We start from the raw sequence: 461,373 nt of genomic DNA, 5'->3' as shown, positions 1-461,373 counted from the left end.
CTATTGCTATATAAAATTTTGCCTTTATTAAGAATAATGACATAATTAACTAAAAACTCTAACTCTTGTAAAATATGTGACGCAATAATAATTATCATATTAGGTTTTCTTTGATGTAATTTAGCAATTAACTCATAAACTTGTTTCCTAGTATCGGGATCTAAATTAGCAGTTGGTTCATCTAAAATTAATAAGTCTGGATCATTAATTAAACTTAGAGCTAACAAAAACTTTTTTTTCATTCCACTTGAAAATGCGGAAAAACTTTTATCTGCATGATCTGTTAAATCAAAATATTCTAATACCTTTGGAACTAATTCCTTTGCTTTTTCATATTTAATTTTTGTAATAAAAGTTTCATAAAACAAAATATCTTTTGCACTTGTATGACGATAAAAACTAGTGTTAGCAGGTGCAAAAGATATTTTTTTTGCATCAACAAAAAAGTCATCATATTTTAAGGATTGATCTTTTTTAATTAGTCCTAAAATAATTTTAATTAATGTGGTTTTCCCGGCACCGTTTGGTCCAACCAACCCTATAATTTGACCACTATTGATTTTTAAATTAATATCATTAAGAATTTTCTTATGTTTATATTCAAAAAGCAGTTTCTTGCATCTAATTATAGCCATTATGTAAATCTCCTTCTTTCTGAAATCTAATTTTCCAATAAAGTTATTTCAGTTTCTATTTTTTTAATATTAGCAAGTGTTTTACTCAATTGTTCTTTTAAATTTATTAATGTATATTCCGTATATTTCCTATCAAGATGAAACCATGTTCGAAAATTTTTAATTTCCAAATATTGAATTTGTCAAATTCCAATATTGGTTACATGTTTAATATTAAAACCTTTAACTTCATATTCTGAACCATTTCATGTCTTAAATTTAATAGAAGCATTGGAATATGTTCACCACCCATTTATTTGTGGTATTTTAGGTCCTAGATGAATTCAAATTGAACTATTAACAAAATTATCACTGAGATCATCATAGTACATTGGTAGATTATTATAATATATTTCATGTTCTCCATACTTTGTTGCTATTCATCATGCCCAGCCACGTTGACCAACATAAACATCATAAGTAAAACGTATTTTATTTAATTTTGGCTGATAATATTGTAATCAATTAAAATTAGTTTTTCTCTCTGCATGAAAATTATCTCAATAATATGCCTTTGGTTTTGTTACTCCAATTTGGGCAATAGCAATTTCTTCTTTTAAATCTTTAACTTTATTTTGTAAAATTTTAATTTGCTCTAATTTAATTTTAATAATATTATATTTTTCATCACTAGCAATACTAATTAAATTATTTATCATATTAGTTAATTGAATAATAACTGCATCTTTAAATTGAATTACCTCAAATAAAAAACTAATAATAGTATCTTTGTTATCAACATTAAAACTACTTATACGGTTAATTAAGGTATGACAACGAGAAATTAAATGTGATATTTGTGCAGGGTCTTTTTTGCGCATTTTTTCTAATATCAAAACCATATTTTGTAAATTATTTTTAACTTTGTCCCGAATATCACTACTATATTTATGTAATGAATTAATTATCATTGTTTTATCATCAGTTGCTATTAATTCATTTTTTAATTCATATAAGCGCGTAATTGCGCCAATATTTTTATAGTCACCCTCTGTTAACACTTCATCAATCTTACTAATTAATTCTACTTTAACAGGAATAGTATTAATGTTATGGTCCTGTAATGTTATAAATGTATTAATATATATTTGAAAAAAACCTAAATCAGCATTTGTTAATGTTATTTGCTCCTTGGCACTAATTATATTATTTAAATCATTATTTTGTTGAGCTTGATAATTTAAAGGTATTATATTCATTGATGTTCCCATAATAATGGCTGTTAACAACATCTTTTTCATAATATCGGTCCTTTCTTTTACTTGTTAATATTCAATATATCTTCATAGTAAATTTCTTGAAAGTTAATATTACTGTAAAATTATTTTTTCATTGTTGATTCTAAGTTACATTTAAATTCTTTAAATGACAATTTAATCTTATCATAGGACAAATAAAAAAAGCAATGTTAATATTGCTTTATCCTTAATTCTGTGCGAAAGTAAAAGTAAGATAACCATCTTGGGATAATTTAACCCCTTCTGATTCTTTTGCTACTTTAACTGCTAATGTTACTCGTGGATTATTTCTAAATCAATCGGCATCCGGGTTTTGCCCATTTGTCAATTTTTCTTTAATACCATTTAAATATAAGTCTTCTAGTTTTTCAGCTTTATTATCACTTGAAAATTCCTTAATTTGTTTATGATCATTATCTAATAAAACTAAGCTTGCAGCTTGATGTGATCATGCTAAAACTTGTGCCATTATCTCAGCAGTTGCTAATGATTCTAATTCTGTTTCAAGTTTAGTATAAAAATTTTTTTGTAAAAAATTTTGTTCATTAGAACCATCCATATTAAAAAATGTTTCATATGTTTGATCTTTTTTAACATCTTTTACATCAGTTGCTGATGTTAAAACTTTGTTAATTGCATCAATTACTTTTTGATCAATCAAATTATATTGACTTTTCGCTTTTTCGTTTTTGTTACATGCAACAACAGTTGTTGTTCCGGTTGCTGTTAATCCAAGAACTCCTAATATACTTAATAATCGCTTCATTTCTTTCTCCTTTTTTGTTTAACAAGAAAAGTAACAATTAAGTTCTTTTCTTAATACAAGTATAAAAAAAAAAAAAAAAAAGGAAAAACACCTTTTTGCTAAAATTTCTATTAACCAAAACCTATTTTCCTATTTAAAAATACTTTTTTACGATTTCTTTACATTTGTAACTTAAAACAAGAAAGTTTTTAGTACAATGTTTATACATAAGGAGGCAATTATGCAAAAAAAAGGTTACTGTCATATTTATTATGGCGATGGTAAAGGAAAAACATCCATTTTAAATGGAATGACAATTCGTGCTTTAGGTTATCAATGAAAGGTTAAATATTTACGATTTCTAAAAAATCGTATTTCTGGTGAAATGTTATTCTTCCAAAAGCTAGCTGATCCTAATTTAGAAGTAATTAACTATTATTCATCAAATACAAAGTTTTTTTGAGAAATGAATGATGACGAAAAAATAATTCTTCGTCAAGAAATGCGGGTTGGTTTTGAAGACCTCAAAAAATTGAGCCAAGATCCAACGATTGATTTAATTATTGTTGATGAATTACTAGGATGTATTTATAACGGATTAATTACCGAAGCGGAACTAATTGAAGTCATTGCCAATAAAAGCCCAAGCATAGAAATGGCCTTTTCTGGTCATCATATTACCGATAATTTAATTAATGCTGTTGATTTAGTCAGTCATGTTCAAGCAACAAAGCATTATTTTTATCAAAAAGTTCCAGCCCGAAAAGGAATTGAATTTTAATCTAGTTCCTTGTTAGGTTAATCTTATTATAATAAGATAATCATTATAAAATAAAATAATTCGTTTTAACGAATTATTTTATTTTATAGATAATTAAAAGTATTATGCTTTTCCTAATAATAATTGTTCTAAATCATCAATCATAGCGGTTAATTTAGAAATTAAACCCGTATAAACATTTGAATCAGTATAATCAATACCAATATCTTTTAAAATTAATAATGGCTCTTTTTGACCACCTTGTTTTAAAAATTTTAATAAGTGATCTGGCTCACCATTAATAACATCATTATAAAGTTTAAAAGAAGCGACAATACATGTGGCATATTTATAAACATAATACGGTGAATTAAAGAAATGTAAAATTCGTGGTCATCCGTATGATTTTTTCGTTGCATCATACTTGTCAAAAACAGTGTAACCAAATTCATTTGCCTTTTGTTCAAAAAGATCAGCTAATTTATCAGCATCTAATGGTTCATTATTTTCAACCATCTTATGGGCTGTTCATTCAAAATCAGCAAAATGAATTTGACGGAAAAAGGTAGCCATAATTTCATCAATTCGATTTTGTAACAAATAAATTTTTTCTTCCTTACTTGTGGCATGTTTATATAAGTAATCAAACAATAAGTGTTCATTAACCGTTGAAGCAACTTCAGCTAAAATAATTGGATAATTATTTAACGGATATTTATTATTTAAATCGGCTAATAATGTATGTACTGAATGTCCTGCCTCGTGTGCTAACGTATTAACTGATCCAATTGTGTCATCTCAATTCATTAAAATAATTGGATCAACTCCTGAACCACCCGATGAGTAAGCGCCGCTTCGTTTATTAGTATCTTCAAAATAATCAATGCGATGATCACTTCATGCTGCTTCTAGCTGTGCTAAATAATCCTGTCCTAATGGTTGTAATGATTCACGAATCATTGCTTTTGCTTCTTCGACAGTATATTTTTTATCTAACGAAGCAACATTACTTACTAACTTTAAGCTACGATCTGTTGCATAAAATTTTTTAAATTTAAAATGCTTTTTCAATAATTCATTATAACGAACAAATAAATGACTATTTTCTTGACCATATTTAATTAAACTTGCGTAAATTTCTTCAGAAACATCATCACTACTTAATGCTGCTTGTAAGGTATTTTGATAACCACGCAAACGAACTGCTTCAACACTATGCTGAATAATTCCTTCATAAACACGAGCAAAAGAGTGTTTTTTATCAGTTAAATGCTCTGTAAATAATTGGGCGGTTTTAATCCGAAATTCTTGGTCAGCTAACGGGTCAGATTTTTCCATAATTTCACTATAAACTGCACTTGTCAATTCAGTATTTTTGCCATGATAATCAATAAAAACTGGTTTTTTATCTGCATATGCTAATAAATCATACAAATCATAAGCAACCCCCCGAGAACGGGTAACCAACGCCAATACTTCTTCATCACGTTCTGATAAAATATATTTAGCATTTTTAAAAAACTTACGATAACTATATTCATAGGTGCTAAGATCTGCATCATTTTTAATTCACATCATTACAGTATCTTTACCAATTGCCTTTAACTCAGGAGCAATAAAAGCTAATTGACTTGAAATTTGATTTAAAGTATTCGAATAAATTCCCGCTAATTCTTGGTATGACAAATCCGTTGTATCAATATCCCCCATATGCAAGTATTGTCCCATTTTACTAGCAAGTAAATCAATTTCTTCATCCAATAAAACATATTTTTTAAAAACACCTGGATCATTTAATTTTCCTTTAAAAGTAATAATTTCTTCTAGTTTTTTTACAATTTTAGCTAAATCAGCTTTTCATGCCTTATTATCCTGATATAGGTGGCTAAAATCTCATTTATATTGTGCTGGTGCGTCATTTCGCTTCATTATTTATCCTTCTTTCTATCAAAACTATATTTCATATTATAGCGGAAAAACAAAATATTTTTGTCGTTATTCTATATAATGTTATAATATTATTTATATAATAACCTATATAGAAAGAGGGAAATTTACAATGGTATTATTAAATGACAAAAAACAAGATTTAACATTAAAAGCAGTTTTTAAAGGAGACGACATTAATCCATTAGTTGTTCAAGAAAATGGTGTTACAACATTGATTTCAGAGCAAAAAACAATTTATGTTTATTTTGAAAAAGCATTAACTTTTAAAAAAGCTGAGGATTTTATTAAAAAATTTATGGGAACAATAAAATATGATTTAAATATTGAAGTTGATACTTTCAAAAAAGGAGCAGAACCAAATAGCCATCTTTTTAAAGCCCTAGCCGAAGGAACATTATATGCTTTAAACGATAGTTATACTTTAAAAACAGAAAAAAAAGAACAAGAAACTTATACAATTAACTTAATTCATAATTGTGATAAAGCAGCAACTGTTTTTGAAGAAATTAAAATTAAAATGGAATTTGTTAATTTTGCCCGTATGTTGCAAGATACACCTCCAAATTTAATGTATCCAGAAGTTTTTGCCGAAAAAATTGCAGATGCTGCTAAAGGAATCACCAATTTAAAAGTTACTATTTTAGATAAAAAAGAAATTGAAAAAGAAAAAATGGGATTATTATTATCTGTTAACGCTGGAAGTTACTTAGAACCACGAGTTGTTGTCTTAGAGTACACCGGTGATCATAGTAACAAAGAAAAAGTTGGTTTAATTGGTAAAGGAATCACTTTTGATAGTGGTGGGTATAATTTAAAACCTTCAACTGCGATGGCAGGAATGAAATTTGATATGTCAGGAGCAGCTATTGTTTGTTCAACAGTTTTAGCTTTAGCAAAAGCACAAGTTAAAACAAATATTGCCGCTGTTGCTTGTTTAACTGAAAACCGTATTGGCGGAAAAGCAACCCTAACTGAATCAGTTATTACTTCAATGAACGGAAAAACAGTTCAAATTGACAATACTGATGCTGAAGGAAGATTAGTCTTAGCTGATGGTATTACTTATGCAATTCGTAAATTAAATGTTAACAAACTAATTGAAGCTTCAACTTTAACAGGGGCAATTCTAGTTGCCTTAGGAAAATGATTAACTGGGGTCTTTGCTAATAATGATGGTTGATATGACCAGTTTGCTAATGCCGCAACAAATGCCCACGAAGGAATTTGAAGAATGCCAATCTTAGAAGAACATACAGCAGTAATGCGTAAAACACCAATTGCTGATTTAACTAATGCTGAAAGTTCACGCTTTGCAGGAAGTTCAACTGCTGCCGCCTTCTTATGTGAATTTGTTGAAGATAAACCATATATTCATTTAGATATTGCTGGAACAGCTGATACTAACGATGGTCGTGGAACTGGAGTTATGATTAAAACTTTATTTGAAATGTTTAAAGGTTAACACCCAGCATCTTGTCAACGCAAGATGTTTTTTTATTTCATAAAAAATAGATTTACTAATCGTAAATCTATAATCATCGTTTAAATATTTTAATATACAATACCTTGACGCCTTGACTCATAAAACAATAGCCCGCTACTAATAAGGTAAATCAAGCAAAGTATATCGCTGGTAATGGTGCTAAACTTAATTGTGGTCTCACTGATGTATATGGTAACGCAATTCCGACCGTAATCACGGCAACCCCTGCCACCAATAATTGTCATGACGACATTGATTGAAAGAATGGAATTTTTCTTGTTCGATATAGTTGCACAATTAAGGTTTGTGTCACTAATCCTTCAACAAATCATCCTGTTTGGAATAAAGTTACTTGTTCTGCAGTAATGTGTTGTGGATTGGTTAGCACACCAAAGTAGTAGCCCATAACAACAAAGGTTAAAATATCAAAAATTGAGGAGACTGGTCCATTAATAAAGACAAACGGTAAAATATCTTTTGTTGTTCATGTTTGTGGTTTTGCTAAGAAATCCGCATCAACTTTATCAAAAGCAACTGCCAATTGCGACATATCATACAATAAGTTTTGAAATAAAATTTGAATTGGCATCATTGGTTGAAATGGTAACCACGCCGAAGCCACTAAAATACTTAATACATTCCCAAAGTTGGAAGCAATTGTAATTTTAATATATTTTAGAATGTTTCCAAAAATTTGTCGGCCTTGAACAATTCCCTTTTCTAATACTAATAATGATTTTTCTAACAAAATAATATCTGATGCCTCTTTTGCAATATCGGTTGCATTATCAACAGAAACAGCAACATCACTTTGCCGTAGAACTGGCGCATCATTAATTCCATCACCCATAAAACCAACAACATGTTTATTTTGTTTTAAAGCGGTAATAATCTTGGCTTTTTGCAATGGATTTAATTTTACAAAAACATTATTTTGTTCAACAACATCACGAAGTTCAAATTCACTTAACTTTTCAATATATTCACCCGTTACAACCCCTTTAATTTTTAAATGAACACGATCACAAATTGCCCGTGTTACTTGCTCATTATCCCCTGTTAAAATTTTTAACTGAACACCATTTTTACGTAACAATTGAATCATCTTTGCTGCTGATGGCTTTGGTTTGTCTAAAAACGAAGCAAAACCATAAAAGATTAAGTCTTTTTCATCAGCTGGCGAATAATAAGTATCAGCATCATGGCCATGACTATATGCTAACCCAACAACTCGCAAGCCCTGACTATTCATTCGTTCTGTTGTTGCATTAATCATTCGTAAATGCTCTTCAGTTAAATCTTCAACTTGTCCATTATATTCAATTTTTGTACAATTTTTAACAATCTCTTCAATTGCTCCTTTACAAATCAAAGTGTGGTGCTCATCTTTGCTCCCAACAACAACCGTTAACTTACGTCGATTAAAATCAAACGGAATTTCATCAATTTTATGATAGTCATTTTTAAAATTTGATAAATGATGCTCATCAATATAATGAATAATTGCTTTGTCCAATGGATTTTTTAATCCTGTTTGAAAATAACTATTTAAGTATAAATATGATAATAATCGATCATCCTTCTTCTTATCTAATAGTTGATAATCAACTAATTCAATTTTATCATTTGTTAACGTCCCTGTTTTATCAGTACATAACACATCAATTGCCCCTAAGTTTTGAATAGCCTCTAATTTCTTAACAACAACCTTAGCTTTACTCATTCGACTTGCTCCACGTGCCAAATTAGAAGTTACAATCATTGGCAACATCTCTGGGGTTAACCCAACCGCAACTGAAATGGCAAATAATAGCGCTGTTAATCAGTCATTTTTCGTAACACCATTGATAACAAAAACAATTGGGACCATCACAAACATAAAAGATAATAATAACCATGTTGTTCTCTTAATTCCACGATTAAAACTATTTTCGGGTGGTTTATCTTGCAATGTTTTTGAAATTGTTGCATAATATGTATCTTGGCCGACACCAACAACAATTGCAATGGCACTTCCTGAAACAACACTAGTTCCTGTATAACAAATATTTTCTAATTCTAATAAACTTGGTTTACGTGAATTATAACTAGCATGTTTTTCAATTGGAATTGATTCTCCTGTTAAACTTGACTGATTAATAAAAAGGTCATTACTTCATAACACTCGAACATCAGCAGGAACCATGTCGCCACTTGATAAATAAATTAAATCTCCTTGTACCAATTCATGAATTTCTAATTCTTTTGCCTCTCGAATTAAACTAGTATTATTTTTAATTGAAACATTAGCAACTTTTTCATCTTGTTCTAACCGAATCACGGTAATTGTATTACTAACTAAATCAGTCAATTTTTTTGTAACTAAAAAACTACGAATATCTTGAATATAAGCAATGGTAGTACTAATAATAATCATAATTGCAATAATAATAACCCCAATTACTTCAAAACTATCACCATCCAAAGTAAAATAACTTACTAAATTATAAGTTGCAATGGCTGCTAAAACAATATTAAAGGGATTTAATAATACTTTTAAAAAATGTTTAAACCAATGAAATTTTGCTTTTTGTTGTGAATTATCACCATATTTTTTTCCCATCTCTTTTGCTTCGTCATAATCTAGACCAAAATTTTGCAGATCAAAATGTTCTAAAATTTCAGCTTGCGAAAATTGTGAAATTTGCTTAATTTCATCCGTCTTTAAAAATCCAACTTCTTTTTTTCGCCCCTTAAAGTCTTTATTATCACCTTTAAATTTAGTTATTATTTTTGCCATTCCAAAACTCCTTCCTCTGATAAAAATTACATCCCAACCACTATAAATTTAGGACTTTTAGCACAATTAAAAATCAATAATTGGTAAATTAAAACTTTAAAGTAATAAAATTCCTAAATCCATAATATCTTTCTTTTTCATAATTTTTATACATTTGAATAGTTTAGACCACAACCTTCTTTTTTTATTTTTACATACTAATTATAACGAAAATAATACAAAAAAATCCATAATATTAATTAATAAATGTTATGTTGAAATAAATTATGTGGTTATTAAAATATATTTTTAAATGCTTATATCGCTTAAATAAGCATTTAAAACCAAAAAAGATCCTTTCTTTTTTAATTAATTTGACAAAATCAAATAAAATTACCTATAAAATAATTTACAGGTAATTTAGTTCTAGTTTATAATATTCACTTTATATTGCAGTGTTTTTAAATTTGTTATACATTAACAAATCCTGATACTCATGCAAAGATAACAGCAATTGCTCCAATGGCTGCAAAAGCAGCTGGAACGGCTCATGATGATGCTGTTACTGTTGTTTCTGCTGCAATTAAAACTGGATAGACAATTTCTTTAAAAGATGATGCAATTGTTCGAATATTTCATGCTCAACTTGCAGAAGAAAGTATTCCTGGATCTAAATTAGTTTTATGTCGATAAAATCCGATCCCAGCGGCAGCAACACCTAAACTAGCTGAAATAGCAGTAGCAGCAATTGCTCAAGGGATACTAATTCCGAATCATCATGCTGCTGCTCAAAAACCAGCGGCAGCAACACCAGCAATTACAGCAAGCGTTGATAAAGTATTTTGTGCAATCATTAAATCTTTATCGAATTTAGCTAAAGCTTTTTTAGCATCATCTAGATTTTTAATTTCCTGATTACTACTAAAAGTACTATTATAAAAATAGTTATTCTTATTTAATAAAATACTATTAAATTGTGGTGTAACATTTATATTACTTGGAGTTTTATACATATCTTTTTCACTAAAATCGTGTCCCTTTTGATCAATTTCTTTAAGGAATTCATCAAATGTTAGGTTTTTATCTTTAATACTATCAATAAACTCAATTGACTTTTCTTGTGCTTTTTTACGCATCTCTTCTAAATTATTTACCAAATTAAGAGTTGGACTAAGTTGACTATATGAACTTGAATCTTTTGAAGTAAAATAATTTTTAACGCTATTTCAATTAACGGTTGAGAGATCAAGACTTGTTTTTTGTACTTCATGACTTTTATTTTCTGTTTCAGTTTGTACAGTTGTTAATATTGCTGATGTACTAATTGTTAAAGATGATAAAATAATTAATAGTGATTTCATATTTTTCATACTCCTTGTACTCCACCCACCCTTACTATCGTTAATAATATAGAATATCCCACTAAGAAATATATTATTGAAATCATAGTTTAATTATATTAATAAAAAATATAATGTAAATATATTTTACTAAAAATTCCATTAATTTAATTTTATATGGAATATTATTTTAAATAGTTTATTAGAACTTTATATTGTTAATCGTTCAAGATTATTCTTTCACTTTTATTTTAACTTATTTTAAGATTAAAACTTTATTAAGTATTCAAATTAAGGTTACCCCAACATAATATAAAAATGATATTAATTTAATTTTAATATCATTTTTATTTGTTTTTAAAAAACTATATTAAATTGTATATTATCTTGTATCATAGCAGATTAATAAATAACATCCTAGTTTGGCATTAACTAAAAGACCAATAGAATAATACTTTGACTATTAATTTTATAAAAAACGGGTTGCAATGTTAACATTGCAACCCGTTTTTTATGATTATTATCCTCTAACAAGTCCAAACGTTGTTTGATAACCACTATAAACTGAATAAATAAATGAACTATCTTTATCAGCACCAAAACGATAATCAAATGTAAAATAAGGATTACCACCAGTTGTTACACCCGGTTCATATGAACCCTTCGGATAAAGCATATTATCATCACCATCAACATAATATAACATTGAGTTTGCTGTTAAAGCATTATATGACTCACCTAACCGGAATAAATCAAGATCTTCTAAACCAATAGCATAAGATGATGCTTTAAAACTCTCTTCCAGAATACTTCACATTTTTTTCAAATTACCACTTGATTTTAAATATTTTTTTATTTCATCAAAATCTTTTGTTGAGACATGAAAAATTGAACGTTTACCAGTTAAATATGTTTCAATCCGATAATACTTATTAAAGGCTGAAATAATATTTCCAAAATTTGTTAATTTTTTGTCTAATCCTTGAACAGAAATTTCAACACTAACATTTAAAGCTTGATTATTATCTGTAACAACCCCCGATAATGGGAATCCCGCTACTTGAATTTTTAATAAATTAACATTAAACGATCCTAATTGTAAAATCCCTTCACTAGTTTCGAAAATTGGCATTATTGAGCGATAAAAACTTAAAAATTTTTGACCCGTTAATTGATCGGGATTAAATCCTTCCCCAGTTCAGTTAGCTGTTGTATTTTTTGCAATAAGATTGAAAACTTCATTTGAACCTGCGACATTACCAGCCGCAGCGTCCGTAATTGGAGCTGATACTAAATTTAATATTTGCTCTGAATCAACAAAAGTAATCTGATCTTTTAATGGTACCAAATCTGGATCTGTTTTAATAAGTTCTTCAAGTTTTAATGTTACAATAGTATCTAATTTTTGATAGTTATTACTATAAATAATATCAAACTCATCATACAATGTTCTAAAATCTTTGTTACTATCAATTTTAATACTTTTTATCTGATTAAAATAATTCACAATTGGTTTTACTACCTTTGCTATAATTCCCGATAATAACTTTTCAACAATTTCAACATCCCCTGTTAAAACATATGAAATTACAATTGGGACTGTTGTACTTAAAGTTTTAAATTGAACATTAAAATTAAAACTGAAATCTAACCGAACAGCATCAACATTTGTAACATCAACGTTTATTATTTTTGCTAATTGCTTTAAATCAATATAATTTAATTTATACTTAACTGAATTCTCGATAACTGCTAACGGTTCACCTGTTGGATAATAATTTGGATAATCGTTAATAATTGCATTATTAATATTGTCAAATTCAGCATTAAAACCCGTTCTAACTAATTGTAAAATTTTTGCTGCATCAGGATTATTAACATCAATTACAGCAGATGGCTTTTCTGACGATACCATTTGATATAACTTTTCAAAACTAATATCATATTTTGTCTCATCAATCATCATTTTTTTTGCAGCGTATGTTTCCAAATCATTTGATGCTCGTTTTGAGATTTCATTTAAAACTTTAGCATCTTTAGCTGCTGCTGAAACATCATTTGGTGCATTGTCATCTACTATCATATTAGTACAACTAATAACCGTAGTAGTCCCTGCCCCCACTAATGTTATTGTCCCTAAAACACTTAATAGTTTTTTCATAATAGTATTTTTCTCCTCTTTGCTTTTTCGTTATAATTTTAAATTATGACAAAAAAAAAAAAAAAAAAAAGCAATAGGTACTGACTTGGAAAATAATTAATTATGTGTGATCGCTGAGATGGATGTGTACCCAAAAAAAAAAAAAAAACATATCAGAAAGATATGTTCAAATTTTTACTAACTATGTTTTGTTATCCTTAATTTCTTCAACATTATTATCTATAGCATTAGAACTAGTATTCTGACCATTACTACTATTTTGACGATCTATTTCTTGTTGAACACCAATTTTTTTTGCTTTTGTCTCATTATCTCTCATTCATCAGCCAATTCATGGTAAAACTAAAATTAAAATTAATAACACAATCGCTAAAATTGGTCCTGTTTTTTCTAACATTACAATTGCATTTAAAAAATATGAATAAACATTATAACTAATAATTGTTGTAATACAAACAACACTAATAATAGCTGCTGGAATAAAATACCAATTCTTAACTGTTTTAATCCGTTGATGATAACGATTATAAATTCCTAAAGCAATAATTGCCCCATACATAAGAAAGGCCATTACAACTCCGGCATTACTAATAAAGTCATAAAAATTATACGTTTCTTTTGCAAAAATGGTTGGAATTCCCATAATTAGTCCTCACACTAATGTTATAATCACCGCAGCAGTAAAGTTTGCTAAATTAAGACTACGTTTTGCCACAATTTTATTACATCATTTTGCTCCAATAATAAAATGATCTTCAATTGATGAGCGACTTAATTTTACCATTGAAAAACTATACCCATTTAAAGTTCCAAAAGCACTAATTAAAATAAAGAAGAAAATAATCCGTTCAAAAACCTTGTTTGTAACAGGGTTATTAAAAATATTTCCAGCGGCAGCAGCAACACTTCCACTAGCATCTAAGTTTAAAGTTCCAATTGAAACAATTAAATAAAGAATAGTCACTGATCTTAATCCTAAAACTAAGGCTAATGGAATATTGCGTTCTGGTTTTCTAACATCTTTTTGAATATATGTTGTTGATAAAAAACCATCAAATGAAAATAAGATACCAGGTAAGGCCATTAAAATCATTTCAAAGCCGCTTTTGTTTGATACTAGTTTATACTTGTCAGGAACTCCTAAGCCAGTTTTGCTAAAAGCGTTTGGATCATTATTAAAAAAGAACATTCCAATTAAACCAACTAAAACTAACGGAATTAACTTTAAGACAACAGTTGTCATTTGAATATATTTCCCCGTTTTTTCTAAATAAGTACAAATATACATTAATAAAATAGTATAAAAAATCGCAAAAAAGGTCAATACTAGTTGATAGTTACCATAACCACCAACCTTTTCACTAAAAGCAACTTCAGCTGCTAACCCACCACCAAAAGCTCAAATTGATGCTTTTGTTGTATAATAAGCCACCGTAAAAGTAGTTAATGGAATATAAATATGATTCATCGCATTTCGAACCACACGTCCAAAGCGTTTGCCACCAAATAATTTTGCATACAAAGCAACTCCTGAATTAGAATCTTGTTTTGCCGATGAAATTTCCATAAATGATAATCCAAATGAAAGCGCCATTACTCCTCCGATAATTCAAGCAATTAATCCTAGAATACCGTTCCCATTTGTTAATCCATACACACCCTCGTTTTTAAAGAAGATTCCAGTTCCAACAACTGTTCCAACAACCATACAAAAACACATAAAAAATCCATATTTTTGTGCAGTTTTCTTTTGCATAATTTCACCTCATTCTTTCTATTAATTTAATTTTCCAGTTCTCAAAATTATGAAACGCTAAATAATAATCCCAGTATATTATTTAATATCAAAATTTTAACATAAATATATTTAGAATTTTATCATTAAAATAACAATTACAATAAAAAATAGAAGAAATAACCAAATTTATGGCATATTTCTTCTAAATTCTTGTTTATTGTTATTTTATAATCAATTTTTTACCACTTTCATATAACCAACTTTTGATAATTGCGCGGTAATGCAATATGCAACAATGACCCCTAAAACAATTGGAATATATACCAATGGAGGCGCAGTCATTGGAAAGACATTGTTAAAGACATAAGGAATTAAGAATCCTAATACCACAACAATTCCTGTTGATACATTAACTGGTCAAGTTGGTCTTGATTGAATAAATGGAATTTGTTTTGTTCTGAACATTAACATTACTACTGATTGCGTAATTAGTCCTTCAATAAATCACCCTGATTGGAAAATAGCAACATGATACGCAGCATTTGCTGAATTTGGATCAGCAGCATATGCATTAAAGACACCAAAACCATATCCTAAAATTACAAAGGTAATTATGTCAAAGACACTACTAATTGGTCCATTAACAAAGGTAAATGATAACATTCCCTTTGTACGTCAACGCTGTGGTTGTAGTAAGAAATCTTCATCAACACGATCAAACACAATTGCAAATTGTGAGAAATCATAAATTAAATTTTGAAATAACATTTGCACTGGTAACATTGGCGTAAATGGGATTCATCATGCCACAATAATTAATGTAAAAACATTACCAAATTGTGACGCCATTGTTATTTTAATATATTTTAAAATATTTCCAAATGTTAAACGTCCTTGTTCAATTCCATGTTCAATTACATCTAATGATTTTTCTAATAAAATAATATCGGATGCTTCTTTAGCAACATCAGTTGCATTATTAACTGAAATTGCAATATCGCTTTGGCGTAACACAGGAACATCATTAATTCCATCACCCATAAAACCAACAACATGGTTATTAGCTTTTAGCAAAGCAATAATTCTTGATTTTTCGGTTGGATTTAGTTTAACAAACACATTATTAATTTCAACCGCACGTTTTAATTCATAATCAGTTAATTTGTCTAACTCTTCACCCGAAATAATCCCCTTAATTTGCATTCCAACACGCTCACAAATTGAACGAGTTACAGCAGCATTATCTCCTGTTAAAATTTTTAAATCAACTCCACGAGCAGCTAATACTTTTACCATTTTTGCTGCTGATGGTTTTGGAACATCTAAGAATGTTACATATCCATAAAAAACTAAATCTTTTTCATCACTAACACTGTATGTTTTTTTATCATCATTCACAACTTTATATCCGATTCCTAAAACACGATATCCTTGGTTGTTTAAACGTGTGACAGTACTAGTAATTTGTTTTTTCATTTCATCATCTAAATCAACAACTTTATTTTGATAATAGATTTTATTTGATACATTAATAATTTCCTCAATTGCCCCTTTTGAAATTAATTTTGTTTCTTCTTCATTTTTAACAATAATTGTTAGACGTCGACGTTCAAAATCAAAAGGAATTTCATCAATTTTTTGATATTTATCAGGAGTAAAATAATATGAACTTTCTTTAACATGATCAATAATTGCTGTATCTAATGGATTTTTAATTCCAGTTTGAAAGTAGCTATTTAAGTATAAAAATTTCAATAAATCTGTTTCTTTTTTATTATCTAAACTTGCATAATTAATTAGCTCAATTTTATCATTTGTTAATGTTCCTGTTTTATCAGTGCATAACACATCAATTGCTCCTAAATTTTGAATTGCTCCTAAATTTTTAAAAACAAGTTTACTACGACTCATTTTCCGAGCCCCACGTGCTAAGTTGCTTGTTACAATCATTGGTAACATTTCTGGAACAATCCCAACTGCCGCTGCCGCTGTTCATGTCAATCCCCCTAATCAATCATTTTTAGTTCCTGAATAAATTAGGTAAATAATTGGAGCCATAATTAGCACAAACATAATTAATAAAAACGTCACTCGTTGTACTCCTGTTTGAAAATTTGTTAATGGGCGTTTTTCTTGTAATGCACTTGAAATTGATGAAAAGTATGTTTTAACCCCCGTTTGCACAACCATTGCAATTGCACTTCCTGAAACAACACTTGTTCCCATTAAACAAATATTTTCTAATTCTAATAGATTAGTATTATCTGTTATTGCATGCTTTTCAACTGGCATTGATTCTCCTGTTAATGAAGCATGGTTAATAAATAAATCACGACTAACTAAAATTCGAACATCTGCAGGAACCATATCCCCACTTGATAAGTAAATCAAATCACCCGGCACTAAATCACGAACATCAATATCTTCGCCTTTTTTAATTAGCTCAAACATATTATCCTGATTAATGTTGGCATATCCTTCTATATCTCGAATTACCATTGCCTTATTGCTAACAATACTAATTAATTTTTTTGTCACAAAGTGAGCTTTAATTGTTTGAATGTAAACAACTGTCCCACTAGCAAAAATCATTATCGCCACAATAATTGCTGGTAAAACATCCGCAATTCCCCGTTCAGCAACAGGAGTAGAGAAAAATTCATAAAAGTTTCAAACACTAATTACCATTAAAACTATGTTAAATGGCCCAAAAAATGATTTAAAAAAATTTAAAACTCAATTGAATTTTGTAGGATCTACTTTATTATATCCATATTCTTTTTGTAAATTTTCTACATTAGTAGTTCTTACCCCAAACTGATTATCTTTAAATTCAGTTAATAATTCAGTTTGGTTAAGTTTTGAACATGATTTTAATTTTTTATCGTTAAAATTTAGCTTTTTTAATAAAGCTTCTTTTGTTTTATCTCTCCCAAACATGTTCTGTTTCCTTTCTTACTTTGTTTCTTGACACAACAAAATAAGAAGACAAATCAACGCAAACAAAAATATTAGCAATTATGCATAATTACGGTGATTATCTCTTTGATGGTCAAAAACAACATTAAATAATGTATTACTTTTATTAAAATTAATACCCTTTGTTAACCGGTCCCTGGTTCCGGACTGTTCCTGTTGTCCAAGCATAGAAATATCACCACTCTTTCTTTAGTCAAAAATAATACACATATATTCTAACACAAAAAATAAAGTATATACCTTTTATATAAAAAATATTTTTATTTTGTAACAAAAATAAGTAAAAAGTTTGATAAAAAATAATGGCTAATATCTCGAAAAATAAAAAAATAATGCCAGAAATCAAGGAAAACTATCTTTGCACTATTTTGTTTAATCTAATCCGATAATGTATTGACAAAATTAATAATCCCTTCTGAATCATTATTAATATACAATTCAGATGGTAAAACAACAACTTTACTATTTTTTAAAATAGCTTTTATTTTTGTTGTTAAATATTCAACTTGCGGGGCTAATAAAATAATATCATAATCATCATTTTCTAATTCTTCTGGTGTTATTGCAAAAAACTGCATATCATAATTATTTTTTGTAATAACATCATTGATCTTATCTAAAATTCGATTAGTACTAATCCCCGCTGAACAAATTAAACTAATCTTTTTCATATAAAGCCTCCATTTTTCCTATACCTATTCACATTAAATTATACTGATTATAAATTAAAAATGCAATGATTTAAAAAATGGTTGTTAACAAAGGAGATTCATCATAAAATCAAATTTTAAACTAAAAAAATGACTTTGATGTTATTATCAAAGTCATTTATATTTATTATTTATCCCTTGTTTATCGTTGAAAAATCTATAGCAACTTTGTCAGGAATTGTTAACTTAAAATGTTTGAGTCAATATCCGGAATAAAAATCATATGTAAGTCTTCATTAGTTGTTTTAAATAAAATTGTTTTATCATTAATTGATTTAACAGTAAAACCGATCCCATCAATATTAATTCGCATATCAAGTGCGGATGTTAAATCATCAACACTATTCGCTAATTTTCATTCACCATTTGGTTGATCTTGATATTCAATATGCATTTTACCACTAGTTAATCTAACATCACTATCAGCAATTGCTTCATCACTATGACCATTAACTTTTAGCATTGTTGGAATTAATTGCTGAATTGTTTTATTAAGGGGAATTGAAAAAGAAGTATCTCACTTAATAATACGAGCTGTTAATTTTAAATCCGAATTTAAATCATAATTAAATAGTTGATTAACAAAAGATTTAAGATGGTTAATCGGAAGAATATCAATAATTCCTTCTGTACCCGATGTTAATGCTAATATTTTTCAGAAAGGTACTGGAACTTTTTCATATTTAATATTAATAGTTGTTGTTATTAAAAGCACTTTAATCACAACCACAACTGAAATTGGGGTTCTAACAGCTGATCATTCATTACTTTTGTTGTTTCAACCATCAAATAAATTATGCAAAATATGTTCTAAATTAGTAGTAAATTTAATTTTACCACCCTTATTGCTATCGAGATTTTTATTAACATTTAAAAAACCATCATTATTAATGTTTCGTGGTGTATCAAATAAGTACTGAATTAATAGCAACAATAAATTTTGTGATTTTTGCTGTTGATGTTGTTCAATGATAAAATTACGAAAATGAATGATATCTGGTGCTAAACTATTTAAAATATCAAGATATTTTCCTTTAATAGTAACTGTTACTGTTCCTCCTAACGGGATTTTTTCGTTAATTGTCTGATCAATAACCCCATCTTTAAGAAACTCACCAACAAATGGTAAAGTAGTTAATGAATTAACAAAATTTTGTCATCCTTTTCAATTTGCATCACTATCATCAAATTTTGTTGGAATAACAGTTGGTACATTATTAAATAAACCAAACTGAACAATTAAGTCCAAAATAGTTTTAATTGGTAAATTACTACCCGCAATTGGAAGGTTCATTTTTGAAAAAACAATTGTTAAACTTTGATTTAATTTCTGAATTGTTTCATTTGTTAATTTTAAATTATTAGTAGTAACTGCCACAGAAAAATTATTATCCTTTGTTTTTGGATTAATTAATTCTTCTCCCTTAAAATTTGCCGTTAATTCTAATTTCCCATAATGCATTGTTGAGTTATCAACAACTTCAATTTTGTTGAAATTAGTTTGTGCTAATGTTAAATCATCACCAAAGTCAGTAAAATTACTTTTTAAAATATCAAATGCATCATCACCATTAACTGTCTGAAAATCATTACTGTCAACAATTATTGGTGTTAATTCAGAAAAACGATTTAATTTATTAATAATTCTATTTTTTTTCTGTTGAAGAGGATCTTTTTCACTCTCGTCAAATGGTTTGTCTTGTGGAGGCTCAGAATTTGGATCATTGGTTGGTTTTACAACAGAAGGTTGATTTTGACATGCTATAACACTTAAAGCCCCTGAACTAGTTAAAACAAAACTCCCTAAAATAGTTAAAAGTTTTTTCATTTCTTTGTCTCCTTTACACTCTCTACTATCAATAAAAACTTTTATTTAGTCAAAAATAACTATCTAAGAAAACATTCTAATTCAATAACTCCCGTTTATAACCATTAACAATTATTTTTAATTCTTTTTCACCACGTTTATTAACTAGCATATACATTTGTAGTCATTTAATAATATTATCTAAATCAATTAAAGAAACCAAACGAAGGTTCTGCTTAATTTTATACTTCTTAAAAATTAATAAAATCTTATAAACCATAATTGAACTATCAACTGAAAAAGCAATTGAAAACAACACAAAAACACTTTGAGAAAACAGTACAACTGACAAATTATTTTCAAATAAAACACTATGATTTGCTTTCATAGCATTAACATAAATTAAAATCTTATTGACTAAAACCATTTTTAAATATTTTGCTCACAATTGACGGAAAAAATATAATGTTACAATAACTGAAACAAAACCTAAAAAACCAAAAATAACAGTACTATCTGCCATCTTAACTTCAACTTTTTCAATTAAATATGTTGCAATTAAAAGAATTCCGAAAGTAATGGACACAGCACAAATGATTGAATCAGTATAATAATTTGGGAAATATTGCTTACCAATTAAAACTCATCAACTAATAATAAAAGTCATTAAGTGCAATAAATTATGAATAATTAGCAAACGTGAGGTACCTGTTAATAAAAAATAAAAACTAACTTGAATTGCAATTAAAAATATAATTGCCAAAGTTTTTTTCATTCTTATTCTTAAAACACAAAGATTAGTAATATATGAGGCAAAATAAAGGACCGCAAAAAAAACTAGTATTTTAGCAATAAAAAATAATAATTCTCAATCAATATATGTAAACCCAAAAAAAGTAAAAATTAGTTTGTCCATCTTTTTATACCTTGCCTTTATAGAATTACTTCCGGTACTTTAAATTATTATATATATTTATTTTTAAAAATGCAAAAATTTTTTTTAAAAAATAAATGCTATAATTAAAATGAAGTTGATAATTTAAAGAAATAAAATTATTGACATAAAAAATTCAGGAGGTATAAAACATAAATGTTACCAGAAAAAATTGATATTTTTATTGACGAACATGTTGATAAGCCTTTATCAGAATATATTAAAGAGAATCCGCGATTTATCTTAGAATTTGTTAATAGTTTAAATTGAGAAGAAAAATTTGAATTAATTTCTGATTATGTTGCAACAAACGAAGAAATCGAAAAAGCAATTAATACATTAAACAAACATATATCTTTGTTTATTGAAGATGAAATTAAGGAACGCATAATCCAAAATATTTCTGAAGAAGAATATCTGCGTCATAAAGCAATTGTTGAAATATATGAAAAATCTAAAAGTGAATTAGAATTAAGTAAAAAGAAAATCCTAATTAATAAATAAAAAATAATACATTTTGTATTATTTTTTATTTATTAATTTAAGATAGTCACATTTAATTGCTTTTAAATTTTTTTCCAAACAACTGAAATTATTAGTTAATAATAACTTATTAAAATAATCAACATTTTTTGTTTATAATTAGAGCCTAATTGTTCCTTAATAAAAATCTTATCATCTTTTGAAACATCATAATCAGGAAAATGCAATTTTAAATAATATTCAAATGTTTTATTTAAAGGCAACTCAATTAAAAATATATTTTTCTCCTCAATATCTAAAATATCTGCAATGATACTAAAAATTTTATTTCTATATTTCTTAATATTATTAATAGCTTCATTATCATTATCTAAAATAATAAAAACCCTAAAATTTGAGTTACCTGGTGTGACTGAAAGAAGTATAGTTTCTAATTTTTTCTTATAATCTCCATCACTTTTAATTCTTAAACTCTTAAATGTCAAATGAGTTATTGCAAAAATTTCATCTTTTATTTTTTCATTATTATTAATACCCTTAAAATATTTTTTCTCTGTATTAGCTTCCTTTCCTTCAAAACAAATAATGACATATTTGTGCAATGATACCATTAAATCATTTCCTCACAAAAATTCTCAAAATCATCATTAGAAGGATGTGAGCCAATAACTTCATCAAAATAATTTTTCGAAAATTTAAAATCATTTCGAATTGGTTTATTATTTCAACGTAATTCATTAAAAGATGTCACATTATTATCGCGATCAATTATATAAATAGCATCTTTTCTAACTTCTTCAAAAATATAAGGATTATGGGCAGTAAAAATTAGAATAATATTTTTAAAGAAATTTGCTTTAAATAATCTAATAAAAAAACGCGTTAAATTTGGATGTCATGAATTATCTAACTCATCTATTAAAATATAACTATAAGTTTCTAATTTTTCTGTAATTCTTAACAGCATTAATATTTTTGACATAAATTTTAATGTCCCTTCAGAAAGAAGAAAAAATGGGATTTTAGTGCCATCTTTTAATTCAACATGTTGAATTGATAACTGTTTTATCGTTTTATTAAAATTATAGGGATCTGTAATCTTTTTAACTTGAAATGATACACCCCTAACACTTGGATCAATAGTTGAAATAATAATATTAATTTTTTGCTGTAACAATTGTTGTGATTCAGAATTTCTAGTACTATGTAAAAATAACTCATTTAAACTTTCATCAATTAAATATTGTTTTTCTAAAATAAGATTAAAACTAAAGAAAGACTTAAACATTTTTAGTAACATTTCACCAAATGTATTAGCTTCATCAGTTAATAAATTTATAAATTGATTGCTCTCATTTTTTTTAATTTGTGAATTTGCTAATAAATAGAAACGTAAAAAATTTAGTTTAGGCAAATCACCATTCACTTGCTGTCAAATAATTTCTTTATTTTTAAAAATTGTTTCTTCAAAAAAATGTGGATTTCTAATTATTACTTCATGAGTATAGTTTCCATCATCAGTTGCGAAAAAAACCATAATTCTAATACAGTTACTATTAGTATTAAAATCTGATTGATTAAATATTTTTTGTTGACTACGATATTTCATTCCAATCGGATTAATAATTTCCTTATTAAAAATTAAACCCGTCTCATTAAATTGTTGATATTTTAAAAATAATTCTAAAATTGTCGATTTCCCCGAAGCATTGGCACCAATAATACCAATAACAGAATTAAAATCCTTTGTTTCGTTATTTTTAAATTTTATTTCTTTAATTGAATGCTTATAATTATATAAATTTTTATTAGTATCAAATTTTATTTCTACTTCTTTATCAAATTTTCGAAAGCCACTAAATTTTATTGTCTTAATTAAAAAATTGTTCATAATAATATGCTCCCTTGTAATTTTATATCTTCAATTATACATTAAAAATGAGAAAAATCTCATTTTATGAATAATAAGTCATTTATTTTTAACTTAAAATATCAAAAAATATTAAAAATTAACTAATAAAAAACATATTTTAAGATTTTTGAGTTAAAATAGTAGCAAGTGTAATTTTACACATATATAAATGGTCAAATATACCAGAAAGGTTCTAAACATGAAAAAAACTACTAAAAGAAAATTGAAATTATGACATAAAATTACAATCTGAGGAACACTAAATGCGTATGCTTTAGCATTATTGATTGCTGTTTTAGCATTACCGCAAACACCTTGACATTGTCGTTTATTTGCATTCATTAACATCTTTGTTGTATTGTTAATTCAAGTAATTTATTATACTCGCCTTTATGTTAAAAATAAAAATAAAACAATTAAAAGTAAAACCGTTGAACTAAAATAATTTTATATCTTAAAATACACACTTTTGCAAGTGTGTATTTTATTTTAAATAATCAATTATTCACAAGAAATTAAATAATATTTTCGTTTTCCACGACGAACAATTAAGTATTTATTAAATAAAAATTTATCTTTTGTAACAGTTCAAGTTTCATCACCAACAATGTCACCATTCACCGTAATTGCTCCTTGTTCTAAGAACTCTCGCCCTTCTCGTTTTGACATTACAATTTCAGCTTGAACTAATAAATCAAGGATTGGCAAATCAAAAGTTCTTAATGAAAAAAATGGTAAACTACTTTGTAATTGATCTAACTGGTGGACAGATAATTGATGCAAATTACCACTAAATAATGCTTCACTAACAATTTGTGCAGTTGTCAAACCTTCCGCTTGATGTACAAATAATGTTACTGCTTCTGCTAATTTTTTTTGCGCAATTCGCTTTGCTGGTTCTTTTTGATGTTCTTTTTCAATTGTAATAATTTCTGCTTCACTTAGCATTGTTAAATAACGTAACAATTTGCCAGTTTCTTGGTCATCTTGATTAAAGAAGAATTGATAAAATTCATACGGCGAAGTTTTTTCTGGATCTAACCAAACTGCTCCTGATTCTGTTTTGCCAAATTTTGTTCCATCAGCTTTGGTTAATAAATTCATTGTCAGACCACATGCTAAATTATCTTCCCCAATTTGTTTATGAATATAGTCTGTCCCTGACGTGATATTCCCTCATTGATCACTTCCTCCTGTTTGAACAGCGCAATCATAATTAATATATAATTGGTAAAAATCATATGCTTGTAATAAAGTATAAGCAAACTCGGTATATGATAAACCAACATCAATTCTTGTTGCAATATTTTCTTTTGCTAATAAATAACTAATATTAAAATCTTTTCCAACATTTCGTAAAAAATCAATTAAAGTCATTTTTTGTAACCAATCAGCATTATTAACCATTCTTATGTTTTCTCCAATTAATTGTTGCATTTGTTTACTTATTGCTTGGACATTATGCACAATTGTCTGGTCATCTAATAATACCCGTTCTGCTTTTTTGCCACTTGGATCACCAATCATTCCTGTTCCACCACCAATAATTGCAATTGGCTGAAAACCAAACATTTCAAAGCGTTTTAGTAACATAATTTGAATTAAATGACCAACATGTAATGAATCACCGGTTGGATCAAAACCACAATAAACTCCTTTTTTAAAAGTTTGGGCCTTTAATAATTTTGTCTCATTAGTTACTTGTTTTAATAAACCGCGTCATCTTAACTCTTCTATAATATTTTTTACCATCATTTATTCCCTTTACTATTTAAAAAACTCTAATTTGTTAGAGTTATTCTTTCTCGACTTTTGCGATTTTTTTAATTTGATTAGGTTTTTCCTCTTCAATAATTTTTTCTGAAATTGACGCTGATGTTTTTTTCAAATCTTCGTTTACTTTAATTCCCGCATCAATTGCCGAAACTGTTATTTTAGCTAAATCCTTCGCAACAGCACGAACGTTCGGTGATTTTGCAGCAGCTTTAATTAATTTTACTGTCCCAACATCAATTTTTTTCAATACTTTATAAGCCATTTCTTTTGTTGAAGCAGAATCTAAAATTTCTACTGCTCCCTTAACATCTTTAATTCGTAATTCAATATCAGCTGCTACTTCATCTGATTCAATTCCTTGTGATTTTTCTCACACAATTTCAATCTTATTAACCATTTTTTTCAATTGTGGATTATACTTTTTAACTAAATTAATAAAATCTTGCCGTAATTCTGATCCTTTTTTGGGAGCAATAAGCATCCCCGTTACCATAATTGCTAATGTTTTAACAAACTTAAAAGCCATAATTATTCCTTCTCATCAGAATTAGCAAAATCTTTTAATTTATCAACAATTCGATAAGCAATATCTTTATTACGGGCAATAACTTTTACTCATGCTTTAACATTCCGTTTAGCAAAAGCTTCAAAGACATCAATATAATTTGAAACTTTAACAACTGTATCAACAGTAGAGTTTAACATTTCTGATTTATAAGTTAAGTCTTCAACAAAATAATCAAATTTCTTAGCAGCAATTGCAACTTTCCGTGCCGCAATAATTCCATAACAACAAAATACAATTGCTAAACATAATAAAACAATAATTAAAATTGTTTGTGAAATTAATAAATCATCACTAGTTGCTAAGATATATATCATTTTTTTCACCCTTTTTTCTCACCGAATTAAATATTACTTTTACATTATAACTTATTTTATCTAATATCAAAATAAAAATACTTATTTATTCTCATCTTTATCAAGATTTTGACTTTCATTAATTTGGGCTTTAATTCGTTCTTTTCGCTTTTCTTCCGCCGCCCTTGCTGTTCGTTCTTCCATTTCTAACATTCGTGATAAATATGGATTACGATTAGTATAATAATCATTAACATGTTTTGTTTCTGAATTAGAATTCTCTTTTCGTAAATCATGCAAATTTTTATGATATGGGGTAAGCGATTTTGAACGACGTAGAAATTGATTGTTTAAATTACTTTCTTGTAAATTAAGTAATGCCTTAAATCTAACTGCTCCCGCTTTAGTTGAGTTATTTTGAATTAAGCGACGGCGTTCTTCTAATGGCATATTTTCTGAAAAATTATCATCAATATGGTAGGCTTCAGCCACCGCTTGCCGAATTTGTTCATTAATTAGTTTTTGTTCTTCCAGTCCTTTAAACAATGCTGTTTGTTCATATTCATCTACTTGATGACGAGGTTTCGGATTACTAATTTTTTCTTTAATTTGTTCTAATTCCAATGTTAATTCAGCTGTTCGTTCACCAAAAATATTTTCCCCATTCTTACGTGGTTTAAATAAAAATGATACAGTTTTCGCTGCTTGCTCTGATAATTTATTACGATTTTTCAAAGTTGATTTAATTGTGCCACCATCTGTTAACGGATCATATTTTTTAAAATATCGTTCAACATTCGCTTTTTCAACATTTGGAATCTTTTCTTCAACAACATGGATTTTTGCCAATTCAGCTTTCTTCTCAACAATTTTTTGTTCAATAATTTCATTAATTGAATTTGAAGCAGCATTTTCTACTTCATCATGCAAATTATGTTCATAATTACTCATCGTGTTTTTAAATTCATTAGCACCATCAAGTTTTTTCCCATACAATGGCGAAATAACTTCTCCTAATGAATTTAAAGGAGGTTTTTTCTCAACATTATGATCAACACTAGTTGTTTTTGTTGTTTCTTCTGTTTGCTGTTTTTGTTCACGCTTTTGATGAGGATATGCATCATCATGATTATAATAAGATTCTATTTTTTGGTTTTTATTTTCATTCATCATGAAAACCCCCTTTATTTACCTATATTATAAAACATTTCTTACTTTTTAACTAGTCGATTTGAAATAATGTTATGACGACCAACTTTGGCTTGATCAATGCCATTTAATTGAACCGCATCACCAGTAAAACCAATATTAATTTTTGCTAACGATTGACCAACTCCATAAATATCTACTGGTACTCCTTCCTTTTCAAATTCAATAATTTTTTGGACATTAAATCCTGAAGAAACAATAAGTTTAACATAATCATAACCTTGTTGATCTAATTGTTGACGTAAAGCACAAACTAAATGTTTATTTACCCCATTAATTTCGCCAACTGGATATTGTTTTTCTTTACCAAGAAAAAATTTATCAATCAAAGCTGGCGATGTATCAATTCGAACAGCATATAAATTTGGAAACTCAGTAGCAACTTTTAGCGTATCAGTAATAACATCATTATTATAATCAACTAAAGCTACTAATTTATCAGTTGGATAAAACCGTTGATAAGCATGTAATGCTGCAATTAAATCACCATTAAAAGCTTGAATTAAAGCATGGGGCACGGTTCCCATCGGCTCATAATTACCAGCTAATTTTGTTACTTGCGCTACCGTCACAAAATTAGTAATTCCCCCAACTTTAGCAGCATAGCCATCATTTTCTTGATTATAATAATAATCACTACGATCATTCATATAAATAACTGGTTTATTATTTGCTACCTGTAAAACTCGATGGCAATTAGTGGCAATACTAGTTTGTCGTGCTAAAATACCATCAATAATTCCTTCCAAATGACCAAATTGATAATAATGCCCGACTACTTTTAATACCGGTTCATGTGGTTGAATTAAATCACCATCAGTTAAAGCCGAAATTTCAAGTGTTTCTGGATTAAAAGTTTCTGTTTTTAATAATTCAACACATTCATTAACACCCGCTAAAATAACGTTTTCTTCACGCTGAAAAAATTGCATTGTTACGACATCATTTGGTTTCTCATTTTGTAAAATATTAGCTGTCTTTAAAAAATAAACAGCACTATAATATCCTGTTTTAATTTTGCTCATTATAATATTCCTTTCAAAAACTATTTCCAAGATGATATTGTTTTGATGATAATAACATAATTTTTTTACCAACACTAGAAACTGGCAAACCTAATTCTCGTTCTGAACAAAGCATTCCATTTGAAATAACACCCCGTAATTCACTAGGAATAATTTGTATTGTGGATGGCATAATTGCTCCAACTCGTGCAACAACAACTAATTGACCAACATCACAGTTATCTGCTCCACAAATAATCTGAACAATTTCCGGCCCAATGGTAACTTGACAAATATTTAATTTATCAGAATTAGGATGCTGTTTGCGTTCTAAAATTTGACCAACAACAAATTGTGGTTTAATATTAATATTTTGAAATAAATATCCTTCTTTTTTAAACATCGTTGCTAACTCTGTTACTAGTAGTTGATTATCACTATTAATACCTGACCTCAACTTTGTTATTAAATGCTGGCTAGCATTTAACAAATTAAAACTATAGTCTTGCTTATTTTTATTATGAAAGAAAACTAATTCTTTCTTAATAATGTACTCTCCTTGGGTAACGCTTGGCTCATAACCAATCAAAACATCAAAGTTCGGTTGATAAAATAAACCAATTAATTTTGTTTCCATTTTTACCTCTTCTCGCTTCAATTAAAATTCTTAATTTTTGTCTCATTTAAATCTTCAATAATAGTTGTTACCAACTTAATTGTTTCATTAAAATCATCTAAATCAATAATACCACTAATTGTATGTAAATTACGAGCAATTAAACAGGCTTGAATAGTTGGGATTCCACAATCAAATAAATGAACACGCCCAGCATCAGTCCCACCTGGTGAAATATAAAACTGATATTTAATTTGATATCGTTGCATTAAATCAAGTTGATATTTGATTAAATCATGGCGAGTAACATAACCATTGTCCATTCCTCGCAGCATCACACCTTGCCCTAATTGCCCAAAAGTATTTGCTGACTCATAATCTTGCCCTGGTGAAACATCGGTTACAATTGCAAAATCAGGTTTAATCAAAGCTGTCGCCGTTGCAGCTCCACGAGTGCCAACTTCTTCTTGGACACTAAAACCAACATATAAATCAAAGTCCAATATTTTATTTTTAATTTGTTCTAAAACTTCTAAACCTAAAATAACACCCATTCGGTTATCAATTGCTTTTGATAATAACCGTTTATCGCTTAAAAAAACTGTTGGTCCTTCACAAATAACAAAATTGCCCTCTCGAATCCCAGCAGCATATGCTTCTGCTTTTGATGTAAAGCCAAAATCAACTAACATATTTGCAATTGGTGTTGGTTTTGAACGTGCTTCTGGCGATAACAAATGAGGAGCAATCGCTGAAATAGCTCCTATGATAAAAGTTCCATCATCTTTTAACAATTTTACGCGCTTTGCTAATAATGTTTGCTCTCAAATTCCTCCTAATGGATTAATCCGAATCAAGCCTTTTTCATTAATTTGGCTGACCATAAAACCAACTTCATCGCCATGAGCCATTAACATAACCTTTTTAGCGTTTTTAATTCCCTTTTGGTTACGAATAACGGCAAAACAACTGCCTAAATTATCTTGAATTATTTCGGTTGTATATTTTTGATAATATTGCTTCATTAATGTAACAACTTGCTCTTCACATCCTGATGGGCCAAATGCTTGTAGAATGTTTTCATACATTATTTTCTTTTCATTAGTAATTTTCATCTTTATCTTCCTTTCGTCCTTGAAATTATTATATCAAAGTTTATAATTATTATATTGTTAAGAGTTTAACAATATAATAACTAAAATTCAATGATAGTTAAATTTATAGAAAATAAATGGAGGGCACTTATGCGCAAAGTTGCATTAATAATAGATTCATCATCAGGACTTAAGAAGGATGAAATAAAAAAATATGAAGACACTTATTTACTACCGTTATTATTAAATTTCCCAGACGGGAGTGAAGTTGAAGATGATGAAGATATTATTTCATTTAATGAATTTTATGATATCTTAGAACATCAAGTAATTAAAACAAGTCAAATCCCAATGGGAAAAATGCTAAATACTTGAAATGAACTATTAAAAAAATACGATAATATTGTTTTTGTGGGATTATCAAAGGGTTTATCAGGTCAACACGAAAATATTTCAATGTTAGCCCAAGGTGAAGACTATAAAGGAAAGGTCTTTGTGATTGATACTGATGGTGTTAGTGAACTATTAGTTTATATGATTGATCTAATTTATAGTTGAATTAAAGAAGGCGTTGAGTTAACAGAATTTCAGCCAAGAATTGATGTTATTAAAACAAAATTTAGTGCATTTATTATTCCAAAAAGTTTAGAAACTTTAAAACGCGGAGGACGCATTACTGCAGCAGCAGCAGCATTAGCATCACTATTAAAAATAACACCAATTTTAAGATATGATGGTCGAATTGATAAATTTGACAAAACAAGAACATTTAAAAAAGCGGTCGAAACAGCTTTTGGACAAATAAAAAAGGAACGTCAAAATTGAAAAAACATTATTTTACTGCATTCCAAAACAGATAAAGAAACTTTAGATGAAGTTTATCAAATAATTACGAATGCTGGTGCTATAATTACTTCAACATACATTTTAGCAAACGTTATTGCTGCTCACACTGGTCCTAACACCGTTGTCCTAGTATGTTGAGATAAATAAAGGAGGATAACTTTATGAACAAAAAAATTGCAATCCTAACTGACTCATCAGCCGGTTTTACAACAGCAGAAATTAAGAAATTAGGAATCTATGTTATTCCTTTACACATTATTTTGAATAATGAGACAGACATTTTGGATACAGAAGAAGAAACAAAAAAATATCACTTCTATGATATTGTTAAAACAGGAGTTACTAAAACAAGCCAGGCTTCAACGGGTGAATTAATGGCGAAATATGATGAAATTTTAAAAACATATGACGAAATTATTCACTACCCTATTGCAGAAAAACTTTCAAGTCAATATGCAACAGCATATACTTTAAGTCAAGACGAACAATATCGTGGAAAGGTCCATGTTGTTCGAAACCACACTGCTGCTTTTGCCTTAAAAACATTGGTGATTTATGCTAATGAATTAACAAAGCAGAATCTTACTGTTAAAGAAATTATTGCAAAAACAAATGTTTTAGAGCAAAAAACATATATGGCAATGATCCCTGGTAGTTTAGACCGTTTATCAAGAGGAGGACGCGTTGGAAAAGTGTTATTATCATTAATTAACTTATTTAAAATTAAGATTTTAATTCAATGAGGTGAATATCCTAAGAAAATTGCTTCATCGCGAACACTAAATAACTTAATTGAAGCATTAGTTGAAACATGAGATAAATTTAAAAAAACCCTTAAAGAAAAATTTCAATTATTTGTTTTAAAAACAAGTGAATGTACTGATAAAGTTTGAGATAATGTAACCCAAAAATTGGATGAATTAAAAGTAAATTATCATACCGAACAATTAGCTAATATTTTTGTTGCTCATGCTGGTTTAGATACCATTGCCTTTGTTGCAATTCCAGAAGATAAATAAATAGAAAAACCATTTCTAATTTAGAAATGGTTTTTTATTTTTTTGTAATGGCGGAAGTAAAGAGATTCGAACTCTTGCATGGATCACTCCATCTAACGGTTTTCGAGACCGCCCCCTTCAACCAGACTTGGGTATACTTCCAATTTTATTATCCTGGCAGGGGTGATAGGACTTGAACCCACAACGTACGGTTTTGGAGACCGCTGTTCTACCATTAAACTACACCCCTAAATCCTTTTAAATCATAACACAAATATTTTAAAAGCATAATGGTTTTAAAATAAAAAAAGTATCTTCATACTTTCAACTTATAAAACATCATGGCAGGGGTAGCAGGACTTGAACCCACAACACTCGGATTTGAAGTCCGATGTTCTACCATTTGAACTATACCCCTAAAATCGAAATTAAGTATCAAAATTGACACTTAATTATTTTAACAAAATAATTTGAAATAGCAAATAATTTTATTTATTTTATTGTGAAAACCATACACATTTAAGACCACCTAAATCTTTAAAATTAAATTAGGAGGTTTAAAATGATAGCAAGTATTATTACAGAAAACGAGTTATATAAATTACATCATGGTTTTAAAAAATGATATGGACAAGTTACAGCAACTAAGGCAACAAATTATTTTAATTTATGTCATAAATATTATCTTAAAACCCATTCATTAAATCAGTTAATTAAATTATTTTATAAAGGAAAACAAACATTTTACAATTGATCAAACAAAATTAAAGAGTTTTTTAAAAATTCTTATAGTTTTGAGTGATTTAAAAACATTCAATGTGTGTGGTACCTTACATTAAGTTCATTTTTGAGAATTGATTTTTCAAAAAATATAAACTTTACCATTAAACATTACTAAATTAACTAGCGCTTTTAAAATAAAAAAATTACCTCGTCTTAAAAGATTTATGGTAATTTTTATTTTATTCATTGTCATCATTAAAATTTTCGTCAAAATGAAAATGTTCATTTTTTTTATTATGACATTGGTCACAAATTCCATGTCCTTCAATTTTAAAGTGTACTGGCTTTCAATTAGTATTTGTCATTACTTCTTTTAAGTTATCTAACTTAATTTCTTGTAAAATTTTTGAATCCTTAATATGAACAACATTTTTACAAATGTCACACACCATATGAAATGATGGGTTCTCAGCTAAATCATATCAAATTTGCTTACCATCAAAAGAATTAGTAAAAACAACATGTTCACTAATTAATAAGTCAATTGTGTTATAAACTGACATTAAATTAACATTTTTAAATTCTTGTTCTAACAAGTCAACAATTTCTGATAAAGTTAAATGTTGTTTTTCTGTTAAAATTTTAATAACTGCCAATCTAATTTCGGTAATGCGGTAATTTTTACTTTTCAATAACTGCACAATGCTTTCATATGATAATGCCATTTTTACCAGCTCCTTTATTTTTTAATTTCTTCAATAATCTTAACTAAATCTGCCACAGTTTTAATATCTGTTAATTTATCATCTGGTATTTGTATTCCAAATTTCTTCTCAGCGCCAATTACTAAATCCATCAAATCTAATGAATCTAACCCTAATGATTTAAATTCTGTGTTCAAATCAACCTGTTTTGAAACTCCATGTTCTTTTAAAACTTTTTTAATTTCATTTAACACATCCACTTAAAATTCCTCACCTTCTTGTTTCGATAACATTATTATATCAAGTTTAACCATAAAATAATAGACTCCCTATTATTCCCTGTCTCTAAAGGGTTATTTTTCAAACTCGATATAATTGTTGTTTATTATGATAATGATAAATTAAAATCACTTTGGAATAAGCAATTTGTTCATTACTATAATAGAAACTAAGATAACTAGTAGATGACTGTAATAAAACCAATTGTGGAATCCACCATCTTAAAAAATAGTGGTGAAAGCGATCATTATTAAAATAATATTCCCCATAAACATAACTGACTTTTAATCGTAACCGCTTTGGATCTAATGGCGTCTTGTTAGAATTTGGCTCTAATTCTGTCTTACCATCTTTATTAAAAACTTCTAATTTAGGGTCAGGTTTATTACTGTTAATTAACACATTTTTATAAATAAAAACAAAAATAACACTTAAAAAAATAGCAACCGGGACCAAAAAACCAAGAATAATAATAGTTCTCTTAATTAAAACTTTTTTCATTGTTAACTACCTTTGTTGCTAATAAAAAATCAAAGTCAAATTGAGTAAGTAATTCCTGGTTAAATTCCTTATTATAGTAATTTGTTAATTTTTGGTGACAAATATAATATGCCATCGTTAAATTATCGAATCAATTATCCTCTGGCGTAAAACTATTATTAATTTGCGGCCTTAAAATATTTGGTTTAAAAGTAATGTCTTGTGTAAAATTAATATTAAATCCTTCTAACTGCGTAGTAAAAGTTACCTTTGTTTGTTGTAAAAACGGATGTACCAAAAAATTTTTGTTAGAAAAATTATTGCTTGTACTAATTTCAATATGATTTTTGGCTTGATTATAAATCATATTATCAGTAAAAAAATGTTCATATAGTTTTTGTTGTGAATTATATTTTAAATAACCATTTAATGATTTAAAATTATATTTTGTTTCCTTACTTTTTATTGTTGTTATTGTTGGAATTAAAAGATAATGATTATTAAAAAATGTTCATAACTTTGTTATTTTTGAGTAAAAATCAATTGGGAAATTTGATACATAGTTAGAATAAAAAGAACTAAAACTTCGTACGAAAAATAAAGATCTTATCTGTTCACCACGAGGCAAAGCTCTAATAAATTCAAAATAATGTTCAAAAACATTTTGCAAAGTTTGAAATCGTTTCTTTTTTTCATCATAATTTTTATACTGAATAACTCCTATTATTTTGCTTGTTTGATCATATGTTTGCTTTCTATTCCTAAAATTTAGATAAAGTTCTTGATAAGAATTTTTTGTTATTAAGACATTGTCCTTTATAGTGGGAACACTAATAACAAGACTAATTTTATTAATTTTGTCTTCATCAAGACATTGTCCCGGAACAACAACTTTCCCCCAGTTTGAATATTTAACTGCAAGATTTGAAATTTGAAAAACTGTTTGACTATAACCCGTCTGTAATTGGGTTGTTATTTTACAATTTTTCTTGTTGTTAAAATTCCAATATATTTCTAACATTGAGAAACTATAATTAAATGAAAGAAAATGTTTTTGAAAAATATTAGCAATATTATTGGATTGTCTCCGGTCAACTTGATGGGCTATTGTTGGCCGTCCACTTTCTGTAAATCATGGTTTAATATTACCAATATTTGGTCGAATATAAAAAGCATAAGCTTGATTGTTATCGCCATTATCAAAACTAAACAGGGGAATTGTAAAATCTAATGCTAAATTAATTTCATTGTTAGGAGCAAACTGAAACGAATTAAGTACTGCTAATGGTTGGTCAATAAAATTTCCACCAAACAAAATAAAAACCTCCTTAATTAGCATTTACCAAAAATTAAGGAGATTTCCTTGAAATTAATAAGCACGAGCAAAGTAAACTAGATTAGCCGCTGATTGACCGCAATGAAAACAAACTGCTTTTTGTGGTGTTACATCAAAGGGAATACAACGAGAAGTTGTTTGTGTCTCTGCTTTAATCACATCTTCACATTCAATTCGACCACAGAATGGTACTAAAAATAAACCATTCCCTTTTGCCAGTGCCTTTAAATAATCATCATAAGTTGTAATTTCTTGTGTCCGTTGCTGACGGTTATCTAGTGCTCTTTGAAATAAATTTGTTGCAATCTCAGATAGTATCTTTGCAACAGTTTCTTTTACTGCAGTTAATGGCACAGAAAATTTTTCAAAAGTATCACGCCGCGCAATTGTCACTTGGTTTTTTTCTAAATCACGAGGTCCCACTTCAATTCGCAAGGGAATCCCTTTAATTTCAGCATTCGCGGCACGAAAACCAAAGCTTTTATCTGACTGATCAATTTCACAACGATATTCTTGTAGCTCAATTTGTAACTTTTGAGCAACTTGCAACTGTGGATGATCATTGGCAATTGGTAAAATCATAATTTGAGTTGGTGCAATCGCTGGTGGTAAAACAAGCCCATTGTCATCACTATGGGTCATAATAATTCCACCAATTAAACGGGTTGAAACCCCCCATGATGTTGAATAAGCATTTTCCAATTCATTTTGTTGATTTGCAAATTTAATATCAAAAGCTTTTGAAAAATTTTGACCAAAATAATGACTAGTTCCACATTGTAAAGCTTGACCATCATACATTAACGATTCAATCGTATATGTTTCTTCGGCACCAGCAAATTTTTCACGCTCTGTTTTTTGCCCTTTAATAACTGGTAATAATAATGTTTTTTGGGCAAATTCAGCATAAATATCTAAAATTTTTAAAGTAAAATCACGCGCTTCTTGCTTTGTTGCATGAATTGTATGACCTTCTTGTCATAAAAATTCACTAGTTCGTAAAAAAGGTCGGGTTGTTTTTTCTCATCGCAAAACATTTACTCATTGATTATATAATAATGGCAAGTCACGATAACCTTGAATTTCTTTACTAAAAAAGGTCCCAAAAAGAACTTCTGATGTTGGTCGAATATAAAGTTCTTCATCTAAAACTTTGTCGCCAACCTTTGTGACAGTTGCAATTTCAGGTGAAAACCCTTCAATATGGTCTTTTTCTTTATTAAAAAGAGTTTTTGGAATCAACAACGGAAAATAAACATTTTTGACTCCAACTTTCTTAAATTCTACATCTAAAAATTTCTGAATGCTTTCTCAAATTGCATAACCATAAGGTTTAAAAATCATTGTTCCTTTAACAGCACCATAACTAATTAAATCAGCATTTAAAACAATGTCCGTATATCACTGGGCAAAATCAGTTTCTCGTGGTGTAATTTTATCTAACTTTTTCTTCATAATTTACTTCTTTCTATTTTCTGTTAAAAGATCAGAAATATTTCCTTTTTCACCTTGAAAAACTTTAAGACTTAAATGATTACTTTTAACATACGTTTGAATCCGATTTAAATACTGATTATTTTTCATTAAAATTCAACGAATGGCTTCAGGATGAACATCTTCAAAAATTTTTATTCGACGAGTAACATCATCATATTCTCAATCTTTTTTTGTTAAAGTAAATAACTTTTTAATATCAATCGCAATAACAGCAATTTGAGTTGGATCAACTTTTTGTTCTGCAACTCAACTTCAAAAATAATGACGGGTTGAATTGTCTAATTCAAATTCCAAATGATCAGGTTTTTCTAAATAAGTTCAAACAATATATTCACTTTCTTTTGCCAAATGAATATTCTGAACTGGTTGTAATCCAAATTCTAATTGTCGTAAAACATTACTAGTGTCAGTATAAAATAATAACGATTTAATTCGTTGACGATTTAATTCTTTAATAATTTTATATGTTTTACGACGCTTAAAACCAAAGCCAGCTTTAATCTTACCTTGATCGTCATCATCATCTTCAAATAAACTTGTTTCTAAATTATCCGTTGCTGATAATTCTTCTTGTAATAAATTTCGTTTTTTTGCTTTTTTATCATCGCTTACGGTTTTGTCATCATCTTTCTTTTTTAATTTATTAAATAACATCATTAACCCTCCTTGAATAATAACTATACAAAAAAATTATACTTGATTTTTCCTTAACTTATAAGATTGGCGCAACTAATTTTAAACATGTTAATAATAAACGATAACTTAGTGGCTTATATTTAATTGGCCACTCATGTCATAAAATGGCATGTTGGTAATCTCATTCTCAGCGCGGAATAAAACTTGCTACAACTGCTGGGTCATAAATAACAGCTGTTGTTTGATGATCAGAAAAGAAACTTCGATAATCTAAATTACATGTTCCAATCACAGCCACTTCATCATCAAAAATCGCAATTTTATTATGATTAAACATATTATTCATTTCATAAATTTTAACACCATTAGCAATCAAATCTTTACAATAACTTTTTGTTAAATCTAACACAAAGATTTTATCTGTTAAACCTGGAATCGTTAAACGCACATCAACTCCTGCACGAGCAGCTAAAATCAAAGCTTGAATAACTTCATTTGGTGGAATAAAATATGGAGTTGATAATCAAATTCTTTTTCGTGCTTTATTAATTAACGAAATATATAAGTCTTCTGTAATTGAATGATCAATACTAGGACTATGATTAACAATTTGCAAATGTGACTTTCCACTAATATTATATTTTTTTGCAGCAAGAACCTTTGGTTCTAATTCAGTAATTTTTTCATGACGTTTTGTGGCAAAATACCAATCATCTGCAAAAATAACTTCTAAGCCACGAACAGCTTCTCCTTCAATACGAACTTGGGTGTCATGAAAAATTCCAAATTTTCATGATTTATCAGCATACAAATCAGCTAAATTAACTCCCCCCGTATACCCAATTAAACCATCAATGATAACATCTTTCCGGTGATTACGATAATTTGCATTCCCACTAATAAAGGGTGTAATGATTGGCAAATATTTATGAACTTGAACCCCAGCTTTCATTAATTTTTTGATACTTTTTTTACTAATTTTAAAATAACTACCAACATGATCATAAATCATATAAACTCGAACCCCAGCTGTAATCCGTTCCTTTAAAACTGCTAAGAATGATTCAAATAGTTCACCATCAGCAACAATAAAATAAGTTAACAAAATATATTCTTGTGCTTGTTGCAAATCAGTTAGTAACGATTTAAAAACCCGTGTTCCGTTTGTTAAAATTTCAATCCTATTATTTTGATATAATGGTTTATTAGCATTATGCATTAGTAATTCAACAACATTCCCAAATTTCTGTTGAGAACTTGTATATTCTGTTAAACTCGTTTTGTTTTTTTCAGTATAAGTATTATATTCTAATTTATTTAAATGATTGTATAATAATGATTTTTCATTTGAATAATGATATTTACGCCCAAAAAAAACATACGAACATAACCCAATAAAAGGCACAAAATTAATAAAAATAATCCAAGAAAACTTAACCTCATAACGCCGTTTTGAAAAAAAGAAAAAGAATGAAAAAATTAAATCAATAATGACAATTCCTAAAAAAATATATCCAAAATTGACATTAAAAATAATGGTTACCACTATTAATCCCATAATTGCCATTCCAAATAAAAAAATCATTGATAAAATAATTTTTAATCAATTTTTCATTATGTTTCCCCTTTATTGCATCATCTTAACAAGTTTATTATACCAATAATTTAAAAAGAGTTATAGGTATATTATAACTCCTTTTTGTTTCTTTTTAGTTTAAAATCAATAAATTAATGGCGGAACAGGAGAGACTCGAACTCTCGCGCCGGTTACCCGACCTAACACCTTAGCAGGGTGCCCTCTTCACCAACTTGAGTACTGTTCCAAATTGATACCTTATATATTATACAAAAGATATCATTTTAAACAAGGGAAAATAGTTATTTTCTAAAAAACTAACCAATTAAAATATTTTCTTCAACATAACTATATTCTTTCTCTCCACTTCCACGGATTGAAACTAATAATGTTGATGAAACTCCCAACTGTCCAATAAACATTAATAAAATTAAGACTAAGGTACTTAAAACCCCTAAATTATATAACTCTGGAAAACTTAAAGTACTTAATCCTGTTGTTCCAAAGGCACTACAAATTGTAAAGAAGGCATTTAAAACATCAATATTAGGATTTTCAGCACTAATACAAATAACAGCTCCCATAATTAGCGCTCCTGAAATTGTTGTTACAGCTAGTGCTCGTTTAACAGTTTCATTTGGAATTTTTCGTTTAAAAACATTAACACTATTATTATTCCGAATAATGGATCAAACCGTGATAATAATAACTGCTAAAGTTGTTGTTCGAATTCCCCCCGCAGTTGATGATGGTGCTGATCCAATAAACATCATAACTGACATCACGATTCGTGATCCGGGCAAAAATTTACTCATATCAACTGTTGAATATCCAGCATTTCTGGTTGACATTGTATTAAAGAAAATATTCATAAATCCGTTTCAATTTGATGTTGAATTTCGTAGAATACTTTCAATGTATGGACCATTAGCACCCGCAGTAGCATTAAGATTAGTAAACTCAATTAATCAAACACTAAAAACTCCCACAATTGATAATCCGACATAAGTAATTAAATTAATTTTTGTAAATAAAGTAAATTTAGCATGTTCTTTTCGGCGTCAAGCAACAAACTTACGTTTTAAGTCATAAAAAGTTGGAAACCCTAATCCTCCAATAACAAATTGGAACATAAAAACAAATTGCATAAAATAATTACTATTATAAGGCATTAATGATGAATTTCCAATAATATCAAATCCAGCATTATTAATTGAAGATATCGAGTGAAAAACTCCACTCCATAAACTTCGTCAAAAATTATGATAGGTTACATTATCTATCATATATTTTCCTTCAATTGATGCCGATGAAAAATAAAAGTTAAAAAATAATAAAATTGCGCCAAAACATTCTAAAATAATTAAAAAAATAAAACTATTTTTAATTAAATCAACAGTATGACCAAAATTACTACTTCCACGTTCTCCTTGCACCAACATTTTATCCTTAATTGAAATTCGTCGTCCTAATCAGACGAAAATCATGATTTTAAAGGTAACAATTCCAAAACCACCAGTTTGAATTAAAATTAAAATTACTAATTGTCCTCAAAAGCTATAATCAGCAGCCGGATTACTAATGGTTATCCCTGTATCAGAAAAAGCACTTGAGGCAGTAAATAATCCTACTAAATAATTTCATGAAAAATTATAAGTTCCTAAAATATTACCATAGCCATCACGAACCACTCGGTTAACATTATTAACAAAGCCTGGAATTGATAATAATAATCCCCCTAAAAAAACAATTAAAATATAAACTAAAAATAATCTTCCCGCTATCTTTGAGAAAGGTAACCAATGACGTCGCCGTGTTAATGGTGCTCCCGGGTCATTATTACGTTGTCGCTTACTATCGTTTTTTCTTTTAAAAATATTTTTAAAATATAACTGATAAAACACCGTTTACGCCCCTCTTTCATTAATATTATATACTACAAGCACTAATTATTGCTAATAATAAAAAAAATAGTATAATTAAAATTGCAATAAGGGGGAGCATTCAATGGCACGAAGAAAAAGTTTTGCAATTATTGGACTAAATAACTTTGGTCGTTCAATCATTGAGACATTAATTGTACGAAAACAACATATTATGGTTTTTGATGTTGATCAAGCCAAAGTTAATAATATGATTGCTAGTTATGACCAAGTTGATGGTGTCGCATTAGATTCCACAGTTAAGGCAAATTTAATTGAACAAGGATTAGATCAATATGATACAATCATTGTTACTATGGCAAGTAATATTGAAGCTAGTGTTTTAACCATCATTGGTTTACAAGATATTGGAATTACCAATATTATTGCAAAATCAAAAGATATTCGTCATACACGAATTTTAAAAGCATTAGGAATTACCAATATTGTCCAACCCGATACCATGGCTGGAAGTATTACTGCGACAAAAGCAATGTTTGATATTGAAATTGAAATTCAAACTGTTGATGAAAACTATGCATCATTAACCATTCAAGTAACTGATCCAAGTATTGAAGGCCAATCACTATCTGACTTACGTTTTATTAATAATAAAGATTATAATATTGTTTATGTTAAGCGCAAAGGACGAGTTATTTTACCAGGAGATGTTGATACAATAAAATTGGATGATGAATTATTATTTATTGCTAAAATCAGTGCAATTAATGATTTGACCATTAAACTGCAAAAAATTGAGCATGAATATGAAAAAGATGGTAAATAACCATCTTTTTATTTTGCTTGTTTTATCGCAATTAACTCAAGAACGACTTCTTGCCCAATTTCAGGGGCAACTTGACCTTTTGTTAATTTCATTAATTCACCCATAAAAAACTTAATAACTCGTTCTGGACGTTGTTCATACTGTTCTAACATTGTTAAATTACTATCAAAAACTGGTTCAATAATTGCTCTGATTTCTGTTGGATTACTAACTTGTCTTAACCCTAAATCAGCAACAATTTTTTCGGGAGGATAATCTTCGACTAAAATCCGTTGTAATACTGTTTTTGCTTGTTTATTAGAAATTATATTTTTGGCAACTAACTTGATCATTGCCACTAAATTTTGTGGTGTTAATGCTGTTTCTCCTAATCCTAAATTTTTTTGATTTAAATAAGCTGCAACATCACCAATTAAATAATGGACAATTGTTTCATATTGGGATGATAACTGAATTGCTGCTTCAAAAAAAGTCATTAAATCATAATCTTGTAAAATAATATCAACATCAGTCGCTTTTAACTTTAATTCCGTTAAATAACGTCGACGTTTAACTGCTGGCAATTCAGGAATCTTCTCTAACACATCATTAATCCAAGTTGATGATAATTGAATTGGAAAAATATTTGGCTCTGAGAAATATTTATAATCAGTCGCATCTGTTTTTTTACGCATTAAAACCGTTGTTTTAGTTTTTTCATCAAAGCGACGCGTTTCTTGTTCAACTGTTTGTCCCATTAATAAAATTTCGGTTTGGCGTTTAATTTCATATTCAATTGCTTTTTCAACATTAGCGATTGAATTCAAATTTTTTAACTCAACTTTATTTCCAAAAGTTGAAATCCCGACTGGTCGTAATGAAATATTAACATCACAGCGCAGGGAACCTTCGTTCATTTTTGCATCACTAACCTGCGTATAAATTAAAATTTCTCGTAGCGCTTCTAAATATTTTCGCACTTGAAAAGCTGATCGGAGCACTGGTTGTGTCACAATTTCAATTAAAGCAATCCCCGCACGATTATAATCTAATAAAGTACCTACATTTTCATGTAATTGCTTTGCAGTATCTTCTTCAATATGTAACCGTTCAATCGCAATTTGCAACGATGTCCCATCTTCATCAGTAATTGTTAAATGCCCATTGCGACCAATTGGATAGTATTGTTGAGTAATTTGAAATCCTTTTGCCAAATCAGGATAATAATAATTTTTTCGATCAAATTGAACAATTGGATCAATCGTTAAATTAAGTGCTTGGCAAGCAAGTAATGCTAATTCAACTCCTTTTTTATTAACTGTTGGCATCACACCCGGATAACCAACATCCATCACATTAACCATACTATTTGGTTTAGCACCATAAGTAACAGGACCCGATGAAAACATTTTTGTTTTTGTTTTTAATTCAACATGATTTTCAATTCCAATTACTGCTTCAAAATTAACCATTATTTTTTCCTCCTTCTGGAGCAACGCTGTTTTTAATTCCAATTATTTCTTCTAGTAATAAACTTGCATTAAAGACCTTTTGATCAGCAAACGGAGCTGCGTTAACGTTAATTCCAATTGGCATATTATCAACAAAAGCAAGTGGCAATGTTAAGGACGGATTCCCCATTAAATTACCTAACACCAATAAATCATCAACGTAATTTTCCAATTCCGCTTCGGTTAAAATTTGATCCTTAATAGCACTAATCTTCGGCGCAATACTTGATGCTGCTGGTAATAATAAAATATCATATTCCTTAAAAACCGCTGTTAAAGCGTCAACAATTAATCGACGAACTCGTTTTGCTTTTAAAAACAATAAGGTTTGGTTTTCTTTTGATAAGGCATATGAACCAATTACATAACGGCGTTTAACAACATGTCCAAATCCTTCTGTTCGAGAATTCATCATCACTGCTTGATAACTATCGCCATCAACTCGTGTTCCAAAATTGATTCCATCTAACATTGAGTGACTACTTACTGCTTCAGCAAAAGAAATGACCATATAAACCGGTAATAATGCTTTTAACAAGTCTTCTGGAAAATCAATTGCATCAATCGTAATTCCCTGTGCTGTTAATTGGGCATATAAATTATCAAAATGTGTTTTAATTTCCTCTGGTAATAATAAGTGCGCATTTTTTAAATAAGCAAATTTTTGGTGTTTAACTGCTCCTGATAAATTTTTAAAATAGTTTTGTTCTTTACTTTTTAGCGAAGTAGCATCTTGATGATCTTCTTGGGCTAAATAATCAAAAACAATTGCACTATCTTCCACAGTTCGGGTAAAATAACCAACTGTATCTAATGACGGCGCATAAGGAAAGACACCATAACGGGAAATTAAACCATATGTTGGTTTAAATCCGACAATCCCACAATAGCCGGCTGGTTTCCGAACAGAATCACCAGTATCTGTTCCTAACGCAAAAGGTACCACCCCAGCAGCAACTAATGCTGCTGACCCTGATGATGACCCCCCCGTAATTCGTGTTAAATCTCACGGATTTAACACATCACCAGTTAACGCATATAATCCATGACCACCCATTCCGAGTTCATCTAATGCGCTTTTCCCCAAAAGGATACTATTATTTTGTTTTAAAATATTAGTTACTGTTGATTCATAAGTTGGGACAAAGTTTTCTAAAATCTTTGAACTTGCTGTTGTTAAAATCCCTTTTGTTGCAAAATTATCTTTTGCAAAATATGGTAAGGCGAACAAATAATTATCTGTTGGTACTGGCAAGTGATCTAATTCTAAAGCTAGCGCCGCTGCCTCAGTTGTTAACTCAGTTACTGTTGCATTTAAAACTTGGTGCTTAACTAAATTAGCAAGAGCTTCTTTAACAATTTGGGATGGCGTAATTTTTTTTGCAATCAAAAGTTGATGTAATTCTTTAATTGAATAATATGACATATTATGTAACCACCTTATTAATTAAAATATAATCATTCATTGTCTCTGGCGCCGCTGCTAAAATTTCTGTTTGTGAAGAAACAACAATTTCATCATCTTCTCGTAAATAATCAACAGTTAATTCAAACGGAAAATGCATTGAATGAACATTAGTTGTATCAATTTTTTGTACCAAATCCATTTGTTGTAAAATAACATCAAACTCTTTACTTAGTTTCGTTAATTCTTCATCTTTTAAATCTAGCATAATGTCATTTGCTAATAAGCGTAAGTCTTCTTTTGTAATTCTTGCCATACTATTCCTCCTTTATTAATAAATCATTAAATTCTTCCTCATTAATAATTTTAACATTTAATTTTTGTGCTTTCACTAATTTACTACCTGCGTCATTACCAGCTAACAAATAAGTTGTTTTAGCACTAACACTTTCCGAAGTTTGACCACCATAACTTTCAATCACCTCTTTAAAGTATTCTCGGGGTTTTGATAAAACACCAGTAATAACAAAACGATAATTTTCAAATTTCTGCGATAAGGTTTGGTTGGTAACAAGGTATGTCATATTAATACCTTTTTGTTGTAGCAAAGCAATCTCTTGTTGGTTTGCCGCAATAGCAAAATAATCAACAACACTTGCAGCAACAATAGGACCAATATCATTAATAATTGATAATTGGTCAATATTTGTTGCGGCTAATTCTGTTATTGTTTTAAATTGACGGGCTAATAATTTTGCTGTTTTTTGCCCAACATGGCGAATTCCTAACCCAAATAATAATCGTTCTAACGAATTTTGCTTTGAATTGTTGATTGAAGCAATCATATTTTCAAAAGATTTTTCACCAAAGTTTTCTAATTGAATAATTTCAGCACGATATTGTTCTAATTGATATAAGTCGCTAAAACTTTTTAAATATCCTAAGTTATATAACCGTTCAATAATCTTTTCGCTAACCCCTTCAATATTCATCGCATTACGAGAACAATAGTGTTCTAATCCGCGCGTGATTTTTTTTGGACAAACTGAGTTGATACAATATTGATCTACTTCTCCTGTTACTCGTTCTAATAAAGACTGACATTCAGGACAATGGGTTGCTTCTTGTCATTTTTTTGCTTTTTTCTGGCGGCGTTCGGCAACATAATTAATAACTTCTGGGATAATATCACCTGCTTTTTTAACTTGTACATCATCACTAACACGAATATCACGTTCAGTAATAAAATCAGCATTATGCAATGTCGCTGCACGAACAATTGTTCCTGCAATTCGCACTGGTTCTAAAACAGCATTATAAGTAATACGTCCTGTTCGACCAACGGATGGAAAAATATTAAGTAATTTTGTTACAACTACTTCTGCCGGAAACTTATAAGCAATTGCTCATTTTGGATTCTTTGCAGTATAACCAATTCGATTATATAAATTTAAATTATTTACTTTAATGACAATACCATCAATTTCATATCCTAATTGATGCCGTTTTGGTTCATATTCTTGAATATATGTTCAAACAGCAGCAATATTGGCACAATAACGATATTCTGGATTAGTTTTAAACTTTAATTCTTCTAAACGTTGCAATGAAGCATATTGGGTTTGAATCCCATCACCCAGAGCATTAACATAATAATATAAAAAGGCATTCAAATTTCGTTTTGCCACAATTGCTGAATCTAGTTGCCGTAATGTTCCAGCAGCGGCGTTGCGGGGATTGGCAAACTCTGGTTCGCCAAGTTTAATTCGTTCCTCATTAATTTTATTAAATTCTTCTAACGACAAATAAACTTCTCCACGAACAGTTAAATTTGGTTGGTTAATCCGTAATGGCACTGACTTAATTTTTTTAATATTAACCGTGACATCTTCGCCTGTTACACCATCCCCTCGTGTCGCACCCATTACTAACAAATGATTTTCATATACTAATGAAATTGATAATCCATCAATTTTTAATTCACACGTATATTCAACTTCTAATAACCCTGTTAGCTCTTTAATTTGTTCATCAAAGTGAATCAAATCATCATAATTAAAAGCATTGGCCAAACTTAACATTGGACTATTATGAACATATTTATTAAATTTTTCACTAACTTGACCAGAAACCCGTTGCGTTGGTGAATCAATTGTAATCAATTCACGATATTGTTGTTCAATTGTCATTAATTCCTGCATTGCCCGATCATATTCTTGATCACTAACACTTGGTGCATCATTAACATAATATTCATAATTCCATTTGTCTAACTGTTCTTTTAATGCTAAACTGCGTTTTTTTGCTTCTTCAAAAGTCATAATTTCCTCCTTATTTTATTACCTTTAACTTTTGCTGATGATGGGGAGGTATTGTTGGTTTTTTAAAATGTCACTTTTTAAATGGTTTAATTCGTAAAGCATAAACACTAATATTTAAGGTAACTAATAACGCCACAATAAAAACTGTCGCATTATTTAATAAGGCTTGCTCATTAAATATTAAAATTAGAAAACGCCCCACTAATGGATTAAAAAAGGTTAATGTTAAAATTGACAACATATTAATTGGCGTTTTTGCCACAAAATTTGGAATTTGTTCAAAAAACAGTAATCAAATTAACGCTAATCCCAAGAAAACAAATGAGATAATTAAAAAAATAATATTTGTTCACGGTTGAAAACGCATCAACTCTAACTGAACATATAATGCCGAAGCAATGTTTTCTAATGTTCAAAAGTTTAAGTTATTTTCTCCCGTTGCTAACACAATTACAACTGAAATTAAAATAAAAATCACAGGAACTACAAACAATAACTTTTTGCGTCCAACATACATCATTAGCTCAATATCGTGCACACGAGAATAATTACGATATAATAATATTGATAAAATTAACATTAACAAAAATAAACCTAAGAAAATAAAAATTAATAAAATATTTTTGATTTGAGCATTATAAAAAATAAAACATAATGTTGGAAATAAGGTAAATTTAACCATATCCTTTAAGAAATTAGTTTTATATTTTAGCATCGTAATTCATGTTGAAACATAAATAATAAATAACATAATATAGGACGCGTCTCATTCAAAGGTAATATAACTTGAAAAAATAATTCCAATAATTCACGGCATGTTACGACTACGATATTCTTCGTTAGTATAAATTGTCATTAAAATAAATGTCACAAAAAACAAGTTTGTTAACATGTTTTGAGGATGCCATGAATCATAGCCAAAGTAATAAATTAATAATTTCGATGCTGACAAAACCACTAAAGATAATAATCCGATTAAGAATCGATTGCTTTTTCTATTAGCAAAATTACTTAATAATGTTACAAAAATGGAAGCAAATAACATTGCATCTAAAATATTTAATAAATTTCAAATAATTTCACTTGGATCAATCCCAGTCATTACAAACCACATTGAAACATTAGTAAACCACGACAAAGAAGCTAAGGCTTGTGCATTACCAACAATAACATCTGGATTTAATTTAAAAACAATATTATTATCAACAGAACCATACTGATAAAAACTTAAAATATATGTGTTCGTGATGTTTAATCCCGATGGGGAAATAAAATAGTTTTTTAAATAATATAAAGCCATAAAAACCCCAAATGTAACAAAGAAAATGGCATGGTTTCAATCTCATAAATTAATATTAAATCAATAGCGAATAAACAATAATAAAAACAATGAATACAAAATATTAATTGATAATAAAGAATAAACTAAAATTATATAACGTAAATCAGTAATTAATTCTAATGGGATTAATAAAAAAGAAATTACAGCAAAATAAAAGAAAAAACCCATAATCATTCCAAAATAAATGTTTTTAGTTCGAACTTTTAAAACTTCTGCTAAAATTGCTCCTGTGGAAGAAAAAACTCAATAATAATACAAGAAAAACGCAATCGCAATTAAAATTATTTTTGTCATTTCATTGTCTCCCCTTGTTAACAATTATAACAAAAACACTGCAAAATGTTAGTTATCTTAAAAAATAAAAGTGATTCTATCATAAAAATCACTTATTTTCACTTATTTTCTATTTAATAATAGCAATAACTTCCCCTTGTTTTACTTTTCCTTCTTTAACAATGGTAATTGTTTTACCGCTCATTGTTTCTGGGGTAAAAACAATTGGTGTATCTAAACTTGGTACTTTTTCTGCTTTTAAAACAGCCAAATCAACTTCGCACAACAAGTCTCCTTGTTTTACATTATCATCTTGTTTCACTTTAATATCAAAACCTTTGCCATCTAATGAAACAGTATCCATTCCAATGTGCAATAGCATTTCAACACCATTATTACTTTTAATTCCATAGGCATGTCCTGTTGGAAAAACAGTAATTAATTTCCCGGCAACTGGTGCCACAAAATTTCCTGCACTTGGTTTAATTGCTAAGCCATCACCTAACATTTTCTGTGAAAATACTTCATCTTCAACTTTATCTAAAGCAATAATTTCACCATCCACTGGGGCAATAATTTCAAGTTCTTTTGATTTTTTACTAAATAATCCCATGATTTCTTCTCCTTATTCTTTAATCAGACAACGCTGCTATATATAATTAGTATACTATAAATTAATTAAATTTACTGTCTATTTTTAAAACAGGGGAAAATCAAGCAATTGATTAACTAAAACTAAGATTAAACCAATTAAACAAAACAAACAACATAAAAAAAGCATTAAATATTTATTTTTTTGAAAAGCCGCCCGTACTGTTAATTTTTGCTTTGTTGCAAAACCATCATCATGCCGATTGCGGCGAATTTTCCGCCACTGTCATCATCACCAACCACCACTTGCTATTGACAACAACGTAAACAACACAGTCAAAACAATTAAAACTGGGATGGGGATATTACTTACTTGCGCATTTAAATAAAACATTAAAATCACCTATTCAACAAATAAAGAGATAAACCATTAGACCACCTCTTTATCCTTTACCCCATAAATACTGACAACAGGACATAAAGTTTACCCGTTAAAAGTACTTATATAATAATTACTTAAATAACATAAATAATTATACACTAAATTATCTAGACATTCGAAGAAAACTATTAACGCTAGTGAGTGTCATTCCACTATTAAACATAATTTTAAATGTAACATTAAAACCAAACAACTATGTTTAAATTATCTTTGAATTCAATTAGTTTTAATATTCAAGATATTATTTAACCTATTGTTCAAATGCTTGAAAATAGAAAAAATCAATGCTACAACATAGAAATTACATACATAATTAAAAAAATACATAAAATTATGTATTTTTTATTAAAAATATTATCTTCTCTATGATTATAAATTAAACAACTTTAAATTCAATTGTTTGTAAAAATTCATCACCCTTATCGGTATTTGTTTCATTCGCATTTGGTTTAAAGAAAAAACTATAAGCAAAACTATTATAACTAAAGTTAACATCTAACCAATTATAATAATTATCTTTATGTTTTTTTCGAAGTAATTGAAAAATCAGCGCCTTTGAACTTTTTGCTAAATTAATATTGACCACAGCCGCAGAATTATTTACAACTCTTGTATCAGATTTAATTTTCGGATCTAATTTGTCATTAAATATTTTAAAAACAGTTCTAAAAAACGGTAATAAACTTGCAAATGAATTATTGTCTGGGCCCTGAAAATCATTTGCCTTTTCTGCTAAACTATCAAAATCATTTTGAGTCATTTTAAAAACAAATTTATCATTATATGTTTCAATTTGATAATACTGTCATAATTCCATTGTTGTTTCGGCAAATTGATTTAGTCTTTCGTCAATAAAATCTTTGGGCATTAACACTTTAATTGGTGTTTTTAACTTTTTCCAACTATTTTTATTATTAAACGGTAAGTTTTCAATCGTGAAACTACCTGGATAAAAAGAGGCAAAATTTGCTTTAACATAATAATCATCTTGAAGCGTTGCTGTAAAATATTTTCGTTTATAAAATTTTAAAAAATTTTCAACAGTTAATTTTTGTGAATCATAACCTTCACCAGCTCATGATAAAACGGAATCTGATTTGCCTACAGTTCTTACAAGCCCAAATGTGGATGACAAATAACTTCAGTCAGGAGAAGTCTTAAATAAAACTCCTCTTTTTGTTAATTCTTGAGTAATAATTGGTCAAATAGTATTATTTTTATTCACAGTGTCAAAATCACGATTTAAATTATCAATAATTTCATACTTTTGTTTTTCAAAAAGGTCATCAACAAAAATTAGAAAATAATTTTCAAGATTCTTTTGAATTCCACTTAATGCTTCTAAATCATTACAAATAACAACCAATCAGTTTATTTTATCATCTTGCTCAAAATCTTTAAATTTAACTTGATATTTAATATCAAAATTAATTGTAATTCCCATAATACTATTGTTATTAACGGTAATTAATTTTGCTAAATTGTCAAAATTAATATGGTGTAGAGTAAAAACAATATCATTTGCTTCCAATGCTAACGGAGTCGTATTAAGATAAAAGTTAGAATATTCATTGGCAATTTCACGATTTAAGTTATTAAACTCAACTCTAAATGCAGTTACTAATTGATCAAGAAAACGGTACTGACTAATTGCTGTGCCAACTAAAACTTGACCATCATTAGTTTTTAAACTAGTAACTAATTCTTCAAATTTTGCAACTTGGTCAGAATAAGCAGTAATATCAATCGTTGATTTTGCATTCCATCATGCTTGAAAGTGTTTCTTAACACGTTCCTTAATTTTATTTATCGTTTCAACATCATTTATGGTTTGGTTTGAATCATCATCAGGAATATACTTTGGTTCCTTGCTACAACTCACAATTGTATTAACCGTTGGTGTTAATAAACTAACCGTCGTTAAAATTGTCAATAATTTTTTCATTTTTTTACCCCTTTTCCAAAAAATACTTACACTTTAATTGTATTTAATAAAAAAAAAAAAAAAAAAAATGTGCTTTTATCAAATTTTTTGTATTTTAAAATAGTTATTTGCAAATAATTTGCAGAAATAGTACGTCAATTTAAAAATAACAAAAAAATAACACTATTTAGTGTTATTTTATTAAACATTTAAAGCATTTTTTGTTGTTTTTTCCACTAAAGCTAATACTTCATCAGCTGTTTGACATGTTAACGCTTTTACTACTAATTGTTCCATCGCTGGCACTTCTAACTTACTAATAATTCGTCGCGCATTTAAAATACTTGTGGCTGACATTGAAAAATAATCTAATTTCATTCCCATTAAAAGCGGAATTGCTTGTTCTTCACCCGCCATTTCCCCACACATTCCAACTCATTTGCCTTCTTTATGGGCTCCATCAATGATTGTTTTAATCAAACGTAAAACTGAAGGATTATACGGCTGATATAAATAAGCTACAAATTGACTCATTCGGTCAGCGGCCATTGTATATTGAATTAAATCATTAGTTCCAATTGAAAAGAAATCAGCATGTTTGGCAAATTGGTCAGCTAAAACAGCCGCTGATGGAATTTCCATCATCATTCCAATTTCAATATTATCTGCAACTTGATGTCCTGCTTTAATTAGATTTGCTTTTTCTTCTAATGTAATTTCCTTTGCTGTTTTAAATTCATCAACAGTAGCAATCATTGGAAACATAATACCAAGTTTTCCATGCACACTTGCCCGTAATAAAGCTCGTAATTGTGTTCGAAACACATCAGTTTTATCCAAACATAAACGAATCGCACGATAACCTAGAAATGGGTTCATTTCTTCTGGAAATTTAAAATACGACAATTTTTTATCGCCCCCAATGTCTAATGTCCGAATAATAACTGGGCGTTTTTCCATTCCTTCTAACACACCTTTATATGCTTCATATTGTTCATCTTCGGTTGGAAAATGATCATTATCCATATATAAAAATTCACTTCTAAAAAGTCCAATTCCTTGTCCGCCGTTATCCAAGACACCTTGTACATCTTTGGGTGCCCCAATATTACCTTCTAACACAAATTTTTGATAACCGTCTTTTGATATTGTCGGTTTATCTTTAAAAGCTAATAATTCTTGTTGCAATTCAAAAAACTTTGTTCTTTCTGCCGTTCAAGTTTTAACTTCATCAGCTGATGGAGTTAAAATAACTTCGCCAGTTGTACCATTAATCATTATTGCTTCATTATGTTTTGCTTGTTTTGTGACATCTTTTAGTCCTAACACAGCCGGAATTTCTAAACTACGGGCCATAATAGCAGCATGGCTAGTTCTTCCTCCCATATCACAACTAAATCCTTTTGCAAACTTAGGATCTAATTGAGCTGTTTGTGATGGTGTTAAATCTTCTGCTACAATAATGACTTCCTCATTAATTGTTGCTAAATCTAATACTGGCACATTTAAAATATATTTAATTAACCGGTCAGTTACATCTTTAATATCGGCTGCTCTTTCCTTAAAGTATGGATCATCCATTCCAGCAAACATTGCAATAAATTTCTGGGCAACCGTATGAATTGCATACGCTGCATTATTTTTGTCATTATTAATCATGTTTTTTGCTTCATCAATCATTGCTGGATCATGCAAAATCTGACTATGAGCTTCAAAAATCGCCGCTTTTTCGGCCCCTAATTTCTCTAACGCAATTTTTTGTAATTTTTCAATATCAGTATTTGCTTTCTTCATCGCTGCTTCTAAAATTTTAATTTCACTAGCTGAATCAGAAACCGTATTATTTAAAACCTCATATTTTGGTTCTTCTAATTTAAAAACTTTTGCAATTGCAATTCCATTACTAGCACCTATCCCGTGCAGTTTTTTTGACATAATAAAAATTCCTCACTTCTCTTTCTACTAAAACTATTTTTATTATATACTGAAAATTGGAAAATTGTTGCAATTTAAACACAGTTTTCACAATAAAACGATTAATTTTTTCCATTAAAATAAAAAATATCTTGTCTTTTTACAAATAACACAGCATATTATATCAACGACTTTTAATAATTCCATTCGTAAAAATTCGGTATCAATAAATTCCAATAAATAAAGTATGGTTATTAAAATTAAAATTCTGATAAGTATTTTTTGACATTTGGTGCAGTTTTGTCGCACTATAAACCACAAATCATCTTTCACCACAAAGAAAAGCATAATTTGGAATTAACTCAGTTAAGTCAAGTTTCCCACCGGTTGCTTTTAATTTTTTTTGGACACAAAAAATAAATAATTTATTATTTTGATTGCTTAATTTTCAGTTCTTATGAAATGCCTTAAAATTAAGACAACAATTATTACACATCGGCTGTAAAGTATCTTTACGCATTTAAAAATCTCCCTTTTCTTTTAAATTAAGTAACAGAATTAATTTTAAACAGAAATAATTTTATAGCTTCGTACTAACTAAAATTATAATATATTTTTAAATATAAGCATAATTATATTAAAAAAAAAAAAAAAAGACTTTAATGTCTTTTATCAAATAATTTGTAAATAATTTCTATAAAACAAACAAATTATTTGCTGTCACTAGGAAAATACCAATTAAACAAATAATTTATATTGTTATTTTTTATAATTTTCAAAGTTATCTTAAATTAAATTTTATTTTTTGTTTCACCATTTGTTAAAATTTCTTTTAAATTTTCATATGTTGTTTCAATCATGTTTTTGACCGCTTCATCAGTATATGAACCAACATGCGGTGTAATAATTACACGTGGATATAAAGTTAACAGTTTATTAGTAATGTCATCTGGTGTTTTTTCACCTTTAAAATCTTTAAAGAAAACATCACCTTCATTTTCTAAAACATCTAACCCAACCCCTTTTAAATGATTTGATTTTACTGCTTCATAAACAGCTTCACTATCCATTAATTGACCTCGTGCCGCATTAATTAAAACTGACCCTGGTTTCATTTTTGCTAAAAATTCTTTGTTAACTAAATGATGATTTTGATCTTTAATATATGGACAATGCAATGAAATTAAATCAGATTCCTTAATTAAGGTGTCTAAATCCGTATAAGTTAAAATTGTTTTTGCTGCATCATTTTCATAAATATCATGACCTAAAACTTTTGCACCCATGCCATGCCATGCTTTTGCTGCTTCAAAACCAATCCGTCCTGTCCCAATAATTCCAATTGTTGAATTACGAATTTCTTTTGTAAACATAAAATCATCAACTTTAAAATTAGTATTACTTTCATTATTTGCCATATAAAATAAATTTCGTAATAACGCATTCCCCATTGCAACCGCTAGTTCACTTACAGCATTAGGTGAATAACCTGGAACATAGGCCATTTTAAAACCTAATTCATGAGCTTTTGTTAAATCGATATGATTATATCCAACTGTTCTTGTTAATAAATATTTAACACCATATTCTTGCATTTTTAATAAGTTTTCTTCATAACAATCACAATTAGCGCGCACCATGACAGCATCATGACCTTTCGCTGTTACAATATTATCTTTTGTTAAATATTCTTCAATTAAAGTCAATTCATAGCCGTACTTTTCATTTAACTGTTCAAAAAGTGGTCGTTCAGTTTTACGAACTCCATAACAAACCATTTTAATTTTTGCACTCATTGTTATTTCCTCCTAATATGTAAATAATGAAGTCGCCCCAATTGCTGTTGTAATAATTACTCAGAATGGTAACGAAATAATTGAAAATAAAGTTGAAACTAATGTTAAGTTACTTGTTAACATTGGTCATTTATTATAACCAATTGAATATGCAACAATGACCGAAGCTGATGGTGCTGCTAACATAATAACAATAACCGCTAACCCAATTGAATCTAATTTTCATGCTCCAGTTTGTTTTCCAATTACAGCAAAGATAACTGCTAATACCAATCCAACAACTGGTGCTAAAATAACTTTCATCATCATTCCATACCACACTTTTTTGTCTTGCATTGCTTCACGGATTTTTCCTTTCGCTAATGTCATTCCAATTGCTAATCAAGCTAATGGGGTACAGACTCCTTCTAATGTTTTTGTTATTTTAAATAATGGTGGGAAAGTATTATCTAATCATAATGGTGAAAATAATTTTCCGCTACCAATTGCATTTTGATCTGGAACCACTGCAATTCCTGGAATCAACTGTGTTACTCAAAAGATAAATCCAATAATTGTTGCAATTAAAATTGGATTAACAAAAATTTGTTTTAAGTTTGCTTTAACTGTTGCCATTTTTTTAGCACGCATTTCAGCTTTTACTTGTGCATAACCAGTTGGATCCACTTTTGCATCAATAACCGTTTCTGACACGGTCTGTCCAACAGCTGCTAACTGCCCTGTTACTGGTTTACTCATTACAATAAATCCTAATGAATATAAGAATACTCGATACGGAATATTAAAGACATTAGCTGGCAAAGCTGCTTTCCCTGCTCCAAATAAAGCAGTCACAACTGGAATTCCGAAGAAAGTAGTTGAGGCAAAAACAGTACACATTGCTAATGTATCTCTAACATCTTGGTCATACTTAATGTAAAAGTATTTTGCAACAATTCCCAAAATAATATAGAATAAAAATCCAACTAATAAAATTGCTGCTTGTGTTTTAACTTGTTCAACAGTTGTATCAGCCATAAAGCCATTAAATGCTAAAGACGGTAACCCTACAACCATGACAATTTTAATTAAAACTGCTTCTCAGTCCTTTTTAAAAGTTCCCCGTTTTGTTAAAAATCAACCCAAAAAAATCACAAACATTGTCGCAATAATTGCACTTCAAAACCCTCATGCTTTTAAAGTATCAATAACCGCTTTTCCAACATCCGCTTGTAAATATAAATGCATTAATTTGTGTCTCCTCTCATTTTTTCTAAATAATGTACTTTTGTACTACTGATATTATAGCCTTAATTACTATAATATTATACAATAATAGTGGAAAATTTTGACAAATTAAAAAACTAACAATAGTTAGTTTTTTAATAATCTTATAATTCAATTAAAACTTTAATGCCTGGTCCCATTGTTGTTGTAACAGCAATATTTTTAATATATGCTCCTTTAACAGCAGCTGGTTTTGCCTTACGAATTGTTTCATAAATTACATCATAATTAGCTTTTAAATCTTCTGCTTTGAATGATGCTTTTCCAATAATTGAATGTATGTTTCCATTTTTATCAACACGATATTCAACTTTTCCTTTTTTAACATCATCAATTGCTTTTGTAACATCAGGTGTAACAGTTCCTGTTTTAGGATTCGGCATTAAACCTTTTGGTCCTAATAATTTCCCAATTTTTCCTAATTCAGCCATAATATCTGGTGTTGCAATAATTACATCATAATCAAATCAATTTTCTTTTTGAATTTTTTCAATTAAATCTTTTCCTCCAACAAAATCTGCTCCTGCTGCTTTTGCATCAGCTTCCTTGCTATTTGTTAAGACTAAAATTCGTTGTGTCTTTCCCGTTCCTTTTGGTAAAACAACAGCTCCTCTAATTTGTTGGTCAGCATGACGTGGATCAACATTTAAATTAAATGCAACTTCCACTGTTGAATCAAATTTTGTTGTTGCGGTTTTCTTTGCCAATTCAATTGCTTCAGTAATTGGATAAACTTTGTTTTTTTCTACTAATTCAACAGCTTTATTATATTTTTTCCCAAATTTTGCCATCGTTAGTTTTTCTCCTTCTTACTTGGCATACCTTCAACAACAATTCCCATATTACGGGCAGTTCCTTCAATAATATTCATTGCCGCTTCAACATCATTTGCGTTTAAGTCAACCAACTTATATTCCGCAATTTTACGAACTTCATCCACTGAAATAGTTGCAACTTTTTCGTCCTTTGCCTTTGCTGATCCTTTTTGGATTTTAGCAGCTTTCTTTAATAAGACTGCTGCGGGAGTAGTTTTTAATTCAAATTTAAATGATTTATCATCAAATGCTGTAATAACAACTGGTACAACATCACCCATACGGTCTTTTGTTGCATCGTTAAACTGGGTACAAAACTGCGGCATGTTAATTCCTAATGAAGCTAACTCTGGCCCCGGTTTTGCTTGTCCAGCTTGAAATTCTAATTTTGCAATTCTAGTAATCTTTGCCACGAGCAATTTCCTCCTTTTGAATTCTCGCTGTGGTCCAAACGTAATATTAAAATTACTACCACATTTAAGCACATTCTATCAAATAGAATAAATGCCTAATTAATTATATAACAATAAGTTAGGAAAAAGCAACTTTATTTCATCCTATCATTGTATTTTAGAGAAAGAACCACTTCTCCAATAAAGTTTTTAAAAAATAATGTTAACTTGCTTTAGGATAAACATAATCTGTTGGTTTAAAAGCAATTCCATATTTTTCTACTGGTCATGGCGTATAGTAAATATTATTTGTTGTTGCATTAACCCCAAAATTAAATCGTAGACTATACTTTCTACTTGCATATATGCTTAATGACCGGTCACGTCCAATAACAGGAACCAAATCATCAACTTCTGTTGTTACTCAGAACTTATCAATATCTGGCAAAGTTTTAATTTGTGAATCATTTTTAAATTTATTTAATAAAATTCTTCAAATTTTTCGATGTGATAATCTATCATTCTTAACTTGCTTTTCTAAATCATTTCAAAAAGGAACATCTAAAAATAAAGCTCCTTCTCTTCAAACTTTGATATCCCAAGTAATTTTATAATATTGATAAAAGGTACTAATGATTCGACCAAAATTCTTGATTTTTTCAATCATTCCATCACGAGTAATTCCCACACTTAAATAAAATGATTTACCATCATTTAATACAACACCAGATAATGGAACTCCTGCTACTAAAATTTTTGCTAAGTTAATTTTAAACTGTCCTAACTGTAATTTTGGACCAGAAGTACTTGTTAAAATATTTAGTTTCTCACCATAATATTCTAAAAAATTTTCTGGCGTTAATTTATCAGGCGCATAACCAGTATTAACCCATGTATATGTTTCATCATCAGGAATAACTGGTGTAACACCATTTGTATCTGGATTAATAATCGAATTCAATAAAATTAAAATTTTTTCATCCTTGGCATAGGTAATGCTATTCCGAATGTCACCAAGTTCATTGTCAGCATGTAATGCTGCATCTAATTCTTTTTGAACAATTGTATCTAATATGCTATGATCAAATGCATAATTTAAATCAAAGTTTTCATAAATACTTCGAAAAGCGGGATTCTGATCCACAATAATATCTTCAGCCAATGTCTTAAAAAACTTAACAATTGTTTTAGAAACAGCTCCCGTTACAGCTGTTAAGATTTCATGCATTTTTTCTTTATCATTTGTAATAGTATACTGAATTAAAAAAGGAACAACTGTCTCTAATGTTTTAAATTTAATTTTAACTTCCAATTTAAAATCTAAACGAACCCCTTTTAAGTTTTTAATATCAATTTTTACTAAAGAACCCAATTTAGCAATATCAATGTAATTTAACATAAATTGATAATCTTTTAAATCAACGTTTAAAGGCATTGTATCAATATAATAATTTGAATATTGATTAGCAATTTCACGATTAACATTATCAAAAACTGCCTTAAAACCATTGATTAATACAGTTAACCCTAAAGTAATATTTTCATCATTTAAACTCAATTGCTGTTGTGGTTGATTGCTATTAACCATTGTAAATAACTTTTCAAGGTTCCCAGTTGAATAATCATTAATATCAACTAATGATTTTTCCATTGCATACTTTTGAAATGCAGTACTAACTTTTTTAGTAATTTCATTTAAAATTTTTAAATCACCTTGATAATCAATACCATTATTTTCATCTTGACTAGGACTTTGTTTCGTAACACAACTAACTATTAAACTTGGACTAACAACACTAAAATTTAAAACTCCTAATATCATTAATATTTTTTTCATTATTTAACACCTCACATATTTTTCATCAGATATGAAGTGATTATACAAAAAAAAAAAAAAAAAACAAGTGGTACATATAATTTCAAATTATGTCATATAAAGTTAAAAACATCATTGATTATTATTTTGCTAAATAATAAATATTTATTCGTGAAAAGAACCATAATGAATCTTTTTATATTATTTAGTTTATTTTTCTGTCAATTAATAAAAATGAATAGTAAAATAATAAATGTAACAATTATCATATTATCATTTTTAGTAATCGGCAAAACTTGTCTCAAAGATTTAAGAGTCGAAGGGGACGGAAAAAAGGGATAATAAGATATAAAAATTTTGCTAAGTTTATTAGGATTAGGAACAATTGGAATAACTATTCCAACACCAATATCTGAACTAACAAAAATACTATTAATGTTGAACAACAAGATAGAGATGCAAAAACATTGTTAATTTCAACTATTGGAATAGTTTATTATGCATATGAATAAATTTCGCGTGAAATGATTGATAACATTATGCGAGAAGCGATTTGAGAAATTGATGCAGCTACTCCAAAGATGACAAATCAAACCGCTAAATAAAAAACTGAAGCAGCAGCTAACGAGACAATTAAAATGTTTAGAGTTTGATCAACTTATGATAAAAAACAAATAATAGCAAAATTTATCATACCTAATTTACAAGAAGCAATAGATATTTTAGGATAATAAAATCAGTTTTAGTATAAAGAAAAAAGATGATTTTATAAAAATCATCTTTTTATTATTTATTAAATTTTTGTCCTATTTAGAAAGTACACTTCCAAAGAAAGATTTTAAACAAACTAGATAAAATTATAGTAATCTAAATTGTTGAACATTCAAACAATATATTATTTAATTAATGTTAAAGCACCATACAAATTGGCATCATTATTTTTAGTACACGTTCTAATAATAAAATGTTGTTTCATTCCTGATTTTAGCATTACCACTGCTACTTGCTGATTTAATAGTCTAAAAAACAATTTGTTTTCTGATACGGCCCCACCAATAATAATAGTATCTGGGTCCAATGTAAAAGCATTATTAACAATTGTTTTTGCCAAATAATAAATCATTTCATCAATACTATTTTTTGCCCTATCATCAATTTCATATAAAGAAAAAATATCTTGGCCAGTTTGTGCTGCCCCCCCTTTTTGAGTAAAGCGGTTAACAATTGAATATGTTGAGCTTTGTGTTGAAGTATTATAATATTCATTATTTTGAATAAATTCTAAACCACAACCAAATTCACCCGCCTGAAAATGACTCCCCTTAAATAGTTCACGATTAATAATGATGGCTCCCCCCAAACCAGTTCCAACAATAAATAGCATTGCATTTACTAAAGTAGAATCAACACTAATTTCATATAAACCAGCACAATTAGCATCATTTTCTAAATAAACATTAACATTCTTATTTTTAAAAAATGTTTTTCAATTTACTAAATGATAATCTTTAATTGCTCCCAATCCTGATATCTCTCCTGTAACAGTATTAATAACACCTAAGGAAGATATTGCAATATTTTTAACGTGATAGTCTCCAATTATTTTATAGTAAATTTGTGTAATAATTTTTTCAATTGTTTTATGATTAATTAAACCACCATAAATAAATTTATCTTGTAAAATTATCATTTTCTTTTGATCAAACAGAATATATTTTGTACTTAAGCCACCAATATCAAACACTAAATTCATTATTAAATAATTTCAATTTCATTAACTAATGTTAAGATGGCTTCTTTTGTTGTTGCATTAAATAAATTTTTACGAAAATCATCATCTATTAATTTTCGCGCCACAGAAGAAAGCATTTTAATATGTTCTACTCCTGAACTCACATCAGGAATTGCCAAACCAATTGCGACCTTTACTTTTGAACCATCAATTGAATTCCAAGCAATTGGCTCTGCAAATTGATAAACAAAAATCCCTGGTTGAATAATTTCTTTTACTTTAGCATGTGGGATTGCAATCCCATCATTAAATCCTGTTGATCCTTCTTTTTCGCGATGAATTAATCCTTTATAACATTTTTTAAAATTTAAACTAACATCATTTTCAACAAAAGAAGCTGCAATAAAATTAAAAGCGTCTTTTTTTGTTGTACTAGCAACATTTAAATAAATATGATTAATATTAAATAGTTTTTGATTCATTTTAGTTTCCTTCTTTCTTAATGATAATTTCATAAGTTCTAATTTGATATTTAGTTAATGTATCGGCTGTAATATTTTCAACGATAACATCTTCTAATAAGTTAAGAACATTGACTTGTACATTTGCATTAGCTATCTTTGCAAAATTTAACACAATATTATTGTCACTATTATTAAACCCCCGCACAACAATTGTTTGGCGTGTCTCATGTTTTTTAATTGCTTTAATTGTAAAATTGTCATAATTAAAAAATGGCAAAACTTGTTTTTGCTTTTTAAATGTAAAAGTATTTAAATCAGCAATTAAAAAATGATCAGCATGATGAAAAATTGAATTTAACTTTTGATTTTGATAAAAAATGGTTGGTGTATTCATTATTTCAGCCCGATTTCAGATTTCTTGATTAGTTGTTGAAAACCAAACCATTTGGAAACTTAAATCTGTTAATAATCGTGCATCATTAGTAAAAACCGTTATCTCACTCACTCCCGATGCACGACCAGGGCGATTAATTAATTCATCTCGTCCCAAAACAGGAACAGAACGAAATAATGTAATTCATAAAGCAACCCCTTTTGCTTGGTTAGTGACTTCATATTCATTATTGCCACAAGTAAGATAACCTGTTTTAATTTTGTTATGTTGTAAATAAACAAATGACTCATTAGTTTCAATTGCCACTGGCTTTTCTTTTCAATGTTCGTGTTGTCAAACTTTTAAATCTGCTGTTAATTGCGTTGGTCGTTGTATCGTACTATATGCTTGATTAGCATAAGAATGTGTTGTTAAAAATGGTATTTCATTTTTAATCCGTCATCTAATTTCAGTTCCAATATTTTTTGTCTTAATCTTAACTTTGATTTCATCAGTATTATTAATTTCAAAATCTAATCTAAAAGTTTGTTCTTGTTTTTTGTTATTTTCTTTAACTGATACTAAATATTTATTTTCTAATGTTAGAAAATAATAATCCTGTTGTGTATTAATCTCAGCAGTTGAAGTAACAAATTCATTAATAGATAACGAATTATTTTTTGAAGGTGAATAATCATAGGAGTCACCACAGTCATGATCAGCAACTAATAAGAATTGATTTTGATAATGAATCTGAAATTTTTGATCATAAATATCTAACGTTCCATTTTGATTAATTTTAATTTCTCACCGTTTTGTTTTAATCTCCTTACTTGGCTGTAAGCAATTATTTTTACTATTAGTAGTAACTAGTTTAAATTTGGCAAAAGTAAATAACGAAATCTTTAAGTCTAACATAATAATTTTTGTTTCAAAAAAACTATCTAAGGCAACATTTATTTCCCCATTCTTTGTTGCAATAACATTTTGCCCACCTTGATGATGTTTTTGTTTTGTAACAATAAAATTAACGGGCTGTTGATTTTGATCAATAATTTCGAAATATTGTTTTTTGCTAAATAATGTTACCTCAAAATTATTTTTAACTTGACACGCATTTAATTGTGGATTAAAAATAATAAATTCTTCATCGCTTAGTTGAAACTGATGCGCCATTACCTTTAGCAATTTTGTTGTTAAGCTTTCAACTAAATCATTAGCTTGAGCAAGACGGTTTTTAATATCCGCATTGGTCATATCACTGTTACATCCTCCCAAAGAATCATGGGCTTGTGAAGTTGTTAACAATTTTAGAACTCGTTCAATAATTTCATGTTGATAAACATTTGTTTGCAAATAAAAAAATGTTGCCAAGGGTTCTAACTTATTATATAAATTATATTCTAATTGTTTAGTTTTAATTTTTAAATCAACTCGTTGTGAAGCAATTGTTTTATGAATTCTTGCAAAAGCTGGTGTCTTTAATTCACCATTAACTGTTACTAATCTATTAAATTTTGTTGTTGCAAAATACTGATCATAATCAGATAATATTCATTCATGTTCATTATCAACATCATTTAATTCATTTATGAATTCTTGCAATAATTTTGTTACTGGTGCTTGATCACCACCAAAAGGAATTAACAAATTATTTGTTACTCCACCAAGTTTTTGTTTTAAAGTATTAAGAATATCAGTAAAATTTTGTAAAAAATTTTTTGCTTGCTTACGTAAATTTGTCAATGTTAAATTTTGATATGGAAAAAAACTACCCATAACCCAATATCCAAAATAAAAGTTATAGGCTAATATTTTTGTCCCATCAATTCCTTCTCATCAATGTACTACAGAATTTAATAAATCATTACTGTGCGCTCCTCGTCAATAAACAAAATGTTCCAACCCAAATTGTTGAAAAATTTGCGGCATCTGACCATTATGCCCAAAAGAATCAGGAACATAACCAACTCGTAAATAATCAGCCCGATATCTTTTTGCAACATTAATTCCTAATAACAAATTTCGGACAATTGATTCTGATGTTGAATTAAATAAATCTGGTTGCGTATACCATGGACCAATAATTAATTTTTTCTTTGCTAAACTTTCTCATAGCAACGAATTAACTTCGTGACTATGATAAGTGAGATAATCATCAATAATTGATGTTTGACCATCATAGGTAAAACTAAAACAATTTTTATTGGCCTGATATAAAGTTAGATATTGTTCTATATTTGAGCAAAGAATGACATCAGAGTCTTGTTTTGTAAAATATCATTCTTTGTCCCAATGGGTGTGGGGAACAACCATAATTTTTCATTTCTTCATTTTTATAGATTACTCTGCTTTCTCATTGTCTTTTGTAATTGGTATTGCTGAATTTTTTTTCTTATGTTTTTTACTTTTAAAAAGATTAGTAAAAGAAAGTCACCCTTGTTTCAACGACTGCCCTCATCCAACAAAATAGTTTTTAATATTTGTCCCAATTCAGTTTCAATATTCTTTTGCATTTTGAGCACGAATTCGTCACAATTGTTTTCACCAACCTTTAAACTTTTGCCAAGCAAGTTTAGGTTTTGTAAAAAATAATTTAACATTATGCCAACCATTTTTAACAGCAAGTTTACGGGCTAGTTTTTCAGTTTTTAATAACTCTGCTTCTTCACCTTTAATTCTTGGTTTTAGCAAGCCAGCAATAACAGCTGTAATAACTACTCCAATCAAAATTGCGAGAATTCATGCCATCGGCCAATGTGGTGCTGAATTCTGTTGAATATAACCCAAAAATGTTCCTAATGGTGATCCTAATCCTGCCGCAAATTTTACATTCCATACTGTTACTAAAACTCCGGCAACAGCAGAACCAATAACATTAGCTGGAATAATTCGAATTGGATCAGCAGCAGCAAACGGAATAGCCCCTTCAGTAATTCCAACCATTCCTGTTCCAAAAGCAGCTTTCCCCATAATTCGTTGATTTTTTGGGTAACGATTTTTGAAAATAATTGTTGATAGTCACATTCCTAATGGTGGGACTGAAATCGCTGCTTGCGCTGCGGTTCCCGGAATAAAGTTGGCATCTCAAAATGTTTTTCCTTCTGCCATTGCCTGTGCTAATGTCTGATAAAAAATAACTGTTCCAAATACTAACGCTGTTTTATTCAATGGTCCACCAAGATCAAACGAAATCATAATCGCGACAACTAAAGCAATAATAATGCCAGTTGATTGAAATTTATTTTGAAGATTATTTAACCCATCAAACATTGCTAATACTCAACCTGCAATTGGAGCCCCAATTACAAATTTAACTAATGTTGCCATAATAAAGACTCCTAAAATTGGAATAATCATTAATGGCTCAATTGGTTGTAAAACTTTTGGCCAACGAATAATTTTTAATAATTGCACCGAATAACCACTAATTAATCCAACAATAATTGCCCCAATAAAACCAGCTCCTGGCTCAATTGGCGAATTAGTGGTTCCTACGATGACATTAATTCCTAACATTTTGTTATCATTAATAATTCAACCAGCAATCATTGCTGGAACTACTCCTGGTTTATCTGCAATTGAATAAGCAACAAATCCAGCAAATAATGGAATCATTAATTTAAATCCTAATGCGCCAACATCCATTAAAAATTGTGGTAATTTACGAGTTGATAAAACTCAATTCTGTCCATAATCACCATAATTATCAACATACTCAGTTTGAAAAGCACATAAATTTGCAATCGCCATTAAAATCCCTGCCGCAATTGTCATTGGAATCATCCAAGAAATTCCCGTCATTAAGTGCGATAAAACACCTCGTTTTTTGGTTGTCCCAAATGTAACAACCCCTGTTTTTGTTCCTTTCGCGCCATAAATAGTCGCTGCTGCTAATGCTTGAATAATTAATTCCCTCGGATTTTTAATCGCTGCGTTAACACCGGTTTTGAAAACGCGTTTTCCATTAAAACGAGATAAATCAATCTTGACATCAGCAGCAATAATAACAACCTCGGCTTCCGCAATTTGTTCTAAGGTTAAAGCATTTTCAGCACCAATTGTGCCTTGCGTTTCGACATAAATTTCATAGCCCTTTTCAACTGCTGCTTTTTTCAAACCATCAGCAGCCATATAAGTGTGCGCAACTCCAGCAGCACAAGCTGTAATTGCCACAATCTTAATTTTTTTATTATCTTTATCCATTTTTTGTTATTCCTCCTTTTTTAATCACTAAAATCTGCTGAAACATAAAAGTAAATTGGATCAAAGTTAAATTTTGCTTGTGGAGAAAAAGTAATTAAAAAACGAATGGTATAAACAAAAGTATTTGTCTTTTGATAAGTTTTTAATAAGATAATAATATTATTAGTAGTATCTAGATTAAAAATTTTTCCTTTTTCTCATAGTTTATCAATGTTTAAATAAGAGTAATTACCTCCTTGCCCCTCAGCAGGAAGTTGATTTTGATTTGAAAAAGTTATTATTGTATCATTTTTATCTTTTCACTTAAAATTAGTCATTACATCAGGGTTACTTACCCCATCATATAATCATTTGGAGGTTGTTGAAGCATCATTAATTCCATAAATATTTGCCATCCGAACTGAAAAATAGGCCGCTTTAAACAAACTAGCATTAAGATTATTGTTTTGATAAAAATTACTATCATCAGTTCCTGTTAAACTTTTTTGCTGATTAACATTATTTGTAACATAAGTACTAACAAGGTTCGTAATATTATCAGAAGCTGTTCGTGCGTTAGTGATTGCTTTTTGATCCGTTGGATTCTGTAAATCATCTATGGTTGGTTTTGGCATTGGTAACGTACCGATAATGCCTAAATCAACAATAGACCCTGGATTGTGATTGTTATATCCTGATTGAGACTGTAAATGTGCCATAATCTGACGAAGTTGTTCAACTTTTAATGGTGGTGTTGTTCATGAACAAGCAACTACTGGTGAAACAGAACTCATCGTTAAACCTACAACCGATAACTTTAAAAGCATTTTTCGCATTATTATTCCTCCTATATCGCAATTTAATTGTATGCATTTCAAAATTATATCGGTAATTTTAATAAAAAGAATGGAATACTATTCCATTCTTTTTTGTTTTTGTAATAATTTATTGTTATGTCAACTTTCCATTTCATTTGAGAAACTGTCGCACTGATCAATTTTTTCCTTGTTTTTTTCATATAATAAATTTTTTAAATAATCAGTGAAAAAAAGAAAACTTCATAATGGTGAAAAAATTAAATTACTTTCAATGTCATTAATTCTTCGCACTTGATTATCAATATAAATAGTTAAATCACTATATTTTAATAAAGTTGATTGGGGGTTACTTGTAATTAAAATAATTTTTGCCTTAATTTTTTCACGTTTTAATAAAGCCAATAATTTTTGCGTAAACGCATGCAAACCCCGCATTGAAAATACAATTAAAAGATCATCTTTCGTGATTTTTAAAATTTTACTTGTGACAATATTTTTTCCCTTTTCTAGGATTGAAGTCGAATACCCAAAATGAGTTAACATTCCACATAAATCATTTAAAGCAATTAGACTGTGTCCCATTCCAAAAGCATAAATTTTTTTTGCTCGATTAATTTCATCTAACAAACAATTAATTTTCTTTTGTTGGTCATCAAACATTAAAGCATTAATATAATTGGAAACTTGATAATTATCTTGAATTTTTTCTAAAATATTATTATCCTTATTATAATCAGAAATATTTGCTAAACTAATTCCTTTTAAAATCCCCAATTTATAAACATAATCACGAAGCCCGCTTACTTTTATTTTTTTGAAGAAAGCATAAATAAAGCTCATTCCAACCCCATAACGACAACTAACAGCTTTTAAATTGGAGTTAATTAAAAAATGGTAGTTTTGAATTGTAAAATTATAAAAATCTAATTCTTGTTCTGATAAAATACTTAAATCTAATATTACGTCTTGATATGAACTCATAAGTCATCTCCTTTTAAAATAATCCCCCATCATATTTTTGCCTTTTTTACTTTGTTTATATTCTTAATTAAATAATAACTTAAAAACAAAAAAAAAAAAAAATGACATTAATGGTAAATAATGTCATTTTTTCATAAAAATTAAAATTTTTTATTCATGGACAAAAATCCAACCTAATGCTCCAACTCCAATGAAAAGATTAGGTATGGCCCCTAAATAAGTTCAGGGTGATTGATAATCTGCTTTAACAAAGAATCCAATTAGGAAAATGACTGCTAAACTAGTAATTGCTAAAGCTCACAATAGTGATCAAAATCCCGGTTTAACTGATAGCGGAACTAAAATATATAAAATCCCTAGAATCAGTAATACTGGTCAACTTGTATCTCAACCATAAATTGAAGTTTTTGTTGGAACACCTGCTGCAAACAAGATTCCAATTATAATAATTCAAGCCGCACCAATAAACATTAAAATCTTTGGTCATGTCAAATTTTTCATATTTTTTTCTCCTTTCAATAATTAAATTAATTATACCGGAAAACTATGAAATTATTTTGGCATTTTTATAACCTTCAGTATTAAAAGAATTTACTTTTTTTGATTTTAAATATGTCAAAATGTTAGACGCACGAAAGGCATTATTAATTGCAGGAATTAGTTGTGGTGAAACATATTGGGCATTATTTTCACCTTTAATTTTAAAATAAAAACCTCAGTGGGGTAGTAGGTATTTTATTTTGTTAAAGCTATTATTTATTCAATCTTCTTGATAATTTAAATCAATCCGAAATACATTTTGGACATCTGTCTTGGACACTTTGATTGAACCTTTACTTACAAGGCTTAATGGAATGTTCATTCCCACTTGAATTTTGTTTTCAGTGCTACTTCAAACACCATAAATTGCCTTTTGAATATCTGTTTGCAATAAGCTCTCTCATCGATTTGAGTCTCATCATACAAATTTTGTTCCATTTACTCCTTGAACTGGATGCGAATCAGCAATTGTTCCATATTGTTCAAACTCTTTTTGAAAGCGATCATTTAATTGCTTCATATTTTTGCTATTTTTAATGTCTTGTCACTTATCTTGTGCCATCATTGTATATTCTCCAACAGCCGTATTTTGTGTTAAAAAGGGATCAGAAATATACATACCATTATTGGTTTTAGTAAATATTATTGGCTCATAAATCTGAGTTACAAGTCGCATATTAGCAGTATCACCAAATGATAACTTTTTCATCACTTCATCAATATTGGTAATATTCTTAAAATAGACATAAACATGACTTTCTTGGTTAAGATCTAACCAATTGTCTTTTTGAATGCTACTTCTTGCCGATGGTAAATAATAATTATCATAACCAACGGTAAATTGCTCTGATGCAGCAGTTTTCATCTGATAAATCCAATCTGGATCTTGATATGAAATAAACTCATCAATATTTTTACAAGCAATAATTGTGGCAGTTGGAGACAAAATAAATGCACTACTCAATAGCACCATTAGTATTTTTTTCATATTCTTTTTGAACTCTTTCTAGCAGATTAGCAATTGACAATTTAATTCTAGTTACAGTAAACAAAAAAGCATTCCCAAAATGCTTTTTATATAACAATCATTAAATTATTTGTTTGCAAAATAATTACATGACTCACACCCAGGAGTTATATAATAAGACTAATTAAATTTAGAAAGGTCTACTGGCTTAACTTCATCCTACTAACCGCCTTCCCAAAAAATATTTTCAGTGGCTTATGGTGTTCGTCCATATCACAGTTGCTGGGACAGCTCAAGATTTGCACTTCATTCCCTAACTCTAAATAACTATATATTAAATTGTCTAAAAATATCATATCATATTTTATTTATCTTGATAATAATTAATTACAAAAATTAAACTAAAAAAAGCAAGACCAGAAGTAAGACTAATTAAACTTGGTAATCAAATATTATGTAATTCAGCAAAATATGTTAAATTTGGATATAGATTAGAATCTAAAATTCATTCCGGAACTGATCAAAAGAACGCACTTCCCATAATTGACGATGAATAACTTGGTACTAATAAATAACCAATAATATTTAAAATTTTATCACTACGAACAACCCCAAGGGGAAAAAACAATCCTGCTAAAAAAGCAAAAACTAAAAAAACAGTAATTGCAGTTACTAAAATAACTTTTAAATCGTTCGAACAAAGAGCAACTAAAATTCCAATTAAAGAAGCAACTAAAGATCCTAAAATAATTGCTCAAAAAAAACTAAACCAGTTAATTCATTCAACATGAATTGCTTCGCCATAACTTAGAAAAGCAATTAAAAATAATCATAATGATCCGACTAAACTAGTAATCACATTAATTAAAATTAAAACAAAAACTAATTGATACATTGATGCTTTTAATAAATGTAGTTGCCGAGCAAAACTTGTTTTTCGGAATTCATAAAAAGCAATTGATAAATCAAGAATTCCATTTAAAACACCAACCAGCAAAATTGACCCTGGTAATGCTAAATAACTAGCATTACTATTAAACATATTAGTAACACGAACACTAATAAAGTATAGTAGCACGGGCAAAACTAATGTTATTAAATAAGTATGTAATGATTTAAATCAATATTTACTAACAATCCGTAATAATGGCAAATTCATGGTTACTCCTTGTCTAATTAAGCACTAATAATTGTTTCAATTCTAACATCATGTTTTTCAATTGGTAATGGTTCTGGTACTAATTGTTCAATAAAAGCTAACCCAATTACTGTTTTTTGATAATTCTTTAAAAAACGATCATAATAACCCTTCCCATAGCCTAACCGAAAATAATTTTGATCAAACGCAACGATTGGCACAACAATAATATCAATTTCGTTTTTATTAATTAAGGGCAATGTAATTAGTGGTTCATAAAGCCCATACCGTTGATTAAATTCTAAATCAGCAGTTAAATTAGTAATTTGATAAAATTGTAAATCATTTTCTACCATTCGGGGAAGAAAAACATTGATTTTTGCTGCCAATAATTTTTCAATAATTAAAGTTGTGCCAACTTCTCCTTTAATTGAATAATAAAGCGCAATATTTCTACTATTTTGAATTATATCATTATCAAAAAAGCAATTAAAAATTTGTTGCTCTTTTTGTTTTCGCAATGATGGCGTAATCTTTTGACGCAAGGTTATTTTTTCTTGTCGGATTTGTTGCTTATTATTACCTGACATTAACCAACACTACCTTCCATATCCATTTTAATTAATTGATTTAACTCAACAGCATATTCCATTGGAAGTTCTCTTGTAAAAGGTTCTAAAAACCCCATTATAATCATTTCTAAAGCTTCTTGTTCTGATAAACCACGACTTTGTAAATAAAATAATTGTTCTTCAGAAACTTTGCTAACGGTTGCTTCATGCTCAATTTGTGATTCATTATTATAAACTTTATTTTGTGGAATTGTATCTGAATGTGATTTGCCATCTAAAATTAAGGTGTCACATTCTACTCGTGCTTTTGAATACTGTGCTTTTGGTCCAATATGGACTAAACCACGATAATTGGCTGTTCCCCCATTAAAGGTCATTGATTTAGAAATAATTTTTGAAGAAGTATTTTTCCCCAAATGAATCATTTTTGAACCCGCATCTTGAATTACATTTTCTTTTGCCACAGCAATCGAAATACACTGCCCTTTACTATTGTTTCCTTTTAAAATAACACTTGGATATTTCATATTAATTTTTGACCCAATATTACCATCAATTCATTCCATTTGTCCATTTTCTTCAACAATGCTTCGTTTTGTTACTAAATTTAGAACATTATCACTTCAATTTTGCACTGTTGTATAGCGCATTTTAGCATTTTTACCGACAAAAATTTCAACAATAGCCGCGTGAAGAGAATCACGTGAATAAATTGGCGCCGTGCATCCTTCAATATAATGTAATTCTGCATCATCTTCCACAATAATTAATGTTCGTTCAAACTGCCCACTGTTTTGGTAATTAATTCGAAAATAAGCTTGCAATGGTTTTTCTAATTTAACTCCCTTGGGAACATAAATAAATGAGCCCCCTGACCATACAGCACTATTTAAAGCAGCATATTTATTATCCGTATTTGGGACTAATGTTCCAAAATATTTTTTAAATAACTCTGGATGTTCACGAAGCGCTGTATCACAGTCTAAAAAGAAAACTCCTTTTTCTTCAACTTCTTTTAACATACTTCCATAAACCGGTTCACTATCATATTGGGCTTTTATTCCTGCTAAATAATCACGTTCTGCAGCCGGTAATCCTAAACGATCAAAAGTATTTTTAATTTTCTCAGGAACTTCTTCTCACGTTGTAGCAATGTGATCAGTTGCTTTAATATAATAAACATAATCATCAAAATTCATAAATTCTAAATTTGGTCCCCAACTTGGGTTGTTAATTTTTAAGAAATTACGATATGATTGTAAACGATACTCTCGCATTCATTCTGGTTCATTTTTATGATCAGAAATTTCATTAATAATATCCTCATTAAGACCTTTCCCTGTATTATAGTAAGAAATATCTCCATCACTAAAACCATACTTATAACTTGAAATTTCTTTAATTTGTTTCTCTTGTTTTAATTTTGGCATTAAATAACACCTCCCTTATTTTTTGTTATTTGTGTTTAATAAATTTAATAATAGCGTTTGAAGACCAGTAACACCAATTGTGGCACATTTAATTCGATTGGGTTGTTTTGCAATATTAATAAAAGCAATTAGGTCATTTAACTTTGTTTCATCATAGGGTTGATCAAAAACCATCGCAAGATAATTGTCAATAATTGCTAAACCATCATGAATGCTTTTTCCCTCTAATTCCTGGGCCATAATATCTGTTGATGCGGTTGAAATAGCACACCCAACACCGTCAAAACGTGCCATCATAATTTTTTGGTCAGTAACAATTAATTCTAAATGAATATCATCAATACATGATTCAGAAGCCTGGTGAATTGAATGTGCTGTTGGTTCTTTAGTTAATCCTTTGTATTGTGGTTCTGAATAATGTTCCATAATAATTTGGCGTAAAAACATCGGATCATTTTTATCAAATTCCATTTAAACCAACCTTCCTAAAAAATCTGTTTCATTTGCTAACGCTGTTACTAATCAGTCAATATCTTCATGACTATTATAAATTGAAAAACTAACGCGAATCGTATTTTTATCTGGAATAATTTCTCCAATTAAACGAGCACAATGATCACCACTGCGAACCATAATTTTGTTACGACTGCCTAAGTGAGTAGCAACATCTTGACAAAAAGCACCTTTCACATTAAAAACTAATGTGCCCGCTTTAGCATCAGCATTATAAATAATAACCTTATCTTGTAATTTTTGCTGAAATTGTTCAAGCGCATATTGTTTTAACTGATGCGTATAATTAATAATTTCTTTTAACGTAAGCATATTGACAAAATCAATCGCAGCACCAAAACCAAAAATATCACCAATATTAGCTGACCCAGCTTCTAAGCGTTCTGGCAAGCCTTTTAAAAGATAGTCCAAGCCATTACTTTCAATGCGAGCATTCATCCCACCACCAAGAATTAATGGTTTTAGTTTTAATAATAACTCTTCTTTTCCTCATAAAATTCCGATTCCGGTTGGTCCAAAAATTTTATGAGCAGAAAAAGTAATAAAATCAGCATTTCATTTTTGAACATCAGTTGGCATATGAATAATTCCTTGAGCACAATCAACGACAACAATAATTTCTGGATTAATTTTTTTAATCACCGCAATAATTGCTATCGGATCATTTTCATAACCTAAAATATTAGGAACATTAGCAAAAGAAACAATTTTTGTTTTAGGCGTAATTACTTTTGCTAATTGCTCTAAATCAATTTTAAAATTTGTTTCTGATAAAAATTTCACATGCGCTTTTTTTTCTGATGCTAAACGATACCACGGCAAAATATTTGCTCCATGTTCTTGTTTTGTAATTAAAATTTCATCTCCCTCATAGAGAAAGTCACTTAAACCATACGCTATTTGATTCAAACTATATGTTGCACCAGGGGTAAAAATAATTTCCTTATCTTTTTTAGCATTAATAAAATGTTGAATCTTACGCCGAATCATTTCATATTGCACATTTGTTTCATAACCTAAATCACTATCAATATTATGGGGATTAGTGCCATAATGAGTATAATAATTATTAATTGCATCAATCACAACTTGAGGTTTTAAACTAGTGGCTGAACTATCAAGATAAATTTGATCAGCGTTATTTTTAAAAAAAGGAAATTCGGTTCTAATTTTTTTATAATCAATCATACTTATTCTCCAATTTCTTTATCAATTTCATCAATAATATTTTTTTGTAATGTCTCATCTTCAATTGCATCAATCACATTTTTAAAATAACCCATACAAATTAATTTTCGTGCTTGGTTAACTGTTAATCCCCTTGTTTGTAAATAAAAGATTTGTTCGGGGTCTAACATGCCCACGGCATTAGCATGACTGGCTTTAATGTCGTTTTCATCAATTAATAAAATTGGGTCAGAAATTGCTTTTGAGGTCTTATCAAAAACTAATAACCTTAACTCCTGATGAGCTTCTGATTTACTCATTGTTTTTTCAATGTGACTAGTACATTTAACTGTTTGTAAGGAATTATCCTTTGCAATTGAATAGGTTTTAATATTGCTTTCGGTTGCTGGTGCCAAGTGATGAGCATAAATAATCGCATTTTTATGATAATTATGAGTTGATAAACTTGCTAAATAATATTTAAGGGTGCTCCGCTTGCCTTGCAAATTGAAAGTAACATTTTCCGTAATATTACTGTTAACAATGTTCAAATGATAAACATTAACCTGGCTTTTTTCTAAAACATTATAAAAAAGATTAGCAACTTGCTCACATTCACGTTTTTTATAAATATTAATAATATTAATTTGATTTTGAGCAGGAATATTATAGTTAATTGTGGCTTCGGCCGTTAAATTTAAAAAAATTAAAAAAGTTTTATTAACAACATCAGTTGGAAAATTAAGATTAATAACTTCACCAGGATTAATGTTCTCAATTGTTACATTTTGGGTTGTGTCACTAATTAAAAGATTATCACTAATAATTGTTTCGCTCTGATTTAGTAAAACTCGCATTATTATTTTCCTTTTTGCGCAGCACAACCAATTCCAGTTAAAGGTTTTGCTTCTACGGTTTTAGTATCAATTGTTAAATTTAATTCTTGTAATAATCATTCATAACCCTCTTTATTAATTTTTTTAACTAAACTATAATCACCACTTTTAACAATTTTCCCTTTAACAATGACATGGGCATGTGTTGGCTGGACTAAATTAAAAAAACGATCATAATGTGAAACAATAATTGCTGAAAAATTTTCTTGTAGCATTTTATTTAATTCAGCACTAACAACATTTAAAGCATCAACATCTAACCCCGAATCAATTTCATCAATTAAAGCTAGCGTTGGTTTTAACAAATTTAATTGCAAAATTTCATTCTTCTTCTTTTCTCCCCCCGAAAAACCAGTATTTAAATAACGGCGAATCATACTATCATCAATTTTTAAATTCTTAATATTATGGTTAATATCATTATATAATTGTGGTAACTTAATTGGAGCATCACGATGAGCATTAATAATTGCTTTTAAAAAATCTAAATTTAAAACTCCCGAGATTTCAACTGGTGATTGCATTGCGAAAAAAACCCCCATTTTACTACGCTCATCAACTGTTTTATCTAAAATACTTTCCCCATCAATTAAAATATCACCACGTTCAACAGTGTAACTGGGATGCCCCATAATTGTTGACAACAAAGTTGATTTCCCATTTCCATTTGGCCCCATTAAAGCATGAATTTCATTAATATTAACAGTTAAATTTAATCCATTTAAAATCATCTCATTATCAGCAGAAACAAACAAATCTTTAATTTCAATTTTTTGCATTTTTACCCCTCCTTTTTAAGAGTCTTTTACAGCATTTCCAAGTGAAATATCTTTATTTTTTTAAAAATAAAGTCTACTTTTATTGTACAATAAAAGTAGACTTTATTATAATTTTTTAATAGAATGTACTTAGTATTTTTTACCAAAAAGTACAAAAAAATGAAAAGTCAAAAGGAAGGATGAAGCAAAATGAAAAAACTTTTATCAATACTGAGCAGTATGGTAATAGTCGGAGCAACAGTTTCGGGAGTGGTGGCTTGTAATAATAAGGAAAAAAACAACCAGCATAAAAATGGGAATGGTGATAGTATTTGAGCTTGAATTCCCGGAATTTATGGTGGGAAGGAAATTACTTCCCCAGATATTTGGAGTGTTTTAGCAAACCCCTTTGTTGATGCCGGAAATGGAAAATGAACAAATGACCCCTCACAATGAGATGGTGCAACAAGAATTAAAATGTCAGTGCAATTAATGCAAATTTTAAGTGTGGCGATTTTAGCAAACCCAGATAAATTTTTCCCAACTAAACAAACAACAGTTGGTGATATTGCAGACTATAAAGATCTAAAAGATATTTTAAAAGATCAATGAAACTTATTAGTTCAAAACACAAACAATACTGTTGAGAAAAAGAAACAAAGTTTTAAAGATAGCGACCAAAAAAATTGAGAAAAAAAATATCATGATTTTTTAGACTCAAATTATAAAGATATTTCTGGTGCTAGTGGAAATAGAAAATATGAAATTGAAGAACAAAACTATAAAGCGGCAATTATGACAACTGGTGCTGATGGTGGAATTAGTGCAACGCAAATGTTAACTAACATTTTGTTAAATAATAACATGCGTACATATCAAACTAATACAGCAGAAACATCAGTAACTAAATTAAGTTCTTTTGCTGATTTTCTTAAAGGAGGCGGACAAGCAAAAGATTGAAATACTAATGACCAAAACTCACGAACACAAGTAGCTTTGGCTTTTAGTTGAGACAGCACAAGCGGAAGTTTTGGCGCTGATTTAAGCAAATTAACAGTTACCGAAATTAACACTCGTTTAGACACAATTGCAACAAACTTAAAGACAGAAGGATATGATGTTACTAAATATATGGTTAAATACCCACCAGTATCAACACCTGTTTTTACTGATCCAAGTTCAACATCAATTGGAACGCCCCTTTTAGCACAATCATATGACCCTGGACAATATTCATTATTTCAAAAATATCTTATTGAAAAGTGATTTCAAAATGAAAAACCTTTAGCAGTATCAAAAATAACTTATGCTTTTAAATCAGGTGTAACACCAACTGATACAGGTTTTACAAAAGATAGTTTTGATGAAAATGTTCAGGATCAAATTAATACTGATTTAGCTACTTTAAAAACAGCAGCAAATTGAGATGATTTTATTAACAATATTAAGGGAACTGCAACACCATCAACAGACTTATTAACCCTAAGTACGCAAGCAGATGCTGTTAAGTCTAATATTTTAAAAGCAAGTGTTTATGATAGCATTGGTGCTACAGCCGCTGCACCAGCTGATGATTTAGATAAGGCAGTAACTGCCATTGGTAGAAAAGCTACTGCTGATGCAATTAGTGGAAACTGAAAAATTGGAAATACAAGTGATATGGTTGTTGCCTTCTTTGATACAAATGGTTTAAATTTAGTCCATCTTGATGGTCGTGAATATTTAGCTGACGCAACGCCAACATCTTATAATGCTTATAATAGTGACTGACAATTTAAAAGCTTAAATTATTCAAATATTGCCTATAAAGCAATGTCTGACAAATCACAAATTTTAACAACAGATAAAACAAAACAAAAAATGAATACCCAATTTGCTAACGCCCAATATTTATGATATTTAACAAACCGTAGTTTAGTTAATAATGATAGTATTAGTAAACTTAAATTTAAGGTTTTAGACGAAGTTAAAAAATATGCCACATTAACTTCATCTTCTGGTTCAACCGATGACAAAACATGATGGTTCTGAATTTATGACTTTTTTAATAATTTTAATAATAAAATTCTCCAAAATGGAGCAGCTCCTGACCAATGATTAAAAAACTTTATTACTTTTAAAGATGGTGAAGGGAAAAATAATGCTGATTGATTTACATTAATTATTAGTGCAATGACAACGAACTTATCAGGAGGAGCAGTTCAACGCTTATATACTAGTTTTGAAGCTGAAAATAAAACAATCCAAGATTATAAAACTGGCGGACCTGCCGCAGAAATTAAAACAAAAGATATTGTTGATAAAATTGCACAGTCAAAATATTGGGATGAACAAATTACAGCAAATTATTCAGGAACTCATACTAGTCCTGCTCAGACTGCCTTTTGAGTCCATCATTTTAAAACATGAGAAACAGATAAAACAAAATATTATAATAACGGTGATCAAAATTGATATCGTGATGACTTTAGCACAATGGGAGGTAGAAGATAATGAAAAAATTACTAAGTGTTTTAGGCGCAATTACAATTGTTACTTCTGCTAGTACTACTGTTGTTGCTTGTGGAAAAAAGAGCTTTGAACGTTTTAGTGATCCTGCAATTGCTGATGAAGTTAAACGTTGAATTATTGCCCAAATTGATTCAGAAAATCAATCAAGCTATGTAAAATATTCATTTAATGATATCTTTACAAAGGCAGACTTAAAAACAATGGCCGTGCGATTATTAGATACTAATATTTCAAAATTCTTTTATGCCTCAGAAGAAGCAACAAGAGCTCGTTATACTGGTGTCACAATCGATGTTAGTCAACCAGAAAATGTCTTAGCAAAACAAATTGTTAGTTTTGTTGAACAAGTTGCCCTTGATAATTTGTATACTAAATATTTAACAGGAATATCAAATTATACGCCATTAGAATTAACAATTGCCGGACAAGGATATGCCCCTGATTACCAATCAGCAAATTGATATGTTGGTGGAGTTCAATCATATTTCTGAAAAACAGCAGGAACATCACCAGATTATACTAAATCACGAAAAGAACAAGGTGAAAGTAACTTTGAAATTCAAATTAAGTCAGCTGGAAGTAACTATAGTGACTTTAATAAAATGACAGAGGATCAGAAAAAAATTGCCTTAAAAATTCGTTTTAATGACTACTATAAACATGTTGAAGTTCCCGCTGTTATTGATAAAATTATTACCGCAACTTATTTACACCAAAATGAGGTTAAACGTTATGGTAGTGGTGATAAAACAGAAATTTATTTGAACCGAAATAGTGCCTTATTTAATGCCATTCAATCATGAGACACAATTAGTGGTGCTCGCTGAAATTCATATGTTAAAATGGTTTGAGAATTAAAATTAGACAAAGCTAGTTTAGATAAATTATTTGCTAGTGGTGAACCATTAGAAAATGTTGAAGCATTAAATACTGATTTAACAAATAACGAAAATGTTCTAACAAAAACCCTAAAAGATATGTTTAATACCTCAAAAGGTGGCGATGTATTTGATAATATGATTAACGAAGGAATTGATCCCATCTTTGGTCTTAGTGGTTTTAAAGGTTTTGTTGGAATTGATAAAAATAAAAATCCAAATGATATCTTTACAACGTTAAACAATGCTGATGCATATAAACAAAAAGTTATTGATGCAACAACACCAGGGATTATTAAGTCAGGAGAAGGAACAAGTCCATCAAGTTACCAATTTTTAGATGCTAACCGAAAATACGGATCAGTTGTTCTAGTCTTACCAATTTATACAATTGACTTAATGAAAAACATGAATATCAATTATCAAAATAATGCTACCAATAATAAACCATTATCATTAACTTGATATGGATCAGGAGGAACACCAACTGACCTTGATCAAGCTTGAGTCGCCCAACAAGGGGGTGCTAAACGTTCATTATCATGGTTATATAACAAAAAAGGTTACTTAGGAACATATGATGAAACTGGTCAACCTCTTTATGATAAAGACGGAATCCCAACAAACATTTCAAATGTAAAAGGACAAATTTTAAAATGAATTGAGTATACTTTTGCTCAGCAATCAAACTTGCAAACAGCAGCAAAAACAAGATTATATTCATTAGTCTTTGCTTATAATCCAGAAAATGTTTATTCACAAACTTTATTTGATGCAATTGGATCATTTATTGTCAAAGAAGATTAAAATATCTTCTTTTTTTTATGATAAAAATAAAAAAGCAAACTGCTTTGCTTTCATAATATGAAACATTTAATTAGTCTTGATATTTTTCATTTCAGACTTTTTTTACAGATGCTAGTAAATCTTCAAAGTAGGCCGCTTGTTCTAAATCATTTGGTTTAGAACTTTTTTTACGTTGACTAATTTGATGTTTTAACACTTCAAGATATTCATAAATATCTTCCCCTAGCATGCGATATCGCCCAACGATTTCTTTAGCTTCATCATGAGCTGTTTTTGTGCGATTATCTTCCATCATAATCATCTCCCCTCATTCTGGTTGCTACACACATATATTATACCACAAAATTGAAGAAATTATTAAATAATTTATAGCATTTAATTATAACAGAAAAAATACTAAATTTGTTAAAAAAATAAAAAATTATTAAATATTTTTCAATTTTTATCAAAAAAACTTGCCAATTTTTTATTCTTTTCAATCTGTAATATTACCATCTTTATTAATTTCTGGTAGATTTGGATCATTAATTCTATTTCAACGATAAACTGCTTTAAAATAATGTGGATAATTTTTTCAATCTTTTCAACTTCGACCATAACCTATTTGCAAATCAGCAAAATTTTTCATTAATCAATCACTAACCATATCAATTCTTATTTGAACTACATTATTATTAAATTTATTAATTTTTCAATTATTATTAAATAAACCATGTCATATAACAATATAATATTTACAATCAATTCTCCTAAATGCATTATCATTTGCATAAACCGGTTCTCAGTTACTTCCTGTTGGTGGTTGTTGGACATTAATTTGTCGCTCTAGTTTGGACTGCACTTTATGACAAGCAATTAATGTAGTTGTACTTGCTACAGTTAGCCCAATTGTTCCTAAAATGTTAATTACTAAGTACTTTCGCATAGTATTGCCCTTCCTTATTTGAAATTTTACTATATTATATATTATACTTTTTTTAAACAACATAAATTAAGAAATTTAGGATCACTAATTAAAAGTGACTAGTAAAGAAAAATCGAAAAAAATTAAACAAAAATAATTGCAATATCTTGCAATTTGTTTTTTATAACCACAATAAAATATGCTAATTCATCACAGAAGTTTGTTATAATTGTTTTGTAAGGAGCTGATGTCAAAATGAACAAAAGTGATTGCATCTTTTGTAAAATTATTGCCCAAGAAATTCCGAGCAAGAAAATTTATGAAAATAATCTTGTTTACGCCTTTTTAGACTTATTCCCCAATAGTGATGGCCATACTCTAATAATTCCGAAAAAACACTTTGATTATTATAGTGAAACAGACGATGAATATTTAGCAGCTGTTGCAACAGTTGGCAAAAAAATTGCCCAAAAAATGTATCAAGTTTTAAACCCTGTTGGAATCAATTATGTTAGTAATGAAAAAAGTGAAGCTTTTCAACAAGTTTTCCATTATCATCTACATGTTATTCCGAAATATAAAAAGGAAGAAGGTTATGGTTTTAAACTGAATGTTGATAAAGAAAAATTACGCGACCTTGACGAAATCAAAGATCTTTTAACCTTAAAATAAAAAAAGTATTTTATAAAATACTTTTTTTATTTTTTACTACTTAAGAAATCATATACCGCCTGATAGTTTGGTTCATTACCAACGGGATTAACAACTTCAAGATATTCAACGATATTATTTTCGTTTAAAATAATTACAGCTCGTGGCAAAATTTGTGAATCAGTAAAAACTAATCCTGATTTTGCCCCAAAGTCTCGATAATTATAATCCGAAATTAAGAAATGCGCTTCATCTTTAAATGATTCACAGCATCTTTCTTGGGCAAATGGTAAATCTCTTGAAATTGTAATTAAACGAGCATTTTGATAATCCTTCATACTTTCATTAAATTTAACTGTTTGTGTATAACAAACACTAGTATCAATACTTGGTATTGACGAAATAACTTTATATTTTGCGCTAACATCATCGATATGAAAATCACTCATATCGCCATTTGTGGCTTTAAATTCTAATTTATCACCAACTTTAATAATATCTTGTTTAATATGTGAAAATACATCACCATCTAATTTAAATGCTCCCATCGTTCTGGTCCTCCTCTTTTTTTAAAATCGTTTCTTCATTGTTGACGAGGTGTGCACCATCGCCATTAATAATCATACTATTATTTTTAGTAACAGTAAATTCAGCTTCAATAATATTTTGTTCAAAATAATCATTATTTTGATAAGTATCACTTAGTTTAATTACCCGCTGGTTGGTTGAACCAATTAAGCGGCGTTTTTTGTCTAGTTTTTCAATAATAAATGGTCCATCAATTAAGATATCAATTTTAGCTAAAATTGCCGGGTGTTTTTCTTGTAATAGCTCGTATAAAAAGCCAGAAAAAACAATCACTGTTAAATTGTTTGCTTGACACAACGTCACTAATTCCAATAATGCCCGGGGTTGAATAAATGGCTCGCCGCCCAAAATTGTAATTCCTTCAATCTGAAAGCGTTCTTGGGCATCCTTAATTGCTTTAAAAAGGTCACTCACTTCCATCACATTCCGATTAATTAAAGGAATCATCTCTTGGTTACTGCATCCTTTACAATTAATAATGCATCCTTGCATTCATAGGGCAAAACGGTTTCCCGGACCTTCAATTGTTGTAAAAGAAACAAAGCGATTAAAATTAATTAAATTACTCATTTTTTTATTTTAAATTATACTCAATTTGGTGACCATTAGCTTGGGCCAAAATTGTTTGACCTGCTTTAAAACTAGTTTGATTGGCAAATATAAAGGAGCTTAACCCATCAACAACATGCTTTTCAATACTATTTAATAAATCACGCCCCCCTTTTTTATCATCAGCATCTTGAATAATAATTGGTAAAATTTGTTCCAACTGAAGGAATTCTAATTTAACCTTATATTTTTCTCAAACAGCCACTTGAATTGGACGTAATTTTTGAGTAATCAATTTTGCTTTAAAACTAATATCTTTAATAAAATTAAACGGAATAATATTATTACCAATTCGCCCTAATAACTCTGGTCGTCTTAATTCGGTACGAAAATGATCCGAAACTTTTTGAATAAACTGTTTTTCAATTTCTAAGAATGGCAAACTATCATCAACTTCGCTTGCCCCAATATTTGAAGTAAAAATAATAAAGGAATCCGAAAAACTAACAGTTTGGCCCTTATTATCTGTTAAACGCCCATCTTCTAAAATTTGTAAAAACTTATCTAAAATTCGAGGATGCGCTTTTTCAATTTCATCAAATAATAAAACACTAAAAGGTTTTTCTTTAATGGCATTAGTTAATTGTCCACCTTCTTCATAACCAACATAACCTGGTGGAGCTCCAATTAATTTTTGATCACTAGCTTCTTGGTTATATTCTGACATATCAAAACGAATACAGTTTTTTTCATCACCAAATAAAAACTTTGCTAATGCTTTTGCTAATTCAGTTTTCCCAACCCCCGTTGGACCAACAAAAAATAAGGTTCCCTTGGGTTTTGTTCGTTTGGAAGAGTATTGAACCCCAGACAACCCTGTAAAGGCTTTATAAACAACATTTTTGACTTTAACAATTGCATGGTCTTGCCCAATAACGCGTTTTTTCAATTCTGTTTCAATTGTTGCTAATTTTTCATAATTCATTTCTTCTCATGGTGAAACTTTATCCCCATATTGATAAGAGTTTAATAATTTTTCAAACGGTAAGCGTTCATTAATATTGTTTGAGAATTTAATTAATTGATAAACTTCTTTCAAAGTTCATCCCTCCATAGTATCATAAATATCTTGTAATTTTAAAAGATCTGTACTTAAATCTTCAGTAATCTTAAAAAAGCTCTTATTTGTTAAAATAAATTTTTCGCGTTCTTCGCGATTTGGTTTCGTTAATGTAATTGTTGTAACATCTGGATTATGTAAATAAAATGATGTTGGTAACTTGCCAACGCTATTAGTAATAAAAATAATTGCCGTATCAAAATCAACTATTTCTGATTGATCAAATTTTTTATCCCGAAAAGCTTTACTTAAAGAAATCAAGTTAACACGTTCTTCTTCACTTAATGCTTGCTCATTTGAAAATAAATAATCTGAAAAATCAGCAACAAAAGCAACTTTTTTTGGACTTGGTGTTAACATATTACGGCGAACAATCGCAAAAAACTCGGCTAAAGTTAAAAATTGCCCCGTTGGTTCATTATTTTTCTCATTAGCGTTATTAATTAATTCTTGACCAAAATCATAAGCTTCGCCTTCTTGACTTTTTTGCTCTGATTCAGCAGTTAAAGTTAAGTTTTTAATGTTTCCCCCCGATAAACCATCAATTCGATCTCACGTAAAAATATCATTAAAGCCTTTTTCTTTTAATAATGCACGTAACCTATCTTTTAAACCAACATAAGTGTTATTTGCTTGATAAATGTCATTAACATTTCCTTCAAGAATAACACAACGTTTAATCCCAATCTGATTTTTTAATTTATCTAAATTACTTTTAACACTCATTAATATTCTCCCTCTAATCATTACTTTGATTTTAATTTTTTTAAAATAAAAGTAGGAACTGATTCTCAAAATAATTAATCGCAATATAAACTATTATACTATTTATTTCCCGTAAATTATTTAAAATGTTCTTCTCCCTGTATATTCTAAAAAATTGCTATTACAGCGATAAATTTTCTTTAAAAAGAAAACAAGAACTAAAGCTTTATTGGTATAATTTAAGCATAAAAACTATGTTCTCTATTTAAAACTTTAAGGTTTTAATTACTTTTTTAACATTTTAAAAATAAAATAATATATTTTGAAGGGAAATCTTATATATGAAAAAGTTACTACATCTTTTTTCAACATTGCTAATGATAACCCCATTAGTTAGTGCTCATATTAACCTATGAAAAAATAATGAAAATCTTCAATCTCCTAATTGACAGAAAAGAAGTCTGCATGGAAAAAAACAATAATTTCACAGAACTGGCAATTAATATCACCAATTTATCTCAATCATTCTCGAAAAAAACAATTTTTACTAACATGAATCTTGCGATTCCGAAAGGAAGTTTTTATGGAATTTTAGGTCATAATGGGGCTGGAAAAACAACATTGATTAAAACTATTCTTGGTGCATTTCCCCATCAAAAGGGAAGCATTCATATCAACGGATTAGACAATACCAATCCTTTATCAAGACAAAAAATTGGTTATACTCCAGAAAAAACTGTTTTCTTATCTAAAATTTATCTTTTTGATTATCTTAAAATGTGATGTATATTAGAACAAGATAAAATTGAAAAAGAAGAAATTAAGGATATGATTGATTTTTTTAAGTTAAAACCATTTCAATCTTTAAATACTTTATCAACAGGAATGGCCAAAAAGGTAGTTTTAGCACAATGTTTTTTATCAAAACATGATATTTATATCTTAGATGAACCAACAGACGGTTTAGATGCTGTAACCCGTAAAATTATAATTGATTTATTAGTTAGCTTACATAAGAATGGTAAGACAATTATTATTATTATTACCCACATTCTTAACGAATTTGCCAATTATATCGATCATTTTATTATTTTAGATCATGGCCAAATTATTGCTCAAAAAGAAAAAAAGAATACTGCAATCTGAGACATTCAAGCTGAATATGAGAAATATTATGCCCTTGATAAAGCAAGTGTTTATCAAAAAATAAAGGAAATGAGTGAAGAATAATGCGAATCTTAAAAATGGACTTCTTTCTCCTTAAAAGGGCAATCAGTTTTTGAGTAACATTAATAATCCTAATTATTTTATCAATAAGTATTTTTTTAACTGGGGCAATTACTTTTAATAAAGATGCAAAAAATATTGACTTGTTTTTTATTTCATATCTATTTTTTGCGGTAAATTTTTTTGTTTTTCCATTTTTATTTCTTGGTAACCTTAATATTATCATCTTTAATCGCCCCATCTTAGAATCATCATTTCTCTTAATAACAACAAAGCCTTTTAGTCGCACTAGTATTATTCTTCAAAAACTATTAATTAATTTAATTACTTTGATTTTCTACTATACTATTATTTTTAGCATTACGACAATATTTTATTTGCTAATAACATCATGAACACATACCTTAGTTTTTTTAAAACTCTATGGCGTTGGCATCTTAATTTCTTTTATCTCATTACCATTATTTTTATTTATTATCATTATTGCTAGTCATTTTTTGAAAGAAAGTGTTATTACTTTAATAACATTATTTTTAGCAATCATTGTTTTAATAACACCTTGACTGATGGCAGCAAAAAATATCAAGCATTATTTTTCAACTGCAGATCATAATGTCATCAATATCATTAAAGAACATGAACATCCCGCAATTAATCTTTTTAAAACTAATGAGACATATACTAACATTTATCATGCAATTAATAAAAATGATGGGAACGAATTTCATCAAATTATAAACAAATATCTGGAAAAAAATAATTATCAAAAAATATTGCACAGTGGTCTTTTTTCCGAGGCAATCGACTTCAATGACTTAAAAAGAACACTACTTTTTGATGTTAACCAAGATGTAACAGTAATTCAACCACAAAGTCCCTTGGAAAATGTCCAAATTATCCTTTCCAAACAGTTTTCTACAAAAATTAAAATCTATCAAATGTTCTACCAGCAAGATATAGTCGGAATAGACCCTAGTATTACTAAAAATCCGATTCTATGAAGTTATCGCTATAGTTGGCAATTTCAAAAAAAGATGTTTATGGAAATTAAGAAAAAACATGCCCTTAATACTGAAGTAATAATCACTAGTATTTTCCAGCAACTCCACAATGCCCCAGGTCATAGTCTATTCATTAATTTTTCAGAATATATTGATAACTATAAAAAAGTGGCTGAAAATAATAAATATAAGACTGGGATTCTTGCTCTTAATTTATTTAGTCAATATACTTTAGCTGCTGCGAAATTAATTGATGACAATAACTTTTATCATATTTGAGGTTATTCTAATTTTTTTAACAATGAATTTAATTGATATAAACTAGACGGAATAATATATAATATAAACTGAAATAACACTATATATACTCGTCCAACTTGACCGTTAGTTTTCCCATTGACAATTATCTTCATCTTCCCAGCAATTGGATTATATTATTTTTTACAACGCTGTAAATACAAATAATTATTATCTTATTTCTTTTTTGTTTTACTATCAATTTGCATTTTTGCTTGATTCATTATTTTATCCGGGTTTAAATAAGTCTTCTTCATTTCTTTTGATAAAGACACATCATACATCGATAGATCATTAACAAATGGTTGTTCATCAACATCATGAGCATGACCTTCGTAACCTTCAAATTTATAAGTGAACCGCCCATCAAGATATACTTTAAAAATTGCTTCTTCACCAGTCACTTTTTTGGCATAAACAATGACCAAACTATCATCATTTTCTTTTGTAATTCGAATATCGTTATTATCAACAATAAAACCACGCTTTTGAATTGCTTGTAAAATCGCCGCAATTGCATGTTTGCGCGCTGATTCATCTAATTGCTGACTAATAATTTTAGTTTGTAAATCTAATGCTTTCTGATTTAAAGCATTCGTATCATTAACACTCGTTTGGCTAAATTCTTCTAACATTGGTGCTAATTCAGCATTAATAAATTTATCATCGCCAATTTGGGTTTTAAAACTACTAAGATACTGATTTTTCATAAAGTCGACCGAAGTACGGTAATTATTAATTTCCTCTTGAACAAGATCAGAAATTGTTGTTGGATCTAAATTAGCAAGTCGACTTTTGTTTGTTTTAAAAAAATTCATAATAAAAGCTTTTGAGACATTATCATCAAACATTGCTAATAAGTCTTGCTCTAATGTTTGATAATTCAAATTAACACGATTTTTTAAATTTACTAACCGTTGTTTTGTTTCATCCTCAATCACTTTTACTTTTAACACTTCAATTTTTTGTTGAATTTCTGCTAACCGTAATGTTTTTTGTTCCAAGAAAAAGTTAACTTGTTTTGCTAATTCTAATTCAACATGTTTAACCTTTTGAAATTCTGCCACCAACGGATTAGTTTCTAAATCAACAAGAATTTGATTTAATTCTTGCAAATACTGTTCAATTGCTTGGCAATTTAACCCACTAGCATCAATATTTTTTAGTTGCTGTAACAATAATTGTAAATTCTCTTTCACAAAATTAATATTTAAACTTAATCTTTCAATTTTTTGTTGGTAATTATACATTACCTGTTCAACACTCATACTCATTAGTTTAACACCTCTTCTATTTCTATTTGTAGTTTTTTTAATGCCTCTCGGTTTTTATTATCATTTTGTTCATCGCGGGCTTTTTCACAATATAAATATAATCGTAGTTCATAATATAATGACATAATTTGCTTATACTTATTTTTGTCAAAAAGATCTTTACAAACAAATAATTTTTCATTAATTCCTTTCAAGCGTTGGTCCTTTGACTTTAACATAGTGGTAATTCTTTCTTCCATCCTATTTATTAAATATAGCGCAGCTTTATCAAAATAGCAAAAATCAAGGTACTCTTGAAATTTTGACTCAGAGTTAAACATATCTTTAAATTTAATAGTTTTATATATCACTTCTAATTGTGATAAAGACCTTAATAATTCAATTGTTAAATCAGCACCATAATTAATATTTTTAAAACGATCACGAATAGTTGCAATTTTGACTCAAATTTCTTGTCAATGACGTTGTAAACCACTTGTTTCGCGTTTTTTCATTGCATTAAAATACTTTAAATACTCTTCGGCATACCCATACAAATTAACTAATAGAGTAATATTCTTACTTAAATTTGTGGTTGTAATTTCTTCAAATAATTCCCGATGTAAATTATCATTATTAAGGGCAAACAAAAATTTAGTTAAAATAGCAAATAAATTTTGATTTCAAATTTTTTCAACAATTGTTGAACTCGCAATATTAGTTAATTCTAATAATTGCTTTAATGTAACATTATCTGAATGATAAAGTTCTTGTAACATATTTAAAACTTCTTTATCTGATAATAAATTATTATCTGTTAAAACTTGGTATCCCTTCACAATATTTTGTTGTTCTTTTGCTTGTTGCTTCATTACAGTAATTAAAAGCAAATGCATTTTTGTAAAATAATTTGGTTTTAAAACAAAATTAGTTAAAATTTGTTCACACTTGTATAAAAGGGAAATCTTATTTTGAACATCACTAGTACTAATATTTTTAAAATATTATCAAAAGCATTTTCATTTTGATTTAGAAGATCAATTAAATAACAATAAATGAAAAGATCATTAACTTTATTACTATGAATTGTTTCATAAATATTTTCTTGGTCTTTTTTTAATAAAGTTTGCAAACTTTGTAAAATTTTCTTAAATAAAAGTCTACTATAGTCTGGTAAAAACTTTTGTGCCGTTATAATCTGACGATTTAACATTATTAATTCTGTTGGTTGTAGCATATAACATTCAGTTTCATTTTTATCATTAACAAATAATGTTAAAAAATGATCATGAATCGGACAAGTTGTTTTACTTAAATAAAAAATTGGAATTGAACCAGTTAAATCACTTAGTTCAGTACTCTGTTCTGCATTGACAAAAATAATACAACGAACATCATTATCAAAATAATATTTATGATTTAAAACTGCTTTTGGATTAACATTCGCGGCATTAATAACTAAAAACTGCGGGTTTATTAATGTAGAAGTAATATGACGAGGGTCTTGTTGATAGTCACTTTCCAATGTATTTGGCGCTATTTTTTGAATATTTAAATTAAAATCAGTTGTTAAGTCTTTCGTCATTGCTGTTAAAAAATAATCTAAGATTTTTGTTCGTAAATTAATATTATTATCAATAACTTCTTGTAGGTTTTTATCATTCATAACTTGCATTTTAATATCTTTAAAAGTTGTTAAAGTTAGGACAACTTCCTTTGTTTCATAAAAATCAGTTAATAATTTATTAATTTGGTCACTGTTATGTTTAATTTCTTCTTGTTTCTTTCGAATTGTAGTAAATGTTGTATCATTATTAAACATATTATATTTATTGGGTTTAGTCTTATATTCTTCTAACAAATTAAATAAATCATCTCCAGTAATGTTTGACTCATATTCAGGAAAAATAATTAAGTCATTATTATTAATTTTTTCTATTAACATTAAATGTTCATTATTAATATATCGTTGATTAGTGAAAATATCAAAAACAAAATCAATTGTTGCCTCACGGTTATTGTTTTTACTTAGTAAATAACCTTTTTCCAGCGCTTGTAAGGCCTCTTTTGAAATATAAAAAATGCCAATTGCTCGATCAATTCACTCTTGCTCTGCATAACTATTAGCTAAATAATTTAATGATCCTTGCGAATTAATTTCAATTGTATTTTCTTTTTCAATTAAATCCTTTAAACATTCAGCGTAAATTTTAAGGTTAAAAACTTGTAATTCCTCACGTAAAATATTAGCTAATGATTTTTCTTTATCGGGATAATTAGCAATAGCATTTAAAATCACATACTGAAAAAAAGCTGGTCGTTTTGGAGTTTGATAACCAACAATTGTTGATAATTTTTTTCAGTTTTTATAGACTTTAACTATTCCTAATTTCATTTTTTACCTCTCACTTCTATGATAACAAATCTTTTGCATATCAAATAAGACCATAATTATCAATAATTCGTAAAATTTCATAATATGCTTTAATTGTTGTTGTGACATTCGGATTAATAATTGTTGGAATCTCAACATCAATATTAGCAAAGAAATTAATTGCTCCAATAATAATTAGCATATTCTTTGCCCGTGAAAAAGCAACATTTAATCGCTCATATTTTTTAATAAATTCCTTATTAGCACTCAGTTGTTTTTGGGGATTACGAACAGTATTGACAATAACAATTTCGGTTTCACGTCCTTGATAATCATCAACAGTTGAAACATCAACTTTAATATTTTTAAATTTTAAATTACTAATAGCTTTTCGTAGTTTTTTTACATGCAATCCATAAAAACTAATCACTGCCACTTTTGGCTGTTTTTTTAATTTAGTTGTTAAATTACTATATCCTTTTTCAATTAACTGCAGTGTTTCAATTGTTAAATTAATTTCTAACCAATTAAAAAGACTAGTACTACCACTTTCACCTTGCTCATAAACAAAATTTTGGTGCTCATCTTTTGTTGAATCAATTCAATAAATCGCCTTTTTACTGTCAAAAATTTTTAGCCCTTGGTTATTTTCAACAGTAACATAATGTTGCTTCTCATTATTTTGATTGACTTGATCACCTAACTGTAACTGATTTTCATAAAAAACATTGACAATTCGCATAATGTCCTCATGACTACGATATTGATTAACTAAAATTTCTTTAACTGAATCATCACATTTTGAAATAATTTTTTTAAACATTGAATTAGTTACTAACTCTAAGAAATCATTGTAACTATAATTTTCATTATAAATATCGTTGATCAAAGCAACATCTTCTTCTCGATATGGCATAATTGGTGGTAACTGACGATAATCGCCAACTAAAACAACAGCTTTTCCATATACTAATGGCATAAAAATTTCCATTGGCGTTAATTTACTTACCTCATCAATCACAACAACGTCAAATCCAAATTTTTTAATATCAATATCCGCAATATTATAATCTTGTAAAATCTTATTTTTACTTTGAGCATATGACTGATTAGAAGTTGCGGTCATTGCGACAACATTAACACTATCTTGTAGAAACTGATTAGCATAGTTCACAGTATCACGTTCCATTGCTGGAGTAAAACGATCATTTTGAATTCCTTCTTGATTTAAAAAAACGGCAATATTATAATTTTTATCTAAGAAAGTAATCATATTGGTAACAAAACTACCCTTTGTTTCTTTCTCATTAATAATAGTTTTCATATCATGGTCAATACTATTAATAACCTTATCAATTTCATTAATTGTTGCCGTAATATCTTTTACGATTAAGTTTAAGTTAAAAATATGATTAATACTATTAACAATATTTTCAATTTCAACTTTTAAAGTATTGATGCGACTACTTAATGTTGCAAGTTCTATTTCTAAATATGATATTTCTTGTTCATTTTTATTAACATTAATCTGACTTATTAATTTTTCATTATTATTAATTTGTTCGACATACTGTCCTCTTAACTTCTCAAGGTCCTTTTTAAATTGCTGCTGTCGATTTTGATAAATAGCATTTTCTTGTTTTAATGAAAGTTGCTGTTTTAATTCCATGATTTCATTTTGTAGCGTTTGAAATTCTTCAAGTCAAACATCATCACGAAACTCTTTATTAACATTTTTTAATTCTATTAACTTTTGTTCTTTTTTTGTTAATAATGGATCATTAGTCCCCACTGTTGTTAATAATTGTTGATAGATACTTATTAAAGAATATGATTCATCAAATTGAAAACCTAACTTTTCTTGAACTAAAGCACCAAAATGCTTATTAAATAATGTAACCAAATCTCCTGTTGTAGTAATCATCCCTTCTCAATTTAAATTACCTAAAAATTCGAACACATTATCAAGATTGTTAATTTCAACTTTTAATCTTCGATTACTAGTTTCATATTCTAATTTTTGGTTCCCTAATAATTCTTGCTCTGCAACTAACTCATTCACCTTTTGGGTTCAACTATTATAATCTTTAATTTCCTTTTCAAGCATCTTTGCTCGAGCTTTAAGACCTTGCAACTCATTTTTTTGATTTTCATAATCAGAATCAATGGCATCTCATTTTGTTAAGTACTGACGCATTAAATGTGAATAAATGAAGCGATAATTATTGAAAATTAATTTGTCTGGATTAAAATCATTAAAACGATTCTTTTTACGAACTTCTTCGCCCGTTAAACGTAACGGCACTAACATTGGTGTCTTATATAATCTTGTTAAAACATTATCAATCGCAGTATGATTTTGCGAAGACACCAAAACTTTTTTTCCCAGTTTAACATACTGATAGACTAATTCGGCAATAAACTCTGTTTTCCCTGTTCCCGGTGGTCCTTGTAATAAAAAAATGTCTTGTGAATTAAGTGCTTTAACTAGTGCTTTTTTTTGATTTAAATTCAAATTAGGAGAAGCAAAATGTAATTGCTCTAACGCGATCAAATGCTGCTGTGATTTTAATTTAACATCTTCAATATTAAAAATATAATTAATTAAATAAGGGTTAGCAACATCATTTTTACTAATTTTATCTAAAATGATATTGCTTCGACGAATTAACGTTGAATCTCCTTTGCCAATATAAGTTAAATAACCATAAGCAGGAATCATGTTATCTAATTCTTTGAATGGCGTATCATCCTCATTTTTTATTTCATAGAAACAATTAATAATTTGATATTTACTTAGATGATCAGCAACTAATTTAATTGTTTCTGGATCAATTTCTTTTTCTTTTGTGATATTATTTTCAATCATATATAATTTCATTAATTCTTTAACAACAGTAAGATTCGGCTTTTGATTATTTTTTGCTACTGTAATATTAAACCCTAAATCATAAATATCCGCACCATCTTGGGCATAACTATCACTAAAATTAAAGGTAAATAATGTTAACGGTGTCTCTTTTTGATATGTTCGATTAATCTGTAATCCAGTAATACTTAAATTATTTAATCCTCTTAGTACAAGATATTTATTAGAATCATCTAAAATTAATTCTAACTCAATAATAATTACTTCTTCAAAGGAAGCGTTAATTTTAATGTTTTTATTAACAAAATGTTTTTTATTAACATATCAAAAATTATGAGCTAAAAAGCGTTCATCATGTAAGGTCTCCATTGTTGGAACTGCTTTCGGAATTTTGACGTATTCTGTTAATTTTCGTGTTAAATATAAGCACGAATTATTCCGTTTATATTCTAAATTCTGGCTTTGAAATTGAAGGTATTGTAATCAGCGTTCTTTTTCTTCAGAAAAAGATGAAATTAAAAACTTCATATTGGCAAAAACATTTGAATCAAAAATAGTTCGTAACTTTGCGTCATCAAGACGAAAATTATCCGCCGTTTCTAAGACAACACCAGTTGCTGTTGTTTCAAATTCCTGTTTTTCTTTTTCCATTGCTGTCAAAAAAATGTTTTTAACATTAACAACCCCAATTTGGGGGTCAATATCACCAAGAATTGTTAATGACAAGTTTGGATCTAAAATATCATCAAATCCCGTAATTGATTTAAAACGAATTAAAATATCATAGAGTTCTTTTGTGCCTCCTGTTTTATCTTTTTTAATCTTTGCCTGATCATTAATTAAACTAACAAAAAAATCCGCAATATGAATATCCTTTTTTAAAAAAAGATCTAATCCATTCACTGTTGTAATATTTTTTAAGCGTAGGTTCTTAACATCATCATCAGTAAATTTACTTTTCGCATTTGTTAAAAAGTATAAATTTAATAATAAATTCTTGCCATTAAATTTATCTCCTTGAATTGTAAATTCTGTTAACGCCATTAAGTCACCCCTCTTATCCATATATAATTATACTAAACTTATACTAGATAACAATCAAAGCCATCAAAAACAATAAAAATATAAAAAAGAGGACATTTTTGTAATATCCTCTTGATAAAAATACCTATCTTTTTGAGTATTGTGGTGCTCTTCTTGCTCCGTGTAACCCGTATTTTTTACGTTCTTTAATACGCGCATCACGAGTTAGCATTCCCGCATGTCTTAATAAGGTTTTATAATCTTGTGAAGCTTCAACTAGTGCTCTTGCGATTCCTAATCTTGTTGCTCCCGCTTGTCCAGTAAAACCACCACCAGATACTTTAACACGAACATCAAATTCTGATTTTACACCAGTAATTTCTAAAGGTTGTTCCAAATCCTGCACTAATGTTGCATATGGGAAAAAGTCTAACGCTGGTTTCCCATTTACAACCACATTCCCTTTACCAGGAGTTAATACAACTTGCGCAACAGAAGATTTTCTTCTTCCTGTTCCACGATAAATAACTTCTTGTTTTTTTGCCATACTCGCTCCTTTTATTTATCAGTTAATTCTAACTTAATTGGTTGTTGTGCTTCATGTGGATGTTCGTTACCAGCATAAACAAATAAATTACGGAATAATTTGCTTCCTAATTTATTTTTTGGTAACATTCCTTTAATTGCGTGTTCAACTGGATAAATTGGTTTTTTAACTAGCATATCTTTTGCTATTGTGCGTTTTAAACCACCTGGGTGTTGTGAATGATGATAATAAATTTTACCCTTTAATTTATTTCCTGAAAAATTAACTTTATCAGCATTAAGAATAATAACATTATCACCACAATCAACATGAGGTGTATACGCTGGTTTATTTTTTCCTTTTAAGATCATTGCGACTTTACTTGCTAAACGTCCTAAAACTAGACCTTGAGCATCAATAACATATCATTTTTTTTCAACTTTTGCTGAATTCAAGATAGTAGTTTGTCTCATGTCACTGCCTCCTAACATTATTCCGTACCAGGGTCCAATGTATAAAGCAGTAATATTATAACTAAAAACAAGTTGATAAGCAACAATTTAACCCATATTTCCAATTAATTATTCGGCTAAAGTTCAGTTCAAATAAATTGGAAAATCATGCAGAAGTTTTTTTACTTCCTCTTGATATTTTGTAATATTTTCTTCAGTTGGTTCTTTTAAAACATGATAAATTATTTCTCCAATTTGTTGGAATTCTTTACTTCCAAAACCACGTGTTGTCATTGCTGCTGTTCCTAAACGAATTCCACTTGTAACAACTGGTGACTCTTGGTCAAAAGGAATCATATTTTTATTACAAATAATACCAATTTTTTGCAAAATTTCTTCTGCCTGCTGTCCTGATATACCTAAACTACTTTTTACATCCACCATTAGCAAATGATTGTCAGTCCCATCAGCAACCAAACGCAGATTTTTACCTTTTAACGTTGTCGCTAACACTTTTGCATTATTGACAATTTCAGCTTGATATTGGTTAAATGCTGGCTCTAATGCTTCTAAAAAGCATTGTGCTTTTGCCGCAATCACATGTTCTAACGGTCCACCTTGATTACCAGGAAAAACAGCACTATCAATTTTTTTAGCTCATTTTTGTTTTGATAAAATTAAACCACCACGTGGTCCACGTAATGTTTTATGGGTTGTTGAAGTAACAACATCAGCATATGGAATCGGTGATTGGTGCAAACCAGCTGCAACCAACCCCGCAATATGGGCCATATCAACCATTAATAAGGCTCCAACCTTATCAGCAATAATGCGAAATTTTTTAAAATCAATTTCACGTGAATAAGCACTTGCTCCAGCAACAATTAATTTCGGTTTAACTTCTAAAGCAATTTTTTCAATTTCATCATAATCTAACATTTCTGTTTTTGGATCAACACCATAACTATAAAAATTATATAAGCGACCAGAAAAATTGACCTTATGACCATGCGTTAAATGTCCACCTGCTGCTAAGTCCATTGCTAAAATTGTATCATGCGGTTGTAATAAAGCATAATAGGCTGATGCATTTGCTTGACTACCAGAATGGGCTTGCACATTGGCGTGTTCCGCTTGAAACAATTCTTTCACCTTATCAATTGCTAATTGTTCAACTTGATCAATGTACTCACATCCACCATAATAACGATGAAACGGATATCCTTCAGCATATTTATTTGTTAAAATTGAACCTGTCACAGCCAAAACTGCTTCACTAACATAATTTTCCGAAGCAATTAATTCAATATGATCTTGTTGACGTTTTAATTCTAAATTAATTAGCTCCTTAATTTGCGGGTTTACTTTCATTATTTTCATCTCCATTCTATTTTTTCTACTACCATTATATATTCATAAACAAAAAAAATAACTTAAATAAAGTTATTTTTTCATTATCTTTTAATACTGTAAACTGGCATTAGTATCTTTATGGATCAATGGTGAAACAGCCCGGTACGTAATATAAATAATTGCTGAATTAAATAGAACTTTTAACGGTGCCATTGCCAACCGTGAAATCATTGTTACTCCATAACCATCAGTTCCACTTGTTTTGTTTTGCGAAACTGTTAAAAATGCAATATCTCCCCAGGCGGATATTAGTGTTGTGACTCAATACTCATTAATAACAGCTAACATAATAATGGCCACTAAATCTCAATAGCGTTTTTTGGTTTTATCAAAGTGGCGATAAACAAACATTATTATTCAAATAATAGCAATTGTCCCCCCAGTTCCAAAACCAATAATATAAAGTAAGACAACTTTGCTAACTTCTAACCCCGCAAATAAGGTAATTGTTTCAACTGGTGAAAATCATGTCATTACTCCCGCAAAAGTTGCAAAAATTACAATAAAAATATTTGTTAACAGAAATAAAACTCATTTATGTTTTCCCACGGCGCGGTTAATTGAGGAAACACATCCTGATAAAAAACCATATGAAGCAATAACAATAATATACGCAACATGAATATAAGAAGGAACAAATAACATAACAATTAAATCTGTTACTACTCCTGACAATAACCCAACAATTGGGCCAAAGATAAACCCACTAATTTTTACCATTAATCCTTCAAAAGCAATCCGAACGGGCGGAAAAACAGTAATTGGCACTGTTACTGAAATAATAATTGTAACTGTTGCTGACACTGCTGATAACATTGTAATATATGCAATATTTTTTGTTGTAAAACGAATTCCATGATAACGTTTCGGATTAATTAAATAATACAAACCATTATAAACAGCGTAAATAACAAAAAGTGCGCCTATTATTCCACTAGCAATATATGCCATTTTATTACTATATAAGATTTTCGATATATCGCTAAATGTTGTTAATAAACTCATAATATCCCCGCAATCTATATGCTGATAAAATAAAACTTTTGTGGAGTCAATATTTTACATAATACAATTATACATTACATTTTTCATTCAATTATGTTTTTTTTATTTTTTAAAAGCAAATTATTAATTTTAAGAAAAAACTGTTGGTCTTTAAATAAATTATAACTAAAAGGTGATGGATGCGAACCCTTAATAATATTACTTTTGTTCGTAATATACTCACTATATTGTTTCGCATAATTACCTCATAAAACATAAATAATGTCATCCCGAATTTGATTTAAATAAATAATTAAATTCTGACTAAAAGTTGTCCAACCAATATCTTTATGGCTTAGTGGGGTCTTGGCAACAACACTCCCAATGGTATTATATAAAAAAACACCTTCTTTAACTCAATGATCTAGATTACCGCTAGCATGGTGATCAACCCCTAAATCTTTTTTCAATTCATGAAAAATATTAACTAAACTTGGTGGATTTTTAACACCAGCATTAACACTAAAAGCTAACCCATTAGCTTGCCCTGGTCCGTGGTATGGATCTTGGCCAATAATCACAACTTTAATATCTTTTGGTTCAATTAAAGTAAATAACCGAAAAATATCTGTTTTTGCAGGATAACAAATATTTTTCTCATACTCACTATCAATATTTTTTAACAATTGTTGAAAATATGGTTTTTTAATTTCATTATCAAAAAACTCTCTTCAACCAACTGCATACTTTATTCACATTGGCTTATCTCCTATTACTTATTCTAAATATAGTAATTATTAGTTTTCATTTTTTGCAAGTTAATTATATCAAAAACTTTTTTAAAACAAAAAAATATTAATCATTTAATAGATATAATTACTATAGATTATTAATAAAATAAAGTAGGGAAAAAATGCAAGAGTTAAAAGAAAATAGCACTATTATTAATGAAATAAATATTAAAAAGTCACGTTTTATTTGTTTGCTCCAAAAAGTTACCTCTGAAAAAGCGGCGCTTGCCTTTATTAAAGCAAATCAGCAATTAAGCGCAACTCATAATTGTTATGCTTATATTATTGGAAAAAATCAAAATATTATCCGAAAATATGATGATGGTGAACCAACCAATACGGCCGGAAAACCAATTTTAGATATTTTATTACATTATCATCTCACCAATGTTGTTTGTTTAGTTATTCGCTATTTTGGTGGTATTAAACTAGGTGCAGGCGGGTTAATCCGTGCTTATGCAAACAGTGTTAAGATGAATTTAAAAAATAGGGAATTAGTGCCCTATTTAGAAACTATAGAAATTACTATGCAATTTCCTATTAGTAAAATTAAAATTGTTGATGAATATTTAAATTATCATTATCAGATAATTCAAATTACAAAAACTTTTAATGCACCAATTAGTTATACATTTCGTCTTGCAACAACAGAGATTCCCGCTTTGAGACTATGAGCAAACAACCATGCAATTAAGGTGACGCTTTTTGAGCACAAAGATAGTTAATATTTTCTCCAAGTTGAACAAAGCGACGCTCATATTCAGTTGGAATATTATTTTCAAGATACTTACTATGATATAAATCAGTCGTATAATCAATAATTTTTCAATTATTTGCTTGAAAAGACTCAAATGAATAAGCAAATAACTGGTCATTATCTGTTTTGAAATGAATTTCACCATTTGGCTGTAAAATTAATTGGTAAAATTCTAAAAATTTTTTACTAGTTAACCGGCGTTTTTCATGACGGGCCTTTGGCCAGGGATCAGAAAAATTTAAATAAATCTTATTAATTTCCTGCGGAGCAAAAATATCTAATAACATAACAGCATCAAAAGTAATAATTTTTAAATTTATTAAATCTGCAGCAACAATTTTTTTTAAAGCCAAAACCGAAACTGAAACATAGCGCTCAATTGCTAAAAAATTTTGTTCTGGATATTTTTTTGCTAATGCAACAATAAAGTCACCCTTCCCCGTTCCGATTTCAATATTTAATGGATGATTGTTTTTAAAAACAGTTTTCGCTCATTGTCCTTGATATTTTGTTGGATTTTGGATGGCAACAGTTGGATTGCTTTCAATATATTCTTGGGCCCAAGGTTTATTTCTTAGTCTCATTTTGTAATCCTTTCATTTTATTCTTTAATAAAGCTAATTTTATCTCACGGCTAACTTCAAGTTGCGGTTCATCATAAACCCCAAACAATGAACCAAACATATAATCGATTTGTAATTCTTTTAATTTACTATACCCTAAATAACTATTAACTTGTGGGGCAATTAAAATAACATCAATTTTTTTTGCTAAAATAATATACTCTTTAATTAAGTTTTGATAATGTAAATGAATAAACATTTCACGAATAATAGTTGGGGCAAAAATAGCATAATTAGGTTCATAAAAATACAAACTATTTAATTCCGTATCAATTCCCCCAAAATTTTTAACTGCCACTTCAATTCCAATGTTTTTGATTGCAGTTAGATTTTTTTTAAACTGTTCTGGGTCAAAACCAGTTTCCATCAAATCAAATGTCAAAATCAAATTTGAAGGCTTAATTTTTAATTCAATTAATTTTGTGGCAAATTTTTTTAAATTAAATTGTTCACTAGCGATAAAACTAGCGGGATAAGTAATAAATAACTTTTGTTCTAAATAATTATCCAACTTCCGAAAATTTTTAATATTTAAAGCTGCATTAAAACGAACTAACATTGTTTCATGAACAAGACCACCAAAATTATTAATATTTTTAGTAAAAATTGTATCACTATCAACGCCATCTACTAAATTATTACTATAATGGTAAACCAATTTAAAATCATTATTAACATTAACAATTGGTGAATATAAACTAACAATTTTTTCTAATTGAGTATGTTCATTTAAAGCCAAAATACTCCGCTTTTGATTTGATAACTCTTTAATATGTTCGGGATCAACAAAAATAACTTGATTTAAATATTCAATATTAAGACGGTTATCCGCAGTAGCAATGTTATATTCTTTCAACTTATCTAAATTATTTGATTGCAAACCATATAACGAAGCATATCCTTGTAATTTAACAATTATTTTGTAATTTTTTAAAATAAAACTAGTATTAACTTGGCTTAACAAAATCTCAAATTCTTTTAATAAGTCAGCTTCTGGTCGTAATTTACTTTTGTTATGCAATAAAATGTTGCCAATATTAAGTTTTTTGGCTTGATCAAGTGGCACAAAAATTCCAAAATGATTTAAACTTGCTTTAAAAAATAAGACATTTTGATCTTTTCATAAAGTAAAAACTTGATTTGAAATTAAATCAATAATTTTATTTTTAATACTACTGCTTAAAAAACGATCTAGTTTTTCAACATTATTAATCATAAAGGTAAAGTAAATACCATGTCGAATTTTATTTTTATGAATAACATTATAAATAGCATCATGTGCCAATGCTTCACGAACATAACTGTTGCGATCATATTCAATAATATTTTGTAATTTTAAAGCATGGATATAAATTAATTCAATAATTCCACAAATACTATAAGCAAAATAACTCATCGTAATTCACACTAAAACATGAAGTTCTTTTACTAAATTCGCAGAGACAACCATAATTCGAGATTGAATTAAAATAATAATCGATGTTGTGATAAAAGAAGCTAGTGCTAATAATGACCAACTTGTTCATTTTGTTCATTTAAAAAATCAACTAATAAAAATAATAATTAAACTTAAACCATAAAGAATTGAAATCATAATAATATTAGATGTGTCAACTAAGGGTAAAAAATAGTTATTAGGTAGATACGGTAATATTCCAAATAAAAAGGTAAAAATAATAATAGTATATAAAATTGTTGATAAATAGGAAATAAAAACACCAATCATCCAACAAACTATTATTGGCAAAAAGATATTAATAACAATCATCGTATTGGTTTCACCCGCTTTTGGGGGAACAAAAACCGGAATTAAACCTTGCGCAATAATAACTAAAATGGCAAAAACACCACCAATCACTGCTTGATAATAAATAACAAAACGAGCAAAATAATTTCGCACCAAGCCTCATGTAAAAACATAAATGAAAGCAAAAATAAATATAAAAAATAAATATACAAAAATAATATTTAAAATATTACCCACTTATTTTCACCTCATTTAACAATGTATAAATCTTTTTTTATTATATCATTCCTTGTAAATACTTTTTAAAATTTACGACCTTAAAAATAAATTTTAAAAAGTACTTAAAATAAAAAATGGTGGAGATGGCGGGAATTGAACCCGCGTCCACAAACAACTTTCTAATATCTTCTACAGTTTAGTCTAATCATCTTTGTTTCATTATTTAATAGTAGGACTAGACAACTAATTAAATAACTAGATAATAGATATTTTCAAAATTCTAACATTATCAATTAGAATTCCTATTAGATTAAGTTTTGAGATACGATAATGGTTAATAACCTACAATTAACGATTATTACGGCTAGCTATCCTCTAACAACGAGGAATTAAGCTGCTAGCATTGAACCAGCAAATTGATTGTTCATCATAAATGCTGGAATTTCAACTTTGTCTTCTTTTTGTTTTTTGTTTGCGTTTCTTCAAACCTAGAAGCATTATAGTCTGCCAAACTACTGCCGATACTAGTAGATCATTCCTGTCGAAACCAGAACATCCCCATACTTTAATTATACTATTAAATTAGTCAACAATAAATAAAAATCTTTTTATGCATCTCATTTTATCTTGCATAACTCTCGCAAATGCTCCACGCGTTTAAAACCTTTGCCAATGTTAAGCGCTAAACTATTACGAGTGAAAGCATAACAATCAAAAATTAAATCAAATCCACTAAAAATTAAAGAGAATAATAAGAAAAAGCCCATCCCCTGTAAATAATCTTTTTGTAATCAAAATAATAGTCGCTCAACAATTAAACTAGGTTTTATTGTTGGATCATCATTTTTTAAATTCAAATATTGCACATAAGCATTCAGACTACTAAAAAAATAACTAAATAAACCAAGGGTAACAATTAGAAAAACAAATTTTAATAAATTCATCATAATTTCATAGGAGTTTTTATTAATTAAATTTATTGCACATAATAAATTTTGTAATAATAACTCAATAGCAAAAAGAATAATTACAATGATGCTTAATACATAAACAATATTATTTATGTTCAAAAGATAATGTACTCCATCATAACGATAAAATAATCAAGCCATAGAATTTCATTGAAAAACACCCAACAAGAAAATATAGCAAATTAGCAGGATGCGAGTTAATTTAAAAAGAATTAACAAAAGATTAATAATTTTTTCAAAATATAACCATGTTCAGATTCGTTGCAAAATAATCTCTTTTGTTAAAAGAAAATTAATTTTTTCTGCAGAATAATGTTTTAATCGCAGGATTTTTACTGTTGAAATTTGAAACTTCTCATTAATTTCCTTAAAATTACATTTAAAGAAAGTTATAATTTGCTGATAAAATTTACTATTTGTTTTATAAATAAAATATTTTTTAGCAAATTGTAGCAAACTAACTTGCTTAAAGTTAATTACTTGAACCATATTATCCAATAAATCATATTCATTGAAAATACTTTTAATTTCTTGCTTACTAAAATAAATAACAGTTTTTCATTGATAAAAATATGTTATTGCAAAGAAAAAGACAAAAGTAAAAATACTAAAGGCGGTGATAATTGCATAAAAAATTTGCCGCGAAAGTAAATTTCATGTTGGAAAATAATTAGTTGTAAAAGTAAAATTTGATGTTAAAAACAAGCAAAATAATTGTACTACATTTAAAAGTAACCCAAGATTAATCATAGCTAATAAAAAGTAAAACATCTTACCAACAATAAACTTATCACTATTTTTTCTATTTTTAAAATGTTTGCCTAAATAAATTCCTTCTCAACTACTAGCAAAAAAGAAAAATAAAACATTTAACACAATAAAATATTTTAAAGAAACTAAATCTGTCATAAAGCTATTTTTCTCCTCCTATTTTAGTTTAAAAGATACATGGGTCCCAGCACTACCCACTTTATTATTAATTTTAATATAACTTTTCTTACTATCTTTAAATCAAGCAAAAACATATGGTAAATTACCGTGCGCACTAGATTTTCATAAGTCTTTTAACTGTGTTGTTGATGGTCAAGGATCATTGGCGGTTGCTTGCGCTCCTTTTTTTAAAATTACTTCAACATCTTGTGGTTGCATAAAATGGGAATTATGCACATGTGCTGATCATTCAACTAAATATTTAGTAACATCAGCCACAACGTCTTGAACAGTTGTTGTCCCATCATATGTTTTATTTGGAACAGGTTTTCAATCAACATTTCGTCAATCATTAGCATTAAAATCATTGCTTTCAATCGTGACATTCCAAACTGATAAAAATGTTGTTTCTTGTTTAAAGGCAAAACCTTTACCATCAAGCATTGCCTTATAACTACTATCCTTAACTGTTGGGTCAAAAACTAGCCTTGCAGTTGGAGCATCAAATTTTAGATAGGCACTTTCATCTTGTTTAGCATTAATTTCTAAATTAAAGAAACCTTTTGGTAATGGTTTATTATCGTTTCACATCTTTTTACTTCTATAGTATGTCACAATTTCTTCGTAACCTTGGTCAGTTTGTAATATTCGATTAATACTTTGAGCAAAACCCTCCATTAACTTAACACTATCCATTGGCACCGGATTATTTGAATAAAATAGTGTTTCATTTTGAAAAATACTTAATTGACTTAAATCAACATTAGTATTAACCGTAATTCATTTTTCATTAAGATAACTACCTTGATTATTTGGAGTAATATGGATTGAAAAATAAGTTATTGGTAATAAGTTACGAACAGCATTAAAATCAATTAAATAATCCTGATTGGGACTTACTTGATAACCATAATAAATATCAACATTAACTTTTAAAATATTCATTGTATAAAAATTACTTTGCATAATTTCAAGAACAGTACTGCGTAATGTTTGAAAACCGCCAAGTTCGCTACCTAACATTTGATCAACTGTTCAATCGTAATTTTGAAATACTGTTTCATCAATATTAGTTAAATCAAAATCAAGTTGCTCAGTATATGGACTTGCACAACTTACTACTGTCCCAACACTTGTTAATAAAATATTTCCTGTCAATAATGTCATTAATAGTTTCTTCATATAGCTCCCCTTTTATAATGAATTAACATACATAAATAATTCATATACTTGTTCTCCAATTGTTTTATGATAATTTAACCCAGGTTGTTCAAACACAACATCATCTAAAGTAAAATGATCTGGATATCACTTATAATTATTATCTCTTGTTGTAGATGCTGGAAATCCAATGGCATTTAAAGCACGATTTAAATCATATTTTTTATCTGGATACAACTCCATTAATTTCATCATTTTATGAACCATTTCCATTCCATCAATATAATTTTTATAACGAACACTATAACGTGGCCCGTTAATATTACCAACATACACTAAATTATCATCCCCTGATTCAAATTGGCCATTCATTTCTTTTTTGGCATAATAATCATCACGATATAAGTCAAATGATCAACGAACATAGCCATTCGCACCTAATTTATAAGCCATTAATGGTCCTCAAACTTGCTCACTATTATCTGATTGAATATAAGCGGCCGGAAAATTATTTCATGAAGTATAAATCATTGTTGAATTTCCAAAAGATTTTCGGCGAATAATATTACTTCGTAATTTATAAATATTAATATTATTAAATTTTTCAACAATTTCTCGGTATTGTAAAATCATTTGATCATACTTGTTTAAAAAAATATTTTGAATATCATCTTCATCAAAAGGATTATAACGAAACCGCCAACCAGCAAAAACACTAGATTTAATAACCCCATACGGATCATTTTGAGCAACATTTTTCATTGTTAACTCATTTGTTTTGTCAGCTAATTCATCAAACGATTCATATAAACTAATTTGTTTCCCATTTGGTGTTAGATATTCTGGTTTATTCCGAATAACATTCCAATGATTTGATAATGCTTTAATAAATTTACTATGAATAGCATTTAAATATGCTTCAAAATTTTTTCCTGGCATTCCATTACTTGAATTCACTAACTCCGCTTTAAATTCTCGTTGTGGTCCCTTTTGCGCACCATTTTTAAGATAAAAGAAACTAAAAGAACCCGGTTCCATGGCAGAAAACATAAACTCAGTATATCCCAATTGGGCTGCCACCTTTAAATATTCATCAAAAGCATTAAAATCAAATTCTCACTCTCAAGCGGGATCATTAAATACCACATTTAAATCACTACTTTTAATATAATCTTCGTACTGTTGGTCCGTTCAACCTGGTTTATTTAATTTTCCTGCTCATTGAATTAATTGATAATTTCAACCAGGACCATATAAATAAAATGTATTTGACTCTTTCAAAGCTTTTAAATGCGCTAGCAAATATGGGCGCATTGTTGCTGATAAATATCATGGTAAATTATTGTCAAAAGGACCTTCCTTGTCTGCTACTGAGGTTTTGTTTGCATCCAAATTCTTTTGCCTTAAATTATTTCCAGTATCAATATATTTCATCCCATTAGAAGGAAACGAAGTAGCACTAAATCCAAATCGTTCACTTAATGGTTTATTAGAATCATCAGTTTCTAACAAATAATTTTTAATATTAACACTAAACTTGCGCTCAATTTGCTTTTTTACTTGTTTATCAAAAGTAAAAGTAAGTTTTACGGTAAAGTTTTGAGTTCCCGTTTTAGCTTTTGATCCAACAAAAATACTAATTCAAATTGGTTGAACATCATATTGCATTTCTGCAAGAGTTTTTTCGCCTAAAGCATCTGGCATATATTGCACACCAGGGTAAATATAACGATCAGAACTTGCTGCATTTGGGAAAGCTTTAATATAAGTTAAAAAAACTGCATCACTAACAATATTTGAATCATTATTATCGTTAGTAATAGATACTTCTAAATCATGATACATCGTCAGTTCTTCTTTGTTCAATAAAATCAATTGGGCATTAAGATGTTGATTTTTTCAAGATGTTAACATTGGATTATCATTACTACATTTTAAAACATCCTGGCGGTTCCCATAAAAAATCGGATTGCCATTTTTATCTTCGTTGTAAGCACTATATGTAAATTTTGAATCACCAAAAAAAGTATGAAAATAAGAATTATCATCTGGAAACATATTTTTATTATTACCACAACCATATTGAAAATTAAACTGGTTATCGTATTGACCATTACTACCACCACCAGAATCGTTTGTTCCTAAACGACTACAACTAATTACCACCATAACAAATGGTGGAATTAAAACAATAACTAATAAAATTTGAATAATTTTTTTAAATGATAACTGTCGCATCATTTTACTCCCCCTATACCTTAAATCCTAAATGGACTCCTGGCAAAGCACTTAAGTCAAGCGAAGTATCTTTCGCATTAATTAATTCTAATCAAACTCAATGCTTTTTACCACCATCTGGCGTAGTAAAAGTATATAAATCACCTAAATTTGTGTCACCATCCAATAAAATAGGATCAGAATAACCATTTTTACGGAATTGCAATTCAAAAGCATCAATGGAAAAAGCATAGTTGTAAATATCTTGCATAGCATTAACAACAAATTGCTTCATGTCAACATATAAACTATTTAATTTAATTTCCAAAGTAACATCGTTATTTAGAATTGCATAGTCAAAATTATGATCTTTAAAATCTTTACTTTTAATTTTAATAACTGGCGCTGTTTGCATCGTAAAAGGTTGGTTTGAAATTTTAAATAATGATGTTAACAAACGTTCAGGAATATACTTAAATAACGCCGGGGTTATTGTTAGCAAATCATTTTGCTCAGGAGCAAAAGCATCGCTTAGATTCATAAAAAAACTGACGTCCTGATTAAGGACCATTTGTCCTGGTTGTAATTCCATTCCCGCAGTAATATCTAAATCCATTTTTTGAAATTGATAATTAAAATTATCAAGAACTATTTTATTATTTAATAATTTATTTCAATTAGTAACAAGTTTTGCAACACTATCAATTGTTCCACTTGAATTGTCAAATTTAACAAATTTACTATCAGCAAAATCCCAAGTTGGACGATAATCAAATTCTAAAAATTTGTGACCAGTAAAAGCACTTTTCTCTGTTGCAAAAATTCCCACAGTAAATCAAAAAATATAATTAGTATTAGTAAAATCATTAAAATCAATTGCTTTTGCATTATAAAAATTATTATCATCAACGTGACCATAATAAATTTCAACATTTAAATTTTTTACAACTGCTGTTCCTAAGTTATTTTGTAAACCTATCATAACATTACTGCGAATTGACGGCATTAAACCATCATCATACCCACGTAAACTATTTAATCCCCATTTGTTATTTGTCATAATTGAAGCTGGTTTTAACAATAAAGCTAAATTCTTTGTTTCTTGTCATCATAAATTAGCAGAAGCTAAACTAAAACCCGTAACTATAGGGAAAATAACTGCTAATAAGCAAAATATTTTCTTCAAATTAACTATCTCCGTTTTTTCCTTTTGTACTTATAACTTTTAAGTCTAAAATAAATTATAGTAAAAAAAAATCAACTAGTCCCAGCTCTTCATTACTGTCACCTTAATTTTTAGAAATAATTTTTACACACTTAAGAAAATAATTATTAATTTTACAAAAAATTCAACTTTCCTATTAATAAATAAAAACTAAAATATTAAAGTTTAATTTAAAAATAAAAATAATTGAAACAAACTTCAATTATTTTTATTATAAAAATTTTTTATCCTAATAATTTAACAAACTGATAAAACATCCACATAATCCAAGTTATGTGCTTCAGCAACCGGAGCAACAACAAGATTACCATTAAATGTTTGAACCCCTTTTCTAATTGCTGTCTGTGTTTTACATAATGTTTTAAAATCAATATTAGCAATTACTAAGGCATATTGAATTGTTGCATTTGTTAAAGCAATTGTACTTGTTCTTGGTACTGCACCTGGCATATTTGCAACTGAATAATGAATTACATCATGCATAATAAAAATTGGATCATTATGAGTCGTTGCTTTCGTAACTGTTTCAACACTTCCACCTTGGTCAATAGCAACATCAATAATAATACTGTTTTTCTTCATCTTTTTAACCATTGCCTCAGTAACTAACTTTGGTGCTGAAGCACCCGGAATTAGAACCGTTGATATAACAACTTCACTATTCAACACTGCTTTTTCAATATTTGCATGATTAGATTTTAAAATATGTACTTTATTGCCAAATAAATGGTATAATTCACGAATTCTATTTTCATTAAATTCAATTAGTGTAACATCACAATCAATGCTTGCTGCCATATCGGCAGCAGCAGTGCCAGCTACTCCCCCACCAATGACAGTAACTTTTGCTCGTTCTGTTCCCGGTGTTCCATTCATTAATAATCCAGTACCTCCATTTGTTTTAAACATAAAATGCGTTGCATTAATAACTGCTAATCTTCCAGCGACTTCACTCATTGGTCTTAACAGTGGCAACGATTTATCTTCAAGTTGAATTGTTTCATACGCAATTGCCGTAACTTTTGCATTAAGTAAAGCTTTGGTCAATGTTTTATTTGAAGCCAAATGGAAATACGTAAAAATAATTTGCCCTTCATAAAAATATTTATATTCACTTTCCAATGGTTCTTTTACTTTAATGACCATTTCCTTTGCTCAAATTTCAGCAGGATTATCTAAAATAATTGCTCCGGCTTTTTGATAATCTTCATCACTAAAACCACTGCCAAGACCAGCATTTGTTTCCACATAAACATTATGGTTATGTTTTACTAATTCAATGACACCACTTGGGGTTACCCCAACGCGATTTTCTTGCGCTTTAATTTCTTTTGGAATTCCTATTTTCATTTTTTTCTATCTTCCTTTCCTAAAGTATTGTTAATTAAATCATTATAAAATTGTTTTTTACTATAAAATGACACTAAATAATCATCAAGATGCTTAACTAAAGTTTGATTTCATTTGTCATAATTTTCAAGCAAAAATATTTTGCTTCTTGTCATTATTTTATTGACATCTGGTTTTTTTCTAATTTTTAGATAAGATAATAATAACATTACAGCTACATAAAAAACAACGATGATTGCTAACCATTTTAAATAACTAGTAAAAACATCTGGTTTAACATTTAAGCCAACTTCAATTCCAACAAAAACTGTTAAAAAAGCTAGAACTACGCCAAGAGAACCACCCAGCATCAAACCAAAACCTGTTTTTGGTTGGTATTTATTATTTTTATAATAAGAATATGCAGCAATTGGAAAGGCTGAGCCTGAGGCTAATGTCATAATTGGAAATGCAACTTTAATATCCATTCCTAATAAGGCAATTGTTGCTAAAGCGGGCGCATATAATCCTATCCCAAATGCTTGTAAACCACCATAAATTGCAAATAAAACAAAGGCAAGCGCAAACTGTCATCCTGTTAAAGCAGTTTTATTACCACTTGGTAAAAGATCCAATTGTGTTAAAATCATTAAAATTCCAACAATTGTTAAAACAAGTGCCATTGTTAAACTAATATGTTTAGCACTAATTCTTTTCACTAAGTTCATCCCAATAAAACTCCCGAAAATTGCAGCAATTACCAATAATACTAATGTTAAAACAGAAACATTAATTGCCGCAACAAAAACTGTTCCAGCAATTAAATTTGGGATTCCTAAGCCAATATTTAATGTTCCTGGTAATAACGAATCATTCTTAACAACTTTGCCCACCTTTAATCCTGCTGTTGCAACAGCAAAACTTCCAACACCAATTGTATCTAAAAAAGATCCAACAAAACCAATTGCAGTTATTTTAAAAATATTTTTTTCTCGATCCATATAAATTTTTTTAACAACTTTTAACATTAAAATAAAATAACCTATAATAATTAATAAAGTTATTAAAACAATGATAAAAGCAATCAAATATTCTTGTTTTGTTGAATCAAAACTTTGATTTCTTGTTTTTGGAAAATATATTAGGTAGTTAATTAATAATGCCCCAATAATAATTAACGGCAAACTAATGCCACTTAATCAGAACAATGTTTTAGTATTAACTGTCTTTTTTATTTTTTGTTTTTCAATTTTTAATTTTTCTAACATTGTCGTATCTTTTAAATTTACAGTTTTATTTAACACTCTGATTTCAATATTCAATTTAATAAGTTCTTGTTTAAGTACTAGCTTATATTCTTTTTTAAAAGTGCTGTTTTTATCAAAAGTGTTTGTACATAAATCACCTATTTTAATGACATCTTTTTTTAATTCAATTATCTTTGTTTTATACAAAGTTTTTAATATTTTTAAATTAGTTTGATATTCTTTTAACGTGATTTTCTTCTTTAAAATAGCTAAATCTGATAAATGATTCTTAAAATCTTTTTAAGTGTTTCCAATAAGTTACTAAAATAATATAAATCACTAACAAATTTATCTAAATCATTTTCATATTTTAAAATTTGATATCTAACATTATTTAAATCTTCATTCATTATTTTCTCACATTCTGTCTTTGGATTGTTTAGTTTAATACTCGTTATTACACTATACGATATAATCACTTCCATCTTTTTAAACTAAAATAATATTAATATTATTGTTTTATAAACCGCCAGTATTTATTTTTACTCAGTGTTAAGTTTTTCCTATTTTAATTTTATTTAAAAAAAAAAAAAAAAAAAAAAAAAGCAATAGAAATTGCTTTTTTCAGTATATATCACTGCACCCGTTTTGGGGGATATGTACCCTTAAATGAGGACAGAAAAAAAGATAAAATACTATTTAAGAGGAGTTTACACAATGGCACAAAAAGGACAAAAATTTAATAAATATGATCAAGACTTAAAAAATCAAATTATACAAAATTTCTATCTTAATCATTATTCATACAAGTTAATATCAATAAAATATTCGATTCCAATTGGTACATTAGCAACATGAATTAGTCATTCAAAACAAACAGATTACTTACAAGATGAAAATGTGTCTAATAAGACAGTAAAAACTATCTTACAATTATCACTAAATCATTTGCGTAGTCTAAAGATGAAACAAAAGCAACTGCTTGCAAAAAACACTCAATTAAAAACAAATAAGAAAATTAATTTAGATTTAAAAAAACAAATACAGAAACTTGAAGCAAAAAATCAAATCTTAAAAAAGTATCAAACCTTCATCCGGTCACAACAAAAGAAAAAATAAAATTTATTAAAGACCATACAAAATACTTTTCAATTAATTTATTATGTGAGGCTATTGAAATTACACGGTCAAATTATTATCGTTATTTACAAGCAAAAAATTCATTAATAAAAGCCGATGAAGGAATTATTACCCTTATTCAAAATGAAAAACTTAATAACAAATTTCTTAGCTCCTTTGGAATAAGAAGATGAAAAATTTACCTATTTAAGAAATTCAATCTCGCGGTTAATAAAAAACGTCTTCAACGAATCTTTAAAGAACACGGGATTATACCTTTCTACTGAAAAAATCGTTCCCGTCATATTAAAAAATTATTAAGCCAAATAAACAAAAAGAATTTACTAAAACGTAAATTTAAACAATTGAAACCAAATCAAGTATGAAGTACTGATGTAACTGTCATTAAACATAAGCATACTGAAAAATCTAATTTAATTTCATTCATTGATTTAGCAACAAGAAAAGTAATTGCTTATACAATCTCAGATTCAATGACAACTTCAGTATTAATAAACACTTTATTAAAAGCGATAGCAACAGTTTCAAATAAAAAAGATCTGAAGAAATTAATAATTCATTCAGATCAAGTCTCAATTTATACTGCTACAGAGTACATCGAATTCTGTAGAAAATATAAATTTAGAATAAGTTACTCAGCAATAACTACTCCAGTTGATAATGCTGTGCAAGAAAGTTTCCATGCTAGATTAAAGTGTGAAACCTTCTATAATAATTAGAATACCCAAAATAAAATAAAAGACATAATTATTATTAAAAAATATATTGAATTTTATAATACAACTAGGGTATCATTAAGAAAATAAAATAAATAAAATTTTGTCCTATTTAATGGGTACACTCCCTTGTCACAATTATTTTATCATTAATAACATTGAACTATTACCCCATTTTGAATCAATTCTTTCATAATAAAAATCCTTCTTATCTTTATTATTTATTTTTTAAACGGAAAGTAATTTATTTAGACAAAAAAAGATTTAGTAAGCAAAATAAAAAAGTTTAACTTTTAAATTAAACTTTTCTAAACATTCTCAAATTAACACCAGTGTTCTCTGTTCCAATTTCAGCATTTTGTTGTCTGGAAGCAAACGAATAAAATAATCCAGTGTCTAAATCTTCGCCAAAGGTAAATAAAATTGCTCAACATTCTAGTGTTTGATTATTTCAAGATAAGACGCTACTATCATTAGCAATAGATTCACCTTTAACCTTTTCAAATAAAGGGTGTGATCTCAAATTAAATGACTCAAGGTCCTCTAAATCTTTTACTTCATCAGTTGCTTTAAAACTTTCAACTAACAATTTTGCAACATCTTTTAGACCATTTTTTTGGTTTCTTGTTCACATTTTACTATATATTTCTTTTGGTATTCCAAAATTAACTGCGTTTCTATTAATTGACGCCCCATTTAGATATTTTATAAAGGCAATAATTATTTTCCCTCAATTTGTTAATTTTTTATCAATTGCTGAACATGATAAGTTTAAAGTAATTGTAACATCTTCATTATCTTTGTTTTTTACTGTCCCAGTTAAACCTAAACCATAAATGTTAAAATAATTTAATTTAACTTTAAATGTTCCTAAAACTAAATCAATATTATCATCAACATTAAAGACTGAAGCAACTCTAGTTTTATAAAAATTAGTGAAATCACTTGCTGTTATATCATCAAGGTCCTTTCATTCTGGTCCTTTCTCTTTAATTCAATTTGATAATGTTAACTCTTTTGGATCTCTAGATGTTGATAAACCATCATATCCCTTATTTTCAAAGGTTAAATCCCCTTTTTGGTCTTGTTCAAGTAAGTCAACAGCATTATAGCTTATTGTAATATCTTTAAATTCTTTTTTACTTGCAATATAGTTTTTAACAGCATTTTTTAATGTATCATTTAAAGCAACAGTATTTTTAGAAAAATCTCAATTTATCTTTTCATATAATGGTTTAAAGATTTCATTTTCACTAAAATTAGTGCTTTCTAATTCATTAAAATAGTCTTTAATATTTTTAATTAAAAAACTAACAGCTTTGTCTGAAAAAACTTGTAATGCTGAAACATTTTCTGCAACATTATAAATACTTGATACTTCAAAACTAGCATACATTTGTTTAAATTTTAATTGAATTGTCGCTTTATAATCAACACGCACTGCTGAAAACAATTCTGGTTTAACATCAGCTGGAAATTTATCACGTAAGTTTTCAACATCAATGAAAGTTACTTTTACAACATTTCTTTCTTCATCTAATGTTAATGGCATTTCATTAACAAAATAATTTGAATATTCATTTTGTAAGTCCCGATTAACACCGTCAAAAGCTCTTTTAAAATTATCGATAAAATAAGTCGCTAATTTATTGTCCTCTGGATTGCTTAGTTTTAATTGATAAGGTTCAGTATCTCCTTTGTTTACTTTGGAATAGATTTTTGATAAATTATTTTTTGAACTGTCAACATAAGCATTGTTCTTAATCTTTTGATTAATTCTTTTAGTAGCTTCTATTTGAATTTCATTAAAAACTTCAAGATCTTTTGTATTAAGTTCATTGTTATTGGTTATTTTTTTATTATGACATGAAATAACATTTGGTACAGCAGTCCCAACTAAGGTTACAGCTCCCAAAATACTTAATAGTTTCTTCATTTATTTTCTCCTTTCAAAATCATAAACTCTATTTTCAAAATTAAAGTTTACAATTATTTTGTTTAAAATTTTATTAATAGTAAAAAAACAGTAATTTAATACTGATTCTTTCTAAAACTTTTTTATTATTTAAGTCTAATTTAGAATGTGTTTTATAATTTTATAACAGTATTTTTATAGCTCTCAACATATATATTTTTATTTTTCATTAGTTTTTGTTTTAATTTATTTAAAATTTAAATCTTAAATATTATTTTTATTTGTAATTTAAAATAACTTCAAGTTAATAATTGCAATAACAACATTACACCTGATAATTTTTATTCTAAAATGTTATTTTTTATTTGTTTTTAATTCAACTCCAAAAACAATCCCATCAGCTGGACGACCAGTATATTTACCATCCGTTGATGCAATTGAATAATATAAGCCCGTATTAAAATCTTCACCAAATGTGAATAAAACGGCTCATGGTTTTTCTCCTAAACTGTCTCAAAATAAACGTCGGTTAATGGTAATCCCTTGATATTTCTGGGGTGTTTGGGGATGAACAATAAAATTAAATAAATCAAGATCTTCTAAATCTTTTGCATCATCAGACTCTCTGAAATTTTCAACTAAAAGTTTAGTAACATCTCTTAATCCATTTTTTTGGTTTTTTCGCGATATTTCTTTATAAAGTTGGTCAGTAATACCAAAAATGTTTTTTGGACCATTAATAGTTTTACCACCATAATATTTAATAAATGTAATAATTATTTTTCCTCAATTTGATAGTTTCTTATCAACTGCTGCTTGGGAAAGATTTAAAGTGACAATTAAATCTTCTCCGTCGGTACTTTTAACATTACCTGATAAACCCATTCCATAAATATTAATATAATTTCAATTGATGGTGAATGAGCCTAAACTTAAATCGGTTGAATTATCTCCCATAAAGGCAGTTCCAATATTGTTTCGATAAAATTTAACAAAATCATTAGTACTAATCGCCCCTATATCTTCTCATCCATCTGTTTTTGGCCCAATTCATTTAGATAATGTTAAGTCCTTTTGCTTATAGTTGTTTGTTATGCCATCATATCCTTTATTTTTGCTATTTAAATCTCCCTCCGCTGATTTTGTCATTAAATCAACGGCATTGTAAGTTATTTCAATGTCTTTAAATTCTTTTTTGCTGCCAAGATACTCTTTAAATGAGTTTTTTAAAGTTTCATTTAATTCATTACTGCTTTGTGAAAAATCTCATATTCCTTTATCATATAATGACTTAAAAATTTCGTTTTCACTAAAATTAACAGTTTCTAATTTTGCAAAGTACTCTTTAACATTTTTTAATAAGAAAGCGGTTGTATTATCTGAAATAGCTTTTAAAGCAGTAGCATTTTCTGTGACATTATAAATCGTTGCTAATTCAAAACTTAGAAATAAGTTTTTAAATTCTAAATGAATTGATGCTTTATAATCGACTCTAACCGCCGCAAAGGGCTCGGGATTAATATCAACTGGAAATTTCTTTTTTAAAGCAGTTACATCAATAAAAGTAACATTAATTTCATTCCGATCATCATCTAATGTTAATGGCATTTTGTCAGTAAAATAATTTGAATATTCATTTTGTAAGTCATGATTAACATTGTCAAAAACATTTTTAAAATCATTAATAAAATAAGCACCTAATTGACTATCATCACCACTAGTTAATTTTAAGCGGTAAGTTTGGTTAGTATCATTTACTTTTGTGAAAATTTTACCTAAATTATTTTTCAAACTATCAACATACATTTTTGTTTTTAATTTCTCAGTAATTTTTTTAGTTGCTTTTGCTTGAATTTCATTTAATACTTCTAAATCTTTAACAGTACCAGTATTATCATTATTAACAGCTTTTTTATTGTGACATGATATAACATTTGGCGTAACAGCTCCAACTAATGTTATTGCCCCCAAAATACTTAATAGTTTTTTCATTTTGTTTCTCCTTTTTTGAAATATTTTTACTTAATTCAAAAAATTATTGGCGGTGCAATATCAATTATTGTTTCGTAAATTTTAAATTTTATTATTTAAACTCTGGTGGTACATGTCCTTTTTTAAATTGACTAATATACTTCGAATTACGAAAATTAGTAGATAATAGTTCAATTCGAAATTTAGAAATCTTTGATAAAAAAATATTTAAAATAATTACTAACGCTAATTGTTCTCTAATTATTAGACATTGAAAGAAAAAGACTTTAATTTGTTCTGTTCTTTTTTTAAGATATGTAAAAAGTTCAATTTTAGTTTTAAGGCAATAAAGAAAAAGGAACATTACAACTGATGAATAATAAAAATGATTATTAATTGCTAAATTATCATCAAGAATAGTCGCATTATAAATAATATAAATAACAATTAAAATAAAATATAAAATTGAATACCCTTTAAATAATTTGTTTTTCATTAGTCTTTTCCCTTTTTTACTATTTGTTATTATTTATAACAATTATTTTTAAAAAAACAAGTAAAAAGAACTCTTTCTATAAAAATTAAAAACAATTGTTATAAAAACAAGCTTAAAAAATGACAAAATAAAAAATCTAAGAAAATCTTAGATTTATACTTCATTAGCATTAACTTGCTCTTGAATACTCATATGGTTAATTTTATAAGTTGAAATCCAATAAGTAACTAAATAAATTGCCCCCATTAAAACAAAGGTAATTGGCAATGCTAGTCATGGGAAACCAAACGGAATAATTACTTTGGCAATTGAAGTAAAGCCATAAACTCCCAACCATAATATTAATCACATAATTGCAACACCTAAAATTCATGCCAAGAAAGCGAAAGGAGTAAAAATTCCTAATGTCAAACTATTAATTTCCCGGTTTGAATAACCTAACGCTTTCATTACCGCAATAAATTTCAAGAAGGTATTAACAAAGGATTCTGTCATAATATAGACAATAATAACCGCGGTAATAGTTGTAATTACAACAAAGATAACCGATAAAATACTTGAAATTCAAGCAAGTTTTTGAATAACTTGAGCTTTAATAATTAAATAATCAGTGTCACCAACGCCACCAATTAACTGACCATTCATAAAGTCAATCATTGAGTAAGAACCATCAAGTGAAGAAAGATTAAAGCGTGTTGTTTGGTCAACTTGATCTGGATATTTACTAAATTTACCATTAAACCATAATAACGGATTAGTATCTTTCTTATCATACATTTGGCTACTATTTGTGTCAAAGCCAAGAATCTTATTAGCTAAAATTTGGTTAACATATGCTCGTGGTTTATCATAAGAATTTTGAACGCCAATGATTTGATATTTAACATTTTTAGTTGTTGTCCCAATTTTTAACAAGCCCTGACGCAATGCTTCGCGATATCAATTAGTTGGAAAGCCACTCGTCAAATCACCAATTCCATTAATCTCTTTATCAAATTTATTATCAAATGGATGAATCACATAATAATTTCCAACTTGTTTTACTACTTGTTGGTCCTTCTGAGCCGGATTAGGGTCTAATAATCCTGGCAAAGTTCGTCCCGTTGTTGCTGAAGTTGTTGTATTCATAAATTCACCTGGTTTAAAAGCATTTACTGGTAACTTTAGCACAAAATTTTTAATATTATAATAATCTTGCACTGTCCCATTTTTACCTGTAAAACCAAACCGGTTTTGTTTCCCAATTGTTAATTTTGTTAAATCAAGCGTAAAGGGATTAATATTATCATCAACAAAACCACTTGGAAGTTCATATGATCAAGTTGTTGTAGGAACAGCACAATCGTTTCCATTTTCACAATATTGTAATTGTTTAACATTAGTTGTTGTATTAATTATCTTATTTGTTTCTAAATTATATCTAATTTGAGCAGCTTTATTCACAACCATTGGAATTGTATCAGATTTAATATTTAAATCTTTACTATCATTTAATACATTTTTAATTTTTTGATTAGGAAAAACAATTGTCTTATTATTTGCATTAATTCCATATGTTGAAAGACCAAAACTTGAATCTAATATTTTTGCCGTATATCCTGTATAAACATCTTCATTTCTAGTATTATAAGTTGAAGTTCCAAAAGTGAAATTAAATTGTTCTTTTGCTAATTCATTTTTCAATCACATTGCTCTAATTTTCCCAGGCATAATATCACTTGTTGCATATTGTGCACAATAAGTTCAGCGATCAACAATATTTGGATCGGTTGGATTAACTGGTTGTTTCCCAAATGCCCGTGGCATTGTTGAACATAACAATGTATCTATTTGATTTCGAATATCAACATTTTGCCCATAACGATTATACATATCATAAAAGGTCCCAATTGATAAACTTGCTCCCTTTCCAACCATAAAATTAAAAATAATCATATTATTTAATTGTTGAGCATACAAATGTGCGTTATTAGCATTAATGTCAGCTGTTGTTGATAGTCACTTCCCATTATATAAATAATCACTAACTAAAGAATTTTTTTCAAGTGGATATGCTGAACTATCAGAATAGTCTGGTCCATTTCAGTCATACATTTGATAACGACTAAACGGAATGTTACCAACAACATTAGTATAATTATATTCATTATTATAATTTAAATTAGCATAATAATCTTTACTAAACTTACTGATTGCAGTAGGAATTAAGGTTGCAAATGTTAAGGAAAGACTAGCAATAAAAAATGTTAAAAAGAACCAACCAATTTTTTTCGTTGATACCGCCATCATGACAAAGCGAAACTTAGTTGTAAATTTTTTAAATGAAAAACTATTACTAATTGAATTCACTAGTTTTGAAGTCTTAACATTTTTATTTGGGTTTAATAAATCTAATGGACTAATAATCAACTGACGAACTGCTGTTATTAAAATTGATAAACTACTAACCAAACCAATTACTCCAAAACAAATTGCAAACGGAATTAAAGAAAACGAATAATTTGTTGGAATGACAAAATAATTATTGAAAACACTCATAATTGGAAACTGTAAAACAGCACCAATGATTCACCCAAGGGGAACACCAATGCCCGTGACAACAAGTGCATGTGCCAAATAAGAACTTGCAATTGTTAGACCACTATAACCATTTGCTTTTAAAATTCCATTTTCAATTTTTTGTTGATTAATAATTTTTTTAATTAAAATTACTAAAGTAAAAATTAAAATAATTAAGAAAACTGCTGATAAAACAATGGTAATTGTTCGATAAATACTAATTGTTTGTCTCAGTAAACTATAACGAAGATAAACTAATTTTGTCGCATCACGACTTTGCAAGCCTGCATTTTTATCATCTGGTTTATTTAAACTTCGAAAATCAGTTGCTAAATAATTTTTAAAAGTTGCGACATCTGCACTCTTATCATTTCCTGTATGGGTAATATATAAAGTTGAATTTTCCTCAATCTCGGCATTTGCAATAATACTTTCCCCTCGATAAACATTTTCAGAAACATAAATAATTCCATCCGTTTTTGGGTTGGGAAAAATATCAGTATCATAAATTGTTGGATAAATGTTAGCGGGATCACCACCAATTGCCCCAACAAAGAGATTGTTATTTTCACCAATCTTAATCGCATCACCAACTTTTAACTTTTGACTACGAGCAAATTGTGGCGTTATAACAACATAAACATCATTAGTTGGGTTAGTTGGATCAAATGATGAATATCGTTCCATAATTTTTAATTGATTATGTTCTAACAATGGTTGTCAATTAATTATTTTGTATTTAAGATTAGAAATTAAATCTCAATATTCGTATTGTTCACGTAATTGGTATGAAAAGTTAGAAACTTTGGCAACCAAAGCATAATAAGATTTTGTAAAACCATAGGGTCCATATGGTTGATTTTTAAAAAGACTATTCTTATTATTTTGATTATAAAAATCATTAACACTAAAAGCGGCATTCCCAATATTGTTATTATATCCAACATCAAGATTATTACTAATACTTGGTGAATAATAAAGATTAATTTTAATTAAAGGTTGTGAAGTATCTTTTGCTAAAAAACTTAAATCACCATTTAATCCGTTAGTAAATAGTTCTTGTTCAATGTTCTCTTTTTTAGGTATCTCCGCTGGGTCACCTTGTCCTAAATCAACATCCTTAGTCCATTTTTTAATTCCCGTATTAACAAAAGCAGTAACTGCTTGTTTTAGTGTTGTGTCACCCTCACTTTTTGGATCCGCAAATTCTTGATTTAAATAAGCAATAACTAAATTTATTGTATTTTGTGAAATATCACTACGCGTAAAATTATTCATAAATCCTTCAATTAAACTTAGATTATTATGGTCAAAAAGATTACCATTTTGATCATATAGTTGTCCAATTAATGATTTTTGAAAGGCTTCACTTTGATAATTAAAACGATACAACCCATTATTTCAAAAAACAGGAGCATTAGAATCTAAATCTTTAAAGACAATACTATTAACTTTATTTGTAGCGTTATAAGTAAATGTAATATCAATATTCTTATCATCTAATGCTTTTAATGCTCCATTTGGTCCAAGATGCACATAAGGTAATGTTGTTTTATTACCATTAACATCAGTAATCAAATGATAATCATTACTAAAAGCAAACCATGGTGTAATTGTTTCAACATTTGACCCCGTTTTCTTTTTACCATTAAATTTTAATAAATAATCATAAGTAAAAGTTCCTTGCCCCATAAATGAATATGCATTAGTTAAACGCGTGTTAACAATTCATGATGAAGTGGCTAACAATGTCAAAAGAGCAGCTAATACTATAAAAATAGTTAACTGTGCTTTTTGCTTAAACATACTCTTTAATGTTTGCCAAAATAGCAGCATTTTTTAACCTCTCCCTCTTTATATGTAACTATTAATTAATAGTAGCGTGTGTTGTTATAATATCAGGCAAAATCACTCAGTAAATATGAATTTTTTGTTAAATCATCTTTAATGCCGGGATTATATAAAAAGCGGGCTTTATTATCAAATTCAACAACATAACTATATTTAATATTTTCGCTATTTTCTAAATAACTATCTCCTAACCCGTCGTAATCAACTCAGTCTTGATCAGTTCATGTTTGTCCTTCTGGCGCAATATTATGACGTTTTGTTGCATCCTTTTCTTGTTCCACATATGAAGGTGAATTCCCTGAAGCCGGATCAGTATATCCCAATGGTTTAGTGTGACGCGCTAATTTTGTTGAAGCATCTTTTGGACCATAATAGTCTAATTGATATCTAACTCCCGTTACACGACCATTAGTTATTACTGCCCCTAATGTCTTACCATCCACACCTTTACCAGATGCTGTAATATATCATTTTCGATCTAAGAAGATATTATCAAATCAGTCATTAGCCATCGCTTGATTAATTTGATTTGTTAATACCCCAATATAACCATTTTGTGAATCCAAAATTTGAGTAATAAATTTATGCATTGCTTCATGTTCAGGATAAGTGTTATTCCCTCCATGTGCTCAAATATTAATCATGTCAAATAATGACCCTGATTCATACTGATTTGTTTGTTCATTAAAACCATAATTATCTAAAATAAATTTAGCATACTCACTTTTTGGATCAACAGCCATTAAGTCATCACTAAAACCAGCTTTTTGCGGACCTTTATTATAGACATCATCAATTTTTTGCACATTCTTAAGATTCAAATTATAATGTCCTTGATCATTGCTAGTATAAAACCAGTTTGCAAATCCAGCAACTCCTTTTAATAAGTTAAACATATCAAAACTACCTGAATTTAACATTTGCAATAATGTTCGCATTAAAGCAACAACAGTATCTTCTGCAAATAACCCCACTAGTGTTTGGAATTTTAAAACACCCTTATAGATTGTTTTTGACATTACTGTATTAAATTTTTCTACATCAAATTTTGAACCTTCTTTTGCTAAAGCAGCTGTAAATCAATTGCCTAACACTGAATATCATTTTAAAAATGCATTTTTATGGTCTTTATTAGTACTTGTTAAATCCAAATATTGTGGCTGCTGTTGTGTAATAACACTCATTGCTTTTGCCATTACAGGACTTGATAAAATATTATATAAATTCATATTTTCAATTGTTTTATCAGGACTATCAACTTCACCATCACTTTCTTTTTCAACTTTAAGAACAGTATTGTCAATTGTTGCACGATCAAATACTTCCAACAATGGACTATCATCTTTAACCTTGCCATTAGAATCAAATAATTTGTCTTTAATAGTACCTAAAATAACAAAAGGTGCCGCTAAGAAAATCCCTGCTGTTTTTTCACCATAACGGTTATTTTGAACAATTGGTAATAATTGTGCTAAAGAAGCTGTAACTGGTAATTCTAGGCCCGGCCCAAATTGTCCTAACATTGTAATTGCTTCATCAAAATATTTTAAACCAAACAAGTCATATAATGAACTTGACTGGTTTGCAACCGCTTTTCCAAATTTAGTCTCAGTTCCTCCATCTTTATATGAAAGCTCAGATGTGGTTGGTGGATTACTCAAAGAATTATGATATAGAATATTTGAAGCATATGGCCCAGTTGAAGAGTCATAATAACTACTTCATGTCTTGGATCTCTGAATATACGCTTTAACTGAATCTGACTTCTGAGATAAAGTGTTTGCTAAAGCCCCAGTATCATATTGTGCTCATCCTAAATTTGGATTTACTTCAAATTCAGGATAACGACCAGTTGTCGGATCTTCATCCTTAGTAGGATGCCCCTGATTTTCTTCTGTGTTTCATTTTGCAAAATTTGTCATTGCTACAAGCGAAGACATTAAATCATAATTATTCCGTTCTGGTTGATAGCTTGTGCTTCTTGCTTTTCAAGGATTATAAAAAATATTATTTAATTTCTTATATTCTTCAACATAGTCCTTAATTTGAACTTCTTTTCCACTTTTTGTTTTAAAAGTACCTTTTAAATTTTTTCCGACATTATTTAAAAAATATTGTAAAGTTGGAAAAGCATATGTATTCATATTTTCATGACGTGATGCAATTAAAATTTTTGCAATCGTACTAGTATATTTGACTTGATTTCTAATTGTTGGATCAATCTTATCAATTTCACTATCAAAATAGCCATCAGTTGGTCCTGCTTTTCCTTTGGCACAAGCGGCCACACTAAAAACGCTTGTTGTTGTTAATGCTGTTACTCCTAAAATAGAAAGTAATTTTTTCATTTTTATTCACTCCTTTTTATTAAATTGTTATGATGATTAAAATAATAATTTGTTAAAAATTATTATAAAAAATTAAATTATTAGAACCTGCTTATAACCATTAAGAATAATTGTTGTATACTTAATTGTTTTATTCATTATTAAAGAATCATTTTTAATTGCTAATACAAAAAATTTTAAATCCTCTTCATTTTGTGTTTCATTTTGGGTCTCTGCACCAGTATTTTTCATTAGCACAACATTTCAACACCAAATTCAAAGTAAAATAAGCATAAATATGCTACTAAAGATTGTTGATAATTTAATATCTTTTGTATTTTCAATAAACTGTAAATTTAAAATTAGAATTAATAATATTAAAATAAAACCAAAAAATAAACGACGAAAAATTTGTTTTAACTCAGTTGTATTATTATTAATGATAATAGCACCAATTAAAGTTACATAAGAAAACACTCATAATATTAAACAAAGTAAATTATGTTCTGCTTTCACTATTGTTTGAAGAACTAAAGTAAAAATAATTGGAGCAAAAGCAACTAAAAAGAAAATAGCAATAATTTTATTAAAAATCACAATAATATCAAAATATTTTGCTTTTGTAATAATAAAAAATAACACCAAACTAAAAAAAATAATATTTAGTAAAACAATCGTTGATGTAGCTACTGAAACTAAGTACAGCTGAATTAGAATGTTAAAAACGCTTAAAATTAGAATATTACTAATAAAAGTAAAAACAAAAACACCAATTTCAGTTTTATTAAAACTATTACTAGGGGTTTTAAAAGATTTTGCTTTTAAAAAAGTAATACGAACAAAAATGCTAATAATGAAACAAATAAAAATTCAAAATGTTATTGATGAAAAATATTACTCATTAGGTTAGTAAATTTTATAAATTTGCTATCAAATAAAAAATCTATTAGCATTTTTATCACTCCCATTTTTGCATAATATAATTTTACAAAAAAAAAAAAAAAAAAGCAAAGGGGTACCCCTGCTTTATTTTAATAAAATTAAATTATTTAAGCTCAACTGAAGCACCAGCGACAACTAATTGTCCTTTAATTTCTTCCGCTTCTTCTGCTTTTACTTTTGACTTAATAACTGCTGGCAATTTATCAACAATTGCTTTTGCTTCCATTAATTCTTTTCCAGTAATTTCTTTTACTAATTTAATAATCGCAACTTTACTTGCTCCTGGATCAGTTAAAACAATATCAACTTCTGAAGGTCCCGCTGCTGCTCCCCCTTCTGCTGGTGCTGCTGCAACTGCTGCTGCCGCAACAACCCCGAAATGATCTTCAATTGCTTTTACTAATTCATTTAATTCTGCTAATTTCATTTCTTCTAATGCTTTAATAATATCATCTTTTGATAATGCCATAATATTTTCCTCCTCATTAAGAATTACATTTCTATAAAATATTGAATAAATTAATTACTCACTTTTCGTTTTAGCAATTTCTTTAACTGCTATTGCGAACATACGTAATGGATATAATAAGCTTGATGCAAACATTGCAAGTAATTCGTCTTTTGTTGGCAACGAAGCAATTTCAATAATTGCTTTTGTATCTAAGACTTTACCCTCATAAATTCCTGCTTTTAATTTTAAAGCTGGATGCGTTTTTGCAAATTTTGCCAAAGTTTTTGCGGCAGCCATCTGTTCTCCTACACCAAACGCAAAAGCATTAGGACCTGTTAAAAATTGATCTAATTCTGCAAATCCCGCTTCTTTAGCAGCCAAGCTCACTAAGTTATTTTTATATATTTTAATGTTTACATCTTGTTTTGTAAGCATTCTTCTTAGTTCTGTAAATTCAGCAACTGTTAATTTTTGATATTCAACAATAACTGCTGAATTAGCAGTCTTAAAGTTATTAGCAATTTCACTAACAACTGCTGTTTTAATTTTCATTGCTGGCTTCATTCTTCGCCTCCCTAAATAATTCAATAAAACAAAGGCAATTAATCAGATAGATTAATTGCCAGAAACATTATTTTGAATAATATAAAAAACATGTAGTTGTTCTATATCCCAATAATGCCTCGGCAACATAATTAAGATTTAATAAAATCCGTTGCTGTCTCTGGTATTTTGATGACTAAGGTACAATACCATTAACTATCATATTATATTTTTTTTGGAAAGTCAATAAATTAGTATTATAAATGCAAAAAACCAATGCCTTTGTAAATTATTAAGAACTCTAAATAAAAAAGTAGTTGCAAATTAACCCTTATCAAATAATCTTTTATTTTCGACGGCTCTTCTTATAATGATATTTATTTCATAAATAAGTTGCCAAACAAGAAAGTCCAACAGCACCAGAAGTACCTAAAAATACATAACCCAAAACTTTAGCAACTACCATATCCTTTTGTTTAACAACAGGGTCAGGAATAATTGGGGGATTATAAACTTGAAAAACAAAAGGACCTTCATTATTATTGACAAAAATGTTGGCATTCGCATCAACAGCAATGGTTTGAACTTCTCTTCCAAATAAATTGGTTTTAATAACTTGATCTGTTCCCTTCTTTAAAAAATAAACACCATCTAAAAAACTACAGTAATAAATATTATCATTCGCATCAACAGCAATCGAGTATATGCTTCGATCCCGCAAATTAATTTCATTTAACTCCTTCGTCTTGCTTTGATAAATGTAATTCCCTAAGTAAACATTATTATCTTGATCAACAACCATTGCATAAATTGGCTCGTCTAAAGTGCTAATTAATACTGGACTGTCTTGATTCGCTGCCAAAGAAAAAAAATCTCGTTTATTGGTTGTAAAATAGACATTATTTTGATGATCAGTTATCAATGTAAATACAACATAATCACCTCAAGCAACTTTTTTAACAACTGTCTCTCCGACTGACAAATAATAAATTCCAGCAAGTGTTGCCAAATATAAGTTATTCATACTATCTAAAGCAAGGGCAGTGACATCAGCGTCCGCATCAAGACCCTCAATTTGAACAATTGAGCTATCATTTTTATAAAGATAAATTTCGTTCTCCTCTGTTGCAAAATAAATGTTATCATCCTGATCAATCGTTAAAAACATAACTTTATCATCAATACCTTTAATTTTAGTTGCCTTAGTGTCACTTTTCCCTAAAACATAAAGTCCTCGTGAAGAACCAAAATAGACTTTTTCCTTGCCAAAGACAATTGCATTACGAAAAATATTATCAAGACCTTCAATTCGAGTTTGAACATACTGGATATTGTTAAAAGAAAAAGGACCATTTTGAAGAATATTATCTGAACTTATCAAATTATGAACAAAAATAGAACTTGCAATTATTATTCATATAAATATTTTTTTCATCTTACCTCTGCCCACTTTTCTAATTAATATTTTTATTACGGTCCACTTTATAACAATAACTATATAATTAGTTTAGCAAAAAATAAGACATTATATAAAATTTAGTGATTTTTTAAGAAAAAATGTTGTTTAATTTTAAAATTAAACAACATTTATTTTTACTCTAATGTAATATTTACTAGTTTATTTTTCTTAATTTTTCAAATTCCAACCATAATAACTAATAAGAGAATTATCCCAATTGCCGCTGTGGCAACTGAAACAACATAAGCAGAAAAGGAAGGAATTAACAGCATTCCGGTACTTTTGAAGACAACATTAGCAATTAAATTCCATAATAATTGTGCAATCACATAACTTAAAACATATCCAATAATAATTGCTAATAAGTAAAATCCTAGCACAATTGAAATAATTTTTCATGTTGGATATCCCAGTACTTTTAAGGTTAATATTGTTCGTCGGTTTTCATCAAGCACCATTGAAATTAAAACTGCCAAAATTAAAGCAACAATAACAATTGTTAATCCTTCTAATACATTAAGAACATCCCGCACGGTTTGCATTCCTTGAGAATAATTTTGCCGTAATGTATCAAATGGTCAGACCTTATTCAAACCATTTAATAATTTTAAATTAGTTCTTAAATCAAAGGCATTAGTAAAATCAATCTTTTTATTATTATCAAACATTGTAAAATCATAATTATCTGTTAATGAAAATGCTGACATAATCCGATAAGGTTGTAACGCCATTCCGCTTGGACTAGCACGCGAAGCAACAACATTATAATATGAATTAGGTTGAAACACAATTCCTTTCCCCGTTACATTAACTCATTGGTTCATTACAGTAACTAACGAATCTTGGTTCATATAAATATTCCCCGAACTAATATCAGCATCATCTGAACCAACCACTTTAAAAGCAACAGGAACATACCCAATGGCATTTGTAATACGCACATTTAATTTAAAAATATCACCAGGATTAATGTCCATTGATTGATAAACTCGTTTGGCCAAAATCACAGGAATTGGTTCATTAATTGGCATATTCGGATCATTTGCGACTGGATTAGGATTAATTTTATAACCAAAGACTTCTTTTTGTGCAACATCAGCACGAGTATTTTGAGAACGATAATTTAACAATTGATTTCGTTGTGCTTCATCACTTGATAAACCAACAACATTTAATTGAGAAACAGGATTTCTAGCATTCTTAACATCATCTGGACTTCAGCCCGCTGATAAAAATACATACGGAAAATCATAAGCTTGGTCATAAACCATATATGGTCCTAAATAAATATCTGGATATTGCCCATTCGTTGATGAACCCAAACTATTAATCATATTAATTCCCGTAATAATAGTTTGAATATCTGCTTCTGTTAAACCTTGATTAATTAAACTAGGCTTGATAATATTTATGATTTCAATTAATCGATCTCATCCATTAATTCATTCCCCAGTTTTATTATCTTTAACTTTATAATTAACAATTGCCTTAACTGTGTCAGAACTTAAATAAGGGTATTTCTTCGTATTATTATCATATTTAATTTTACTTTTAACGAGTGTCGTCCCACTTGGGTCTCCAGCAATATTTAATAAGTCACCACAACTTGTTTTTACATCAGTTGGATTCGGACTTGATAATTTTAAGAAACACATTAATGGATCTGGAAAATTAAAGGTTTTATCATCATCTAAAACTTGTGCTCGATAATAATATTGATCACGTTCATTTGTTGTAATTCATTTATAAGGTTGTCCATTGTTTGCTTCTTGGGCAATATCTTGTTGATCAGAAGATGCAATTAAATATGATTTTATATCATCTTTAAAATATCGGAAAGAATCATCAACAATTCCTTGGGCCATAACTCCTGCATCTAATTGGAAAATTAACAAGAAGGACGAAAAAGCTAAAACAACTAACACCATGACTCATTTTCCGAATGATTTTAAAGCAAAAGTAAATGATAAATGAATATTAAAAGATAATCCAAAGTGGGCATATTTTCTTCCTTTTCTTACTTTTTTAGCGCGGAAATTTAAATTTGATCCTTTTAAATCATAAATTAAATCCAACGCTGTTCGACTTAAAAGAATAAATGAAATTAAAAAGGCCATCGCAATAAAAATAAGTGGAATAATAATGGTTGCTGTAACAAAAATAATCGGATTAAAATAAAAGAGTGATAATGGTAAACCAATTGAATATAAATTTGAAGAAGTAAAATACATTTGTAATGGTAAACTTAAAACTCATCCCAATAAACAACCAATTAAAGTTGTAAAAACGATATTAAAAGTAAAAACAAAAGACAATTCATGGCGCCGATATCCTAACGATTTTAAAACTCCAATTTGTCGTTTTTGATGAGTGATATCCTTTTTAATAAAGAACGCAATAATAATTAAAATAATAATTGAACAGGCAACAGCAATTGAAGTATTAATAATAAAACCAGTATTTGTCAGCATTACTACTTGGCCGGGCAATGATGATTCAAAAGCAACAATAGCATTATCCGGAGCAACAAAATAGTTACTTAAAACCTTACGTAACAACGCTATTTTTTGGGGACTAGTTAATCCTCCGTCAACATTAATAAACCCCGTAATCTTTTCAGCACCATTCGAAAAGTTTTGTTTAATCGTATTATAATTTATATCATTCATAAATAATAATGACCCATTTCTTAAATCAATTATTTTATTACCACTAGCAATTGTCGATAAACTTGCTAGACTAGGGTAAATATTACTATACTTCGCTCCATAACCTGCAATCTTAAATTGCAAATTTGAATTATCCCCTAAATTAAAATTACCACCAAGATCTAAAAAATTATAATCTGCATATTGTTTACTTAAAATAATATTATTTTTATCTAATTCAGTAACTGCTCTACCAATTGTTGTGTCAAAAACACGATTAAAGGGAGTATAAAAAATATTATTTCCTCTTCAACTATCACCATTAAATAATAAATTTTTATCCTTATTAACAGCAATAGCATTAAAGTATTGTGTATCTTTTGCTAAATTATTCGCAACAAACTGATAACTAACATCATAACTAAGATTTAATGTTACATTGTCATCACCAATTAAGTCTTCTAGTTGACTTTGAACAGGATGATGAATAATATAACTTAAAAATGCTGAAGAAATACTACCATTAAAATTCTTAACTAAAGCAGTAAAAGATGCTGTTCCCATTTGTTTATTCAAATATGATGGTTCTTTTGATCATGTACAAATTTGATTATTTGTTAAATCACAATTTAAACCTAAAATATCAGCTTTAATATTATTGAAAGTCAAATGATCAGTATCAATTTTTGCAACATCATAAAATTGTGCTAAAAAAGCTCGTGTGTTTTCATTAACTTTTCAATTTGGGTTTCTTTTATAAACATTATTATCAATGTTCAAACTATCCATCCGAATTTCATAATGATACGGGATACTATTTTTCTTAACATCATTTAATCCGTTCTTAACTTGAAAAACAGTTGAAAAAAGTGCCGTAAAAGTTAGTACTGCCCCAATGATGAACAAAATTAACCCAATAAACTGCGTTATTTTTTTTGTAAATCCCCGCGTAGCCTCTTTTGCAAGATTTAACATATTCATCCATCCATTCTAAATATACATTAAATTTATTATATAAGAAAAATAAAATATTTTGCAAAAATATTCTAAATCTTTAATCGGCAAGATAAGCACAACTAAATCGTTTAATTTGATAAAGCACTCTAACTAATTCAAACCCAATATTTGTTAAACAATAAGAAGAATATACCACATTGTTTTTGCGATAAACCTTTTTCTCAATAATATTTTTTTCAATGAGGTTATTAAGTGTTTCTACCAGCACTTTTCTAGTACATTCTTTTAAATGATGATGTAATTCATTAAAACCACATTCTTGTTCGTTTAAAATATTAATTATTTTTAACGACCATTTTTGCGAAATAATTTTAACAAAACTGATAATTGTTGCCACATTGTGATCACAACAACTACTCTCACAACGACAATTAGAACCACAACAAATTTTATTTTCAATTACGCACTGTTTCATAATATCTCCCCACTTTTCACTATTTATATTATAAAACTTAACAGCCTAATTTGCAATTATGCTGTTTTAACGGATGAATAAATTGAATACGGGTTTTTTCTTACAAGGATTAAACTATTGTTCCCAAACGAAACAACCCCTCTTTATTTGTTAAGATTATATTAACACATTTTTTACTAACACGACAAAAAATAATAAATTTCTAACTTATTTTGTTTAAATTATCCAAAATTGTAAAATTTTTTAATACTTGATAATACATTAATTTTATTCATTTTTGCTAATTTTAAGTATAATAAGTTTTTATATGTTTTATAAGCATAGGCTTTTGCCCCATATCCCAAAGTTGACTTAATAAATCAAGATATATCACTTTCGGCCGAAACTCCAATATTATATTCTAATTTTTGATTTTGGATTCCCTGCCGATGATTTCTAATATATCTTGCTAAATCTGTTTTCTTAAAAATTTTTGCAATTTCTAATAACTGATCACATTTACCCTGTATAAATAAGTTATAACACTTATTATATAACTCTATTTTAGGTTGAGTTTTTCGTCCTTTTAAAAAGGAATTTTTTAATTCCTTGGCAAAATGGAATCTATCTAAAACATAAGTTGTTTCCAAGAAAGATGCCGTTTCCATAATTCAAGTATCTCCATCACCACCAACAATAAACTTAATTTTTTCAGGTAAAATATAATACTTTTCTAATTCTATTAATATTCGTTGAACATAATCTTGTGTATTAATTTCACCCGTTTTTTGTTCTTTCAATATAACAAAACCTCTTTTATTTGCTAAGACTTTTCTATTATATTTACATTCTTTAAAATTAAATCCAGTATTAAATGTTGTTATTCTACATCTGAATTTTTAATATTTTTACCTTCTCGTAAAGTAACAAAACCTTCGTCCATAAAAATATAAATATATAAATCATTTTTAAATTTACTTTTTCAAAGTTATTTAATAATTGACTACTAAAATATTCAATGTCATATTTTCTAATAATATTTGAAATTGTCATTCTAGTTAAGTTAATATAAGGGAAACAATGCAAAATATCCTTTTGTCTTTTCCCCTCTGATAATTCTAATATCTTTAATTCTAAGTTTAATGTTATTTTTTTCCTTTTTAAAACCCCTATTTTTTCATCTACAAAGGATTTATTTTCTCATATTTCATTTTCTTTATTTCATCTACGGTAAATTCTTCGGGTATAAATTAATTCGCCTCATTCATCCACAATTCTTCTAGTTCTCTTTTCTTTAACAAATCACCCATTTTTCTTATATTCTTTTTTTGAAAATATTTCATCATCTATATTTTTAATATTTTCTGTAAATAGAATCTTACTTTCTTCATACTTTTTAGCAAAAAATAAACTAATAAAATCAGTTCTTTTTTCTAACAAAATAATCACACCTCTAAATCAGGAGTTAATATATTAATATTAACTATTAATAATTATAACTCTATGTTTAAGGAGGAAAAAATGACATATAATAAAAAAAAGACTACCAGTTATTATCATTTAAATGAGAAATATGATTTAAATTTTAGCGACTATAATTTTGGATTTGATTGAGAAGTATTTAAGGATTTTGTACCTGATGTATATGCTAGATATTTTACATCTTCTTGCTTTTTTAAATTTGTCTCTGCAGGGCGTGGAACACATAAAACATGAGTTCATATAGGCTATAAATTCTTTTTAGGATGTAACTTTTTTGATACATCATCTAATATTTTAAGAAGATATGCAAACACTCATGACGATACAACATTCGGTGACGCTATAAATGTATGTAATTTTTTATATGATAAATATGGCATTGATTTAGGACCCGATAATGAAAACGGTATTGAGTGACCCAAAAATTTAAAAGAAGGTGGCGAAATTATATTTCCTAGTGGTGTAAGAATAGCATTTGCCGGCTATGCAAATGGTAATAAAATTATGGGAAAAGTAGGAAAAGGAACCGGGATTTTATCTGCATGAACTGATGAAATGATCCATGCCGAAGAAAAAGAAATTTTAACAGATAAAGAACTAGACAAACGTTATAATAACTTACGAATTTCAATGTTTAGATCAAAGAGTCTAAAAGTTTCGTATGAAAAATATATTGATGAAAATGGTGTAGAACAATATGATCTTGATTCCCCTATTCCAATTAAAGAATGAGAATGAACTTTTAAAGAATGAGATTTTATAAAACAAGAATATGTAACTGTTACCACATATTTTCATAAAACATATTCTAATGAATTTACTTTTAACCCATTTGACAAATACCACATATTTTATAAAAAATTTGTAACTCCCTTTCTTCCGCTAAATGATCGTATTAAAAAGATCCTAAAAGATAAAAACCAAATTTATTCTGAAAACAAACAAGCTTTTAATGGACTAGGGATTTTTAATTTGCGTTTAACTATGGGTGCCGTTTGAAATAGCATACCTCAAATTACAAAAAAATTAGTACTTGCAAATAAGGAAGAAAGACCTGATCTTTATGAACTTGAGTATTATGGTTTTGAATATAACGATAGTGATCCAAGCATTTATGTTTTAAGAAATTATAGAAAATATATTAAAGAGTTTGACTTAGAAAACTTTTATAATACAGAAACCAAACAATATGAATTTAATTTTTATTCAATCGGAATTGACTATGCAAATGGTAGCGAAGATGACACTGTATTTTTATTATCAGGATATCAATTAAATGAGGATGGAACATACAATAAATATTTAATAGAAGAAAAAGTTGAGACACCTGAAAATAGAATTAATTTATCAACAACAATTGAATATTTCGGACAATGAATCATCGACTGTTTTGATAAATTTGATGGCTTTGAAGATTCTACTTTTCACTATGATATCAATGGACATGATTTTATGCAAACACTGCAGTCTGAACTCTATAAATATATAGGATATAAAATAAAAATGTTTAAGGCAATTAAACATAAAAGTACTTTAAATAAAGATGCAGGACTTAATAATAGGGTTACCTGGTTAAGAAAAATGTTTTCTCAAAATAAAGTATATGGTAATTTAGAATCTCTGCCACATTTAGATCAGTGTTTAAGCGAATTAAAATTTGGCGATAATAATACAAATATACCTGATCCAAAAATGTATCAAGACCCTTATGATGCGTTATTTTATGGTTCTTATCCATATAGATATAAATTATTTTAATAAATTATTAATATTTATAAATAAATTTTCTATATCATCATATAATTCTTTACTAGAAAGTGTTAATTTTTTATTAACTTCATTCCCCGGATTCATAGAAACTAATGCTTTTGTTTTCTCAACACCATTAACATTGTATTTTACTTTATATTGTCTATCATTATGAATATAATTTATATCTTTTTTAGGAATGATTCTATATTTTACAACATCAGATTCAATTCCAATTAAAATTATCATTGCATAATTATATTTTGGATTAATTCCATTAAATTGAAAAGTTCCATTGCTACTTTTATTTCTACCTATTTTTGCGGTTTTTATTTCAATTTTATTTCCTTGATATAAAATATCAAACTCATTATGAATAGTTTTGTTGTTTTCTTCCACTAAAGCATCATTATCTTGAAAAATGCGTTTAACAAATTCTTCTCCTATTTGGCCAACTGCATTTCCTTCAAAATCTCATGCTTTAGCAAATCTTCCTGTTTTTTTTGGTAAAAGTTCATTATGTTTATTAGTTATTAATTCATCCATAAGACTATAAAATTTATTTCTTTCCATTATTATTTGCCCTTTACCTTTAATTAATTTTAAAAATTATTATCTTTTAATAATTCATATATATGTGATTTCCCAATATGACGACAAGAATTTGTTGCTTTACTACTATACTTATTTCAATCTACATTAACAAAAATCTTATCTAATTTTTTAATAATATTTTTATTCTTGGTAACATATTTAATTGCAATACCACTTTTATATTTAACTTCATCAAATGACTTAACTACTTCATTTTTTTTAAAATATGTTGAGCTAATATAAAAATCAGCTTTTTCATCAAAAATTCACTTTTTTCCACATTCTCTATTTTTAGCTAAACTAACTGTATATAGCTCTAAAATATCTTTAAAAGGATTTTGATTTTTTAAATTATATCAACTAAATTCATTATTTTTAACAAAATTATTTTTACTTCATATTTGAAAAACACATTTAATATCAACCTCTTTACCATTATTTAAATAAAATGCATTTCGCCCTAATTCTTTTTGATAAATTAAATTATATTTTTTTACTCTATACTTTATAGAACCTTTCCCTACACTTGAAAAAAACATTGGTAAAATAAAACATATATAATCAGCAGGAAAAGAATGATTAATAAATTCTAATGCCATAACCCCCCTATTTCCAAAAGGAGGATTTCCAATTACTATTATTTTTGAATCTTTAGGTAAATTATATTTTAAATAATCTGATTTTATAACATCCTTTCTTTTTGGATCTATATCAATACCAATTTTTCTATTTTCTGGTAATAAGTCAAAAAAACATCCTTGACCAACACTTGGTTCTAATCAAACATAATTATTAATATTTTTTTCATATTTTTTAATCTCATCAATTGTAATATTAAACAATTCTTCTGCTATAGAATGTTTTGTAAAGTACTGATCTAATTCATTATTTTGATTAATTTTTGTTTCTTTACCATTAACATATTTTAATGAACTCATTTGTTTAAACCCCTTACTTATATATTACTTATTGTTTAATTTTAAACTAAAAAATAAAAATACACAATAAAAATTTAAATTTTTGCATAAATTGTAATTTTAAAATATACATGGTAAAATGATCGATGTAATTATAAAGAAATAAAAATTCTGGGCGAGCAAAAATTCCAAACATTTAAAAAAAGATTTTGGAATTCTTTCAAACATAATTGGGAACCCTTACAAACCTCCTCACTAAACGTTTGGAGGTTTTCCCAAGAAAGTTGAAAAGGGGCGCCAAAAATTTTTTTCAAATTTTCGGAATTTTGCGAGCCCACCGCCTACTATTATGTGAAAGTGAGACAATAATAATGAAGAAGAAGACTTTATGAACCACAATAGGACTATGGATATCTACAATAGTATTTATGATAATTGGTCTTAGCCTTCTTAGTGTTAGTGCTGACATTTATACTGGAAAGACACCTACTAACGAAGTTGTATGATCTAAATGAAATGGATTTGATGTAACAAAAAGTGAAGTTGCAAGAGTTATATATAATAAAACAGGCGTAGGATGAATATTATCAAAAGACTGAGATAATGATTTGTATGGTCTTGAAAAGTTAAAAGATATATATATGCCTAACCCAACTAATGAAGATAATTTAAAATGAGATAAAATGATGAAAATGTATAAATTAGTACGTCCAGGCGTTATATTTTCTGTAATATTCACACCTATAATTGCGGGAATAAGCGCATCAATTACAGGTTATTATTTATTTAAAAAATACAAAAAAAGAAGTTAATTAACATTAACTTCTTTTATATTTCTAAACTAATTAATGATAAAGACTCATTCATCTTATCAAATAGTTTTATATCAAATACTTCTATTTCCATATCTTCTGTAAGAATAGTAATATCATATTTACCCTCTGTTCATATTCCGGTTATTTGTATTTGAGTAAGTACTTTTAGTTCATCATCAAATAAGAGTTTAAAATCAGTACTATTTAATTCTGATAATAATTTTACCATTTCTATTCTAGAAAATATATTACTGTCATTATTAGAAAATAATTCAAGACATTTATTAACATTAGTTGTTAATAACGATACTAGATATTTTCCATATTCACCATCATCTAATTTTATTTCACCAGGAATTAATGATGGTATCTTATTTGATTCTAATTCATTAGTAATTGATAACCAATTATAATAATTTGCTTCTAATTTATATAATTTATTTGCTGAAATGTCTTTATTTATACATATTACTTTATTAAGATTTGTAAAATCAAAATATAAAGAATTTAACTTTACAATACAATCTGTAAATTCTCAATATCCTTGTTCTTTTTGAACTGGTTTTGATATTAATTCAAAATAATAAGGTAACAATATTTTATAATCATCATTGTATCCCTTATTAACCGCTAATCTAGTATATGAATAATTAGAAAGCATATATATTATTTGTTTAAAATTTTGAACTGCTTGTTCCATTAAATATGTAGGATTATTAAATTTTCATTCTTCAAATAATCCATCTATTACATCTTCCGGCTTTTGTCCTTCAAATTTTTGTCTCAATTTTGCAGAATCATTTACAGGATTCCCCTTTTCATCATACTCTGCTCCAGGAAATTTTCGGTCATAATTATAGCGATATGTTAGATAATTTAACATTACATCTTTTAATTTTCCCTCAATTGGAGCATCTTCAAATTCAAGGACTATATCCCCATAGTCATTTGTTCCAGCCGTTGCTAATCACCCGGCTTGATAAACTCCCATAACTCCTCCCTCAATTATTTTTTCCACATTTTTATCATTAGGCAATTCTTGAACTTTTAATGGCCAATTTGGAGGAACATTAGTATTTGTTATAGAGAATCCAACTCGCCCTTTTATAACTCTTGCATTTTTAAAAGTTTGTTGTCTTGGAGATGGTTCATCATCCTTTATACTTAATAATTCTAAAATATCTTTTTCTTTAACATAATTTTTTGCAATATTTCATGGTAAAAAACTTTTACCAAATCAATTTTGTAAAATTCTTAAACCTGGATTAGTTTCAATAGGCATTGAAAATAAAGGGAATAAATCAATATTTTCAACAATAGTTTTTGGATAAGAATATATACCATTTATATCACCATAAGATTTTATATTCCCAAATAATGCTCCCTTAGGAGATTTAATTTTAATTCCTTTAAAAATAGTACTTTCAGGTAATGATTTTTGTAAAACTAGGTGGATACTATTCTGATTTTTTCATTTGAAATCTGTGACTTTAACTAAATGAGTAGTTTTAAAAACTGTAATTCCATCAGGTGAATATGCCCTATTGTATTCTTCAATAATAAAAGTATTATTTTTATTATCTTCAGTAATTGGCTCGTTAATAGATATTAATTTTAAGTCATATGATTCTAAAAATTCTTTATCTTTTTTAGAAATTTCATTGAATACTATATCTTTTTCATCAATCATAACGTATGTTGTTGAGTTATCTTGATTTGTAGTATTTTGCTGAACTTGTAATTTTAGGTTAAAATCACTTATCTCATAAGCATCTATTTTAATAAAATCGTCTTTATCAATAAAACCTATTTTTAAACTATTTTGGGAATAGTTTAAAGCAGGTTTCTTAGATGACTTAACAAGATTATTAATTTTATAAATATAAAGGGTTCTAAGGCGATCATACGAATATAATTCTGATAAATCAGGACTACTTTGCTGTGACTGTTCCGCAAAATCTAATGGAATATTAGGTATTGTATAATCAATTGGCTCATTATCATCAAACTCCTCTGCTTTTTCTTGATTTATCATTTTTTGAGATGGTTTCATTATTCTTCCCCGCTTTCATTATTTTCTTGTTTTGGTTCCTTAACCACGTTTTCCTTATTATTTAATTGACGTTCTAACGTTGCATTAACCGGCAAACGTACATCAACAACTAATTTATCTATATCTTTTAAGTCAAATGTTTTGGAATTTAATATAGCATTATCATATTTTATTAATTTAACTATAAATTCAGTTAATTTAACCTCTCTAATGTAAATCATTTGTTCATAGGCCGCATTTGTCTGAATATTAACCCCTACAACTTCCGTTTCTGTTTGTTGGGCTCCCTTAGCAATTGCCGGCACATGATGTCTGTTCATTTTATAGTAGTTTGTCAGTAACCAATCATATATTCTCGTTAATTGTTCACCTTTAAAGTTACCTGGAATATAGTCTACAGGTTGAAAATTACTATCAGGGTCTCCCTCAACCAATAAAACATCATTTTCAATAAAAGCGGCTAGCATTCTACTAATTTCATTATCAACAACACCAGTCACTCCATTAGTATTAATTGTAAATTTACCACTATTTAATAACGGGTCTAACATTATTTTCCCAGCAATAATATCCATAATACTTGCAAATTCAGAACCATAACGTGCAGATTTTTCATAATTGGGATTAGGAATAATAACAATCGGCATAAAATCAATTTCTAAATTTTGAGTTCTTTCTAAATTTGTGTAAACTTTTCATAAATTATTGTCTTTATACATATCTGTAATATTTCCGTCTTGATTAAGATTTAAATCTCGTGTAATTTGCACCATTTTTTATTAATAATTTTAATTGTTTCTGTAATCATAACTTTATTATCATCCTTATTATATGGATCATAATTAAATGTACTTTTAACCAAATTTCCTAATTCGTCATATTCATCATTATAAATATCTACTGTAATAAAGTTTAATTCATTATCATTAGCAAATATAAAATAAGGACCTTTTCCAAATTCATTTATTTTATTTTCATTGTGTAAATTTTTCATTAAAAAATCACGTTTCATTAAAAACTGTTTAATTTTTATAGGATCTACAAATTCTTTTGTTTCGGGATCATAAATGTAAATATCTAATTCACGAGGATTAAGAAAATTTGCATTATCTTCATAAATACGTTTTTCTAAAATTCGTCTATGTTTTTGAGAAACTACATCCCTTTTAAGCTTAATTGTATTTTCTAAATTTAAGTAATAATTCTCAATCTCGTACTTTTTTTTATCCAATTTCTTTTTTGATGGTAACATTCCCATTTATAACACCTCTATTCTTTTTCTTCGTTTTGAAAAGAATTATCTAATTTTCCATTATCTAGTCAATCAAATGCTTTATACAATCAACCTTGAATTTTAGCATCAATTTTTGGTACAAAAATTTTTGTTATAATTCCGGCTGTTAAGTTATAAGTTATGTTTAAACTATACACTCATATTTTTTTAAATATCTTTTCATTTTCTTTACCTCCTATGTTTATATCAATATTCCCTTGATTATTTAAATTGTTATTTGAAAGAGAACTTTTTATTAACATTCTGACATCTTTTTAATTTCAGTAATATTTTTATTTGTATTTTCAATTTGAATTGCTAAATCTTTTGTTACAATACTTTTAAATTCTGCAAGTTCAGATTTTGTTTTCTCAATTTCTATTTGTCTTTTATTTGATTTTTTTACTTGATAACCAAAACCCCCACCAAGAAGTGCAGTTATACAACTCATAATTACAGTAATTATTTCATTTCAGTCCATAATTATTATCCCTTTCTTAGATTTTATTATCTGAGGTATAAACGTTTACACCTATTCCTGCTATTATTCTAGTTCCCATATTTGACATTCCTTTTGGTCCATAATTTCCATTTTGAATATTAATAGGATTATTCATATCATTAGACAAATATATTTGTGCTGTATTATTAGATGCAAAAGTTAGTAAATAAAATACAATACCATCTGCTGTTGCAAAATAACTAGGTTGAAAATTTATTGTAATTGTGTAAGTAAAAATTATTGTATTTGGATCATCTAAGGATACAATGTTATATTTACTATTACCTGCATTAATGACCATAAATATTTTATTATTTGAACTAAAAATATAGGCGACATTTCAATTTCCTATTGGAGTATTTCAGTTATCAGAAGAATATATATTTGACCCATTACTTACATAAACTTTATTATTTGCTACTGCTATTCTAGCGTTATATTGTCCTCCACTTGGTAATGTTGCAATAGGAGTATTTGGATTATCAGAAGAGTATATTTTATCATTTTGTATTGTATATATTTTGTCTGTATCGTCAACTGCTATTTCTTTATACATTGAACTAGGAAATTTTACTATTGATGTATTTGGATCAATAATTTTATAAATATCATCATTTATTTGCATATATGCATTATTACTATTAGATGCTACTGATTCAACTTGAGTATTTGGAGTTCCACTATACAATGGTGTTGTAAAAGGTGGTTGAATTGGTATATCAAATAATATATTAATTTTATTTTTTCCTCTAATAAATGTACTTGCTTCTATTGCTAATATTTGTAATTCAATTATATTTTTTCCTACTAATTCCTTTAATTTTGAAGTAGTAATATCTGATGTATCCATAGTTCAATCAACATTAATTGTTGCTTGTGGATTGTATTTTTTAATTTCATTATCAACATAACTAATAATTTCATTAACTACTATTTGCACATTGCTATCAGTTATATCACTAAATTTAGGGAATTTATCTTCTTTATCTTGATCTATAAATGTAATAGTTGATAAATCAATTCTGAAATCATTTGTACCTGAAATTTTTATTTTATCTTCATCTGTAATATATTCAATGCTAATATTTGGACCCGCAACCAATTTTATAAATATGTCTCTAATTAAATCTTTTTTAGGTTGCAAATTGTCTTCACCAATATACTTTTGATTATTATAATCTCCACCCACTTTTACTACACTAGCTAAATCAGTCACATTTTTATTAAGTTCATTTATTGAGGGAACTATTATTTTATTAACAGTTTCCAATTTTTTTACATCACCAATATTTTTATTAATAGTCTTAATTTCAGTAGAATTATCTTTAATATTTTCTTCATTATCTTTTATTCTAAGTTCATGATCTGTTGTAATTTTATCTAATTCTTTTAAACCTTTAAGTATTATTTTATTTGTATTAGTATCTATATACGTTCCACCATTTACTAAAATTTCAACAATAGCATCCACCTCAAAAATAGTATAGTATGCTTCTAAATCAATTTCAGACAAATCTATTCCCTCTTGATCACAAAATCTAAACATCTTTTTAAACTAGTTAAATTTGCTAAGGATTTACCATAAGTTGGTAATAGCCCTTGCCAAGTAACCATAGGGTCATTTTGTGATGAATAATTAATATCCCCTGAGTTTAAAGTTGCAGAAGTAAAAAACTCAATAGGAGATCTATTGAATGTTCAATGCTCAACAGTAATAAAAACCATATCTCTACATGTCTTTTTCAAAAATCTATCTTTAAATGTTTCAAATTTTAATTTTGAAAATGGATAATTCAAATAAGAATTAATCATATTTTGTGCACAAAAAGCAAACGTTTTAAATCATAAATCTAAATCACCTTTAAAAAATTTATTATACCTTGCAGGAACAGCAGTTATCTTTCCTGTTAATGGAAAAAAATCTGTATATGCCGTTAATGATACACCCTCTCATAATTCAGTTAACATTCTAATACCTCCTATCACTTATTCTTTTTAGAATTTATTTTTTAGTAATATATTTTTACTACTTGATATACCTTTTCTTTTAATGAAATTCTTTAAACTACCTTTTTCTCTAAATAATTTATATCCCTCAAAAAGTAAACCACCACCTAATAAACTTTGAAAAATACTTTCTTCTGCAGTTTTTAAGTTTATTTTTATTAAAGTTATTTTTAAACTCTTCTCTTATTTTTAAAATTTTGCTATTGCTCTATAAATTTTAAAAGAGTCAAATACAACTTTTCTAACCGGGTCAGGTGCTAATGAAACTAAACTAAATAAGCCCCCACTTTCTGTTCCTCAACCAATAAATCATTCACTATTCATGTAATAAATAAATGGCTCTTTTGCTAAAACAAATTTTTCGGCTTTTATAGCAGTAGTCATTATTATAATTGGTTCATAATTTGGATTCTTATAATAAATAGTTAATGCAACTTCTCCAACAATAGATAATGGTTCAATACGAACTGCCAAAAATACATCTGATCCAAATGCGAAAGGTAATAATTTTCCTTTCTTAATTGCTTTTAATTCAAATTTGGAATATAACTTTTGTAATTTATTATGAACTTGTGAAATAATTTTCTGTTTAATAGATAAAATTCTTTTTCAATTGGTGCTAATAATTTTTTAGTTATTTTTTAATATAAAAATTTGGATTAATATATGTTAGTATCTTATTAATTTTTTGAGTTGTGTTTCCTAAAAAATTAATTACTTTACTATTAAATATTTTTGCAGTTCTAACTGAATTTGCATATAAAATTAAATTTTTCCTATACCTGCTTTATGTAACTTATTCATAACATAATATCATTCATCAGTTGAAATTTTTGTTATTTGATCTGAGTTAAGTCCAAATTGACTAAGTATTTTATTTGCATATTTTTCTTTTAATCTAGGAATTTTTGTAATAAATTAGGACTTATTTTTTGAATATTTTTTCAATTTTTAATAAATCGTTTATGTGATTAAAACCATAATTTTTAAAACCATTGTAAAAATCTTTTCTTGCTAATTGTCCTAAACTATAAAGTACTGTTTCATTAGTTGTTTTTAGTAAAATTAAATAAGAACTTTTCTGATGTTAATATCTTTTTACCACTAACTTGTCTTACTATATCTTCTAAATTTTTGCAGTTCTAATACCTAATTTGGTTAATAATTTTGTATTCTGTGCTAATTTCAATATTTTTGTAGTTCTATACCCACGAGTTAATTTTCCAATACCCACAACTGCAGGTAACAAATTCAATGCTGTACTTTTTGTTGTAATACCATAAGTTAATTTGTCATAAATTTGATTAACAGCAAAATCTGTTAAAACTTCTACACCAAAAGATATAAATGCGGCGGCGAAATTTGACAACCCTGCTCCTAAACCTATTGCGGATGCTAATCCTCCAGTAATTGTAGATAGTGCTAATGCTAAAACTTGAATTCCTAGAAACTTAAATAATTCTTTAAGAAAATCATCTTCTTGTTGTTTAATTGGAATTCTTACAGGTTTCGTTACCGGATATGCAGTAGCTGTGTTGCTTGTTCCAAGTGGCATATTTTAAAAGGAAAAAGACTACTTACCAGTAGCCTTGTTTTTATCTACATTCTTATTACTTTTATTAGTATCCGATTTAGATACAGGTTCACTATCTTGCATATCAGTTTTTACATCTTCATTGCTATTTTCATTTGATCCTGTATCATTTTCACTTTTTCCTTTTTTATCTGTTTTTTCCTTTTGTTGGTGCAGGTGGCGGAGTTACTTTTGCAAAATCTATTGCAAACATTTCATCAGGAAAAATTGTTCCTGCACCTAATTTACCACTTCATCCAACTAAATGAGCCTCAGTTCTATCAATTTTTTTATCTCACATAAAGTCAAAAACATTACCTTTAATTAAATTTCCAACTTTAATAAACATAAATTCTACTGATTGAGTTCCCTCAATAATTTCAATTTTATTAGTATTACCATAACTACTTTTTGCTGTCATTCCTTTTGTTGTAATTCCAACGTATGGTAAAAATATATCTTCATATAAATCAAAACCGTTTAAATTTCCATATGAATCTTGTTGTAAATTTGTAACTGTTTGATTATAAACTGAAACTCAAATTTGATATCTTCTACGAAAATCAGGTGAAGTTGCAACTTTGTAATTAGTTTTATCTACAGTGACACCTGTTCTATACGGGTCTTGCACATTTTTTCCAGTTGCATCATTAATACCAATTCTTTTGATCTCTTCAATTTTTAAATCCATAAATCTTTGGAATTTATCAAAATCTTCAGCAATTTCTTGACGGGTATTACTTGCTAAATTTGTTTTTCATTCAAATGAATGTGTAGTAACTGGACCATCTCCACAATCTAAACCATCTTCAGTTTTTCCTGTCATTCATAATCCCATTGTTACACGACCTATTAGTTTTCTAACTTTATCTGCTTTTACTGATAATGATTGATCATTTAGTGCTTGAGGATTACCGTCTAAATTAAATTGCTGATATTCATTTTTATCTAATAAAACTGCTTTCGTTGAATACTCAGTATTGAAAGGTATTTTTAATTCCCCCTCTATATTACTTCATGCATTAACATCAACTGCTGATCTAGCCGCTTCTAATTCCTCATCTGCTCCTGCTTTAAAATAAATTAAACTCCCATTTTCAATTTTAATCCCTGTTTTTGCAGTTCATTGCATGATTGGACTTTCATTTAATTTTTTTGCTACAATCCCAGCAAATTTATCTAAATATTTAATTTTTACTTTATCTAAACCGGGTGTTAATCTTATATCGTTTGGTGTTGGCATTTTCTATTCCTCCTTAAAAATATATTTTGTTTTTTTGCTCATCTTCAATATATGAAGCATCGTTATTTTTATCATCATCCGTTTTTACATTTGAGTTATCAATAACTCCCCCTGTATTAACAGGCTTTACTTTTAATAAGTCTTGATAATTGTTTTCAATTTGTGCTTTAATTACAGCAATATCTTCTTTTGAATCATACTTAGCCTTAAATAAAACAGTTTTAATATCTTCATCGTTTGTTAAAGAATTAATATAGTTATTAATATCAATTTGCTTTAATTCTTCTGCTTGTTTTTCAGAAATGGATACTAATTCACTAATTCTTTTTTCTTGTTCTGCTTTAACTTTTAATAATTCTGCATTATGTGCATCTAATTCATCTTGTGTTGCAAAAACAAATTCTGCTGTTTGGATTGCTAAACTACCATCCTCATTCACAACTGCTTCATTATTATCGTTAACTAAAACATATCTAATTGCCATATTTTGAATTCCTCCTTTTTCAATGATGATTGTATAATGCAAAAAGAAAAAATGCAGAACACAATCTGCATTTTCTATAAAAACTCCTGATTTAGAGAAGTCGTTTCGTTTAGGGTGTAACATTACTGCTACTGTTAAAATTATATATTATGATTTTATTTTTGATTATTTTTGGTGCGAGTTCTTGGAACTTTTTTAATAATTTCAAAACTTTCAACTCTAATACAATGAAAGTACTTTTTTGTCATTCTATTTAATGTATTTCAAATACTACCAGTTACTCTAATTTCATCATCTTTTTTAAGTTTTAAGAATTCAGTTAATAATATAGATTCATATACTGATAAAGTACTATAATTCATTCCAAATCAACTACATCCTGCAGAACCTGCATCTATTTCCACACCACCGGCTGTCTTGGCTACAATCTTAGTTTTTACTGGATCAGAATGAATTTTAACATCAATTATTAGTTTATTAATTCATTCTCGCTTTTTTTCTATTTCTTCTTTTTTTACTACATTTTTTTTAACACTAGGATTAGTAGCTTTTTTAATAACTGGTTTCTTTTTTATTGATGACTTGATATTTTTATTTACTAAGTTACTTTGAACTCTTGGCATCCCTATCCAACTCCTTTTTAAGAAATATTGTAAATGTTTTCAAGCATCTAATTCATGCTCTGACATTTTAATATTTCCTTTATACCTTGTTGTAATTGTACCTCTAACATTTGGTTCTTGCAGAACAATGGGCCAATTAAACTTGTATTTAAATAGAGTTTTTAATCCACCAATACATAATGGAGTTGATAAAACATTTTTAATTTTAAAATTTGGCCGAATTTGAAAATTTTCAATTATAACTAACACATCTTTTATATCCAATAATTTATCAATCCAATTATTAATATTTTCTACAGCATTTTCATCTGACTTTGATTCAATAGTAGTATGCTGACAAATACATTTTTGATTAACATCATAAATTATTATTCCTGTTTTACCAATTCCTGCAGGATCGATAGAAATTATGAAATTTATTTGTTTCATGACTCAACTAATTTTTGAGTAATATTTGTATTTTTCTCATCTTCCATTTTTTTAATATACTCACACTGCAAAACAATTAATTTTCTGCACAATACTAATTGTTCTAATAGTTCTTTATTTTCCATTTAATCATTCTCCTTTGTTTCAAATATTTTTAGTGTCTTACCTTTATCTTGAATTTCATAATCTAATTTACCATAAAATATAATTTCCCCTGCAACGTTAGTCTGCCAAACAAGTCTATTAATATTTTCTAAGACATTTGCATTTTCAATTTCTTGTTGATGTCTGTTTAATACTTCATCTGCAAAATCATCAAATTTATCTTTCCAAAATGTTATAGTTTTTCATCATTTTAAAGCGAATAGATTTTTTTGATATTCTAATATATCCTGAACAGTTTTACCTTTATGAATAATTTTATAACTATTTTTGACATAATATTCTACCTTCTTCCCATGCAATTTGCAGACTTGCTCTTTATCTCATTTACAATTACAATAACAAAGAACTTTTTCACAACATTTGCAATAAGTTTTCCTGATATTTCCCTTACTGATTTAATATTTAACATAAATTATTTTCCTTTCAATAATTCTCAACATTTATCTGAACAAGCGTATGATACTGAACTCCAATGTATTTGAAATTTTTATTACATACTTTGCATTTAACTTTTTCATTTTCCCCTTCTCTAAATGTTTTTCACATACTTTTCTATTTTCAGAATTAATAATAATTGCAAATTCCTTACAAAATAATATTTCACAACCATAGTATTGATAATTAGTAATATATTTATCATTATTTTTATTTTTACATAAAATATTAGCCAATATATATTTTGACCCGTCAAAATCTTTTGTTACATAAATATATTTATTATTTAGTGCATATTTTCTTACCTTCATTTTTATTTGTTCCTCCTTTGAGTACTCTTCTATTACTGGTCTAATTTTTCGTATGGAACAGCAATTTTTATTTCTTGTTCTCCAAATTCAGTTTGAACTTTAACTTTTACTTTAAATGTTAATTCACATTCTTTACAATTTGAATACTCATCTAATCTTTCAATTAAAGGCCATTCATGGCCTAATAATGCTTTATATGTCAATGCGGATTTGTAATGATATCTCCACCTAATTTTTCGGTGTTTCAATTACAATATCTTCTTTTTAATATCTAAATTAATTTTCATACGATACCTTTAAAATTCTTGGTTCAATTCAGTAGTTAAAACGACCAAATTTGTTTTGTTCTTGACATTCTTTTTCCGCTTCTAATTTTTGATCTAAATTATAAATACCATGTTCTTTAATCCCATTACTATAAGTTCTCATAATTACATAATGAGTTGGTTTAAATGTTCCATTTATTTTAGATTCTAACTCTTCTATTGTTTCTAAAACACTTATTGGATTATTTCCAAAAGGTTTAAGCATTATTAATGTTTCATCAAATCCATATGGATTTGGAAAATAGGCTGTTATTAAATTAGTTTCTATTTCAAAATTATGTACAGGTCGTTCAGTACCTCGCATTATTCTCGTTACTTTAATTTTCATTTTTATTTTCCTTTCTAATTTTTAATAATTTCTTATAACATAAATAATGTAATTTCTTATTATTTTTATTTACAATATTTCCGTGATTAATATTTTTATTGCAATAACAACATTTAATTTTTATTTTCACTATTCAAATAATCTTTGTTGTATGTTTGTGGTTCTATTTTTGCAATTTCAAAATATTTAGGAATAATTTCAATTCCTAATCACTTACGGCCTAAATTTTCACAAGCAACTGCAGTAGTACCGCTCCCCATAAATGGATCAAATACAATATCACCTTTCTCTGAAAATTTACGAATTAAAAATTCTATATCCTTAATAGGCTTTGGCGTAGGATGTCCATTGATTCTTGGCCGATTGGACTATGAAAAAATGTTTTCTTGTTTTCATATTCAGTTAAATAATTAGGAACACGCATATTTCAATCATATTTATAAATAACAATACAAAATTCTTTATCCTGATAAATAAAATTATTAGATGGTAACGGATTTAATTTTTCTCAAATATAAAAATCAAAATAATATCCATTTTCTTTTACTCATTTTATATAATAAAATATTTGTTCTTTATTCATTCAAATTAAAAATAGTTGTTTTTTTGAAATTCTTTTAAATTCATTTAAGTAAAAATCAATATCAATATTTTTATTTGCTTGTATTAAATTTAAATCATCATTTAATTTATTAAATACGGCATTTACTTTTGATTTTGATTCATATTTTTCTTATTATTAATACTTTCATAAAAATATGGAGGATCGGTTAAAATTAAATCTACTGAATTATCAGGTATATTTTTAATTAAGTCTTTTGAATCACCTAAATATAATTCGCCTAACAAAGTTTTATGATTAACATCCGTCATCTTCTAATTCTTTTCTAATAGTTTCTAATTTAGAAATAATTTCATCATCCTTATATTTTTTTGCTAATGCCTTTAACCAAAAATAATGTTTTGATTCCATTCTTATTCCTCCTTATAACAATAAATTTTAATGCTTTGTGTATGTGATTGTTTTTTTGTGCGATAAACAACTTGATGAACATATTTTTTTTTAATTTCAAAAAGTGGGTTATCCGGATCAACTTTATAGTAATTAATTACTACTTCCTCAACTGATTCATATATACCTACTAAATCATCATTTACGTCATATATTGCATACAATAAATTTTTAACTAATCCCATTTTGTTCCATCCTCATCACTAAAACTTATATTAAAATCAGTATTTATTGCACTTTTGTTATTATCTTCTGAATAACTTAATTGACTTTCTTTTTCCAAATCATTTGTCTGACGCAAATAAACTGATTGATTACCCCTTGCTTGTTTTTCTATTAGTTTTATTAATTCAGAACCTAAAATATGTGAGGTAATAATTTTCTTATTATTCTTAAAAGTAAATTCTTCGTAAAGTTGATTTGGATAGATTCCTAATCTTACCTGGTTAGGAAATTTTCCCGGCCAAATTAATTTTTTTGGTTGTAATCAACTGGAACCATAAGTTTTTGGCGATATGCAATTTTTACAATTAAACGTATCATATTTTCAGTCTCTGACGTAGTTATGGTTCATATAAACATATACTAGTTTTTGTTTATAATCTGCAATTTTTAAAACCTCCAGTCTAAGTTAAAAAATAGAGTGTTTTTTAACATGTTAGATAACATGTTATTAGACATATTATTTAACTAATTTTTTAACTTGTTTATTAACATGTTTATTAACATGTTGGGGTAGAAAAAAACACACTGAAAACGATTTGTCACAGTGGAATAACCTACTATTCCAACAAATTAATTAAATGTATAATAAACAAGCTTGTTTTTAACAAATAAAAACGGATTCTTCCTTTTCGGAAAAACCCGTATCTTTTTTACTCACCCGTTTTAACTAAATAAAAATAGTTGCATTTAAATAACTATTTTTATCGTCCAATTAATTTACGAACAGCATCATAGGCTAATAATAGTAATAATGGTACAACCATCATTCCCAATGAGATAATTGACATTTGTCAGGATAATAACGGCGAAGTCCCAAAATTATTTTCATTAGCTGTTGATAAAAAAATCAGATTTAGCCCTGGGGTATATATTATTAAAAAGTTTAATGTTAAAGCAATCAATGATGCTCCTAATAAATAATAATTAGTTGGTTCCATTTTATGATGAGCTTTAATCTTATAGTTTGGTAATTGAATAGCAAAAGCAAAGATAACTGGTGAACACGCCATCACTAAAATTGTTGCAATTTTAGCATCTTCAACATTATTAAAGAGCTCTTTTCCAATAAAAAATGTTGCAATAACAACCCCAGCTGTAACAAATGCTAAATATAAAATCGTTATTAAACTATTAGTGAAAAAAGATTCTTTTTTATTTCGTGGCTTATCTAACATAAGACGATTATCATTGTCTCCTAAACCAATTGGAATTGCCATTAATGTTTCAACAACCAAGTTAAATCATAAAATATTAACCGAATCAAACGGTTTAATTTGTGTTGAAACGGAAATAATAATAAATGCTAAAACATTCGCCAATTGTGCGGCACATACGAAAGCAATTGCCCGTTTGATTTTATGATAAACATTTCGACCTTCTTCAACACCACGAATAATTGTTGAAAAATTATCATCTTGTAAAATAATATTTGCGGCCTCTTTTGAAACATCAGTTCCCGTAATTCCCATTGCTACACCAATATCTGCTTTGCTTAAACTTGGTGCATCATTAACCCCATCACCAGTCATTGATACAACATAATTCATTGATTGCAAACACTCAACAATTCTTGTTTTATGATCAGGATTGACTCTAGCAAAAACCGAAACATCTTTAAATTTCTCTTGTAATTCTTTATTATCCATACTATCAATTTGATGGCCAGAAATAACATTTGCTTCTGAAATTGCTAAGCTTAAATCCTTTGCAATTGCCAAAGCTGTTGCTTTATGATCTCCTGTTATCATAATTACTCTAATACCAGCTTCATGTGCTCTTTTAACCGCTTCAACTGCTTCGGGACGTGGTGGATCAATCATTCCAACGGCTCCTAAAAAAATTAAATCACTTTCCACTTCTTTTTTATCGTATTCTTTAAACGCAAAAGCCAACACACGTAACGCTTGATTTGATAACTCTAAAACTTTTTGTTGTAGTTCTTCTTTCATGACAGCAGTTAAAGGAATAATTTTATTATTTAAATAAATTTTATGACAATGTTTTAATAATTGATCAAGCGCTCCTTTTGTATAGACAAATTCTTGTTTATTAACTCGATTAACAGTTGACATTAATTTTCGATCAGAATCAAACGGAATTTCTAAAATCCGCCTATATTGTTCACGATATTTAATTTCATTAATCGTAAACCTTCTTGTAAAATCAATTAAAGCAATTTCAGTTGGATCACCAATTCGTTCTTGCTTTTGATTAATAGCATCATTACATAATGTTAAACAATTAATAAAATGAAGCGCTGCTCGATTATCCGTTTCAAAACGAAAGGCGCTTTCCTTCATTGTTTCATTATTAAAAATTACTTCCTTAACTGTCATTTTGTTTTGCGTTAAGGTTCCTGTTTTATCTGAACAAATAACATTGACTGACCCCAATGTTTCAACAGCATCTAATTTTTTGACAATAACTTTAACGCGAGCCATTCGCTTCACTGATAAGGATAAAATAACTGATACAATAACAACTAATGATTCTGGAATAACAGCAATGGCAATTGTAACTGACGTCATTAAATTGACTGGCCAACTATTTTCATCAGTTAGTAAGAAAAAAACAAACACAAAAATTGCTAATAAAACAGCAAAAATACTAACTACTTTCGTTAATTTTGTTAATCGGATTTGTAAAGGGGTTTTTTCTTGTTTTGCTTTTACTACTCCCGCTGCAATTTTACCAATTTCACTATTAACAGCATTAGCAACAACAATCCCTATTGCTCTCCCATTTGTAATAAACGTTGACATAAAAGCCATATTAGTTTGGTCAGCTAAAACCAATTTTTGTTTTGTTAAAATATTACTATTTTTTTCAACCGGGACTGATTCCCCCGTTAAAGCAGCTTCATCAATAAACAAATTACTTGCTTCTAAAATACGAATATCTGCGGGAATATACTTTCCAGCTTCTAAAATAACAATATCACCAACAACCAATTCATTAGCTGGAATCTCAATAATATTACCATCCCGTTTTACCACAGCAACTGGAATCGTCATTTTTTTCAATGATTCCAATGATTTTTTTGCTTTAACCTGCTCAATTGTTTGAATAAAAGCATTTAACAAAACAATACATAAAATCACAATAAAATCAATTACATGAATTCTATTATTAACAACTTTTTCAATCACAACCGAAGCAACACCAGCAATAATTAAAAGGATTGACAAAGGATCTAATAAGGAATATAAAAAAATTAAACTTCAATGCTTATTTTTTGGTTTTGGCAATTCATTTTTACCATTTTTAACTAATTTTGCTTGTGCTTGTTCTAAAGATAACCCTGAACTTAAACTTGTTTCAAATTCTTGTTCTAATTCTTTACTTGTTTTGTTAAATCATGTCACCTATTACTGTCCTCCCTTTCAATTATTGTCTAAAATTTAATTTTTATTTTACTTTATAATTTAATTTTATAATATAAATAACTAAATTGTAAAATTAATTGAAAAAATTGTAACATCATTTTAATAATTATTACAATATTAGACCATGAAATATAAATCATAATCTTATTTAAATCAATATCAATTTTAAAAATACTACGACCAAACAAGTCTTATTTGTAATAAAAAGCTTTAAATTAAAAAATACCTTCATTTTAATATGCAATGAAGGCACTTTTTAATTAAAATTAAGTTATTTGAAATTGTTTAAAATCTATATCTTAGTAACAACATAACGATGGTTACTTCATAAATAATAAAACGGCATATAATAAAATTCCGAACTTCCGAAAACAAAACTCGCATCACGTCCACCACCATTAAACCAAAAAAGATTTTTATTTTTATCATAAGCCACTTCTCAAATACTTCAACCAGTTACTTGTTTAAAAGTAACCAAATCTAAGTCTGTGAAATTTTGATTAATGATATCTTGATCACTAGTAAATTCTTTAAATAAAGCTACTGGTAATGAATAATTTGTTAATTTATTATCCAAATATTTTGCAACTAAATTGTTCCATATGTTATTAGAGACATTAAAATGATACTCTCCTGTAAAATTTACTTTATAATATTTTAAAAAGGCAACAACAATATTAGCAAAATTAGTTATTTTTGCTTCTAATTTCTCTTTTGTTAAAATAACTGTTGATATAAAATCAGTATTATTATTACTAAAATAACCAGATAATGTCATACCAAAAATATTAATATAATCTAATGAGAATTTAAATTTTCCTAACTCAAGTTTTGACTCAGTAGCAAGTTTTGGAACTACTGACTTTATATATCAACTTACAAAATCAGTTGCTTTTGCTTCCGCAACATTATTATCTTTAATTCATTTATCTAATCGTGAAGCACCAGATACAGTTGGGTTACCACCATTATAATAAAACCCACGTTCATTATTACTATCAAACAAAATAGTTTGTCTTTCTAAAAATGCTTTATCTTTATTATAACTAATCATATCCTTTAAGTTTGTATTGCTTTGAATAAAATTAGTTAATATTTTTTTATAAATATTATCTATTGTAGTTAAATCTTTTTTATAATCAAGATTAAAAGTATCATATAAAGTTTTAAAGTCACCAATAGTTATATCAATTTGATTCTTGTCCTTATAAAAGTCAATAATATTTTGATTAAAATAACTTAAAGCTCCTCCTTTAACTAAATTAAATTTTTTTAAATCTGTTGTCATATTAAACGATGCATGATATTCATTATCACTTACTAATTCTTTAAATTTAACTGCATATTTAATATTAATATTAATTGCCACAGCTTGCAATCCATCCATATTAGGTAACCCTGATAACGTAATTAATTTTTGAATATCAATAAAGTTTAAGTTTATCATAACATCACTTTCCTTAAACGAAACAGGGTTACTATTTGGATAATAATTTGAATACTCATTTTTAATTTCACGATTAACATTATCAAAAACTGCCCGAAAGGTTGTTAAAAACTCATTTTTAATTGTTAAATCATCTTGATTGTTATCATTTAATTGATAGGTTTTTATACTATCAGAAACTCGGGTATATGCTACTAACATATACGGATTATTTCGTTCTATATCTTCTTTAAATGATAAATTCTCAAAACTTTCTCTAACTTTTTCACTAATTTTATTTAAAATTTCAACATCCTTATGACTATCATCGATTTCTTCTGATCCATCACCATTATTGTTGTCTGCTTTTGAACTGCAACTTACGACAGTAATTGCCCCAGTTGTGCTTAGGGCAAAGACCCCTAATAAACTTAATAATTTTTTCATTTTTAATCCTCCAAAAGTAATATACTTCTTCTTTTTCATTATAAAAAAAAAAAAAAAAAAAAGCAAGAAATTGCAAAAAAAAAAAAAAAAAAAAACTTAAAAATCCCTGTAAAGATTTTTAAGCATAACTTAATTAAAAATATTACTTTGCTTTTTCAGCTAATTCAATTTCTTTTTGTAATTCCTTACCCATTAACGCTTTAGTTAAATAATCATCAGTTGTTGGCAATTCTAAATCAATTTTTGAAAAATAACATATTTCAATGACCCCTGTTTTTAATATAAAATCAAAAACATGACCACCAGTATCTTTTGTTGTACTAATAAAGTGGGAATGAAAACCATCTACCCCCAAAGTATTTGCAAAAGCAGGAGTTCAAAATCCAACAATATCGCCTGTGACATTTTTAACTTCAACCACCGCTTGTTGCGCGGTTGCTTTTAACAATGTTGGGTATGGTTTTTCTTGCCAAGAAACAGTTCGGGTTTTCATGTCTAAAAACAAACCATTAATCTTAATGCCATAAAATAAATTAAAACTTGGTAAATTTTCAAGAATAATTTTTTGTACTGCTTCATAATTACATTGTTGTGAAATAACAATTTTCTTATGCACTTCAAAAAATGCCACTGAAGCAAACGGTGTTGTCATTTCTAAATTAACTAAATTAACCTTCCCATCTGCTTTCAATTGATATGCATTCCCATCTAAAACCACTAATTCACCATGCAAATGATCAAAAGTTCCTAATCCAAAATTACCTTGCTTTAATAAAGTATCGAAATCAAGCACACCATCAAAGTTACCCGCTGCTAAACTGGTAATTGTTGAAAATTGATAAATTTTCCCATATTTTTGCATCATAACTAATAGATTTCTTTCTCTAATAATGTTTTTCCTAATAAAATATTTTCACTATAATCAACTGGAATATCAATAACAACTGGTTTATTAGCAGCAAGCGCTTTTTTAAAGACATCTTCTAATTCACTTGAATGGTTAACTCGCATTCCAATTGCACCGAAACTTTCAGCATACTTAACAAAATCCACTGGCCCTAATTCAACTCCCGATGTCCGGTTGTATTTCATATTTTGTTGAAATGCAACCATATCAAAAGTCCCATCAGTTCAAATTAAATGAATAATTGGTAAATTTAAACGAACGGCAGTTTCTAATTCCATTGCTGAAAATAAAAAACCACCATCACCTGACATTGAAATTACTTTTTTGCCTGGGCGAACTAAGGCCGTTCCAATTGCTCATGGCAAAGCAACTCCTAATGTTTGCATCCCATTACTAAATAATAATGTTCGCGGTTCATATGAACGGAAATGACGAGCCATTCATATATATAATGAACCAACATCAACAGTAACCGTCATATCATCACTAATTAATTTTCGAACAGTATGAATAATATGTAACGGGTGTGTTAAATCAGATTTTTCACTATGTTTTAAATTTTGACCATCTTCTAACTTTGTTTTCAAATTATCTAAAACCTTATTTTCATTTGATGCTAACGTTAACTTATCAAACCCAACTGCAAATTTTTGCAAAGTTTTAGCAATATCACCAACAAGTTCTAATGTTGGTTGATAATAATTATCAATATCAGCAATTACTTCATCAATGTGAATAATTTTACTATCTTTATTTTTATTTCATACTTTGGGATCATATTCAACCGGGTCATAACCAATGGCAATAACTAAATCAGCATGATCTAATAAAATATCTCCTGGTTGGTTTTTAAACAACCCAACACGACCATAAAAATGTTGTTCTAAATCGCGGGAAATAACTCCTGCTGCTTGAAAAGTCTCAACAACAGGTAATTTTGTTTTTTCAACAATTTTACGAATTGCCGCTGTAGTAACTGCATCAGAAGAACGCATTCCCAACAATAGAACTGGTAATTTTGCTTGTTTAATTTCAGCAATTAAATTAATAATTTTCTCATCACATGCTGAACCTAAATCATAATTAGATGAAAGAACTAACGCCTCATGATTAATATCTTCAGCATTAACAATATCTTGTGGCAATGAAACAAAAGCAGCCCCTTTTCGTCCCGTTGTTGCTTCACGAAAAGCATTCGCCAATGCTTCGGAAATATTATTTGGATGAACTACTTCTTTACTATATTTTGTAATTGGTTGAAACAAAGCAGCATTATCCATTGCCTGGTGTGTTCTTTTTAAGCTATCTTCGCGACTAACATTTCCTGCAATTGCTACAACAGGATCACCCTCAGAATTAGCTGTTACCAAACCTGTGGCAAGATTTGAAGCACCTGGTCCACTTGTAACCAAAACAACTCCTGGTTCCCCAGTAATTCTACCAACTGCTGCAGCCATAAAAGCAGCATTTTGCTCATGTCTTGTTAAAATTAGTTCTGGTCCACGATCAACTAAAACATCAAAAACCTTATCAATTTTAGCCCCGGGAATTCCAAAAATATACTTAACATTTTGGTTGATTAAAGTATCAACAACAATATCAGCACCCGTTTTTTTATTTCTACTCATTTTTTCTCCCTCCTGAGTCCTATAATAAATATAACATTAACATCGTTAGAAAATAAACTCTCAGAAAAAGAACATTTCAAAATTGAAATGTCCTCTAAGCTTTACCCTTGCAACCAAATCATGTAGTTAATTCATCAAAGGTTGCTTTGATTGCTTCATAACCTGGTTTCAATAATTTACGTGGGTCAAACCCTTTCCCATTTTCTGGTTTGTCTTTCCCCGCTTCAATATATTGTCTTGTTGCCGCAGCAAAGGCAATTTGTAATTCAGTATTAACATTAATTTTGCTAATTCCTAATGAAATTGCTTTTTTAACTTGTTCTTGTGGAATTCCACTTCCACCATGTAACACCATCCCAATTTTAGCAGCAGCTTGAATGTCTTCTAGTGCTTGAAAATTTAATCCTGGTCATCCCGCTGGATATGGACCATGAATATTTCCAATTCCGGTTGCTAAAAAATCAATTCCGGTTGCAACCATTTCAGCAGCTTCTTTTGGATCACCAATTTCACCAGCCCCAACAACACCATCTTCTTCGCCACCAATTGTTCCAATTTCAGCTTCAATTGAAACTTCATTCGCTTTTGCATAACTTACTACTTCTTTTGTATTTGTCATATTTTCTGCAAATGGATGATGACTACCATCATACATTACTGAAGAAAACCCAGCATCGATTGCTTTTTTACAACTTTCTACTGACTGACCATGATCTAAATGTAAAGCCACTGGAACTGTAATTTCCAATGAATCTAATAAGGCATTAACCATCGCAACAACTAAGTTATAACCTCCCATATATTTAATTGCTCCTTCTGAAGCACCTAAAATAATTGGTGTATTTGTTGCTTGTGCCACTTCCAATAATGCTTTGGTTCACTCTAAATTATTAATGTTGAAATGTCCAACCGCATATTTATTTTGATGTGCTTTTTTAATCATTTCACTAGCATTAACTAATTTTGTATGATATTTTTGTCCCATAATTTTGTCCCTTCTAAATATAAAATCTCACATTATTATTATAAACTTTTTATTTAAAAAATCGCTTAAAACAAAGTATTTTCTTAAGTTTATTTAATTTACCAAAATTTACCAAAAAAAAAACTAAAAAATAATAATCTGCCAAAATTTTGTTCCGCTTTTAAAATCCTATGTTATTATGAAGTTACTATATGGCAACATATAGTAAACAAACATAACTTATCATTACCTGATGGATGGGCCTCCTAAAAGGTAATACCCAAAGATAGGTATCCGTTAGTAAATAGTTTTTTCATAGTTTTTTCTAAAGGGCACTCCTTATTAAAGGAATGCCTTTTTTTATTTTAATTTTTGACAATAATTACAATAATAAGTCCCACGACCATTAACAAAAATTTTATCAACTTTATTTTGACAATTAAAACACTCCATTTTATTCCGCCCATGAACTTTTAATTGTTGAAGAAATTTGCCATCCATTCCTGGTTCAGGATGGTAAGTCGCAATGGTTGTTCCTCCTTCATTAATTGCTTGTTGAAGAACAACTTTTGTATTATCAATAATATTTTGATAATCTTGATCTGTTAAATTTTTAGTTTTTTCACCGGGATGGATTTTTGAAGCAAATAAAATTTCATTTGCATAAATATTACCAATCCCAACAACGACATTTTGTTCTAATAATGTTGTTTTAATTGGCTGTGATTTATTTTGCCAAGCATTTTTTAAGTATGAAACAGTAATACGTGCATCAAATGGTTCATATCCTAATTTATTTAATGGTGCTTGTTGTAAATATTCACTTTTATGATATAAATGCATTGTTCCAAATTTTCTTGTATCATGATAACGTAATTGAAATTGATGATCAAGTTCAAATAGAACCATAATATGTTGTCATTCTCCTGGTTCATCTTTTTTAGTAAAAAAGTATTTTCCTTCCATTCGTAAATGGCTAATTAGAACATAATCATCAAGAATAAAAAGCAAATGTTTTCCCATCCGATCAATTCGATTAATCTTCTGACCAACGATTTCTTTAATAAAAAGCTTTGAATCAGCTGGCGCTTTTATTATTTTATTTCAAAAAATTTGACAATCAGTAATTGTTTTCCCCACGACATATTTTGTTAAAATTCGACGAACTGTTTCTACTTCTGGTAATTCTGGCATATTGTTCCCTCTTTCTTATGAATAATTTAATTTTATTTTTATATCTTATAAAAATCAAGATGTTAATTTAAGAACATTATTAAGAAAGCAAATAATTGACGATTATTTATAATCAATGTGCAAATAATTTGATATAAAAAATTATTAATAGTAATTTAAAAAAAATTTTCATAAAATAAACATATCTTTTATAAATAACATATAGATTAAAAATATAGGAAGGATATGATAAGTATGAAAAAAAATAATTATGTTTTTTTAAAAGGAATTTTAACCGACTGTTATCCTAAGGAAAATAGTACCCACTTCAATTTGAGGGTTATTGATAAAAATGAGCAATCATATACCGTTAATGTAAATGTTCGTTCACGAATTAAACCACATGATGTTTTATATTTTGTTAGTAAAAACTTTCAGAACGATATAGTTGATCGTTGTTTTACTTTAGATGATACAGTTCATACCAATTTAACACGAGGAAAAAATGGATACTGTTTAGATTATTTAAAAGGAAAGTTATTTGATTATAATTACATCAATATTTTGCCCTATGTTGAAAAAGAACAACCAAGTGAACTAGAAACATTATTTAATCAAATTGTTACCCCAACATTAAATAATTCAAAATATCGAATTGGTGTATGAGGAATGAGCTATGGTGATCCTATTGATGGGGTTCACGATGTTCATATGAATCAAGGAAACGATGAACGATTCGCAAGCGAAAACGGAACTTGACAAGATGGTGCATTTGCAACATATAATACTGAAACAAAAAGCGTTGAAAATATTGTCTTTATTATGTTCCAAACACAATGTACAACAACAGATGATACAGGAAATTGTCTAAATAATTAAAAACATAAAACATTACATTTTTTACCTATTAATATATAGCAAAAATCGTAATTATCTCAAAAAAAATAAAACCTAACTTGTTTAAAATATTGTATTGTAATTATACGTCAATTTAGAAACATTAAGATATAATAGAATTAAGAGTTAGGAGGGAAAATGTGCCAGAATGAGGAATTACTATTTTAGTTATTAGTGTTATTATCATCTTTGGAATTGCTATTTATGTCCCAATTATGTATCGAATTAGAAGTGCAAAATTCAAAAAAGAACGAACAGTTGACCGTAAAATAACTGTTGACAAACCCAATGACCGCCACCGCCATTTACTATTAGAGAAATCAGTTAATCGTCCTTTTTACAACAAATATTTTACTAATTTAACAAACGAATACGAAGTTAAAACATTGCAAACAACAATTGTTTTTAATTTAGATCTTTTTGAAAGTGATTATGCCAACATTATTGAAATGTTAGTGAAAGCAAGCGATAAAAAATATCACCCATTAATTGCTTATTTAATTGACACCAACTTAAATTTATTAATAACAAATATTTTTTCAGAAATTACAAACCACTTTATTATTCCTAATTTGGAAGCTTTAAATGAGCAATGAGAAATTATCAATGATGTTTCTGATGAATATTATACTCAATGAATTTTAGATTTTCGTCAACGAACAATTAATTTTATTTGTAATACTTATTTGCCTATTGTTTATCAAAATATTCTTGAATTAATTAAAACTAAAGATGTCATAAAATATACAGATGAAATTCAAACAATTATTTCAACAAAATATCAGACAATTATTTTTAATAGTTTAGAAAAAAATTTATCAGTTTAGCAAATGAAATGATTACAAATTTTGAAAAAATTGATAATAGCGTTGATAACGAACAAGCAAAAGCAGATTTGTTAACTGTTACTCAAAAATTTAGAGTTGATTTTGAAAAAATATATAATCAAAATTTTAATATTAGTAAAATTGAGAAAATGCTTGAGAAATAAAATATATAATAAAAATACTAATGAATAATTAGTATTTTTTTAATTTCTATTTAAAAATCATATGTTAAAATTATTTTTAGATACAATAATTAAAAGGAGGACTCGTTATGCAAAAATACTATTTAATTTTAGAACAAAACAAGATTATTGAAACTGAACGTTTGATATTACGTCCAATTACTTTAACAGATGCTGATAATATTTTTGAATATAGTAAAGATATTGAAAACATAAAATTTTTAGAATGGCCTCCCCACCAAGATATTGCAGAAACAAAAAACATCATTGCACAACTCTTTTTAAATCAGCCACTAGGAAAATGAGCTTTAGAACTAAAAGATACCCACCAAATGATTGGAATTATTGATTTACGCTTAGATTCAATTATGCCAAATGCAAAAATGGGATATATTGTTAATAAAAAATATTGAGGAAACGGCTATATTGTTGAAGCAGGGAAAGCGGTTATTACCTTAGCTTTTAAAAAAATGCAATTAAAATGAGTTTTTGCTGAATGTGATATTGAAAATACTAGTTCAGAACGTGCTATGCTGAAAATGGGGATGGAATACTTAGGAATCTTACCATGTCAAGTCACAACAAATTATGGCCAAAATCGAAGTCATAAAAATTATGGCATAAAAAATGTTAATATAATTTAATCTTATTTTAAATCATATCAACTAAAGCCTGTTTTCATATCAACTAATAACTTAACATCTAACGCTGTTGAATCTTCCATTAAAGTTTTAACAATTGTTTCAACTTGCATTAATTCATTTTGTGGAATTTCAAAAATTAGTTCATCATGAATTTGAGCAATGATTTTTGCCTTTAAATTTAATTTTAAAAATTCTTGATCAATATTTTTTAAAGCAATCTTAATGATATCAGCCGCGCTACCTTGAATTGGCATGTTCATTGCAATTCGCTTGCCAAATTCTCGTTGCATATAATTACGATCATTAATTTCTGGAACATAACGCTTACGATTAAAGATGGTTGTAACGTATCCATTTTGCTTGCAAAACTCAACTTGACTATCAATAAAAGCTTTAATTGTTGGAAATTGCTGATAATAATTATTGATAATTTCTTTTGCCTTATAAACAGGAATATTTAAATCAGTTGCCAAACCAAAATCACTAATTCCATAAATAATACCAAAGTTAACAGCTTTCGCACTACGCCGAATCTTAGGTGTGATTTCTGCTTTTGTTAAATTAAAAATTTTCATTGCCGTATTAGTATGAATATCTTCATTATTATTAAAAGCTGTAATTAAATCAGAATCTTTTGACATATGAGCTAAAATTCTTAATTCAATTTGAGAATAATCACAAGATAACAAAATATTATCAGTTGTTGAAACAACAAAGATTTTTCGAACTTCTTTTTGAACTTCATCACGAATACTAATATTTTGCATATTTGGTTCAACCGAAGAAAGACGCCCCGTATTGGTTAAAGTTTGTTTATAGATGGTGTGTACTTTCCCATCATTAAAAATATATTTTTCCATTCCTTTCAGATAGGTTGAATATAACTTTTGATATTTACGATAATCTAAAATTTTAGGAATAATTTGATGACTATCTTTTATTTCTTCTAAAACTTCTTGGGCTGTTGAGCCTTTTTTTCGATCAGGTAAAGAAAAATCACAATATAATAATTCAGAAACTTGTTTTGGCGAATTAGGATTAATTTCTTTTTGAGCAATTGCATTAATTTCATCATTTAATTCTTGAACAATTTTCTCAATTCGTAATGTCTGGGCTGTTAACTCTTGGTGATCAACTTTTACTCCATTAATTTCCATTCGTGCTAATGCCAAAGCTGTTGGCAACTCAATGTCATAATATAAATCATATTGTTTGTTAGTTTTTAATAATTCAATAATTTTTGGTTGCAATTTATTAATATAAAACGCTTTCTGACCAATAAACTGACTTAGTTTAACCATATCAGCTGGAATCTGTTTTTTAACCCCTTTCCCATAAAATAAATCATCAGTTAAAATTTGTTTTTTCTCAAATAAATTAATATAAGCATCTAGAGTATTCTTTGCATTAGAATTATAGACATAACCAGCTAACATCATATCATAAGTAATGTTTTGAACAACAATATTGTCCCGAGCCAAAGCAACAATTAAACTTTTAGCATGGTAAGTAATTTTTTGATATTTTTGATTATGTAAAAACTGGTGTCACAATTTATCATGTTTAGCATGAATATAGTCAAAATAAAAAATTCCTTTTGAATTAACAATGCCAAAACCAATAATTTCTGAAATATGATAATTTTCATCAAATAATTCCAAATAAACAGTAGTATTATCTTCATCATATTCTTCTTTTCATGCTTCAATAATTTCAACTGTTAACTCAGAATTTTGCAAATCATCTTGCTTATTAAATAATTTTGTTATAAAAGAATTCATATTATATTTTAAATAAAATTGCATCAAAACATCATCATTTGGTTGAAATGGAGTAAAAGCAAAGTGCTTTAAATTTATATCGCAAAAAATTGTGGCAACTTTTTTACATAATAATGCAACAGCTTTGTTATTTAATAAGTTTTGTTGTAATGCCCCTTTGATTTTATCAATATTGGCATATAAGTTTTCAATTGAATGATATTCTTTAATTAATTTTATTGCTGTTTTTTCCCCAACACCAGGAACTCCTTTTAAATTATCAGAGGGATCACCCATTAATCCTTTTAAATCAGGAACTTGCACTGGTTTAATCTCTCATTTTTCTGCTAAAGCAGTCTTATCAATAACATCAGCGGTATCACCTTGACGCGGAACTAAAATATTTGTTTTATCACTGATTAATTGATATAAATCTTTATCACTTGAAAAAATATCAACATAAAAATTTTCTTTTTCAGCTTGTTGAGCCAAACATCCTAATAAATCATCCGCTTCATAACCTTCTTGTTCTAAATATGGAATGTGATAACTATCCAAAAATTCTTTTACAATTGGAAATTGCACAATTAATTCTTCTGGTGTTTTACTACGGCCATCTTTATAATCAGCTAATAAATCATGACGAAAATTCTTTTTTCCTTTATCAAAAGCAACAACAACACTATAATAATTATTTGTCTTTAAAATTTTATTTAGCATATTAGCAAAAGCATAAACTGCATTAGTTGGAGTTCCATCCAAACTTTTTAGCATTTCACCATTATAAGCCGTAGCATAAAATGCTCTAAAAAGTAGAGCATTTCCATCAATTAACAATACTTTATTCATCTTACAATCTCCTCATTTATGTTAAATTATAGCCTAAATTAATTTTAAAATATACTTTAAAACTATATTATCATACTAAAAAGGCACCTCCACTACCCGATAACATAACATTTTGGTGTTCTTTTTTTAAGGCTAAATAAAATTTTTTTAACTTTGGATTAATTTTAAAAGCCGGTTGTTGCAGCATATTATAGTAAATATTAATATTTTTCTTTGTTTTATAATATTGATAATTATAATCAAATTCTTGATAAACATCTTTTGTTATTGATGAAATTTTTGAATCAATAACTTTAAGATTAGCAATTTCATATTTTTTAATTTGGTTCGGGGTTAAATAAGTAATTTTATTACCATAACCAGAAATAATTGCTGGCTTTTCTAAATAAAAAAATAAAGCATCTGAACTAAGACTTTTGATTAATTTTTTAATTTTTTTTGAATGATAATTGATTTTAAAAAAATTACAAATGATTTTAATAAGAGCAACAGCATTACTCGCCGAATACCCCAGCCCTGAGCCGATGGTTGTCTTTTTAATTAAATTAATATGTAAAGGAACTGCTTTAAATTTAGGAAACATCATAACAAACTTATGGTATGCATCTAAAACAGTATTATTTTTTCAATCAAGTTCTTTCCTGTTACAAGTAAAAATTGTTTGCTGTCCTTGGTAAGATAACACCTCAACCATGTCATATTCTAATTTATAGGGAAAAATAATACTTTGAATGCGGTGCATTTTCTTTAATCTACTTTTCCGAGAAACTTTTAATGTTAAATTAAATTTGCCATATGATCTAATTTGCATTACTGCCCTTCTTTCTCATTTTGCTTAACTTCATTATATAATATATAAAAATCATTTAAGGTCAAACTTTCTGATCGCAAAGTTAGAGAGTAATTTAATTTTAATAAAATGTCTTGTGCCAATGTCTTATTGTGAAGAATTGTTGCCAAATTATTTAAAATTGTTTTCCGCTTTGTAGCAAACATTGCACGAATAAACATAATAAAGTCTTCCTCATTTTTTAAATCAGGATATTTACGATTTAATTTAAATTTTAAAACAACACTATCAACTTTAGGAGCAGGAACAAAATTATTTCGGCCAACAAAACAAACTTTTTCAATATCACTATAAAATTGACAGACAATAGAGAGATTATTATACACCTTTGAATTTGACTGAGCCATAATTCGTTCACCAACTTCTTTTTGCATCATCAAAATAATTTCTTTTACTTTTGGATTTTTTATTTTTAATAACTTAAAAATGATTGGCGAAGTAATATAATAAGGAAGATTTGAAATAATACTAATTGGATTATCATCCGGAAAATCAGTTACAAATAAGGTCTCTAAATCAAGAGTTAAAATATCTGCTTCAATAATTTTTAAATTTTGATTTTGAAATTTTATTGTCAAATATTTTACTAAATCCGGGTCAACTTCAACACAAACAAATTTATTTGCTTTTTTTAAAATTTCATTAGTTAAAGCACCCATTCCGGGACCAATTTCTAAAATATTAGTTTTTGATAATTCAAAGGCACTATCAACAATTTTATTAATAAAGTAAGAATTTGTTAAAAAATTTTGACCCTTACTTTTTTTTGCAATAATCCCTTCTGCCAACATTTCCTGGTTTTGTTTTTTTATCATTCTTATTTCTCCTCTAAAATCTTAATTAAAGCATGCTTTGTCACATTCATATAATTTAAGCATTTAAATGTTGCTTTATTATTAGTGGGTGCTAAATTATAATAATTAATAATTTTTTGTCGTTTTAACTTTGAATCAACTAGATTAATATAATCAGGTCATAATAAACTATCTTTATTTTCATTACGAAAGGTAATTAAATTATTAATACTATTTTTAATTGCTACCACAGAAGCTTCAGCAACACCCACTTTTTTTCCTTTAATAGCATCACTCTTATTAATAAAAGCATGCAAACAATTATTATCTAAATAATCACTAATCATTTGCCGTAATTTTTGACCAGGATAATCAGGATCGGTAAAAATTATTACTTTATTATGTAAACTAATTTTTTTAATTAACTCTAATTTTTCTGTTGTAATTCCACTCCCCCCAGTTTCAATTATTTTAAGACCCGGAAAAATACTTTTTAATTTTGTTGCATCAGTTTTGCCTTCTACAATAATGAATGTTCCCACTGTCGCTTTTCCCCCATAAAAATCTTTTTGGTTTAATTTATCACAATTTTATAGTATAATTATACTAGACTGTTATATTAAAATAATGATAAATTTTAAATATAGGAGTAGGAGGCAAAAAGAAATATGGCTAATTATAAATTTGGAAAAGATTACTCGTTTTTAGCTCTAGACCTAGGTACAGCTAATACAGTAGCATATGTTTCAGGACAAGGAATTGTTTATAACGAACCTTCAATGATGGCATATGACACCTTAAGTAACTCATTAATTGCCTTAGGAAATGAAGCATACAAAATGGTCGGAAAGACACATGAACATATTAGAATGGTAACACCATTAGTTGATGGCGTTATTTCTGATATGGATGCTGCCCAAGATTTGTTAAAACACATTTTTAGTAGATTAAAATTATCAGGAATTTGAAAAAATTCTCTAGTAATATTAGCATGTCCAAGTGGAGTTACAGAATTAGAACGTGGTGCTTTAAAAGCAATCGCAAAAGATATGGGTGCCAGTCACGTTTTAGTGGAAGAAGAGGTTAAATTAGCAGCATTAGGAGCTGGTTTAAACATCGGGTTAGCACAAGGAAACTTGGTAATCGATATTGGTGGAGGAACAACTGATATAGCAATTATTTCAGCAGGAGATATTGTAATCTCAAAATCAGTTAAAGTTGCTGGAAAACACTTAGATCAAGAAATTCAAAAATACATTCGTGCCGAGTATAATGTTTTAATTGGAATTAGAACTGCCGAACAAATTAAAAAAGAAATTGGAGCATTAGTTAAAATAATTAATGAAAAACCAGTTCGTGCCTTTGGACGTGATATTATCACCGGTTTACCACGGGAAGTAATGATTAAACCTGAAGAAATTAAAAATGTTTTATTAGCACCATTCTCAAGAATTACCGACTTATTAGTTGAAGTATTAGAACAAACACCGCCTGAATTAGCAGGAGATGTTATTAGAAACGGAATCACAATTTGTGGTGGGGGAGCATTAATTCGTGGAATTGTTAAATATTTTGAATCAATTTTCCAATTAAAAGTAAAAGCTGCAAATGATCCATTAATGTGTGTAATTGATGGCGCTAAAACATATGAAAAAAACTTAGGGGCTGTAATTGAAAGAATCCAATTACTTGAAGCAAATGAATACAAAATTGCATAAAAATTAAAAGTATATTTAAAAATATACTTTTTTTTCTAAAAAAGAGAGTAAAATATATCAAAATGGAATAAAAAAAAAAAAAAAAAAAAAAATTAAATTGCTGTTTTTAATTGCAAATTACTCTGGATTTTATATAATAAAATTACTTGATATTGAATTTTTTATTGCAATTAAGAGGTTTGATATTTAAGAAAATTATTATGTTAATTATTATTGCTATGTTTTTAACGAAGCAATAAACGGAAGGAGACATTTTAAAGATGGCAATATCAGACGTATTGAAAAATACATTCAACATCTCACCAAAGCCACCTCGTAAATTTATCGCTATAGATTTAGGGACAACAAATTCGATTGCTTATGTTGCAGGGAGAGGTATTATTTTCAACGAAGCATCAGTAATGGCATATGAAATTGGAACCAACAAACTAATTGCATTAGGAGATGATGCTAAAAAGTTAATTGGGAAAACTCATGATAAAATTGAAATCTATACACCATTACGTAATGGAGCAGTTACAGATTTAACTATTGCTGAAGAATTCATTCAACAAATAGGAAAAAAGGCAAAGGTAACTGACTTATGAAAGAATGCTATTGTTTTAATTGCGTGTCCAAAAAATGTTACAGACTTAGAAAAACGAGCAATAATCAAAATGTGTAAAAATATTGGTGCAGATTTTGTTAAAATTGAAGAAGATTCATTAATGGCCGCTTTAGGAGCCGGGGAAAACATTTTTGCACCAAAAGGAACTTTTGTTTTAGACATTGGTGGAGGTAAAACAAGTTGCGCTATTATTTCAGCTGGTGGAATTGTTGAAAGTAAATCAATTAAAACAGCGGGAAATTATATCGATGAAGAAATTTTAAAATATATCCGTGCTAAACACACAATTTCAATTGGAGTTGTAACAGCAGAACAAATCAAAAAACAAATTGGATCATTATACAAAACAAAAGAAAACAAAAAAATGATTATTTTTGGAAGAGATGTTGTGACAGGAATGCCAAAAGAAACGGAAATTTTAGATTCAGAAATTAGAAAATTATTAGTAAGTGTTTTTTCATCAATTACACAATTAATAACTGAAGTGCTAGAACAAACACCCGCTGAATTAGCCGGGGATGCTGTAGCCAACGGTATTTTAGTTACTGGTGGTTGTGGGCAAATTGCAGGAATTAAAGAATTTTTATCAGATTATTTCCAAATTCCAGTTCGTATTGCTAAAAATGCTGAAACATCTGTTATTGATGGGTGCATTGCATATGAGAAAAAAATTAGAGATGGATTAATTGAAGAAAATAAAAAAAATAGATAAACATTTGTTTATCTTTTTTTATGACCATAATTTTTCTAAAAATGATAAAATAACAGTATATAAGGTGTGAAGCAAGAATGAAAAAACTACTATTATTTTTAACAACATTTACAATCACAGCAACAACAGCAACTACTGTTGTTAGTTGTTCCACAATTGATGTTAGAATCCGTCAATCATTCGCAAGTTGAAGTTATACTTCAAAAACTGATCAACCAATCTTTGGTGAAGTCTTTAATACTGATAAAACCATTAATGATCCTTACTTTTCATATTGATTTATTCAACAAATTTTAACTTCATCAGGGCATTTAAACATTGACAAACCATGAAATCAATTACTAAATAATAATAGTGGCATTGCTTGACCTTATCCCAATACAACAGATATTGAGGAAATTGATAGTAATTGATTTTATTACACAATTAATAGTATCCAAGCTGGTAAAATAAACATCACAGACTTAAAAACATTTTTTATCTATATGACGATTTATAACCCCGTTATTATCTTAGAAAACAGCCAAATTTTTAAATATCAATACAGTCGTGAACAATCCGCGATTAAAATTGAATATTTATATAAAACAACAAATGATATTGAAAGATATATTGAAACAATAGATAAGAAATATACTACTTTTTATAAAGAAACTGTTGAAGTTAAGTATTTAAAATTAATCCCCTATTTTTTACCAATTGAAGAAGCAAAACAACGAATTAAAAATTTAGTTAATACGTTAATTCGAGTTTTAACAATTATGTCCCCTACTTTCATTGTTCCTTTAAACATTAATACTAATCGCTATTAAAATTAATGCTGAAAATAATTTTGAAAAAAATGTTAAAAAAATATGTTATAATTAATTTGTATTGTATTCTTTATTTACAATCAAATATAGAATTGCAATTCATTTTTATTGATTAATCAAATATATTAATCTAACTAAATAAATTTAAGAAGAAACAGGAGGACAAAATTACATGGCTTTATTTAATAATAGCACAAAAAAACCAGCTTTCGTTTCTATGGACTTAGGAACTGCTAATACATTAGTATATGTTTCAGGTTCAGGGATCGTTTATAATGAGCCTTCAATTGTTGCTTACAAAATTAAAGAAAACAGAATTATTGCTGTAGGTGCAGAAGCTTACAAAATGATTGGAAAAGGAAACAAGTCAATTCGTATTGTTAGACCAATGGTTGACGGAGTTATTACAGATATTCGTGCCACAGAAGCACAATTAAGATATATTTTCACAAAACTACGTATTACAAAACAATTAAAACATTCAATTATGTTATTGGCTTGTCCATCAGTTATTACTGAATTAGAAAAAGCTGCATTGAAAAAAATTGCAATGAACTTAGGAGCATCTAAAGTTTTTGTTGAAGAAGAAGTTAAAATGGCTGCTTTAGGTGGAGGGGTTGATATTTACAAACCTGCTGGAAACTTAGTTGTTGACATGGGTGGAGGAACAACAGATATTGCTGTTATGGCCTCAGGAGATATCGTATTATCTAAATCAGTTAAAGTTGCTGGAAACTACTTCAATGATGAAGTACAAAAATTCATTCGTTCACAATATGGTCTAGAAATCGGATCAAAAACAGCTGAACAAATTAAAATTGAAATCGGATCATTATCAAAATATCCTGATGAAAGAAGAATGAAAGTTTACGGACGTGATGTAGTTTCGGGATTACCAAGAGAAATCGAAGTAACACCTGAAGAAATCAGAGAGGTATTAAAAGTACCAGTATCAAGAATTATTGACCTAACAGTACAAGTGTTAGAAGAAACACCACCTGAATTAGCAGGAGACATTTTCCGAAATGGAATTACAATCTGTGGAGGTGGAGCTTTAATTAAAGGAATTGACCGTTACTTTACAGATACATTACAATTACCATCAAAAATTGGTGAACAACCATTACTAGCCGTTATTAATGGAACTAAAAAATTCGAATCAGACATCTTTGATATCTTAAGATTAGAATCAATGCATGTAAAAGAATTAAATTACTAAAATAGGCTATTAATAAGTTATTATTAATATAACTATGAATAGTTATTAAATTTGTTAAGGAGGAAACAAACGTGAGACCAGAAACTAGACCATTTATTTCTCTTGACTTAGGAACTGCTAATGTTTTAGCATATGTTTCAGGACAAGGTGTAGTCTACAATGAACCATCATTAATGGCTTATAACAATAAAACTAACAGTTTAATTGCTTTAGGAAAAGCTGCTTATGATATGGTTGGAAAAACACACGGAGATATTAGAATGGTAACACCATTAGTAGATGGAGTTATCGCAGACATGGAAGCTGCACAAGATTTATTAAAACACATCTTTTCAAGAATGAAAATGATGAACATTTGAAAAAATGCTATTGTATTATTGGCATGTCCAAGTGGAGTTACAGAACTTGAAAGAGAAGCTTTAAAAAATGTTGCTAAAGAAATGGGTGCTGAATTAGTTATTATCGAAGAAGAAGCTAAAATGGCTGCTTTAGGGGCAGGAATTAACATTGAATTGCCTCAAGGACACTTAATCATTGATATTGGTGGAGGAACAACTGATTTAGCTATTATTTCATCAGGTGATATCGTAGTTTCAAGATCAATTAAAGTTGCCGGAAACCACTTTGATGATGATATTCGTAAATACATTCGTTCAGAATACAACATTGCTATTGGGCAAAAAACAGCTGAAGATGTTAAGAAATTTATTGGTTCATTAGTTAAATATCATAACGAAAGATCAATACAAATCTATGGACGTGATATTGTTTCAGGATTACCAAAAGAAGCAAAAATCTCTTCAGAAGAAATTAGAAATGTCTTATTAAATGCATTTTCTAAAATTACAGACTTAGTAATTGAACTATTAGAAAATACACCACCTGAATTAGCAGGAGACATTATGAGAAATGGGATTACAGTTTGTGGTGGAGGAGCTTTAATTAGAAATATTGATAAATACTTCTTTGATATCTTCCAATTACCAACAAAAACTGCTTCAGATCCATTAAATTGTGTTATTGAAGGAACAAAAATCTTCGAAAAAACAATTAAGAAAAACATCGAAAATGGGTTGTATAATTTCCAAGAAAAAGGATTATTATCATCATTAGGTAAAAAAAGAAAATAAATCAAAATAAAAAAATATTAGTTTTCACTAATATTTTTTTATTATAATTTTTAAATTAAATAATAAAGTTTATTTAATTTAAAAATTATTCAAGGTTAAATAATTTACGGGCATTTTTATTTGTAATACGAATCATTTCTTCAACAGGCATACTTTTTATTTCTGCCAACTTTTTAACTGTATACATAATAAATTTAGGATAATTTTTCTTCCCACGGTATGGCTCCGGAGTTAAATATGGCGCATCTGTTTCAACCAAAATTTTATTTAAAGGTACCATTTTAGCAACTTCACGTAATTGGTTAGCATTTTTAAAAGTAATATTTCCGGCAAAAGAAAGATAAAATCCTAAATCTAAAAACTTTTCTGCCATTTCAATTGTTCCATTATAACAATGTATCAAACCATTTTTAATTTTTTCCGTTTTTAATATTTCATAACAATCTTCATAAGCATCACGACAATGAACGGCAACAGGAAGGTTGTGTTCCTTTGCTAATTCAAGTTGTTTAATAAATCAATGTTTTTGCAAATCTGATGAAACATTTTTATGATAATAGTCTAATCCAATTTCACCAACAGCAATCACCTTATCACTATTTAATAACTGATCTAATTTTGTTAAATCTGTCACACCATATTTAGCAACATCGGTAGGATGAATTCCAATTGTTGCAAAAACATTATCATATTGCATTGCATGGCGAACTGCCGCTTTACTTGATTTTAAATCATATCCAACATTATTAAGCCAATAAACTCCACTAATCTTCGCATCAGCGATAATTGCTGAAGTTTCTTCGTTTTCATATTCATGTGACATTAAATGACAATGTGTATCAAAGATTCCTTGCATATTTTCCTCCTATTTTCCTAGGCAATATCTACTAAAAATTGTTGTCAATAAATCATCTTCATAATTTTCACCTAGAATCTCACCTAATAATTCCCAAGCCTCATGTAAGTCAACATTAATAATATCAACTGGAAATCCACTCGTATTATTATTATATGCACTTTTTATTGAATTTGCTACCTTCTCTAACAAAGAAATTTGTTTTATGTTAGATAAAACCAACTGATCATCCTTAATAAGATGGTCAGTATTATATAATATTAAAATTTTATCAATTAATGCTTTAATATCCCGGTTTAAAGCAGAAATGGTAACTAACTGTTGGTTTAACTCTGGTTTATTAACATTTGGTAAATCAATTTTGTTTAAAACTAATAAATACTCTTTGTTCTTTATTAATGCTTCAACATCAGAATCTAATTCAACTAAATCTAAATAATTATCAGCAACAATTAAAACTAAATCAGCATTTTCCACTTGTTGGCGGGCCTTTGCAATTCCAATTTGTTCAATTTTGTCAACTGTCTCACGTAACCCAGCAGTATCAATAATGTTTAATGTTAATGGTCCTAAATTAATTTTTCCTTCTACAATATCCCTAGTTGTTCCTGGTATCTCTGAAACAATCGCTTTATCTTCATTCATTAAAGCATTTAATAATGATGATTTTCCAACATTTGGCTTACCAAGAATTAAAACATTAATTCCTTCATTAATAATTTTCCCAACTTTACTAATTTTAACTAAATCATTAATTTTTTGTTCTAAAATAAACAATCGTTGATTCAATTCTTGTGTTGTTAAATCACCCACCCCATCATACTCAGGATAATCAATATTTACTTCAATATTAGCAATAATATCTAATAATTCATCACGATAAGCACTAATTAAGTGCGTATTCTTATTTTGTAAATTATTTAAAGCCATTTTAGCACTCGTATCATTTGTGGCATTAACTAAATCGTTAATCGCATCAGTTTGTACCAAATTAAGTTTCCCATTTAAAAAAGCTCGTTGCGAAAATTCTCCTTTGTTAGCTAATCGGGCACCATTTTTTAATAACAACTTAATAATTTTATTAGTAACTAATACACCACCATGACAATTAATCTCAATGATATCTTCACCAGTAAATGAATTTGGACTTGCAAAACAAACTAAAATAACTTGATCAATTGTTTCACCATTATCAGTTAAATAACCATAGCAAACCTGGTTTCCATTAGGAACCACAGTTTTTGAAAAAACTTTATTAATAATTTTATAACTATCAGACCCTGACATACGAATAATTGAAATTGCTTGTTTTACCATTGCTGTTGCTGGAGCAACTATTGTATCTTCAAACATTTTTTAAAACTCCTCTTTGTTTTGTTAAATTATATCAAACTTAGAAAATAAAATACTCTTTATTTTTTAGTGCTATATTTAATAATAATTTGACGGGCATTTTCTGGTCCAATTGATTTTGAAATTAAGTTTTGAAACTTTAAAATACCCTTATGAACTAATTTGCGTTGACTCTTATTCATAACCGGCAAAATATAATCTTTTTGTGATAACAGAACTTTATTAGCTATTTTTCGAAGACTTTCAAGGAGCATTGCTTCACTATAGTTAAAACCAATTGTAATTTTAAAATCATTTTGAAATTTTCGACTAATATATGTATGTAATAAATTTTCTAAAATTAAAATAAATTCAAAAATATTGAAATTCAAATTCAAATCTTTAACATCTAACATAATTAGAATTTGTCTATTATGACACGAAAAAGACATCTCACAATCCTTTGACAATAAGATATCTTCAATAATAATTTTTAAACGCTCCTCACAAAAAGAAATAATATCATTAATCTCAAACAGAGTTACATGCAATCGCTCAAAAAAAATGTTTTTTGTAAATAATTCTGTTTTATAAAAATAGTTTTTATCGGAATTATTTAAAAATTCTTTAAATTTTTTTTGTGACTTAAATTTTTTAACAAAAAGCATTATTTTTTATTTTTCTTTTTATTATGTAAAGAGAATTTTGATTTTTTTGGTTTTGTTTTTATTGGATTATAAGAAACTTTATTCGTTTCACTTGATGTTTTTGGCTTTGTTTTTGTGACTTCAACAACTTCCACGTTACCAATTGTTGTTAACTTTGGTTTACGTACAAATAAATTTTTAATTTTTTGTCATACTGATTCACTATTTTTATTTTTTTTGCCTCTTTTTTTAACTCGTAAAAAATGAAACCCTAATGTTTGTAAAATTTGAATTACCGCCGAGAAAATCCAATAAATAGCAACCCCAGACGCAATCGAAATCGTAACTACAAAGAAAACAATAATCATTACCCCTTGCATAATAAACTGACGTTTACGGGCTTTTTTCTGTTCTTTTGTGATAACTTTTGTTTTGCGAAGATTTAAAATTGTTGGTAAAATCATTGAAAGAACTTGGATTGGTAAATAAACGAATAATAATGCTAAATAAACATAATTCCCACTCGTAATCATATCTCAGGGCTTTTCAATTAAAGAAATTTGCCCAATTGTTGCCATTTTTAACTCGCGGGTTGCACGAACAACAGTATACATCGCAATTAAAAATGGGATTGATAAAAATGAAGAACCAATCGTTGATAAGGGAGAAACCCCTTCCTTACGATATAATTGCATCATTTCCATTTGTTGTTTTTGTTTAGCAGCAGGGTCTTTTGATCCTTTATACTTTGCTTGAATTTCTGCTTGCTTAATCTGCATTAACTGCATTTTATCTTGATTCCGCTGGGCTTTTCAACTAAACATTAAAGTAATTAACCGAACAATTAATGAAGTTAAGAAAAGAGCTCCAATGATCCCAGCACCATTATCTAACCCACCAAATCCATAAATTAAATTAACTAAAATTCAGGCAACTGGAAAAACAAAGCAGCCATAAAATGGTGACGTTGTTTTTACAAAAGCATCAGCTCATGTTCTAATAGCTAAGTAAGGGTATTCAAATAATTGTCCATTTTCAAAATGAAAAAAGTGTTCTTTTCCGACATTAGTTTTTCCTAAGATAATTTCAAAGAAAACTCCTGGCTTATATACTCGTTGGCCAGAAACATCTAAAATTTGCGCTGTTCCATACTTAGGAACCATCATTTGTCCACAGCCTCACAACATTGATATAATTAAAAAAAGATACAAAACTAATTTTGTTCATTTTCAGGCAATTGAATATCAAGGTTTTCGTGTTCTTTTCCCATCTGAGAAAATATAATCACGATAGTTCACTATTACGCCCCCTTTTTACATTTTGATTTGGTTTAATAAAATTTTTTTATTAACTAAATAGCTATTACTAAAATATGATTTTCTAACAATAATGATTTGGTCATAACCTTCTGGTGTTGAAAAATCAAATGATAGCATAGCTCTAATTTGTCTTTTTACTCTATTTCTAACAACAGCATTCCCTAATTTTTTACCCACAGATATTCCAAAACGGTGATAATTAAGGTCATTTTTTTTAAAATAGATAAAATAAGTGTTAGTTTTAATAAAAGAACGATTATTTATTATTTTTTGAAATTCATAATTCTTTTTAACAATAAATTTTTTTTTCACATTTTTCCACAAATAGAAAAATAAAGTATGTTATCAACTAAATTAAGCTGATAATACTTTTCTTCCTTTCGCTCTTCTTCTACTTAAAACTTTGCGTCCTGATGCTGATTGCATTCTTGCTCGAAAGCCATGTGTCCTTTTGTGTTTAATTTTACTTGGTTGTCATGTTCTTTTCATTACTAACACCTCCTTATGATACAAATTATTAAGACATCATATAAATAATATATGAATTAAAAAGAAATATCAATTAAAATAACATTTTTTTAAAAATATTAAGACCTGATTCTTTAAAAAATCAGGTCTTAATATTAATTCTATTTTGTATAATTTGGTGGTTCTTTTGTAATTGCAATATCATGTGGATGTGATTCTTTTAAACCATTATTTGAAATTTCCACAAATTGCGCTGTTTTTTGTAAAGTTGCAATATTTTTCGCACCACAATAACCAAGACCACTTCGTAATCCACCAATAAATTGGAAAAGAATATCACTTAGTTTTCCTTTTAATAAAACGCGTCCTTCAACCCCTTCAGGTACTAATTTACGGTTTTTATCTTGGAAATAACGATCAGCACTGCCCTTTTTCATTGCTGCTAATGAACCCATTCCCATATATGTTTTATATTTTTTACCTTCAACAATCATTTCTTCTCCTGGTGCTTCAAGAGTTGCCGCAAAAACTGATCCCATCATGACCGCAGCTCCACCTGCTGCTAAAGCTTTAACAACATCACCAGAATATTTAATGCCACCATCAGCAATAACCGGTATTCCTTTTGGGGCACATACTTCATAAACATCATTAATAGCAGTAATTTGGGGCACGCCCACCCCAGCCACAATTCTAGTGGTACAGATGCTCCCTGGGCCTACTCCTACTTTAATCGCATTAGCACCAGCAGTTATTAAATCTAATGCTCCCTGGGCTGTCACAACATTTCCAGCAATAAGTTCCAATGTTGGAAAACTCTTTTTAATTTTACTAACCATAGCAATAATCCCTTGGCTATGACCATGAGCAGAATCAACAACAATTACATCAACACCGGCAGCAACAAGCTTTTCAACTCGTGGCAAAGTACTTTCATCAATTCCAACGGCAGCACCGACACGTAACCGTCCTTGATCATCTTTACAAGCATTAGGATATTCATCACGATTATTAATATCTTTAATTGTAATTAATCCTTTTAAAATATTTTTCGCGTTAACAATCGGCAATTTTTCAATTCGATTACTTAATAGAATTGCTTTTACCTGCTCTAAATTAATTTTTTCATGCGTTGTAATTAAATTTTTTACTGTCATAAAGTCAGCAACTGGCGCTGATAAATCATGACAAGCACGAATGTCACGATTTGTAATAATTCCTAGTAATTTATTTTCTTCGTCAACAACCGGTAACCCTGAAATACGATATTGTGCCATAATGTCTTCAGCATCTTGCACAGTCATTGTTGGTTTCAAAGTTATTGGATTAATAATAAAACCTGATTCATTTCGTTTTACCTTTTCAACTTCTGCTGCTTGTTCAGTAATTGATAAATTTTTATGAATAATTCCAATTCCACCTTCACGAGCAATTGCAATAGCTAATTTTGATTCAGTAACAGTATCCATTGCTGAAGATAAAAAAGGAATATTTAATTCAATATTTTTTGTTATTTTAGTTCTTAAATCAATCTGATAAGGTAAAATATCAGATTTTTGTGGAACTAATAATAAATCATCAAAGGTATAGGATTTTTTAATTTGCATGTTTTTTCCTCCAAAAGATTTAATACAAAATTGAATAAAAGAAACATGGTCTTAATAAATTAAAAACAAATTAAGACCTATAGTAATTAATTTAAGGTTAACTGTAGAGACACCAGACCATATTTCTAGCATATATAGGAAAATATATTATTGTAGTATTAAATTATATTGATTATAACAAAAAAATAAAAAAAGCGGCAGTAAAATTTGAATTTAACTTGTTTTCCACAAAGAAAAATTTTAAATCATAAAAAATGTTAATATTGTGGAAAAAGATAAAACTATCCTTTAAAAATAAGACTTTTATGAAAAAATAGAAAAATATTATATGTGGAAAACCATTAGTATTCTTGAAATTAAATTATTTTTTGGTACTTTTCCACATCTTTTATTTATAATTAATAAGATAAAAACTAATGGAGATGAAATAATGAACACAAAAGAATTATGAAGTGAGGTTAAAGAAATTCTATCCCGTGATGAATCAGTTTCGCCTGAAATTTACAATTATTACATTAGTGATACTAACTTATATACCGTGTCTGATAATAATTGTTTAATTACAACAAAATCAGAAATTGCCATTGGGGTTTTTGAAGCAGGATTAAATGATAAAATTAAAAACATTTTAAAGAAATTAACTGGAATTGAATATAACATTTCTTTTGAATTAGAAAAAAATATTAATAAACAAGCATCTGTCATTAACAATATTGATACTTTAAAAGAAAACAATAATAATAGTTATTATGAGAATTATACTTTTGAAAACTTTGTTCGTGGGGATTCTAACCGTGAAGCAATGCAGGCAGCTTTGGCTGTGGCTTTAGATTTGGGAAAAAAATGAAATCCGTTGTTTATTTATGGAGACTCTGGATTAGGAAAAACCCATTTATTGCATGCCATTGAAAATAAAGTTACTGAAATTTATAAAACAAATACCCGTGTTAAATATCTAAAAGCTGATGAATTTGGAAAAATTGCAATGGATATCTTAAATCAAGGCCATGAAATTATTGAGGCTTTTAAAACATCATATGATATTTATGACTGCTTGTTAATTGATGATATTCAGTTATTAGCAAAACGAAATAAAACTAATGAATTATTTTTCCATATTTTTAACTCATATATTGAAAAAAACAAACAAATTGTTATTACTTCAGATAAATATCCTGATGATCTTGGTGGTTTTGAAGCTAGAATTATTTCGCGATTTTCATATGGTTTAAGTATTGGTTTAGATTCACCCGATTTTGAAACCGCACTTAAAATATTAGAACAAAAATTAAAATATCAAAATAATTTAGCATTATTTTCTGAAGAATCATTAGAGTTTATTGCCCTAAATTTTAATAGTGATGTTCGAAAATTAGAAGGAGCAGTTAAGCGACTATTATTTTTAGCAGTTATGAATAAAAAACCAGATGAAATTATTACATTAGCTGATGTTGAAAAAGCCTTTAAAAATACTCCTTTACAAAATAATGAGAAGATTACCCCTAAAAAAATTAAGCAAATTGTTGCTGATAACTATAATATTACTGTGAAAGCAATGATGAGCAAATCACGAGTCAGTAATGTAATGCAAGCTCGTCAATTAGCAATGTATTTTTGTCGAACATTATTAGACGACCCTTTTACAAGAATTGGTACTGAATTTGGGGGAAAAGACCATACAACAGTAATGAATAGCGTTAAAAAAGTTGAATCACAAATTACAACAAATAAAGAATTTAAGCATTTAGTAAATACAATTCGTAAAAAAATTGAAGGAAAATAACACAATGTTTTCCACCGTTTTTTTCTTAGGAAAAAATATATTATTCAAAACTTTACAAAGTTTTCCACATTTTCTACATTATAATAATAATAAATAAAAAACAATTTTTAACAATAGTATATAATTTAAGTATACTATATGTTTAGTAAGGAGTAACAACATGATTGTAAGCATTAAAAGAGATAAAATATTAGATGAGTTATTAAAAGTAAGTCGGATAATTTCTCAAAAAACATTAATTCCATCATTATTAGGAATTTTAATTGAAGTTAAAAAAGATAAAATTACTTTTACAACTTCTGATGGTGATACATCAATTAAATCAGAGATATTAGTAGGAAATGATTTAGTTATTAAATCAATTGGAAATGTCTTAATAAAAAATAAATTTATTATTGAAGTAATTCGTAAAATTGAAGATGATTTTATTACTTTAGAAGCAGTAGAAGGTAGTTTAATTAAAATTAAGGCAAATAATTTTGATTCAATTTTAAATACTTTAAATGCAATTGATTATCCACATTTATCATTTGATACCGAAGGAAAAGAAATAATTTTTACTAGTGCTTTATTGAAAGAAATTATTTCACAGACAAGTTTTGCAATTGGCGAAAAAGAAAAAAGAATTGTTTTTAATGGTTTGAATATTAAAACTGATCAGAGTAATAAACAATTAGTAATTACAGCAACGGATTCATTCCGTTTGTCATGTAAAAAAATTGGTTATAATAATAGTTATGATTTTGATGTTATTATTCCCGGAAAGTTTATTAATGAAATTGGGCGATTAATTTCCGAAAATGATCAAGAAATTAGAATGAAAATTACAGATAAATCAGTTAGTGTTATTATTAATAATACAATTGTCCAAACAAAAATTATTGAAGGAAAATATCCTGATACAAGCAAAGTTATTCCAGAAACCTTTAATACTTCATTAACAATTAATAATCGGGAATTAATTAAAATTATTGAACGAGCTAGTGTTTTATCAAATGAAGCAATGACAACAATTGTAACATTAAAAATTAAGGAACAAAAAGTTTTAGTTACATCATTTACTCAAGAAATTGGAAATACCGAAGAGGAAATTAAAGAATTTAAAATTGAAGGTTCAGATCAAACAATTGCTTTTAATTCAAAATATATTTTGGATGCTTTAAAAGCATTTAAAACAAAAGAAATTACTATTAAAATGATTGATGAGACAAAACCATTAATTATTATGGCAAGTGAGGATGAATCATTACAACAATTGGTTTTACCAATTCGGTCATATTAAAAATTAGCATAATAAACAATTTAAATGATAAAAATAGTATTAATAAGAGATTAAATTATATTAAAAATAAAAATTTAATCTCTTATTTTTATATTTTATAAGTTTTTACAGGGTAAAATTAGACACTAAAAATAATAAAATATTTTTTAATATATTTTGAAATATATTTGATAATTTAACCCTAAAATTAGGTAATAATGGTAAAATAAAGTTAAGCAGAAATGGAGAACATTATATGAGTGATAATTATAATTCAGGTTCGATTCAGGTTTTAGAAGGTTTAGAAGCAGTTCGTAAACGTCCTGGAATGTATATAGGAGCAACTAATGTAAGGGGTTTACATCATTTAGTTTGAGAAATTGTTGATAATTCGATAGATGAAGTGTTAGCAAATTTTGCTGATAAGATTACAATTACAATTAATAAAGATGAATCAATTACAATTACTGATAATGGACGAGGAATTCCAATTGAAATTCATCCCAAAACAAAAGTTTCAACCTTGGAAACTGTTTTTACTGTTTTACATGCCGGAGGGAAATTTGATTCAAACACTTATAAAATTTCTGGAGGTTTACATGGAGTAGGGGCTAGTGTTGTTAATGCTTTAAGTAAATATTTAAAAGTTGAAGTCAAAAAAAATAATAAGCAATACTTAATGGAATTCCATAATGGTGGTCAAATTTTAACACCAATTAAAGAAATTGGTTTAACCAATGAAACTGGAACAACAGTTACTTTTTTACCAGATGAAAAAATTTTTAAAGAAACAACTATTTTTAGTTTTTCAACAATTCAAAATCGAATTAAGCAATTAGCTTTTTTAAACAAGGGATTAGAAATATCATTAATTGATTTGCGTGAAGAGGATGAAGAAAAATCAGTTGTCTATAAATTTAACAATGGAATTAAAGATTATGTTTTGGAATTAAATAAAACAATTGGGACACCATTAAATGATGTCTTTTATGTGGAAGGTATTGAGGAAAATATTGTTGTTGAATTTGGGTTACAATATAATGATAATTATTCCGAAAATATTTTCTCTTTTTGTAATAACATTAATACCCATGAGGGGGGAACACATGAAGAGGGAACTAAATTAGCAATTGTCCGAGAATTGAATCATTATTTTAAAAATATTAATAAAAATAATAAAGGGAATGAAGATAAATTTACTTGAGATGATGTAAAAGAAGGAATGACAACAATTATTTCAATTCGTCATCCTGATCCACAATATGAAGGACAAACAAAAACAAAATTAGGGAATAGTGAAGTTAAAAAAATTGTTTCAAATATTGTGGGAAAAGGATTAAATAGCTATTTATTAGAAAATCCAGAGGATGCAAAAAATATTATCGAAAAGATAAATTTGTCGTTAAAAGCAAGAATTGCGGCACAACGAGCAAAAGAAACAACTCGTCGGAAAACAGTAATGGATAGTTTTTCTTTACCAGGAAAATTAGCTGATTGTGAAACAAAAGATTCTAATATTGCTGAACTTTATATTGTTGAAGGAGATTCTGCGGGAGGAAGCGCAAAGTCTGGTCGAAATCGAAGATTTCAAGCAATTTTACCGTTAAGAGGAAAAATATTAAATGTTGAAAAAGCAAAGCAATTAAAAGTCTTTGAAAATAATGAAATTAATTCGATTATTACCGCATTAGGGGCAGGAATTAAAGATAATTTTAATGAAAAAAAACTACGTTATCAAAAAGTAATTATTATGACTGATGCAGATGTTGATGGGGCACATATTCGAATTTTATTATTAACATTCTTTTATCGTTATATGAAAGATTTAATTGAAAACGGAAATGTTTATATTGCACAACCACCATTATATAAAGTTCAAAATGGTAATAATATCCGTTATGCTTATAGTGATAATGAGTTAGAAACTTATAAAGAAGAATTATCAGCGAAAAATATTAAAAATTATGTTATTCAACGCTACAAAGGATTAGGGGAAATGAATCCCGAACAATTATGAGAAACAACAATGGATCCAGAACGAAGATTATTATTAAAAGTTTCTGTTAATAATGCATTTGAAGCAAATTTAATTTGTAATGAATTAATGGGAGAAAATGTTGAGCCACGTAAAAAATTTATTCGTGAAAATGCAAAATATGTTAAGAATTTAGATATATAAGAGGAGATGAGAAAATTGAATCCAGATAATGATACATATGATTATGATGGCAAAATTCGTGATATTGATATTGCTGATGAAATGAAAAGTGGCTTTTTAGATTATGCAATGTCAGTTATTGTTTCGCGAGCAATTCCTGATGTTCGTGATGGCTTAAAACCAGTGCATCGGCGAATTATCTATGCAATGTGAGACTTAAATATGACATATGATAAACAACATAAAAAGTCAGCCCGAATTGTTGGGGAAGTAATTGGGAAATATCATCCCCATGGTGATACTGCGGTATATGAAGCAATGGTGCGAATGGCTCAAGATTTTTCTTATCGTTATCCCTTAATTGATGGGCATGGTAATTTTGGATCAATGGACGGTGATGCACCAGCGGCAATGCGGTATACTGAAGCAAGAATGAGTAAGATTGCTGGTGAATTAATTAAGGATATTGAAAAAGAAACAACTATTTTTATTGATAATTATGATGGTAGTGAACAAGAGCCAACTTTTTTACCAGGTTATTTCCCCAATTTACTAGTTAATGGGGCAAGTGGAATTGCTGTTGGAATGGCAACTAATATTCCACCGCATAATTTAAATGAAATAATTGATGGTGTTATTGCATTAACAAAAAATGCTGAGATTACAACTGTTGAATTAATGAAAATTATTAAAGGACCAGATTTTCCAACAGGGGCTTTAATTACGGCTGGAAATAGTTTAATCAAAGCATATGAAACAGGAAATGGGACAATTACAATTCGTTCAAAAATTGATATTGAAGAAAATAACAATAAGCGTCGTATTATTGTTTCTGAAATTCCATACCAAGTTAATAAAGCAAAATTGTTAGAACGAATTGCTGAATTAGTGCGTGATAAGATTATTAATGGAATTTCAGATCTTCGTGATGAATCAAATATGGAAGGGGTCCGTGTTGTTTTAGAATTAAAACGTGATGCTCAAGAAAATGTTATTTTAAATAAATTATATAAATTAACGCCATTACAAACTAATTTTTCGTTAAATATTTTAGCTTTGTATAAAAATCAACCAAAAGTAATGGGTTTAAAACAAATTTTAAAATATTTTATTGAACACCAAATTGATATTATTGTTAAGCGTAGTCAGTTTGAATTACGAAAAAATCAGAATCGCTTAGTTATTTTAGAAGGACTAAAAATTGCGCTTGATCACATTGATGAAGTAATTGCGATTATTAAGAAATCACAAACAACGCAAATTGCATTAGAAGCTTTAATGGAAAAATTTAAGTTAGTTACTGAGCAAGCACGGGCAATTTTAGAAATGCGTTTACAACGCTTAACGGGATTGGAAATTGAAAAAATTAATAATGAAATTAGTGAAATTAAACTTGCAATTATTGCGTTAGAAGAAATTATTAATAATAGTGAGAAACAAATTGAAATTATGATTAATGAGTTAATTGAAATTAAGAAGAAATATGGAGATGAGCGTCGTAGTCAAATTATTAAAGAAGAACTAACAGAAATTGATCCTGAAGAATTAATTCGTCGAGAGGATATTTTAATTATGTTGACTCAAGATGGATATGTTAAACGTGTTGCTGATGATACTTTTAAATTACAAAATCGTGGTGGGAAAGGGATCACTGGTTTAGCAAATATGGAAGATAGTTTGAAGAAAATCGTTAGTGCTAATAGTATTGATTCTTTATTAATTTTTTCAAATTTTGGGAAGGTTTATAAACTACGTGCTTATCAAATTGAAACTTACTCACGACATGCTCGTGGATTACCAATTATTAATTTAATTGCAATTGATAAAACGGAAAACATTCAAACAATTTTGGCATTAGATGAAACAATTTCTGATCAAGATAATTTATTCTTTGTGACAAAAAAAGGGTTAATTAAGAAGACAAAGTTAAGTGAATTTAACCAAATTCGTCAAACAGGAAAAGTTGCAATTGAATTAAAAGAAAAAGATGAATTAGTAAGTGTTATTATTACAAAAGGAACTGATGATGTTATTATCGGAAATAACATTGGGAAAGTAATTCGCTTTAATGAAGAAGAAATTAGGGCAATGAGCCGGCAATCTGTTGGAGTTAAAGGAATTTCTAATGCTGAAACAGGGGTGACAATTGGGGTAAGTTCTGGTCGATCCGCAAAATATGTGTTATCTGTGACAGAAAATGGTTATGCAAAAAAAACGCCAATTGAAAACTATCGGTTGACAGGAAGAAATACAAAAGGTGTTAAGTCTATGAACTTAACAGATAAAACAGGATACTTAAAATTTGTTCAAACAGTTGTTGGTGATGAGGATCTTTTGGTAGGAACAACGAGTGGAAATATTATTCGTGTTTCACTAGAACAAATTCCATTATTTGGTCGAACAACATCAGGTGTTAAAATTATGCGATTAGATGAAGATGATAAATTAGAAGTTATTGAAATTTTAAAAAAGAAAAATAATAGTGAGTAAGGAGAACCCAAAAATGTTAGATCAAAAAAAAGTTGTTGAAAACCTTGATGAAGTAATAAAAAAATTAAGTCGACGCCAAGATGATTTCTCATATTTACAAGATGTTAAAAAATTATCTGAGCAACGTCGAGAACTAATTGTTAAATCAGAGAAATTAAAAGAGCAGCGAAATCTTGAGTCAAAAAAAGTTGGAACATTAGTTGCGGAAAAAAAAGATCATGAGGCAGTAAAAATTAAGGAATTAATTGTTACAATGAAAAAAGAAATGGAAGTAATTGATGAACAATTAAATCAAGTTGAAGAAAAGATTAAAACAATTTTAGAAGTTACACCGAATATCCCGGATGATTCAGTTCCAACGGGCCAAGATGAAAATGATAATCTTGAGGTTCGAAAATGAGGGACAGCTACGACAAATCCAAAAGTAAAAGAACATTGAGAAGTAGCTTCAAAATTAGATATTATTGATTTTGAAAGAGGAACAAAATTATCAGGATCACGTTTTGTTGTTTACAAGGGAATGGGAGCTAAATTAGAACGAGCTTTAATGAATTTTATGTTAGATGAGCACACAAAACGTGGGTATGTTGAAATTGAACCACCAGTTTTAGTGCAACCACAAATTATGTATGGGACAGGAAATTTACCAAAGTTTAAGGAAGATACATATTATATTGAAAAAGATAATTTGTATTTAATTCCAACCGCGGAAGTACCTTTAACTAATTTATATCGTGAAGAAATTTTAACAGGAAAAGATTTGCCTATTTATCATACAGCTTATACCCCATGTTTTCGTCAAGAAGCTGGTTCAGCAGGACGTGATACTAAAGGAATTATTCGTTTGCATCAATTTAGAAAAGTTGAAATGGTTAAATTTACTAAAGCAGAAAATTCGTTTGCTGAATTAGAAAAAATGGTTTTAGATGCAGAAAACATTTTACAATTATTAGAAATTCCATACCGTGTAATTTTATTATGTTCAGGTGACATGGGATTTTCTTCGGCAAAAACATATGATATTGAAGTATGAATGCCTGGGCAAAATAAGTATCGTGAAATTTCATCATGCTCAAATTGTTTGGATTTTCAAGCACGAAGAATGAAAATGCGTTATCGTGATGAGAACAATGAAATAAATTTTGTTCATACTTTAAATGGTTCTGGATTAGCAGTTGACCGCTTAATTGCAGCAATTTTAGAAAATTATCAAAATGAAGATGGAACTATTAATATTCCTAATAAAATACAAAGTTATTTGCAGGGACAAACAGTTATTTCTTAAAATGTTTCACGTGAAACATTTTAAGGTGGTAACACTTCCAACTATATAAATGTTTCACGTGAAACATTTGACTATTTTAATAAAAACATAGTTAAGTAAAAAATATATGTTATAATTATTTATGTCATTACAATAGTTACATTTGAAACTGGTCAGGACCGGAAGGTAGCAGCCATAAGACTAAGGACTATGTGTAATGACATTTTTTATGATAAGGGTGAGTTTATGAAGAAAAGCGAACTAATTTTTAATAAATTATATAAATTATCACAACGAGCATATAAGAAGAAACATGTTCCAATTTCTGCATTAGTTGTTGATCAAACAGGTAAAATTATTGCAATCGGTTATAACAAAACAACAAAGAACTCAGTTACAACACATGCTGAGATTTATGCTTTAAATAAGGCTTGTCGCAAAAAAAGAACAAATAAAATTAGTGATTGTTCAATTTGAGTCACTGTTGAACCATGTATGATGTGTTTGGGAGCAATAATTAATTCAGGAATTAAAGTTATTAATTACTATTTATCAAATGAAAAATTTGGTTTTGTGAAATCAAATCATACTTTTGACTTATCAAAAATGAAAGTTCACCATGTTCGAAAACATGATGAGAATATAATGTTCCAAGATTTAATGAAAAAATTCTTTGAACAATTAAGATAGAATATTTTCAATTAAAGGAGTAAAATAAAATTGTTAATAATAAATTATGGGGGGTAAAGAAATGGATTATATTTCGTTATATCGTAAATATCGACCAAATACTTTTGACAAAATTGTTGGTCAAGTTGAAATTAGAAAAGCTTTGAAGAATGCAATTATTAATAATACTTTTTCACATGCTTATTTATTTTCTGGTCCACGTGGTACAGGGAAAACTTCGATTGCAAAAATATTTGCCAAAGCAATTAATTGTACTAATTTAGATAATGGTAATCCTTGCAATACTTGTCCAAGTTGTAATGAAATTAATCGTGGGGGCGCAGTCGATGTTTTTGAAATTGATGCAGCTTCAAATAATGGTGTTGATGAAATCAGAGAAATTCGAAATAATGTCCAGCTATTACCAACAATGGCAAAATATAAAGTTTACATTATCGATGAAATTCATATGTTAACTAATTCGGCTTTTAATGCTTTGTTAAAAACATTAGAAGAACCACCGCAACATGTTGTGTTTATTTTAGCAACAACAGAGAGTCACAAAATTCCAGCCACAATTATTTCACGTTGCCAACAATATAATTTTCGTAAAATCCCAAAAGTTGAATTAGAAAATAACATAATTGCAATCTTACAACAAGAAGGAATCAATTATGATTTAGTTGCAATTAAAGAGATTGCAATTTTGGCGGATGGAAGTGCTCGTGATTCGTTAAGTATTCTAGAACAAGTAATCATGTTTTCTGATCGTAATATTACTTTAGAAAGTGTTAATATTATTTTTGCAACGGTTTCAAAAAATGTTAAGTTAAAATTATTGAAAAATATTTTAGAATATAAAACAGAAGAAGTCTTATTAACTAGTAAAAAAATTTATGAGGCTGGTTCTGATTTTGAAATTTTAACATTAAATCTATTAGATCTGTTGAAAGAAGTTTTTGAATATAAACAAACAGGGAATCTTGTTTTCTTAAATTTATTATCAGAAAGTCAAGCAAAAATATTTGCTGACAAACTAACATCAAAAGAGTTATTAACACTACTTGATTTATTTACGGAAGCATCAACTAAAATGCGTAGCAATAGAACACAAGAAATGTATTTTGAATTAATCTTATTAAAAGCTTTAGCAATGTTCGAAGGTAACGTTAAAAATTTAGAAGGTTTAGAATTAAGTGATCTTACTGTTGACATCAACGATAAAAAAAGTGGGGGAAATAAGACAGATAGTTCAAAAATAATTACTAAAAATATAGAAATAATGGAAAATAATTCTGATAATACTTTAAACAATTTTGAAGAAGTTACAAAGTCTCAGCAAGTTGAAGAAAAAAATGTTGTTAATATTGAGCAACAATCAGAAAAAAAGATCCCAAGTTCACAGCCATTATTTCGGAATTTTTCATTATTTGATGATGAAGAATTAAACAATAGTCCCTTTTCACAGCCAGTAGCATCAATGCCCAAAGCAAGTACAAAAGATGTTATTCCAGAGTTTAATGATAACAAAGGTAGCGAACAAGAAAGTACTTTTCCAACTGAATTAGAACAAACACCGCCGGCAAAAGAGTTAGAAGGTATTACTGATTTACATAAGTATCGTGATGATATGAAAAATAAAATTAATATTTATGAACTTAGTAACATTAATTATTCAATTAACCAAATTTTTAATATTTTAATTAAAGCTAATAAAGAAGAACGAGAAAAGTTTGAAAATAAGTTTATGGAATTAATTAATGAAAAAGGGAAAGTTGTTCAATTAGATAAATTAATTAGTTTTTATGATGTTAAATATGCTGCCGGATCAGAACAAGGTGTAATTATTGTAACAAATACTAAACCAGAAGCGAATTGAATTAGTTTTGAAATGTGTGATTGAGAGTTTCGTAATAAAGTATTTCAAGCATTTGATTTTGATTTTGTTATCATTGCTTTAAGTGAAAGTGAATGAAATAATGTTCGTGATGATTATGTTAAAATTCGACAAGCAAATAAATTGCCAGAAGCAACTTTAACAGATGTGGAAGAATTTTATCAGAATTTATTAGTTAAACAAATTGATAATTATGATGATCATAAAGATCGACTAGAGACAGGAAAACAAATTTTTGATAATATTAAGATAATTGATTAATTTATAGGAGACTTAATTATGACTTATGAAGAATTAATTATGGAACTAAAAACTACTTTAGGTGTTGGTAAAAAAGTGGCAGAAAGAATTTTTAATAAGTTAATTATTAAGCCAGCATTATTTGATTCGTTAGAGAATGTTTTTAAGGAAATAAAAGACAATTTTCATCAATGCCCAAGATGTTCAACATTAATGCAAAATAATATTTGTTTATTTTGTCAAAATGATTTACGTGATCAAACAAAGCTTTGTGTTGTCAGTAATTTTTTTGATGCAACAAAAATTGAAGCAACAAAAGTTTTTAATGGTGTTTATCATGTTTTGAATGGCGAAATTAATGTTAAAAATGGAATTACACCAGATAAATTAACTTTTCCTGTTTTAGAATCTCGAATGAATGATAAAATTATAAAAGAGGTTATTATTGCTGTTGGTGCTACTTTTGAAGGTGAAGTAACAGCACAATACTTAAAAACAGTCTTACAGCCTTTTAATGTGAAAATATCACGTTTAGCACGAGGAATTCCAATTGGAGGTTCGTTAGATTATGTTGATGAAGTAACTTTGAAACAAGCGTTAGAAGGTAGAAAAGATATTTAAGAACAGAGAGGGTGTAATAATGTTGTTTATAACATTGGAAGGAATTGATGGTTCTGGAAAGACAACAATTTCAAAATTACTAAAAGAGAAACTACGTTCAAAAGGGTACCAGGTTGTTTTAACAAGAGAACCAGGAGGTAATGAAATTGCTGAACAAATTAGAAATGTTATTTTAAGCAAACATAATTTAGGAATGGATCCTTGAACAGAAGCTTTATTATATATTGCGGCACGAAAACAACATGTTATGGAAGATATTTTACCAGCGTTAAAAGAAGGAAAAATTGTTATTTGTGATCGTTTTATGGATTCAACATCAGCTTATCAAGGTTATGCTCGTGGTTTAGGCATTCGGACATTAGATGAAGTACAATCAATTGTTTTAGGAACAACAAAACCAGATTTAACTTTATTTTTTGATATTGAACCATCAATAGCCAATGAAAGAATGAAAATTAGAAATGAAAATGAAATGAATCGCTTAGACTTGGAGCAAAAATCATTTCATGAAAAAGTATATGAAGGGTATCAAGTTTTAATTAGTGAACATTCTGACCGAATTAAAGTAGTTGATGCTCGTAAGTTAGTTAACGAAGTTTTAGAACAGGTTTATTATTATGTTGATGAAATAATTCAAAGAATAAAGGATAAGGAAAATGAGTAATTTATTTTCATCGAGTGATGCAGAAAAAATTGCGTTATTCAAAAATTTAGTTTTAGAAAATAATTTATCAAATCAGCTTTTAATTTCTTGTAATAATAAAATTAAATTAGAAACTTTTGCAATTGAAATCATTAAATTTTTATTGTGTCAAGAAAAAAAAGACTCTGATTGTCAATGTGAGACTTGTCAACGTATTAATAATAAAACTTATTATGATTTAAAAATTGGTGGTGATTTTGAAACAACAATTAAAAAAGAAACGATTCAAGAAATTATTCAAGCTTTTAGCTATTCTGCATTAGAACAAACAGGGATTAAAGTGTATCTTATCAATGGTGCAGATTTATTAACATTAGAAGCGGCTAATTCTTTACTGAAATTTTTAGAAGAGCCAAGTAAAAATACGTATGCTTTTTTATTAACAACAAACAGAACAAAAGTAATTGATACAATTAAATCACGTTGTTTAAATGTTATTTTAGAAAATACAATTAACGAATTAGATATTGATAACTTTAAAACTAAGTTTATTCAAACCTTTTTTAGAAATTTTGCCAGTACACCAGAAAATAATTTTATTCATATTCGTCAATTAAACGGTTATAATCATTTGGAATCTTCACAACTTTTTTTAGAAATTGCGAATATTTTAAAAAGAAAAGAATGAGCGAAATATGAAATTACAGATCAATCTTTAATTAAAAAACTAAATGATAAAAATACCAGATTGATTGAAATTTCTTATACGATTGCTAATTTATTGTTAGAAAATTTAAATAAGGAGTTAGTGTTAGAAAAGGGAATGATTGATTTATATAACGAGGTGTAAAGTGAAAGTTTTAAATGATTTATTAGATTATGAAGGGATTAAAATTAACCAACGAACAGATATGTTTAATTTTTCATTAGATACTGTTTTATTGGCTCGGTTTGTAACTTTAAATACTAAAACTAAAAAAATTCTTGATATTGGAACTAATAATGCTGCGATTCCATTAATTTTATCAACATTAACTTCAGCAACAATTACTGGAATTGAATTACAACAAGAGGCAGTACAGTTAGCAGAAGAAAATGTGTTGCTAAACCAGAAAACCACTCAAATTAAAATTGTGCATGATGATATTAAAGAATATATTAAGGTAAATGCTAATTTTAAATATGATTTGATTTTATGTAATCCACCGTTTTTTAAAATTGGTGAATCAAAATTAAATGAAAAAAACAAGCTATTAATTCCGGCCCGACATGAAGTAACTTTAACACTAGAAGATATTATTTTTGCCGCAAAAAAATTAATTGCTAATCGTGGCTATTTTGCAATGATTCATCGGACAACAAGATTATTTGAAATTACTTCCTTATTAACTAAATATGGTTTTAATATTAAACGGTTGCAATTTATTCATCCGTTTCAAGAAAGCGAGGCAAATAATGTTTTAATTGAAGCACGGTTTCAAGGCGGTGAGGGTATTATTATTGAAAAACCAATTATAGTACATAATAGTGATAATCAATATAGTAATGCAGTTTTAAAATTATTTCGAAAATAGGTGATTAAAATGGATGATAAACTTTTAAATCGTAATGAAAAATATGTTATTGGGGTATCGGGAGGACCAGATAGTATGTTTTTACTTGACAATATTTATCACAATCCTGAATTAGATATTAATAATTTTATTGTTTGTTTAATAAATTATCAAAAACGAGCAGACAGTGATCATGATGAACAAATTGTTCTTGAATATTGCAAAAAGCGAAATATTAAAGTTTATGTCAAAAAAGTAACAGCAGCTGATTATCAACAGTATCAAACAATTTCGCATAATTTTCAAAATATTGCTCGTGATATTCGTTATGATTTCTTTTTGCAAATTAGTAAAAAACATCATTGTCAGGGTGTCTTAATTGCCCATAATTTAACTGATCATATTGAAACATATATTCTCCAAAAACAACGCAACGGAATTGTTGAACATTATGGTTTAAATGAAATTAGTTATTATCATTCGCAGTTATTAGGTTCTAAAGTCAAAATAATTCGAGTGATGTTAAAAATAACGAGAGAAGAAATTATTGAGTATTTATTTCATAATCAAATTAATTATGCAATTGATTCAACTAATATTTTAGGAATTTATAATCGTAATATTATTCGCAATGAAATTCAACAAATTAATTTGCAAGATATGTTGTTAGAAATTAATCGAAAAAATAATGAAAATGAACAATTAAAATTAATGGCAAAAATTATTTAATTGATAATTTTGGGCAAATTAATGTTGCTAACTTTAATATTATTAATAATAGTCAATTACAAAAGATCATTATTTTTAATTATTTCAAGATGAATAATCTTGTTCAGTTAATTAGTAATAAAAAAGAAAATTTTTAAATGAAATAATTAAAGAACTAAAAAGTTCCAAGCCTAATATTATTATTAAAGTCAATAATGATTATTCTTTAGTTAAATCATACGATAATGTTGAAATTATTAATAATAATATTCTACAACCCACAACTGTTAAAATCACCCCAGCAACATTTTTTCCTCTTAAATGAAAAGACAAGATAATTTCGCAAGGAACAAAAAATAATTATGTTTTTAAAATAACAGCTAATCAATTTCCATTAACAATTACAAATGATGTCCTTTTTTTACAAAAAGTAATTCTTGCCAAAACACCTTTAAACAGATGGTTCATTAAGAATAAGGTGCCACTTTTAGCTCGGAAAAGTTATTTTATTGTAGATGCTCAAAAACAACTTGTTTATGTCAACAATTTGGTTAATTTGAAGATTAATAAATTTATTAATAATACTTGACCGGAAAAACACAATTTATTTTTTTTTATGATAAAATAGTTTAGAATTGGGTCATTATCTAAATGACTTAAAAAGATTGGTTTCAAAGTCTTAATGGAGAGGAAATGATTATGAATAAAAAAAGAATGTGATTTGCGATTATAAGTTCATTAATTTTTATTGGTCTGATTATTTTAACAATTGTGTTATGAACACGATCAGATGTTTCAAAAATTAGTGAAGGTGATATGAGAACAATCGGTAATACGCAAAAGTATAACAATAAAGATATTGATGAAATCACTATTAAGGCTGAAGTTGGTGGTAATAGTGTTGTAATGTCAGGTGTTATTAAGTATGTTGAAAATGGTGTTACAAAAACTGTTCGTTATAGTTCAGAATGAAATCGCGAAGGATTTAACAATTATTCTTATCCACTAGGGGAACCTCAAAATACTTGAGATAAAAACTTCGGTACTAAATTAAAAGGTGGTCTTGTTTCAATTGACCGTGAATTTGTACCAGTATGACAAGCAATGTTAATTCAGTTAATTCCTTGGTTACTATTAATGGGAGTTGCTGTCTTTATGGTTGTGCGATTGTCAAAAATGTCTGGTGGAATGGGTGGTGCAAATCCGTTCTCAATGGGGAAAAATAAAGCTCGTCAAATTCAATCAACAGTTAAGTTTTCAGATGTTGCTGGAATTAATGAAGAAAAAACAGAATTAGTGGAATTAGTTGATTACTTAAAAAACCCACAAAAATATTCAAGTATGGGAGCTCGTGCTCCAAAAGGAGTCTTAATGGAAGGACCACCAGGAACAGGGAAAACCTTATTGGCAAAAGCTGTTGCTGGAGAAGCGGGAGTACCATTCTTCTCGATTTCAGGTTCTGAATTTGAGGAAATGTTTGTTGGAGTTGGTGCTTCAAGAATTCGTGAAATGTTTATTGCAGCAAAAAAAGCAGCACCATGTATTATCTTTATTGATGAAATTGATGCTGTTGGGAGAAAAAGAACCGTTTCAATTGGGAGTGGTGCTAATGAACAAACATTAAACCAATTATTAGTTGAAATGGATGGTTTTGGTACTAATACTGGAGTTATTGTGATGGCAGCAACAAACCGTGTTGATGTTTTAGATTCAGCGTTGTTAAGACCTGGTCGTTTTGACCGCCAAATTCAAATTTCATTACCAGATATTAATGAACGTGAAGCAATTTTAAAATTACATGCTCGCAATAAAGCTGTTTCAACAGAAGTCGATTTTAGACGAATTGCAGAAAGAACGCCTGGTTTTTCAGGAGCACAATTAGAAAACGTGTTAAACGAAGCAGCAATTTTATGTGTTCGTAAGAATTTAAAAATTATTACAATTAATATTATTGATGAAGCGATTGATCGTGTTGTTGGGGGACCAGCAAAAGAATCACGTAAATATTCAGTAATGGATAAAGATATTGTTTCATATCATGAAGCAGGACATGCATTAATTGGTTTAAAATTAGAAGCAGCTAGCAAAGTTCAAAAAGTTACAATTATTCCACGGGGACAAGCTGGTGGATATACAATTATGACTCCAAAAGAGGAAACAATGTTCCATAGTAAAGAAAACTTATATGCAACAATTACTGGTTACTTAGGGGGACGTGCTTCAGAAGAAATTATTTTTGGAAAAACAAAAATAACAACAGGAGCGCACGATGACTTAGAAAAAGCCACAAACATTGCTCGTCATATGGTTACTGAGTATGGAATGAGTTCACTGGGATTAGTACAGTTTGAATCGCCAAAAGATGAATATACGGGGGCAACAAAACGTTATTCAGAAGATGTTGCGGCAAAAATTGATACTGAGGTTCGTAAAATTTTAGATGATTGTTATGTTACAGCAAAGGCGTTAATTTCAGAAAATCGTGATTTATTAGATTTAATTGCTGAAAGTTTAAAAATATTAGAAACAATTACTGCTGAACAAATTGAATACATCAATAAATATAATAAAGTTCCAGATGAAGTAATTGGGGAAAAAGAACGAGCAGCTAAACATAAGGAGAAAGAAGCAAAAGGTGAAATATTAGAAGTTAAACCAAAAGAACGCAAAAAAGATCATCCTGAAGAAGAAAAAAATAAAGAATCAGATAACAAAGAGTAGGAAATTACCCCCTACTTTTTTATTTTACTTTTAAAAGTAGTTGTACTATAATTGCAGGGTGAACAGAATTATGAAGGAGTTTGATAAAATGAATAAAGATAAAGTAATTAAGGCAATTAGTAATTCCCACAATGTAAAAATGACTGTTGTGGATGCAACTGAATCGCTAAACAATATTATTAAATTACATGAAACTAATCCGTTAGCAACAATTGCTTTGTCCAGAGTTGTCTTAGCAACAATTTTAATTGGTAGTGACATGAAAAATGCAACTGATAAAATGACAGCTATTATTAATGGAAATGGACCAATCGGAACAATTATGGCGGAATATACTGGTCATAAAGTTCGTGCCTTTTGTGGAAATCCACAATTTGATGTTGAACAAATTGATCGCAGCCAGAACGTGATCTCACAAGTCGTAGGAACTGATGGTTATTTACGAGTGATGAAAGACTTGGGAATGAAAGATAGTTTTTCTGGGCAAATTGAATTGATTTCTGGAGAAATTAATTTAGATTTTACTTATTATTTAGCACAAAGTGAACAAATTAAATCGATTATTGCTTGTTCAATTAAAATGAATGATGATAATACAATTGCAAAAGCGATTGGTTTTTATGCGCAATTATTACCAGAACACAATGATGAAGATATTGACTATTTAGAAGAAAAAGTTGGCAATTTAGAAAGTATTAGTCATAAATTAATTGCCGAAAGTGATTTAACTAATATTTTTAAATTAATTGATGAAAATGCAAAAGTATTAGAAACTGATTCTGTGACATTTGAATGCAGTTGTTCATATGAAAAAGCTTTGGCATCAGCTAAATTATTAGGTGATGAACAATTAAATGAAATTTTAGAAAAAAATAGTGAAGTTGAAATTGTATGTGACTTTTGTCGTAAAAAATATACTATTAAAGCTGCTGATTTAAAAAGTTTATTAAAAGAATAGTTTTAATAAATATAAATAAGTTGATAAAATTAAAATAATTTTGTTATTATATTACTATGATAAAAATTAATTGCAAAATGTAATGTGATATTTACCAGGGGAGGAAAAAACAAAATGGCTGAAATGGGAAAAACACCTAATACAGAAGAAACAAAGACTAAAGGAAAGCAATCTAAAGTAAAAGAACCAAAAGAAAAAAAAGAGAAAATCGATTATACTGCAGTTAAAGAATTTAAACAAAAACTAAGAGAACAAAAAAAACAAACTAAATTATATTCAAAACGAATTTTAAAAGGGGAAGTAATTTCTACAACCGGAATAGAACCAGATACAAGTAAATATGTTATTGAACTAGTAAATGTTAAAAAATCATATATTACAGGAGAAGTTGAAACACCAGTTTTAAAAGGAATTGATTTAAAATTAGAAAAAGGAGACTTTATTGTTATTTTAGGACCTTCTGGGTCAGGGAAAACAACATTACTAAATATTATTTCAGGATTAGATAAAGTTTCAAGTGGTGATGTTTTTGTTATTGGTTATAATCTGTCTTTATTAAAAGATGTTGATTTAACAAAATTCCGAAGAGATAATGTTGGGTTTATTTTTCAACAATATAACTTATTAACTAATTTAACTGCCAAAGAAAATGCAGAAGTTGGTGAAAACCTAAGTAAAAATAAGAACAAAGATATGACAATTAAAGATATTTTTGAGACAATTGGGATGGAAGAACAAATGAACAAATATCCACACCAAATGTCAGGTGGTCAACAACAGCGGGTTTCAATTGCTAGAGCATTAGCAAAAAATCCAGATATTTTGTTTGGTGATGAACCAACGGGGGCTTTAGATGAAGAAATGGGTCGAAAAGTACTTGAGATTTTAGTTGATGTTAACAAAAAATATAAAACAACAGTTATTATTGTTACTCATAACCCAAATATTGCGGATATTGCAAATACAGTTATTCATGTTCGAAATGGATTAATTGATCAAATTAAAAAAAATACAAATCCCAAAAAACCAAGTGAAATTGACTGGTCTTAATCTATGAAACGTTAATAATAGCGTTTTATAGATTTTTTTATTATAATAAATATAAATAGTTTGAAAGTAGAAAAAAGAAAGGAACAGTGCTAATAATGGGAATTTATCAAGATTGTATTAATCAAAAAATAATTTCAGAAAATAATACCTTCCATTATAATGTTGGTAATTATATTTTTTACATTGCTTCTTTTTTAATTATCACAGGAGTTACTGTATTAATTAATTCCAAGCGTGCTTTTAAATTTAATAATTATAAAAACCAAAATGTTAGCCAAGTAAATTATTTTTTTCATATTATTTTTATCATTGTGTTTTGTCTTCTTAATATCAGTCTCTTTTTTGCACAAATAAAATTTGAAAGCGTGATTTTTTTATTGCACACATATTTTTGATATTTCTTTATTCCAACTTGGATTTTATGAATTATTGCTATTTTAGCTCGAAACAATTTTTTCTTTTTAATTGCAAAAACAATTTTGTTAATTATTTTATTTCTAATTCTAACGCCATGAACATTTTTAGTATCATTAAAAACTATTAATTATTTTTTACATTTCATTTTATTTAATGTTTTAACTAATATTTTGCGTAGTATCTTAGTATTATGTTTTGTGCTTATCTTTTTATTAATGATAAAGTTATGTTTATTAAATTTATTACAGAAGGTAATTGCAAAGATTAGTACTAATAAAATGGAAAAAACACTTTTTTTCCTACTGAAAATGCAACAAGCAACTGTAAAAACGTTAGCAACAACATATACAATGGACTTTTTTTTAATTTATCTTAATAATTTAACTAATGATAAAAATAGTAAAGTTAATCTGAATGATGAATATAATCTTGATGAAAAATGTGAGTCATTGTTATTAACCCAAAATGACAATAGTATTAAGGAGACAAAAATCATTATTAATGGTTGAAAACTAACTTTACGAAATTAATTTTTTCTTATTTTTTAATAAAAATTTAAGAAAAGAGGAAGAAAGATGAAAAAAGTTTTAAAAAGTTATATTAGAACCTATCTTAAACAATGAGTTGAATCATTAGGCTTAATTTTATTTGTAACAATTTTATCTTTAGCAGTAATTGGGATTTTAGCATCACCGCTACAATTATCGGGCAAAAACAAAAGCATTAATCAAGAAGCAAATACTTGAAATTATAGTTTAATTAGTTCACCAAGTAAATTTGAAAATGAGTTTACTTATAATTATTTTGTTGCTGAGTCAACAGCTTATAACTTGGCACCAATTAAAGGTCCAAATCAATTAGGAATTCTATCACAAGTTGGTTATGATGCTTTAAAAAATAAAGATAATGATCCAATTGGCAATGTTGAAAATCAATTAGCATGGGGAGAAGATTTGAAAAATATTTTAAACAATTATTTTTGATGAACAGAAACACCAACTAACCTTAGTTATGGGGGGAAAACATTATTAGCTAGTGAAGTTTTTAATGATATTTTTAAAGACACAGTAAAAAATTATTATAATGATGCTTCGTATTATGTTAATAGTAAAATTATAGAAACCTTTCAAAATCAACTTGCCTTATCAGTTGATCTAGAATTTTATTATGAATCATACGCAACGCCAACAGCAATTGCACCAGATGGTTATTATTATATTACGAGTGGAACTAAAAAAATTAATCCCACTTTAGGAAAATGAATTGATAACTTAGTTATGTTAAAAGGAGACAATAAAACCCAGGACAATAAAATTGTTGTTACTGATAAATTTGCAAAGGACAATAATTATCATTTAAATGATAAAATTAATTTTTACGTTTTAGGAACATTAGTTCCCGAATTAAACAATCCAGTTATTAGCGGTTTTGGAACAAAAGTAGATACTTTATCACAAGCGGATTATTTTTCAATGATGGGGGACCCCATTAAATATGCTGCTGTTTTTGTTAATGATAATACCTTAAATAAAATGTATCAAAATGTTTGATTAAATCAAAATAAACCAAAAAGTTTTAATTTTGGTATCAACCAAAAAATTAATTTTTTAAATAATTCATCATTTGTTACTTTGCGAAATGCTTTTGCTCAAAAAAATAATTTCGATAAATCAGTTTATTTAGCAAGTAGTGGGGTTTTAACGGCATATGATTCATTAGGACCAGTTTCAAAGATTAGTTCAATGAAAGTAACAACAACAATTTATACTATCCTAGGAATTGGAATGATTATTTTAGCATTTATTTTTATTAGTTTTGTAATGAAAAAAGAAATGAACAAAACAAGAAAACAATTGGGAATTTTTAAAGCATTGGGATATCGGACTAGTGAGTTGGTTTGAATTTTTACTATTAAAACACTATTAACAATTATGGGTGGTTTAATTTTAGGATATTTACTTTCCATTCCATTGCAAATTTACATGTATGGTCAATTTGAAACACTGGTAACAATTAGTTATGATAAGGTTTATGCTGGATGAGGTTTTATGACAATAATCTTTGTAATTGTTCCCATCTTCTTTACAATTGCTTCATATATTACAACCTTTTTATATATTAAAGAACCAATTCTATCATTAGTAAATAATGTTGCAAAAGGTCATAAAACAGTACGTGCTGGGATAATATCACGATCATTGTCAAAACGCGGTAAAGCATTTACCTGGCGTTTGCAACTTGCCTTTACTTCTCGAAATAAAGGGAAATTTGCTTTAACAATTATTTTATTTTTCTTTTCATCACTATTGTTGATTTTAATGTTAGGAGCAACAGATGTTGCCAAATCAATTACTGGTGGGATGTTTAATATGTTAAATAGCAAATTAGATCATACGTTAACATTTAATAATTTTCCACGAATTAATGGTAATGGTCAAAAAAATGGTCAGTTAGTTATTAGTGACCAAGAATATCAACAGTATGATTTTAAATTTAAAACTTATCATAATGTTAGTGATATTACAAAAACCAATCAGACCGCAGCAAACTTTCATGAGGCTTTTACTAAAATTGATCCAACTTCACCAACTGCAGGACAACAATATATTGCTTTACTGCAAAGCTATGACGTTCAAGATCAAAACGGTAATAATCAATACTTGTATCTAAAAGATTTAAAAACAATCTTTACTGTAATGAGTGTTAACAATACTTTTACTCAAAATAAATTTGACCCAAATACTTATCCAAATTTAATGAGTTTAATGTTAAACGCCATTATGCTGGATGATGGTGCTAATTCAGTTGTAACCTTTAATGATTTTTGATACAATCCCAACCAAGAAACAACTTTTTATTCATTACCAGTTATTTTAGATAGTAATCTTGATGAACCAGGGATGACAATTAAAGGACTTAATAATAATGGCAATGTTGGAGGTTATTATGATAATGCCTTAAATTGAACCGGAATTTCCCAACAACAAGTTGCTGAAATTTTTAAACCAACAAATACGCCAAATAAAATTAAAGGATTAATTTCCTACAAATTAGCACGAAATGCTAATTATAAAACTGGTGATATTTTTAAAGTAAAAACAGAGACACCAAATAAAACTAGTGTTGAAGTTGAAGTTGTTGGGGTTATTAAAAATAATACTGTTACTGACGATATTTATACTAGTTATGACAATGTAATGCATAATTTATTTATTGCAAACACAATTGATCCAAATCAGCCAGAGAAAAATGTTTACAATGGTTTGTATTCGCAGCAAAAAATGTATCGGGGTAAAATTGATTTAAAAAACATGGCAAAATCAATTCAAAATTTAAAATTTATTGGGAATAATTTAGCAATTGCTGCGAAACATAATCAATCAATTTGAGATGCATTACTTAACATTAATACTAAAACCGTAACTGCTACTTTAATTAGTACAAAAGCGGGATCAGGAAGAAATGATTTTGGTATTCTCCCATTAAATATTCTGCGAACTTCAGTTGATGATATGTTAACAAAAATGAACAGTTCAATGTTAATGTTTGAATTATTAGTGGCATTAATTATTTTAATCTTATTAGTAGTTGTAGTAATGGTTATTATTGATGAATTAATTCCAATTATTTTAACAATGAAAGCAATTGGATATAATAATCGCAAGATTAACTTTGTTGTAATGGGTAGTTATGTTATTGGGGTTGTCGTTGCCTTTATTATGGCGTGGTTTGCTTCAATCCTAATTTGGCAAGGACTTGGAATTTTAATTTACAAGCTCTTTAAAATTGTTTTAAATATTCCAATTGATATTAAAGGACCATTAATTGCTTTAGTTATTATTACTATTATTTTATTAACATCATGATTTATGGCAATGAATTCAATTAAAAAACGACGTGTAACAGAAATTACTAATTAATATTAAAAATAACTTTATTTTATTGAATTTATAATATTTTTTTATTAAGATTTACCTAATGACTATTAATTAAAGAAGGAATTAAAGAGATGAAAATAGGGAATATTGATATTAAAGGACAAGTTTTTTTAGCACCAATGGCAGGAATTACGAATGAGGCATTTCGAATTATTTGTCATGAATTAGGTGCAGGATTAGTCTATGCAGAAATGGTTAGTGATAAAGCAGTTTTACAACGTAATGAACGAACTTTACAAATGATTAAAGTAAATAAATTAGAACACCCAATCTCAATGCAAATTTTTGGAACTGATGTTGAAACATTTGTTGAAGCAGCTAAATATGTTGATCAAAATAGTGACTGTGATATTATTGATATTAATATGGGTTGTCCAGCACCCAAAATTGCAATTAAATCACAGGCAGGTTCATTTTTGCTAAAACATCCCCGTCGTGTTTATGAAGTTGTTAAAGCGGTGGTTGAAAATATTAGTAAACCAGTAACTGTTAAAATTCGCATTGGTTGAGATGAAGAAAATATTAATTGTGTTGAAATTGCAAAGTATTGTGAACAGGCCGGAGCAAAAGCAATTGCAGTACATGCTCGCACGCGTAATCAATTTTATTCAGGAAAAGCTGATTGAAGTTGAATTAAAAAGGTAAAAGAAAGTGTTAGTATTCCTGTAATTGGTAATGGTGATGTTTTTAGTTGCGAAGATGCTAAACGAATGTTAGATGAGACAGGTTGTGATGCAATTATGTTAGCACGAGGTGCGCAAGGAAATCCGTGAATTTTTAAGCAAATTCAACATTTTCTTGATACGGGGGAAAAAATTGAGCAGCCATCATTAGATGAATGACAAAGTATTATTTTCCGTCATGCTGAATTATTATTAAATTTAAAAGGAGAACGTGTTGCGGCGAGTGAAATGCGGAAAAATTTAGCATTTTATTTTAAAGGAAAACCAGAGGCAACAAGTTATAAAACACGAGCAACACAAATAAATACAATATTTGAGTTAAAAACGCTTGTTAATGAATATATTGACTATTATAATAATAATAGTTTTGGTAAATAATAAAAGGAGAGTTAAAATGGATAAACGTGATTTTACAGAACAAGAACAAATTAGACGTGATAAATTAGAAAAGTTAGTTAAAGATGGCCATAATCCTTTTATAATTGCAAAATTTGAACGCACACACACTAGTGCAGAGGTTAATGAACAATTTAATAATTTGTCAAAGGAAGAATTAAGTGCAATTACTGATAAAACAACAGTAAAAATTGCTGGACGAATTAAAACATTTCGTGAAGCAGGAAAAGCCACTTTTGCAACATTACAAGATCAAGATGGTATTTTTCAAATTTATATCCGTAATGATGAAATTGGGGATGAAAAGTACCAAGAATTCGTTGACTTTGATTTAGGTGATATTATTGGTGTTAGTGGGGTAATGATGAAAACAAACACCGGTGAATTAACAGTTCGTGTGAAAGAATTTGTTTTATTGTCAAAAGCTTTACGCCCATTACCAGACAAATACTATGGGATGACAGATATTGAAGAAAAATACCGTCGTCGTTATGTTGATTTAATTATGTCAGCTGAAACAAAAGATATTTTTATTAAACGAAGTAAAATCATTGCTTTAATGCGTGCCTTTTTTAATAGTAAAGGATATTTAGAAGTTGAAACACCCGTTCTGCAACCAATTCATGGTGGTGCTGCAGCAAAACCATTTACTACCCATCACAATGCATTAGATATGAATTTTTATTTACGAGTAGCAACTGAATTACCATTAAAACGATTAATTGTTGGTGGTTTTGAAGGGGTTTATGAAATTGGCCGTTTATTTCGAAACGAAGGAATGGATACTCGTCATAATCCCGAATTTACAACAGTTGAAATTTATGTTGCCTACCAAGATATGAGTTTTATGATGCAACTAACAGAAGATACAATTTGTTATATTGCAAAAAACATTTTAAATAAAGATGAGACAGAATATGATGGGGTCACAATTTCATTTAAACAGCCATGGAAACGTTGACATATGGTTGATGCAATTAAAGAGATTGCGGGGGTTGATTTTTGAAAACCAATGTCTTTTGAAGAAGCAAAAAAAATTGCTAAGGAAAAAAATGTTTCAATTGAAAAATTTCATACTTCAGTTGGACATATTATTAATTTATTTTTTGAAGAATTTATTGAAGACAAATTAATACAACCAACATTTATTTATGGTCATCCCGTTGAAGTTTCACCATTAGCAAAAACAAACGCAGCAGATTCGCGTTTTACTGACCGTTTTGAATTGTTTATTAAAGGACGTGAGTATGCTAATGCTTATTCAGAATTAAATAACCCTGTTGAACAATATGATCGTTTTGTTAGTCAGTTAGCAGAACGTGACAACGGTAATGATGAAGCACAAGAATTGGACATTGATTTTGTTGAAGCATTGGAATATGGAATGCCACCAACAGGTGGTCTAGGAATTGGAATTGATCGTTTAGTTATGTTATTAACAGGACAAGATTCAATCAAAGATGTTTTATTATTCCCTCATATGCGGCCAAGAGGAAAATAGGTGATTATATGGCATATGATATCCAAATTGGATATAGTTCAATTTTAACATTACGAGAAACAGTAGAAGCAATTAGTTTAGTGAAACGTGAGTTGGTTCGTCGTCTTATTATTCAATTTAATCTTTTAAAAGTTGATGCACCTTTAATTAGTAGTGCGGAAAAAGGATTAAATGATGACTTTCAAATGACAGAACGACCAATTGACTTTGATATTTCACCAAGTAATTTAGTTGGTGAAATTTTACAATCGCACAATAAATGACGAAGAAGTGCAATTGTTCGTTATGAATTAGATGAAAATGAAGGAATTTTAACCACAGCAATGGTTCTTCGCCGTGATATTAAACAATCAAATAGTCAGGCTGTAACTTTTAGTGAAATTGGATTTGATTTATTATTAGATGAGAAAAAAATTACATTATTAAAAATTCAAGAAACAATTGATAAAGTAATTAATATTATTACTGAAGTTGAAGATATTTTATTATTAAAATTTCCACGATTAAATAAAAAATTTGGTAAAAAACTAAATTGAACAAGCCATTCTGAATTGCAAAAAGCGATGCGCTTATTAAGTCATCAAGAACGTTTAAATCGTTATACCCGAGAACATGGGGCGACAATTTTATATGGTTTAAAAAAAATTATTACTAATAATACGATTGAGATTAGTGAGTCCCAAGATGTTTTTAATTGAGAATTATATGCCAAAATTTTTGTTTATGATTTTATTTTAGAAAAAGCAATTTGTCTTGGTTATTGTGCTGCTAGTGTTAACCGTGATGTTTTAAAAGAACAGCTCGCTATAACAAAAGAAACAATTAAATTAAAAACAGAATATGATGCAAAAGTAGCAACAGATGAACTCCCAGTAACCTTATCGTTCGGTCTTTATAAATCACAGTTAGATTTGTTTTTGTTAGAGAAACAACATATTGGTGAAGTGATTGCTTCAGTTTGAAGTGATGATTTTTTAGAATATGCAGCAAAAAATGGAATTGATATTTTATAGATGAAAAATTATACTGTAATTATTGTCGCGGGAGGGAATTCATCGCGGTTTAACCAAAAAGAGAATAAATTATTATATAAAATTAATGATACTAATACAGTTATTGAAAAGACATTAGCATTATTTTTAAGTGATCCTTTTTGCACGGAAATTATTGTTGGAGTTAACGGTAAAATATTAAATTTTTTAGGAAAGAAAAATTATCAAGATCATAGACTTCACTTTGTAATGGGTGGTCGTGAACGAGTTGATACAATTTATCATTGTTTAATTAATCATAAGATCAAAAATGAGATGGTGATGATTCATGATGGTGTTCGTTGTTTTGTTAGTTTAAATCTTGTTAATAAATTAAATCAAACTTTTTGCAAAAAGAATTATGAAGTTTTAATTCCAATGTTGCCAATAACAGAAGCACTTAAAAAGGTTAATAACTACCTTGTTGAAGAAACGATTAATCGGAATGAGTATTTTACAATTCAAACACCACAAGTCTTTACAACAACATTATTATATAATGTTTATGAAGAATATTTTCGTACCAAAAATAGCAAAATAATTTATGATGATAGTTATTTAGTTGAATTATTTGCTAAAAAAACAAAGATTCATACAATACTAGGAGAAAAGCAAAATATTAAAATAACTTATCCAGAGGATTTAAAATTATTAAATTTAGGTAAATAAACCTTACAATTATAGCCAATATAAGGTATAATTTAGGTCGAGTTAATAATGCTTTAATGATGATTATTAGCTCCTTGTCCGAATAGGACCTAGACCAAAAGGAGGAAAATAAAGTGCGTAAGTATGAAATTATGTATATCTTAAATCCAGAAGCAACTAATTTAGACGAATTAGAAGGTCGTCTACACAAAATTTTAGAAGCTAATGGTGGAAAAATTGAAGAACACGGGAAATGAGGGGTTAGACCTTTAGAATATCCTATTAGAAAGAAAACAAAAGGATATTATGGTGTATTAATTGTTAATACAACCTCAGAAAATATTGATGAGTTTGTTCGTATTAGTCACATTGAGCAAGATGTTTTACGAATTTTAGTAATTAATACTGAAAAAGAAAAAGGATATATTCAATCAACTGTTTATGCAAAAACAGAAGTTAAGAATGATAAGCCAGACCGTGACCGTAAACCAGGAAATTAAAAACCAGATTATTATAAACGTAATGAACAACGTGTTGGTGGTGACGAACCTAAAACAGTAAAACCAGTTGAAGCAAAAGAATAATTGAGGAGAGTGAAAGAGTTATGTTAAATCGAGTTTCATTAGTAGGAAGAATAACACGTGATTTAGAATTAAAAAATTCTGTTAATAACAAACCTTTTGTGGCTTTTACCTTGGCAGTAAATAATAATTTTAATGATCAAGCATCATTTATTTCATGTTTTGTTTGAAATAAGACAGCAGAAAATATGGCCCGTTATTTAAAAAAAGGTTCATTAATTGCTTTAGATGGCCGTTTACAAACAAGAACAGATAATGTTAATGGACAAATGACAACAATTATGCAAGTAGTTGCAGACAATGTTTCGTTTTTAGATTCAAGAGGAGCAGGGACAATTGCTAATATGGCGACTCCAGCTCCAGAATCTAATGATTTTAACAATATGACTTCTTTCAATCAAACAGAGTCACAAGAAAATAATAACAATGATAGTATTAGTTTTGATGGTGATGACGCAATTTTGTGAGATTAAAAAGAAAGGAAACAAAAAATGAATCCAAAATTTAAACGTTTTAAAAAACAATGTTATTTTACAAAAAATAAAATAACATATATTGATTACAAAGATATTGAATTATTAAAAAAATTTATTTCTGGTAATGGCCAAATCTTGCCGAAAAGAGTTACTGGAACAACAGCTAAAAACCAAAGAATGTTAGCAACCGCAATTAAAAGAGCACGTCAAATGGCTTTATTACCATTTGTTATTGATTAAAAAATACTTATAAAAATAAGTATTTTTTCTTTTTTCGTGTAGAATTAAAATGATGTAAAGAACAGTAAAAAAGTTAAGGGATGACATTATGTTAGAGAATCCAAAATTTAGTAATGTTTTTAAAACAGAAGCAAAAGAAAAAATAGGGAAGAGTCGGCTACAAATAATTAAGTTTATCTTAATTTGTTTTGTACCTTTTTTGTATGGTTTTATTTGTTCATGAGCTTTTTGAAATCCATTAACTAAAATTGGCAGTATTCCAATGGCAATTGTTGATAATGATAATCCTCCTTGTGTGGCTTATGCCGTTAAAAAAACTGGTACTGATGAAAATAATTTGTTAACATCACCATTTGTGGAATATTTGCATGTTAATAATGCTTCAACTTGTCAAGAAAAAAGTAAAGAATGATTTAATAATAATCCGAATATTGATAAAAATATTTATAAACTACAATATCGCTTTGATAGTATGGTTAATTTATCAGTAACTAATAATAAATTTTATAATGCCGATGCAAAATCATTAGAATTAGAACAAAATGGAATGACAATTAAATTAAACTATTTACAAGGAGATGAAACTAACTTTAAACCAGCTGACAAATATTGAGCTCAATTGCAAGTTAGTCGTGGATTCACGGAAAATATTTTTAAATTAATGCGAGCAGTTGGCAACCATAGTCCAACAGAAGTTGTCAAAAGTTTAGATTTTTTGATTAATAATATGCCACAGTTTTGATCAACATATAAACAAAACTTTTTAGCTGGCCAAGTTTTATATACTTTTACACAAATTAAAACAGCGTTGGTCCATTCAACTTTACCAGAGGTTTTAGGCACTTCAATGTTCTGAGCTTTTGCAAAATGAGATGAAACAACTAATGTGCATTATTTAACAGGACGTGATTTTAGTAATTATTTAGAAAATATTTTACTATTAATTGGTCCAAATACCCCAATTGGGAGAGCAGTTTTAAATTATGTTCAAGATAATTATCCACAATATTATGATATTACTAAAAAAGTTTTGGAATTAATTGAAACAACTGGGAAACAATTTCTTGATGATTTTGTCCGTGAGATTTTTCCTGATTTAGATGCGCATGTTACTTGAACCCAATATAGTGAAAAAGCACAACAAGTAATTCGTGATTGAACAAGTTTAAATTCATCAATTTTTCAAATTCCAGTTCATATTCAAGGTTATCAATATGGTGAATATGGCATTGGTTTGGGAGAATTTTTTATTGCAATTGCGATGTGAGTTGGTGTGTTAATGCAAACGTTTATTTTTGACCGTACTTGTCGGATAAAACGAGCCAAATGGTATCAACATTATTTTTCAAAATTATTATTAATGTTAATTACAACAATAATTCAAACAACAATTTTAGCGATTTCATTAGCACTATTAGGATATAGTAAACTGGGGACTAGTTTTGCTTTATTATATCTTTGACTATTGCTATGCAGTCTTATTTTTACCATTATTGAACATGCCATTTGATTTGCCCCGGCTGATGGTGATGTTGGAAAGTATTTGATTGTTATTTATTTAATTTTGAATTTAACGTCTGGTTGAGGAACCTTCCCATCATTTATGCAAGCAGGCTTTTTTAATGTTGTTTCCGTTTTGACTCCTTTCAAATATGCCATCCATGGTATGGGAAATATTATTTATGGAATTGGTACGGGAGAAGGTTCGTTAATACAATATCAAACTGAAATCTTGCAAAATATGGGGATATTATTAATTTGGATCCCAATTCTAGTAATAATTAGTTTAAGTTTAACTTATTTATGACGACAAAAAGAACAATATGGAACTTTTGACATAAAAGTATTAAAAAATGTGTTTGTAAAAAATAATATTAGTATTAATAAAAATGTTTATCGTACTTTAAATGGTTTAAGTGAGCAAGAAGTTGAAATAGTAAAAGAACAAGTTTTAATTAATCATCATGAAACATTTGAAGAACAAAAGAATAAGAAGATAAAGCGGATGGAAGCAAAATTTGATAAGACAAGAAATCCAAAATATTTATATAAAATTAAAAAAATTAAAGCAAAAGGTTATTTGATTGATTCAGAAGAAGAGGACCGTGATAGCATAATATAATTATTGTTAAGGAGGAAAGTTATGGATAACAAAGATAAATTGCCAACTTTTAAAAAAATCTTTAAAAAAGAATGGCAGGAGCAAACAGTTAAAAATAAGAAACGAATTATAAAATTTGTTGCAATTTGTATTGTGCCATTTTTATATGGTTTCTTTTGTGTTTGGGCTTTTTGAAATCCATTTCTTAAAACAGATCAAATTCCAATGGCAATTGTTAATCGTGATGCAAACTTATGTGTAGTTTATAAACCTAAAAGTGTTGATGATCAATCAATTGCAAATGGAACAGATATTCAGTATGTTAATGCAACTGATGAAGCAAGTTGTGTTGCTGCAGCTAAACAAGGTAAAATTGCTCGTTTTACAAGTGTTAGTGATAATGCTGTTACTGGTCCAAGTTATTATGATAAAGAACATAATAATGTTAAAATTAATGTTAGTACTATTACATTGAAATTAGATTATTTAAAAAATAAAGATACTAATTTTAATCCAATTGACAAATATTGAGTTCAATTGCGAATTCCTGAAAATTATTCCGTCCACTTAATTAATATTTTAAAAAACATTGCTAATCCAGTATTTGACCATGATCAATTTTTAACAGATGTTAGGTGAATGGGCAATAATCCGATTAATTTGTGAGCGACCTATAAACAAAATTTTTTAATTGGTTATTTTGCTACAACCTTCACTAATTTACGAGAAAGTTTTGTTCGAGAAGCGGTACCGCAATTAATTTTGCCAATGTTGTATACTATTTTATCTAATCCGGATGGGACAGTAAATCGTACGACTTATAATGATTATGTTCAAAGTATTAAGACAGATAATTTAATTAATGAAACAAATAATTTAGTTAATCAGGGTGAATTGACTTCAGCGCAGGGAAAAATTATTATTTCGTTATTAAAAGTGTTTGGATTAGTAAAAGGACCCATAGTGCAATTTATTTTTGGATCAGAAAATGTTGTTAGTAAAGATCAATATTTTACCAATAGTGATGAATTAGGGAAACATTTGAAAGATGTTGGAAGTATTATTGATATTCCCTATAAAGTGCAAGGCTATCAATATAATAAATATGGGATTGGTTTAGGCGAATTATTTATGTTAATTGGTGTTTGAGTTGGAGCGTTAACACAAACATTTGTTTATGATCGTAAGGGTAGAACCAAATACACATTATCTTATCAACATTATTTTAGTAAATTATTACTAATGTTATGTACATCCTGAATTCAAGTCACGGTGATGATGCTTTCATTATTAATTTTAGGTTTCGGTCAAATTGGCCCTGCTTATGCTTTATTATGGTTATGAATGCTCTTTTTAGGATCACTTTTCAATATTATTATTTGTTCGATTTGGTTAGCAATTCCAGATGAAATGCTCGGTCGTTTTATTGCTGTTATTTATCTAATCATTAATTTGTCAGCTGGTTGAGGAACCTTCCCATCCTTTATGCAAAATAAATTTTTTGATGTTTTATCATATATATCACCATTCCGTTATGGTTTACATAATATTGGAACAATAATATATGGGTTATCTTCCCCAACAAGTATTGGTATTGGTCAGTATCAAACTGAAATTGTCAAAAATATGGGTATTTTATTTATTTGGGTTATTGTTTTTGTTATAATTGGATTAGTAGGAACCTACTATCGTTTCTTAAAAATAAAATATGGAACAATTAAAATAAAAGTAATTTATCAGGCAATGAATAATATTGATCATATTAAAGATTATGGGAAAACTATTAGTACGTTAACATATTTAACACCAGAAGAACAAATTTTAATAAAAACAGAAGTATCTGTCCAATTATTAGCAAAGCAAACAGAAAAGAAACTAAAGAAACAACATAAATAATTATTTATAGAATCTTAATATTTTTTGCCTTCTTTTTCAAATGAATCACCGACTATTTTATGGTATTATTTAAATACTAATTTATTTCAAGAAAGAGAGTGCTTCAAATGTATTTCAATTTATTATATAGTTCAGATAATAGTAATCCTTTGCATGATTTTTTATCGATTTCAACTTGGCAATCACTTGTTAGCATTGTTCTTTTCTTTGGGATGATGCTTTTATTATGATTTTGAATTAAAAAAACAAAAATGCGCTTTATTTTCCGTGTTTTATTAGGACTGGCAGTTGGTTTAGTTTTTGGAATTACTGTTCAAGCAATTAATGGTTTCCCATATAATACAACTGATCCATCAGGTTCAATGATTAACCCAACAATTCCAAATCCGAATGACCCTAAAAATCCAATTCCAAATAATGTTTATGTTTTATGAGTTCATGAATTTTCAATTTGAGTTAATTTATTTAGAATGCTCTTTTTAAATGCGATTTTATTAATGACTGTTCCAGTTGTTTTCTTAGCAATTGCGCGAGCAGTGTCAAAACCAGGCAAAGATGCAGCGTCAAAAAAAGGAACAATTATTACTATTGCGATTTTATTATTAAATGTTGCGGCAATGTTTATTATTACGTTATTTATTGGAATTGCTTTTAACATTGGGAATGGCTTTACGATTTCGGGAAGTGGTAGTTATGATAAAACTGCATCAAAACCATTACCAGAAATTATTTGAGATTATGTTCCTTCAAACTTTGTGGCACCCTTCTTTTTGGGGGCAATTATTCCAGTAATGGTAGTGGCGGGATTAATTGGCCTTGCGGTTAAAAAATCATCAAAAAAACATCCAGAGGATATGCAAAAAATTCGAGATGGATTTGACCGTTGATGAACAGTGATAATGTCATGTTTAATGTTCATTATTAAGTTAATGCCTTATGCAGTAATGTCAATGATTACTTATGCCATTATTTCGCGTCCAATTGGATATTTAGCACAAATTGGAATTGTAATCGGAGTTGGTTACTTATGTCTAATAGTTGCCTTGATTTGACATTCATTATTATTAACATTATCTGGAATTAATCCATTTAAATGATGAAAATTTGCCATCAAACCAGTAATCCAAGGGTTTACAACGCAATCTTCTAATGCAACGTTACCTTTAACAATGGAAGTTTTGAAAGATGAGATAAAAGTAAAAGAAAATTTAGTTGGGATTTCAGCACCGTTAACAACAACAATGGGTTTAACTGCTTGTGCTGGTGTGCAAGCAGGGATTATTGTTTCGTTTATTGTAACAGCAGGTTTATTTGATTTAACAGTTGCTAATTTCTTTATTGCTTTAATTGTTGTTGTTGTTGCATCATTAGGAATTGCTGGTGTTCCAGGAACAGCTAGTGTTGTCACAGCCGGTGTCCTGGGAGGGCTTGGTTTAGGGTCCTTATATGTTCCTGTTTATGCGATTATTGGAGCGTTAGATGGTTTATTTGATATGGGTCGAACAGCTGTCAATGTTTGTGGAGGATTACAAGCAACAACCATTGCAGCCCGATTAACAAATTCGTTAGATAATGAAGAGTTAATTCTTTTTAAATGATCCCGCTTACGGCGAAAACAAAACAGAAAAAAAGAGTCAAAACAAGAATAAAGGTTCTACCTTTATTTTTATTTTAAAATAGAAAGGTTATAATATTAGTAACAAAGCAGAAAGTGAGGGACAAAAATGAAGGTAATTGTAATTGGTGGTTCAACGGCTGGGATGACAGCAGTTAGTAAGTTAAAACGAATTTTAAAAGATGATGTTGAAATTGTTGCTTATCAAAAATTAAAATATCCATCGTTGGGTAGTTGTGGAATCCCTTATTATGTTGGGAAACATTTTGATAAGCCAGAAAGTATGATTGCACGAACTGCTGAACAATTTCAGAATAATGGGATTCTTGTAAAAACTGGATGTGAAATAACAAAAGTTGATTTTGAAGCAAAAACAGTTTATGGCATTAATTTGGAAACAAAGGAAGAATTTATTGATACTTATGATAAATTAATCATTAGTGTTGGGGCGACACCACGCAAATTAAATTTGGCCGGAGAGGCAGCATCAAATGTTTTTACTGGAACAACTTTAGAAGCAGCAGTCGCCCTTCGTGATAGTTTAGCAACAATTAAAAATGTTGTTATTATTGGTGGTGGTTTTATTGGGTTAGAATTTTGTGAAAGTTTTGGTTTGGCAGGGAAAAATATTACATTAATTGAAGCCGATAAATGAGTTTCACGAAAATTAATTGATGAAGACATTGCACAATTATTAGTAACAGATTTAGAAAATAAGGGAATTAAAATCAAGACAAACGCTAAAGTAACAGAATTTATTGTTAAGAATAATAAAGTAACAAAAATTAAATTATCATCTGAAGAAGAGATTTCAGCAGACTTAGTTTTGGTTGGAATTGGAGTGATGCCAAATACTGCTTTTTTAAAAGAGACAACTTTAAAAATGAACAACTTTGGGGCAATTTTAGTTAATGACCAATTTGAAACTAATATTAAAGATGTTTATGCTGTTGGCGATTGTGTTATGACAAAAAATGTGATTGATGATAGTTTACATTATATTTCGTTAGCAACTGTTGCTGCAAAAAATGGTAAGGTTTTAGGTAATATTTTAGCTGGAAAAAAAGATCGTTTTCCAGGCGCGATTGGAACTGCTATTATTCAAGTTTTTGATAGTGAAATTGCTCGAACAGGGTATACGAAAGAACAAGCAATTGCAAATGGTTTTACTGCTAAAGAAGTGGTCATTACCGGAACTGATCATACTCATTATGTTGCTGATGCTAAGCCAGTTACAGTTAAGATTATTTATGATCAAAAAGCAAAAATTATTCTGGGAGCACAAATTTTTGGTTATAATAAAGCTACTTTAAGAATCAATGCTCTAATTCCATTAATTTGGACAAAAACTAAAATTAATGAGATTGAGTATTTAGATTTACCGTATTCACCACCATTTGCCAAAAGTGTTGATGTACTGAATGTTGTTCTAGCAAAGATTAATGAGGACTAAAAAATAAAAGAGGCAGAATTATTAACTAACACTAAAAAAAGTTATTAATTGCCAGAAATATGATAATAGTAAAGTGAACTGTCAACAATTATCGCAGTGGGGTTTGGCACGGTTATATTAAATTGAAAATAGAAAAATTTAAAGCCTTTATTTTAAAATAAAAATTGAGGAGGGAAAATGTTAGATACTAAAGATATTAAAATTATAAATCAAATTAGATTAAATCATGGTTGAAAAAGTGTTAATGACTTAATTAACCAATTGGGATTTACACGTGGTGATTTTTATTATCATTTAAAGCATCTAAATTTGTTTTTAAAAAACAATCATATTTCTCAAATTAATCCTCGGGTTTATAATTTTAGTAAAATTGAAACAATTATTTTTCAATATGATCAACTGGATATTGTTAATAAAATTTTTTTAAGTGCAAAGGAACGAGCAATTTTATTAGCATTATTATTGCTTTTGTTAGGACCACTAAAATTAGAGGATATTAAGAAAATTTTTAATGTCTCAATTAATACGGCTTATTTAGATGTACAAAATTGCATATATTTTTTGTCATCAAATTTTGGGATAAAAAATATTATTAATAATAAACAAAAAGGCTATTTTTATGATTGTGATGAATTTAGTTTACGCAAGTTAATTGTTAATATTAGTATTATTTTAATTAACTTAGATAATTTTAGTTTAATCCGCAACTTTTTATTTACTAACTTACCATCATTTCAAAAAATATCACCTGCTGAAGTTTATTCGCAATTAGAAAAGTTAGTTCTTACTTACTATGCCACTTTGGAATTTATTAATATGGAAGCAAAGACAATTACCTTCATTATTTTTATTTTATTGTATTGAAACCAAACAACAGTCGATGTTCCAAAAATTACTGTGGGGGAAGATACTCTTAATTTTATTAAACAACAATCTTGTTATCAAGTAGCTTCGAACTTACTAATTGCAATTAGAGAACATTTTTATTGTTCCTTTGTAAATGAAGAATATGAATTATTTTATTTGGCGCAGTTTTTTTCATCACCACGGCAGTTAATTAATTGTGAAACACAAATTCCTGAATTAATTGAAATTATGACTTATTTAAAAAAAATTTTTCAAAAATTAACGGATCTTAATTATCAGTTAAACACTTCTTCTTTAATGCTTCAAATTATGAACTATCTTCATTGACAACGTCACTTGCAAGATTCAAATTTAATTTTTGATTACTCGGGATTAATTAAATTCCAAATTATTACTAGCAATGAACAATATTACCAATTTTTTATATTATTAAAAGAATTAACAAGAGATGTAGAACAAATTGTTTTTGCCCATTAAATACTAGTAAACAATATGATTTAACATTACAGTTTTTACCTTATATTGTGAAATATCCTATTCAAACAATTAATAAAAAAAGTATTTTAATTACAAATAATAAGGGCGGAACAATTAATGTTCTAATTTTAAAAATTAATGAATTATTTCCTAACTTTGAAATTATCAAGGTTATCAATTGAAAATATTATCAAACTCATAAGGTTAAATATCAAGATTATTGGAAATTGAGTGATAATTATCAAATTGCTGATGAAAATAAGGGATTTTACTTAAACTTATCATTTTTCCCAACTGATATGTCAGTTGGGAAAAATGCAAAAGCAAAATTAACATTAATTAAAAAAATTATTGCAAGTAGTTTAACAACTGGTCAAAAAATGAGTCAAATTAGAGAAGCATTAACCGACTTTGAATAAAAGTCGTTTTATTTTTTAAACATATTTTTTGCTTAACTTTAATATAATTTTTTTCCTTTTTCGTGTGTTTAAATGTAAATGAAAGGAGAAGAATAAAATGAAAAATTTTGTACGTACCGTGTTAGGCGATATTGCGCCAACGGAAATGGGCATTACGGATTGCCATGATCATTTAATTAAAAATGGTGGTCCAGAAATGCATGAACATATTGATTTTTTAATGTTAGATGTTGCTGCAGCAAAACAAGAATTAGCAAACTTTGTAGCAGCTGGTGGAAAAACAATGGTAGTAATGGATCCCCCAAATGTTGGGCGAGATGTTACAAGAATGCTTGAAATTGCCAATGCCTTTAAGGGAAAAGCTCACATCATTATGAGTACTGGTTTTCATAAGGCAAAGTTTTATGATAAATATTCATCATGATTAAAAACTGTTGCAGAGGAAAAAATTGTGCCAATGATGATTGCTGAAATTGAAGAAGGAATGGATCAACATTCTTATAATGGGCCAGTTGTTGAACGAGTTTCCAATAAAGCAGGAATAATTAAATGTGGAACAAGTTATGGTGTTATCGATCCCTTAGAACAAAAAGCACTACGAATTGCAGCTGAAACTTATCATCAAACAGGAGTGCCAATTTTAATTCATACTCAATTAGGAACAATGGGATGGGAGGTTGTTAATTTCTTAATTGAATTAGACGTTGCTCCTCAAAAAATTATTTTGAGTCATCTGAATAAAAATCCAGACCGTTATTATTATGAAAAAATTTTACAATTAGGGGTCTTTATTGCATTTGATGGTCCTGACCGAGTAAAATATTTCCCAGATAGTGTTTTAGCAGAAAACATTAAATGACTATGTGACCAAGGATATCAAAAACAGCTCTTATTAGCAATGGATGCTGGTCGCTTTTATTATCAAGCAGCGTATTCGGCAACACGAGGTTATTTTAGTTATGGTATTGCTTACCTTTTAACACATTTTGTCCCATTATTGAAACAACTAGGAGTTAATCAAGCAGCAATTGATGATATGCTGATTAACAATCCGCAAGTTGCATTAGCGTTTGATCTTACAAAACGTTAATTAAAAAATGTCAAAAAAAGATAAAACAAAGGTAACACCACCAGATAATAAAAATGACCTTGATGATGATTTAGCGGGGATTAAACATCTTCAAAAACCAAAAAAACGCTTATGATCAGCAACTTTGATTACATGAATTATTATTGGTTTAGCGGTTATTTGTTTTATTGCTGTCGCATTGGGGACTGGTCATCCGATTTGATTAAAGTGAGTTTTTTATGATGCTTTAGTTAATAATATTTTAGCCGTTCCATCAATCTTAATTGGGATTATTACTTTTCTTGGTTACTTATTACAAAAGAAAAAATGATATGATGCTTTATCGGGTAGTTTGAAAGCAATCATTGGGTATTTAATTTTACAAATTGGAGCTTATATTTTAACGGGAATATCAAAACCGTTAATGGTTGCCTTTGGAGCTGAAATTGGTTCATCAGCAATATTATTAGATCCTTATATGGGATGAACACAAGCCAATGCAATGTTAGGAACATTAGTATCAATGGTAAGTTATATTGTTTTAATTGGCTTATTTGTCAATATTGTTTTAGTAATGTTCAAACGAATTACTAATGTTCGGTCAATTAATGTTACAGGACATATTATGTTTCAACAAGCAGCCACATTAACTGTTGTGTTATATTTAATGATGTTTAGCAAAATTATTGATTCATCTAGTCGTCAAATTGTCACAATTATTATTGGTGGCATTTTGATGGGATTATACTGAGGAGTATTTTCTAATTTAGCATATGCTCCAAGTGAGAAAGTAACAAAAAATGCTGGTTTTACTGTTGGACATCAACAAATGCTTGGGGTTTGAGTTGCATATCAGAGTGGAAAATTATTTGCTCGCAAAGGAAAAGAAATTCGTTCCGCTGAAGAAATGAAATTACCAAAAGGGTTAAAAATATTCCATGATAATATCTTTTCTTCATCTATTTTAATGTTAATCTTTTTTGGAACATTATTTATTATTTTATATGCAACTAATCAAACAGCTTTTAACACATTAGTTACTAATTCAATTGGGGGGGGGGATGAATCAATTTTTAGGGAAATTTTGATTAATTCAAATTTTAGGATTATCCTTAGAAATTGTGGCCTCATTGCAAATTTTAATGTTAGGAGCTAGAATGTTTGTTGTTGAATTACAAAAGTCATTTATTGGAATTAGTAAAAAATTAATTCCTGGTGCGGTAGTTGCAATTGATATTGCTGGTACTTTTGCTTTTGGTGAAAAATCTGTTGTCTTTGGTTTCTTAGCAGGAGCAATTGGAAATTTCTTGGGGATTGCCTTGATTATTATTTTGGGGCAAGTTGCTAATTTTAATGCATTTAATGTTGTTATTATGGTTGGATTTATTCCAATGTTCTTTGACAATGGAGCAATTGGTTTATATGCTAATGCTAGTGGGGGTTGAAAAGCTTGTTTAACCCTACCGTTTTTGTCGGGAATTATTATGGTTTTTGGGGCGCTTCTTGCTGTCAAAATGACTGGGGGGATTTTTCAAACTGGTTATATTGGAATGTGAGATTGAAATATCTTATGAGCAGCAGTTTTTATGTTAATTAATATTAGTGGTGTTGATGTTGCCCCTTATATGGTAATAGTTATTGTTTTGGTTTTCTTGTTAATTGCACAATTAACAACAACTAGTTCTGAACAAGTACCGCCATTAAAACGATGATTAACAAGACAATTTTCGTTTCGTAAACAGACAATTGAAATAAAAAAACCGTTAAAAGAAAATTAATTAACAGAAAAGGAAGTGATAATAATGATAAAAATTTTATGTGCTTGTGGAAACGGAATGGGTTCATCAATGATTATTAAAATAAAAGTTGAACAAGTTTTAACAGAGTTAGGAATTGAAGGAACTGTGGAAACAGCCTCGGTTAGTGAAGCCAAAGGAATTGGCAATAACTTTGATATTGTTTTATGCTCAACTTATTTACAAGATGACTTAGACGAATTATCATCAACAGTTATTGGGTTAGAAAATTTATTAGATGAAGTAGCAATCAAAGAATCGTTAGCAAAGAACTTAAAACCTAATGTCTCATAATAATGTTGATTTTCTAACCTCATTGCAAGAAAATAATTCAATTTGTTTACAGCAAACTGCTCAAACCTGAGAAGAGGCTGTTTATAAATGTTTTCTGCCTTTACAAAAAAGTCAGGCTGTAACAGCAGCATATGCAGATCATGTCATTGCGAATACAAAGGAAATGGGACCATATTATATTATTGCGCCCAAATTAGCAATGCCGCATGCTCGTCCTGAAGATGGAGTGTTAAAGAATTCGTTTAGTTTAATTTCGCTTCAACAACCAGTAAAATTTTCAAATAATCAAGAAGTTGAATTATTAATTGGTTTTGCGGCAGTTGATGCGGACACCCATCTAAGTATTGCCTTGCCACAAATTGTCGCAATTTTTGAAAAGCAAACTATTATTGAGCAAATCATTGCAGCTAAAAGTGTGACAGAAGTATTAAAAATTATTAAAACAATTGACTATATGAAGTATGTTCGTTAAAGGAGGAATTAATGTGCAAAAACCATTATTGCAAATTGCCTTAGATTGTTTAACCTTAGAAGAGGCAATGACCACTCTTACAATGGTCGGAGATATTGTTGATGTAATTGAAGTGGGAACTATTTTATTATGTGCTGAAGGAAAACGCGCAATAACAGCAATTAAAGAATGTTATCCCAACAAAATTGTTTTAACCGATGGAAAAATTGCTGATGCAGGAAAAATTTTAGGGGAAATGCTTTTCACGGCGAAAGCAGATATTATTACCGTAATTTGCTGTGCTGATCTTGCTACGATTAAAAATGTTGTAACACTAGCAAAAACAGCTAAAAAAGATATGCAAATTGAATTAACAGGGCAATGGGATTTTGAACAAGCGAAATCTTGACGAGCAGTTGGGGTTGAACAAGTTGTTTATCATCGTTCACGTGATGCGCAAGCAGCCGGAAGTCAGTGAGGAGCTGCTGATTTTGATAAGATTACCCAGTTAGTTGCTTTAGGTTTTAAAGTTACTCTTACTGGAGGAGTTGAAATTACAGATTTAGCATTATTTACTGCCTTTCCAATTTATATTGTTATTGCTGGTCGGGCAATTCGAGATGCAGCAGATCCTCGTGAAGCAGCTTTAAGTTTTCAACAACAGTTGCAAACGAAATGACAATAATCATGAAAAATCAATTTGGCATTTATGAAAAGGCCTTACCTCCAGTTCCGTGAGTAAAAAAATTTGCTCTTGCCCAAAAATATCAGTTTGATTTTATTGAATTATCAATTGATGAATCAGAGGTACGCTTAGCACGATTAGAATGAACAGAGAAGGAAATTACTGAAATTAATTTTTTACAAGCAAAAACTGGTGTTAAAATTCGTTCAATTTGTTTTTCTGCCCAACGAAAATACCCCTTAGGAAGTTTGGACAAACAAATCCAAGATTATTCTTTACAATTACTAGAGCAATGCATTCAGTTAGCTGTTAAGTTGGGAGTTCGAATTATTCAACTCGCTGGTTATGATGTATATTATGAACAAAAAACTGATGTGACAGCAGCAAATTTTTTAAAAAATTTACAAAAAGGGTTAGCAATCGCAAACCGTTATGGTGTTATGTTAGCATTAGAAACTATGGATGATCCTTTTTTAAATACAATTACTAAATATTTAATTTTAAAAAAAGCAGTACCTTCACCGTGATTAGCAGTTTATCCAGATCTTGGGAACTTATCTGCTTGATGTGGCAAAAATGTTATTTCTGAATTAGAACTTGGATTAACCGAAATAGTAGGTTTGCATGTTAAAGATACCATTGCTGTAACAAAAAGCAGTCCTGGTAAATTTAAAAAAGTGCCATTTGGAAGTGGTTGTGTTGATTTTATTAAAATTTTTCAATTTTTAAAGGCAAACAATTATCAAGGATCATTTATGTTAGAAGCATGATATGAAGATGATCCTGATTCAGAATCAGCATTAGCAGCAGCGGTAAGTTTTGTTCGTCAGCAATTTACAAAAGGAGGATGATAAGATGCTAGAACAATTAAAAGTTGATGTATTAGCAGCTAATTTGTTATTAGAAGAATATAAGTTAATTACCTTTACATGAGGCAATGTTAGTGGGATTGATCGAGAAAGTGGTTTAATGGTAATTAAACCATCTGGGGTTGCTTACAATGATTTAAGTGTTGATAAAATGGTTGTTGTTGATTTAAGGGGAAATATCGTTGAAGGCTCGTATTCTCCTTCAACTGATACCCCAACCCATCTTTATTTATATAATCATTTTCCTGATCTTGGTGGTATTACGCATACTCATTCTATTTATGCTACAACATGAGCACAAAGTGGATTAGATATTCCACCATTAGGAACAACCCATGCTGATACTTTTTATGGACCGATTCCTTGTACAAAACCATTAAATGTTGAACAAATTACTACTAATTATGAGCATGAAACGGGAGTTAAAATTGTTGAAACTTTTAACGATCATCAACTAACTCTCGACATGATGCCCGCGATTCTTTGCAATAACCACGGGCCATTTACATTTGGTGCTTCACCATTAGCAGCAGTTAAAAATGCAAAGATTTTAGAAATCGTTAGTCAGATGGCTTTTCAAACATATTTATTAAACCAAGACACTAATAAAGTAGCACAGAGTTTATTAGATAAACATTATTATCGTAAACATGGTAAAGATGCATACTATGGTCAAAAATAATAATTAACCGCATAAGAAATTTGAATTAGATGTTTAATGAAAAAGTAACCTCTTTTAAAACTGCTATTAATTAATTTGTAAAGATTCTTAAATAATTTTTGTTTTTATTGATAATATGTGTTATCATTATTTACGTGCAAATAATATGCATCCATATTATTAAAAGAGAGGTGAATTATATGGCAAGAGAAGGAATCCATCCAAAATATTTTGATACTAAAATCATGTGTACAACTTGTGGAACAGAGCGCATGAGTGGTTCTACTAAGGGGGAAGAATTGAAAGTTGATACTTGTTCTTCATGCCATCCCTTCTATACTGGTAACCAACAATTTGCTAATGCCGCAGGACGTGTTGAGCGCTTTAAATCTAAATTTAATAAAAAAGAAGAATTAGTAAAGCAAACAGAAGCAGCATCAAAAACACAAAAAGAACTTAATAAAAAAACAGCAAAACCAAAATCTGATAATCAAAAAGCAGAGTAAGGAAGAAAACTTTTATCTTAACAAGATAAAAGTGTTTTTTTTTTTTTTTTGTTTATAATAAAAGTAGACTACTTTAAAAGTTTATAAAGGATTAAAGGGAATTAAGTGAAAGTCTTAAGCTGTCCTAGCAACTGTAAAACTGACGAATGTTAATAAACCACTGAATAATAATTTGGGAAGGGTTAACTAGTAGGATGAAGTTAAGCCAGTAGACCGGCCTTATAAATTTAATAAGAGTCCTACTAGGTAAATAGGATTAATTTATTTTACACATAAAATAAAAATATAAGCATAAAAAACAAGAGGAGAACAAAAGCATGGTTAAAAATATATTAACTGCATTAACAAGTTTAACGATTAGTGCAACAACTATAGCAAATATAACATTACAACAAGTAACTCCATCAATTACGGAAAAAACTTCACAAAATGGTACGGATGGATATCACGTTAATAGTGTTAAAATCACAATAAAAGATGAAAGTGGGAAAGTTGTCGATAGAATTACTTTTTATAATTCGTTAGTAAGTTTAGGTGATATGTTAGCATCTGATTCAGATTTTTTTGGACTTAATGAAACAGCATTTGGACGTCTGTTAATTAGAGTTGACTATCGTACAACAGATTTTAATAAGAATTATTGAGCAATTTACTCAAGTACACATCCATTTTGTAAATTTAGTACTAATCCAACGAATTATTGTTCGGTTGGAATTGATGGTTTAGTTTTTCGCGATGTTTGAGAACAAGACCAATTATTTGATTTTATTTTAACTAATATTTAATTAAATCATAATCCTATTTATCCTTTTCAAGAAAGGAGTTTTCTATAATTATGAAAAAAATATTAACTAATTTACTAATTTTATCATTGGCTCTAACAACGACAACAAGTTTAGTTAGTTGTCAAAATTTAAATCAAAATAATAAAAGTGAGGAAAATTTACCGACACTACCGAGTAATTTTACAATTTTGCAAGGTGATATTTATCAATCATTTGGTATTCGTAAGCAAGAGGGAAGTCAAAAGTATTTTTTTAAGCCCACAAGCGATCAATTAAGTACTCTTTTTTTAAATTTACCACAACGCAAAATTGCTCCATTAGGATTTGCAGAAGATGTGTCAGCAATTAATGATTTTCGCGTTTATTTAGATTACCCGTTTGCGGCAACCTTTACCATTCTTAGTGATCAAGAATTGACTCTTGATGAAAATAAAATGGTTAATGTTACTTTAGCTGTGAAATGTTTAAAAGTAGCTGAGAAATGGTTCGAAGCTGGGGTTTGAAAAATGCGTTTTACTGACATGAATGTTGAACAAAAAGTAACTTTTAAAATTCCAATTATTCCAAATGAAAGTGATGAGTTAAATGAATATGTTCTGAAAAAATACAAGGGTTATATTGAACAAAATAATATTGAAATTGATAAGAGTAAATTAGATTTTAATGATTTAAGTAATGCAATAAATACAAAGTATTTGGAAGAAAAAGCAAAAACTTTTATTGATAATTTTATTAGTGAAAATAAGGGTCTTAATAAAAAACTTAATCTTAAAAAAATTATTCCCCCAAAGGGTAATCAAATTAAGAAGTTAGACGAACCTGCTAATAGTTTAGTTAAAATCCCGACAACATTTAATTTTGTGTTAAATATTGAAGGGTTAGATTATCAACCAAGATTGAGTTTAGGGATGGAAATTAGATATAAAATTATGTAATTTATATAAAACACTATGGAGGGTTAATAAAATCATTAACTTAAGAATAAGTGTTTTTTATTATTTTTATTTGGGTATAATAAAAATAACTAGAAGAGTGGTGTTTTAATGGGATTAAAGATTAGTAATTTAAAATATAAACGTTATAAAAAAATGGTTTTTACTGATTTAAATTTTGACGTTAATAGCCAAGAGGTTCTAGGAACTTATTTTGAAAACAAATTTTCACAGTTATATTTTTTAAAACTTTTATTAGGGAAAAGAAAACCACGCAGTGGGAAAATTTACTTAAATAATCAAAATATTACTGCCTTACTTCCAAAAGAACGAAAAATTGGTTATGTTTCACCAGGGACATTACGGTTAGGGTTTTTGCCAACTAAACTACGGTTAGCCTATCATATTTTGAAAACACCAAAATTTTTACATGATAGTTCTTTAAAATACATTAAAAATAAATACCATTATAAAAACTTAACTTTTATAGGTAATGATTTAAATAAAAAAGATTTAATATCAAAAACAGATAAAATTATTAATGAATATTTTCATAATTCAATTCGAATTAAAGAAGAATGAATTGAAACGTATTTAACACAAATTAGTGAATTTCATAAAAAAGAAATTGCTAAAATTTTAATAGATGACAAGGATTCAATTTTAATTCAAAGTTTGCATACATATACTTACAAAAAAGAAGAGATTCGTGTTTACGAAGGTTTTCTTGCGTTTTTACAAGCCTTATGAGATAAGATTTATTATATTTCAGAATTAGATTATTTATGTGATTGTTATGAAATTGCAAAGAAAAGAAAGATTAAAAATAAAAATTTTGGGTTTATTGGGGCAAAACTTGTCTGTGAGAAGTATTTAAAAATTTTGCAGACTGAAATTCTTTATGAACGATATAAGCTAATTAAAGTAAGGAAAGCTTTAAAGAAATATCGTCTTAACGTTATGAATACTGTTATGCGTGATAGTGAACGAAAAAATATTATTAAAGGGATTTTGCATAAAAGTAATTCTATCAATGTTGTTACTTGATTAAAATTAGCAGAAGACCAATGGTTTAATTATAATCAAAAACAAGAACAACTAATTTCTAATTTGTTGCCAGATGAAGCAACAATTATTAAAGGAAAAGTTTTAGAGTATTTTCATAAATACCATTTAGCATTATTAAATAATAAATTAATCGAACATGAAGAAGATAATTCACTTGCGATTGCTGCAGCAAATGAAAAAATTGTAACAGTTTATAATCAAGCATTTGAGCAAGTCAAAGAACTAATGACTAATTTAAATATTAAAATGAATTGATTTAAAATTACTAAAAATTTAAGTAGTTTTGATCATACAAAGATTAGATTAATTAATGCAATTTTAACAAATAAAGAATTAATTATTTTGCATAATACTTTTGATAATCTAACACATAATGAAGCTATTGAATTAAATGAAATTTTATTAACTTTAAAAATTATAATCCACAAATAACGTTTTTAGTTTTAACAAGAAATATTGAAAATATTAAAAATTATGTTACTAAGTTACTAATTTTTGATGATAATAATAATTACAAATTAATGACAAAAGAACAGGCAGAGTTTTTCCCTGAAACAATGCATTTATATCAAACAATGTACAATAGTTCTGAAAATATTTTTTTAGTGCAATATTTTGAGAAAGACAATATGTTAGCAAATGAAGAAATTAAAATTAAATTACCAAAAGAAATTAAATTAGTTAATCAGAAGGAGTATTGGCTAGCTATTAATCCAAATTTGATTTCATTTGAAAAAACAAAATATTTTAATAAAGATTTATATTTAATGTATAGAGGACAAGTTAAAACAATTAAGAAAATTTTTAAGTCAGTTGTTTGTTTTTTTGAAACTAATAATGAAGTAGTTTTAAAAGTTTTAGTTCCTGAGAAAGAATTAAATTTGAAAAAAATGACTACGATATATTTTGATAAACACGCCTTATTAATTTATGATAAAATTAAAAATAATTTAGTTGTTAATATTTAAAGTGAGGAAATTTTGAATGCAAGGTTTAAAAGAAGTGATTTTACAAAAAATTAAGGATTATGACACTATTATTTGTTTACGCCATATTTCACCAGATGGTGATGCTTATGGTTCAGCATTTGGGTTAGCACAATTTATTAAGGATAATTTTCCTCCTAAAAAAGTTTTGGTCGATGGTGAACCAAATAAATATTTATCTTTTTTAGCAACACCAGATCTTGTTAAACAAGAAGATTATCAAGGAGCTTTAGTAATTGTGACAGATACAGCAAATATGGAACGAATCGATAGTAAATATTGACAAGAAGCAAAAGAAATTATTAAAATTGACCATCATCCAAATGTAACACCATATGGTGATTTGCAATGAATTGATGAAAGCAAAATTGCCGCTAGTGAAATGATTGCTGATTTAGTTTTAACATCAAAATTAGAAGTTTCATCAACAACGGCAAGATTAATCTTTACTGGAATTGTAACTGATTCTAATCGTTTTATGTATAATAAAACTTGTGGTGAAACTTTCATATTAGCAGGACAATTAGTTGCAAAGGGATTTGATTTACAAAGTATTTATCAAAATTTATATGAAGAGTCATGAGCAAATGTTTGTTTTAAAAATTATTTATTATCACAAGTAATCGTTTATAATGAACAAATTAGTTATGTTAAAATAACAGATGAAATGTTAAAAGAACATCAAATGGATTATGAAACTGTTAAACCATGAGTTAATATTATGAGTAATATTAAAGAATTTAAAATTTGAATGTTATTAATTGAAAATAAGGCAGAGGGTTATATTAATATTAGTATTCGCAGTAATACTTATATTGTGAATGGTGTTGCTGAAAAATATCATGGTGGCGGTCATCAGTTAGCTAGTGGGGCGAAGATTTATCAGTGAGAAGACACTGAAAAAGTTTTGACTGATTTAAGTCTTTTAATTAAAAATAATGTTAAATATATGGGAGGTTAATAATGTATTTTTTAAATAGCAAGGCCCAAATGGGATGAATTGAGGTAATTACTGGTTGTATGTTTGCTGGTAAAACAGAAGAGTTTATTCGTCGTTTAGTACGGTTAAGCTATGCCAAATTTCGCATTCAGGTTTTTAAACCAGAAATTGATAACCGTTATAGTGAAAACAAAGTTGTTAGTCATAGTCAAAATTCAGTTGAAGCAAGACCAGTGAAAGATTCAACAGAATTATTAAATCAAATTGAACCAACAACAAATGTCATTGGAATTGATGAAATTCAGTTTTTTGATAACAATATTGTTAAGGTTGCTGATTCGTTAGCAGATAAAGGAATTATTGTTATTGTTAATGGCTTAGATAAAGATTTTCGTGGTGAAGCATTTCTAAATGTTGAACAGTTAATGACTCGAGCAGAAGAAGTAAAAAAATTACATGCAATTTGTGTTAAATGTGGAAATTTAGCAAACCGTACTCAACGCTTGATTAATGGTAAACCCGCTAATTATTATGATCCAATTGTTTTAATTGGTGAGAAAGATAAATATGAAGCTCGTTGTCGTCATTGCCATGAAGTAACATATTAACTTGGAAAGGAACAAAAATGTTAACAAAAGCAGGATTAAATGCAGAAGCATATTTTATTACAAGTGATAAACTCAAAATGGTGACCAAGATTAAAGCACACTTTGTTGAAAATTTACCAGTTAATTCTAAAATTACAATTATGGAAGACTTAATGATTAAAGAAAATGATAATGTTGTTGTGAATGGTAATGTTTTTAAAATTAGTCAGAAAATTATTACAAAACATCCCGTTAAAAAAACATTTGTGAGTTGCGAGTATCGTTTAACTTTACTTGACCAATTAAGAAAATTACCAAAATTTCAAGAAATCATTGCAAATCAGTAAATAAATCATTAACTATTATGATTTATTTTTATATATATAGATTAAATTAATCATTATGATTTAAAATATATTATAATTGTTAAGTGTTTGAATAAATAGAGGTGGTAAAATGAATCAAAAAACAGTTGACCGATTAGAAGCAATGTTAAAGCGATCAAATTTAATTAATGAAGAATTAACAAAGCCAGAAATAGTTAATGATGTCAAAAAATTAACTAGTTTGGCAAAAGAACAATCACAATTAGAAGATACTGTTGCATTGTATTTAAATTATAAAAATGTTTTAAATAATATTAATGAAGCAAAAGCAAGTTTAGAAAATGAAAAAGATGAAGAATTAATTGATTTAGCTAAAGAGGAAATAAAAACTTCAGAAATCAGAAAAGAACAAATTACCGCTGAGTTAAAAGTAATGTTATTGCCAAAAGATCCTAATGATGAAAAAAATGTTATTTTTGAAATTCGGGGTGCTGCTGGTGGTGATGAAGGAAATATTTTTGCTGGTGATTTATATCGAATGTATTTAAAATATGCTGAACAACAAAAGTGAAAAATTGAATTAATTGAAGAAAATGAGTCAGAAGCTGGCGGGTTTTCAACAATTTCATTTATGGTTAAAGGTGATCGTGTTTATTCAAAAATGAAGTTTGAATCAGGAGCACATCGCGTTCAACGAATCCCAAAAACAGAAAGCAAAGGGCGGGTTCATACTTCAACAGCAACAGTTGCCGTTTTACCAGAAATTGAGGAGGTTGATTTTGAAATTAAAGCCATTGATTTAAAAATTGATACATATCGTGCTTCTGGTGCGGGAGGACAACATGTTAATACAACTGACTCAGCAGTACGAATTACCCATTTACCAACTGGTGTTGTTGTTACATCACAAGATGGTCGTAGTCAACATGATAATAAAGCATTAGCAATGCAACATTTACGTAGTAAATTATATGAAGAACAACAGCGTAAAATTAACGAAGAACGAGGAACATTACGAAAAGATGCAGTAGGGACTGGTGATCGTAGTGAAAAGATTAGGACATATAATTATCCACAAAATCGAGTTACTGATCATCGGATTAATTTAACTTTGCAAAAATTAGATCAAATTATGGAAGGTAATCTAGATGAAATTCTTACAGCTTTAATTAATGAAGAGCAAAGATTAAAAATGGAAGGAAACTAATGACGGTTAATGAATTAATTGAAAAATCAGAAAATTATCTTAAAGAGTCTAATATTATTAATTATCTTGCTGATGTTAAAACTTTAATAGCTTTTTTTATGCAAATATCATTAGCGAAATTGTATGCTGTTCAAAATGACAAGATTAATTTTAAGGTTGATGATTACTGACAAAAGTTGGTTGAATATCGAAATGGAAAACCAATTCAGCATATTACTAATTTACAGAGTTTTTATGGTTATGATTTTTATGTAGATGACAATGTTCTTATTCCACGATATGAGACAGAAGAATTAGTCGATAATATTAATGTTTTAATTGATGATATTTTTGTTGAAAACAAGAAACCATTGACTTTAATTGATGTTGGAACTGGTAGTGGGGCTATTGCAATTAGCTTAGGATTAGAAAATCCCAATTTAACAATTTATGCCAGTGATATTTCACCTTTGGCTTTAAATGTTGCAAAAAGAAATATTAAGCAGTTAAATTGTCGGAATGTTAAATTGTTAAAAGGTGATATGTTAGAACCCTTTATTACAAACAAAATTAAAGCTGATATTCTAGTTTGTAATCCACCTTATATTCCAAAAAGCCAACAAATTAGTCATCGTGTTAGAAACTATGAGCCACATGTTGCTTTATTTGGTGATGATGATGGATTATATTTCTACCGTCAAATTTTTCAAAATTGACAGAAAATTGTCAATAAAAATGGTTTTTTATGTTTTGAACATGGCTATGATCAAAAAAAAGCACTAGAAAAATTAGTTAAAGAATATTTCCCAAACCAAAGATATTATTTTAGAAAAGATATAAATAAAAAATGACGAATGTTATTTGTTAATATTTTGTAGTAAAATGATAGGAGCTCAGGTGTGAGGTGAAAGTATGGACAATAAGATTAAAAATATTAAAAGAATTCGCATTATTAGTATTGCATTTTTATTAGTTTTATTTATTATGATGCCATATTTTGCTTTTATTGTTATTTCGCATCGGGATAGTATTTTAAAAAATTTCTTTGTCTTTATTGAAACAACACCAAAAGATGTCTTAGAAACATTTACAACATCTGATTTGCCAAACCGGTTTTTAATTTTTGGATTGCCATATTTTGCTTTAGCAACTTTAGTATGTGCAATTATTAGTACTGTTTTTTATATTTATTATCAAAAACGAACAATTAATTTTAATAATCGAATGTTATTAATTGGAACAATTACTATTACTTCTTTTATTTTTATTACCTGCTTATTATTTTCATTTGCAGAGTATTATTATGATTTATTTACCGAGTGATGCCGCTCCTTAAAAGGAGGATATAATGGTCCAGATTACATTGAAAATATTAAAAATATGATTAAACCAGGAATTCCAAATCGAGATGCAATTATTAATGCCCTAATTAATTTAGCAACAGGTTCTGGCACTAAAAATCCGTATCCGTTCACATGAATTGGAATTAATGTAATTTGATGAATTACCGGTTTACAAATGATTTTTATTATTTTTATTATGTTAAAAGTTGGTTTTAAGTTAGAATGATTATTAAATACTAATGTTAACTTAGGGAAAAAAGAAGAATTAGTTGTTTTAAAAGATACTTTTAACCAGAGTGTTGCTAAAAAAATTATTAGTTTATTCTTAATTCCAAATGAATTTAATATTTCATTATGGGTTATTTTCTTTTCAAGTATTGCTTTTATTCCGCAGTTAATCTATACAATTATTATAGGTAGTGGTTTTACAGAAGCGAATCGATTCATTTTGTACTCCTACTTATATCCAGAATTAACAATTAATGTTATTATTCCAGGAACAACTAGTATTTTAGATCAGCCAAATCTTGATTACTTTCATATGACGAGCAAAATGCCGGGGTCAACATTTTTTATTAATATTGCACCAATTATTTTTTCAGCTTTAATTATTTCAATGTTGTTTGCCTTTAGTTTTGTAATGATTAAAAAACCAAATTTAACGAAAAAAGGATTTATTAGTTTTTATGTTAGTTTTTTAATTGTAACGGGGATGTCCTTAGTAATGTTTTTAATTTCGCAGTATCAAATGACACAAGCAGTAGATTATTGAAATAATCAAGATCAACATTTTAAAGATACAGTTATGAAACCAATTTTTGGGACAACAAAACTAAATTATTTTTGATTGCAAGGAAGTGAATTAATTGCGAGTGGAATTTTATTGTCTTCTTTTATTAGTGTGTTATCAATTATTGCTATTTCACATATTTCAAAAATTAAAAGTAATAATAATCGTGAAAACCAAATTAAACTAGATTCTAAAAACTTATAAAAAGGAGGTTGGATAAACAATGAAAGTGTATACAGTAAAAGAATATAAAGAAATTATTGCGGGTTATTTGGCTGAAAATGTAATTATTATTCCTACTGATACAATTTATGGGATGACATGTATTATTAGTTCACAAACAGCAAAAGCCCGAATTTTTAAAGTTAAAGGGCGTTCAGAAAGAATGTATTTGTCAGTAATTGTTAATTCTGTTCGTATGGCAAAAAAATTTATTGCTTTGACACGTGAGGACTTAAAACTTTTTAAGAAAAACGAAACTATTACTATAATAGGTAACATAAAGAATGATATTAATAGTCGTTATAATATCACTAAAGATAATACAATTGGACTTCGAATTACAAAATCAAAATGATTACAAAAAATTATTAAAAAAGTGGGTCCAATTTATGGAACAAGTGTTAATATTAGTGGGCAAAATTATGCGAAAGAATTTAATGAACTAAAAAAATTTGATGTTGATATTATTGTTGATGATGGATATTTAGATAATCGCCCTTCAAAAATTTATAATTCTTTAACAAAAGAATTTATTAGATAAGAGGTAAACAATGACAAAAGAATTAAAACCAAAAAAATGATCATGATATAAGATTATTAATCTTGTTATTTTAATTATTTTAATTATTTTAACTATTGTCTTTACAGTGTTGTATGTACTTGATCAAAAAACATATACAGTTGCATTTTTAATTAGTGTATTATTGTTAGGAATTTGAGTCACGGGTTATTTTATGGGGCATTTTTTATTTATGAATAAAGATAATATTAAAGATGGAACAAGAAAGTTATTTGATGATTATCGCAAAAAGGATAAGAATAAAAATAAGGAATCAAAAGAAGAAAAAATTAAGCGGTTAGAAAAAGAACTAGCTGATTTAAAAGAAGAGAACAAAGAGTAATTTTATAAAAAGGATAATATCATACCAAATTGCAGTTTAAAATGCAATTTTTTTTATAAGTTTTTTAGTAAATATGATATAATTTAGATATGGAGAAATGATGCAGGAGGGCTAAACAACATGTACATCAATCCATTCGAACGAATGAAAAACTTAAAATTAAATACAGAAGAAACAAAGCCAAATGATTCAAAAAGCAATGATCGAAAAATGAATTCAACGCAGGTTGTTAATAAAGGCGAAGATATGACATTAGGGTTATTTAAAAATAGTGGTCATGAAATTAGAAAAAATAAAAATGAAGAAGATTTAAGTAAGATTGATGGCATGGTATTATCAAGTTATGAAATTATTCGTGATTTAATAAAAACATTTAAAGAAAAAAATAATGAGATGCAGTTTTTCTTAACAATAATTGATAATCAACATCAGGAATCAATGTCTGAAATTGTTAGTTCATTTTTTTCAATGCCACTTGTTAATATTGATTTGTTACGTATTGAGTTATATGCTTCACCATTCTTATTCTTGCTTAAAAGAGTTATTAAAGGGTTGCCAAAAGTTAGTTTAGAGGATAAAAAAGTCTTATGAGATCGTGTTAAATTGTTTGCAAGAACTTTAAAAAACAACGAATTATCCGAGCAAACTAATGATTCAAATTCGGTGGTAATTATTAATGAATTAGAATTTGATGATCCATTAGAATATATTAAAAAAGAATTTGAAGAAATCTTACGGGCATATGAGATTAAAGATAATATTGTAATTGTTTTCAATAACATTGATTTAGTTGGATATGCTAAGTTTAAAACGGTCTTTAGTTTAGTGCATGCGATTTTTAAAGGAATTATACAATTTAAGTTTATTGTTGCATTAAATCCGGTTTTAATTGAAACCTATGTTAAACAAATTTATGGCAACAATTTAACAGACCAGTTAATAGGACATGAAATTAGTATTTTTAACAAGTGCTACATTATTAGAAATGATGAAGATGGTAGTTCTGTTGCAAAAGTAACACCAAAAATAGAAGAAGAAACCCAACATTCAATGCAAAATTTTGTTCCAGTTGAAGAGGAAGAAGATGATGACACAATTGGGTTTGATTATTGAGCTATGCGCGGTGGAAAGTAAATTAGAGGAGAATAAGTTAATATGTTTACATTTTTAGTAACTTTAGGATGAGTCCTAATCATAATTGGAGCAATAGTTCAAATTTTTGCAGCAGTATTAAATCTTTTGGTGATTCAACAAGTTGCGCTTCCAACAATTTTAAATTCAATAAATGATATTTTTCAAACCTCAATTTTTAAACAAGAAGAAATATTAAACCGTTTAACTGGTGACACTTGGGCATACACTATTATTGCATTATCAATCTTTGTTGCTTTAGCAGCAATTACATTAGTGTCATTCCAAATTAATCGCATTAAGAAAGGGCAACGAATTGCAAAACCATATATTAAAATGATTTTTGTTACATTAATTATTGCTTCATTAATATATGGAAAAGTAGCTATCTTAATCTTTGCTGCCTTCATTTTTATCGGTTTATTATTTATTGAATCATCATTATTTGATGTCGAAGCTTTACAAAATTTTGTTGAAGAACGAAATATGATTGTTATTTACCATCAGGATAAAAAACTGGAAAGAGAGGTAAATAAAGAGGGAAAGTATCATGGAAGCGCAACTATGGGAGTTGGCGTGACTACCGTAGGGATCGAAGATACCGAAAAAAATTTCAAAGACAGTGGTTACGTAAACGTGGATGATAATAAAAAATCATTCACGGAAAAATCAAATGCAATTTTTACATCAAATGAATTAAATAATTTATTTAATTCTGGCAAAAATGATGTTGATGAAAATGAATTAGCAAATTTAATTAGTGATATGACACATACAATGTCAAGTGTCTCTAATTCAGAATTAAACAAACCTAATGATTTAATCAACCCACCATTATCAACAAATGTTGTTAAAGATGTAACTACAGAAACGGTAATCGTGGAAGAACCATTAATTTCAGCAGAGACAAATGTTGAAACTGAGTCAAGTACGGTAAAAGATGAAGATGCTAATGTTTCTTTTAAAGAAACTAATCTTAACTCTGATTATGCAGTTAATGCTGATGTTGAACTTTTCGTTGATAAAACAGAAATTTTAGAAGAAAGTGCTAATTTAAATGATGAGGTACAAAAAGAAGAATCTGTTATAGATAAAGAAATTGACTTTGATTTTTTAAATGATGAATTGTTGGATTCTTCTTCATCGGATGCAAGAGTATTAACAAAAAAAGAAAAAAGACTTTACAATAAATGAAGTGAAATGTATCAACAAGCTCTTAATATTAGAAACTTGGTAGAAGAAGAAGTTCAGAGTATTAATGCTCCAAATAAATCAATTAAAAAGAAATCGAAGATTTATAATTTAATTGTTAAAGAGGCAAATGGTTTAGCAGCAAAGTTAAAATTAGGGGCAGATCAGCATTTAAAACTTATGCATATTGCAGAAATCTTTGGTGATAATTCCCAAGCAACAACCGATTTTCTTAATGAACATATTATTGTTCCAACTGATGATGCTTTAAATGACATTTCTGATGAAGTAATTACGGTTAAAGAAGATAATGATGCTTTTGATAGTTTAACAAATACTGTTGACGATAGTTTAACTTTTAATGACAATAATGATGTTTTGATTACTACAGAAAGTAATAATAATGAAAAAATTATTCTTGGTACAAGTGTCGCAGGGGAAACTGCTCAAGATAGTCCACAAGAAGATACTACTTTTATTCCAGAAAATTATAATATTGCGGAATTAGGAGGCGAACTATTATCAGAAATCCAATCATCAGATAATCAGTCAAAAGAAGTTTTTAATTATGCCGATGACAGTCATGGTTATACATTTGCAGAATTGGAAGGATTAGATGATTTTAATAATGAAGGAGCTCCAATTACAGTTGAAGATGAAGTTGATGATGCTGAAATAGTGACATTTGAACATGCTGAACATATTGAACAAACGTTAGAACAAGCAGAAGAAACCTTAAATGATGTAATTTCTCCTGAACAATCAGAACCTATTTCAGTAACTACTGAAAAAGAACCAAGTTTTAACGCAACAGTTGATGACAACAAAGTACAAGCTTTACCAACAGAAACAAAGTCAGTAAGTAATTTAGAACACGTTAGTAATAAGCTAGTTGAGAAAGATGATAATAACGAAGGTGAGTTATTAAATGACGTTGTTATAAGTGAACCAATAAAATCAGCACCGTCAGAAATTAAGCCAGTTTTAGATGATGAAATATCATATAGTTTAGATGAATTAGATAATAAAATTATGAATGGTGATTTTTCAAATCTTGGTGATGAAATAATTGAATATGATACAACAGAACAAAAAGTTGTACCAATAGTAGGAACAACAGCAACATCAGAATCAACTTTAGAACAGTTATCAACCCCAACTCAACCAGAAAGTGATAACAATTTTGACTGCCGCTTTATAAAACTAGAAGAATTAATTAAAAATTCAATTGATTTACAATCAGCACATACAAAAACATTGGGAGAAGTTCAAGAACATTTAACTACTTTAACGTCAAAAGTAGAAACATTGGAAGTAAAATCAACTGATTTTGCAAAAAAAATTGCAGATGTTGAAACAAAAAAATATGTTAATTATCATGGGGTAGTACTAATTGATCAGTTTTATCCACAAATTGATGATCTTAACTTAGCTTCAACCCGTTATAATTTGTATAATAAAAAAGGATATTCAAATACATATGGAGCAGCCAGCACGAGTGATGTTCCGTATGGTTTAGGGAGTTATTATCGTGCAAAAAATCCTTTATCAGGACAAGATGAGGTGATGATGAATAATAACCAACGTGTTGATTATAACCATCTTAATTTACATAATATTTCAAAATATACAAAACAAGATATTCCTTTTGAAACAAATTGTCCATTTTGTAAAAAGAATAGTAAATAAAAAAATACCTTAGTTTTACCTAAGGTATTTTTTATTAAAAGGATTTAAATTATTATAATTTTTAGACATATTATTATACCATAAAAAATTAAAAAATTGACAATTTTATTTTTTTATGTTATAATTACTCTAGTAGATAATCAGGATATCTACATTAATGGGGGTGCTATGTATGAACTTCCCTTCATTAATGACTTTACCAGTTAAATTACAAAATCATGTTGTTAATGTTTGTATTAATATGAATATTAACTAAATTAACCTAATAAAAAACTCAGTCGCTTTGGAAACCAGACTGAGAAGAGTAGTTTATTTGACTGGTAAAGTCATTTTTTTTAACCACAAATTAATTATATATAATTTCTTTTAATAATGCAATATTTTTTGTTTTTTTCTTATAAATATATAAAAATTGTATTTTCGAAAATAAGTTAATAATAGCATAGGTATTGTTAATAAAAGTGTCCTAATAATTAGGACATAAGTTATCTTTTAAAGGCGTATAGTTATTTAGCATCAGTGTTTTGAAAAGTATTAGCAACAGATTGTTTTACATCAAATTCAACCCTGTACTTGTTGAGCACGTTGGTAAAAACTATATTTTAAAGAGCAAATAATTTCTTAAAAATTAATGAAAAAATTAAATTCAGTTAATGTGGATTTAATTTTTTTATTTAAAAAAACTAAAATTATTTGCTTTTCTTTCTTTTAAAAATATGTTAAAAATAAACTAGCAATGATATATTACATTGTTGGGGCGTTAAAAATAGTAAATATAATATAAGGGAATATGCAATTGCCAAAAAAATAAAAATATAATAGGAGGAAACACACAATGAGAAAATTGCTCAGTTTTTTAACCGCAGCAATGTTAATAGCTAGTTCAGGTATTTCTCTTGTTGCTTGTGCAAAAAAATACACTTTTGATAGTGATATTTGAGTCATTACGGATGCAGGAACAATTACTGATGCATCTTTTAATGAATCAGCATGAGATGGAGCAAGTAAATATGTTGTTTCACAAAAAGATCAAAAAGTTTCTGCCACCGAGTGGAAAAAAAGTAGTTGACGGGCTAGTTATTTTGAACCAGCTAGTCAAACTCCGTCTGATTTTAAAACAGCTTATGTGACAGCAAATATTGCTGGAGCTAAAACTTTAATTTTACCAGGGTTTGCCCATGGGAATACAATTGGTTGAGCAGCAGAAGTGGCCCAAAATATTATTTATATTGATGGAAGTAGTCAAAACATTCATTTAGGAATGGATGGAACAAGACCATTAGCAAAAAATATTATTGGAATAACTTACGAAGCTGAATCTTCTGGTTTTTTTGCTGGAATTGCTACAGCTTTATGATTAAATGCAAATCAAGAACGATATCCAAGTGGATTAAAAATTGCAACTTATGGGGGAATGGATAACCCGGGCGCTGTTTCAAACTATATGTGAGGTTTTATTGTTGCAGCTGATATCTTTAATATAATTATTGGTAACAGTGCTTTTCCAAAGCTATTTCAGATTAAAAATGATATTTTAAAACAAGTGCAAAAAATGAATCCAAAAGTTACTGCTTTACAACCAATTGAAAAAGTTCAAAATGTTGTTAAAAGTAATGAATCATGATTTTCACAATCATTTGAGGTTGGCCAAGGAAAAGATATTTCTGACGAATTAATTTCACGGGGAGCAAGTATCATTTTTCCAGTTGCCGGGCCACAAACACAAGATACGATTGACCGGATTAGATATAATAAATCAATGGCAAAAGTTATTGGGGTTGATACTGAACAATCAAAAATTTATGGTGAAGAAATTATTGTAACAAGTGCTTTAAAAGAAATTGCGACTTCAACTTCAGAAGCATTAAAAAATATTTATTCATCAACATGTGGTTATCAAACAAATAACCAAACTTGAGATAATAGTAAAGCAACAAGCGACTGTTGAATCAATACTGATCAATCATCAATTCAACATCCAACTTGGACAGGAATTGAAAAAACAAAGGCAATTAATGCAGAAACTGTTGCTTTCATTCATAACGAAACAGATCAACATGCAAAAGATACTGTTTTTGACAAAATTGTTGAAGTATTACAAGATGTTTATTCACATGGAATTGGGGGACAACCAGCAGTTGCTGCTAAAGCATTTTCAAATACATTAACAAATACTTACCAAAGTAGTGATAAATTAAAAGACTATATTTTAGATGCAATTGAAGCAGCTTTATAATGAAGAAAGGACATAATGATGACAAATAATAATGAATATGCAATTGAAATGAAGCAAATTACAAAGGTGTTTGGTGATTTAATTGCAAATGATGATATTACCCTAAAAGTTAAAAAAGGTGAGATTCATGCTTTAATTGGGGAAAATGGTGCCGGAAAATCAACATTAATGAGTATTTTATTTGGATTATATGAACCAACCAAAGGTGAAATTCTTGTTAATGGGAAACCAGAATATATTAGTGACCCAATTAAAGCAAATAAATTAGGAATTGGAATGGTACACCAACATTTTAAATTAATTGATATTTTTACTGTTTTAGATAATATTACGTTAGGACATGAAAAAGTAGCTGGGAAAGTGTTTCTTGATCGTCAAAAAGAAACACGTGATATTGCTCAAATTGCAATTAAATATAATTTACAAGTTGATTTTCGTTCGAAAATTGCAAACATTTCAGTTGGAATGCAACAGCGCGTAGAAATTCTGAAAATTTTATATCGTGGAGCTGATATCTTAGTCTTTGATGAACCAACAGCAGTGTTAACACCACAAGAAATTGAGGGATTATTAAAAATTATGTTAGATTTAAAAAAAGATGGGAAAACAATTATTTTTATTTCGCATAAGTTAGATGAAGTTAAGAAAATTGCTGATCGTGCCACTGTTATTCGCCGGGGAAAAGTTATTGAAACATTTAATGTTAAAGATAAAGATGAAAAATGAATTGCTGAAGCAATGGTGGGGCGGAATTTGGTTGCTATTAAAAATGCAGGAAAATCACCACAAACTGAAACATTATTAAAAATTGAAAATTTGTCGGTAAAGAAAAAAGGTTTAACCCGTTTAATGGCGTTGGATGATTTTAATTTAACTGTTCAGGCGGGTGAAATTGTGGCGATTGCTGGAGTTGAAGGAAATGGTCAAACTGAGTTAGTTAATGCTCTAGCCGGATTAGAAAAAGTAACATCAGGAAAAATCATTTTTAATGATATTAATGTTACTAAAAAAAGTATTTATGAACGATATCAAAATGGGATGTCTCATATTCCTGAAGATCGGCATAAGTATGGTTTAATTTTAGATTTTAATGCAATTGATAATGTTGTGTTACAAAATATTAATCAAAAACCATTTTCAAATTATGGTTTATTAAATAAGGCTGCGATTCAGTTGTATGCCCAACAAATTGTTACAAAATATGATGTGCGTGGTGCAAATTCTGGGTTTGCTATGAGTAGAGGATTATCGGGTGGGAACCAACAAAAATTAATTATTGGTCGTGAATTATCACGCCAACACAATATTTTAGTTGTTGTTCAACCAACACGTGGGTTAGATGTTGGGGCAATCGAATATATTCATAATAAGATTTTAGAAGAAAAAGCCCAAGGGAAAGCTGTGCTATTAGTTTCTTATGAATTAGAAGAAATTATAAGTTTAGCTGATCGAATTGTTGTTTTACATAATGGTCGAGTAACAGGCGAAGTTTTTGGGAATAAAGTTAAGCGTGAAGAAATTGGATTAATGATGGCTGGGACATATCAGCAGAAAGGAACTCAAATTGATGCAAAAACAAATTAAAAGTTATGGCTGATTGTTAAGACAAAAAACCAAAATTTTCTTTCGGTCAAATGAATTTAAAACAAAAATGAATTATTTTAAAGCATCTATCTGTGCCATTATTGCCGGGGCTATTCTTAGCTTTATTATTATTGGGGCAAATGCTTCAAATCCATTGTTGTTTTTTAGTTATGTTTTTCGTTTAGCTTTTCATCCGTTATTAAAAGACCAAACATTAACATATTGAGCAATTTATATTGTTGCGGGATTGGCCGTTGCGGTTGGATTTAAAGCGGGACTATTTAATATTGGAGTTCCCGGACAAATGCTATTAGCTGGTAGTATGACGATTGTGTTAGGATTAAAAAATCCAGCTATAAGTCAAGGCACTGGTGTTGTGGGGGCCTTATTTATTTCAATTCTAGTGGGAGCTGCTTTAGCCGCAATTGCTGGCGCATTAAAAGCGTATTTTAATATTCATGAAGTTGTTTCAACAATTATGTTAAATTGAATTGTTTGATATGTAATGAAGTGAATGTTTATGAATCCTGATTATGGAATGTGAAATTCAAATCATAACTCAACAGTTGATATTGTAACAACTGCTCCTAATTTTAATTTAGTATTAAATGGTCAAACATGAATTATTCCGTTTATTATTGCAATGTTATTGTTAATAACAGTTATTTTCATTATGAATTATACGGTGTTAGGATTTCGAATTAAAGCGGTTGGAAAATCACGTAATGCATCATTATATGCTGGAACAAATGTTCGTGCTTATATGATTGTTTCAATGGCCTTATCAGGTGGACTCGCCGGAGTTTTAGGGATGTTATATTATATGACCCAGTCAACGGTCTTACAGTTTACAACAGATGCTTTACCGGTGGTTGGATTTGATGCGATTGCTGTTGCGTTAGTAGCCTTTACTAATGGGTTTGCGATTTTGCCAATTGCTTTATTATGAGGAATTATTAAAACAGCAGCTTTGCAAACTACACAATTACCAGATTTTCAAATGTCAAAACAGATGGGACAATTAATCTTTGGTATTATTATTTATATGACAGCCATTTCGGCCTTGTTCATTTATTTTAAACCAATCTTTTGAATTCGCCGTTGGTGAAATATTCATCATCATGCTGATTGGAAACAAGAATATAATGAATATAAGCAACAAATTAAAACATATCAAAAAGAAATTAAGACACTCAATAAAACCTATCGGGTGAAAATACAAGAATTAAAACAACAAGGGGATAAGGCACTAATCAAAACTTATCGAGATGAAATTAATGATCAGTTAACATTATATGCTGGAAAAATTACAACTTTAAAAACAGAAATACGTTTCTTTACAAATTCAAAATATAAAGAAGCTGCAAAAATTGGTCAACGAGGAATTAAAACAAAATATAATTTAGCTGTTTTTATTGCTCTTGGTTCAGCAATGGATCATTTTGTACAAGTAAAAAATGATTATTTAGTAAAGAAACAAGAGGTTAGTTTTTTAAAACGAAATTATGGACAAGCAATTAAAAAATGTAAAGGGCAAACAAAACAACAACTTTCACAACTTTACAGTCTGCCTAAGAAAGATTTATATGCTAGATTGGCACAATTGCAAACGCAATATGGTGATTTAGTTTTAAAACAAGAAGATGACATTAAAAAATTACGAGAAAGTTATTATCCTGTTTTTGATGAAATTCAGCAAAAATATTTAACTGATTTTAAAACATTACAAAGTAAAGAAAAGGTTATTATTAAACAATTAAACCAAGAGATAAAAAAACTAAAACAGCAACAACGACAAGAAATTCATCAGTTTAAAATAACAAATCATCAAATACGAAGAGAAATCAGACATGAATTAAGAGTAATTGATGTTAAATTAAAAAATGATTCTGCAGTTCAAAAAGAAGTGATAATGTTAAAGCAAAACTTAGCAACCCAATTAGCAACAATGAAGGAAAAATTTGTTGCTGAAAATAAAGTTGTACAAGAAAAACATCGCACAAATTTACCGCAATGAAAAAACGAATTAAATCAAAAGTTGGAGACAATTATTAAAACTGTTGGTGAAGATAATAAAATTTTAAAAACAGAGTATCTTCGTCAAAAAACAGCATATCGTAAGTTAATGCAAGAAGGAGGAAAAAATTAATGGAAGCAGTTTCACAATTATTTGCTAATGGTTCAGTCCTTTTTGCTGTATTATTAATTGCGGCAATGGCCGGATTATATTCAGAACGCGCTGGGGTGGTTAATATTGCGATTGATGGAATGATGATTATTGGAGCCTTGGTTTATGCATTGTTAGGAAAAGCTCTTTCGCAATATGGAAATGGAATGCAAATTATTGCTTTACTAATTGCGACAATTGTTGGTGGAGCATTTGCCTTATTACATGGTTTTGCTTCAATTACTTTAAAAGCACAACAAGTAATTTCAGGAACAGCATTAAATTTATTAGCAACTGGATTAGGATTATTCTTTGTTAGTATTCCCGCTTTAGCTGCTGGAAATATGATTCAAACGGGTTTTAGTACAATTGGAATTGATCGAGCACAAATTATTAATATTTTCTTAATTATTGCAATAATTTTAGCGATTTTTACCTTTGTTTTCTTCAGATTTACTAAAACCGGAATTCGTTATGCTGGTTGTGGTGAAAATCCAAATGCAATTGATGCTGCTGGAATTAATGTGATTAAAACAAGATACAAAGCGGTTGTTATTTCAGGATGTTTAGCTGGTTTAGCAGGAGCAATGTTTACACATTATGTTTCTGGTCAATTTCGTGGTGATGTGCAAGGGCAAGGTTATATTGCTTTAGCAATTATGATTTTTGGACAATGAAGAATTCAATATATTACCTTAGGAGCGGTGTTATTTAGTTTCTTAATTGCATTAGCAGGAACATTATGACGATTTACTGGTTGAAATATTGCAGATCCATCAAACCAATTGTTAAAAATCTTACCATTTGTTCTAGCGTTAGTAACAATGGTTGCCTTTTCCAAATATTCCAAAATTCCAAAGGCATCAGGAATTCCTTTTGATAAGTCCCTTCGGTAAAGGGTGTGTGCCCATTAAATAGGACAAAATTTTATTTATTTTATTTTTTTAATGATACCCTAGTTGTATTATAAAATTCAATATATCTTTTAATAATAATTATGTCTTTTATTTTATTTTGCGTATTCTAATTATTATAGAAGGTTTCAAACTTTAATCTAGTATGGAAACTTTCTTGCACAGCATTATCAACTGGAGTAGTTATTGCTGAGTAACTTATTTTAAATTTATATTTTCTACAAAATTCAATGTACTCTGTAGTAGTATAAATTGAGTCTTGATCTGAATGAATTATTAATTTCTTCAGATCTTTTTTATTTGAAACTGTTGCTATCGCTTTTAATAAAGTGTTGATTAATACTGAAGTTGTCATTGAATCTGAGATTGTATAAGCAATTACTTTTCTTGTTGTTAAATCAATGAATGAAATTAAATTAGATTTTTCAGTATGCTTATGTTTAATGACAGTTACATCAGTACTTCATGCTTGATTTGGTTTCAATTGTTTAAATTTACGTTTTAGTAAATTCTTTTTGTTTGTTTGGCTTAATAATTTTTTAATATGACGGGAACGATTTTTTCAGTAGAAAGGTATAATTCTATGTTCTTTAAAGATTCGTTGAAGACGTTTTTTATTAACCGCGAGATTGAATTTCTTAAATAGGTAAATTTTTCATCTTCTTATTCCATAGGAGCTAAGAAATTTGTTATTAAGTTTTTCATTTTGAATAAGGGTAATAATTCCTTCATCGGCTTTTATTAATGAATTTTTTGCTTGTAAATAACGATAATAATTTGACCGTGTAATTCCAATAGCCTCACATAATAAATTAATTGAAAAGTATTTTGTATGGTCTTTAATAAATTTTATTTTTTCTTTTGTTGTGACCGGATGAAGGTTTGATACTTTTTTAAGATTTGATTTTTTGCTTCAAGTTTCTGTATTTGTTTTTTTAAATCTAAATTAATTTTCTTATTTGTTTTTAATTGAGTGTTTTCTGCAAGCAGTTGCTTTTGTTTCATCTTTAGGCTACACAAATGATTTAGCGATAATTGTAAGATAGTTTTTATTGTCTTATTAGACACATTTTCATTTTGCAAGTAATCTGTTCGTTTTGAATGACTAATTCATGTTGCTAATGTTCCAATTGGAATTGAATATTTTATTGATATTAGTTTGTATGAATAATAACTAAGATAGAAAACTTGTATAATTTGATTTTTTAAGTTTTGAGCATATTTTTTAAATTTTTGTCCTTACTTTGCCATTTTTTATCTCTTTATCATTTTAAATATACTATAAATAATTGAGTTAGTTATGTGTCCGGATTTTTAGTAAGGAAGCACAGTAATAAAGTGATATTTTTTGTTAAATACTTGCTTTTTTTTTTTTTTTTTTTTTTTAATATTATTATTATAGATACCAAAATCAATGGTATGGTTTTTGGGAGGAAACAAAATATGAAAAAAATATTAGCCATATTGGCCACTTCAGTTATGACGACGGCGGGAACAGTCAATCTGGTAGGTTGTTATAAAAAAGATGTTGTTAACGATTATGACAATTCAAATTTACAAAATGATATGATAAATTTAACTAAAATTGCTAGTAAAGTTAGTTCTGTTATTACTGATTATGATAACAATGGTAATTTGAAGGACTCAAATGTTTTTCCAGAATTAGCACCTTTTTATGAATTAGTTAGTAAAGATGAAGGAACTGTTGAACTTGATAGAACAGTTTCCAACATTAAAAAAGGAGTAGAAAATATTGAGAATGGTTTTCGTGCTATTTTTGATAATTTAAATTTCGAAATTATTCGTGAATATTCAAATTACTATTTAGATACGGTACCATTAACTTTTATTGAAGATCAAAGTAAGTTTGTGTTAAATTATATTGATTTAGATAAAATTGGTGAATTAACTGGCACATCAGTAACAGGAGTTAAAGCGGTGCAATTACAATATAAGTTTGTGTTAAATTTAGCTTTTAAAAATCTAAATCAACAAATGCCGTTCACAATTACTTATATTATTACAAATGAACCAGAAAAAATTAAAAAGTTATTACAAAATTCAATTCAAACGATGACTAAAATTTTAGTTAAGTTCTTTAATAATTATCAAAAAGTAGTTATTGATAATGATGACAAGTTTCGTTCACTTTATAATAATTTTCAAGTTAATTATAATACGGATGTTAAATCATTGGATGAGATTTTTGTTAATAATTTAAAGAAGATGATTAGAGAAGATACTGAAATTGATCAAGCAGTTCGTGATGCGATTGTCCTTGACAATGGGGGAAATAAAAGATTAATGCGTTTGATTTCTGGAACAATAACGGCAGAAAATTCAGGTCAAATTCCAGAAAAAGCGGATATTGGAAATTACCAACCTGCTCTTTGAGAGGGTGAGGGTGTCAATCCGGTTGGTTTGACAGCAGTAAATTTTGTGACAGCATATAAGAAAAGTTTACCAATTTTTAATGTGGACCATGAGAATATGATGTTAGCAAAGTTAAGTGTTAATTTAAATTATATTTCATTAGATGGTTTACCATTATCAGGAACCTTAAAAATTAATAATCAAACTTTTGAAAGTAATATTTTAATTAGTCGCCAAGGATTAGATAATAAATTAATTAATTTTGGAGAAATTATTGTAGCATTTCATAAATACTATAATATTGAATTAAAAAAACGAATTCTTGGGAGTAATGATGATACTAATTTTAAAAATACTAGTGTTTTTCATGTTGGTGATAGTCTTTTTGCAGAATTTAAGAATGATATTAGCAGTGCAAATGCAATCTTTAAAAAATTATTAACTAATTTTAAACGTAGTCAAATGGCAAAAGATTTACCTGATCTTGGGTTATTTAATATGCATAACTTAGTTAAGGACAAATCATTGTGAATCGGAGGAGCCAATGATTATGAAGCAACTCAAAATAGAATTGTCTTTAATTATAAAAACGGATCATTTTGTTTAGCATTTACTTTTGGCCAAGATCGAATGAATTCAATTTTTTATACAGCCTATGGTTCAAATGCGGGAGATATTAATGTTAAACATGGGTGATGAGCATGAATTTTAATTGATAAATAATTAAGTTGATAAACTTAATTATTTTTTAGTAAAATTAAAAAGACCTTAAAGGAGGCAAACCAAATGGCAAATTTTAATCCAAGATGTTTTAAATGTGTTGCAGAACAAGAAAAACAAAGTGGTGATGGTGGAGCAGCAGGAGTTTTATTTGGAAAAATGAAACAAGCAATGGTTGGTTCAGTTGATGATGAAATTTTTGTTTGTGATCGTCATAAGTAAAGATACTTGTGGTGAATTAAAAAAAGCACATTGTGCTTTTTTTAATTCACCACAAAATTAAGGAAAAAAAATTTAAAAAAGTCAATGAAATGACGAAAGTCATTGACTTTTTCCTTAAAGCAATATAAAATTTATAAGCGTATATTGTGAAAAGTGAGGTTAATAATTAATGGCATTAAAAGAAAAAGAATTTGGGCATTACGCTAAAAGAATTGATTATACAAAAGTAAGTGGGAATTTGGATTTACCAAACTTGATTGAAATTCAAACTGAAACATATGATTGATTTAAGAAAATCGGGATTAGCGAAGTGTTCGGTGAGGTATTTCCAATTGTGGGGCATGAAGGAAATATTGTTTTAGAGATGTTAAATTGAGAATTTAGAGAGCCACGACGAACTATTTTTCAAGCAAAAGATGAGTCAAAAATTTTTGAAGCACCAATTTATTCCAATTTAAAATTAACAATTAATTCAAAAGATTTGGAAGTGGAAAAATTAATTGTTAAAGGGGAACCAGAATTAATCAAATCATGAATTGAAGAACGTGTTGGACACATAATTACAATTTTAAAAAAATCACCAGATGTTATTTATTATGATATTCACTCTGGGGATGAAACAGCAACATGTACTGTAACAATTAAAGAAAGACTAGAAGACAAATTATTAGTGGATATTACAATTGAAAAAGAAGGAGAAGTCTTTTTTGGAGATTTTCCATTAATGACTGGGAAAGGAACTTTTATTGTTAATGGTTCAGAAAAAGTTGTTGTTTCACAATTAGTTCGCTCACCAGGAGCATATTATAAAATTGATTTGAACCGTAAAAATGGAGAAAATGTTTATTATGTTGATTTAATTCCATCACGAGGAACATGACTGGAATTTGAATCAGATCACAAGAAAATTAAAGTTGGAAAAGAAGAACGATTTGATAATGTTTTTTATGTAAAAATCGATAAGTCACGAAAAGTATCAGTTGCTAATTTTTTAACAGCATTAGGAATCATTAAAGAGGATGCACTCGATATTTTTGGCGATAATAAGTTAGTAAAAAGTACTTATGAATTAGACCCTTATACTGGTGATATTGGATATGATCAAAGTGTAGCAGTTCAAGAAATTTATAAAAAAATTCGTTCAGGAGAAACAGCAACTCCAGATGGTGCAACAAAATATTTATATGGGTTATTATTTGACAAACGTAAATATGATTTAACAAAGGCAGGACGTTTTAAATTAGTTCAAAAATTATCAGTTGAAAATCGAATTTATAATAAAGTTTTAGCTGAAGATATTAAGGATGTTAATGGTAAAGTTGCTTTTAAAGAAGGAACTTTAATGGATAAAGAAGCCATTAATAAATTAAAAGGAATTTTAAAAGCAGGAGCTTGCTTGGAAGAAGTTAAATTTAGTGATGAAATTATTTGTTCAAGTAAAATCCAAAAAATTAAAGTTTATGTTGATAATGAGGTTCGCACACGTGTAGCAAACATTATCGGGATTGATCCAAATGCAACTGATGAATATGTTACTGTGCCAGATATTTTAGCAACATTTTCATATTTATTAAATTTAACGGATAACATTGGTGAAGTTGATGATATTGATCATTTAGGAAACCGTCGTGTTCGTACAATTGGAGAATTATTACAAAATCAATTTCGAATTGGTTTATTAAGAATTGAAAAAAATGTTAAAGAAAAAATGTCGACATCAAACTTATTTAAAATGAAACCGTCAAATATTATTAACAATAAACCACTATCTGCTATTATTGGAGAATTTTTCAATTTGTCGCAGTTATCACAATTTATGGATCAAACAAATCCATTAGCAGAGTTAACAAATAAACGACGATTAACAGCGTTAGGGCCAGGAGGACTGTCAAGAGAACGTGCGGGATTAGAAGTGCGGGATGTCCATTACTCACATTATGGTCGCATTTGTCCGATTGAAACACCAGAAGGACCTAATATTGGGTTAATTAATAATTTAGCAACATATGCTAAGATTAATACCTTTGGATTTATTGAAACGCCATACCGTCGTGTGATTGATTGTAAGGTTACTGCTGAAAATGATTATTTAACAGCAGATCAAGAAAAAAATTATGTTGTTGCCCAAGCAAATATTCGTTTAAGCGATAAAGGAGAAATTTTGGATGAGCAAGTAGTTGCGCGGTTCCAAGGGGAAAATATTATTGCAACCCGCAATGATGTTGACTATGTTGATGTTTCACCAAAACAAATTGTTTCAATTGCAACAAGTTGTATTCCCTTTTTAGAAAATGACGATGCTAACCGTGCATTAATGGGAGCTAATATGCAACGACAAGCAATTCCTTTGATTTCACCAAATTCACCATATGTTGGAACAGGGGTTGAATATGCAGCGGCTCGTGATTCAGGATTAGCAATTGTATCACAATATGATGGTAGTGTTGATTATGTTGATGCAACAAGAATTGTTTTAAAAACAAAAGAAGGTCTAAAGAATTATAATTTAGATACTTTTGTGCGTAGTAATCAAGGAACTTCATTAACGCATGTCCCATTAGTAAAACAAGGCCAAAAAGTTGAAAAAGGACAAGTTTTAGCAGATGGTCCATCAATTGATAAAGGTGAGTTAGCATTAGGCCAAAATGTTGTTGTTGCCTTTACGACTTGAAATGGTTATAACTATGAGGATGCGATTATTGTTTCTGAGCGTTTAGTATCAGAAGATGTTTTTACCTCGATTCATATTGAAGAATATACAATTGAACGTTGCCAAACAAAACAAGGACCAGAAGAGATTACTCGTGAAATTCCAAATATTTCTGAAAATGCTCGTAAATTCTTAGATGATGATGGATTAGTTATTATTGGAACAGAAGTTAAACCAGGAGATATTTTAGTTGGAAAAGTAACACCAAAAGGACAAACACAATTATCACCAGAAGATAAACTATTACAAGCAATCTTTGGTGAAAAATCAAAAAATGTGAAAGATAATTCATTACGTGTACCAAATGGTGGTGAAGGAATTATTCAAGCAATTAAACGTTTTCCTCGTGAAAAATATGAATTATCGGCTGATGTTTTAGAAGTAATTAAAATTTATATTGTTCAAAAACGAAAAATCCAAGAAGGAGATAAAATGGCGGGACGCCATGGGAACAAAGGGGTTATTTCAAAAATTTTACCATTAGAAGATATGCCACATATGGAAGATGGAACTCCAATTGATATTATGTTAAATCCGTTAGGAGTACCATCACGGATGAATATTGGTCAAGTGCTAGAAATCCACTTGGGGATGGCTGCGAAAAAATTAGGGCAAAAAGTTTCTACTCCTGTTTTTGATGGAATGACAAATGAAGAATTAATTGAAATTATGGACAAAGCTAATATGAAAAACTTTGGGAAAGAAGTTTTAATTGATGGCCGTAGTGGTGAAAAATTTGATAATCCTGTTTCGGTAGGAGTAATGTATATGTTGAAATTATCACACATGGTTGATGATAAATTACATGCACGGAATGTTGGACCATACTCTTTAATTACACAGCAACCATTGGGAGGAAAAGCTCAAAATGGGGGACAACGTTTTGGAGAAATGGAAGTATGAGCGTTAGAAGCTTATGGAGCAGCACATACATTACGAGAAATTTTAACAATTAAATCAGATGATATTAAGGGAAGAACACGTGCTTATGAATCAATTGTAAAAGATAAAAAGATTCCTGAACCGGGTATCCCAGAATCATTTAATGTTTTAACTCGTGAAATTCAAGGTTTAGGTTTTAATATTCATATGATTGATGAAGAAGGAAACATTAAAAATATTAAAAGTTATGATGAATCAGATTATGTTGATGAAGACTTGTTAACAGATAATGATGACTTTGAAGATGAATTTGATATTGATAATTTTATTTTAAATACAAATCGAGAACCGCAACAAGATGATATTTTAGATGGCTTTGCTAAAATTGAGGATGAATTTGATTTACAAGATAATTTAGATGAAGACTCTTATGGCAATGGTGATATTGAGAGTGAAATTGATTATGTTAATGATCAAGAAGAAATAAATTAAGGGGGAAAGAAAAAATGATTGAAAATAATGAAAAAAATAATCGTATGATTAAAATCGGTTTAGCGAACCCCGAAGATATTCGTAGTTGATCATATGGCGAAGTAAAAAAACCAGAAACAATTAATTATAAAACTTTAAAACCAGAACGCGATGGATTATTTGATGAAAAGATTTTTGGACCAACTAAAAATTTTGAATGTGCTTGTGGAAAGTATAAAAAATCAAAAAATAAAGGAAAAATTTGTGAACGTTGTGGAGTTGAAATTACTGAAGCAATTGTTCGTCGTGAACGAATGGGACACATTGAATTAGAAGAACCCGTTAGTCATATTTGAATGTTAAAAGCAGCACCAAGTCGAATTGCTTTAATTTTAGATATGAAAACAAAAGAGTTAGAAGAAGTTGTTTATTTCGTGTCGTATATTGTGTTAGATGCTGGTGATGCTAAGTCATTAAAACAAAAAATGGTATTGGATTTAGGAAACGCAAAAACTTCAGCCGCAACTCGTCAACGGTTAACAAAAACATTACGAGAAATTTTAGATACTTTAGAACAAGGAACTATTGCTTATGAAGTTGGTGAAACAATGATTGAAGATTTGAAAAATACTTCATTACCATTTTCAATGGATGAATGTGCCCAATTTATTAATCGCCATACGAATGCTCGTTTTGGAATTGGGGCAGAAGCAGTTGAAATCTTATTAAAAAATTTAAATATTGATGATGAAATTGAAAAAATTAAGCAAGATTTAAAAGATAAAAAAACACAATTAGATCAAAATAAATTAATGAAACGTTTGGAAGTATTAGACTCATTAAAAAAATCAGGTTCACGTCCCGAATGAATGATTTTACGAGCAGTACCAGTTATTCCACCAGATATTCGCCCGATTATTCAATTAGATGGTGGTCGTTTTACTACTTCAGAAATTAATGATTTATATCGTCGAATCATTATCCGAAACGAACGATTAAAAAAAGTTAAAGCAATGGGAGCACCAAGTGTTATTGTTAATAATGAAAAAAGGATGTTACAAGAAGCGGTTGATGCCTTATTAGATAATGAACGAAAAGCACGCCCGGTAACGGGGAAAGATAAACGCCCTTTAAAATCATTAACAAGTATTTTAAAAGGAAAACAAGGGCGTTTTCGTCAGAATTTATTAGGAAAAAGAGTTGATTATTCAGGACGTTCAGTTATTGCGATTGGTCCTGATCTAAAAATGTATCAATGTGGATTACCTCGTGATATGGCAATTACATTGTTTAAACCATTTGTTATTAGTAAATTAGTAAAAGATGGTTTAGCAGCAAATATTAAAGTTGCTGAAAAATTAATCTTAAACCAAGATGACAAAGTGTGAGAAGTTTTAGAAGAGGTAATTAAGTCACGTCCAGTCTTATTAAACCGTGCGCCAACATTACACCGATTAGGAATTCAAGCTTTTGAACCAAAATTAGTAAAAGGAAAAGCAATTCGTTTACATCCGCTAGTAACAACAGCGTTTAATGCTGACTTTGACGGTGATCAAATGGCGGTTCATGTCCCAATTACAGATGAAGCGGTTGCTGAAGCACGTAGTTTAATGTTAGGAAGTCGTAATATTTTAGGACCAAAAGATGGGAAACCAATTGTAACGCCAACCCAAGATATGGTGTTAGGAAATTATTACTTAACATACGAGGAAAAAGGACAATTGGGAGAAGGAACAATTTTTAAAGATTTAAATGAAGCAGTTATTGCTTATGAAACTGGAGCAGTAGATTTACATGCTTTAGTTGCAATTCCAACAAGTGGTTTTGTTAATAAAAAATTTAAGCCTGAACAAATGGATGATTACATTATTACAACACCAGGGAAAATTATTTTTAACCAAATTTTTAAAGAAGAATTTCCATATTTAAATGAACCCAATGTTGAAAACTTAACAACATTACCGGCTCGTTCATTGATTAAAGATAGTGTCAATTTAGTTGAATATCTAGAAAAATGGGAGGTAAATCCACCATTTAAGAAAAAAGATTTATCAAACATTATTGACCGTTATTTTAAAATTTATGGAGCAAATAAAACTGCAGAAATGTTAGATAACATGAAAAACTTAGGATTTAAATACTCAGGAAAATCAGGAGTAACTGTTTCAGCGGGTGATGTTAAAGTTTATGATAAAAAACAAGAAGAGTTTAAAGAAGCAGATAAAAAGGTTAAAGAAATTAATGAATACTTTAAAATGGGAATGTTAACAGGTCGTGAAAAACAACACCGAATTATTAATGTGTGATCAAAAGTAAAAGATAGTATTCAAACAGAATTAGAACATGTTTTACGAGAAGATCCGAAAAACCCTATCTTTATGATGGCTGATTCAGGAGCACGGGGAAATGTTTCGAACTTTACACAGTTGGTTGGAATGCGGGGATTAATGAATAATCCAAAAGGAGATATTATTGAATTACCAATTAAATCTTCATTCCGTGAAGGATTAACCGTATCAGAGTTCTTTATCTCAACCCATGGGGCACGAAAAGGAATGGCTGATGTGGCTTTAAAAACAGCGGACTCAGGATATTTAACAAGACGTTTAGTTGATGTTTCACAAGAGATTATTATTACTATAAAAGATTGTAATGCACGTCGTGGATTTGTTGTTTCTGACATTATTGAACAAAAACACTCAAATATTATTGTGCCATTATTTGACCGATTAGTAGGACGTTATAATTTGAAAGATATTAAATTAAAAAATGGTGACATAATTCCGGCAAATACCCTGTTATCAGAAGAAGATAGTGCAACTATTGTTGCTAGTGATATTAAAGAAGTCGTTATTCGTTCGGTTTTAACTTGTGAAGCTGATAAGGGAATTTGCCAACGTTGTTATGGAAAAAACCTTGCGACAGGAATGGAAGTTGAAATTGGTGAAGCAGTTGGGACAATTGCCGCACAATCAATTGGAGAACCAGGAACACAGTTAACAATGCGTACTTTCCATACCGGAGGGGTTGCTGGGGGAGCTGATATTACCCAAGGGTTACCACGGATTAAAGAATTATTAGATGTTACTACACCAAAAGGATCAATTGCTGTTATTTCAGAAATTGATGGAGCTATTAGTGATATTCGTGATGAAGGTGGAATTCATATCATTTATGTTGCATCAGATAGTGATGAACGAAAATATAAAACACAGTATAATGCCGTTTTAAGAGTTAAAATTGGTGATAAAGTTGTTCGTGGCCAAAAGTTAACAGAAGGTTCAATTAATATTAAAGAACTATTAGAAGTTGCTAAGATTGAAGATGTACACAATTATATTTTAAAAGAAGTTCAACGGGTTTATCGTTTGCAAGGAATTGAAATTTCAGACAAATATATTGAAATTATTGTTAAACAAATGTTAAATAAAGTTAAAATTATTGATGCCGGAGATACTGATTTATTACCAGGTGAAATTGTGACAATTAAACGTTATCGTAATGAAACAATTAAAGCTGTTCGTTCAATGAAAAAACCACCAACGGCGAAACATGTTATTTTTGGAATTAAAAAAGCACCATTAGAATCAGAATCATTCTTATCATCAGCTTCATTCCAAGATACAACCCGAGTGTTGGTTAAAGCAATTATTAAAGGAAAAGTTGATCGTTTAGAGGGCTTAAAAGAAAATATTATGTTAGGACATTTAATTCCAGCTGGAACTGGATTAAAAAATCCGAAAGATATTATTACAGCAGGAATTGCTGCGAAAGCTGAAGAATATTAAGAGAAAAGACCAGATGGTCTTTTTTTAAGATAGGATGAAATAATTGGAACCAAGACTAATTTTATAACAATCAACAAAAAGACTGAAAAATCAGTCTTTTTTACTTATTTAGGAACACATATGCATAATTCTTGGGATTAGTCAAACTTCGTATAAAAAGTTCTCTAAACCCTACGAGAACCTCCTTTCTAAATAGTTGTTGATAATATAATTAGCGATTAGTCTCAAGAGTTATGTATATGTGTTTGGTGAAAGGAAGCGATAAAAGGGGATAAAGATTATTTCATTTACACAAATATTATACATAACTTAAATATAATTAAATAATGTGTCAAAAGTCAATCTACAGACTTATTTTAAATTTTATTAAAATATCAAAACTTATTTGTCAAAATCATATCAAGCGCGCAACTTAATTAAATAATATTTAGCTTTTAAAACTAAGAGAGAACAACAGGTTAGTTATGAAAAGCTATTTTAAGTGCGTAAAATTAATTAATTTTGCAGACACATCATTGATTAAAACAAAGATTTAGAGATTGCTTAAAAAACAATGAGGGGAGGAGGTTAAAAAAATCAATGATTATTCTCAATGAATACAACGCTGAGAATGCAATACAGTAATTTTGAAAATGGAGTTTGTACAGCAGATGATATTCAAAACTGCGTGTGTTTAAATTCAATGTTATATCGAGCACTAAAAATTTGTGAACAAGAAATAACAGAAAAAGATGAGTTAATTGCAACACAAAATAAAATAATTGGCAACTATGTTACAACAGAAAGGTATTGATTTGATATGTTTAATAAAGTTAATGTTAAATATATTAAATTATCTAATAAAGAATATCAGCAATCAAAATCTCAATTATCTAAAGCAGATTTTTTCAAAGCATGTCCATATAGTGATATTGAAAAGTTACCAGGACAATTTATTTGTGAAAACTGTCGAAGTCCGAAAGAATTTCAGGATGCAGAAACGAGACTAGATAGTAATAGTTTCCATATGTACGAGTGAATAGTGAAGAGTGATGCCTTGGCAAAAATCGATAACTTACCGGAAGGAGAACATGCTAATGAAGAAATCTTGAAAAAAATTGAGTAAAAAGCAGTTACATAAAAAGAAAAAACATCGCTCAGATAATAGATTCTTAATTGAAACAAATAAGAAAAATAAACCTTAGTTAATTATGGTAGAAAGGAAATCAAAATAAAATGGCAAAGAATATAACGGATTTATATATTTTAACATCTGAAATACATTCAAAAATATATGATAAAAACAATCAAAATAAACTATTAGGTTACTTTATTAATATTCCAAATACCGATAATAAAGTATTTTATGTGCAAAAGAGTTGAGTATATAACGATGAAGCTTTTATTAATTGCTTTAAAGTTGGAATTTCACAAAACTTATATCCAGTTTTTAACAAAGATGATTTAACTACAATGGTTGATTACATTAATGGTTCAGAAATAATTGCGGTTTTTATTAGTAAGTTAAATAAAAAAACAAATAATAGTCACCAAGAGTTAACCACAATAAATAATGATGAAGATATTGATATACAAAAGTTGTTAGAAGATTTAAAACATATTGATGAACCAGATTGTTGAAAGGATGGTGTATATCTTGGAACAAATCAAGGAACAAGTTTTTCTAAATAAGCGTTATTTAATAAAATGAACTGAAAAGAAAACAGCTTTTGCGGTACAATCCCCAGTTAATCCTCAAGCTGTGATTTGATGATCACGGGAATGATTTCGAGTTAGTAAAAAGTGACCTTGTAAATTTGATGAAACATGCTTGGGCGTTGGTGAAAATAATCCTAACCATGAGTATTGCCCAATCGGGTATTTTGCAACGGCATGTCTTTTTAATAAAGATTATGAACAAATTATTTATACAGAAAAAGGGGTGGAAGAAATAATTCCCATCAATGGCAAAAAACTTTATGAAGCCTTTGAAATTCTTAAAAAAAATAATAGTAAGCAATATTTACAACAAGCAAAAGAATTACAAGTTTTATTATCAAATAAAGATGACCAGTTTGTTAGAGGAGAAATAAACTAATATATGACTAAAAAAAGGTTTCTAAAAATAAATAGAGAAATTTGAAAATCATGTTTTGTTTGTAATAAAAGTATAGAAATTAAAAATATTGGATTAAAGTACCAATATTTGATAAATTTGATACCTATGAAGGTATTAAAATAAATAGACAAGTTTGTTCAAAAAAATGTCAGATAAAAACAGTTGCTTGTTTGTTCACCTAGATTCCTAGTCAAGAGCTTATATATTTTTCAAATTGATCTAACTTATTTAAATCTGCTACTAAAAATAATCGTTTTTCATATTTTTTAAGTTTTAATAATGCAACTGTATTGTAACCATAAAAATAATTTTAATTCTTCTATTTTCATTAAAATTATTAACTTTATTTTTAAGTAAATCTAAACTCATAAATTCCTTATTATCTTTGGTATAAAAACTCCGCGTTTATTTTTATCATTTATATTTTTATTAAAATATTAGAATTATGCTGATTTAAATCATGAAATTCATCTTTGTTATTTCTAATTAGAAAATAAAATAAAATAATTTCATTATTTGTTCTGAGATATTTATCATTATAAAAATCTCTAAATGAACCATCTATAAAATTTTGTAATATTCTACCTAGTGGTTTATTTTTAAAATAAATTAAAATTCTATTTCACATATCATTTGAATAATCTATTGGCATATACAATTTCCTTTCATATATAAATTATAGCAATCAGATAGAAAGAAGGTGCTAAATTGAAATATTTAGTCGTATTAGAATCACCTAACAAAATAACAAAAGTTAAAACTTATTTACAACAAGCAAAAGAATTACAAGTTTTATTATCAAATAAAGATGATCAATTTGTTAGAGGAAAAGTGAATTAGTGCAAATATACAAGATACTTACAATTATTTCAATCATAATATGATTTCTTTGCATATTAACAATTCTAATTACTTTGCAAGTTAGAAGAGAATTGAAAAAGAAATCACTATGATTTAAACAAGATAAAAAGCGTTTTAAGATAGTATTCTGGATATTATTTTTTATATCATCTAGTGTTACTTTAGAAATTATTATTTTTACAATTTTTAATATCAATATTTAGATCTCTTCTTCGTCATTTTCTTCATCATCATTGTATCAATGTCATCTGGCAAATTTATCATTAGGATTATTTAATCTATCATGCCTAACTTTAATCATAAGTTTTACTATAAATACACCTAAAATTCTTGTAATTGTCATGAACGAGATTGAAATTATTCAAATAGAATATTTTGTTGAAGCAATTTTATAGTAATATAAAATTCACTCATATTTTAGAGAAGAAAATAATGCAATGATTATTAAAATTATATATAAAACTCATTCTCATTTTCAAGATTGAATTATTATCTCATTTAATAAACGAAGAATTCGTGCTCGTCAATCTTTTTCATTATTTATATTACTTTTAATCTTGTGCGAAATTAATACAATTAAAAAATTTATTAAGTAATAAATAATTGTAAATCCAATATGGACAAAAATACTGAATAAAATATATAAAATTGATCATCCAAGTAATTCATATTTATCCATATAATTATTTTCTTCTCCAAAAATATTATTAATTTCATTATACCAATCAGATAGAAAGAAGGTTAATTATGGTAAATTTAATTGAAATAAAGAAAGAACATTACATTTTAAATAATTGTGCCGAAAATGAAAAAACAGAATGCGGAGTTGCATTCTGCAGAAATATTTCATCATATGTCCGAATAGATTTTACAATAAAACCACTTTTAAAAAATAATTTGGAATTATATGTTGCTTTTGTTTTATGTAATGATCATTATAATAATTTAAAATAATCTTATTTTGATAGCATACAACCAATAATCATTTTAGCTTCACTTTTCTTTATTTTTTCCATTGGAACAATAACCCCATTTGGTGCAATTATTTCTTTAAAAGATTGTATTCCATCAGTTTGTTTATTTCAAAATTTTTTTATTAGTAAGTACTGTTTTTCAGTACATATATCAGTATTATAAAAACTCATAAAATTACCTCCAATTTAAATATTTATTTAATTATATCAATATTTTATATAGAAAGAAGGTGCCAAATTGAAGTATTTAGTGATTTTAGAATCACCAAACAAAATAACAAAAGTTAAAGCTTATTTGGAACAAGCCTTTCCTAACCATAATTTTATTGTAAAAGCTTCGATGGGACATATAACTGAGCTAGCTATTAAGAATCAAAAATATGCATTAGGAATTGATTTAGAAACAATGACTCCCGTTTATAATTTATTAGAAACTAAAAAAGATACAGTTAAACAATTGCATGAGCTATCAAAAAAAGTTGATAAGGTTATTTTAGCGACTGACCCTGACCGCGAAGGCGAAGCAATTGCTTGGCATTTACAAGAACAATTAAACTGTAAAAATAAAGCAGTTCGTTTAATATTTAATGAAATTACGGAGAAAGCAGTTAAAGAAGCTTTTGCAAAACAAAGTGCGATAAATTATAGTTTGGTTAATGCCCAACAAGCTCGCCAAATGATTGACCGGATAATGGGTTTTAAATTATCCGGGTTGTTACAAAAAGCAGTTAATTTAAAATCAGCAGGGCGTGTACAATCGGTCGCTTTAAAATTAGTTGTTGAACGTGAATTAGAACGAAAAGAGCATAACAAGTTAGAATATTGGACAATTAAACAAGAATATCAAAATGGTAATGATATTGAATTATTTTTAAATAAAGCAAAACAAGAAATTGTAAAAGAAAAAGTAATTAATTCAAAAACATTAGCAGATCAAATATTAAATGAATTATCAAATAAATTGGTTGTAAAAGAAATTATGATAGAAAATTTTAGCAAAAATAGATACACTCCTTTTACAACATCAAGTATTTTACAATATGCTAGTGTAATGTTAAATTTCCCAAGTGAAAGAACAACAAGTTTACTACAGCATTTATTTGAAACGGGTTATATTACATATCCAAGAACTGATTCCGTTCGAATAAATGATGATTTTGTTTTAGATACATATGAATATATTGAAAATAATTATGGCAAAGAGTATGTTGGCAGTTATAAACCAAAGAAATTAGGAGAAAATGCTCAAGATGCCCATGAAGCAATCCGCCCAACAAATATTTCGTTAACAGTTGAGCAAGCTAAAAGAGAAATTGGCAATCATAGTGAATTTATGCTATATGAATTAATTTATAATAATACGTTATTTGCTTTAATGGCAAACGAAGTGGGAAAAAAATATCGAGTTCTTTTTGAGAATAATGGTTATATCTGTAAAATGGATTATAAAAAATATACTTTTACTAGTTATTATGATCTCCAAGAAATAGCTTTAAATAGTTTTGATTATCAATTTGAAATTGGCCAAATCCTAAATTTAACTACAGAATGATTAGCAGAACAAAATTTTACAAAACCTAACGCTAGATACACTGAACCAAATTTAATTAAGAAATTAGAAATAGAAGGAGTAGGACGCCCTTCAACCTATGCAACTGTTATGAAAACTTTGATTAATAGAGAGTACATCAAATTTGAGAAAAAAAGTATTGTTCCTACCGATAATGGGATAAAAGCCTATACTATTTTACAAAAATATTTTGCAAACATTATTAATGAAAAATATACTTCGGAAATGGAAGACATCTTAGATCACATTGCTGATAATAAAATTAATAAAACGGAATATTTAAAATTATTTTATAAGAATTTTATTTTAGATTATAGTAATGCCACAAATGTTATTTTTAAAGATTCTATAAAATGTAGTAAATGTCAGATAGGTTATATTATTCAACGGAAAAGTTATAAAGGAAATTTGTTTAAAGCTTGTAATAATTATCCAGATTGTAAAAACATAGTGAGTTAAATATGGCAAAAAAAGATTATTCAAAACCGAAAGATTGTATTAATGGTGTTATTCTCATTGACTGTATTAGATGTGATAAAGAATTTAAAATTACAAAATCTGAATGATTAACGATGAATAAATTTTATAAGTGTCAAGAATGTAAAGGAGTGATTTAATGGCAAATCATAGTTTAGTTTTGGATAAAAGAAAAATGCAATTAGTATGTAGAATATTTGAAAAATATAAAGCTGTTTTCTTATTAAAAGAAAAAGACATAAAATATGAAAATAAACATAAATATATTCTTTTTGATAATCCTAGATATGCAAAGCTAGAAGAAGAAATTACTAAAAATCTTGCTAAAAAAGATAAAGAAGACTGAAGTATTGAAAAAATTCAGTTAAGAAATAGTGATTATAGAGTTAACTTAAATAAATATCCAACCGCAGCGTTAGAATCATTAGAGGAATATAATTTTATTTGAGATAAATATAATCAAACAAAATATTTAAATTTTATATATAATTATCCAACAGATAGATTCAACGAAGAATATAAAAATAAAATTAAGGAAAAATATACAATAGCGCAACGAATCAATGATCTTATAATATTTTTTAAAAATAGCATGCATTATGACTATGACAATAAACAATATTCCGAATATGCCGATGATTTTATTTATGAATTTAAAAAAATATTTAATATTCACGAGATTAGGGCGTGGTATAGACTAGACAGCGAATACGTTTTTCATTGTTGAATGAAAGATGCTCTAGCAAATTATGATAAAAATATTCATTATGATATTTCTTGAAATGAATATAAACAGATGTGTAAAGATATTTTTGAAACTAAATATGGTGCAGAAGATGAAGAAAATAAATACTTTTTCTTTCGAAATTGTTAGGATACTTTTTATGCGATTTATTAGTCCTTTATCTTGTCCTGGTGGTAAAGCTAAACATTTTGATAAAATTAAAGCATTTTTACCGGGTAGATTCGATATGTTTATAGATTTATTTTGTGGCGGAGCATCTGTTGGATTAAATGTCTTAGAGCAACAGTTATGCACGAAAGTGATTTTCAATGATTTACACACCGACTTAATTTCTTTTTGACAAGAAGGAATTCATTTAATTGAATTAGATTATTTGCAAAAGTTAGTTTATCCTAATGCCAAAACTATCAATGAAATGAAAGCAAAAATGCTAAATGATTATTGTTTAAACCAAGGCGAAGAATTTCTAATGAAAAATGCTTTAACTTTCAATGGTAAGGAATGAGGTGTCTGAACAGATAAGAGGTTACAACAAAATTTTAATGTTAATAAATTAAAAAGAGTTGAAAATGTCAAAAACCTATTAGTTAATCCTAAATATAAGATTAAATTTTTCAATTCAGATTATAAGGAAATTATTAATCGGTATAGTAATAATAAAAATATTATTTGATATTTAGATCCTCCATATTATTACAATAAAGGGAAACCGTATAAACATTCAAAAATTGATTTTCAAGAATTAAAAATAATATTTTAAAAATTAAAGGTAAGTGAATTTTAAGTATTGATAATTCTGAATTTATTAAGGATTTATTTCAAGAATTTAACGTTCATGAATTTGAATGAGTATATAGCTCTACAAATTGTCATAATCGCAAACCAAAACTTGGCCAAGAATTAATAATAACTAATTTTAGGAATGAGGTGTAAAATGAATAATTTTATTTTAGAACTTGGAAATTGTTTGGATATGATAAAAAACTTAGATAGTAATTCAATTGATATTATATGTACTGATCCACCATATGAAATTGGTATGATGAATAAAAAATGAGATAAAACTAAAATTGTATTTAACATTGCAACATGAATTGAACTGTTAAGAGTTTTAAAACCGGGTGGAATTTTACTCGTATTTGGTCATCCAACTAAATATCATAGAGTTGCTTGTGCAATTGAAGATGCCGGCTTTATTTTAAGAGATACTATTAGTTGAGTATATGGCTCAGGTTTTCCAAAAGCACAGGATGTTTCCATGATTATTGATAAAAAAATAGCACAAGTATCTCATCGTGGTAGAGAAACATCATTTGCAAGTAAATTTAAGTATAATGGCAAAATGTTAGAAAAGGGCATTAATATTCAAGAATATGAACCAATTACTAAATTAGCTAAAAAATGAAAGGGGTGAAAGACATTAAATTTAAAACCAGCCTATGAACCAATAATTCTTGCTCAAAAACCATTGGATAAAAATTATGCAAATAATTTATTAAAATGGGGAATTGGGGCAATGAATATTGATGATAATAGAATTAGTTATGGAAATGAAACACCAGTCATTGGCGGAAGAACAGGTCGAAGAACAGAAGGATATGGGTATAAGAATCTTGATGCTATAAATCCAAATTTAAAGGGTAGATTTCCAAGTAATTTTATTCATGATGGTTCTGAAGACGTTTTAAAATTATTTCCTAATACAAAGAGTGGCTATATGAATAGTAATATCCATAATATTACTACGAGTGGTTCAAAAATAGGGATTTATGGTAAATATAATATTAAGAATAATATTGAAACTATTGGAGATAGTGGTAGTGCTTCTCGTTTTTTCTATTGTGCCAAAGCATCTTTAATTGACCGCGAAGAAGGGTTAGAGAAATCTGATGGTCTAAATAAACGTAAAAATACTCATATAACAGTAAAGCCAATGGAATTAATGACACATTTAATTAGTTTATTTGCTTCTAAGAATGCCACTATTTTAGATCCATTCTTAGGTTCTGGTTCAACAGGGAAAGCTGTTGCATTCATTAATAGGATTAAAAATATGAATTATAGTTTTATTGGTTATGAACTTTCAGAAGAATATTTTACAATTGCATCTAAAAGAATTGAGTATGTAATGAATTATCAAATAAATAAAGAATCTGAATTAAAAAATTTAGCACTAAGGAATATAGAGCAAAAATCTTATACACAATTAGCATTGGAGTCAGTATTAAATGAAGACTAAAGAATTTAAAATTACATCATTGGAATGAAAAATCAAAGATAAAAATCATATTGAAACCCCAAAATGAGTTGTCCAAGATATGTACAATCGCATCAATATTAAACAATATCGAAATATTTGGTTACCATTTAATCATTTAGAATCAGAATTTCGTCAAGAAGCTTTAAACAATAATTTATCGAATTTCAAGGCAACGCATATTTTTGATGATTTGCAAAATGATTTCTTTATTACACCACCACCGAATAATTGTGATTTAATTATTTCTAATCCACCATTTAGTATTCAAAATGAAATCTTAAAACGATTATTTAATTTAGATATTCCATTTGCGATGTTATTACCTTTGAGGACCTTAGAAACACCTGTCAGAGCTAATTTATTTGAGAAATTTAAAGATGATTTACAGATTCTAATTTTTAAAAAAACGGATTAAATTCAAAGGATGCACAGGATCTTTTAATCAAGGTTGTGTCTGAATTACATATAAATTAAGTTTAAATGGTGGCCAAGTTCAATGAATTTAACAGAAAAGAAAAAGATTAAATTAATCGAAGCCTTTGGTGGAATTGGCACTTTTCGCAAAGCATTAGAAAATGTTGGTTTTGAAGTTGAAACAAGAGACTATATTGAATGATGGAAATATGCAGTTGATGCATACAATGCTTTGCATAATAATGACCAAATTACAAAAGATATTAAAGAATATGATTGAACGGTTGATGTTTTTGCTCATGGGTCACCTTGCACGGATTTTTCTAATGCTGGTAAACAAGATATTAGTAAAGGACGTAGTATCTTATATATGGAAGTATTACGTCTGATTCAAGATTTGCCTTTTAAGATAAGGCCAAAATATATCATTTGAGAGAATGTTAAAAATTTAATATCTAAAAAAATTTAAACCATATTTTGATTATTATCTAACTAAACTGGAAGAATTAGGATATAAATCAACTTGAAAAGTTTTAAATTCAAAAGCTTTTGGGATTCCGCAGAGTCGCGAGCGAGTATTTGTTATTTCAATTAAAAACAATCAAGAAAATAATTTTGATTGAGATAATTTGAAAACAATTAATTGTAAACCATTAAAAAGTTTTTTGCATAGTATTAATGAAACCGATATTAAGTTATGATTTACTAAAGATAAATTAGCTAAAGCGATTGAAAAAGGATATTATAAAACAACAGAGTGAGAATTTAATGATAACGGGTTTTGTTATTTACCATTAAGTGGTCGGCAATCTGATAATAAAGTTGGAAAAAATGTTACAGCACCTTTACAAGCACATAATAATCAAACAAAGGTTTTAATCCCCTTAACTAATTTTAAAAGTGCTAATGATATTGCTTTAAACGAAGTTAGAACGTTATGTGCAAGAGATTATAAATCGCCAGCCCAAGTGTTAGTATCAATTTATGAAATTGACAAGACGAAAGAGTATAAAATGTCAGATGGATCACCAAGACCAATTGGCAAAATAAATAAGGAAGGGAAAGTTACGATTCCAATATCTAATGTCCACTCAAATAATAAAATAGGGGTTACAACTGCTTCAACGTTAACTACTTCCCCTAATGTAAAAGTGTTAGTACCATTGGAGTTTGAGGAATATTCTAATTATTGGCAATTCCCGCGGGAATTAGATGGGAAAGCTAAGGCAATCGATAATGCGAATGGGGCATATAATCGATATTGAAAGGATGATAAATTAATAGGAACTTTACCCGCCAGTAAAATTCAAAATATTTTAGTACCTATCAAGGTTAATAATTTTAATGATCGCGGGAAAACAGAAATCAATATTGAAAATAATTATAATCAAGAATCAAGAGTTTATGATAGTTCAAATTACAAAACTTTTATTGATACATTAACGACGAATTTAAAAAGTTCTAAAATTGCTTTTCCGATTTCTTTAAAAAATTTTAATATTCAAGGTAGAATTAAAATTCCCCATCAAAATTATTCGCAAGTAGATACTGTTGTAAATGAAGATGGCATTACACCAACTTTAACCGAAAATCATGGATGAAGTCAAAAGGTTGCAAAAGAACTTGATAATGAATTAACAATTGAATTTTGTATAAAGAATAATATTGCTATCTTTAATATCGAAAATAAATTATATGCAATTAGACATCTATCGCATATTGAATATTGACGTTTAATGGGATGACAAGATGAAGATATTAATAAAGTTAAATTACCAAAATCTAAAATGTATTTTTTAGCAGGAAATGCAATTGTAATTCAAGTTTTAGAGGCAATTTTCAATGAGTTATTTAAAAATTAATGAAATTAAAAGGAAGCGATATTTATGAAAGAAAAGAAAATGCAAAAAATTACTTGCAAATGTATTTATAAAAATAAGATTCGGTGATTTTGTCTTGAATGTAACAATAATCGTATGAAAAAACAAAAAATTTTAGATGATAAAAAAATATTAATATGCAAGGAACATTGTTTTTCTTGTCATTTAGATGGTTGAAAAAATTGTGTCTGTGGTTATGAACATTCACAGGGTTGTAAATATCATTCTACAATCTATTGAATTTATCGAATAAAAGAATGCAAACTAATGACAGTAAATAATAAGAAAAAAAATATTCAATTAACATTGTTTAAATAACCTAGGAGGAAATAAAATATGAATAATTTATTAAAACCAATTGTTTTGCATTACCAGGAAAAACAAATTATACAAGCTATTGAAGAATTTTCAGAATTAATTAAAGAGTTATGTAAAAACAGCAAAGGAAAATCAAATAAAAATCAAATTAAAGAAGAAATGGCTGATTGTTATATTATGTTAGAACAGTTAAAAATATTGTTTAAATTTAATAGTCAAGAAATAGAAGCAATAATGTTTAATAAAATTAAAAGAACATTAAATATTATTGATCAAGAATTAACCCAAAAAGTAAAGAAGGAGAGTAATTAAGTTATGGCAAATTTAAATAATAAATTAGAGCATAAACATTATTGATGATTAAAAAATACATTGTTTCGTCATTATACAAAAGACCAAATTTTAGATGCCTTTAATAAGATAAATGTTGCTGTTGAAAAGGAAAAAAAGAATCAAGAAATTCTGCCATGAGTAAATGATACCAAATTAGAACGTAAACATTATTGATGAGTTAGAAATATATTATTTAAATTTTATGATTATAAAATATTAATGGATGTATTAAGAGGTATTTAGAAGATGAAAAAAATCAATAAGTTAATTAAAAATTTAATTTAAAATATACAGATGATTTATATTTATGAATTAATTTCATCAATAATAATAACAGACAAATTATATTATATTTAAAGACATTAGGAAATAATAAAATGTATTCCGATTCTTCAATCCCACTGATATATAATTCAAACTCAGGGTGTGTTAATATGGAAATAAAAATGTTAACTTAATTCTAACCTTGATAAAAATAATTAAAGAAATTAATTTTTATTGCACTAATTTATGCTAGCGCAATTTTTTTGTTGTATAATAAAAATAATTAGATAGGATATTTTGGTTATGAATAAAAATGATTATAAAGAAAAACTATCAATTATTAATGACAAGACAATTAACACATCAGGAAGTTATGGAAATAAAGGATATACATTTCAAAAAACTTTTTTATTGTATGAACTTTTAAATTTAAAAGATTATAATGTATACGCGTTTTATGAACTTGTTGATGATATTTTATTTCTTTTTGCAAAAAATAATGAAATTTATTCAACAACAATCTGTCAAGTTAAGGGTAAGTATGTAGGCACAAATAATACAGAAAATTTAAATAATTATTATGATGTAATAAATTCTATTAAGAAAAGAATAAATTTAGTTCAGGATATCAATAATGAAATAGATGTTTTTGGAAAATTTATATTTAGTGGGAAATTGCATCTTAATAGTAAATATTTTGATAGCGGTGAAGTATATTCCAAAATATTAGGTTATGAACAATTATCATTGATAGAAAGTAATAACATTAATTCAAGAATAGTCATTCATTATTTTGATCACCCAAATTCTGAGCACTTAAATATTCTTCGACAATTTATTAAAGACAATGATACTTATAAAATTTTTTCACCTGAACAAATTGAAGATGTAATTAGCCAACTAATTGGTATAATTGATTTAAATAATGATTCACTTAAATTAGAAAGTAAATTCTTATCTGATGTTAGTTCTAGAAAATGGGTTAAATATTCAAACGTTATAGATGCAATGAAAAAATTTAGTTCTTTAAATTCTTATTCTGAAAAAATTATGTCTTATATTCAAAACAATTATTTAAAATCATTTAATTTTCCTGATTCAGTTGGTCTTCAACTAATTAGAGACTTGCGGAAATATGAAATTGATTTTAAATGAGGTAATAATACTATATACGACAAATTAGTCACAAAAATAAAAACTCAAGAATTAACTAATGATATTGAAATATATGAATTTTTATCTGAAAATAAAATTAGTTTGAATAATGAACAAATTGCATGATTATTATTGGAAGGAAAAATTATATTGGAGGCAAATTATGAACAAAATAAAAATTAACTTTTTGGGTATATATAACTTTAAAAACAAAGGTTCATACAGAATTTTTTTAAAAGATGGTATAAATTTAATTATGGCAAATAGTCGAGTTGGAAAGACAACGCTTGCCAAATTACCTTTTTATACTCTTGGCTGTAATACAATGTTAGAGGATATAAGTGAAAAATATGATGATTTTATGACTATTATTTCATTGAGTGTAAACAATCATATTTTTTATTTTTTAAGATTAAATAATAAAAATATGATTCCCATCTGTATATTTTAGATAATTTATATAATGTAATATGAAAAGGCAATTTTTATAGTCGTGATAAATTAATATCAATTAAAGGATATGCACAAGAAATTTATAATTTATTTGGTTTAAAAAACTTTTTAATTAAAAATTCTGATAAAAATAAATTATCTCTTGTGCTCCCATATCCAGGAGCGATGTTTGATTTATTTTATATTGATCAATCATATTGAGGGTCAGATTGAAAGACATTTAGAAATGATTTATTTAATATTGATCGCGATAGTTTTGCATATATTTATGCATATTTATTTGAAGTTATATCAGACAATGATATTAAAGTTTTAAATGATAATATTAATATTGACTTTCAACTTTCAGAAAATGAATTAAACAAAAATAAATTGCAATTTCTAATTGATCAATTATCGATAAAATTTTCATCTGAAGTTGATTTTAAAGAAATTGAAAATATAAATACTATTTCAAAAAAAACTATTTAAGGAATTAATAAACCTTGAAAAAAATATTAAAAGTTTATTAATTGAGGAAAGAAAAATAGAAGAATCAGCTATGGAAATGGAAATTCAATTAAACATGTTAAATGGTAATATAAATTATATCAACGAATTTATGGAAGAAAATAAGGATTTCATGTATGAAGTAACGATTGCAGATCAAAAACATAAAATTTATTTAAAGGATATAATGGATTTTAAAGCAAAAATTATTTTAAATTTATTAAAAAAGAAAATTTAGAAGAGAGTCTGGTTCAACTAAAACAAAATAAAAGAACTATATTATCTAACATCAAATCTATTAAAGAAAAATATAATGAAACAAAATTACAACTAAATAAATATAATCTTTTATTATCTGATATAGGAACTAAAGAAGAAAATGATAAAATTAGATTATTAATTCAAAATTATCAAAGTTCTTTGAATGAAATCGATTTAAAAATTAGTGAATTTAAAAATCAAAAAAAGAATTCACTGAAAAATCATCTACAATACTTTCTAAAATTCAGAGTTTAACATTTGACTTAACAAGTCAAATTAGTGAATTTATTAAATCTCTAAAATTAGAATATAATGTCGAAATAAAAGATTTTATAAAAAATAAAAAAACTTATACAGGTAGTGAAGCAATAATATATTCTTTATCCAGAATGTATATTAATTACATGAATATCTCTAAATTAAATAGTTTTTTTGTAATTGATTCTCCAAGAGAAAAAGAACTAGATTCAAATGCGCGAATTGCTAGAAATAAAATTATTAATTTAATTTGTTCAAATAACAAAACTATGAATCGACAAATTTTAATTTTTTCTGTATACGATGAGGATATTGATTTTGATAAATCGCTTGTTATTTCAAAGAAAAAAATTATGAGAGAACCAAAAAGTCTTGTTGAGATAAGCGATAATGAATTTAATAGTTGGTTATCAGAAAATATTTTTGACAAATTAAAATAATTTTTATAGTATAATATTTGTGTAGATGACCAATGACACATGCTACGATTTTTATCGTATGCATGTGTTTTTTATTTGGTAAATGACAATAATAATTTAATGATAGGAGGAATTATGAGTTTACAAACAGGAATGTCAGCATTATGTTGTTTATCAATTATTTTATTAATTTATGAAATCATTGTTTTTGTTAAATGAGATAAAACTTGTCGGCGCATTTGATCAAAATATCTTGGCAAATGACTAAAAAATAAAAATGAACAATTAGACGAAATTTCAAAATTAAATGATGATGATACTTTAAAAGCAAAAAAGGAAATTAAAATTAGATTAATATTTAATCTTGTTGTTTTATCATTAACAACGGTTGGAACTATTCTTTTTGGGGTCTTAGCTTATGTTTCTTAATGAAAAAAAGCAATTTTGAAGTAAAATTCGAAAGGAACATTTAACATATGGCTTAATTGTCTTTCCATTTTTTCTTACCTTAGTAGTTATTTTAATTCCTTGTTTTAAAGTATTTAAAATGGAGGGATTTAAACTTTTAAAATATTTTCAATTTTTGTGAATTTTTATGCAATCAAATATAGTATTTATTGTTGTATTAAGTTTAGTATCAACATTACTATTTTGAACAGGATTGATTTTATGAATTGTATGTTTGAAAGAATATCGGAAAGTGCAAGTTAAAGATAGCAATTCTACTGAATATGGAACAGCGAAATGAATCGTAGATGAATTAGAGAAAAAAGGTAATGTTACTGATTTTAACGAATTATATCCTGCCAATACGGAAATAAATATACCCGGGTGAGTAGTTCGTTTTACCAAAACAAAAAATGATTTTGTTTTTAACATTAAAGCTAATACCCATGCTTTAGTTTTAGGAGCAACAAATAGTGGAAAGTCGCAAAAAGTAGTAATGCCCAGTGCGATTTATAATTCAAAAGTAGAATATGATCAAAAGCCATGTATGGTTTTTACAGATCCAAAAGGTGAATTATATAGTAATTTATCAAAGCCATTAGCAGAAAATGGTTATCAAGTTTTAACACTTGATTTACGTGATGCAAAATCATCATCTTCGTGAAATCCATTGGCCATTGCTTATAAATATTATTATGATGCAGTTACAATTGAACAACAAATTCGATTAGTTACATTTAATTCAATTGAGGATTTAAAAATAAAGTTAGATAATTATCAATGCTATGATCATGATGAACAATCTTGTGATAACTGCTTCAATAATGTTAGTAATAAAGTAATTGTCTTTGAGAAGATGTGATTCTATGATGAAGTTAAAGCAAACAAGTTCTGCGAGGCATTACGATTAGAATATCGGGACAAAGCAATTGATGAAATTAATGATTTAATCACAACAATTTGACCCTTAAAAGGACATGAAAATGATCATTTTTCAGCAATGGCTGGTAGTGTTGCTAAATGTGTAATGCTCGGAATGTTAGAACTACTAGTTAATGATTTAGATGCTTTGCCGTTAGAAATGTTTAATTTACCGACAATTGCGGTTTTATGTAGTGATCGTAAACGCTTAAAAACATGGTTTAATAAATTGCCAATAAAATCTTTTGCTAGAATAGTTGGGGCAAACGCCTTGGGAACAGGTGACAAAGAGCAGGGGTCAATCTTTTCAACGTTAGATAAAGGCTTACAAATCTATCAAGATATTGGAATTCAATCAATCGTTTGCAAAAATGATATTGATTTATTTCGCTTTACCGAAAAACCAAAAGCCTTGTTTTTAATTGTTCCCGATGAAAAAACAAATCGACATATTTTTGCCAGTTTACTAGTAACACAATTATATAAAGCTAATGTTGCAATTGCTAACGAAAGCAAAAATAAGCGCTTACCACGCGATATTCAGTTTTATTTGGATGAGTTTGGAAATATGCCAACAATTCCAAATTTTCAAGGATTTGTTACAGTGGCGCGAAGTCGGGGAATGTATTTTTTAATTATTTTACAAGATTTTAAGCAACTATATAAAAAGTATGGCCAAGAAGATGGTAGTGTGATTAAATCCAACTGTAGTTTAAACATTTATATTTCCAGTGGCGAAATTACGACAGCAAAAGAATATAGTGAGATGCTAGGAATTCAAACCGTTGAAGTAATAACTTATTCAACTTCTCGTGATCCAAAAACGAAAAAAATAATTAAGAATCCACCCCAAACTCGTTTAGAAGGGATGGAGTTAATTAAAGCGAGTGATTTATTTAAATTGAAAAATCCATATGGTGTTGTTTTCTCAGCAAGAGAAAATCCAGCTAAAGTTTATATGGAATCTAGTTGAAAATTTGCTAAGGAATTTAATTTGGGAAAAGAACAAAAACCAAAAACAATTAATACCGTTAATTTTTTAACAGATTATTATTTTGATTTATTTGCATATATCCCAGGAAAACTTGATGATAAATACGATATTTTAATTGAACAGGAAACTAAACGAGAAATTACTGAAGCAAAAAATGAAATCAATATTCCAAATATTAATAATCTCTTAGCTAAATCACCCCTTGATCGTACGCCCGAAGAACGTGCAATTGTTGAAAAATATCGCAATATTAAAACAAAATTGAACAAGGAACAAACCAAAAACTTAATCGTGGCAAAGAATAAACAAGATTTGAAATAAATCTTGTTTTTATTTTCTTTTGTAACTGGTAGATAATTTAAATAGTGTATATAAAAAATAGGGGAAATATATTATAATTTAGAAAACTTAGAATTAATTATTTACTTAATATAATAAGCCCGTATTTTAGAAAGGAAGAGGAAATGGAAAAAGAAATTACTTTTTGATTTGGTATAGTAGGTATTATTTCAGTTATGATTACTTTTATTGATATTGTATATTTACGATGAATTAAACATTGGTTAAACAATGTAAATTATTTAAGCAATAAATTAGCCAGAATAGAGTTGAAAATAAAAAAATATGATATATTAAACCACAAACAATGAATAAAGAACAATTTAATAATTTTATGCTAACAGAAACTATAAACCATTATATAGATGAAACAAAAATAGGAATTATCATAAATAAATGTATTTCATATTTATATCAAATAATTAAAGCAAATTATCCATATAATAAATTAATAAAAAAGAAATTAAAAATAAAATAAAGCAATTATATTTTTTTACAAATTGATATAAAAAAATTATTTATCTTTATATCAAGCTAGAATAATTGATTTTAATGGAATAAAATATCAATTAGGTTGAGAAATAATAAAAAATAAAGAAAATGATGAAATAAAAGATAAAAATATAATAATTTTAAATTGATGTATTTGAAAAATAAAAGATAATAATTGTTTAGAGTTAGTTCATATATATGTGAAAGACATTCAAATGACAATATTTCAGCCAAAAGAAACATTACTAGAGCATTGACATAATATTTTAGATAATGTAAATAACTTATCAGAAGAAAAATTTAAAAAATTGCTTACTATTAGAAGAACAATATAATTTTTTTCAATATATTTTCATTTTCCTATAAAAAGGATAAATGTCAAAGATTTTAAATAATCCTCGGTTGTCCGAGGAAGAGGGGGTAAAAAAAGTGCGCGCACATTTACGCCCTCTTGTTGAGCAAAAGCGCACTCAATTTTTACGGTAGATACCGTATAAAATTGATGTGTGCGCATGCTCCTTATCCTGCTTCTGAAATTACTACGTAATTTTGGAAGAATATGGGGTATAATATCTCTGTAGATGACCAATGACACATGTCAGACATTTTTAAATGTCTGACATGTGTTTTTTATATTGGTATATGACAAAATAAAAATTATGGAGAAATGCAGATATATGCCAAATTGAGCAATGGGAGAATTTAATATAAAAGGTCTAAAACAAGATTTAGTTCAATTTTTAAAAAATTGATTAAGTAATGATATTAAAATTGAAGAAATTGAAAATGGTATTAAAATATCACCGAATGGGCGATTATTAAATATTGCGGCAGAAGAAAAATTAGGACATATTACAGATCCAACATTTAATTCAGCAAGAGCATTTTTATATAGTAATGAAATTTTTGCTGATTTTTTAGAAGATACAACAAAAATGATTACTATTGAAGTATGTGGCGAAGCTGCTTGGTCTTGAACAGGACAAATGGATAGTACCTTTATACAAAATGCGCAAAATTTAGCTGAGAAATATAATATTGATTTTAAATGTTATTCTAAAGAACCTAATATGGGTTTTACAGAGACATTTGGTTATAGTAAAGAAACAGGTGCTTTTAATTATAGTGAAGATTATGAATTGGAAGATGAAGAGTTAGAACTATAAAAATAAAAGCCCACTCGTCTAGCAAGTGGGAATAGCTCTCATCTTATGAAAAAATTCATAACACTAAGATAAGTAAATAATATCATACAAATAGTAAAAAACAATAGAAACGAGGAAGAAAATGAAAAAAATACAAACATGGAGAGTTTATGAGGTGCAAAATCCAGGTGATTTAGATCAAACAGGAAAACAAAAACCACGAGCTTTTATTGCATTAGGACAAGGTCATAATCCTTATCAAACTTATGGATTATTAGCAACAACTTCATATAAAAATAATCAAATAGATGGTGAGTTAATAATTAATGATTTGTTAAAAAATAAAAAAACTAATAAGTTATTGCCTAATAATTTAGTCAGAATTTATAATTCTCATTTAAAAAGACCATTTAAAAATCAAAATGGTTATATTAATATTACATCCAATCATAAGAAAATTATTATTGAGCATTTTAAATTACAAAAATATCGAAAAATAAAGGAATTTAAATTTCATTCGTTAGATCAATTAGAAAATATTGACTATAACTATCAAGCTAATAGTTTAGTTAAAGGGATTGATCAAAATATTAATGAAGCATATAAGGCATCAAAAAATTTGTTAGATCAATTTAATCAAAAATATGTTGCAAGTGATAATACAATTACACTTGATCACAAAAGTTTTAATATACTTAACAAAGCATTTGAAGAATTACCATATTATCAAAATGAGTTAGCAAAAACCCATAAAAAGATTCAACATTTAGAACAGCAAGTTAAAGCACAACAATCTGAAATTATTGATTTACAAAACAAATTAGCAATTGAAGTAAGCCAAGATGATGAAATGGAAATTGAATAAATGAGCCAAAGTATTATTCCACCACAGTTAAAAAAACAAAAGTTAAAATTAAAAGATAATTTTTCCCTTTTAGATTTAGCTTTTGCGGTTGGTTATGCAATCATTTCATTTATCGTTGGATATAATTTAACTGTTTTTAGTACTTTAGTACGAATCATCCTTGGTGTTACAATTTTTATGTTTTTAATGTTGTCATTAATTAATTCTGAGAAATATAATGGTCGAATTTATATGATTATTATTCGTGGTTTCATTTTTTTAGCGAAAAAGAAAAAGTTTACAATTGATAGTAAAAATAATAATACATCACTTTTAATGCCTTATCGTAAGTTACATGAAACATGTTTGGAAACTTCAATTTTAGAGGGTGGTAAAAAATGATTTGTTGGTGCAATTGAAATTAAGGGCTTTAATATTACAACATTAGATTATTCAGAACAAGAGTTACGACTAAATCAGTTAAGTGAAGTATTTCGTTTAATTAACTGTCAAATTAGTTTAGTTAAGTTAGATAAGCCTTATAATTTAAATAAAAACATAAATTATTTAAAAGATATTATGATTAAGTTAAAAAATTTAAAAGAACTTAACATATTATCTGATAAAGCCTATAACAGTCGAATTAAGCAATTAAAAGGTTATGAAAGAATATATTCTGATCAGGGAGGAATTTTGGGTTATTCTGCAACCCAAAAAATGTTTATTTTATTTATTTATGATCGTGATATTTCTAAATTAAATAAAAATATGCGCTTAATAAAAGCTAAAATAAATGAAAGTAATTTACTTGCCGTTAACGTTAATAAATATGATTTAGTGAATACCATCAAATTAATTTTTAATCCTTATGATGAACCATTTTCAAACAAAGTTATTGATGAATATGCTACTAAGTTAAATGACTTATTAGCATTGGATAACATCACTTTTACTCAAAATTATTTTAAGATTAATGATGCCTATTATTCTTTAAAGGGGATTAAGGAATATCCAATATATCCAAATCATGGCTGAGGGGCAAAATTATGTACAACTGATAGTACAGTTATTTTTAATATTTCAAGTACTAATCATGAAGCAGTAAAAGAACAATTGCACCGAGCAATGGTTAACGCTAGAACGAATTTATTTTCAGTTAAAAAAACTGTTAATAAATCAGAAAAAGAGCATCAATATCAATCTTTTGAAAATTTAGTGCAATTAATTTCTGCTGGTGAAGAAATAGTAAAAAGGGTTAATGTGTTATTTTTGAATTATGGAGTTAATAAACCAAGTTTACGTCAAGCAGAAGAAAGTTTAGAACTTTTATTAAAAACACAGAACATGAAAATGGACTATCTTTTATTTAAACAAATTGATGGTTATAGTGGAATGTTACCAAAACCAACTGACCCAACAGCTTATACAAATTCGCACGAAATGCCATGTTCTACCTTAGGGAATTCATATCCCTTTATGAACAATGCTTTAGAAGACGAAAAGGGGCTCTTTATTGGTTATAACAGCACTGGGGATGTTGTTTTTTCTGACCAGTTTCGCCGGGGTGGTGATTATCAAAATTCAAACGCCTTTTTTATTGGAACAACAGGGGGTGGGAAAACAACAACGGTATCAAAATTTTTGAATTACCATATTGCCTTAGGAAGAAGGGTTATTATAATTGATCCAAAACGTGAGTTTGGTAAACTTTGTGATTATCATAATGGTAATTGAATTGATGTTGGAACTGGTTCAAAAGGGCATTTCAATCCTTTGCAAATTAACACAAACATCGATAAAACAATAGATATCAAAACAATCATCGGTGATCATTTGCAAGTATTAGAAACATTTTTTCATTTTACTCATCCATCGTTAAAAGACGAAGAAGTGGGATATTTAATTCAACGAATCTTAGATTTTTATATGAGTTTAGAAATTAATGATATTAATAAATTTCGGAAAATGAAAAATAGCGACTGACCAACTTTTACTGAATTAACTAAGTTTCTATTAACAATAAAACCAGATGTTGGTGAAGAAGAAATTTTAAATAAAATATCAAAAATAATAAAATATGATTTTACTGAATTTGGTAAGTATGCTGCGCTATGAAATTGTCATTCAACAATTAATTTGGGGGATAATTTATTAACTGTTTTGGATATTCAAACATTATATTCAAAATCGCAAGTTTTAAAAGCACAAATGTTTTTAATGCTAAATTTCATCCGTACTGAAATTAATAATAATCGTTTTAATACTAATAATGAAATTATTTTAGCGGTTGATGAAGCTCATATTGTTATTGATAAACAAAATCCCCAAGCTTTAAAATTTTTATTTGAAACAGTTAAAATGATTCGTGGTTTTAATGGGGGTGTGATGCTCGTTACACAAAATTTATCTGATTTTAAAGCAACCCCAGAATTAGAACGAGAAGCAACCGCTATTTTAAATAATGCCCAATATGTTGGGATTTTAAAATTAAAACAAAAAGACTTACATGATGTCAGTGAACTTTATAGTGCTTCAGGCGGTTTATCTGATAATGAAATAAGTTTTTGTGCCGGGGCTAAACGAGGCGATATGTTGTTTATGGTAACTGACTATAATCGTCATTGTTTACATGTTGAATTGTCTGAAGATGAACAAGCAGCATTTGGGATTAAATTAACTGAAAATTAATTACTTAAATATAAGGGAGTGAAACAATGAAACAAAAAAACAAGCAACCTGCAAATTCTTGTAAAATCCAATTAAAAATTTCAAAGAACATGTACAACCAATTACAGCAATATACTGATAAGGATCATTCCCTTGCTAATGTTATTCGTCATTTTATTAAAGAAGGAATGCAAAAACATGAAAAAGAAGACAACTAATGATTTAATAACAACATTAGCTATTAATTGTTCTTTAACTAAGAAAAAAGCAAAGGAAATAGTAAATCAAACTTTTCTGATATTATCAGATTTAGTTAAAAATAATGATGAAGTATTAATTGCTAATTTTGGTAAGTTTAAAACTTTAATTGTTACGAGAGAAGAAGTCATTTTAAATAAAAAGCAATTTAAAGTTATAACATCAAAAACTGTTTCATTTTCACCATCGCAAAAGTTCAATAAATATTTTCGAGGTGAGAGCAATGAGTAAAAAAGTAGTTGAGGTTAGATTTAAATTACGGAATTTAGATCAAATTAATGCCCATAATTTATTTATTGAAAGTAACAAAGCAAAATATAATTCGATCAATGAGCTGTTAACAATTCATTATGTTTCATCAATCCAAAAGCAAAATTTAGAAAACAATATCGATTTAGTGCAAAATATTGTTCGTGAAGAAATTTTAAAGGCGACTAAATTATTATTAAAAGCTGATAAAAATTATACTGATGATTTAATGTCATTGTTACTTCAACAACAAATTGTAACAAATTACAGAACAAGATATATGTTTAATATTTTAGCAAAACAATTAGGTGTTGACTTAAATTTATTAAATAACCCAGGTGAAAACAGTGAATTATTAAATGAAATTGATTGTATTAAAGAATTTGAAGAACAATTAAAAACTGATTATGATGTTTGAAAAGATTTACGACGAAAAGAAAGGGAAGGTATTAAATAATGAAAAATATTAATTGAGCAAAAGTTTGACAAATATTTTTAGTTATTTTTCCGTTAATTATTGCTATAATTTTACCAGTTATAAATTTAATAAATGTTTTTAATAGAAAGGATTATAGCAATATGTCAACAGGAGAAATTATAACAATTGTTGCATCAATTGTTGTCCCAATCGTGGTCTCAATTGCGGGAGTTATTGGCTCAGTTTGATTATCAAATCGGAAAGTAAAAAACAAATTATCAAAAGAACATAATGAAATTAAAAACTTAATTGGATGTTCTGAAGGTGAAAATTTACGGGCATATTTAGGTACCGGAACTGGTGAAAATATTAAAGCAATTTTAATTGCTTCAAAAGAAAGTTTAATTACTCAAACCCATGAATTAGAAAAAATATTAGCAATTTTAAAAGAACGTAGTGATCGGAATGAACATTATCAACCAAATAATTTTAAAGAAAGTGTTGCCATAATTACTAACACGATAACTGAATATGGTCAAAAGATAGATAATTTAATGAAACAAATTGAAGATTTAAAAGATCAAAATCGTTTCTTAAAGGATGAAAATCAAAAACTACATAATAAAATTAATGATTTATCGTTGGATGAAGGTATGTCATTGTAAAAACTCGCCAAAGGCGAGTTTTTTTGTTTAAAATATTTTGAATTAATATGTATTATTTTATAGTTTTATAATAACTTCTTTATATTAAGTTATTGTTTTCTAGTATGGCGATCATTTGGTTTACAAGTTGGACAGTTAGTACATTTACTATTCCCTTCGTTATGCTGTGCTCCACTTTTTTTACAGCTACAAGTACAAGCCATACATTGTAAAATACAATCAGGGCTTCCCATTATTGTTGCTCCTTTCTAAAAAATTTAATAAATTAAATAGTAATATTTAAGATATTTATCCTTTATCTCATATTCTTATTATTTCAACTTTTTAGAGTTATGTCAATAAAAGTACTAGTATATTTAAATTTTATTTCTCATTGTAGATTATAAAAGCGAGTGTCCTAATTCTATTAATTAATTCACAATATAGAATATAATTTTTTCTAAAATAAATATATAAAAATAAAAAAGATGCTATAAATAGCATCTTTGAGTGCACCGAAGTTACGTACTTAACATACGCTTAGGATTTACCAACTTAGCCGATGTCTTACCTTAGTTAAATTATATATTATTATTATAAAATGTAAATAGTTTATATAACTTTTTAATTAATATTACTGCTTGTAGATTATCATAATAAGTGCAAGTTTATATAAAGTAAAAAAATCATATGTTATACTTTTTACCACTAAATAGAAAAAATAATAAATATGAATTATAAACATTTTTTCATAAAAGAATGAACATTACTTGAAAGTTATAAAATTCAAAGATGAAAAAATCGTGAATGTGGCCTAACGGTTAAATTGGAATTCCTTCAGTTGGAACAAATTAAAACGCTATAAAGTTAACAAATACATTGTAAAACGAACAATATTACATTATAAATATCAACTTTAAAAATCCAACAATTATGAAATATGTTAAATCATTAGTATTGGATAATGGTTCCGAATTTACCATGTGAGAAAAATTTGAATAAATTGTTGGTATTCCAGTTTACTTTACAACACCAGCTTCACCATTAGAAAAAGGTGCTATTGAACACAAAAATAAATTATTACGGTAAAGATATCCTAAAAATAGAGATTTAAATAAATACAGTAAAGAATATGACAAAGAAACAATGCTTTTATTAAATAATCCAGCAAAAAAAACTAAACTTTAAAACACCTTTAGAAGTGTTTAAAATGTTTAGTCCTTATTTTGATTTAATAAAAACTTACCCTTAAGTTGACAATCTACCAGATATAATAAAAATTATCAAAATTATAGTTTATATAATGTCATAATGGTAAAATTGTGAAATTTACCTTTTTATTATTTCCAAATTCATTAATATAAAGATATTTAGTATTTACAATAAAATCAGCATATTGAATTAATAAAGTTTGCTCTGATTTTTGTATACTACTTTGAAATAAAATTTAACTGTATCAGAGCATAATGAAAATTCAGTATTTAAATATTCTTCAAGAAATTTTAATTTATTTACTGATATATTTCTATTATCACAATATAAATTAATCTCACATTCTTCAACATTATTTTCAATACAATTATTTACTATTGATTTAGATAAAAATACATTTTCAAGTAATTTCTTTACCAAATAGTTATAAACTATAGTAATATTCCTGTTTTTTGATGTTTCTTTATATTTAAGCATATTACATGAAATAGAAACAAACTCTTGGTTATAATTTTTTAATTTTTGAAAAATAAATTGTTTTTGTTCTAGATTAGTATCCTTTGCTTTTAGTTCTTTTTAATATCTTGACCAATTTTAATTTTAATTTTTTTAATACACTCCTAAAATTTTTTTAATTTTATCTTTATTATTTTTGTTAACAAGTATTAAACCACCTATACTGAAATAATGAGTATTAATACCACCAGATTCATCAATGTAAAAATCTATTTTCATATGTATTACCTCCAACTTATATAACTATAAATTTATATCTTAATTATATTATTTTTAAACTTATATAAAAACCTAAACTATTAAACTTTTTATAAATTTATGAATTAAAAAATATTATTGTAAATTTAAATACTATATTATGTTTATTTTCTTATTTAACTTAATTCTATACTAATTTTTATAGTATAATATTTGTGTAGATGACCAATGACACATGTCAGACATTTTATGATGTCGCGCATGTGTTTTTTATATTGGTATATGACAAATAGTCTAAATAATTTAATAATCATTGATATTTAAGAACATGGAGGAATAAGATATGACAGAACAAAACACAACACCAAAAAAACAAGAATATGACAACTTTTTAATTAAGAAGGAACGAATTATCAAAGCAATAGCACCAGCTTTAGTAACATTGCCCGATGGAACAACAAAAGAAACAAAAGCTAAGTATTTAATTCGTTTATCAGAAAAAGAAACATTCTTTTATCCGCAAAATTCAGTTTTTCCTAAAGCATTAGCTAATGATGGAGAGCATTTATTAAAAGAAACTTCAACTTTGGAAGAAGCGGATTATGCTCAAATTTCATATCCAAAAAACAGTAAGGATTGGGATAAAGTAAAAATTTCTACGTTTGAAGGAAATGATGAACAAGGAAAAGCAATTTATAAAGAAAGAGATTGTGCTTTAACAGGATTAAAAACTCACTTTAAAGAGGAAACTGCTTTAATTTGAGATGAAATGCGTAAAGCAAAAGAAGAATTTTTAGCAAAACAAGATGTCAGTAACAGCAGATAATGCTCCTACTGATTCAATTTCATTCGATGGTGATGATGCCATTTTATGAGATTAAAATAACTTAATTATTTAGACTAATAAGGACCTTGTATTTTCAAGGTCTTTAATTTAAGAGGAGAAATATCTCATGAAAAAGGTCCTATCAATTATTAGTACATTAGGATTGATGGTTATTGGCACAGCAAGTTTAACGGCATGTAATGATAATTTATCAAGACCAAAATCAATTTCACCCAATCCAGATCCACCACCAATTACACATGATATAAAATATTATCAAAATTTATATGATGCTACTTTAGTTGATTATAAAATAACAAAACAAGATATTGATGATTTACAGTCAAAAGAAATGATTGAACAAATTTGTGATGGGGGTGTGTTAATTTGTGCGGAACTACAAGAAATGATTGATGTAGCTAAGGTTGAATTATATCAGTATAATGTAATTTTAAGTGATTGTCAGTATCAAATTTTATCTTTACAGTACAACGGTAATTTTAGTGATCCAACAATTAAAGTTAAAGCATTAGGATTTTTAACAGATAAATTAACAACGTTATCAACCATTAAAGCAATTATGTTGCTTTATCCAACAAATTATACCCAAAATGATATTAATAAAATTAGTGCTCAAATTTCTACTGTTCAAGATTTAATTAAAAATTTGTCAGCATAATGGTAAATACTAAATTAATTCATATTGATAAGAAATTGTTGTTATTTAATTAAATTATATCCTAATTTTCATAGTATAATATTTCTGTAGATGACCAATGACACATGTCAGACATTTTTAAATGTCGCGCATGTGTTTTTTATATTGGTATATGACAATCATAAAAAATAATTATAAAAAATATGAAGTAAATAAAAGAAGAGGAGAAAAACAAAATGAATTTTAATTTAGTCAAGGAAAAAATAGAAAGTGCTGTTAATAATACATTATCACGTTTACAAGAAGAAAATTTAGTAAATAAAGTTTTACATAATGATTCAGATGTTAGTTTACGTGATTTAGTTCACGAAGTATGTGATACAGATTTTATTCGTTATGATGAGCAAGATGTTTTATCGGCATATTATGAAGAAAATGATCGTGATCGCAGTGCAAACGAAAATTTTTCAGAAGCATATGGTAAATATATTTTAGAAGTTGAAAATAAATTAATTGAGAAAGTTAATGAAATTACCGGAAATAATGTTGAAACCACGGATGATTTTGAAAGAGAATAGGAGGATAAAATATGGCAGAACAAAACGCTGTTAAACCAAAGCCTTTAATAATATATGAGGTTCATGAGGTGGGTTTATTTGATAAGGATGGCAACTATGATGCTAATGCTAGTAAATTACTTTATACCTTTACAAATTATGATGATGCAGAATCTGAATTAAATTATCAAATAGAATATGGTGGTTATGGCCCTGGTAAATTAGAAATCATCAAAGATAATATCGATTATGATATTAATTGTAATGAAAATTATTTAAAAACACTTGCTCATCAGAAAAAAGTCAATGAACAATATCAAAGATGATGTTTTGAAGACATTATTGTAGATTTAATTCGTGATTTTACAAAAAATGAAATTGGTGTTGCAAAGATAAGTACGGAATTATTAAAAATTGGGTTTAGTTCAGAACAAGTTCTTGCATATGAAGAAAATGTAAAACCTTTTATTAACAATGATAATTGAGTTGCAATGGGGGAATTTTTTAAAAAACAAACCCCAAAATATGGTTTTCAACTAAATGAAAAAGATGCATCTTTTAAAGAATATGAAATGGAATTTAACAAGTATCTAATAGCCAAAGAATTACAAAATAAGACTTTTGAAAATGAGCAAAATACAATACCAAATTCAGATGATTTTGAAAGAGAATAGAAGGTGAAAAAATGGCAACATGTAATGACTGCAATCAAAAATATGAACTTAAAAATAATTATACTTACACTGATCTTTGCCCCAACTGTTTTTATAAAAGAGAAACTGGAAATGATTTTACGTATGAAGATATTACCGTATATCAGTGATATGAGCTAAATAATAAAAATAAAGTTGTTGATTTTGAAAGAGAATAAAAGGAGGGAAATTAAAAAATGCAATTTATGTTAAATCTATTAGCGGATACCCCGGATTTTTCGGGCACAACTAAATTAGTTGTCTTATTGTTAAATGCGATTTTAACACCAATTTCAATTATTGCCGGGGCTGTTTGTATCCTTTATATTATTAAGCATGGCTTAAAAATTAAAAAATTTGCCGATGATCCTGAACAACGAAATATTCAAATTTATGCTGTTTGTTGATGTATCTTTGGTTTGGCACTGTGTATTTTTGCCCCAATCTTTGTAAATACCATTTTACCAGAGTTAATTAATGGAGCAGGTGGGTATGAGCCCCCATCAAAGTAACAATGGAATTAACTAACTATTTATATTTAATGGGTATTACAGATTGGATTGGTGACGCAATTTTAAAAACAATGTGAAAAATATTTGTTGAAGGACCGTTGGGCATAGTTTCGGTATTTGATCAAGTGTTGCGATTTTTATCTTCGGGAATAGTTTTTGATTTATTGTTTAATAGTGAGCGCCAATTTTCGTTTGCTAACATTCCAACTGCTTTTTGACAGTTTGCAATTGTCGCCGTCGGATTGTTAGTTATTATCTTTATTTCCCAGTTTTTAACGCTCCAATTCAAGGAAGCTGGTGAAATGAAACCCAAATTAATGTCTTGTTTAAGATATACCGGATTAGCAGGGGTATTTGTCTTTTTTATTCCGTTAGGATTTTTCTTTGTTAATGCCATAATTACTTGATTTGTTTCCATTCTAAATACAGTGTTTGGGACAAGTGGCATTAATTTAGCAGATACCTTATACTGAGCCGGAAACATTAATGGGATGGGTGGGACAGTTACCAATTACAAACCACCAGCAAATATTGGTGACTGAAGTATTATTGTCCAGATATTTGCAGTATGATTTGTGTTAATAGCGATTGCTATGCTCGGATTAGCTTTAACCCAAAAAGTGTTTGAACTCCTATTTCTCTTCTTAGTATCACCGTTAGTAATGGCGGGAATGGTCCAAGATGAAGGAAAACGAGCATTAACTTGAAAAGATATGGTTTTATCGAAAATGTTAGCTGCTTCAGCAACCTTGGTGGCATATTATATTTATATGTTATATACCACTGTTATTTCTAATCCTAATTTTGGACCATCAGACTTTCCCGGTTATGCGAAAATGTTATTACGTTTAATTTGCTTACTTGGTGGGGCCTTAGGAACATGAGGAATTACTGTTATTATTGCTAACTTTATTGGCGAAGGTGTTGGGGCAATGGAAGGAATGAATTCGATTCGAACAACAATGGCTGGTGGTTTATTTGCCGCTGGTGCTTCGAAAATGGTTGGGAAAGCTTTAGGGTTTGCTAAATCAAAAAAACAATTAAAATATGAGAAGAAACATGGTTCTAGTGGGATGATGGGACCGACTGCTGATTCATTAGCAAGTAACCAGAACAATAGTGGAATTGATCCATCGGGAATTACCAAAATGCGAAGTCGAAGTGGTGCCATCGGACTATTAGGCGCAGTAGTTGGTGTTGGGGCTGCTTTAGCCGGAAAAAGTATTTGAGCGATTAAAAATGGGTGAACTAGTGCCAAAGATACAAGCGGAATTGTTTCAACCAAAAATGGTATTGATGTTAAACGAAAAGGAAAAGTTGGAACATACGCTCGTAAATTTGGTAAGGCAGTTGGTAGCGGTTTAGCAGCCCCATTTGTTGGAACTGGTCGAGCAATTAAAAAAGCAACCAAAGTTGGCTGAGATGCAGCTGGCGAAGTATTTGTTGGTGAAGCCAGAAAAGGTTATAAACGTGCTAGTGAAATTCCACAGGAGATTAAAAAAGCTAAAATTGAAAAAATCCGAGTACGTGAAACTAAAAAAATGAAAAAATCTAAAAAGAAAAACTAGAATTTATGTAAAATTCTAGTTTTTTATATTATAATACAATCAAATATCAACTGTATTAATCATTATTAATTTATAAAGGAGAATGAAATATGGGTATTAAAAGTTTACTTGGTGGTGAAGTCAATTATAAGGCAATTGATAGACACTATCAAAAAGAGTATAAAAAGTTAGCAGAAAAACAAAAATTTATTAATTATTCTGATAAAAATCATTTTAAACTAATAGAATTAGTTGGACCAGAGAATTTCGTTAATAAAGTATTTGAATTTGGAAATAAAGATATTGAAACAACAGAATTATTACTTAAAGAATTTTTTGAACGTCATCCAGATGCTATTCCACCAGAATACAATCCTTATTATGTTAATTCAGAAATTAAACAGGATAGTAGTAATGATCTAGAAGCATTAAAATTAAAAAAAGAAATCCTTGAAATGGAATTAAAACTAAAAGAATTGGAAAATAGTAAGTAATTACTATTTTTCCCATGTAAGTACTTAAATAAACTCTTATTAATTAACAGAATAGTGAAGTGATTTAATGACAACAAAAGAATTGGAAAATATCAAACCTTTGTATGCAAATACAGTTAATAATTTTTTAAGTGATTTAAAAGAATATGATACTTTAAAAGTTTTATTGACAAATAAAGCTAAAGAACTTGGAATTGAATCTAGATTTAATATAGCAGAAAAAAATTCATGAAATAGAAATATGCAATATATTAAAGAACTTTTATCAAATGTACATCCAAGTACATCTATTTTATTAGAATTACATAATAATTTGAATTTTAATGGTAGCATCGGTACAGCTAAGTTTACACCTAAAAATCTATAGAAACAGTTATAATTAAATAGTGAAGGTGTAACAAAATGAAAAAATATCAAAAATACTCAAATGAACTAAAACAGGAAGTTGTAAAGCGCTTTAAAAATGGTGAATCAGCAATTAAATTAGCAAAAGAATTTAATTTATCAGTGCCTGTTTTAGTTTATGAATGAACAAATAAAGATTTAAAAAATAATTGTTGTGAATTAAAAGAAGCTGATCAGAATGTTGTTAAAATTAAATTTCTTGAAGAACAATTAAAACTAAAAGAAAGAGAGTTAGCTCTTAAAAATAAAGAATTGCAGAAAGAACAATTACGGGCTGAGTTCCTAAAAAAGCACATTCCCTCTGACAAGAAGTTATGTCAGAGGGAAAAGACAACAGAACAAATTTTATGATGAAAATCTAGATAATATTAATAAACTATATGATTGAAGGAATAAACTTTATGCTCATATTGGGGAAGAAAAGAAATAGTTATATTAGATAAGTTAATATAACTTATAGATAAAATTACTGTTAAGGAGGGATAAATAATATGAAATATTGTAAATGTAATAAAAACAAAAGTGAGTTTAAATCAGAAAAAGAACATCAACAAATTTTAGAAAAAATAATTTTAACCTTTAACGAATATTCAAAAGATTTAAAAAAGGGTTCAGAATTTAAAGATGATTTTGTCAAAATAATTAATGAAGATGAAATTAAAATAAAAAAAAATTGAGATTGCTTAAAAATAACAATAATAATGAAGGATGTTTTAGTTTGTATGTAAATAATAATAAAATAACAGATTTAGTTTTTTTGAATTTATTTGAAGATGAAATAAGAAAGGGAAAAAACTCAAAGATTAATACATTTGTAAAAGAGATTCATATAATAGAAAAATTTATTAGTTTAAATTCAGATTATAATTGAGATAATGTTTTTATTTTTGAAGGACCTGATTTTTTATATAGTAAAAATGAAGAAATAATAGCTATAGAAGTTTTTTGATCTGCAGATAAGGGATATTTTAAATTGGAGGATGAATTCATAACTAAAAAACTTAAATGTCAAAATATAACACCAGTGTTAAATATTGATTTAATAGATCAAATTAAGAAAGTTTTTAACAAACATTTTATGAAATTAGAAACATATTTAAGTAAAATTAAAAATAAAATAACTGAATGTAATAATGGACTAAGTAGACTAAGTAATAAAAACATAATAAATTTTTGTTTATAACTCAGCAGGGATATTTATTATCTAAAAAAATTAAATGTTTAACAATAATTAATTATCTTAATTCAAAAATATCTATTTTATTAAAAACAATATTAATTTAGAGTTTGTAATTAATTTTGAAACTAGCAATGATCAATTTATATTTTTATGCAAAATGATGAATTTTATGTAAAAATAAATATTGATGAAATTGAAAATATGAATAAAGAGATAAATGGGATTTTTAATAAAAATAATTTGCCATGAATTTTTAAGAAATAATTTATATATAAGATATTTTACATCCATTTATAGAAAGCAGATAGAGTAAAATGGAAAAATATTTGTTTATAACATCATTTGTAATAATAATTCCATTTTATTCTATAACATTTACCCAATGTTTATGTACAGACTATAGTATGTAAGGTAAATATGGAACTTGATTTAATTCATTATGAAAAGGTATTTGTTCAAGCCATAGCAAAAGAAATTAATAAATAATATCAAAATATGGTGCAAGCCATATTTTTTGTTATAATATGCCTAGGTAGCAACATATATATTAATTTTGAAAAAGGAGAAATATGGGTATAAAGATTAAATATTTTTTGTTTTGCAAAAATTATTAATCTTTTTAAATAAAATTTATGGAAGGAAAAAAAGAAAATAAATTATTATTATGAAGAAAATACTAAGTTTATTGAGTGCTGTCACTTTAGGAATATCAGTAGTAACTCCAGTTGCCGCATGTAATAACAAGAATAGTAGCGGACTAGATAAAGGAATCCAATCAAAACCAGATGAACCGCCGGTTACTTATGATATAAAATACTATCAAGACCTATATGATATTACTAAAGTCAAATATGATAATAAAAAACAAAATATTGATGAATTAAAAGCACAAGCAATGATTGCTCAAATTTGTGGCGGGGGTGTATTGATTTGTGATGAATTACAAAAAATGATTGATGTAGCTAAGGTTGAATTATATCAGTATAATGTAATTTTATCTGATTGTCAGTATCAAATTTTTTCTTTACAGTACAACGGTAATTTTATTGAGCCAACGATTAAAGTCAAAGCATTAGGATTTTTAACAGATAAATTAACAACACTATCAACCATTAAAGCAATTATGTTGCTTTATCCAACAAATTATCGTCAAAATGATATTGCTAAAATAAATACTCAAATTGTAATCGTTCAAAAATTAATTATGAATTTATCAAATTAATGTCAAAATGCAATTGAAAAATTAGAAATATTAAAACTAAAAAATCATTAAAATGGAATTAAAGTTAAAAAAGTTATAAAAGGAAATTATAATTTTTAAAATTTTAAATTAAGCATATAGAAAGTTAGGAAATAATTATGGCAAAAGATAATACATTAAATAAAAACAGTTTGGAATTTAATATTGAAACAGGAAATAAAGATCAAGACAAAATAATTGGACCAAAAGCAAAAAATATTAAAAACTCAGAAATTCATACAACCATTCACCAGAAAGACTATCAAGAAATGTACTTAAATTTAAAGGAAGAAAATATTGAGTTAAGAGGTGAAATAAAAGATTTAAAAGAAAAACTTAATTGTCAAAATAATTTTATTTTAATTAAAATTTTTACATATATATAGGTAGCTCTCAATATTTAATAAATTTTATAGAAAAATTAATTGAAAGAAAGATTAAGTTTATTAAATATGATTCAAACGGTATTGACAAAATTACATATGAAACTAATATTCATGTTGAAAAGGATAAATGAAAAGAGGCTAAAGTGCTATTTGATGAAATTACTTCTAAAGATAAAATAGGTGACTATTTTTATATGGGATAATTATATCCAACGATAAATAAAGTACATATTAGACATAATTGATATGCCAGAATGATTGAATTTTTGAATAAGGCCGAATATGATAAAGTGAATAAAAGTTGGTTTGCATATCGCAACGATTTATTACAGTGATCTAATTGAGGGGATAAAAAATTAGTTTATAAACCACCAGCATTGTTAGAGTATAAAAGAACACTTGCTGGAAAAGGATATTATGAAATTAAAACGGAAGTTTTAAAAGAAGCTATCCAATTTTGACGAAATAACTATGAAATAAAATGAATGAATAGAATGTAAGGAGAAAAAATATGAGATATCTACAAGTAAAAAACTATCGCTCAATAGAAGATGGAATATTTAATTTTGGAAATATTAATTTTTTTATTGGTGATAATAATACAGGAAAAACATCAATTTTAAAATTAATAAATGCCATACATAAAAATGAGTATTTAAATTTTAATGGAACATATTTATCAGAATATTTGATGAATGATTTTAGAATTAATAATAAACCAATAGAAGTATTATATGGAACATTTCAAATAAATGATGAAGATAACAATTCAAATAAGAATTTAAAATTTCCAACTTTTGAATTTTTAACTATAGATACAGTGAAAGATTATGATAAACCACTAATTAAGAAAATAGTTACTAATACAGATGTTGAGGAAGATAGTGCAATTTGTGAATTTTCTATAAATTACGCTTTTGATTCTAACAAGGAATTAAATATAACAAAAATAATAATGAAAATTTTTTTATATAATATGGCATCATTGAATTTTGACTCAAAAGATAATAATCTAGATGCTATTAATGAATTAAAGAAAATTATTAATGATGATAAAAATTGTAAATATTATAAAGAAATTGTTCTGATAATAATAAAATTAATAAAATTATGATTGAAAATATTAATAACAATTTTATTAATGATGTAAATAAAAATGATGAAGAAATTTCTAGAAATCATTTAGATTATTTATTTTTACTTAATCCAAAAACTAAATTTGATATTGGAATATTAGAAAATTATTTTTCATTTTATTATTCAGAAATAAATGATGCTATAAATATAAAAAAACAAACATTAAAAATGATGAAGAAAATGATTCATCTGAATTTAGAGTATTTCCAAGAATGAGATTTTTTAGTCGGTTTGATACACCATATTATATTCATTCTCTGCGTCCTGAATTTAAAAAAGTATATTTATCTGATGATTTTAAAAATAAGGATGATATTTTAGCACAAGCTCTAAAGTTAATTAAAGATAATAAAAAAATCACTGAATATGTAAATGATTTTTTTAAAAAAACAGAAATGTTGCAAGAAATTGTAGTAAAACCTGAAAAAATTTGGGGTTATGACATTGTTGTTCCAAGATATATTGACTATAATGATAGAACAAAAGAACAACAGTTTAAATTATCAATAGCAGGTATGGGTATATCTCAAATATTGCCAATATTAACTAGTGTCTATAATAATAAGATGCAAAGATTCATAATAGAACAGCCCGAAATTCATTTGCATCCAAAAGCACAAGCTGAATTTGGCAATGTACTATATAACTATTATACAAAAATGAAAAAGAAAACAATTAGAGGTGGAATATTAGCTAGACAATTATTTATAGAATCACATTCGTTATATATTCTTAATAGATTAAGAACTTGTTTTTATCCAAATGAAAAAAATAGTAATGAAGTATCTTTAGAAAATATTACAGTATTTTATTTTTATAAAAATAAAAATCTTTTGTTACTCAAATAGATAATATTTATCTTTTATCTAATGGAAAATATAGAGGAAATTCTCAAAAAATGAATAGTTTTTTTATAACAGAATCAAAGAAAGTTTTAGGTTTAATTACGGATGAAGAGAATAATTAGTTTAATTAAAGGTAGAAAAATTATTTTAATAGATACTTGTATTTGATCATATTGTTTAGGATCAAAAAAATATATAAATAAAAATGTTATTTCTTCGTTTGAAAATTTATTATTAAATGGAGGTAATAAATTTGTTGGAATATTACCAGGCTCAAAATTAAAATCAGAATTTAATGATTATTTGTTAGATTATGATAGCTCATTATGTGATTTGTATGGATTTTATACAGATAATGAAGACTCTTTAGAAATTATAGAGACAAATAGAACTGAAACTCAAATATTTGATAGTCAAGTTGAAAATTTCATTAATAAAAATGAATTAAAGAAAACATTATCCACATAGATATTATGCAGATCCATATATAGTTTATGGAGTGTATTTATTTGGTTGTGATTTTATAATTACATATGATAATGATTTAATTGATCAATTGAAAAATAAATATTATAATTATTTTCCAAGGGCTAAAAATTTAATTTAATTGAAAAAAAGCAATTAATTTCTCAATCATTTGACTTTATAACACATATGATATAATATATAAGCATAAAATTAAAATGCTAAAAGCAGGAGGGCAAATTAAAATGAAAACAAAAAAATCAATTATAATAGAATTAGAGGAAAATATCATTAAGCCTCAAAAATAATTGAAAAATTTGTATATAAATTTCTAAATCTTTATTAAATTTTATATTATTTATAATGTAAAAAATAACATTATTAAAGTGGTTAATTTACCTATGGTAGAAATACAGTAGTTGACTTGCGTTAGGAAGTCTTCATAAAAGAAAATCGAAAGATTTTCTTTTTATTTTTTATAGTATAATATTTATGTAGATGACCAATGACACATCGGTTACACGTTTTTGTGTACCGATGTGTTATTATATTGGTATATGACAATCATAATAAGGATCAATAATGATGTTAGAGGTTTTTAGAGATTATTTAAAATTGTCAAAAAGAGGACGGAATTATATCGCAATTTGCCCCTTTCATAGTGATTCACATCCTAGTTTGTCGGTTTCTGTTGAAAAACAAGTTTGGCGTTGTTTTGTTTGTAATATTGGTGGTTCTGTTGAATATTTTGTTGCTAAAATGGAAAATATGCAAATTAATGCTGCAAAAGAACTACTTTCTACAAAATATAATTTAGAGCAAAATTTTATTGCAAAAGAAGTAAAGGCAATCCCGCAAACCGAAAAGGACAAGTTATATCAGTTAAATTATTTAACCATGTTATTTTTTAAAAATACTTTAAATACTTTACCCGGGAAAGAAGCAAAAGATTATTTGCATCACAGAGGCTATGTTGATCATACAATTAATGAATTTGATTTAGGATATGCAAATAATGATGATTTACTTAATTTTTTAATTCGAAAAGGGTATAGTAAAACAGAGTTAATTACAGCGAATTTAGCTAGATATAATTACCACAATGAGTTAATTAGTGTTTTTAAAAATCGGATTATGATTCCAATTAAAAATGCAAATCACCAAGTAGTTGGTTTTTCTGGTCGTGATATGACAAATGAAAGTTCAATCAAATATCTAAACACTGCTGAAACACCAGTATTTACTAAAAGTAATATTTTGTTTAATTTAAATAAAATAACAAAAGAACACAAAGAAATTACCTTAGTGGAAGGATATATGGATGTAATATCATTATTTCAAAAACAAATTCCAGCGGTCGCTTTAATGGGGACTAATTTATCAAAACATCAAATTTCATTATTATCGCAGCGTTTTGATAAAGTTAATATTTTTCTCGATAATGACAATCCCGGAAAATTAGCTAGTGAAAAAATTAGTAACTTATTAATAAATACAGGATTAACAGTAAAAACAATTGAAAATAATAGTCAATACAAAGATGCCGATGAAATTTGTCAAAGCAAAAACTTTGAATTGTTGAAAGATTTATATTATGAGGAAGTGGAATATGAACTTGGATAAACATAGTGGTTATGAACATACCGATCAAGCAGTCCCGGTTATTTGAAAAATAATTCGGTTTTCAAAAAACAGTGAGAAATTTCAATCAAAGCGAAAATATTATAAAAGTGGGGACTATTGAAAATATATTACTAGACCAGAAGCATTATGCAAGTGTTGTTTAAATAATGATAAATTAAAAGATTTAAAAACTACCGATTCACTAAAAGACTATAGTAAACAAATAAATGAAATTACAAAAAATGCTGATAAAAAAGACACTGGAATTTATGCTAACGGCAATAAATTAACATCCACAGAAGCAAACGAAATGAGTAGTAAAATTAAAAACTTAGAAGAAAATCAGTTACTCTGGGATTGTGTATTAAGTTTTTCAAACGATTTTGAAAAAGAATACAATTTGCATAATCGTGAACAAATTGCTGAAGTAATTGATTCTAATATTAAAAAGTATTTTCGTAAGGCCGGACTAGATACTAACAACTTAGATTATTGATTTGTTGTTCATGATAATACTGAAAATATTCATGCTCATATTGGTTTTATGGAAAAAGAGCCAAAATCATTAGTAAAAGGAAAAAGTGAATTTAAATATCGTGAATTGGGCAAAATTGCTGAAGAAGCTAATGAGTATTTTCGTTTTCAAACTCAGCAATATGTTGAGAATAGACGTGAGTTTTTTAAAGAGTTACGAACAAAACGAGATGAAATAACTCCAAAATTTCGGATGCAAGTTCATAATGACATTAAAAATAATTCAGATGAATTAACTACTTTAATTAAAACTTATTTAACAGATGCTCCAGTGCATAAAAATGGCAAGCATTTTAAATATGCAGAATTATATCAAACAGCACCAGAAAAACAATTACAACTTCGTAATATTGTTGACTATGCAATTCAAAACAATGATGATTTAAAATTTCAGGTTGATGACTATTTGATTCGTCTACAAACTCATCGTGATCAACTTATTAAAGACAATGAAAATAATAAAACAGCAGTTGATAAAGCAAATAAATGATATTGAAAAGAAATTTATGGAGATGGATTGTATCGAAGATTAGCTAATGCTTTTTTAAATACTTTGTACTTTAAACCAAAACATGCAAAAAAACCAAAATATCCGCCAGGTTTATATGAAGGAATAAATAAACCTTTTGATTGAAAATATAATTCATTATCAAAACTAACTTATGAATTATCACAGCAATTTGGTTTAGCAATGCAAAACGCCATGAATAATTTTAGACAATTACAAAATGAAATTCATAATGTTAATAGTTATGATATGAAAGCAAAGGGGGAATAATATTTTGAAAATTTTATTATCAATATTAACTTTAAGTATGTTAATAACAACACCATTATTACCATTAAGTACAAAACAATTAATTACAATGTATAGTAGTTTACGAGGAACTCCATTTCATCCTGACATTAAAATTACTAATACTGATGAAAACAAAAACAGTCAATCAGGAAACTTAGACCATTCCGTAAAAGAAACTTATCTTGGATATACTTCAATAATATGGACAAATTATGCTAATTCTTGAACACAATTTAAACAATACTATAAAAGAATTACCTTATACACATCAGGGTATGTAGATGGGAAAAGCGCTTCTAAGAATACTTTTGGTTATACTTATATTACAGTTGCTAATATTGAACAACGTTCAAGTTGACATAGTAATGCCACTTTAAGAGCAAGTGGTTCTTCATATTGTCTTGCTTATACAAGCCATAATTTTTATTGAGGTAGTTATGTTCAAGCAGGAGCATATTATGATGCAATAATTAATGGTAATACAATTAAACTAATGTTTTATTTATGAACAAAAGGATATCAATATGGTAGTGGTTCGGTTTGAACAGAGGCATATATTAAGTTATCTGGAGGAATTATTCATTCATCATGAAATTTAGATACAATTAAAAATAATTTGAATAATGCTTTGTCAAATACTATTAATTTAGTTTCAGATTATTCGGGAGCAATTGATGATAAAAGAAATATTACAGATCCAACAAAAAAAGGTAATGATTTAACAACAAAGATAAATACAATTATCAACAATGTTTTAGGCGATGAATATTATGCTTGAAAACAGTATATTCAACCGTATTCCTTCAATAATTCAACAAGACAAGCAGCAATAGTTATAAAATTTATTAATCCAACTTCGCAACATCAAGAAGTTTGAACATTTACGACACCAATTAAAATCACATTGTCTACAAGTTATTGGGCAAAATTACTAAATGAAAGATTGCATATTATGCCTGGGCAAATTGTTAATCCCCAAGATTCAACAAAAGGAATGGTCCTAGATGTTCCTGATGTATTAATGCCTTCTGACCCCAATAAAAATTTTGGGGGAACATTAAGATATCATACGACAGTGTCGTTGGAATTTGATGGTGCTTTAAATAATAGTGAATGATTAGAAATCAATGGGGTAAAAGTCGATGTTTTAGACAATAAGTTTATTGCAACATTACTCGATAATAGAATTGCCGGGGAAACGATTAATACATATGATGTTATTGTTTATCATGATGATGGGCAATACAAAGCACAATATCAAGTTAAGATTATTATTGAAACTTTAATTCCTGATTTAAAATTAAAATGATATGCATGAGATCCTACTAAAAATCCAGGACAAAATATTTTAATTACACCAAATTTAGCAGATGGAAAACCCAATCCAAAATATGATAAGGAAATTAATTCAGACACAGGAACTAAAACCCAAATTATTTGAGTTAAAAATAAATCATCAGTGCCGTTTACCTTAGATCCATTAAACCAATTTGGCGAAGTGATTAATCCCAATATAAATCCACAGGATTATGATTTAGGATTCATTGCCGAAGGAGCAGTCGCCGGAAAGGGTGTTAACCAAACTTTTAGCAGCCCAAATATTACAACAGTTTATCGCAAGGAAGTTGATCCTAATTTACTACCTTTTTCCAATCCAACGGCAAGACAAAAAAACCAACGAATAAAATCTGATGGCGAAAATCAATATTGAAGTGATAGTGGAATTTGACATTATGTTGAAAATTTATCCGATCAATCAACAGCGCAAAAATTTATGATTATTGGAGCAGATTATTCGGAAAAATATCCGCGGTTTTTAGATGTGTTAAATAATTCTAATATTGCTGTTGATTTTTGAACAACAATTCATGGGGTACATTTGAAAAACTATTTAGCTAAATGAAAAAATTTAAATTCGACTGATATTGGTCAATTAAGTTATGAGCAAGTAATGAGTTATTGAAAAGAATATACCTCGGATGTTATTGCCCAACGGATTCCCCCTGATCCCAATCCGGCAAATTATGTTGATATCACCGGGAATCTACCCATCATTAAAATGAACGAGACAGAAATAAACGTTATTGCAAATAATATAATCGAAGCGGTAAATAAATATATGATGTTGAAAGGACCGAAAGTAAAGTTAAATTCTGATTACAATGTTTATTCCCTTGATGGCAAAGATATTACTGTTGATAAAAGGGGATTAAAGGTTTTATTACAAAACAAAACAACACCACAATATTTAGAATTAAGGGTAAAGGCAAGCCCCACTTCAACATTGTTAATTGGAACAGCTAGTGTTCAAGTTAGAAATTCAGTTTCTTATGATCCTGTGACAGTAAGGGATTTAAGTAAAATTAAATTCAATCAATATAAATATAATTTTAATAGTTTTACTGCTGAAGAATTACGAAACTGAATTTACCAAGATGTTGATAATTATATGAAAATATATGGTTACAATGATATTATTTTAAATCAAGATTATGGTGTTTCGGGCAATAAAATTCCAAGGGCAGATCCTGTTACCCATCATAATACTCCTGGTGATTTGAATGATGTTTTACTAAATAACTTTTTAAATAATATTAGTGGGATTAAAACATTAACTTTAATTATTTATGCTGATAATGCTAGTGATAAAACAACAGGGTATTCATATCATCAATTAATTAATGACCCAGAAAGTAAACCAGTTCCACCAACACCACCATTACCACCTAATCCGGATGCTAATCCAGAAAGCCCACATAGTAAAAAATATTTATCATGATTGTTACCTGTAATTTTATGTCCATTAATAGTGGTTAGCATTGGGATGATATGGTTGATAATTCGAAAAAAAAAGAATTAAGTAAATTTACTTAATTCTTTTTGTGACGCTGCAGTTTTAATTGGGCATCAACAGTTAAAAGTAATTGGCGTCAATTTTTATATGGGTCAAAATATTGTGTATCTTCTTTGCTTTTAAAAAGAAATCATTTATTATTAACATATTCATAATTATAAATTTCAAGGATTTCTTTGTATGTGAATATTTTTAAGTTATATTTTTTAATATCTCCATAAATTCTGTCATAGTTTTATTGTCTACATTATACACTTTCAGTAAAAATATAAATTGATTGAATAATATGTCTAACTTCAGCATATTGCGAATATAAAAAAGATATTCTGGCAAACTTTTTGTGAAAAATGTTAAATACTCGTGCTGGAAGCTTTAAAACAGTAGCTTCTGAATTAAATAAATCATATAATTCATCATTAAAGTATAGGTGCTTCATTTCAAGTCTAAATCTTTCTATTAAAAAGGCGATATTTTTATGTTATAATTATAGCATAGATTTAAAATTCACTGTATCAACAATTATTAATTTAACAAAAATAAATTGAGGGGCAGTATTAAAATGGGCAACAATAAAGAAGGTATTAATTTACTTAATTTTAATATGGTTAAGTATGTAACAGATGAAAAGAAAAAGCATAATCAACTGTTATTACAAAGTATTAAACAACAATTAGAAGAATTGGATTACCAGATTAGTAATGAGAAGTGGCGTTTAAAAAATGGTTATATTCGTAATACATTAGTACCGCGCACGATTTTAACACAAGAAGGACCTGTTACATTTCGCCGGACAAAGTATAAATATATTGGTGCAGATGGCCGTTGACATTACAAATATTTGTTAGACGATTACATTCAATTAGACAAATGACAACGATTATCATTAGATTTTATTATTGCCATTTTAGACCATATTACCTCTAAACAAACATATAAAAATATTTTAGCAGTTTTCCCAAATATGGATATTTCAGAACGAACAATTTCCAATATTATTAAAAATATAATATTAAAGAATTAATTAATGAATCATTTAAGTTACAATACGAAGTACCAGATAGTAGTAAATATGAATATATTTATATTTTAACCGATGATACCTGAGAAGATTTATTAGTTAAAAATAAATCTAATGAGTGTCGTTATCGTTTAGTAACCTTTCATACTGGTAAAGATCATAATGGTCGATTATTGAATAAACGACAATTTTATTGATCAGTTCCAAAGGGAGCTAAAATAAATACGAAGAAATTTGTGCATGAAATTACTAACCAATTGTTGAAATTTTATGGGATATCGTATAAAGAAAAAGAATTATTTTTATGTGGTGATGGTGCAGGTTGAATTAAAATTACTGCGCAAGAATTAAAATCCAATTATGTTTTAGATTATTTTCATTTATCACAGTATATTCACAAAGCATTTAATAAAAACGTCATTTAAACCCGGCATATAGAAGTTTATTTGATAAAATAATAACCGAAATTAAAACAGAAATTATCAAGGGTAATGTAAATAAAATAATTACTTTTTTAAATGATTTTAAAAATATTACAAAATATACAGAAGAATTTAAAATTGATTTAGAGCATTATAATAAGTTAATTCGTTATTTAAAGAATCATCAAAAAGGGATTGAGAGCTATCAACACCAGGGTTATATTGGTTCTTGTTCAGAAGCAATGATTTCGCATTCTATTAAAGCATATATGGGTTATGGAGCAAAAATTTATAAATATGAATCTTTTAATGTTATTTTAGATTTGGCAATGGCCCAAACCAATGGGTTGGATCCATTAAAAGTATTAAAAGATAATATTATTGCTTATCATGAGCAAGAAATTAAATATTATCGGCAAAATATTTGAAAATGATATCAGCATTGGAAAAAAAGATTATCATAAATCTTATGAACGAAATATTGAACTTCCAGTTTTACGATATAAGAAAACTCAAATCCAAGATATAATTAGGAATTTACTTAATAAACAAAAATAATAAAGAAATATTTTAAAAATATTTCTCTTTTGGTGTTGCATAAAGTTATAAAATCGGTAAAATAAAAATAACTAAATAAGAAAAAGACGTTTAGTCTTTTGTTTGAGGGGATAATTGTTGTTATCCCAAATAAAATATATTGTTAAAAGTTCCAATTATTTCTTACCATCTTTTTTAATAAACCGTTAAATAATTATTGACTTAATTTTGGGTTTTATGTAATATTATATATGGATTGTATTCTTTGATACACTCGGATATGTGAAAAAAGAAAGGAGCAAGTTTAATGCCAACAATTAACCAATTAGTTCGTAAACCACGTAAAGAAAAAGTGTGAAAAACAAAAGCCCCCGCTTTAAATAGAGGGTTAAACTCTTTACAAAAAAAACCAACTGATGTAACTTCACCACAAAAAAGAGGAGTTTGTACTCGTGTTGCAACAATGACACCAAAAAAACCAAACTCAGCGTTACGAAAATATGCCCGTGTTCGTTTAACAAACGGAATGGAAGTAACAGCATATATTCCAGGAGAAGGACATAATTTGCAAGAACATAGTGTTGTCTTAATTCGTGGAGGAAGGGTTAAAGACTTACCAGGGGTACGTTACCACATTATTCGTGGAACATTGGATACTGCCGGAGTTAATAACCGTCAACAAGGAAGATCACTATATGGTACAAAAAGACCAAAAGCAACGAAAGCTTAGTTAAAAAGGAAGGAGGGATTTTATGCGTAAACGCCAAGCAGAAAAAAGAGATGTTTTACCAGATCCAATTTATAATTCAAAATTAGTGACACGTGCAATTAATAAAATTATGATTGATGGGAAAAGAGGGGTTGCTCAAACAATTTTATATGGAGCATTTGATATTGTAAAAGAAAAAACAAACAGTGAGCCATTAGATGTGTTTAATAAGGCAATTGAAAACATTACACCACATTTAGAATTAAAAGTTCGTCGAATTGGAGGAGCTAATTATCAAGTTCCAATTGAAGTAAATGATGACCGTAAGGTTACTTTAGGATTAAGATGACTAATTAATTATGCAAGATTACGTAATGAAAAAAGCATGATTGATCGTTTAGCAAATGAAATTATTGATGCCTCAAATGGAATTGGTGGGTCAGTAAAGAAAAAAGATGATACACATAAAATGGCAGAAGCAAATAAAGCTTTCGCCCATTATCGCTGATAGGAAAGATAGAAAGGAATTTAAAAATGGCAAGAGAATATTCTCTAGAAAATACGAGAAATATTGGAATTATGGCGCACATTGATGCTGGAAAAACCACAACAACAGAGCGGATTTTATTCCATACTGGTAAAATTCATAAAATCGGAGAAACACATGATGGGGCTAGTCAAATGGATTGAATGGCTCAAGAACAAGAACGTGGAATTACAATTACTTCAGCGGCAACAACAGCCTTTTGAAAAAATATGCGTTTAAATATTATTGATACTCCAGGCCACGTTGACTTTACTGTGGAAGTGGAAAGGTCATTGCGAGTATTAGACGGGGCAGTTGCAGTTCTTGATGGACAATCGGGAGTTGAACCCCAAACAGAAACTGTTTGAAGACAAGCAACAACTTATGGAGTACCACGTGTTGTCTTTGTTAATAAAATGGATAAAATTGGAGCGGACTTTTTATATTCAGTAAAAACAATTCATGACCGCTTACAAGCAAATGCACATCCTGTACAAATTCCAATTGGAGCAGAAGATCAATTTTCGGGCATCATTGATATTGTAGAACGAAAAGCTTATCATTACGATGGAGCAGCGAATGAGGATGCCCAAGAAATTCCGATTCCTGATGATTTAAAAGATTTAGTGGAAGAATATCGGATGAAATTAGTTGAAGCAATCGTTAATTTTAATGAAGAGTTAATGCTGAAATATTTAGATGGAAATGAAATTACAATTCCTGAAATTAAAAGTGCGATTCGTGCTGCAACATTAACAGGAGACTTCTTCCCAGTCTTTTGTGGAAGTGCTTTTAAAAACAAGGGAGTTAAATTAATGTTGGATGGAGTCATTGACTATTTACCATCTCCAGTTGATATTCCGGCGATTAAAGGAGTATTAGAAGATGGAACAGAAGTTGAACGTCATGCTGATGATAGTGAACCATTTTCAGCGTTAGCATTCAAAATTATGACTGATCCGTTTGTTGGAAAATTAACATTTTTCCGTGTTTATTCAGGAGTGTTAAAAAAAGGAAGTTCTGTTTTAAACTCAACAAAAGATAAGAGTGAACGAATTGGACGATTATTAAAAATGCATGCTAATAATCGTGAAGAAATTGAGGAAGTTTATGCTGGTGATATTGCTGCCGCAGTTGGTTTAAAATTAACTACAACGGGAGATACCCTTTGTGATGAAAAAAATGAAGTGATCTTAGAATCAATGGTGTTCCCAGAACCAGTTATTAGTTTAGCATTAGAGCCAAAAACAAAAGCAGATCAAGAAAAAATGAGTTTAGCATTACAAAAATTAGCAGAAGAAGATCCAACATTTAGAACATGAACAGACGAGGAAACGGGACAAACGATTATTGCTGGAATGGGTGAGTTGCACTTAGACATTTTAGTTGACCGAATGAAGCGTGAATTTAAAGTGGAAACCAATGTTGGGGCTCCACAAGTTTCATATCGTGAAACATTTAAAGATAGTGCCGAAGTAGAAGGAAAATACATTAAACAATCAGGGGGACGTGGACAATATGGACACGTATGAATTAAGTTTGAACCAAACCATGATAAAGGTTTTGAATTTGTTGATGCGATTGTTGGAGGAAAAATTCCAAAAGAATTTATTGGTTCAGTTAAAAAAGGAATTGAAGAATCAATGCAAACTGGTAAATTAGCTGGTTATCCAATGATTGATATTAAAGCAACCCTATATGATGGGTCATACCATGATGTCGATTCATCACAAATGGCCTATGAATTTGCTGCTAGTTTAGCATTAAAAGAAGCGGCAAAAAAATGTAAGCCAGTTATTTTAGAACCAATTATGGCTGTTGAAGTTACAGTTCCAGAAGAATACTATGGAGATGTAATGGGGAACTTATCATCACGCCGTGGTCAAATCGAAGGAAATGACCAGCGTGGAAATGCTCAAGTTGTTAAGGCAAAAGTTCCGTTGTCAGAAATGTTTGGTTATGCTACTGATTTACGAAGCTTTACGCAAGGGCGAGGAACATATACAATGTTATTCTCACACTACCAAGAGGCACCAAAATCAGTTACCGAAGAAATTATTAAAAAAGCTGGAAAATCAGCGGAATAAATTTATTAAAAACAATGGTTTTATCCACCATTATGAAAAAAAGATTGCAAAGCAAGATAAATTAATTTACAATAGTTATGACATTTGTCTATTAAATATAGGAGGAAAAGATTAAAATGGCAAAACAAAAATTTGATAGAAGTTTACCACACGTAAACGTTGGAACAATTGGTCACGTTGACCACGGTAAAACAACTTTAACAGCGGCTATTACAACTGTACTAGCTAAAAAAGGATTCGCAGAAGCACAAGGATATGATAATATCGATAAAGCACCTGAAGAAAAAGAACGTGGGATTACAATTAATACTTCACACGTTGAATACCGTACTGATAAAAGACACTATGCTCATGTTGACTGTCCAGGGCATGCTGATTATGTTAAAAACATGATTACAGGAGCTGCGCAAATGGATGGTGCGATTTTAGTTGTTGCGGCAACCGATGGGCCAATGCCTCAAACAAGAGAGCATATCTTATTATCAAGACAAGTTGGTGTACCAAAAATGGTTGTTTTCTTAAACAAATGTGATATGATGGGTGACGATACTGAAATGATCGACTTAGTTGAAATGGAAGTTAGAGACCTATTAAGTGAATATGGATTTGATGGAGAAAATACCCCAGTTATTAGAGGTTCAGCATTAAAAGCACTTGAAGGTGACCCTAAATGAGAAGAAAAAAATATGGAATTAATGAATGCAATTGATACATGAATTCCAGAACCAGAAAGAGATACTGAAAAACCATTTATGATGCCTGTTGAAGATGTTTTCACAATTACAGGACGTGGAACAGTTGCAACAGGACGTGTTGAACGTGGGATTGTTAAAGTTAATGAAGAAGTTGAAATTATCGGATTAAAAGAAGCAACTAAAAAAGTTGTTGCAACAGGTTTAGAAATGTTCAGAAAATTATTAGATGATGCTAAAGCTGGAGACAATGTTGGGATTTTATTACGTGGAGTAAACCGTGAAGATGTTGAACGTGGGCAAGTTATTGCAAAACCAGGTTCAGTTAAACCACACAAAGAATTTAAAGTACAAGTTTATGTTTTAAGTAAAGAAGAAGGAGGGCGTCATACGCCATTCTTCGGAAATTACCGTCCACAATTTTATTTCCGTACAACTGATGTTACAGGTTCAATTAAATTACCAGCCGGAGTAGAAATGGTTATGCCAGCTGATAATGTTGAAATGACAGTTGAATTAATTGCCCCTGTTGCGATTGAAGAAGGAACAAAATTCTCAATTCGTGAAGGTGGTCGTACAATCGGTGCCGGAACAGTTGTTTCAATTATTAAATAATTAACTTTTTAAAGATAGCTCAATTACGAGCTATTTTTTTATTATTTAAAAGTTTATCTTGTTTTTATTATTATTTTCTTATATAATAATTAGCAAATAGGTTCAGAAAGGAGGAACAAAAATGGGATATAATCCAACAGTAAATAATGCGGAAGTGGCGGCAAAAAGTAGTTTTTTGGGCAAATTCTTTGTTTACATTTGGTTTATTTTAATTTTTCCAATTTTCTTGTTTATTTTATCAAGAAATAATTTGATTCGTAATAAAGAAAAAATTGAGGAAACAGCATCAGATATTGATGTACAATTAAAACGCCGTGTTGACATGTTAACAAAGTTAATTGATAGTACAAAACAATATATGAAGTATGAAAAAGATACCTTGGCGACAATTGTTGAATTAAGAAGTCAGGCTAATAAAAACTTAAATGTGCAAGAATTAGACAAAGTTAATAATGCAATTACTAGTCAAGCGGGGAAAATTAATGTCTTATTAGAAAATTATCCAGATTTAAAAGCAAACAATAGTGTTATTGAATTGCAAACAGGAATTAAAGATTGTGAAGACAACATTGCTGCGGCTCGTCGTTTTTATAATTCGGCAGTTCGTGATTTTAATGCCAGTTTAAAAACTTGACCATCAAATGTTGCAGCGTCTTCGTTACGTTTAAGTACATTTTTATATTTTGAAGCAGATGCTGCTGATCGTCAAGATGTTAAAATAGATTTAGGACAATAATTGATTGCTCCTAATTCTATTTTTTAAGTTAGTGAGGAAATTAAGATTAACCAATGGAAAATAATATAACACCTTTAGAAGCGGTTGTTACGCAGGAATTTATGGAACTGGTTATGAAACATAAATTAAAAAATACTAATTTTAAATATTTTAAAAAACGTTATTTGTTTTTAAACTGGTGCTTAATAACAATTACTTTTTTACTATGATTTTTGTTAATAATAACTTTTATTAATATTCAATTGTTCTTTTTTGCAACTTTAAGTTCTCTTGGGATTACTGGTCAAGTTCTTATTCTTCTTGTAAGTTTAGGTACCTTAAGTTGTGTGGGATATTTAACATTTAAATATTGAAGAGCAATAAAATTACAAAAACTTATTATTCAAGAATTACCGATGGCAAAATTTTATCAAACAGAATTAGATGTTATGACAACAAAAAAATATCAAGTTGCAACGGTTAAAAAAAAGTTTGACTTTTTTCCTCGTGTTGGTGTACCACCAAAAAGTGAAATCAAACAAGATTATGTGCTTAATTTTAATGCAACTAATGTTAATTATTCATTTGGGACTTTAACACGAAAAGAAGTAATTAATAATGGGAAAAGTACGGATATTATTTATACTCGTTATCCATATTTGACAATTGATATTAATGAAGAATGAGATTTGATTGCGACAATTAAAGCAATGCGGACTTTTTTTAAAATTTTTAAATCAAAAGATAATACTAATTTAGAATCAACTGAATTTGAAAAAATATTTGCTGTTAATGCAAATGATCAAATTCTAATTCGAAAGTTATTGACACCAAAAGTAATGGTTAATTTAATTGAGTTAGCTAATAACAATAAAAAAATCCCCTTAATGCAATTTGATGGGGGACATATTACAATTGTTTTTAGTCATTATAATGTTAATAATTTTAATGACATAACGGGAAGATTACTTGGTTTTTCGTTTGTTGGAACCTATCAAGAAGCCATTACAAATATTGTTGATGTTATTCGAAAAGATTTAAACTGACTATTAAGATCTTTACAATGAATTGAAGCCTATGATTTTAAGAAGTAGCTTTTGCTGGGGGAATTGGGCGGTTTAAAATAATTAGATTAACCGTATTAAAACCACCAATAATAAAACAGCTTCATAAGGCATAACCAAAACCAGCATATCATAGTTGCTTGATGGCACTATTAAAAGTTGTTTTTAAAATAAGTTGAATTGAAACAATTGTTAAAAAGAAAAAAACAAGGGTAATAATGAAAACAAAAACATAAAAGTAAAAACTTAGGCTTAACCTATTTTTTTCATTATCATAGTGATAAATTTTTGAAAAAATAAAAGGGTTTTTAATAATTAAATAATTAATAAATAATAAAAGTAAATTAATGACAATAAAAATTGAACAGTACATTAATTTATCTTGAGCGGGCATTTTTTTTTGTAATAAAAAGATAATTAAAAAGATAATAGTGACTAAACCTAAAGCGGCTAGTAATCATAGTAGATGTCATTTTATTTTTTTAAGATAACTACGAATATTAATAATTTCCATTCTAAACTCCTTTTTTGCTAGTTGTTTATATCTTACTATAAATTTATAAGATAATATTATTTTTTCAGTTTTTATGGTTAAATATAAATGGAAAGCCTGAGGAGGACATTTATGTATAAAGTAATTAAAGTAACCCCTTTTTTCTCTGAACGATTATGGGGTGGCCACAAGCTGGCTGATTTTGGTTTTCAACTACCAACAAATGATTTATATGGTGAAGCATGAGTTATTAGTGCTTTAGATAATGGAATGAGTTATATTGCTACTGGTCCAGAGCAAGGGACTTCTTTAAAATCTTTTTATCAAAATCATCCCGAATATTTTGGAACTACAGAAAGCGAGTTTCCATTATTGTCAAAAATTATTACGGCTAATGATTATTTATCAGTGCAAGTGCACCCTGATGATGAATATAGTTTAAGGCATAATAAAATGTTAGGGAAACCAGAATGTTGATATGTGCTTGATTGCCCCCCAAATGCTAAAATGATTTATGGCCATCAAGCACAAACAAAAACTGAGTTAATGGCAATGGTTGAGCAAAAAGCATGACAGCAATTATTTACAGAAGTAAAAGTGCAAAAAGGAGATTTCTTATATGTTCCACCAGGAAAAGTCCATGCAATAACACAGGGGGTAACTGTTTTTGAGTTGCAACGTTCATCTGATGTTACATATCGCTTTTATGATTTTGATCGTGCTGATAAAGATGGGAATTTTCGTCCCTTACATTTGCAAGAATGTTTTGATGTAACAACAGTTCCGGATTCAAATGAACAAGTGCAACATATTATAGAAGGAATTTTAATTGATAATCAATATTTTACTTTGCATTTACTAACAAAAACACAAGAACTTGATTTATCATTAGTAAAATGAGGACAGGTAACAGTTGTTGAAGGAGAAATTATGATTGGGGCAGAAAACCTTACAGCGAGAGAATCAGCAATTATTGTTGATTTAAATCAGAGACTCACTGTTACTGTCAAGGGTAAAGCATTGTTAAGTTATAAGAAATAAACGGTTTAAGCGTAAACGGTGTTTTTTTTTTTTTTTTTTTTACAGAAAAAAATTCCATTTTATTTAAAAAAATCTATTTTTTTAAGGATTCCGTTGCTTTTTTTTTTTTTTTTAGTAAAATGTAAGTCGATTATGGAAGGAGAAAAAACAATATGTATAATGAAATTTTTAATGAGAAACATATCATTTTAGATTCAACCGCAAAGACTAAAGAAGAAGCATTCTTAGAACTTGCGAAGTTAGCTGAAACATTAGGATATGTTTCTGACCCAAACGAACTTGTTAAAGGTTTTGAGGCTCGTGAAAAAGAATCTTCGACAGGTTTTGAAGATGGTTTTGCAATTCCACATGCACGGATTAAAGCAGTTAAAAAAGAAGCAGTTTTGTTTATTCGTTTCAAAGATTCTGTTGATTGAAAAGCAATGGATGGAAAACCAACAAAAGTTGCGATTGCCTTAATTATTCCGGAGGCTAAATCAGGTGATATTCATTTAGGAATTTTAAGTGAAGTTGCGCGAAAATTAATGGATGAAAATTTCAAAAAAGCAATGAAAATTGAAACAAATAAAACTAAGATTCAAGCTGCTTTGTTAGCAGGTGCTGATCAAAATAGTTCTGAAAAAGTAACTAAGCCAACAGGTGAAAAACCATTGATTTTAGCAATGACAGCTTGTGCAACAGGGGTGGCTCACACCTTCTTAGCTGCTGACAAATTAAATCAAACTGGTCCGAAATTAGGATATGACATTAAAGTTGAAACGCATGGAGCAGAAGGAGTTCGTAATGATTTTACTGATGCAGAAATTAAACGTGCGGAAGTAATTATTGCGGCAACTGATATTGGTCTTGATATGACAAGATTTGGTGGCAAAAAAGTATATATTTGCCCTGTTGCTAAAGCAATTAAAGACCCTGAAGGAGTTATTAATACTGCTTTAAAAGAGGGAAAAACCGAACCAGTTGGTGAATTTACAACAAAAGGTAGCAATGGTAGCGGCCAAAAAGTTGGAGTTATGAAGCACTTGATGGCAGGGGTTTCATATATGGTGCCAATTGTTATCTTGGGGGGGATTTTTATCGCCATTTCATTAGGATTAGCAAAAGCAATTTATGGTCCTAATTATGAAAACTTCCATGGTTCTTCAAAGGGAATGGGTTGAATTCCTGACGCAACAGGAGGAACAGCACATTGAGGCGAATTGTTCTACACTGATCCTTTAACTGATCCTAAGAATTTTTTCTATTATTTAAATATTCTGGGAGGTTCAGCATTTACTTTGATGATTCCTGTTTTAGGAGCATTTATTGCTAATTCAATTGCTGGTCGTTCAGCAATTGCACCAGCAATTGTTGTGTCATTTATTGGGAATAATGCTGCTAACTTTTATCCTTTACCAGGGATTGAAGCAGTTAATACTCCAACCGGATTTGTCGGGGCAATTGCTGCTGGATTAGCTGTTGGTTATACTGTTAAATGAATTAATACGTGAAATGTCCCAAAAGGTTTAAAACCAGTAATGCCGATTTTCTTTATTCCAATTGTTGTTGGTTTTGTTTATGGAATGATTATGATGTTCGTAATTGGTTCAACAGTTGGATGAGTAATGGGAAAATTCCAAGAATGAATTTCAAAAACATGAGGAAATATTTCAAATGCTTCTAATGTCGCAATTGGGTTAGCTTTTGGTCTATTAATTGGAGCAATGGCTGGGTTTGATATGGGAGGACCAGTTAATAAAGTTGCTTTTTTAGCATCTACGGGATTAATTGGTTCAAAGATTTATACCCCAATGGGGGCAATGGCAGTTGCAATTCCGGTTGCTCCAATGGGAATGGGAATTGCAACATGAATCTTTAAACCATTCTATAACGAAGAACAACGAACAATGGGTTCAACAGCATTCTTTATGGGCTGCATTGGAATCTCAGAAGGAGCTATTCCATTTGCAGTAAATGATCCAAAACGTGTTATTCCAAGTAATATTGTTGGGTCAGCAATTGCTGGTGGATTAGCTGGAGCAGTAGGAATTGCTGACTTAGCTGGGCATGGGGGCCCAATTGTTGGATTCTTATCGGCTTTAGGCCGTGGGAATGGCGATACTGGTGTTTATGGTTGAGCTGGTGCTTGACAATGAACATTGTTAGCATTCTTATTTATGGCTATCGGAGCATTAATTACTGCTTTTATGTACGGATTTTGACAAATTGCTGATAAAAGACGTACAGGTGAAACAATTTCAATGAAGCAATTTGTTTTAAAAACACGTTCTGATAAAGTTACTGCTGATAAAAAAATTAAAGCAGCTAAAAAAGCAACTAAAAAGGATGCTAATCAAAAACAATTTTCAAAACGAAATTAAGGAAATAAAAAATTAATAACATTCGTTATTAATTTTTTATTTTTGTGTATAATGGAAGATATTACAAAGGAGGAAAACTAAATGATTCTAATGGTAAAGTCATTGTTCGATGTTCTTCCGTGATGAGCAGCATTATTAATTGTCATTGTAATTTTAGCAATTGTTATTGGCCTTGTCCTTTTCTTTAAACGAAAAACAGACCAAATTGAAAATCATAGTGAAAAGATAAAAATGGAGAGCTTATGAGAAAAAATTCATAAGAACCGTAAACAGAAAAAAGCAGAGAAACTAGCGGCGAAGCAAAAAAGAAAAAAGAAAGAGTAAAAATAATGAATGGAGGCTGCAATGAATTTAATGAGTTATAGTTTTGGCGGTTGAAATGGACCATGAGGTTTTTTTGATCCATTAGGTAGCCAATGAGCACAGCCCAAGGGACCTGTTACATTCGGAATTGAATTTGCTGTTGGTTTAAGTATGGTTGTTGTTTTGTTATTAATTGTTTTTTTGTTGCCAAAGTTTAATGCCAAGTTAGCAACTAAAAGCATTTTTCGCTATACTTTGGGTAGTTATTTAATTTTTGCCTGATTAATTTTTTGATTGCTAAAAATCATTTATTACTATAAAGTCATTCCAAGTTTAATGTTTAATAACAATAATACGATTTTGATTAATGGTCTGCAATATGGTCAAAGTAACATTGTGGAATATCAAGGGCAATGGTATGCACATTTTTTTGATACCAGAACTGTTGATTGTTTAAACTTGCCTATTTATAAAGCGTGAGTTAAAGTTAAATTAGTTAGTCCGGGTGTTTATGAAACAATTTCTAATGGTTCAACAATTCGTGCTGATAATTGAACGGACGCTGTACCGTTAGAGTTATGCAAATGATTAAACTTAATTTATGGAATTTTACTATTGTGCCCACAAAATAGCAAAGTAACAAGAAGATTATATTCCTATTATGCGCCATGGGGAGTATGATTGCCAATTTTAGCATTGGTTTTTCCGCCAGATGCTTATACTTTTGGAAATTATTATTATTGAGCTCATTATGGGAACCATGCTTTAATTATTGCTGTCTGTTGGTGAATGCATCTTTATGGAACGCCAAGTTATGATAAGAAACAAATTTTAGGCAGTTTAATAATGTTTTTAATATATGCCTTGTTTGCCTTATTATTTTCAGCGGTTTTAAATGAGAATTTTCAATATATGGGAAAAGGTGGATGAAGTTTTGGTGGAACTAATGTTCGTGATTGATTAGGAGGCTATCCATCTCAAATTGTTCCGTTATTTGCCTTGGGAGCACTGGGAACGATTAGTGGGCATTTAATGTTAAATGCGTGTGGACAATGGTATCAAATTGATTTTAATAATCATACAGCACAATTAATTCGAACAAAGAAAAACAAGTTAGGATTTTCGAAAGATGAATGAACATATCGTAATTTATTAGGATATTAATTATACCAAAAATATTGCTTGAAAAAAAATAAAAAATAATGTTTTTTTATTTTTTTATATTATAATATTTGCAGTGTAATTTAAGTAAAACGGAAAGGAGGATAAAATGACACAAATACAAAGCAAGAAACGACCAAAATTTTTTGCTTCGAAAAAGTGATATGCAACAGCCTTAGTGCTAATTTTATTAGCAACATTGCAAGAAATTATTATGGAGTCAACGGATTTAGTTGATAATTTTTTTGCAAGTTCAATTAAAAGTAATGTGCATGGTTTTCATCATCTAGCTGACGAGATTAAAGCTATTTTTGGAGCAAATAATGTTTATAATGTAAAAGAAGTTTGAGAACAGTGGGGTTTAGGAAACTATGTTGGTTTTCATTATACGGCAGGCCAATTAGCAATGAATGGTGTTGCTGCTTCAAATCAACTTTATTTTATTATGTTTGCTATCTTAAGTGGAATTTGTTATGGATTTGGTGTTTTTAATGCGCAATATTTTGGTGCGCAAAAATACAAGGAACTTCAAGAAGTTACCTTATTAAAAATTTATGTTTGTTTAATTATTTGTTTTGTTGTGTTAATTTTGTCCCAATTTTGTGGGTATCAATTAATTAGTTTTACAACATCACCTAAGTATGCCCCACGGCCAGAAGTTTTTAAACAATTACAACCAGGTGATAAAGACTTAGCAATTCAATGATTTAAATACTTTGAATATGAAGCAGCATCAATTTCAACGCATGAAGGAGCAGAGTATTTTAAAATTATTGCCTTATCATATCCACTATTAGCAATTAACATTGCTTTTATTACAACATTGCGTGAAACAGGACGAGCTGGTTTAGCAGTTTGAATTTCAATTATTGCCTTAAGTACCAATTGCTTTATGAATCCATTTTTAATTGAACCGCATTTTCTTGGTGATTTTAAAGGAATAGGAGTTCAAGGAGCAGCAATTGCTACATCTGCTTCGCGGATATTACAGCTTACTTTTATTATAATTTTATTTTGATATAAACGATATGAATTTATTCCCCGAAATTGGTATCGTTTTGATGGTTATGTAACTCGTCGTGCTTTTCAAAAAGCATGACCAATTGTATTAAATGAAATTTTTTGATCGGTTGGAATGGTTTTACAAGTTAAACTGCGAGCATATTATAGTTTAGATGCTTTAACAGCAAATGCAATTTTTTCCACAATAATTGCTGCCTTATACACGCCATTATATCATGGTTTCTCGGCTGGAACTTCGGTCTTGGTTGGGAGCCGGTTGGGAGCCAATAATTTAGAAGAAGCAGAATATAATGGGAAACATTTAGTTATTTTAGCTTTCTTTGTTGGAATTATTGCCGGTCTAATTTTAGTTGCGGGAGGTTGATTTTTACCAGAACTATTATTTAGTAATAATACGCCAGAAACATTTAGAATTGCCCATTGGATGCTCTTTGCTTATGGTCTTTGCTATCCTTGCTTAATGATTGCGGCGACAAGTTATGCAATTATTAGAACCGGTGGCGCGGTTATGAATGCCTTTGTTTTAGATGCGTTATTTACTTGGTTAGTTCCGGTACCATTATTAGCAATTTTAATTTTTACCTCAAGTTTAGATATTATTTATATTGTTTTAATTATGCAAACAGCGGATAGTTTAAAAGCAATTTGAGCAATTGTAATCTTAAGTCGTAAAAAATGGGTTAAAAACTTAACAGCAACAAAGCATATCACTGAATTTGATAATAAAGTGAAAGAATTAAAAGAAAATGCAAAAGAAATTTAAAAATTTTGCATTTTTTTATTTTTTGTGTATAATATTACTTTCAATTTTAACAAGGAAAAATAGGGAATATATGATATAATTATCTTGTAATAAAAATGGGTAGAATAGCGGCTAGGCAAAATTTAATAAAACAAATTAAGTTTTTTTGAATGGGGTAAATTGAGACAATGGAAAAAATTAAAGTATCATTTTTAGAAAAAAAGGGAATTTTAAAAGAATTCTTATACCAAGATGTTGCTGTCAAAGCGGGGGATGGGATCGCCCTAATTGAAAGTGACAATGGTGAAGTTATTATTAAAGCCCCAATGGATGGAATTATTGTTAAACCTATTAAAGCTGGTAGCAAAATTAAACGGAATAGTGTTATTGCTCATTTATTAACAACTGAGGCTGAAATTGAAAAATATTATTTTAAGCATCTTGAAAAAGATGAATTTAGTGACTTAGATAAAAACGGGGTGACATTTTCAACAACAAAAGATGGTGAATTTGGAACAAAATGAAAAGATGTTGAAGAAGATGATTATTCTGGTGCTGATTTCATCAAGCCAGATACTTTAAATCCGACTTTTACTCCACCATTATTAGAACAACAACAAATGCAAAATAATGTTGAATCAGTGCAACATAAGTATAATGAAATGAACATTGATTCTAAAGCAGAATTAATTGATGACCAGCCACTTTCAAATGAAAGTTTAGGACAAAACTTTCAACAAAATAATTTGAACCAACCATTGGCAGAACAAATGGAATTTAATAATCCAAGACAAGTTATTAATAATTCTAGTTTAGTTGCAAATAATGTTATGCAATCACAAGATAATATAGAGTTGTCACAATACAATATAGCGGAACAAGACCAAAAATTTGTGACTGATGCGTCTGTTCAATCAACATCAGTAACTGACCAAGGGGTGGCTTTTGAAAATAAACCAACTGAGGTTAAAAGATGAGATGAAACAGAATTGACATTTGGCCCTAAAAAAACGCGCCGACTTTCTTTTAAAGATTTAACAATTGATGATGATCATATTATTAATAACCGTGCCAAAATTCCTTCAATTGATACAATTAAACAATCAAATAAACAAAGTGTAGAAAATGGGGGGAGAGATAATACGATGATTAATACGCCTAATTTAAATGATAGGATAAAAGAAGACAGTTTTGATGCAGCGCTACCTAATTTTGATGTTAATACAAAATTACATGGACAGAATATTGTTACTAATGCTGTTCCAATTGCACAAAAAAAATTAGCAGAAGAAAATCAAGCAAAAGAATATGCTAAATATTTAGTTAATGAAACAAAACACCAAGATGAAGCCCCAGCTAATGCAGCAGCCCTTTTTGGTAATCAAGCGGAAAATAGTAATTTTCGCAATCTTGTTAATCAACGTCGTCAGCAATTACATAACAAAAATGATTTTCATGAATTATCATTAGAAAGTGATAATTCAAAAAGTTCTATGGATTTCCTAGATGAAAATGGGCGTCCAAAAATTTTACGTAATATTGTGCAAGGAAGAATGAATGATTTAATTAAAAGAAATGCTACACCAGAAATGTTAAGTAGTCAAGGTGGAGGTAGCAGTTATGGCTATGATCAACCTGATTATCAAGTTAAGAATGAGGATTTGTCTGATGAAGTTTATATTTCAGCTGATGGTTATACAGTCGATCCTAACGAGGCAGAAAAATTAGCGCCGAAGAAACCAGGCTATTTTTCACCGCTGAAATCTTATCGTGATCGATTATATGAAAAATTAAATGATGGGGGACAACGTGAAAAAATTTTAAAAACAAGAAATCAACGAGAATTAATTAAAAAAAGAATGGAACAAATTGCAAAAGGAAATGTTGAAGTTGATTCAGTATTAGGAGAGATTAACAACTATCGTCGTCCTTCTTTTGAAGAAATTGAATCACAATACGAAATGTTGGATGATGAATATTATGGTAATAAAAATCCACATCAAGCTGAATCAGCAGCAAATTATCAACAAGGTTTTGCTACACAAAATAAAAACCAACCATCATATGGGCAGGTAAACCAAGATGGAAAGCATGGCACAGTTAATGTTCCACCAATTACAAATAATTATCAGTGACCATCAGTTCAACAGCCAGCAAGTGATAACAATATGTTAGTTGAGTTAGCTGTTTTAAAAGAAAAATTATCAAATCAAGAGCAAAATAATCGTCAAAATGAATTGTTACGTGAAATTCAAAGTTTACGAGAAACAAATAATAATATGAATCATAATAATGCTAACAACTTGGATAAGATGATGCAGTATATGCTAATACAGCAAATGTTAAAAACAATGAATGAGCCAGATCCAATGGTAAAGGAAATGTTAAAAGAACTTAATTTGAATAACAAACAAATGATTAACCAAGGAATTGAAAATAATCCTAGTGGTAATAACTTACAAGTTAAAAAGTTTGATAGTGAAACAAATTCAATTCCTAATACTTATGGAAATTTAATTCAACCATTAAATAATAGTTTAAACATTGTTAATACAAATAGTAATATTGAACCCCAAGGGTTAGAAACAAGAGAAGAAATTAAAGCAACAAGATATCCAGCTATTCAGTCAATGATTATGTCACAAACACATGTACCACCATTGACAATTAATGCTGAAATTGATATGTCTTCAATTATTGACCAACAACGAAAATTAAAAAATGCTAATTCTGAGTCAGGTGTTCGTTTTTCAACAATGAGTTTTCTTGTCAAAGCTGTTTCATTAGCATTAAGTGAATATCCAAAATTAAATTCATATTATGATTCAAAAACAAATCAGATTGTTATTAAAAATTCACAACATATTGGTTTGGCAACAGAAACTAGTGAAGGTTTAGTTATTCCAGTGATTAAATTTACCGAACGAATGAGTTTAAAACAAATTGCAATTAACATTCAAGAAACAATTGAACGTTTACGTCAAGGTGAATTATATGATTATGAATTACAAGGAAGTACGATTACGATTGCAAACTATGGTACTGTCGGTGCTGTTAATGCAACACCAACAATTTTTTATCCAAACTCGGCGGTAATTGGGATTGGTCGTATTGTTCGTAAGCCAGTTGTTATTAAAGGAGATAAATTAGTAATTCGTTCAATGATGAATATTGCTTTAACAGTTGATCAACGAATTATTGATGCGGCTGAAGCTGGAATTTTCTTAACACGTTTAAAAGAAATCTTGGAATCACCAGAATTAATTACTTTATCATAAAAAAATCTTATTAATAAATATTAATAAGATTTTTTAATTTTTTAAAATTTTATAACTATATATTATTCCTTTAATAATTAAGTTATCAAGTTCGATTAAGACACTATTGTTACGATCGATAATTATAGTAAAAATTAAGTCACCACGATAAATTAGTCTAGATACAATATTGATTTTATTTTTGTCTAAAAGTTCTCGTAAGAATACTTCATTCAACGGGCGCAATAAAATTCCAATTTTAATTTGTTCATTTATTTTTTCTAATTGGGCAGAAGTTAAAATAATGCGGGTAATAGTTGCATACCCATTCTTAATTCAGTCTTCAAGTAAATTATAGAGTGGATTAAAATACCGACTAACTAAGACAATAATATTTGTTAAATTCTTGTCAATAATGTTTTCTAAAATGGTCTTCCCTGCGATATGTCGGGTTTCACCATTATCAGTTTTATAAATATTTTCGCGCCTATTGCCAATGACATATGCATAAGCGTTATGGTTTGCCTTTTTATTTTTATACTTTTTTAGGAAGTTAATAACATCTGTCTCTGTTTGAACGTAACTAGCGAAACAAAGGAATTTAACATTACGAATAATTAATTCTTTAGTTAAAATTTTGTTCTTTTTAATTATATACATGTAGTTACACTTCTTCCATTCGCACTCCTTTGGGTACTGTAAATATGTACCTAGTACATTATAATATAAAATTGGAAATAAGATTTATTAACAATCTAATAGTTTTAAAATATTTCTGTTGACAAAAGCAAACTTTAAGATAACTTTTGGGAACTAGAAGCTTTTCTATTTACATTTTGTTGTTTTAAGTTATAATAAATAAGGTTATTTATTTAATCATACGTGGCGGTTGTGGCGAAGAGGTTAACGCTCCGGATTGTGGCTCCGGCACTCGTGGGTTCAAGTCCCATCAGCCGCCCCATTTTTTAACTACAAAGAAGTAGTTTTTTTTTTTTTTTTTTAAATTATAAAATTATTAATCAAAGTTTTTTCCTGCTAGTTGCTGCTTTGTTATTTACTTAATAAATATAACTGTTATAATTATAATGTTGACGTATTTAAAATAAGTTTTATTTTAAATTAATTAATATCAAAGGATAAAATTTTATATTATGGCAACTTATAATTTTACAGACATTTTTTATTGTGTTATTTTTAATTGTTTTTTGTTGTAATTTTTATTAATGGATTAATAAGGGAGGCAGCATAATGGACACCTTACAAGTTGGAGATAGTGTTTTAGTACATGCTTATAAACATAATGGTTCGGTTTACCGAAGTTGAGAATCAGCTGTTGTTTTATTATTAGAAGAAGAATATATTGTTTTAGTGAATGAAGATGTGACCGTAACCGAACTAAATGGTAGAAAATGAAAAACAAATGAACCCGCAATTTGAATTTTTAATCGCAAAAATTGGAGTAATATCATTTGCATGTTTAAAGAAACAGGGATTAATTATTATTGCAATATCGCATCACCATTTATTATGGATCAAAAGACAATTAAATATATTGATTATGATTTGGACATTAAGGTTTTTGCTGATGGAAGTTATAAAATTTTAGATTTAAAAGAATTTAATCGCAATCGAATTGCATGAAAATATACTCGCGATATTATAAATGTAATTTGAACAGAAATTGATAATTTAAAATATCTGATTAAAAATAAAAAATTTGTTTTTGAACATGAACGTGCATTGGAATTATGAAAACAATATTTGAAATTAAAACCAAAAATCAAAAAATAAATCCGTCAAAGGATTTTTTTAATTGTAACAAATAATTTATTGGTGTTAAAACGAAGACAAAGGGATGGTTATTTTTAATAAAAATAATTTTTTCTGTTTGTATTGTTTCTTTAAATATAATGGATATAATAAGACTTGTATTTAGAGAGGAGATTTCTGATGGGACAGTATAATTTTGAAAAAAATTTTTTATGAGGAAGTGCCTTTTCAGGTCCACAAACAGAAAGTGCTTTTTTTGAAGATGGTAAATCAGCTTCAAATTGAGATTATTGATTTAAAATTGAAAAATATCGTTTTTTTAACCAACAGCCATGTTTAAATGATTTTTATCATCGGTATTCAGAAGATATTAAAATTGCTAAGGAATTAAATTTTAATTCATTACGAACATCAATTCAATGGACTAGGTTAATTCCAGACGGTAAAACAATAAATCAAAAGGGGGTTGAATTCTATAATAATGTTATTAATGAAATGTTAAAAAATAACATTAAACCAATTATTAATTTATTTCATTTTGATATGCCACATTGAGCGCAAGAAAAGGGGGGTTGACTATCACGAGAAGTAGTTGATGCTTTTGCTTTTTATGCTAAAACTTGTTTTGAGTTATTTGGTGATCGTGTTACGATGTTCACAACTTTTAATGAACCAATTGTTGTTATTGAAGGTGGCTATTGATATGATTGACATCGACCAAATGAAGTAGATATGCAGGCGGGAATGCAGGCACAATGAAATAGTTTAATTGCCCATTTAAAAGCAGTAAAAGAATATCGGAACTTAAAATTGCAAGGACAAATTGGAGCTATTTTAAGTATTTCACCGTCAATTCCTCGCAGTCAAAACAAAGCGGATTTGCAAGCAGCAAAATGATATGATTTATTTACAACAAATAGTTTTCTAGACCCAATGGTTAAAAACGTTTATCCTCAGGAGTTAAAAGATGTGGCAGAAAAATATCATTTTATGTGAGAAATCGCATCTGGAGATGAAGAATTAATTAAGGATCAGAGTTTAAAACTTGACTTTTTGGGAATTAATTTTTATCAGCCAATGCGAGTAAAATGTCTTGATTTTATTCCAGATTTTGCTAATGGGGCAATTACACCGCACTATTTTTATCAGCCATATGAAATGCCAGGGCGTCGGATGAATCCTTATCGTGGTTGAGAAATTTTTCCGAAAGCAATTTATTTAGCGCTAATGAATTTAAAACAAAATTATGATAACATTCCTGTCTATATTTCTGAAAATGGGATGGGTGTTGAAAACGAAGAGCGTTTTTTAGAAAATGGTGTTATTAATGACCAATATCGAATTGACTTTGTTAAAGAGCATTTAGCGTGGGTTCATAAAGCAATTAGCGAAGGGTCAAATTGTTTTGGTTATCATTCTTGAGCGTATATTGATAACTGATCATGAATGAATGCTTATAAGAATCGTTATGGTTTTGTCCAATTAGATTTAGCAAACAATGCAAAACGAGTTTTAAAAAAATCAGCAGCCTTTATTGCAAAAGTAGCAGAAACAGGTACTTTTGAATATGATAACGAATTAATTTAAGGGTTTCATAATGAAAATTACAAATCAAGAACAGTTGGATGCCTTACGAAAAGAATATGATGATAAACATACCATGTTTAACCAACAAGTGTATGTTTCTCGTTATAGTGAATCATCACGGATTTTAAAACTAATTCGTGTTGTGAGAGTTAAAAAACCATTAGGTGAAACTTTTCATATGTTATTAACAATGTTGGCTAAAGATATGAATGGAAATTTGACCTATGATGATTTAGAAGATGATGCTTTTTACCGCGCTGGAACAAAGGATAAAAAACGAGAAATGCATTTAGCTGCTTTTCAAGAAAACAAAGAAGTCACTTTAGAGTGGTTTACCCCAGAAGCTTGGATTAGTAAAAATTTTCGTTTTATTAGCAAAAATAAAGGTAAAACAATTAAAATTATTTATTTAGAAATTGTTAAAAGTTTGAAAGCAAAAACTGGATATTTAGAACAAATTATGCGAAATAATTATATTAAAGCAGAGGTTATTCGTTTTGATATGCAAATGTATGAGTTAAAGAAAAACTTAGCAGTATTATCGCCAAAACAATTAGAAAATTATCAAATTAAAATGAGTAGTTGAAAAGAACGTTTGGCAAGTATTCGTTTATTTTCAAAGTAAATATATAGAAAAACTTTATTTTGAACATCTAAAATAAATCCTAAATAAGGACTCTCTGAGTTCTTTAATGTGAAATTGTTTTTGTAGGTGTTCATTTTTTAGTTTTTAAATTAAAAGGAATAATTATTGTTTTTAACAGCAATCATTCCTAAATTTTTTTCTATTCTTCTTGATAATTTTCTTTTAAAGTTTTTTTATGATTTTAGCAGGGGTTCCACCAGCAATAACATCTTTTGGAATATTTTTAGTGACAACGCTACCAGCTGCTATAATTGAGTTTTCCCCAATTGTTACACAAGGAGTTACTGTTACATTTGCGCCTAATCAAACATTATTTTCAATAGTTATTTTTTTTGAAATTGTTGCTTTTCTAAGATCAACAGCAATTGGATGATTAGTTGTCATAATATTGCAATTTGGGCCAATTAAAACATTATCGCCAATTGTTATTCCGCCACGGTCTAAAAAAGAACATCCAAAATTAATAAAACTGTTTTTTCCAAGTTCTAAATTCTTTCCATAATCTAAATAAATTAGTGTTAAAAATCAAAATCCTTCCGGTAATGGCTTATTAATTATTTTTGCAAACAATTTTAGTTTTTTCTTAAGTTTGTTAGTTTTATAATTCAAAAGATGCAATTGCTTTTGAGCCTTATGGATTTCATTAGTTATTTTTCCAATTTCTGGGTCTGTAAATAAAATTAATTCACCATTTTTATCTCTTGTAAAAATATCAGTCATTTTTGCTTCTCCTTGTTTAATTAATTTTAAAATATTATAACACTTTTAATTTACTTAATAAAAAAGGAAACAATAACAATAATTAGTACTGCTAAACTACAAATTGCACCAGAAATAAAAAGAATATGATTTTTATAATATAAATATCGGTGAAAATTCTTTTCGATAATACGAATTGTCATTCAAATGAGAAAAAAGATTGCAGCAGGAATAAAAGCAAAATAAATATAAAAAGATGGTGTCATATCTACTTTTTACCTCTCTATTATATAATTATATCAAAAAATAGAATAATTTTCTTAATTTTGGAGAAAGTTTAAAAAATATTGCTTTATTATTATTTCCTAGTATATAATAAAAAAGAAGGTAACTTCAATAGAAAGGTAGCGATGTTATGAAAAAAATTTTACTAGTATGTTCAGCTGGGATGAGTACTTCAATTTTGGTTAAAAAAATGGAAGAAGCTGCTGAAGGTATGGGTATTGATGTTCATGTCGAAGCAAAAGCAATGGCTGAAGCCCAATCGGTTTTAGATGATTGAGATGTGATTTTACTTGGTCCACAAGTAAAATATATTGAAAATAATATTAAAAGCATGACAAAAAAACCCGTTTCAGTTATCGATCCAAAGATTTATGCCTTAGGAAAAGGAAAAGAGGCTTTAGAATTAGCTTTAAAATTAATTGGTTAATTCTGGAACATAATATTTACCATTAGGAAGGAATTCAACACATAATGGAAAAAAATAATGATAAGTTTAGTCCTGATAAGGTTAAGAAAGAACATAAAGGTGACTTTAAAACTTGGTGAAATAATAAAGCATTACCAACAATGTCAAAATTAGGGAACCAACGACACTTATCAGCGATTCGTGATTCATTTGGAACAATGATTCCATTAATTATTGCTGGGGGGATTGGTTTATTAATTGATGCAATTATATTTGGGGGCGCTGGTTCTGGGAAAGTATCTTTATTAGGACTTTTTGCTAGAGCAGCAGGATATAGTTGAGATTCAATTGGAGCATTATTTGCTGACACAACAACTAGTTGAGGAAAAGCATCACAAATTGGAGCTTTAGCTTTTGGGCAAATTCAAATTGCAACAATTGGGGCAATGTCATTATACTTTGCTTTCTTATTAGGTTATTTTTTAGCTTTATCAAGAAACTATAAATCACCAGTTATTGCTGGTTTAGCATCTTTTGCTGGATTTATTATTGCAAGTATGGGACAAGTTTCATTCTTTATGGATTCAAAAGGACTATTTACTGCTTTAATTATTGGAATTGCCACAACTGAACTATTTGTTTGGTTTGGAAATATGAAAAAATTAGAAATTCAATTACCAGCTGGTGTTCCACCAGCGGTTGGAAAATCATTTGCGGTATTTTTACCAATGGTTTTTACTTTAAGTATTATTGGGGTGTTTAATATTTTATTTTTAGCACCAGCAATCGCACTACCAAATATTGGTTTTGAGGTTGAACAATGAAACACATTAGTTTCTTCTGGAAACTTATGAAATGCGAATATGAGTGGGAATGTAACACTTAATAATTTTGCTAATTTCTTATCTTCTACTTACGGACTGGAAATTTTTCAAAAAGTTAATGGAACATGAGACTTTACAGCAAAAGGAACAGGATGAGTAACGATTTTTGGCCAAGCTGATATCTTAGCCGTTCAAACAGCTTTTGGCAACTTTGGAGTTGGAAATCAAGCAACAATGGAAGCGTGATTTGCTAATTTTGATCCCAAAAATGCTACTAGTTTAATGTCACAAACAGGATGAAATTCACTAGGACAATTTATTTTAGCACAAGGTGGTAACCATGGTGGTATTATTAGTGGTAATAAAGGAATTGAGTTTTTATCAGCAAATATGTTTTTCTCAACAAATGCTGCTGGTGAAGCATTCTTAACAATTTCAGAACGTTATGTAACCGTTCCAATTGGCACTAGTGCATTTGGATTTGGAGCAGCAATTTATCGTTTCTTTACTTCATGATTTATTGGTTTTGCAACTGGTAATGGTGGATTAGGTTTAGCTGTTATTTATGTTTTCTTTATTTCATTCTTTTGATTCTTTGGAGTTCATGGTTCAAACATCATGGCTGCCATTTTTGAACCAATTTGATGAATGATTATTGGTGTTAATACCGCATTAATTTCAGCGGGATTATCAGCACGAACAAATTTAAATGATCAAGTTGGAATATTTGGAAAACCATTCTTTGATATCTATATGAATATTGGAGGATCAGGAGCAACATTAGGTTTACTAATTATGGTTTTAATTCTATCGCGTCGTCGGGAATTAAAAGAAGTTTCCAAATATGCTTTACCGGCCGGATGTTTTAATATTAACGAACCAGTTATTTTTGGGTTTCCGTTAGTGTTAAATCCAACTTATTTGGCGCCATTTATTTTATCACCAATGACCGCAATGTTAATTGGGTGAGTAGCAACAGGACCATTACATCTTGTTAATGTTGTGTATGTAACTGTTCCTTGGACAACACCGTGGTTCTTAGGAGCAATTCTAGCTACTGTTGATCCAATGGCAATTCTTGTTGCGTTAATTTCCTTTGCTGTTTCGACCGCGATTTGGGTTCCGTTTATTTTGTTAGATAATATGACATATTATCGTAAATTGAAAAAAACTGACCCTGTTGCCTACGAAGAAGAAATGAAATACTTACACGATAAAGAATATCGGAACCAAGTTAAAGCAGAAGCAAGAGCAGAAAAAAATAAAGCAAAAGAAGAACTTAAAAAAGTTCGTCAAGCAAAAAAAGCAGAACATCGTTCTGCTAAGAAATAATATAGTGCGCCTACTGCTAATTAATTAGTGGTTGGTGCTTTTCAATTTTTCTGATAAATTATTTTAAGCAAAAACAGTTACTGCTAGAATTAATAAAATTAGAAAAATACTAAGACAAACACTATAAGATACAATTAAAGCTATTTTATGTCATGCGGAATAACGTTGTAATACTCTTGTTCGGAATCTTGTTATTGTTCAAACAATAAAAGGAATAACAAAGAAGATTACCGCGATAATTATGACAATATATTGTGTTGACATTTTTAATCACCTTATTTAATTTTAACGAAATAAAATTGAGAAAACAACAGTAATAGTTAGAAAGAGGGAAATTATGACTGAAAAAAAATTTATTTTTGCTGCATCAACATGTGCTTTTCAAATCGAGGGGGGCCGCAATTTAGGCGGAAGAACAGATTCTATTTGAGATGAGTTTACAAAGCGTAATTTTTCAATTCCACCATTAGGAAAAGCAGAGCGGGAAATTAATTCTATTGCAGTAGCAGCTGATTTTTATAGTAAATATAAGACAGATGCACGGATTATGAAACGAATGGGATTACAGGGTTTTGTTTATAATATGGATTGAACCCGGATTTTTCCCAAAAATAGTACAGATTTTAATTCAGAAGGACTGAAGTTTTATGATGATGTTTTTAAAACTTTAGTTGAAAATGGGGTTAAACCAATTCCAATTTTATATCATTGAGATACCCCGATGTGAGCAGAAATTCAAGGTGGTTTTGAAAATCGAAGTGTGATAGAATGATTTCGGAACTATGTAAAACTTGTTTTTCGTTATTTAGGTAAATATAGTGATTTATGATTTGTGAATGATGAGAACTCAACTTTTACTTTAGATGGATATTTAGGTGATTATTTACCACCAGCAAAAAAAGATAAAACAGCTTTTGCTAAAGCTATTCATCACTTAAATCTTAGTGCAGCCATTGCGAAAGAAGAATTTGAATTAGCAAAAAAAGCTGGATATATTGCAAAAAATGCTTTATTAGGGATTGACCATGATTGAGCACCACCACATCAATACCAAACTGGTGATGAAACGGCAGTGGCAAAATATAATGCATGATTTAAGAACTTTTTCTTAGATCCGAACTTAAAAGGGACTTATCCAGATGTTTTTTTCCAATGGTTAAAAGATGAAGAGATTGATTTTACTATTTCAGAACAAGATTTAGCGTTATTAGCAAAAAATCGGTTGGATTTGATTGGATGAAATTATTATCGTCCTTGTTATATTACAAGTGATCAAAACCAAGATAATTTAAAAGTACTTCATCAAAAAAGTCATTCTTTCTTTGCTCCTGGTTTTAAACAAGTGTTTCCAAAAGATATTGAGTACACAAAATGAAACTGAATTATTGACCCGTCAATGCTAGCAACGGGGGCTGAAATATTGTGAAAAGAATATCAGAAACCCATTATGATTATTGAAAACGGAATGGGTGATTTTGATGATAAAACAAGTCAATTAATTCTTGATAAAGATCGCATTCGCTATTTAAGTATCCATTTGGCAGAAGTTTTTAAAGCCATTGAACGTGGGGTTAATTTAATTGGCTACTCACTATGAACTTACTGTGACATTTTTTCACCAAGTGGTGGTTATCGAAAAGACTATGGCTTAGTTTCCGTTGATTTTAATAGCAAGATTAAAACGCGAACACCTAAATTATCGTATGTCTGATATAAACGAGTGATTGCTTCACAGGGAGAGAATTTAACTTTTGACGATGATGAAACCCTAACAGCGTTGCTAAAAGCAGAACTGTTAGCATGAGACTTTTGATATCAATAGGGAGGTTCAAATGAAAATAGTTTTTATTGGAGCAGGACGAATTACCAAATGGTTTTTAAATGATTTAAAAAATACAAAATATCACGATAAAATAAAACTATTTGGAATTTATAATTTAACGTATGAAAAAGCCGTACAATACCAATCTGAATATCAAATTCAAAAGGTTTATTGCTCTTTAGATGATGTTCTTCAAGATGCCGCAAATTTTGATTTAGCGTATATTGGAACAAGTGATGCCACTCATTATGAAATTGCAAAGCAATTATTAGCTAATAAAATTAATGTCTTTTGTGAAAAACCATTAACATTATCATATCAAACAGCAAAAGAATTATATGATTTAGCATCCATTAATAATGTTTTATTATTTGATGGTATTAAAACTGGTTTTTCGCCAGTGTATCGTCTAATGCGAAATGATATTGCAGCAGGTTTAATTGGGGCAATTGAATATTTAAGTGCTAGTCATGCTAAAGTTTCAACGAGTGGCAAGAAACCTCAACCAGTTCCGAATGATTCAAACTTTGTTGGGTTACATCTTGCTGGTGGAATGTACGCTTTGTTTATTGGCCTTGATTTATTAGGACCAGTTCAATTAGTAACCCATTTGAATAATGCTTATTCAACCCATACGGCAATTTCAACTTCGGTATTAAATCTTCGTCATAAAAACAATGGTATTTCCACCATTTTATCAAGTGATAATTTATCAAGTGATTTATCTGCACAAATTTTAGGAACAGCAGGTTATATCAAATTAGGTGGTAATTTGCAAAAATATAATGTTGATTATCATAAAGATTCTTGCCATATGGCGTATACTTATCAGGTTTATGATTTACAAGGAAATTTAATTAAAACTGTTGACAAGCAGTTAGTAACAGATGGTGAAGGGTTATGTTTTGAAATTGAACATGTTTATGAACTATGAAAAAATCAAAAAATAGAATCAGACGTTGTCACAAAAGCTATTTCACTAGAGATTATTAAAATTCTAGAATTAACTAATAATACTAACGATAAAGAAATTATTGAGTTATAGGAAGGAAATAAATTATAATGAATGTTTTGGCAATTGATTTAGGGGGAACTAGTTCCAAATGTGCGGTCTTTTCGGCAAAAAAAGCAATTCTATGTGAATTTAAAGTTGCAACAAAAAAGGAGGCAATTTTACAGCATCTAAAAACAGAAATTGATGAGCAATTAACTAAATATGGAATTGATTGATTAACAATAAGTCAAATCGGTTTTGCCATTCCTGGTTTTTTAGATGAAAAAAAAGGAATTGTTGTTTTAGCAGGAAATTTAAATTGACATTATTTTAATATTACAAAAGAAGCAGAAAATATTTTTCAAAAACCAGTTCATATTATTAATGATGCTAATGCGGCCGCATTAGCGGAATATTGAGATCGAATTTATGATAAAAAAGAATCACTACTGTTATATACGTTAGGAACGGGGATTGGTGGAGGCATTGTTTTAGATGGCAAATTATGAACTGGTGCAAATGGCTATGCTGGGGAATTTGGCCACGGGGGGCATTTTCAAGACCGCTTTCCTTGTACTTGTGGGTTACAACATTGTATTGAACCAGTATCATCAGCGACAGGATTAACAAAATTAATTAATCAAGTGGCTGATGAAAAGCAAGAAAGTTCATTAGCTATTTTAAAAAGCGAATTACAACGTGATTTAAGATTAGTTGATATTAAACCATTATTTGATAAAAATGATGAAATCACAATTGTAACAATTACCGAGGGCTTGATTCCGTTAGCAGATCATATTGTTACAATGCTATATGTTTTAAACCCCGAGGTAATTATTTTAGCAGGGGGGGTCACTAATTTGGGTGTAAAATTAAAGCAAATTATAGAGAATTTAGTTAAAGCGCGAATTGGTGAGTTTATGTTAAAAACTTTTAAAATTGAAATTTCTAATTTACAAGATAAAGCAGGAATGTATGGGACAGGTTATTATGCCCTTTCAAAGATAAAAGAGGTAGAATAAAGAAAAGGAGAAAATTATTATGGAACAAATAAATTTTGAAGAAGTATCATTTGGTATTATTACTTTTGCTGGGATGGCAAAGTCAAATGCTTTAATTGCGATTAAAACAGCAAAAGAGGGAAATATCGAAAATGCTAATACTTTAATTACAGAAGCAGAGCAAAATATTATTGAAGCAGAAAAACAACATATGAGTATTATTCAACAAGAGGCTCAAGGTGTTAAACACCAAGTTCCGGTGTTATTTATTCATGCTGAAGATCAAATGATGACAGCCCAGATGGTTATTGAACTTGCAAAAGAATTTATTGATTTATATGATAAATTACAAACTAAAAAGGTTTTAGATTAATTATTATGCGTCTTGGTATTAGTTTATATCCGCATTTGATCAAAGCAAACTATGATTTAGAAGAGTATTTAATAAAGTGTGCAAAAGCACAAATTAAAGTTATTTTCACTACTTTAATTAATGTCAAAAAAGATAATCAAGAGTTATTTCAACGGTTCTTAACTTTAACAAAAATAGCGCACAAGTTAGGAATGGAAGTTTATGGTGATGTTGATGACACGGTGTATGATGAATTTAAATTAGATAAAAATAATCGTGAGCAAATTATGTATTTTTTTACCACGGAATTAGGATTAAAAGGGATTCGATTTGATGCAGGAGTTAGTGCCGAAGGAATTGCAAAGTTAACGCATAATCATGAAGACATTAAAATTATTTTAAATAGTTCAAATCCTGCCCAAGAAATCCCATATTTACTTTCTTTACAGGCAAAGAAGAGTAATTTGGTAGCATGTTGAAATTTTTATCCGCAACGTTATACTGCTAGTTCATTACCGTATTTTGTAGAAAAAATGACTATTTTAAAAACAGAGGGAATTTTATCACAGGCCTTTGTTGCTTTACAACGTCCAGATGCACAAGGTCCTTGACAGCATAATGATAAATTACCAAGTATTGAAATGCATCGTGATTTACCATTAGATTTCCAAGTTCGACATTTTGTTGCGTTAGGTGTTGATGATATTATTGTTTCAACACAATTTCTAAATGATGAAGAATTGACGACATTAAATAATATTAATTTGCATAAAATAACATTGAATTTAAAACCATCAATTGAAATTACTTCTGCTGAAAAAACAATTTTAAGTGATCAAAATGTGCACTTTGTACGTCCTGATTTGGCTGAATATATGATTCGTAGTACTTTCTCACGTTTAAAATATCGTGACCTTGATATTCCACCTCGTTCTTTTGAGGGAAAATCTTTTGCAAAAGGGGATATTGTTATTTTAAATAATAAAGCACAAAATTATCGGGGTGAATTACAAATTATTACAAAACAAATGGCAAGTGATGGGATTCGAAATTGAGTTGGTCAATTAGATGAAAATGAGCAAAATATTATTGACTGTTTAATGCCGAATCGTGAATTTAGTTTTAACTTAATTTAGCACAAAATCTTAACAACCTGTTAAGATTTTTTGTTGTTAATTGTTTATGAAACCTTGGTATCTTTTCTGAATTATGTTAAAATCTAATAAATTAAGGAGGAAAAATAATTAATGTCATTTACGGTAATAAAACATCCTTTAATTTTAGATAAATTAACAAGGATGCGTAAGAAAGAAAGTAACTCAAAGGTATTTAAAGAAAATTTAGATGAAATTGCGCAATTAATGGCTTATGAAATATTTCGTGAGATTGAATTAAAAGAGTTTGAAATTGATACACCAGTAGCAAAAACAAAAGGATATAAAATTGCGAATGATATTGTTTTGTTTCCGATTTTAAGAGCTGGTTTAGGTATGGTTGATGGAATTATTCATTTAGTTCCAAATGCTAAAATTGGTCACATTGGAATGTATCGTGATGAAAAAACGTTAGAACCACATGAATATTTTGCGAAGAAACCAGAGAATATTACAAAAGCAAATGTTTTAGTTTTAGATCCAATGTTAGCAACGGGAGGCAGTGCTAATCTTGCGATTAATAAGGTAAAAGAATGAGGGGCAACTAATATTAAATTAGTATGTTTAGTTGCTGCACCAGAAGGTAAAGCATATATTGAACAACATCATCCAGATATTGATATTTATGTTGCTGCTTTAGATGAACGATTAGATGAACATGGTTATATTATTCCCGGTCTAGGTGATGCAGGAGACCGCATTTTTGGAACTAAATAAAAAAAATAAATTACATTGAAAAAATCATTTTAAAGGTGTAGAATATAAAATGTCAATAATAAGTTTAATTATGTTTTTGGGGATATTTGCGGTATTGACGATTATATATTTGACATTAAAACAAGAATGAACTTTATACTCAGGATTAGCCCTAGGATATTTGTTTTCTCTTATAGGTTTCTTAATCATTTGCTTTTCGGGATGATTGTTAAGTATAAGTTTAAATAAGTACTTTTTTATCTTATTGTACCTAGTTCGCTTAGTTATTTATGCTATACCAATAGTTATTTATGCTAAGAATACTAGTTTTTTTAGTATATATACGGTAATTGTGGGAATTAGTCTTTGTCCTTTATCGTCATTGTTTGTTAATATTAAATTTCCAAAACGTAAAAACAGAAAGGAAGGTATAAACGGCGATGAAAGTTAATTTTTATCAACTTTTTGCAATGAATTTAGTGCCTGATGCAAATAAAACCGGAATGGAAGCATGAAGCTATACAATTTTATTGCCGCAATTAGTAACGATAGTATTGACTACTTTTATTATTATGCTTTTATCAATTGGTTATTATAAACGATTGAAAAAAATTGGTCCAACTGATGTTCCAACAGGCTTAGTCCTTTTTGCTGAAATTGCAATTAAATGGGTTGAGAAGCAAGTTGTGGATTTAATGGGACCAAAATATAAATTTTTAACAGTTTATGTTATGTACTTATTATTGTATATTGGTATTGGTAATTTAATGAGTGTCGTTGGATTTGATTCACTCGTAACTGCTTATACAGTGCCATTATCAATGGGATTAGTTACTTTCATTGGAATCTATTATTTTGGGATTAAATATCAGAAAATGATGTATTTTAAAAAATTTATTAATCCATTAGAATTATTGACACAATTTGTGCCGTTAATTTCAATTTCATTTCGTTTATTTGGAAACATTTTAGGGGGAACAGTTATTATTGCTTTGTTTACCGCTTTAATGGGCTTTATTTGGGGGCAAATTCCTTATATTGGACCAGTTGATTTATTGGCTGGGATGTTTTTACCATTTTTAAGTATTTATTTTGATGTTTTTGATGGTTTAATTCAAGCGTATATTTTTGCTGTCTTAACAATTGCATATTGAGCAATGGAAATGCATACGGATGAAAAAACAGAGAAAGAAAAAACAATTAAATTAAAAAAACATAAAAAAGTAAAAAATGTTCAAAATGTCCACTTAAATGGATAAAAAAGTATTAAAATAAAATTATATATTTTTAAAGAAGAGGAGAATTACAATATGTTAGATTTAATGTCAAATATGATTGGCGTATGATTAATGGCAGGAATTAATGAAGGATTTACCAAAGGAATGTCATTATTAGGAGCAGGATTGGCTGCGATTGGATGTTGTGGTTCAGGAATTGGACAAGGATACACTGGAGGGAAAGCAGTTGAAGCGATTGCTCGTAATCCAGAAGTTGAGGGGAAAGTTCGTACCCAATATATTATTGCTGCTGCTATTACAGAATCAGGATCAATTTATGCATTAGTTATTGCTATTATTTTAGCATTTGTGGCTGGTTAAGAATTAATAATATTAAAGAATTTTGAAATAGAAAGGTTTGGATGTCTTATGTTATGATTAATGTCAAAACCAATTGAACCAGCAGAAATTATTAATCAATTATTTCCAAATTTATGAATTTTTATTGCGCATGTTATTGCAACAGTTATTTTATTGATTTTGTTATCGAAATGAGTATATAACCCATTTCGTAAGGCAATGCGTGCTCGTCGTAATAAAATTCGTGAATTAATTCAAGATGTTGCTGATAAACAAGCAAAAGCAACAATTGACCAAAAAGAAGCATCAAAATTATTAACAACTGCAAAAGTAGAAGCGAATGGTATTATTGCTGATGCGCGTACTGAAGCAGAAACAAAACGACATCAAGTATTAGAAACAGCAAAAGCGGAAGTAGTTCGTTTAAATGAACAAGCACATAAAGAAATACAAAAGGAAAAAGAACAATATAAAGATGATATTCGGAAATCAATTATTAATATTGCCTTTAATGCAGCTGAACAATTATTAGAAAAAGAAATCACAAAAGAAAAAAATGAGAAACTAGTGGAAGATTTCATTAAGGATTTAGATTAGAACATTATGTTAGTTAGTGAAAAATTTATTGATAATTATGCAGCTGCTTTAATGGATTTAGCCCTTGAGACAAAACGACTTGATCATTATTTAGAAGTAAGTAATATAATTGTGGAATTATTTAAACAAAATCCAGATTATATTAAATTAATGCTGAATGCTGATATCACGAAAGAAGAACGCAAAAAAATTTTAGCAAGACCATTCCAAAAAACCGTTGATCCATTAATTCTAAATGCGCTTTTTTTATTAATTGATCGGGAAGCCTTTTGTTATGTGCGTAGAATTTTTAAGCGTTTACGAAAAATCATCAATATTAGTTATGATGTTCAATATGGGAATATTTTTTCAATACAACCGTTAACAAAAAAACAAATTGAAACAATTGAAAACAAATTAAGTAAAAAATTTGGATATCATATTGAGTTAGTTAATAAAATTGATTCATCATTACTTGGCGGTGTTCGCGTTAAAATTAAACATGAAATTATTGATGGCTCGATTGCTGGACAATTAGAAACAATGCGTCAAAAAGCAATACATAATAAATAGAAGATGGGGTGGAAAAAGTGGCTTTAAATATAAATGAAATTTCTGAAATAATTAAAAAACAGATTAAAGAATATGGAAAGAAAATTGAAATTCATGAGGAAGGAACTGTTGTTACTGTTGGAGATGGAATTGCTTTAATTGATGGACTTGATAATGCAATGATGAGTGAGTTATTAATTTTTCCAAATGAAATTTATGGGATGGTGTTAAACTTAGAAGAAGGAGCTGTTGGTGCTGTTTTAATGGGGGATGACACGACTGTTCGTGAAGGTGACCAAGTTCGTCGTTCAGGAAAAATTGTGGAAACACCAGTTGGTGATGCCCTATTAGGACGTGTTGTTAATGCTTTAGGTCAGCCAATTGATGTCAAAGGACCATTGAAAGCAACAAAAACGAGACCCGTGGAAAGAATTGCTCCAGGAGTTATGACTAGAAAATCAGTTGACCAACCAATGGAAACCGGAATTATGACAATTGATGCTATGATTCCAATTGGAAAAGGACAACGGGAATTAGTTATTGGTGATCGTCAAACAGGAAAAACAGCAATTGGAATTGACGCTATTCTAAATCAAAAAGGGAAAAATGTTAAATGTATTTATGTTGCTATTGGGCAAAAAGCATCAACGGTTGCGCAAATTGTTGAAAAACTGCGTGCTGCTGGCGCAATGGAATATACAACTGTTGTTTCTGCAACAGCAAGTGAATTAGCACCATTACAATATTTAGCACCTTATACTGGTGTAACAATTGGGGAAGAATGAATGGAATCAGGAGATAATGTAATTATTATTTATGATGATCTTTCCAAACATGCTGTTGCTTATAGAACAATGGCATTGTTATTGCACCGCCCACCAGGTCGAGAAGCCTATCCGGGTGATGTTTTCTATTTGCATAGTCGTTTATTAGAACGAGCAGCGCGAGTAACAAAAGAATATGGGGGAGGAAGTATTACAGCTTTGCCAATTGTTGAAACGCAAGCTGGTGATATTTCTGCTTATATTCCAACAAATGTTATTTCAATTACGGATGGACAAATATTTTTAAATAATGATCAGTTTAATGCTGGGATTCGTCCTGCTGTTGATGCGGGGTTATCAGTGTCACGGGTAGGTTCTGCTGCACAAATTAAAGCAATGAAACAAGTGGTGGGTTCTTTGAAATTAGAATTAGCACAATATCGTGAGTTGCAAGCTTTTGCCCAATTTGGTTCTGATTTAGATGACACAACAAAAGAAGTCTTAGAACACGGAAAACGGGTAATTGAAATTTTAAAGCAAAAACAATATGCGCCCCTTTCTCAAATTGATCAAGCAATTATTTTGTTAGCAGTTAATAAAAAAAGAATTCGTTGAATTCCAGTTGATAAAATTCAGGAATTTAAAGAAGAAATTATTGAACATTTTAATACAAAAGCAAAAAAATATTATGATGAACTAACAAAAGAAAAAGCTTATAGTGAAACTTTAATGGCAAATATTGATCATGAAATTATTAATGTTGTAAAAAAAATTACTAACAAAATTGAGGATTATAATCCAGAGCGATTTGGGCGAATTGAAGAATGAAGTAAACTAGGACAATAAAAGGGGTTATTAAAAATGGCAGTCGGAACAGGTTTAAAAAAACAAATTACTTCAATTAACTCAACTTCAAAAATAACACAAGCAATGAAGTTAGTAGCTACCGCGAAATTAAAGAAAGTTGGAAAACGAATTTCAAATGCAAAGCCATATTTTGCTGAAGTTTATACGGTTTTTAACGATATTATTAGTAAAGCAGATGATTCAATTTATCAAAAGAAAGATCCAACCAAAGCTAGTAGTAGAACCTGTTGAATTGTAGTCAATTCAAATCTTGGTTTGTGTGGTGGGTATAACATTAATATTAATAAATTAGTTTTAAAAGAATTACGGCCAAATGATTGTATTATTGCCATTGGGTCAAAAGCAGAATCATTTTATCTTCATAAAGGTTTTAAAATTATGCATGCCAGAAAAGATATTGATATTAATTTTTCATATGATGATGCTCGTGAATTTGCGCAAGAAATTTTATCTGGTTTTAATAGCAATACTTATGATGAAATTAAAATTGCTTATACAAAATTTATAAATAATGTTACTTTTGAACCAACAATTTTACAATTGTTGCCAATTGTTAAGGCAAATAGTAAAGAAGAAACTAAACACTTACATGTTATTACCGAATTTGAACCAGACCCAGCAACAATTTTGGAAAATGCAGTGCCAATGTATTTAAATACAATTTTATTTTCCACAATTGTTGAGTCGCAAGTTTCTGAACAAGCATCACGCAGAGTAGCAATGGAAAATGCAACGGATAATGCTAACGCAATGTTAGAAAAGTTATCATTATTATATAATCGTAAGCGTCAAGCAGCAATTACACAAGAAATTACAGAAATTGTAGCTGGAGCAGGCGCACAAGAAAATTAAGAGGGGATTAGAAAAATGGAGAAAAATGGAAAAGTAGTACAGGTATTGGGGCCTGTTGTTGATGTACGGTTTGTGGAAGAATATTTACCTGAATTGTATAATGCGATTACGGTTGATAATAATGGAACTAAATTAGTTTTAGAAGTTGTTCAGCATATTGGAGATGATACTGTTCGAACAATTGCGTTAGGACCAACCGAAGGAATGGTCCGGGGAATGGAAGTGATTGATACTAAAGCTCCAATTACAGTTCCTGTTGGTGAAGAAGTGTTGGGAAGAATGTTTAATGTTCTTGGAGAAGCAATTGATGAAAAACCACAACCAAAAACAAAAATTATGCGCCCAATTCACCGCGAAGCACCATCTTATGAAGAGCAACAAACAACTGCTGAAATTTTAGAAACAGGAATTAAAGTGGTTGATTTATTAGTCCCTTTTGCAAAGGGAGGAAAAATTGGATTGTTTGGGGGAGCTGGTGTTGGAAAAACTGTTTTAGTGCAAGAGTTAATTAATAATGTTGCAAAAGCGCATGGAGGAATTTCTGTTTTTGCCGGTGTTGGTGAACGAACTCGGGAAGGTAATGATTTGTATTATGAAATGATTGAAGCCGGAGTTATTGACAAAACAGCATTAGTGTTTGGCCAAATGAATGAAACACCAGGGGCACGTATGCGGGTTGCTTTAACAGGTTTAACAATTGCAGAATATTTCCGTGATGATAAGAATCAAGATGTTTTATTATTTATTGATAATATTTTTCGTTTTACCCAAGCCGGTTCGGAAGTTTCAGTTTTACTAGGTCGTATGCCTTCAGCGGTTGGTTATCAGCCAACATTAGCAACCGAAATGGGAGCATTGCAAGAACGCATTATTTCAACTAAAAAAGGAAGTATTACTTCAGTACAAGCGGTTTATGTTCCAGCGGATGACTTAACTGACCCGGCGCCAGCAACAACATTTGCGCACTTGGATGCTAAAGTTGTTTTAGATCGAGAAATTGCGGCGTTAGGAATTTATCCGGCGGTTGACCCCTTAGGAAGTTCGTCACGTTTATTAGATCCATTAGTGGTTGGTGAAGAACATTATGACGTTGCGCAAGGTGTGCAAGAAATCTTACAAAAATTTAAAGAGTTACAATCAATTATTGCTATTTTAGGAATGGATGAGTTATCAGATGAAGATAAATTAGCTGTTGCTCGTGCCCGAAAAATTCGAAACTTTTTATCACAGCCATTCTTTGTTGCTGAGAAATTTTCAGGAAAACAAGGAAAGTATGTGCCTGTTGTTGAAACAATTCGTGCTTTTAAAGAAATTTTAGCGGGAAAATATGATAATTTACCAGAACAAGCGTTTTTATATGTTGGAACAATTGATGAAGTTATTAAAGCAGCAGAAGCTTTAAAACATAGTTAAGATGGCTAATCAAATTGCTTTAAAAATTATTACTCCACAAGGAGTGATTGTTGATAACCCAGTTGATATTGTGACAGTAAGAACAATAACTGGTTATATGGGAATTCTATATGGTCATATTCCGCTTGTTTCAACGCTTATTCCATCTGAAATGTCATATAAAATTAATAATCAAGAACACAAATTAAGCATTGGCGGAGGAATCTTACAAGTTGAACAAGAATTTGTTAAGATTCTGACAGATGAAGTTGACATTATTAATTAGATAAGAAAAAATAAAATCTCTTTTTGAGATTTTTTATGTTAATTATAGTAAAAACACGATAAGATAATAAGTAATAGGTAGTAGAAAGTAGGAATTCCTATGGCAGTAAAAATGATTGTTTGTGACATTGATGGGACATTAGTAACAGATAAAGAGAAAGTAATTCCATTAGTTAATATTGAAGCATTGCAAAAGATCCAAGCTGCTGGGATTTTAGTGACAATTGCATCGGGACGAGTACCAAGTAGTTTATATGACTATGCTGCGGCGTTAGGGATTATTAATAATTGCCAGTATGTTGTTGGTAGTAATGGTGGGGCTGTTTTAAATTTAAAAACAGGTGAGTATGTTTATGATGAAGTAATTTCATATAAAGATACATTATGAGCGATGACAATTGTAAAAGAATTTGGTTATGACTTTTATTTAGCACCACTTGATGAGCACAAAGCTTTTGTTTCACGAAAAAATGTTATTGAAGAGGATACTTTTTTGTTTCGAAATAGTGACATTAAACCAGAAATACTTGATTGAAATAACATTCCCCAAATGCGAAAAGTTGTCATTTCTTGCCATGATGAAACAAAGCAAAATTGATTACGCCAACAAATTGCCGTTAGCACTACTTTACGTACCGAGGTTACTGGTTATGGTTTTATTGAAATTATTCCGAAGAACGTTAATAAATGGCAAGGAATTTTACGGCTAACTGCAGCTTTGAAAGATAATGCAAATATTCATATTGATTGAGATGAAATAATGTGTTTTGGTGACCAAATGAATGATTATGAAATGATTAAAAATGCAAAATATGGGATTGCATTAGCTAACGCAACACCGGAATTAAAAGAGATTGCAACAGCTGTTACAAGGAAAGATAACAATGCCGCGGGGATTGCTGACTATCTTTATCAAACCATCTTAAAATAGAAAATGAGGTCTAAATGTTAAAAATTAATAATCATGAAATTAAGTTAATTGTAACTGATGTTGATGGAACATTGGTTACAGATCAACAAGAGCTACCCGCCATAGTTCAAAATAAATTAATTGGTTTACAAGAAGCGGGCGTTTATGTTTCAATTGCCTCGGGGCGAATGCCGTTGGGATTTGATAATTACACAACAGCTTTAAAAATTAAAGATTATTCACAATATGTAATTGGGGCAAATGGTTCATTAGTTTATGATGCAAAAAATGACAAAATTGCTTACAGTAGTTTAATGTCTATTAATGATGTTCAAACGGTTGTCACAATTTTATTAAAATATCAGTGTGAGTTTACGATTTCATATGAGCACGATGATACTTTATATTGTGCTGGTGAAATGCTTTTAAAAATAAAATCTGAACCAGGTGCTTTTTTAGATGGGATGAAAATAGCAAAACCATTTCAGGTTGATAAAATTAAAGCTGCAAATAAAATTGTTGCTAAACATAATTCAACAGCAGTTTTTCAAGAAATGTTCCAAGTGTTAAGAAAAGTTCAAAATATTAATGTTGAACAATTATCGGATTATGGTTGTGATATTGTTCATGCACAATCAAGCAAGGGTCAAGCAATTTTACATTTAGTTGATATTTTAAATCAGGCACAAAAGACAAATATTAAGATTGAAAATGTTTTGTACTTTGGTGATAACTATAATGATCGTTCTGCTTTTGAAGTTTTACCATATGCTATTGCAATGGAACATGCCCCAACAGAAGTATTGAAACTTGCTTTTGATGTTACTGGTAGTAATAATGCTGCTGGAATTTATCACTACTTAAATAAACTTGAACAAAATAATTAAAAATTACCATTAAAAATGCTATAATTTTCTTAATATTATAGTATTATTAATAAGGACATAAATTAAGTTAGAGAGGACGGTTTTAATGAGCCTATCAAGTGTAATGCTTTTAGCAATTGATTCACAAACAGCTAATACAATTATTTATGCTTTTGAAATTGTGGCATTAATTGTTTCAATTATTATGATTATTATTGGTTTGCTACAAAACAAAAAAGCTCAAACTGGTTTAAGTGCTTTAAATGGTGGTAATGATGAACTATTTGCTAATAGTAAAGAAAGAGGATTAGACCGAACATTATCAATTTTTATGTTAAGCTTTGGATCAACTTTATTAATTGTTACATTATTGATAAGTTTATTAACCAAAGTATTACTTTAAAAAAGTTGATTACTAATAATGGCATTAATTTTAAAGAGATTTAAAAATGTCTCTTTTTTCATTTAGGGGGAAGTTATATGCATGATCAGATCATTGCGATTTTAAAAAAACAGGCAAAACCACTTGATACAATTGAATTAGCACAACTATTGGCAATTAATAATATTGATGATAACAAAATGATGTTGAAAACTTTAGTTGAGTTAGAAAATAATAATATTATTGCGGTTACAAATCACAATCGGTTTTATTATTTAGATCCAAAAGTTTATTTGCAAGGAATTGTTAGTGTTAATAAAAAGGGATTTGGTTTTGTTAAGATTGCTGATGGACAAGAAGAATATTTTGTTAAGCAAGATGATTTAAACAATGCATTAGATCAAGATTGTGTTTTATTTATTTTAAAAAAACATAAGCAGAATAATGCTAAAAAAATTGAGGCACAAATTATTAAAGTTATTAAACGAAATAATGAATATGTTATTGGAATTGTTAAAAAGAATCGTAATAACCAAAAGCATTTAGAAATTTTAAATAATAAATTGACACAATATCGGGCTGAAATTATTAATGTTAAAGAGGCCATTGAAAATACAATTATTAAAGGTATTATTGTAAATATTAATAGTACGACAAATTTAATGCAAGTTAAGGTTACTGAAGTTATTGGTAATGTGAACCAAGTTGGTGTTGATGTTTTAGCAGTTTTACATGAATTTAATATTCCAACTAAATTTAACGAACAAGTTTTGCGTGAAGCTAACGAAATTGAACAAGACCTTAATGTGACAAAAGCATTAGAAAATAAATTACGTCGTGATTTACAAAATGAAATGTTTGTGACAATTGATGGTAATGATTCAAAAGATTTTGATGATGCAATTTTAGTTAAGAAAAATGCCAAGGGTAATTATTTATTATCTGTTGCAATTGCTGATGTTGCGCATTATGTTCCCTTAAATAGGGCTCTTGATAAAGAAGCGTTTAATCGGGGATGTTCTGTTTATCTAATTGATCGTGTTGTTCCTATGTTACCAGAAAAATTAAGTAACGGCATTTGTTCGTTAAATCCTTTTGAACCACGATTAACATTAACTTGTGAAATGGAAATTGATGAGCAAGGACATGTTGTTACTTCAAGTATTTATGAAGCAGTTATTGTTTCAAAAGCACGGTTAACATATGACGAAGTCAATAAATTCTTTCGTCAGGAAAAAAATCAAGTGCCAAGTGAGTTAACAAAGATGCTTTCTTTGGCCCATCAGTTGTACCAAATTTTAGTGAGAAAGAAACAACAAGATGGGGTTGTTGATTTTGATTTAGATGAACCAAAGTTTATTGTTGATAAAAATGGTAAGATTAAAGATATTGTTACTCGGGAACGTGCTGATGCTGAAAAATTAATTGAGAGTTTTATGATTCGTGCAAACGAAACTGTTGCTGAAACAATTTATTGAATGGATTTGCCATTTGTTTATCGGATTCATAATAAACCAAAACCAAAAAAATTATTTGATTTATACACTCAATTGTCTTATTTGGGATTAAATATTAAAGGTAAGATGGAAAATATTCATTCAAAAGACTTGCAACAAATTTTAAATAAACTAAAAGATAAAGAAAACTTTAAGGTTATTTCAGCATTAGTTTTGCGTAGTATGGAAAAAGCTAAGTATAGTCCAATTAATGATGGCCACTTTGGATTAGCCTCTTGGTGTTATACACATTTTACTTCTCCAATTCGTCGTTATCCTGATTTGATTGTGCATCGGTTGTTAAAAGAATATTTGTTTCAAGCAAAAGTGAAAGTTGCTGATTTAGAACAAACACGGACTTTGGTAGGACACGCTAGTCAACAGTCATCATTGGCAGAGTTACGAGCAATGGAGTGTGAGCGAGAAGTTAATAAAATGAAGGAAGCAGAATACATGGAAAGCAGAATCGGTTATCAGTATGATGGTATTGTGGCTGGTGTTACGGCATTTGGAATTTTTGTTGAGTTACCAAACACTATTGAAGGTTTAGTACACATTACTGATTTAAATGATGACTATTATCTTTTTGATGAAAAAAGTTTAAAATTAATTGGAGAACGAAAACGAAAAGAATATTTTTTAGGAAAAAAAGTTCAAATAAGAGTTAAAAAAGCAAGCAAGAAACTACGTCAAATTGATTTTGAATTAATTAAGCAAGGAGTTGATCATAATGTTAATAATTACAATTAATAAAAGAGCACGCTATAATTATGAAATTATTGAAACTTATGAGGCTGGTCTTGCTTTAACAGGAAGTGAAATTAAATCAATTCGCAATAAGGATGTTTCTATTAATGAGGCGTTTGTTATTATTCGTAAAAATGAGGCGTTTGTTATTAATATGGTAATTGCGCAGTATAAATTTTCGACAGCTTATGTTCCTGAACCTGATCGTACCAGAAAGTTACTTTTACATAAAGTAGAAATTAAAAAGATTTTGCAACGAATCAAGTTAGAGCGTTTAACAGTGATACCGTTAAAGTTATATTTAAAAAACAATTATGCTAAATTAGAAATTGCTTTGGTTCGTGGGAAAAAGAATTATGATAAGCGCGAATTAATTAAGCAACGTGATAACGAACGATTACGTCAGAAACGTTAAGACAGCAAATAATTTGACGACTGTTATTTGATTTTACTAGCATCTTTCTTTTGGTTCCATTTTGTAGTATAATTAATATGGCAAATTTTTTAACTAAGGGGTAAACAAAATGACATGAGATCCACAACAAACAATTGATATATTAAAAGAATATGTTTATAGCAAAAATCGAATGAACGAATACCGTAATCGGGTTGCTTTATCAAATTTACAATTACCACCCTTTTATGTAAAAGAAAATAATAATCAGTCGATTTCATCGATTGTTGTGCGTTTCATTAATGAAAAAGAAATTAAAAAAACATATAATAAAGAAACTTATCAGTGGATTGTTACTAGTCTAGAAGAAACAATTTTAAATTCTCTCAAAATGGCAGCAAATATTATTGGAATCCATCGTCACGAAGATATTTATTTAGCATTATATGAAGATGATGGTGGTTTAGATTATTTAATTGAAATTGCAAATTACATTAATACGACTGTTAAAATTATTAACTATACCTTATATGAAAAACATCAAGCGGTAAAAGAGGTAAGAGTTGGAATTGGGATTGCAAATGATCCTTCAGAAGAAAAGATTTATGATTTAGAAGATAATTTTTTAGTTCCGTTTGATGAAAATGTTAAAGATAGTGTTCAGTTAGCAGAAATGTATGCCGCAGAAGTTATTATGTTTAATAACTTACCAGTTTGTACTGATGCGTGAGTTTTTATAAATTTAAGTGATGAAAATCAAGAATTAATTCGTAAAAATTCTCGTCAATATTTTAATACTAAAATGCCACATCAACGATTATTTACTGATTTAGTTGATCCTAACATTTCGTTAGAAATTGAACGCGGAACATTACAAGTTTCAGAATAAGTTAAAACAATATTAATTAAAGTTGTTTTAGTTTATTCTTTTTTTATATTGTTATTATTTGGGTATAATCATAAGTAGAAGGAAAAGAGGGCAAAAATATGAAAGCATTAATTTTTAAAGAAAAAAATAAAATTGAATGAACAGAAACTATGGAACCAGTTATTATTGAACCAACAGATATTATTGTTAAAATTGAAGGGTTTACTTTTTCACATGCAGATTATCGTCCTTATCTAGGCCAAGATGATAGTGTTGCTCCCAATACCATTATGGGTCATGAGGGAGTTGGTATTATTACTGCTGTTGGGGGTAGTGTCATTAAACTTAAGGTTGGTGACCGCGTAGCGATTGGATGTATTATTCATTGTAATATTTGTGAATGGTGTCTTCGTAAAGCTTTTGCAAATTGTATTAATGGTGGTTTTGTTTTGGGAACAAAAATTAATGGAACACATGCGGAATATGTCCGTGTTCCATATGGTGACAATAGTGTTGTGAAAATTTCGTCAACAATGAATTTAGCTGATGCGTTAATGCTTAGTGATGTTTTACCAACGGGTTATGAAAATGTGGTTAAAAAAATTAATTTCCAAAATATTAATAATATTGCAATCATTGGTGATGGCCCAATTGGTTTGGGAATTCTCTTATTAATAAAGCAGTATCATAAAGAAATTGATGTATATGGTCATCATAGTCAAAAATTAAGTTATTTTGAAAAATTAGGAGCACACAGAGGATATGATAGTACTAAAACTAGTTTTAATATTAAATATGATTTGGTGATTGAATGTGTTGGTAATGATCGTGGAACCTTTGAACAGGCTCAACAAATGATTAATTTTAATGGTACAATTATTACAATCGGTGTTTTTAATAAAGCTGTTGTCTTTAATTTACAACAATTATGATATCAAAACATTACTGTTCACACGGGAATTTTAAATGCTTATACCCTTGATGAATTAGTTGCAAAGATTGATGCAAAAGAAATTTCACCAATGCAATTAGTAACAAAAGTTTTTAATAAAGATCAAGTTTTACAAGCGTATGAAGCTTTTATGGATAAAGATATGTTTAAAGTTATGGTAAAGTTATCGTAAGAAATAGAAAAGAGTGAAGTTAAAAATGGGTTTTTTTCAAAGGTTAAAAGCAAAGCGTGAAGAAAAAAAACAAGTTAAATTGGAAAAAGCATTACGTAAAACAAGGTTAACTTTTTCAAATGATATTAAAAAATTAGCAAATAAATATAAAGAATATGATGATGAATATTTAGAAGACTTAGAAGCAATTTTAATTGCCAGTGATATGGGCATGAATATGGTTATGCAAATTACTGATCAAATTCGAAAAAAAGTGCAAAAAGGATGAAGTATTGAAGATACAAATGATTATTTGGTGGAAGTAATTATGGATCTATATAATGACCCGAAAAGTAAACAAAACCAATTAAATTTAAAAGATAAGCGCTTAAATGTTATTTTAATGGTTGGTGTCAATGGAGCTGGAAAAACAACAACAATTGCGAAATTAGCTAGACAATTTCTTGATCAAGGGAAAACAGTTTTACTAGTGGCGGGAGACACCTTTCGTGCTGGGGCAGTGGAACAACTAAACCAATGAGCAACACGGTTAAAAGTTAATATTGTTAAACCAGTTAAAGAAGGACAAGATCCCGCCAGTGTGATTTATGATGGCTTAATGAAAGCAAAAAATGACCAAGTTGATGTCGTTTTAATTGATACTGCTGGTCGTTTACAAAATAAAGTTAATTTAATGAATGAGTTAAATAAAATTAACCGGATTATTAAACGTGAAATTCCGGATGCTCCGCATGAAACATTATTAGTAATTGATGGTGTTACTGGTCAGAATGGAATTTCACAAGCCAAAAATTTTTCTGAAGTAACAAATGTAACGGGGATTGTGTTAACTAAAATGGATGGAACTGCTAAAGGTGGTGTTGTTTTAGCAATAAAAGATCAGTTGAATATTCCAGTTAAACTAATTGGTCTTGGTGAACAACCAGAAGATTTGCAAGAATTTGATATTGAACAATATATTTATAATTTAACCAAAGATTTATTTAATAGTGATGAAGTGGAAGAAGCATAATGAAGGATCTAAAAAAAACAAATGAATTAATTATTTTATATGATTTATATAGTTCATTATTGACACCTAAGCAAATTGAATATTTTGAATTATATTTTTTTGATGATTATTCTTTAAGTGAAATTGCTGGGCAAAGAAATGTTTCTCGCAATGCAGTTTATGATTCATTATTAAAAATTACAAATGCTTTGCATAAATTTGAGCAAAATTTACAATTAGGATATAAGCAACAACAGCGCGAAGTTGTTTACCAACAGTTTGATAAAATTAAGGAATGTGATCTGTTAATAAAAAAGTTAAAAGAAATTGATAATGATTAAGGAGAGGCTCTAATGAACATTTTAATGATTGGTGATATTTATGGAAAAATTGGGCGCACAGCAGTTAGTAAATATTTACCTTTAATAGTAAAAAAATATAACGTACATTTAGTTATTGCAAATGGTGAAAATACAACCCATGGGAAGTCCATTTCAAAACATCACTACAATGAGTTAAAATCATATGGTATTAATATTATTACTTCTGGTAATCATATTTTTCGTAATCCAGAGGTATTAAATTATATTGAGGAAGTTAATGATTTGTTAAAACCAGCAAATATGAATTCATTTACCCCGGGAAAGGGAACTGTCATGATTAAGGTTAATAATAAAAAAATTCGAATAACTAATTTAATAGGTCGTAGTTTTATGGACCCAGTGGATAATCCATATACTATTTTTGAAGAAATTATTGCGGATGATGATAGTGACTTACATTTTGTTGATTTTCATGCCGAAGCTAGTGCTGAAAAATTGGCGTTTGCTTGGAATTATGATGGGATTATTACTGGTTTTTTTGGAACACATACCCATGTGCAAACAGCAGATAATCGCTTATTGCCACAAGGAACAGCATATATTACTGATGTTGGAATGTGTGGGAGTTATAATTCAATTATTGGTGCTAACCCAGATGAGATTATTATTAAAGAAAAAACCGGTTTACCAGTGCGGTTTGAACCAGCAGAAAATGATGATCAGTTAATTTTTTCTGCTGTCTTATTAAATGTGGATGATAAAACAAATAAAGCGGTTTCGATTGAACGAATTTTAATTCGTCCCGAAAATGAAGCAGACTTTTTAGGATAAAAAAGGAGAAGTTTGAATGACTAATTTTATTAAAACAGATTTTATCATTATTATTGTTTGTGCCATTTTAGGAATTATGTTTTGCTGTTATTTGTTGTTTCGGTTTTATCGTCTTTTCAATAAAAAAGCAAAACCAGGGCAAATTCAATTACCAGAGTATATTGAAAATAAACATTTTCTTACTGCTGATCAGTATCAATTAACAACATTGGGGACAGTTAATAAAAATGGGGAATATATTCTTTTAGCGGTGCATGATTTATATGGGGCCAAAGAAAATTTTATGGGATTAGTTAATAGTGCCAAATTATTAAAAAATAACATTAGTGTTATTACTTTTAACCAACGAAATGTTAAAGATAATGCATCAACTTGTATTAAAAATGTTGGTGTTTTAGTTAATGATATTTTTGATGTTATTACAGCATTAAAAAATAAGTATGAACAGCAGAAAATTATTCTATTATTAGAAGGGTTTTCAAGCAGTTTAATTGGTTTACTTTTAAAAAAACAACCATTAATTGAGAAAGTTATTTTAGTTAATCCCGTTACTAATCATAAGGCTATTCGTTTTTCAATTGGCAGTAAAATTGGCATTGGTTTTGGTTTTCTTTTTAATTTAAATAAATTGCTTAAAATTCATATTGATTATCAAAGTTTAAGTCAAAATGAAAGTTATAGTCAATTAATGGGGCAAAAAGAGCAGACTTATTTTTTAAATCAAATTTTGCAGTTTAATTGTTTAAATAAAAAAGTTCTTAAGCAACTTAATAAAATAAAATTAGCAACTTTAATTGTTCAAGCAGAAAATGATAAATTTTATAATGCTAAAAAAACAAGTTTAATTAATAATGAAGTGATTAATATTTTAAAAATCACAACAGCGAAGCATTATCTTTTTACTGATCAAAATATTGATGATAAAATTTTTACAGAAATTATTAATTTTAAATAAAATTGCTTAATTTTAAGTTATAATAAATATGTTGTCAAGTAACAACATAAAACTTATTTAGAAGTGGTTAGTACGCTAAACGATGATCCACTAGCAACCCTATATTGAATTAGAAGGTGCTTTTAGCAGGGCAAGATGATATGCTACCAATAAGATTTATTAGTTATTGAATAAAGTTAACTATTAATTTAAAGTGTAAACATATTGTTATTAATGCCACATTGTTATGATGTGGTTTTATTTATGAGTAAGGAGGAAAGACATGAAAAAAGAGCGAATTTTATTTACTTCAGAGTCAGTATCAGAAGGACATCCTGATAAAATTTGTGATCAAATTTCTGATGCTGTTTTAGATGCTTGTTTACAACAAGATCCGTTTTCACGAGTTGCTTGTGAATGTTTTATTACCACGAACCGTGTTATTATTGGTGGAGAAATTACAACAAAAGCAAATGTTGACTATGCGGCAGTGGCACGAAAAGTTTTGAAAGACATCGGTTATAATAATGCTGAGTGAGGAATTGATTGAAAAACTTGTGAAATTGAAATTTTAATTAAAACGCAATCACCAGATATTTCACAAGGGGTTGATAATTTTGGTGCTGGTGACCAAGGAATTATGTTTGGTTATGCAACAAATGAATCAGATAATTATATGCCCTTGGCAATTTCATTGGCACATGCATTAGTTAAAAGAGCAAGTATTTTACGCAAAGAAGGAATTTTTCAAGGAGCTCGTCCCGATATGAAATCACAAGTAACATTAGACTTAACAAATTGTAAAAATATTTTTATTGATACAATTTTAATGTCAATTCAACATGACGAGGATATTAATGAAAAGAAATTTAAGGAATTTATTATTACCGAAATTATGGAACCAGTTGTGAAAGAATTTAAAATGAATTTAGATTTTAAAGTATTAATTAATCCAACGGGACGTTTTGTGATTGGTGGACCAAAGGGCGATGCCGGATTAACTGGTCGTAAAATTATTGTTGACACCTATGGTGGTTATGCTCGTCATGGTGGCGGAGCTTTTTCTGGCAAGGATGGAACAAAAGTTGACCGCTCGGCAGCTTATATGGCACGTTATGTTGCTAAAAATATTGTTGCAGCGGGATTAACTGAACGTTGTGAAATTCAATTATCTTATGCAATTGGTGTTGCTGAACCAATTTCAATTTTTGTTGAGACATTTGGAACAAACTTAGTTTCCAATGATGTAATTTTAACAGCCATTAAAGAAAACTTTGATTTTCAACCGCAAGCAATGATTACAAAATTAGAGTTACAAAAACCAATTTATCAGCAAACAGCAACTTATGGTCATTTTGGCCGTTATCATAGTGAATTACCTTGAGAAAAGTTAGATAAAGTCCAAAGTTTAGTGAAATATCTCTTGGTTTCTTAATTTTTAGATATAATTAAAATACAGAAAATAAGGAGAAAAACTAATGAAATATAAGTTAATTGCCCTTGATTTAGATGGAACAACAGCTCGTCGAAATCGCATCTCAAAACAAAATATTGCTGCAGTTAAATGAGCATTAGCAAATAATATTAAAGTTATTATTGCAACTGGTCGTAGTATTGGTGCAATTCGAAAAGTGGCCAAAAAATTAGGAATTATTGAAAAACAGATGCCCGTGATTGGTTTCAATGGGGGTATTATTTATGACTTTGCAAAAGAGAAAATTATTCAACAAAATGTTTTTGCAAATGAAGAGTTAATAACGGTTTTTAATATTGCTAATGAATATCGAATTCAATTATGAGCTTATTCTGTTGCTAATGATCATATAGCATATGTTAATACTAATTCTGGTTTTATGGTGAAATGGATGAGTATGCATACAAAACGAAAGCGAATTTTAGTAAAAAATAATGCGACTTTACATGATCAAGCATATAAGTTTGTGGTCAGTGGTAAAAAGGAAAATGTTTTAAAATTTAAGGCAAAAATTTTAGTGAAATATGAATTTAATGTTTTTGATTGATCATATTTGTCAAATCAAAGTCTAAATCTAGAAATTAGTCCAAAAAATAGTGATAAAAAAGATGCTTTAGAATATTTGACAAAAATATATAATATTCAACCATCGGAAGTTATTGCGATAGGTGATGGGTCAAATGATTATGAAATGTTAAAATGAGCAGGAGTTGGAATTGCAATGGGAAATGCAAAAGACCATATTAAAGATATTTCAGATGATACAACAGGTCATTATCGCCGTTCAGGGGTTGCTAAGGCAATTAATAAGTATTTTAAAAAGTAAAAAATATCAAAAAAGTATTGATATTTTTTTTCGTTTTCCCTATAATTAACGTGGTTGCAATTTGAAAACAAAAAGTTTAGTATCACTAAACAAAATTGCAAAAAGGAGGGTTGCATATGTTACTGGGGGAAAGAATTAAGTTATTACGTCAGAAAAACAATTTAACAATTGAGGAATTAGCTAATCGATGTGAATTAACAAAAGGTTTTATTAGTCAACTTGAACGAGATATTTCTTCGCCCAGTATTGAAACGCTTCAAAATATTTTAGAAGTTTTAGGCACCAACTTAGCAGATTTTTTTAAACAAGAAAAGAATAGGAAGTTTGTTTATCAAGCAGATGATCATTATGAGGTTGAACAAGATAATTATCGCATTGAATGATTAGTTCCAAATGCGCAAGCAAACGAATTAGAACCAATTTTAATTCAGATTAAACCATATTGTGAATCCGAACGGATTTTACCATTTGAAGGTGAAATTTTTGGATATGTTTTAAAGGGAACAATAATGGTTTATTCGGGGTCAAAAGCACAAAAGGCAGAGGTTAAAGATAGTTTTTATTTATATGGTAATAACCAACATTATTTAAAAAATGAAACAGTTGACATCGTTGAAGTATTATGAATATCAACACCACCAACATTTTAAGCTGCTAGAAAGGAAGAACAACATTGGAAAAAAATATTTTAGAGCTACGTAACATTTCAAAACAATATGAAGGAAAAGTTGTTTTGAAAGGAATTAATTTAAACATTAAGGAAGGGGAATTTGTTACGTTACTAGGTCCATCCGGATGTGGAAAAACAACAACATTAAGAATTATTGCTGGGTTTGAACAACCAAATAGTGGTGAATTATTATTTTTAGGGAAGGACTATCTTAAAACTCCTGTTCATAAACGAGAAGTTAATACAGTTTTTCAAAATTATGCTTTATTTCCACATTTAACTGTTTTTGATAACATTGCTTATGGATTAAAGATTAAACGAACTAAATATGATATTCTGGAAAAAGAAGTTAAAAAGTTTCTTCTTTTAGTCGGATTAGAAGGATTTGAAGATAAGTCAGTTGAATTATTATCAGGTGGACAACGTCAGCGGGTGGCTTTGGCGCGAGCCTTAATTAATAAACCAAAGGTCCTATTATTAGATGAACCAATGGCAGCGTTAGATGTAAAATTACGGAAAAAAATGCAAGCTGAATTAAAAGCTTTGCAAGAAGAGATTGGTATTACTTTTATTTTAGTAACCCATGATCAAGAAGAAGCATTAACAATGTCTGATCGAATTATTGTAATGAATGATGGCGCAATTCAACAAGTTGGAACACCAACTGAAATTTATAATGAGCCAGAAAATATTTGAACAGCACAATTTATTGGTGATTCAAATATTATTTCAAATGCTATTTTTTTAAAAGATAATTTTGTACAATTTGATGAGAAAAAGTTTGAATGTGTTGACCGTGGTTTTGGTGAAAAAGAAGATCAAATTGATATTATGATTCGTCCCGAAGACATTGATATTGTTCCAGTTGGAAAAGGATTTTTTACTGGGGTGGTAACTAGTGTTAATTTTAAAGGTGTTCATTGAGAAATTATTGTTGAATGTAAAGATCGTAAGTTTTTAATTCATTCAACCGATAAAGTTGAAGAAGATGATAAAGTTGATATTTCATGAAATGTTGAAGATATTCATGTTATGTGAAAAGAGATTGATGATTAAGAGGAGGGTATTATGGCAAACAAAGAAAAACCACCAGGAAGAGTTAAAACTTGATTTAAAAAACAAACTAGTCGTATTAAATCACTTAGTCAACATTTCTCTGCTTGATGCCGAACAAAATATCTTAACATTTCTTATCATGCAAAGCAAAGCAAATGATTTAAGCGTGGTTTAAATCCAATTTTATGACCTTATATCATTATTATGATTTTATTAATTGTTGTACCATTACTAATTATTTTGCTATACTCATTTATTCAACCAACTGGAAATAGTTTAGTATTTGAAATTAATTTTAAAAATTTTGTAACTTTCTTATCCGAACGAAAGTTTGTAATTGCGTTACTGTTAGCTTTAGGATATTCGTTTATTGCCGCTTTAATTGCGATTATTATTGCATATCCGGTTGCTTATGTAATGGCTTTTTGTAAGTCGAAATTATTATCAAAAAATATTTGAATTCTAGTAACATTACCGATTTGAATTAATATGTTGTTAAAAATTATTGGATTACAAACCTTATTTAATATTGTTGCCCCCGGACTATTGGGAACCCCAATTTCAGTCATAATTGGGATGGTATATGCTTTTTTACCATTTGTGATTCTACCAATTTATAATAGCTTAGATAAAATTGATAAATCACTAATTGAAGCTTCCAAAGATTTATGAGCAAATGGCTTTAAAACATTTTGAAAAGTTATTTTCCGCCAATCAATTCCAGGAATTATTGCTGGAGGAACTTTATTGTTAGTTCAAGCAGCAACTTCGTTAATTATTGTGAAATTTATGGGGAATGGTCGGATTAACTTAATCGTTGATGTAATTGAATCGTATTTCTTTAAAGGAGAAAATTTTGGAATTGGTGCAGCAATCTCAGTTATTTTAGCAATTATTGTTTTTCTAATTATTGTTTTATCAAACTTATTATCAAGATATTTTGAAACAAGAAAGGGGCGTCGTAATGAAAAGATTTCTTAAATCATCTTATATGGCATTAATCATGTTGTTTATTTATGTCCCAATTATGATTCTTATTTTATTTTCATTTAATAGTGGTGAAAGTATGAGCATCTTTAATGGTTTTTCTGATCGTTGATATAAGCAACTTGCTAATGAACAACCATTTTTACAAAGTATTATTGTTTCTGTTTTTACTGCTGTTATTGCAACAGTGATTTCAGTTGTAATTGGAACATTAGCTGCGATTGGGTTAAGTCGTGCTCGTAAAATTACGCAAAAAATGACATTATCAATTACTAATATTCCGTTAATTAACGCCGATATTATTACGGCTGTTTCGTTAATGATGTTATTTATTGCCTTAGGAGCTAACTTTGGGATGCTTACCTTAGTAATGGCTCATATTTCGTTTGATGTGCCTTATGTAATTATTACAGTTTTACCACGGTTACGAAAAGTTGATCCAAAATTACTTGAAGCATCATTAGATTTAGGAGCAAAACCATCACAAACATTGCGAAAAATTATTTTGCCAATTTTAAAACCAGCAATTATTGCTGCTGCTGCAATTGCTTTTGCCATGAGTTTTGATGATTTTATTATTTCATATTTCACCGGGGGTGATGATGTTAACGTTGCAACATTCATTTATACAATGAAACGGATTAAACCATTTATTAATGCTTTTGGAACCATTTGCATTGCAATTATTGCGTTTGTTATTATTGGTTGAAATGGTTGAAATATTTATAAAATTAATTACAATCGTTTACGCCGTGACATATTAAAAGGAACATATAAAGATAAAGATAAAGATATTATGCGTTATGAAAAGAAATTGGCGTTATTTTATCATCAACTTAATGCTAAAAAATTTCAAAGTGAAAAGCAAAAAGAACATTTACGTTGAAAAATTATTAAATTAGAGAAAAAATATGAAAAAATTTTAGTATGAATTAAAAATAAAAAACAAACCTTTATTGAACGGCAAGAAATTAAAGAAAATATTAACAAGATATCACGAAAAAAATTTCGTTGACTTGCTCGTAGTTGAAAACCAGTTACATTAGCAATCATTTCAGTTGGGTCAATTGGATTATTAACAGGGGTTTATATTAGCAATAATATTTATGACTTGGCAGTTGCAAACTGAGGGGGTTATATTACCTCTGATCTAATTAGTAACTTTGAAAAAAAATATAATGTTAAAGTTAAATATAGTGTTTATGATAGTAATGAAACATTGTATAACAAATTATATACAACGCATTATGATGTTATGGTGCCAAGTGATTATATGGTTAATAAGTTGGCTCAAGAAGGGCGTTTAGAAGAAATTGATTATCAAAAATTAAATGATGTCGATAAAAGTTTTAATATTATTAAGCCTAACTCAACATATGATGATCGTAATTCAACTAATTGAACAATTGGTAATCAGTACTTTAATAATTTCAATATTGATGTTGCTGCAGTAAAAAAAATAAATCCAGAATTTTATCAAACTTGTGTTGTACCAAATAATATAGATCCAACCCAATCGAAATGTTTTGATAAAACATATGCAGCATCACTGAATAATGGTTTATTAAATATTTTAAATAAAAATGAAGTTAAAGTAACTGACAAGATGCTAGCACAACCTGGTGCTAATACTAAAACAATTGTAAACTATAGTTTACCATACTTTTGAGGAGAAGTTTCATTAGTTGTTAATCCAACTCAAAGTAATTTAGATTTTTTACAAAACATTTTTGCCAAAGCAAATAATAATATACCAGCACAAGCTAAAGGAAAATTTGGTTATCAACGTGAAACATGAGATCCAGAATCAAATCGTGATCAGATTACTATTAATGAAGTTACTAACAATAATGTTTATTCAAATGCAATTTCATGAGATATTCTATGACAAGCCGCTGCCGCTAAGAAACGAGTTCTATTAAATAATGATCCACGAAATTTATTTATGTTGGCTAATGAAAAAAACTATTTTAAACCAGTACCAGAAACACAAAATCAGGTTAATGTAGATTATAATGAATTATCAACGCTATTGAAACATAATAATGTTGCTTTAATGAATGATGAATTAATTAATGCTGTTGGTGATGGAAACTTTGATTTTGCTTTTATGTATAATGGTGATGCTATTTATGCTGACACATTATTTGCAGATAGTAGAAAAGAAGCTAGTGGGACAAAATTAATTATTACTCGTCCACGAGCAACAGCACAGTGGACGCCAGAAACAACGGAAGGAACTAACATTTGAAGTGATAATATGGTCTTAGCAAAAAATGCTCGACACAAGGATCTTGCTTATAAGTTTATGAATTATATTATTCAAAATGCAACAGCTTTAACAGAAGAGGCAAATTATACTTCACCTTATCAACAAGTAATGGATTATGAAAATAACTATAATTATTACAGTAATGATCATGATCCCGAATCAGGAGCAATGGTTAATTATCGTCGTGATTATGTGCCAGTGGCAAGATTTGATGAAACTCTTCAACAATATGTTGCTAAACCACAAATTTCTGATGGTCCATTTATGCTGACTGACTTAGATACCTATCTTTTAAATAAATATAATATTTTAATTGCCGGAAAGAATTAGAGATATTTTATCTCTTTTTTTCTTGCAAGGAAAATAAAAAGAGAGTGATTATATAATAAAATGAAAGTAGGTGGTTTTTGTTAAAAAGAGAGGGTATTTTGTTTTTACAATATTATTTGGTATTTTAGTGACATTGATTTATTTTTTATTTTCTTGGCGCATAAATGGTAATGTTAATAATTTTATTGAAAAAAATCATCAGGAATATGATCACAAAATAATTTTTACAAATAAATATAATTTACCATTAGTTCAGCCAAAAATCATTCCAGTCCCTTTTTGTTTTCCTGTGGAAATGGTTGGTTGAACAATTGAAGCAATTCTATTAAATTATCAGTTTAAATTTAATTCTTTTACGCCAATTAATAAAAATACGCTCCAAAAAAAATATCAACAAATAACAACAATTGGATTGATTCCAAAGGCTCAATATATCAAATGATATCCGCGGCAGTTAGTAACCCAAGCCCTTTTAAACCAAGTTTTATTGCCAAATTTTCTGCAAGGAGAAGTTATTAGAATTTTACAAGACAAAATAAATGCTTCTGAAATTATTATTGCTAAATTACAACAATATTTAAGTGGCAGTTATTTAAAGTATTTTAATATTATTAGGTTATTTTGTGTTTTCTAATTTAAAAATGATGTTTCACTTGCTAAGGAAAGAATATTTTATCTTGCTTGGCGGAATAATTATTTTCAATTATTTGTTATTAATTAATAGTTACTATATCATTTTGATTGCCTTTGTTTTAATTTTTATTTTAATTTGACAGCAACAAAAAATTTATTTATGAGCATTGATTTTAGGAATTATTATTTCAGCAATTTTATTTTATTATTTAAAACAGCCAAATTTTTATCAAAATCAAATTGTTTCGGGTCAAATTCAAAAGAAGGGCTTGGGTTACTATTATTTGCAAATTGGTTGAAAACAATATTTTTTAAAAACAACAATTAATTTTGAGTTACATGATCAGGTTCGTTTGCAAGGATATTATTCTGCTATTATTTCATCACCTAATATTTATGAATTAAATCTTAATCATTGATTAAATGCCAACAATATTTTCCATCAATTTAATGTAACAAAAATAATGGAAGTTAAAACAGGGACAAGCGTGCTTGCCAAAATAACAAAATTTTTTAACAGCTATGATGATTTAACTAAGGATACAATTTCCTTAATTTTGTTTGGTCAAAAAGCAAAAACAACTGTTGATTTATATAATGGTTTTGTTAAAATGGGTGTCGTGCATTTGCTAATTGTTTCTGGATATCATATTAATATCTTATTTTATTTTTTAGAGAAAGTGTTTAAACGAATTTTTCATCGAAAGATTTTCTTTTATTTTATTTATGGTTTTTTATTTTTTTATCTATATCTTTTGAACTTTTCTTTTACAAGTGTTAAGGCCGTCATCTTATTAACTCTTTCGTTATTTAATACGCATTTTTTGCAAAAAAGATTATCATCCTATCAAATATGAGGTTTGAGTGTCTTATTAGTACTATTATTTTTTCCATATAGCTTTTTATCAAGTGGTTTTTGATATAGTTTTACTGTAACGTTATTTATTTTTAGCTCTCAGTCAAAGATCAAGCATTATGCTTTTTATAAAAAATTATTTTATTATAATTTTATGATTTTTATTGTCTTACTTGGTTGAACAATGTATTTTAATTATCACCTAAATTTTTCTAGTATCCTGTTTAACTTGTTACTAACACCAATTTTAGTGTTAATCTATTTACTTTCAATCCTAATTGTCTGGATACCACCTTGTTATTTTATTTATCAGTACTTTTATTTTTTATTAAGTAACTATGTTGTTCTTTGCACAAAAATTAATTTAATTTGAAATGTTGGTGTCGTCAATATTGGCTATATTGTTTTATATTATGTTATGTTATTAAGTGTTATTAACAACATTGGTTTATGAAAAAAGTTATTTACTTTTGTGCTGATAGTTTTTTTACTTTATAATGGTTTTCAACATAACTTATTTAGTGTTAATTATTCTATGACAATGTTAAACGTTGGCAATGGCCAAACAATTGTTCTTCAAGATAACCGAACTTTAAAAACTGTTTTGTATGATGTTGGTGTTGCTCGTGGACGTTCAAAACAATTAGTTAGTAATTATTTAAGATGAGCGGGAGTTAATTGAGTTGATGCAGTTTTTATTTCGCATCAACATGCCGATCATTATAATAATTTAATTGAAGTGCAAAAGCATTTTTTTGTTAAGAAAATTATTCAAAATGATACTTATTTAAAAACCATTTGATTTGGAGGAATGAAATTCACGATTTTGCACCAGTCTGTTAATGATTATGATGAAAATAATAATAGTTTAGTTATCTTAGTTGAAATTAATAATATTAGAATTTTATTAACGGGAGATATTAGTCAAAAAATTGAACTAGTGTTAGCAGCACAAGATTTATGGCCAGTTCATTTATTACAAGTTGCGCATCATGGTTCAGCAACCAGTTCTAGTCTTATTTTTTTGCAAAAGATAAAACCAATGCTTTGCTTTATTTCTGGTGAAAAAACAAAACATCAGAACTATCCTGCTACAACAGTTTGGCAAAATTTGCAAGCTGTTAATTGTCAAATTTATTTTACTGGTGGTAAGCAAAATCTGCAGTTTAATATTCTTGGTAAAAAAACAATGATTAAATTATTTTAAGTTGACATTTTAATTGTTTATTTTTGTGATAAGATTACTTTAACATAGTTTTTAGAGCACTTTAAAGGAGTTTCGGGGAATGTTTTTAATATATGGAGAAGATGCTTTTTTAATTAAAATGCAGAAGAATAAGATTTTAAAAAAAATAAATCCAGATAATGAGTATGATTTACAAGAGTATAATTATTTAGAAGATTCTTTATTAACAATTTTAAATGATGCTAATACAATACCATTATTTTCTGAAAAAAGAATTATCATTATTAATGATAGTTATTTTATTACCGAAGAAAAAATTAAGGCAAAAGTTGATAACAAAGAACATTTGTTGCACTTGATGGAATATTTGATAAGTCCCAATCCAAGCACATTTATGATTTTTGTTTGTCCAGTAAATAATATTAGTAATCGTTTAAAAATAACAAAAAAAATGTTGGAATTAACGAGCGTTTTAAAAGCAACTAATTTATCGTATAATGAACTGACAAAGTTTATTGATAATTATGTTATTAAAAATAATGGAACAATCAAGCAAAATTTAATTAATAAAATAGTTGAATATTTACCAAATAATTTATATATTATTAAAAATGAGTTAAAAAAATTGCTTTTAATTGATAAAGTAATAACCAATGATTTAATTGAAAATAATATGACAAAATATTTGGATACAGATATTTTTAAATTAGTTGATGATTTATTAAAAAATGATTTAAATAATTTTTTAATTAATTATCATTATTTGCAAGAACGCGGGTTAAGTAGTATTGCCTTGTTAGCTCTAATTACTAATAGTGTTATTTTTACAAGAGATATTATTGTATTATCTGCTTTAAAGAAAACGCCATCACAAATTGCTGAAATCTTACAAATTCATCCTTTTCGAGTTAAAAAAATTGCTGAACATATGCATAACTTTAACATTGAAAAAGCAAATAATATTATTAAGGAATTATTTTGAATTGATTATAATATAAAAAAAGGTATAATAAGGAAAAAAATTAGTAGTGATTTGTATTTAATTAAATTATTTGATATAAATTAAACTATAGCAAAGAAAGACGAGGGAAACAAATGAAAGAAAATAAATTATATGCTCATATAGTTTATACATTATATAATACATTTAATGATGATAATATTAAAGCACAAGTAATCGTTAATCCGGAGTTTAAAAAATTAGTAATTCAGCAAATTTGTAATTTATTAACATTAGAAAAAGAATTTAATGCAAATTTAAATGATAATAAGTTTACCCTTTCATTTGCACAAGTCTTAGCCGATATTACCAATGAGTCAGAAACAATTGAGAAAGTTGATGGTGCTACTTTTAACACATTAGATGAAGAATATGTTGAATTTGTGCAATATATTGTTCAAAACTTTGAAGTTGAAAAAAGTTATATTACCAGAGAAAATGTTATTACAAATGAGTTAATTGATGCAACAGCTGATTTTACTGACGAAAAGGCAGTTGAAAATGCTAAAGATAAATTAAAAATTAAAGCTAATGAAAAAGAATTAGATGAATTACGTGACCAATCAGGACCAACAGTTGGAAATACAAGTGCAATGGCAGGAATGGGTGCTGGTTTTCCTGATCCAAATAATTTTGATATGTCACAAATGGTGCAACAAATGTCTAATATGCCAGTTCCACCACGATTAGATCCTCGATTTTATTTTTATACTTCAAAACCAAAATATATGCCTCTTTTGAAAAAAATTGTTGCTGGTTTTGTGATTTTAGCTTCACTTTTATTAGTAATCTTATGATTTTTAACTTCTTATTTAAATATTCACTTAAATACAAAAGTGATTGTTTATACAATTCCAGGAACAAATTCAGCAATTATTGTTGGTGGAGGAGCAGATAGTGCTTTACATAATGGGAATAATAATTTTAGTGAACCAGCATTTCCATTTGGTTCAAAATACAACTTTTCATTGATGCAATCTGCTGGTTTACAAACATTTTCTGGGATTTTATCAATTTTACCGGGAATTTTCTTGGGATATGAATTATTAGGGAAAAAACGTTTTAAACGAGATAATTATGTGGTTCGTTTTTGGCCAGTTGTGTTATCAATTGTTATTTTATTATATTCTTCATTATCATTAATCCAAGTTTTATTGCCAAATGTGGTTGAAAAATATTTCAATAAAATTTCAGTTCCTAGTAATGGATATATTATTAAAAATGATCCTGGGTTAGAAATTACTGGGGGGTTATTATTGCCAGATTCTGATTTAGCTGCAACAATTAAAAGTTTAATAAACGAAGTATACAACAATACAACTTATCAAATTTTACGAATTTTTACAATTATTTCAATGATTATTGGTTTAATTGCCGGAATTATGGTTGTTATTTTAGCTGTGTTAGCACCTAAAGTAGATCGTAATAAATTGATTCGTGCTAACACAGAATATCAAAAAGCAGTGACTGCAATGATGAGTGGTCAGAAATACAAAATGGATCCAACTCTTTTTGATGATGAATTTAAGGATGATAATGTTTTTGAAAAAGATGATTCAGATGGTAAGAAAGATAATTAAAATAAAAAGTTTTCATAATTAGTTATGAAAACTTTTTATTTTAATACCGTTGTCTCTATTTAAAAAGGATGTGCAATTAATTTTTTTTAAGCATTAATTTGCTTTTAACACGAGCAGCTTTATTAGCATGATAAATTCCTTTAGTAACTGCTTTATCTATTAAACTAATTGCTGTATTAACTAGTTCTGTTGCATTTGCTTCATTTGCGTTAATTGCAATTTCTGCTTTTTTAATTGCAGTTTTTACTGAGGATTTAAAAGATTTATTTGCTAAATTAGCTTTTGCATTTGTTTTAACTCTTTTAATTTGTGATTTAATATTAGCCATGTTAGGTCTCCTTTCATTTTCTAAGACACAAAGGAATTATAGCAAATAGATAAAAAGGTGTAAAGAAAAGTAATACTTTTTCTGGATATTTTAGCACTTTTTTCTGGATTATATGTATAATAAAAGTAATAGGAGCAATAAATATGGGTTATTATTATCAACACAAGTTAGGTTTTTCTTTTCATTGTTTACAACGAATTCGTGAACGAATTCCATTTTTTAAAAAAGAAGATGAATGGGTTATTAAAGAGAAAATTATTAAAATGATTGACAATTCGTCTGATCGGATTGAAACAAGCAATAATTTGTATATTAAATTAGATGATTTAAAGGGCAATTTATATGTTGTTGTTGAAAAACATAGGCGTTTAGTTGTAACAGTGACACCAATGAGTCCAAAAAAATTGCTTGAAGTTATTGCAAGAAATTAGATTTTAAGTGTTTTCAAATAAGGAGATGTGTTATAGTTAAAATATAGATAAAGGAGAAAAAATTATGAAAGTTATTATTGGGAATGATCATACTGGTGTGGAAATGAAAAACGCACTTGTTAATTATTTAACAGATCATAATTATCAAGTTATTAACTTGGGAACAGATAGTAGTGTGGCAGTTGATTATCCAGACTTGGGACAAGCAGTTGGTGAAAAAGTGATGCAAGAAAAAGATAGCCTTGGAATTGTTATTTGTGGAACAGGAATTGGGATTTCAATTGCAGCTAATAAAGTAAAAGGCATAAGAGCAGCTTTATGCAATGAAGTAATTTTAGCTAAATTGGCACGCGAACATAATAATGCGAATGTTTTGGCCTTGGGGGCTCGCGTTATTGCTAATCAAAATGCAATATGAATTGTTGAAACATTTTTAAATACTATTTTTGATGCGGGACGCCACGCGCTTCGTGTTGATAAACTTAATAAATTGTAAAAAATTTTTATGAATAATTGAGATAGTTTGCTTTTGTATCCTTTTTTAACGATATTAGTCATGATTGGTTATGTTATTGGTTTGGTTAAAAAAGGGGCAAAATCTTTTTGACAATGAGTTTTTATTGTTCAACATTTTTGTTTTTGATTAGCATTATCATGCACATTAACTTTAAATTATAATTTTATTATCTTTGATTTTACAAAAAATATTACTTCAATTGCAATTTTGTTTGCAGTTAGCACTTCTTTTTATGCCGCCGTCTTTTTTATTCCCGGAGCATGAATTACTGCGTTGGTTCGTAGTCGGAAATTATGGTTATGAATTTCATATGGGTTAATGTTTTTTGGAATTTTATTAGTTTTAATCTTGCCTCGTAATTGAGGGGCAATGATTACTTGTACCATTGCCTTTGGTTTTGGCGTTTCAACCAATTCAATATGATATTTAAGTTTTAATGAGGTATATTTGTATCGAACTAATCCATTTTTAACAATTGCTTTAAATTTACCGGTTGTCTTCTTGGCTAATATGGCAGGAGCAAATTTTTTAATGTTTGTAAAAAACTTTAATCAAAATCCGTTAATATTACACTATGTTATTTTTGGAACTGTTTTTGGTTTATTAATATTTGCGATGATTTTTTGTTTTTATTTGCCAGAAATTAAAAATAATATTGGTGCTTTTCAACCAAGGGTATTAAAACAACTTAGTAAGTTTTCATGGTGAAAAGTTATTATTATTTTTGTTTTGTTATTTTTTGTGGCAATTTTACGTGAATTAAGTCAAGGTGATTTTTTGAACTTACTATTAGCCCAAGAGGTTTGAGTTAAGTATCATAGTAAAAGCATTGCAGAGCAATATCTTCATTCTGTCCAAGAAATTTGATGAATTGCTCAAATTATTGGAGCAGCTTTAATCTATCATTTATTTGTTAAGAAAGTAGGAATTAAAAATTCATTAATATTAGGGTTTGCTGTTTGGGGGTTATACTTTATTTTAGCCGCTACAATTTCGGTACCAGAAATTTTGTTAGGACTACAACTTTTAAATGGTTTTGCCTTGGGAGTTTTATTTGGTATTTTGTTTTCACTAGCAATTATGTGAAATTATCGGATTCGTAATCGTCCGGTAACTGGGTGTTTTTCTGCCTTAAATTCTTTAATGACTTTTTTAGTACAGTTTTTAATTCGTGTTTTTGCTAGTAATCATCTTGGTATCTTTAATAATTTAGAGTTAAATTGAACTTTACCCATTGTTGAAAATGATATGTTTTTAAAAACACTAAAACCTGTTATTTTATTTTTATATTTAGGATGTGCATTTTGTTGTTCGTTGTTAATTGTAGTTGTTTACTTTGCTGCTAAATTTATTAGTGGAGAATATTATCAGCCAAAACAAGTGGCAGAAAAACTAACTGAATTAGTAAGGATGACAATGCCACAACAAGTGGATCAGAAAATAGTTTTACAAGAGTATTTACAAATAAAAAAAGAAGTTACATAATAACTTCTACTGCTTTAATGTCGGGCATTTCTTGTTTAACAATTTGTTCAACCCCATCTTTAATTGTTGAATCAATTAATCCGCACCCAACGCATGCTCCCGCTAATCGAACATAAACAATATTATCTTTAACTTCGACAAATTCAATGTCACCACCATCTTGGTTAATATAGGGACGAAGATTGTCAATAATATCTTTTGCTTGATTTGTTTGTGTCATTTTATCACCTTCATTATTTATTATATCATTATTATTTTCTAATAAAAGATTGTTTAATTCATTACGGATAAGTATATAATATAAATAAGGATTCAATTTGAATTTTTATCTCATACCAAAATTTTATAGGAGGACTAATGGAAGAAAAAAGTTTTAGTATATATGGCCTGTCTGCTGGAGTTAAATTAGCAGATGAGATTTGTAATATGTTAGGTGTTACAAGAGAAGAAATGGAAATTGTTCGTTTTGCTGATGGCGAAATTCTAGTACGAGCAATGAATTCAGTTCGTGGCAAAGATGTTTATATTATTCAATCAACATCATGGCCAGTGAATGAAAATTTAATGGAGTTATTAATTGCCATTGATGCTTTAAAACGTGGAAGTGCACAAAGTATTAATGTAATTATTCCTTACTTTGGTTATGCGCGACAAGACCGTAAAGCGCGTGGTCGTCAACCAATTACTTGCAAATTAGTTGCTAATATGTTAACAACAGCGGGAGCAACAAGAGTGATGACTGTTGATTTACATTCACCACAATCAATGGGATTTTTTGATGTGCCTGTTGATGACTTACGATCAACACAAGAATTAGTAAAAACAATTATTCGCAAAATTGAAGAAGATCATATTACTGAAGAAGTAACAATTGTTTCACCAGACCATGGTGGATTAGTTCGTGCTCGTGATGTTGCTAATCGTTTAGGAAGTTTGGCAGGGAATATTGCGGTAATTGATAAACGCCGCCCGAAACCAAATGTTAGTGAAGTTCAATTTGTTTTAGGAGATGTTAAAGACCGAATTTGTTTTATTGTTGATGATATGATTGATACGGCTGGAACAATTTGTAGTGCTGCTAAAGCTCTAAAACAAAATGGGGCAAAAGAAGTATATTTATTAGCTTGTCATGGTGTTTTTTCACCACCAGCAAAAGAACGACTAACTGAAGTCCTTAATGATGGAACCGTTAAAAAAGTTATTGTTACAAATACAATTGATATTAATAAAGACCGTCTATTTGATGGTTTAGAAGTTATTTCAATCGCTGATTTAATTTCACAAATGATTAAAGCAATGATTGAAAAACGTAGCTTATCAGATGTCTATTTAAAATGTAATAAAAAAATTAAAAAATTAGTAGAAAAAATTAGAGGAATAAAATAGTTGTCATTTAATATATTAAGTGAAAATAAGATACTAAAATAGTTATTAAAAAGTTTAAGTTTTATTATAAAATAGAACTTAAACTTTTTAATTTCAATAGAGTAGTTTTTAAACAATTTATGGTATATTTTTATTTTATTTTATTTCAAGTCTTATAATTTGTTTTAACTAAAAACGATATTGTTGGGCGACTATATTGTTTAGTATAACCAGGATCATAGTCAAAGAAGGGGCTATTTTTTGTAATTTGATATTTTTTATTGTTAGTTGGTTGCTTTATTTTAATTTCTTTCTTTTTTAGACTAACATTTTTTGGTTTATTATTTTGCTTTATGCTTGTTCGCTTAATTTCTTTCTTAACTAGTGGTTGTGAAATACTTTCTTGTTTAGGGATTGTTCTACCTGCATAATTAGTCTTTTTAATTTTTTGAGTAATTCGTTTATGTTTATGCTCATTAATATATTCTAATTGTGTAGGAGGCTTAACTTGTTGGGGCTTAATTGTAACTTTTTTTTCTTTATTATTAGTTTTTTTGTTTGGCATTTCCTTTTTTACTTTTGGTGATTCTGAAGTTGATTTTGGAGTCAAATTTTTTGCAATTGATAAAAGTAATTGTTTTTGGCTCTGTGTTAGCCCTTTTTTAAAATGTAATAATCGTTCAATTGTTGTAGCATTTAAACGCATTGCCATTAATTCAGTTAAAATTTTTTGGTTTTCTACGGTAATTTTTTTTTGTTGTGTTGGGTTTGAAGTTGTTGTTACTTTGTTTGTATTCATTTTGTTCCTCTTTTTTATATATATTTCTACAATACCATATTTTTTAATAATCTGGTATTTTTTACAAGAATTTTTTAAAATAGTTTTTTTGAGCATAATTACTTCTAACAATTCCAAAAAATTGAAATTTATTTATAAATTTTAAAAAATAACAGAAAAAAATCTTGCAATTTGTTTTTGTATCGTGTATCATTTTATTTATTTTTTTGATATTGATTAATATCCCTTTTTATGATATGATTAAAAAATGAGTGTAATTATTTAAAGGGGTTATTTTAACATGAACAAAGATACTGAAAAAGATTTTGGCGAAAATATTGAGCCAAACGATTCGTCTGATCAGAATAAAATTGTTAATCCTGAACTTAACAAAAAACGAACTATGGATAACATTAAAGATGGACGCGCAACATTTGGGAGAATTTTTAAAACAGAATTATATAATTCTATTGCCCGTGATAAAAAACATTTGTTACGATTTTTATTAATTTGTTTTATGTCTTTTTTGTATGGAATTATTTGTATTACTGGAGTTTGAGATCCGGTTGCTAATATTTCAAAAGTACCAATGGCAATTGTAAACCGTGATGATGCAACTTGTGTGGCTTATGTCAATACTAAAGGTGGAACTGAATTTATCGATAATGCAGTTAAAGTTGGTTATTTAGAGGCAAAAAGTTCAGAAGAATGTAATGGACAAGCAAGTAAATGGTATCAAAGTGAAGGATTTGATCCTAATAAGTATGAACTTAATTATCGTTATTCTTCATTAGTTGATAGTGTTATTACTAACAATAACAAATATGATGAAAATTCAAAAAATTTGGCAACATCAGTTGGTGATATTGCAGTAACAATTAAATATTTGAAAGAAGCAGAAACTAATTTTGCTCCAAATAGTAAATATTGAGTACAATTAAAAATTCCAACTGATTATTCTTTAAATACTTATAAATTAATGCGAGGATTAGCACAAATTGGTGAGCCAAATTTCACTGATGATGATGAAAATGATTTCTTTAAAACAATGGATTATTTTAGTTCAAATAAGATGGAATTTTGAGCAACATATGAGCATAGTTTTATGGTTGGTAATATGATGAATATGTTACAAGTTGGTTTTGGAAGTTTAGCAAGTAGTATTTTAGCGACATTAGCACCAGAAACAATGTTTTGATTAGCATCACGTCAAGACCATGGTGAAAGCTCAAACGGTGGTGGTAGTTCTCATTTTGGTGAATATTATATTATTCCAAAGAATATGTATAATTTTATAATGGCTGTTGTTCAAAACATTAGTACATATGATTGTGATGGAACAGTTTGTTCTGGAGCAAAACCAGGCCAACCATCAAACTTATATAAAGCATTACAGCATTTAAAACAAAATAATCCTAAGTTATATGAATCTGTTAACAGAATGTTTGGTCATATTAAAAATGACGTTATGATTTCTGTTGGTGGAATTGTTAAATTAAAGATGGTTGATATTTTGCCACTTGCTTTTCAAATTATGTTTCCTGATTTAGGAAGCCCAAAAGATAATGATCCAAGATGAGAACAACGTGTTTACTTTTCAGATTATAAAACAAAATTACTATCAGTAACTCAATATTTTTTAAATAATGTATCAAAATCAACTGGTGTCAATAAACATATTCAAGGTTCTGAATTTGGAACATATGGATATGGATTAGGATTATATTTTATTTCAATTTCATTATGAATTGGGGCCATTACACAGACATTTATCTATCGTAAAAAAAGTTATACCCCTAATGCAAAATGATACCAACACTACTTTTCAAAATGATTTACAATGTTAATAACGTCTTATGCGCAAACGTTATTGTTGTTCTTAGGACTATTAGCTGTTGGTTATGGAAAACTAGGTTCACCAATTGTTTATATGTTGATGTGAATGATTGTCACCGCGACCGTCTTAACAACAATAACCCAGGCACTTTGATATTCAATGCCAGATGATAATGTTGGGCGGTTCTTATGTATTATTTATACTGTCTTCAATTTAACGGCCGGGGGAGGAAGTTTCCCAGTTATTTTACAAAATGGCTTCTTCCAAGCAATTAGTTATATTGTGCCATTTAAATATACTATTTTTGGAATGAGTAATATTGTGTATGGAATTGCATCTAATGAAGGAATTGTTAGCATGTACAATACGGAAATTTTAGGATGTTTTGGCGCATTAATGCTTTTCTTAATAATATTTTTAGGAATTGGTTTAGGAACAGCATATATTTATCGTCGAATTGAAATGTTTGGAACATTTAGTTTAAAAGAAATTTATGAAACAATGGATAATATTGATGTAACAAAAGACTTTGTTAGAAGTCGTCGTGTTATTAATAATTTAAGTGCAGAATATGCTTTATTAATTAAAGGATATATTGAAGAAAAACATCGTGAACAGAAGATTAAAGATTTAGAAGATAAAATTAATTCATTATATAAAGACCCGGCGGTTGTGCGAAGTAAAAAATTAGAAGCATTGATTGAAGTGTATCGAAACCGTTTTGAAATAATTAAACAAAAATATGTTATTTTAGTTCAAAAAGCTGAAATTACAAATGATAGTCAAGATATTCGTAAATCACAAAAATTAAAACAAAAATTAGAAACTTTAAGTGAAAAAATTAAAGTAGCACGAAAAGAAATTGAAATGTTGAAAACCAACCCAAACTATAAGCGTATTTTAAAATTACGCGAACAATATGATGATTTAAAAGACCAATATACACTTGCAGCACAAACAATTAATGATAATAGTTCAAAATTAAAATTACGAAAAGTGTATACTTTACGTCAACAACTAACATATTTACAAAAGAAAATTGATGAGTTAAATAGCAATACGAAGAAAACAGTTTTTGATAATCCTCAGGATAAAAAAATTAATAAATTAATTGTTCAATATAACTTAGAAAAAGAACAATTAAATCATTTAAAACAAATAAGACCAGAATCAAGAGTAATTGCAATTTATCAAGAAAAATTATTAATATTAGCAAATAGCATTAAAGATTTAGAGGCAAATAAAACACAAGTTAATCGTCATATTGAGGATCGCATTACTAAATTAAAACGTCAATTAGAAGAATTAAACGCAGAAAAAGATAAAAATTATAAATTATCAAAAATTACAAAAGATGAAATATATAACATTAAGATTCATAAAATTAATACTAAAATTGCCAATATTAATCGTGAAATTGAAAACCTAGAAGGTGAGTTGCGTTCAATTATTGAACAGCAAAAAGACAAAATTACTAATAAATTTAAATTTGCAAAATATAACGCAGAGTTGGTTAAGTTAAGAACAAATTATGTTTATGATGATAACCGCGAAGGAATAGATTAGGAGGTCCAGCAATGAAGAATGATGAGTACAAAGTAAATAAAAAGAATAACACTGATATTAAACCAAAATTCAGTGATATTTTAAAAAACGAATTACGTGCATTTTTTGTTGAAAAACCATTTAATAAAGTAATCGCTATTGTTGGTTGTTTTATGACTTTTATTTATGGGTTTTTCTATATTTGAGCCTTCTTTAATCCGTATCAAAATTTGCAAAGAATACCAATGGCAATTGTTAATCAAGATGCTAATGTTTGTATGATTTATAAAGATGATAAAAACTTGCCACCATCAACCGATGGAACTGATTCATTATTAAATGCAGAAGAAATTTCATTCGATTATACTGTTAATAATCAAGCAGATTGTACTTCACAAGCAAAAATGGTTGGGAAAATAGGTTATTATACAAGTATTTCTGATGAAGCTGTAACGAAATTAAGTTTTTATAATAAAGAAACTAACCGTTTTACATATGATTTAAAAGTTGGAAAAGTTTCGGGAGATTATGTTCGTTATTCAGGACAAAATGTTAGTGAATTAGATAGTAAATATTGAGTTCAAATTCGAATTCCACAAGGGTTTAGCCAACATTTGGCAACTTTAATTGTTAACATGAATAAAGCAAATTATGCTTGTTTTGATGGTTTTGATGGTAATAATGTTTGTAAAGATGGTGATCCAACACATGTTCTACCAGCAACAGAATTAAATGGTATTATTATCAAAGAGTTACGTTGATTTCTGAAAAATAGAATTACTTTCTGAGGAACATTTCGACAAAATTTTGCAAGTGGGATGATTAGTAATTTCTATGGAAATTTAACAAAAGCATTAAGTGCACAAATTTTGCCACAGTTAATGGCAACAACTTTGTTTACAATGTTTAGTTATTATCCACCAAATTCAACAAATCCTAATGATCGAACAATTCAAGAAGCAGATATTAACCGTTTTCTATTTGAATTTATTGATCCAACATTGGTTCCACCAATGACAATTGCGGGAGCCTCTGTTAAATTAAGTGATTATATTCCGGTACAAAAAAGAGCGATTGCCCTAAAAAATATTTTAGATGTTGCAATTTCAGGAAACTATATTAGTTCAAAAATTGCTGATGAAATTTATCGGTTCTTAACAGGGATACAACCAATTTCGTTAATGCCAATTGTTAATGATTTATTTCAAATTAAAAACCCAAATCCTAAACCAGCATTTGATATTGATTTTATAACCCACCAGGTTAGTTTTAACCGGAAAGAAATGAATTACACTGAATTTTCAGAAGCATCAAAAAGTTTTACTGAAACAGGTTCTAATTTAATAAATATTTTTAAAATGCCATATACTTTAGTTGGAAAACAATATAGTCAATATGGAATTGGTTTAGGAGAAGCATTTATCTTGATTGCAACTTTTATTGGAATCTTTGCTTCAACGATTATTTATAATCGTCGGTCACGAACACCTAATACTAGATTTTATCAACATTATTTATGTAAAATGTTAATTTTACAAGTTAATATGATTATTCAAGTTTCAATTTTATTATTAATGTTATTACCAATTGGATTTTGACAATTAGGCTCATCATTCTGATTATTATATTTATTTTCGCTTTATGTTGGCTTTATCTTTACTTTTATTGTTGGGGGAATATGGTTATCAATTCCCGATGAAGTTTCTTCGCGAGTCTTAAATATGGTTGTGCTAATGTTTAACTTTGCTTGTGGATGAATTTTATTCCCAGCGTTTATGTCAAACCCATTCTATAATGTATTATCAAATATTATGCCATTTACTTATGCAATGCATAATATGGGAAATATTATTTATGGAATTGCATCAGGTGCTGGACAATTATGGTACTATCAATGAGATATTGTTAAAAATTGTTTAGTCTTATTAACAATGGCTATTATTATGATTGTGATAACATTAGTAACATTACATGTTCGGTTCTTACGTGCCCATTATGGCACACATCGAATGAGTGTTATTTTTAAAGCAATGACACAAGTTGAAAGTACTGCTGAGTATGCTCATAAAAGAAGTGTTCTATTGATTTTAACAAAAGAGCAGAAAAAAGAAATTAAAGCAAAAGTTAATGAAATATTGTTTACAAATATTAGCGAAAAATACTCTTATACAAAATTAAGTAAAAGACAAATTAAAAAAATGGAACGGAATTCAATTGATTAAGGGGGGTCACTAAATGAAAAAATTATTATCATTATTAACAACTTTTTCATTGTCAGCAGCTGTTGGAATTAATGTTATTGGTTGTAAAACAAATGGTTTAGGTGATTTTCCTGGGAATAATCAAGTTGCTAAAGCCGCAGCTCCAGCAGTTATCAATGCTGTTAATAACTTTTTAATGTATAATATTTTATACATAAAAGGTGCTTCTGCTGCTGAAAATAAGTTTTATTATAATTATCAAGAGATTTTGCAAAACCAATGGGAACGTTATCCTTCGTTAGAAGACTCTTCATTAAATCCATGAACAAATAATGACCAAGGGACAACGGCTGTTAATTCGTTGGCAGTGGCTTTATATACTGTTACTTTATTAGGCAATAGTAAGGATAAACCGTCAGGAATTAATGGTGCTGTTGCAAGAATTATGCCAAATGAAAGTGGCACATTGTTTCAAACTGCACAGAGTTTAGTTCCATCATCAGATTTTGTTGATGCTGCAATGTATAAGAAAGCAACAGTCAGTTCTGCTGCGAAGAAAACATTGATGGGTTACTACCATATTAGTGGAAAAGCAAAAATTCATGAATATGGTTATTCAGTCTTACCTGATTTAAGCGCGGTTGATCTTGGTTGACTTAAAAAAGATTTTTTTACAACTGATGATAGTGAAACAGATATTACAAAAATTATTATTGCTGAATTAGATAAAGAAAGTAATATTAAAATTGATCCTGCTGAGGTCAACTTAGTTGTAAAAACTAGACCAAGTGGTGGAACACCAGGAGGAAAATTGGCCGTGGGAACTTATGAACTCAGTTTAGAAGCAAAAAAAGATGCTAAAACAATTCAGGGATTAGCTAACTTTAAAATTGATGTTGTTGATAAAGCTAATTTTAAATTTAATTTAGAAACAATTCCAACAAAATATTTTTCAGTAGATTTAACTGTTGATAACAAAGTTAGTGATTTAAAAGCAGCAGTTAAAAATTATGTTGAATCATTTGTTGCTCCCGCAGTTGATAAAGCTGAAATTGAATATAGTGTTGAGAATGAAACTGATGATACAAAAGCATTGTTAGCAAAACCATATAAAGTTATTGTTGCAGCAAAGGATAAGGCTACAACGGTTGTCAAAAAATTGGAAATTATAATTGGAGTTTTAAATAAACCAGTTGTTAAATTAGATTTAGCAAAGTTTTCAAATAAAATTCCAGCGCCATCATTTTTAAATAGTAATTATAAAGAAGATGATTTGAAAGCAGCAGTTAAGGCAGCCACTTTGAAATGAATGCCAAGAGAATATAAAAATGGTGTTATTTTAAATACAACAATTGATGCTCGGCCATCTGGTGGAACTGCCGGAGGTAGCTTGGTTGAAGGGAAATATACAGTAGCAATCACGCCAGCTAGTGGTGAAGTTACTGGAACTTATAAAATGGATGTTCAAGTTATGAAATTTAAAACCAATGAAACAGTTGATATTTATTGAGCGGGAGTTGATATTCCGGTTGCTAATATTACGAATGGATAAAAAGTAAAATTAATTTTACTTTTTTTATTTTTAAAATATTTAAGGCGAAGATTGATATAATTAAAATAGAACAAAAAGAATAGTATAAGGGGAGTGGCATAATGTTTAAATTAACTGCTAATTATTTACCAGCAGGTGACCAGCCGTTAGCAATTGAACAATTAACAGCAAATTTATTTGCAGATAAAAAACATCAAGTTTTATTGGGAGCCACTGGGACTGGAAAAACATTTACAATGGCAAATGTTATTGAAAATTATCAAAAGCCAACATTAGTAATGGCTCATAACAAAACTTTGGCAATGCAGTTATATGTTGAGTTGAAAGAAATGTTTCCTGAAAATCGAGTGGAATATTTTGTTTCAAATTTTGACTTCTATCAACCAGAAGCATATTTACCTGGTAAGGATTTATATATTGATAAGGATGCACGTCAAAATATGGAATTAGATATGATGCGTTTAAGTGCTTTTAATGCTTTAACAACGCGAAAAGATGTGATTGTTGTTGCTTCGGTTGCTGCAATTTATGGAGCCCAAGACCCGAACGAATATAAAAAATCGTTTTTCCAAGTTGATCGAAACCAAAAAATTAGTAAGAAAGATTTAGCAATTTTTTTAGTATCATCTGGATATGTTCGAAATGATATTGAATTAATTCCGGGGAGTTTTAGTGCAAAAGGAGATGTTATTAAAATTGTTCCGGGATGAAATATTAAAACTTTTATTCGAATTGATTTATTTGGTGATGAGATTGAGGACTTGGCATATATTGATGGGTTAACTGGTGATGTTACACAACGATTATCAACCTTAACCATTTTTCCGGCGCAGGATTATATTACTTCTCCAGAACGATTGGTAGAGGCAATTAAACGGATTGAAGCAGAATTAAAAGTCCGTCTAGCAGAATTAGAACAAGAAGGAAAAATTGTTGAGGCACAACGGTTAAAACAACGAACAGAATATGATTTAGATTCGTTACGAGAAAGTGGTATTTGTTCAGGGATTGAAAATTATTCACGGCATTTAGATTTACGAAATGAAGGTGAAGCTCCTTATACTTTAATTGATTTTTTTGGTGATGATTTTTTAACAATTATTGATGAATCACATATGTCACTACCCCAAATTCGGGCAATGTATAATACTGATCGTAGTCGGAAAGAAACACTAGTTAATTATGGATTTCGGTTAAAAAGTGCATTAGATAATCGTCCGCTAAATTTTGATGAGTTTAATCAGAAATTAAAGAATGTTATTTATGTTTCAGCAACGCCAGGTGATTATGAGTTAGAATTAGTTGAGCAAAAAGTAGTTGAACAAATTATTCGTCCAACAGGTTTATTGGATCCAACCGTTGAAGTGAAAGGAACGGTCGGTCAAATTGATGACATTATTGCCCAAGTTAAAAGTCGTCGTGAAAAAAATGAGCGAGTATTTATTACGACCTTAACAATTCGAATGTCAGAAGATTTAACAAGTTATTTACAAGAACAAAATGTTAAAGTTGCTTATTTGCATAGTGAATTAAAAACACTAGAACGCAGTCAAATTTTATTGGATTTACGAAAGGGTGTTTATGATTGCATTGTTGGTGTTAACTTGATTCGGGAAGGGATTGATATTCCAGAAGTTTCATTAATTTGTATTTTAGATGCTGATAAACAAGGATTTTTACGTAATGAACGTAGTTTAATCCAAACGATAGGACGAGCAGCACGGAATGCTAGTGGACATGTTATTTTATATGCTGATAATGTTTCTGATGCAATGGCAAGGGCAATGGCTGAAACTGCTCGACGTCGTCGAATTCAAGAAGAGTATAACCAAAAATATCATATTACTCCAACAACAATTATTAAAAGTATTCGTGATTATACTAACATTAAACGACATGATGATAAGTTACAAAAAATTAAAAATAAGAAATCAAAAGAATACAAAACAGCAAAAGAAGCATTATTACACGATTTACGAAAAGAAATGTATGAAGCAAGTGAAAAACTTGACTTTGAACGAGCAGCAGAATTGCGTGATATTATTATTGAAATTGAAGCAGAATAACAATTTGTGATAGTATTAAACTACAAGGAGGAACTTAGGGTGGAAAAGTTTATTGTAAAAGATATTGTTGATAAATTTGAGTATGAAGTTTTAGCAGGAGCAAAAGGACTTAATCGTGAAGTGAAAGTTTATGGTCTTAATCGTCCGGGTTTAGAATTAGCGGGATTTGATTTTGAAAAAAATAATAGTAATCGTCGCGTAGTTTTATTGTCAAACAAAGAACAATTATTTGTTAATACGTTAAGTGACGTAGTAAAAAAAGAACGTTATGAATATATTTTAAATGAAAACATTCCAATGATTATTTTGACAGAAAAGTTTACTGACAAATTATTATTGGCAATTGCGGAAGAACATAATTGTCCTGTTGTTTTGGCAAAAAATATTACAACAAGCCGGTTGTATCAAGTTGTGTTAGAATTTTTTGATGAACACTTTGCCCCAATAATAGAAGAACATGCATCATTAATTAATATTTTTGGGAAAGGAATTTTATTAAAAGGGAAATCTGGAATTGGAAAGTCAGAGATGACTTTAGAATTAGTTAAAAAAAACCATTTATTTGTTGGAGATGATCGTATTATTATTCAACAACGCAACAATAAATTATATGGCCAATCACATGAAATGTTAAAGAATTTAATTGAGGTTCGTGGTTTAGGAATTTTGGATTTAAGTAAAATTTATGGTTTGCAAGTTTTATTAGATGAAACACAAATTGATTTAGTAATTGAATTAATTCATCTTGAGGATGAGCAATATAAATCAATTGATCGACTTGGCTCAGAATATAAATATACTAAAATTTTAGATATACAAGTTCCAATTGTGACAATTCCAGTTACATATGGACGAAATGTCAGTGAATTAGTTGAAACAGCTGTTTCAAAATTGAAATTAGAAGCAGCCGGAATTTCTTCAATGAAAACATTACAAGATCGTTTTAAAGAATATTCAAAATAGAAAAGAGAGTAGACCTGGTGAATTTAGCAACATGAATTGCCCATGATACTTATGGGAATTGATTTCGACCATATTGATTTTTAATTTTTTGTGGTTTTGCAATTACAATTATTTTGTCGTGAGTTAATTTTCGTAAGCGTCATATTCCAACCCAGGGATTATATTTAGGTATCTTTGTTATTTCACCAATTGCTTTATTAGGAGCTAGTTTTTTTGGAAAATATGATGTGAAAAATCCAATTTTCTTTTTTACCTTGTTTGCATTTTGAGAACCAGGAATGAGTATTCATGGTGGTTTAATTTTTGGCTTAATAACAGGTTGAATTTGATTCGGTTTTGAATCACGCAAACATAATATTTCAATTTGAGTTTATGCTGATTTAATTGTTCCAAATATTTTATTAGCGCAAGCAATTGGTCGTTGAGGTAATTTTTTTAATCATGAATTATTAGGATCGCCTGTTTCTCGAGAACAATTGATGTGATTACCAAGTTTTATTCGTGATAATTTGTTTAAGTGATATGTCCCAAATCCAATTCCAGATAATTTTCATCCAGTTGATGCTGTTGGAATTGGTGGGGGTCCTGTTAGTCCAACTGACTTTAATAATGTTCAATATTTTCAACCGATTTTCCTATATGAATCATTTGCTAATATTTTATTATGAATTTTAATTGTGATTGCATTACCATTAATATTTCGTTATAGTTATTATTGACGGTTTAAAAAAGAAGAACCTAATTTTACGAAACTATCGTGAAAAGGGGTTTGAGGGAAATGATATTATGACATTAAACCTGATCCAATGATAGTAAACAATTTAGCACAAGAAGTAAATTTAAAAAAAATTTATTTTAAAAATAAACATAAGATGACCAAAAAACAAGTAATGAAAACTTATTTCATCTATCAAAAAGCACGCTTAAAACAGATTTTAAAAGCTGATGTACGAGAGTTGGAAAAAATTGAAAATCCACATCGCTTAAAAATTTTACGTTGTGGGGTTCAAACAGGAATGTATATTGCTGGTTATAATATCATTCGAATTATTTTAGAAACACAGCGTAATGATCATGATTTATTTATTAAAAATATGCGTGTTCTTGATTATGTTATTCTTAGTTTAATGATTGGGATTGGACTAATTTTAATATTATTTGCACAGTGAGTAGCTGTTATAAAATGAAGAAAAGGCGGATGATTATATGAAAAACAATACTAATGAAATATATGATATGTTAATCATTGGTGCAGGTCCAGGTGGAATGACTGCAGCAATTTATGGGGCACGAGCAATGGCTAATATTGCTATGATTGAAAAAGGAGCTCCTGGAGGAAAAATAACAAAAACAAGTGAAATTGAAAACTATCCTGGTTTTGATAGTATTCAAGGCCCAGATTTAGCATTAAAAATGTTTGAACAAACACAAAAATTAAAGATTCCCTATTTGGCAGAACGGGTAACTAATATTACTAAAAAAGATAATTTGTTCGAACTAGATTTATTATCAGGAGAAAAACTGTTTGCTAAAGTAGTAATTGTAGCAACAGGAACTGTTGAACGAAAATTAGGAATTCCTGGGGAATTAGAATTAAATAGTCGTGGTGTTTCATACTGTGCTGTTTGTGATGGTGCTTTATATAAGGGCAAAGATGTCGTTGTTGTTGGCGGTGGTTATGCCGCAATTGAAGAAGCAATGTATTTAGCACGGTTTGTTAATAAAGTTTATTTAATTCATCGTCGTGACCAATTTCGTGCGGACATTAATGTGGTGAATAAAGCAAAAGCCAATCCGAAAATTAATTTTATTGTTGATAGTATTGTCACAGAAATTAAAGATGTTAGCGCTAATCGAGTAACAGCAATTGTAATTAAAAATGTTAAAACGGATGAAACAAGCCAATTAGATGTTAGCGCAGTCTTTCCATATATTGGGGCCATCCCTATTAGTGATTTTGCAAAAAATTTAGATGTGTTAGATGAAAATGGATATTTTATTGTTGATAATAAATGTTTAACAAAAGTACCAGGATTGTATGCTGCTGGGGATGTTACTAACACGATATTACGGCAAATTGCAACAGCTGTTAGCGATGGAGCAAAAGCAGCCCAATTTGCATTAGAATACCTTGATAATTACTGTTAAAAGGCAGAATTTACGGTAAGATATATATTAGATAGACAATAAAGAAAGCGAGAAAATAATTATTATGCATAAAAAAGAATTAAAAGATGTCCAAGTTAATGGAAAAAAAGTTTTAGTTAGAGTTGATTTTAATGTGCCAATGAAAGATGGGCAAGTAACAGATGATAATCGAATTACAGCAGCCCTACCAACAATTAAATATTTATTAGAACATGATGCAAAAGTTATTTTATTTTCACATTTAGGAAAAGTAAAAACAGCAGATGATTTAAAAAAACGTGATATGGCTCCTGTTGCTAAAGTTTTAGAACAAAAATTAGGGAGACCAGTTAAATTCGTGAATGCTTTTGAAGGAAAAGAATTAGAAACAGCAATTAATCAAATGCAAAACCAAGATGTTATTTTATTTCAAAATACAAGGTTTGCTGATATTCTTGACCAAAATAGTCAAATTAGTGTTGACGATAATGGCAATGCAACAGCAAAACGAGAAAGTAAAAATGATCCAGCTTTAGGGAAATATTGAGCAAGCCTAGGTGATGTTTTTGTTAATGATGCTTTTGGAACAGCACATCGTGCGCATGCTTCAAATGTTGGAATTGCTACAAATATTGGTGAATCATGCTTAGGATTTTTAGTTGAAAAAGAAGTAAAAATGTTATCACAAGGAGTTGATAGTCCAGTTAAACCATTTGTTGCAATTATTGGTGGTGCCAAAGTTTCAGACAAAATTGGGGTAATTGAACATTTATTAACAAAAGCTGATAAAATTTTAATTGGTGGCGGAATGGCGTATACTTTTTTTGCTGCTCAAGGTCATAACATTGGGAATTCATTATTAGAAGCGGATAAAATTGATGTTGCAAAAGAATTTTTAGCAAAAGCTAATGGGAAAATTATTTTACCAATTGATGCCTTAGAAGCTCCAGAATTTGCTGATGTTCCAGCAAAAGTCACTAATGGTGCTGAAATTGATGAAGGCTATATGGGCTTAGATATTGGGCCAAAAACAATTGAGTTGTTTAAAAACGAGTTAGCTGGTGCAAAAACAGTTGCTTGAAATGGTCCAATGGGAGTATTTGAATTTAGTAACTATAGTATTGGTACCAAGGCCATTTGTGCGGCAATTGCCGAATTAAAAGATGCTTTTACTTTAATTGGTGGTGGTGATTCAGCTGCGGCAGCAATTCAACTAGGTTATAAAGACAAATTTACTCATATTTCAACTGGTGGGGGAGCAAGTCTGGAATATATGGAAGGTAAACCATTACCAGGAATTGAAGCGGTACAAAATAAATAACACAATAAAAAGCGACAATTTTGTCGCCTTTTTCTTTTTTAAATTTGTTGTTGTGTAATACAGTGAATGTTTCCACCGCCCAATAAAATTTCATAAGCATAAATTGGTTCAATTTTATGATTGGGGAAGGCAGCACTAATGATATCAATAGCCTGCTGATCTGTTGTTAAATTAAAGATTGGTAAAATAATTGCGCCGTTTGCAATATAAAAGTTAACATAGCTACCAGCTAACCGTGTATTTTCTAAACGTGCTTTAACGTTTGCTTTGCCAATAATATCACTGGTGTCTTCGTTTGTTGTATACATTGGGGTTGGAATTTGTAATTTAATTACTTCAATTTTACGACCCATTGCATCAGTTGATGCTTCTAACAGTTTGAGAGCAGCAAGACTACGTTCATATTGAGGATCATTTTGATCATCTGTTCAAGCTAAGAGAACAGTTCCTGGTTTTACAACACATAGCATATTGTCAATATGACCACTTGTTTCATCATTAAATATGCCATAGGGTAGTCAAATTACTTTTTTAACATTCAAATATTGTTTTAAAGCTGTTTCAATTTCGGTTTTGGATAAATCAGGATTACGATTGGGATTTAATAGACATTCTTCAGTGGTGTATAAAGTTCCTTCACCATCAACATGAATGCTTCCTCCTTCTAACACAAATGTAGTGCGATAACGATCAATTTTTAAATAAGTGCATACTTCCGCTGCCATTTTGTCGTCATTATCCCAAGGATAATATAACCCACCATTTAAACCACCCCACGCATTAAAAACCCAATCAACGGCACGGACATTACCACTTTTATTTTTTAAAAATGTTGGTCCAATATCACGCATTCAAGCATCATCGTTTTCGAATACTAAAATTTTAATGGTTGGATCTAGTAGTTTTGTAGCAATTTCCTTTGTTCGTGGCGAAGTAACCATTGTGACAGGTTCATATTTATTAATTGTGTTTGCAACTTCAGCATAGACTGTTTGTGCGGGTTTCGCATTTTTTCGTCAATTATCAATTCGTTCTGGGAAAACCATTCAACAACCTTGGTGAGGTTCAAATTCGCCGGGCATATAATATTCATCATCTTGTGGTAATGTTGTTAGTAATTTACTCATCTTATTGTCCTCCTTCTTTTTTATGTTTTCGTTTGTTATAACTAATTAAAATTTCACCAACAATAATGACAATGATGCTACCGACAATACAAAAGGTAACATGTTGACCACCACTGTTAAAAGCTCAGGTATCATTTTGAACAATGATACTACCAAAAATAAATAGAATAACAGAAATAAGAATAATAATGGTTGGGAATAAAACAATAATTCATTGGACTCATAATGGTCCTTTAATTTTAAACGGTCGTTCAATATCTGGCTTGCTAAGTCGTAATTTAATATAGGCAGGAAAGATTAAAAAGTAGGGTGCTAAAAACATCAAGGATGAAAAAGCATATAAGGTTCAAAACAGATTGGCAACATTTGGTGTTGCTGACAACATTGCACCACCAATTAAAATAACAACAGTTGAAATAATACCGGTAATAATTGATGCTCATAATGGAGTATCATTTTTTAATTTAGAAGCAAAGATTGAGGGAAATTCACCATCTTCGGCAGCTTCTTTAATTGCTAAGTTTGCTCCGGATGTTCAAGTAACCATTGTTCCAAAGAAGGTAAATAAGATAAAAATCGCAACAATCATTGTTACTCAAGGGGCTTTAAAAGCAGCACCAATTGATTGAATAATTCCATTTGCTTCATCAAGATGATTAACATCTACAATAATGTTAACAGCTGCTGTTCCAACTAAATAACAAATAATGATAATAATTCCACTAATTAAAATACTTTTAGGAATTGTTTTACGGGGATTATCAATTTTATCAGTGGCATTACTTTGTAATTCAAATCCAGAAAAATTATAAATAATAACAGGAAGAAAGATAACACCCGTTGATCAGGAAGGCAAAAAACCAAAGTTAGCATCGTTGATTGGAGTTGAAACTTGATTACCATTTGCTAGTCAGTAAATTGCTCCCGCAATTAAACTAATTGTTACAACTAATTTTGCCACTGAAGTTAAGTTTGGAATTCATTTTAGTTTTTCTAACCGAATAAAATTTAATAAGATTGTAATCCAAGTTAACAATAAGGCAATTGCAATTTGAATTCAGAAGTTTAGCGTATTATTAAAAAAGGCAAAAGATAGCGTACTTGAAAAAGCTAAGTAAACAGATGGCATTCATAGTCCAACGTTAATTCAATATAACCAATTTGTTCGTGCAGCTCATTTTCGTCCAAATGCTTTTTTAACTCAAACATACATCCCACCTTCAGCACCAAAGGTAGAACTTAATTCAGCACTAATAAAACCATAGGGAAGAAAATAAAAGATTGCTAGTAGAAATCAATAAATAATTGATGATCATCCAATTTTAGCAGCAGCAGCAAATGAGTCAAGGACAAAAATAGCGCTAAATGTAAAAAGGATAATATCAGTTATTTTTAACTTTTTTGCTTTCATAAAAATTATTCTTGGTGGTTAAAAGTGTAACGTTGTTTTCATGGGCGTTTGATATCATCTAGTCAACTAGTAATATCACCAGTATGGTAGTTTTTTGTAGCTTCGGTGGCGATATCAAGACGAGGATAAATAAAGTAAACTAACAAGGCAAGTTGTGCTGTTAAACGATTTTCTGCTTGTTGAAAAACAATTGATTGAGTTCCGTCAATAACTTCATCCATAACTTCAATATTTCGTGAAGCTGGTAAACAGTGCATAAATCTTGCTTGTGGTCCCGCTTTTGTCATTAATGCATTGGTAATTTGATAAGTTGGTTTAAAGGCTTTTACGCGTTCATCTGCTTCATCTTCCTGGTCAACTCATCATCATAAATCGGTATAAATAATATTAGCATCTTTGACATAATTTAAGTCTTCAGTAACTAAAACGCTACCGCTATTGTTTGCTTTAATGTTTGCTTTGGCAATATCAATTCATGCTGGTGGTGATTGATATTTTTTGGGAGCAATATGAACAAAGTTCATTCCCATTTTTGTTGTAATGTGCATTAGCGAACTACAAACATTGGTACGATCACCGATGAACACAATTTTTAATTTGCTAAAGTCATTATTCAAATATAATGTTGGGTCAGTGTGTTCTAAGATGGTAAATAAATCGCACAAAGCTTGTGTTGGATGATTATAATCACTTAGGCCATTAAAAACAGGAACATCAGCATTTTTGGCAATTGCCTCTACTGTTTCGTGTTTTCAGGCACGGATTAAAATTCCATCAGTCATATGAGATAAAACTTTAATTGTGTCATAAAGGGATTCTTTTCGACCAAGGTGGATTTCACCAGGTTTTAAGTATTGGGCATGTCCTCCCAATAATGTCATTGCTGTTTCAAAAGAAACCCTTGTTCTTGTTGAAGGTTCTTCAAAAATCATAGCTAATGTTTTATTTTGCAATAAAGGTGGAATAGCACCATTATAACGAGCCGTTTTTAGTTTTCGCATTAGTGTTAATAAATCTAAGATTTCATTTTTACTAAAATCTTGGGTATCAATAAAGTGTCGTAATTGGTTCATTACAATTCTCCTTTCTTTATTTTCATTATACTTTTCTATCCTTTTCTGACAAATTAAAAGTTCAATTACTTGATAATTAATTAGGCGAAAAATGGATTTTTTTTTAGAAATAAGTTAAAATTAAAGCATAAATAAGGACAATTAGGGATTTTAATCAGTAGTATTAATATTTTAATTATGTAATAATGTTTAAAATAAGGACCTACTGGAATGAAATCAGGTTTTTTTATTTTTTTAATTTAGATTGAGAGGTAATAGGATGATAAGACTAGATGAAATAGATCGTGATATTATTGAACAATTACAAAAAAATAGTCGAATTTCAGTGCGTAAAATTAGTAAAATAATTAATATTTCTGAAAAAACAATTCGAATTCGTATTAATAAATTAATGACACAAAACATTATTAAGCCCATTTGTATTGTTAACCCAAATGCGTTTGGCTATGTTAATTTTGTTGATATTTTTTTTAAAATTAATGCTGATGTTGATATTAAAGTTTTGCAAGAATGATTACATAATAAAGTTTATGTTTCATATTTATCACGCCATTGGCATGATCAAGATTTTGCCATTCAATGTTGGTTTCAATCAGGGAAAGAGATGATTAATTTTATTAGTGAATTAGAGAGTTACCCTGGGATTTTAGATGTTAGATATTATTTAATTAGTGAGATCTTATGGGATTCTTACTCATGAAAACCAGAGGATCGAAATTATGTTTAACATCGCACTTGTTAAGATTGTGTAATAATTATGCGAACATTATTTTTTATGATAGAATAAATATGATTGTTTATAATTGTGTAGAATAGAGGAGATAGTTACATGGCAGTTAGCGATCGTAGTATTGTAAGAAAACATGGAAAAATAGCGGATAAAATTATCGCATTAGATGGAGCAATGCAAGCATTATCTGATGAAGCATTAAAAGCAAAAACAACGGAATTTAAAGAAAAATTGGCACAAGGTGTAACATTAGATAATATTTTAGTTGAAGCGTTTGCAGTGGCACGAGAAGCAGCCCGTCGTATTTTGGGTTTACATGCCTATCGTGTGCAATTAATTGGGGGAATTGTTTTACATGAGGGTGATGTTGCTGAAATGAAAACCGGAGAAGGAAAAACATTAACTGCTTTAATGCCAACATATTTAAATGGTTTAACTGGGAAAGGAGTGCATGTTGTTACTGTTAATGAATATTTATCAAAACGGGATTCAGAGATTAATGGACAAGTGTTTTCATTTTTAGGTTTAACAGTAGGATTAAATACGCGTAGTGGTAATAAAGATGAAAAAAGAGCAGCATATAGTTGTGATATTACTTACACAACTAACGCTGAATTGGGATTTGATTATTTACGTGATAATATGGTCAAAAGTTTTAGTGATAAAGTACAGCGCGGATTAAACTATGCTATTATTGATGAAGCTGACTCAATTTTAATTGATGAATCAAGAACGCCTTTAATTATTTCGGGGGGTCGACAAAATCGGATTCCACAGTATCAAGCAGCTGATCATTTTGCAAAATCATTGTCACGAGAAAATGATCTTGAAATTGATTTAGAAACAAAACAAGTTTATTTAACCCCAGAGGGAATTTCAAAAGCAGAAAAGATTTTTTCAATTAATTCTTTATTTGATATTAAAAATACAGAATTATATCATTTAATTTTAAATGCTTTAAAAGCTAATTTTGTTTTTAAAAACGGTGTTGAATATGTTGTTCAAAATAATGAAATTATTTTAATTGACCAGTTTACTGGGCGATTAATGCCAGGACGTGCATATAGTGATGGTTTACAACAATCATTACAAGCAAAAGAGCATGTGGAAATTGAACAAGAAACAGTAACAATGGCAACTATTACTTATCAAAACTTTTTCCGTTTATACAATAAATTAAGTGGAATGACCGGAACGGCAAAAACAGAAGAAGAAGAATTTGTTAAAATTTATAATATGCGAGTAATCCAAATCCCAACTAATCGTCCATTAATTCGTCGCGATGAAGCGGATTATATGTTTGCTAATCGTGATGCAAAAATGCAAGCAATGATGAAAGAAATTTTAACTTTACATGAAAAAGGACAACCAATTTTAATTGGAACAACTTCGGTTGAATCATCAGAAATTGTGTCGCATTATTTACGCAATGCTAATTTAAAATTTGAAATGTTAAATGCTAAAAACCATGAACGTGAAGCGGATATTATTGCTCAAGCTGGTGAAAAAGGGGCAATTACCCTAGCTACAAATATGGCCGGACGGGGAACTGACATTAAATTAGGAACAGGAGTAACTGAACTTGGTGGATTGGCTGTGTTTGGGGTTGAACGAAATGAAGCTCGTCGGATTGATAATCAGTTGCGTGGACGGTCAGGACGACAAGGAGATCCCGGGTTTTCACGTTTTTATGTCGCAATGGATGATGAGTTAATGATGCGTTTTGGTGGTGATCGTTTACGCCGAATTTTTGCAAGACTGGGATCAGACTTTATTCATTCAAGAATGTTAACAAGGGCAATTTCAAATGCGCAGAAAAAAGTTGAAGGGATGAACTTTGACCAACGAAAACATATTTTAGATTATGATAATGTTCTGGCACAACATCGTGAGGCGATGTATGCTCGTCGTGATCAAATTCTAACAGCTAATGATTTAAAACCAATTATTAAAAAGATGCAATATTCAGCAGCCTATGATTTAACAAAAATGTTTGGAAATCAATCTCATGGGGAATGATTTATTCATTATGATGAGTTAATAAAAGGGGTTAATGATAAAGTTGTTGCAAATAATGCGTTAGATAAAACAACAATGGAAAAAATGACCCGTGAAGAAGTCGCAAAATATCTGGCAGAGAAAATGAATGCCTTTTATCAAGCACGGACAGAAGATGTTCCTCCTGATGTGATGAATCAAATTGAACGAAATGCTATCATTTCTTCGTTTGATGAATATTGAACAAAACACATTGATCAAGCAAGTAAATTACGAAGCGGGATTTATTTACGTAGTTATGCTCAAACTAATCCATTGCATGCTTATGTTGAAGAAGCAGCAAAATTATTTGAACATATGCAATTATCAATTGCCCATGAAGTTGTTATTAAATTAGCAAATGTTGTAATCCGAAAAGTTGAGGACGGGGGAATTGAACCATTACAAGATTCAGAACAAGAAGTTCGTGAATTTAAACAAAAAGGTTAATTGTCGAAACCACTATGCCAAGCTAGTGGTTTTTTCTGTACTATTAAATTAGAATTAAAAGAGGGATGAAAATGAGTTTTGCGTTAGAAGTTAAAGAAGAAATTGTTAAAAAAGAATTTGACCCAATTTGTCAGAAAGCTTTTTTATGTGGTTTTGTTAAATATAATATGACATTAAATATTAGTAACCATTATTTTAATTTTGAAGTTAGTTCAATTAGTAATGCCATTATTCGCACAATTTATGCATTCTTTAAAAATTTATATCAAGTTGAGATTGACATTATTATTATGCAAACAACAAAATTAAAGAAAAATAAAACGTTTATTTTGCGAATTAAAGAACGGGCAGCTGAAATTTTAAAAGACTTAGCAATTTTTGATGCTGATACCAATCAAAAGATTATTAGCATTCCAGGTGATTGAAATGAACGTCAACAGCGTGCTTATATTGCTGGAATTTTTGTTGCGTGTGGAAGTGTCAATTCGCCCGAAACAAGTAATTATCACTTAGAAGTACAGTTTATTGATGAAGTTGCAGCACAGACGTTTCGCAAATTATTACACAAATTTCATTTTCCGTTTAAAATAATTACACGCCACGATAAATATGTTTGTTATCTTAAGAAATCAATTTTAGTTTCTGATTTTCTAAAGTTAATTGATGCGATTAATAGTGTCTTAGCATTTGAAAATACCCGAATTTCGCGTGATATGGTCAACAGTATTAACCGATTAAATAACATTGAAATTTCAAATCAGCAGAAAGCTATGAAAGCAGGCGAAGAACAAGTAATTATGATTAACTATTTGATAGAACATAATTTGTTTGACGAATTAAATGATAATACAAGGAAAGTTGCTTTATTACGAATTACTTATCCTGATGCATCATTGCAGGATCTTTCTGTTTTATTGGAAAGTGACCATAATTTAGAAATTTCAAAATCAGGAGTTAACCATCTTTTCCGTGAAATTAAGAAAAAATATTATGAAAACCAAAAGTAAAATATGCTATAATTTACTTATATTTTTTTATAAGAAATACTTATTGAGGGTTATTTATTAATAAAATGGAGGAAAAAATTATGGGAAAAACGAAGAAACATGTTAAGTTATTTGAATTCTTAACTGTTTTTTCAACGGCTGTTGGAATTACAATCGGAATTGGAATTTATTTAAAAAATGATACTTCTGAGGGCCATGTTTTATATTTTACTCAAAATCCATATCTAGCAATTGCATTATGAATTTTAGTTGGAATTTTAGGAATTGCAATGATTATGGTTTTTATTGAGATTGCTTCCATTAATACAAAGAGTGGAAATGGAACGTTAGCATCTTGGGCCAATGTTTTAATTGGTCGTAAAGTTGGCAGTTTATTTTCAATCTTTTATATTTTTTTCTACTTTCCAATCTTATTAGGAATTTTTCCAATTTTTAGTATTAACGCAATGTTTGATGCGTTAGAAATAACGAGTATTACAAAAGCAACTCAGAACGCAATTGCCATTAGTGTGGGTAGTGTTCTTTTAATAATGTTTTACTTATTAAATATTTTTTTACGAAATGTTGGTAAATGAATACAAACAATTGGGACCTTTGTTAAATTTATTCCATTATTAGTAAGTTTAGTTATTGGTTTTATTGTTCCAATGAATGGAAATGTGTTTGATAGTTTTAAAGAATTAAAATTTGGAAATTTCTTTATGGGTATTTTACCGGTATTATTTTCATTTGATGGTTTTATTTATGCAGCAGGATTACAAAAAGAAGTTTCTAACAAAAATGTCGTGCCAAAAGCATTATTTGTTGCAATGGTTTTTATTACAATTTTTTATTTAATTCAAGTTGTTTCATTATTTTTAGGAACAAACGATGGAAGTGTTTTTACTTTATTTAAGAATATTATTGGTGGTCCAATTGCGCGTGTTTTAACTTGGTTTATTGTTATTACCGCTTTGATGAGTATTAATGGTTTAACATTTGTTTCACCAGCATTGGGACAAACTGTTCAAGATGAACGTCTTATTTATATTGGTAAAAGAGAACTAAGTTATCAACAAATTGGTTTAATTCAAATGGCAATTACAGTTAGTTTTAACTTAATTATTATGGGAACTAGTTTAGGAGTTAAGAACGATCCACTTTATTTATTAGATATATCTTCAAATGCAGTTAGTTTTGTTGCATTTATTTGTTATATTAGTTTAATTGTTGCAATATGAGTAAATCGTTATACAAAACGTGTTGAAGTAACCACAGTAAAAGGAATGTATTACTATGCGGGGTTTGCGATTTTCTTTTTACTAGTTTCGATTGGATATATTATTTATAGTTTTGTTGCATTTAATAGTAATCATAATACATTGTATAGTTTAGTGGGTATTATTGGGGGAAGTTTAATTTTATGAGGAATTAATGAATTATTATTAAATAAAACAATGCCACCCGTTCCGTACCAAATAAAAACCCCAGTGATTAATAAAATTAATCAATAGGGTTATAAGTTAAGATTTTATCAAGTTCATCAGTCTGGTGAACTTTTTTTCAGCCACCTAGTAAAATATAAACTTTAAAATTATGTTTTTTTAGTAAGCGATATAAGTCAAGATGCGAATGACCAGCACTTGAGACAAAAAGAATTTTTTTATCCTTCACAATTTTTTTTGAATAAATTAAACGAAATAAATGGTGAGGAATATTAATGCTATTAGTAATATGACTTTCAATTCATTCTTCTTTTGGTCGTACATCAATAATTAACCATTTTTCCGAATTATTAATTTTGGGTAATTTTCTAATTGATTTTGTATTATATTTCGTCTGAAATGCTGAAAAAAACATCTTTTCACCTCTTTATGATATATTATAGCATTAAGAAAGTTATTATTTTATTAAGAAATCTGTAAAATTTAAGTATATAATTAAAATGTTATATAGAAACGAGGGAATAGAATGCGAAAACCAATTATTATTGGAAATTGAAAAATGCATAAAACAACTAGTGAAACAATTAAGTTTTTAAACCAAGTTGATGCTGCTTGTGCTAATTTATCATTAGAAGCGGGAGTGGCAGTACCATATGTTAACTTAGCTGTTGCAAAGCAACATGCTAATAATTTAATTATTACAGCGCAAAATTGTCATTATGAAGATTTTGGAGCCTTTACGGGTGAAATTTCAGTTGATATGTTAGAAGATCTAAAAATAACCCATGTTATTATTGGCCACTCTGAACGTCGGGAAATGTTTAATGAAACTGATGAAACTGTTAATTTAAAAGCAAAAAAATTATTAGCAAAAGGTATGGTACCAATTATTTGTTGTGGTGAAACATTACAACAATATGAAAACAATGAGACACAACAAATTGTTGAAAAGCAAATTACAAAAGCTTTTCAGGGAATTGATTTGGAAGCTGCAAAAACAGTTGTTATTGCCTATGAACCAATTTGAGCAATTGGAACTGGAAAAACAGCAACAGCTGAAATTGCTCAGAAAGTTTGTGCAATAATTCGCGCTAAAATTGCCGATCTTTATGATGATGTAGTAGCAAATGTAATTCGAATTCAATATGGTGGTAGTGTTAAACCAGATAATATTAAGGAATTATTAGCACAACCCGATATTGATGGTGCTTTAGTTGGGGGAGCTAGTTTAGAACCCCAGACTTTCTTGGGATTAGTAAAATAATTAAATCTTCTGAACTAAAATAAAAAAGTTATATTTTTAAAATATAACTTTTATTTTGAAAAAAATTAATTAGATCTTAACATATTTTTAGCTATAATTAAATTTACTAAAATTATAGAATTTTAAAAATAGGAATAAGTTTGAGAAATTAGTTAATTTCTCATCTTTATTATATTGTTTTTTTTTTTTTTTTGTATAATAGTAAAAATATTGTTTTTTTGAAAGGTAATTTGGTAAAAGATGGTAAATTATGTTAAAAAATTATGTCTAATATTTTTTAAGATTTTTATTGGCTTCTTTATTGCCTATTTATTTTTTTTAGCTATTTTATATAATACTTATCCAATTCATAAATTAACACTTGTGCTTTTAATTTTAGATTCGGTTTATTTAGTTAGTATTACTACGATTCTAATTAATTGTTGTGTTCTTTTAAATAATTTTTATATGAATAAGAAGTACCAATATTATTTGCAATTATCAGAATTAAAAGTTATTTTTGTTAAAAATATTATTTTGTAGCACTATGACTTGTTAATTTTATTTATTTTACTTATAATATTATCATTAACTATCAATCTTATTGTTCATTAAACCATTTACCATCTGTTTATCAAGAAATTTATTTTAAATTAATAATTTTATATTGTGTTGTTTATTTATTAGCTAGTCTTGCTGCAATTCTTAACTTAATTTTCTTAAAATTATGGTTTTCATATTATGGGAAAATTAATTGTATGTTAACTATTAATAATAATTTTATTTTAACTATGTTATTAGAAAAGTATAAGATATTAAAGTTTTTAATATTTATCTTCTTTTAATGTTGTTCTTATTAATTAGTGAAAGAAAACAATTTATTGAACATGATATCTCTTATAATTTTCAGAAAACAGAATTGTTAAATGAGTTTAAAAAGGGAAAATTCCCACCTCTTGGTTGTTAGTATATTTTTTATTAACAAATTTAAGGAGGAAAAAGAAATGAAAAAATTACTGACTATTTTAGGCAGTGTTACTTTAATTGGGAATACTAGTTTATTGCCAATTAGTTGTACAAATAAAACTAGTATGAAAGAAAAGATTGATGATAATGTTCCTCGGGAACTTACAACAATTAAAACAATTCCGACAATTGGTGGGATAAAAACAGCTTTAAAAGTTTATGATAAAAATATTAATATTGACAAATTTGATGTTGATATTTTACCAGGAATGCAAAATGCTATTATTCGTTATTTGCCAAATGAAAATAATTTAGATTATTTAACAAAAGAAATTCATTTAGAGTGAACAACTAATGATTTAACAAAGATTTTATCAGTGACTTCTTTGGCCTATAGTTCAATAGATATGCCAGTATATGATGAAAATTTAGTTTTAAACTGTATTAATTTATTAAATGGAACTGCTCTTACGGTTGATGATGTTGATGTCTCAGTAAACACCAGTGAACATTCTGCAATAATTCGTGCTAAACAGGGAAGAAACTTTCTTGGCGAAGTTAATATTATAAATGAAAATTTAACATTTGATCAGTTGGTTAAAGAAAATGAATTAGGGACAATTACAATTAATGAAGAAGTTTATAAGGACTATACGGGGGATAAGAAACCGCTTAAGCCTTTGACATTAGGAGCAACAGTTATGGAGTATCTTGGTGATCGTAATCGGGCTTTTACAGTTTATCAAAACGCTTTTAGTTCAATTTTATTGTCAGCAAAACTTGAATATGAATTATTTGAAAATGAAGGAACATTTTCTTTAACTTATAACAAAAATAACATTATTAGTCCTTCTTCATTTAAAGTTCATTTTAATTTTATTGTTAATACGAATAAATATTATTTAAATGCAAATAATGAAAAAATAGACCCAGTTGGTATTTTAGATCCAACCCCAACAATAAAACTAAAAATCAATTGAATGCTTTTACCAAACGATAATTTTAATCTTATTAGAAGAAAAGTAATTATTGCAACTTTAGGACAAGAATTTATTAATAAATATAATGATATTTTAGATGATGAAATTAATGTTATTAATGTGGATTACAATAAAGGAGTTATAACTTTAGCGCCCAAAGCTGGATCACGATTGTTTGAGATTAGTGATCAAAAAGCAAAAATTATGACAAAAAAAGTATATTATGAAGTATTAGCTCAATTTGATATTTCTGCTAATAACGAAAGTGGTTTCTAATTAATGAGAAAATTAATAGTATTTTTATAAAAGATCATTTTATTTGTCACAAGATATTTGTGGGAATAAAACAATTGTATGTTAAAAAACTTAGTAAAATTAATATTTGTTTTAATTAAAAAATGGGAAAGATTATTATTAATCTTTCCCATTTTAAATTATTTTTTTATTTTATTTCAACAAAATTATTATTTTTAATAATATATGTTTTGGGGCCATTTAATGGTTGATATTCATTTTTATTAAAAATTTGGACACGATTGCCTTCAGCAGGGATAATTGAAATTTGATAATTTTCATCATATTTAATCCCATCGGTCAAATTATATTTTTTAATAATTTCACTGAAATTTTGATTACCAGTAATAATCATATTTTTGATTAATTTACCAGTACTATTTTTAATTTTAATAGTATAGTACATTTCGTTTCTAAAATAGTAATGAATTTCATCAGTATTACCATAAAATCGAATTAATTTATCTTGTGCATTTAAACCCATTGCTCCTTTATAATCATCACTTATTCCTTGGAATCTAATGGTGTTATTTAATTTGCTTAAATTAAACAAATATATTTGTATATTTGGAATTTTATTTTTTTCGGCAACTTGCACTTCAACAGGAACTGAAAGATGACTTAGATTTTTAGTTAATGTACTTAATGCTAAATTGTAATTAGCAGACACGGTTATTTTTTCTTTAGAAGTTAAATTAGGTAATGTAAAAATTTTTTTAATTGCACTCATTGTTTTAAATTCATCCCCAAAATTTATTGTTATATTTTTTGCAGTAAATTCTTTAGTAGATGTTACTTTTTTAATTGGTACAATTTTTTGAACAATTGGGCGTTCTTTAGTTGATTCATCAATAATATTATTTCAAATTGGTTTTGTTAAACGTTGGTATTGATTAATAATATTTTTAGTTTCTGTAGTTGGACGCAAGCCTCATTGTTCAAAGAAAGGGATTAAATTATAGCCAGTTATTTCCGAAGTATGAATAATAAATTGCTGAATTTTAAATTGCTTATTATTAAATTCACTTTTTTCAGTATTAAGCATTGCTCGATAAGTTTGATTTAATTGCGGGAAAAAGTTTGCTCCAAATGCCATGTGTAGTTGTCAAAACATTGCTAGTCTAACTCATAAAGGTTCTTGCTTAATGATGCTGAAATCTCGTTTTTCACTTGGGGTTTGGAAAAATAATTTAATTTCTTTAACATAGTTAAAAATTCGTAGTGGAATATTAAAATGTTCTTGAACATATAGTGCACTAATGTTATTTGTAACTTCCCCCAAATCATCACCTCAATTATATTGCGAACTTTGATAGGTATGACCAGTTTCATGTCAGAATGCTCATTGATCACTAATTTTGTCTAAAAACAAATTTTCCCCAGCTGAGGTACTATTTTGAAACATTATTCGGTCATTACTAGCATTGGCATAACCATCACTGTCATCTTCGTTAGCGATATGAATATATTGAGGATATTTTTTATTAATGCCATCATTATTTTCATTTAAGCCAAGAATTTCATTAGTATATTTTCAGGTTTTGTCTCATCCAGCTAAAATAGCATTGAAATGTTGTTTTAAATGAGGAAGAACTTTTTTAATAATCATTTCTGTTTGCATTGTTCCAATAAAATGATTGGAAACAAATTCAACAAAAGGCGAATTTGTATTTAAAACATCATTAATAAAATCAGTTTGATTCGATTGATTGATTTTGAAAGTTGGCATTTTAATGACAGCATTAGGTTTTTCTGCTCTTACGCTAGTTACTTGTAAATCAGTTTGATTATTATCAGCAAGATAAAGCACCCCAGCAGTATTTAAATAAAAAGTAATAAAGTTGCTTTTTGTTGGAATTACAAAATGACTAAAAACATTATTTTTATTTTGGTTAATATTTTTATATTGTCCTCATTGACCAATTGATAGTTTGATATTTCCTAATTCATCGTCAGTTAAATTACGATTGAATATAACTGTATAAGTATTTTTTGATTGTAAATAATAACCTGTTGGTTTAAATTCCGAATGTGTAAGATTTCGATTTTCGCGGTCAGCAATGGCTATACTATTTAAAAATTGATAGTTTTCTTTTAACAATTGACTTCTATTAATATTGGGTTTTGCATAAATTTTGTATGCAAGAACTCCATTTGTACTAGTAATTGTTAATCCGGCGGCCCCTAAAATACTCAATAACTTTTTCATGTTATTTGCCTCCTTAGTATTTTAAGTTTTTTAATTTTTGATAATTATTTTAAAATTTACAATACCGGGGGGTTCATACTCTCTTTTAAATAAGGTGATACATTGTGTATGTAAAGCATTAATTAATAATGCTTTTATCATATATGAGGTTTTCAGGTTAAACATAATAGGTAGCATTATTAGTATTCTCCTTTATTATCATTGTTTTTTTCATTTTATAACTTTTTTAAACAAATGTAAAGGTATGCTGAACTTAACACCTGTAAAATTACTGAGTGTAGATTATCATAATAAGTGCAAGTTTATATAAAGTAAAAAAATTCATATGTTATACTTTTTACCTCTAAATAGAAAGTAGTAACAATATGAATTATAAACATTTTATCATAGAAGAACGAGTATTATTTGAAAGTTACAAAATTCAAGGATTAAAAAATCAGGAATGTGCCATATCCAGCCTTAGGATACCCTCTTGTTTTTTTTTTTTTTTTTAAAATACAATTAAAGTATAAATCTTTTTTTTACAAAAGGGGGATCAAAAAATGAAAAAATTGCTAACAGTTTTAACAAGTGTTAGTTTATTGGCACCAACGGTTAATACAATTATTAGTTGCAATAGCAAACCAAAGCATGTTCCTGATGATGATGCTGGACAAGGGGTAAACGATGTTGACATTATTAATAAAATTATGACCAAGGTATCAGAACGGTTTAAAGCATGATGAGATAAAAAAGCAACAATTGATATTAACATTTATCCTGATCAAATTACAAAATTTCAAGAATTAGTTACTCGTTTGAAAACAAATGATGGTGAAGTTTTAACTGGCAATGCAATTAATCAATATCGTTTTCTTGACCAATTAGTGACGGGATTTAAAGCAGAGTTTGACAATTTGAATCGTGAAATTGCCAATGAATATTCTAATTTTTATTTGGGAACTGTACCATTATCTGTAGAGCCAGATGATATTGCGTTTATGTTAAGTCATATTAATTTTGATAATTTGGCAAAATTAATGACTGTTAATGACAAGAGTATTATGGGAATTACAATTAATTTTAAGATTTCATATCAAATTAAATTTAAAGATTTTGAACAGCGTAATAGTACTGAAGGTTTCGTTGTCATTTGTAATGATGTTGAAGCTTTAAGCGGCATTCAAAAAAACCTTGAAAACTATTTTATTACTTTTATTGATGAGCTTTTTAAGAAGGAAAACTATCAAGTGATTGATAAAGTAAATCGCAGCTATAATAATATTGATTCATCAAATACTATTTGACCAGTTATTGTAAAAGAATTAACAGAAAGAGGGATTTTATTTAAGGGACGTTGCGCTTGAAGTTCTTTTTATAGTACTATGACTCTTACACACAATTTAGTTAAAGCCCATTCGGTCTTAAGATGAGCTGGTGAAGGTTACGATCCTGAAAAATTAACATCAGAAAAATTTCTGCAATTTTATAAAAATCAATATTTTAATGCAACAACTTTATCAGATTATTATGTGAAAGGAAATATTGCTTCTTTTGTTCCAAGTAGTTTGACAATTGAAAATTTACCATTTAACAATAAGAATACATATAAAAGTTTAAAAACACCAATTAAAGTATTAATTGCAAAAGAATATACTGATCAGGATTTAATTCAATTTGCTGAAATAACAATGAAGTTATGACAATATTATCAAATTGAAACATATAATGATAAGCTTGTTTTTAAAGTAAACCAAGATGATTTTGATAATTTAATTAAAACAACTGCTTCTTTTTCAGAAGATAAAAGTATTAGTGCTAATTTATCACCAGTTTTTAGAAAAGTGTTTAATATATTTGAAGGTACCTTAAGTTCAAGGACAAATTGAAATACAAACATTTATATTCTTACTTATAGTGATCTAAAACAAAAAGTTAATTTAGTAAAAGATCAAAAATCATTTGTTTTTCATTTGCTTCGAAAACAGGATCCAAGTGGCTCTTATGTACCAATGTATATTAACTTTAGTTACAATAGTTTTGCTTATAGTTTTTTCTTTAAACCAAGTGATAAGGAAACAAATACTGATAAGAGCGATGAATTTTTACAGACAATTGAATTTAAAGTTGTTTAATTTTTTAATATTAAATTATTTTTATATATGTAATACACCATATACATTTTAGACCAGTTAGTCTTTTAAATCTTTTAACACCTGCCCAAGCTGTGTTAAAAGATTTATGCTCTTATGGCGCCGAATGTTGTTATAATAATTAAGAAAGATCTTAATCAGTTTTTTGATATCATTGATATCTTTCGGATATCGGGGTAGATATTCAAAAAACTTATTTCAGTTACGATGAAATCTTTCAATCTTCCCATTACTTTGGGGAGAACGAATTGGAGTTGTCTGATGAGCAACTTCTTTTTCATTTAGGGCTTTTATAAATTCGCTTTTATGATATTTATATTCGGGTTTGTAACTGTAAACATATTCAGGACCATTATCTGTTCTAATTCGTTTAATTTCTATACTATTTTGTTTAAAATCTTGTTGAGCTTTATAAATATACTACTGGCTGTTAATTGTGACTTATTTTCAGAGACATATGCTAGACCAAAACGAGATTTTTCATCAATAAAATCATAAATATATAAATCTCTAATTTTATATAAAACTTTTATTTTATTTCTATTTTAAAATAAGGTATAATTATATATTGGAATAAGGGATTGAGGTTAAAATGAGTTTAATTAATATTGACAATTTAAGTCATGCTAACGGTGGAAAGGTTTTATATAAGAACGCAACAGTTCGAATCAATAAGGGTGAACATTTAGCATTAATTGGAGCTAATGGAACCGGGAAGACTACGCTATTAAGGATAATTTATGGGAAAATTACTCCTGAACAAGGTATGATTGAATTACATCCAAAAGTTAAAATTGGTTATTTAGATCAACATCAAGAGTTAGATGGTAGTTTAACAGTTGATCAGTTTTTAAAATTAACATATCAACATTTATTTGATATTGAACAAAAAATTCATGATATTTATGAAAAAATGAGTGTTAATTATAATGAAGATGAATTAGTGAAGGCCTTAAAACTGCAAGAACATTTAGACCAAAATGGGTTTGAAACAATTGATAAAGAAATTCGAAGTTTAGTTGATGGATTAGGGATTGACCCAACAAAGTTAAATACTAAGTTATTAGAATTATCGGGAGGACAACGGGGCAAAGTTATTTTAGCAAAGTTGTTATTATCAGAAAATGATTTTTTATTGTTAGATGAACCAACTAACTTTTTAGATTTAGAACAAGTTGAATGGTTAGCAAAGTTTTTACAAAATTATGATAAAGCATTTTTGGTAGTTTCTCATGATGTTGATTTTATTAATAAAGTTGCAAAGGTTATTTATGCAATTGAGAATTTAACAATTAATCGTTATGTTGGAAATTATCAGCAGTACTTAGCATTAAGTGAATTAAAAAACGAACAGTATGATAAAGCCCAAAAAGGCCAAGAGCGATTAATTAAAAAATTAGAAACTTATGTTGCAAAAAATAAGGCACGTGCTTCAACGGCGAAAAGTGCACAGTCACGCCAAAAACAAATTGAGAAAATGGATGTTATTGAAAAACGTCATGAATTAACGAAACCAAAGTTTAGTTTTAAATATAAGCGACCAGCAAGTACAACAATTGTTAGTGCCGAAAAATTAGAGATTGGTTATCAGTTTCCATTAATTCAACCTTTAACATTTGATATTCGTGATGGAGAAAAATGTATTGTGCGAGGATATAACGGAATTGGAAAAACAACTTTTTTAAATACTTTGGCAGGAAGTCTTCCAAAGTTAGGGGGAACTTTAAAACTTGGTAATGGTGTTGTTATTGCTTATTTTCATCAAATTGAAGCGATGATAGATATGACGCCAATTGAGTATTTAAAAAATTTATATCCTGATCTTGAAGAAGGACGAATTCGTAGTATTTTAGCAAATTTTGGAGTTAAAAGTACTTTAATGCAAAACCAAATGACAAAGTTATCTGGAGGAGAACAAACGAAAGTTCGGTTATCAGCGTTGTCATTAGAACCATGTAGTTTACTAATTTTAGATGAACCAACAAATCATATTGATGTTTTAGCTAAAGAAGCATTACTAGAAGCAATTCAAGCATTTGAAGGAACTGTTTTAATTACAACCCATGATATTAATTTTAGTGTTAATTGAGCAGACAAAGTACTTGATTTTGAGAAAATGATATAGGAGCTAATTATGCAAAAACATTATTTTTATGTCTTAGTTTGTGCCGATAAAACATTATATGCTGGGTATACGGTTGATTTAGTTCGTCGTGAGCAAGAACATAACCTTGGAAACGGTGCAAAGTATACGGCGTTATTAAAGCGCAGACCAGTTAAAATAATTTATAGTGAAGAATATGACACGCGCTCAGCAGCAATGCAACGTGAAGCAACTTTTAAGCAGTTATCACGGGTTGATAAAATTAATTTTTTGCAAAAGCAAAAGATTGATTTATCATTTGTAATGGGAACAGATGTGGTAAAATCATAATAGAAACATAAAGTGGAGGTAGGATGGATAACAATATTCAAGTTTTAGTTGATGAGTTAACACAGTTGTATCAGCGTTATCAGGCACAAGCATTACAAAGTGACATTATGCTTTGCTTAGATATTTTAAAATACTATGATTTTAGTGAGCAAAATAATCAGGTTTTTATTGGCTATGTTTTACGAGTGTTCTATATTCTGAAAGCAAAACTTGAGCAAAATATTGATTTAACAACTGACTTATCAAATTTAATTGCAAAAGGATATACAACAGGTAATAATCGGAATGTTTTTCACCGGAAAAATGGGAAAAATGGTCAGGAATTTAAAAATGAAGTTGAGTTTTATGTTAAACGAAATTATTTTGATGATGAATATGATCGATTACAACGAATGCTTTTAAAAAATGGGACAAAATTAGTTGGACCAGCAAATGCTTCTTTAGCTGGTTTCAATTATGAGAAGGTTCTAACAAATTCAATTCAATTATTGGATAATCAAGAATTGGTATTACGGTTACAAAAGATTGTAATTCGTGTCTTAAAACCATTTGAAAATGAAAAGAGTCAATTTTTGGAAAAACAAACAATGATTGATGAAGATCTGGCCAAAATTATTACTAAGCGAGAAAATTATTTGGAACAATATAACAAATTATTTAAACAAGAAAATAATTAATTTATATAGTACAATATATGTAGACACAAAAAAGGGAGGAAAATATGAAACCAGAATTAAAAGAATTATTATTAGAAATTAAAACGAAAATTAATGATGATAAAATTTTTCGAGATTTTGTTGGTGAAATTTTAAATGAAGCTAATTACAATAACTATTATGAGCAATCAGTTGCTGATGAAGAAATTGCCGAACAATTAGTTGAAATTTATTTTATTGAAAATTATAGCAGTGATGAAGAAGTTTCAGAACTAAAAGAGAAAATCATGAAAATTTTATTCTTCTTAGAAGGACAAGAAGAATTAGTTAAAGAATACGCCTATTTTATTGAAAATAAAGTAAGCCAAATTGTTACAGAACTTAACTAATTTTATTAATCTGACAGTAAATGTTAGATTTTTTTTGAATTACATTTGCATTTGTTTTAAAAAATAATATCATTTTACTATGTTATTTTTATAAAATAATAATTAAGAAGGTGAAAAAATGGGAAAAGATTGAATTGTTGTTAAAGGAGCACGTGAAAATAATTTAAAGAATATAGATGTTCAGATTCCAAAAGATAAATTAGTTGTTTTTACTGGTTTATCAGGGAGTGGAAAATCATCATTAGCTTTTAATACTATTTATGCGGAAGGTCGTCGTCGTTATATTGAAAGTTTGTCAAGTTATGCTCGTCAATTTTTAGGTGGTAATGAAAAACCAGATGTTGATGCAATTGATGGGTTGTCACCAGCAATTTCAATTGATCAAAAGACAACTAGTCATAATCCACGAAGTACAGTTGGAACAGTAACTGAAATTTATGATTATTTACGATTATTATATGCACGGGTTGGAACTCCTTATTGTATTAATGGGCATGGTGTTATTAAGTCAGTGACAATTAAAGAAATTATTAACAATTTAAAACAGCTTTTAAGTGAAGGAGAAAAATTTATGATTTTATCACCAGTTGTGCGTGATAAAAAAGGTAGTTTTAAAGATTTATTTGCACGGTTAAAACAAGAAAGTTTTATTCGGGTAAAAGTTAATAGCGAAATTAAAACATTGGATGAAGAAATTGAATTAGATAAAAACAAACGACAAAACATTGACATTATTATTGACCGGTTAGTGTACAAGAATTCAGAAGAGTTATTAAGTCGAATTCATGATGCGATTGAAGTTGCTCTAAAGTATGGGAATGCTTTAGTAAAGATTGATTTTGTTGATCAACAAAAAGAAACACTATTTTCAACAAATTATTCATGTAATATTTGTGGGTTTGTGATTCCAGAATTAGAACCACGATTATTTTCTTTTAATTCACCAGCTGGAGCTTGTAATGAATGTAAGGGATTAGGTGTAAAATTAGAAGTTGATGAGGATTTATTAATTCCAAATCGCGAACTATCAATATTGCAAGGAGCAATTGTTTATTTAAAAAATATTGTTAATACAACAAATATTGAATGACAAAAATTTAAAGTTCTTGCCGAACACTATCATATTATTTTAGAACAACCAGTTAGTGATTTAACAAAAGAGCAATTGGGATATTTAATTCACGGTAGTGATGAACCAATTGAATATAATTTTAAAACAGCAAGCGGAAATATTATGCGTGGATATGATTATATTGAAGGAGTTGGACAATTAATTGAGCGACGTTATACCGAAACTTCTAGTGAAACTGCTCGTGAATATTATAAGCAGTTTATGACAGATAAAAAATGTGGAACTTGTCAGGGGAAACGGTTAAATGAAATTCCGTTATCAGTAAAAATTAATAATATTAGTATTTCTGATTTTACTGACTTGTCAGTTGAAGATGAACTAAAAGAAATTTTAAATTTAGTTTTAACTGAGTCACAACAAGAAATTGCGCGATTAGTAATTAACGAATTAGTTAATCGCCTTGATTTTTTAAATCGAGTTGGTTTGAGTTATTTAACATTGTCACGTAATGCTTCAACTTTATCAGGGGGAGAAGCACAACGGATTAGATTAGCAACGCAAATTGGAAGTCAGTTAACCGGAGTCCTATATGTTTTAGATGAACCATCAATTGGATTACACCAACGTGATAATGACAAATTAATTGAAACATTAAAAAGTCTACGAGACTTAGGAAATACTTTAATTGTTGTTGAACATGATGAAGATACGATTCGTGCAAGTGATTATGTTGTTGACATTGGACCGCGGGCAGGAATTAATGGTGGTGAAGTTGTTGCAACTGGAAGTGTTGATGATATTAAGCAAAGTCGAAATTCAATTACCGGAAAATATTTAACTGGTGAATTAGCAATTGCGGTGCCAAGCAAACGTCGTGGTGGGAATAGTTTAACATTAGAAATTAAAGGAGCACGTGAAAATAATTTAAAAAATATCAATGTAATAATTCCCTTAAATAAATTTGTTTGTTTAACAGGAGTTTCTGGTAGTGGGAAGTCAACTTTAATGAATGAGATTTTATGAAAAGGAATTAAGAAGAATCTTGGTTTAGCAACTGATCGCCCTGGAGCGCATGACAAAATTGTTGGGATTGATAATATTGATAAAGTTATTAATATTTCACAAGACCCAATTGGAAAAACGCCGCGAAGTAATCCAGCGACATATACCTCAGTCTTTGATGACATTCGTGATTTATTTGCAAATACAAACGAAGCAAAGGCCCGTGGTTATTTAAAAGGACGATTTTCGTTTAATGTTCCGGGAGGACGCTGTGAGAATTGTCAAGGGGATGGAATTATTAAAATTTCAATGCATTTTTTACCAACGGTTTATGTGCCTTGTGAAGTTTGCGAAGGGAAAAGATATAATGATGAAACATTATTAGTTAAGTTTAAAGATAAAAATATTTATGATGTTTTAGAAATGACAGTTGACCAGGCTTGTGAATTTTTTGCAAAACAACCAAAGATTAGTCAGAAGTTAGGAACAATGCAAGAAGTTGGTTTAGGTTATATCAAACTAGGACAATCAGCAACTGAATTATCAGGGGGAGAAGCACAACGAGTTAAGCTATCAACTTTTTTACTAAAACGAACAACAGGTAAAACATTATTTTTATTAGATGAACCAACAACAGGGCTACATGTTGATGATGTTAAGCGGCTATTATTAGTTTTAAATAAAATTGTGGACAATGGTGATACAGTTGTTACAATTGAACATAACTTAGATGTGATCAAAGTAGCAGATTATATTATTGACTTAGGACCAGAAGGTGGTATTGGTGGTGGCACTGTTATTGCAACAGGAACCCCAGAACAAATTGCAGTAAAAAGTGATATTAGTTATACGGCACAATATCTAAAACCATTATTGAATCAGGAAAAATAATTAATGGTTGTTAAAAAACAACTTTTTAAAGCTGCTTTGTTTAAGAAAGAATATAATTTAGCAAAACTATTAGCAGAAAAATATCATAATGCACAAGATAAAATTCAAGTTGTTAATGTTGTTGGAACTAATGGGAAGGGTTCTGTTTCTAATTATTTGCAACGACAATTAATGTTAAATTATAAAAAAGTTGGCCTTTTTACTTCGCCAGCATTTTTAAAACACAATGAACGAATTAAAATTAATAATGACATTATTAGTGATAATGATTTAAAACGAATTATTAAGAGTATTAAAGAAGAAATTAAAACTTATCAACTAACCTTTTTTGAGATTTGAGTTTTAATTTGTATTAAATATTTTTTAGAACAGCAAATTGAAGTTGCTGTAATTGAAGCTGGGATTGGTGGACGATTAGATGCAACTAATGTTTTTAATAATCAATTAGCGGTGTTATTAACTTCAATTGATTATGATCATACTGAAGTTTTAGGGACTGGTTTAGAAAGTATTATTCAAAATAAAGTTGGGATTGTTAAAAATGATTGTAAACTTTTTATTAGTGCAAATTGTCAAAAATATTTTTCTGTTATTACAAAATATCTTAATTCGGATAGAATTATTACAAGCGAAGTTTATCCGCAAGCAATTAATTATTATCAAGAATTTAATGTTGGACTAGTAATTAAGTTTTTGACATTTTTTAAGTTTAAAATTAATTATGCACTTTTTAAAGTAAATCCGGTTTTGGGTCGTTTTACTCAATTGAGTAAAAACCCGTATTTTATTATTGATGGTGCACATAATCCCGAAGGAATTCGTGCTTGCATTCATACATTTGAAATGCTAAATAATTTAAACCATGATGAAGTATTAGTACTATATGCATCAGCACAAAAGAAAGATTATTTGCAAAATTTAATGTTGTTAAAAGAACATTTTGGGACAAATTTGTATATTACTGCTTTTAAACACCCAATGTCGTGAGATATTACGAACATTAATTTTCATAATAAAGTAAAAAATTGAAAAAAATTATTATTGCAAAACAAGACAAAAAATATTTTAGTTTGTGGGTCGTTGTATTTTATTCCGTTAGTATATCAGTTTTATTTAGAGAGGATGTAAAATATGTTGTATTTATTAACAAATATTGGCGCTTGGTTGGGAATTGGGTTCTTCCTTGGACTGGGTGTTTTATTAGATTATAAGAATTTAAAAAAAATTAATATTCTGACAATTACCGTAACAAGTTTATTAATTGCATTATCAGTTATTTTAACAAATTTAATTGGGTATACAATTCCAATTACGGGAGGAATTGCATTAGCATTAGGTAACTTTTTAATTTTTGTTGTTGGAATGTTATTTGGACCTTTTTTTGGTGTTTTAAGTGGCATTGCAACTGATACTTTAGGATCGTTAGTTAATATTCAAGGAACCTACCATGGTGGTTTTGCTTTTAATCTTGCTTTTTATGGTTTAATGGGTAGCATTGTTTTTCTTTTTAAAAGTGAGAAATTTTGAGTTGTAAAAACAATTATGTTATACATCATTGCTTTTGTGTTAATTTCGTTTGGGTTTAATGTCTTATGGTTATATTCAATTGGTTGAAATTCAGTTGTGTTAGGCGTAACATTTATTGCAAAAGCAATTAAGTTTCCAATCCAAATGGCAATTTATTTACCAATGACAATTTCTAGTTTTACCATTTTATATAAATTAATTACAACACGGCACAGTATTACTTTATGGTGTGCTCAAAACAAAACATTATCATTCGTGCCAATTAAATTTAAAAAACGTAGTTCTCCGAATCATTAAAAATTGTTTATATGTGTAAAACTTTCAAAAATCTAATAAAAATAAGTATTTTTATTCAAAATACTTGTGGATAACTAAAAAGATATTATAATTTTGGTAATTTATATTTACTTATTATTTGTTAGTTGTAATATTATTAATGATTAAGTGAAGGAATGTGAAAAAATGTTGGAAAAAGAGGCTACATATTTAATAAAGCAAGAAAACCAATTATCAGATGATGAACGTATGCTCCTTTTATGTTTATATCGTCCTCTTATTGGTGATAAAGCACATATGTTATATATTGCTTTTACCGCGCAAGATTTTATTTTAGAATTAAATATTAAATATCAATTAGACCATCTTTTATTACTATTACAAATGACATACGAAGAGTTTTTAACAGCAAAAAATAAATTAGAAATAATTGGTCTTTTAAAAGTGTTGAAACGTGAAAAAGGGAAGCACCATATTTTAAAACCGCAATTACCAGTGTCGGGTATTGCTTTTTTTGAAAATAAGGTTTTAAGCGATTACTTATTAAATGCTGTGGGGGAAAAATCTTTTACAATTATTAGAGCCAAGTTTATTGAAGAGTGTTATTCTCTTCCTGTTAATGAAACATCTCCACAATTAAAGATTACTAATGTTAATTTAGATTTTGTTTACATTGACAAGTACTTAGCAACTAAAAATGCCAATCATAAATTGTATTTACCGTATCGTGAAAAAATTATTCAATTAGCAAATTATTATCATGTTTTAACAAATAATCTTGCTATTTTTATTTATAAGAGTATTGAATTAATTGAACAAAAACGGATTTTTAATTATGAAAAATTTCAACAATTATTATCTGACTTTCATCAAAAAACAATTCTGCAAAAACAAATTACAGGAGATCAATTAAATTTAATTGTTAATGAGGAAAATGTGGCAAAGCCAACAAGCATGTTGGAAGCAAAGATTAATGAAATGACTTCAATTGATCCAATTGAATATTTAACTTTACTACGAGAAAACACAAAACCAACCCCCATGGAAGTTGATTTAATTCGTGATTTAATTATTAATTATTCGTTAAAACCAGGTGTTGTAAATTGTTTAATTGAATATGTTTGGTTTAAAAATTCTCATCGAATTGAAAGAAAGTATTGTGAAAAAATTGCCAATACTTTTAATCAATTACAAATTGATACAGTCGATAAAGCGATGAGACATTTGCGAAGCGCCTATGCGAAAACACAAAAAAATAAAATTGCAAAAGAAACAATTAAAAGCAATACTTATAAATTAAAAGAAACAACAGTGAAAAATAATATGGCAATGTTAGAATATAATAAGCTTTATGAACAAAAGCGGCAAGAACAAAAGGAAGAAAAAGTTGATCTTAACCAATTATTAGATGATTTAAAAAACTTGTAATATAATTTTAAAAGGAGGCGCAGGAATGGTAAAACTAAATTTGTTAGAACAAATTAAGAATAATGAAGAGTTAATGCTTAATTTGCAAACAATTACTTTTGATGTCAATGATTATGAAAAGTTTAGTTTGCTCTTTGAAGAATATTTGAATAGTTATCATCGTTGTGAATCAGCGCCAGATTTATCATTATGTCAGCAACAATTTAAAGGCTATAAATATTATTTTAAAAAGGAAGATAATAAGTTATTCTTAACGCGAATTGAGTGTAACCATATGGTAGCGTTGAATGAAATAAATAAAGTTAAAAATAATTATCTTTATTATGATTTTAGTGATGAGTTATTAAAGCTGCGCTTAAGTGATATTAAGAAAGATGAAAATTTTAATAATATGCATCATATTATTGGCGAAATGGTTAAGTTTGTCAAGGGGCAACGCCAAAAAGGATTGTACATTTATGGTGAGCCGGGGGTTGGGAAAACTTATTTATTAATTAGATTAGCTAATGTATTAGCAAACAATAATCGAAAAGTTGCTTTTATTTCAGTAATTAATTTAATTAACCGCGTAAAAGAATCATTTAATACTTTTAGTAACGAATCTTCTTTGGTTTATGATTTATTGCGCGCTGATGTTTTATTTTTAGATGACATTGGGGGAGAAACAGTTTCACCATGAGTTCGTGATGATTTATTATTTCGAATTCTTAATGATCGGATTAGTCGGCAGTTACCAACTTTTTTTTCTTCTAATTTTACAACAACTGCATTAACAACAATTTATGCAAATGTTAAAAATGAAATTAGTGATAAAGAGATTAATAAAGTGAAAGCGTTGCGAATTGTTGATCGGATTCGCGGATTGGCAACTGAATTGGAATTAATTGGAAATAGTAGGAGAAGTGATGATGACTATGTCGAAGTACGAACTACATAAATATTTTTTTAAAGGATATGATCAAGACAATAATGTGCAAGATATTTTATATTTAGATGTGCAAAAGTATCAGTATCAACCACAAGTTGGAATTAAAGTAATAACAAAAAACAAAAAGGAATATTTAATTAAAAATTATTGGTTTAATTATGATAAACCAGATCCTGATGATAAATTTAAATTTGAATGTTTTGAATGTGACTTACATCGAATTTTATTTTTAAATGAATGACAACAAGACAAAGAAGCTTTTATTGATAAACATTATTTACCATTAGAAAAATTTAATATTTTAAAAGAGCAAAAGCAAAAAGTTCTTGCAGAATATTTACTTGTTCATGGGGCAACAGCAAAAGATGATTCGGCCTATCGTAGTTTAGAAGCTTCTTTTAGTTTGTTAAAACATAAGCCACGAACAGAAGTAGAGCAAGAACTAACGGAAATGGCAGAATATTACGCCATGGATATGAAAGAATTTGACAAACTAAAACAAGCAAATTCTATGTTAGCTTTTGAGGCCATTGCGTTAGATTTATATGGTGATCCGTTGTTATTTGAAGAAGTAACTGATGAACAAAGTGACTTTTTGCTTCACAACGAAGATTTCTAAGTATTTTGACCTCGCTTTATTTGGATATTTTCTAAATTTCTTGCAAATTAAGGGGTAAGGTTGTAAAATATGAGTAAGTATGCAATGTTTTATTGCAGACTAAGTTATTAAAGTAAGTAGAGGAGAACAAGTAGATGACAAAAATTGCAATTAACGGATTCGGACGTATCGGCCGTTTAGCATTTAGAAAATTATTTGAGGAAAAAGGTGTTGAAATTGTCGCAATTAATGATTTAACAGATGCAAAAACATTAGCAACATTATTAGAACTTGATTCAGCCCAAGGGGGATGAATGCGAGGAAAAATTTCTTCAGAAGAAAATGCTATTATTGTTGATGGAAAGAAAGTAGTTGTTTGTGCAGAAAAAGATCCAACCGCTTTACCATGAGGAAAATTAGGGGTAGATGTTGTTGTTGAGTCAACGGGGCGCTTTGCTGATAAAGCAGGAGCTTCACAACATATTACGGCAGGAGCAAAAAAAGTTTTAATTTCAGCGCCAGCAAAAGGAACAGATGTTAAAACAATTGTTTATAATGTTAACCATAAAGATATCACTAAAGATGATACTGTTATTTCAGGGGCAAGTTGTACAACAAACTGTTTAGCACCAATGGCTAAGGTTTTAGATGAAAAATTTGGAATTGAAAAAGGATATATGACAACTGTTCATGCTGTTACAAATGACCAACGTTTATTAGATTTAGCTCATGATGATTTAAGAAGAGCACGTGCTGCCTTTTCTAATATTGTTCCAACTAAAACTGGAGCAGCCGCAGCCGTAGCGTTAGTATTACCACAATTAAAAGGTAAATTTGATGGAATGGCATTACGTGTCCCAACAATTACAGGATCAATCGTTGACTTGGCAGTTGAATTGAAAAAAATTACAACAGTTGATGAAATTAATGGTGCAATGAAATCAGCTGCATCAGAAACTTTTGGTTATAATACACAACCAATTGTTTCATCAGATATTATTGGGGAATCACATGGTTCAATCTTTGATGCAACATTAACTAAAATTATTGAAGTTGATGGAAAACAATTAGTTAAAGTATATGCATGATATGATAATGAAATGTCATATGTATCACAAATGGTACGAACATTATTATACTTTGCAACAGTTTAATTAAAAGTAAGAGACACTAAAGTTTTTTAGTGTTTTTTATTTTGTTAAAAAAAGATATTTCTGGCATTTGTCCAGATATTATAGGTAGATAAAAATATATTAAAAAGAGTAAATTATATTGTTCTTCTAGTAGTAAGTAATTCTTTAATTTTTTCTTCTTTTAAATTATTTATAATATCTAAAATATTATGTCAATGCTCTAGTAATGTTTCTTTTGGCTGAAATATTGTCATTTTAATAGGATCAATATATATGGAAAAGCTCTAAAGGGTTATTATCTTTTATTTTTCAAATACAACATCTTAAACTTATAAAATTATTCTCTTCATTCTCTTCTTTACTTTTTATTATTTCTCAACCTAATTGATATTTTTTCCCATCTAAATCAATTATTTTAGTTTGATATAGAGATAAATATTTTTTCTATATCAGACTGTAAAAAAATATAATTGTTTTATATGCATTTTAATTATTTTTTGTTCAAATTTATTAGGAGTATCATTTCCAACAATTAATTGATAAATATATTTAATACTTTTGTCAATAGATTCATTCACTTCATCGCCATTAAATAATAATTTATATTGAAAATTCTCGTATTCTTTATGTGACATATTTGATGGAGAAGCATATTTCATTTTATTCATTTTTAATATTTTTCTTTCAAGTTTATTTTTTCAAGGTTTAATTCATCGTAAATATACAATATTAACTATACCTAAGACACTTGTTATACTTGTTATTAACAATATTCATTCTTTTAAATCCATACTATTTTCCTTTCTAAAAAGAATAACTTTTTGAGTATTCTAATTTAATTTTAATATTAAATTATTTTTGTTAGATATATTAAGTAAAAAGATAATATTATTTCTTATTATCTTTTTTTCTTCAATATTTATTGCTTTTTCTAAAAGACTATTAAATCTTTCTTTTGGTATAAGTTCATCTCAATATTTACCAAAATATAAATCAATTAGAAAAACATACCATTTATTAAATTTAGCTAAAAGTGCCTACTATGATTGAGTAAATAAAGGAAAACCAAATAGTGTTCAAAAAATAGATTATTCGTTTTATCAAATGATTAGGAATGTATATTATCAAATAGGTAGACAAACATATGATGCAAAACGAATTACATTATATTTAAATTCAATAGGAATGAAGTGCTCAGTTAAAAAAGTAAGAAGATATTTAAAAATTGCTGATTTAAAACCTATTAATGAACCAATTAAAAGAAAACAAAATGGTCCAAAAGAATATTTAAAAGGAAAATATGAGCGTTTATTTAAGTATCCTTTCAGAACAAGATATCCAAATCAAGTATGAGTTGTTGATATTACTGAAAAACATTATGATAATAATATTTATTATTTGTGCACATTTAAGGATATTTTCACAAAAAAGGCTGTAGGTTGAGCTGTTAATCAAATGAGAGGCTTTCAACTAGTTGAAGCTGCATTTTTCAATGCGATTAATCATAATTTAACTGAAAATATCTTAAAAGAATTAATTATACATAGTGATAATGGAACAGAATTTAAGGGTTATCAATATAATAGGATGTTAAAATATGCAGGATGTCAAATTAGTATGTCGTGAATAGGAAGGTCTAAAGATAATCCTCATATTGAATCATTATGAAATATTTATAAAAAAGAAGTATTAGACAAATCAGAATATACGTTTGATGAATTTAAATATCAAACAAATTTATATTTTAATTGATATAATCTTGAACGATTAAGAATATAAAGTTATTATCTAATAAAGTGTCCGAAACAAGGTTCCACATCAGTCCTAAATTTTTGATGCCTCATAACCTACAATATTTGGGCAAATGCTAAAATTATGATAAAATTAAAAAAGAAAAGACGTGGAAATGATAATTATTTGCACTTTATAAGTTTTTTAGAGAGGAGACAAAAAAATGAATAAATTTGTATTTATTTTAGGAATGTCACGAATAACACCAACTAGAACAGCAAGATTATTTGCATATGACAAAGAAAAAAGTGCAGTAGGAGCTCCAGTTGATGTTTCGGGGGCAAAAGTTAGTGGACTTGAAGATCCAATAACTTTTGGTTTCTTTAATGATCCTACTAAGATGACAAAAAAAGAACTAGATCAACTTAATAAAGACGCTTATATCAATAAGTGTGTTACAGACGCAATTGAAGCAGTGCCAGGAGTAACACCATCTATTAGCGAAGGACGTGATTATTGGATCACAAATGATGCAGAACCAGGTGATTACAGTTATGCAAGACCAGTTAATTTTACAGTACATACAAAAGGTGATAAAATCTCAGGAACATTTGGTTTTGTTGCTAAAGTTAGAGCTTTGCGTTACGGAGCTTAAAAACAAAAGGATGTAAAACAGTTGTTTTTGAAGTTAATTCAGAAACTGCTTTTGTTGGGGTAAATAAACAATTTTAATATTTATCCTTTTATTTAGGTAAAGTTAGTGTAAAAAAATTGAAAAAAACTAATAATTAGTTTATTTAAATATAATGGCATTTGTCCAGATATTGTAGGTAGATATATTACATAAAAAAAGATAATATTATCTCTTATTATCTTTTTTATTTTTTTCATTAATTTTAAAAATACTATTATATTCTGTATGACCACTATTTAAATTGGATATAAGATATACATATTCTGTATTTTTATTTTCAATTTGAATATCTATTTTAACTTTAAAATTATTACTATAGAACTCATTTGGTGGATTATTTTTTCATATTCATTTTTAATCAAAATATTACCATTAAATTTTAAACAAATTTGTTTAATATTGTTAATATTAATAATATCAAAATTAATATAAAAATAAATTATTCTTCTAACTGATGTTTGTATAGTAGGATATATAGAATTTCCACAATATTGACAATCATATCGTTTTTGTTTTTCAATAAAATAGTATTTAAAATTTTTATGATATTTTAAACATTTTTTTAAGTTATCAAATTTTCTATTAAAAATATATTGATAGTATGTTTTACTGTCTGGAAATAAAGTTAAGAATTCATTAATTAATGTATTATTTTTCATTATTCAAATTTCTCCCATCTTCCTAATCATAAAAAGCAATTTCTATTGCTTTTTTAATATATTTTTATTTACCTAAAATATCTGGACAAATGCCATATTTCTTATGTTATGATAATTATATATAAGAAACAATCTTATAATTAATAAAACTGAATAATGATACCCTTTGTGGATTTATACCAGTGGTGTTAAGTGACTTAAGGATTAAAGGAGATTATTAAAATGAAGAATCCTATTTTAGAAAAGCACTTTAATAATATTCGAGACCAATTAAAATTGGTTTTAAATATTGAAAAAATTCGTGATTCAACAAATCCGATTCAATTGTTATATGATAATGTAATTTGATATCGAAATAGTGGACGTGTTGTTACTGAAGAAGATTTTACATATCGATTGGAATTAGCATTAGCTGATACTTACAAAACATTATCATTACGAATTGATTCTTTATTGTCGAATGCTAAAACATTATCTTTCAGTTATTTTAAAGAAAAATTAGATGTCAAAGTTTACCATGATAAATTATACAAACAAGCAGTAAAAACATTAAAGGCAAATTATGGTAATCGCATTGATGATATTGATTTTATTTATATTGCGTATCAAATGACAGAATTATTAGCAGAAGGTTTGCGGAGTATTTCATCTCGTAAGTTAACTGAAGTAACAAGATAAACTACTGACAATCAAAAATAGTTATCATGATAACTATTTTTTATTTGGAATATAATTGCTTAAAAGTTAAGAATCAAAGCAAAGAACCTTATTTTCCAGCAGAAAATGCGATATAATTTATATTAGCAATTATAAAAATGAGAGGGATATTATGAGCCAAAACAAGAAACTATTTTATGTTACAACCCCAATTTATTATCCAAGTGCCCAGTTACATATTGGTCATGCTTATACAACAACTTTAGCGGATATTTTGAACCGTTATAAGAAGTTAGATGGTTATGAAACCTTTTTTTTAACAGGTAGTGATGAACACGGTGAAAAGATTGAAAAAAAAGCTAAAGAAGCGGGAGTGACACCGTATCAATTTACAACAATGATTGTTAATAATTTTAAGCTATTATGAGATAAGTTAGGAATTGAGTATTCAAAATTTATTCGTACAACAGATAAGGCTCATGAGGATGGAGTACAAAAGATTTTTAGTAAATTATATAATAAAGGTGATATTTATTTAGGGACATATGAGGGATTATATTGTGTTAGTTGTGAAGAATTTTTAACAGAATCACAATTAGATAAAATAACCCAGCAATGTTTAGTTTGTGGAAACAAACCAAAGAAAGTTAAAGAAGAGACTTATTTTTTTAAGGTTTCAAAATATAGTCAGTTTTTAATTAATTATTACAATGATCATCCTGGTTTTATTGAACCAGAAGCTAGAAAAAATGAAATGTTAAATAATTTTATTTTACCAGGCTTAACTGATTTGTCAGTAACAAGAACAACTTTTTCATGGGGGATTAAAACATTAGAAAATAATAAACATATTATTTATGTTTGAATTGATGCATTATCTAATTATTTAACGGCATTGGGTTATTTATCAGAAGATGAAACATTATTTAATAAATTTTGAAATAACGCGGATGTTGAAATTCTGCAATTGTTAGGAAAAGAAATTGCGCGGTTCCACACAATTTATTGACCAAGTATGTTAGAAAGTTTGGGCTTACGTCAACCAAACAAACTTTTATCACATGGTTGAATTTTGTTCAAAGATACAAAAATGAGCAAATCAATTGGTAATGTTGTTGATCCCGTATATTTAATTGCTCAATATGGTCGTGATGTTTTAAGATTTTATTTAGGATATGAAATTCCAACTGATAATGATGGAAAGTTTTCTTATGAAATGTTTTTAGAATCATATAATACCCATTTGGTAAATAATATTGGAAACTTAGTATCACGGGTAAGCAATATGATTAGTAAATATTTTAATGGGCAACTTTTATCACAAGATCCATTAAAAAATGATTTAATTGATAGTTGCCTTTTGGCAATTAAAAATTATCAAGTGGCAATGAATGATTATCAAATTTCAAAAGCATTAAGTATTGTTTTAGAATTATGTAATAAAGCAAATAAATATATTGAAGAAACTAAACCATGAGAATTAGAAAAAAATCAAGCGACAGAACAATTACATACAACATTAGCAACATTAGCTTATGTTATTATTGTTAGTGCCTTTTTGTTACAACCAATATTAATTGATCATGCCCAGAAAATTGCAGATTACTTTAATATTGATTTACAAAATTTAACATTTTCAACAATTTTAAATCAAGAAATGATATATAATAAAAAGATAGAGAAAAAAGCCAATTTATTTGAGCGTTTAAATGTTGAACAAGAATTGGAACGAATTAAAACAGAATTAGAGCAATAAAATAATTTAAAGGAGGGATCTTAATGAAAGAATACGATGTAATCGTTATTGGGGCTGGACATGCTGGTGTTGAAGCAAGTTTAGTTGCTGCTAGAATGCACAAAAAAACATTGTTAATTACTTTACATAAAGATAAAATTGCTTTAATGCCATGTAATCCCTCAATTGGTGGTCCAGCAAAAGGAATTGTTGTCCGTGAGATTGATGCTATTGGTGGTGAAATGGCAAAGGCTGCTGATGCAACTGCTTTACAAATGAAACTATTAAATTCTTCGCGGGGACCAGCAGTATGAGCGTTACGAGCACAATCAGATAAAATTAAATATTCAAAGTATATGCAAACAGTTATTGAAAACCAAGTTAATTTAGAATTATATGAAGGAGCAGTCCAAAGTTTATTAGTTGATGATAATGGTGCTTGTTATGGTGTTGTTCTAAAAGATCAAACACAATTTTTTGCGAAAAAAGTTATTTTGACAACAGGAACATATATGCAATCACTAGTTCTACAAGGTAAAGAGAAAAAAGTACAAGGGCCTGATGGCGATATTACAACAGCGGGATTATCAACCCAATTGAAACATTTAGGATTTGAATTATTTCGGTTAAAAACGGGAACTCCAGCGCGGGTACTTAATACTTCAATTGATTATACCAAAGCCCAGTCAGAACCAGGAACTGATATGAAATTAGCATTTTCTTATGCTACAAAAGATTTTACCCCATTACAAGAGCAAGAATTATGTTGATTAATTCATTCAACGCCAACAACGCATGCTATTGTGCAAGAGCATTTATCTTTATCAGCAATGTATTCGGGGAATGTCAAAGGGACGGGACCACGTTATTGTCCTAGTTTTGAAGATAAGATTGTTCGTTTTGCCGATAAGCCTCGTCATCAAATTTTTTTAGAACCAGAATCAAAAAGTTTAAATACCATTTATGTGCAAGGATTTTCAACATCAATGCCAATTGATGTTCAAGATAAAATGCTGCGCTCATTGCCTGGTTTTGAAAAGGTTGAGGTTCTAAAATGAGCATATGCTATTGAATATGATGCAATTGTCCCAACGCAATTGATGCATACTTTAGAAACAAAGAGAGTTAAAAATTTATATACTGCTGGGCAAATTAACGGCACAAGTGGTTATGAGGAAGCTGCTTGTCAAGGCTTAATGGCTGGAATTAATGCAGTATTAAGTATTAATAACGAAGAACCATTTATTTTGCGTCGTGATCAAGCATATATTGGTGTTTTAATTGATGATTTAATTACAAAGGGAACCGAAGAACCTTATCGGTTATTAACTTCTCGCGCAGAATATCGATTATTGTTACGCAATGATAACGCGGAAGAACGCTTAAAAAATTATGCGCACCAGTTTGGGTTAATTGATAATCAAAGTTGAAGTGAGTATCAAGCAAATGTAAAAAGTTATAATGAAGTAATCCAGTTATTAAAAGATACTTATTTTACTGCAAAGTCACCAATTATTCAAAAGTTATCTTCATTGGGGATTGTTAATATTACTGAACGAATTTCGGGATATAATTTATTAAAACGACCAAATATTGAGTTAAAATATTTAGAAGAAGAGTTATTACCTTTAAAAAACTTAAAATCATTTTTAAAACAAAATTTGTTAATTAATATTCGTTTTGAAGGATATATTAAAAAGGAACAAGAAATTGCTTTAAAAACAATTAAATTAGAAAATAAATTAATTCCTGTCAATTTAAACTATGATTTAGTTGATAATTTAGCACTCGAGGCACGAGAGAAATTTAAAAAGATTCGTCCTATTTCAATTGGACAAGCAAATCGGATTTCGGGAATTAATCCCGCTGATATTCAAATGCTTTTATTTCATTTAAAAAAAATGGAATTTGAATCAAATAGATAAGAGGGTGAAGTATGAAATTATATAATACTTTGACTCGTGATTTTACAAATTATGGTCAAACAAAAAAAGTTAATATTTATGCATGTGGGCCAACAGTTTACAATTATATTCATATTGGGAATGCTCGTGCGATTATTAGTGTTGATTTATTAGTTAGTTTTTTACAATTTCAAGGCATTGAAGTTAACTATGTGCAAAATTATACGGATATTGATGATAAAATCATTAATAAAGCTGCTGCGGAAAATAAAACAGAGCAAGAAATTGCCGAATTTTATATTCAAGCCTTTGAAGAAGATGTTACTAATTTAAATGTTAAAAAACCAACAAGACGAGTGCGGGTTACTGACCATATTAATGATATTGTTAGTTTTATTCAAGCCTTAATTCAAATTGGTGCAGCATATGAAATTAACGGTAATGTTTATTTTAATATTGCAAAATATCAAGGAGTTTATGGCTGTTTAGCGAATAAGAAATTAGCAGAATTAGCAGTTAATGCTCGGATTGAACATGATGCAAATAAACATAGTCAATATGATTTTGCTTTGTGAAAAAATACTTCGGTAGGACTTTCATTTCCATTTGATAATATTAATGGTCAAAAGTATATGGGTCGCCCAGGATGACATACTGAATGTGCTGTTTTAATTGACAAATTTTTTAATCATCAAACAATTGATATTCATGCCGGTGGAATTGATTTGGTTTTTCCTCACCATGAGAATGAGCGAATTCAATTTTTTGCTAAAAATCATGGCAAAGAAATTAGCAAAATTTGAATGCATAATGGACATTTAAATGTTGCTAATGAAAAAATGAGTAAGTCATTAGATAATAGTATTTTAGTGCGTGATTTTATTAAATCATATGGTGCTAATACATTACGATACTTATTATATGCAACTAATTATACTCAACCCTTAAATGTAACTGATACTATTATTGGTGTTGTTCAAAATGAAACCGAGAAAATTTTAAAAGTTTTAAAAGCAATTAATTTATTTTTAGCAGAATATGATTTAAGTTATAATTTAGCAAATCATGGTGAATATGTCAAAAAAGTTCTTGCTGAGTTAACCAATAATTTAAATAGTCCTAATGTTTTAACAATTATTAGTCAAATGATAAAAATGATTAATACGCAATTACGTAATAAAATGTTAGATCTACAATTAGCTAGTGATTTTTATAATATTATTTTTAATATTATGAATTTCAATTTTCAATTACCAGTTATTAGTAGTGAAATTCGTCAATATTTATTAGAATGAATTAAGTCGAAGGATAGTAAAGATTTCGTGAAAGCTGATGAACTTCGCAAAGTTTTATTAGAAAAAGACATTCTTTAAAGCGATGAAAACAAAAGAAATTAATATTGTTGGGGCTGGTTTAGCTGGTTCAGAAATTGCGTATCAATTAGCAAAACGGGGATTAAAAGTTAACCTATATGAAGGAAAGGGCAAACAAAAGAATTTGGTTCAAAAACTAGATACTTTTGCGGAATTAGTTTGTTCTAATTCTTTTCGTAGTATGTCCAAAGAAAATGCGATTGGCATTTTAAAAGAGGAATTAAAAATATTGGATTCCTTAATTTTAAAAACAGCATATGAAGTACAAGTACCGGGAGATGATGCTCTGAGTGTTGATCGCGCGTTGTTTTCTGAAAAAGTTACAAGAGCATTATTGAACCACCCAAATATTACAGTTATTTATGATGAATTTGTTACAATTAATCCACAACAAATTACTATTATTGCAGCGGGACCATTAATTAGTTCAAATTTTGAAACAGAATTAAAAAAGTTGATTGGAAACAAAGCGTTGTACTATTATGATGGTTCGGCTCCAATTATTACAAAAGCAGGAATTGATTTTACTAAAGCATATTATGGTGCGCGACATTCTGATCAAAAAGATTATATTATTTGTCCTTTAACAGAACAAGAATTTGAACAATTAGTGACGGAACTGGTTAATGCAAAACGAGTTATTATTCCGGCATTTGAAAAATATTTTAAAGGTTGTCAACCAATTGAGGTTATGGCGCAGACATCTCGTAAAATTTTGTTAAATGGTCCAATGAGTAGTAACAATCTCTTAAATCAAACTGGCGAAAAACCATTTGCAGTAGTGCAATTACGGCAAGATAATGTCATTGATAGTCTATATAATTTGGTTGGTTGACAAACAAATTTAACATGGCCAGAACAAAAACGAATTATTAAACAATTTATTCCCGGTTTAACTGATGTTGACATTGTCCGTTATGGTGTTTTACATAAAAATAATTATCTTAACGCCCCAAAGGTTTTAAACCAATATTTACAATTTAAATAAAATAGTAACATCTTTTTTGCTGGTCAAATTATTGGAGTTGAAGGCTATTTAGAATCTGCAGCCTCCGGATTATTATGTGCGCTGAATGTTTATCAATATATGATGGATTTACCCTTAATTAAATTACCATCAGAAACTGTGTTAGGATCATTAATTAATTATGTAACTAATCCGCAACAAAAAGACTTAAAACCAATGAAAGCAAACATAGGGATTATACCAACATTAGCGCCAAAATTTCCAAATAAGTCAGCAAAAAATTTGGCAATTTATCAGCGGGCAATGCAAGCTTTAAAAGAAACTATTAAAAACTATCAAATTGAACTATAATATTGGTAAAGTAATTTATTAATATTGGTTATGGATAATAATATCGGAAAAGGAAAATAATATGCAAGAATATATATACATTTACGGAATTAATCCAGTTGTTGAATCTTTATTAAACCCAACGATGAAGATTAATAAATTATATTTATTAGAAAAAAGTAAAAATAATGATTATTATTTAAAGTTAGCACAAGATCGCCAGCTTAAGGTTGCTTTTTGTTCTGTTGATAAAATGACAGCATTAGTAAAAACAAATAAGCATCAAAACTTAGTGTTAGAGATTTTAAAACCACAAAATTATTTACTTGAAACAATAACAACACAAGCCTTGCAAAAGAGCCATCCATTTTTATTAGTCCTTGACCAAATTTCTGATCCTCATAATTTTGGGGCCATTCTCCGAACTTGTGATATGTTTAATGTTGATGGTGTTATTATTTTAGACAAACGACAAGTTGATATTAATGCTACTGTGGCAAAAACTTCGGCGGGAGCTTTTAATTATGTTCCTGTTTGTCGGGTTAATAATTTGACAAATGCTGTGGAATATTTAAAAAAGCAAGGTTTTTGAATTTATGCGACAAGTTTAACCGCAAAAGCACAAAAGGTTAATGAATTGCGATATGATACACCAGTTTGTTTAATCGTTGGGAACGAAGGAGCTGGGATTAGCCCTAAGTTACTAAAACATTCTGATTTTAATCTTTATATTCCAACAACGGGCCATTTGGATTCTTTAAATGTATCAGTTGCTAGTGCGATTTTAATTTATCACATTAAAATGCTTCAACAATAAAACAGACATTAGAAAGGAATTGATTCTTATTAATGAATATGAACTACTCTATTTATTTCAAGAGGGTCATAATAATAAAGCAGTAATTAGTTTGTATAAATTATATGCCCCTTTTCTAGAAGAAGTGAAGCGGCGAACTTTTTATAAGTATTTTGCCTTACCAATTGAATTATCAGATTTAGAAAGTTTAAAGTATTTTTCAGTATTAGAAAGTGCAAAGATGTATAATCCCCAATCACGAAAAAAATTAAAAGATTTTATTTTTCAACGTTATACCTGGGATATTCATAAACAAATTCGACAGTGCTTAAACATGAAAAATCGAGTTTTAAATTATTATGTTAAATTAACAAATGATAATATCACAAACAATGAGGAATATTTTTCAACAAGACTTGCTCGATTTGATGAACGAAAACAAGTCATTAAACTATTTTATCAACGGTTATCACCATTAGAAAAAGAAGTTTTTCGTTTATGATATGCTGGAGAAAATATTTATAATATTCATCAACTTTTAGCTTTAGACTATCGGCAAGTTGATAATGCAATGCAACGAATTATGCAAAAAACCAAGGATTTTTACAAAAATAATTAAATTAACTATATCAATATTTTTATTAATATACTATAATTAAATATGGTGAATATTATGCGCGAAAAGATCATATTAGTATGCTCGGAATGTTTAAATCGGAATTATTCAACATTTAAGAATAAAATGACACAAAAAGAGCGGTTAGAAATAAATAAGTTTTGTAAAACATGTAACAAGCATACGAAACATAAGGAAACAAGGTAGGTGTTCGCAATGGCTAAAAAAGCGAAAGAAAACAATACAAAAAAAGAAATTAAACCAACTTTAACAAAAGAAGAAAAAAAAGTGTTAAAAATGCAACAGAAAAATGAAAAAGCGGCGCTAATTTTTCAGAAAAAAGCAAATAAAACAGCGCCAATCCAAGTTGGAACAAAAAAAGAAATTACAGCACCAGAAATTGATGAAAATGGTGAGCCAATTAAAAAAGGCCTTTTTAAGCGTAAACATTCAGATAAAAGTAAAAAAACAAATTGAAAATTAGCATTTCGTGAGTTTCCCGTAAAAATGGCCAAGGAAGTAACAAGAATTCGTTGGACAAGTAAGGGCAGTTTAGGACGCAAGTTTTTAATAACAATTTTATTTATTATTGCTTTTGCGATCTTTTACTTAGTATTGGATTTAGTTTTAAACCATTTACTAACTGTTGCACGCATTATATAATAATATGATAGGTAAGAATTAAAGGAGCAAAATAATGACAGAACAGAACACAACAACAGAACTAGAGACAAATAATGATAAATTAGACAATAGTAAAGATTTAGAAGATGTTACGAAATATCCGGGCAAATGATATGTAATTAATTGTTATTCTGGTCACGAAGATCGTGTCCATGATGATTTAATTCAACGGGTAGAATCATTAAATATGAAAGATGTTGTTTTTGATATTAGAGTAGTAAAAGAGACGGTACCAGCCAAAAAAACAAGGGTAACAGAAAAAAATGTTTATCCAGGATATATCTTTATTAATATGATTATGAATGATGAAGCTTGATATATTGTGCGAAATACAACTGGTGTTACTGGATTTATTGGATCATCAGGACGGGGAACAAAACCGTTTCCTTTAACTGATCAAGAAGCAAAAACAATGCTTTCAAAATCACTAGCAACTAAAAAAGCAACAGCACAACAAGGAAAAAAAGTTAAAAAAGTATTTGTTGCTAACTTTGAAGTTAATGATTATGTTCGTATTCTATCAGGAACTTTTGTTGAAATGGAAGGCCAAGTAACAAAAATTGATACTTCAAAAGGAATTGCAACGGTAAACTTAGAAATGTTTGGTCGTTTAACACCTACTGAAGTTGATTTTGACCAATGTGAAAAACTTGGTTAAGAAGGCATAACAAGTTAGCAATAATTTTTGTTATGTTTTTTTCGCAAAAATGGTAAATTTAGTACCTTTAAGAGATCCTGTCTTTTTTTCACAAAATGCTGTTCTTGTTGCTCAACAATTATTGGGAAAGTATTTAGTTCGGATTATTGATGGTAAAAAAATTAATTGTAAAATTGTTGAAACTGAAGCTTATGATGGACCAACGGATGATGCTAACCATGGTTTTAATAATAAGCGCAGTTTACGGAATGAAACATTATTTTGACAAGGTGGATATGCTCATATTTTTATGATTTATGGGATGTATTTTTGTTTTAATATTGTTACTGACCAAACAGACTATCCGAGTGCTGTTTTGTTACGGGCTGGTGAAATTGTTGTTGATGAAACAACTCCTAATTTTGTTAGCAAACCCAATTTAGCAAATGGCCCGGGAAAATTATCACGTTATTTAAAAATTAATAAAACTGATGATGGCCTTAATCTTATTAAAAGTTCAACTTTATATTTAGAACAAGAAGCAATCCCCAGTGTTTTTGACATCACCACAACATCACGGGTTAATATTGATTATGCAACTAATTTTAAGTTAAAGCCATATCGTTTTTATATTACAAATCATAAGGCAGTTTCAAAAAAGTAAGAGGTTAAAAATGAGTAAAACAAACAATACAGAAATTTGAAAAATTCATCCTGATTTTCCTTATCTTGAAATTAGTAATATGGGTCGTGTTCGCAATAATATGACAAAGAAAATTAAGGAGTTAAAAAAACCTAAAAATACAAATTATTTTTTAATTCGTCGTCGCGAAGAAGGAAAAACCAAAACAAAGCCACTCCATAAATTAGTTGTGGAGTTATTTATTGGCCAAGTGCCACCTAATATGACAATTGATCATATCAATGGTAATCCCCGCGATAATCGTGCGGAAAATCTTGAAATTGTATCAAAACGTGAAAATACGATGCGTCAAATTCGAATGTGATCGCATCCGCATAGTTTTTATAATCGCAATTTAGTTGAAGCTCATAGTGAAAAACGTTGAATGTATCGTGATCAATTATACAATTGAATTGAGTTATTAAAATTGCTGCATGCCCAGGGCATTATTTATTATCAGGTTAAATGAAGAGGAAGTACAAGTGGACGGATTGGTCAATTACCGAATGGTGAAACGATTATGCGAGTAAAAAACATTGAGTTTGACAATGATGATGATTTTTAAAAAAAGCTATTATTTAAAAATAATAGCTTTTTTAGAAGGTAATGTGGGGGTTAAGACCAACAGTACATGTTAAGTCAAGATAACCATGATAATTTAATTTAATAGCATCAGTCAAAGTTGCCGAGACACAAACATCTAAGGCAACACCAACTATAACAAGGTCAGTAACATTTTGTTCTTGCAAGAATTCATGTAAACCATTGGATGTTTGATTATCACTAAAAAAAGCACTATAACTGTCAGCATCTTGTTGTGTTCCTTTGAGAATAATTTTATCAAAATGACTTTCTGGTAATTGATAAAGTTCACTGCCAGAACTATTGGCAAGACAATGGGGTGGCCAGGTTGCAAATGAACAGTGATTATCAGGATGAAAATCTTTTGTCGCAATGACTAGGTCCTTGTTATTTTGAAAAGTTTTAATTAATGTTAAAATGTGCGGATGAAGTTTTTCTGCGTCAGGAACGTATAATGATCCTTTTGGATCAACAAAATCATTTTGATAATCAACAACAATTAATGCTTTTTGACTCATATTGAAGCCTCCTTTTTAATATTTTTTGTTGTCTATTTATATATTAACAAATATCTTGTTATAATGTTAACACAATTAAAAGTTATGAGGGGTTATGATGATTAAACTAATCAATGATTATTTTGCTGACCTTGTTGTTAATCAACACCAAGAAGAACAATTAGAACAATATTATCAGTATTTAGTTGAACAAAACAAAGTAATGAATTTAACAACGCTTGTTAGTCGAGAGGATGTTTATGTCAAACATTTTCTTGATTCAGCATTATTGTTAAAACATTATGTGTTTGCCGACAAAGCAAAAGTTGCTGATGTTGGGAGTGGGGCTGGTTTTCCTGGTCTTGTTTTAAAGATATTTTGTCCGACAATTAAGTTAACAATTATTGAAGCATTAGAAAAACGGTGTTTGTTTTTACAACGATTAGTTACTAAATTACAGTTGCAAGATGTGGAAATTGTTCATGCTCGGGCTGAAAAATATAGTTGAGAACATTCCGAACAGTTTGATTTGCTGGTATCACGGGCTGTTGCTAATTTAGGGATGTTATTAGAACTCGTTGTTCGAATGGTTAAAGTGCGTGGAAGGGTTATTTGTTACAAAGGACCTAATATTGGGAATGAATTAGCAACAGCACAAGCGACAATTCAGATTTTAAATTTAAAATTAGAACAAATTCAATATGAAAATATTCCACCACTAGGAGAACGAAATATTTGTCATTTTATTAAAACAGAATCAACAAAAAAACCATATCCACGGAGTTTTAATCAAATAAAAAAATTCCCAATTAGGTAAAGTGTTATATAATAATAATAATATATAAAATTATTAGTTACAAAGCAAAGAGAGGAAAATTATGGGGAAAATTATTGCAATCACAAACCAAAAGGGTGGGGTTGGAAAAACAACAACTTCAATTAATTTAGCAGCTGGATTAGCACGAACTGGGAAAAAAGTTTTATTAGTTGATATTGATCCCCAGGGAAATGCGACAACGGGAACTGGTGCTAATAAAGATGAAATTCATGATGGAATGAGTATGTATGATGTTTTAGTTGGGCAAGTACCATTGAAAAACATTATTATTCCAGGAGTTATCAATAATGTTGATTTAGCACCTGCAACAATTTCATTAGCTGGTGCAGATGTTTATTTAATGGAAAAATTAGATGATAATCAAAATATTTTACTTGACCGGATTAAACCAATTCGTGATAAATATGATTTTATTTTAATTGATTGTCCACCTTCGTTAGGATTAATTAATCGAAATGCCTTAGCTTGTGCTGATTCAGTTTTGATTCCAATTCAAGCAGAATATTATGCATTAGAGGGTTTAGCGCAGTTGTTAACTTCAATTCGCTTTGTGCAAAAAATGTTTAATAAAAATTTAACAATTGAAGGAATTGTTCTAACAATGTTTGATTCTCGAACAAAACTATCATTTGAAGTAATGGCAGAGGTTAAAAAATATTTCAATGAAAAAGTATATCGAACGCATATTCCTCGAAATATCAAAATTAGTGAGTCACCCTCACACGGATTAAGTATTTTTGATTATGATAAAGGTGGAGCGGGTGCAGTTGCGTATGAAGAATTAACGAGAGAGGTGTTGGCAAACAATGGCAAACAATAAGAGTCGATTAAGTTCAAAAGGATTGGATAAAATTTTTGGTGAAGGAATTAATGATGTAATTAAAGAAATTGAAAGTAGTGATGAACTAAAAGCAACGGCGAATGAAGTTATGCTAACAGAAATTTTTCCAAATCCACATCAGCCACGAAAAACTTTTAATGACGAAGAGTTGGCAGAATTAGCACAGTCAATTAAAGCATATGGTTTGATTCAACCAATTATTGTTAAAAAAACAAGTAATGGTTATTATCTAGTAGCTGGAGAACGCCGTAGTCGTGCGGCTAAATTAGCAGGATTAACAAAAATTCCCGCAATCATTGTTGATTTTAATGATCAACAAATGAAAGAAGTGGCCTTGGTTGAAAATATTCAACGTGTTGATTTAAATACAATTGAAGAAGCAAATGCTTATAAAGAATTAATTACATTACTGGATTTAACCCAAGATGAATTAGCGCAACGAATTGGAAAATCACGTAGTCATATTGCAAATACCTTGCGACTATTAACTTTACCAGCAGATGTTCAAAAATTATTATTAGAAAATAAAGTTACAATGGGACAAGTTAAACCACTAATTAGTCTCCATGTGAATAAAAATGAATTTAAAAAAATTGTTGATAAAATTGTTAGTCTTAATTTAAATGCGCGTCAAGTTGAAGAATTGGTTAGAACGTATGGAACAAAGTCAACTAAAACGCCAGAAGATAATAAAAAAGTTCCGGCAAAACGAACAGTTAATGAATTTTTAGAAAATAAAATTATGCGTAAATTAGGAACAAAAGTAGTTATCGATACTGATAAAATTGTAATTAATTATTTAGGGTTAAAAGATTTAAATCGTATTTTAGAACTATTAGGTTTAACAGATGATTAATTGATAGTAAGGAAGAAAAAAGATGGCATTAAAAATGGGGATTATTGGTTTACCAAATGTTGGTAAATCAACTTTATTTAACGCAATTACAAATTCACAAGTTGAAGCAGCAAATTATCCGTTTGCAACAATTAATCCTAATGTTGGAACAGTTGAAGTTCCAGATGAACGGATGGACACTTTAATTAATCTTTGTGAACCAAATAAAGCAATTCATAGTACATTTGAATTTTATGATATTGCAGGATTAATTGCCGGTGCTAGTAAGGGTGAAGGTTTAGGGAATGCTTTTTTACAAAATATTCGAGAAACTGATGCAATTTGTATGGTTGTTCGTTGTTTTGATAATAAAGATATCACACATGTTGAAGGAACAGTTGATCCAATTCGTGACATTGAGATAATTAACTTGGAATTAATTATTTCTGATCAAGAACAAATTAAGAAACGAATTGATAAAGTCGCGAAAAAAGCACAAACTTTAAAACAAAAAGATGATGTGGTTGAGTATGAATTATTATTAAAATTAACAACAGCATTAGAACAAAATAAATTATTAAAAGACCTTTCCTTATCAGAAGATGAATTAAAACTTGTGAAAAGTTTTAATTTATTAACAATTAAACCATTTATTTATGTTGCTAATGTTGCTGAAGAAGATCTTAATCAAGAAGATAATGTCTATGTTGAAAAAGTAAAAGAGTACGGAAAACAACACAAGATTGAAGTTATTGTTATTTGTGCCAAAATTGAAGAGGAATTATCAGCGTTAGATTTAACTGATCGTGCTTTATTAATGGCTGACTATGGCATTAAAGAAGCGGGGTTAAGTCAGTTAATTAAAAAATCATATGCCTTATTAGGATTACAAACATTTTTTACTGCCGGAAAACAAGAAGTTCGGGCATGAACTTTTCAAAAGGGTTGAACAGCCCCAATGTGTGCTGGTCTTATTCATTCTGATTTTGAACGCGGATTTATTCGCGCTGAAATATATTCATATGCCGATTTAATCAAGTATGGGAGTGAAAAAGCAGTAAAAGAAAATGGCCGTTTGCGAAGTGAGGGAAAAACTTATACAATGCAAGATGGTGATATTTGCTTTTTTAAATTTAATGTTTAAGGAGAATAATTATGCGTGTTGGTAATAGTTATGATTTGCATAATTTAAAAGCAGGAACGGGATTTCCCTTGGGAGGAATTTTTATTCCGTGTCAATATCAAGTTGAAGCTGTTTCTGATGGTGATATCTTGTTGCACACAATTAGTGAAGCAATTATTGGCGCATTAGGGTTAGGAGACTTGGGTGATTGGTTTGATGAGACAAATGAAAATATTGATTCACAAATAATTTTAAAACAAGCACTAACTTTAATGACTAATCAAAATTATCAAATTGTTAATCTTGATGCAACAATTATTCTTGATGAACCAAAATTAAAAGAATATAAGTCAGCAATTAAAATGAATTTAAAACAATTGTTACAATTAGAAGATGAAAATATTAATATTAAAGCAACAACAACAGAAAAAAACTTTAACAAGATTATTCAAAGTTATACCACATTGCTGCTAGTTAAAAAAGATAATTATTAGAAGTTAGAATGAGGAATTAAAATGAGTCAAAAGATTAGATTACGTTATGCACCAAGTCCAACAGGATTTTTACATATTGGAAATACAAGAACAGCCTTATTTAATTATTTGTTTGCAAAACATTATCAAGGTGTTTTTGTTTTGCGAATTGAAGATACTGATACCGAACGTAATGTTGATGGAGCAATTGCATCGCAATTAGATAATTTACGTTGGTTAGGAATTGAGCCAGATGAAACAATTGATCGACCAGGAGCTTATGGTCCATATCGTCAATTAGAACGATTAGACATTTATCAAAAATATGCGCAAGAGTTATTAGACATGAAGAAAGCATATTACTGTTTTTGTACATCAGTTGAATTAGAACAAGATCGCGAAGCACAATTAGCAGCAGGGCATCTTTCACCACGTTATAATCGTAAATGTTGAAACTTATCAGCAGCGGAAGTTGCAACAAAATTAGCAAATCATATGCCATATAATTTGCGTTTTTTTGTTCCTGATAATACTAGTTATGATTTTAATGATTTAGTTCGTGGTCCAGTTCATTTTGAATCAAAAGATCTTGGTGATTGAGTTATTTTAAAATCAAATGGGATTCCAACATATAATTTTGCCGTGGTAATTGATGACATGCTAATGGCGATTAGTCATGTTGTTCGTGGTGAAGAACACATTTCTAATACGCCAAAACAATTAATGATTTATCAAGCTTTTAAAGCAACCCCACCAATTTTTGCACATTTAACATTAATTGTTAATGAACAACATAAAAAATTATCAAAACGAGATAGTCATTTAATGCAATTTATTAGTCAATATCGGACTCTGGGTTATTTACCAACAGCAATTTTTAATTTCATTAGCTTATTAGGATGATCACCATTAGGAACAGCTGAAATTTTTTCCCATGATGAATTAATTAAAATATTTGATGAAACACGATTTAGTAAATCGCCAAGTATGTTTGATGTCAAAAAATTAACTTGAATGAATAATTACTATCTTAAACAACTTAGTGATCAAGATTATCTTGCTTTTGTTCGTCCTTTTTTAGCTGAAAAATATGATTTAACAAAAAAAAGAGCAGAATGAGTAAATATGTTATTATTAATTTATAAGAAAGAACTTCAATATGGTGCTGAAATTGTAACATTAGCAAAACCGTTTTTTGAACCAGTTACCCAGTTAACAGCAACAACAATGGCGATATTAACAGAACTAAGTGGTTATGAAGCAATGATTGCAACTTTTAAAAACCAGTTACACGAGTTATCAGATTGAACAGAACCAAATATTAAAGACCTAATTACCAAGATGGGTGATCAATATCAAATGAAAGGAAAGAATTTATTTATGCCAATTCGAATTTTTACTTCTCATCAAGAACACGGACCAGAACTAGCAAAGGTTATTTATTTATTAGGAAGAGAACAAGTAATTAGTAATATTACAAAATTACAATAAAAACAATGAAATTACCCTTAACAATCCGTGATAGTGTTCATGGTGATATTGAAATTACTGAAGAAATTGCCGTTAAATTAATTAATACCCCAGAGTTTCAACGTTTACGTCGAATTAGTCAATTAGCAGGGGGCCAATATGTTTTTCCAAGTGCGTCGCATACGCGTTTTTCACATTGTTTGGGTGTTTATCATTTAGTTAGCAAAATGCTAGAGACATCAAGTTTTCAAGAAATGTATAGTAAGCATGAACAATTATTGGTTAAGTTAGCGGGATTATTACATGATATTGGACATGGCCCTTTTTCCCATACTTTTGAAATGATTAATAAGGTTACAAATAGTAATATTAGTCATGAAAGTTATTCAACATTATTAATTAAAAGTCCAACAACAAATATTAATAAAATTTTAACCCAAGAATTTAGTCCTGATGAAATTAATGAATTATGTATGATTATTGAAGGAAAACATCATGATAGTGTTTTATCATCGTTAGTTTCATCACAATTAGATGCCGACCGGATGGATTACTTATTACGTGATGGGCAAACAAGTGGTGTTGGTTATAGTCATGTTGATACCCAATGAATTATTCGCCACTTATTTATTAAAGATAAAAAGATTATTTTTCCGTTAAAAGTCCAATATGCAATTGAATCGTTTCTAATTGGCCGTTATCATATGTATAAACAAATTTATTTACACCCATTAAGTATTGGCTTTGATTTAACTTTTAAAATGATGTTTAAACGTTTATGTGATTTATATCTTGCGAATTATACTTTTAAAAATAAGGAAATTATAATGTTATTGAGTCCATTGTTTAATGGTCAAATGATGAAAGCAGAAGATTATTGTTTATTAGATGATTATACTTTATTTACTTATTTAAAAATATTAGAACACGAAAATGATGAAGTTTTAGTTACGTTAATTAAAATGTTAATAAATCGGGAATTTTTACGGAAAGTAAACCCTAATAAAAGAAATTTAGAAGAAATTAAAAATAATTTGATAAAAAAATATAAAAACCATTATAATTATTTTATGGTTGAATACAACCTAAAACCAGTTAAATTATATGATAGTAATACAAAACCAATTTATATTGATACTCCTGATGGCATAAAATGCATTATGGAGGTATCAGAGGTCTTGGCATTTAAAAATAATAACAAAGAAACTGCAACAACAATTTGGTTTTCAATTGGTGAAAAATATAGTAGTTAGTAAGAAAGGTTTAAATTAATGAACGATAGTGTAGAATTATTAGAGTTAGTGTATTCATGTTTAAAGAAAAAAGGTGGAAGTGATACTTTTGAAAACATTTGAAATGATATTGCTTCACAAAGTGATGTAACAGTACACGGAACAAGTAAGGAAGACGTTATTGCAGAATTATATACTGATTTAGTTCTAGATAACCGTTTTGTCTTAACAAGTGAAGGTATGTGAGGGTTACGCGAATTTTTAAAGTATGATGATATTAAAAAACAATATGATTATACTGATCAATTTGAAACAACAGAAGAATTTGAAGATATTGATTTAGATGAAGAGGAAGAAGATGAGGATGAAGAATCATTAATTGACACTCTTGATTTTGACGATACTTTAGATGAAGACGATAATGAAGAAGATGATTTTGTTGAAATTGAAATTGAAGTTGAAGATGATGACTTGGTTTCTAGTGACTATTCTGTTGATGATGACGATGAGACAGTAGCAGCTAAATTGGGTATTACAGAAGAAATTGACTGAAAAGCTCTTGAAAAGGAAATGGAAGAAAATAATTAATACCAAGATTGAAGAGTGTTAGAACTGACAACCCTGTTAATTTCTAAACTCTTTTTATTTGGGGATGAAAGGATGAAAATACGATGGCAAAATATATTTTTGTAACGGGAGGAGTTGTAAGTGGCCTAGGGAAAGGAATTACTGCTTCTTCAATTGGTGTCTTATTAAAAGCAAGTGGATTAAATGTTTTTATGCAAAAATTTGATCCATATTTAAATGTTGACCCTGGGACAATGAGTCCTTATCAGCATGGTGAAGTTTTTGTAACAGCTGATGGGGCTGAAACTGATTTAGATTTAGGGCACTATGAACGTTTTATTGATGAAAATTTAACAAAAGAATCAAATATTACTTCAGGACAAATTTATAAGAATGTGATTGAAAAAGAACGACGCGGTGAATATGATGGTGGAACCGTACAAGTTGTTCCACATGTTACGAATGAAATTGAAAAGAAAGTATATCATGCTGCAGAAACATCAAAAGCGGATATTATTATTACTGAAATTGGTGGAACAGTTGGAGACATTGAATCATTACCTTTTATTGAAGCAATTCGCCAAGTCCGAATGGAACAGGGTCGTGAAAATGTGATATATATGCATGTTTCATTAGTTCCCTATATTGCTGCTTCAAAGGAATCAAAAACGAAACCAACGCAACATTCAGTACGCGAATTATTATTATTAGGAATTCAACCCGACATTGTTGTTGCTCGTGCAGAACAAGTATTAGATGATAGTGTGCTTGAAAAAATTGCTTTATTTTGTAATATTGAGAAAAATAATGTTCTTGTTGCAACTGATGCCGCAAGTATTTATGAAGTGCCAATGAAAATGTATCAACAAAATGCTCAGCAAGTAATTAGTAAATTATTAAACTTAAATATTACAAAAACAGATATTACTGAATGAAAGCGATTTGTTGAGAAAATTAATCATTCACAAACAACAATTGAAATTAAGTTAGTGGGCAAATATATTGAGTTACCCGATGCGTATTTATCAGTTAGTGAATCGTTACGTATTGCTGGTTATGAAAATAGTGTCCAAGTTAAAATTGAGTGAATCAAAGCCGAAGATGTAACTATTAATAATTATCAACAGTTGCTTCAAAATGCAAAGGGAATTTTAGTTCCTGGTGGTTTTGGTGAACGGGGATTTGAGGGCAAAGTTTTAGCTTGTCAATTTGCACGTGAAAACAAAATCCCGTTATTAGGAATTTGTTTTGGAATGCAAGCGGCAGTGATTGAATTTGCCCGTAATGTTTGTCATATTGAAGATGCGAATTCTTCTGAATTAATGAAAACAAACAATGCCATTATTGATTTAATTCGGGGAAAAGATAAAGCAGAAAATATTGGGGGAACTTTACGACTAGGAAATTATAAAACAACTTTGGTTCCAAATACATTAGCTCATCGGTTATATGGAAAAGATGAAGTCCTAGAACGCCATCGTCACCGTTATGAGTTTAATAATGACTATCGTCAACAATTAGAACAAGCAGGATTAGTTTTTAGTGGGCTTTATGAGGCAAAAAACTTGGTTGAAGTAATTGAATTACCAAGCCATCCGTTTTATATTGCTGCTCAATATCATCCTGAGTTTACGTCACGACCAAATAAACCAAATCCATTATTTAATGGTTTTGTGCAAGCGGTAATTAAAGCCAAATAAGTGGAAAAAGTTGTCAAATCATTAAAAATTATATTAAGATTAAAAGGTAGAAAGGTTGGGAGTGAGTTATGAGTGGTACAAATTATCGAACATTAGCTGTTGTTGGGAGCCAATGAGGTGATGAAGGAAAAGGTAAAATTACTGATTATTTTGCCCAAAAAGCTGATGTTGTTGTACGCTGAGCAGGTGGTGATAATGCTGGGCACACGATTATGATTAAAGGAGCAAAATATAAGTTAAGTATTGTTCCGTCAGGTGTTTTTAATAAAAATTCAATTAATGTGATTGGGAATGGTTGTGTTGTTAATTTACGAAAATTAGTTAGTGAGATTAATTATTTACAAGAAAATGGGTTTGATTGTCGTAATTTACGGATTAGTGATCGTGCACATTTAATTTTTCCATATCATATGAAAATTGATGAATTGCAAGAAGAATATCGTCAAAAAGATTCAATTGGAACAACTAAAAAAGGAATTGGCCCTTGTTATCAGGATAAAGCAGAGCGCATTGGGATTCGTTTAGGCGATTTATTTGATGAAACAGAATTCTTACGAAAATTAGAAAATAATTTAAAATTTAAAAATGAAATTTTAACAAAAGTTTTTAATAGTGAGGGATTTGATCCAAAATTAATTTGAAAAGAATATTTGGATTTATTTCAACAAATTAAAGAATTAGTAACAGATACTTCAATTTTAGTTGATAATGCAATTCATGCGCATAAGAAAGTTTTATTTGAAGGAGCCCAAGGCGTAATGTTGGATTTAGACCACGGAACCTATCCTTTTGTAACATCTTCTAATCCAACAGCTGCATCAATTCCGGTTGGAGTTGGTATTGCTCCGCGTTATATTAATAATGTAATTGGAATTGTAAAAGCTTATAATACACGAGTTGGAACTGGCCCGTTTCCATCAGAAATTTTTGGTGAAACAGAAAAATATATTCGTGAAGTAGGGCGGGAATATGGAACTGTTTCTGGTCGTGCTCGCCGCATTGGTTGGTTTGATGGTGTTTTAATGAAACACTCATTGCGAATTAGTGGCTACACTAGTATGGCAATAATGTTGTTAGATGTTTTATCATCAATTAAGGAATTAAAAATTTGTGTTGGTTATGAGTATAATGGTCAGCAAATTGATTATATTCCAAGTACAATTAAAGAATATGAAAAATGTCAACCAATTTTAATTACAATGCCAGGGTGAGAAGAAGATATTAGCAAGGTAACATCATTTGAACAACTACCACATAATGCTCAACAATATTTAATGGAATTAGAAGAAATTGTAGGAGTTCCAATTAGTTTATTTTCTGTTGGTCCTGATCGTGAACAAACTATTTTAATGAATGAGGAAATTTTCTAATGATTAATCGTTATGCTGTTCCAGAACTAGAAGCAATTTGAAATGATGAAAATAAATATAATACTTGAGCAAAAGTAGAATTATTAGTTTGTGAAGGTTGAGCTAAAATTGGATTAATTCCACCCAGTGATATTAAAAAAATTAAAGAGCATTTAACAGTAAATTTACCACGAATGTTAGAATTAGAAGTTGAAACAAAACATGATGTTGTTGCTTTTACCCGTATGTTATCAGAAACATTAGGACCAGAAAAGAAATGAATCCATTATGGTTTAACATCAACTGATGTCGTTGATACTAGTCAAAATTATTTAATTAAAGTATCAAATGAGGTTGTTAGAAAATCTTTGCAGCAATTACAAACAGTTTTAAAATCTTCAGCACTTTTATATAAAAAGCAATTAATTATGGGTCGTACCCACGGTATGTTTGCTGAACCAACTTCGTTAGGACTAAAATTCTTGCTTTGATATGCTGAATTAGATCGTAACATAACTCGTTTTAATCAAGCCGCACAAGGGATTGAAGTTGTAAAAATTTCTGGTTCAGTTGGTAATTTTGCCCATGTTGAAGTGGCGGTTGAAGAATATGTTGCCCACCAGTTAGGAATGCAGGTTGACCCAATTACAACACAAGTAACTTCGCGTGATTATCATGTTGCATTGTTTACGAGTTTTAGTCAAATTGCTAGTTTACTAGAAAAAATGGCTTTGGAGTTTCGTCATTTTCAGCGCTCAGAAGTTAGTGAAATTGCGGAAGGTTTCAGTAAAACACAAAAAGGTTCGTCATCAATGCCTCATAAAAAAAACCCAATTAGTGCTGAAAATATTTCCGGATTAGCCCGATTAGTTCGTAGCAATATGAATGTGGCTTTTGAAAACAATTTATTATGACATGAACGTGATATTTCACATAGTAGTAATGAACGAATCATTATTCCAGACACATATCATTTAGTTGTTTATCTTTTAAAACGGATGATTACTGTTCTGGATGATTTAGTGGTTAATCCGATTAAAATTAATGAACATTTACAACAGGCAAATAATCTTTATTTTAGTCAAGTTGTTTTAACAAAAATTTTAAAAGAAACTAATTATTCACGTGAAGAAGTTTATGATTTTATTCAAAAGTGTACTTTACTTACACAGCAACAACAAATTGATTTTAAAACAGTTTTAATTAAAAATAATGTTGCAAAATATTTATCATTATCAGAACTAGATAAATTATTTGATATTAATTATTTTTTACGTAATGTTGATAAAATTTATCAGCGTGTGTTGAAATAAAGGGGAACGGAACTATGAAGTTAATTGTGGGCTTGGGTAATCCAGGGAACGAATATGCTTATACAAGACATAATATTGGGTTTTTAGCAATTGATAAATTGATTGTTAAGTTTAATTTAACAAAACCCCGTAGTGTTTTTAATGCTTTTGTTTGAGAAACAACAATTAACAATCAAAAAGTTCTTTTTTGTCAACCCCAAACTTTTATGAATTTAAGTGGCGATGCGGTTTTATTAATTAAGCAGTTTTATAAATTAGCAGTAGAAGATATTATTGTAATTTATGATGACAAAGATCTTGCCTTTAATGTTTTAAAATTAAAAAAGAATGGTTCAAGTGCTGGTCATAATGGTATTAAAGATTTAATTCACAAGTTAGGTAGTGAGAGTTTTTTGCGCATTAAATTAGGAATTGGCAAGCATGAGCAAATCTCCCTTCGTAATTGAGTGTTGGGGAAATTTACTGCTGAGCAGTTAGCAATTATTAATAATGATTTACTAGAAAGAGTTTCTCAGATTGTTACCCAGTACTTAGTTCAAGGTGATAGTTTTGATAAACTAATGAGTCTTTATAATGGCAAATAAAATTAAACAATATAGTTTTAAAAGTGACCAGCCAAAAGTTTATTTAATTGCAACCCCAATTGGTAATTTACAAGAAATGACACCACGAGCAATTGATGTTATTAAAAATAATGTTCAAAAAATTTATTGTGAAGATACGCGAAACACTTTGAAATTATTAAATTATTTTAAGTTAAAGAAAAAGTTAGTTTCATTAAATAAAGAAAATGAAATGACGCGCTTTACAGAAATGGTGAATGATTTAACAGCTAATTTATCAATTGCGATTATTAGCGATGCTGGCTATCCTTTAATTAGTGATCCAGGGTATTATGCTGTACATAAAATTTTAACAGAGTATCCTTATGATGTTGTTTCAATTAGTGGCGCGAATGCTGCGTTGAATGCAATTGTTAGTTCGGGTCTTAATCCAAAACATTTTTTATTTTTTGGGTTTTTAGAGAAAATTAAAACAAAGAAAATAAATGAATTAGAACAAATTGCTAAGTTACCATACCCAATTATTTTTTATGAAGCCCCACATCGTTTGTTAGAAACATTGAAACTAATTTTAACGATACTTGGTAATCGCAAAATTGCAGTGGGGAAGGAATTAACAAAAATTCATGAACAATGATATCGTGGTTCTTGTCAGGAAGTTTTAACATTTTTGGTGGACAAAGAAAATGTTGCTTTTGGTGAATATGTGATTGTTGTTGATGGGTTTACGGCGGAACCAAAAGCGGTAATTGCTGATGAAGTTTTATTTTATGAGATTGATCAATTAATTAAAAATGAAAATTATCGGGTTAAGCAAGCAATTGATTTTGTTGCTAGCAAATATCAAATTAGTAAAAATATTTTGTATAATAAATATCATCATTATAAGGAGTAATATGTCAAAAACACCACAGATTAAAAATTTAATTTATTGTAGTATTCTTTTTGGCTTAGAAGTTATTATTTTAACCCTAACTTACTTTTATAGTTTATTTCATTATCAATTAAATTGATTAAGTTATTCATGGTATTTTATTAGTTGATGAAGTGTTCAAACTGATTTATTAATTTTGTTATTTGCATTAGGTGGTTTAATTTATTTTACCAAGCAAAGATATGGCCATTTTGTTACAAACCATCTTTTTGTTTTATACATTGTTTTTGCAGCATTGTTAACTTTTTTATTTTTTACAATTGGTAGTGTGATTGGAGCAATTACAGGACAAAAATTTACGGCAAGTTCAAATAATGTTGTAATTTATTGGATTAGTACTGTTTTTCAACATTGACTTTGTCCAATTATTTTTATTATTTATTTTTGTTCTAGGTTTGAGAAAAAATTAATTAATCATCGTGATTTTTATGTTCGAAAATTATATAAGTTTTATCTTCATCCTATTTTTTACACCATTTTTATTGCTTTACGACAAACAGTATTATTGTTGATACCAATTGATGAAAAATTATGAAACTATAGTGCTCCCGCGAAAAATTATTATGTTCCATATTTTTTTCAAGATTTTCGTAAACCAGAATATTACATTTTGTATTTAATTGTCTTAAGTTTAATTATTGCCTTATTAGTTTCAATTATTGTTAATTTAAATAATTTATTAGTTAATCGCGCTAAAATTAGAGCATAGCAAGAGAACTAACATTTTTAGCAATTGCTTTTAATTTAATTAATGAGCAAGTAACACACAACCGAATAAAATAAGTGGTTGGTGGTAATAACCAACAAAATAGATATAAATGAATCTTTCTGGCAAGACAAAGTAAAATCAGTCTTTTATTTTTTAATTCTAAAATAATATTCAGCGGTGGTTATTAATATTTGTTGTTGCAAAATAATGGTTGAATATATGTAATTTTAAAAGGAAAAGTGTTATCATTGTTATATTAATAAAAATGATTATGGATTTAAATAATTTGGTAAAAATATCAATTATTTAAAAAAATTGAGATGAAGAGTTATGTTAATTTTTTACATACTCAGTGGTTATTCTTACTTTTAAAAGAAAATATTCCACCACTATTTTAGTTTTTTAAATTTTAAATAAATAAAACTGAAATGAAAATAGGAAAAAATAATGAAAAAGTTAATAAGTCTATTAGGAACAATCGTTATAATCGAGGGTAGTGTTCCAACCGTGATTGCTGCAAGTTCATATGATAAAAAAATAATTTAAAATTTAGTAAAAATAATGCTCAAAACATTGATTTTGTTTCAGCAAATGAAGCTAGAAATAGAGAAAATTGTTGATTTAGGCACTTTTCTTTTAAACCAACAAGATATTATTTGCAAGCAAAAAATACTTATACAGTTATATTCAATCGTAATTTAACTGACGATGAATTAGGAAATATTAAACTATCAATTGGTCAATGAGGACAATACAAAAATATTAACAAAAATAAAAATAATGTTTTTAGTGATTTTGTAATTTCAACAAAAAGTAACTTTATTACTTTTTATTTAAGTACTGCTGGAGTACTTTATCTTGTTGATAGTAATCAGACAGATTTGCAAGTAATTGGTGTGAGATCAGAAGAACCAGAAGGTGCTATTAAAATACCAACTTTTAAAGTAAATAAAACAAATCAAACGGAATTTATCAAACAAGTTAAGACAACAAGATCATCATTTGTTGAATTTGTTTCTAACTATTATCTTGCGACAATGCAAACAGATATGATTAAGAATGTCGTTATACCTTGGTTACAGCATTCTTTCAATGTGACATTAAGCCATTGAGATAATGTTTGAAATTGAAGTAATGAACTTTATGGTCTAAATGAAAAGAATAAAAATATTAACAAAAAATATTCTCAATATATTCATATTGTCAACGAAGATCAGAGTGGTGGTTATGTCAATGCTAGTCATGGCCGAATAATGTTTCAAAATAGTACTGGGGTAGGTAAAGATTTATTTTTAAACGCTTTGACAGATCAGTGAGGATTGTGGCATGAAATTGGTCATACTTATCAAACACTACAATATAAATGAAATTATTTAGTAGATGTTACTAAATAATATTAGTGCCTTATATTTTCAACAAAAGTTAGGGATTTAATTAAAAATTTATAATGAAAGCGAAAGACAACAAGCAATTAAAAAATATTTAACACAACCAAATGCGAAAAAAGATTTTAATAAGCTTAGTGGTGACTCTGGGAACTAAATTAGACTAGGAATGTTTTGACAATTACACATGGGATTTGGTAATAATTTTTATCCATTATTAAATTAAACATATCGTCAAATTAATAATGGTGGAGTTCCTGAATGAGATATTCGTTTTAATACTGATACAAAAAAATACAAGAGTTTGTTAAAATAGCTTCACAAGTAATCGGCTATAATTTAACACGATTCTTTGATGAATGGGGAATAAAACTAACTGCAGAGATTAAAAATACTATTAGCGCTTTAAAACCATTGACAAAACCAATTTGCAATAATATTACTGATGCAAGAACAGAATTTAACCCAATTATTCAAGAGAAAATATTATTTTAAACTATCAAAATTAAATAAAAATGGTGTTATTTTAAAAAGTAATACCATTTTTTATATTTTAAATTCAATAAAAGGTAAATAAAAATGGCATAAATTCTTATTTTACGGTAAAATTGATGTACATAGTGTTTTATAGAAATAGAGGGATATGATTATGACACAACAGAATAATTTTTGAGCAGATGTTGAAAAAGGAATGATGAATTATTTAACAAAATATATTAATCTTTTTGAAGCAGATTATCAAAAAGATACCGCAGAAAAAAATCCAAAAATTGAAGCATTTTTGGCAGGAGCTAAATTTAAAACCAATTTTGAAGATTTATTTAATTTTGTTAAAACAGAAATTAAGCCTTTATTTGATAATATTAGAAATGAATATTTACAAGACAAAAAACCAGAAGAAGTTGATCAAAAGAAAGTGACAACTTTAATTGAAGTAAGTAAATTATTTAATGCAATTATTCCGTTACCTCGTTTTTTAAATGATTTTATGGTTAGTGCCAAAGAATCAAGCCCCGTTGACCTAAATAAACTTTTCGTGGATATGATGAAAGTAGAAGTTGTTGAATTAACAAAAATTTATGATGAGGAAATTAAAGGATTAGATTTAGCCCTTGATAAATGTTTAGAAGATATTGATCAAGCAAGTGATGCGTTAGAAATTTGGAATTTAGTAAATCAATTAGGATTATTCTTACAACGTGATATCGTTTTAACTGAATTTTCAGTTGACCAAGAGGAAGAAAAATTAAAAGCTCAATTAGAAAATATTGATAAAATTGAAAAAGATTTTAATGAAGGGAAAATTAAGTTACCAGAATTTAATAAAGCAAAAATTGTTGAAGAAGTAGAAGCTTATCACAAGTTTGTTATTGGTTTAACGCCAGAAAAACGCTTAGAAATTGCCCAAAAAACAGCAGATTATCGAAACAAAGTTGTTCCATTAGTACAAATTATTCAGTGTTTACATGATTTATTAATGAATATTTTGACTTCAACCAATATTATTAATACTGTAAAACAATAAAAAATTTATTGTTTTTTTGATATTTTTTTGCTAAATGTTAAATAAAAGATTATAAATACTTGTTTTTTTATTTTAAAGGTATATTATAGACATATAAAGATAAAAAGTATGGGAGCATCCTTACTTTTGCAATATGTAAAAGTCATATTGTTCAATAAATATATATTGTGCTAGGAGAATAACGAATACAAAAAAATTATATTTATTTAAATGATATTAAAATATTACAACTTGATAAGCCTTCTGTATATTTAAAAACAATTTGTTTTTTACTTCTTTTACATATTTATTTTGTAAAGTTTTTTAATAAGATATTCATTCTTAGAGTATTTTATTAAATGTTAATGTAGAAAGAAAGAGGAAATGTAACATGGCAGAAAAATATGGTATTAATGTTTACTCAGAAATTGGTGAATTAAAAACCGTTTTATTACATCGACCTGGCGATGAATTAGCTAATTTATCACCAGATTTGTTAGAAAGATTATTGTTTGATGATACACCAGATTTGGCAGTTGCACAACAAGAGCATGATGCTTTTGCAAAAGTTTTAAAAGATTTAGGTGTAGAAGTTTTATACATCGAAAAATTAGTTGCTGAAGTTTTAGAAACTAATCCAAAAATGCGGCAAGATTTGTTAGAACAATTTTTAAAAGAATCTGGCGCAAAAGAAGAGTACATTAGTAAATTACGTACTTATTTAGATAAATTAGATAATCAAGCTCTTGTTAATAAAATGATTGCAGGAGTTACAAAATATGAATTAGGAGTTGAAATAACTGATGATTATCCGTTAGCGGTTGATCCTCTACCAAATATTTTATTTCAACGTGATCCATTTGCATCAATCGGAAATGGAGTAACTATTCACAAAATGTTTACGGTAACAAGAAATCGTGAAACATTATTTTCTGATGTTGTTTTAAGACATCATCCACGTTTTAAAGATAAAATTAATTATTGATATAGTCGTGATGAAAAAGAAACTTTAGAAGGTGGAGATATTTTAGTCTTAAATAAAAAAACATTAATCATTGGGGCATCACAACGAACTTCAATGGAAGCAATTAAAAAAGTGGCAAAAAATTTGATCGAAAATGATTCAGTTAGTTACGAAAAAGTAATTGCATTAGATTTAAAAACAAAAAATCGTGCCTTTATGCACTTAGACACTGTTTTTACAAACATTGATTATGATAAATTTATTGCTCATCCATTAATCTTTGAAGCAATGGGTGAATTTAAAATCTTTGAGATCACAAAAAATGGGGTCACAGAAATTAAAGAAACAATTAAAGATTATTTATCAGCAGAAATTGGTAAACCAGTACACATTTTTAAATGTGGTGGTGAAGACCCAATTGCCCAAGCAAGAGAACAATGAAATGATGGGACAAATGTCATTACAGTCCGTCCTGGTGAAGTAATTGCTTATTCACGTAATCCAATTACGGTTGAAGAATTAAAAGCAGCAGGAGTTAAAGTACATGTCATTGCTTCATCGGAATTATCACGAGGACGTGGTGGACCTCGTTGTATGTCAATGCCACTTTGAAGAGAAGACATTTAAAACATTAATATTACATTTAAAAGGAGAGAAAAAATAATATGGCTGTAAATTTAAAAGGAAGAAGTTTTTTAACTTTATTAGATTTCACACAAAGAGAAATTTATTATTTATTGGATTTAGCAAAACAATTGAAAGATGCAAAATATGCCGGAACAGAACAAAAACCATTAGCTGGTAAATCTGTTGCTTTGTTATTTGCAAAAGATTCAACAAGAACAAGATGTGCTTTTGAAGTAGGAGCATTTGATTTAGGAATGCACCCCGTTTATTTAGGACCAAGTGGTAGTCAAATGGGGAAAAAAGAATCAATTGAGGATACAGCAAAAGTATTAGGAAGAATGTTTGATGGAATTCAATTCCGTGGTTTTAAACAAACTGATGTTGAAGCTTTAGCAAAATATTCAGGAGTACCAGTTTGAAATGGTTTAACTGATGAATTTCACCCAACACAAATGTTAGCTGATATTTTAACATTGCAAGAAGAAAAAGGTCGTCGTAACATGAAAGGGATGAAATTTGTTTACTTTGGAGATTCACGTTTTAATATGGCAAATAGTTATATGGTTGTTAGTGCTAAATTAGGAATGCATTTTGTTGCTTGTGCACCAAAAGATTTATGACCAGACAAAGAATTATTAAAAAAAGTTGAAGCCATTGCAAAAGAACATGGTGGTTCAATTACTTTGACTGAAGATCATAAAACAGCAGCAAAAGATGCTGATGCTATTGCAACTGATGTATGAGTATCAATGGGAGAAGACCCATCAGTGTGAGGTCAAAGAATTAAAGATTTAACACCATACCAAGTAACAATGGAAAAAATAAAACAAGCAAAAGAAGATGTTATTTTCTTGCATTGTTTACCAAGTTTCCACGATGCTAACACTGATACTGCTCAACAAGTGATTAAACAATTTGGCGGAACGGGTGAATTAGAAGTTACTGATGAAGTATTTCAATCAAAATATTCACGTGTTTTCGAAGAAGCAGAAAATCGTTTACACACAATTAAAGCAGTAATGTTAGCAACAATTCGTGGCTAGAATTTATTAAAAAATAAAATTCAGAAAGGGTTGCAGAAATGGATTTAAAAAATAAAAAAAAGTTTAAATTTAAATTACCAACAGCATTCACAATTTTATTGGGAATTACGTTGCTAATTATTATTATTTCTTGAATTCCAGGAACAACAGGGTCTTACACCGGAGCAGATGGAAAAACACATGCCGGAGGACCCGCTGGGATTTTTGACTTATTTTTAGCTCCAATGGAAGGATTTAAGGATAAAGTTGATGTTATTGTCTTTATCTTAGTACTGGGAGGATTCTTAGGAATTGTTATTGAATCAAAAGCATTAGATGCTGGAATTGGTCGGTTAGTAGCAAAAATGAAAGGCCGCGAAATTTGAATTATTCCAATTGTAATGTTTTTATTTTCAGTTGGAGGAACAACTTATGGGATGGGAGAAGAAACAATTGCTTTATATCCTGTTATTATCCCTGTCTTATTAGCGGCTGGTTTTGATGTCTTAACAGCGGTTATGACAATTTTACTAGGAGCTGGAATTGGATGTATTGGGTCAACTTTAAACCCATTTGTAGTACAAATTGCAGTTTCTAATGCTGGTGTTCCTGATTTAACATCATCAACAGGAATTGTTTGAAGAGTAGTATCGTGATTATTATTAACAGCAGGAGGAATTTCTTTCGTTGTTTGATATGCGCTACGAGTTCGTCGTACTCCAGGGAAATCACCATTGTTTGATAAAAAAGATTTTTATGAAGCAGAATTTGCAATTGCAGCTGATTTACCTGAATATAATAAAAAACGAAAAGCAATCATGGCTATTTTTATGATTACTTTTGTTTTAATGATTTTTGCCTTAATTGGGTGGGATAAATTTGGAATACCAGTGTTTGCTGATTTTACTGAATTAGTTAGCAAACATGCGCCATATATTGCCCATTTCTTTGCTACATTAGGACAATGATATTTTATGGAAATTTCTGCCTTATTCTTTATTGCATCAATCATTATTGCATTAATTAACTGAAAAGGAGAAGAAAACTATGTTAATAGTTTTGTTCGTGGATCAGCTGATATTTTATCAGTATGTTTAATTATTGCCTTTGCAGCTGGGATTGGTTTCATTATGACAAATACTGGAATGCAAAGTAAATTAATTAGTGGATTATCTTCACCAATGTCATCATTAGGAAAAACTGGCTTTATTATGGTGGCGTTCTTCTTCTTCTTAATTATTTCGTTTGTAATTCCTTCAACTTCAGGATTTGCAACAGCGGTCTTTCCAATTTTAGGACCAGTTGCTAATGGAGTATCAACGGGATTAGCATCCGGAACAATTACTGCCTTTTCATTTGCAAATGGAATTATTAATTTAGTTTCACCAACTAGTGCAATTTTAATGGCAGCATTATCAATTTCAAAAGTACCATATGATCGCTTTATTAAAGCATCATGACCACTACTTGTTGGAATTACAGTTGGGTCAATTGTCTTGTTGGCAGTTGGTAGTTTATTACCAATTTCAAATACTGGGCCTTGATTCTAAGAAAGAAAGGATATGTAAAAACTTATGGCAAGAATAGTTGTTGCGTTAGGGGGAAACGCTTTAGGAAATTCCCCCACTGAACAACAAGAAATTGTGAAAGATACCGCAAAAGCAATGGTTGATATTATTGAAAATGGTGATGAATTAATTATTGCCCACGGGAATGGACCACAAGTTGGAATGATTAACAATGCTTTTGATGAGGCATCACATGTGAATAATAAAATTCCAATGATGCCGTTTCCCGAATGTGGTGCAATGTCGCAAGCTTATATTGGATATCATTTGCAAAATGCAATTTTAAATGAATTGAATAAACGTAAAATTAATAAAAACGTTGTGACAATTGTAACACAAGTGGAAGTTGATCAAAAAGATCATGCTTTTAATAATCCAACAAAACCAATCGGTGCTTTTTACTCCGAAGCAGAAGCTAAAGCATTAGCAGCAAAAAATGGTTTTACTGTTAAAGAAGATGCTGGACGCGGATGACGGCGAGTGATTGCTTCCCCACAACCTGTTGACATTGTTGAAAAAAATATTATTGAAGATTTAATCAACAATGGACATATTGTTATTACTGTTGGTGGTGGGGGAATTCCCGTTGTAAAAACTGATAGTGGTTATCAAGGTGTTCCTGCTGTAATTGATAAAGATTTTGCTAGTGCAAAATTAGCAGAACTGATTAAAGCTGATAAATTAATGATTTTAACAGCGGTTGCTAAAGTTGCCATTAATTATGGCAAACCGGATCAACAAACTTTAGATATTTTAACATTAGCCGATGCGGATAAATACATTGTTGAAAACCAATTTGCCCCAGGTAGTATGTTGCCAAAAGTGCAAGCAGCAATGAAATTTGCAAGTTTAGATGATAAAAAAGTTGCAATTATTGCTGAATTAGCACAAGCAAAAGCGGCTCTAGCTGGGAAAGCGGGAACAACAATTAAAAAATAATTTACAATATAAAAAAAGTATTTTTAAAAATACTTTTTTTATATTGTAAATTTATGAGAAGAAACTGTGAACTTAGGGGAATTATCTCTTATTATAGTAATAATATAAGATATAAAAGTTGTTCTAATTTAATTTTTGTCCTCATTTAGGGGTACACATCTGATAATTTTGTAAAAGCAAGTTGTAATTTTGATTATTAGGACCAATTGCTTTTTTTTTTTTTTTTAGTAAAATATGAGTTAGTTATGAAACTATTATTTATTAAAATATCATAGGCAGAATGAATTATTTAAACAACAATTAAGAAAGAGGATTAGCATTAATTTTACTAATTAAAAAGAGGTAAAAAAATGAATGATAAAGTTATTTTGAACTATAATAAGTTGTGTGAGAAATGTAAAAATATTTTTCAAAAGATTATGTTATCAATTAAAGCAAAAAATCCGGAATTGTTGAAAACCGTTGAATTTTATCAAGTTATCATTGATGAAGAAGCAACTGTTGCATCTGATGTTTTGCCTTTTGCTTTAATTAAACATGATGATGAACTATATGGTTTTTTTCTTCACCACGATTTATCGCATTTAAATCATGATGCTAAACAGTTGTTACAAACCGGAGTAATTAAATTACCATCAAGTGTTTTAACTGCTGTTCAAAATCGAACAATTAATCTTGATCAACAATTAATGTCAGTAGCCTCGCAACAAAAAAGTGAAATGATTATTAATGATGATAGTAACGATGTAACACAAGCAATTGCACAGTTGAATGCTAACCAACAACAAATTATCCAGGGGTTAACAACATCATTAATAAGATTCAAACAACGTCATCAAAAAATAACAAGAATTTTTATTTTGTTAGGTGTTATTTTAGTGTTACTTTTTACGGGGATTGGTATTGGGGGATGACAATTATATTTGTATTTGCATCGTGCAACCCAGCCTGTTACTTTTGATTTAAATCAAATTACGAAAATTGCAAGTCCGATGATGATTAATGCAATAAATCCAAAGCAAGTGCAAGGAACAGAAGTTAAAAGTAGTTTAAAATATTTAATTTTTCAAGAAGTTGCGGGTCATTCTCGAGGGGCAACTTTTGCTGATTATGATTATCAGTTGTTTGCAAATAACTCAGGGGCTGTTTATCAACCGGTTAATTTAACAACAAATGGGGTTGAAATTTGAGTGATGATTACAGCGTTCAAAAATAGTAAATTCTTAATTAATAATTCGCCTTATTTGTCAGTTATGTTACCAACTTTGGGGGAAGGAAAAGTAAGTATTGCTGATGTTAAAACATTAGATGGTCCGGAATTGTTTGCAGCGCCAACTCCAGAAAAAGTGACGGAAAGTGATATTCGGCAAGTTTATGATGCGGTTGTGCAAGCAGCTATTAAGCCAATTAATGATAAAGCACAATTAAATGTTGATTATTATTATGATTTGTATGCTGATGAAAATGAAGGGCCATATCAGTCACTTAATTTGGCTAGTGGTTCTGATGAAGTTTGAATTGTTATTACAGCAAACTCTACAAGTAAGGTCATTACTGGATATACAGTACCAATTAAAGTTATTTTACAAACACATAAAAAGTTTGCGAGTTTGAATGATAGTTGAATTTTTTCGATGGTTCGTGCTGTTGATGGTACGTTGTATGTGGGTACTGCTAATTCGAATGTGTGGACGGTTGCTGTTGATGGTGTGGTGACGAAGTTTGCGAGTTTGAATGATATCCGAATTGGTTCAATTGTTTTAGCGTCGGATGGTATGTTGTATGTGGGCACTGGTAATTCGAATGTGTGGGCGGTTGCTGTTGATGGTGTGGTGACGAAGTTTGCGAGTTTGAATGATATCCGAATTGGTTCAATTGTTTTAGCGTCGGATGGTACGTTGTATGTGGGGACTCGTAATTCGAATGTGTGGGCGGTTGCTGTTGATGGTGTGGTGACGAAGTTTGCGAGCTTAAATGATAATTGAATTATTTCAATGGTGTTTTCACTAGATGGTACGTTGTATGTGGGGACTCGTAATTCGAATGTGTGGGCAGTTGCTGCTGATGGTGTGGTGACGAAGTTTGCGAGTTTAAATGATGATTGAATTCGTTCGATGGTGTTTTCTCCGAATGGTTCGTTGTACATTGGTACTGATGCTTCGAATATGTGGGCGATTGCGGTGATTAATTAGAATAATAATTTTATAAATATTTTGTTAATATATCGTTTATAAATTAGATTAAAATGTTATGCGAATTTAATTAATTGGCTTTTTTGTCCAAATAAATTACTTTCTTTTTAAAAGAGAATAATTTTTAATCATTTGTGCTACTTTTATTTTGTAAGATTTATCATAGACATAATAAATTGTTTTTGGCCGTGTTGAATGTTTTTTAAATCATTCAAAACTATACGAATTTTTTTAAAAACTCTTTAATTTTGTTTAATTAATTATAAAATGCTTGTTTTCCTTTTTATAATAATTTATCCAATTATTATAAATATAATTTGTTTCTTTATTTGCTTCAACTTACCCATATCATTTCTTAAATCCACGGTGTAGTTTATATAATTTGTTTTTTTAATAATACTTGTTATCATTTTAAACCTCCTAGATTTATCTTAAAGAATTTAGTGGTCTTAAATGTGGGTGGTTTTTACACATTTTCATCTTTTAAATATTCTGTTCGTTTTGAATGACTAATTCATGTTGCTAATGTTCCAATTGGAATTGAATATTTTATTGATATTAGATTGTATGAATAATGACTAAGATAGAAATCTTGTATAATTTGATTTTTTAAGTCTTGATCATATTTATTAAATTTTTATCCTTGCTTTGTTATTTTTTATCTTCTTATCATTTTAAATATGCTATAAATAATTAAGTTAGTTATGTGTCTGGATTTTTAGTAAGGAAGCATGTGATTTTTTACCTCAACAAAGTTTTAGTCTTGCTTTTTTTTTTTTTTTTTTTTTGTAATAATTATTAATAGTTCAGTATGAACAGTCTATAAATTATTGATGCACTTTTTACAAAAGGAGAAAAAACTATGAAGAAATATTTTTGAACTATTTTAATAAGTTCATTTTTAATAATTCCATTTGCTAGTATTATTAATTTTTTTACAAATAATACTTTTAAAACATCAAATGATTTAAAACAAATTGTGGAACCAAGTCGTGGCTGACCAGCAAAAAACTTCAGTCAATTAAAAATTTGACAGTTTTTATATAATGACACCCAACAAAAAATTGTTGTAACAAATGATAAAATGATGGATGGTTTTTATAGTTTTTATCGTGATGAATATTATAAATATCGAGATACAGCTGAAAAAAACATTGGGAAACCGGGTTATGATGAAATTGGGATTCCGTTGGATGAAATTAATGATTATATTGAACAAAAAATTGTCTTCTCATATGATATGCAAAAATTTATGGCCTTAAGTTTGCGTTCATATTTTATTGAATTATCAATTAATCAAATTATTGATTCAAGTAATAATATTAGTCCAAATGAGTACTTGAACTTATGAGTTATGAAGTATTTTCAGGCCGGATTTTATTTTCAGTGAGCAAAAATTTGAATTCAGGATTTAGGCCGAACAATTGAAAAATCGGTTGATGTTGATTTTTATGTTTTTGGATCATTAGTTCCTCGTGACAAAGACGGTAACTCTTTATGATGAAAAGGTCCTGACCCAGTTGCCGCTGGAAAAATAAAACCACAGTTAAAACTTGATAGTGTGATGACAAATATGATTGATAAAGTTTACACAATTGTACTTGGGAGGGGAAATTAACAATGATTATTTTAGAAAATATTAGTAAGCATTATGGTAAAAACAATGTTTTAAAAGATATTAATTTAGAGATTAAGGAAAGTGAATCAGTGGCTTTTTTAGGCGCCAATGGAAGTGGAAAAACAACTTTGGTTGAAATTATTTCAGGTGTTTTAAAACCCTCAAGTGGGAAGGTAATGTTTGTTAACAATAAACATGAAAAAGTTAAAAAAACAATTGGTGTTCAATTTCAAGATGGTTATTGACCATCTGGAACAACGCCAATGGATTTAATTAAATTTTATAAAGGACGGGGTTATTTAGAAACTGATGAAGGACAAAAGTTAATTGATGTTTTTGAACTAAAGAATTTGTTGAAGAAAGAAATTTCAGCTTTGTCTGGTGGACAACGTCAACGTTTTAATTGTTTTCTATCAATTTTAAATGATCCGGAAATTTTAGTATTGGATGAATTAGTTACGGGATTAGATTTAAAAATGCAAATTAAACTAGTTAATTTTTTAAAAGGTTGAAAAGAGGAGAAAAAAATTAATTTATTAATTGTTTCACACACTCCAGAAGAAGTTGAGTTACTTTGTGATCGGGTGTTACTTTTAAAAGATGGAGAAATTTATAGTGACCAATCAATTACAGAAATTATTAAAAATAATGGTAGTTTACGAAAGATGTTAGTTAATTACTTTAAAGATGTTGTTGGATATGAAGCATAAAATGCAATTAAATCTTAAACCATTATTTTCAAAATTAAATAAGACTAACAATTTATTGTTTAAAACTATTTTTACAAATCCCCGCACATATATGTTTGTTTTTATTTTTTCAGTAATTTTATCAGCTATTTGTTCGTGATTTTGAAATACTTATAGTTATTATGTTGTTTTACCGCCAATTTTAATTAATTTTTTATCTGTTTCGGTTTTTACTAGTAGTTTTTATTTGGGAACATACTTACTAGAATGACGAAAAAAGAATTTCTTAAAACGAATTAAACTAATTAATTTAAATGAATATAATGTTATTTTTGTTATTTTCTTATTAAATTTAATATTATCAACTACTTCAATTTTATTAAATATTGCATTATATAATTTGTATGCCTTAATTCCAATTTTTGGTTTTAAAATGGCTTTATTGTCAAATATTAGACCATTCATTTGAGCATTATATTTTTTGGGTATTATTTTGTTTACTTTTTTTCTAACCGTTTTGTATGTTTTTTTGGCAACAGCATTGCCAAGTCGCAATTTATCATTTGCAATTTTAGCAATTGTTACCTTATTCTTTATCACTTTTTCGGATGTAATAATTCAACCAACAATTACTAATCATAACTGGTTTTTTATTATAATTGGATATTTATGTCCAGGCAAATACTTTATTTGATTTAATATGTTAATTACATCTTATCAATTTATTGATCCGTTAGGAATTAGTCAAATTATTCAAGATTACAATACGGTATCTTATATCACATTTACTAGTCTTTGACAGCCATTACTTGGTATGATTGTTTTTAGTGGTTTATTTGGATATTTAGCAAAACATTTTTTTAACTGAGGAATGAAAGGAAAATAATATGAAAAAACTATTTACTTATTTAGGTTTATTGACTTTAATAACAACCCCCGTTACTTTAACTGTTGCTTGTACGATTGGCAATCTTGATGGTAGTAGTTATTTAAAAAGTTTACCTAATTTTAATTGAGGAAGTTCCGAATATGGTGATGGGATTTTATTTAATAATCAGAATTCACAAAATATTTTAAATACAAAAAATGACCAAGTTGACTTAGGAACAGTTAATCCGCAACATTTAAATTCATATTTAGATTATTCAAAATTTAGCACAGGCTTTCAATGAGATCAAAATATTCGAAAACAAGCAGTGACAGGTGTTCCATTAAATAAAGGTTTTATGCCAAATGGTAATTATGCTGCTGATTTTGGGATTACTTCAGCTGCTCAAAAGTACTTACGTCTTAATTCAATTTTAAATTGAGACCCAGCAACAGATTATGATGCAAAATATAATCAAGCGCAAATTCCTTTACAACAACGCGCTTTTGTTGCAACTGTTAATTCAATACAACAAAATACTAATGTTAATTATAATCAGTTAGGATTTTCATCACGGAAACATCGAACTTTTGATAACACAATTGTTGGAACAAAGAATCCTTTTGAAAATACTAACTTAAATTGACAATATGTCAATGAATTTGTTAATTGATCAGGTTCATGGTTTGAAGGACCAATTATTCCTCCTCCTGCTGATGTAATTGATGCGGCCCATATTAATGGCACTCCAATTTATGGTAATGTTTTTTTAGATGGTTATCATGGATTAACACGAGAAATGTTAAAAGATTTTTTAGCACGTAATTCAGATGGAACATATAAAATTGTGGATATCTTAATTAAAATTGCAAAATATAATGGCTTTGATGGATGGTTTATTAATAATGAGGCTAATGGTAGTTCTCCAAATGGAACAATTTTAGATTATAATGAAATGTATCAAATTTTAAAAGAATTTAACTATAAGGTAGGGATATCTACAGATCCTGATATTAAAAAATTACAAATAATATATTATCGTAATGATGCAACTGTTTCAAAAAGTACAACTGGTTATGATGATGCAGAAACCATTAAAATGACAAAGAGTGGTTATTCACGAAATGGGGTTATTACCCCAACACAAGTGCAATTAAATTTTGGAGAAACACCTGATAAAACCAGTCTATTTTTAAAAGAAAATCCAAATTATCGCCCAGCTGATTTATATACAATGATTGATGAATGAACAAATGCAAAATATTATGGGACATATGATTTTCGCCAGTTAGCTTATGCGTTAGATGCAAGCGCGGGAAGACCAACATTTAATCCCAATGTTTATACAAGTTTCTCATCATATATGGATAATGGAACCGCTATTTTTGGAAGTTATGCTTACAATTGAATTAAGCAACAAGGTTTACATGATGAAGTAAGAGCATTTCTTTTTGCGACCCAAGTTTCAAACTTATTTAATATGATCCATTACTCAGGAACAAATACCTTTATTAGTGATAAGGATATTGGTTTGCAAGCAAATAGGTTACAAAATGATTATTCTAAGTTAGATCCGAAGGTTGACTTTACTGCGGCAGCATTTGCGGCTGACCCACGAATTAAAGTAAATAATAAGGGACCAATTAATGATTTTCTTAAACAAAATATTTATGATTATGAATCTAACAATGGTTATAATTCAACTAGTTTTGGGGTTGGTAGTTTAGTTCGCGAAAGAACAACATTATTTGATGAGAATCAAATTTTGAATAAGACAACTAATTTTTCTATGGGAAGTGGAATTAAGTTTGTTGATCGTGATGAGCAAGGCAATGCTGTTGTGGCAAATGATTATCCTTGAACAAACCGGCGATTAACAGATATTTTGCCAACTTATCAATGGAAAATTTATGATGAAACAAAAAAAGATCAACCCTTAAATATTAGTGAGATTACTGGGGTTTATGATTATGATACTGTTTATAAGAAGGGAAATTCAATTGCAATTGGTAGTGGTTTTGATGCCCGTGGACAAGTCTTACCAGCAAAGTGAGATCAAAGTAAAGTTTATGATTGAGATATTATGGGAACTAATTTAATTAGTAATCAGCATAAAGTTAATTTTATTTATCATGATGGTTCAAATAATAATAGTAATGCTAAAGTTAATTTTTGAGTTACAACAACTAATCAGACAACAGGGGTCTCTTCTGGGCAAACTTTTAGTCCAACTCAAACTGAGCAATTAAAAGATGGATGAGTAAAAATATCATTTGATTTAAGCCAAGTTGCGAATATTACTAAGGCAAATCGGATTTCAAAAATTGGATTACAAATCCGACCACAAAAAAAAGATTTTAAATTTAACATTGGTGAATTTAACATTACAACTGCTACAAGTAAGAAAACTGATAGTATTAATATTAACAAACCAGCAGTTGAATATGCTATTAAGCGCCACGATTCAACCAAAGAATGATTTAATCTTCGTTTTAGTTGAGAAAGTCAAAATGTAGATAATCTTAATTATTATGCAATATATTATTTTGCAAATAATAAATGATATCGGGTAGGTGAGACAACGCAAAATTATTATTTTTTAAAAGACTTAACAAGTACCCACCAAGTAATTCGGTTAATGATTAAACCAGTTTATGATGATAATATTGCTTCGGCAGGTTTTGTCTTTAATGTTCGGGTATCATAAGGAGGAACTGATGAAAATTAGTCAAAGTTATAAGATGTTCAATCGTTGTATTAGTTATATGTTTAAAACAATTTTAAAAACATCACGAACATATATTTATATGATAGTTGCCCCAATTATTTTAATTACTTTTGTTTATTTCTTTTGATATCAACAAATGTTAAAAACAAATCGTTATATTATGATTTCATCATTTACTTTAATTCCAGCTTTGTTTTTGTTATTTTTAGGATCATTTATTATTTGTGAATGACGAGATTCAGTTTTTTTAAAATATTTAAAAAATTTTGGGCTAAATAAAATTCAGTTTATGGCGGCTTTATTAATTGTCTTATTTACTATTACTTTTGTCATTATTTGGTTAATATTAGGTTATTTATTCTTAATTGATCTTTTCCATAAAGAACATATTGTCCAAAATTGATTTAATTTTATGGCATTATTTTCACAATGATTTGGTTGACTTTTTGGAATAATTTTAAATATTTTAATAATGTTCTTTTTAGCACTTTTAATTGCGGGGTCATTAAAAAATATTTATATAGTCCAAGCTATTAATATTTTAGTTTTTATTTTATCGTTCCTTTTTGGTGATTTTTTAATTGATTTATCTTATGCAACAACAACACCAGCAATTATTATTGGTTATTTTATTCCACAAAAATATATTACTTGAATTGTTTATATATTTTACACACAAAGTGATCAAAATCCCAATGGTTTTTTCTTAATTGTGCCTTCTGTTGACCGAAGTTTAGCATTTACATCAATTTATCAACCAATTTTTGGAACCCTAATTTTTATTAGTACAATTAGTGTTGGATCATATTTTGCTTTTATTAGTGGATTTAAAAGGTAGGGTTTTTTAATGGTGTTATTTTAAATTTGTTCATTAAATATGATAGTTATACTAATAGAAGCAGTGGAGGGAGTTTTAATTAATTTTTTCTCAATAAACTAATTATATGGGGGTATCCCTTATTTTTTATTTCTCCCAAAATTAAAACGTAATCCCATTCGGGACTAACGAATGCCATTTTGTGACTTTTATGTTATAATTAATATAAGCGATTAAATTGCGAATAGGGTGAATAATTATATGGGTGGAAATATAAAAAAGGGTCATAGTAAAACTTGTCATAATAATTGTCGGATTCATCATAATCCTGATTTTTTTAGTTATTATTCATATCAATATCCATATTCATCATTTTATCCATATCCTGTTCCCCCACCAGTAGTGCAGTATGCCCTACCACAAAATTTATATCCCCCATTGTTAGCACAGTACCATTATTCACCAATAATTCAACAACCAATTCCCCCACAGCAGCAGTCTCCACAGGGGTTAAATCAAAGTCAACCTTATCAAAACATATCAGATTATAATCTTTCACAAAACATTAATCAGAGTTCAAATCTTAATTCGTCCTCAAATTTGATGTACCGAAGTGATGCCACATATCCGCCAGTTTATGACAACCCATATGATTATCGTAACCAACAACATTTGAATGATTATTATCCACCGCGTTATAATACTCGCCCACCAGGGAACCAAAGTAATTATAATGATTTTCGTCGTCCTGTTGCTTCTCTTAGTGTTGAAGAAGAATATAATTGAGCAGTGCATATTTCTGAAATTTTAGATGAGTTTATTAGTCGTAACCGTAATTGGTCAAAAACAAATGGTGATGAGTACAGTGAATTAAAAAATACATTAGATACTTCACTTCGTCATTTGAAAGAGGCTGAGGCTTTAAATAAAAATTTAGTTGATGCTTGAGAAAAACGTAATGAAAAAGAAGATGTTATACCAACCATAACTAGTGCAGAAACAATTATTTTACCAGAAACACCATTAGACGCCGATGATGACTACAAACTAAAAAATGAAGCAACAACAGTTCTAAATGCAAAGAATGAACCAGAAGTGAAAGATGTTTCTGAACCTGAATTAGATTCAAAATTAGATTTACTATCAGAAAATAATGATCTTGACTTATTTAGTTTTGATGATGATTTTGATAATCATTTTGCTGATGGCCATGATAATGAAAATAGTTTCTTTTTTGATAATGCAGAATTTATTGAACCAACTATGCCCGATGTTAGTGAAACGGATAATAAGGATGATTCAGTTAATGTTTTTGCTGAAGATTTAAATGATTTTTTTGATACAAATGCACCGGTAATTGATTTAGACCCAACAAAAGTTGAACCAATAACTGATGCATCCGAATGAGATTTAAAAAATAATTCTGCAAAGGGAGTTTATGATACAACACCAATTTTGGGAACATATAAGAATTACACAATTAAGACATTAACGGGAAAAATTCAAGCGCAAGAAATTTATGAGAAAATATTTGATGAATTTGGACATAGTAAAATGGGGCAATTTGAAGTTATGGATAAATTTGGTCTTACACAAAAACAATATGATAAATTAATTGATAATTTTTATCAAGTAAAGAAAAGTCGTATTAAGAAAATTGATGAAAAACAAATTGGAGTTGTAATTCGCTCAAAGTTTAATGTTAAAGCTTTTTGAATTAGTATTACTATTATTGGCAGTATTTTATTATTAATTGGGGTTATTGTGATTCTTTATTTTACAGTTCCAAGTGTTACTGATGTCATTAATATGATTATTAATAAGGTTCGAAATTTATTTTAGTTTGAAAAAATAAATTTAAATAGTTTTTGAAATATTATGTATAATAATTATTGTAATATATTACCCAATTAAAGGAGAAAAAAATGGCGAATACGCTGGTAATAATGGAATCCCCGACAAAAACAAAGGCAGTTGAAAAGTATCTTGGTGATGGTTATTTAGTGTTATCTTCGGAAGGACACATTCGAAATTTGTCAACAAAGGGTGAATATGGTCTTGGTGTTGATATTGAAACTTTTGAACCAACTTACAAGATGGAACGTGGGAAAAAAGAACTGGTAAAAAAATTAAAACAAGAAGCGAAGGCTGCAGATTTAGTTGTTCTGGCAACAGACCCCGATCGTGAAGGAGAGGCAATTGCATATCATTTAAATGAAGTGTTAAATTGTAATGAGAAATCACGTCGTGTTCGTTTCAATGAAATTACAAAAGATGCTGTTTTAGAAGCTTTTAATCATCAGAGTGATATTGATATGAATTTAGTAAAATCGCAAGAAGCACGGCGAATTCTTGATCGTTTTATTGGCTTTCGTTTAAGTAAATTATTGCAAAAAAAGATTAAGTCAAAATCGGCGGGACGAGTTCAATCTGTTGCGTTAAAATTAGTTGTAGAGCGAGAAAAAGAATGGCAGAATTTTGTTCCAGAAGAATATTGAACTGTAGAAGGACTATATAAAAAAGCGGTTGTTAAATTAACTAAATTTAATGATGAAAAAATTGACTTAAAAGTGGAAGCTGATGTTTTAAAAGTTAAAAAAGCATTAAAAAAGGATTTTGTTGTTGTTCAAATTAAGGAAACAGAAAAACAACGAAAATCTCCTAATCCACATACAACATCAACAATGTTACAAGAAGCAAGTAGTAAATTGGGATTTGCTTCAAATAAGACTTCTTTAATTGCACAGCAACTATACGAAGGAATTAAGGTAAAAGATAATATTACTGGATTTATTAGTTATCCTCGAACAGACTCAATTCGATTAAGTGATAAATTTATTCAAGATGCATTTGATTATATTACTATTAAATTTGGCGAAAAATATTTAGGGGAAGTTAAAACACCAGCTAAAAATAAAAAAAATGTGCAGGATGCCCATGAAGCAATTCGACCAACTGATTTAACGATGACCCCTGATGCAGCAAAAGAATATTTAAGTCGTGATCAATTACGCTTATATAAAATTATTTATAATCGTGCTCTTGCTAGTTTAATGGCTAATGCGAAATTACTAAGCAAAGCAATTATTTTAGATAACAATAATTATGAATTTCGAATGACTGGAAGCACAATCCAATTTGATGGTTTTTTAAAATGCTCAGCATTAGATGATGATGAGGAAATTGCTAAATTGCCGGCGTTAAAACCAAACCAAGTTATTAACTTAAATGAACTATTTGGAATTCAACACTTTACAAAACCACCAAGTCGTTATTCTGAGGCAAAATTAATTAAGACATTAGAAGAAATTGGTGTTGGACGTCCATCAACTTATGCTCCAATTATGCGAACTTTAAAAGATCGTGGTTATATTATTGTAGAAAATAAAGCTATTAAAGCTACTGAAAAAGGCATTTTAACAAGTGATAAATTGCAAGAGTACTTTAATGATATTATTAATGAAACATATACTTCAACAATTGAAGAAAGTTTGGATATTATTGCGCATGGTGAAGCAGAGCCTAAACCATTATTAAAAGAATTTTGAGAACGATTTGAACCACGAATTGAAGCAGCAATGGAATTAATGGAAGAAATTCCGGTTGAAAAAGCGGGGATTGAATGTCCTGAATGTGGTCGTGATTTAGTATATCGTTATGGAAAATACGGTAAATTTATTGCCTGTTCTGGTTTTCCCAAATGTCGTTACATTCACCAAACGGGTCCTAAGTTTGGTCCATGTCCTGAATGCGGAATTGGGGAAATTATTTTAAAATTTAATAAACGTCGTCAACGTTTTAAGGCATGTACTAATTATCCAAATTGTCATTATACTGATTCTTATAAGGAAGAGAAAGCTGACCAAGATGGTAATATTGGAGATAGTAATGAAAATAATGGATTGTATCGCATTAATTTATTAAAATAATGTAATATAATCCTTTTTCTATAAAGTCAAAAAATATTTTCTGATTTAGAAAATGATTTTCATAGTTATAGCGGTATAATTGATACAGTTTTAGAAAGGGGATGCGATTAATTATTATGTATGATAAAGGAAGTAAAGTTATTGCTAAAATAACAAACATTACACCATTTGGTGCTTTTTGTGAGCTTAAAAACGCTGCAGGATTAATCCACATTAGTGAATTTTCTGATTTCTTTGTAAGAGATATTAAAGAATTTGTTAATGTTGGGGACAATGTTGAAGTAGAAGTACTTGATTTTGACCCAGTTAAAAAACAAGTTAAATTAAGTTACAAAAACTGTCGACCTGAATTGTTGAAAAAGAACAATAGTCAAATTCAAGAAACAGGAGCAGGTTTTCAACCTTTGCGCGAAAAAGTTACTTCATTAACAAGTAAATAAAACGTTTATATTTTATAAACAAAGGGATTTTTAGATAGAAAGCAGGCAATATTATTCAAATGATCAAAGTAAATTTTACTAATGCATTAAGTGAAGCTGTTTTCGAAAAGTATTTAGGACAAGTTAAAGATATTCACCATATGATTCATGATAAAACTGGCCTAGGAAGTGATTTTTTAGGTTGAGTTGATTGACCAAATACTTATGATCAGGCAGAACTTGCGACAATGAAACAAACAGCAAAACAATTAGCTAGTGAAATTGATGTTTTATTAGTAATTGGAATTGGTGGGAGTTATCTTGGTGCTCGTGCTGCCATTGAAATGATTAATGGGTTATATAGTCAACAAAAAGTTCAAGTAATTTATCTTGGAAATACAATGTCTTCAACTTATACAGCACAAGTTTTACAATATCTTCAAAATAAGAAATTTGGAATTTGTGTTGTTTCTAAATCAGGAACAACAACAGAACCAGCGATTGCATTTCGTCTGTGTAAGGAGCTTTTGGAAAAAAAAGAAGGGTTTTTAAAAGCGGCAAAATTAATTGTTGCCATTACTGATAAGCACAAAGGTGCGTTAAAAACATTAGCTGATGAAGCAGGATATCAAACCTTTGTCATTCCTGATGATATTGGAGGAAGGTATTCGGTTTTAACTCCGGTTGGAGTTTTTGCAATGCTCGTAAGTGGCATTGACATTGATAATGTTTTGAAGGGAGCACAACAAGCTTACCAAGACACTTTAATTGATGATTTAACTAATCATGCCTATAAATATGCTGTTGGGCGTTATATTTTGTATCACGAAAAAAAATATAAAGCTGAAATGCTCGTAAGTTATGAGCTACAAATGCAGATGATTACTGAATGATGGAAACAATTATTCGGAGAATCAGAAGGAAAAGATTCAAAAGGATTACTACCTTTATCATGTATTTTTTCAACAGATTTACATTCTCTTGGTCAATTTATTCAAGAAGGAACTAAAAACATCTTATTTGAAACAGTTATTGAAATTAAAAAACCACAATTAGATCTTACTTTAACCAAAGCAGAGCAAGATCTTGACGGTTTAAACTATCTAGCAGGAAAAACATTGCATGAGGTCAATACAATTGCAATCCAAGGTGTTATTGCCGCTCACACCAAAGTGGGACATGTTCCTAATATTATTTTGGAATTTGAGTCAATGGATGACAAAATGTTTGGTTATTTATCATATTGATTTATGAAAGCTTGTGCAATGTCAGCTTATTTATTAAAAATAAATCCGTTTGATCAACCTGGTGTTGAAATCTATAAAAAAAATATGTTTGATTTGCTAGGAAAAGATTCGAAATAACA

Annotated in this window: 429 protein-coding genes, 5 tRNA genes, 2 other RNA genes, 2 pseudogenes, 4 riboswitches and 1 other annotated feature (1 of these 443 only partly in view); of the genes and pseudogenes, 272 read left to right on the top strand and 166 right to left on the bottom strand. The window is 28.5% G+C overall.

From position 1 onward, the window contains the following. The 3 genes from E7Y35_RS05555 to E7Y35_RS05545 all read right to left on the bottom strand — a co-directional run. Window positions 1-635: the 5' portion of an ABC transporter ATP-binding protein gene (locus tag E7Y35_RS05555; RefSeq protein WP_283272000.1), read on the bottom strand. It extends 1,738 nt beyond the left edge of the window; only the first 635 of its 2,373 coding nucleotides appear in the window; it begins with the start codon at window positions 633-635; its stop codon lies off the left edge, out of view. A gap of 26 nt (window positions 636-661) precedes the next feature. Then, on the bottom strand, window positions 662-1,915 hold the full coding sequence (locus tag E7Y35_RS05550) for a hypothetical protein (protein ID WP_283271999.1): 1,254 nt from the start codon (window positions 1,913-1,915) through the stop codon (window positions 662-664). A gap of 184 nt (window positions 1,916-2,099) precedes the next feature. Further along, window positions 2,100-2,678 carry a lipoprotein gene (locus E7Y35_RS05545; RefSeq protein ID WP_283271998.1) on the bottom strand — a complete coding sequence of 193 codons (579 nt, stop codon included), beginning with the start codon at window positions 2,676-2,678 and terminating at the stop codon, window positions 2,100-2,102. Between the two features lie 220 nt (window positions 2,679-2,898). On the opposite strand from E7Y35_RS05545, the gene E7Y35_RS05540 reads away from it, so the two are divergent. After that, a complete protein-coding gene (locus E7Y35_RS05540) occupies window positions 2,899-3,438 on the top strand; it encodes a cob(I)yrinic acid a,c-diamide adenosyltransferase (RefSeq protein ID WP_283271997.1) in 540 nt (179 codons plus the stop codon). 102 nt (window positions 3,439-3,540) lie between these two features. Here E7Y35_RS05540 and pepF read toward each other — a convergent pair whose 3' ends face one another. Continuing rightward, window positions 3,541-5,346, bottom strand: coding sequence for an oligoendopeptidase F (gene pepF / locus E7Y35_RS05535; protein WP_283271996.1), 1,806 nt, complete (start codon window positions 5,344-5,346; stop codon window positions 3,541-3,543). A gap of 130 nt (window positions 5,347-5,476) precedes the next feature. Between pepF and E7Y35_RS05530 the strand changes: the two genes are divergently transcribed. Continuing rightward, complete coding sequence (locus tag E7Y35_RS05530) at window positions 5,477-6,829, top strand: M17 family metallopeptidase (protein WP_283271995.1); 1,353 nt, start codon at window positions 5,477-5,479, stop codon at window positions 6,827-6,829. A gap of 67 nt (window positions 6,830-6,896) precedes the next feature. Here E7Y35_RS05530 and mgtA (E7Y35_RS05525) read toward each other — a convergent pair whose 3' ends face one another. The 9 genes from mgtA (E7Y35_RS05525) to E7Y35_RS05485 all read right to left on the bottom strand — a co-directional run bounded on the left by mgtA (E7Y35_RS05525) (window position 6,897) and on the right by E7Y35_RS05485 (window position 21,118). Beyond that, the gene (mgtA, locus tag E7Y35_RS05525) at window positions 6,897-9,629 is read right to left on the bottom strand and encodes a magnesium-translocating P-type ATPase (RefSeq protein WP_283271994.1); all 2,733 of its coding nucleotides are present in this window, start codon (window positions 9,627-9,629) and stop codon (window positions 6,897-6,899) included. Between the two features lie 449 nt (window positions 9,630-10,078). Continuing rightward, window positions 10,079-10,969, bottom strand: a complete 891-nt coding sequence (locus E7Y35_RS05520) for a hypothetical protein (protein WP_283271993.1) — start codon at window positions 10,967-10,969, stop codon at window positions 10,079-10,081. Between the two features lie 499 nt (window positions 10,970-11,468). Next, entirely contained in the window at window positions 11,469-13,109 is a 1,641-nt protein-coding gene (locus E7Y35_RS05515; protein ID WP_283271992.1) for a lipoprotein, read from the bottom strand. Between the two features lie 181 nt (window positions 13,110-13,290). After that, a complete protein-coding gene (locus E7Y35_RS05510) occupies window positions 13,291-14,865 on the bottom strand; it encodes an APC family permease (protein WP_283271991.1) in 1,575 nt (524 codons plus the stop codon). A gap of 207 nt (window positions 14,866-15,072) precedes the next feature. Beyond that, window positions 15,073-17,787 carry a magnesium-translocating P-type ATPase gene (mgtA, locus tag E7Y35_RS05505; protein ID WP_283271990.1) on the bottom strand — a complete coding sequence of 905 codons (2,715 nt, stop codon included), beginning with the start codon at window positions 17,785-17,787 and terminating at the stop codon, window positions 15,073-15,075. 78 nt (window positions 17,788-17,865) lie between these two features. After that, a complete protein-coding gene (locus tag E7Y35_RS05500) occupies window positions 17,866-17,994 on the bottom strand; it encodes a hypothetical protein (protein ID WP_283271989.1) in 129 nt (42 codons plus the stop codon). Between the two features lie 209 nt (window positions 17,995-18,203). Next, complete coding sequence (locus tag E7Y35_RS05495) at window positions 18,204-18,497, bottom strand: PTS sugar transporter subunit IIB (protein ID WP_283271988.1); 294 nt, start codon at window positions 18,495-18,497, stop codon at window positions 18,204-18,206. A 220-nt stretch (window positions 18,498-18,717) separates the two neighbouring features. Continuing rightward, the gene (locus E7Y35_RS05490; protein WP_283271987.1) at window positions 18,718-20,364 is read right to left on the bottom strand and encodes a lipoprotein; all 1,647 of its coding nucleotides are present in this window, start codon (window positions 20,362-20,364) and stop codon (window positions 18,718-18,720) included. A 76-nt stretch (window positions 20,365-20,440) separates the two neighbouring features. Then, the gene (locus tag E7Y35_RS05485; protein WP_283271986.1) at window positions 20,441-21,118 is read right to left on the bottom strand and encodes a hypothetical protein; all 678 of its coding nucleotides are present in this window, start codon (window positions 21,116-21,118) and stop codon (window positions 20,441-20,443) included. 315 nt (window positions 21,119-21,433) lie between these two features. Between E7Y35_RS05485 and E7Y35_RS05480 the strand changes: the two genes are divergently transcribed. Continuing rightward, entirely contained in the window at window positions 21,434-21,781 is a 348-nt protein-coding gene (locus E7Y35_RS05480; RefSeq protein ID WP_283271985.1) for a hypothetical protein, read from the top strand. A gap of 95 nt (window positions 21,782-21,876) precedes the next feature. Here E7Y35_RS05480 and E7Y35_RS05475 read toward each other — a convergent pair whose 3' ends face one another. Together E7Y35_RS05475 and E7Y35_RS05470 are read right to left on the bottom strand one after the other, a co-directional pair. Beyond that, a complete protein-coding gene (locus tag E7Y35_RS05475) occupies window positions 21,877-22,371 on the bottom strand; it encodes an RloB domain-containing protein (RefSeq protein ID WP_283271984.1) in 495 nt (164 codons plus the stop codon). Beyond that, a complete protein-coding gene (locus E7Y35_RS05470; RefSeq protein ID WP_283271983.1) occupies window positions 22,371-23,651 on the bottom strand; it encodes an AAA family ATPase in 1,281 nt (426 codons plus the stop codon). Before E7Y35_RS05470 ends, E7Y35_RS05475 begins: the two co-directional genes overlap by 1 nt. Window positions 23,652-23,871: 220 nt before the next feature. Here E7Y35_RS05470 and E7Y35_RS05465 point away from each other — a divergent pair, with 220 nt between their 5' ends. After that, window positions 23,872-24,117 carry a hypothetical protein gene (locus E7Y35_RS05465; protein WP_283271982.1) on the top strand — a complete coding sequence of 82 codons (246 nt, stop codon included), beginning with the start codon at window positions 23,872-23,874 and terminating at the stop codon, window positions 24,115-24,117. Window positions 24,118-24,173: 56 nt separating this feature from the next. Here E7Y35_RS05465 and tyrS read toward each other — a convergent pair whose 3' ends face one another. The 7 genes from tyrS to E7Y35_RS05430 all read right to left on the bottom strand — a co-directional run bounded on the left by tyrS (window position 24,174) and on the right by E7Y35_RS05430 (window position 30,253). Further along, complete coding sequence (gene tyrS, locus E7Y35_RS05460; protein WP_349306612.1) at window positions 24,174-25,424, bottom strand: tyrosine--tRNA ligase; 1,251 nt, start codon at window positions 25,422-25,424, stop codon at window positions 24,174-24,176. Window positions 25,425-25,467: 43 nt separating this feature from the next. Then, window positions 25,468-25,974, bottom strand: a complete 507-nt coding sequence (locus tag E7Y35_RS05455; protein ID WP_283271980.1) for a hypothetical protein — start codon at window positions 25,972-25,974, stop codon at window positions 25,468-25,470. A gap of 2 nt (window positions 25,975-25,976) precedes the next feature. After that, window positions 25,977-26,330, bottom strand: a complete 354-nt coding sequence (locus E7Y35_RS05450; RefSeq protein WP_070407141.1) for a hypothetical protein — start codon at window positions 26,328-26,330, stop codon at window positions 25,977-25,979. 81 nt (window positions 26,331-26,411) lie between these two features. After that, window positions 26,412-27,479, bottom strand: a complete 1,068-nt coding sequence (locus E7Y35_RS05445) for a hypothetical protein (protein WP_283271979.1) — start codon at window positions 27,477-27,479, stop codon at window positions 26,412-26,414. Window positions 27,480-27,520: 41 nt separating this feature from the next. Next, window positions 27,521-28,543: a nicotinate phosphoribosyltransferase gene (locus tag E7Y35_RS05440; protein WP_283271978.1), complete on the bottom strand. Its 1,023-nt coding sequence runs from the start codon at window positions 28,541-28,543 to the stop codon at window positions 27,521-27,523. After that, complete coding sequence (gene ytpR / locus E7Y35_RS05435; protein ID WP_283271977.1) at window positions 28,530-29,159, bottom strand: YtpR family tRNA-binding protein; 630 nt, start codon at window positions 29,157-29,159, stop codon at window positions 28,530-28,532. The genes E7Y35_RS05440 and ytpR overlap by 14 nt, the downstream gene beginning before the upstream one ends. Window positions 29,160-29,161: 2 nt before the next feature. Continuing rightward, on the bottom strand, window positions 29,162-30,253 hold the full coding sequence (locus E7Y35_RS05430) for a M42 family metallopeptidase (RefSeq protein WP_283271976.1): 1,092 nt from the start codon (window positions 30,251-30,253) through the stop codon (window positions 29,162-29,164). A 129-nt stretch (window positions 30,254-30,382) separates the two neighbouring features. On the opposite strand from E7Y35_RS05430, the gene E7Y35_RS05425 reads away from it, so the two are divergent. Beyond that, a complete protein-coding gene (locus E7Y35_RS05425) occupies window positions 30,383-31,225 on the top strand; it encodes a DegV family protein (RefSeq protein ID WP_283271975.1) in 843 nt (280 codons plus the stop codon). Between the two features lie 14 nt (window positions 31,226-31,239). Beyond that, complete coding sequence (locus E7Y35_RS05420; protein WP_283271974.1) at window positions 31,240-32,097, top strand: DegV family protein; 858 nt, start codon at window positions 31,240-31,242, stop codon at window positions 32,095-32,097. Between the two features lie 48 nt (window positions 32,098-32,145). Here E7Y35_RS05420 and E7Y35_RS05415 read toward each other — a convergent pair. The 3 genes from E7Y35_RS05415 to E7Y35_RS05405 all read right to left on the bottom strand — a co-directional run bounded on the left by E7Y35_RS05415 (window position 32,146) and on the right by E7Y35_RS05405 (window position 32,494). Beyond that, window positions 32,146-32,238, bottom strand: a tRNA-Ser gene (locus tag E7Y35_RS05415). Window positions 32,239-32,251: 13 nt separating this feature from the next. Then, window positions 32,252-32,326, bottom strand: a tRNA-Trp gene (locus E7Y35_RS05410). 92 nt (window positions 32,327-32,418) lie between these two features. After that, a tRNA-Trp gene (locus E7Y35_RS05405) sits at window positions 32,419-32,494 on the bottom strand. A 144-nt stretch (window positions 32,495-32,638) separates the two neighbouring features. Between E7Y35_RS05405 and E7Y35_RS05400 the strand changes: the two genes are divergently transcribed. After that, window positions 32,639-32,974, top strand: coding sequence for a hypothetical protein (locus tag E7Y35_RS05400; RefSeq protein ID WP_283271973.1), 336 nt, complete (start codon window positions 32,639-32,641; stop codon window positions 32,972-32,974). A 64-nt stretch (window positions 32,975-33,038) separates the two neighbouring features. On the opposite strand, the gene E7Y35_RS05395 is transcribed toward E7Y35_RS05400, so the two are convergent. The 9 genes from E7Y35_RS05395 to E7Y35_RS05355 all read right to left on the bottom strand — a co-directional run bounded on the left by E7Y35_RS05395 (window position 33,039) and on the right by E7Y35_RS05355 (window position 41,211). After that, entirely contained in the window at window positions 33,039-33,524 is a 486-nt protein-coding gene (locus E7Y35_RS05395) for a Fur family transcriptional regulator (protein WP_283271972.1), read from the bottom strand. Between the two features lie 14 nt (window positions 33,525-33,538). Then, window positions 33,539-33,763 (bottom strand): acyl carrier protein, encoded by a 225-nt coding sequence (locus tag E7Y35_RS05390; protein ID WP_283271971.1) that lies wholly within the window; start codon window positions 33,761-33,763, stop codon window positions 33,539-33,541. Between the two features lie 85 nt (window positions 33,764-33,848). Then, entirely contained in the window at window positions 33,849-34,283 is a 435-nt protein-coding gene (locus E7Y35_RS05385) for a hypothetical protein (RefSeq protein WP_283271970.1), read from the bottom strand. Beyond that, window positions 34,264-35,577: a hypothetical protein gene (locus tag E7Y35_RS05380; RefSeq protein WP_283271969.1), complete on the bottom strand. Its 1,314-nt coding sequence runs from the start codon at window positions 35,575-35,577 to the stop codon at window positions 34,264-34,266. The genes E7Y35_RS05385 and E7Y35_RS05380 overlap by 20 nt, the downstream gene beginning before the upstream one ends. A gap of 54 nt (window positions 35,578-35,631) precedes the next feature. Further along, a complete protein-coding gene (proS, locus tag E7Y35_RS05375; protein ID WP_283271968.1) occupies window positions 35,632-37,053 on the bottom strand; it encodes a proline--tRNA ligase in 1,422 nt (473 codons plus the stop codon). A 3-nt stretch (window positions 37,054-37,056) separates the two neighbouring features. After that, on the bottom strand, window positions 37,057-37,752 hold the full coding sequence (locus tag E7Y35_RS05370; RefSeq protein ID WP_283271967.1) for an acetyltransferase: 696 nt from the start codon (window positions 37,750-37,752) through the stop codon (window positions 37,057-37,059). Window positions 37,753-37,807: 55 nt separating this feature from the next. Then, window positions 37,808-39,346, bottom strand: a complete 1,539-nt coding sequence (gene cls / locus E7Y35_RS05365; RefSeq protein WP_283271966.1) for a cardiolipin synthase — start codon at window positions 39,344-39,346, stop codon at window positions 37,808-37,810. A 117-nt stretch (window positions 39,347-39,463) separates the two neighbouring features. After that, window positions 39,464-39,554, bottom strand: a tRNA-Ser gene (locus tag E7Y35_RS05360). Window positions 39,555-39,624: 70 nt separating this feature from the next. Continuing rightward, window positions 39,625-41,211, bottom strand: coding sequence for a TrkH family potassium uptake protein (locus E7Y35_RS05355; RefSeq protein WP_283271965.1), 1,587 nt, complete (start codon window positions 41,209-41,211; stop codon window positions 39,625-39,627). A gap of 103 nt (window positions 41,212-41,314) precedes the next feature. Here E7Y35_RS05355 and E7Y35_RS05350 point away from each other — a divergent pair, with 103 nt between their 5' ends. Continuing rightward, window positions 41,315-42,016 (top strand): potassium channel family protein, encoded by a 702-nt coding sequence (locus E7Y35_RS05350; RefSeq protein ID WP_283271964.1) that lies wholly within the window; start codon window positions 41,315-41,317, stop codon window positions 42,014-42,016. An 8-nt stretch (window positions 42,017-42,024) separates the two neighbouring features. Here the strand turns inward: E7Y35_RS05350 and gatB are convergent, their stop codons facing one another. The 30 genes from gatB to sufC all read right to left on the bottom strand — a co-directional run bounded on the left by gatB (window position 42,025) and on the right by sufC (window position 76,358). Further along, complete coding sequence (gene gatB / locus E7Y35_RS05345) at window positions 42,025-43,467, bottom strand: Asp-tRNA(Asn)/Glu-tRNA(Gln) amidotransferase subunit GatB (protein WP_283271963.1); 1,443 nt, start codon at window positions 43,465-43,467, stop codon at window positions 42,025-42,027. Then, entirely contained in the window at window positions 43,460-44,932 is a 1,473-nt protein-coding gene (locus E7Y35_RS05340) for an amidase family protein (protein WP_283271962.1), read from the bottom strand. Before E7Y35_RS05340 ends, gatB begins: the two co-directional genes overlap by 8 nt. A 1-nt stretch (window position 44,933) precedes the next feature. Beyond that, window positions 44,934-45,227 (bottom strand): Asp-tRNA(Asn)/Glu-tRNA(Gln) amidotransferase subunit GatC, encoded by a 294-nt coding sequence (gene gatC / locus E7Y35_RS05335; protein WP_283271961.1) that lies wholly within the window; start codon window positions 45,225-45,227, stop codon window positions 44,934-44,936. Window position 45,228: 1 nt separating this feature from the next. Continuing rightward, window positions 45,229-47,232: an NAD-dependent DNA ligase LigA gene (ligA, locus tag E7Y35_RS05330; RefSeq protein ID WP_283271960.1), complete on the bottom strand. Its 2,004-nt coding sequence runs from the start codon at window positions 47,230-47,232 to the stop codon at window positions 45,229-45,231. A 10-nt stretch (window positions 47,233-47,242) separates the two neighbouring features. After that, a complete protein-coding gene (locus E7Y35_RS05325) occupies window positions 47,243-48,868 on the bottom strand; it encodes a hypothetical protein (RefSeq protein ID WP_283271959.1) in 1,626 nt (541 codons plus the stop codon). A gap of 109 nt (window positions 48,869-48,977) precedes the next feature. After that, window positions 48,978-49,460 (bottom strand): PTS sugar transporter subunit IIA, encoded by a 483-nt coding sequence (locus E7Y35_RS05320; RefSeq protein WP_283271958.1) that lies wholly within the window; start codon window positions 49,458-49,460, stop codon window positions 48,978-48,980. An 84-nt stretch (window positions 49,461-49,544) separates the two neighbouring features. Beyond that, window positions 49,545-49,832, bottom strand: coding sequence for a hypothetical protein (locus E7Y35_RS05315; protein WP_283271957.1), 288 nt, complete (start codon window positions 49,830-49,832; stop codon window positions 49,545-49,547). Window positions 49,833-50,256: 424 nt separating this feature from the next. Further along, entirely contained in the window at window positions 50,257-51,825 is a 1,569-nt protein-coding gene (locus E7Y35_RS05310) for a lipoprotein (RefSeq protein WP_283271956.1), read from the bottom strand. A gap of 180 nt (window positions 51,826-52,005) precedes the next feature. Then, window positions 52,006-53,739, bottom strand: coding sequence for a phosphoenolpyruvate--protein phosphotransferase (gene ptsP / locus E7Y35_RS05305; protein ID WP_283271955.1), 1,734 nt, complete (start codon window positions 53,737-53,739; stop codon window positions 52,006-52,008). A gap of 139 nt (window positions 53,740-53,878) precedes the next feature. Further along, window positions 53,879-54,238: a hypothetical protein gene (locus tag E7Y35_RS05300; protein ID WP_283271954.1), complete on the bottom strand. Its 360-nt coding sequence runs from the start codon at window positions 54,236-54,238 to the stop codon at window positions 53,879-53,881. 271 nt (window positions 54,239-54,509) lie between these two features. After that, entirely contained in the window at window positions 54,510-55,514 is a 1,005-nt protein-coding gene (locus E7Y35_RS05295) for an NAD(P)-dependent oxidoreductase (protein WP_283271953.1), read from the bottom strand. Between the two features lie 12 nt (window positions 55,515-55,526). Further along, complete coding sequence (locus E7Y35_RS05290; RefSeq protein WP_283271952.1) at window positions 55,527-56,741, bottom strand: AEC family transporter; 1,215 nt, start codon at window positions 56,739-56,741, stop codon at window positions 55,527-55,529. A 143-nt stretch (window positions 56,742-56,884) separates the two neighbouring features. Further along, window positions 56,885-57,571 carry a 50S ribosomal protein L1 gene (gene rplA, locus E7Y35_RS05285; protein ID WP_283271951.1) on the bottom strand — a complete coding sequence of 229 codons (687 nt, stop codon included), beginning with the start codon at window positions 57,569-57,571 and terminating at the stop codon, window positions 56,885-56,887. 2 nt (window positions 57,572-57,573) lie between these two features. Continuing rightward, a complete protein-coding gene (gene rplK, locus E7Y35_RS05280) occupies window positions 57,574-58,008 on the bottom strand; it encodes a 50S ribosomal protein L11 (RefSeq protein ID WP_283271950.1) in 435 nt (144 codons plus the stop codon). Window positions 58,009-58,210: 202 nt separating this feature from the next. Continuing rightward, the gene (locus E7Y35_RS05275) at window positions 58,211-59,824 is read right to left on the bottom strand and encodes a hypothetical protein (protein WP_283271949.1); all 1,614 of its coding nucleotides are present in this window, start codon (window positions 59,822-59,824) and stop codon (window positions 58,211-58,213) included. Between the two features lie 874 nt (window positions 59,825-60,698). Next, window positions 60,699-61,556, bottom strand: coding sequence for an ROK family protein (locus E7Y35_RS05270; protein WP_283271948.1), 858 nt, complete (start codon window positions 61,554-61,556; stop codon window positions 60,699-60,701). A gap of 2 nt (window positions 61,557-61,558) precedes the next feature. Beyond that, a complete protein-coding gene (locus tag E7Y35_RS05265) occupies window positions 61,559-62,017 on the bottom strand; it encodes a PTS sugar transporter subunit IIA (protein ID WP_283271947.1) in 459 nt (152 codons plus the stop codon). A gap of 1 nt (window position 62,018) precedes the next feature. Beyond that, the gene (locus E7Y35_RS05260; protein WP_283271946.1) at window positions 62,019-64,706 is read right to left on the bottom strand and encodes a glycoside hydrolase family 38 N-terminal domain-containing protein; all 2,688 of its coding nucleotides are present in this window, start codon (window positions 64,704-64,706) and stop codon (window positions 62,019-62,021) included. Window positions 64,707-64,715: 9 nt separating this feature from the next. Next, the gene (locus E7Y35_RS05255; protein ID WP_283271945.1) at window positions 64,716-66,578 is read right to left on the bottom strand and encodes a PTS fructose transporter subunit IIC; all 1,863 of its coding nucleotides are present in this window, start codon (window positions 66,576-66,578) and stop codon (window positions 64,716-64,718) included. Window positions 66,579-66,598: 20 nt separating this feature from the next. Then, the gene (locus tag E7Y35_RS05250) at window positions 66,599-67,393 is read right to left on the bottom strand and encodes a hypothetical protein (RefSeq protein WP_283271944.1); all 795 of its coding nucleotides are present in this window, start codon (window positions 67,391-67,393) and stop codon (window positions 66,599-66,601) included. A gap of 78 nt (window positions 67,394-67,471) precedes the next feature. Then, the gene (locus tag E7Y35_RS05245; protein ID WP_283271943.1) at window positions 67,472-68,356 is read right to left on the bottom strand and encodes a MurR/RpiR family transcriptional regulator; all 885 of its coding nucleotides are present in this window, start codon (window positions 68,354-68,356) and stop codon (window positions 67,472-67,474) included. A gap of 150 nt (window positions 68,357-68,506) precedes the next feature. Continuing rightward, complete coding sequence (locus tag E7Y35_RS05240; RefSeq protein ID WP_283271942.1) at window positions 68,507-68,857, bottom strand: hypothetical protein; 351 nt, start codon at window positions 68,855-68,857, stop codon at window positions 68,507-68,509. Between the two features lie 43 nt (window positions 68,858-68,900). Next, window positions 68,901-69,884, bottom strand: a complete 984-nt coding sequence (locus E7Y35_RS05235; RefSeq protein WP_283271941.1) for a hypothetical protein — start codon at window positions 69,882-69,884, stop codon at window positions 68,901-68,903. Between the two features lie 155 nt (window positions 69,885-70,039). After that, window positions 70,040-70,225: riboswitch (cobalamin riboswitch) on the bottom strand. 2 nt (window positions 70,226-70,227) lie between these two features. After that, the gene (locus E7Y35_RS05230) at window positions 70,228-71,022 is read right to left on the bottom strand and encodes a hypothetical protein (RefSeq protein WP_283271940.1); all 795 of its coding nucleotides are present in this window, start codon (window positions 71,020-71,022) and stop codon (window positions 70,228-70,230) included. A gap of 17 nt (window positions 71,023-71,039) precedes the next feature. Next, complete coding sequence (locus E7Y35_RS05225; protein WP_283271939.1) at window positions 71,040-71,591, bottom strand: 5-formyltetrahydrofolate cyclo-ligase; 552 nt, start codon at window positions 71,589-71,591, stop codon at window positions 71,040-71,042. Beyond that, window positions 71,591-73,003 (bottom strand): Fe-S cluster assembly protein SufB, encoded by a 1,413-nt coding sequence (sufB, locus tag E7Y35_RS05220; protein ID WP_283271938.1) that lies wholly within the window; start codon window positions 73,001-73,003, stop codon window positions 71,591-71,593. Before sufB ends, E7Y35_RS05225 begins: the two co-directional genes overlap by 1 nt. A gap of 15 nt (window positions 73,004-73,018) precedes the next feature. Further along, a complete protein-coding gene (gene sufU, locus E7Y35_RS05215) occupies window positions 73,019-73,474 on the bottom strand; it encodes a Fe-S cluster assembly sulfur transfer protein SufU (RefSeq protein ID WP_283271937.1) in 456 nt (151 codons plus the stop codon). Further along, entirely contained in the window at window positions 73,475-74,704 is a 1,230-nt protein-coding gene (locus E7Y35_RS05210; RefSeq protein WP_283271936.1) for an aminotransferase class V-fold PLP-dependent enzyme, read from the bottom strand. Window positions 74,705-74,706: 2 nt separating this feature from the next. Beyond that, complete coding sequence (locus E7Y35_RS05205; RefSeq protein ID WP_283271935.1) at window positions 74,707-75,540, bottom strand: SufB/SufD family protein; 834 nt, start codon at window positions 75,538-75,540, stop codon at window positions 74,707-74,709. A gap of 2 nt (window positions 75,541-75,542) precedes the next feature. Continuing rightward, window positions 75,543-76,358 carry a Fe-S cluster assembly ATPase SufC gene (gene sufC / locus E7Y35_RS05200; RefSeq protein WP_283271934.1) on the bottom strand — a complete coding sequence of 272 codons (816 nt, stop codon included), beginning with the start codon at window positions 76,356-76,358 and terminating at the stop codon, window positions 75,543-75,545. Window positions 76,359-76,547: 189 nt separating this feature from the next. Between sufC and E7Y35_RS05195 the strand changes: the two genes are divergently transcribed. Both E7Y35_RS05195 and E7Y35_RS05190 read left to right on the top strand, forming a co-directional pair. Next, window positions 76,548-78,830, top strand: a complete 2,283-nt coding sequence (locus E7Y35_RS05195; RefSeq protein ID WP_283271933.1) for a lipoprotein — start codon at window positions 76,548-76,550, stop codon at window positions 78,828-78,830. After that, window positions 78,830-80,533, top strand: a complete 1,704-nt coding sequence (locus tag E7Y35_RS05190) for a lipoprotein (RefSeq protein WP_283271932.1) — start codon at window positions 78,830-78,832, stop codon at window positions 80,531-80,533. The genes E7Y35_RS05195 and E7Y35_RS05190 overlap by 1 nt, the downstream gene beginning before the upstream one ends. A gap of 70 nt (window positions 80,534-80,603) precedes the next feature. On the opposite strand, the gene E7Y35_RS05185 is transcribed toward E7Y35_RS05190, so the two are convergent. After that, window positions 80,604-80,828 (bottom strand): hypothetical protein, encoded by a 225-nt coding sequence (locus E7Y35_RS05185; RefSeq protein WP_283271931.1) that lies wholly within the window; start codon window positions 80,826-80,828, stop codon window positions 80,604-80,606. 171 nt (window positions 80,829-80,999) lie between these two features. Next, window positions 81,000-81,458, bottom strand: coding sequence for a DUF3688 family protein (locus E7Y35_RS05180; protein WP_283271930.1), 459 nt, complete (start codon window positions 81,456-81,458; stop codon window positions 81,000-81,002). 234 nt (window positions 81,459-81,692) lie between these two features. Between E7Y35_RS05180 and E7Y35_RS05175 the strand changes: the two genes are divergently transcribed. Then, window positions 81,693-82,109 (top strand): HIT family protein, encoded by a 417-nt coding sequence (locus tag E7Y35_RS05175; protein WP_283271929.1) that lies wholly within the window; start codon window positions 81,693-81,695, stop codon window positions 82,107-82,109. 26 nt (window positions 82,110-82,135) lie between these two features. Here E7Y35_RS05175 and tpx read toward each other — a convergent pair whose 3' ends face one another. Genes tpx through E7Y35_RS05160 form a run of 3 tightly spaced genes read right to left on the bottom strand, consistent with a single transcriptional unit; the run spans window position 82,136 to window position 85,071 of the window. Beyond that, complete coding sequence (gene tpx / locus E7Y35_RS05170; protein ID WP_283271928.1) at window positions 82,136-82,636, bottom strand: thiol peroxidase; 501 nt, start codon at window positions 82,634-82,636, stop codon at window positions 82,136-82,138. Continuing rightward, window positions 82,623-83,246, bottom strand: coding sequence for a 4Fe-4S single cluster domain-containing protein (locus E7Y35_RS05165; RefSeq protein WP_283271927.1), 624 nt, complete (start codon window positions 83,244-83,246; stop codon window positions 82,623-82,625). The genes tpx and E7Y35_RS05165 overlap by 14 nt, the downstream gene beginning before the upstream one ends. Before the next feature lie 4 nt (window positions 83,247-83,250). Next, window positions 83,251-85,071: an AAA family ATPase gene (locus tag E7Y35_RS05160; protein ID WP_283271926.1), complete on the bottom strand. Its 1,821-nt coding sequence runs from the start codon at window positions 85,069-85,071 to the stop codon at window positions 83,251-83,253. Window positions 85,072-85,515: 444 nt separating this feature from the next. Here E7Y35_RS05160 and E7Y35_RS05155 point away from each other — a divergent pair, with 444 nt between their 5' ends. Both E7Y35_RS05155 and E7Y35_RS05150 read left to right on the top strand, forming a co-directional pair. Continuing rightward, entirely contained in the window at window positions 85,516-86,280 is a 765-nt protein-coding gene (locus E7Y35_RS05155) for an ATP-binding cassette domain-containing protein (RefSeq protein WP_283271925.1), read from the top strand. Then, a complete protein-coding gene (locus E7Y35_RS05150) occupies window positions 86,280-87,743 on the top strand; it encodes an ABC-2 transporter permease (protein WP_283271924.1) in 1,464 nt (487 codons plus the stop codon). Before E7Y35_RS05155 ends, E7Y35_RS05150 begins: the two co-directional genes overlap by 1 nt. An 8-nt stretch (window positions 87,744-87,751) precedes the next feature. Here E7Y35_RS05150 and E7Y35_RS05145 read toward each other — a convergent pair whose 3' ends face one another. The 9 genes from E7Y35_RS05145 to E7Y35_RS05105 form a co-directional block, all read right to left on the bottom strand. Next, window positions 87,752-88,843 (bottom strand): hypothetical protein, encoded by a 1,092-nt coding sequence (locus E7Y35_RS05145; protein ID WP_283271923.1) that lies wholly within the window; start codon window positions 88,841-88,843, stop codon window positions 87,752-87,754. A gap of 5 nt (window positions 88,844-88,848) precedes the next feature. Next, on the bottom strand, window positions 88,849-89,724 hold the full coding sequence (locus E7Y35_RS05140) for a hypothetical protein (RefSeq protein WP_283271922.1): 876 nt from the start codon (window positions 89,722-89,724) through the stop codon (window positions 88,849-88,851). A 35-nt stretch (window positions 89,725-89,759) separates the two neighbouring features. Next, window positions 89,760-91,223, bottom strand: a complete 1,464-nt coding sequence (locus E7Y35_RS05135; RefSeq protein ID WP_283271921.1) for a hypothetical protein — start codon at window positions 91,221-91,223, stop codon at window positions 89,760-89,762. A gap of 16 nt (window positions 91,224-91,239) precedes the next feature. Then, window positions 91,240-95,115 carry an AAA domain-containing protein gene (locus E7Y35_RS05130; protein ID WP_283271920.1) on the bottom strand — a complete coding sequence of 1,292 codons (3,876 nt, stop codon included), beginning with the start codon at window positions 95,113-95,115 and terminating at the stop codon, window positions 91,240-91,242. Between the two features lie 124 nt (window positions 95,116-95,239). Further along, window positions 95,240-95,641: a 30S ribosomal protein S9 gene (rpsI, locus tag E7Y35_RS05125; RefSeq protein WP_283271919.1), complete on the bottom strand. Its 402-nt coding sequence runs from the start codon at window positions 95,639-95,641 to the stop codon at window positions 95,240-95,242. Window positions 95,642-95,652: 11 nt separating this feature from the next. Next, window positions 95,653-96,093, bottom strand: coding sequence for a 50S ribosomal protein L13 (gene rplM, locus E7Y35_RS05120; protein WP_283271918.1), 441 nt, complete (start codon window positions 96,091-96,093; stop codon window positions 95,653-95,655). A gap of 108 nt (window positions 96,094-96,201) precedes the next feature. Next, entirely contained in the window at window positions 96,202-97,443 is a 1,242-nt protein-coding gene (glyA, locus tag E7Y35_RS05115) for a serine hydroxymethyltransferase (protein ID WP_283271917.1), read from the bottom strand. A 90-nt stretch (window positions 97,444-97,533) separates the two neighbouring features. Beyond that, window positions 97,534-98,490, bottom strand: a complete 957-nt coding sequence (locus tag E7Y35_RS05110) for a hypothetical protein (RefSeq protein WP_283271916.1) — start codon at window positions 98,488-98,490, stop codon at window positions 97,534-97,536. A 74-nt stretch (window positions 98,491-98,564) separates the two neighbouring features. After that, entirely contained in the window at window positions 98,565-99,227 is a 663-nt protein-coding gene (locus E7Y35_RS05105) for a uracil-DNA glycosylase (protein ID WP_283271915.1), read from the bottom strand. 155 nt (window positions 99,228-99,382) lie between these two features. On the opposite strand from E7Y35_RS05105, the gene E7Y35_RS05100 reads away from it, so the two are divergent. Continuing rightward, window positions 99,383-99,985, top strand: a complete 603-nt coding sequence (locus E7Y35_RS05100) for an IMPACT family protein (RefSeq protein ID WP_283271914.1) — start codon at window positions 99,383-99,385, stop codon at window positions 99,983-99,985. Here E7Y35_RS05100 and trmB read toward each other — a convergent pair. The 10 genes from trmB to E7Y35_RS05050 all read right to left on the bottom strand — a co-directional run bounded on the left by trmB (window position 99,951) and on the right by E7Y35_RS05050 (window position 112,096). Then, window positions 99,951-100,601, bottom strand: a complete 651-nt coding sequence (gene trmB / locus E7Y35_RS05095; RefSeq protein ID WP_283271913.1) for a tRNA (guanosine(46)-N7)-methyltransferase TrmB — start codon at window positions 100,599-100,601, stop codon at window positions 99,951-99,953. The two genes, E7Y35_RS05100 and trmB, sit on opposite strands and share 35 nt — an antisense overlap. Beyond that, window positions 100,585-102,540, bottom strand: coding sequence for an EAL domain-containing protein (locus E7Y35_RS05090; protein WP_283271912.1), 1,956 nt, complete (start codon window positions 102,538-102,540; stop codon window positions 100,585-100,587). The genes trmB and E7Y35_RS05090 overlap by 17 nt, the downstream gene beginning before the upstream one ends. Window positions 102,541-102,741: 201 nt before the next feature. Beyond that, window positions 102,742-103,166: a transfer-messenger RNA gene (gene ssrA / locus E7Y35_RS05085) on the bottom strand. A 48-nt stretch (window positions 103,167-103,214) separates the two neighbouring features. Then, entirely contained in the window at window positions 103,215-104,486 is a 1,272-nt protein-coding gene (locus E7Y35_RS05080) for a hypothetical protein (RefSeq protein ID WP_283271911.1), read from the bottom strand. Window positions 104,487-104,504: 18 nt separating this feature from the next. Then, on the bottom strand, window positions 104,505-105,689 hold the full coding sequence (locus E7Y35_RS05075; protein ID WP_283271910.1) for a hypothetical protein: 1,185 nt from the start codon (window positions 105,687-105,689) through the stop codon (window positions 104,505-104,507). A gap of 12 nt (window positions 105,690-105,701) precedes the next feature. Beyond that, entirely contained in the window at window positions 105,702-107,909 is a 2,208-nt protein-coding gene (locus E7Y35_RS05070; RefSeq protein ID WP_283271909.1) for a DUF4091 domain-containing protein, read from the bottom strand. Between the two features lie 10 nt (window positions 107,910-107,919). Next, entirely contained in the window at window positions 107,920-109,071 is a 1,152-nt protein-coding gene (locus E7Y35_RS05065) for a hypothetical protein (protein WP_283271908.1), read from the bottom strand. 276 nt (window positions 109,072-109,347) lie between these two features. Continuing rightward, window positions 109,348-110,460 carry an alanine dehydrogenase gene (gene ald / locus E7Y35_RS05060; RefSeq protein ID WP_283271907.1) on the bottom strand — a complete coding sequence of 371 codons (1,113 nt, stop codon included), beginning with the start codon at window positions 110,458-110,460 and terminating at the stop codon, window positions 109,348-109,350. Further along, a complete protein-coding gene (locus tag E7Y35_RS05055; RefSeq protein ID WP_283271906.1) occupies window positions 110,451-111,707 on the bottom strand; it encodes a sulfite exporter TauE/SafE family protein in 1,257 nt (418 codons plus the stop codon). The genes ald and E7Y35_RS05055 overlap by 10 nt, the downstream gene beginning before the upstream one ends. Window positions 111,708-111,955: 248 nt before the next feature. Continuing rightward, on the bottom strand, window positions 111,956-112,096 hold the full coding sequence (locus E7Y35_RS05050; RefSeq protein ID WP_283271905.1) for a hypothetical protein: 141 nt from the start codon (window positions 112,094-112,096) through the stop codon (window positions 111,956-111,958). A 307-nt stretch (window positions 112,097-112,403) separates the two neighbouring features. On the opposite strand from E7Y35_RS05050, the gene E7Y35_RS05045 reads away from it, so the two are divergent. Together E7Y35_RS05045 and E7Y35_RS05040 are read left to right on the top strand one after the other, a co-directional pair. Beyond that, complete coding sequence (locus tag E7Y35_RS05045) at window positions 112,404-112,805, top strand: hypothetical protein (protein ID WP_283271904.1); 402 nt, start codon at window positions 112,404-112,406, stop codon at window positions 112,803-112,805. A 365-nt stretch (window positions 112,806-113,170) separates the two neighbouring features. Then, window positions 113,171-113,545 carry a DDE-type integrase/transposase/recombinase gene (locus E7Y35_RS05040; protein WP_283271903.1) on the top strand — a complete coding sequence of 125 codons (375 nt, stop codon included), beginning with the start codon at window positions 113,171-113,173 and terminating at the stop codon, window positions 113,543-113,545. Window positions 113,546-113,840: 295 nt separating this feature from the next. Here E7Y35_RS05040 and E7Y35_RS05035 read toward each other — a convergent pair whose 3' ends face one another. The 6 genes from E7Y35_RS05035 to E7Y35_RS05010 all read right to left on the bottom strand — a co-directional run bounded on the left by E7Y35_RS05035 (window position 113,841) and on the right by E7Y35_RS05010 (window position 125,303). Continuing rightward, window positions 113,841-115,478 carry a lipoprotein gene (locus tag E7Y35_RS05035; RefSeq protein WP_283271902.1) on the bottom strand — a complete coding sequence of 546 codons (1,638 nt, stop codon included), beginning with the start codon at window positions 115,476-115,478 and terminating at the stop codon, window positions 113,841-113,843. 333 nt (window positions 115,479-115,811) lie between these two features. Further along, window positions 115,812-117,449, bottom strand: coding sequence for a lipoprotein (locus E7Y35_RS05030; RefSeq protein ID WP_283271901.1), 1,638 nt, complete (start codon window positions 117,447-117,449; stop codon window positions 115,812-115,814). Window positions 117,450-117,540: 91 nt separating this feature from the next. Further along, entirely contained in the window at window positions 117,541-117,924 is a 384-nt protein-coding gene (locus E7Y35_RS05025; RefSeq protein ID WP_283271900.1) for a hypothetical protein, read from the bottom strand. Between the two features lie 153 nt (window positions 117,925-118,077). Further along, window positions 118,078-122,319, bottom strand: a complete 4,242-nt coding sequence (locus E7Y35_RS05020; protein ID WP_283271899.1) for an ABC transporter permease — start codon at window positions 122,317-122,319, stop codon at window positions 118,078-118,080. Between the two features lie 35 nt (window positions 122,320-122,354). Beyond that, window positions 122,355-124,682: a lipoprotein gene (locus tag E7Y35_RS05015; protein ID WP_283271898.1), complete on the bottom strand. Its 2,328-nt coding sequence runs from the start codon at window positions 124,680-124,682 to the stop codon at window positions 122,355-122,357. 72 nt (window positions 124,683-124,754) lie between these two features. Then, window positions 124,755-125,303, bottom strand: coding sequence for a hypothetical protein (locus E7Y35_RS05010; RefSeq protein ID WP_283271897.1), 549 nt, complete (start codon window positions 125,301-125,303; stop codon window positions 124,755-124,757). Between the two features lie 73 nt (window positions 125,304-125,376). Between E7Y35_RS05010 and E7Y35_RS05005 the strand changes: the two genes are divergently transcribed. Continuing rightward, window positions 125,377-125,571, top strand: a complete 195-nt coding sequence (locus E7Y35_RS05005) for a hypothetical protein (RefSeq protein WP_283271896.1) — start codon at window positions 125,377-125,379, stop codon at window positions 125,569-125,571. A gap of 135 nt (window positions 125,572-125,706) precedes the next feature. Here the strand turns inward: E7Y35_RS05005 and rplL are convergent, their stop codons facing one another. The 7 genes from rplL to E7Y35_RS04970 all read right to left on the bottom strand — a co-directional run bounded on the left by rplL (window position 125,707) and on the right by E7Y35_RS04970 (window position 133,555). Beyond that, complete coding sequence (gene rplL / locus E7Y35_RS05000) at window positions 125,707-126,072, bottom strand: 50S ribosomal protein L7/L12 (protein WP_283271895.1); 366 nt, start codon at window positions 126,070-126,072, stop codon at window positions 125,707-125,709. Window positions 126,073-126,126: 54 nt separating this feature from the next. Then, window positions 126,127-126,618, bottom strand: coding sequence for a 50S ribosomal protein L10 (gene rplJ / locus E7Y35_RS04995; RefSeq protein WP_283271894.1), 492 nt, complete (start codon window positions 126,616-126,618; stop codon window positions 126,127-126,129). A gap of 19 nt (window positions 126,619-126,637) precedes the next feature. Continuing rightward, window positions 126,638-126,800, bottom strand: a sequence feature (ribosomal protein L10 leader region). A 143-nt stretch (window positions 126,801-126,943) separates the two neighbouring features. Further along, complete coding sequence (locus tag E7Y35_RS04990; protein ID WP_283271893.1) at window positions 126,944-128,032, bottom strand: ligand-binding sensor domain-containing protein; 1,089 nt, start codon at window positions 128,030-128,032, stop codon at window positions 126,944-126,946. Window positions 128,033-128,190: 158 nt separating this feature from the next. Continuing rightward, complete coding sequence (locus tag E7Y35_RS04985) at window positions 128,191-131,679, bottom strand: ABC transporter permease (protein ID WP_283271892.1); 3,489 nt, start codon at window positions 131,677-131,679, stop codon at window positions 128,191-128,193. 79 nt (window positions 131,680-131,758) lie between these two features. After that, window positions 131,759-132,136 carry a winged helix-turn-helix transcriptional regulator gene (locus tag E7Y35_RS04980; RefSeq protein WP_283271891.1) on the bottom strand — a complete coding sequence of 126 codons (378 nt, stop codon included), beginning with the start codon at window positions 132,134-132,136 and terminating at the stop codon, window positions 131,759-131,761. 221 nt (window positions 132,137-132,357) lie between these two features. Further along, window positions 132,358-132,915 (bottom strand): UPF0236 family transposase-like protein, encoded by a 558-nt coding sequence (locus E7Y35_RS04975; RefSeq protein WP_283271890.1) that lies wholly within the window; start codon window positions 132,913-132,915, stop codon window positions 132,358-132,360. 85 nt (window positions 132,916-133,000) lie between these two features. Continuing rightward, on the bottom strand, window positions 133,001-133,555 hold the full coding sequence (locus tag E7Y35_RS04970; RefSeq protein WP_283271889.1) for a hypothetical protein: 555 nt from the start codon (window positions 133,553-133,555) through the stop codon (window positions 133,001-133,003). A gap of 81 nt (window positions 133,556-133,636) precedes the next feature. On the opposite strand from E7Y35_RS04970, the gene E7Y35_RS04965 reads away from it, so the two are divergent. Then, the gene (locus tag E7Y35_RS04965) at window positions 133,637-135,355 is read left to right on the top strand and encodes a hypothetical protein (protein ID WP_283271888.1); all 1,719 of its coding nucleotides are present in this window, start codon (window positions 133,637-133,639) and stop codon (window positions 135,353-135,355) included. Here the strand turns inward: E7Y35_RS04965 and E7Y35_RS04960 are convergent. Further along, complete coding sequence (locus E7Y35_RS04960) at window positions 135,347-135,919, bottom strand: hypothetical protein (RefSeq protein ID WP_283271887.1); 573 nt, start codon at window positions 135,917-135,919, stop codon at window positions 135,347-135,349. The genes E7Y35_RS04965 and E7Y35_RS04960 overlap by 9 nt on opposite strands. A gap of 29 nt (window positions 135,920-135,948) precedes the next feature. Further along, on the bottom strand, window positions 135,949-136,878 hold the full coding sequence (locus E7Y35_RS04955; protein WP_283271886.1) for a hypothetical protein: 930 nt from the start codon (window positions 136,876-136,878) through the stop codon (window positions 135,949-135,951). A 350-nt stretch (window positions 136,879-137,228) separates the two neighbouring features. Here E7Y35_RS04955 and E7Y35_RS04950 point away from each other — a divergent pair, with 350 nt between their 5' ends. Further along, window positions 137,229-137,669, top strand: coding sequence for a hypothetical protein (locus E7Y35_RS04950; RefSeq protein WP_283271885.1), 441 nt, complete (start codon window positions 137,229-137,231; stop codon window positions 137,667-137,669). A gap of 16 nt (window positions 137,670-137,685) precedes the next feature. Here E7Y35_RS04950 and E7Y35_RS04945 read toward each other — a convergent pair whose 3' ends face one another. From E7Y35_RS04945 to mutM, 27 genes are all read right to left on the bottom strand, one after another. Next, a complete protein-coding gene (locus tag E7Y35_RS04945; protein ID WP_283271884.1) occupies window positions 137,686-139,725 on the bottom strand; it encodes a hypothetical protein in 2,040 nt (679 codons plus the stop codon). Continuing rightward, window positions 139,725-140,498: a hypothetical protein gene (locus tag E7Y35_RS04940; RefSeq protein ID WP_283271883.1), complete on the bottom strand. Its 774-nt coding sequence runs from the start codon at window positions 140,496-140,498 to the stop codon at window positions 139,725-139,727. The genes E7Y35_RS04945 and E7Y35_RS04940 overlap by 1 nt, the downstream gene beginning before the upstream one ends. Then, window positions 140,474-140,983 carry a hypothetical protein gene (locus E7Y35_RS04935; RefSeq protein WP_283271882.1) on the bottom strand — a complete coding sequence of 170 codons (510 nt, stop codon included), beginning with the start codon at window positions 140,981-140,983 and terminating at the stop codon, window positions 140,474-140,476. Before E7Y35_RS04935 ends, E7Y35_RS04940 begins: the two co-directional genes overlap by 25 nt. Window positions 140,984-140,994: 11 nt before the next feature. Further along, window positions 140,995-141,261, bottom strand: a complete 267-nt coding sequence (locus tag E7Y35_RS04930) for a hypothetical protein (protein WP_283271881.1) — start codon at window positions 141,259-141,261, stop codon at window positions 140,995-140,997. Next, complete coding sequence (locus E7Y35_RS04925; protein WP_283271880.1) at window positions 141,255-141,479, bottom strand: hypothetical protein; 225 nt, start codon at window positions 141,477-141,479, stop codon at window positions 141,255-141,257. Before E7Y35_RS04925 ends, E7Y35_RS04930 begins: the two co-directional genes overlap by 7 nt. 16 nt (window positions 141,480-141,495) lie before the next feature. Then, window positions 141,496-143,013, bottom strand: a complete 1,518-nt coding sequence (locus E7Y35_RS04920; protein ID WP_283271879.1) for a hypothetical protein — start codon at window positions 143,011-143,013, stop codon at window positions 141,496-141,498. A gap of 2 nt (window positions 143,014-143,015) precedes the next feature. Further along, a complete protein-coding gene (locus E7Y35_RS04915) occupies window positions 143,016-143,468 on the bottom strand; it encodes a hypothetical protein (RefSeq protein WP_283271878.1) in 453 nt (150 codons plus the stop codon). Between the two features lie 228 nt (window positions 143,469-143,696). Continuing rightward, window positions 143,697-143,981 (bottom strand): hypothetical protein, encoded by a 285-nt coding sequence (locus E7Y35_RS04910; RefSeq protein WP_283271877.1) that lies wholly within the window; start codon window positions 143,979-143,981, stop codon window positions 143,697-143,699. A gap of 652 nt (window positions 143,982-144,633) precedes the next feature. Continuing rightward, window positions 144,634-145,062, bottom strand: coding sequence for a hypothetical protein (locus E7Y35_RS04905; RefSeq protein ID WP_283271876.1), 429 nt, complete (start codon window positions 145,060-145,062; stop codon window positions 144,634-144,636). A 166-nt stretch (window positions 145,063-145,228) separates the two neighbouring features. After that, window positions 145,229-146,323 (bottom strand): hypothetical protein, encoded by a 1,095-nt coding sequence (locus tag E7Y35_RS04900; protein WP_283271875.1) that lies wholly within the window; start codon window positions 146,321-146,323, stop codon window positions 145,229-145,231. 13 nt (window positions 146,324-146,336) lie between these two features. Beyond that, window positions 146,337-146,807 (bottom strand): hypothetical protein, encoded by a 471-nt coding sequence (locus tag E7Y35_RS04895; RefSeq protein WP_283271874.1) that lies wholly within the window; start codon window positions 146,805-146,807, stop codon window positions 146,337-146,339. 155 nt (window positions 146,808-146,962) lie between these two features. Continuing rightward, the gene (locus E7Y35_RS04890; protein ID WP_283271873.1) at window positions 146,963-147,859 is read right to left on the bottom strand and encodes a hypothetical protein; all 897 of its coding nucleotides are present in this window, start codon (window positions 147,857-147,859) and stop codon (window positions 146,963-146,965) included. Continuing rightward, on the bottom strand, window positions 147,847-147,984 hold the full coding sequence (locus E7Y35_RS04885) for a hypothetical protein (protein WP_283271872.1): 138 nt from the start codon (window positions 147,982-147,984) through the stop codon (window positions 147,847-147,849). The genes E7Y35_RS04890 and E7Y35_RS04885 overlap by 13 nt, the downstream gene beginning before the upstream one ends. Continuing rightward, window positions 147,985-148,323: a hypothetical protein gene (locus E7Y35_RS04880; protein WP_283271871.1), complete on the bottom strand. Its 339-nt coding sequence runs from the start codon at window positions 148,321-148,323 to the stop codon at window positions 147,985-147,987. Between the two features lie 141 nt (window positions 148,324-148,464). Next, the gene (locus E7Y35_RS04875; RefSeq protein WP_283271870.1) at window positions 148,465-148,770 is read right to left on the bottom strand and encodes a hypothetical protein; all 306 of its coding nucleotides are present in this window, start codon (window positions 148,768-148,770) and stop codon (window positions 148,465-148,467) included. A 32-nt stretch (window positions 148,771-148,802) separates the two neighbouring features. After that, window positions 148,803-149,018: a hypothetical protein gene (locus E7Y35_RS04870; RefSeq protein ID WP_283271869.1), complete on the bottom strand. Its 216-nt coding sequence runs from the start codon at window positions 149,016-149,018 to the stop codon at window positions 148,803-148,805. A gap of 28 nt (window positions 149,019-149,046) precedes the next feature. Next, a complete protein-coding gene (locus E7Y35_RS04865; RefSeq protein WP_283271868.1) occupies window positions 149,047-149,424 on the bottom strand; it encodes a hypothetical protein in 378 nt (125 codons plus the stop codon). A gap of 113 nt (window positions 149,425-149,537) precedes the next feature. After that, window positions 149,538-149,777: a DNA methyltransferase gene (locus E7Y35_RS04860; RefSeq protein ID WP_502957522.1), complete on the bottom strand. Its 240-nt coding sequence runs from the start codon at window positions 149,775-149,777 to the stop codon at window positions 149,538-149,540. Between the two features lie 352 nt (window positions 149,778-150,129). Further along, window positions 150,130-150,297, bottom strand: a complete 168-nt coding sequence (locus E7Y35_RS04855) for a hypothetical protein (protein WP_283271867.1) — start codon at window positions 150,295-150,297, stop codon at window positions 150,130-150,132. A gap of 102 nt (window positions 150,298-150,399) precedes the next feature. Continuing rightward, window positions 150,400-150,621, bottom strand: coding sequence for a hypothetical protein (locus tag E7Y35_RS04850; RefSeq protein WP_283271866.1), 222 nt, complete (start codon window positions 150,619-150,621; stop codon window positions 150,400-150,402). After that, on the bottom strand, window positions 150,612-151,010 hold the full coding sequence (locus E7Y35_RS04845) for a hypothetical protein (protein ID WP_283271865.1): 399 nt from the start codon (window positions 151,008-151,010) through the stop codon (window positions 150,612-150,614). Before E7Y35_RS04845 ends, E7Y35_RS04850 begins: the two co-directional genes overlap by 10 nt. A gap of 352 nt (window positions 151,011-151,362) precedes the next feature. Then, window positions 151,363-154,026, bottom strand: a complete 2,664-nt coding sequence (locus E7Y35_RS04840) for a cation-translocating P-type ATPase (protein ID WP_283271864.1) — start codon at window positions 154,024-154,026, stop codon at window positions 151,363-151,365. 313 nt (window positions 154,027-154,339) lie between these two features. Continuing rightward, window positions 154,340-155,920, bottom strand: coding sequence for a lipoprotein (locus tag E7Y35_RS04835; RefSeq protein ID WP_283271863.1), 1,581 nt, complete (start codon window positions 155,918-155,920; stop codon window positions 154,340-154,342). Window positions 155,921-156,062: 142 nt separating this feature from the next. Further along, a complete protein-coding gene (gene budA / locus E7Y35_RS04830; RefSeq protein WP_283271862.1) occupies window positions 156,063-156,785 on the bottom strand; it encodes an acetolactate decarboxylase in 723 nt (240 codons plus the stop codon). A 2-nt stretch (window positions 156,786-156,787) separates the two neighbouring features. Beyond that, on the bottom strand, window positions 156,788-158,455 hold the full coding sequence (alsS, locus tag E7Y35_RS04825; protein ID WP_283271861.1) for an acetolactate synthase AlsS: 1,668 nt from the start codon (window positions 158,453-158,455) through the stop codon (window positions 156,788-156,790). A 94-nt stretch (window positions 158,456-158,549) separates the two neighbouring features. Beyond that, window positions 158,550-159,440, bottom strand: a complete 891-nt coding sequence (fba, locus tag E7Y35_RS04820) for a class II fructose-1,6-bisphosphate aldolase (RefSeq protein WP_283271860.1) — start codon at window positions 159,438-159,440, stop codon at window positions 158,550-158,552. Window positions 159,441-159,779: 339 nt separating this feature from the next. Next, window positions 159,780-160,613 (bottom strand): DNA-formamidopyrimidine glycosylase, encoded by an 834-nt coding sequence (gene mutM, locus E7Y35_RS04815; protein WP_283271859.1) that lies wholly within the window; start codon window positions 160,611-160,613, stop codon window positions 159,780-159,782. Between the two features lie 234 nt (window positions 160,614-160,847). Between mutM and E7Y35_RS04810 the strand changes: the two genes are divergently transcribed. The 4 genes from E7Y35_RS04810 (at window position 160,848) to E7Y35_RS04795 (ending at window position 163,142) form a co-directional block, all read left to right on the top strand. Next, window positions 160,848-161,471 (top strand): DUF2278 family protein, encoded by a 624-nt coding sequence (locus E7Y35_RS04810; protein ID WP_283271858.1) that lies wholly within the window; start codon window positions 160,848-160,850, stop codon window positions 161,469-161,471. Window positions 161,472-161,629: 158 nt separating this feature from the next. After that, entirely contained in the window at window positions 161,630-162,316 is a 687-nt protein-coding gene (locus tag E7Y35_RS04805; protein ID WP_283271857.1) for a hypothetical protein, read from the top strand. Window positions 162,317-162,324: 8 nt separating this feature from the next. After that, window positions 162,325-162,480, top strand: coding sequence for a hypothetical protein (locus E7Y35_RS04800; protein ID WP_283271856.1), 156 nt, complete (start codon window positions 162,325-162,327; stop codon window positions 162,478-162,480). A gap of 107 nt (window positions 162,481-162,587) precedes the next feature. Continuing rightward, on the top strand, window positions 162,588-163,142 hold the full coding sequence (locus E7Y35_RS04795) for a GNAT family N-acetyltransferase (RefSeq protein ID WP_283271855.1): 555 nt from the start codon (window positions 162,588-162,590) through the stop codon (window positions 163,140-163,142). Between the two features lie 2 nt (window positions 163,143-163,144). Here E7Y35_RS04795 and polA read toward each other — a convergent pair whose 3' ends face one another. The 4 genes from polA to rnmV all read right to left on the bottom strand — a co-directional run bounded on the left by polA (window position 163,145) and on the right by rnmV (window position 167,937). Then, on the bottom strand, window positions 163,145-165,751 hold the full coding sequence (gene polA / locus E7Y35_RS04790; RefSeq protein ID WP_283271854.1) for a DNA polymerase I: 2,607 nt from the start codon (window positions 165,749-165,751) through the stop codon (window positions 163,145-163,147). 67 nt (window positions 165,752-165,818) lie between these two features. Beyond that, window positions 165,819-166,562 carry a GHMP family kinase ATP-binding protein gene (locus E7Y35_RS04785; RefSeq protein ID WP_283271853.1) on the bottom strand — a complete coding sequence of 248 codons (744 nt, stop codon included), beginning with the start codon at window positions 166,560-166,562 and terminating at the stop codon, window positions 165,819-165,821. Next, window positions 166,562-167,416, bottom strand: coding sequence for a 16S rRNA (adenine(1518)-N(6)/adenine(1519)-N(6))-dimethyltransferase RsmA (gene rsmA, locus E7Y35_RS04780; protein WP_283271852.1), 855 nt, complete (start codon window positions 167,414-167,416; stop codon window positions 166,562-166,564). Before rsmA ends, E7Y35_RS04785 begins: the two co-directional genes overlap by 1 nt. Window positions 167,417-167,418: 2 nt before the next feature. After that, window positions 167,419-167,937 (bottom strand): ribonuclease M5, encoded by a 519-nt coding sequence (gene rnmV, locus E7Y35_RS04775; RefSeq protein ID WP_283271851.1) that lies wholly within the window; start codon window positions 167,935-167,937, stop codon window positions 167,419-167,421. Window positions 167,938-168,063: 126 nt separating this feature from the next. Here rnmV and E7Y35_RS04770 point away from each other — a divergent pair, with 126 nt between their 5' ends. The 5 genes from E7Y35_RS04770 to E7Y35_RS04750 all read left to right on the top strand — a co-directional run bounded on the left by E7Y35_RS04770 (window position 168,064) and on the right by E7Y35_RS04750 (window position 173,593). Further along, a complete protein-coding gene (locus tag E7Y35_RS04770) occupies window positions 168,064-169,113 on the top strand; it encodes a rod shape-determining protein (protein ID WP_070407228.1) in 1,050 nt (349 codons plus the stop codon). 260 nt (window positions 169,114-169,373) lie between these two features. Next, entirely contained in the window at window positions 169,374-170,432 is a 1,059-nt protein-coding gene (locus E7Y35_RS04765) for a rod shape-determining protein (protein ID WP_283271850.1), read from the top strand. A 77-nt stretch (window positions 170,433-170,509) separates the two neighbouring features. After that, on the top strand, window positions 170,510-171,244 hold the full coding sequence (locus E7Y35_RS04760) for a lipoprotein (protein WP_283271849.1): 735 nt from the start codon (window positions 170,510-170,512) through the stop codon (window positions 171,242-171,244). 172 nt (window positions 171,245-171,416) lie between these two features. After that, entirely contained in the window at window positions 171,417-172,463 is a 1,047-nt protein-coding gene (locus tag E7Y35_RS04755; protein ID WP_283271848.1) for a rod shape-determining protein, read from the top strand. Between the two features lie 71 nt (window positions 172,464-172,534). Further along, on the top strand, window positions 172,535-173,593 hold the full coding sequence (locus tag E7Y35_RS04750) for a rod shape-determining protein (protein WP_283271847.1): 1,059 nt from the start codon (window positions 172,535-172,537) through the stop codon (window positions 173,591-173,593). A gap of 85 nt (window positions 173,594-173,678) precedes the next feature. Here E7Y35_RS04750 and E7Y35_RS04745 read toward each other — a convergent pair whose 3' ends face one another. The 7 genes from E7Y35_RS04745 to guaB all read right to left on the bottom strand — a co-directional run bounded on the left by E7Y35_RS04745 (window position 173,679) and on the right by guaB (window position 179,822). Continuing rightward, window positions 173,679-174,449, bottom strand: coding sequence for a TatD family hydrolase (locus E7Y35_RS04745; protein WP_283271846.1), 771 nt, complete (start codon window positions 174,447-174,449; stop codon window positions 173,679-173,681). A gap of 9 nt (window positions 174,450-174,458) precedes the next feature. After that, on the bottom strand, window positions 174,459-175,802 hold the full coding sequence (mnmE, locus tag E7Y35_RS04740) for a tRNA uridine-5-carboxymethylaminomethyl(34) synthesis GTPase MnmE (RefSeq protein WP_283271845.1): 1,344 nt from the start codon (window positions 175,800-175,802) through the stop codon (window positions 174,459-174,461). 59 nt (window positions 175,803-175,861) lie between these two features. After that, window positions 175,862-176,197, bottom strand: coding sequence for a R3H domain-containing nucleic acid-binding protein (locus E7Y35_RS04735; RefSeq protein ID WP_283271844.1), 336 nt, complete (start codon window positions 176,195-176,197; stop codon window positions 175,862-175,864). Window positions 176,198-176,448: 251 nt separating this feature from the next. Next, window positions 176,449-177,726 (bottom strand): membrane protein insertase YidC, encoded by a 1,278-nt coding sequence (gene yidC / locus E7Y35_RS04730; protein WP_283271843.1) that lies wholly within the window; start codon window positions 177,724-177,726, stop codon window positions 176,449-176,451. Between the two features lie 15 nt (window positions 177,727-177,741). Then, window positions 177,742-178,059 carry a ribonuclease P protein component gene (gene rnpA / locus E7Y35_RS04725; protein WP_283271842.1) on the bottom strand — a complete coding sequence of 106 codons (318 nt, stop codon included), beginning with the start codon at window positions 178,057-178,059 and terminating at the stop codon, window positions 177,742-177,744. A gap of 42 nt (window positions 178,060-178,101) precedes the next feature. Further along, on the bottom strand, window positions 178,102-178,242 hold the full coding sequence (gene rpmH, locus E7Y35_RS04720) for a 50S ribosomal protein L34 (RefSeq protein ID WP_349306610.1): 141 nt from the start codon (window positions 178,240-178,242) through the stop codon (window positions 178,102-178,104). Window positions 178,243-178,376: 134 nt separating this feature from the next. Then, window positions 178,377-179,822, bottom strand: a complete 1,446-nt coding sequence (gene guaB / locus E7Y35_RS04715; protein WP_283271840.1) for an IMP dehydrogenase — start codon at window positions 179,820-179,822, stop codon at window positions 178,377-178,379. Between the two features lie 60 nt (window positions 179,823-179,882). Next, a riboswitch (purine riboswitch) is annotated at window positions 179,883-179,980 on the bottom strand. A gap of 272 nt (window positions 179,981-180,252) precedes the next feature. Here guaB and dnaA point away from each other — a divergent pair. The 58 genes from dnaA (at window position 180,253) to E7Y35_RS04425 (ending at window position 245,869) form a co-directional block, all read left to right on the top strand. After that, a complete protein-coding gene (gene dnaA / locus E7Y35_RS04710) occupies window positions 180,253-181,605 on the top strand; it encodes a chromosomal replication initiator protein DnaA (protein WP_283271839.1) in 1,353 nt (450 codons plus the stop codon). 160 nt (window positions 181,606-181,765) lie between these two features. Beyond that, window positions 181,766-182,887 (top strand): DNA polymerase III subunit beta, encoded by a 1,122-nt coding sequence (dnaN, locus tag E7Y35_RS04705; protein ID WP_283271838.1) that lies wholly within the window; start codon window positions 181,766-181,768, stop codon window positions 182,885-182,887. Window positions 182,888-183,122: 235 nt separating this feature from the next. Beyond that, on the top strand, window positions 183,123-185,045 hold the full coding sequence (gene gyrB, locus E7Y35_RS04700) for a DNA topoisomerase (ATP-hydrolyzing) subunit B (protein ID WP_283271837.1): 1,923 nt from the start codon (window positions 183,123-183,125) through the stop codon (window positions 185,043-185,045). Between the two features lie 81 nt (window positions 185,046-185,126). Beyond that, window positions 185,127-187,514, top strand: coding sequence for a DNA gyrase subunit A (gene gyrA, locus E7Y35_RS04695; RefSeq protein WP_502957521.1), 2,388 nt, complete (start codon window positions 185,127-185,129; stop codon window positions 187,512-187,514). A gap of 13 nt (window positions 187,515-187,527) precedes the next feature. Beyond that, window positions 187,528-188,799: a serine--tRNA ligase gene (serS, locus tag E7Y35_RS04690; protein ID WP_283271835.1), complete on the top strand. Its 1,272-nt coding sequence runs from the start codon at window positions 187,528-187,530 to the stop codon at window positions 188,797-188,799. 118 nt (window positions 188,800-188,917) lie between these two features. Beyond that, window positions 188,918-189,008: signal recognition particle sRNA small type (gene ffs, locus E7Y35_RS04685), an RNA gene on the top strand. 16 nt (window positions 189,009-189,024) lie between these two features. Then, window positions 189,025-189,468, top strand: a complete 444-nt coding sequence (locus E7Y35_RS04680) for a deaminase (RefSeq protein ID WP_283271834.1) — start codon at window positions 189,025-189,027, stop codon at window positions 189,466-189,468. A gap of 61 nt (window positions 189,469-189,529) precedes the next feature. Beyond that, window positions 189,530-191,605: a DNA polymerase III subunit gamma/tau gene (dnaX, locus tag E7Y35_RS04675; RefSeq protein ID WP_283271833.1), complete on the top strand. Its 2,076-nt coding sequence runs from the start codon at window positions 189,530-189,532 to the stop codon at window positions 191,603-191,605. Between the two features lie 18 nt (window positions 191,606-191,623). Further along, entirely contained in the window at window positions 191,624-192,205 is a 582-nt protein-coding gene (gene recR / locus E7Y35_RS04670; RefSeq protein ID WP_283271832.1) for a recombination mediator RecR, read from the top strand. Window positions 192,206-192,224: 19 nt separating this feature from the next. Further along, window positions 192,225-192,869: a dTMP kinase gene (tmk, locus tag E7Y35_RS04665; protein ID WP_283271831.1), complete on the top strand. Its 645-nt coding sequence runs from the start codon at window positions 192,225-192,227 to the stop codon at window positions 192,867-192,869. Then, window positions 192,862-193,698 (top strand): DNA polymerase III delta subunit-related protein, encoded by an 837-nt coding sequence (locus tag E7Y35_RS04660; RefSeq protein WP_283271830.1) that lies wholly within the window; start codon window positions 192,862-192,864, stop codon window positions 193,696-193,698. The genes tmk and E7Y35_RS04660 overlap by 8 nt, the downstream gene beginning before the upstream one ends. 1 nt (window position 193,699) lies before the next feature. After that, window positions 193,700-194,422 carry a tRNA1(Val) (adenine(37)-N6)-methyltransferase gene (locus tag E7Y35_RS04655; protein WP_283271829.1) on the top strand — a complete coding sequence of 241 codons (723 nt, stop codon included), beginning with the start codon at window positions 193,700-193,702 and terminating at the stop codon, window positions 194,420-194,422. Window positions 194,423-194,431: 9 nt separating this feature from the next. Next, window positions 194,432-195,130 (top strand): tRNA lysidine(34) synthetase TilS, encoded by a 699-nt coding sequence (gene tilS / locus E7Y35_RS04650; RefSeq protein WP_283271828.1) that lies wholly within the window; start codon window positions 194,432-194,434, stop codon window positions 195,128-195,130. 678 nt (window positions 195,131-195,808) lie between these two features. Further along, on the top strand, window positions 195,809-197,830 hold the full coding sequence (gene ftsH / locus E7Y35_RS04645) for an ATP-dependent zinc metalloprotease FtsH (RefSeq protein ID WP_283271827.1): 2,022 nt from the start codon (window positions 195,809-195,811) through the stop codon (window positions 197,828-197,830). Between the two features lie 88 nt (window positions 197,831-197,918). Further along, window positions 197,919-198,788, top strand: coding sequence for an Hsp33 family molecular chaperone HslO (locus E7Y35_RS04640; protein WP_283271826.1), 870 nt, complete (start codon window positions 197,919-197,921; stop codon window positions 198,786-198,788). 114 nt (window positions 198,789-198,902) lie between these two features. Continuing rightward, window positions 198,903-199,838, top strand: coding sequence for an ABC transporter ATP-binding protein (locus E7Y35_RS04635; RefSeq protein WP_283271825.1), 936 nt, complete (start codon window positions 198,903-198,905; stop codon window positions 199,836-199,838). 95 nt (window positions 199,839-199,933) lie between these two features. Next, on the top strand, window positions 199,934-200,785 hold the full coding sequence (locus E7Y35_RS04630; RefSeq protein WP_283271824.1) for a hypothetical protein: 852 nt from the start codon (window positions 199,934-199,936) through the stop codon (window positions 200,783-200,785). A gap of 45 nt (window positions 200,786-200,830) precedes the next feature. Then, entirely contained in the window at window positions 200,831-204,175 is a 3,345-nt protein-coding gene (locus E7Y35_RS04625; protein ID WP_283271823.1) for an FtsX-like permease family protein, read from the top strand. A gap of 89 nt (window positions 204,176-204,264) precedes the next feature. After that, window positions 204,265-205,254, top strand: coding sequence for a tRNA dihydrouridine synthase DusB (gene dusB / locus E7Y35_RS04620; RefSeq protein WP_283271822.1), 990 nt, complete (start codon window positions 204,265-204,267; stop codon window positions 205,252-205,254). 16 nt (window positions 205,255-205,270) lie between these two features. Further along, window positions 205,271-206,773: a lysine--tRNA ligase gene (lysS, locus tag E7Y35_RS04615; RefSeq protein WP_283271821.1), complete on the top strand. Its 1,503-nt coding sequence runs from the start codon at window positions 205,271-205,273 to the stop codon at window positions 206,771-206,773. Window positions 206,774-206,781: 8 nt separating this feature from the next. After that, window positions 206,782-207,786 carry a class-II aminoacyl-tRNA synthetase family protein gene (locus E7Y35_RS04610; protein ID WP_283271820.1) on the top strand — a complete coding sequence of 335 codons (1,005 nt, stop codon included), beginning with the start codon at window positions 206,782-206,784 and terminating at the stop codon, window positions 207,784-207,786. Continuing rightward, the gene (locus E7Y35_RS04605) at window positions 207,787-208,473 is read left to right on the top strand and encodes an IspD/TarI family cytidylyltransferase (protein WP_283271819.1); all 687 of its coding nucleotides are present in this window, start codon (window positions 207,787-207,789) and stop codon (window positions 208,471-208,473) included. A 113-nt stretch (window positions 208,474-208,586) separates the two neighbouring features. Beyond that, window positions 208,587-208,952 (top strand): 30S ribosomal protein S6, encoded by a 366-nt coding sequence (gene rpsF / locus E7Y35_RS04600; protein ID WP_283271818.1) that lies wholly within the window; start codon window positions 208,587-208,589, stop codon window positions 208,950-208,952. A 104-nt stretch (window positions 208,953-209,056) separates the two neighbouring features. Continuing rightward, window positions 209,057-209,506: a single-stranded DNA-binding protein gene (locus E7Y35_RS04595; RefSeq protein WP_283271817.1), complete on the top strand. Its 450-nt coding sequence runs from the start codon at window positions 209,057-209,059 to the stop codon at window positions 209,504-209,506. Window positions 209,507-209,524: 18 nt separating this feature from the next. Next, window positions 209,525-209,749 carry a 30S ribosomal protein S18 gene (gene rpsR, locus E7Y35_RS04590; RefSeq protein WP_114564870.1) on the top strand — a complete coding sequence of 75 codons (225 nt, stop codon included), beginning with the start codon at window positions 209,525-209,527 and terminating at the stop codon, window positions 209,747-209,749. Window positions 209,750-209,837: 88 nt separating this feature from the next. Beyond that, window positions 209,838-211,871 carry an ABC transporter permease gene (locus tag E7Y35_RS04585; RefSeq protein ID WP_283271816.1) on the top strand — a complete coding sequence of 678 codons (2,034 nt, stop codon included), beginning with the start codon at window positions 209,838-209,840 and terminating at the stop codon, window positions 211,869-211,871. Between the two features lie 21 nt (window positions 211,872-211,892). Continuing rightward, window positions 211,893-213,746: an ABC transporter gene (locus E7Y35_RS04580; RefSeq protein ID WP_283271815.1), complete on the top strand. Its 1,854-nt coding sequence runs from the start codon at window positions 211,893-211,895 to the stop codon at window positions 213,744-213,746. 107 nt (window positions 213,747-213,853) lie between these two features. Next, the gene (locus E7Y35_RS04575) at window positions 213,854-215,395 is read left to right on the top strand and encodes a dicarboxylate/amino acid:cation symporter (protein ID WP_283271814.1); all 1,542 of its coding nucleotides are present in this window, start codon (window positions 213,854-213,856) and stop codon (window positions 215,393-215,395) included. 75 nt (window positions 215,396-215,470) lie between these two features. Continuing rightward, window positions 215,471-216,814: an FAD-dependent oxidoreductase gene (locus E7Y35_RS04570; RefSeq protein ID WP_283271813.1), complete on the top strand. Its 1,344-nt coding sequence runs from the start codon at window positions 215,471-215,473 to the stop codon at window positions 216,812-216,814. Window positions 216,815-216,991: 177 nt separating this feature from the next. Further along, window positions 216,992-218,158, top strand: a complete 1,167-nt coding sequence (locus tag E7Y35_RS04565; protein ID WP_283271812.1) for a BglG family transcription antiterminator — start codon at window positions 216,992-216,994, stop codon at window positions 218,156-218,158. Window positions 218,159-218,205: 47 nt separating this feature from the next. Then, complete coding sequence (locus tag E7Y35_RS04560; protein ID WP_283271811.1) at window positions 218,206-218,577, top strand: hypothetical protein; 372 nt, start codon at window positions 218,206-218,208, stop codon at window positions 218,575-218,577. 97 nt (window positions 218,578-218,674) lie between these two features. Next, window positions 218,675-219,667 carry a phosphotriesterase family protein gene (locus E7Y35_RS04555; protein ID WP_283271810.1) on the top strand — a complete coding sequence of 331 codons (993 nt, stop codon included), beginning with the start codon at window positions 218,675-218,677 and terminating at the stop codon, window positions 219,665-219,667. 7 nt (window positions 219,668-219,674) lie between these two features. Continuing rightward, on the top strand, window positions 219,675-220,802 hold the full coding sequence (locus E7Y35_RS04550; protein ID WP_283271809.1) for a PTS transporter subunit IIC: 1,128 nt from the start codon (window positions 219,675-219,677) through the stop codon (window positions 220,800-220,802). Beyond that, window positions 220,708-221,424, top strand: a complete 717-nt coding sequence (locus E7Y35_RS04545; RefSeq protein ID WP_283271808.1) for a PTS transporter subunit IIC — start codon at window positions 220,708-220,710, stop codon at window positions 221,422-221,424. The genes E7Y35_RS04550 and E7Y35_RS04545 overlap by 95 nt, the downstream gene beginning before the upstream one ends. A gap of 24 nt (window positions 221,425-221,448) precedes the next feature. Continuing rightward, entirely contained in the window at window positions 221,449-221,736 is a 288-nt protein-coding gene (locus E7Y35_RS04540; protein WP_283271807.1) for a PTS sugar transporter subunit IIB, read from the top strand. Beyond that, on the top strand, window positions 221,726-222,208 hold the full coding sequence (locus tag E7Y35_RS04535) for a PTS sugar transporter subunit IIA (protein ID WP_283271806.1): 483 nt from the start codon (window positions 221,726-221,728) through the stop codon (window positions 222,206-222,208). The genes E7Y35_RS04540 and E7Y35_RS04535 overlap by 11 nt, the downstream gene beginning before the upstream one ends. Before the next feature lie 13 nt (window positions 222,209-222,221). After that, window positions 222,222-222,872: a 3-dehydro-L-gulonate-6-phosphate decarboxylase gene (locus tag E7Y35_RS04530; protein ID WP_283271805.1), complete on the top strand. Its 651-nt coding sequence runs from the start codon at window positions 222,222-222,224 to the stop codon at window positions 222,870-222,872. Between the two features lie 2 nt (window positions 222,873-222,874). Beyond that, window positions 222,875-223,726: an L-ribulose-5-phosphate 3-epimerase gene (locus tag E7Y35_RS04525; protein WP_283271804.1), complete on the top strand. Its 852-nt coding sequence runs from the start codon at window positions 222,875-222,877 to the stop codon at window positions 223,724-223,726. A 1-nt stretch (window position 223,727) separates the two neighbouring features. Continuing rightward, window positions 223,728-224,423 carry an L-ribulose-5-phosphate 4-epimerase gene (locus tag E7Y35_RS04520; protein WP_283271803.1) on the top strand — a complete coding sequence of 232 codons (696 nt, stop codon included), beginning with the start codon at window positions 223,728-223,730 and terminating at the stop codon, window positions 224,421-224,423. A gap of 179 nt (window positions 224,424-224,602) precedes the next feature. Next, on the top strand, window positions 224,603-224,908 hold the full coding sequence (gene rpmE / locus E7Y35_RS07090; protein ID WP_349306594.1) for a 50S ribosomal protein L31: 306 nt from the start codon (window positions 224,603-224,605) through the stop codon (window positions 224,906-224,908). A 69-nt stretch (window positions 224,909-224,977) separates the two neighbouring features. Then, window positions 224,978-225,144, top strand: a riboswitch (cobalamin riboswitch). An 81-nt stretch (window positions 225,145-225,225) separates the two neighbouring features. After that, window positions 225,226-225,693, top strand: a complete 468-nt coding sequence (locus E7Y35_RS04510) for a hypothetical protein (RefSeq protein WP_283271802.1) — start codon at window positions 225,226-225,228, stop codon at window positions 225,691-225,693. 50 nt (window positions 225,694-225,743) lie between these two features. Then, window positions 225,744-226,628: a hypothetical protein gene (locus tag E7Y35_RS04505; protein WP_283271801.1), complete on the top strand. Its 885-nt coding sequence runs from the start codon at window positions 225,744-225,746 to the stop codon at window positions 226,626-226,628. A gap of 108 nt (window positions 226,629-226,736) precedes the next feature. Continuing rightward, complete coding sequence (locus E7Y35_RS04500; protein WP_283271800.1) at window positions 226,737-228,125, top strand: ATP-binding cassette domain-containing protein; 1,389 nt, start codon at window positions 226,737-226,739, stop codon at window positions 228,123-228,125. An 89-nt stretch (window positions 228,126-228,214) separates the two neighbouring features. Further along, window positions 228,215-228,661 carry a hypothetical protein gene (locus E7Y35_RS04495; RefSeq protein ID WP_283271799.1) on the top strand — a complete coding sequence of 149 codons (447 nt, stop codon included), beginning with the start codon at window positions 228,215-228,217 and terminating at the stop codon, window positions 228,659-228,661. Between the two features lie 16 nt (window positions 228,662-228,677). Further along, complete coding sequence (locus E7Y35_RS04490) at window positions 228,678-229,640, top strand: DHH family phosphoesterase (RefSeq protein ID WP_283271798.1); 963 nt, start codon at window positions 228,678-228,680, stop codon at window positions 229,638-229,640. 2 nt (window positions 229,641-229,642) lie between these two features. Continuing rightward, on the top strand, window positions 229,643-230,227 hold the full coding sequence (locus E7Y35_RS04485) for a thymidine kinase (RefSeq protein WP_283271797.1): 585 nt from the start codon (window positions 229,643-229,645) through the stop codon (window positions 230,225-230,227). Window positions 230,228-230,244: 17 nt separating this feature from the next. Then, the gene (locus E7Y35_RS04480) at window positions 230,245-230,553 is read left to right on the top strand and encodes a hypothetical protein (protein ID WP_283271796.1); all 309 of its coding nucleotides are present in this window, start codon (window positions 230,245-230,247) and stop codon (window positions 230,551-230,553) included. A 109-nt stretch (window positions 230,554-230,662) separates the two neighbouring features. Then, complete coding sequence (prfA, locus tag E7Y35_RS04475; RefSeq protein WP_283271795.1) at window positions 230,663-231,739, top strand: peptide chain release factor 1; 1,077 nt, start codon at window positions 230,663-230,665, stop codon at window positions 231,737-231,739. Beyond that, window positions 231,739-232,596, top strand: a complete 858-nt coding sequence (prmC, locus tag E7Y35_RS04470; protein ID WP_283271794.1) for a peptide chain release factor N(5)-glutamine methyltransferase — start codon at window positions 231,739-231,741, stop codon at window positions 232,594-232,596. Before prfA ends, prmC begins: the two co-directional genes overlap by 1 nt. A 34-nt stretch (window positions 232,597-232,630) precedes the next feature. Next, window positions 232,631-234,055, top strand: a complete 1,425-nt coding sequence (locus E7Y35_RS04465) for a polypeptide chain release factor methylase (protein ID WP_283271793.1) — start codon at window positions 232,631-232,633, stop codon at window positions 234,053-234,055. Between the two features lie 19 nt (window positions 234,056-234,074). Then, window positions 234,075-234,614: an L-threonylcarbamoyladenylate synthase gene (locus tag E7Y35_RS04460; RefSeq protein WP_283271792.1), complete on the top strand. Its 540-nt coding sequence runs from the start codon at window positions 234,075-234,077 to the stop codon at window positions 234,612-234,614. Between the two features lie 10 nt (window positions 234,615-234,624). Beyond that, window positions 234,625-234,975 carry a hypothetical protein gene (locus tag E7Y35_RS04455; protein ID WP_283271791.1) on the top strand — a complete coding sequence of 117 codons (351 nt, stop codon included), beginning with the start codon at window positions 234,625-234,627 and terminating at the stop codon, window positions 234,973-234,975. A 120-nt stretch (window positions 234,976-235,095) separates the two neighbouring features. After that, window positions 235,096-236,109 carry a hypothetical protein gene (locus E7Y35_RS04450; protein WP_283271790.1) on the top strand — a complete coding sequence of 338 codons (1,014 nt, stop codon included), beginning with the start codon at window positions 235,096-235,098 and terminating at the stop codon, window positions 236,107-236,109. 21 nt (window positions 236,110-236,130) lie between these two features. Continuing rightward, complete coding sequence (locus E7Y35_RS04445) at window positions 236,131-238,986, top strand: hypothetical protein (protein ID WP_283271789.1); 2,856 nt, start codon at window positions 236,131-236,133, stop codon at window positions 238,984-238,986. A gap of 835 nt (window positions 238,987-239,821) precedes the next feature. Then, a complete protein-coding gene (locus E7Y35_RS04440; RefSeq protein ID WP_283271788.1) occupies window positions 239,822-241,222 on the top strand; it encodes a BMP family ABC transporter substrate-binding protein in 1,401 nt (466 codons plus the stop codon). Between the two features lie 18 nt (window positions 241,223-241,240). Next, on the top strand, window positions 241,241-242,806 hold the full coding sequence (locus tag E7Y35_RS04435) for an ABC transporter ATP-binding protein (protein WP_349306609.1): 1,566 nt from the start codon (window positions 241,241-241,243) through the stop codon (window positions 242,804-242,806). Next, window positions 242,790-244,955: an ABC transporter permease subunit gene (locus E7Y35_RS04430; RefSeq protein WP_283271786.1), complete on the top strand. Its 2,166-nt coding sequence runs from the start codon at window positions 242,790-242,792 to the stop codon at window positions 244,953-244,955. Before E7Y35_RS04435 ends, E7Y35_RS04430 begins: the two co-directional genes overlap by 17 nt. Beyond that, entirely contained in the window at window positions 244,955-245,869 is a 915-nt protein-coding gene (locus E7Y35_RS04425; protein WP_283271785.1) for an ABC transporter permease, read from the top strand. Before E7Y35_RS04430 ends, E7Y35_RS04425 begins: the two co-directional genes overlap by 1 nt. A 127-nt stretch (window positions 245,870-245,996) precedes the next feature. Here E7Y35_RS04425 and E7Y35_RS04420 read toward each other — a convergent pair whose 3' ends face one another. Beyond that, a complete protein-coding gene (locus E7Y35_RS04420; RefSeq protein WP_283271784.1) occupies window positions 245,997-246,371 on the bottom strand; it encodes a DDE-type integrase/transposase/recombinase in 375 nt (124 codons plus the stop codon). A 365-nt stretch (window positions 246,372-246,736) separates the two neighbouring features. Continuing rightward, window positions 246,737-246,892 carry a hypothetical protein gene (locus E7Y35_RS04415; protein WP_283271783.1) on the bottom strand — a complete coding sequence of 52 codons (156 nt, stop codon included), beginning with the start codon at window positions 246,890-246,892 and terminating at the stop codon, window positions 246,737-246,739. Window positions 246,893-247,330: 438 nt separating this feature from the next. Here E7Y35_RS04415 and E7Y35_RS04410 point away from each other — a divergent pair, with 438 nt between their 5' ends. The 7 genes from E7Y35_RS04410 to E7Y35_RS04380 all read left to right on the top strand — a co-directional run bounded on the left by E7Y35_RS04410 (window position 247,331) and on the right by E7Y35_RS04380 (window position 259,130). Continuing rightward, window positions 247,331-248,983 (top strand): hypothetical protein, encoded by a 1,653-nt coding sequence (locus E7Y35_RS04410; RefSeq protein WP_283271782.1) that lies wholly within the window; start codon window positions 247,331-247,333, stop codon window positions 248,981-248,983. A 63-nt stretch (window positions 248,984-249,046) separates the two neighbouring features. Then, window positions 249,047-249,202, top strand: a complete 156-nt coding sequence (locus tag E7Y35_RS04405) for a hypothetical protein (protein ID WP_283271781.1) — start codon at window positions 249,047-249,049, stop codon at window positions 249,200-249,202. A gap of 169 nt (window positions 249,203-249,371) precedes the next feature. Next, window positions 249,372-253,286, top strand: coding sequence for a DNA-directed RNA polymerase subunit beta (rpoB, locus tag E7Y35_RS04400; RefSeq protein ID WP_283271780.1), 3,915 nt, complete (start codon window positions 249,372-249,374; stop codon window positions 253,284-253,286). Window positions 253,287-253,300: 14 nt separating this feature from the next. Next, the gene (gene rpoC / locus E7Y35_RS04395) at window positions 253,301-257,053 is read left to right on the top strand and encodes a DNA-directed RNA polymerase subunit beta' (protein ID WP_283271779.1); all 3,753 of its coding nucleotides are present in this window, start codon (window positions 253,301-253,303) and stop codon (window positions 257,051-257,053) included. 592 nt (window positions 257,054-257,645) lie between these two features. After that, window positions 257,646-258,158, top strand: a complete 513-nt coding sequence (locus tag E7Y35_RS04390; protein ID WP_283271778.1) for a hypothetical protein — start codon at window positions 257,646-257,648, stop codon at window positions 258,156-258,158. A 110-nt stretch (window positions 258,159-258,268) separates the two neighbouring features. Continuing rightward, window positions 258,269-258,724: a hypothetical protein gene (locus tag E7Y35_RS04385; RefSeq protein WP_283271777.1), complete on the top strand. Its 456-nt coding sequence runs from the start codon at window positions 258,269-258,271 to the stop codon at window positions 258,722-258,724. Beyond that, the gene (locus E7Y35_RS04380) at window positions 258,690-259,130 is read left to right on the top strand and encodes a hypothetical protein (RefSeq protein ID WP_283271776.1); all 441 of its coding nucleotides are present in this window, start codon (window positions 258,690-258,692) and stop codon (window positions 259,128-259,130) included. Before E7Y35_RS04385 ends, E7Y35_RS04380 begins: the two co-directional genes overlap by 35 nt. Window positions 259,131-259,569: 439 nt before the next feature. On the opposite strand, the gene E7Y35_RS04375 is transcribed toward E7Y35_RS04380, so the two are convergent. Further along, complete coding sequence (locus tag E7Y35_RS04375) at window positions 259,570-259,803, bottom strand: hypothetical protein (RefSeq protein ID WP_283271775.1); 234 nt, start codon at window positions 259,801-259,803, stop codon at window positions 259,570-259,572. Window positions 259,804-259,859: 56 nt separating this feature from the next. On the opposite strand from E7Y35_RS04375, the gene E7Y35_RS04370 reads away from it, so the two are divergent. Next, complete coding sequence (locus tag E7Y35_RS04370) at window positions 259,860-259,991, top strand: hypothetical protein (RefSeq protein ID WP_283271774.1); 132 nt, start codon at window positions 259,860-259,862, stop codon at window positions 259,989-259,991. Window positions 259,992-260,211: 220 nt separating this feature from the next. Here E7Y35_RS04370 and E7Y35_RS04365 read toward each other — a convergent pair whose 3' ends face one another. Further along, entirely contained in the window at window positions 260,212-260,691 is a 480-nt protein-coding gene (locus tag E7Y35_RS04365) for a hypothetical protein (protein WP_283271773.1), read from the bottom strand. Window positions 260,692-260,759: 68 nt separating this feature from the next. Between E7Y35_RS04365 and E7Y35_RS04360 the strand changes: the two genes are divergently transcribed. Then, window positions 260,760-260,966, top strand: coding sequence for a hypothetical protein (locus tag E7Y35_RS04360; protein WP_283271772.1), 207 nt, complete (start codon window positions 260,760-260,762; stop codon window positions 260,964-260,966). Between the two features lie 2 nt (window positions 260,967-260,968). Here the strand turns inward: E7Y35_RS04360 and E7Y35_RS04355 are convergent, their stop codons facing one another. Continuing rightward, window positions 260,969-261,157: a hypothetical protein gene (locus E7Y35_RS04355; RefSeq protein ID WP_283271771.1), complete on the bottom strand. Its 189-nt coding sequence runs from the start codon at window positions 261,155-261,157 to the stop codon at window positions 260,969-260,971. 67 nt (window positions 261,158-261,224) lie between these two features. Between E7Y35_RS04355 and topA (E7Y35_RS04350) the strand changes: the two genes are divergently transcribed. The 24 genes and pseudogenes from topA (E7Y35_RS04350) (at window position 261,225) to E7Y35_RS04235 (ending at window position 281,721) form a co-directional block, all read left to right on the top strand. Next, a complete protein-coding gene (gene topA, locus E7Y35_RS04350; protein ID WP_283271770.1) occupies window positions 261,225-263,015 on the top strand; it encodes a type I DNA topoisomerase in 1,791 nt (596 codons plus the stop codon). 157 nt (window positions 263,016-263,172) lie between these two features. Then, window positions 263,173-263,907 (top strand): hypothetical protein, encoded by a 735-nt coding sequence (locus tag E7Y35_RS04345; protein WP_283271769.1) that lies wholly within the window; start codon window positions 263,173-263,175, stop codon window positions 263,905-263,907. A 10-nt stretch (window positions 263,908-263,917) separates the two neighbouring features. Next, window positions 263,918-264,538, top strand: a complete 621-nt coding sequence (locus tag E7Y35_RS04340; protein ID WP_283271768.1) for a DNA adenine methylase — start codon at window positions 263,918-263,920, stop codon at window positions 264,536-264,538. Between the two features lie 174 nt (window positions 264,539-264,712). Beyond that, a complete protein-coding gene (locus E7Y35_RS04335) occupies window positions 264,713-266,017 on the top strand; it encodes a DNA-methyltransferase (RefSeq protein ID WP_283271767.1) in 1,305 nt (434 codons plus the stop codon). After that, window positions 266,007-266,453: a hypothetical protein gene (locus tag E7Y35_RS04330; RefSeq protein WP_283271766.1), complete on the top strand. Its 447-nt coding sequence runs from the start codon at window positions 266,007-266,009 to the stop codon at window positions 266,451-266,453. Before E7Y35_RS04335 ends, E7Y35_RS04330 begins: the two co-directional genes overlap by 11 nt. Window positions 266,454-266,534: 81 nt before the next feature. Beyond that, window positions 266,535-266,921, top strand: a complete 387-nt coding sequence (locus E7Y35_RS04325) for a DNA cytosine methyltransferase (protein ID WP_283271765.1) — start codon at window positions 266,535-266,537, stop codon at window positions 266,919-266,921. 10 nt (window positions 266,922-266,931) lie between these two features. Then, window positions 266,932-268,314 (top strand): annotated as a pseudogene (locus E7Y35_RS04320) (DNA cytosine methyltransferase); the annotation flags it as partial. A 24-nt stretch (window positions 268,315-268,338) separates the two neighbouring features. Beyond that, entirely contained in the window at window positions 268,339-268,650 is a 312-nt protein-coding gene (locus E7Y35_RS04315; RefSeq protein ID WP_283271763.1) for a hypothetical protein, read from the top strand. A gap of 18 nt (window positions 268,651-268,668) precedes the next feature. Beyond that, on the top strand, window positions 268,669-268,962 hold the full coding sequence (locus tag E7Y35_RS04310) for a nucleoside triphosphate pyrophosphohydrolase family protein (protein ID WP_283271762.1): 294 nt from the start codon (window positions 268,669-268,671) through the stop codon (window positions 268,960-268,962). A gap of 3 nt (window positions 268,963-268,965) precedes the next feature. Then, window positions 268,966-269,226 carry a hypothetical protein gene (locus E7Y35_RS04305; protein ID WP_283271761.1) on the top strand — a complete coding sequence of 87 codons (261 nt, stop codon included), beginning with the start codon at window positions 268,966-268,968 and terminating at the stop codon, window positions 269,224-269,226. 324 nt (window positions 269,227-269,550) lie between these two features. Continuing rightward, the gene (locus E7Y35_RS04300; protein WP_283271760.1) at window positions 269,551-270,585 is read left to right on the top strand and encodes a hypothetical protein; all 1,035 of its coding nucleotides are present in this window, start codon (window positions 269,551-269,553) and stop codon (window positions 270,583-270,585) included. Then, window positions 270,566-270,853, top strand: a complete 288-nt coding sequence (locus tag E7Y35_RS04295) for a hypothetical protein (protein ID WP_283271759.1) — start codon at window positions 270,566-270,568, stop codon at window positions 270,851-270,853. The genes E7Y35_RS04300 and E7Y35_RS04295 overlap by 20 nt, the downstream gene beginning before the upstream one ends. Before the next feature lie 167 nt (window positions 270,854-271,020). Beyond that, window positions 271,021-271,326 (top strand): hypothetical protein, encoded by a 306-nt coding sequence (locus E7Y35_RS04290; RefSeq protein ID WP_283271758.1) that lies wholly within the window; start codon window positions 271,021-271,023, stop codon window positions 271,324-271,326. A gap of 70 nt (window positions 271,327-271,396) precedes the next feature. Then, window positions 271,397-271,582, top strand: coding sequence for a hypothetical protein (locus tag E7Y35_RS04285; protein WP_283271757.1), 186 nt, complete (start codon window positions 271,397-271,399; stop codon window positions 271,580-271,582). Window positions 271,583-272,009: 427 nt separating this feature from the next. Next, window positions 272,010-272,303, top strand: coding sequence for a hypothetical protein (locus E7Y35_RS04280; protein ID WP_283271756.1), 294 nt, complete (start codon window positions 272,010-272,012; stop codon window positions 272,301-272,303). 114 nt (window positions 272,304-272,417) lie between these two features. After that, on the top strand, window positions 272,418-272,711 hold the full coding sequence (locus E7Y35_RS04275; protein ID WP_283271755.1) for a hypothetical protein: 294 nt from the start codon (window positions 272,418-272,420) through the stop codon (window positions 272,709-272,711). 166 nt (window positions 272,712-272,877) lie between these two features. After that, the gene (locus E7Y35_RS04270) at window positions 272,878-274,965 is read left to right on the top strand and encodes a type IV secretory system conjugative DNA transfer family protein (RefSeq protein WP_283271754.1); all 2,088 of its coding nucleotides are present in this window, start codon (window positions 272,878-272,880) and stop codon (window positions 274,963-274,965) included. 1,187 nt (window positions 274,966-276,152) lie between these two features. Beyond that, window positions 276,153-276,641: a hypothetical protein gene (locus tag E7Y35_RS04265; RefSeq protein ID WP_283271753.1), complete on the top strand. Its 489-nt coding sequence runs from the start codon at window positions 276,153-276,155 to the stop codon at window positions 276,639-276,641. 121 nt (window positions 276,642-276,762) lie between these two features. Further along, window positions 276,763-277,485, top strand: a complete 723-nt coding sequence (locus E7Y35_RS04260) for a hypothetical protein (RefSeq protein WP_283271752.1) — start codon at window positions 276,763-276,765, stop codon at window positions 277,483-277,485. Beyond that, window positions 277,486-280,152, top strand: a complete 2,667-nt coding sequence (locus E7Y35_RS04255) for an Mbov_0397 family ICE element conjugal transfer ATPase (RefSeq protein ID WP_283271751.1) — start codon at window positions 277,486-277,488, stop codon at window positions 280,150-280,152. Between the two features lie 26 nt (window positions 280,153-280,178). Then, window positions 280,179-280,349, top strand: a complete 171-nt coding sequence (locus tag E7Y35_RS04250) for a hypothetical protein (protein ID WP_283271750.1) — start codon at window positions 280,179-280,181, stop codon at window positions 280,347-280,349. After that, the gene (locus tag E7Y35_RS04245) at window positions 280,330-280,620 is read left to right on the top strand and encodes an HU family DNA-binding protein (protein ID WP_283271749.1); all 291 of its coding nucleotides are present in this window, start codon (window positions 280,330-280,332) and stop codon (window positions 280,618-280,620) included. Before E7Y35_RS04250 ends, E7Y35_RS04245 begins: the two co-directional genes overlap by 20 nt. Then, complete coding sequence (locus E7Y35_RS04240; protein ID WP_283271748.1) at window positions 280,613-281,095, top strand: hypothetical protein; 483 nt, start codon at window positions 280,613-280,615, stop codon at window positions 281,093-281,095. Before E7Y35_RS04245 ends, E7Y35_RS04240 begins: the two co-directional genes overlap by 8 nt. Further along, window positions 281,095-281,721: a hypothetical protein gene (locus tag E7Y35_RS04235; RefSeq protein WP_283271747.1), complete on the top strand. Its 627-nt coding sequence runs from the start codon at window positions 281,095-281,097 to the stop codon at window positions 281,719-281,721. The genes E7Y35_RS04240 and E7Y35_RS04235 overlap by 1 nt, the downstream gene beginning before the upstream one ends. An 89-nt stretch (window positions 281,722-281,810) precedes the next feature. On the opposite strand, the gene E7Y35_RS04230 is transcribed toward E7Y35_RS04235, so the two are convergent. Both E7Y35_RS04230 and E7Y35_RS04225 read right to left on the bottom strand, forming a co-directional pair. Further along, window positions 281,811-281,954 (bottom strand): hypothetical protein, encoded by a 144-nt coding sequence (locus E7Y35_RS04230; RefSeq protein WP_283271746.1) that lies wholly within the window; start codon window positions 281,952-281,954, stop codon window positions 281,811-281,813. 1,567 nt (window positions 281,955-283,521) lie between these two features. After that, a complete protein-coding gene (locus tag E7Y35_RS04225; protein ID WP_283271745.1) occupies window positions 283,522-283,647 on the bottom strand; it encodes a hypothetical protein in 126 nt (41 codons plus the stop codon). 322 nt (window positions 283,648-283,969) lie between these two features. Here E7Y35_RS04225 and E7Y35_RS04220 point away from each other — a divergent pair, with 322 nt between their 5' ends. The 21 genes from E7Y35_RS04220 (at window position 283,970) to E7Y35_RS04120 (ending at window position 300,386) form a co-directional block, all read left to right on the top strand. After that, complete coding sequence (locus E7Y35_RS04220) at window positions 283,970-284,452, top strand: hypothetical protein (RefSeq protein ID WP_283271744.1); 483 nt, start codon at window positions 283,970-283,972, stop codon at window positions 284,450-284,452. Between the two features lie 127 nt (window positions 284,453-284,579). Next, window positions 284,580-285,131, top strand: a complete 552-nt coding sequence (locus tag E7Y35_RS04215; RefSeq protein WP_283271743.1) for a hypothetical protein — start codon at window positions 284,580-284,582, stop codon at window positions 285,129-285,131. A gap of 215 nt (window positions 285,132-285,346) precedes the next feature. After that, on the top strand, window positions 285,347-285,688 hold the full coding sequence (locus E7Y35_RS04210; RefSeq protein ID WP_283271742.1) for a hypothetical protein: 342 nt from the start codon (window positions 285,347-285,349) through the stop codon (window positions 285,686-285,688). Window positions 285,689-285,699: 11 nt separating this feature from the next. After that, window positions 285,700-286,341, top strand: coding sequence for a hypothetical protein (locus tag E7Y35_RS04205; protein WP_283271741.1), 642 nt, complete (start codon window positions 285,700-285,702; stop codon window positions 286,339-286,341). An 11-nt stretch (window positions 286,342-286,352) separates the two neighbouring features. Beyond that, complete coding sequence (locus E7Y35_RS04200; RefSeq protein ID WP_283271740.1) at window positions 286,353-286,538, top strand: hypothetical protein; 186 nt, start codon at window positions 286,353-286,355, stop codon at window positions 286,536-286,538. Between the two features lie 18 nt (window positions 286,539-286,556). After that, complete coding sequence (locus E7Y35_RS04195) at window positions 286,557-286,871, top strand: pilin (protein WP_283271739.1); 315 nt, start codon at window positions 286,557-286,559, stop codon at window positions 286,869-286,871. 2 nt (window positions 286,872-286,873) lie between these two features. Then, window positions 286,874-288,439: an Mbov_0396 family ICE element transmembrane protein gene (locus E7Y35_RS04190; RefSeq protein ID WP_283271738.1), complete on the top strand. Its 1,566-nt coding sequence runs from the start codon at window positions 286,874-286,876 to the stop codon at window positions 288,437-288,439. Window positions 288,440-288,528: 89 nt separating this feature from the next. Beyond that, window positions 288,529-288,912: a hypothetical protein gene (locus E7Y35_RS04185; protein WP_283271737.1), complete on the top strand. Its 384-nt coding sequence runs from the start codon at window positions 288,529-288,531 to the stop codon at window positions 288,910-288,912. A gap of 67 nt (window positions 288,913-288,979) precedes the next feature. Then, window positions 288,980-289,279: a hypothetical protein gene (locus E7Y35_RS04180; RefSeq protein WP_283271736.1), complete on the top strand. Its 300-nt coding sequence runs from the start codon at window positions 288,980-288,982 to the stop codon at window positions 289,277-289,279. A 35-nt stretch (window positions 289,280-289,314) separates the two neighbouring features. Next, complete coding sequence (locus E7Y35_RS04175; RefSeq protein WP_283271735.1) at window positions 289,315-289,683, top strand: hypothetical protein; 369 nt, start codon at window positions 289,315-289,317, stop codon at window positions 289,681-289,683. Between the two features lie 125 nt (window positions 289,684-289,808). Further along, window positions 289,809-290,045, top strand: coding sequence for a hypothetical protein (locus E7Y35_RS04170; protein WP_283271734.1), 237 nt, complete (start codon window positions 289,809-289,811; stop codon window positions 290,043-290,045). Beyond that, on the top strand, window positions 290,036-290,500 hold the full coding sequence (locus E7Y35_RS04165; RefSeq protein WP_283271733.1) for a hypothetical protein: 465 nt from the start codon (window positions 290,036-290,038) through the stop codon (window positions 290,498-290,500). The genes E7Y35_RS04170 and E7Y35_RS04165 overlap by 10 nt, the downstream gene beginning before the upstream one ends. Before the next feature lie 661 nt (window positions 290,501-291,161). Further along, a complete protein-coding gene (locus tag E7Y35_RS04160; RefSeq protein ID WP_283271732.1) occupies window positions 291,162-291,719 on the top strand; it encodes a hypothetical protein in 558 nt (185 codons plus the stop codon). Between the two features lie 137 nt (window positions 291,720-291,856). Continuing rightward, complete coding sequence (locus tag E7Y35_RS04155; RefSeq protein WP_283271731.1) at window positions 291,857-292,123, top strand: hypothetical protein; 267 nt, start codon at window positions 291,857-291,859, stop codon at window positions 292,121-292,123. A 254-nt stretch (window positions 292,124-292,377) separates the two neighbouring features. Then, window positions 292,378-292,623, top strand: coding sequence for a hypothetical protein (locus tag E7Y35_RS04150; RefSeq protein ID WP_283271730.1), 246 nt, complete (start codon window positions 292,378-292,380; stop codon window positions 292,621-292,623). A gap of 11 nt (window positions 292,624-292,634) precedes the next feature. Continuing rightward, on the top strand, window positions 292,635-293,273 hold the full coding sequence (locus tag E7Y35_RS04145; protein ID WP_283271729.1) for an AAA family ATPase: 639 nt from the start codon (window positions 292,635-292,637) through the stop codon (window positions 293,271-293,273). Window positions 293,274-293,472: 199 nt separating this feature from the next. After that, a complete protein-coding gene (locus E7Y35_RS04140; RefSeq protein ID WP_283271728.1) occupies window positions 293,473-294,108 on the top strand; it encodes an AAA family ATPase in 636 nt (211 codons plus the stop codon). Between the two features lie 102 nt (window positions 294,109-294,210). Next, on the top strand, window positions 294,211-294,573 hold the full coding sequence (locus tag E7Y35_RS04135) for a hypothetical protein (protein WP_283271727.1): 363 nt from the start codon (window positions 294,211-294,213) through the stop codon (window positions 294,571-294,573). A 579-nt stretch (window positions 294,574-295,152) separates the two neighbouring features. Next, window positions 295,153-296,193, top strand: a complete 1,041-nt coding sequence (gene dnaG, locus E7Y35_RS04130; protein ID WP_283271726.1) for a DNA primase — start codon at window positions 295,153-295,155, stop codon at window positions 296,191-296,193. Further along, complete coding sequence (gene mobL / locus E7Y35_RS04125) at window positions 296,180-297,505, top strand: relaxase MobL (RefSeq protein ID WP_283271725.1); 1,326 nt, start codon at window positions 296,180-296,182, stop codon at window positions 297,503-297,505. The genes dnaG and mobL overlap by 14 nt, the downstream gene beginning before the upstream one ends. 4 nt (window positions 297,506-297,509) lie before the next feature. Continuing rightward, on the top strand, window positions 297,510-300,386 hold the full coding sequence (locus tag E7Y35_RS04120; RefSeq protein WP_283271724.1) for an Mbov_0399 family ICE element protein: 2,877 nt from the start codon (window positions 297,510-297,512) through the stop codon (window positions 300,384-300,386). 241 nt (window positions 300,387-300,627) lie between these two features. Here the strand turns inward: E7Y35_RS04120 and E7Y35_RS04115 are convergent, their stop codons facing one another. Beyond that, the gene (locus E7Y35_RS04115) at window positions 300,628-300,816 is read right to left on the bottom strand and encodes a hypothetical protein (RefSeq protein ID WP_283271723.1); all 189 of its coding nucleotides are present in this window, start codon (window positions 300,814-300,816) and stop codon (window positions 300,628-300,630) included. A 123-nt stretch (window positions 300,817-300,939) separates the two neighbouring features. Here E7Y35_RS04115 and E7Y35_RS04110 point away from each other — a divergent pair, with 123 nt between their 5' ends. From E7Y35_RS04110 to E7Y35_RS04070, 9 genes are all read left to right on the top strand, one after another. Beyond that, on the top strand, window positions 300,940-301,401 hold the full coding sequence (locus E7Y35_RS04110) for a UPF0236 family transposase-like protein (protein WP_283271722.1): 462 nt from the start codon (window positions 300,940-300,942) through the stop codon (window positions 301,399-301,401). Window positions 301,402-301,571: 170 nt separating this feature from the next. Continuing rightward, the gene (locus E7Y35_RS04105; protein WP_283271721.1) at window positions 301,572-301,823 is read left to right on the top strand and encodes a UPF0236 family transposase-like protein; all 252 of its coding nucleotides are present in this window, start codon (window positions 301,572-301,574) and stop codon (window positions 301,821-301,823) included. Window positions 301,824-302,062: 239 nt separating this feature from the next. Continuing rightward, entirely contained in the window at window positions 302,063-302,284 is a 222-nt protein-coding gene (locus tag E7Y35_RS04100) for a hypothetical protein (protein ID WP_283271720.1), read from the top strand. A 380-nt stretch (window positions 302,285-302,664) separates the two neighbouring features. Then, window positions 302,665-303,087: a 30S ribosomal protein S12 gene (gene rpsL, locus E7Y35_RS04095; RefSeq protein ID WP_040094450.1), complete on the top strand. Its 423-nt coding sequence runs from the start codon at window positions 302,665-302,667 to the stop codon at window positions 303,085-303,087. 22 nt (window positions 303,088-303,109) lie between these two features. Continuing rightward, a complete protein-coding gene (gene rpsG, locus E7Y35_RS04090) occupies window positions 303,110-303,577 on the top strand; it encodes a 30S ribosomal protein S7 (protein WP_283271719.1) in 468 nt (155 codons plus the stop codon). A 23-nt stretch (window positions 303,578-303,600) separates the two neighbouring features. After that, a complete protein-coding gene (fusA, locus tag E7Y35_RS04085) occupies window positions 303,601-305,679 on the top strand; it encodes an elongation factor G (protein WP_283271718.1) in 2,079 nt (692 codons plus the stop codon). Window positions 305,680-305,795: 116 nt separating this feature from the next. Beyond that, the gene (gene tuf, locus E7Y35_RS04080) at window positions 305,796-306,986 is read left to right on the top strand and encodes an elongation factor Tu (RefSeq protein WP_283271717.1); all 1,191 of its coding nucleotides are present in this window, start codon (window positions 305,796-305,798) and stop codon (window positions 306,984-306,986) included. A 121-nt stretch (window positions 306,987-307,107) separates the two neighbouring features. Continuing rightward, the gene (locus E7Y35_RS04075) at window positions 307,108-307,722 is read left to right on the top strand and encodes a LemA family protein (protein ID WP_283271716.1); all 615 of its coding nucleotides are present in this window, start codon (window positions 307,108-307,110) and stop codon (window positions 307,720-307,722) included. Window positions 307,723-307,775: 53 nt separating this feature from the next. Continuing rightward, entirely contained in the window at window positions 307,776-308,795 is a 1,020-nt protein-coding gene (locus E7Y35_RS04070) for a DUF3137 domain-containing protein (RefSeq protein WP_283271715.1), read from the top strand. Here the strand turns inward: E7Y35_RS04070 and E7Y35_RS04065 are convergent. Beyond that, window positions 308,785-309,279, bottom strand: coding sequence for a hypothetical protein (locus tag E7Y35_RS04065; RefSeq protein ID WP_283271714.1), 495 nt, complete (start codon window positions 309,277-309,279; stop codon window positions 308,785-308,787). The two genes, E7Y35_RS04070 and E7Y35_RS04065, sit on opposite strands and share 11 nt — an antisense overlap. 111 nt (window positions 309,280-309,390) lie before the next feature. Between E7Y35_RS04065 and E7Y35_RS04060 the strand changes: the two genes are divergently transcribed. The 6 genes from E7Y35_RS04060 to E7Y35_RS04035 all read left to right on the top strand — a co-directional run bounded on the left by E7Y35_RS04060 (window position 309,391) and on the right by E7Y35_RS04035 (window position 319,166). Continuing rightward, the gene (locus tag E7Y35_RS04060) at window positions 309,391-310,299 is read left to right on the top strand and encodes a type I phosphomannose isomerase catalytic subunit (protein WP_283271713.1); all 909 of its coding nucleotides are present in this window, start codon (window positions 309,391-309,393) and stop codon (window positions 310,297-310,299) included. Window positions 310,300-310,451: 152 nt separating this feature from the next. Further along, complete coding sequence (locus tag E7Y35_RS04055) at window positions 310,452-312,659, top strand: PTS fructose transporter subunit IIABC (RefSeq protein WP_283271712.1); 2,208 nt, start codon at window positions 310,452-310,454, stop codon at window positions 312,657-312,659. A gap of 81 nt (window positions 312,660-312,740) precedes the next feature. Next, a complete protein-coding gene (locus E7Y35_RS04050; protein ID WP_283271711.1) occupies window positions 312,741-312,983 on the top strand; it encodes a hypothetical protein in 243 nt (80 codons plus the stop codon). 21 nt (window positions 312,984-313,004) lie between these two features. Continuing rightward, window positions 313,005-314,126, top strand: a complete 1,122-nt coding sequence (locus E7Y35_RS04045; RefSeq protein ID WP_283271710.1) for a TMEM164 family acyltransferase — start codon at window positions 313,005-313,007, stop codon at window positions 314,124-314,126. A 106-nt stretch (window positions 314,127-314,232) separates the two neighbouring features. Then, a complete protein-coding gene (locus tag E7Y35_RS04040) occupies window positions 314,233-315,909 on the top strand; it encodes an MATE family efflux transporter (RefSeq protein WP_283271709.1) in 1,677 nt (558 codons plus the stop codon). Between the two features lie 167 nt (window positions 315,910-316,076). Then, entirely contained in the window at window positions 316,077-319,166 is a 3,090-nt protein-coding gene (locus tag E7Y35_RS04035) for a 2-oxo acid dehydrogenase subunit E2 (protein ID WP_283271708.1), read from the top strand. Between the two features lie 33 nt (window positions 319,167-319,199). On the opposite strand, the gene E7Y35_RS04030 is transcribed toward E7Y35_RS04035, so the two are convergent. Further along, on the bottom strand, window positions 319,200-319,805 hold the full coding sequence (locus E7Y35_RS04030; protein ID WP_283271707.1) for a YigZ family protein: 606 nt from the start codon (window positions 319,803-319,805) through the stop codon (window positions 319,200-319,202). 225 nt (window positions 319,806-320,030) lie between these two features. Between E7Y35_RS04030 and E7Y35_RS04025 the strand changes: the two genes are divergently transcribed. From E7Y35_RS04025 to E7Y35_RS04010, 4 genes are all read left to right on the top strand, one after another. Continuing rightward, window positions 320,031-320,106: transfer RNA gene (locus E7Y35_RS04025), tRNA-His, on the top strand. A gap of 287 nt (window positions 320,107-320,393) precedes the next feature. Then, a complete protein-coding gene (locus E7Y35_RS04020; RefSeq protein WP_283271706.1) occupies window positions 320,394-320,936 on the top strand; it encodes a DUF402 domain-containing protein in 543 nt (180 codons plus the stop codon). A gap of 159 nt (window positions 320,937-321,095) precedes the next feature. Beyond that, window positions 321,096-322,502: a glycoside hydrolase family 1 protein gene (locus E7Y35_RS04015; RefSeq protein ID WP_283271705.1), complete on the top strand. Its 1,407-nt coding sequence runs from the start codon at window positions 321,096-321,098 to the stop codon at window positions 322,500-322,502. A 10-nt stretch (window positions 322,503-322,512) separates the two neighbouring features. Further along, window positions 322,513-323,127: a hypothetical protein gene (locus tag E7Y35_RS04010; protein WP_283271704.1), complete on the top strand. Its 615-nt coding sequence runs from the start codon at window positions 322,513-322,515 to the stop codon at window positions 323,125-323,127. Window positions 323,128-323,310: 183 nt separating this feature from the next. On the opposite strand, the gene E7Y35_RS04005 is transcribed toward E7Y35_RS04010, so the two are convergent. Next, the gene (locus tag E7Y35_RS04005) at window positions 323,311-323,868 is read right to left on the bottom strand and encodes a sugar O-acetyltransferase (RefSeq protein ID WP_283271703.1); all 558 of its coding nucleotides are present in this window, start codon (window positions 323,866-323,868) and stop codon (window positions 323,311-323,313) included. Window positions 323,869-323,918: 50 nt separating this feature from the next. Further along, complete coding sequence (locus E7Y35_RS04000; RefSeq protein ID WP_283271702.1) at window positions 323,919-324,113, bottom strand: hypothetical protein; 195 nt, start codon at window positions 324,111-324,113, stop codon at window positions 323,919-323,921. Between the two features lie 149 nt (window positions 324,114-324,262). Here E7Y35_RS04000 and E7Y35_RS03995 point away from each other — a divergent pair, with 149 nt between their 5' ends. Together E7Y35_RS03995 and E7Y35_RS03990 are read left to right on the top strand one after the other, a co-directional pair. Then, entirely contained in the window at window positions 324,263-324,559 is a 297-nt protein-coding gene (locus tag E7Y35_RS03995) for a PTS sugar transporter subunit IIB (RefSeq protein WP_283271701.1), read from the top strand. 44 nt (window positions 324,560-324,603) lie between these two features. Next, window positions 324,604-326,694 (top strand): PTS sugar transporter subunit IIC, encoded by a 2,091-nt coding sequence (locus E7Y35_RS03990; RefSeq protein ID WP_283271700.1) that lies wholly within the window; start codon window positions 324,604-324,606, stop codon window positions 326,692-326,694. 63 nt (window positions 326,695-326,757) lie between these two features. Here E7Y35_RS03990 and E7Y35_RS03985 read toward each other — a convergent pair whose 3' ends face one another. After that, window positions 326,758-326,958, bottom strand: coding sequence for a hypothetical protein (locus E7Y35_RS03985; protein WP_156768761.1), 201 nt, complete (start codon window positions 326,956-326,958; stop codon window positions 326,758-326,760). A 73-nt stretch (window positions 326,959-327,031) separates the two neighbouring features. Between E7Y35_RS03985 and E7Y35_RS03980 the strand changes: the two genes are divergently transcribed. The 36 genes from E7Y35_RS03980 to E7Y35_RS03810 all read left to right on the top strand — a co-directional run bounded on the left by E7Y35_RS03980 (window position 327,032) and on the right by E7Y35_RS03810 (window position 362,314). Beyond that, a complete protein-coding gene (locus tag E7Y35_RS03980; RefSeq protein ID WP_283271699.1) occupies window positions 327,032-328,516 on the top strand; it encodes a glycoside hydrolase family 1 protein in 1,485 nt (494 codons plus the stop codon). Window positions 328,517-328,526: 10 nt separating this feature from the next. Next, window positions 328,527-329,561, top strand: coding sequence for a Gfo/Idh/MocA family protein (locus E7Y35_RS03975; protein WP_283271698.1), 1,035 nt, complete (start codon window positions 328,527-328,529; stop codon window positions 329,559-329,561). Window positions 329,562-329,578: 17 nt separating this feature from the next. Continuing rightward, complete coding sequence (locus E7Y35_RS03970) at window positions 329,579-330,532, top strand: ROK family protein (protein WP_283271697.1); 954 nt, start codon at window positions 329,579-329,581, stop codon at window positions 330,530-330,532. Between the two features lie 19 nt (window positions 330,533-330,551). Then, window positions 330,552-330,884 (top strand): PTS sugar transporter subunit IIA, encoded by a 333-nt coding sequence (locus E7Y35_RS03965; RefSeq protein ID WP_283271696.1) that lies wholly within the window; start codon window positions 330,552-330,554, stop codon window positions 330,882-330,884. A gap of 5 nt (window positions 330,885-330,889) precedes the next feature. Then, complete coding sequence (locus E7Y35_RS03960; RefSeq protein ID WP_283271695.1) at window positions 330,890-331,999, top strand: MupG family TIM beta-alpha barrel fold protein; 1,110 nt, start codon at window positions 330,890-330,892, stop codon at window positions 331,997-331,999. A 111-nt stretch (window positions 332,000-332,110) separates the two neighbouring features. Then, a complete protein-coding gene (upp, locus tag E7Y35_RS03955) occupies window positions 332,111-332,734 on the top strand; it encodes a uracil phosphoribosyltransferase (protein ID WP_283271694.1) in 624 nt (207 codons plus the stop codon). Then, window positions 332,703-333,164 (top strand): MG406 family protein, encoded by a 462-nt coding sequence (locus E7Y35_RS07140; RefSeq protein WP_502957502.1) that lies wholly within the window; start codon window positions 332,703-332,705, stop codon window positions 333,162-333,164. Before upp ends, E7Y35_RS07140 begins: the two co-directional genes overlap by 32 nt. Further along, window positions 333,154-333,972 carry a F0F1 ATP synthase subunit A gene (locus E7Y35_RS03950; RefSeq protein WP_283271693.1) on the top strand — a complete coding sequence of 273 codons (819 nt, stop codon included), beginning with the start codon at window positions 333,154-333,156 and terminating at the stop codon, window positions 333,970-333,972. Before E7Y35_RS07140 ends, E7Y35_RS03950 begins: the two co-directional genes overlap by 11 nt. A gap of 51 nt (window positions 333,973-334,023) precedes the next feature. Next, window positions 334,024-334,311 carry an ATP synthase F0 subunit C gene (atpE, locus tag E7Y35_RS03945; protein WP_283271692.1) on the top strand — a complete coding sequence of 96 codons (288 nt, stop codon included), beginning with the start codon at window positions 334,024-334,026 and terminating at the stop codon, window positions 334,309-334,311. Between the two features lie 48 nt (window positions 334,312-334,359). Then, window positions 334,360-334,887, top strand: a complete 528-nt coding sequence (atpF, locus tag E7Y35_RS03940) for a F0F1 ATP synthase subunit B (protein ID WP_283271691.1) — start codon at window positions 334,360-334,362, stop codon at window positions 334,885-334,887. Between the two features lie 6 nt (window positions 334,888-334,893). Continuing rightward, the gene (locus tag E7Y35_RS03935) at window positions 334,894-335,439 is read left to right on the top strand and encodes a F0F1 ATP synthase subunit delta (protein WP_283271690.1); all 546 of its coding nucleotides are present in this window, start codon (window positions 334,894-334,896) and stop codon (window positions 335,437-335,439) included. 17 nt (window positions 335,440-335,456) lie between these two features. After that, window positions 335,457-337,028 (top strand): F0F1 ATP synthase subunit alpha, encoded by a 1,572-nt coding sequence (atpA, locus tag E7Y35_RS03930; RefSeq protein WP_283271689.1) that lies wholly within the window; start codon window positions 335,457-335,459, stop codon window positions 337,026-337,028. A gap of 15 nt (window positions 337,029-337,043) precedes the next feature. Then, entirely contained in the window at window positions 337,044-337,901 is an 858-nt protein-coding gene (atpG, locus tag E7Y35_RS03925) for an ATP synthase F1 subunit gamma (protein WP_283271688.1), read from the top strand. A gap of 15 nt (window positions 337,902-337,916) precedes the next feature. Further along, window positions 337,917-339,314, top strand: coding sequence for a F0F1 ATP synthase subunit beta (gene atpD, locus E7Y35_RS03920; RefSeq protein ID WP_283271687.1), 1,398 nt, complete (start codon window positions 337,917-337,919; stop codon window positions 339,312-339,314). Window position 339,315: 1 nt separating this feature from the next. Then, window positions 339,316-339,579, top strand: coding sequence for a FoF1 ATP synthase subunit delta/epsilon (locus E7Y35_RS03915; protein WP_283271686.1), 264 nt, complete (start codon window positions 339,316-339,318; stop codon window positions 339,577-339,579). A 99-nt stretch (window positions 339,580-339,678) separates the two neighbouring features. Next, the gene (locus E7Y35_RS03910) at window positions 339,679-340,509 is read left to right on the top strand and encodes a Cof-type HAD-IIB family hydrolase (protein ID WP_283271685.1); all 831 of its coding nucleotides are present in this window, start codon (window positions 339,679-339,681) and stop codon (window positions 340,507-340,509) included. Between the two features lie 14 nt (window positions 340,510-340,523). After that, on the top strand, window positions 340,524-341,375 hold the full coding sequence (locus E7Y35_RS03905) for an HAD-IIB family hydrolase (RefSeq protein ID WP_283271684.1): 852 nt from the start codon (window positions 340,524-340,526) through the stop codon (window positions 341,373-341,375). An 85-nt stretch (window positions 341,376-341,460) separates the two neighbouring features. Continuing rightward, window positions 341,461-341,757 carry a preprotein translocase subunit SecG gene (gene secG / locus E7Y35_RS03900; RefSeq protein ID WP_283271683.1) on the top strand — a complete coding sequence of 99 codons (297 nt, stop codon included), beginning with the start codon at window positions 341,461-341,463 and terminating at the stop codon, window positions 341,755-341,757. A 77-nt stretch (window positions 341,758-341,834) separates the two neighbouring features. Continuing rightward, entirely contained in the window at window positions 341,835-343,982 is a 2,148-nt protein-coding gene (rnr, locus tag E7Y35_RS03895) for a ribonuclease R (RefSeq protein ID WP_283271682.1), read from the top strand. Further along, a complete protein-coding gene (smpB, locus tag E7Y35_RS03890) occupies window positions 343,963-344,394 on the top strand; it encodes an SsrA-binding protein SmpB (RefSeq protein WP_283271681.1) in 432 nt (143 codons plus the stop codon). The genes rnr and smpB overlap by 20 nt, the downstream gene beginning before the upstream one ends. A gap of 109 nt (window positions 344,395-344,503) precedes the next feature. Continuing rightward, a complete protein-coding gene (locus E7Y35_RS03885) occupies window positions 344,504-345,262 on the top strand; it encodes a hypothetical protein (RefSeq protein ID WP_283271680.1) in 759 nt (252 codons plus the stop codon). Window positions 345,263-345,360: 98 nt separating this feature from the next. After that, window positions 345,361-346,365: an alcohol dehydrogenase catalytic domain-containing protein gene (locus tag E7Y35_RS03880; RefSeq protein ID WP_283271679.1), complete on the top strand. Its 1,005-nt coding sequence runs from the start codon at window positions 345,361-345,363 to the stop codon at window positions 346,363-346,365. Between the two features lie 25 nt (window positions 346,366-346,390). Then, window positions 346,391-347,377: a signal recognition particle-docking protein FtsY gene (ftsY, locus tag E7Y35_RS03875; RefSeq protein ID WP_283271678.1), complete on the top strand. Its 987-nt coding sequence runs from the start codon at window positions 346,391-346,393 to the stop codon at window positions 347,375-347,377. Beyond that, the gene (ylxM, locus tag E7Y35_RS03870; protein ID WP_283271677.1) at window positions 347,377-347,697 is read left to right on the top strand and encodes a YlxM family DNA-binding protein; all 321 of its coding nucleotides are present in this window, start codon (window positions 347,377-347,379) and stop codon (window positions 347,695-347,697) included. The genes ftsY and ylxM overlap by 1 nt, the downstream gene beginning before the upstream one ends. Before the next feature lie 12 nt (window positions 347,698-347,709). Continuing rightward, window positions 347,710-348,510, top strand: coding sequence for a TIGR00282 family metallophosphoesterase (locus E7Y35_RS03865; protein WP_283271676.1), 801 nt, complete (start codon window positions 347,710-347,712; stop codon window positions 348,508-348,510). 16 nt (window positions 348,511-348,526) lie between these two features. After that, complete coding sequence (locus E7Y35_RS03860) at window positions 348,527-349,465, top strand: hypothetical protein (RefSeq protein WP_283271675.1); 939 nt, start codon at window positions 348,527-348,529, stop codon at window positions 349,463-349,465. Between the two features lie 50 nt (window positions 349,466-349,515). After that, a riboswitch (SAM riboswitch) is annotated at window positions 349,516-349,621 on the top strand. A 106-nt stretch (window positions 349,622-349,727) separates the two neighbouring features. Then, window positions 349,728-350,879 (top strand): methionine adenosyltransferase, encoded by a 1,152-nt coding sequence (gene metK, locus E7Y35_RS03855; protein WP_283271674.1) that lies wholly within the window; start codon window positions 349,728-349,730, stop codon window positions 350,877-350,879. Between the two features lie 43 nt (window positions 350,880-350,922). After that, the gene (locus E7Y35_RS03850; RefSeq protein ID WP_283271673.1) at window positions 350,923-351,744 is read left to right on the top strand and encodes an HAD family hydrolase; all 822 of its coding nucleotides are present in this window, start codon (window positions 350,923-350,925) and stop codon (window positions 351,742-351,744) included. A gap of 116 nt (window positions 351,745-351,860) precedes the next feature. Continuing rightward, window positions 351,861-352,394, top strand: a complete 534-nt coding sequence (locus E7Y35_RS03845; RefSeq protein ID WP_283271672.1) for a helix-turn-helix domain-containing protein — start codon at window positions 351,861-351,863, stop codon at window positions 352,392-352,394. Between the two features lie 23 nt (window positions 352,395-352,417). Continuing rightward, complete coding sequence (gene potA / locus E7Y35_RS03840; protein ID WP_283271671.1) at window positions 352,418-353,470, top strand: spermidine/putrescine ABC transporter ATP-binding protein; 1,053 nt, start codon at window positions 352,418-352,420, stop codon at window positions 353,468-353,470. A 12-nt stretch (window positions 353,471-353,482) separates the two neighbouring features. Further along, entirely contained in the window at window positions 353,483-354,451 is a 969-nt protein-coding gene (potB, locus tag E7Y35_RS03835) for a spermidine/putrescine ABC transporter permease (RefSeq protein WP_283271670.1), read from the top strand. Continuing rightward, on the top strand, window positions 354,435-357,059 hold the full coding sequence (locus tag E7Y35_RS03830; RefSeq protein ID WP_283271669.1) for an ABC transporter permease subunit: 2,625 nt from the start codon (window positions 354,435-354,437) through the stop codon (window positions 357,057-357,059). The genes potB and E7Y35_RS03830 overlap by 17 nt, the downstream gene beginning before the upstream one ends. 127 nt (window positions 357,060-357,186) lie before the next feature. Continuing rightward, window positions 357,187-357,693: a hypothetical protein gene (locus E7Y35_RS03825; RefSeq protein WP_283271668.1), complete on the top strand. Its 507-nt coding sequence runs from the start codon at window positions 357,187-357,189 to the stop codon at window positions 357,691-357,693. 10 nt (window positions 357,694-357,703) lie between these two features. Beyond that, window positions 357,704-359,755, top strand: a complete 2,052-nt coding sequence (locus E7Y35_RS03820) for a ComEC/Rec2 family competence protein (protein ID WP_502957520.1) — start codon at window positions 357,704-357,706, stop codon at window positions 359,753-359,755. Between the two features lie 79 nt (window positions 359,756-359,834). Beyond that, window positions 359,835-360,800, top strand: coding sequence for a DNA polymerase III subunit delta (gene holA / locus E7Y35_RS03815; RefSeq protein ID WP_283271666.1), 966 nt, complete (start codon window positions 359,835-359,837; stop codon window positions 360,798-360,800). A gap of 29 nt (window positions 360,801-360,829) precedes the next feature. Further along, a complete protein-coding gene (locus tag E7Y35_RS03810) occupies window positions 360,830-362,314 on the top strand; it encodes a hypothetical protein (RefSeq protein WP_283271665.1) in 1,485 nt (494 codons plus the stop codon). Window positions 362,315-362,390: 76 nt separating this feature from the next. Here E7Y35_RS03810 and rpsT read toward each other — a convergent pair whose 3' ends face one another. Further along, the gene (gene rpsT, locus E7Y35_RS03805; RefSeq protein ID WP_283271664.1) at window positions 362,391-362,642 is read right to left on the bottom strand and encodes a 30S ribosomal protein S20; all 252 of its coding nucleotides are present in this window, start codon (window positions 362,640-362,642) and stop codon (window positions 362,391-362,393) included. 143 nt (window positions 362,643-362,785) lie between these two features. Between rpsT and E7Y35_RS03800 the strand changes: the two genes are divergently transcribed. From E7Y35_RS03800 to E7Y35_RS03790, 3 genes are all read left to right on the top strand, one after another. Continuing rightward, window positions 362,786-363,073 carry a hypothetical protein gene (locus tag E7Y35_RS03800; RefSeq protein WP_283271663.1) on the top strand — a complete coding sequence of 96 codons (288 nt, stop codon included), beginning with the start codon at window positions 362,786-362,788 and terminating at the stop codon, window positions 363,071-363,073. Window positions 363,074-363,137: 64 nt separating this feature from the next. Then, window positions 363,138-363,569 (top strand): ribose 5-phosphate isomerase B, encoded by a 432-nt coding sequence (gene rpiB / locus E7Y35_RS03795; protein ID WP_283271662.1) that lies wholly within the window; start codon window positions 363,138-363,140, stop codon window positions 363,567-363,569. A 60-nt stretch (window positions 363,570-363,629) separates the two neighbouring features. Then, window positions 363,630-365,075 carry a hypothetical protein gene (locus E7Y35_RS03790; RefSeq protein ID WP_283271661.1) on the top strand — a complete coding sequence of 482 codons (1,446 nt, stop codon included), beginning with the start codon at window positions 363,630-363,632 and terminating at the stop codon, window positions 365,073-365,075. Here the strand turns inward: E7Y35_RS03790 and E7Y35_RS03785 are convergent. After that, window positions 365,068-365,295 carry a NifU family protein gene (locus tag E7Y35_RS03785; protein ID WP_283271660.1) on the bottom strand — a complete coding sequence of 76 codons (228 nt, stop codon included), beginning with the start codon at window positions 365,293-365,295 and terminating at the stop codon, window positions 365,068-365,070. The two genes, E7Y35_RS03790 and E7Y35_RS03785, sit on opposite strands and share 8 nt — an antisense overlap. 137 nt (window positions 365,296-365,432) lie before the next feature. On the opposite strand from E7Y35_RS03785, the gene E7Y35_RS03780 reads away from it, so the two are divergent. Then, the gene (locus tag E7Y35_RS03780; protein WP_283271659.1) at window positions 365,433-366,461 is read left to right on the top strand and encodes a ribose-phosphate diphosphokinase; all 1,029 of its coding nucleotides are present in this window, start codon (window positions 365,433-365,435) and stop codon (window positions 366,459-366,461) included. Between the two features lie 130 nt (window positions 366,462-366,591). Here E7Y35_RS03780 and E7Y35_RS03775 read toward each other — a convergent pair whose 3' ends face one another. Continuing rightward, window positions 366,592-367,239: a hypothetical protein gene (locus E7Y35_RS03775; RefSeq protein ID WP_283271658.1), complete on the bottom strand. Its 648-nt coding sequence runs from the start codon at window positions 367,237-367,239 to the stop codon at window positions 366,592-366,594. 280 nt (window positions 367,240-367,519) lie between these two features. Between E7Y35_RS03775 and E7Y35_RS03770 the strand changes: the two genes are divergently transcribed. From E7Y35_RS03770 to E7Y35_RS03735, 8 genes are all read left to right on the top strand, one after another. Further along, window positions 367,520-370,621, top strand: a complete 3,102-nt coding sequence (locus tag E7Y35_RS03770) for an ABC transporter (protein ID WP_283271656.1) — start codon at window positions 367,520-367,522, stop codon at window positions 370,619-370,621. Window positions 370,622-370,632: 11 nt separating this feature from the next. After that, window positions 370,633-372,822, top strand: coding sequence for an ABC transporter (locus tag E7Y35_RS03765; RefSeq protein ID WP_283271655.1), 2,190 nt, complete (start codon window positions 370,633-370,635; stop codon window positions 372,820-372,822). A 13-nt stretch (window positions 372,823-372,835) separates the two neighbouring features. After that, complete coding sequence (locus E7Y35_RS03760) at window positions 372,836-374,353, top strand: lipoprotein (protein WP_283271653.1); 1,518 nt, start codon at window positions 372,836-372,838, stop codon at window positions 374,351-374,353. A gap of 101 nt (window positions 374,354-374,454) precedes the next feature. Further along, the gene (gene uvrB / locus E7Y35_RS03755; protein WP_283271652.1) at window positions 374,455-376,419 is read left to right on the top strand and encodes an excinuclease ABC subunit UvrB; all 1,965 of its coding nucleotides are present in this window, start codon (window positions 374,455-374,457) and stop codon (window positions 376,417-376,419) included. A gap of 39 nt (window positions 376,420-376,458) precedes the next feature. Next, window positions 376,459-377,382 carry an HPr(Ser) kinase/phosphatase gene (gene hprK, locus E7Y35_RS03750; RefSeq protein WP_283271651.1) on the top strand — a complete coding sequence of 308 codons (924 nt, stop codon included), beginning with the start codon at window positions 376,459-376,461 and terminating at the stop codon, window positions 377,380-377,382. Window positions 377,383-377,399: 17 nt separating this feature from the next. Further along, window positions 377,400-378,605: a prolipoprotein diacylglyceryl transferase gene (locus E7Y35_RS03745; protein ID WP_283271650.1), complete on the top strand. Its 1,206-nt coding sequence runs from the start codon at window positions 377,400-377,402 to the stop codon at window positions 378,603-378,605. Beyond that, complete coding sequence (trxB, locus tag E7Y35_RS03740) at window positions 378,589-379,530, top strand: thioredoxin-disulfide reductase (RefSeq protein WP_283271649.1); 942 nt, start codon at window positions 378,589-378,591, stop codon at window positions 379,528-379,530. The genes E7Y35_RS03745 and trxB overlap by 17 nt, the downstream gene beginning before the upstream one ends. Window positions 379,531-379,594: 64 nt before the next feature. After that, window positions 379,595-380,830: a phosphoglycerate kinase gene (locus E7Y35_RS03735; RefSeq protein WP_283271648.1), complete on the top strand. Its 1,236-nt coding sequence runs from the start codon at window positions 379,595-379,597 to the stop codon at window positions 380,828-380,830. Window positions 380,831-380,868: 38 nt separating this feature from the next. Here the strand turns inward: E7Y35_RS03735 and aguA are convergent, their stop codons facing one another. The 3 genes from aguA to argF (E7Y35_RS03720) are packed head-to-tail and all read right to left on the bottom strand — an operon-like array spanning window position 380,869 to window position 384,441. Next, complete coding sequence (gene aguA, locus E7Y35_RS03730; RefSeq protein WP_283271647.1) at window positions 380,869-381,957, bottom strand: agmatine deiminase; 1,089 nt, start codon at window positions 381,955-381,957, stop codon at window positions 380,869-380,871. 1 nt (window position 381,958) lies between these two features. Continuing rightward, window positions 381,959-383,368 (bottom strand): APC family permease, encoded by a 1,410-nt coding sequence (locus E7Y35_RS03725; RefSeq protein WP_283271646.1) that lies wholly within the window; start codon window positions 383,366-383,368, stop codon window positions 381,959-381,961. Between the two features lie 5 nt (window positions 383,369-383,373). Beyond that, a complete protein-coding gene (gene argF / locus E7Y35_RS03720; protein WP_283271645.1) occupies window positions 383,374-384,441 on the bottom strand; it encodes an ornithine carbamoyltransferase in 1,068 nt (355 codons plus the stop codon). Between the two features lie 259 nt (window positions 384,442-384,700). Here argF (E7Y35_RS03720) and E7Y35_RS03715 point away from each other — a divergent pair, with 259 nt between their 5' ends. From E7Y35_RS03715 to E7Y35_RS03700, 4 genes are all read left to right on the top strand, one after another. Then, window positions 384,701-385,168 carry an Lrp/AsnC family transcriptional regulator gene (locus E7Y35_RS03715; RefSeq protein WP_283271644.1) on the top strand — a complete coding sequence of 156 codons (468 nt, stop codon included), beginning with the start codon at window positions 384,701-384,703 and terminating at the stop codon, window positions 385,166-385,168. A gap of 102 nt (window positions 385,169-385,270) precedes the next feature. After that, window positions 385,271-387,658: a preprotein translocase subunit SecA gene (gene secA / locus E7Y35_RS03710; RefSeq protein WP_283271643.1), complete on the top strand. Its 2,388-nt coding sequence runs from the start codon at window positions 385,271-385,273 to the stop codon at window positions 387,656-387,658. A gap of 71 nt (window positions 387,659-387,729) precedes the next feature. Then, window positions 387,730-388,665 (top strand): DNA-binding protein WhiA, encoded by a 936-nt coding sequence (gene whiA / locus E7Y35_RS03705; protein WP_283271642.1) that lies wholly within the window; start codon window positions 387,730-387,732, stop codon window positions 388,663-388,665. An 80-nt stretch (window positions 388,666-388,745) separates the two neighbouring features. Beyond that, the gene (locus E7Y35_RS03700; protein WP_283271641.1) at window positions 388,746-390,158 is read left to right on the top strand and encodes an APC family permease; all 1,413 of its coding nucleotides are present in this window, start codon (window positions 388,746-388,748) and stop codon (window positions 390,156-390,158) included. Here the strand turns inward: E7Y35_RS03700 and E7Y35_RS03695 are convergent. Next, entirely contained in the window at window positions 390,148-390,504 is a 357-nt protein-coding gene (locus E7Y35_RS03695) for a rhodanese-like domain-containing protein (RefSeq protein ID WP_283271640.1), read from the bottom strand. The two genes, E7Y35_RS03700 and E7Y35_RS03695, sit on opposite strands and share 11 nt — an antisense overlap. A 111-nt stretch (window positions 390,505-390,615) precedes the next feature. Here E7Y35_RS03695 and tpiA point away from each other — a divergent pair, with 111 nt between their 5' ends. Both tpiA and E7Y35_RS03685 read left to right on the top strand, forming a co-directional pair. Beyond that, on the top strand, window positions 390,616-391,353 hold the full coding sequence (tpiA, locus tag E7Y35_RS03690; RefSeq protein ID WP_283271639.1) for a triose-phosphate isomerase: 738 nt from the start codon (window positions 390,616-390,618) through the stop codon (window positions 391,351-391,353). Between the two features lie 983 nt (window positions 391,354-392,336). Further along, window positions 392,337-393,554 (top strand): lipoprotein, encoded by a 1,218-nt coding sequence (locus E7Y35_RS03685; protein ID WP_283271638.1) that lies wholly within the window; start codon window positions 392,337-392,339, stop codon window positions 393,552-393,554. 166 nt (window positions 393,555-393,720) lie between these two features. Here the strand turns inward: E7Y35_RS03685 and E7Y35_RS03680 are convergent, their stop codons facing one another. Next, window positions 393,721-395,781, bottom strand: coding sequence for a M60 family metallopeptidase (locus E7Y35_RS03680; RefSeq protein ID WP_283271637.1), 2,061 nt, complete (start codon window positions 395,779-395,781; stop codon window positions 393,721-393,723). Between the two features lie 542 nt (window positions 395,782-396,323). On the opposite strand from E7Y35_RS03680, the gene E7Y35_RS03675 reads away from it, so the two are divergent. Then, window positions 396,324-397,895: a lipoprotein gene (locus E7Y35_RS03675; protein ID WP_283271636.1), complete on the top strand. Its 1,572-nt coding sequence runs from the start codon at window positions 396,324-396,326 to the stop codon at window positions 397,893-397,895. 57 nt (window positions 397,896-397,952) lie between these two features. Here E7Y35_RS03675 and E7Y35_RS07135 read toward each other — a convergent pair whose 3' ends face one another. Then, window positions 397,953-398,135, bottom strand: coding sequence for a hypothetical protein (locus tag E7Y35_RS07135; protein ID WP_502957519.1), 183 nt, complete (start codon window positions 398,133-398,135; stop codon window positions 397,953-397,955). Between the two features lie 370 nt (window positions 398,136-398,505). Between E7Y35_RS07135 and E7Y35_RS03670 the strand changes: the two genes are divergently transcribed. The 11 genes from E7Y35_RS03670 (at window position 398,506) to gap (ending at window position 410,268) form a co-directional block, all read left to right on the top strand. Continuing rightward, the gene (locus tag E7Y35_RS03670; RefSeq protein ID WP_283271635.1) at window positions 398,506-400,038 is read left to right on the top strand and encodes an ABC-F family ATP-binding cassette domain-containing protein; all 1,533 of its coding nucleotides are present in this window, start codon (window positions 398,506-398,508) and stop codon (window positions 400,036-400,038) included. 9 nt (window positions 400,039-400,047) lie between these two features. Beyond that, window positions 400,048-400,347 (top strand): GIY-YIG nuclease family protein, encoded by a 300-nt coding sequence (locus tag E7Y35_RS03665; protein WP_283271634.1) that lies wholly within the window; start codon window positions 400,048-400,050, stop codon window positions 400,345-400,347. Between the two features lie 23 nt (window positions 400,348-400,370). Continuing rightward, window positions 400,371-401,024: a hypothetical protein gene (locus E7Y35_RS03660; RefSeq protein WP_283271633.1), complete on the top strand. Its 654-nt coding sequence runs from the start codon at window positions 400,371-400,373 to the stop codon at window positions 401,022-401,024. Window positions 401,025-401,068: 44 nt separating this feature from the next. Further along, window positions 401,069-401,392: a hypothetical protein gene (locus tag E7Y35_RS03655; RefSeq protein WP_283271632.1), complete on the top strand. Its 324-nt coding sequence runs from the start codon at window positions 401,069-401,071 to the stop codon at window positions 401,390-401,392. 118 nt (window positions 401,393-401,510) lie between these two features. Continuing rightward, entirely contained in the window at window positions 401,511-404,357 is a 2,847-nt protein-coding gene (uvrA, locus tag E7Y35_RS03650; RefSeq protein ID WP_283271631.1) for an excinuclease ABC subunit UvrA, read from the top strand. Between the two features lie 3 nt (window positions 404,358-404,360). Further along, entirely contained in the window at window positions 404,361-405,485 is a 1,125-nt protein-coding gene (locus tag E7Y35_RS03645; protein WP_283271630.1) for a bifunctional folylpolyglutamate synthase/dihydrofolate synthase, read from the top strand. A gap of 3 nt (window positions 405,486-405,488) precedes the next feature. After that, window positions 405,489-406,181 (top strand): folate family ECF transporter S component, encoded by a 693-nt coding sequence (locus E7Y35_RS03640; RefSeq protein ID WP_283271629.1) that lies wholly within the window; start codon window positions 405,489-405,491, stop codon window positions 406,179-406,181. A gap of 165 nt (window positions 406,182-406,346) precedes the next feature. Further along, window positions 406,347-407,588: a DnaD domain protein gene (locus E7Y35_RS03635; protein ID WP_283271628.1), complete on the top strand. Its 1,242-nt coding sequence runs from the start codon at window positions 406,347-406,349 to the stop codon at window positions 407,586-407,588. Window positions 407,589-407,613: 25 nt separating this feature from the next. Further along, window positions 407,614-408,525, top strand: a complete 912-nt coding sequence (locus E7Y35_RS03630; RefSeq protein ID WP_283271627.1) for an ATP-binding protein — start codon at window positions 407,614-407,616, stop codon at window positions 408,523-408,525. Beyond that, complete coding sequence (locus E7Y35_RS03625) at window positions 408,503-409,135, top strand: hypothetical protein (protein ID WP_283271626.1); 633 nt, start codon at window positions 408,503-408,505, stop codon at window positions 409,133-409,135. Before E7Y35_RS03630 ends, E7Y35_RS03625 begins: the two co-directional genes overlap by 23 nt. A gap of 134 nt (window positions 409,136-409,269) precedes the next feature. After that, on the top strand, window positions 409,270-410,268 hold the full coding sequence (gap, locus tag E7Y35_RS03620) for a type I glyceraldehyde-3-phosphate dehydrogenase (protein ID WP_283271625.1): 999 nt from the start codon (window positions 409,270-409,272) through the stop codon (window positions 410,266-410,268). 389 nt (window positions 410,269-410,657) lie between these two features. Here the strand turns inward: gap and E7Y35_RS03615 are convergent, their stop codons facing one another. Beyond that, window positions 410,658-411,038, bottom strand: coding sequence for a hypothetical protein (locus E7Y35_RS03615; RefSeq protein WP_283271624.1), 381 nt, complete (start codon window positions 411,036-411,038; stop codon window positions 410,658-410,660). A gap of 313 nt (window positions 411,039-411,351) precedes the next feature. Here E7Y35_RS03615 and E7Y35_RS03610 point away from each other — a divergent pair, with 313 nt between their 5' ends. After that, window positions 411,352-412,026: a DDE-type integrase/transposase/recombinase gene (locus tag E7Y35_RS03610; protein WP_283271623.1), complete on the top strand. Its 675-nt coding sequence runs from the start codon at window positions 411,352-411,354 to the stop codon at window positions 412,024-412,026. 175 nt (window positions 412,027-412,201) lie between these two features. Continuing rightward, a complete protein-coding gene (locus E7Y35_RS03605; RefSeq protein ID WP_283271622.1) occupies window positions 412,202-412,633 on the top strand; it encodes a hypothetical protein in 432 nt (143 codons plus the stop codon). 329 nt (window positions 412,634-412,962) lie between these two features. Here the strand turns inward: E7Y35_RS03605 and E7Y35_RS03600 are convergent, their stop codons facing one another. Continuing rightward, window positions 412,963-413,331 (bottom strand): hypothetical protein, encoded by a 369-nt coding sequence (locus tag E7Y35_RS03600; RefSeq protein WP_283271621.1) that lies wholly within the window; start codon window positions 413,329-413,331, stop codon window positions 412,963-412,965. A gap of 222 nt (window positions 413,332-413,553) precedes the next feature. Between E7Y35_RS03600 and E7Y35_RS03595 the strand changes: the two genes are divergently transcribed. The 12 genes and pseudogenes from E7Y35_RS03595 to E7Y35_RS03535 all read left to right on the top strand — a co-directional run bounded on the left by E7Y35_RS03595 (window position 413,554) and on the right by E7Y35_RS03535 (window position 424,277). Further along, window positions 413,554-414,009 carry a hypothetical protein gene (locus E7Y35_RS03595; RefSeq protein WP_283271620.1) on the top strand — a complete coding sequence of 152 codons (456 nt, stop codon included), beginning with the start codon at window positions 413,554-413,556 and terminating at the stop codon, window positions 414,007-414,009. 121 nt (window positions 414,010-414,130) lie between these two features. Beyond that, window positions 414,131-415,744: a methionine--tRNA ligase gene (gene metG / locus E7Y35_RS03590; protein WP_502957518.1), complete on the top strand. Its 1,614-nt coding sequence runs from the start codon at window positions 414,131-414,133 to the stop codon at window positions 415,742-415,744. 20 nt (window positions 415,745-415,764) lie between these two features. Continuing rightward, window positions 415,765-417,648 carry a tRNA uridine-5-carboxymethylaminomethyl(34) synthesis enzyme MnmG gene (gene mnmG, locus E7Y35_RS03585; protein ID WP_349306607.1) on the top strand — a complete coding sequence of 628 codons (1,884 nt, stop codon included), beginning with the start codon at window positions 415,765-415,767 and terminating at the stop codon, window positions 417,646-417,648. Window positions 417,649-417,659: 11 nt separating this feature from the next. Beyond that, window positions 417,660-419,000: a cysteine--tRNA ligase gene (cysS, locus tag E7Y35_RS03580; protein ID WP_283271617.1), complete on the top strand. Its 1,341-nt coding sequence runs from the start codon at window positions 417,660-417,662 to the stop codon at window positions 418,998-419,000. A gap of 4 nt (window positions 419,001-419,004) precedes the next feature. Further along, window positions 419,005-420,318: pseudogene (trmFO, locus tag E7Y35_RS03575) on the top strand (methylenetetrahydrofolate--tRNA-(uracil(54)-C(5))-methyltransferase (FADH(2)-oxidizing) TrmFO). A 61-nt stretch (window positions 420,319-420,379) separates the two neighbouring features. Beyond that, the gene (gene rlmB, locus E7Y35_RS03565; protein WP_283271616.1) at window positions 420,380-421,114 is read left to right on the top strand and encodes a 23S rRNA (guanosine(2251)-2'-O)-methyltransferase RlmB; all 735 of its coding nucleotides are present in this window, start codon (window positions 420,380-420,382) and stop codon (window positions 421,112-421,114) included. A 19-nt stretch (window positions 421,115-421,133) separates the two neighbouring features. Next, on the top strand, window positions 421,134-421,712 hold the full coding sequence (locus E7Y35_RS03560; protein ID WP_283271615.1) for an RNA polymerase subunit sigma: 579 nt from the start codon (window positions 421,134-421,136) through the stop codon (window positions 421,710-421,712). Between the two features lie 54 nt (window positions 421,713-421,766). Next, window positions 421,767-421,916, top strand: coding sequence for a 50S ribosomal protein L33 (gene rpmG, locus E7Y35_RS03555; RefSeq protein WP_071890193.1), 150 nt, complete (start codon window positions 421,767-421,769; stop codon window positions 421,914-421,916). 9 nt (window positions 421,917-421,925) lie between these two features. Then, window positions 421,926-422,372 (top strand): preprotein translocase subunit SecE, encoded by a 447-nt coding sequence (secE, locus tag E7Y35_RS03550; protein ID WP_283271614.1) that lies wholly within the window; start codon window positions 421,926-421,928, stop codon window positions 422,370-422,372. A 34-nt stretch (window positions 422,373-422,406) separates the two neighbouring features. Beyond that, window positions 422,407-423,051: a transcription termination/antitermination protein NusG gene (nusG, locus tag E7Y35_RS03545; RefSeq protein ID WP_283271613.1), complete on the top strand. Its 645-nt coding sequence runs from the start codon at window positions 422,407-422,409 to the stop codon at window positions 423,049-423,051. Between the two features lie 49 nt (window positions 423,052-423,100). Next, window positions 423,101-423,694, top strand: a complete 594-nt coding sequence (locus tag E7Y35_RS03540) for a DNA-3-methyladenine glycosylase (protein WP_283271612.1) — start codon at window positions 423,101-423,103, stop codon at window positions 423,692-423,694. A gap of 10 nt (window positions 423,695-423,704) precedes the next feature. Further along, the gene (locus tag E7Y35_RS03535) at window positions 423,705-424,277 is read left to right on the top strand and encodes an HNH endonuclease signature motif containing protein (protein WP_283271611.1); all 573 of its coding nucleotides are present in this window, start codon (window positions 423,705-423,707) and stop codon (window positions 424,275-424,277) included. A 31-nt stretch (window positions 424,278-424,308) separates the two neighbouring features. Here E7Y35_RS03535 and E7Y35_RS03530 read toward each other — a convergent pair whose 3' ends face one another. Then, complete coding sequence (locus tag E7Y35_RS03530) at window positions 424,309-424,812, bottom strand: isochorismatase family protein (RefSeq protein ID WP_283271610.1); 504 nt, start codon at window positions 424,810-424,812, stop codon at window positions 424,309-424,311. 94 nt (window positions 424,813-424,906) lie between these two features. Between E7Y35_RS03530 and rsmG the strand changes: the two genes are divergently transcribed. From rsmG to E7Y35_RS03375, 31 genes are all read left to right on the top strand, one after another. Further along, window positions 424,907-425,608: a 16S rRNA (guanine(527)-N(7))-methyltransferase RsmG gene (gene rsmG, locus E7Y35_RS03525; protein WP_283272969.1), complete on the top strand. Its 702-nt coding sequence runs from the start codon at window positions 424,907-424,909 to the stop codon at window positions 425,606-425,608. A gap of 61 nt (window positions 425,609-425,669) precedes the next feature. Next, entirely contained in the window at window positions 425,670-426,449 is a 780-nt protein-coding gene (locus E7Y35_RS03520) for a ParA family protein (RefSeq protein ID WP_283272968.1), read from the top strand. Then, a complete protein-coding gene (locus tag E7Y35_RS03515; protein WP_283272967.1) occupies window positions 426,436-427,326 on the top strand; it encodes a ParB/RepB/Spo0J family partition protein in 891 nt (296 codons plus the stop codon). The genes E7Y35_RS03520 and E7Y35_RS03515 overlap by 14 nt, the downstream gene beginning before the upstream one ends. 22 nt (window positions 427,327-427,348) lie before the next feature. After that, on the top strand, window positions 427,349-428,449 hold the full coding sequence (ychF, locus tag E7Y35_RS03510) for a redox-regulated ATPase YchF (protein ID WP_283272966.1): 1,101 nt from the start codon (window positions 427,349-427,351) through the stop codon (window positions 428,447-428,449). An 11-nt stretch (window positions 428,450-428,460) separates the two neighbouring features. Next, window positions 428,461-428,922 (top strand): 2-C-methyl-D-erythritol 2,4-cyclodiphosphate synthase, encoded by a 462-nt coding sequence (ispF, locus tag E7Y35_RS03505; protein WP_283272965.1) that lies wholly within the window; start codon window positions 428,461-428,463, stop codon window positions 428,920-428,922. Between the two features lie 21 nt (window positions 428,923-428,943). Further along, window positions 428,944-430,392: a glutamate--tRNA ligase gene (gene gltX, locus E7Y35_RS03500; protein WP_283272964.1), complete on the top strand. Its 1,449-nt coding sequence runs from the start codon at window positions 428,944-428,946 to the stop codon at window positions 430,390-430,392. 5 nt (window positions 430,393-430,397) lie between these two features. After that, complete coding sequence (locus E7Y35_RS03495; protein ID WP_283272963.1) at window positions 430,398-431,624, top strand: HD domain-containing protein; 1,227 nt, start codon at window positions 430,398-430,400, stop codon at window positions 431,622-431,624. A gap of 18 nt (window positions 431,625-431,642) precedes the next feature. After that, complete coding sequence (gene rpoE / locus E7Y35_RS03490; protein ID WP_283272962.1) at window positions 431,643-432,191, top strand: DNA-directed RNA polymerase subunit delta; 549 nt, start codon at window positions 431,643-431,645, stop codon at window positions 432,189-432,191. An 83-nt stretch (window positions 432,192-432,274) separates the two neighbouring features. After that, a complete protein-coding gene (gene pyrG / locus E7Y35_RS03485) occupies window positions 432,275-433,870 on the top strand; it encodes a CTP synthase (RefSeq protein WP_283272961.1) in 1,596 nt (531 codons plus the stop codon). Between the two features lie 68 nt (window positions 433,871-433,938). After that, the gene (locus tag E7Y35_RS03480; protein ID WP_283272960.1) at window positions 433,939-435,240 is read left to right on the top strand and encodes an adenylosuccinate synthase; all 1,302 of its coding nucleotides are present in this window, start codon (window positions 433,939-433,941) and stop codon (window positions 435,238-435,240) included. Further along, window positions 435,240-436,532, top strand: a complete 1,293-nt coding sequence (gene purB, locus E7Y35_RS03475; protein WP_283272959.1) for an adenylosuccinate lyase — start codon at window positions 435,240-435,242, stop codon at window positions 436,530-436,532. Before E7Y35_RS03480 ends, purB begins: the two co-directional genes overlap by 1 nt. 14 nt (window positions 436,533-436,546) lie before the next feature. Continuing rightward, window positions 436,547-437,116 (top strand): aminoacyl-tRNA hydrolase, encoded by a 570-nt coding sequence (gene pth / locus E7Y35_RS03470; protein WP_283272958.1) that lies wholly within the window; start codon window positions 436,547-436,549, stop codon window positions 437,114-437,116. Beyond that, the gene (gene rsmI / locus E7Y35_RS03465; RefSeq protein ID WP_283272957.1) at window positions 437,106-437,990 is read left to right on the top strand and encodes a 16S rRNA (cytidine(1402)-2'-O)-methyltransferase; all 885 of its coding nucleotides are present in this window, start codon (window positions 437,106-437,108) and stop codon (window positions 437,988-437,990) included. Before pth ends, rsmI begins: the two co-directional genes overlap by 11 nt. Before the next feature lies 1 nt (window position 437,991). Next, window positions 437,992-438,738: a hypothetical protein gene (locus E7Y35_RS03460; protein WP_283272955.1), complete on the top strand. Its 747-nt coding sequence runs from the start codon at window positions 437,992-437,994 to the stop codon at window positions 438,736-438,738. 447 nt (window positions 438,739-439,185) lie between these two features. After that, window positions 439,186-439,284, top strand: a complete 99-nt coding sequence (locus E7Y35_RS03455) for a lipoprotein (RefSeq protein WP_283272954.1) — start codon at window positions 439,186-439,188, stop codon at window positions 439,282-439,284. 110 nt (window positions 439,285-439,394) lie between these two features. Next, window positions 439,395-440,132, top strand: a complete 738-nt coding sequence (locus E7Y35_RS03450; RefSeq protein WP_283272953.1) for a M60 family metallopeptidase — start codon at window positions 439,395-439,397, stop codon at window positions 440,130-440,132. Between the two features lie 640 nt (window positions 440,133-440,772). Beyond that, window positions 440,773-441,648 (top strand): hypothetical protein, encoded by an 876-nt coding sequence (locus E7Y35_RS03445; protein ID WP_283272952.1) that lies wholly within the window; start codon window positions 440,773-440,775, stop codon window positions 441,646-441,648. A gap of 370 nt (window positions 441,649-442,018) precedes the next feature. After that, window positions 442,019-443,218, top strand: coding sequence for an arginine deiminase (locus E7Y35_RS03440; RefSeq protein ID WP_283272951.1), 1,200 nt, complete (start codon window positions 442,019-442,021; stop codon window positions 443,216-443,218). A gap of 38 nt (window positions 443,219-443,256) precedes the next feature. After that, the gene (gene argF, locus E7Y35_RS03435; protein ID WP_283272950.1) at window positions 443,257-444,261 is read left to right on the top strand and encodes an ornithine carbamoyltransferase; all 1,005 of its coding nucleotides are present in this window, start codon (window positions 443,257-443,259) and stop codon (window positions 444,259-444,261) included. Between the two features lie 38 nt (window positions 444,262-444,299). Next, window positions 444,300-445,790, top strand: coding sequence for a YfcC family protein (locus E7Y35_RS03430; RefSeq protein ID WP_283272949.1), 1,491 nt, complete (start codon window positions 444,300-444,302; stop codon window positions 445,788-445,790). 24 nt (window positions 445,791-445,814) lie between these two features. Then, window positions 445,815-446,747, top strand: coding sequence for a carbamate kinase (arcC, locus tag E7Y35_RS03425; protein WP_283272948.1), 933 nt, complete (start codon window positions 445,815-445,817; stop codon window positions 446,745-446,747). 350 nt (window positions 446,748-447,097) lie between these two features. Beyond that, window positions 447,098-448,939: a hypothetical protein gene (locus E7Y35_RS03420; protein WP_283272947.1), complete on the top strand. Its 1,842-nt coding sequence runs from the start codon at window positions 447,098-447,100 to the stop codon at window positions 448,937-448,939. An 862-nt stretch (window positions 448,940-449,801) separates the two neighbouring features. After that, window positions 449,802-450,557, top strand: a complete 756-nt coding sequence (locus E7Y35_RS03415) for a hypothetical protein (RefSeq protein WP_283272946.1) — start codon at window positions 449,802-449,804, stop codon at window positions 450,555-450,557. 2 nt (window positions 450,558-450,559) lie between these two features. Beyond that, window positions 450,560-451,267, top strand: coding sequence for an ABC transporter ATP-binding protein (locus E7Y35_RS03410; protein WP_283272945.1), 708 nt, complete (start codon window positions 450,560-450,562; stop codon window positions 451,265-451,267). Then, a complete protein-coding gene (locus E7Y35_RS03405) occupies window positions 451,257-452,132 on the top strand; it encodes a hypothetical protein (RefSeq protein WP_283272944.1) in 876 nt (291 codons plus the stop codon). Before E7Y35_RS03410 ends, E7Y35_RS03405 begins: the two co-directional genes overlap by 11 nt. 1 nt (window position 452,133) lies before the next feature. Then, window positions 452,134-454,821, top strand: a complete 2,688-nt coding sequence (locus E7Y35_RS03400; RefSeq protein WP_283272943.1) for an endo-beta-N-acetylglucosaminidase — start codon at window positions 452,134-452,136, stop codon at window positions 454,819-454,821. Window positions 454,822-454,831: 10 nt separating this feature from the next. Continuing rightward, window positions 454,832-455,680 (top strand): hypothetical protein, encoded by an 849-nt coding sequence (locus tag E7Y35_RS03395; RefSeq protein WP_283272942.1) that lies wholly within the window; start codon window positions 454,832-454,834, stop codon window positions 455,678-455,680. A gap of 240 nt (window positions 455,681-455,920) precedes the next feature. Next, window positions 455,921-457,501 (top strand): hypothetical protein, encoded by a 1,581-nt coding sequence (locus E7Y35_RS03390; protein ID WP_283272941.1) that lies wholly within the window; start codon window positions 455,921-455,923, stop codon window positions 457,499-457,501. Between the two features lie 83 nt (window positions 457,502-457,584). Then, window positions 457,585-459,588 (top strand): type I DNA topoisomerase, encoded by a 2,004-nt coding sequence (topA, locus tag E7Y35_RS03385; RefSeq protein WP_283272940.1) that lies wholly within the window; start codon window positions 457,585-457,587, stop codon window positions 459,586-459,588. 101 nt (window positions 459,589-459,689) lie between these two features. Beyond that, window positions 459,690-460,028 carry a S1 RNA-binding domain-containing protein gene (locus E7Y35_RS03380; protein ID WP_283272939.1) on the top strand — a complete coding sequence of 113 codons (339 nt, stop codon included), beginning with the start codon at window positions 459,690-459,692 and terminating at the stop codon, window positions 460,026-460,028. A 59-nt stretch (window positions 460,029-460,087) separates the two neighbouring features. Then, on the top strand, window positions 460,088-461,371 hold the full coding sequence (locus E7Y35_RS03375) for a glucose-6-phosphate isomerase (RefSeq protein ID WP_283272938.1): 1,284 nt from the start codon (window positions 460,088-460,090) through the stop codon (window positions 461,369-461,371). Window positions 461,372-461,373: the final 2 nt, after the last annotated feature.

The organism is Spiroplasma sp. SV19 (assembly GCF_030060925.1).
GTDB lineage: Bacteria > Bacillota_I > Bacilli_A > Mycoplasmatales > Mycoplasmataceae > Spiroplasma.
This window is presented reverse-complemented; position numbering and strand designations above follow the sequence as displayed.